Genomic DNA, 461,373 nt, shown 5'->3' with positions numbered 1-461,373 from the left:
GTGTACCGGGCTGCTTTTGTGAGAACGGGAATTCTGGATACTCATTATGAGAAAGATACGGGCTGCGGCAGGATTCTGGATGAAATCGACGGATTTCTGGTACGGTGTATTGGCCGGCGCAGAACCTTTCAGGAACTGTATCAGAGGCTTCAGGGCAGGGATTATGGGGTACGCAAAGGGATTTTGCCTCTGTTTCTGGCACAGCGCCTGGGGATGGCAGAGGGGATTCCGGTCATCTATCTGCAGAAAAAAGAACTGGAAGTCAATGAGGAAGTGTTAAACAGCGTCAATGATTTTCCCCAGGATTATGAATTATACCTGGAGCCGGAAAGCGGGAAAAAGGAGCGGTATTTAAGAACACTGGAAGGAGCATGGCCGGAAGAAGGTCCCTCGTCCAGCCGGCAGAACCGCTGGATTCAGCTTATGGAACACATGCAGAAATGGTACCGTTCCCTGCCAAAATATGCAAGAGTAGCCAGGATATTTCCGGAAGAGGAACAGAAGAAGGCAGAACGTTTCCGGAGCCTGCTGAAACGAAGCGACTTAAATTCCAGAGAATTTCTGTTTGAGCGGATTCCGGAACTTATGACGGGAACAGGTCAGGAGCCGGATTTACAGAAAGCGGCCGAACAGGTCCTTGCGGTCAGAAACCGGATGGAGCAGGCATTTTCCCGCCTGCAGTCCTGCGTGGCTGAGGATGTACGCAGCATATTCGGGGGAAAAGAACAGGAAAGCCTGAAAGGCTGCCTGCTGTCCTGGTATGGGAAACAGGGAGCCGGGGAACCGGAATACATTCTGAATAAAGACGCCCACAGTTTTCTGGAATACCTGAAAAATCTGAACACCAATGATGAACTGGAAATGATATCCTGCCTTTCCAGGCTGCTGCTGGATTTGTCCATGGAGGACTGGAACGATGATACGCCGGAAGTGTTTCTGGAAATAATGCGGAGGGTAAAACAGGAAGTGGAACAGACGGCGGAGCGCAGGGGAGAGCAGGGAACAAAGACCATTATACTGATGGACGAGCGGGGGCAGCGTATAAAGCGCAGTTACCAGGCGGAAATTTCCGATACGACCAGCAATTTTCTGAAAAATATGATTGACGAAGCCATGGAGGATTTTGAAGATACCCTGGAGACCAGTCAGAAAGTGGCGGTGCTGGCGGAAGTGCTGCAGGAGCTGATGAAAAGGCAGTAGCAAAAGAGAGGCTGCGGATACCTGTTATGGAGGAAATATGAGAGAGTTAATTTATCTTGACAATGCATCCACCACGTTCCCAAAACCGGAGTCTGTATACCGGGCCATGGAAGAAGCCGGAAGGCATCTTGCAGTCAATGCCGGACGGGGTTCTTACCGGCTGGCGCGGGAAGCCTTTCGGCTGACAGAGGACACCAGGGAGGAAATCCTTCGTCTGGTTCAGGGAAATTACGGGGCGGAGACGGTGTTTACGCCTTCTGCCACCATTGCCTGCAATCAGGTACTGGGCGGCCTGAACTGGAAGCCGGAGGATGTGGTTTATGTAACGCCCTTTGAACACAACGCTGTCATACGGGTGCTTTATCATCTGCAGAAACAGTACGGATTTGAAACAGAGGAACTGGCGGTTGACAGAGACTCCCTGGAACCGAATATGGAGAAAATCAGGTATCAGTTTCTGCGGAAACCGCCTGCGGCGCTGATTATGAATCATGTCAGCAATGTGACCGGAGCCATAATCCCCTGGCAGCATATTGCAGAACTGGCAGAGGAATATCAGCCCGTTGTAGTTGTGGACGGTTCCCAGGCCCTGGGTCTGGTGCCGGTGTGCCTGAAACATACGAATGCGGATTTTTATATTTTTGCAGGCCATAAGACATTGTACGGGCCTCTGGGAATCGGAGGTTATGTCAGTAACAGGAGAAAAAAGCTGAAACAGATTTTATTCGGCGGGACGGGAAGCGATTCTCTCAATCCGGAAGTCAGCCCGGAAGATGTGAGAGGATACGAACCGGGAAGCATGAATATCACAGCCATTGCAGGCCTTAAGGCAGCCGTAGAAGAAGCTGTCTGTCCGAACCCAGGAGAAAGGCTGAGAGAAGAGCAGAGGCTGCGGGACTATCTGCTGGAGAATCTGAGCCGGATACCGGAAATCATATTGTATCCCCCTGTCCATTCGGAATCTGCGGGGATTCTGTCTCTGAATATAGAAGGATATCAGGCCGAAGAAGTGGGGATTCTGCTGGACCGGGAATATGGGATTGCAGTGCGGACAGGGTATCACTGTGCGCCTCTGATACATAAATATCTGAGAGATAAGGAATACGGCGGTACGGTACGGGTAAGCCTGGGGCGTTTTACCGGAGAGAAGGAACTGGATTTGTTTGTTGAGGCCCTGGAGGAGATTGCGGCAGGCTGACAGTTGTAACGTGAAGCACGAAAGAGGAGGGTTTTTATGAGAGCAGAGGCAAAGTCAGTAAAAGAAATCTTTGGCGGAGGGCCTCAGAAGCTGGTTGTGCCCTTTTTCCAGAGAAGGTATGTCTGGAAAGAAGAGAACTGGAAAGAACTGCTGGAATCCATCGAAGGGAACCGGGAAGTCCAGGTGTTTCTGGGTTCCATTATTATCAAATGGGGAAAGAGCCGGGAACCGTCGGAGGCGGCTATTGTGGACGGGCAGCAGAGACTCACCACAATTTCATTGCTGACCAAAGCAATTTATGATGAATTTGACGATGAAATGCGCCAGAATGTGAGGGATACCATACAGAATGTTCTGTTTTACAAAAGGAATACCACGGATTCCCTGAAAGACAGCGAAATTAAGATTTCTCATTCCAGAGTGGACAGGGGCAGCTATGAAGCTATTATAAGGCAGGGCGTGTTTGAGGGGAACAGGCCGGAAATGGAAGCAAAAAAAGAGGGCTCTCCTCAAATCAGACAGTGCTATCATTATTACCGCAGGGTGCTCCATAAAAAAGACCAGCAGGAACTGAAAGATATTTTTGATATTATGTACAATGACAATAACAAAATGCTGGTCAGAATTGAGCTTATGGAGCATGACGTGAACGAGCAGTCTATTTTTGATACCATCAACCGGGCGGGAACCCGTCTGAGCACTGCGGATATTATTAAAAACAATCTGTTTCAGGGATTTATGGAGAGCTGCGGAACTGACAGCAGAAAACAGCAGGAAGTAAGCGAAATTTATAATGAAAAATGGGACAGAATCTTTTATTCCGAGGACGGGGAAAACGAATGGGATTTCAGGCGGCGTTTTGGAAATGTGGACAGAAATAATCTGGAATTTCTGCTGTACTGTGTGGCCTGTATAAAATGGGAAAAAGGAGAGAAAGGGGACAGCCGGGAGTTTTTCGGAAATCTGGATAATGTTTATACCAGAGAAACCGCGTCTTATGATTTTTCCGATTACGGTATGCTGATAAATGAAATCTATGAGTATGCAGAGCTGTTCAGTAACTATATTACAGGTTTGAATCTGGTGATGAATGACAAGGAAAAAGTGGAAAGCGCGTACTTTTCATGGCAGGAGGACGTGAGGCGTCTTTTGCTGGTTCTGGAAGAATTCGGCATACAGATGTTCTATCCTTTTATTCTGAAAATGTTAAAAGAGGCCGGAGGAAATCTGCAGGATGAAACATTAAGAAAACAGTGCCGGATACTGGAGTCTTTTGTTATCCGGAGAAGGATTATGGGAACCAGCGTTTCGGATTATGCGTCAAAATGCAGTCTGATTTTGAATCAGGGAGCCGGAAAGTTATGTTCCGCTGCGGGAGAAAAGGAAATCAGCATCAGTGACGGAGAAGTCAGAAGGCAGCTTACGAAAATGAAAAATGATACGGCCAAAATGCTTTTATTTCTGACAGAACTTTCCCGCAGAAATAAGAATTCCGACGAGATAGCCCTGACTTACACTTATACGCTGGAGCATATTATGCCCCAGAAATGGCAGGAAAACTGGCACGTGCCAAAGGAACAGGCAGAGAACCGTCAGAATCATATCAACGATTTGGGCAATCTGACTCTTTTGAGAAATTCTCTGAACAGTTCCGTGCGCAATATGGATTTTAAGACGAAGATAGAGGGCATTCCAAAATCGGGGCGGCAGAGAGTCAGAGAAGGATATAAAGGCAATGTATCTCTGAAAATTACGGAAGAAATTATTGAGCAGTATGAAGCCGGCAGAACTGAGTGGAACGAAGCCAGGATTGATGAGAGGAGAGAACAGCTTGCGGAAGAAATACTGAAGCTGTGGCCTTTGTATGTGGAAAAAACGGAATGAAAGAAATACTGGCGCTGTGGCCTTTGTATGCGGAAAAAACAGAATGAAAGAAATACTGGCGCCGTGGCCTTTGTATATAGAAAAACAGAGTGAAAGAAATACCGGACAGCATTGTCAGAAGGAGAAGGGAAATGAAGGAAATCAGAAAAGAGTTACTGCAGGAAATGACATTTCAGGTGCTGCATATGGAGCGGAAAAATCTGCGGAGCAAAGCCAGGAGCGACCAGAAAATGTCGGAGGAACTTCAGAAAATTATTGTGGAATATGCCAGGAGGAATCAGTAAGCCTCACGGCAGGGGCTGACTTACCGGGTGCGGGGAAAGGAGAAGGTATGCGGTTTGAGCGTATTGTCCTGCATAATTTTATGCGTTATAAGGGCGAAAACAGGATAGAATTCAGTTGTGAAAAAGAGAGAAATGTAACGGTTGTTCTGGGGGATAATACCGTTGGGAAAACCACAATTGCCCAGGCATTCCGCTGGTGCCTGTACGGAGCTGTGCTGACGGAACGGGGGAAGGGTCAGGAAGAATATCAGCTTCTGAACAATGACGTGCTGGCTTTGATGGATGCAGACAGCAGAGCCAGCGTCCGGGTGGAACTGGTGGCTTCGGACGAAGAAAAGCGTTATATCATTCGGAGAGAGGTTGTATATACCCGTTCGTATCCCCGGCTGGCGGCAAAAGAATTTCAGAAGAAGCTGACCATGTATATTGCAGATATTGGAAGCAGCCAGCCATTGACTGAGGTGGAAGAACGGAAGGTGGATGAACTTATCCACGAGCTGTTTCCCGGAAATCTGTCCCACTATTTTCTGTTTGACGGGGAACGGTGGAACGATATTACCGTAAACGGAGTCCGGGAAAATATCAGAGATTCCGTACATATTCTCACAGGCCTGTCTGCATACCAGGCGGCTATGAGACATCTGAAAGATATGGGCTCTTATTCTGTCATTCATAAATTTAAAAAGAAAATAACAGGTTCCGGGAATCTCTATGACAATCTGGAAGCAGAGTGCAGAAGCTGTCAGCGGAAAACAGAAGCCTGTAAAAAAGATCTGGAAACGATTGAAATCAACATCATAAACAGCAGCAAAAAATATCAGGAAGTGCAGGAATATCTGGAGACAAACCGGAATACGGAAAACCTGCAGAACCAGTATCGGAATCTGGGGATTGTAAAGAGAAGCCAGAAAGAAAGCTGGCTCAGCGAGCGGAAAATGATGGTCAGGGAATTCAGCGATAAATCCTTTATGCTTTTTGCAGAACCTCTGATAGAAGCGTCAGCGGAACTGGTAAAATCTGTGGCCGGGGAGCGGCGGGATGTTCCCCATATGCGGCAGGCAACCATAGATTATATTATGAAAAGCGGCAGATGCATCTGCGGAACCTGCCTGAAGCCGGGAACGCCGGAATGGGACTGTCTGCTGGAACAGAAAAATTATCTTCCTCCGGCAGATATCGGCTCTCTGCTGGGAGAATTTGAACGCACTGCCGCAAAATGGAAAAACCGGGTGAAAAACCTGCCGGAAGAGCTTCACGCAATGGCAGAACAGACAGACGGATGTATCAAAAACTATGAAGAAACCTGTAACGAATATATTATGCTGGAACAGAGGATGGACGCTCATATAGATTTCGCGGAACAGAGAAAGCGGCTCCGAAGGTATCAGGCGGACATACAGGAGCTGAATAACCGGAAAGGCCAGATACAGGGGCAAATCCAGTCCTTTCAACGCCAGCAGGAACGTCTGGAAGAAGAAATGAAAGGGCTGGAAGCCAGGAATGAGGAAAATCAGCGCTGGCGGGAACGGGTGGAGCTGGCGGAAGCGTTGTATAAAAAGCTGTCCCATGATTTTTCCCTGGAAGAAAAAAAGATATTTCAGGAACTGAATGAGCAGATACAGCATAATTTTCAGCGTATGTTCAATGCAAAAGAGAAAAAACCGGAGCTGACAAACCAGTACGATATACAGATGTATTATAAGACAGATGTAGGGTACAGAGAAGAAAAGAATCTGTCCGAGGGTGAAAAAATTGCCAGAAATTTTGCATTTATTGTAACGGTTATGGATTACAGCAAAAGGAGAAAGGCAGAAAAAAATCCCGATAACCCGCAGAGCAATGATACCCTTCCCATTGTGCTGGACGGGCCCTTTTCCAAACTGGGAGATGAAAATATCCGTTTAATTGCAAAGGTACTTCCGGAAGTGTCCGAGCAGGTGATTATCTTTATGCTGAAAAAAGACTGGAAATATACGGGACTGGATGATTATGTGGGAAAAGCCTACTACATTGACAAGGAAGCGGATCAGTCCTGCGCAGCTATCCGGGAAATGGAGGAATTATAAGTTATGCCGGTTTTTGAATTTTTTAAAAAGGAGTTTGAGTTTCGCGGAAAACATGCCAGAATGGCGGGAGAACTGTGGGTGCCGAATGACTACGAACATACATATTTCCGGCGGCTGATAGATTTGTATGTTGTCGCAGCTGTCATAGGATTCCGTGTGGACCGGAAAGCGGAGGCAGACTATGCGCCCAATGAGTCGAAAAGCATTTTTCCGGAGCAGATGACAGGAGCAAAAGACGATTTGGACTTTATCATGCAGATGATGATGATTCTGGAGAACAGAAGGGAGCTGGGACCGGAAGAAAGTGTGAAAAAAGCGTTCCGGGGAGTGGAAACCCAGGAAGAATTTGAATATTACCGAGATTTGTTCAACTCCTACGTGCGGGGCGGCGTGGAAGAACTGTATGAGCGTCTGATATTGCGGAAATCAGAAGTGGATGAAGAATTCTACGATGAAAAAACAGCTAATATCATGGCCCTTATGGAGCGGTTCGGGACAGTTTTCCGGGTTACTCCGGAATAGTGCAGGCATGTAACAGGACAGCCTGTCTGAACTGATGTGCTAAGAAGTAACAGGTTCAGGCAGGTCTGCGCACCTGCTGCGCTGACCGTGAGAATATGATTCAGGAGAGCAAAAATCCCATCGCAAAGGGATTTTAAATGGATTTTTGCATGTAACAGTTCAGCTTGTCTGAACTGTTACGTTAAGAAACCGCTAAGAAATAAAAAGTTTCTGACAGATATTTACAAAATGGGACAAAGAGGTTATAATAAATTTGTATTATATCATACCAAGAAATAATATGGTTCCTACAATAAGGTAGAACACCAAAAAGCTCTGATCCCATTCTTCGGAATGGGATTATCTTTTTATCGCACTGCGGCGGAGAATGCACAGTACATTCTTTTTTATAAAATGAGAGAAGGAGTAAGGTATGGATTTGAATTACAGAATTGGGTTGGATATTGGGATTGCATCCGTGGGATGGGCAGTGCTGGAAAATAACAGTAAAGATGAGCCTGTACGGATTGTGGATTTGGGGGTAAGACTGTTTGAAGCGGCAGAAGTGCCGAAAACAGGAGCTGCCCTGGCGGAGGAGAGGAGAGGCGCCAGAACCACCAGAAGACGTCTGCGGCGGAGGAAACATCGTCTGGACCGGATAAAATGGCTGTTGCAGGAACAGGGGCTGATTCAGCTTGATGAATTTATGGAGCGGTATCATTCTGCCGGGCTGCCGGACGTATATCGGCTGAGATATGAAGGGCTGGAGCGGAAGTTAAAAGACGAGGAACTGGCTCAGATACTGATACATATCGGAAAACACAGAGGTTTCCGTTCTACCCGGAAAGCAGAATTAAAGGATAAGAATGACAAAGAGACAGGGGCCGTGCTGTCGGCCACGAAAGAAAATGAGAAACTGATGGAGGAGCATGGATACCGCACCGCAGGCGAGATGATATACAAGGATGATAAATTCAGAACCGGCTGTACCTGGAGGGAAGAAGGGTATCTCCTGACGCCCCGGAATAAGGAAGGGGATTACAGACATACCATGCTCCGGGCACTGCTGGAGGATGAAGTAAAAATAATTTTCGACTGCCAGAGGAAGTTCGGCAACCAGAAAGCCACAAAAGAACTGGAAGAAGCGTATCTTGCCATAATGACCAGCCAGCGTTCCTTTGACATGGGGCCGGGAAAACAGCCCGACGGAAGCGCAAGCCCCTATGCCATGGAAGGATTTGGAGACAGAGTAGGACTGTGTGCCCTTGAGCCGAAAGAAAACCAGGAGCCGAGAGCTCCGAAAGCCGCATATACTTCAGAACTGTTTGTGGCCCTGCAGAAAATAAACCATCTCCGTGTAGTGGAAAAAAATGGAAAGAGCCGGGGACTCACCTCGGAAGAACGTCAGATATTATTTGATTTGATGCACAAGAAAAAAGAAATCACCTATGGTGCAGTGCGGAAAGAGCTGAAACTGGATACCAACTATCGCTTCAATACGCTGAATTACAGTAGTAAAAAAGAAACAGTGGAAGAAAAAATAAAAGATGCGGAAAAAACCAGGTTCGTGAGCATGGCGAACTATTACGAATACCAGAAACGCATGTCCGGCGTACTGGAACCGTTATCCCCCGAAGAACAGGCAGAGCTGCTGGACGAGGTGGGAAAGATTCTGACTCTGTATAAAAATGACGATACCCGCAGTCGGGAATTTCAGAAACTGGGTCTGGCTCCGGAAGTCACAGAGGAACTTCTGGAGCTGAATCCCAAAGGCTTTCAGCACGTCTCTCTGAAAGCCATGAAGAAACTGATGCCCTATTTAAAAGAAGGCCTTAATTACGACAAAGCCTGCGGCGAAGCCGGGTATGATTTTCAGGGAAATACCAAAAAAGAAAAGTCTCGCCTGTTAAAAGGAAAAGAAATCACGGACATTATCAATGATATCAATAATCCGGTGGTAAAACGGTCTGTGTCTCAGACTGTCAAAGTGATAAACGCCATTATACAAAAATACGGAAGCCCCCAGGCAGTCAATATAGAGCTGGCCAGAGAAATGTCCAAAAATTATGATGAGCGCAGGAAAATGGAAAAGCAGATGAAAGACAGACAGTCGGACAACGAGAGAGCAAAAAAAGAAATTCAGGAACTGGGCAATGCTTTTCCCTCCGGTCAGGACATTCTGAAATATCGCCTGTGGCATGACCAGGATGGAATCTGCATGTATTCCGGCGAACGAATACCCCTGGAAAAACTGTTTACAGGAGCATATGATATCGACCACATCCTTCCCTACAGCATTACCTTTGATGACAGTTACCGGAATAAGGTGCTGGTCACTTCCGAAGAAAACAGACAGAAGGGCAATCGCATTCCATATGAGTATTTTGGAAACGATGCTGAGAGATGGAGCAGATTTGAAACCCTGGTAAATTCCCGTATCAGAGATTACAGAAAACAGCAGAATTTATTAAAACAGGAATTTACCGAAGAAGAACGAAAGGAATTTAAGGAGAGGAATCTGAATGATACCAAATATATCACCCGTGTGATTTATAACATGATACGGGAAAATCTGGAACTGGCTCCCTACAACAATCCGGAAAAGAAAAAACAGGTCTTTGCAGTAAACGGAGCGGTAACCGGCTATCTGCGCAAACGCTGGGGAATGGCTGCAAAAGACCGCTCCATTGACACCCATCATGCCAGGGATGCGGTGGTGATTGCCTGCTGTACGGATGGGATGATACAGAAGATTTCCAGAAACATACAGGGGAGAGAACTGCTGTATGCCAGAGGATTTACCGCTGTTGATGTGGAAACAGGAGAGAAATTTACCAGGGATGATTTTACCAGGGACCAGTGGGACGAGATATTCGGCGTACAGGTACCAAAGCCTTGGAATTATTTTAATGAGGAACTGGATATCCGTCTGGGAGAAAGCCCCAGGGAATTTATTGAAACCCATGCTGATGTTTCACGGAAACTGGACTATCCGATATGGTTCTACGAAAATAATATCATCCGGCCTGTATTTGTATCCAGAATGCCTAACCGGAAAGTATCCGGGGCGGCCCATGCAGATACCATCCGAAGTCCCCGGCACTATCAGGAAAACGGCTGTGTTCTGACCAGAACAGCCCTGACGGATCTGAAACTGGACAAAGAAGGAGAGATAGTGAATTATTATAAACCCGAAAGCGATACCCGTTTGTATAACGCTCTGAAAGAACGACTGAAATCGTACGACGGTGATGGAAAAAAAGCCTTTGAGGAACCCTTTTATAAGCCAAAGGCAGATGGCTCCAGAGGAAATCTGGTCAGAAAAGTGAAAACATATGATAAACTCACCCTGGGCGTGTATGTGAATTCTGAAAAAGGAATAGCAGCCAACGCCAATGGTTCCATGGTGCGTGTGGATGTGTTTAACGTCAATGGAAAGTATTATTTTGTGCCAGTTTATATTGCAGATGTGGTAAGAAAGAGACTGCCGATGAAGGCAGTGGTAGCAAATAAGCCATATAGCCAATGGAAGGAAATGGAAGATAAAGATTTTATTTTCAGCCTGTATTCCAGAGATTTAATCTCATTCAAATCGAAAAAAGGAAAAAACGTAACCTGTGTGGATGGAACATCAAAGATGGTAAATGAAGAAGTGGTTTACTATTATGGGGCAAATATATCGACGGCAAGTTTCAATGGCAAATCACATAATGGAAGTTTTGAATTTTCAAGTTTAGGAATTAAAAGTCTGGAGAGTTTGAAGAAATATCAGGTAGATATACTTGGGAACATATCAGAAGTAAAACGGGAAAAGCGAATGGGATTTCATTAGAAATGAAAATAAAGTTTACAAAAACTTTTATGGTATCAGGAAAGGGGCAAAACAGGTAGTAAAAGGCAGGGATATCTGCTGGCAGTGGAGGTGATATATGGGATTTCGAAATATAAAAATAGAAGGCAACAGAAAGCTGCGTGTTGAGAATCAGCAGCTGGTGATTGGAGATGACCGGGATATCAGTATTCCTCTGGAGGATATTAACAGTATTCTGATAGAAAATCAGTCGGTGATGATATCTGCTTATCTGTTTCAGAAATTTGCTGATTTGGGAATAGCTGTGTATGTCTGTGATGAAAAACATCTTCCCAATGGCGTACTGCTGCCGCTGGTAAGGCATAGCCGCCATTATAAACTTTTAAAATGTCAGATGGAAATAAGCAAGCCTTTACAGAAACGACTGTGGCAGCAGATTGTGGTGCAAAAGGTCAGAAATCAGTCTTTGTGCCTGAAACTGAGCGGCAGAGAAGGAGACACAGAATTGCTGAAAATGTGTAAAGAAGTGCAGTCCGGAGACAGAACCCATGTGGAAGCCAAAGCAGCGGCATTTTATTTCCGTCATTTATTCGGCCCGGAATTTTCAAGGAGCGATGAACATATCATCAACGTGGCCTTAAATTATGGATATGCTATTGTAAGAGGCCTGATTGCCCGTAGCCTTGTATGCTATGGGATGGAGCCTTCCCTCGGACTTTTTCATCGAAATGAGCTGAACAGTTATAATCTGGCAGATGATTTCATCGAGCCATTTCGTCCTGTTGTTGACTTATATGTGGCTTCAAAGTTTGATATGTCGCAGACTTTCAACGGACTGACGCCGGGAATAAAGCGTGAACTGTATGGAATCATAAATTTTGAAATGCAGATAAAAGGAGAAAAGCGTATCCTGAGCAATTGTGTTGACGGAATGGCGGCCAGTTACAGCAGCGTATTGCAGGAAAAATGTGAAATGCTGAGTCTGCCGGAGCTGATACAGCTGCAGGTACATCGTTATGAGTAAATTTATGAGAATGATAGTGTTTTTTGATTTGCCGGTAGTCACTGCAAAGGAAAGGAAGGCAGCGGCGAAGTTTCGTAATTTCCTCTTAAAAGACGGATACCATATGATGCAGTTTTCGGTCTACACAAGGATTTGCAATGGTATGGATGCTGTGGAAAAGCATGAGGCCAGACTGAATCTGAATTTGCCGTCGAAAGGCTCTGTCCGTTTGCTGACAATTACGGAGAAACAATATGAATCCATCCATATTTTGTTAGGAAAAAAGACTTTTGATGATACCGGAGAATCGTCGGAGTTATTGAATATTTTTTAGAAAAAGGATAAAATGCAATTATTTTTTTTAAGAAAATCAGAAATTTTTAACTGAGAAAAATCCGCATAACCCTACTGGCTATGCGGATTTTCTGTTCCCTATTATACCATACCAAGAAATAAATGGGAACTACAACTATTTGCTTTCTGGTGCACCATACCCAACGATTATACCATACCAAGAAATAAATGGGAACTACAACTCAAACCCATTAGTATATTCCACATCCTCTATTATACCATACCAAGAAATAAATGGGAACTACAACAATGGTTATGAAGTTAACAGAAAAATGAGGATTATACCATACCAAGAAATAAATGGGAACTACAACCACTGCACCGTCCCGCCCATTATCGCGTCTATTATACCATACCAAGAAATAAATGGGAACTACAACGGACGCTTTTTGTTTTCCTTGCAATACATTATTATACCATACCAAGAAATAAATGGGAACTACAACTCTAAGACAGATTTAACAATTTTCTTCCTCATTATACCATACCAAGAAATAAATGGGAACTACAACTTCTCAAATTCTTCTTCACATAAAATATATATTATACCATACCAAGAAATAAATGGGAACTACAACTATGTCATTCGGCGAAATTCCATGTCTGGATTATACCATACCAAGAAATAAATGGGAACTACAACAGACTCTACATCATAGACATTGTATGTCAAATTATACCATACCAAGAAATAAATGGGAACTACAACTATAGATTAAATAATATTTATCTATATAAATTATACCATACCAAGAAATAAATGGGAACTACAACCGTCTTTTTCGTTCAATGCAGGTATTTTTCATTATACCATACCAAGAAATAAATGGGAACTACAACCAATCTTCCACGCAAACGACATTGAATTTATTATACCATACCAAGAAATAAATGGGAACTACAACAATCGTTGAGCCTGTGTTGTTATAACTCAAATTATACCATACCAAGAAATAAATGGGAACTACAACAAATTGATTTGACGATATTTTATAGGGTAAATTATACCATACCAAGAAATAAATGGGAACTACAACTTTAATCCTGTCACAGGTAAATTTGACACAATTATACCATACCAAGAAATAAATGGGAACTACAACTCCTTTCGCAAAAGCTCTTCTGCCCTTTTATTATACCATACCAAGAAATAAATGGGAACTACAACGGAATGGCCTACTCCGGAACTCAGGGGGCGTATTATACCATACCAAGAAATAAATGGGAACTACAACGGGCAGGGGAAAATACTCGGAAGACCAGCTATTATACCATACCAAGAAATAAATGGGAACTACAACAGGCTGTCAACCGTCCTTACGGAAATCGGGATTATACCATACCAAGAAATAAATGGGAACTACAACATTACTTCCGCATAAACGCAAGGGCAAACAATTATACCATACCAAGAAATAAATGGGAACTACAACACGACAGCGTAAGAATCTGCTACGTGGTAAATTATACCATACCAAGAAATAAATGGGAACTACAACTTTACACCGATAGCTTTGACAGTGTCCGGGATTATACCATACCAAGAAATAAATGGGAACTACAACGCTCTCATGTTGTTTAACACTTTTAAGGTTATTATACCATACCAAGAAATAAATGGGAACTACAACACGGAAAGACGTTCAATTTGTAATGGCTGAATTATACCATACCAAGAAATAAATGGGAACTACAACTTCTTCACATGTAAGTGATTTTCTGTGAAGATTATACCATACCAAGAAATAAATGGGAACTACAACTATGTCATTCGGAGAGGTTCCCTGTCTGGATTATACCATACCAAGAAATAAATGGGAACTACAACTACAGCGTAGCGTTCCTCGTAAGAACCATAATTATACCATACCAAGAAATAAATGGGAACTACAACACGACAGCGTAAGAATCCGCTACGTGGTAAATTATACCATACCAAGAAATAAATGGGAACTACAACCCATATCGTCTTGATAAAGCAGTGTATTATATTATACCATACCAAGAAATAAATGGGAACTACAACATTAGAAGGGGGAGTGTGGTAATGGTTCTTATTATACCATACCAAGAAATAAATGGGAACTACAACCGCCCCTCCGCTTATAATCAACCCACCTTTATTATACCATACCAAGAAATAAATGGGAACTACAACTTAAAGTGTAAAGGCATTGGCCTGTAACCGATTATACCATACCAAGAAATAAATGGGAACTACAACGAGCAGGGATTAGAGCAGGCAAAAGACGGAATTATACCATACCAAGAAATAAATGGGAACTACAACTATATATTACTATGCCGACGAGTATCGGGAGTTATACATTTTAGTGTTATTAGGTTCGTGAAAGCCTTTATTTACTGGGCTTTCGGGGTTTTCTGGTGTCAAGGGTTTGTGGTTTGGCACACGATTGACACTGTTTTCATGATACTGCTTTTCGCAAGCCCCTTTTTGGACAGCCCGGAATAGAGTTTCTTAATGTCGGACGGAAGAACTTGCACGACTTTGTACCGCCCTATGGAATCCTCCACGTTGTTCTTTCATGTGGAACGGTAGTTTACTTTTATGGATTCTGATATTTCCTTGATTTCAAGGTAATGCCGGAATAAGTCGTTGACTGTCAGGCTTTTCACGTTTCCGCCAGTCCTGATATTGTCTTCCACGTCAGACAGGACGGATTTTTCCTTTTCCCGGAGTTCCGGCAAGTCCCTTGCGTAGATATTTTTCCTCTGCCCGGTCTTGCTGTCGGTATAACGGTACATATAGCGACCGTCTTTCCGTTTCCCCATTCCTCAATACCCTGTTCCTGCTGTCTTTCCTGTTTCATTAAAACCTTACTGGTTTCTGCTATGCCATAATATATGCGCCTGTTTTCTCTGATTTTCCAAACAGTGGCAGTGTGTGCGTTTTGTACAGTCTGGGGCGCACAGGTCTTGCAGTCTGGGAACCGCTGTTTTCCGGGCTTTTGTGGCTGTTTTTTTGTTTTGTTCATTTTCCGGGGTAATACTAGCCCCGGAAAGCGCATGGCGGTGTTCCCCTCCCATCCCCACCCGCTCCGCTGGCAGGAACGCACTTTGGCGCGGCGCGCCTTCATGCGCCCCTGCCGGTTCCGAGCCTGTGGACGGAGGGCGCATGGCGTTATACATCCCCCAGACGTGGGCAGATTTAATTTGTCGAAGTGTGTCGGAAATATAAGTAGACAATTCATTTACTAAGTATTATAATTTTAGGCATAGAAGTGGGCACAGAAAAATGCCGGGCGCATATGATAAAAGATATGAGTGGGTATCCGGCATGGCACAGATGAAAAAGGACGGAGGGATTTATGTGAAAACGAGAATGAAAGAAATGGTTAAGAAAATTGCAGTAACAGCCATTGCGGTTGCAGTCGTGTTCGGGGGCATCCAGACAGCCAGCATCACAGCAGAAGCGAAAGGGACGGCGTTCATCAATAAGAAAACCAGCAAGATAACGCCGACTGTTAAGTCTGCTAAACGTTTGGGCGGTGGTAAAGTAGCCGTAACGGTCAGCGTACCTGCCAACAAAACGAAAAAGCTGGGTAAGGTTAGGAAAATCACCGTGGCTTATGGATCTACCAAGAACAGCAAGAAGTTTGAGGCTTATAAGGGTCAGGCGAAAGTTACCAAGAAGGGCAAGAACCAGTACACCTTTACAATCAGCAGCCCAAAATTTCAGGGTAGTAAAAGAAATGCATACCTGACTGTTAGGTTTAGTGGAAAGACAAACTGGTCTAAACTGGTGAAGGTCAGTGGCAAGGATAATACAACTTATTATCTCCAATGCGAATGCGGTAAGACTTGGAGTGGTCATAACGGTTTTGAGGAGCTTGAAAAGTTACATCAAATTCACTCAGAGGAGGAGAATGCTAAAACGGAAACTCCTAATGACCCTAACAAGAAAATAACTTTGGAAGATATTGCTAACGCTACTGGGAGTTGTTTGCACACTGGGTATAAGACCTGGTATGTAACTGCTGCGTCCAACTAATTAATAACTCACTCTTTACTCTAGGATATGCAGGACTGCCCCGGTTTATGCATACCCTGTTCTATTTTTTAGAAGCTGTCGTGGCGTTATCTTATGCAGGCATGGAAAATCAGCAGGGTATTTTTTGCATAACAGCTACAAAAGCCCACATAAGCAGACAGCTTTTCTCTTTCACCACGGAAACAATAAACGGAAAAGATTTATTATAACCAAGGGATATTCCAATAAAGTGCATTTGGAACATCCCTTTTCCCATGGTAGGGGCATTTCTGCCGGGAATCCGCTCTGTAAACCCCCACTTGCAAAGCAAGTGGGGGTTTACAGGCTCATTGGCTCTTTTATGTTCGGCTGGGCTGGAAAAACAGATTGCCGGATAATTTTTTGTATGCTATAATCTTCTGTAGGAGCAGTCGTGTTACAAGGTGGTGAGCCTCCCTAACTCGAAAGGGAAGGGAGGTGGTGAACATGAGTACATACGAAGTATTGACATTGCTGATTCTTTTTGGCACTTTTCTCATTTCACTGCTTGCCTACATAGATAGGAATAACAAGCGAAAATAAATAAGCCTACCTTGTACTTTGCCGAGAACAGGTAGGCTTATTGCCAACTACGGAGGTAAACCACTTTGTGGGCGGTTGCTCCTTTTCTATAATATAACATTTCTGTATCGGAAAATCAACTGCATTTTTTAGAATCCGGCGAAATTATTCTTGCTAAAATTCCTGACACACAGCATAGAAACAGACACCATTTTTGACACCGTTTTTCCGGCATTTTACGCTTTTCGGTGGGGAAGGATAAAAAGAAGAAACGCCGGAAATGCCCATAAACAGGCACTTACAGCGTTCCATAAAGTTTGTTAAAGGCCATGCCATAGAAAGTATATACAATTATACCATACCAAGAAATAAATGGGAACTACAACCGCCGCCACGCCCTTAGACATGGCGCCGCCATTATATCATACCAAGAACTGTCACTGTACTTGCGTAATCTAAAAGTGTTTTCATAAACCAAATCCATCCTTTTTTCTTTGATTATACCAAAAAGATGAATTGTTCACAATTTATTCATTCATGCGTTTGTCGTGACGATTATACCATACCAGGAACCCCGCGGGCACCTGTCCTTGCGGTATTTGCAAAATATCCATACAAGCATGGCGTTTCATCATTGACTGCGGGAATAACAGTTTTTGCAAAAAAATATTTTCCGATACAGATTTAAAAATAATAAGAGAAGGTATTGGCAGGATGGGAAGTGAAGTTATCCAGGATATACGGAGTCCGATGATTTCCATGATAAATCTGCAAGCGGCTGATGGGGGAATTTATCATGGAAAATCTGATGCGGGTGACAAGAATCCATATGTTCTATATGGTAATTTCAATAAGGTTTCCCTCCGGGTCCTCAATACAGCTTTCATAATATCCGTCTCCCGTTGTACGTGGCTCGCTGGCAACGGAAAATCCGTCTTTCCGTAATGTTTCGGTCAGTGCATTGACTGCTTCAATTTATAACAAGGACTTTCTTGCGGCTCATCCTGACATCATTGTTGGAAAAAAATCTGATTCCCCGGATGAAGATAAGAGTCTTGCCGATTCCAGGGCATTGATTCCCACTTTAAAGGATTTCTTTCGGAAGCATCCGCTTATCAATCCGAAAACTTTTCTGGGAGACGCCTCATTTGATTCCATTGAAATCTACAAATACCTGTTACAGGAAGCCTCCTTTGAGAAAGCTTACATTCCCCTCAACGGCAGAATCTCCCTTCCGGAATCCGACTGCCCGCTGAATAAGGACGGCGTCCCCTGTTGCCCCAAAGACCCATCCCTTCCAATGAAACGGGAAGGAAGCAAATCCCATCTCCGCTGCGGACTGCCAACCATGAAGTTTGTATGCCCGAAAATGAAATGGGAATATGATAAATCAACCGGTAAAAGCAAACGCGTCTGCCACTGTGAAAATCCCTGTACGGAATCCCCCTGCGGCAGGATGTTTTATATTTATCCCGAGAAAAACCTGCGCGCCTATCCTGGTACGCTCCGTAGTACGGCCGAATGGGATTCCACCTATAAGATCAGGGTAAATGTTGAGAAATCAATCAACCATTTCAAGGACAGCTTCTGTGTTGCCGGGCGTAAAACGCAGAATGAAAAAACGCTTCATGCTGACCTGCTTCTCGCCGGGATTACCCAGCTTATTACAGTAATGGTGGCTGATAAACTGCACAGGCATGAATATATCCGCAGTTTAAAACCTCTGATTGCATAACCTTACATACCGCATACCATTTCACGGGCAGATAACCTTATCTGCTTTGTTTTCATGTCTTAAAACTCTTGTTATCCACATCCACCTCCTGTAAGTCCGGCTCAACCGGGCCTTTGCCCTATTGGAATCAAGATTTTGAACTTGTTTCGCAATTACCTAACAACGTGTTTGTGACTGACTATAATGATACTGTGCTGTTTCCGGAAAATATATCATTATTCTGTTAAATAACACCACTTTACAACTTTATAAATAATATCCCTGATGCTGAATCAGTTGTTTTAAAACCTTAATGATAGCTTTTGATTTTATGTGTGTTTCGGCTTTTTTCACGAAAATGGAATAAAATACCTGCTGGCGAATTTGTTCGCTCAGTACGAAACGAAATTCCTGGACGCTTTCTGTCTGGTATTTGGAAAACGTCTTGTCCTGATACGGCAAAAGTTTCATTGCACAATACGCTATGTTGATTAGATTGACAAGCATTTCTATTCCTTTGCGGCTCCGCACCATGTAGCTGCATAATGACCAGAAGGTTTTCTGTTCGTAATAACTAACTTCGATGTTCCACCGAAAAGCATAAAGCATCAGAGGTATAAACTGCATACGGCTGCTTCCTGTCTGATTCAGTGGGGATTTTTCCTGCCAGGCACAGAATATTTGCAGCTGTTCTGGAAAAACTGTGCTGAAATATAAACGCCTGCCACCATTTTCCTTGTCCGCTGATGTAACATATGCCAAGACTGTCCTTTTGCCAAAAATGTTTGTAAGGACACGACGCACAGCCATGTAATAGCCTCCAATTTTTTCATCAGACAGAGTAAAATCATCCTGGATGGAGAGCCTGTCGCCATGCGTTGCAGGACGTCCTCTTTTTCCCGTCCGCTGTGGCGGCAAATCATAAATGACGGAATCAAGCCTTGCATTTCCTATAAGGTCAAGGTTTTCATATTCGTCCACGATAGAAACAAGGCTCTTTTTTACATACCAGCTGTCACAAAGGAGGACGACGTTTTTCTTTGTACGCAAGACAGGCATTACATGCCGCACCATAGATGCAGCCAGTTCCAGTTTGGATTCCTTTTTCTGCCACATGCGATATCCGAGCGGTACGCACAGATAGTGAATCCTGTCCTTATTCCATACAGGGACACAGAGCATTACGCTCACAAAACAGTGTCCATTCAGGTAATTAGAGCCATTATGCGCAGCATGGTCAAAAAGCTTTGAAGCATCCTCAAATTTTTTGCCGAATTTTGCAATCATTGTATCATCAATACACAGGAAGACAGGCTGAGAGGACAATTTTTCCGGTATGAGCTTTAAAGCCATACCAGCAGTGACATTCATAAATCTGGAAAAATCAGCTTTTGCATAAGAACATGCATAGTAAAATGCATTCAGGGATTTTTCTGTAATCCCTGATAAAAAATGTCTGTACAGCGAACGGATGGAACCTGCTGACTCCATAGCAAGGATAGATAACACCAGCAGGAACAAGGTTTCAATAGTTGGTAAGGAAAAAGTTTTAAAATAAATATAAAAATAATGGTACAGTCTACCAATTAGATTGTTTTCGTTGTATAATAAGTCTGACGTACAAGGTCACCATCTTTCGTATAGTTTTGTGTGCAAACTTATTATACATTAGAAAGTGCCTTGTGCGTTATTTTATTTTTCAAAAAGTTGTAAAGTGGTGTTAAATAATATAACAATCCTGCAAAATGGAGTACATATGAATATATATATTGATGTAAATGAGGACCGTTCCGAAAGAGTGGATTATGATAGTGCGGAATATCCGGTTTATTCAGGATGTTTCTGTCTGAGCTGTTATCCGGGATATGCGGCGCCGCCTCACTGGCATGATGACATTGAATTTATCGTGATCTTAAAAGGCGCCATGACATACAATGTAAACGGGGAACTGACAGAACTGAACCCGCAGGAAGGGATATTTGTAAATTCCCGGCAACTGCATTTTGGCTATTCCGGAACAAATAAAGAATGTGAATTTATCTGTGTGCTTTTCCATCCGTTGTCGTTATGTCTGACGCCTGATATGGAGCGTAATTATGTAATGCCCCTTCTGCAAAATGAGGATATTCCCTTTCTGCATCTGCAAAATGCAACTTGGCACCAGGAAATCATGGAAGGGGTCAGAAAAATCCATTCCCTTAAAGGGGCTTCTGGCGCGGCGTTGAAAATACAGAGCATTTTTTCATGGATATGGGCAGTAATTTTTGAACATATGCCAAAAACTTACGGATTGGAACAAAAACATCATCATGACCTTTTCGTTCTTAAAAATATGATTGGCTTTATGCAGCAGCATTTCAGAGAACAGATAACTCTGGAACAGATTGCCGCCGCCGGAGGCGTTGGACAGAGCAAATGCTGTAAATTATTCCGTACCTGCCTGCACCAGACGCCCAATGTATATCTTACCAGGTACAGACTGAACCGAAGTGCGGAACTTCTGGTGAAGACAGATTTGAATGTTACGGAAATTGCATATGAAGTCGGATTTAACGGAGCCAGTTACTATGCGGAACTTTTTCACAGGCATATGGGAATGTCTCCTTCATCCTACCGAAAAAGCAGGACGGACCCTGAAGGAGCAGGGGAGAGAACAGCAGGTATGTGAGGCTGTTAATGAGTCAGAATATTGACAGCCAGAATTGCCGCTCCCAGAATAGCAAGGACAATACCGGTTACCCGGTTCAGAGTAGCCGCACTGGCTTTATTTGCGAATTTTGCCGCGACTCTTGCCCACAGCAGGGTGGAAGCCACACAGAACAACAGACACTTCAGGTCAGGCATTCCTCCAATGACAAAATGACTGGCTGCTCCGGTCAGGGCAGTAAAAGTCATGATAAACACACTGGTGCCTACTGCGGTTTTCAGTTCATATCCCAGAATACCGGTGAGAAGCAGAAGCATCATCATGCCGCCGCCGGCCCCGATAAAACCGCAGATAAATCCAACGGTGATTCCGCCGGCAATGGACTGGAAAGTACGCGTCCGGCTGTCCACAGATTCCATGGCTTCTTTTGTTGTCATCACAGGTTTTACAATGAATCTGATTCCCAAAAGCAATGTCATGAATACGGAAAAACCGCCCATTGTGGTATTGGGAACAAGACTTGCAGCCCAGCTTCCCAAAAGGGTGCAAAGCAGAACAGTAACCATCATAACCAGCCCGTTTCGGATATCCAGATTTTTGTTTTTTCCATACGTATAAGCGCTGACAGCACTGGCCAGCACATCACTTGCCAGTGCGATACCCACTGCTTCATAGGCAGGCATTCCCAGAAAAGTGATAAGCATGGGGCTGATGACCGCCGCGGCGCTCATACCTGCGAATCCGGTGCCAAGGCCTGCACCGATACCTGCGGCAAAACAAATCAGAAATTTAAACATGTGTTTCCTCCTTTGACTGATATAATTATATCATGAAAAAGAAAATGAACAAGCATAAATGAAAAAAACAGTTGACAGCAATACGTCAGTGTGCTAAACTATCTACAATCAAAATTGAATCAGACATAAAATCAATGAGCAAAAGTAGTACCATTGAAATCGTCCTCACAGAGAGTTATCGGCTGGTGGAAGATAACAGGAAATTTTTATGGGAATGGATTTGTAAGATGCAAAGCGAAATGCCAGTTCTGTGACAGCATGGAAACAGGCAGAGTAGCGGAAGCCGTGTCCTCACGTTACAGAGGTAAGATATCATGTGTATCGGATTGAGATTATAGAATTAGTGGCGGATATTTCTGATTGGAAGTATCTGTTTTTTTATTCTATGATGAAGCAGGGTGGCACCGCGGTTGTTATCGTCCCTGGTAAAAGTGAAAACTTTTACCAGGGACTTTTTTTACCTTACAGGAAATGACGTGTTACTGTGAAGTGTTAAAGTATATGAATTTCCTATAAGAGAACAACAATTATGCGCAGCTCGCGGAGAAGAAGTTTATTGCTGCGCAATCCGCTCGTGCGCGGAGAATTGCACAGCGCATTCTTTTTCAATAAAAAGGAGAGAAGATATGAAACGTATTTTAAGAGTATATCAGCGTACCGTCAGTATAGTCAGTGAAACGGCCATTGCCATGTATGAAAATCTGGCAGGAAAGCGCAGAGGATTTTTACTGGAGAGTTATGACAAAAATTATGACAGATATACATTGTTTGGCGTGGAGCCGGAAGAAATCATTACCTCCAGGGGAGAGGCGCTGGTTATCCGCACCGGTCAGGGGGAAGAAGTGAGGGAAGGCAATCCGCTGGAGCTGCTGAAAGAATATTACAGTCAGTTTGAAATCAGAAAAGATGAGGATGGGCTGAAATTCAGCGGCGGCCTGGTAGGAAACCTGGGGTATGACTTTGTGAAATACACCGAGAAACTGCCGGACGAAAATCCGGACGAAATCGGGATAGAGACGATACAGATGATGCTGATGACAAAATTTATACTGATGGACCATGAGGCGGAAACTCTGACAGCCATTGTGCTGGGAGAGGACAGCGAGGATGGAAAGCGGCAGTCCCTGCAGGAAGCAGACGCATTGATTGCACGGGCGCGGGATTCCGGCAAACAGGAGCAGGAAGCGGTTTCCGTTGTCCATGACGGAAAAATCATTGGGAAATCCGATACGCTGGAAGAATACTGCAAAAAAGTGGAAAAGATAAAAAACTACATCCGGGAAGGCCATATTTTTCAGACCGTGCTGTCTCAGAGGTGGACTCTGGAGACGGGCCGGGAAGGTTTTGATTTGTACAAAGAACTGCGGGAACTGAATCCGTCGCCTTATCTTTATTATTTTAATTTCGGGGCGTTTGAAGTAATCGGAAGTTCCCCGGAAATGATTGTAAAACAGCAGGGCGGAAAAGTATTTACCTGTCCCATAGCAGGAACCAGAAAACGCGGGAAAGACCGGGAAGAAGATGAGTTCTTAAAACAGGAACTGCTAAATGATGAAAAAGAGCGCGCCGAACATGTGATGCTGGTGGATCTGGCCAGAAACGATATGGGAAAAATAGCTCAGTTCGGCACGGTGAAGGTGACACAGTTTATGGAGGTGCGGAATTATTCCCATGTCATGCACCTGGTATCCATGGTGGAAGGCCGGAAGAAAGGCAGATTTCATCCTGTGGATTTGGCAGCCTCCTTCCTTCCGGCAGGTACGTTAAGCGGCGCACCGAAGATTCGGGCCATGGAAATTATTGAGGAACTGGAAGAGAACCGCAGAGGCCTGTATGGAGGGGCCACAGGCTATCTGGATTTCAGCGGAGATATGGACTTCTGTATTACCATAAGAACCATGATAAAAAAGGGGAATAAAGTATACCTGCAGGCGGGAGCCGGAATTGTGGCCGATTCCCGGCCGGAACTGGAATACCGGGAATGCTGCAATAAGGTGATGGCGCTGGCCCGGACATTAGTGGAGGAGGAAAATTTATGATACTGCTGATTGACAATTATGATTCCTTTACTTACAACCTGTATCAGTATATGGGGACTTTTACACAGGATATTAAGGTTGTGCGCAATGATAAAATTACGATAAAAGATATCCGGGAATTAAGACCGGAAAAAATCGTACTGTCTCCTGGTCCCAAAAGTCCCGGAGACGCCGGAATCTGTATGGATGTGGTAAAAGAATTTCTGACGGAACTTCCCATTCTGGGCATATGCCTGGGGCACCAGTGTATCGGAGAGGCACTGGGAGGGACCGTCACTTATGCAAAGGAGTTGTTTCATGGAAAACAGTCTCTGATTTATCACAGTAAAACAGGAATATTTACAGGCATTGATTCTCCTGTCCGGGCGGCCAGATATCATTCTCTGGCTGTGCAGGAAGCAACCTTGCCGGAATGCCTTAAAGTGCTGGCCAGAACGGCAGACGGAGAACTGATGGCCATGGCCCACCGGGAATATCCGGTGGTGGGATTGCAGTTCCATCCGGAGTCTGTTTATACGGAACATGGAAAGCGGATGATTGATAATTTTGTGAATGGAGTGATTTGAAATGATTTTAGACAAAATAGTGGCAGATAAAAAACAGCGGCTTTTGGAGCAGAAATCCCGCATCAGCGAGACGGAAATGCGCAGGCGGGCAGAAACCTGTTCCAGGGCGTGCATCAGCTTCCGGGACGCGCTGGCCCGGCCGGGAATATCCATCATCGGAGAATTTAAGAAGGCGTCCCCCAGCCTGGGCGTCATAGACAGCAAAGGGACTCTGACGGAGCGAATCGGAGCATATAACGAATCGGCGGACGCTGTTTCCTGTCTCACAGAGGAAAATTACTTTCTGGGAAATGCACAGTATCTGGAGGAAATCCGAAGTATAACGCCTCTGCCCATTCTGCGCAAAGACTTTATGATTGATTCATACCAGTTTTATGAAGCCAGAGCCATCGGAGCAGACGCAGTTCTGCTGATTGCCGCCATTCTGGATGACGTTCAGTTGAAGGAATTTTACGGGCTGGCCGGGGAGCTTGGCATGGACGTTCTGGTGGAAACCCACAATGAGCGGGAAATGGAACGGGCCCTGAAGCTGGATGCAAAAATCGTTGGTGTAAACAACCGGGATTTGCAGGATTTTACCATTCGCCTGGATACTACGGAACGGCTGGCTCCTATGGTTCCCAAAGGGAAAATTCTGGTGGCAGAGAGCGGAATTGTCACGGATGAGGATGTGAAATTCCTGAAAAAATGCGGGGCGGACGCATTTCTCATTGGCCGGGCCTTTATGGAGTCGGAGCATCCCAGGGAGCTGGCGTTACACTGGAAATCTCTGGAATAAAGAGAACATGAGGCATTCCGTGAAATGAAGAGGCAGGTGAGAGCATGAAATTACCGAAAATAAAAATCTGCGGTCTTACCAGAACGGAGGAAGCCGGATTTTTGAATGAATCGAAGGCAGATTACGCAGGATTCGTCTTTTATGAGAAAAGCAAACGGAGCGTAACCATTGCTCAGGCCGAAAATATCAGGAAGGAGCTGTCCCCGGAAATCCGGCAGGTGGCGGTGGTGGTCAGTCCCGAACGGAGCTTATGCCAGGAACTGGAACAGGCAGGATTTAATATTTTACAGATACACGGAAAGATGCATCCGGAGCTGCCGGAGCAGTCCCGGATTCCCATCTGGCGCGCCTGTAACCTGAAAAATATCCGGGAACTGGAGCGTCTGGAACATCATGAGAACATAATCGGTTATGTGGCGGACGCCGGGCAGGCAGGGGGCGGAATCCCCTTTGACTGGCAGAACTGCCGGAATGGGCGGGAATGGAAAGAGCGGTATTTTCACGGCAAAACATTCGTACTGGCCGGAGGCCTTTCCTGCCGGAATGTGGGAGAGGGAATCCGGCGGTTTCATCCCGATGTGGCGGATGTGAGCTCCGGTGTGGAAAGCAGCTTCCGGAGAAGTTCGGATAATCAGGAAATAAGAAGAAAAGACAGAAAATTAATTTTTGATTTTATAAAAGAAGTGAGAGGGCAGGAATATGGAACATAACGCAGATAAGAGATATTACGGAGCATATGGCGGACAGTATGTGTCGGAATCACTGATGAATACGCTGGAAGAACTGGAAGCAGCTTTTGAGGAAGCCATCCGGGATGAAAAATTTCTGGAAGAATACCGGTATTATTTAAAACAGTATGTGGGAAGGGAAACACCCCTTTATTATGCAAAACGCCTGAGTGAGAAATACGGTACAAAAATTTATCTGAAACGGGAGGATTTGAACCATACGGGAGCACACAAAATCAATAATGTAATCGGACAGATTCTTCTGGCCAGACGGATGGGCAAAAAGAAAGTGATTGCCGAGACCGGGGCCGGGCAGCATGGAGTGGCTGCCGCCACGGGAGCAGCACTGGTGGGTATGGAATGTACCGTGTATATGGGGGCGGAAGATATCCGGCGACAGGCATTAAATGTATTGCGCATGGAACTGCTGGGCGCCAGGGTGGTGGAAGTTACCTCCGGAAGCAAAACCCTCAAAGACGCCACCAACGAGGCTATCCGTACCTGGTCCAAAACAGCGGAAGACACCTTTTATGTAATAGGCTCTGCCGTGGGCCCGTACCCCTATCCCAAAATGGTAAAGGAATTTCAGCGGGTCATCAGCCAGGAAGCCAGAAGGCAGATTCTGGAAGCGGAAGGCAGACTGCCGGATACGGTGCTGGCATGTGTGGGCGGCGGCTCCAATTCTATCGGGATGTTTGCAGAATTTCTGGAGGATACTTCCGTTCATCTGGTTGGCGTGGAAGCCGCGGGGCTTGGAATTGAAACAGGCAGACACGCCAGTGCCATGGCATTGGGACAGCCGGGAACCCTTCATGGCATGAAATCTTATCTGCTGCAGAATGAAGACGGAAATATACAGCTTGCCTATTCCATTTCCGCCGGACTGGATTATCCGGGCGTGGGGCCGGAACACGCATATCTGCGGGATACGGGAAGGGTGGAATACGTGTCAGTCACGGATACGGAAGCCATGGACGCACTGCAGGAGCTTTGCAGGCTGGAAGGGATTATTCCCGCCATCGAGAGCGCCCATGCCCTGGCATATGCCAGAAAGCAGGCAGAAAATATGAAGAAAGACGACATTATGCTGATATGTCTTTCCGGCCGGGGAGATAAGGACGTTCAGACAGTAGCAGATTACAGGAAAGGAGCAGGAAAATGAAAAACAGAATTGAACAGAAAATGGAACAGCTGGAAAGCCGGCAGGAAAAGGCATTTATTACGTATATGACCGCAGGGCTTCCGGATTTTGCAGGATGCAAAGAACTGATAAGAACACAGGAGAAGGCAGGCACGGATATCCTGGAGCTGGGGATTCCCTTTTCCGACCCGGTGGCAGACGGGCCGGTGATTCAGAACGCTTCCTGCAAAGCCATTCAGCAGGGCGTCAGCCTGAAAAAAGTATTTGAAATGATGCAGGAAATCCGGGCAGAGGGCGTGGAAATCCCCATTATTTTCATGCTGTACTATAATACCATTTTTCATTGCGGACTGGAACATTTTGTGTCAGAATGCGTGCGGTGCGGTGTGGACGGTGTGATTGTACCGGATTTGCCCCTGGAGGAACAGGAGGAACTGAAACATGCGCTGGAACCGGAACATGCCCCCATACTGATACAGCTTGTATCGCCAGTGTCAGCGTCCCGTGTTCCCCATATTCTGGAGAATGCCAGGGGATTTGTATACTGTGTGTCAGGCATGGGCGTAACAGGCCAGAGCGGAGCATTTCACCGGGAAATCATCCGTTACCTTTCCGCAGTAAAGGCAGTTTCCGGAATTCCCGTGATGATGGGATTCGGGATTCGCAGTGCAGAAGACGTGGCGCCCATGAAGGATATCATTGACGGTGCCATCGTAGGTTCGCATTTTATCAGCCTGATGGAGGAATATGGCTATTCGCCGGAAAAAGCCGGGGCGTACTGCCGTACCTTCCGGCAGCAGTTAAATGCATTGTAATAAATATAAGAAGTGTAATAATTCCTGTGGTTCAGATTTGGAAAAGAGGTTGGAAATATGAAAGAAGCGATTCAGAAAGTGGTAGACGGACAGAATTTAACAGAGGAAGAAGCAAAAAGAGTCATGAACATTATGTTAAGCGGAGAGGCAGGCCAGGCTCAGCTGGGCGCATTTCTCACAGCCCTTCGCATGAAAGGAGAAACCCTGGAAGAATTAACGGGATTTGCGGCAGTATTAAAGGAGAAAGCAGAGCATATCGCTCCGAAGGTGGAGAATTATCTGGATCTGGTGGGAACCGGAGGAGACAGGACCTTTACTTTTAATGTGTCCACGACAGCGGCATTTGTGGCGGCAGGGGCAGGACTTCCCATTGCAAAACACGGAAACCGTTCCATTTCCAGCAAAAGCGGCGCCGGCGATGTACTGGAAGCGCTGGGAGTCAACATCATGGCGGAACCTCAGGTGGTAACCAGATGTGTGGAGGAGGCAGGCATTGGATTTATGTTTGCCCAGAATTTTAATAAATCCATGAAATATGTGGGGCAGGCCAGGACAGAAATGGGAATCCGTTCCGTATTTAATATTCTGGGGCCTCTGGCCAATCCTTCGGATGCGAAATTCATGGTGGTAGGGGTATATGACCCTGCTCTGACAGACATGGTGGCAAAGGTTCTGAGTCGGCTGGGTGTGGTAAGGGGATATGTGGTGAGCGGTGAGGACCATATGGACGAATTTACCCTGACCGGGAAAACCACGGTTTCCGAAATCAGCGAAGGAAAGGTGACAACCCGTCAGGTAACACCGGAGGAATTCGGCCTGAAAGAGGCCTCTCTGGAGGAACTGCAGGGCGGAAACGGGGCGCAGAATGCCAGAATTACCACCGCCATTCTCAAAGGGGAAGAACGGGGCGCCCGCCGGGAGATTGTGCTGCTGAACGCAGGAGCCGCACTGTGCGCAGGCGGCAGAGCCGCAACCATAAAAGAAGGAATCGTTATGGCGGCAGAATCCATAGATTCCGGAAAAGCGTATCACATTCTGGAAGAACTTGTGAAAATATCCAATGAACCCTCAGCGGCCTGAAATGGCATTAGATAATTGCAAAACTGTTAAGTTTTGCAATTATCTATGAAATGGTATGAATTAATGGTATAATACTGAAAAAGGCAGAAAAATTGTAGCAGTTCAGCCATAGCCTGTACTGTTACGGAAAATTCACAGTCAGGAGAGGTCAGGCAGAATGGAAGAAGCAGTTGTTACGCTGAAAAAGGGCGCAGGGAGAACCATAAAATCCGGCGGACTCTGGATTTATGACAATGAGATTGCATCAGTGGAAGGAGATGTTGCAGACGGAGATGTGGTATCCGTCCATGATTTTGACGGTTATCCCATGGGAAAAGGGTTCCTCAATCCCAAATCCAAAATCAGCATACGCATGATGTCACGGGATAAAGAGCAGAAAATAAATGCAGATTTTATAAAAAGGCGGGTCAGGAATGCCTGGGAATACCGGAAGAAAACGGTGGATACCAGTTCCTGCCGGCTGATTTTCGGAGAGGCCGACTGGCTGCCGGGGCTGGTGGTGGATAAATTCTCGGATGTTCTGGTGGTACAGTCCCTGGCCCTGGGCATTGACCGGTTCAAAGAGGAAATTATAGAGGATTTGAAAGAATGCATGGCAGAGGACGGCGTCCGGATTCGGGGCGTTTATGAGCGCAGCGACGCAAAGGTGCGCAGACAGGAAGGCATGGAGCTGCAGAAAGGCTTTCTGGGGCCGGAATTTGACACAAAAGTGGAAATTGTGGAAAACGGCGTCCATTATCTGGTGGATGTGAAAGACGGGCAGAAAACAGGATTTTTCCTGGACCAGAAATACAACCGGAAGGCTATTCAGCCTCTGTGCGTCCATGCAAAAGTACTGGACTGTTTTACCCATACGGGTTCTTTTGCATTAAACGCCGGGATTGCCGGGGCAGATTCGGTGCTGGGAGTGGACGCCTCCCGCCTTGCAGTAACCCAGGCGCAGGAAAATGCGGTTCTGAACGGGCTGTCTGATCGGGTGAAATTCACCTGTGCGGATGTGTTTGAGCTGCTGCCGGAGCTGGAGCGCCGGGGAGAAACCTTTGACGTGGTGATTCTGGACCCGCCTGCCTTTACCAAATCCAGAAATTCCATAAAAAATGCAGTGAAAGGGTACCGGGAAATCAATCTTCGGGCCATGAAGCTGGTGAAAGACGGAGGATATCTGGCCACCTGCTCCTGTTCCCATTTTATGGACGCGGAGCTCTTTGCCAGAACTATCCGCCAGGCGGCGGACAATGTGCACAGGCGCCTGCGGCAGGTGGAATTCAGAACTCAGGGGCCGGATCATCCCATTTTGTGGGCGGCAGAAGAATCTTATTACCTGAAATTCTATATATTTCAGGTGTGCAGGGAGATTTAGGCTGCCCGTCGGCAGACAGAACAGTATGGTGAGGATAGAATCATGAATATATTAGCAGCGGAACATTTGCGGAAAGCATATACGGCAGAACGGATTTTGCTGGAGGATGCTTCTTTCAGCCTTCAGGAAGGCGAAAAAGTCGGAGTAATCGGCGTCAACGGTATGGGGAAATCCACCCTTTTAAAACTCATTGCAGGGGTGGAGGAACCGGACGGGGGCGCTGTTGTTATGGGAAACCATGTGAAAACAGCTTACCTGGAGCAGACGCCTGTGCCGGAAGACACGGACAGTATTTTACAGGCAGCCCTGAAAGGCCTGGACGTTCAGGACGGGGGAATGGAAGGGGAGGCCAAATCCATGCTGCACCGCCTTGGGTTTTCCGATGTGAGGCAACCGGTAAAACATCTGTCCGGGGGACAGAAAAAGCGTGTGGCTCTGGTCAATGTATTGCTGCAGCCGGTGGAAATCCTGATTCTGGATGAGCCCACCAACCATCTGGACAGCGAGATGGCCGGATGGCTGGAAGATTATCTTGTAAGGTTCCGGGGCGCTGTGGTGATGGTAACCCATGACCGGTACTTTCTGGATGGGATTGCAGACCGGATTGTAGAGGTGGACCGTGGAAATATTTACAGCTATCCGGGGAATTATGCCGATTATGTGGCGTTGAAAATCCAGAGGCAGAATATGGAGCAGGCCAGTCAGCGGAAACGGAAAAGTATCCTGAAAAAGGAACTGGCCTGGCTGGCCAGAGGGGCAAGGGCCCGTTCCACCAAACAGAAAGCCCATATTCAGCGGATTGAAGACATGCTGGCTCAGGACGGGCCGCCGGAGGAAAAAAGAGTGGAGATGTCTTCGGCCTCCACCCGGATGGGGAAGAAGACCATCGAGGTCAAAGGACTGTCCAAATCATATGGAGACCAGATATTAATTCAGGATTTTACTTATATATTTCTGAAGGGAGAGCGGATTGGAATTATAGGGCCCAATGGCTGCGGGAAATCCACTCTGCTGAAACTGATTCTGGGACAGGTGGTTCCGGATGAGGGCAGCGTGGAGCAGGGGGAGACCATTCGAATCGGTTACTTTTCTCAGGATAATTCCCATATGGATGAAAACATCCGGGCCATCGACTATGTACGGGAAGCAGGGAACTATGTGGATACCGGAGACGGGAAAATCAGCGCGGCCATGATGATGGAGCGTTTTCTGTTCGACGGCGCCATGCAGTGGACTCCGGTGGGGAAACTGTCCGGAGGGGAACGCAGAAGACTGTATCTGCTGCGGGTGCTGATGGGAGCGCCCAATGTGCTGATTCTGGACGAGCCCACCAACGATTTGGATATACAGACACTGAGCATACTGGAGGATTATCTGGATTCCTTTGAAGGGATTGTGATTGCCGTGTCCCATGACCGCTATTTTCTGGAGCGTGTGGCTGCCAGAATTTTTGCATTTGAGGGACAGGGCCATTTGCAGCAGTATGAGGGAGGCTACCTGGATTATCTTAATGTCGGAAAAGAAACGTGTTCCAGAGGGGAACCGGCGGCCGGAGCAGGAAAAGCGGCGAAAGCGGCCAGAGAGACGTCGAAAGGAAAGCCGAAATACGGAGAGAAAAAACTGAAATTCACCTATAAAGAACAGAGGGAATATGAGGTTATAGAGCAGGAAGTGGCCGGACTGGAAGAAAAGCTGGAAAAGCTGGAAGACGACATGATGAAACATGCCACCAATTCCCTGCGGCTGTCGGAACTCACAGAGGAAAAGGAGCGGACAGAAGCAGAATTGGAAGCGAAAATGGAGCGGTGGGTATATCTGAGTGAGCTGGCGGAAAAGATTGCAGAACAGAACAGTTAGCAGGAGGAGCTATGGATACGAAATTTCAGAAAAAGCACGAATCGGACATGTCGAGGAAAGAAAAAAGAGAACTGGAGCGTGAAAAACTGGCTTCCATGAGCGGGAACGAAAAACTGGAATATATTCTGAGCTATTATAAGTTCCATATTGCGGCTCTTGCGGGTCTTATTGTGCTGGTTGTGGGGATCGGCGTGTGGCTGGACAGCTTCCGGAATGAAACCATGATATATACGGCGGTTATCAACGGAAAAGAACTGGATACAGGAATCATGGAACATTTTCAGGCATACCGGGGAGACGACAGCCGGAGGCATAAGTATATGCTGGATACCTCCGTGGCCTTTTCCGGCCAGGACGGTTCCGGGGAGCTGGATTATGCCAGTCAGATGAAAATGGTTACGCTGGTGGGAGCCAATACAGCAGATGTTTTTATCTGTCCGGAAGAAGTGTATGAGGAATATGCAGGAGAGGAAAACTTTCTGGTTCCGGTGGAAGAACTGATGGGAGCAGAATTTGTGTCTGCCTATGAAGACATCTGCCGGCAGGACGCAGTCCGCATCGAAGACAGTGAAATATTGCAGCAATACGGATATCAGAGCCGGGGGCCGGCGTATTTTATCGTATTTCGCTATTCCGGGCATCAGGATGTGGCGGCAGATTTTCTGGAATTCCTGACGGGACAGGAAGACTGAGGGGATTGGTACCACCCCCCCCGTGTCTGCGGACAGAAGATTTTCCGGAGGTGACGGATGCCCGGCATCCACTACTTCCCTGGCCGGACACCGTGCAACGTGGTGCGCGGTGCCGTGTGAACAGTAACGGAGAATTTCTGTAACAGGGAAGATTCTGCAAAAGCCCTTTTCTTTTTATGGAAAAGGTATTATAATAGCAAAGAAGTGATTTGAAAAACGGGGAAGCGGAGTGCTTCCCTTTATGTAACAGGAAAAGGGGAATACTATGGCGTATCAGATTATTACGGATGGTTCCTGCGATTTGGGCGTGGAAGCGGCCAGTCAGGCAGGAGTGCGGGTGGTACCGTTTTATGTGACCTTTGACGGACAGACATACCGGAAAGAAATTGAGGAAATCAGCGTGCGGACGTTTTATCAGGAAATGGTGGATAATCCGGATAAATTTCCCAAATCTTCCCTTCCTTCCGTGCAGGATTATGTGGAAGCCTTTACACCTTATGCAAAAGAGGGTAAAGATATTATCTGCCTGTGCATTACCACGAAATTCAGCGGTTCTTACAATTCGGCCAGAACAGCCGCCGATTTGCTGCTGGAGGAATATCCCGATATTCGGATTCAGGTGGTGGATACCACCATGGATACGGTGCTGCAGGGGCTTCTGGTACTGGAGACCGTGCGGATGCAGCGGGACGGGCTGTCTTTTGAAGAAACACTGGAAAAAATAGAGAAAATCAAGCCAACCGGAAGAATTATATTTACCGTGGGAAATTATGAATACCTGATTCACGGAGGAAGAATCGGCAAAGTAATGGGTACGGCGGCTTCCACCCTTGGAATCAAACCACTGATTATGCTGAGGGAAGGAGAGATTTTCCCCACAGGGATTGTCAGAAACCGGAAAAAGGGGCTGAAGCGCCTGACGGAACAGACAAAAGAGCATTTTGAGAAAACGGGTGAATCTCCCGACGACTATCAGATTGTGGTAGGGTACGGTTATAATTATGAGGAGGCAGAGGAATTCCGGAATCAGCTTCTGGCATCTTTGAAGACTTATTCCGGATATGAGAAGATTGAAATCTATCAGATTGGAGCCACCATAGGAGTTCATACGGGCCCCCATCCGCTGGGTCTGGGGCTTTTGAAAAAATACGACAGATAACAGAAAAATACAACAGATTTTACCTTTTTGTGCGTATATTGTGATGAAAGACGTACAGAACGGAGGACATCATGCAGATAATTATTGTGGGTTGTGGAAATGTGGGCACAACTCTGACAGAACAGTTGAGTAAGGAAGGGCACAATATTACCGTAGTAGATACAGACTCCCTGAAGGCGGAATCCGTGGCAAACCGGTTTGATGTTATGGGAGTGGTGGGAAACGGAGCAAGTTTTACAGTGCAGAACGAAGCGGGAATTGAGGAGGCGGATCTGCTGATAGCAGTTACCACTTCCGATGAATTAAATCTGCTGTGCTGCCTGATTGCCAGAAAGGCGGGCGGCTGCAACACCATTGCCAGGGTGCGCAATCCCATTTACAATAAGGAGATAGCCTATATCAAGGAAGAACTGGGATTATCCATGATTATCAACCCGGAATATGCGGCGGCCTGTGAGATTGCCCGCCTGCTGAAGTTTCCTTCCGCCATCAAGGTAGACACCTTTGCCAAAGGAAGGGTGGAGCTTATGAAATGTAAAATCGGAGAAGGCTCTGTGCTGGGCGGAAAGCCTCTGACTTATATTTCCGGCGGACTGAAATGCGACGTGCTGATTTGCTCCGTGGAGCGGGGAGAAGAAGTCTATATCCCTTCCGGTAATTTTGAGCTGCAGGAAAAAGATGTGATTTCCATCATAGCTTCTTCCAGAAAAGCCAATGAATTTTTTCGGAAAATCGGAATGACCACCAACCGGATTAAAAACTGTATGATTATCGGCGGCGGGGAGACTACATATTATCTGGCAAAACAGCTTCTGCCCATGGGTATGGAAATCAAAATCATTGAGCAGGACAAACAGCGCTGCAATGAGCTGAGCGAGCTTCTGCCCCAGGCCATGATTATCCATGGAGACGGGACGGAACGGAATCTTCTGTATGAAGAAGGAATGCCCCAGGCCCATTCCTTTGTGTCCTGGACCAATCTGGATGAAGAAAATATAATGCTGAGCCTGTTTGCAAAAAGTGTGTCAAAGGCAAAAACCATCACCAAGGTTCACCGGATTGCCTATGATGAGATTCTGGACAGTATGGATCTGGGCAGTGTGCTTTATCCCAAGCATATTACCGCCGAGTATATTCTCCAGTATGTGCGGGCCATGCAGAATTCCATCGGCAGCAATATTGAGACACTGTACCAGCTGATTGAGGATAAGGTGGAAGCACTGGAATTCCGGGTGCATGAGAAATCGGAGCTTGTGGGCGTTCCCCTGAAAGAGCTGCGCCTGAAAGAAAATCTTCTGATTGGCTGTATCAACCGGAAAGGAAATATAATCACGCCGGGAGGTCAGGATACCATTGAAGTGGGCGATACGGTAGTAGTGGTAACCACCAGTCAGGGATTCCATGATCTGAAAGATATTCTGGCATAGGCGGAGGAGAACGGGTTATGAATTATTCGATTATCAGGTATATTCTCTGCCGGGTACTGGAATTTCAGGCATGGTTTCTGGCTCTTCCCTGCGCAGTGGCACTGATTTACAAGGAAAAAGAAGGATGGGCATACGGAGTGGTACTGGTGGGCTGTCTTCTGCTGGGGGCCCTTGGCAAAATGAAAAAGCCCAAAAGCAATGTGTTTTACGCCAGAGAAGGATTTGTGACAGTATCCTTAAGCTGGATTGTGCTGAGCCTTACGGGAGCGCTGCCCCTGTACCTGTCCGGAGAGATTTCCAGTTACACAGAAGCATTGTTTGAGATTATTTCCGGTCTGACCACTACGGGGGCCAGTATTCTGCAAGATGTGGAAGTTCTTTCCAGATGTAATCTGTTCTGGCGCAGTTTCAGCCACTGGATTGGCGGAATGGGGGTACTGGTGCTGATTCTGGCTATTCTTCCGCTGGCAGGAGGCTACAATATGCATCTCATGCGGGCGGAGAGCCCTGGGCCCACAGTGGGAAAACTGGTTCCGAGGGTGAAAAACACAGCCCGGAATCTGTATAAAATGTATGTGGTTCTGACTATTGTTCAGATTCTGCTGCTGCTGATTACCGGGATGTCCCTGTTTGAATCCCTGACGCTGTCGTTCGGTACTGCCGGAACCGGAGGATTCGGTGTGCTGAACAGCAGTATCGGGTCGTATTCCATGGCCTCCCAGGCAGTGATTACGGTTTTTATGATTTTATTCGGTATAAATTTTAACGTATATTACCTGCTCTGGACCAGAAAGCCTCTGCAGGCGCTGCAGCATGAGGAAATGAGATATTATCTGGGACTGATTCTGGCGTCTGTCCTCCTGATTACCATAAATATCAGAGGAGGATTTCAGTCTGTATTTGACGCTTTTCATCATGCGGCCTTTCAGGTGGCGTCCATTATCACCACCACAGGCTATTCCACCACGGATTTTAACCAGTGGCCGGAATTTTCCAAAGTCATTCTGGTGCTGCTGATGTTTGCGGGAGCCTGTGCAGGCAGTACCGGAGGGGGAATTAAGATTTCCCGTGTGGTTATTATGATGAAACTGGTAAAAAATGAACTGTCTTACCTGATTCATCCAAAAAGGGTGCGGCAGATACATTTTGAGAAACGAGTGGTCAACAAGGATGTACTGCGCTCGATTTGCGTGTTTTTTATTGCCTATGCCTTTGTATTTGCTCTGTCCCTTCTGCTGATTTCCCTGGACGGGCTGGATTTTACCACCAATTTTACTGCGGTGGCAGCCACGTTGAACAATATCGGGCCGGGGCTGGAGCAGGTGGGGCCGGCGGCTAATTTTGCGGTGTATTCCCAGCCGGCCAAATATGTGCTGATGTTTGACATGCTGGCAGGACGCCTGGAACTGTTTCCCATTCTGCTGCTGATGGCTCCCTCCACCTGGAAACGGAGGTAAGGTATGCGTCAGATGGAATTTAAAATGGAACGTACAGGATTGCTGCAGGAAGGCGATGTGCTTCCGGTAACGGAAGGGAAACTGCCCACTTCTTATTATTACACGCTGGGCAAAGCCTATGCCATGTCGGCCAATTACAGCTTCAGCCAGCGATTGAAATCCACAGAAGGAAAAGTGGTGAGTATCCATGAGACGCCGAAAGGATTTTTTGTGACGGTGGAATTTGACGAAGATGAAATATCCGGCAGGCATTTATGACAGATCCGTCAGAATTGAGGAAGTATATGGAATCACGGGTAGCCATTATCGGCATTATTGTAGAAGAGGAAGAATCTGTGGAAGCGCTGAACGGGATTCTTCACGGATACGGAACGTATATTATCGGGAGAATGGGAATTCCCTACCCCAAAAAGGGAATCAATATTATCAGCATTGCGGTGGATGCACCCCAGGATATTATCAGCGCCCTTTCCGGGAAACTGGGGAAGCTGGCCGGAGTCAGCAGCAAAACCGCCTATTCCAAAATGTAACAGTTTTACAATTGTCTGAATTGTCTGAACAGGAAAGGAGCAGCCATGAGTCTGAACAGTACCCCATCCGCAGACCGCATACATATTGGTTTTTTCGGGAGAAGAAATGCAGGAAAATCCAGTCTGGTCAACGCAGTGACCGGACAGGAACTGGCAGTAGTGTCTGAAATCAGAGGAACCACCACGGACCCGGTGCAGAAAGCCATGGAGCTCCTGCCCATGGGGCCTGTGGTAATCATTGACACCCCAGGAATTGATGATGAAGGCGCCCTGGGAGAATTGCGTGTCAGAAAAACCAGACAGATTCTGAATAAGACAGACGTGGCTGTGCTGGTTACGGACAAAACCGCAGGTTTTACAGAGGCGGAACGGGAACTGGCGGGCCTGTTTCAGGAAAAGAAGATTCCCTATGTGGTGGCTGTGAATAAAGCTGATCTGACAGATTCCCCGGAAGAGAAACACGCAGAACAGCAGCAGGAGGGCAGTGCAGGTGCCGGATGGGAGCCGGATGCAAAGCGATGTATTTCTGTCAGTGCCAGGACGGGATTCGGGATAGAAGAATTAAAGGAGAAAATTGCCGGGCTGGCAGTGAAATCCGGGCCGGAAGGCAGAATTGTGGGGGATTTGCTGAAGCCTTCGGATTTCGTGGTGCTGGTGGTACCCATAGACAGTGCGGCTCCCAAAGGCAGGCTGATTCTGCCCCAGCAGCAGACCGTTCGGGATATTCTGGAGGCAGGTGCGGTTTCCATTGTCATAAAAGAAACCGAAGTAACACAGACATTACAGGAACTGGGGAAGAAGCCTGCTCTGGTCATTACGGACAGCCAGGTTTTTGCCGGGGTCAGCAAAGATACGCCGGAGGAAATTCCCCTTACTTCTTTTTCTATTCTGTTTGCCCGGTACAAAGGAAATCTGCGGACAGCAGTACGGGGTGCGGCTGCCATAGATACACTGCAGGAGGGGGATAAAATCCTGATTTCAGAAGGCTGCACCCATCATCGTCAGTGCGACGATATCGGCTCTGTGAAGCTGCCCCGGTGGCTCAGGGAGTACACAAAGAAGCAGCTTTCCCTTACGTTTACTTCAGGAACGGAATTTCCGGAGGATTTGACAGATTATAAGCTGGTAATTCACTGCGGCGGCTGTATGCTGAATGAGCGGGAGATGAAATATCGGCTGAAATGTGCGGCGGACCAGTATATTCCCATGACCAATTACGGAACTGCCATTGCCCATATGCAGGGGATTCTCAGACGAAGCGTACAGATATTCCCGGAAGTTCTGGCAGAGCTGCCGGAATAGCACAGGCAACTGCCTGACGGAATAACAGGCAGAAAGGAGGCGGAACATGTCGGAACGTATCCTGGTGGTAGATGATGAAACAGAGGTGGCGGATTTGCTGGAGCTGTATCTGGAACATGAGGGATATGAGATTCTGAAATATTATCGAGGGCAGGAAGCGCTGGCCTGTGTGGAGCAGGAGCATGTGGATTTGGCTGTTCTGGATTTGATGCTGCCCGATGTGGACGGCCTTCGCCTCTGTCAGGAAATCCGGAAACGGTATTATTTTCCCATCATTATGCTGACTGCCAGGGTGGAAGACGTGGATAAAATCAACGGTCTGATGCTGGGCGCCGATGATTATATCACCAAGCCTTTCAATCCGCTGGAGGTGGTGGCGCGGGTAAAAACCCAGCTGCGCCGGTACCACCGTTACAATGAACAGGAAGCCGGAAAGGCGCCGGAGGAAAATCAGGACGAACTGGATATCCGGGGACTGATTATGAACAGACGGAATCACCGCTGTTCTCTCTATGGAAAGAATCTGGAACTGACGCCGCTGGAATTTGAAATTCTCTGGTATCTCTGCCGCCATCAGGGAGAGGTGGTTTCCTCTGAAGAACTGTTTGAGGCGGTCTGGAAAGAGAAATATCTGGACAATAACAACACCGTTATGGCCCATATCGGCAGAATACGGGAGAAAATGCAGGATTCTTACCGGAATCAGAAGTTTATAAAAACGGTCTGGGGGGTTGGCTATACCATTGAGAAATGAAAAACAGATTAAACAGGTCATTCTCCATCGGTTTTTCCGGAAAATGCTGGGGGCAGGTTCTGTCTGCATGGGCCTGCTGGTGCTTCTGCTTTTTCTGGGAAAAACCATATGCGATGCTTATATATGGTACGGAACGGAAGGGTTTTATCCGATGCTTCACTGGATTTCGGAAAATCAGGGAATTTTCGTATGCGTGATGTTTCTGGCGGGGCTCCTGATTATCGGTATTGTTTACTGGATAAAACTGCTGAATTATTTTCAGGAAGTGCTGGGAGCCATGGAGCATCTCACGGAAGAATCCGGACCGATTCAGCTTCGGGGAGAACTTCGGGAAGTGGAACAGTATATGAATCAGGTACAGCGCCAGAATCAGAAAAACCGGGAGCTGGCCAGGGAGGCGGAGCAGCGGAAAAATGACCTGATTGTCTATCTGGCCCATGATCTGAAAACTCCCCTTACCTCCGTTATTGGTTACCTTACCCTGCTGCGTGAGGAGCGGGAGATTTCTCCGGAGCTTCAGGAGAAATACCTGTCTGTTTCTCTGGAAAAGGCGGAGCGGCTGGAAACTCTGATCAATGAATTTTTTGAGATTACCAGATTTAACCTGACCCATCTGGAACTGGAAACCTCCACCATATCACTGAAACTGCTGCTGGAACAGACGGTATTTGAATTTCATCCGATATTTCAGGAAAAAAATCTCACCTGCAGGCTGACGGTGGAGCCGGAAGACCTGAAAATTACCTGCGATTCGGAAAAGCTGCAGCGGGTTTTTGACAACCTGCTGCGGAATGCAGTGCTTTACAGCTATGAGGATACGGAGATTCGGCTGCGGGCAGAATCATCGGAAGACCGGGTGTACATTCAGGTGGAAAACAGAGGCGCCACCATTCCGGAAGAAAAGCTGGAACGGGTGTTTGAACAGTTTTACCGGCTGGACAGCGCAAGACAGAGCAAAGGAGGCGGCGCCGGGCTGGGCCTTGCCATTGCCAGAGAAATTGTCCGGCTGCACAAGGGCAGTATAAAAGCGGAGAGCCAGCAGGAACGGACAGTATTTACCGTAGAACTGCCTCTGGCTGCAGCTTCCGGATGAATAAAAGCATAATAATTCCGAATCACAGTGCAAATCTTCATAATTTCTTAAAAATTTTGCGAGAAAAAACGTGAGATTTGCCAAACTCCTTTTTTTATAATAATCCTGTACAGAACAGGAAAATGAGCGTGAGAAAGGAGTTAATATGAGACAGGGAAATGCAAAACGCCGGAGAGAACGAAGACGCAGGAAAATAAGACGCATGGCAGCAGGAATGGGGATGTTCCTGATTCTTGCGGCGGTTCTTCCGGCTGCGGGGCGTATCCGGCAGCAGGGCTCCGGGGCCGCAGAGGCAGAACGTTGTTTGCAGAGCCTGAAAGAAAAGGGGGAGGATTATCCCCAGGAACTGGAGGAAATGCTGGAGCATAATCCGGAAACAGCCGATTTTGTGGCAGGTTATCCCAGCCGGGCGGATTATCTTGGAAAAGAGATAGATCTGACCTCAGATTATCAGCCGGGACAGGTTCCTCTGCTGATGCAGTGGGACAGGCGCTGGGGATACGACAGTTACGGACAGGAGATGGTTGGGGTGGCAGGCTGCGGCCCCACCTGCATGACCATGGCTTACCTGTATCTGACCGGAGATACTGCCATGAATCCCCGGAAAATGGCGGCGTATGCATATGACAGCGGATTTTATACGGAGGCAGGGACAGGCTGGGATTTCTTTATCAGAGGCGCCGGGGAACTGGGGCTGTCAGGCAGGGAACTTCCTCTTGGGGAGACGCAGATAAAGCAGGCTCTGGACCAGGGAGGCCTGGTAATCTGCAGTATGCGTCCCGGTGACTTTACCACCACCGGTCATTTTATACTTTTGCGAAGCTATGATGACAACGGGTTTTATGTCAATGACCCAAACAGCAGGGAAAACAGTGAAAAACAATGGGATTTTGATACCTTAAGCCCTCAGATTAAGTGTTTGTGGAATATTATGTAAACCGCTGAACACAGGAAAGGAAAGAGAAGTATGAAATATCAGGCAGTTGTTTTTGATTTTGACTATACGCTGGGAGACTCCACAGAGGGAATGTTGTCATGTGTCAATCATGGACTGGGAAGCCTGGGCATTCCTCTGGCCGAACGGGAAGCAGTTCGGAGAACAGCCGGGCTTTCCATGAAAGATATTTACCGGGAGCTCACCGGGGATCAGGAAGAAGCAAAAGCAGTACTGTTTGAAATTTATTTCCGGGATATGGCGGATCTGGTCATGGTAGCCTATACGAATCTGTATCCGGACGCCCTGGATTTGCTCCGTTCTCTGAGAGACAGGAACATCCGGACGGGAATCGTCACAGCAAAATACCACTGTCAGATTGACGCAATTCTGGATAAGTGTCATGGGTCAGAATATATTGACATGATTGTGGGCGGAGAGGATGTGAGCGCTGTCAGACCGGACCCGGAGGGACTGCTTATGACCCTTGCTGCCTGGAATCTGCCGCCGGAACAGGTGCTGTACGTGGGGGACAGTCTGGTGGACGCCAGGACAGCGGAGGCTGCCGGGGTGGATTTTGCAGGAGTCACTACGGGAACCACAACCAGGGAAGAACTGGAAAAATATCCCTGTGCGGGCGTGTACGGGAGTTTGAGGGAACTGGGGGAGGCAGTATACGGATAGCGGCGCCGGCTGGTGCAGAGATTAATGAAATGCTGAGGTAATTATACCAGGGGGAAATTTAATGATGCCCAGATTGGGCTGATGATGGAAATGTTGGAGAAAAGTCAGAAATTTTTCGTTGATGAAGAAGAATATTTCGAACTGGATGAAAGACTGTATCTGAATAATCTTGAAATATTTCCGGTTGAGGAGTGAGTGTGTTTGGAAGGAACGCAGATTTTTATATGGCATAGAAAAAGAACTTTTAGATGAGACGGAGTGTCACCGGGCAAAAGCGAAAGTTTGTTTTCGGGATGATCGGGCAGAATTGCCGGATGTAAATTGTCGCAAGACAGATGATTTCTGTCGTTCCTGTGAATTTTCTGAAAAGCACAGGGAGAAATTCAGCAGGTTAAAGGATGAGAAAAATCTGCCGAAGCAGATAAGAACTGCGATTACGAAATTGTCTGAGAATCAGGAACCAATGAAAGGCAATATCTGTAAAACAGTGGGTGACTGTATTATTGCACTGGAAGCTCTGGAAACAACAGAAAACAGTTTGCACTACCAATCTTAAGGAGTTTCAGCCAATTTGTGACGCCATTGGCGTTAAAGTGTGTAAAATAACAGAAAACAGCAGAAAATAAAAAGAATCTCGCTCTGGAGATTCTTTTTATTTTCATCTTACAGGAAATACAATGATACTGTGAAGTACTAAAGTATATGGATTTCCTATAAGAGAAAGCCCTTCGGGCGGGATGCGCAGCTCGCGGAGAGGAAATTTATTGCCAGGCAATCCGCTCGCGCGCGGCAAAGTGTCCAGATCTGCGCTCCGCAGGAACAACTACCCGTGCGGGCAGTTCCAATTCAAAAAAATATCAGATAAAATGTAGCTGGACAGCTATTTTACCGGTTCTGCCTGACAGCAGGGGAAGGGTGAATGCAAAATGAAAGTGGAAAAAGGAAACAGTATGGATGAAAGGTATGTCTGTCCGGAACGGGGCAGGAAGAAATTCAAACTGGCGCAGGAACTGCAGCAGAATGTTTATCTGTATGGAATGACCGGAAACGGTAAGACGTCTCTGGTAAAACATATGCTCAGCCGAAAAAGCTACGACTATTATTCGGCCAGGGAGGCGGGAGCGGATCAGATAGAAATTCCGAAAGACGGCAGAAAACATGTGGCAGTTCTGGATGATTTGCATGAAATTTCAGGAGAGAGGCAGAGAGAGCTGTATGCAGAAAAACTGAGCCTTCTGCTGAAGCGCCAGGATATATGGCTGATTCTCATTTCCAGATGCAGGCTTCCCCAGTGGCTGATGCCTTTTCATATGGAGCAACCTTTTCTTGTGATTGAGGAGGAAGATTTACAGCTTGACCGGCAGGGGCAGGATGCCTATTTAAAAAACTGGAAGTTAAATCTGTCTCCGGAGAAAGCAGACCGTATCTGGAAAGCAGCCGGTGGGAATCCGCTGTTCCTGCGTTTTGCGGCGATGGCCGGCGGCGATGTAAAACAGGCGGTGGGCGATATGTGGAATTTTTTCCCCTGCATTATCGAGCGGTGGGAGACAGAGCTGCGGGAATTTCTGGTGGAAATGTCCGTGGTGGAGCAGTTTGACGCCGGGATGGCCCATATGGCCACAGGGAGAGGAAACGTACAGGAACTTCTGAAAAAGGCTCTGGAAACCGGGAATTTTTTAAAAGAAAAAGATGGGATGTACGAATATAATTTTGTAGGTAATTGCGAAACAAGTTCAAAATCTTGATTCCAATAGGGCAAAGGCCCGGTTGAGCCGGACTTACAGGAGGTGGATGTGGATAACAAGGATTTTAAGACATGAAAACAAAGCAGATAAGGATATCTGCCCGTGAAATGGTATGCGGTATGTAAGGTTATGCAATCAGAGGTTTTAAACTGCGGATATATTCATGCCTGTGCAGTTTATCAGCCACCATTACAGTAATAAGCTGGGTAATCCCGGCGAGAAGCAGGTCAGCATGAAGCGTTTTTTCATTCTGCGTTTTACGTCCGGCAACACAGAAGCTGTCCTTGAAATGGTTGATTGATTTCTCAACGTTTACCCTGAGCTTATAGGTGGAATCCCATTCGGCCGTACCACGAAGCGTACCAGGATAGGCGCGCAGGTTTTTCTCGGGATAAATATAAAACATCCTGCCGCAGGGGGATTCAGTACAGGGATTTTCACAGTGGCAGACACGTTTTGATTTCTTTGTAAGTTTGTTCCACTCCCATTTCATTTTCGGGCATACAAACTTCATGGTTGGCAGTCCGCAGCGGAGATGGGATTTGCTTCCTTCCCGTTTCATTGGAAGGGATGGGTCTTTGGGGCAGCAGGGGATGCCGTCCTTATTCAGCGGGCAGTCGGATTTTGGAAGGGAGATTCTGCCGTTGAGGGGAATGTAAGCCTGCTCAAAGGAAGCTTCCTGTAACAGGTATTTGTAGATTTCAATGGAATCAAATGCGGCGTCTCCCAGAAAAGTTTTCGGATTGATAAGCGGATGCTTGCGAAAGAAATCCTTTAAAGTGGGAATCAATGCCCTGGAATCGGCAAGACTCTTATCTTCATCCGGGGAATCAGATTTTTTTCCAACAATGATGTCAGGATGAGCCGCAAGAAAGTCCTTGTTATAAAAGGAAATATCCCGGACAATGCCGAGTCCGTTGGTAATAATACCGAATTTATAAGCATAACAGAAATGCCCGTTAATGTACATCTGCTGAATGGCTGGACTGGCGGCAGCATGGGAAGGCATGGAGCCGTAGGCGGCTTTATAAGGGTCAAAGGAATCGTCCATCCCTTTTGCTTTTTTGAAGGCTTTCAGCTGTTTGATGATACGGTTGGCATATTTGGGATTGTTTTCTGTAACCCATGCCTCAATGCCGGAGGTGTCAAAGAGAAGCATGGAAGCTTTCTGTGTATCAATAGAATGGCATATCGGTTCGGTCAAGTCAACAAGATGGTCGAACATGGATTGTAAGTCCGATAAAAACTCCTGTTTGAAGCGGGTGAATTTAGAGGCATCCGGGACAACATCAAAGCCGCAGAAGTCCCGCAGTTCCTGGGAGTATTTCAGGAATACGATCAGCAGGGATGTTGTTGGGATTGAGAAGATGAGCTGTAATAACAGAGCCCTGAGCATCGGATAAAGCAGATGCTTACGGGGCCTGCCAGTGGCAGCATGGAAATGAGAAATAAAGGACACTGGGACCATTTCATCTAAGTTGATGGTATTTTCGAGAAGTGCAAGGAACTGATATTTATCATTATCAAATTTATTTTGGCAATCGGTAAAAATATCTGCCAAAGAGAGCTGTTTGTATGGTATCATGTAGGTACAACTCCTTTCTGGTGGATGGTTGATTGTTACTCGACATCTCAATTTTACCACAAACCAGTGAGGAGTTGTTTTATTTTGTAACAAAAAGAATCCCGTATTTATGTGGGTTCTGGCGTTTCGCAAACGCCTATATAATTTTGTGCTGAAAGGAGCTGTCCACGCTTACCTTGAGCGAAAGTATGACAGGGAACTGCTCTACAGAATTTATTATAATGCGGGACGGATGTATGAGATATACGGAGACATTCCCAATGCCCTTCAGATGTATGAAAAATGCGGGGATGAGCAGAGTATTCTGCGGCTGCTGGTGGCCAATGCAAGACAGAATCCGGCCACAGGCCATTATTTTGAACTGCGCAGGTATTACCTGATGCTGCCGGAAGAATCTATCGCCACAAGCCCTGTGCTGACAGCGGGTATGAGTATGCTGCAGTCCATACTGATGAATCCGGAGGAAAGCGAACGGTGGTATGAAAAACTGGAAAAGTTTGCCAGGGAACACGAAGGCAGTGCCAGACGGGAGGCGAAAAACAGGCTGCTGTATCTGGATATCGGACTGCCCCACAGGGGGACGGTGCAGATGGTGGATCTTCTGAAACATGCAGGTACCCTGCTGAAAGATGGAAAAGTCATATTGCCGGAGTTTTCCGTAACATCCAATCTGCCTTCCCTGATGAACGGAGGCAAAGACTTCTGTGAATGGAGTAAAAAAGACAGGGAACTGGCGGCCAGCATTGGAAAACTGGTGGAATTTGTTCTTGGAAATTATGGAAAAGGGCTGGTAAGCATAGCTCTGGCAGAGAGCTATTTTGAAAAAGGCCTGGACAGTTATAAGATTGTGTCCCTGGCAGAAAAAGGGCGTATGCAGTCGGAGGCCGGCGGTAAAATGGAGCTGACATTTGTGGCTGTGGGAATTCTTGTGTGGCAGTCGGTACTGAACGGACATGGAGAAGACGCCAGAGATATTCTCGAAGGGTTTGGCTGGAAAGCAGAGCAGGAAGTATCCCGGTTTCGGCCTAATCTGTCTGCATTTCGCTGCCGGATTTGCCTTTATCAGGGCAAAATTTCCCAGGTTCTGGAATGGATGGAGGAAGCGCCCGATGAAAATAAGGACTTCTGCTCCCTGGAGCGGTTCCGTTATCTGACAAAAATACGGTGTTATCTTGAATTTGGAAAATATGACAGGGCATACGGGCTCTTGCAGAGAATGCTTTACTATGCCCGGAAGCAGAAACGGATTTATGTTGATATGGAGTCCTCCCTGCTCCTGGCAATCACCAGATACCGAATGGGAGAGGAGGACTGGAAAACCATTTTGCAGGAATGCATTGCCAGAGCGGAGGAATATCATTTTGTAAGGCTTTTTTCCAGAGAGGGAGGGGTTGTTCTGAAACTGCTTCGGGCCGGGGAATTCCAGTGGAAAGAGGAAAGTTTCCGGAAGCAGGTAATCAGTGAATGCGAACGGATGGAGCGGTATTATCCTGCCTATTTAAAAGAAAAGAGGACCGGAGAGATTGTACTGTCGGAAAACGCCCTGAACATTCTCCGGCTGCAGGCGGAAGGTTACCGGACGGATCAGATTGCGGAACTTCTTGATATCACAGCCAATACCGTAAAATACCATAACAGGGAAACCTACCGCAAGCTCAATGTCAGCAGCAAGGCCGCGGCAGTCAGCGAGGCGAAGAACCGGGGGCTGATTTAAACAGGCAATTGCCTGACTGATTTAAAAGCGAAAAGGAGTAATTTATTATGAAAAAGAATGTTCCTGTAAAAATAATAAGTATCCTGATACTGGCAGTGATGTTAGCCGGCTGTGCAGCGGCAGAATCCGGGCCGGATACGGAACATGCAAAACGGGAAGAGGAAAACAGGGAAGAACAGACAGAAACTGACGCACAGGACACACAGACGGAAGCTGCCGCACAGGATGCGGGCAGCAGCACGGAGGTAAAGGAGCCTACAGAGTATACAAAGCAGGCTAACGAACTGGTATATCAGGTTCTGGATTTTGCAGATGAACAGGAACGTGAGTTTGCAGAGCGGGGGCTGCTGCGGGCGCCGGAAACCCTGGAAATCAGAACAGACAGCGGCTCCGTTGCCTGGAGCCAGGACTGCTATGATTTTGTCAGGGACAGAGAGAAGTCCCCGGACAGCGCCAATCCCAGTCTGTGGCGCAATACGGAATTAAACGGGAAATACGGACTGTTTGAGGTAAAAGAGGGGATTTACCAGGTCAGGGGATACGATGTGGCAAATATTACCTTTGTACGCAGTGACAGCGGCTGGATTGTATTTGACTGCACCACCTCTGTGGAGACAGCCAGGGCTGCCCTGGAACTTCTGGAACAGGAATTTGGAGAGGCTCATATTACTGCCGTAGTGGTGAGCCATGCCCATGTGGACCATTATGGAGGAATCGGAGGAGTGGTGGCCCCGGAAGACCTGGCAGATTCTGCGCTCAGTCTGGAAGAACAGATTGCTTCCGGAAAAACCCTGGTGATTGTTCCCGAAGGGTATGAAAAAGCAGTTATGGAGGAAAATGTATTTGCGGGAAATGCCATGCGCAGAAGAAGCGATTTCCAATATGGAACTTTTCTGGAAAAAGGAGAAAAGGGGAGCCTGTCTGTAGGCATTGGACTGACGCCCTCTTCCGGAACCGGTTCTTATTATTCTCCCACCTTTGAAGTGAAGGAAGAACTGTTTGAGATGACGCTGGACGGGGTGGAACTGGTGTTTCAGCTTACGCCAGGTACGGAATCTCCCGCCGAGATGAATACATATCTGCCTCAGCACAAAGCCCTCTGGATGGCGGAAAACTGTACCGGAACCATGCACAACCTGTATACTCTGCGGGGCGCGGAAGTCCGTGACGGAAATGCCTGGGGCCAGTATATTCTGAAAGCTCTGGAATATTTCGGAGATGAGACAGAGGTGATTTTCCAGTCCCATAACTGGCCCCACTGGGGAAATGACGTAATCAGAGAATATATGATAAATACTGCTTCCGTATATAAATATATTACGGCTCAGACATTGCAGTATATTAATCAGGGCTATACTTCCGCAGAGATTGCGGAGATGATTGAGCTGCCGGAAGACCTGGAAAAAGTATGGTATACCCGTCAGTATTACGGAACCCTGGCCCATAATGCAAAAGCAGTCTGCCAGAAATATATGGGATGGTATGATGCAAATCCGGTACACCTTAATCAGATGCCTCCATCAGAATATGCAAAGAAACTGATGGAATATCTGGGAGATACGGAGCGGGTTCTTGCCATGGCACGGGAAGATTTTGAAAAAGGAGAATACCAGTGGGTGGCAGAGATTACAAATGCTGTGGTTTATGACCAGCCGGAGAACCAGGAGGCCCGGAATCTCTGTGCGGACGCTCTGGAGCAGCTTGGGTATCAGGCAGAGTCCGGCGCATGGCGGAATGCTTATCTGACAGGAGCTTATGAGCTTCGTCACGGCACAGAAAACTATCCTGAAAAAAGTGTGGGAAAAACAGGGCCCGCAGCTCTCGGAATGAGTACGGAGACCATGCTTGACTATCTTGGAATCAGCATGGACGCAAAAGAAATGGAAGATTTGAATCTGGTCATCAATCTGGAGATTACAGACGAAGGAGAACAATATCTGCTTCGTATCAACCACGGTGTATTTCTTCATTCTCAGGAGGGCTGGAGTGAAAATCCCGATGGGGTAATAAAAATGAAAAAAGCCGGAATTCTTGGAATTGCAAACAATGACAGGCAGATGATGGAAGAGGCCATAGAGTCTGTCAGCGGGAAGGAAGATATTGTGTCGGTGCTGACAGGAAATATCGCAGACTTCCCAACATATTTCAATATTGTGGAGCCATAGATGAAATAAAATAATTATGCGCACTCGTGCAAAAGGTATTAGTTGCTTCGCAACTGCACTCGGCGCGTCAAAGTGTGCAATCCCCTCAATCTTGAGGGGATTGCACACTTTGTTCAGCATACAGTCCGGGAGTTAAGGCTGCTGTTTCATTTTAATGGCAGCTTCCACAAAGCCTTTAAACAGCGGATGGGGCCGGTTGGGCCTTGATTTTAATTCCGGATGAGCCTGTGTGGCAATATACCAGGGATGATCCGGGATTTCCACCATTTCCACAATCCGTCCGTCCGGGGAAAGGCCGCAGAGCTTCATGCCGTGCTCCGTAAGGACAGAGCGGTAATCGTTGTTTACTTCATAACGGTGACGGTGACGCTCGTGGATGGTTTCCGTTCCATAGACCTGATATGCTCTGGAGGACTTGTCCAGAACGCAGGGACAGGAACCCAGCCGCAGTGTCCCGCCGATATCTTCTACGCCGTTCTGGTCAGGCATCAGTGCGATGACGGGATGAGTGGTGTTGGGGTCCAGCTCAATACTGTGAGCGTCCCGGAATCCGCAGATATGGCGGGCAAATTCCACAATGGCAAGCTGCATACCCAGGCAGAGTCCCAGGAACGGGACCTTATGCTCCCTTGCGTACCGACATGCCAGTATTTTACCGTCAATGCCCCGGTCGCCGAATCCGCCGGGAACCAGAATCCCCTGCACGTCTCCAAGAATCTGAGCTACATTCTCTTCATTCAGCAGTTCCGAATCCACCCATTTGATATTGACGGTGGCCCGCTCCGCGATTCCGCCGTGTTTCAGAGCTTCCACAACGGAAATGTAGGCGTCGTGGAGGGAAATGTATTTTCCCACAAGGGCAATTTCCACCTCTTTGTTGGGATTGCGCAGGGAGTCCACCATATCTATCCAGTCGCTTAAATCCGGCTCCGGACAGTCCAGATGGAGACATTCGCAGGCTACCTGGGCCAGATTCTCTTTTTCCATGGCCAGAGGAGCTTCATACAGGTACTCCACATCCAGATTCTGAAGCACATGGCTGTCAGGTACGTTGCAGAATAATGCAATTTTATCTTTGATGGCCTGGTCCAGAGGATGTTCCGAACGGCACACAATAATATCAGGCTGGATTCCCATACCCTGCAGTTCCTTGACACTGGCCTGGGTGGGTTTTGTCTTCATTTCTCCGGAAGCGGTGATATAGGGAATCAGGGTAACATGGATTAAGATAGCGTTCTCATGTCCCACTTCGTGCTGGAACTGGCGGATGGATTCCAGAAAGGGCTGACTTTCCATATCACCCACGGTACCGCCTACCTCGATAATGGCAATATGGGTTTCTTCCGTGGTAAAATTCCGGTAAAACCGGCTCTTGATTTCATTGGTAATATGGGGGATTACCTGGACAGTGCCTCCGCCGTAGTCGCCCCGGCGTTCCTTCTGGAGCACGGACCAGTAGACCTTGCCCGTGGTTACGTTGGAATTTTTGCCTAAATTTTCATCAATAAAACGCTCGTAATGGCCCAAATCCAAATCTGTTTCCGCACCGTCGTCGGTGACAAAGACCTCTCCGTGCTGAATGGGGTTCATGGTGCCGGGGTCGATGTTGATGTAAGGGTCAAATTTCTGCATGGTGACTTTGTATCCGCGGGCTTTCAGCAGCCGGCCCAGGGACGCGGCGGTAATTCCCTTGCCGAGACCGGATACAACTCCACCGGTGACAAAGACGTATTTTACGGGCATAGACAGATCCTCCTTTATATGTGAACATTAATAAACTCTGATTATAACTAATATATTATACAACCTGCGGAGAAAGAAAGCCAGAACTTTTATAAAAATAAAAAAGATTTGGAAAGAAAAATCCTGTATTGAAAAATAAGTATTCTTATGTTACGATGAAACTCAAAAAATAAGTACATAAAGAACTTGAAAAGGAAAAAATATGGAGTTTTCCGATGAAATAAAAGAATTTTTGGATATGCAGAAGAAAGAAAATGGAGAATCAACTGCAAATATATATAGGAGCAAAATATATGCTTTTTACGAATTTGTCTCTTTAGAACTTAGAGAAAAGAATGTTACCTGTATTTGTTTCCTGAATGTAATGGATAAGGATACCTTATTACGGAGTGTAGAATATTATGTGAAGGCAGGTAACCTTAAAAGCAGAGCTGCTGTAGATATTTACTTTTCTGTAATAGGGAACTTTTATAAGTTTCTTTCAAAAAAATATGGAAAAACAAATGATTATTTTCAGGATAGCATAAAAACCGGGAATTTAAAGACGCATTTCATATAAACTTATTCCGTTTTTCGGATAAAACCAGAATTGGAAAAAGTACGGATAAAACGCAAAAAGGTATGGAAAAAGTACGGAAAAGTACGGATAAATCAAATGACAATTATAAAAAGATTATTCAGTATATAGAGGAAAGAGGGGCAATAACGAATAAAGAGGTTCAGGAGTTGCTGAATGTAAAAGATTCCCGTGCATTAAAAATCTTAAAAGAACTGGTAGAGGCAGGGGTATTGAAAAAAGAGGGAAAATTGAAGGGAAGTTATTATAAATTGAAGTAATTTGTTAGAAGTTTTGTCCTTTTGTTGACACACTCTGGCCTGTGTGCGGTTCTTTTTATAAAAACTTTAGAAATGCGGGGAAAAGTTTAGGAGAATTGTATTGATTTTCAAGGAAAATGCACATATAATAAAGAGGTGTCGCGAAACAGACGGTTGCGATACGCAGGAGGAAATAAATGGAGAACAAAGGAAATAACAATAACAAAGGTGGAAATAATAATGGCGGCAATAAAAACGGAATGACGATTATGGTCTTTATTCTGGCTGCTTTGCTGGTGCTTTTTCTGACCAGCCTTCTGAACAGCTGTGCCAAAGATGCCACCAACAAAGAAGTCACGTATTCGGAATTTATAGATATGGTGGAGCAGGATAAGGTAGAGTCGGTGACATTTACCTCCAACCGGATTAATATTACGCCCAAAGAGGAGAACAGATTATACCGGATAACTTATTACACAGCGGAATTAAATGATGAGACGCTGCTGCCGCTGCTGAAAGAGCATGACGTTAAATTCAGCGGAACTGTGGAAGATGTATCCACAGCCATTATGTGGAATATGGTAAGTTATATTCTGCCTCTGGTGCTGGTGTGGATTCTGCTTTATTTTCTGATTTTCCGCAAAATGGGAGGCGGCGGAATGATGGGGGTCGGGAAGACCACCGCAAAAGTTTATGTGGAGAAGTCCACAGGCGTTACATTCAAGGATGTGGCGGGACAGGACGAGGCCAAGGAATCCCTGCAGGAAGTGGTGGATTTCCTGCATAATCCCAGAAAATATACGGATATCGGAGCAAAGCTGCCCAAGGGAGCATTGCTGGTGGGCCCTCCGGGAACCGGTAAGACCCTCCTTGCCAAGGCAGTGGCCGGAGAGGCGAAAGTGCCTTTCTTTTCACTGGCAGGTTCTGATTTTGTGGAAATGTTTGTGGGCGTGGGTGCCTCCCGTGTCCGTGATTTGTTTAAAGAAGCTCAGAAACAGGCGCCCTGTATCATTTTTATTGATGAAATTGACGCTATCGGCAAGAGCCGGGATACCCGATACGGCGGCAATGATGAACGGGAACAGACCCTGAATCAGCTTCTGGCGGAGATGGACGGTTTTGATACTTCCAAAGGCCTTCTGATTCTGGCAGCAACCAACCGTCCGGAAGTACTGGACAAGGCTCTGCTGCGTCCGGGGCGTTTTGACCGCAGAATTATTGTGGACAAACCGGATTTGAAAGGAAGGGTGGAGACCCTGAAAGTCCATGCCAAAAATGTGCTTCTGGATGATTCCGTGGATTTGGATGCTATTGCACTGGCAACGTCCGGGGCAGTGGGCTCAGATTTGGCCAATATGATTAATGAAGCGGCCATCAATGCGGTAAAACAGGGCAGAAAATATGTAAATCAGGGAGATTTGTTTGAATCGGTAGAAGTGGTCATTGCAGGTAAAGAGAAAAAAGACCGGATAATGGGACCGAAAGAAAAGAAAATGGTTGCCTGTCATGAAGTGGGCCATGCGCTGGTGACTGCTTTGCAGAAAGATGCGGAACCGGTGCAGAAGATTACCATCGTGCCGAGAACCATGGGAGCACTGGGCTATACCATGCAGGTGCCGGAAGAAGAGAAATTCCTGATGACCAAAAATGAACTGGTGGCCCGTCTTGTCACCTATATGGGCGGCCGGGCAGCGGAGGAAATTGTATTTGATTCCGTTACCACAGGAGCTTCCAACGATATTGAACAGGCCACCAAGATTGCAAGGTCCATGGTGACCCAGTATGGCATGTCAGAACGGTTTGGCCTTATGGGACTGGTCACTGTGGAAAACCAGTACCTGGATGGAAGGGCAAGTCTGAACTGCGGAGAGGAAACAGCAGCCCAGATTGACCAGGAGGTTATGAAGATTCTGAAAGACAGCTATGACGAGGCGACCCGTCTGCTTCAGGAGAACCGGAACATTCTGGATGAGATTGCTCAGTACCTTTATGAACATGAGACAATTACCGGAAAAGAATTTATGAAGATTTTCCGTGAACTGAAGGGAATTCCGGAGCCGGAGGAAAAAACGGAAGCGGAAAAGGCCGCAGAAGGATTTAAAGCCGAAGAAACTCGTAAATGGGAATTTGCGAAACCGGAAGAAAAAGCTGTGTCCGGACATGAGCAGCAGGTCCCGGAAACAGCGGAGCAGATTTCTGCAAAACCGGAACCGGAAGAAGAATCAGTTCCGGAGGAAGAGCCAGTTCCGGAAACGCCGGAGCCGGAGGAAGAACCAGTTCCGGATAAGTCAGAGTCGGAGAAAGAGCCAGTTCCGGATACGTCTGTTCCGGAGGAAAAATCAGTTCCGGAAACGCCGGAGCCGGAGGAAGAATCAGTTCCGGATAAGTCAGAGTCGGAGAAAGAGCCAGTTCCGGATACGCCGGAGCCGGAAGAAGCATCTGTGAAGGAATCATCAGAACCGGAGCCGGAAGTTCTGGAACCGGAACAGCCGGAAGCTGTGGAGGCATATCTGGAAGTCAATACGCTGGAAGAAGAACCGATTCTGGAAGTGAATACCTTAAGTCCGGCGGAACTGCTGGAAGCCAGGATTCTGGAAGGCGGAGAAGAACTGAATCAGGATGATATGCCGGAGGATGCGGAGGCATATCTGGAGGTCAATACGCTGGAAGGAGGGAAAATCCCGCAGGAACTGACAGAACCTTCAAAAGGAGAGGAAGTTCTGCAGGAGACGTCAGAATCTCCGGAAGAAGAAATACAGATTATTCCTGTAATGGTAAATGGCCCTCAGGAGGAGAAACCGGAAGAAAAGCTCCTGTTGAATATGGAAGTTCCTGAGAATTCAGCCATTGTCTCTCTGCGGAAAAAGCGTATGGAGAAAAAGGCTGCAGAGGAAGAAACAGCTTCCCGGCAGGAAGACAGTGTGTCTGCTCTGGAAGAAGCTGTGAAAAAAGCCTTTTCAGCAGAGCCGGAGACTCCGGAAGAATGGGGATTTTTTCCGGTGAAAAAGGGTATTTCCGGGAAAGAAAAGGAAATTTCCCATACGCCGGATAAGGAAGGCGAGCCGGAAGAGGTGCAGGAAGAAGAACTTTCTGAAGCGCCGGAGAGAAATCCGGAGGCGGAACCTTTAGAAGCGCCGGAGGAAGACATGGAAGCAGAACAGGCTGATTCCGGAAATGGAGAAGATTATCTGGATAAACTCTTAAAAGGAATAAAATAATGTTTGATATTCAGGAAGAACTGAAAAAACTCCCTCAAAAGCCGGGAGTGTACATTATGCACGATGCGAAGGATACGATTATTTACATTGGAAAGGCAGTCAGCCTGCGGAATCGGGTGCGCCAGTATTTCCGTCCCAGCCATAATGAGGGACTGAAAAAGGAGCAGATGGTGAGACAGATTGAGCGGTTTGAATACATCATCACCGATTCCGAGCTGGAAGCGCTGATTCTGGAATGCAATCTTATCAAGGAGCATCGGCCCAAATATAATACCATGCTGAGGGATGATAAAACATACCCTTATATCAGAGTGACGCTGGGAGAGGATTTTCCCAGAGTCCTCTTTTCACGTCAGATGAAAAAAGACAAATCCCGGTATTTCGGGCCTTATACCAGCGCGGGCGCGGTAAAGGACACCATAGAACTGATTCAGAAGATATATTCTCTGCGGACCTGCAGCCGGTCTCTGCCCAAGGACATCGGAAAAGAGAGGCCCTGTCTGAATTATCATATCCACCAGTGTATGGCTCCCTGTCAGGGGAATGTGAGCAAAGAAGAATACCGGGAGCAGATTCGCCGGGTGATAGAATTTCTCAATGGAAATTACCAGCCGGTACTGAAAGAGCTGGAAGAAAAAATGCAGGCGGCCTCTGAAAATATGAATTTTGAAAAAGCCATTGAGTACCGGGAGCTTTTAAAAGCAGTAAAACAGATTGCCCAGAAACAGAAGATTACCAGTTCGGACGGAGAGGACAGGGATATTATCGCCATGGCCTCGGACGGAGAGGACGCGGTGGTTCAGGTATTTTTTGTGCGGGACGGTAAGCTGATTGGCAGGGACCATTTCCATGTGAATGTGGGAAGCGAGGATACCAGGCCCCAGGTGATGGCCACATTTCTGAAACAGTTCTATGCCGGAACACCTTTTATACCCAGAGAGCTGATGCTTCAGGAGGAAATAGAAGAATCCGAAGTGATAGAGGAGTGGCTGAGTCAGAAACGGGGACAGAAAGTTTACGTCCGGGTTCCCAAAAAGGGCACCAGAGAGAAGCTGGTGGAGCTGGCGGCTCAGAACGCTTCCATGGTATTATCCCAGGATAAGGAGAAAATCCGGCGGGAAGAAGGAAGAACCATCGGCGCTCTGAGGGAAATCGGAAAACTGCTGGAGTTAGAAGAACTGAAGCGGGTGGAAGCATTTGACATTTCCAATATCAACGGATTCGAAACCGTGGGCTCCATGGTGGTTTATGAAAAGGGGAAGCCCAAACGCAGCGATTACCGGAAATTCAAACTGCGTACCGTAACAGGGCCCGATGATTACGGTTCCATGTATGAAGTGCTTACAAGACGGTTTTCCCATGGAATGAAAGAACAGAAAGAAATGAAAGAGCGGGCGCTGGAACATGAATACGGCAGCTTTACCCGGTTTCCCGATTTGATTATGATGGACGGAGGAAAAGGGCAGGTGAATGTGGCTCTTAAGGTGCTGGGGGAGCTTGGACTGCATATTCCCGTATGCGGTATGGTAAAAGATGATAATCACCGCACCCGCGGGTTATACTATCAGAATAAAGAGATTCCCATTGACAGGCACGGCGAAGGATTTAAGCTGATTACCAGAATCCAGGATGAAGCTCACCGGTTTGCCATTGAATATCACCGGTCCCTGAGAAGCAAAGAGCAGGTGCATTCTGTGCTGGATGACATTCCGGGAATTGGGGCGGCCAGAAGAAAGGCCCTGATGAAGGCATTCCTTTCACTGGATGCCATACGGGAAGCAGATGTGGAGACGCTGGCGGAACTTCCTTCCATGAATCAGCAGGCGGCACAGGCGGTTTATGATTTTTTTCATTCTACAGGAAAAACTCTGTAGAATGAAAAACCAGAATGCGCAGTTGTTACTGTTTACTTCACCCGCTAAAGTAGCCAGGTCAGTTGAAGGAGAGCATCATCTGTGATAAAATATGCGTACGGAGTTCTGTCTGTAACAGGAAAAGATTTACTGCCGGAAGAACCGGAGAAAAGGAGATATGATGAACGGTGTAAGCGTGAAAAAAATAGTGGAAAAGATGAATCTGAAGGTACTGAATCCGGAAGTGGATATTAAGAAGCGCAAGGTGACAACCGCCGAAGTAAACCGTCCGGCATTGCAGTTAGCAGGATATTTTGATTATTTTGAAAAGAGCAGAGTGGAGATCGTGGGCATGGTGGAGCACACCTATATGCAGAAACTGGACCGGGAAGAAAAACTGGATTTATATCGGAAATTCTTTTCTCACAACGTACCCTGCGTCATTTTCAGCCGGAATCTGGAGCCGGACGGAGACCTTCTGCAGATTGCAACGGAGCATGATACTCCGGTGCTTTCCACAGATTACGGTACTTCTGCATTTATGGCAGAGCTGATTTATTATCTGGGAGAAGCGCTGGCGCCCTGTATTTCCATTCACGGCGTGCTGGTGGACGTATACGGAGAAGGACTGCTGATTATGGGAGAGAGCGGAATAGGTAAAAGCGAGGCCGCCCTGGAACTGATTCGCAGAGGCCATCGTCTGGTCAGCGACGATGTGGTGGAAATCCGCAAGATTAACAAGCATACGCTGGTGGGAACGGCGCCGGATATTACCAGATATTTTATTGAGCTGCGGGGCGTGGGCATTATTGATGTGAAGACTCTGTTTGGCGTGGAATGTGTGAAAGAGAAACAGAATATAGATTTGGTAATCAAACTGGAAGACTGGAAGAAAGAAAACGAATATGACCGTCTGGGACTGGAGGAGGAATATACGGAATTTCTCGGCAATAAGGTGGTATGCCACTCTCTGCCTATCCGCCCCGGACGTAATCTGGCTGTCATCTGCGAGTCTGCGGCGGTAAACCACAGACAGAAAAAGATGGGCTACAATGCGGCGAAAGAACTGTACCGCCGGGTACAGGAAAACCTGCAGAAGTCAGAAGATGAGGAAGAAGAGGACTGATGCGGCACAACCGGCTGCCGGAGAGCGAGGCAGGCGAAGGCTGATTCAGAGTAACTGCCCGTGAAGGGAATCATCAGAGTGAACAGGAGGAACAGACAATGGAAAGAAAAAATGCATGGAAGAAATACCCGGAAGGGGAACGGGAAGCAGTATTTGCTTTCGGAGAACAGTACAGAAAATTCATTTCAGACTGTAAAACAGAGCGGGAATGCGTGACAGAGCTGGTGGCTCAGGCGAAGGCAGCAGGATTCGAGGATTTAAAGGATATTCTGGCCTCCGGCCGGACCATCAAAACCGGGGACAGAATATATGCGGAAAATATGGGTAAACTGCTGGCGCTGTTCGTCATCGGAAAACAGCCTCTGGAACAGGGCATGAATATCCTGGGAGCTCATATTGACTCGCCGAGACTGGATTTAAAACAGGTACCCCTCTATGAAGATACGGAGCTGGCCCTTCTGGATACCCATTACTATGGAGGCGTGAAAAAGTATCAGTGGGTGGCTTTGCCCCTGGCCCTTCATGGAGTGATTGTGAAGAAAGACGGCACAAAAGTAATCGTCAATGTAGGGGAAAAAGACGAAGATCCTGTATTCGGTGTCAGCGACTTGCTGATTCATCTGGCCGCAGACCAGCTTGAGAAAAAAGCTGCCAAAGTCATAGAAGGGGAAAATCTGGATGTGCTGGTGGGCAGTATTCCCTTTGAAAAAGAAGAAGATAAGGAAAAAGCCAAAGAAACTGTCAAGGCAAATGTACTGAATATTCTGAAAGAACAGTATAATATAGAAGAAGATGATTTCCTGTCAGCGGAAATCGAAGTGGTTCCCGCCGGAAAAGCCAGAGACTACGGGTTTGACCGCAGCATGATTATGGGCTACGGCCATGATGACAGAGTATGCGCATATCCTTCCTTTGCAGCCCTTCTGGAAGCAGGCGTATGCGAAAAAACAGGAGTCTGCCTGCTGGTAGATAAGGAAGAAATCGGAAGCGTGGGAGCTACGGGTATGCAGTCTCAGTTTTTTGCCTATACGGTAGCGGAAATTATGAATCAGATGGGCGGTTACAACCAGATTACATTCAACCGGGCCATGAGCAGCTCCAAAGTCCTTTCTTCCGACGTAAGCGCGGCTTACGACCCCCTGTATGCCTCTGTTATGGAGAAGAAAAACTGCGCATACTTCGGAAACGGACTGGTGTTCAACAAGTACACAGGCTCCAGAGGAAAAGGAGGCTCCAACGACGCCAATCCCGAATACATGGCAGAGCTGCGGAAGATTATGGATGACAACGACGTATCTTTCCAGACTTCAGAGCTTGGAAAGGTAGACCAGGGCGGCGGCGGAACCATCGCCTATATTCTGGCAAATTATAATATGTCTGTGATTGACAGCGGCGTGGCTGTGCTGAACATGCACGCTCCCTGGGAAATCATCAGCAAAGTGGATTTATATGAAGCAAAACGAGGCTATACGGCATTTTTGAAAGAGGCGTAAATGTTAAACGAGATTTTTTCAGAACAGTTACGGAAGATACTGGGGGAAGAACAGTACAGCATACAGGAACCCATGAGCAGGCACATTACCTTTCGCGTGGGAGGCCCGGCCGATTACTATGTGCGTCCCGGAAGAGAGCAGATAGAGCCGGTGGCTGCACTGTGCAGAGAGTTTGAAATTCCCTGGATGGTGAAAGGGAACGGCAGCAATTTGCTGGTGGGGGATAAGGGCGTCCGGGGCCTGGTGATGGAACTGGGTAAAATGGCGGAACATATTACCGTGGAGGGTACCGTCGTTCGGGCAGAAGCAGGGGCGATGCTGTCAGCAGTGGCCCTGCAGGCAGCCCGCCAGGAACTTACCGGCATGGAGTTTGCCTCAGGAATCCCCGGCAGTATCGGCGGAGCAGTGGTTATGAATGCGGGAGCCTACGGGGGAGAAATGAAGCAGATACTGAGAAAAGTAACGGTGTTCACTCCGGAAGGGCAGGAAAAAGAACTAAGCCTGGCAGAACTGGATTTGGGATACCGCCATAGCTGTATTCCGGAAAACCGCTATATTGTACTGGAGGCAGAGCTGGAACTTCAGAAAGGGAATGGGGAAGCCATCCGGCAGCGGATGGCGGAACTGAAGGAACAGAGATTCGCAAAACAGCCTCTGGAATACCCCAGCGCCGGAAGCACCTTTAAGCGGCCGGAAGGGTATTTTGCAGGAAAACTCATCCAGGATGCGGGACTTCGGGGCTATCAGGTGGGCGGCGCCCAGGTGTCCGAAAAGCACTGCGGATTTGTCATCAACCGGGGCCAGGCAACGGCCGGGGATATCCGGCAGTTAATCCGGGACGTACAGGACAGGGTGGAAGCCAGAACCGGGGTGCGCCTGGAGCCGGAAGTCAGGTTTACAGGGGAATTTTAAGGGGATATTAAGGAGGATAAGCAGTGAAATTTGTGATTTTGACAGGGATGTCCGGAGCAGGAAAAAGTACGGCTCTGAAAGTGATGGAGGATATCGGGTATTTTTGTGTGGATAATCTTCCGATTGCCCTTCTTGAGAAATTTGCGGAGCTTGCGGACGTGCCGGGGGCAGAGCTGCAGAAAGTGGCCCTGGGGGTGGATATCCGCAGCGGCCAGTCACTGGATGAACTGCAGAATGTTCTGGACAGGCTTCGCCAGGCAGGAACATCTTTTGATATTCTCTATCTGGATTCCACAGACCAGGTGCTGGTGAAGCGTTATAAGGAAACCCGGCGTACCCATCCTCTGGCAGGAGGGGAGCGGGTGGACAAAGGAATTCAGAAAGAGCGGATGCGTCTGGAATTTCTGAGGAAACAGGCGGATTACATTCTGGATACCAGCAATATGCTCACCAGAGAGCTGAAAGCAGAGCTGGAAAAAATATTTGTGAAGAATCAGGATTATAAGAATCTGTTTGTGACGATTGTTTCCTTTGGCTTCAAATACGGAATCCCCACAGATTCGGATCTGGTGTTTGACGTGCGGTTTCTGCCCAATCCCTATTATGTGGAAGGGCTGCGGGCCAAAACAGGCAACACCAGAGAGATTCAGGAATTTGTCATGCAGTACCCGGAAGCAGGAAAGTTTCTGGATAAACTGGAAGACATGGTGAGATTTCTGATTCCCCATTATATCACCGAGGGTAAGACCCAGCTTGTAATCAGCGTAGGCTGCACCGGAGGAAAACACCGGTCTGTGACCCTTGCCAACGGACTGTACGAGAGACTGAAGCACCAGGAATCCTTTGGAATCAAAATTGAACACCGGGACATCCAGAAGGATGGACAGCGAGGAAAATAGCAGGAGGAGAGATACATGTCTTTTTCCGGTCAGGTAAAAGAAGAACTGTCACGCCAGATTCATAAGAGCAGACATTGCCGGATTGCGGAAATTGCAGCTATTCTGAGCTTTGCGGGAAGGCTGGAAGAAACAGAGGAAGAAAGCATTCTCAGAGTGTACACGGAGAACCTTTCTCTGGCCCGGAAATACTTTATCCTGATGAAACAGACTTTTCAGGTCACCTGTCGGATTGCGGTACGGCAGAATATTTATCTTCACAAAAGCAGAACCTTCGTGATTTCCCTGTCCGGACAGGAGAAAGTCGGCAGGGTACTGCAGGCGGTCAAATGGCGCAGTGAGAAAAATGAGGATATCCGTACCAGAGAACTGGTGCACGGAATTCTGGTACAGAAATCCTGCTGCCGCCGGGCCTTTATCCGAGGCGCATTTTTAAGCGCGGGCTCCATGAGCGACCCGGAGAAATCCTATCATTTCGAGATTGTCTGTACCGGAGAAGAAAAGGCCGGACAGTTAATGGAAATCATCAACAGCTTTGACATGGATGCCAAAGTGGTCATGCGCAAAAAAAATCATGTGGTCTACCTGAAAGAAGGCGCCCAGATTGTGGATATGCTGAATATCATGGAGGCCCATGTGGCCCTGATGAATCTGGAAAATGTACGGATTATCAAGGAAATGCGCAATTCCGTCAACCGTCAGGTGAACTGCGAGACGGCCAATATCAATAAAACGGTCAGCGCGGCAGTACGCCAGGTGGAGGACATTAATTATATAAAGCATACCAGAGGGCTGGACAGTCTGCCGGATAATTTAAGAGAAGTGGCTCTGATTCGCCTGCAGTATCCCCAGGCTCCCTTAAAAGAACTTGGAATTTTTCTGGAGCCGCCGGTGGGAAAATCAGGGGTGAACCACAGACTTCGCAGATTATGCGAACTGGCGGAAGAATACAGACAGACAGATTGTGAGAATATGCAGGGCGGAAAATCGCCTGCGTAAAGTAAGGAGGAAGGCCTATGCTGCGGGAAACCATGAAAATAAGAATCAAAAATGGGGCGGATGCACGTATACTGGCAGAACTGGTGCAGGTGGCCAATTACTATTCGTGCAGTGTTTATCTGGAAAAAGACGGAAAGCGTATCAATGCCAGAAGTCTGATGGGGATGATGAGTCTGGGGCTTCCGGAAGGAGAGGAAATTACGGTGACAACAGACGGAGAACGGGAAGCAGACGCCATGGAGTCTGTCCGGCAGTTTCTGAAAGATTAAGGGAGGCGCTCCGATGAAAAGAAAAAAACTGCTGTTTGTATATAACCCTTTTTCCGGAAAAGGGCAGATTAAGCATAAATTATCGGAAATCACAGACCAGTTTGTAAAGAGCGGATATGAAGTGACTATTTATCCCACCCAGAAGCCTCAGGACGCCATGGAGCTGGTGGAGCAGGCGGAAGACGTTTACGCCCTGGTAGTTTGCAGCGGCGGGGACGGTACCCTGGACGAAACCGTAACTGGAATGATGAAACGGGAGAAAAAAGTACCCATCGGATATATTCCCGCAGGCAGCACCAACGATTTTGCCAATTCCCTGGATATTCCCAAAAGTATGGAGCAGGCCGCAAGGATAGCAGTGGAGGGAGAACCCTTTGGCTGTGACATCGGCAGCTTTAACGGAGATTATTTCGTCTATATTGCGGCTTTCGGCCTGTTTACGGATGTGTCCTATGCCACAAGCCAGGAGCTGAAAAACAGAATCGGCCATCTGGCCTACCTGCTGGAAGGGGTAAAACGGATTCCCGGTATCCAGTCTTACCATCTCCAGGTCACCTGTGAGGGCCAGACCTTTGAAGACGAATTTATCTACGGGATGGTAACCAATTCCACCTCCGCCGGAGGATTCAAAAATATTACCGGGAAACATGTGGAGCTGGACGACGGCCTTTTTGAGGTCACTTTAATCCGTATGCCCAGAAATCCCATAGAGCTGAATGAAATTATCGGAAGCCTGACCAATCTCATTGACGATACGGATTTGATATATACCTTTAAAACAGACCGGATTGCCCTGAAGTCCCTGGAGGAAATTCCCTGGACTCTGGACGGAGAGTTCGGAGGGGCCCACAGGGAGGTGGAAATTCAGAATGTGAAACAGGCTGTTCAGATTATGATAAAAAGGAAAGAATTATCAGGATAATATCTTTTCTTTTTGGAAAAAGTAGGATATAATAGCTAAGGACAGAACTGTTCCCAACAGTTTGCCGAAAGATTTGAAATTCAGGAGCGTTCCCTGTCATGGACAGGGGGCAGAAATGGAGGAAGAGAAATGTTAGTATCTGCAAAAGAAATGTTACAGAAAGCAAAAGCAGGACACTACGCAGTGGGGCACTTTAACATCAACAATCTGGAGTGGACGAAGGCTGTCTTACTGACTGCAGAGGAATTAAAATCCCCGGTTATTCTGGGTGTATCCGAAGGCGCGGGAAAGTATATGACAGGATTCAAAACAGTAGTTGGAATGGTAAACGGAATGCTGGAAGAACTGAAGATTACAGTTCCTGTTGCACTTCATCTGGATCATGGCAGCTATGACGGATGTATGAAATGTATTGAAGCAGGATTTTCTTCTATTATGTTTGACGGTTCCCATTATCCCATCGAGGAAAATGTGGAGAAGACAAAAGAGCTGGTAAAGCTTGCCCATGATAAAGGAATGTCCATTGAAGCAGAAGTAGGCGCTATCGGCGGCGAGGAAGACGGCGTTGTGGGAGCAGGAGAATGTGCGGACCCGGATGAATGTAAGGCAATTGCAGATCTGGGCGTTGACATGCTGGCAGCAGGCATCGGCAATATCCACGGAAAATATCCGGATAACTGGGCAGGACTGAGCTTTGAGACTCTGGATGCCATTCAGCAGCAGACAGGCGATATGCCTCTGGTACTTCACGGTGGTACAGGCATTCCGGAAGATATGATTAAGAAGGCAATTTCCCTGGGCGTTGCAAAGATCAATGTAAATACAGAATGTCAGTTGTCCTTTGCAGCAGCAACCAGAGAATACATTGAAGCAGGCAAAGATCAGCAGGGCAAAGGCTTTGACCCCAGAAAGCTGCTGGCACCCGGCACAGACGCCATCAAAGCTACCGTAAAAGAGAAAATGGAATTATTCGGCTCTGTTGGAAAGGCATAAAGAAAGCATATTTCACAGTCGGACAGAAGGACATTGTCTATATTCCATAAAAAAAAGAAAGAAAAAGAATAAATTTATCTGAAATAGCAAAAAATAAAATTTTTCTAAAATTTCTATTGCTTTTTTCTGAAAAGTAGAGTATCGTATTACCAGACAGAAAACAAACGATAGAACAAGGGCGTTCCAGCAGAGGTGGAATGCCCTTTTTTTGGAAAGGAAGAGAGTGTATGAGCGAATATTACAACGTATCAGAAATTTTTGGGGAAAACGTATTTAACGATGCAGTTATGCAGGAACGTCTCCCCAAAAAAGTTTACAAACGGCTGATGGACGTAATCAGCGAAGGCAGGGAGCTGGATCTGGAGACTGCGGACGTGGTTGCCCATGAGATGAAGGAATGGGCCATTGAAAAAGGTGCTACCCATTATACCCACTGGTTCCAGCCTCTGACCGGAGTGACAGCGGAAAAGCATGATTCCTTTATCACAGCTCCCATGGCGAACGGAAAGGTACTGATGAGCTTTTCCGGAAAAGAGCTGATTAAGGGAGAGCCGGACGCCTCCTCATTTCCATCGGGAGGACTGCGGGCTACCTTTGAGGCCAGAGGCTATACTGCCTGGGACTGCACTTCCCCGGCCTTTGTAAGGCAGGACGCGGCAGGAGCCACCCTCTGTATTCCCACTGCATTCTGTTCCTATACGGGAGAAGCCCTGGATCAGAAGACTCCGTTGCTGCGCTCCATGGAAGCCATTAACATCCAGTCCATGCGTCTGCTGAAATTATTTGGAAATACCACATCCAAAAAAGTGACCCCGTCCGTAGGGCCGGAGCAGGAATATTTCCTGGTGGACCGGGAGAAATATCTGAAACGGAAAGATTTGATTTTCACCGGACGTACCTTATTCGGCGCCATGCCTCCCAAAGGCCAGGAAATGGATGACCATTATTTCGGAGCTATCCGGGAGCGGATTGCGGCCTATATGCGGGATGTGAATAAAGAGCTGTGGAAACTGGGGGTTACCGCCAAAACCCAGCACAACGAAGTGGCTCCGGCCCAGCACGAGCTGGCGCCCATCTATGCGGAAGCCAACGTGGCTGTGGACAATAACCAGCTTGTGATGGAAACACTGAAGAAAGTAGCCGGCCGCCACGGTATGATGTGTCTGCTTCATGAAAAACCCTTTGCAGGGGTGAACGGTTCCGGAAAACATAACAACTGGTCCATCACCACCGATGACGGAATCAATCTTCTGGATCCGGGCAAGACTCCCCATGACAATATCCAGTTCCTGCTGGTGCTGACCTGTATTCTGAAAGCAGTGCACAAACATGCGGATTTACTCCGGGAATCTGCCGCAGACGCCGGAAATGACCACAGGCTGGGAGCCAATGAGGCGCCGCCCGCTATCATTTCCATTTTCCTGGGAGAACAGCTTCAGGATGTGCTGACCCAGTTAATCAGCACCGGAGAGGCTACCAGAAGCCTGAAAGGGGAAGTGCTTCAGACAGGTGTGAAGACCTTGCCCGATTTTATGAAAGACGCCACTGACCGGAACCGTACCTCACCCTTTGCCTTTACCGGCAATAAATTCGAGTTCCGTATGGTGGGTTCCAATGATTCCATTGCAGCTCCTAATGTGGTGCTGAATACCATTGTGGCAGAAGCCTTTTCCGATGCCTGCGACGTACTGGAAAAAGCAGATGATTTCGAGATGGCAGTGCATAACCTGATTAAAGAGCAGGCCACAGCCCATCAGGATATTGTATTTAACGGGAACGGTTATTCACCGGAATGGGTGGAAGAAGCCGAACGCCGGGGACTTCCCAATATCACCAATATGGTGGATGCAGTTCCGGCGCTGATTACGGACAAAGCCGTAGCATTGTTTGAAAAATTTAACGTATTTACCAGAGCTGAACTGGTATCCAGAAGCGAGATTCTCTATGAAAGCTATGCAAAGGCGCTGAACATTGAAGCCCGCGCCATGATTGATATGGCAGGAAAACAGATTATCCCGGCGGTAATTAAGTATACCACAGCCCTTGCATCCTCCATCAATGCTGTGAAAGCCGCATGCGACGCGGATATCAGTGTCCAGACAGATTTGCTGAAAGAAGTGTCCGCGCTCCTGGCAGAAGCGAAAAATGCCCTGAAGAATCTGACGGAAATTGCAGACCGGGCTTCCGCCATGAGCGAAGGCAGAGATCAGGCCATCTGTTATCGTGACCAGGTAAAAACAGCCATGGACGCACTGCGTACGCCGGTGGATAAACTGGAAATGATTGTAGATAAGGATATGTGGCCCATGCCGTCCTACGGAGATCTGATTTTTGAAGTATAGTATATAAATAAGAGAAACGGCCTGTGTGCGGCGGCCTTAAAAGGGCTCCGTACACCTGGCGCATTCCCTGAAAAGGGAGGATGCCAGGCAACTGTCGTCGCCTGGCATTTATTATGAAAAAGTTTATTCGAAAAAGTAATTTAATGTATAATTACCTGAGACTTTCTTTTGTTATGGTTTTATTATATGTGGAAGAAATGAAGTTTCCGTGTTGATGAAATGAAACTTTTTTGAATCTAAAATGAATAATCTGTGAACAGAAAACTGCATGAAAACGGTACTTTTGTGGAGCCACGACGCTGTGGACGACGGAAAAGCACCGTTTTTTATTTTATAAACAATTATGCGCACCTGTGCGCAAAAGGGAGGAATTATTATGACAGAACAGACAATTGTAAGCCTGGTAAGCGAGCATACCTTTGGCATCTGGTTTTTAATCGGGGCCGCGCTGGTATTCTGGATGCAGGCAGGATTTGCCATGGTGGAAGCAGGTTTTACCAGGGCGAAAAACAGCGGCAACATTCTGATGAAGAACCTGATGGACTTCTGTATCGGAACGGTAATGTTTATTCTTATCGGATTTTCTCTGCTGCTGGGAGAAGATCTGCTGGGATTTATCGGAAAACCGGGATTTGATATTTTTTCATCTTATCAGGATTTTGATTTTTCAAATTTTGTGTTCAATCTGGTATTCTGCGCCACTACAGCCACCATTGTGTCCGGCGCCATGGCAGAACGGACAAAATTTTTATCCTACTGTATATATTCCGGTGTGATTTCCGCTCTGATTTACCCCATCGAGGCTCACTGGATCTGGGGCGGCGGCTGGCTGGCTCAGATGGGATTTCATGATTTTGCAGGCTCCTGCGCCATCCATATGGTGGGCGGAATTTCCGCTCTGATTGGAGCCGGGATTCTGGGGCCCCGAATCGGTAAGTTTTCACGGGATAAAGATGGGAAAATCAATAAAGTGAATGCATTTCCGGGGCATAATCTGCCACTGGGCTGTCTGGGCTGTTTCATTCTCTGGTTCGGATGGTACGGATTTAACGGTGCGGCCGCAACCAGTATCCCTCAGCTCGGCTCCATTTTTCTGACCACTACCATTGCACCGGCAGTGGCAACGGTGGTATGTATGGTGTTTACCTGGATAAAATTCGGCAAACCTGACGTGTCCATGTGTCTGAACGCCTCTCTGGCAGGCCTGGTGGGAATCACCGCCCCCTGTGATGTGACAGACGCCTTCGGTGCCATTGCAGTCGGCCTGGTATCCGGCCTTCTGGTGGTATTCGGCGTATGGCTGCTGGATTACAAACTGCACATAGACGATCCGGTGGGGGCTGTGGCAGTCCATTGTCTGAATGGAATCTGGGGAACTGTGGCAGTAGGGCTGTTTGCCACCTCCTCCGCACCCGGAAGCGAAATTGACGGACTGTTTTACGGAGGCGGATTCCATCAGCTCGGCCTTCAGCTTCTGGGAGTTGTATCTGTGGCCGCCTGGACGGTGGTAACCATTACCATTGCATTTCTGGCTATCAGAGGGACCATCGGCCTGCGGGTAACGGAAGAAGAGGAGATTGTGGGTCTGGACGCCACGGAACATGGAATTGCTTCCGCATATTCCGGATTCAGCATTATGGATATTTCCAATACCATGACCATGGATATCAACGAAAATACGGATTTGGGCATTTCAGAATATGAAAATGCCTCTCCTGCCCAGCGGGATGCGGCGGTAAAGGTGGTGGCTCCACCCAGAGAGGTCACCGGTATGTACAAGGTATCCATTGTGGCAAAACTGTCCAGGTATGACAAACTGAGAAAAGCCATGAATGAGCTGGGAGTTACCGGCATGACCGTAACACAGGTGATGGGCTGCGGCATCCAGCGGGGAGCCGGAGAGAAGTACCGGGGCGTGGAACTGGACGCGACTCTGCTGCCCAAAGTGAAACTTGAAATTATCGGCGGAAATATTCCGGTGGAAAAAGTAATTGAAGCGGCCAGAAAAACCCTTTACACAGGCCATATCGGTGATGGCAAGATTTTTGTATATGATGTGGCAAAGGTGGTAAAAATCCGTACCGGAGAGGAGGATCTGGCGGCGTTGCTGGATGTGGAATAGCATGTAACAGATACCTTTCAGAAACCAGTGGATTTTTTCGTCCAAAGCGTTTATAATGAAGACAATAATGAAAAGTAAAGCGCGGAGGAAGGAAAATGGAAAATAATCTGTTATTTATCAATCAGAATAAAGATATTATCCAGGAATTTCTGGAGGCGATGGAAGGAAGAGACTGCCCTATGGAAATTGATACGGCTGACAGCGGCCTGGAAGCGGCATTTCTTCTGAAGAAAAAGAAATATAAGGTAGTGGTCACAGGACTGGATCTGCCCACTTATGACGGAACGAAAATCATCGAATATCTGAACAGAAATTATCCCAGGACCGTCTGTATCGTTTATTCCTGGCGGCTGGAGCTGGCCCATGTAAAGCTGCTGGTAAACGAGCGGAAGGTATTCCGGATTTTCCAGCGGCCCACCAACTATCTCCAGTTGTACGGAGCTATTATGGACGGATTTATCAAATACGACAGGAAAGAGACAGACGCTCTGGAACGGCGTGATCTGGAGCAGAATCTGAAAAAAGCGTCCGTACAGGCAGCCATGCTGAAACGGGTAGCAGAGGAACGCCCCTGGGAGAAGAAAGAACTGGTCAAATTCCTTCATGCACTGCTGAATGTGTTTGTCCGGGATGTTGAGTCAGAACTGTCTGAGCAGGAAAAATGGAAGCTGGTTGAATACGAGCGGAAGGTATTGTTCCGTCTGCTGGAAAAAGAGGGAGGATTCCCTGGGAATCTGGAAGAGGTCAGACGTGATATCTATAAGCATTTTCTGCATCCGGAGCGGGATCAGCAGGTGGTGCTGGAGATTGAAAACTGCCCCCAGGAGATGGACCCGTATTTTTGCACAAATCTCCACTTTATTATCTGGCTGCTTCTTACCAGATTTGAGATGATTTCCTGGGTATTCCACGTAAAAATTGTGATTATGCCAGTGAATCAGGAGCGGTTCCGTGTAAGAGTAGAAGGTGTGTTCCCGGAGAAGGTCTGGGGAGAGGCCCACGAGAACCGGACAGCAAGGGTGATGACCGGGGTAACCCAGAATATACTGGAGTGCTTTGCAGACCGGTTTAACCAGAGTATCAGCGATGAAAAAGTTGTTTATTATATGGAAGTAGCCGCCAGACAGCCTGCACAGACAGAGCAGGCAGAAATCTGATTTCTGCGGCAACAAAGCGGACAGGTCCGCATATTACTTTTATCTTATGGGAAGACACTTTCACGCTTTAGCGTGGCAAGGTCTTTCCTGTAAGATAAAAAGAGGCGCTGTAAAATCATCCGGACAGATGATTTTACAGCGCCTTCTTCCGGCAGGAAATAATAAGCGGACAGATTATGCTGTCTGATTTGCCATTTTACAGAGTTCTTCCAGCATTTTCGGCAGTTCCGTGTGCATGGTTTCTTCTGAAAACTGGCATGTGCCTACTTTCCGGTGTCCGCCGCCCTGGTATTTCAGCATCAGGCTGCCCACATTTACTTCACAGGTACGGTTCAGAATGCTGTAGCCCACAGCAGCAGAACAGCCCTGTCCGCCCCGGCCGCTGACAATCCATGCGGAAATATTCTGTTCCGGATACATACTGTAAATCATAAAGCGGTTTCCCGTATAGATGGGCTCCACACCTCTTAAATCAGAAATAATCACATTTCCTTCTGTCCGCGTATACTTTTCTACCATTTCCTTAAACTTTTCCGTCTGTTCCCAGTATACTTCAATTCGTTCCTTCACATCCGGAAGTTCCAGAATCTCCGTTGTGGACATGGTGCGACATGCTTCCATGAGCTTTTCCATCAACTGGTAGTTGGAAATGGAAAACTGGCGCCATCTTCCAAGTCCGGTTCTGGGGTCCATCAGAAAGCCAACCAGGATCCATCCGGAGGGATGAAGTACTTCCTCTATGGTCAGGTTGCCGGAATCTACCTTGTCTACCGCTTCCATCATTTCTCCGAACTGGGGAAAACGTTCGCTGCCTCCGTAATACTCATAAATAATCCTGGCACAGGAAGGGGTAATCCTGCTCTCACCTTTATATTTTCCTTCCAGCTCCAGCCGCTCATGTTCGCTGGAATGATGGTCGAACCACAGTCCGCAGCCTTCCACAAAAGGTACATTTGCCAGACAGTCGTTCTCATTGATTTCCACCAGACCATCCTGTAAATCCTTTGGATGTGCAAATTTCCAGGTGTCAATAATGCCTGCCTCTAAAAGCAGTGCTCCGCATACCAGGCCGTCAAAATCGGAACGTGTCACTAATCTCACTTTAATATCCTCCTCACTGTGATTTATCATAGAACGTATTCTTTTATTTATCATATCATATCATAACTGCGGCGCAATACGCAATCTGTTCTTCCGGAAAGGACACAAAATCTGCAACAGTTCGGCGCAGGTCTCTTTAAACAGGCCGCAGACCGCCTGCCAGGCAGTCCGCTGCAGGCGCAGTTCCTGCCTGAGGCTTAAGGGACGTTCAGGGGGTGTTTTCCCCGGTGTCATTTTCCGGAGGCTCCGGTTCTTCCGTGTCATTCTCCGGAGGTTCCGGTTCCTCTGGTTCTTCCAGCTCCTGGTCATTCCTGTCCTGCTCGCTGTCGTCCCTGTCGTTGTCGTTTTTGTCGTTTTTGTCGTTTTTGTCCGGCTTTTTGTTATTGTCAGAAGGAAGATTGATTTCCGGAATTTCAGGAATTACAGAGGCTGCTGTGTGGATGGTACAGTAATTTTCCTGACTCAGGGAATCGGACAGCAGGTAAGGGCCGTCGTCCGTATCCGGGGAACCTCCAACGATATAGATACCGCTCTGCCGGTTTTCTTCCGGACAGAATTCATTTGCAAGCATACCGGAGGCCGTACAGATGGTGGCGCTTACATGATGGTCGCAGTACTCGTTGGGAACGGTTCCTGCGGCAAAAAGTTCTGTTTCCACCATGCTGCCCCGCGGGTCCATGTCACACAGGCCTTCTACCGCCAGTTTCCCGGATTTTTTGCAGACGTCGGCTGTCACGATGCCTTCCGGCCGGGTAAATTCCTTATACTCCAGATTTTCATGAAGGCGGCCCATAATATTTTTCCAGAGTGTTTTGGGATTGGCTGTAAGGGCGCCCTCCTGGGGGCTGTTGTCATCATAGCCGCACCATACCGTACAGGTATAATAGGGAGTAAAGCCTGCAAACAGCACGTCCCGGTTCTTTGTGGTGGTTCCTGTTTTTCCTGCAATGGGCATGTTGCCGAAGTTGACGGCCCCTCCTGTTCCCACATTGACCACATCCTCCATGGCGGAAGTCAGCAGATAAGCGGTACTTTCCTTTAATACGGTATGGGTTTCCGGGCTGTTGTCAATCAGCACGTTGCCGTTGTGGTCCAGAATCCTGTTATAAAATCTGGGTTTAATATAAGTGCCTCCATCGGCAATGGTGGCGTAGGCGCCGGTCAGTTCCAGATTGGTCACACCCTGAGTAATGCCGCCCAGAGCCAGGGATTCCACAATGTCTTCCTCCTTCAGGGTGGTGAAGCCAAAATTTTTCAGATAATCATAACCGGTCTGGGGGGAGATATCTGCCAGTGTTTTTACTGTCACCACGTTGATGGATTTGGTGATGGCGTAACGGATGGTGGTGAATCCCCGGTAACTGTCGTCATAGTTGCGCAGGGAAGTTCCGTTGGAATAGGAAAAAGGTGCGTCATCCTGCACGGTGGCAAGGGTCATGCCGGCAGTGTCAAGAGCCGGTGCGTAGGCTGCCAGTACCTTAAAGGTGGAGCCGGGCTGTCTGGAGGTATCGGTGGCCCGGTTCAGGGTCCGGCTTCCGGTCTTGTCTCCCCGGCCGCCCACGATGGCTTTCACATCCCCGGTATACTGGTCTATGATGGTAACAGCCGCCTGGGGCTGCAGAGTGAATACCACAGATTCCCCTCCTTCCGGAATGGTGTCCCCGCTTTCCATAATTTCGGCTTTGTAGGCGTCGATGGCGGCCTGAGCTTCTTCCTGGCTGGAGAAATTCAGAGAATAGTCCGGGGAGGCGGCGCTGTAATAGGAAATCATGGTCTGGTCGCTGTAATTCTTCATGGTACCGTCTTTTTTTTCCACGGTAAGCCGGTAGGAAAAGGAATATTTTGCGGCGGTGGAGTAATTATCCGGATTATTGACTTCCTCGTCGCAGACCTGCTGAATGGCCATGTCCTGGGTGGATTCAATGGTAAGGCCGCTGTTGTAAATGGCCTTGTATGCCTGAGTATCCGTGTAGCCTTTCTTTTCCACCAGGTCCTGTACCACCTGGTCAATCACCGCGTCCACGAAATAAGAATTGGGATTTTCTTCTGCATATTCAATATTTACCTGCTGAATCCGGGAATAAACGTCGTCTTTCAGGGCTTCTTCGTACTGCTCATCTGAAATATAGTTCTGATCCCGCATATTTTTCAGCACCTGTTTCTGGCGCTTCTTATTTTCTTCCGGATGGCTGACGGGATTGTAGGCGGAAGGATTCTTGGTAATCCCTGCGATGACCGCTCCCTCGGAAAGGGTCAGCTCGGAAACGTCTTTTCCAAAATAGCGGCGGGAGGCGGACTGGACGCCCAGAGTATTCTGCCCAAGGTTGATGGTATTCAGATAATTTTCCAGTACCCAGTCTTTGGATTTGATTTTGCTCAGCTCTACGGCAAGGTACTGCTCCTGGATTTTACGTTTGACCTTTTCAATGCCGGACTGGTTGGTCCAGCCTTCAAATACATTGTTTTTCAGGAGCTGCTGGGTAATGGTGCTGGCCCCCTGGCTGAAGTGGAATCCGTTGCTGATGCCTTTAAAGCCTGCCCGGATAATCCCTTTTAAATCAATGCCGTTGTGCTCATAGAACCGTTCGTCCTCAATGGCCACAAAAGCATGTTGCACGTCTTTCGGAATTTCATCCAGAGTGACGTAGACCCGGTTGGAGCCGGATGCTACCAGTTTGGCCGTCTGCTTCCCCTGATTGTCCAGTACCACGGACAGATAGCCTGTGGGGGTGGGGTCAATGTCTGAAATATCGGGTGCCGAATCAATAATGCCTTTGAAGATGCCGATACCTGCGCAGCCGCCGATGACAACTGCGGCCAGAAAGCAGATAAGCAGTGTTTTAAAGAAAATGACTGAAAATTTTTTGCGTACCAGTGTTGCAGTGGAAGTAATCTGTTTTTCCTTCCGGGATACGCCTTTCTTTCCATAATTCATATAGTAAGCCTCCTTAAATCAGGTCAGTTATGATACCGTATGGGACATTTGCAGTTACCGGAACACCCGTAGGGTGTGAACAGTAACTGGTTCTTAATTTATCACAGTATTATAACAAAAAAGGACTGGTAAATAAAGCAAAAATATCGTAAAATGTAAATAAGGCATAACGGCTCGGTTTATGTATGGCCGGGCCGCTGCATAAAAATAAGAAAAGGAGAAGAATACTATGGCAAGATTTACGTTACCAAGGGATGTCTATCACGGACCGGGGTGTCTGGAGGAGCTTAAGAACCTGAAAGGAAAAAAAGCAATCCTTGTAGTGGGCGGCGGTTCCATGAAACGCCAGGGATTTCTGGATAAGGCAGTTGGCTATCTGAAAGAGGCCGGCATGGAAGTGGAGCTTTTTGAAGGCGTGGAGCCCGACCCCTCTGTGGAGACAGTAATGAAGGGTGCGGAGGCAATGCGCAAATTTGAGCCGGACTGGATTGTTTCCATGGGCGGCGGCTCTCCCATTGATGCTGCCAAGGCAATGTGGGCGTTTTATGAATATCCGGACACCACATTTGAAGATTTATGCATTCCCTTTAATTTCCCGGAACTGAGACAGAAAGCAAAATTCTGTGCAATTCCCACAACTTCCGGAACTGCAACGGAGGTTACGGCTTTTTCTGTAATTACCAATTATCAGACAGGCGTAAAATATCCGCTGGCTGATTTCAATATCACACCGGATGTGGCAATTGTGGACCCGGATTTAGTGGCAGGACTTCCGCCGAAGCAGGTGGCTTACACCGGTATGGACGCCCTGACCCATGCTATTGAGGCTTATGTGTCCACACTGAACTGTTCCTTTACAGATCCTCTTGCACTGCAGGCAATTGAGATGGTTCTGGATTATCTTCCGGCTTCCTATAACTGCAATATGGCTGCAAGAGAGCAGATGCATTATGCTCAGTGCCTGGCCGGCATGGCATTTTCCAATGCCCTTCTGGGAATTGTACATTCCATGGCTCATAAGACAGGCGCCGCATTCTCTACAGGACATATTCCCCATGGATGTGCAAATGCCATTTATCTGCCTTATGTAATCAAATACAATGCAAAAGATCCTGTTGCGGCAGGCCGTTACGCTGAGATTGCACGCAGAATGGGACTGGACGGAACCTCAGAGAAAGCTCTGATTAACAGCCTCTGTGCAAAAATCGACGACTTCAATGTACGACTCAATATACCGAAGACCCTGAAAGAATTCGGTATCAACGAGGACGAGTTTAAAGAAAAAGTTTCCGGTATTGCAGAGCGGGCAGTAGGCGATGCATGTACGGGCTCCAATCCAAGGGAAATTGACCCGGCCACCATGGAAAAACTGTTTACCTGTACATATTATGGGACAGAAGTTGATTTTTAATTCTGTTCCGAAAGTATCTTTTTGTAAATGAAGACCCGCCTGCTGCGGTCGTATGGCCGTCGTATGCGGGAATAAAAAGAGAACCGGGAACCGGCTGCCCAGGACGGTGTTCCCGGTTTCCTCAAAAGGTGGATTATGTCTGTAAAAATATTATATCAGGGCGGAACGGGAGAAATTGTGGAGAAGAAATCCCGCTTCATTGCAAATCTGGAACCAGTTGGTACCGAGGAGGAGGCTCTGGCGTTTATCGGGAAAATGAAAAAACAGTACTGGGACGCCCGTCACAACTGTTATGCTTTTGTGGCCGGAAGCAGTCAGAATCTGCAGCGGTGCAGCGATGACGGAGAGCCGGGCGGGACTGCGGGACGCCCCATGCTGGATGTGCTTCTGAAAGAAGATATCCACAATGCGGCAGTGGTGGTAACCAGATATTTCGGCGGAACGCTGCTGGGAACCGGGGGACTGGTGCGGGCTTACCAGAAAGCAGTGCAGGAAGGGCTGCGCAACAGCATTGTGATTGAAAAAATGACGGGAAGACCCCTTGTTATTGACAGTGATTATAGTGATATTGGGAAAATTCAGTATATTCTGGCACAGAATCAGATTACTGCCATGGATACCCGTTATACGGATAAAGTGACAACGGAAGTTATGGTGCCTCTGGAAAAACTGGAATTTCTGCAGCAGGAAATTACAGAAGGAACCAGCGGGAAGTCTTCCGTCCGGACGGGGGATTCCGCGGAATTTGCACTAATTGACGGAAAAATAAAAATTTTTTAAAAAAGTGCTTGCAATTCTTTCGGAACTCGTATATAATACATTTTGTTGAAAAACAATGGCCCATCGCCAAACGGTAAGGCAACGGACTCTGACTCCGTCATTTCAAGGTTCGAATCCTTGTGGGCCAGTCTGAAAACCCATCACAGATGTGATGGGTTTTTGTTCTCTTATAGGAAATACCTTGTCACGCTGAAGCGTGAACGTATTTCCTATAAGAGAAAACGATTATGCGCACTCGCATGAATGGAATAATGTCGCTGAAGCGACCATGCTCGGCGCGTCAAAGTGTTCAGGTCTCTCAGAAATGAGGGATTCAGGGAGCCCCTGCAGACCTGTCCACTTTGTTTTTTACAGGGAAGACCTTGTCACGCTGAAGCGTGAAAGTATCTGTTCTATGTTCTTACAGTTACAGGAGGAAAGCATGTATAGTTTTGAAAGCAGAGTCCGCTACAGCGAGGTGGACAGTGAAGGAAACATTACGCTAAATGCCATATTGGATTATTTCCAGGACAGCAGCTCCTTCCATTCGGAGGAACTGGGCCTTGGACTGGAATACCTGATGAAACGGAATCTGGCCTGGGTTCTGTCCTGCTGGCAGGTGGAACTCAATCGCTATCCCGTATACGGGGAACGTATTACGGTAAGTACATGGCCCTATGATTTTAAAGGATTCCTGGGATATCGGAATTTTACCATGAAGGATGAAAGAAGCGAGATTCTGGCTTATGCCAATTCCGTGTGGGTGCTGCTGGACGTGGAGAAAGGAAGGCCTGCAAAAATCCTGCCGGAAATGTCGGAGGCATATGTATTTTCACCGAAATTCCCCATGGAATACAATTCCAGGAAAATTCAGCTTCCGGAGCAGATGGAGGCCCATGAGACATTTCCGGTACACAAATATCACATTGATACGAACCGCCATGTAAACAACGGGAAATATGTCAGCATGGCTCAGGAATATCTGCCGCAGGGATTTAAAATCGGGAAAATGCGGACAGAGTACCGGAAAGCGGCGGTATACGGAGATATCATCCATCCCTTTACCATGGAAGAACCGGGCAAAACAGTGGTAAATCTGGCGGATGAGCAGGGAAAGCCTTATGCAGTTGTAGAATTGGAGGAACGTACATGATACGGTTAGGAGAGAAACAGGAGCTTGTAATTGTAAAAACAGTGGATTTCGGCGTATATCTGGCGGAAAGAACGGAAGATGAAAGAAAGGTTCTGCTTCCGGCAAAACAGGTGCCCCAGGGAGCGGAACCCGGAGACCGGGTGGAGGTTTTTGTGTATCGGGATTCCAAAGACCGGATGATTTCCACCACCCAGGAGCCGAAGCTGAAAATGGGGGAGGTTCGGGCACTGAAAGTAGTGTCCGTTCAGAAAATCGGCGCATTCCTGGACTGGGGGCTGGAGAAGGACCTGTTCCTTCCCTATAAGGAACAGACCCTGAAAGTCCGGGAGAATGATGAGATTCTGGTCAGGCTCTACCTGGATAAAAGCAGCCGCCTCTGCGCCAGCATGAGAGAACTCTATGAAATGCTGGAAACGGATTCTCCTTACCAAATCGGCGACATGGTACAGGGCCGGGTGTATGAGTTCAGCGATAATTTCGGCGCTTTTCTTGCAGTGGATGACCGTTATTCCGCGTTGATTCCCCGGCACGAGGACCACAGCTCCCTGCGGATTGGAGACCGTGTGGAAGCCAGAGTAACGGGAGTGAAACCGGATGGCAAGCTGGATCTGACCCTGCGGGAAAAGGCTTATGTCCAGATGAACCAGGACGCGGAAAGGGTACTGGAGATTCTGGAAGAATACGGAGGCGTACTGCCCTTCAATGACAAGGCTTCACCTGAAATCATTATGCGGGAGACAAAAATGAGCAAAAATGCCTTCAAACGCGCGGTGGGGCATTTGTACAAGGAGAGAAAAATAGAAATCACAGAAAAGAGCATTCGTAAAGTACAGGAGGATACTGCATGTCTGAGAACAAAAGCGTAAACCGGCTGTTTCTGGCCGTAGTGGTAATTTATCTGAGTGTGAGCCTGGGATTTTCCATGCTGACAGCATGGATTCCGGCTTTGCAGGGAATGTCTGTGTATGTCTCCATACTGCTGTCCCAGTCCCTGATATTCGTGCCCTGTTTTCTTTACTGTAAGCTGAAAAAGATAAACATCCGGGAACTGGTACCTTATCGGAAAATAAACTTTGCCACCATTGTGCTGGTGGTAGTGTGCACGTATCTGATGTATCCGCTGGTGGTGGTGCTGAACGCCATTTCCATGCTGTTTTCCACAGGCGGAAGCGCGTCGGTGGCAGAGATGATTATGGAAGGCCAGTCTCTGGCGGCGAATCTGGTCTGCGTGGCTCTGGTACCTGCCTGCGTGGAAGAATTCATGTTCCGGGGCCTGCTGTTTCAGACTTACCGGAAAAGCAGAATACTGCCGGCAATTCTTCTGAGTGCTTTTCTCTTTGGATGTATGCACATGAACCTGAATCAGTTTGTCTATGCGTTTGCCCTTGGCGTGTATCTGGCCTTTCTGGTGGAGGCCACCGGAAGTATTTTCAGTTCCATGATTGCCCACTTTACCCTGAATGCCACCGGTGTGGTGTTATCCTGGCTGCTGCCCATGCTGTATCAGGCCGCCGGGGTGGAGCAGATGACCCAGATTCCCCAGGGCGGGTATGCCGCTAATATGGAAGGGGCGGAATTAATCGTATTTCTGATGGGAATTGCAGTCTGGGGAATCATAGCCATTGGCACAACCTGCGGAGCTGTGGGGGTTTACATCGCCATCTGTAAAATCAATCACAGGTGGGATTATGTGAAGCATATGTTCTCCCAGGGAACCAGAGAAAGGCTGTTTACGGTTTCGCTGGTGCCGGGTATGCTGATTGCGTTTGCTTATATGGGATTTTCCATTTATCTGGAGCGGATGTAAGGGAATTCTGCAGAATAAAAAAGCAGATTCTTTACAGACTAAGTAAGAAAGAATCTGCTCATAAAGTATGACAGCGGCGGGATTATACGGAGATGTCAATATTTCCTCCCAGATGGGGGTTCACAGACTGTTCCATGAGCTTAATCATGGAATCTCCCATATCCTCTACGGTGTCAAGCTGTTTGCTCAGCATGAGAACGCCGAAATCATTCTGTACGTTGGCCATGCTGAGGGAAGTTGATAAGGAAGCAATATCCATATCAGATACCTCCTTTCCTGTAACATGAATATACAGTATTATTATTGCATGGAGAGAAGGAAAAATCAATAAGAAAGTCATAGAATAAGGAGGGTTTTTATGTGTTATGATGTGATTATCCTGGGGAGCGGGCCGGCAGGATTAAGCGCGGCCATATATGCGAAAAGGGCCAGACTGCATACGTTGATTATAGAAGAAAAGCCGCTGAGCGGCGGCCAGATTCTGGATACTTATGAGGTGGACAATTATCCGGGGCTTCCGGGCATTACCGGGTTTGAACTGGGACAGAAGTTCCGTGAACATGTGGATAAATTCGAGGCGGAAATTGTCAACAGCCCGGTAAAGAGTATTGATGTAACGGGGGACAGGAAAACCGTTGTCACGGAAAAGGGCACCTATGAGGCCAGGACCCTGATTCTGGCAATGGGAGCCAGACACAGGAAGCTGGGAATTCCGGGAGAGGAGAGACTTCTGGGTATGGGTGTGTCATACTGCGCCACCTGCGACGGAGCGTTTTTCAGAGGAAAAACCGTTGCGGTGGCAGGAGGCGGAGACGTGGCCCTGGAGGATGCGCTGTTTCTGGCCAGAGGGTGTGAAAAGGTATATCTGATTCACCGGAGAGAGGAATTCCGGGGCGTGCGGATTCTTCAGGAGAAAGTGAAAGAGACGACCAATATTGAACTTGTGTTAAACTGCAATGTAACGGAAATCCGGGGAGAGAACCAGGTGTCCTCCATTCTGGTGCATGATAAGAAGACAGATTCGGACCGGGAACTGGAAGTGCAGGGCATATTCATTGCGGTGGGTACGGAGCCCAATATTGCAGCGGTAAAGGGGATGGTGGAACAGGATGAGCAGGGATATATTCTGGCCGGAGAAGACACCAGAACCAGCGTGGAAGGCGTGTATGCGGCAGGAGATGTGAGAACCAAGCAGCTCCGGCAGGTAATCACTGCAGCAGCCGACGGAGCCAATGCAATTACTTCTATTGAAAGATATATCCGGTAAATGAAAAGGCAGTTTTAAATATTGACAGGATTCGAGGAAATATCGTAATAATTTTGTAAAAGTTTACAGTTGACAGAGACAGCCCTCCTTGCTATAATAAATTTCGTAATAAGTTCGTAACAAATGAAGAATCCCGTAAGGACTTCATGTTCATAGAAAACAGATAGCAAATGGAGGGTATTATGAACAGAAATTCAATCAGAAAAGCAACTACCTGTTGTTTAACCGCCGCAGTTGTATTTACAGGAAGCTCTTTTGTTTCTCATGCAGCAGTAAGCGCAGGTGCAGGAAATTTGATTTCAGCAGCACAGGAGACACAGATAGATAACAGTCAGGATACGAAGAAAGAGAATTCCGCAACAGCAGGTGTTACAGAGATTTTTGCAAATTCTCTTGCGCCGAGACAGGAAGCCATCGACACAAATGTGGATGTGGTTCAGAATGAAACCCCTGTTGTGAAAACAGAGTACGATGATATTGCGATTGCTCAGGTTGACGATTATGTAAATGTACGCTCCATTGCAGGAGAGGATGGAGAGGTACTTGGAAAATTATATAACAATTCCGCATGTACCGTACTGGGAGCCGAAGGAGACTGGTATAAAATCCACTCCGGTAATGTGGAAGGATACATAAAGGCAGAATTCCTGGTTCTGGGCGACGCAGACCTGGCAAAATCCGTTGGATACAGAGTGGCAGACGTAACCACTGACAATCTGAACGTACGGGCAGATTCCAGTACGGAATCTGATGTTCTGGGACAGGTTCCCCAGGGTGAGAAACTCAGCGTTGTGGAAGAAAAAGACGGTTGGGTAAAAGTGGCAATTGAAGAAGGAGACGGATGGGTATCCAGCGAATTCGTAGATTGCAGCACCAACTATGTGGTAGCTGAATCCAAAGAAGAAGAGGAAGCACGTCTTAAGAAAGAAGAAGAAGAGAGAAAGGCTGCTGAAGAAGCAGCAAGAAGAGCTACCAGATCTTCATCTTCTTCCAGTTCCTCAGGCTCCTCCGCACCGTCTTCCGGTGAGAGCAGAAGCTACAATCCGCCAAGCGGCGGAAGCGGACAGGCAGTTGCAGATTATGCATGTCAGTTCGTGGGCAACCCATATGTATATGGCGGGACAAGCCTGACAAACGGAGCTGACTGTTCCGGATTTGTAATGAGCGTATACGCTGCATTTGGCGTAGGCCTTCCTCATTCCTCCAGCGCGCTGGCAGGTGTAGGATATGGTGTAAGCACAGACGCAATGCAGCCTGGTGATATCGTATGCTACAGCGGACATGTTGGAATCTACATTGGCGGAGACACCATTGTACATGCCAGCACAGAAGCTACTGGCATCAAATATACTTCTCCCGCAGCTTACAGACCGATTGTTGCAGTAAGAAGAATTTTCTAAGAGCAGAATAAGATAAAAAGGAACCCCGGAGGCGGGGTTCCTTTTTTTATGCACAGCCCCGTGCAGCGGAAACATGCCGCTATGCGGCGCACGGGACGCGCGGCGAGCAGGGAAGATGGCTCTTCTCTGCTCGATTCTTACAGGACATACCGTAAATGCTAAATTGTTACACAATTATTCCAGTTTTCTAACTTAAATTTATCAGAAAAAGGAAGGAATAAATTACCGGTTTCAGAATGGAAAAAAGTGCACAAAATTATAAAAACAGGGATAAATTTATCCAGAAGTTATCCACATGAAAATGACCTGGAAAATCCAAAAAAGTGAGTTATACACAGAGTTATACACATTATCCACAAAAAATCATGTGAATAAAGTGGTTTACATAGTAAAAAAAAGAAACATCTGTTTTGTGAAGTTGTGATAAATTTAAAGAATCCGTCAAAAAACAGAGAAAAGGATTGACTTTTTAAAAGACACAAAAAACATGATTTGCAGGGGAAATATCAGTCAATTTGTTACCGTTCACAGGTTATCAGTGAAAGTATCAGCCAAAAGGGGTGTTGAAAAAATTTTCCTCATTTGGTATACTTCTAAGGTACTTTCAATAGTTGAGGGATCAGGAAAGCGGAAACAGGTGTCATATGATTAAGAAAATAGAGATACTGGGAATGGAGCTGGATAATTATACCGTGCGGGAATCCATGGGGCAGATTGAGGGATTTCTGACAAATACCATAATGAACACGGTGGGAACCATTTCCATGGATATACTGGTAAAGGCACAGGAAGACAGCAGACTGAAAAAATGTATAGAAAATCTGGATCTGGCAATTATCAGTGATAAGGAAATTTTAAAGGCAGCGGGAGTGACGGCTGAGCAGCGCATACAGGAGACGGTGGATAATGAGTTTCAGAAGGAATTTATGAAGCGGGCGGACCGGAACCGCAGGAGCGTGTATCTGCTGGGGGATACGGCCGAAAGCCTCGAAATTCTGCAGGAATTTCTGGAAGATAATTATGACAGAATCCATATAACGGGAGTTTATGCACTGGCAGACTGTACCGGGGATTACGATACGGTAGTCAATGAGATTAATATTGCGGAACCGGATATTGTCCTGTCTGTGGTTCCCGCCCCCGAACAGGAATATTTTCTGGAGGACAACAGGGAAAAGCTGAATGCGAAAATCTGGTACGGCCTGGGTAAAAATTATACTTCCCGGAAAGGAGTATCAGAAGTGGCGGGATTTGCAAAAAAACTGATTCAGAAAAGCGTCATGCACAGTATGCTGGCGCGTTATAATAAGAAAGATGAATGAGGTGACAAAATGAGCAGAATTTCTGACTACAGGCGGTCGCCTGTGTTTTTATATCTGATGATTACTGCGGGAACAGGTCTCCTGGCATTTGCCATTAAATGTATTTTTGACCCTGTGGGTCTTGTAACAGGAGGATTTACCGGAATTTCCATTCTGATGAAAAATATGACGGAAATTTTTCTGGACGGAGGGATTCCTCTGTGGTTTGCCAATCTGGCCCTGAATGTTCCGGTGTTTCTGATTGCCCTGAAAGTAAAGGGCAAACGGTTTATCGGCCGGACAGCCATAGCTACAGCGCTGCTTTCCGCCTGGCTTTATATTATACCGGAGCTTGATTTTGTAAGCGGGGATTATATTCTGGCGGCTCTGTTCGGCGGTGTGCTGGCAGGTGTGGCCATGGGTACCATTTTGTGGGCCAATGCCACCACAGGGGGAACGGAAATGGTGGCCATTCTGATTCAGTGTAAACTGAAGCATTATTCCGTGGCGCAGATTATGCAGGTGCTGGACGGTATGGTAGTACTGGCAGGTCTGTATGTGTTCGGTCTGCGGCCTTCCATGTATGCCATTGTTTCCATATTTATTACTTCCAGAGTGACGGATACGATTCTGGAAGGTATGAAATTCTCCAAAGCAGCCTATATTATCACAGACCGGTATGAGGAGGCCGCCAGGCTTATTATGGAGACACTGGACCGGGGCGTGACCGGACTGGAGGCCAGAGGCATGTATTCCGGAGCCCGGAAATGTATGCTCTACTGTGTGGTATCCAGGAAGGAAATCGTGCAGTTGAAAGAGATGATTCATCAGCTTGACCGGAATGCGTTTGTCATTGTGGGAGACGTCCGGGAGGTACTGGGCGAGGGATTTATGGAATACAAAAGCCATTGAAAAATTCCGCCTGAAGGGCTGCAAAATTTTTGTATACTATGCCCATGGGGGAAAAAGCCATATTTTGAAAAAAAGTTGAGGAAATGCATAAAAAAATATGGATTTCCTCTTTCTTTTTTTGTGCTTTTGCATTAAAATACATAGTAAGTCCTGCAATTTTTCAAAAACAGGGGTAATATAATTGTGAAAGTTGTACAGGAATCTGTATAGATGAAGGCAGAGAAAAGGAGTGAAACAAATGATTTCGAATCAGATACTTCAAAACACCATTGATGGGTTGAAGGGAATCACCAGAATTGATTTGTGTATTATTGATACGGAAGGAAAGGTACTGGCCACCACATTCCAGGATACGGACAGCTATGTGACTGCGGCTCTGGCATTTGTGGAATCTCCGGCAGACAGTCAGGTCTTTTTGGGGTGCCAGTTTTTTAAAGTATTTGACGAACATCAGCTGGAATATATTCTCCTTGCCAACGGGGACAGTGAAGATGTATATATGGTGGGTAAAATTGCCAGCTTCCAGATTCAGAATCTGCTGGTAGCTTATAAAGAGCGGTTTGACAAGGATAATTTTGTTAAGAATCTGCTGCTGGATAATCTGCTGCTGGTGGATATTTACAACCGTGCCAAGAAGCTGCATATTGATACGGAGGCCAGACGGGTGGTCTTTATTGTGGAGACGAACCGGGAGAAGGACGGCAATGAACTGGAAAAAGTCCGGGGGCTTCTGGGAAGCAAATCCAGAGATTTTATTACAGCCGTAGATGAGAAGAATATTATCGTGGTAAAAGAGGTGATGGAAAACGAAGGTTATGAGGAGATGAATAAAACAGCCGAAGTAATCTTAAGCCTGTTCCATGCCGGCGACGAGACGGATATCCACATCGCCTACGGTACTATTGTCAATGAAATCAAAGAAGTTTCCCGCTCCTACAAGGAAGCCAGGATGGCGCTGGATGTGGGAAAGATTTTCTTTGAGGAACGCCATGTGATTGCCTATTCCACACTGGGAATCGGCCGGCTGATTTATCAGCTTCCCATCCCTCTGTGCAAAATGTTTATCAAGGAAATTTTTGACGGGAAATCCCCTGACGAATTCGACGAGGAGACCCTTACCACTATCAATAAATTTTTCGAAAACAGCCTGAATGTTTCGGAAACTTCCCGGCAGCTTTACATTCACCGGAATACGCTGGTATACCGGCTGGATAAGCTGCAGAAGAGTACCGGGCTGGATTTGCGGGTATTTGAGGACGCCATCACGTTTAAAATAGCATTGATGGTGGTAAAATATATGAAATATATGGAAACGCTGGACTATTAAAGGATTCAGGAGGCTTACATGATAAAACTTGAAAATGTCAGCAAAGCATATTCGGCAGGAATCCCTGCTTTAAATGATGTGAGTTTGTATATTGAACCGGGAGAGTTTGTGTTTGTGGTGGGGGACAGCGGTTCCGGAAAATCCACGTTAATCAAGCTGCTGCTGAAAGAACTGGAACCCACCAAAGGCAGTATCACCATCAACAACCAGAAACTTGGAAATATCCGTCACAGGGATATTCCCAGATTCCGCAGGAATATTGGGGTGGTGTTCCAGGATTTCCGTCTGCTGAAAGACAGGAATGTCTACGAAAATGTGGCCTTTGCCCAGCGGGCAATCGGAATGCCTGTAAAGACCATGCGCCGGAAGGTGCCGGCAGTCCTGTCCATGGTGGGGCTTGCCGCAAAATACAAATCTTATCCCAGAGAGATTTCCGGCGGGGAGCAGCAGAGAGTGGCCATAGCCAGAGCACTGGTAAATGAGCCTAAAATCCTTCTGGCAGACGAGCCCACGGGAAATCTGGACGCTCATAACGCCTGGGAAATTATGAAACTGCTGGAGGAAATCAATCAGAGGGGAACCACCGTTCTGGTGGTGACTCATAATCTGGACATTGTCAGGGCGATGAAAAAGCGTGTCATCACCATGCGGAAAGGCGTTGTCGTGGAAGACGAGCGAATGGGTGACCCATATGAGGATTAGTACATTTTGGTATACATTACGGCAGGGAGCCAGAAATATCTGGAAGAATAAAATGTTTTCCCTGGCCTCCATTGCCACCATGTCCGCCTGTATTTTTCTGTTCGGAATCTTCTATTCGGTGGTGGTGAATTTTCAGAGCGTGGTACAGGAAGTGGAATCCGGGGTTGCTGTGACGGTATTTTTCAAAGATGACGCCACCCAGGAGCAGATAGATGAAATCGGCGTGCAGATTGGCAAGCGGGTGGAGGTATCGGAGAAGGTATTTGTGTCTGCCGAGCAGGCCTGGGATGAATTCCAGAAAGTATATTTCAAAGGCGCCGAGGACATGGCAGCGGGATTTGCAGAAGACAATCCTCTGGCCAATTCCGCCCATTATGTGGTTTACATGAATGATATTTCCATGCAGCAGTCTCTGGTAACTTATATCCAGTCCCTGGAAGGTGTGAAAGAGGTGAAAAGCTCCGATATGGCGGCAAATACTCTGACAGATTTTAACCGGTTAATCGGATATGTGTCGGCGGGAGTGATTCTGATTCTTCTGTGCGTGGCAGTATTTCTGATCAGCAACACCGTTACCATTGGAATTGCAGTGCGCCGGGAGGAGATTGCCATTATGAAATTAATCGGCGCCACCGATTATTTTGTACGGGCTCCCTTTATTGTGGAGGGAATTCTCATCGGAATCATCGGTTCTCTGCTGCCGCTGCTAATCCTGTACCGGATGTACCGGAGTATTATTTCCTATGTGGGAGAGAAGTTTCTGTGGCTGAGCGGAATGATGGAGTTTCTGCCGGTGGATAAGGTATTTTCCACACTGGTTCCGGTGGGGCTGGTGCTGGGCGTTGGTATTGGATTTCTGGGAAGCCGCCTGACAATCCGGAAGCATTTGAAGGTATAGGTATAGGACTGACTTGACAGATTAGTATAAATGGCAGGAGACGAATTATATGGACAATCAGGAATATTTTGAATCACCGGAGAGGAAGAAGAATTCCGGGTTTGGAAAGGGTCTGGCAGCAGGTGTAATCGGCACACTGCTGGTTGTAACCCTTATTGCAGGGAATATCTGGCTTTTTGTTCTGCCCGGAATCAACAGGAGAAACCAGGGGGACAGTCAGGCACAGGAAAGCAGCAGAGATGCTGTTTTCGGAGCGCAGGTGGAAGACAAGGCAGGCCGGATTGCGGATATTATTGACCAGTATTATTATGACGAGATAGACCGGGACGCCATGGTGGAAGGCATGTATGCGGGAATGGTGGATGGTCTGGGAGACCGTTATTCTTCTTATTTTTCAGCAGAGGCATTTGCTTCCTATAACGATTCCACTGCGGGAGTTTATTATGGGATTGGCGCTGTGCTGAACCAGAATCTGAAGACCGGGGTTGTTACAATTCTTCATGTATATCCGGGAAGCCCTGCCGAGGAAGCAGGGGTGAGAGACGGAGATATCATTGTGAAAGTAGGAGATATTGAGGGGGACAGCATGGAGCTGTCAGAGCTGGTGACTCATATCAAGGGCGAGGAAGGAAGTACGGTGCACCTGGAGCTTATGCGGGCAGGAGAGAGCGAACATATTCAGGTGGACGTGGTAAGGCGCCAGATTGAAGTGCCTACGGTGGAATATCAGATGCTGGAGGGCCAGGTTGGATTTCTTCAGGTTTCGGAATTCACGGAATCCACCAGCGAACAGTTTTCCGCTGCCATCAAAGATCTTCAGGGACAGGGTATGCAGTCCATGATTGTGGATTTGCGGGATAATCCGGGCGGTATCCTGCAGACTGTGTGCGCCATGCTGGATGAAATTCTGCCGGAAGGCCTTGTGGTGTATACGGAAGATAAATACGGACACCGTTCCGATTACAAGTCAGACGAATCCTGTCTGGAACTGCCCCTGGCGGTTCTGATTAATGAAAACAGCGCCAGCGCTTCGGAAATTTTTGCAGGAGCCATCAAGGATTATGAGTATGGAACCCTGATAGGAACCACCACCTTTGGAAAAGGGATTGTGCAGACGATTGTGCCGCTGGAGGATGGAAGCGCAGTAAAAGTTACCATGGCAAAATATTTTACGCCGAAAGGAAATTACATCCATGATGTGGGAATTCAGCCGGATATAGAGCTGGAATACGAGTACCTGTCTCAGACGGACGAAACCTATAATCCCATGCATGACAATCAGGTGCTGAAAGCGCTGGAAACTTTACAGAATAAAGATTGACCTTCTGTCCTGGATAGGATAAGATAATGGTATATTACGGAAGAGAGGGATAATACATTGAAACAGTTTTTTGGTATGAGCCAGAGCGGCGATTTGAAGGAAGCGGTTCGGGGCTTAAAAGGGCCCCAGTTCATTATGCTGATGTCCAATGATAAACAGTTTGAGGCCCATGTGCGTGAACTGGAGGAGCTTTATCCCGGTGTGCCAAGTATTGGCTGTATTGGAATGAGCTATGATACCAGAGTGGTGGAAAATGGTGTGGGAATTGCAGCATTTCAGGACGGAGTTGCAGCTGCCGCCAATGTTCTGGAAGAAGTGAATACCATGCCTGTGAAATATATCCGGCGCCTGGAACGTGATGTGGAGAAGGTAAAAGGCGCCGGCAATGATACCATATGCATTGATTTTTGCTCCGGTAATGACGCATGTGTGCTGACTACCATTTACAGTGTTCTGAAGAAAAAGGACATTTCCCTGGTGGGCGGAACCGGAGACGCAGGAAGAGTTTCTGCAAACGGCAGGGTTTATAAAGATGCGGTGGCCTATGCCATTGTGAAGAATCAGCATGGAAAAGTAAAGGCTTATAAGGAAAATATTTATCATCCTGTGTGGAAGTATCGTTTTATTGCCTCCAAAACAGATAAGGCAAAATATATCATCGGAGAACTGAACGGGAAATCTGCCCGTCAGGTATACCAGAGTATTCTGCATGTGTCGGAACAGCAGATTACAACCCAGACCTTTAAAAATCCCTTTGGAAGAATCAGCGGAGATGAAATCTGTATCATTTCCATTAAAGAAGTGGACGGGGATGCCCTGGCATGTTTCCGTCAGGTAAACGATTCCGATGTGCTGATTCTGCTGGAACTGGGTGATTACAGGCGTATTGTACGGGAGACCATACAGACCATACAGAAGGATTTTTCCAGAGTATCGGCGGTATTTTCCATCAACTGCCTGTTCCGGTATCTTTTGTTCAGCGACAACCATTATATGCAGGAATATTTACAGGAGATGAAAGTATTAGGCAGCCATGCGGGCCTCGTGGGATATGGAGAGCATTACAACAATCGTTTTGTCAACCAGTCCATGACGTGTGTGGTATTTGAGTAAAGGGGGAAGAACATGGGATATTGGAAAAACGCCCGGATGCAGATGGAAAAAGAAGAGGAGCAGGAAAAGGGCCTTTATCCGGTGGGATATGTGATTGAGAATCTGAAAGACTACCAGAAAGAACTGGTAGAGAAAGAAGTGGATTCTCTGAGAGAACTGAATAAAATTACATATTCTTTTAAAAAAGTGCTCAGTGAATCCGAGAATTTCCAGGAACAGCTTCAGGATTTCGGACAGAATTTCTCAAGTATCGGCCAGGTATCCGGTCAGTTTGAGACTGTGAAAGGCGAGATTGCCCAGTCTGTGACCCAGGCCCAGGGTGAAGTGGAAGAATTAAAGAACAGTTCCCGCCAGGTGGAAAATCACTTTAAGGATATGGAAAAAACCTTTGAAGATTTCCTGGAAGCGGTAAAGAAGATAAAAAAATGCACCGGTAATATTGTAACCATTGCAGACCAGACTAACATACTGGCCCTGAATGCTTCCATAGAAGCAGCCAGAGCCGGAGAGCAGGGCAAAGGATTTGCAGTGGTAGCTGTTGAGGTAAAGGAACTGGCGGATCAGATTAAGAAGCTGGTAGCAGAGGTAGACTCCAGTATTGTGGATGTGGAGGAGGGAACCGACAGCCTGAATACCAGTATCAATAACTCTCAGCAGGCACTGAGCGAGAGTATCCGGAAAGTGGATGAGACCTATCAGTTGTTTGATAAGATTACGGAGGCGGCAGAAGGCGCAACCAATGTGCAGGAAGAAATTTCCAGAGTAATTGATGAGTCAGATACGGCGCTGCAGACATTGTGCGGATTCTTTGACCAGACGAAAGAAGAATATCAGGAGGTTATGGGACATATTGATTATGCCAGCAAGCTGGGCACTACCAAAAGCTCCATGTTTGAGGATGTGGACAACATGCTGTCCCAGATTCCGCCGATTATTGATGAATATGAGTAACAGTTCCCCTCATCGCCGGCATTATGAACTCATTCATGCGAGCATGATTCGTCCATAATTTTGGCGATGGCTGAACTGTTACAAATATAAATCCCCATGGAAACGGACCGGTTGACAAATACGGTCAAATCAGATATGATGAACAAGAATAAGAGAACGCAGAGGGACTGCGGGAATAAATTTGGAAAGGAATATCCGGTTCCGAATGTATTCCCCCGGTTGAGAAGGTTAAAACCTGACTCTTTGAACCTGTCAGTTAATACTGTCGTAGGGAGCGGAAGATATGTGTAAATTCTGAGACGCTCTCCGGGCGTCTCTTTTTTATGCACAGCCCCGTGTAAGGAAATTTTGAATCAAGGAGGAAAATATGAGAGAATTTGCAACACAGATGGAAGCGGCCCGCAGGGGAATTGCAACCGAAGAATTGAAAAAGGTGGCTGAAAAAGAGCGGATGACCGCGGAAGAACTGATGCCTCTGGTGGCAGAGGGAAAAGTGGTAATCTGCGCCAACAGGAACCACACCTGTATTGACCCGGAAGGGGTAGGCTCCATGCTGCGCACCAAAATAAATGTAAATCTGGGCGTGTCACGGGATTGCAAGGACTATAATGTGGAAATGGAAAAAGTGATGGAGGCTGTACATATGGGCGCCCATGCCATTATGGATTTGTCTTCTCACGGCGATACCATTCCCTTCCGCAGAAAGCTCACTTCCGAATGTCCGGCCATGATTGGCACAGTACCGGTATACGATTCCGTCATTCACTATCAGCGCGACCTGGCCACCCTTACCGCAAAGGATTTTGTGGATGTGGTGAGGCTCCATGCGGAAGACGGGGTGGATTTTGTAACCCTGCACTGCGGAATTACCAGAAAGACCATTGAACAGATTAAGAAGCACAAACGGAAAATGAACATAGTATCCCGCGGCGGTTCCCTGGTATTTGCCTGGATGTGCATGACGGGAGAGGAAAATCCCTTTTATGAATACTACGATGAAATCCTGGATATCTGCCGGGAATATGACGTGACCATTTCTCTGGGAGACGCCTGCCGTCCCGGCTGCCTGGCAGACGGTTCCGACGTGTGCCAGATTGAAGAACTGGTACGTCTGGGAGAACTGACGAAACGGGCCTGGGAAAAAGACGTACAGGTTATGGTGGAAGGGCCCGGACATATGCCCATGGACCAGATTGCAGCCAATATGAAAATGCAGCAGACGATTTGTATGGGAGCTCCTTTCTATGTGCTGGGGCCCATTGTGACCGATATTGCACCGGGTTACGACCATATCACCTCTGCCATCGGCGGAGCCATTGCGGCTCAGAACGGGGCGGCTTTTCTGTGCTATGTGACGCCTGCGGAACATCTGGCCCTGCCCAACGTGGAAGATGTAAAACAGGGGATTATGGCCTCTAAAATTGCAGCCCATGCGGCAGATATTGCAAAAGGCGTCCGGGGAGCCAGAGAGATGGATGACCGGATGGCAGACGCCCGCAGAGCTCTGGACTGGGAGACTCAGTGGGCATGTGCCATGGACCCGGAAACTGCCCGGAAAATCCGGGAAGACCGGAAACCGGAACATGACGATACCTGCTCCATGTGCGGAAAATTCTGTGCCGTGCGGAGTATGAATAAAGCTCTGTCCGGAGAATACATTGATATTTTGTAACATCACAGAGGAGGACGCAAATGAAAGCAAACGTGAATGTAAATATAAAGAAACTGGCGGCGGCAGGAATGATGACAGCACTGGGCGTCTGCCTCTCTGCTTTTTCCATTCCCGTGGGCGCTTCCAGGTGTTTTCCCATCCAGCACCTCCTGAACGTACTGGCAGGAATTTTTCTGGGGCCGGCCTATGGGGTGGGATTTGCGTTTTCCACAGCCCTGATACGGAATCTTCTGGGCACCGGAAGCCTGCTGGCCTTTCCGGGCAGCATGGTGGGCGCATTTCTGGGGGCGTTATTGTACCGGCAGACCGGAAAAATCTGGACTGCCTTTGCCGGAGAAATCCTGGGTACCGGGATTCTGGGAGGAATGCTCTGTTATCCGGTGGCCGCATTTCTTCTTGGAAATAAAGAAGCCGCAGTGTTTACCTATGTGCTTCCGTTTCTGATTAGTACGGTAGGAGGATGTATGCTGGCGGCGGTTCTTCTGGGAGCTCTGTACAAATCCGGAGCCTTGCGGTACCTGCAGGGGATGCTGAAGGAAGTGCAGCCGTGAAACCCGGACAGGAGGAAAACAGATTCATGGATGGAAAGCAGATAGCGGCGATATTCCAAAATATCAGACGGGGAAAATATCTGATACATATGATACCCAATACGGTTTCCGCCCCTTTGTGCGCCGACGGTCTTGCGGCTCTGGGGGCCAGGCCTCTGATGGCAGTGGCGCCGGAAGAAATGGAAGAAATTGTCATGCAGGCCGATGGATGTGTGGTGAATCTGGGCCAGATGAACCGGGAGAAGCTGGCGGCGGCAGAGACTGCGCTGAAAACTGCGGCAAAAGAGGAGAAACCCACGGTGGTGGATCCGGTGGGCTGCGGAGCCTCTGTGTTCCGGCAGCAGGCAGTCCGGAAGCTGTTTCAGATTCCATGGAAAGGAATTGTCAAAGGCAACCGTTCAGAATTGTACAGTATTCAGCAGGGAAAGCTGACCGGAGAGGGTATAGATTCCCTGGAGAACCGACGTCTGACCGGAGATATCCGGCTCGGCAGTGTCTATCTGGCAACGGGAGAATCCGACTGCATTTTATGGAAAACGGGCAGGATGGAAATCCCCCATAAGGGCAGGCTCCGTCAGAATATGGTGGGAAGCGGTTGCCTGGCGGGAGCAGTGGCCGGGGCCTGCAATACGGCAGTCCGCGGAATGAGAAAGGAACAGAATCAGGATGCCGCCGGGAGCGGGGAAGACAACCTGCTGCAGGAAATGATACTGGCGGCTGCAGCCGCTTCCCTCGGCATGGCATTTGCACTGGAATATGCGGGGCGGGCGGCAGGCTACGGAGCAGCCAGAACTGCCCTGTTAGACGGGATTGGAATGTTGTCGGATTCCTGCTTTTCGGACTGGCTGAAAAGGAGAGATTTATGAAAAAATGGCTGTATCTGATTGCAGATTTTTCTTATGGAGAAGATAAAATAAAAGCGGCGCTGGAAGCCGGTGTGGATTATATCCAGCTCAGGGAGAAGCATATTTCCTCGGCGGAATATCTTCTGCGGGCAAAACGGCTGGCAGAATGGACGGCCTGTTATCATACCAGGCTGATTATCAACGACAGAATGGACATTGCAGTATTAAGCGGCGCCCAGGGGGTTCACCTGGGGCAGGAGGATATTCCGGTCAGAGATGCAAGACGTTTTCTGGGAGCAGATAAAATCATCGGAGCCACTGCCAAAACAGGAGAACAGGCGAAACGGGCGCTGGAAGAAGGGGCGGACTACCTGGGAAGCGGCGCCTGGTTTCCTACGGATACCAAGAAAGACGCAGTTCCCATTTCAGAGGAGACTTACCGGGAAATTTTAAAAGCAGCTCCCATTCCCAATGTGGCTGTGGGCGGAATTACTCCGGAAAACTGCAGAAAGCCTCTGGATTGCGGAGCCCATGGACTGGCAATTTCCGCAGGAATTCTGAAATCTGACAATCCCGGAGCAGAGGTCAGAAAGATACGGAAGCTGCTGGAAGAAAGGGATGAAAAGCAGGAGGAATGATATGAAGGTTGTGCTTACCATAGCGGGAAGCGACTGCAGCGGCGGCGCCGGCATACAGGCGGATTTGAAAACCATAGCGGCCCACGGGCTGTACGGAGAAAGTGTCATCACTGCGCTGACGGCGCAGAATACCATGGGGGTAGCGGATATTGTACCGGTATCCCCTGCATTTTTGGAAAAGCAGCTGGAATGTGTCTTTACGGATATCGTGCCGGATGCGGTAAAAATCGGTATGGTGACGGGAATACCCCAGATGGAAGTGATTCGGAACTGTCTGCTTCGGTATCAGGCCAGACATGTGGTGATGGACACGGTGATGGTATCCACCAGCGGAAAACACCTGATGGAGCCGGAAGCACTGACGTATTATAAAGAAAAACTGCTCCCGCTGGCGGAACTTTATACTCCGAATCTGCCGGAAGCAGAGGTTTTGTTAAAAAGAACCATAAAAACAAAAGAAGAAAGGGTTGCGGCGGCAAGGGAGTTTGCGTTACAATACAAGGGTATTGTTTACTTAAAAGGCGGTCACGATGAGAATTCCGCAGATGACCTGCTGTTCTGGCAGGGGCATCCCATATGGATTTCCGGAAAACACATTGACAGCGGAAATACCCATGGAACCGGCTGTACCCTGTCTTCCGCCATAGCCTGCGGGCTGGCTCAGGAACTGAGTCCGGAAGAGAGCGTGAGAAACGCGAAGGAGTATCTGACCGGGGCGATTCTGGACGGGATGAATCTGGGAAAGGGAAACGGGCCGCTGAACCATATGTACAAAATATAGCGTAAAGGGGATTCTGCAGATGAAGAAAAAAATACTTTTGCTTGGATTAGGGATATGTCTGTTGTTTGCTGCCTGTTCAGGAAAGAAGACAGCAGAGAAAGGGAATCAGCCCGATACAGAGCAGGAAGAGAAAAAGGAAGATACTTCCGAAAAAACAGAACGTAAGGATTCTGACAGCAAAGAGGAAAAAGAGAACAGTTCCGCTGGTGCGGAAGAGCCGGGAAAGGAACTGAGCCAGCCGCCGGAGGTGACATTTACCGACTATTCTCAGGATATTACCGATGAAGGAAGCGGCGCCATTCTGCTGTCTGTGATGGAGAACAGTCCGGTGGTTTCCATACCGGAAAATGAGGCGGCCGCTGAGAAGATAAATATGGCTTTTGAACAGAAACATACGGAAACACAGAAATATATTGAGGAAGATACGGAGCTGGCCCGCAGCGCTTATCAGGATCTTTCCGATGAGGAGAAAGAGAGCTGGACAGGCTACGGCTATGGCTCTGTCTATAAAATGATGTATGCTTCCACCAGAATTCTGAGTATAGAAGCCGAAAGTTATCAGTGGCAGGGAACCCCTCATCCCAACACCTGGACTTTTTCCTACTGTTTTGACGCCACTACGGGAAAACTGCTGTCTCTGGCGGATATTTTCACCGATAAGGCAAAGGCCGGAGAAATTGTGGAAAAGCATATTCTTAAGACTATTACCGAAGATCCCTACAAGGAGTATCTGATGGAGGATTATGAGAGTTATGTCTCCGATGTTCTTACGGAAGATGTGTTTTATCTGAATGAAAAAGGCCTGGTGGTTATCTGCAATCCTTATCTGGTCACCGCCTATGCCGGAGGTAAGATTGAAATAGAGGTGCCTTACCAGGAACTGGAAGAAGTGATGAACGAACTGTATGTTTTGAAATAATGAACGGTATGTACGGAAAGAAAGAGGCAGCCATTGAAAAAATCAGCTTTGACAACACTTTGTTATATAGAACAGGACGATTGCTATCTGATGCTCCATCGGGTGAAAAAACAGGTGGATGTGAACAAAGATAAATGGATTGGAATCGGCGGACATTTCGAAGAAGGGGAAAGTCCGGAGGAGTGTCTGTTCCGGGAAGTAAAGGAAGAGACCGGTCTTATACTGACCGGTTTTTCTTTTCGGGGAATCGTGACCTTTTCGGCGGCAGGCTGGCCCACCGAGTATATGTGTCTTTATACAGCGGACAGCTTTGAGGGAATCCTGACCGACTGCGACGAAGGGACGCTGGAATGGGTAGCGAAAAAAGATCTTATGTCTCTGAATCTGTGGGAGGGGGATAAAATCTTTTTCCGTCTTCTTATGGAAAATATTCCCTTTTTCTCTCTGAAATTAAGTTATGACGGGGACCGTCTGACAGAAGCGGTGCTGAACGGAAAGCCCATGGAGCTTCTGGAGCTGCGCCGGGAGGACGGAAGCAGAACGGGAGTGATACGGGAACGCTCCCTGGTTCACGAACTGGGGGATTTGCACGGAACGTCCCATGTGTGGATTGTACGCCCCACAGAGACAGGAAGTTTTGAAGTCCTGCTGCAGAAACGAAGTTCCGGAAAAGATTCCTATCCGGGCTGTTATGACATCTCCTCCGCAGGACATGTACCTGCCGGAGGTAATTACCTGGACTCAGCGTTGCGGGAACTGGAGGAGGAGCTGGGAATCCGGGCATGTCCGGAGGATTTGCAGGAACTCTTTCTTCACAGAGGTTATGCAGAATCAGAATTTTACGGAAAACCCTTTAAAAATGCCGAAGTCACCATGGTGTATCTCTATAGCTGCCCGGTGAATCTGTCGGATTTAAGTCTCCAGAAAGAAGAAGTGGAAGCAGTATGCTGGATGGAATATGAAAAATTACTGGCAAAGGTTCGGAAAGAAGCTGCACAGGGGAAAGCGGAGAATTACTGTATTTTCCTGGATGAACTGGAAAAGCTGGGAGAATATCTGAGATAACTTCCGATTTCCTGCCTCCAGCAATCCGTCAGACGTTCCAGGCTCCAGGCAGCGTTGGCGGGACTGGTGGAAGGAAGTTTGCGGATGGAACACAGCGATTCTGCCTCAGGTTTGCTGCCGGCATATGTGGAAAGGAGCAGAGGACGGGTGTATTTCTGAAAGAGTTCGCAGGCTTTTGCTCCGTTTCCGAAGACAGCGGTGACGGAGGTCTGCTCCAGCAGACCGGGGATATCGGCGGGAACCACATTTCGGATGCTGCTGTCAGAAGAACCGATGATTTCACAGCTCTGAATTACGTCCCAGACAGCGATTTGATGGCTCAGCAGCAGGTGCTTTTTCTCCGGAATGGTGATGGGAACCGGTTCCTGTGTAACTGCAGCCAGAACTTTCCAGAAGCGGTTTTGGGGATGGCCGTAATAAAAATGTTGCGCTCTGGATTTGACGGAAGGGAAAGTGCCCAGAATCAGGATTCTGGAGTTACTGTCATATACAGGTTCAAATTCGTGAGTGTGCTGATGGTATTCTGCCATGGGAAATTCCTTTCTGTAGTGCTGCATGTAGTTTCATGTTTCCGGTGATTCGGGTGTCGGAAAAGTTCTTCTGGTACCCTGATTATTATAAAGGATTTTTCCCGGAATTTCCAGCAAAATTATAATGAAGGGGAACAGTTCAGCCTGCGGCTTCCCTGTTACAGAATCCGGCCCATGTAAAGTTTGCTTTCAGCAAAGGGCCGGATTCTCTGGCTGTATTCACACATTTTTACGGACTTTGCAGCAGGTGCAAAGTCCTGGGCTGAACTGTTACGATGGAGGGACAATATATGGAAAACGCATATGTATTGCAGCTGACGGGAGCGAAATTTAAAGATTTGTATCTGTGCTTTTGCGGAATGTCTGACTGCGAGCCCAACCACAGCTTCGGCCCGGCGGTCCGGCCAAATTATATTATCCACTATATTCTGTGGGGAAAGGGTATATACCAGGTGGGAGACCATAAGTATGAGCTGCAGCAGGGCCAGGGTTTTCTGATTGAGCCGGAAGCAGTGACTTTTTATAAAGCGGATGAGAAAAATCCTTGGTCTTATCTGTGGATTGGATTTGCCGGAGAACAGGCGGAGGAGTATCTGCAGGATTTGGGGTTGAACAGCAATCAGCTGGTGTTTCAGAGTGAACAGGGGAAGGATTTGAAGCGGATTGTGGCAAAAATGTTAAGCTACCATTCCGCCTCCGGAACAGACCAGTATTACCTCCAGAGTCTTCTGTATGAATTTTTTGCAGTGCTGACCAAAGACGCCAGATTTGCAGATGTGACAAAAGAGACGAAAGAAAGTATTTATGTGCAGAAATCCATCAATTTTATCCGGAATAATTATTCTGCCGGAATCGGGGTACAGGATATTGCGGATCATGTCTGTGTGAGCCGCAGTTATCTCTACAAGCTGTTTGAGGAAACCCTTCAGATGTCTCCCAAAGATTTTCTGACTCAGTTTCAGATTTCCAGATCCAAAGAACTCCTTGTGGTGACAGATTTGTCCATCGAAGGAGTTGCCATGTCCTGCGGGTACGGCGACGCTCTGGTGTATTCCAAAACATTTAAAAAGATTATGGGTATGCCGCCCAGCGTATACCGCAAAACCCACCGCAGGGAAGTTCGGGAGCACCTGGAATCTCAGGAACAGAAACTGGCGAAGCTGCTGGAAACATTTTGACTGATTTTCAAAACAAAACTTTCTAACGGGCCAGGGAAAAATATACTATAATGAAATCATCTTAAGAAGATGATGTGCACAGCATTTTCAAGGGGAAATTCATTAAAATTACATTGGAGGTAAATTATGAATATGCAGAGTGAAAATGTTGGAAAGACACAGTATAAACATGTGTCTGCAAGGGAAAAGTATTGTTTCGGGATTGGTGCAATTGGAAAAGATGCAATCTGTAACCTGGTTGGAGCATTCCTGATGCTGTATTTTACGGATACCCTGTATCTGGCCCCGGCTTTTGTAGGCGTACTGTTCTTTGTGGCAAGAATATGGGATGCGGTAAACGACCCGGTCATGGGCATGATTGTGGATAATACCCGTACGAAATACGGAAAATTCCGTATCTGGCTGATTATCGGAACACTGATAAACTCCGTCGTATTTGTACTTCTGTTCCACAGCTTTAACTTAAAGGGAACCGCACTGTATGTATACGTTTCCGTTATGTATATTCTGTATGGCATGACATATACCATCATGGACGTACCTTACTGGTCCTGGCTTCCGAACCTGACCAACGATCCTCGCGAACGTGAAAAGATTTCCGTTATCCCAAGATTTTTTGCAAGCCTTGCAGGATTCTCCGTAGCAACATTTGGACTGTATATTATCTTCGGTCTGAATGAGATGGCGGGAGAGACCAACAAATATGCAGAGACCGGTTATACCCTGTTTGCAGTTATCATCGCAGTTATTTTTATTATCGCTATCGGAATTACCGTATTTAATGTAAAAGAAGAATCCACGCTGAATGCAAAGGTTCAGAAAACCAACTTAAAGCAGGCTCTTACCGTAATTGTGAAAAATGATCAGCTTGTGGCTTTTATCGGACTGCTGCTTACCTTTAATCTCTGTACGCAGATTGCAAAGAGCTTTGCGGTTTACTATTTCAAAAACGTGTGCGGCAACGAATATCTGTACTCCATTTTCGGAATGGCAATTATCGCAGAAATGCTGGGACTGGTATGCTTCCCCAGAATTGCCGCAAAAATGGGAAGGGAAAAAGTATACTTCTGTGCCTGCGTTATGCCGATTATCGGGCTGATTCTTCTTGGAGCTTCCGGTTATATCGCTCCCACCAATGCGGTGCTGGTAGTTATCTGCTGTGCCATCCTGTTTTTCGGTTCCGGCCTGTCACTGGGGGTAACCACCTGCTGTATGGCGGATGTTATCGACTATGGCGAAGTGAAATTCGGCGTCCGCAATGAAAGCGTTACCTGTTCCGCCCAGACATTCCTGATGAAAGCGGCGATGGCTGCAGCAGGAGGCCTGACCGGTGTGGGACTTGAAATCGTGGGATATGAGGCAAAGGCAGAAGTACAGTCAGCAGGAACTGTTTTTGGGATTCGTATTCTGATGATTGTGATTCCCATCATTCTGGCAGCTCTGAGTTATTTCATCTACAGAAAATTCTACACTCTGAAAGGGGATAAAATGGAAGAAGTGGCTCTGAAACTGCAGGAAATGCACAAAAATGACTAAAGGCAGAAGATTTGCCATAACATCAGGGAGGTAGGCAATGAGCATTATTTATCATGAAGAAACAAAGGTATTTCATTTACATAACGGCGAAATCAGTTATATTATGATGATTCTTCCCAACGGGCAGATGGGGCACCTCTATTTCGGGAAAAAAATTCATGACAGGGAAAATTTCGGGGATTTGCTGGAAACAGCGCCCCGCCCCATGTCCTCCTGTACCTTTGAGGGAAATAAAGCATTTTCCCTGGAACATATCAAACAGGAGCTGCCCGTCTATGGAACCGGAGATTACAGAAGCCCGGCTGTGGAGGTAATCCAGGAAAACGGCAGCAGGATTTCAGATTTTCAGTATCATTCCCATCATGTGGAAGCCGGAAAGCCGGAGCTTCCGGGGCTTCCGGCCACCTATGCGGAAGATTCCAAAGAGGCGGAAACCCTTATGCTGAATCTTTATGATTCTGTGACCGGAATCCGGGCGGAAATGTTTTATACCATTTTCGCTGGAAGGCCGGTGCTGGCCAGAAGTGTCCGTTACATCAACAACGGAAACAGGCCGGTACAGCTTGGGAGAGCCATGAGCCTTTGCCTGGACCTTCCGGACTGTGCGTACGACTGGGTACAGTTTTCCGGCGCATGGGCAAGGGAACGGCATGTGAAAACGCGCCGTCTTACCATGGGGGTGCAGTCTGTGGGCAGTATGCGGGGCAATTCTTCCCATGAGCACAATCCGTTCCTGATTTTAAAGCGTCCGGATACGGGGGAACAGCAGGGAGAGGCCATAGGGTTCAGTTTTGTATACAGCGGCAATTTCCTGATGCAGGCGGAGGTGGACGCCCATGACAATACCAGGGTGCTGGTGGGCATTCATCCCGATACCTTTGCATGGCATCTGGAGCCGGAAGAAAGTTTCCAGACCCCGGAGGCAGTGATGGTATATACGGATTCCGGTTTGAACCATATGAGCCAGACGTTCCATCAGTTATTTCAGAAAAGACTGGCAAGGGGTTACTGGCGTGACCGTGTCCGTCCCATCTTAATCAATAACTGGGAAGCTACGTATTTTGATTTTACCGAAGATAAGCTGGTACATATTGCAAAAAAGGCAAAAGAGTGCGGCGTGGAGCTGTTTGTACTGGACGACGGATGGTTCGGCGCCAGAAGCAATGATTTTGCGGGCCTTGGCGACTGGGAGGCCAACAGAGAGCGCCTGGCCAACGGAATTACCGGGCTGGCAGAGCGGATGGAGCAGATTGGCATGAAGTTCGGCCTGTGGTTTGAGCCGGAAATGGTGAACAAAGATTCCGACTTATACCGGAGCCATCCCGACTGGATTCTGCAGGTTTCCGGCAGAGCCAATACCCATGGCAGAAACCAGTATGTGCTGGATTTCTCCAGAAAAGAAGTGGTGGACCGTATTTTTGAAATGATGGCAAAAATCCTGCGGGAAGCAAAAGTATCCTATATTAAATGGGATATGAACCGAAGCATTACGGAATGTTTCAGCCAGGCCTACAGCCCAGAGCGGCAGGGCGAGATTTTCCATCGTTATATTCTGGGAGTATACGATTTGTATGACCGCCTGACCAGGGAATTTCCGGAGGTGCTGTTTGAGTCCTGCGCCAGCGGCGGCGGCCGGTTTGACCCAGGCATTCTCTACTATGCGCCCCAGGGCTGGGCCAGCGACAATTCCGATGCGGTGGAGCGTATGAAAATTCAGTATGGTACCTCCATGTGTTATCCTGTCAGCAGTATGGGCAGCCATGTGTCAGTGATACCAAACCATCAGGTGTTCCGCAATACGCCGCTGCACACCAGAGCAAATGTGGCATACTTCGGAACCTTCGGCTATGAGCTGGATTTGAATAAACTGACGGAAGAAGAAATTGAAGAAGTAAAAGAGCAGATTGCTTTTATGAAAGAATACCGCAGCCTCCTGCAGTTCGGCACCTTCTACCGGCTGAAAAGCCCCTTTGAGGGAAATGAAATGGCCTGGATGGCAGTCAGCGAGGATAAAAAAACAGCAGTGGTGGGCTGGTACCGGGTGCTGAATGTGGTAAATGACCGTTTTACACGGGTAAAACTGCAGGGTCTGAATGAAAATTTCTGTTATGAAAACAGCCGGGACGGTTCCAGAGTTTACGGAGATGAGCTGATGAATATGGGACTGAATACTTCAGACGCCACAGCAGGGCAGACGCCGGACGATCAGGCGCCCTGTACGGATTTTGAGTCGAGGATTTATATTCTGAAAGCAGTGGGACAGGTGGAAGCATGAGTGGAAAAGTGAAAAGATTTTGTTTTATGTTATTCGGAATTCTGCTAATCGGAATTTGCGTGGCAGCTTACCGGATGTCCGGATTCGGGGTGGACCCCTTTACCTGCATGAATCTGGGCATCAGCAAATTTATTCATATGCAGTTTGGAAACTGGCAGTTAATTGTGAATGTGGTTTTGCTGGTTCTGGTGTTTTTTACGGTCCGTCACTGCATCGGATTGGGAACCGTGGTGAATATGGTCTGTGTGGGCTATATCGCAGATTTCCTCTGCTGGGTCATGGAAGATGTGGTTCACCTGGAAATGAACTGGGGGCTTAAGATTCTGATGCTTGCCATCGGTCTGCTGTTCGCATCTTCAGGAGCGGCCATGTACATGGTGGCAGATATGGGAATTGCTCCCTATGACAGTGTGGCCTTTATCATTGAAAAATTCACTAATGGGAAAATCCCCTTTAAATATGGGCGAATCTGTTCCGACGTGGTGGTAATGCTGGTAGGTGTGGGATTCTGCGCGGCCTCCGGCAATTCCATCTGGATGGTGGTGGGACTGGGCACCCTGCTGAACTCCATGTTTAACGGACCGTTGATACAGTTTTTCCGCGGAAAATTTGAAAAAAGGCTTCCGAAAGAAAATTAACTGACAGGTAATGTTCCCCCGCAGGGTGTTCTGCGGGGGAGTTTTGCATGTAACAGGGCAACTTATCTGAACAGACACTGTTTTCAGGTTACTGGAACACCCGCAGGGTGTGAACAGTAATGTTTTCAGCAGCAGAACCGAAAACTTCCATGTAAATCTGGTTGTAAACAGCATATCATAGCTGTTATAATATGAAATAAAAAGGATGGGAGAATAATCAATATGATTGATTTACTGGATAAAAGCAACTGCCCCGCCATTGAAGAAATAAGCGAGTATGTGAAAAACCCTGTTTTTATGGAATTCTGTTCCGAAATCAGGAACACATATAACTGCAGGGAAAAAACAGAGTACAGTTCATGCAGCTGGAAAAAGGGATGGAATCTTAAATTTAAAAAAGCCGGAAAAACATTGTGCACCATATATCCGGGGGAATATTATTTTACGGTTCTGATTGTGGTTGGCAAAAAAGAAAAAGAGTCTGTGGAGGCAATCCTGCCGGAATGTACTCCGGAACTGTCTGATATATACCATCGGACACAGGAAGGAAACGGGCAGAGATGGTTAATGATTGAGCTGGAAGACAGGAACGGTCTGTATCAGGATGTTCTGCGTCTGATTCAGATTTGCGGAAAGAAGTAAAAGAATATAATTATTATTTTCAATTTATCCTGACAAAGTATGGAACGGATGTTGAGAAGAATTTGCCGGATAAAAAATCAATGATTTTTGAAAGTTTGCATGGTGCCGGTTCCGTTTCCCGGCCGGCACCGCAATATGGTTGCCGAATTAATCTTCCATATCCTCTTCTGATATAAAATCATACCCGCGCTCCATCAGCATTTCCAGATATTCCTCAAAGCTGTCGGCAATGATTTCAATTTCATCCGGGTCATGGAGATACCGGGCAATCTGTCCCTTTTTTCCTTTGGGAGACGGAGAGAAATCAATAAATAACTGGGAGGTGCCGCCGTTATTCATGCAGTCGGAAAAATGCAGCCAGCACATCTTTTCAGAATCGTCCGTGATTTTCTCGTCAATGGAAACCTGGTCGAATTCCCGGTCGATATATTCTTCTATCCAGTCAGAATCATCTTTGTCCATCATCTGTTCTGCAGATAACAGATAGTAAGGGTATTCTTCCAGGTCAGAGCCCAGAAAGAAAAAAGCGACGGTCTTTTCCCCATATGTTCTCCAGTATGTTCCGTCTGCAAACTCCAGCAGATGTACCAGACTGTCCGGAATATCCGGGTATAAAGCCCGCAGTTTTTCCAGATGTTCTCTGCTGACCCCATGTACTGTGTGCTCAAAGTCATCCCATTGTTCCTGTCCGTGATTGTCATAATATGCCTTTTTGAGGCCTTCCGTATATTTTTGTGCGATATCCATGGTTTCCTCCCTGTTCCGTATGCTTTTTATCCGTTCCGGCAGACTATAACTTATATTATACAGGGAATTCTCTCTGAAAACAAGTAACTTGCAAATACCGCCGAATCCCTTTATAATTTAATCGTAACAGTTCAGACAAGCTGCCCTGTTACATGCAAAAATCCATTTAAAATTGCTTCGCAATGGGATTTTTGCTCTCCTGAATCATATTCTCACGGTCAGCGCAGCAGGTGCGCAGACCTGTCTGAACTGTTACATTTAATCGTTACTGTTTGCAGATATGTCGTGAACGTAACCATGCTGCACAGAAATGGGCATTCTGATTATCAGGTAATTGCGAAACTCAATAATTGTACCAGTTTCATGTGCAATTCGAAAAATATTTCATAGAAAGTGTAGAAATTGTACATGAAATTTTGATAATTTAATAGTTTCGCAATTGCCTGTTCTGCTTACAACAGAAGGGAGAAATACATGACAGGGAACAGAGGAAAACGCCTGAACCGGTATGTGGAGGATTATGTGGTATTTGATCTGGAGACCACAGGAGTCCGGCCGGGGCTGGACAGGATTATAGAAATATCGGCGTTAAAGGTCCGGGGCCATCAGGTGGAAGATCAGTATACGACGCTGGTGAATCCGGAAATGAGGATTCCCAGGGCTGCCACAGCAGTCAACGGAATTACCGATGAAATGGTAAAGGACGCGCCGGAGATGGAAGAAGCAGTCCGGGGCTTTCTGGATTTCGTGGGAAATGATATCCTGGTGGGCCATAATATACATACTTTTGATATGATTTTTATCTGTGATGCTGCAATGGAAACGCTGGGGGCAGATATTGGCAATGATTATATTGATACTCTGTATCTGGCCAGAAAATGCCTGCCGCAGCTTTCTCACTGCAGACTGACGGATGTGTCCGCATATTTCCGGATTAATACAGACGGAGCCCACCGGGCCCTAAATGACTGTGCGATGAATCAGAAATGCTATGAGGAACTGGGAAAGATTCTGGTAGAGATGCAGCAGAATCAGCCGGAGATTCTCTGCCCCAGGTGCGGGAGTGAAATGGTAAAGCGCAGAGGAAAATACGGGGAATTTTACGGATGCAGCAATTATCCCGGCTGCCGGGGAACCAGAAAAATTTAAAGAAACGCGGATGAAATCATTATTTTCCCAGGCAGGAATGATAAAAATGTGAGAGGACAGAAGGGATGGGAGGAAGTTATGTTTGGACGAAAGCGGAAAAATCACGGGGCGGTTCAGCCTTATGATTCCTCAGCACAGATACCGGTGATTCGCGCCAGTATCTGCACCGGGGAGCAGGTGGCCGGATTTAAAGACAGAACATCCGGGAAATTTACGGAGGCTATGCTGATTCGGGGTCAGCAGGATTTGCAGGAATTCTGCACCCGGTATGAGGTAAATCAGGAAGATATTAAGAAAGAGTGGTAAATATATGAAAGCATTAGTGATAGCGGAAAAGCCCAGTGTAGGCCGGGACATTGCCAGAGTCCTGGGCTGTACAAAGGGAGGCAGTGGATTTCTGGAGGGAAAAGATTATGTGGTTACCTGGGCATTGGGCCATCTGGTGGAGCTTTCCGACCCGGAAAGCTATGGAGAGCAGTGGAAAACATGGAAAATGGAAACATTGCCCATGCTGCCGGAAACACTGGAAATTCAGGTGATTAAGAAAACAGGGAAGCAGTATCAGACTGTAAAAACCCAGATGTACCGCAAGGATGTGGGAGAGATTATCATTGCCACAGATGCAGGCCGGGAAGGAGAGCTGGTGGCCCGCTGGATTATTCAGAAAGCCGGGGTCAGAAAGCCTATGAAGCGGCTGTGGATTTCCTCGGTAACGGATAAGGCTATCCGTCAGGGATTTGCGAATCTGAGAGACGCCAGGGAGTACCGGGACCTGTACGAGGCGGCAGTGGCAAGAGCGGAAGCAGACTGGCTGGTAGGCCTGAACGCCACCAGAGCGCTGACGGTAAAGCATAACGCACAGCTTTCCTGCGGCAGGGTGCAGACGCCCACCCTTGCCATGATTGCGAAACGGGAAGCAGAGATTAAGAATTTTAAGCCCAGGTCTTATTACGGTCTGAAAGTAAAGGGGAACGACGTTGTCTGGAGCTGGAAATCCAAAGACAACAGCGTTACCACATTTTCTGAAGAAAAAATCCGGCAGATTCAGGAAAAAGTTACAAACAGTACCGGAACAGTGGAGGAAATCAGAGAGAAAAAGCAGAAATCCTTTGCACCTCAGCTTTACGATCTGACTTCTCTGCAGCAGGACGCCAATCGGATGTTTGGATTTTCCGCAAAACAGACACTGGATTATATGCAGCGTCTTTACGAGCACCACAAGGTGGTGACTTATCCCAGAACGGATTCCAGATATCTTACGCAGGATATTGTGGAAACTCTGCCGGAGCGTGTCAGGGCCTGCCGGGGAGGAAGCTATAACACGGTATGCGGCAAACTGCTGAAATCTCCCATACGGGGTAATAAATCCTTTGTGGATGATAAAAAAGTCTCCGACCATCATGCCATTATCCCCACGGAACAGGGAATCCGCCTGCATGAACTGGAATACGGAGAACGTAAAATATACGAACTGGTGGTTTCACGCTTTCTTGCCGTTCTGCTTCCGCCCTGTGAGTATCGTCAGACCGAGGTGACGGTGGCATGTGCGGGAGAACGGTTCGCGGTAAAAGGAAAGATTATGGAACAGCCCGGATGGCAGGAAATCCGCCAAATCCAGGAGGAAGCCGGAATTCTGTCCGAAGAAGATACTGAGGAGAATGCGGAGAATTTCGCGCAGCTCAAAGAGACCGGAGGGAGTTTGCCGGAATTTGTGAAAGGGCAGAAAATCCTGTTCGGGGAAGGAAGTATCACGGAAGGAAAGACAAAACCGCCTCTGCCCTTTACGGAGGCCACCCTCCTTGCAGCCATGGAACATCCGGGGAAATACATGGAGAATTCTGACCAGGAGCTGAAAAAGACCCTGGGAGAGACCGGAGGGCTGGGAACCGTGGCCACCCGTGCGGATATTATCGAAAAGCTGTTTAACAGTTTTATGATTGAAAAGAAAGACCGGTATATCCATCTGACCTCCAAGGGCAGACAGGTGCTGGAGCTGGCTCCTCAGGGACTGACTTCTCCGGAACTTACTGCCAGATGGGAGCAGCAGCTTGCGGATATTGCAAAAGGAAAAGCCAAAAAGAAAGATTTTGAAGCGGAAATCCGAACGTATACGGCGGATATTGTAAAAGACATCGCAGCTTCCTCCAAAACGTACCGCCATGACAATCTGACCGGGAAAAAATGTCCCGACTGCGGAAAATTACTGCTGGAGGTCAACCACAAAAATGGACGGATGCTGGTATGTCAGGACCGGGAATGCGGCTACCGGAAAACGCTGTCCAGAGTGACCAACGCCCGCTGTCCCCAGTGCCATAAGAAAATGGAGCTGGTGGGAGATGGAGAAAATCAGCGGTTTACCTGCGTGTGCGGCTACCGGGAAAAACTTTCTGCGTTTGAAAAACGTAAAAAAGACAGCGGCGGGGGCGTGTCAAAAAAAGAGGTGTCCAGATATATGAATCAGTTAAAGCAGGAAGCCAGAGAGCCGGTGAACAACGCCTTTGCGGATGCTCTGGCGAAGCTGAAACTTTGAGAACGGGCCTGTACAGGAATGAAAGAAAAAGGGCTGCTGCGGCAAACTTACGGTATGCTGCAACAGCCCTGAATATTACTCTTCCGGAGAAATTTCCTGCGGCTGTTCTTCAAAGAGCTCAAAATCCTGCGAAGATTCCTGCGGCTGTTCCTCACAGAGTTCAAATTTCTGTACCATTTTATTCAGTATTTCAGCCTGGGAGGCCAGTTCCTCTGAAGTTGCAGAAGTTTCCTGAGAAGCTGCGGAATTATCCTGAATACCCTGGGCCATTTCTTCAATACCCAGACGGAGCTGTTCCATATTTTCCGCCTGAACAGCGGCATTTTCAGCGGTTTCCTGTATCATTTTATTTACCTGGCTTACTGCGGAGACAGATTCTTTTAATGAATCCATAACACTGCCGGCAATGGTATTTCCTTTGTTGATTTCTTCCATCGAGATTTCAATCAGTTCCTTTGTGGTGTTGGCTGCTTCAGAGCTTTCCAGTGCCAGTTTTCCGATTTCATCGGCAACCACTGCAAAGCCTTTTCCTGCTTCGCCGGCACGGGCGGCTTCAATAGAAGCGTTCAGAGAAAGAAGATTTGTCTGTGAGGCAATATCTTCGATGGTCTGGATAATACCAACGACCTGCTGAGAGGTCTGCCTGATTTTCTCCATGGCGTCCGTCATCCGTGTCATGTTCTTCTGGTTCTGTTCAATGATTGCAGTGACCTGAGCGGTTGCTTTGGCTGAATTTTCTGCTTCTCTGCGGCTGTTTTCCACCTGTTCCGCCACAGTGGCGGTGGTAGCGGTAAGCTGTTCGATGGCTGCGGCCTGTTCTTCCGCCCCTTCTGCCAGAACCTGGGAGGCTGAGGCCAGTTCCATGGCTCCCACAGATACATGCTCTGAGCTTTCTGAGATTCCGGCCATCACCTGATTCATGGAATCGGAAATATTGAGCAGAGCAGTTTTTATCTTCTGAAATTCACCTACATAATCATTTTTCAGATGAATACTCAGTTTTCCGTCGGCAACCTGAGCCAGTACGTCTGCAGTCTCATCAATGTATTCAATGTATTCTTTCAGCCTGCTGACTGTTTTCCGGATAGATTCACCCAGTTCTCCGATTTCATCTTCGCTTGTAATCAGAAGATTCACATCCAGATCCCCGGCGGCAAGCTGCTGAGCCGTATGGTTCAGTTCCAGAATGGGTTTTGTCAGGCTGGCGGAGCTTTTCCGGATTCTGAATGCGATCAGTGTAATGCCGGCGGCGAAAATAACAATCAATGCCAGGACCATTGCTGTCAGTGTTGCATAATATTCTGACATGGGAAGGCTGCTGAGCACAATGTAGCCGGTATCGCCGGCATGTTGCAGAGAACCGTACTTTGTGACGCCGTCTGCCTTGTATTTCATAAATTCATCCTTTTGCGAGGTAATCGCATCCATTACATTCTGAGATGTGTTTATGTCTGTTACATGTTTCTGTATAATATCTTTCTGGGGATGATACAGGAACATACCGTTTTCTGACAGCAGCAGAACATATCCCTTTCGGCCGATTTTGTATCCGCTCATCACTTCGGTCATATGATCCAGGGCGATATCCATACCCACTGCGCCCAGAACCTCTCCGGTAGCGTCATCATAAACCGGGGCTGCGGCGCTTAAAACCATCTTTCCGTTGGTGGAATCCACATAGGGCTCTGTAAGTATGGTCTGTTTGTGTTCAATACAGCCATACCATCCGCGGCCGGTGATATCCCATTCTTCTTCATTCGTGAGCCCGTCGGACTGGAGGAAGGAACTTGCATCCAGATCAGCAATCCATACGGCCATCACATTTTCGGAATCGTTTTCTGCAATGTGTGAGAGGTTGTCCAGAACTGTCTGCATTTTTTCCGCCTGGCTGATGTTGCCGCCGGCTTCTGTCTCCAGCATGATATGTTTGATTTCCGGATTGGCAGCAAGGAGTTCCACACCTTTGGTATACTGCTCCAGAAATCCGGTCAGCTGATTTGCGGCTGCATTGGATTCCTCGGTCAGCTCTGTCCTTTTTGACGTAATGCTCAGCCAGCCCACCATATAGATGGAGACAGCGGCTATCAGCAGAAGCACCAGGATAACGCTGCCGCCAATCTGGCGGAGGATTTCGTCTGCAATTTTTTTTCTGGAAGTTGTTCCGTTCGTCTTTTGTTTCATAAATGTCCTCTTTTCTCTTATTTCATAAATGGCTCCCGACAGTATTCTTTTTTATTATAACTTCTTTTCTCAGTCAGCACAATAAGAAGTTTGTACTGTTCCGTGAACTGTTACGTGAAATGTGCCTGTAAGAAATTATTTACCGGTCTCTCAATGCCGGCCGGTACGCCGGATTTTATGAACCACGGATTGCAGATAGTTTGAGTATCGGGTATAATATGGGAAATGGAGGTGGAGCCATGAAGAAACCATTGCCGACAGGTGTTGATAATTTTGAAGATATGATAAAGTCTGACTATTACTATGTAGATAAAACAATGCTCATAAAAGAATTACTGGACTTAAAAAGAAAAGTTAATTTATTCACCCGTCCCAGGCGTTTTGGAAAAAACCTTAATCTGAGCATGTTGCGATACTTTTTTGAAGATACGGGAGATGCCAGAAGGAACGGGGAACAGAAAGAACTGTTCCAGGGGATGAAAATTATGGACGCCGGGGAAAGTTATACAGGGCAGATGGGAAACTATCCGGTGTTTGAACTGACGCTGAAATCGGCGAAGCAGGAAGACTATGATGTGGCTTATTACATGATACAGAACGCAGTCAGCACGGAATTTGAACGGCACAGAAGGCTGGTGGAAGCGGGGAAAGAATGTCTTTCTCTGAGAGAATATGAGCAGTATACTGCTGTTGCAGAAGGAAAGGCAGAAGAGAGGGCAGTAAGAAATGCACTGCAGTTATTCTGCCGGTGTATGTATAAGATTACCGGAAGGAATACGGTGATTCTGATTGACGAGTACGACGTACCGCTGGAAAATGCATATTTCAGAGGTTTTTATGACAGGATGGTCAGTTTTATCCGCTCCCTGTTTGAATCTGCATTAAAAACCAATGATTATCTGCAGTTTGCTGTGATTACCGGGTGTCTGCGGATTTCAAAAGAAAGTATATTTACGGGATTGAACCATCTTAATATTATCTCTGTACTGGACAGAAAATACAGTGAGCATTTTGGATTTACGGAACCGGAAGTTTTGCAGATGATGGAATATTATGAAGTGGGAAATCGTTTTCCGACCATGAAGGAATGGTATGACGGATATTTGTTTGGAGATACAGATGTTTATAACCCATGGAGTGTGATTAAGTTTCTGTATGATCTGTATTCCGATGTAAATGCATTTCCGCGTCCCTATTGGATCAATACCAGTTCCAATGATATTATTAAAGATATGATTGCCAGGGCTGACCGGGAAATGAAAGGTCAGATTGAAATGCTTCTGGAAGGAGGTACCCTGGATATTCAGGTACATGAAGAAGTAACTTACGGAGATATGCACAGTAACAGTGAAAATCTCTGGAATTTCCTGTATTTTACAGGATATCTGACAAAAGAAAGTGAATATTTTAAGGAACTGTCAGTCTTTTTGCGGGTGCGGGTTCCAAACACGGAAGTGAAGACCATTTATCAGAATACGGTTCTGAACTGGATGAAAGGTATGATAAAAAAAGAAGATTTTCATGATTTATACCGTGCCATGGAAGATGGAGATGCCCGGAAAATGACGGACATATTAAACGGTCAGCTGTTTCGTACCATCAGTTTCTATGACAGTGCGGAAAATTTTTACCATGGGTTTCTGACGGGAATTTTAAGCCAGAGCGAGAATTATCTGGTGAAGTCCAACCGGGAATCGGGAAATGGGCGTTCTGATATTATGGTGAAAAGCCCCTCACTGCGGGGCAGGTCGTTTGTTCTGGAAGTAAAGGTATCGGATTCCATTGATGATCTGGAAAAGGATGCAAAAAGGGCTCTGAATCAGATTTATGAGAAAAGATATATGGAGGAACTGCGGACGGAGGGGTACAGAAGAACGGACTGTTATGGCATTTCCTTTTACCGGAAAGACTGTGAGGTATGTTTCGGAAAAGAAGATGGTAGCGGTATTTGATGAACAATATATGATAACAGGAGAGGAGAGAGCACATCTCCTCTTTTTCATCTTATAGGAAATACCGTGTCACTGTGAAGTGCTAAAGTATATAGATTTCCTGTAAGAGAAAACCATTATACACAGAGTCTGCCTACTTTGTTATTAAGAAAAGTGCTGTAAAAAATGCTGAATTGACGACATATTTTCGTCTTTTTTTACAAAATGCGAGAATGAAATATCTGACACTTGACGGTTTTTAACCATAAATGCATAATGAATTTGGGAGTAGAAAAAATATAATCAGTTCTTTTAATTCTATATAAAGGGAGAGGGAGCCATGTCAGACAGCCAATATCTGTATAATTATTATCGTCAGAGATATTACAATTCATGTAGTGAAATCAACAGTTGTGAACATCAGATTTATAATCTTAATAATGAGAGGCGGCGTGTTGTTGACCGGATTAATCAGCTTAACAGGGATATCAGAGAAACCAGGTCGGCTCTTGACAGCCTGAAGGCTGTTGCTCAGCGGGAAAGCAGTTTAACCAGCAGGCTTTCTGCCGTCTCCGGTAAGACAGGGCAGGCTGCAGCGAATTTCAGCGGAATGGTTCATGCCAGCGATATTGTCAGTAAAGATATTACAGAAGTTTTTGGCAGTGAAACAACAAAAACCAAAAATGCATTAAATGGTGTGTGGAATACGCTCAAATCAAAGAAAAGCAGCGTCGATACGAAGCTCTCCGGTTTGCAGAATGATTTAAATCAGGCAAACAGCAATCTGCAGAATATTGACGGATGTATTTTCACAAATATAAAAGAGGAAAAACAAAATCAGATTTTTACAATGCAGTGGCCCCTGCTTTGAAGAAAAAATAAATTTGCGGCCGGGAGAGTTCAGTATAATGAAAAAGGGGAAGATACCATGAAGTGGAAAAGCCGATGGATGTCTGTTGTAATCGTACTGTTTCTGGCAGTAAACAGCATACCGGTTGTTTATGGGGAAAACGGTAATGTGGATCATACTGATACGGAGGAAGAAACTGTTTCTCCCTCGATAACCTTTCATCTGCCTGAAGGCGACGGAAGTGTCAGGGATGATGGCCAGATATGGTATAAAAATAATAAAGAGCTGGAGTTGATTGTCCAGGATGAAGATTCCGGCATCTGCAATGTGGATGTCTCTGTCAATGGCATTGATGTTCCGGAAGATAAAAAAGCGACAGCATTGTTAAAATCAGAAAAAGGGGAAGGTTCCTGTAATCGTGAGCCACTGCACTATGTTTTCGATTTGGATTACTTTACTGCTGTCTGTGAAAGGGCAGGAGACAGGCAGTCTGCAGAAGAAGGAAAGTATGAGATTGCCGTTGCAGTCACAGACCATGCAGGAAATGCGGCAAATTATAATGCGGAATATTTTATAGATAAAGTTCCTCCTGCTGTTTCCGGGATTGCTTTTATTCCGGAATTACCTGACGGAATGGAAGACACAGCAGAATTAATAGAAGAGTTTGCCATTGATGAATTTACATATGGCTATTATTTCAGAGCGGATTATCGTGTGGTTGTAAATGTTACGGATGATGTTCCTTCTTCCGGCCCTGGCCAGATGAAATACCGTCTGGTGCCTTATGAAGATGGAGCGGAACAGGAAGAAATTACCGGGTCACTGGAAATTGCAGATGGGAAAGCAGAGCTGGAAATACCGGAAGGATTTCGAGGAAGAATTTTTGCGGAAGTATTCGACTGTGTGGGTAATTCACAGGGGGAAAAGCTGGTAAAGGCAGAGGATAACAGTGCCCCTGTAATTGAAATTACAGATATGGCGGATACCGGTTACCAGGACGGGGCCGGAAACCGGCTTTATACGGAAGGCAACAGCTTTACTGTAAAAATTACGGATGTTGTTTCCGGAATCAGAGCATTTGGATATCGGCAGAATGCAGAACAAAATCCCTGCGACAGACGGATGATTACCCTGGATAACGATGAATACGCTCCGGGAGAGAATCTGGGAGATGGCTGGCTGGTAACGGGGATGGAGGACAACCTTGTCACACAGGTTACAAAGACATATGATTTTACTGCCGATGATAATAACGTTACTGTGATTTTTGATGCTGTGGATGGTTCCGGAAATCAGATTCAGGATGTACGGAGCGAAACGTTTACCATAGATAAGACTTCTCCGGATATCAGGGTTGAATTTCAGGATGACAGAACTGCATATTATAAACAAAGCCGGGTGGCCAGGATTACGGTGACGGAACGGAATTTTGACGCAGGGCTGACAGATATCAGGATAGAAAATACATCCGGAGATGTACCGGAATATGTGTTTGAAGAAATATCGGAAACAGAGCATGTAGCTGTGATTGATTTTGGCGAAGGTGAATATACCTTTGAGCTCCAGGGGAGAGATTTGGGAAATCAGTCGGCCAGGATTGCATATGATGGAGAACCTGTGGAATCATTCTGTATTGACAGAACAAAGCCTGATGTCAAGATTACGCATATTGATGGGAATTTTCAACAATCCGTTAAGGCAAATATTACCCTTTCAGATTCCCGTTCGGGCATTGCAAAAGTGGAATATCTGTGGGACGACGGATTTTTGTTACAGGAAGGAGAATCAGAATACAGAACGGATTATGCGGAATTTAAAGGTTATTCGGACGACAGGACGGAGTTTGAGCTGATTCTGCCCTGGCATCTGGCTAAGACTGTACCCGGCAACAGGCACACCCTTCATCTGAGGGTTACCGATAAAGCAGGAAATGTCTATGACGACGAAGAACCTGTTACAGATTCGGTGGGCAGTGATATGCTTCCGCCGCAGATTGAGCGTATTGAAATAAGAAAACCTCAGAGTGATAACTCAGAAGGAATACTGAAATTTTTTACCTTTGGTACATTTTATAAAAATACCGTTGAAGTTGCAGTAAAAGTAAATGATAATGAGGCCAGGGAAGAATTCTATGCTTCCGGAGTAAAGAGCGTGAAAATAAATGATAAGGAAGCGGTTCAAAGCGAAGAAAGCGATGAATATGTCTTAGCTGTCCGGCCCGATGAAATCATGACTGCCATGCGTATTCGTGTCGAGGATCGTGTGGGGCTGCTCACCGAGGCACTGGCTACGGATATTCCTGAACGGGGATTGGTCCGGAGCAATGATTTAATCGTTGAAGATGATGTTCCTTCCATAGATTTTGGCGGTATTTTGAGCCAGGCCCATGAAGATGGCCAGGGACGTATGTGGTTTGGCGCGAATGACGGCGATGTTGAAATGAAGATTACGGCCGCCGATTGCCAGGGGCCATTGCATAGCGGGTTATATTCCGTTACGGTGAAAGATAATGGCAGGGTGGAATATGCCAGGTCAGATTTTTCTTTTAAAACAGAAGAACATACGACAGTTTTCCGGATTGGTGATTTGAATGACGGAGAGCATATTTTCACAGTGGAAGCGGAAGATAATTGCGGTAATACTGTCAGCAGTTCTGTCACTTTCTACAAAGATACAAATCCTCCTGAAAAGGGGAGCATCGCCGCAATTTCACCGGAAAGCGTAAACATCGGCGGCAGCCAGTGGTTTGACAGGGAGGAAGTGATTATATTCCGTGTGGATGCCGCCGACACTGCCTCAGGGCGATTCTGAAAGTTCTTACCTTTGGCGTATATTCAAACGATACATTAATTTTGAAAGCCTATACAAAAGAAGTTGCTTTTGACAGTGGCATTGATTATGCAGCAGTTCAGTATGTGGGATTGGCGGAGCCCCTCAGGATAACTGATGAGGGTGAAGGGGTATTTTCGGTAAAAATTCCCGCAAAAGAAGCAGTTTTTGAGAGCGGCATTATTGTGAAAGTGTATGACAGGTATGGAAAAGTAAGCCTTTCCTGTCCGAATATAGCAGATACCGGAGGAGAGGCTGTCTCAGCAGGCATACGGGTAATGACAGAAACGGATGTGCCGGCAGTCACCTTCAGCCTGCCGGGAAGTGACAGCATATTTGGAGCAGACGGTCCTATCTGGTACCGTTCAAATAAAACAATTAAACTTTCGGTTCAGGATGAGCACTCCGGCCTGAACAATGTGGATTTGTCTGTGAACGGCGCCGATATTCCGGAGGACAAAAAAGGCAATGCGTTGTTAAAAGCGGAAGTGGCGGAAGCAGCGGACGGGCCCAATCGTGATAAACAGAACTATATATTCGATACAGGTTATTTCTCATCTGTTTGCGGAGAAGCCAAAAACGGAAAATATGTAATTACCGCTCAAACCACGGATAATGCAGGAAATGAAGCCGATCATAAAGTTATCTATTATATGGATGAAACTGCGCCTGAGATTGAAATTACAAAGAAGGCAGACACCAGTTACCGTGATGCTGCGGGCAATCCTCTTTATGTGGGGACAAACCGCTTTACTGTCGTGATCACTGATACTGTTTCCGGAATCAGGCAGATTGGCTATTTGCAGAGTGCGGAACAAAATTCTTATGACAGGAAGATAATTGAGCTCAATCCTGCCGGGTACAGCTTAAACGCCGAGCTGGGAGATGGCTGGAAAGTGACGGGCACAGATGGCAATCTTGTGACCCAGGCCACAAAAACCTTTACTTTCCCGGAAGATGATAATGATGTCAGATTAACCTTTGACGCAATGGACAATGCACGGAACAGGACAGAGAATGTCCAAAGTGAAATATTTACTGTTGATAAAACGGCGCCTGTTATCAACGTTGTATTCCGCGAAGACGATGATACGGATATGTATTATGAGCAGAACCGCATTGCGGACATTACGGTGACAGAACGGAATTTTGATGAAAATCTGATAAAGGTGGAAATTGAAAATATGTTTGGCGCTGTGCCCGGATATTCATTTGCAGAGATTTCCAATACGGAACATACGGCTGTTATTGATTTTGACGAGGGCGATTACATGTTTGATATGACGGGAATGGATTTGGGAAATCATCCCGCAGTTGTGAATTTCAGCGGCGGCAATGAAAACATGTTTTATGTGGATAAGACCAGGCCTGTGGTGCAGGAGAATTTTGCTGAATTTGGCAATGCAGCGGAAAACAGTTTTAATACGGATAAAACGGTAAACATTACGGTTACAGAGCATAACTTTGACCCGGAGCTTCTGAATCTGAAAATTATGAGAAAAGAGGCGGGAGAAGAACACAGCCCGGAGGGGATGGAAGATGCCACAGGTATGGTTCTGGGAGGCGCAAGGTGGGACAGCACAGGAGATGTCCACACAATTTCTTTTACCTTTGACTTTGACGGAGTCTATCGTATGGAGATGACGCCCGCTGATTTAGCGTCCAATACTGCGGAACCATGCAGCACCGTTATCTTCGAGATTGATAAAACAGCGCCTGTTGTCAGTATGAAAAACGGTTCCTTTGTGGGAGAGGATGATACGGAATTTCTGGATGTATATCCCTGTGAAAGGAAGGAAGAGGCTGCACCCACCGTTGTATTTGAGGATTTGAATCTGTCGCATCTGGAATATAAGCTGACCGTTTACATCCCGGACTATTCCACTTCGGATGCAGTGGCAATGAAGCCGACAGTAACGAGCGGAACAATTGAAGATAATAAATATACTCTGTCGGATTTCAAAGAAGACGGCGTATATGCCCTGGAACTGGTGGCAGTGGATGTTGCGGGCAATAAAAGCGCTGTTAATTATAATACCTATGCCCGTATGGTCAATCAGGATGTGCTGGCGTTTCTTATGGAGAGCAATCCTGAGAAAAAAACAGGTCTGTATTCCTTTGAATATGAAAATGGTGAAGCAATCAGCAAAAAACCTTCCGATTTCCAGGATCTGAATATTTTTGTAATGACGAAAAAAGAAACCGGGACGGATATTGTCCTGCGGGACAGCAACGGACAGGAAATTGTTACCAACGCCCAGTGCATGGAGGATAACAGCATTTATGGGATAGGTATCTGTAATTATCTTTTGAGGGCGGATTTTTTCAGAGAAAATTTCCAGGATGATACGGACGTGGAGCTGCAATTGACGGTTAAAAATCAGGGGCGCCGCATTGATCTGGGCAAAATGCATATTGACAATATTGCTCCAACCTGTGTCATGCCGGATAATCTGGATTCCTGGCATTGGTTTTACGGTGAAACGGAGCGTACTTTTACCCTTTCAGGTATCAGCGAACTGGTAGATGAAAGCCATTGTGCGATTTATGACAATGGTCAGAAAGTGCCCTTTGCCTATTCCGGTGATGAGAGAACAATTACCTTCTCCCTTGAGAAAGGATGGCACAATGTGGGCATTGTTCTTGACGATATGGCAGGCAATGCAAATAATATTCAGGAGAAAATAAATCTGCATATCGGTTATTTCTGGCTTTGGGTTATTGTGATATTGTCTGTACTTGTTGTCACATCTGTTATTTGTATTGTTATCTACAGCAGAAACAGAAAGAAGCGGGAGACTGACTGACAGCGGGGCAGTAACAAAACAGAACGGTGAATGGGGAGAATCCGGTTTGGGAAAACACAAAATGTAAATCCTCAGTCATAACCGCCCTTTTTCCCTCATACATTATAAAAAAACAGTGTATGAGGGAATTTCGTTGAAAGGGTACATAGAAGAACGGGCGATTAATATTGCTAATTATATAATTGAGGAAAATGCCACAGTAAGGCAGACGGCCAAAAAATTTGGAATCAGCAAGAGTACGGTACATAAAGATGTCACCGAACGTCTCATGCAGATTAACCCCGCCCTTGCAGCCCAGGCGAGAAAGGTACTGGACGTAAATAAATCGGAGCGGCATATCCGGGGCGGTCTTGCGACCAGAGAGAAGTATCTGCACCAGAAAGGTGTTGTCTGACAAATATTGGGAAGAAAAGGACAGATAAGATGATTCTGCGTGAATTCCGCTGATATGTTACCGCCGGAACAGCAAATCTGTCCTTTTCACTGAAATGATAAAATAAATCAATAAAACTGATTAAAATTATCACTATACAATTTGGATAATCTGTGATAAGATAAAACCCGTGAAAAGCAGAGAAAGGGAAGAGTAGCTGCAGAGAAACTTACAGAGAGCCATTGGCGGTGGAAAATGGCAGGGACGATGCAGTGAACTGGCCCCGGAGCTTCCGGCTGAACATTTTCAGACTTATATCAGACAAAAGGGAAACAGTAAGCCAGGACGGGTTCTCCCGTTACAGAGAAAGGCATGAAAGTGCCGGTAAGTGCATGTGAATACATGAAGTCAGAGTGGTACCGCGCAGGATTTTATATCTTTCGTCTCTATTGTCCTCAGCTGGGGAATAATAGATATGAAAGATTCTTTTTTTATTTTAACAAAACATTGGAGGAATGAGAATGAAGAATTTTGAGAAATACGAGAGACAGTATTTTATGCCCCCGGAAGTTACGTACGACTGGGTAAAAAAAGAATATATTACAGCACCTCCCGTATGGTGCAGCGTAGATTTGCGGGATGGAAATCAGGCATTGATTGAGCCCATGAGCCTGGAAGAAAAACTGGAATTTTTCCAGTTGCTGGTGGATGTGGGTTTTAAAGAAATTGAAGTGGGATTTCCGGCGGCTTCCGAGACAGAATACAAGTTCATGCGGGCGCTGATTGAACGGAATATGATACCGGATGATGTGACGGTGCAGGTTCTGACTCAGGCCAGAGAGCACATTATCCGCAAAACCTTTGAAGCGGTAGAGGGCGCGCCTCATGCTGTGGTGCACCTTTATAATTCCACTTCCCTGGCTCAGCGGGAGCAGGTGTTTAAAAAGAGTAAAAAAGAAATTCTGGAGATTGCAGTCAGCGGAGCAAAACTCCTGAAAAAGCTGGCGGAAGAGACAGAGGGGAATTTCACTTTTGAGTACAGCCCGGAGAGTTTTTCCGGAACAGAGGTGGATTATGCTCTGGAGGTGTGCAACGCAGTACTGGACGTATGGCAGCCCACACCGGAAAAAAAGGCTATTATCAATCTTCCTACCACAGTGGAAAACGCCATGCCCCATGTTTTTGCAGGGCAGGTGGAGTATATGAGCAAACATATGAAGTACCGGGAAAATGTGGTGCTGTCCCTCCATCCCCACAACGACAGGGGAGTGGGAATCTGTGATGCGGAATTCGGAATTCTGGCCGGGGCGGACCGGATTGAAGGAACCCTTTTTGGAAACGGGGAGCGCACCGGAAACGTAGATATTGTAACTCTTGCCATGAATATGTTTTCCCATGGCGTGGATCCAGGACTGGATTTCAGCAATATGTCTAAAATTGCGGAGACTTATGAGCGTTGTACCAGAATGCAGGTTTCGCCCAGACAGCCTTATGCCGGAGAACTGGTTTTTACCGCTTTTTCCGGTTCTCATCAGGACGCCATTGCCAAAGGTATGGCCTGCCGGGAAGAGCGGCCGGACGGAGCATGGACGGTACCCTATCTGCCCATTGACCCCAAAGATGTGGGACGGACCTATGATTCCGATGTGATTCGCATTAACAGTCAGTCCGGAAAAGGCGGCGTAAGCTATATTCTGAAACAGAATTACGGTATTACGGTTCCGGATAAAATGAAAGAAGAAGTGGGATATACGGTGAAAGGGGTATCAGACCATCGGCATATGGAACTGTCACCCCGGCTGGTGTATGAGATTTTTGAGGAACATTATGTGGAGCATATGCCCCATTTTCAGATTCCGGAGTGCCATTTCCGTCAGAAGAACGGTATGCTGGCAGAGGTGACAGTGGATCATGGCGGAAAGAAACGCAATGTAACAGGCAACGGCAACGGACGTCTGGACGCGGTGAGCAATGCATTGAAGCAGTATTTTAATGTAAGCTATGAGCTGTCCGTTTATGAGGAACATTCTCTGTCCAGAGGTTCTTCCGCAAAAGCAGTGTCTTATGTGGGAATTTCCTGTAATCAGCAGTTGTACTGGGGTGTGGGAATTGACGAAGATATTATCAAATCTTCCATTGCGGCCCTCTGTGTGGCTGTAAATAAGCTGGAACAGATTCAGCAGGCCGAAACGGGCCGGGATGACAGGCTGAATGAGATTATGAATTACATTCAGGAGCATTATCTGACCGTGACGCTGGATGAACTTACAGAGAAAATGCATTTGTCCAAGCCATATCTTTCCAAATATATCCGGGAGAAGTCCGGGAAAACTTTTGGAGATATTGTAAAAAATGTCCGGATGAAAAAAGCGCGCACTCTGCTGAAAAACACCGGAATGACTGTGGAAAATATTGCAGAAAGCGTGGGTTATCAGAACGTGGAGCATTTCAACCGTCTCTTTAAGAAACGATATGGAATGACTCCGGTGCAGTACCGTAACAGAGAACAGAGAGGCAAGTAAAGAGCAGCCCTGTTTTTCTGAAGAAAACCGTGACAGTTCAGCCCAGGACTTTGCACCTGCTGCAAAGTCCGTAAGAAGGTGTGAATTCAGCCAGAAAACCACTTTGTTCCAGATTGGTTCAAAGTGGTTTTCTTTTTATGAGGTTTTATGATAGAATATGATAGAATCATACAAAAAGTAAGTAAAATGTCAAAGAGAGCAGAAATGAACCTGAAAATGGCAGATATACTGAGGTTTCTTTTTCCGGAACTGCAGATAAGGGATGCAGTCAGGGAACAGGGGTTTATTGCACGCAGAAGGAGAGATAACAGAGAATCGACGGAAACGGACAGGCGGGTGAGCTATCAGGGTAATACAGCAGTTCAGCAGAGGATGGATTCTGCTCTGAACACTGCCACTTATACGCCGGAAGATATGCACAGAATGGAACAGAGACTGTATGCATCGTCAGACGGCGGAATGAATGCAGAAAGAGCGGAGCAGAAATTTGAAGGATTCGAGCAGGAATTCAGAAGCCGCTGGATTGGTATGCCGGAAGATGTGAGAATGTTCTGCCAGGCGTTCAAACGTCCTTTCGTCATGGGCTATGATTTGCGGAAAACAAAAAATAACATACTGATTACCGGAACAGAAAGCAGGGGCAAAGTGACTGCGGCGGCGGTAGCAGGCAGCCTTCTGAAGCAGAGAGGTATGATATCCTGTCCGGATATTTCAAAACTGGATATGTCAGTTTATCAGGGAAAATCAGATAATATCATGTTTTTGGGAGATTTGCGGCAGGCTCTGGCGGAACCGACAGAAATTGTTGTCTTTGAAAATATTGAACAGATGAATGCCGGAGATATTGATACGATTGTAAAAATAATTTTCGAAGGATTCTGCCGCCTGACCGCAGGAAATACAGGGCAGAATATTGTGCTGTCTGCCAGAGGCAAATATTTTATATTTACCTCCTGTGCCGAAGAAACCAGGGTGACAGAGGTTCTCGGACAGAATTTTATACGAAAAATGGGAGATATCATACGACTGGAACCTCTGGGAGAAGAGAAAATAAGAGAAGTGGTAAAAGGACTGGCGGAAGAATTCCTGAAGAAAACCAGGAGACAGCTTCAGATCTGCCTGGAGCCGGAAGACACTTTTACGGAACAGCTCAGGCAGGAATACAGCCTGGTTTCAGGTGTGAAAGGATTACAGACTAATATAGAAGAAAATATATACAAACCGCTGGCAGAATACCGTCTGCAAAATCCTGCAAGGGGCGAAGAACGGGCGGCAATCGGATATGAAAACGGATATTTTATAAAGAACAGTCGGACAATCTGGCTGAATGATTTCCAAAAACGCTATGATGAAGCGGGAATTGAGCAGGTGAAGCAGGAACTGTCAGAAATTATCGGACTTGATTCGGTGAAAGAGTATGTGCTCAATCTGGAAAATAACCGGAAGGTTCAGCAGCTCAGAGAGAGCCGGGGACTGAAAACAGCAGAGCTTTCCATGCACATGATTTTTACAGGAAATCCGGGAAACGGAAAGACAACCATTGCCCGGATTGTGGCGAAATATCTGAAAGCCATCGGGGTTCTTTTCGGGGCAGCTGCGGGAAGTCATCCGTTCTGATCTGGTGGGGCAATATGTGGGCCATACGGCGGTTGACTTCAAATGTGATAAAATCGGCAATCGGAGGCGTGCTGTTTGTGGACGAGGCCTATGCCATTACAAACGACGGCGGCAGCTTCGGGCAGGAATGTATTGACACACTGGTAAAGCTGATAGAAGATTTCCGTGAAGAAATTCTGATAATTCTGGCGGGATATACAAAAGAAATGAAAGATTTTATGAAGGCCAATTCCGGACTGGAATCCAGATTTCCGCTGCAGATAGAATTTCCCGATTATACGGCGGAGGAACTTTTTGAAATCGGAAAAGATATGGTAAGTAAAAAGGGCTTTTGCCTTTCCGATACGACCATATCCGTATTCAGAGAGGAAATACATGCGCTCAAAAAGCATTCCGGCCCTTCTTCAGGAAACGGAAGAATGGTCCGGAATTTTGTGGAAGAAATTGTACGCAGACAGTCAAACAGAATTGCCGTCTCCGACGTCTCTTAGGAGGATATGATACTGCTGATACCGGAAGACATTGCTTCTGATACCCGGAAGACTCAGGCCTATGATCTGGAACAGGATTTAAACAGGGTAATCGGACTGGAATCGATGAAAAGTATATCCGAAGTCTGAATGCCCGTCTGAAAGTGCAGGAAGAACGCAAAAAGCAGGGGATGAAAATTAATAACACCCAGACACTGCATATGATATTTATGGGAAACCCCGGAACCGGGAAAACCATGATGGCCCGGACTGTGGCGAATGTGCTGGCAAATATGGGAGTAATCCGTACAAATAAGCTGGTGGAAACAGACCGTTCCGGTCTGGTTGCCGGTTATGTGGGGCAGACAGCCATTAAGACGCGGGAAGTAATTGAAAGGGCGGCGGACGGTGTGCTGTTTATAGACGAAGCATATTCCCTGGCACAGGGCGGTGAGAATGATTTCGGTAAGGAAGCGCAGAATTTCCTGAATCAGAATGCAGGGCTGGAGTCCGGATTTCCCAATATCATAGAATTTGAAGATTATGAAACGGAGGATTTGATGGCTATCGCAGGACAGATGTACTCTGAACAGGGGTATATGCTGCATCCGGAAGCTGAAGTTCTGTTAAGGCATATATTCGAAGAAGGAAGAAAGCAGCCTCAGTTTGGAAACGGCAGGTTTGTGAGAAATGTGTTTGAGAAGTCTCTGAACGCACAGGCCCTCAGACTGAGCAGTGAGGAAGAAATGGACGCAGAGGATTTGATGATGATTACGGAACAGGATATCAGGGAGGTGATTTCGTTATGAAAACATTGTGGAATGCACTTTCCTTTCTTGCGACCATTATCTGGTCGGTGGCTGTGCTGCTGTGGGTAGTACTGATCCTGCCTTTTTCGGCTATTCTGGTGCCAACCGGTGACATTATGGGAATTTTGCACACAGGGTATACAACGATAACAGGGGGATTGGAGATGTTTATGGCGATAAGTCTGATAATCTCTCTGACCATGCTGGTTCCTCCATTCCGCCGGTGTTTCCGTATCTTTCCCTGGCTGTATCCTTATGTGAAGATTTTATCTGTGGATATGCCGGTTCTGGCAATAGCGGCAGAACTTCTGAATTATGGGTATGATATATACAGTGAGGAAAGGCACCGGATATTTATCCTGCTTATGATTGGGGAAATTGTGGCAGGCAGGCTTATGATGTGCTGGTATTTTCATAAAAAACCGGCTGGATTCAGGAGGGAAAATGATGGGCGGTAATGATTACAGAGAAAACAGTGAAACGACGCAGGCAGACAGATATTCCGGAAATTATGCTGAAAATGATACCGGAAATGAAAACCGGCGGGGAACTCACAGGATGCAGGAACATACCGGAAATGAAAACCGGCGGGGAACTCACAGGATGCAGGAACATACCGGAAAAAGCAGGGCGGAAGAATTTGAGAGAAACAGAATTTTGAAAAGAACAGGGATGGCATTCCTGGGAATGTCCATAGCAGCACTGATTGCCATCAGCTCCATGAACAGCGTTTCCACTGTTGACACATCCGATGTAGCAGCAGAAGCTCTGGAACAGGGGAAATCCACGGAACTGGGGGGCGGGAACGAGAATACTCATGAAAGACCAGGAGATGCCAGCCAGGGATTATACCATTGTTCATTCTTCACAGAAGGATACCTCGGAGCTGCAAATATGGGATTATGCTGCTGAGGACGGGGATTATGTACAGGTGCTGGTGGATGACGTGCCCCTGGGCGATCCTTTCATGATAAAAAATAAACCTGTTACCCTTACGGTTCCCGCAACGGGAGTGGTGCAGGTGCCGGGAACCAGAGACGGGGAAGGCGGCATTACCTATGCGATCAGATATGATTTTAACAATAAGACATATTTTAACGGGACAGATGAGGGGGAAGGTGAGGAAAGGATATATGTTGTCGAGCCAACAGGTGACTTTGAAGATGATCCGAATGTTACAGACAGGAAATTTCCAGGAAATCCAACAAAATCCTGTCGCTCGAAACACCCTCTGAAGATTGTGGCTGAGGTAATCAAATGGGAGGGGCATTCTCCTGAAATATTGAATAATATGCTGGAAAATCTCAGAAAACTGTCTGAACAGGGGATAAAAGCGATTGACTGATTTTGCAGGAGGAACAAAATGATAATCATTCTATAATCCGGTTTGTCGGCAGGCCGCATGGAAACCTGTATTTATCAGCCACACGGTTTATAATAAAAACTGTGTTAGTGGAGGTGGAAGAATGATAATCAGTGCAAGCCGAAGGACGGATATTCCAACATACTATTCTGAATGGTTGTTTAACAGACTTAAAGAAGGGTTTGTTCTGGTAAGGAATCCTAAAAATATTCATCAGATTGGCAGAATAAATTTATCTCCTGATGTTGTTGATGGAATCGTGTTCTGGACGAAAAATCCTGTATCAATGTTGGGTCGCCTCTCTGAACTGGATAGATATAATTATTATTTTCAGTTCACTTTGAATGCATATGACAGAGATGTGGAGCCTGACATTCCATCAAAAAACAATATCATTATCCCGGCCTTTCAAAAGTTATCTCAGGCAATTGGGCGTGAAAAAGTAATATGGAGGTACGATCCTGTTTTCTTCAATGACAGATATACCATGGAATATCACTGCAAATATTTTAAGGTATTAGCAGCAAAACTTGGTGATTATACTGAAAAATGTACGATAAGTTTTCTGGATTTATATCGGAATACCGTTCGAAACATGCAACCTTTAAATATACAACGGGAGACAGAAGAGCAACAATTTGAAATGATGCAGAGATTTTCTGATATTGCAAAAGAATATGGTTTCTATATAGACACCTGTGCTGAAGCGATAGAATTTGACGAATCAGGAATTTCTCATGCTCACTGTATCGACAGGGAGAGATTGGAGCGGATTGGAAAATATAAATTAACTGCAGGCAAAGATCCAAATCAGCGAACAGAATGTGGCTGTATTGCCAGCATAGATATTGGAGCATATAATACCTGTAAAAATGGATGTTTGTATTGTTATGCAAATTATAATCATCAAACTGTTATGAAAAATACACAGATCCATAATCCGGCATCACCCCTTCTTTTTGGGGAGATTGGAGCGGATGATGTAATAAAGGAACGAAAAATAGCTTCATGTAAAGAGTGTCAGATGACACTTTTTGATTTTATATTATGATTAAGATTAAGATACTTTTCGTGTGCCACGGCAGTATCTTGAAGAATCCCACAAAAGCCTGTAAAACCAATGCTTTTACGGAGAGAAAAGGCGCTTACTACACCACTACTACACCATTTTTGGAAGAGCCTTGAAATGACATTGCTTATAGCTAAATAAATATGTTTATAAGGTGGCAGTTTTCTTCATGGAAAGGGAACTGCCATTTGCCTTAAAAAATTCAACTACATTTTTGCATAATACATAGTAATTTAATGAAGAAAGATTTTTAACAGTGGTTGTTTTTTGGGGAATAGTAGAGTACAATATGGATAATGATAAAGTTAAGATAAAATATTGATAAGGAGTGAACGCTTATGTTACAGATTAGACCTGTTTCAGATTTGAGAAATAAATTCCCAGATATTGAGAAAATTGTAAATGCGGGTGAACCGGTATATTTAACAAAAAACGGATATGGAGCAATGGTGGTGCTTAGTCTTGAAGAATATTCAAAGTTGACGGATGGTGTTGAAGCTGCATTAGATAAAGCAGATAGGTTTGCGGCAGAAAATGATACAAGGATGAGCCATGAGGAAGTTTTTGGAGGACTACGGAGGAAGATAAATGTTCAGTAAAAAGTACAGATTGAGCTATCTGCCACTTTTTTATGAGGATCTTGATGAAAAAGTAACCTATATTGCAGAGAAACTGAAGAATCCAAAAGCGGCAAATGACTTATTGGATAAGGTAGAGTCTGCTATTATGGAGCGACTTCCAGTGGCTGAATCTTTTGAACCATATCATTCTGTCAGGGAGCGTAGATATTCTTATTATCGTATTTATGTGGATAATTATATAATTTACTATGTGGTAATTGATGATGATCCGAATGATTTGGTTATGGAAGTTAGAAGGTTTCTTTACAATGGACAGAATCGGGATAATATGGTGTAGTAATAATTGATGCAATGAAGGCTGATTGTTGGTTATGACCTCAATATAATGCCTTAAGATTATAAAAAGGAAAAATTATTTTTACAAAAATAAAGGCGGTAAACAACAATGAATAAAGAGAAGGCTTTACAAGGGATTGAAGCTTTAATTCAAGATGGAAATAATGTATTGAAAACAATGCGAAATAGCGAGCTGGGCGGAACATATGTAGATAGTGCTATATATAATAGTTGGCTGGCGAAGGCAATAGCGTTTTTGAAACTATTTTTGGAAGATGATAATGAGTTTGTAAAAGGATTGCAAAAATCTCATCGCAATTATTATTATGAAGCGTCTACTTGTGTAAAAATTATAGAAAACGTAAAAGAATACATAAATAAACCTGAATTATTCATGAGCATATAGAAATGCTTGATACTACAAAACATTGAACCAGTTCCCTTGAAATCAATCAAGTTATCCGCAAAAATGGGCAGACTTCCCCCCTGGAATCCGATTGAGTTACTTTGAACTGTCAAGGTACGTTAATAGTTGCTATTCCAACTGTACGGTCAGTCGCCGGATGTTCTCCAGTGTCCCGTAGAATTCCTTTTTATAGGGACAGCTGCTGCACAGCTTGAATGTGATATATCTTGCTGAACGGACTGCTCTCGCAGCAATTTTTATCAGCTTTAATCGAATGGTATTAACCTGTTGCTTTCGCATATTTGCCGGAAGTACCAGTCGCCTGAACCAATTGAATAAGTTGTACGCAAGCATGTGAATCCGCATTCGGTTGGCATTTACTACTTTGGAATGACTGCTGACAGCGGCAAAGTCAAATCCGCTTTTGCCTTCCCTGATAAAGTTTTCCATCCTGCCGCGGCCACAGTAAAACTGAATGATCTGACAGGGCTCCATATCCATGTTTGTAACAATAAAGGTGTGCATGTGTATAAGCTGACCGTATGGTTTCTCAATTTTGAAAACCACACGTCTCGGATATTCCCATGTACCAGCCTGATACAGGAATTCACCATAAGTTGCTCTATAGCTGATCTGGTCCTCTTTGGATGCTTTGTACAAATCTTCATCTTTATCCGAAGCAAGGGCAATAAGTGAAGAATTCTGTTTTAAGCGGATGGCATAGGAACAGCCATTCATCTCACAGGTTTTATAAAGTTTTGGAGATGAGAATCCGCTGTCGCCGCGAAGATAAGTTTTTATTCCTCTTTCCATGTATTCCAGAAAGAGGGATTCCATAAATTTATCCGTATCATTGCTGCAGTGGAGTGTTCCGTCATGCAGCTGTGCTTTGAGCAGATCGCCGGTCAATCCGTCATAGCACAGTAACGGATGATAGCCATGTGCCTGATAATGGAAGTTGAAGCCTTCTCCTTCCTGCTTGCCGTAAGTGCCAAACAGGGTGCTGTCCAAGTCAAAAAGCATATGTTCCGGCCGCTTTATAGAATAGATGATATCCCTGAGGCTTTTATCAATGTCATCGAACTGTATGAGGGTATCCTCGTTCATACGGTTGAAAAATCCTGATAATGTAGGCTGCGATGCCAGACTTTTCTTTTCAGGAATGGCATTAAAAACAGGATCCGAAGTTAGCTCGTCAGCGCAGTCATCTTGAAAATATGCGGAGATAATCTGATAGAGCATCTGCATAAGGTTTTCGTTATCCTTGTGGAAGCGGATCGATTTATCATCGGTCTTAAATATCTTTTTGATCAGCTTTGCAAAGCCGATTTTTGCAGCGAATTCTTTTATAAGAAGAAGTCCTGCATCGGAGGATAGATCGCCGCCGTTAAAATTTATTTTAATCTGTCTATTGCTTTTTAGTGATAAGGTGTTTAAAATATCCATAAAGGGCTCCTTTTGTGTGATTATTAAGACATTGAACACCTTAATTTTACCACAACTGGATGCTCTTTTTTTATTCATTTAATAGATGAAATGCAATAAACAGCTTAAATACAATAACTATGGGACTTTGAGTCACTTTTACCGTGTATCGGTGAATAATTTAGGTTTTATAACTGGGTTTACCAGAATAGGAAAGCGCCCTGGTGCAGACCTGTTCCAGCCTTTCTGGCGAATATTTCTCTGCCAGTTTCAACAATCCCATACAACTTCTATAGGATTGCTGTTCAACCCTACCGGAGGTAAGTATTGCATCGACAACCTTACTTGTGTTAATTCCAATCGAATCAGCCCATTTGCGGAACCGGTTACCATTCCACTCCAGATATTCCTGGTGCTCCTGTGGCATATGTTCTATCACAGTAGAATACTGACCGCTTCTTCCATGAAGCCGTCGGTGGGAGGCAATCCGATTGTGATTATAAAATATTTCGACCGTTGTATCTGTTATACGCACATCAACCTTATTTTTGATATACTGATAAGGCACGGAGTAGTACATCTTGTCTACTGCGATGTGATAGTTAAACTGGACAGTGGCTTGTTTCCATTCAGCCAGTTCAAAAGGTGTAGCAGGCAACGACGCCAGTAATGGCATTTCTTCCCCAAGAAATAAACTGAGCCTGCTACATTCCTTTTTCTGGAATTTACGAGCATTATAGGCATCCGGTTTTTCTCGGATAGAATCATTCAATTCGGTAAGAGAGAAAAACTGTTCATTACGAAGGGCTGCAGTTATCCAAGTGGATATTTTCCCTACAGATCCTTCTACATCTGGTTTATCCTTGGGTTTCCGGACTCTGGCCGGAATGATGGCAGGATTATAATGTTCTGCCATCTCGTGATAAGTTGTGTTTAATGCAGTGGTATACCAGTCACTCTTTTCATGATTTACCGCTGTTGTGCAGTTATCTGAGACGAGCATCGGTGTAACACCACCAAAGAAATCAAACATCTGGACATGAGCTTTGATCCAGCTGCCTGTTTTCTCATTCATGTATGCTTTTACAAAAGTGTATTGACTGTAAGTTAATACACCTACAAATATCCATGCATTTGTGATTTCTCCAGTATCTGGATCAATGATGTGGGCGGGATCACCTGCCCAGTCAACTTCAATCTGTTCACCTGGTTTTCCCGGGATATGCATGGTAGCCCTGCGTTTTTCTTCATCCTTTTGGATGTAGTAGCAGAACTGGGAATACATCAGAGGTTCTTCGCCGTTCATACGGCATTCCTCACAGTATTCTACCCAGAGAAGCTTTTTATTGACTCCATTCCGTAGAAGTTCTTTACGGATGTAGTCAAAGTCAGGCATACGTTTATTCGTTGCTGACTTATCTTTAGGGAACATCAGCTCCTCTGGTGTGCTGTCGGTCATGTCAAAATCCAGCGGCCATGAAAGATTTATTTCCGCTGCTTTTTTCAGAACCTTGGCGACTGTGTTTCTGGACACACCACAACTCTGTGCGATGTTCCGCTCACTGAATCCTAAGCTTTTCAAACGTAGGATTTCACGATATTTGGTCATAATTACGACCTCCTTTATCTGTATTCACACCAACGGTGTGTATCTACAGTATAAAGGAAATATATGTAATAGAGCCTTTATTGTGGCTCTGAATTACCGGAATATGTGGCTCCCATTCTCCGGAATGGTGGCTCTCAAAGTCCGGACAGGTGGCTCAGAGAACCCCGGAATAATCATTCAGAGTTTGGTACAGAAGAACAAAAGCAGAAATACCTTGTTCCGCTTTTGAAGGGAGAAAAGCTTGGGGCATTTGCAGTAACAGAACCGTCTGCGGGCAGTGACTTAGGCAACCAGCAGACATCAGCCGTTGACAAAGGGGATTATTGGCTGCTGAATGGTTCAAAAATCTTTATTACAAACGGATTCTATGCTGATACCTATTTTGTAACAGCCATGACAGATAAAAGCCAACGCAGCAGGGGTATATCCGGTTTTATCGTAGAAAAAGGAACTCCCGGCTTTACTTTTGGAACAAAGGAAAAGAAAATGGGGATTCGCGGTTCTGCCACATATGAATTGGTTTTTCAAGACTGTAAAATTCCGAAAGAAAATCTGTTAGGCGAATTAGGAAAAGGCTTTAAGATGGCTCTTATGACCTTGGATGGCGGACGTATTGGTGTAGCTGCACAGGCATTGGGGATAGCGCAGGGGGCGATTGACCATTGCAAAAAATATGTTACGGAACATATGCAGGGAGAACAAAGAATTTCACAATATCAGTTTACGCAGTTTGAACTTGCTGATATGCAGGCGAGAGTTGATGCAGCCCGTTTATTAGTATATCGTGCCGCACAGGCAAAACAGGATCATGAGCCATTTTCACATCTTGCGGCTATGGGTAAACTATATGCGGCAGAAGCCGCTACAAATGTGACACGTCGTTGCGCTCAACTTGCAGGTTATGACGGATATTCAAGAGATTTTCCGTTTGAGCGTTTAATGCGTGATGCAAAGATTACAGAGATTTATGAGGGTACGAGTGAAGTACAGAGAATGGTCATATCTTCATGGATGGGCGTTAAGTAAATTAACGGCGCATGATTATATACAGTGGTAATCAAATGCAAAGAGGAGTGGGCTGGTCTTTAATATAATAACAGCATTTATTGTGACAGCTATGCACACTTTTTAGATAAGGAACGGTAGCCTGAGTTGCTACCGTTTTCCTATTATACTTAGTGTCTGCTGATTAGGTTGCAAACACTTGATTTTACTGACTTTTGCCCCGTTTTCTGGTACAATAATTGCAAGGATTTTGACGAAAACAAATCGTTTTTCTTGCAGTTTTTTACAGATTTTGAGTATAAAGGAGCTAAAACAATGTACAAACCGATTGACAAGTTACAGCATTCATTCCTCGATTTCAACCAGCCTATGGGACTCCACATGAATCCGGATAACCGTTGGATCAAACTGGCTGACCGCATCCCATGGGACGAGTTTGAAGTAAAATATGCCAAGCTGTTTCCAAGTGATACGGGCAATGTTGCCAAGCCTCTTCGTATGGCATTAGGAGCTCTGATCATCCAGACCAAGTTCCAGTATTCCGACCGTGAGCTTGTAGAACAGATCGCAGAGAATCCGTATCTGCAATACTTTATCGGGCTTCCTGGATTTCGGGAAGAAGCTCCGTTTGATGCAAGTACACTGGTTCTCTTCCGTAAACGCATTTCCGCAGAGATGCTGATGGAAGTAAACGAGTATCTTCTTTCCCATAAGGATGATGACAAAGATGACCATACTCCTCCATCCGTAGGAAAATCCGGTGATGATGGTACTGCAAAAGAAGATACAAACAAAGGAACGCTGACCCTTGATGCAACCTGTGCACCTGCAAACATACGTTATCCGCAGGACATCTCGCTTTTGAACGAAGCAAGAGAGAAGCTGGAAAACATCATTTACCGATTTTGTAAATGTTATGGTCTTAAGCTGCCCAGAAGATACCGCAAACGCGCCAGAAAAGAGTATCTTGCATTTGCCAAGAGCAGAAAGCACACGGCAAAGAAAATCCGCAGCGCAATCCGCAGACAGCTTGGCTATGTGAAAAGAGATCTTGGCTATTTGGAACAGTTCATGAGTGATGGATACGCCATGGCAGGTAAGGATATCGACTTGTATCTTACCATCATCAAGCTGCATGAACAGCAACAGTATATGTATGATAACAGAGTCCATTCTGTGGAGCATCGCATTGTAAGCATTGCGCAGCCATGGCTTCGACCGATTGTCAGAGGTAAGGTCAAAGCACCTGTTGAATTTGGTGCAAAATTTGATCTCAGTCTTGACAGCGAAGGTTACGGGCGTATCGAAAAAATATCTTTTGAGGCATACAACGAGAGTACCTGCCTGATTGAAGCAATAGAGCGTTTCAAAGAACGTACTGGTTATTATCCGGAACGTGTTCTGGCAGATCAGATATATCGGACCAGGGAAAACAGGAGTTATTGCAAGGAGCATGGGATCCGGTTATCAGGTCCAAAGCTGGGCAGACCAAGTGCCACAGCAAAAGTTGATAAAAAGCAAGAGTATCAGGATAATACCGATAGAATCGAAGTGGAGCGCACCTTCAGCCTGAGCAAACGCTGCTATGGTATGAGCTGCATTACCACAAAACTGGAAGAAACGCAGCTGACTTCTATTGCATTATCTGTATTCGTGACGAATCTGTTCAGGATTCAGAGGCGAATACTTTGCGCTCTTTTGCATCTGTTCCGATTCTGGCATGACCGGAGCAGATGTAAGAGTTGGAAGTTGCAGATAGCTACTTAATCAGCAGACACTACTTAAAGTTTATTTGCTGATTTGATTATGCTTGAAACAGCTTATCAATTACATTCAGATTGGGGAAAGACACAGAATGAAAATAAAACGAAAAATACATAGGTTTAGAACAAAAGAATATTGGAAGATTTACACATCAAGGTGTATCGAAATGAAGCAAAAACTTTAAGACGATACACCTTTTTTAATGTCGAATTTTGTGTGTTTTCAAATTTTTTTGCGGTTTCTTTTTCGTGGATTTATAAAGAAAAACAAGCTAACGCAGTATTGCTCCGGCAGAGGTTTCAGATTTGGTTTATAGCTTCATGTATGGCTGTTTTGAGAGCATGGACTTTTGTGTATCCCACACTTTTTTCATCAGCTCCTTTACCTGCTTTACATCGGCAGCATAGACGTTTCCTGTGGCATTCATGCGCTTTGCTATCTGATTCAGATTATTGCCGATTCTTCCGAGTGCGGCGTTGTATTCCCGAAGTTCGGAATAGTCAATGTCATAGACAAAACCGTACAAGATTTGGCGGCGCAGGAAAGCAGATTTGCTTTTCATTCCGGACGCTTTGACTTTCTGCTCCAGTATGTATTGTTCATCGTCACTTAGATATATTTTCAACTCGTTTTTGCGTTCTCTGTTTGCCATTTTTGCGTCCTTTCTGTAATGGGATTATGAAAAAATTTTACACTATCTTCTATTCCGTTACGGGGGATATTCGTGCAAAAAAATGAGTGAAAAAAATCAGAAATTCCGAAAGGACATTTCGTAATTTTTGAGAGCAGAGGGGGCTAGGGGGAAACTTCCCTCTACAAGCAATTTTTTCAAGTTTCCGCTTTCGGGAAAATTGGAAAAATTCAGCCTGTGAGGGAACACAGGCAGTGCTTGCTATGACGTTATACCGACTTTTTGGGCAGCACTGATAAATACGGGATTCTTTCGGAAAAAAGTCGGTATAACTTTTACCTTTTTTGAAAAAATAACCAGATTTTTTTGAGGAAGGTAGCCATAGGGGGAACATTACTTTTTCTATAATAGCCACAGGGAATCAAACAGCGGAAGGAGGTGAAACATGAAGGACAACACATTCCAGCGGCGGCGTGACATAGAGCGTATGCTGCTGTCGGGAAAAAAGCTGACCACATTGGAAATGATGAAGATGTTCGGTGTTGGCAGGAAAGCCATACGCAGGGATTTTGACATCATAGGCGAAGAACTCCCCGTTATCACAAAACAGGGATATGACGGCGGTTATCTCCTTACGGACGGTGTGGGGCAGCACCAGAACACGCTCACGCAGGAACAGTTGGAATGCTTGGAAAAAGTTGCTGTGACCTGTGGTTCAGAGGACAGGAAAATTGTTTTATCAATCATACATGAATTTGGACCGTACTGCGGAAGTTTTACATAGAAAATATCGGGAGGCGTGGCATGGACACTGCACACCGGAGAATGGAAATCATCAGTATTTTATCCGCCAAAGAGCATATGACAATGAGGGAGCTTGCATGGGAACTGGATGTTTCAAGGCGCACGATAATGAATGATGTTATCGCACTGTCTTTTGATTATCCGGTTTACACAAAGCTGGGCGAGGGCGGCGGGGTTTTTATTACGGAAAATTACAAGCCCTATACCAACACCCTCACACTGACGGAACAGAAAACCCTGTGAGGTTTATATGATAAAGCAGAGGGGAAAGAGAAAGAAATACTGTTCCGTATCATTCACAAATATGGTGCGGACAAGCTGAAAATTTAGGGCAGATACATTTAATGCTAGCAATCAAAAACTGAATACATAAATCCCGTATATGATCCTGCAATTCTTCCCAACTGTTTGCAGAAAGTTTTTAAGGGATTTTTGTTAAAGCAGAGTGCGGGATTGCACTCAAAAATAACTAACACAGCGCAAGGGCAGTCACAGACTTATGGGAAAAGTCTGGGCTGTCCTTTTTGTGCGTTTAAGGAGGCATTTATGGCAAAGAGGTATTACTGGCTGAAACTGAAAGCGGACTGGTTTTCAGGTAAGCGCATCAAGAAGTTACGCTCCATAGCGGGCGGAGATACGCACACGATTATCTACCTGAAAATGATGCTGCTTTCGCTGAAGGACGAAGGGAAACTTTACTTTGAGGGCGTGGAGGATAACTTCGCTTCGGAGATTGCCCTTGCACTTGACGAGGACGCAGAGAACGTGAAGCTGACGCTTGCATTTTTACAGCGGCATGGTTTGATAGAGATTGGCGATGATGACGAGTACCAGCTCACGGAAGTGCCGACAATCATCGGCTCGGAAACAGCGTCAACCATACGTTCAAGGGAGTGTAGGGAGCGGAAAAAACAGCTTGCCTTTGGACAGAAAGCGTTGCAATGCAACACAAATGAAACAGACTGCAACAATCTGAAACAGATTTGCCGCGTAGAGAGAGATAAAGAGTTAGAGAGAGATAAAGAGTTAGAGAAAGAGGGAGAGGGAGAGAACGGAACGCCCGCCCCCGCCGCTTATGGGAGATTTAATAATGTTTTTCTTTCTGATGCAGAGATTAACGGTCTGAAATCAGAACTGCCCGACAAGTGGGGATATTACATTGACCGCCTGTCTTTACATATCGCTTCAAGCGGGAAACAGTACAATAACCATGCCGCCACGATTTACAAATGGGCGCAGGAGGACATTGGAAAGGCAGCACCAAAGAAAGGGATGCCTGATTATTCATACAGTGAGGCGGACAGCTTATGAACGGTTTAACTGATACGATTCTGAATATGATAGACGCTACGCAGGAGCCGGAGGATTACAAAGGGGAGGACGGGTTACTGTACTGTGGGAAATGCCATAAACCGAAAGAAGCCTATTTCCCACAGGGAAAGGCATTGTTCGGGCGTGACCGTCACCCGTCTGAATGCGACTGCCGCAGGGCAGAGCGTGAAAGGATGGAAAAAAGGGATGCGGACGAAAAGCACAATGCCGAAGTGGAACGTCTGAAACGGGAAGGCTTTTCCAATCCTGCCATGCGTCACTGGACTTTTGAAAATGACAACGGGAAATGCCCGCAGATAGGGAAAGCGTACTCCTATGTGGAGAAATGGGAAACGGTGCGGTCTGAAAACCTCGGCTACCTGCTGTGGGGGAATGTCGGATCAGGGAAAAGCTATTTTGCAGGCTGTATCGCCAACGCCCTTATGGAGAAGGAGATACCCGTCTGCATGACGAACTTTGCAACGATTTTGAACAACCTTTTCTACGGCTCGGAAAACAGGAATGAATACATCGTAAGGCTTTGTTCCTATCCCCTGCTTATCCTTGATGATTTCGGCATGGAGAGGGGTACGGAATACGGACTTGAGCAGGTCTACAACGTGATAGACAGCCGGTATATCAGCAAAAAACCGTTAATCGCAACGACGAACCTTACGCCGGAGCAGCTTAGGAATCCGGCGGACGTGCCACACGCACGTATTTATGGCAGGCTGCTTGAAATGTGTGTGCCTGTTCGCTTTACTGGCGGCGATTTCCGCAAAATAACGGCACAACAGAAAATGGAACGCCTAAAGAAACTCTTGGAGGGAGGCGAAAGTCAGTGAAAGAAGTTCCTATTTGGGAAAAAAGCAATTTAAGCCTTGAAGAAGCAGCGGCTTATTCAGGAATTGGTGTCAATAAACTGCGTGAGCTTACCAATGAGAAAAACTGCCGTTTTGTTTTGTGGGTTGGCAATAAGCGGTTAATCAAACGCCGCTTGTTCGATCAGTATATCGAGCAGGAATATTCTATCTGACAAAGGTGGTTATCTTATTTCTTGCATTTTTGTGAAACTTGTGGTGTAAAATCAGCTTTGGTATGGTACAATGAATGAGTCATATCAAGGCCCTTTCCACTACGGAAAGGAGTTTGAAAATGTCTGAGAAACGGAAAGACAATAAAGGACGAATCTTAAAGACAGGAGAGAGCCAGAGAAAAGACCTGATTTATCAGTACCGCTATACGGATATCCACAGAAAACGGCAGACCATTTATTCCTCTGATTTGAAGGAACTGCGGGAAAAGGAAAAGATGATCCAGAAGCAGCTTGACGAAGGGATTGACTATGCCGCCGGCGAAGTTACCGTTATTGCCCTCTTGGAGCGCTATATCAGTTTGAAACAGGGTGTACGCTACAATACCAAAGTCGGATACAATTTTGTGCTGAATCTAATTAAAAAAGAGGACTTCGGGTATCGGCAGATAAGGGATATTAAAGTGTCGGACGCCCAGCAGTGGATTATGAAGCTACATAATGACGGAAAAGGATACAGTACCATTACAAGTGTCAGGGGCGTTGTAAAGCCTGCTTTTCAGATGGCATATAATGAGGACATTATCCGCAGGAATCCATTTGATTTTAAGCTGGTTGATGTTGTGCCAAACGATTCACAAAAATGTATCGCCATGACAGAGGAACAGCAGGAGCTTTGGATGGGGTTTATCCGAAATGATAAAACCTATGCAAAGTATTATGATGAATTTGTCGTACTATTAGGAACGGGAATGCGTGTCAGCGAATTTTGTGGCTTGACAAAAAGTGATTTAGATTTTGAAAGCCGGAAAATCCGTGTGGATCATCAGCTTGTCAGGGAACGGGGCGGAAAGTATTATGTTGAGAAAACAAAAACTGAGTGCGGATGCCGCTTTATTCCGATGACAGAAGAAGTTTATCGAAGTCTGAAAAATATCCTTGTCAATCGTAAGAAGTTGAAAACAGAAATGATTGTTGACGGATACAGCTGCTTTCTTTTGCTGGACAAAGATGATAAGCCGAAAGTGGCGCTGCATATTGAAAACGAAATGCGGTGGGCAATGAAGAAATACAAGAAACTTTATCCTGAAAAACCATTGCCGCATATCACACCTCATGTATTCCGGCATACGTTCTGTACCAATATGGCAAATGCAGGCATGGATATTAAGACCTTGCAGTATGTAATGGGACATTCCGATGTAGGTGTTACACTGAATGTTTATACTCATGCCAGCTATGACCGTGCTGCGGAGCAGATGGCGAAGATATTGGACTTCAAAGAAACTGATATGCATGGAAAACAGAGAAAATCAGGTTGAGAAATACACCAATCTACTACACCAATTACTACACCATTTGCCCGTAAATTTGCGTAGATTTATAACGAATTACACAGATTAAGGGTAAAAAACCAAAAATGAAAAAAGCGCCGAAAAGCTTGAAATATCAAGGTTTGAAGGCTTATGAAGGGATATAAAAGATATGATTAAAATATTATTCATCTGCCACGGCAGGAGTAAGGTAAAAACCGCATAATTCGGCACTTCGGGGCAAACTTGGGCATACCTTGGCAAACAAATAATACTTGGACTACGGTAAAACTACGAATGAGGGAATGAAAAACAGGAAATGTAGATAATCGTTAAAAGGTAGTAGGAATCGTTAAATTGTGATTGTATCGTTATATGGTATAAAAATTTTAAAGTTCCAAATAAATGGTTGTTTCAAATAGGTACATTTGAAAAGAAAACGATTTAGTGAAGTGTTAAAATATAAGGCAAATAAATAGTTGAATAATAAAAGTGTTAAAAGCAGAAATGTGGTGGTAATATGGATGTTCTTACAAAAGAACAGCGGCGTAAGAATATGCAGAATATCAAATCAAAAGACACTTCAATTGAGCTGGCATTAAGGAAAGTTTTATGGAGAAAGGGATACAGATATCGAAAAAATTATAAAAAACTTCCTGGGAAGCCAGATATAGCGCTGGTGCGATACAAAATAGCAGTCTTTTGTGATAGCGAATTTTTTCATGGTAAAGACTGGGATGCCTTGAAAACTCGGCTAGGCCGTTCTGACAAAGGAGAATATTGGATAAAGAAAATCGAGAGAAACATGGCTAGGGATAGTGAAGTGGAGAAAGAACTTCAGTATCTTGGGTGGAAAGTTATACGTTTTTGGGGAAAGGATATCAAGAAAAATCCAGAGGAGTGTGTTCGGGTAATACAAGAAGCTATTTTTGATGAATTGATTGAAAAGAGTGAATTGTAATAGGAAAGCGGCATTTAATTGTATACCCAGCCTGTCATAAGAGAGTCGTTATCTACGGCTCTTTTGTACATTGATTGAGGTTGTCATTATTACTACGTCAGATTGAGTGATTAATAAAAAATGGTAAGTATGTATACCACATAAAATCGGAAAGTGATTGTAAAAGCAAGAACAATTTGATATACTTGATATACTGGTCTTTTTAGGCTAGATTGAGGAAAATCTTTGATGATTATAAAATAAAACTTGCATTTTTCAGCCTTTTACGGGATATATGAAAGCAGAATATGCCTGTGAAAGGAGGAGTGTTTTTTGCTTTTCTTCACGTAGAGAAAGACATGGCAAGCTGATAATTCGAACGATATATAAAGGAGATGACAGAATGAAAATTTTTTCTTTCTTCTCTGGGAGTGGCTTTTTAGATTTAGGATTTGAAACAAATGGTTTTGATGTGGCATTTGTAAATGAGTTTGACCCCGAATTTATGAGAGCATACCAGTATGCAAGAGAAAATATGGGAATAGACCCGCCAGAATATGGCTATTATAATGGAGATGTAAATGTATTTTTGACCGATGCTGAGAGACGTGATGAACTCAGCAGGAACATGGAAGCAATAAGAGTACAGGGTGAATTGGTTGGATTTATAGGAGGACCGCCCTGTCCTGATTTTTCGATTGCGGGAAAAAATCGTGGCCGGGAAGGGGATAATGGGAAATTGTCACTTTCTTATATTAATTTGATTGTGCAAAGACAGCCAGATTTTTTTCTTTTTGAAAATGTGAAAGGATTATGGAGTACTAAACGCCACAGGGCTTTTTTTGACGAATTGAAAGAAATGATTCATTCGGCGGGATACAGTACTACTGAACGGCTCACTAATGCTCTTGAATTTGGAGCGCCTCAAGATAGAGAAAGAGTTTTGTTTTTTGGAATTAAGAATGAGTTATTAGGTGAAGAACATATAGGGAACGAAATATTAGATTTTCCTTGGCTGAGATACCAAGTACACACGATGGATAAGATCAATGCATACCATTGGCCAGAAAATCAGAATTTTGAAGAAGGCGGAAAAAGAGCAATGCCGGCTGGCATTCCGGCAGAGTTGACAGTTCAATATTGGTTTGAACGGAATCATGTGGAAACTCACCCAAATGCATCACATCATTTTGTGCCTAGAGGCGGACTTGCTAAAATGCAATTATACCAAGAGGGTGATGTTAGTAAAAAGTGCTATAAGCGTCTTCATAGGTGGAGGTATTCTCCGACTGCAGCTTATGGCAACAATGAAGTCCACCTTCATCCGTATCATGCAAGGCGTTTGTCAGCAGCAGAAGCATTAGCGATTCAGTCACTTCCAGAAGCATTTGTTTTGCCGCCAGATATGACATTGACAGCGATGTTTAAAACAATTGGAAATGGTGTTCCATATATGTTGTCAAGTGGAATTGCCAGGGCAATACATGACTATTTAGCAGAAATGAATATTGAACGGTAACTAAAAAGAAGCCTGTACCTCATAACCGGGGTGCAGGCTCACTTTTAGTTATTCGCAAAAACATCATCTAAAAAAGTTTCAATAAAAGCTTCAGTAACTCCTTTGAGTTTGCGTTCCTGGCAAAGCCCCAGCAGTTCGCTGACTGCTGAATATGGGAAATAAAATGCGTGAAGATGGGCGAATTCTGGCTTGTTAATTTCACGAGTTACTTTTTCACGGTATTCGTCAGGCGCAACAATGATATATCTCATACCACGATATTCTGGAAGAGTCTTCTTGAAATTTGACATACGGGTTAATCCTGAAGTGACTCCTGTAGATTGTTCTACTTCAAAAACAGCGGGAATGCTTTTGTTCCCTAACCAGATTGCATCAATGAGTTTTCCGGCATCGGCCGCACCATCAAAAGCTCCTATTGTGGGAACCTCGTTAAGTTTCGTAACAATGTTTTCATGCTCAGATAACATTTTCCCTTTGTATCGTATGCCAATATCATTTTGTGCGATGAAAGTTTTAAGGGATAAACTACATCCGATTTCATAAATGGCCATTTGCATTTGTGAATGGATTCTGTTCTCATCTGTGTCTACTCTGCCGGATTTTGGAGTGTGGGCAGGCAACTCTAAAGCGTTGTATACAACGTTTTTTGATGGTATTTCATTAATCTCAAGGTGTTCTAATTTCTTTTCGCATAATACGCCTTTGTCATGAGGGGTTTCCGGTAAATATATCACATGTTTGTGTCCTGCTTTGATTTTTGTTTTTCCATGAATTAATTCAATTCTTCCAGGATAACAATAGTAAAACGGTGGGGTATGACATAAAAGAGTTTCTAACGCAGATCTGGTGTTGTAAGACGCACCTAAAAGTCTGTCAATATTAATGGGAGTTCCGCTTGTTATTGCATTTGCGACACGATTCATCATTGCAGTTGAAATTGACTGGGGTTCTGCTGTATTTTTAGTTTCGCTTTTTGTTGGGTCCCAGCGTTTAATAGTAATAGGACCGTAGGGCTGAATGATTTCTTCGATTGTAACAACTGTATGTGTTGAAGCGTTAATGTATGGATATTCTGTTCCTTTGGGAAGAGAACTAAGTAGATTGACCATGTTCGCAACTGTTATTCCGCTTTCTGTAATTATGCTCATATTTTCCCTCCTTTAAATGTGTAATAATTTTTTGATAAATGCATCATATCACACTTTTTGGGTTTTGCATATGATAAAAACCTGTGAAAAATATTAAATTTTTATAAAATATAGCGAATTATGCAAAAAATATTGAATTTTATAAGGTTTTATAAACGATAAAAACCTAAAATAGCTCGAATTGTTATAAGATAACAAGATTTACAAAATGCCATATAGCCTCACAATTTCTGATTACAAATAACGTAAAATCAGGAAAACATCCACAGATACAAGGGAACATCGCAACACCGAAATTGATACAATGGAAAACTGCTAAAATGCGTGGAAATAAGCCTTTCTACGGATTCGGCGGTTTTATTTTTTGGCTTTTTTGGCCTTTTTTCTGTTGCGGGGGCTGTTTCGTCTTCAAAATTTGCACCTCCTTTTAACGATAGCAGGCAATCGTTAAAAGGTTTGAATGGGGCGGGGAGAGCCTTGTACTGGGGGTGATAAAAAAATATTTAACAGCGGCACAGGCGGCAATTTCCAAATAATGCCATAGGAATTTTGGTACTCGCAGGCGAAAGTATTGAAGAATGGCTTAAAATCAAGGTTTTTTAGGCTTGGTGGGGTTCATCACGGTGGGTGGTGGGCCCCTATTTTTGTGTTTCTTGATGCCGCTGATAGGATGGCGATAGGGGATAAAATCGTACTATCAGGCAAAAGTATACTTTCACGCAAAAGTCGGGGGTTTCCGTGATAGTATAAAACGGAAAGGTAAAAGGGTGTAGGATATTAGCGTTTTGTGTGGAAAAGGTTATCAGTTTGGCTGAAAATGCTGTCGATAAACGGGAGATATAATACAAACACGGAAACTGCATGGAGTTTCCGTGTTTGTATATGAGTTTCCGTGATAATATGGAGTTTTGCGTGATAATATAAGGCATATCTTATTGAATCATATCTATTTCATTTTGCGTTTTCCAAAATATTCAAGAAATATTTTTTAGTTTTAAGACCGCAGTAGTATTGACGGAGGTTTAAGACTGTGGTAGTATGTATGCGTGGCCACTACTACAGTCTTAAAAAAGGAGGTGCTGTTAAATGGACGTCAAGCTGTTCGATTCTGAACTGAAAGTGATGTCTGTCCTTTGGCGTGATGGCGATGTTCCGGCTAAGTATATCGCCAAGCTGCTTACCGAGGAATTGGGATGGAATGTAAACACAACCTATACCCTGATCAAGCGTTGTATTAAAAAAGGAGCGATTGAACGTTCTGAGCCCGGTTTCATGTGCCATGCGCTCGTTCCGAAAGAGGAAGTCCAGGAGGCAGAGACAAATGAGCTGATTGACAAAGTGTATGACGGCTCCGTTGATAAGCTGTTTGCCGCTTTGCTGGGGAGGAAAAAGTTGAGCGCCGCACAAATTGAAAAGCTGAAACAGATTGTCAATGATCTGGAGTGAGGTGATGTGAATGAGTCTGTTGCAGATGAGTTTTACCGGGGGCATACTGATTTTAGCGGTCATCGTCATACGTGCTTTGGCAATCAATATGTTACCCAAAAAGGCTTTTAATGCACTTTGGTGGATATCAGTTGTGCGGCTGATGATTCCCTTTTCTATCCCGTCTGCGTTTAGTGTGTATTCGCTGATGGGTAGTCATGCACCTGGCAATGGTTCACAGGCCATTCGCGTACTGCCGATTGGGGCATCCGGGCAGGCAGCGTCTATGCCGGACAGCATCACAAATGCGGTTTCCACATGGACGGTTGTATGGGCTGCTGGCGTGTTGGTCTGTGCGGTGTTTTTTAGTCTGGCATATTGGAAATGTCGGAAGGAGTTCCAGACATCCATTCCGGTGGGGAATGACTTCACTGAAAACTGGTTAAGCGTCCATCAGCAGGGGCGCAGGATTTCCATCCGGCAGTCTGGCCGGTTTTCTGCACCGCTTACATATGGCGTACTTCACCCGGTGATTTTGATGCCTACGTCTACAAAGTGGGAAAATACAGATTCATTGGCATATGTTCTGGCCCACGAATATGTGCATATCCGGCGTTTTGACAGCATCAGGAAATTGGTCTTGATCGTGGTGCTGTGCGTGCATTGGTTCAACCCGCTGGTATGGGTTATGTATATCCTTGCGAACAGGGATATTGAACTGTCATGTGATGAGGCGGTTGTCCGCTTTTTCGGCGAAAATACAAAAGCGGCCTATGCACGGGCATTGATCAGTATGGAGGAGACACGGAGCTGGTTGACCCCTCTGTGCAGTAGTTTTAGCAAAAATGCGATTGAAGAAAGGATAACTGCGATTATGAAGATTAAGAAAACTACAGTTTTTTCACTTGTTTTGGCAGGATTTATTGTTGTAGGAACTGCAACAGCGTTTGCCACTTCTGCAAATGCACAGCAGGCCGAATCTGTGGGGCAGGGCAGTGGGACAGAAATAGTAACCAAGCCGGATTCCATTCCGCAGGTTGACGACAGTTTTGGGATTTTTTTCAAGGACGGTGGAAGAACCGCGGGTGCTGACACAGAAGATATGAAAACGGCTGTCCCGGTGCAGTCAGATGATATTTATGGCGCACCTGTAGAAAAAACCAGTGCTTTGGCAGATGACCTGTCTGGAGACAATATTATCTACTTTAACACAGAAGAAGAGCGTGATGAACACTTCCGGGCATTGGAGGCAAATGTGGAGAAAGGCTTGGATCGCTATGCGGGATTTGAGGAAATGTATAAAGGCATAGATACCTCTGCGCCTGTGACGTATATTGTGAAGTAAAAATGCCGGGACGGGATAGCTTGTAATGAAGCAACCATGTAAAAGTAACCGCCGCTATGGTTCACTCCATATGCGGCGGTTTTCCGTTTTAACACATCGGCTTAGGTGTTGTCTTGCAGGGTATTGCAAAAGGGCTGTTGATGTCTCTTTTTCAGTTTCCTGATATGGCAGATGCCATTTATGAACATGACAAGATAGGATGACTGAGCTGTTCCGTACAATAGAAAGCTACTAAATAACATATTTGTTGGCGCTGTTTAAAAGAGTGGGATGCAGGAAAGCCAGTCAAGGTTCTCCTGCTGATTTTTTTGTGCAGCATGGCGGCTGGATGTCCAGCCCGTCCAAAAAGCCCGCGCCCCAATCGCACATGGCATCCAGCACCGGGATAATGCTCCTGCCAAATGGGGTGAGGGAGTACAGTGTCCGAGGCGGCTTGTCCGGGATGACTTCCCGGTGTAGCATCCCGCATTCTTCCAAATCATGTAACTGCTGCGACAGCATTTTGGGTGTCGCTTTCGGGATCATGCGCTGCAGCTCCATGTAGTGGAGCGGTTTTTCTATCAGGTACCAGAGGATGAGGGGCTTGTATTTCCCGCCGATCAAAAACAGCGTGGCCTCCACCGGGCAGTTAAACTGGTCTTTTGAATATTCCATTATCTGTATCCTCTCCTTTTTATAGCTACCCTTTTGGGAAGTATCTACCCAAAAAGTGCATTCTTGCAGAATTTCTGTATCCTGCTAAAATTTAGGTCAACGGTTGACCAACACGTTCAGTATACAATAGAAAGAGAGGATTTGCCACTATGGATTTTATCGAAATTGCAAAGAAGCGCTCTTCCGTCCGGGGCTATAAGGACAGAAAGGTGGAGGAGGAAAAGCTGAAAAAGATACTGGAGGCCGCCCACGTTGCGCCGACTGCGGCCAACCTCCAGCCCGTCCGGCTGATTGTTGTGCAGAGCAGTGAGGGGCTTGCGAAGATCGGGAAAGGGGCGAACCTTTACGGAGCGCCGTTGGCGGTCATCGTCTGCGCTGACCACGGAAAGGCATGGGTGCGCCCGTTTGATAAGAAGCAGACCGCCGATATAGACGCCTCCATACTGACAGACCACATGATGCTGCAGGCAACGGAATTAGGGCTCGGCTCCGTGTGGATTTGCTATTTCAAGCCGGATGTTATCAGCAGGGAGTTTGGACTTCCTGAAAATCTGGAGCCGGTCAATATCCTTGCAGTCGGGTATTCGGACGAGGAAGCGGCAGACCCGGAGCGCCACTCACAGACCAGAATCCCGGTGGAAGAACTGGTTTCTTACGAAACGGTATAGACAGTTTTTTACAACTTAATACTGGCATCTGCAGGGCAGGGTGAGATTCTAAAACCGACAGTATAGTCTGGATAGAAGAAGATGAGAACGGGTCTTAAACCGGAAGCCGCCTGTCTATTATCTAAAGGCAGAATGAAAGCCTGTGCTGGCATGGCATTGCAGCGCAGGCTCTTTTTGCGGTTCAGCCTACATCAGATGCGTATCGCTCCACTTCTTCATGTCTTTTAAGATTGGTATAAAGCTTTTCCCCAGGTCAGTCAGGGAGTACTCCACCTTCGGCGGTACTTCCTGATAGATATAGCGGGAGATGAAGCCGTCCTGTTCCAGTTCCCGGAGCTGCTTGGTAAGGGTGGACTGCGTGATGTCCCCAAGCCTCCGCCTCAGCTCCCCGAACCGCTGCACCTCATATTCCGCGATGTACCATAATATCGTTATCTTCCATTTCCCGCTTAAGATGTTCTGTACCCTGACCATAGCCGCGCATTGGGGCAGCGGCGCTTTCATGTTGCTCATGTGGTTCCCTCCTTCTAACGGCATTATACTATATCGGGCCCATCTGTTCAAGGTACTATGCTTTTTGATACTGGTATCAATTTTCGCACTATAAACGAAAAAAGACAGTACTTTTCTTTTCCGCGCCAGTTGCTATAATGTGATTCAAGAAAGGAGGCGGACGGGATAAACACATCAGTGGATATAGCGGGCATCACGTTGAAGAACCCGGTGATGCCTGCGTCCGGGACATTTGGCTCCGGGCAGGAATACAGCGGGTTCGTGGATCTGAACCAGTTAGGCGCAGTGGTCACGAAAGGCGTCTCATGCGTCCCGTGGGAGGGGAACCCGGCCCCAAGGATCATGGAGACGGCCAGCGGGATGATAAACGCGGTGGGGCTGCAGAATCCGGGGATAGACGTCTTTATAGAGAGGGACCTCCCTTTCCTCAGACAGTTTGATACGAAGGTCATTGTGAACATATGCGGCAGCACCGTGGCGGATTATCTGGAAGTGGTGGAACGGCTGTCCGGGCAGGAGATAGATATGCTGGAGGTCAACATCTCCTGTCCGAACGTGGAGCATGGCGGGATCGCTTTCGGGCAGGAGCCGCGCATGGTGGAGTACATCACGAAGGAGATAAAAAAGAAAGCGGCGCAGCCCGTTTCCATGAAGCTGACGCCGAATGTCACGGACATAACGGAGATCGCAAAGGCGGCGGAGGCCGGCGGTGCGGACGCGCTCTCGCTGATCAATACCATTACGGGCATGAGGATCGACGTGAAAAAAAGGACGTTCAGCGTGGCGAATAAGACGGGCGGGCTGTCCGGACCCGCAATAAAGCCGGTTGCGCTGCGGATGGTATGGCAGACCTGCCGGGCAGTAAGCATCCCGGTCATCGGGATGGGAGGGATTCAGACGGCGGAGGATGCGCTGGAGTTCATCATGGCCGGTGCCGCCGCGGTGGCGGTGGGGACGGCGAATTTCAGGAACCCTTATGCCATGCCGGAGATCATCGGCGGGCTGGAAAAGTACATGGAGGAAAACGGTATCCGGGACTTAAAGGAGATCAGGGGTATCGTCAGTTAGATTTTTACAGACAGGAAGGAGAGATGGTTTATGCATTACACGGGAACGATATGGAGGCCGCCCTATGAGGCGGGGAGCGCACTGGTACAGGCGACGGCGGGCTGTACCCACCACAAATGCAAGTTCTGCACGCTCTATGAGGACGTGCCGTTTAAGTTCCGGATGTCGCCTTTATCCGAGGTGGAGGCGGACTTAAAGGAGATCAGCCGTTACTACCGGAACGCAAAGAGGGTATTCTTCACCGGGGCGAACCCCTTCGTATTAAGTTTTGACAAGCTGAAAACGCTGGCGGAACTGGTGCGGAAATATTACCCAAAAGTGCAGTCCATCGGCTGTTTCGCCCGCATCACGGACATCACGCCGAAGACCACGGAGCAGCTACGGGAACTGAGGGGGCTTGGGTACAACAGCCTTACCATCGGCGTGGAGGCGGGTGACGAGGAATCCCTGTCCTTCATGCATAAAGGGTTCGGCACGAAGGAGATCATAGAAGAATGTAAAAGGCTGGATGAGGTGGGGATGGATTATAACTTCTTCTACCTTGCCGGGATATACGGCTCCGGGCATATGGAGGAAGGGGTGAAGAACACGGCGGAGGTGTTCAACCAGCTCCACCCGAAGGTCATTGTTTCCTCCATGCTGACGGTCTACCCGACCTCGGAACTGTACCGGGAAATCCAGGCGGGGAACTGGACGGAGGAAACGGAGATAGAAAAGCTGTATGAATTAAGGACGCTGGTCGGCAGCCTTGACATAGACACCTATTTTGCAACGATGGGCGCATCGAACTGCATCAACGTGGAAGGCCATCTGCCGAAGGATAGGGGACGGATGGTCAAGTGGCTGGATGAGGTCATCGGCGCTGTGGACGAAAAGGAACTGCGCAGATACCGTGAGAACCTGCGGCATCTGTAAGGAGGGGAGCCATGATACAGGATATCTCCCCTTACAGGCTGGATACGGCATACCGCGGTACAGCCCCGGTCTCGGATGACTGCTTTTTCTCCTTCCGGGGAGAGGATGTGCTTTTGCGGGATATGGGGGACGGGCATAGGAGCCTCCCGTCCTTCCGGGATTTGGGGCATCCGGCAGGAAAAATGGAAAGCAGGGCGGTATTCCTGTTCCGGGCGGGCAGAGAGCCCGTTTACCTGCTGGGGCAGGAGGTAAACGGATGCCGGGGGCTTGGGTATTTTCCCATCTGTGAATTAAAGGGCGTCCTGCCGGAGTGGGCTTTCTTTGCCGGGGCCACGGCCCTGCACTTAAGCCGCTGGTATGAAGGGAACAGGTACTGCGGCAGGTGCGGCGGGAGGATGGAAAGGAAGACAGGGCAGAGGGCGCTTGCCTGCCCGGAGTGCGGGAACACGGTATATCCCGGCATCGCCCCGGTGGTAATGGTGGCGGTCACGGACGGGGACAGGCTGCTGATGACAAAGTATGCAGACCGCTCCCTCCCGCAGTGGGTACTCATATCCGGTTTCGTGGAGGCGGGGGAGACGCTGGAGGAAGCGGCGGAGAGGGAAGTTTATGAGGAGACAGGCATCCGCATCCGGGATTTGCAGTATTTTGGCAGCCAGCCGTGGGGGTTCTCCGGCTCCGTGATCGCAGGCTATACCGCAAGGCTGGACGGGCCTGATGGGATACGCCTTGACAGGAAGGAACTGGCGGCGGCAGAGTGGCATCCCCGCACAGGGCTTCCGGACGGGCTGACAGACATCAGCATTGCCTATGAGATGATTGAAGCCCTGCGGCTTTAAAGGGAGAATACACTAAAGAGAAATGAGGAAAGGGCTCACAGGCCCTTTTTCCTATTCAGAAAACCGCTTGGAAAGCGGGGGAATCAGAGGTAATATGCTTACACGGCGGTTTGCGTTTGTGCCGCCCTATATCGGACGAAAGGCGGCGGGACAACAGTGCTGTCGGACGAAAGGCAAAAAACTTTAGACCTATTTTTGAAATTTCCGTACTGCATTTATGCCTTTCGCTCCATTTTATATGCCTTTCGTTCCCTGCATCCCAAAATAACAGAAAATCTGCCGATAAATTAAGTGACGGCTGAAACGGAAATCCGAGGTGATGAATTTTGAATATAGCAGTGGTCGATGATGAGGAAGCCATCAGAGAGCAGATTGGCGGATTCATAAAAAAACGGAATCCCGGTTTTGATATAAGCGTTTTTGACACGGGGGAAGGACTGCTTGCGGCAGGAAAGGATTTTGACATTATCTTCCTCGACATACAGATGGAGGGCATGGGCGGCATTGAGGCGGCGAGGACCCTCCGTCAGTCCGGCGTGGATGCGGTGGTCATCTTCATTACGGGAATCAGGGAATATGTGTTTGAGGCTTTTGACGTCTCAGCATTCCACTACCTGCTGAAACCGATTGAGGAACAGAAGTTCATGGAGGTGCTTGGCAGGGCGGCGGAGGAAGCCGGAAAAAGGAAAGGGCAGAAGGAGCGGCAGATATTCATACGGGCGAAGAACCAGGGGTATACGCTTAACCTAAACAGCATCCTGTACATTGAGAGCAGGGGGAAAAAGGTGGAGGTTCATACCACGGACATGGAGGACATCATAGAGTCATATGCCACGATGGATGAACTGGAAGGGCAGCTTGGGGATGGCTTTTACCGCTGCCACAGGGGGTATCTGGTCAACATGGCGCACATAGCGCGGTATGACAGCGACAGCATCTTCCTTTCCAGCGGCGAGAAGGTTTACCTGACAAGGAAGAAGCATAATGAGTTTGTAAAGGCGTATATGTGGTATTTGCAGAATGGAGGGGTGTCCTGTGTATGAAGTGGTGAGCGGCCTGCTGGAAGTGTTTTCTGCCATGTTCCAGGGATACTGCCTGCAGTATTTCTTTGGGAGTTTTCTGGAAAGCAGGATACGGAACCGGCGGACAGGCGGGCTGGCAGCCGCAGTGCTGTATGGTGTTCTGCGGTTAGGGATGGGACTTATCTTACCAAAGGGTTACACGAGTTTTTGGGTTTTCATAAGGCTGGCAGTGATCCTGTGCATCGTATCGGTGGCTGTATTGATTTTTTATAGGGCAATAGGGAAGATAACCTTATTTCTTGGAGTCACGTTTATTGCTGTGAGTGAAATGAGTTTTTTCCTTGCACATATGTTTTTTGAATTAGGAAATCATCTGTTCCGGCTATGGGACTGGTGTTTGGAAAATGGGTATATCCAATCATTGAAATTTTATAATTTTGTTGTAAGCATTACCCTCATAGGAAACCAGATTTTGATCCATGTCATTGGAGCCGCATTGCTGTATTTTACCATAAGGAAGATTGTGCGGGATTATCGGGAAAAGGACTATGCCGTCCACAGGACAGAATTGCTGTTCATCCTCACGCCGGGGCTGACAGGCCTGATGGTTTGCACTTTACTGCGTATTACGATTGACACGGCAGAGAACGGCGTGCCGGAGATGCTGTATGACAGATATCCATCGCTGATGGTCATAATGCCCGTTATCCTGCTGCTGTTGCTGTTCTCCGTTATGTTTGGGATAAAACTCTTTCAGGACATGATTTGTTGGAACAGGGAAAAAAGCAGCCGCATTATTCTGGAGAAACAGGTCAGCAGCCTGCAGGAGCATATGGGGGAGATGGAGCGTGTCTATTCCGGGATACGGGGGATGAGGCATGACATGAAGAATACGATCTCCGTCATCATGCAGCTTGCGGCGGGGAAGGAGGAAGGGATGCAGGCATATCTGGAGGAACTGAGCCGGACGATGGACAGACTGGAATTCCGTTTTAAGACAGGGAATACGGTTGTGGATACCCTGCTGAATATGAAATACCATGAGATTACAAAAGCGGTGCCGGATTTGCGGATGGACGTGGAAGGGCTGCAGTTCCCTGAAATGCTGTTCATCCAAAGTTACGATATCGGCATTATTTTAGGGAATGCACTGGATAACGCAATGGAGGCGTGCCGGAAACTGAAAGCGAAAGAACCGGGTGCGGAAGCCTTTATCCGCATCAGTTCATTCCAAAAGAGGGAGCTGTTTTTCCTGAAAGTGGAGAACAGCTTTGACGGGAGGGTGGTGAGGAAACCGCAGAATGAGTTCCCCGTGACGGACAAGGCGGACAGGGAGAATCATGGGATAGGACTGGTTAACATCAAAAGCACAGCGGAGAAATACCAGGGAACAATGGATTTTAAGGTAAACGGCAGGGTGTTCATCCTGTCGGTGATGAAGATTGAAAATGAAAAGTAGAGGGTATCCATGTCCTTAATCGCATCACAAACAAGCCATCTTTCGGTGGCTGCTTTAAAAATTGAATATCGTGTATGTTAAGGTTATGCAGTTGCTGACTTAATCTTATAACCTTGATTTTTTGCTATGATAAGAGCCTGCTCTACCGTGATTTCACGGTCGACAGGTGGTAAATCTGATTTGTGGTAAAGTTCCGCATTATAGTTTTCACCGTTCTTAAGCATGTGGTATAATGCAGTCAGAAGCATTCTTGCTATGGCAATGATTGCTTTCTTGTGACCGCGACGCTTTTTGAGACGGAGATAACGGTTACGAATCTCAGGATGCTTATTACTTTTAACGACAGCATTCGCGCACTGTACTAAAAGTGGTTTGATATAGCATCCAGCCTTGGAAACCCGGACAGATTTTTTCTTCCCTGCACTTTCATTGTTGGTTGGGGTAAGCCCAGCCCATGAGCATAAGTGTTTCGCCGAAGGAAAAGCCTCCATATTGGTACCGATTTCGGAAAGGATTCCGATTGCGGTGAAATCACTGCGGATACCAGGAGCGGTTTGAAGAATGGTAAGTTCCTGCTGATAGGGAGCGGCGAGCGCAAGAATGAGTTCTTCAAGCTCTGCTTTGCGGGATTCCAGGTTTTCATAATGATCTTTAATTACCTTAAGTTTACCAGCCTGTTCTGGAGTGATACAGCCATCGATGGCATCGCGAAGTTCGGGGAGCTTCTTTTTCAAACTTTTGTAAACGAGAGGTTCAAGGTCAAAGGAAGTATCTGCGGGATTTTTCAAGAGTTTATCCAGTATCGCCTGAGCAGATTTGCCGAAGGTGTCCGAAACAACGTTTCCCAACTGGATATTGGAAACCGTGAGACAGTTCTGCAAACGATTCTTTTCGCTTGATTGAAAGCAGGTCAGTTTGAAACGGTAACGCATAAGGTCACGGAGCTGGCGGATGTCAGCGGGTGGCATAAAGCTTCCGGCAACAAGATCATGCTTGAACAGGTCAGCAATCCATTTGGCATCTTTCTTGTCAGTTTTCTTTCCACGGATAGCCTTAACGTATTTAGGATGTGCAAGGACAATAAAGCATTCTTTTTCCAGAATGTTATAAACAGGGATCCAGTATTTACCAGTAGATTCCATACAAACGTCGTTGCAGTTATGTTCGAGTAGCCAGTGTAACAAATTTTTCAGACCCTTCGTGTAGGTAGAAAAACGGTGGCTCTCGTAAGTGGTAACGCCGTGCTTGTCAGTAGAGGCAATGCAGGCGACTACAAAAGTTTTGTGGACATCAATGCCACAGCAGATTTTGTACACGATTTTTAAAGCCATAGGGACTCCTTTCAGAACCGACAGGTTCACTAAAGATTATAGGGAGAGACGGCATTGACTGAACGCCTAAGCCATAAACGAAGATTGTTTATACAAAGATAAGATTACGTGCTCGAAGTCACACTTATTTGTGCTTGAAAAGGCGTACTACACATATAAAAATACGGTCATCCGGCAAGCCGGACAGCCCACTCATCTCCCCGTGATTTGTAGTATACCGAGTTCCCTACAAGAAGAATTATAAAGAAAAAATAAGCTCAGGAAAACATTTTCATAACGTTTTGTGCCTGAGCGAAGCGAAAGGAATGGATATAAAAATGAAAGGAGAGAGGAAGATGGATTTCGGAGTGACAGGTAAATTGGGAGGGTACTATCTGGCGGAGCAGTACCGGAAGAATGCGGCGGCTGATAAGAATGGAGGCGTAAGTTTTGCGGAGCTTGCGGCGGCAAAGGCGGCGGGGCAGTCAGAGGCATCGGGAATGAGTTTTAAGGATATGTGGCAGGCGAGGTTTCCGGGAGCGTACTACCATACGGCAGATGCGTCCAGTATTCCGCAGGGGGTATGGGAGAGGAATGACTTCCCATTTGAGAAATTTTTCCGTAATGATTTAGACGAATCCGCCGTGAATTGGAAACCCAACGGAGCGAACCCTGCTATGGATTCATCCGGGGTACAGTCAAGGCTCCACTCAATCGCCGGACAGAAGTCGATTGTCGTGCCGCCGGAACTGGAAGAAAAAATGAAAAATGATCCGGCACTGGCAAAACAGGTCATGGCCAAAGTGGAGAGTTTCATTGCAACAAACCAAGTACCCGGAAGGATATGCTCCCATCTGATTGTTTTGGATGAAAATGGGGAGATTGCACGTTTCCGGGCTTCCAGTCACGGTGGAAATATTACCGGCCCGACAGAGGAAGAAATGCGTCAGTTTGAGGCGGAGCAGGCGGCAAAGAAAAAAAGGCGTGAGGAATATGCCCGTCTGAACGAGGAAAGCGCCCTGAAACGCAGGCTGATGGAGCAGGAAGCAGACGAGAGATATTATAAGGACAGCATGACCAAAAAGGCGGTTTCGATTGCCGCATATGAGGCGGCGGGCATTTTGAAGTAAGGAAGATCATGCCCGGACTTACCGCAAGGGGGCATGGGCGGCCCTGAATGACAGAGGGGCCGCAGGTAAGATTTTTTGAAGGAGGATGAGAATTATGTCAATGGAGATCACAAACAATTACAGCGATTATGGGAAAGGCTACTCAAATACTGCAAAGGAAGGCAATGTGACAACGAGCACGGTGGAACTGAAAACCCCAACCGGGGGAACAAAAACGGAGCAGATCAAGACGGGTTACAGCAACGTCAATGACTATTCCAAATACCTGCAGGGCAAGTACAGCTATATGAATTCGGGTACAACTTCCATGCAGGGTGTTCCGACAACAGTATCCGTATCAGGCGCTTTCCTGAAGAAATGCATGAACGACCCGGAAAAAGCAAAATATCTGGAAGAAAATCTGGCGGCATTGCCGGATTGTGCCAAAAGCGCAGTAGCAGGCTGTCGCGGGACGCTGACCAATCTCAGCTACAGTGTTGATGCAAATGGGAATATTTCAGTAGCAATCTCTGGCACAAGTGACCCGGATGGAAAAATAGCCAGAGAGAATGCGGAACGGCGGGCGAAAGAGAAGAAAGCAGCCGAGGAAAAGGCCGCCGAGAGGCGCAAGGAGAAAAAAGCGGAGGAAGAAAAGACGGCAGAACGGAGGGCAGAAAGAAAAGAGAGGATGGAAGGTACGTTCACGGTATCTGCCACTGGCACGGATGTGAAAAGCGTTACACAGAGTATTGTTGCGGCGGTATCCGGCACATCGTCATCCACAGGGGGCAGTTTTGACATCAAGGCATAAAGAGATGTTGCTTACACCCTATTCCGCAGAGGCGCAAAAAACCCATGCGCCCCTGCCGGGGGATAATTTGGAAGGAGGTGAAGGCCGGTATGATATTCGACCGGGGAAGTTAGGAGAAATGCGTTTATGAGGCAATGAACCGCTCGGACTTATTACGAGGGAGCGGATGCGGCTCTGAACGACAGAGGAACCGCAATAATAAAAATAATGGAGGATTTGAAAAAATGAATATTAACGGAATAGGAACAGCAGGATATCCGGCATGGCAGGGAGCAAGAAAGGCACAGCAGAATGCGGCAGGAAGGAGTTTTGCGGAGCAGGTAAACAATGTGGCAGGCGCAAAGCCACATACATCTATTGTCTATATGAAAACGGATGATATGCTGTACTCTGGCGGTAACGGGACAGGGCTGTCTTTCTACATCAAATATGCGGAAGGCTCAACAGAGGATGATCCGACTGTGATTGCAAAAGGTGTTGATGAGAATGGGAATGAATTTGAGCAGACCATACATATCAACAAGATAAATCCCCGGAATGCTTCATTAGTGGAAATGACAGCATTGGAATCCTATATGGGTGTAGATAAGAATGGAGGGCTTACATCATTACCGCCTGAAACGGGAATGATGGGATTGCACGATAGGACAAATTTCATGGATATGTTCCAGAAACAAATCAGTGACATGAAGCTGTTGAGCCAGAAAAAAGCTGCGGCATATTACCAGTACAGTATGCAGGCGTATTGGGATTTCATGAACAAGAAATAAATTCCATCGGCTGTATATCCCCGATAACCCACAGCCCAACAAGGCAGGGCGGGCATCCCCGGCGTTCCGGCAAAACAGAGAGAGGAGACTTAAATGAATATAACAGGAATAGCAAAAATCCATCAAGCGGACATCCCCAAAGCATCATCCAAGAAGGACTGGAAGCTGTCCGATTCCCTCCGGGAGCAGATAGCCGGATACGCCAGGGAAGATGCGGCGCAGGGCATCTATATGGGGAATAAGTTCCTCGCCCTGCGGAAAAGCGAGGTCGCCAAAGTCGCACCGGACAGGGCGGCGCTGATGGGGAAACTCAATCAGGAAATGGCTGATATGAAGGAAATACGTGAGGCGGATGAACGGTGGCTGCGTCTTCTGTTCGGGGAGCTGTATGAAGCTAAGTTCCAGTCCGGGGGAGTCCATGTGTATGACGGGAACGGTGACGAGGTACTGACCTATACGGCGGGCGTGGGCTGGCATGAGAAGGAGTCGAAGGCGGAGACGCAGGTACACGGGGCTTTGAAGGCTGCCTACTATGATGCGTACCATGTGGCAAGGCAGGAGATAAATGCCGGGGCGGTGGAAATGCAGGGCGGGTTTGACGCGAGGGCATAAGAAGAAAAACCAATAATGCACAAACGATAAAAGGGAACTGGCAGAGACGGGCTGGTTCCCTTATTACATATTAGTGCGGGGAGGCGGTGGTGGATGTCATAAAATAAGGCCGGTTACTGGCCTGAATGTAAAGGAGGCGGTGGCAGATGGAAGTGATCAGATGCCCCAACCCCAAATGCAGGCGGCGCATTTTGGACGATGAGGGAACAGAGACGGAGTGGACGGTCCTTGAGATCAAATGCCAGCACTGCGGAAAACTGGTAAGGCTGCACTTCGGCCCGGAAGGGATAGAGGCGGGCATATATGAGAGGAAAAAACGGCGGAGGTGATTCTGCTGTTTTTTTATGCATTCCGTGATTAAGGGGCGGCATTCCGGGCCATACTGGTAACAGGCAATGGAAATTTTTGGTAATTTCCACCGATGGGACATTTTATGCTGAGTGCATAACATGGCTTTGTCATCCAAAACAGGCTGTGGAGGTATACGGTATGTGTATGGTCAGATGCCCCGCTTGCAAAGGACGGATCTGCGATATTATTGCCACCGCGGGAGGGCGTGTAGTTTTAAAGGTACGATGCCCTGAATGCGGGAGGATAGTCAAATTGGAATGGCTACTACAGGTCACGGAGACAGCTAAATAAGACTTACTACCGAGCGAGTGGGACCAGGGGACATCGAGTCACGAATGGCCGGAGTGAAGCTAGAGACAATGAGCCTTAGCTTACTCCGGCCATTTTTCCATTTTAAATCAATTTCATATCAAAAATAGAAGCGTTTCTGGCTTTACGAAGGCGTAAAGAAAGGAACGCTTTTATGTCTGAAAAAATCATCAGGATCAAGTCAGGAAACGAAGAATTCACAATGAATGTCACGGAAGAGTCCTATGAGGCATGGAAGGATAATGCCCCGGAGGAAGTGGGCATGGCACGAGCAGGGAGCTGGCTCCCTGCACCCATGGCCGAATATCATATTTTTTCTGTATATACAGCAGCCTCAAGGGGGACTGTGGAATTTTTTTATTCGACACATTTCTATCTCTTTTCCCAACAGATTACAAAAGGATACAATGTTTTTATGACAGGCGCACCTGGAATTCTTCGGGTGCGCTTTTTTTGCGCTTTCGGCTGTAGGCATCAGCCGCCGTTCAGGGGCCGTGCGCCGCCCCTCTGGTCTTGAAAATTGTTTAACCAAATTTCAAGAACTGGAGGGAATCTGAATGAAAATTAAATATGAATTTGCGGATGGGACTGTATCAGAGGTTGAGGTGGAGGAATCCATCGGTGCCGTCATCATTGAGGACAGGCGGCTGGAGGACAACCTTTCCCGCAGGGAACGTTACCACTGTTATTCGCTGGATGCAGCGCAGTTCGAAGGTGCAGCGTATTCTGACATGGAAACGCCGGAAACGAAGATGGAGCGTGAAATGGACACGGAGCGTATCGCCCAGGCATTGGACGGGCTGTCGGAAGTGCAGCGCAGGCGGATTCTGATGCTGGCGGGCGGTATGTCCGTCAACGAGATTGCGCGTAAGGAAGGCGTGCATCACAGCGTGGTCTCAGAAACGATATCTGCGGCCCGGAAAAAATTTAAAAAGTTTTTCTAAAAACACCCCGCCGAACACCCCTCAAAATCTCCGTATAGTGAAGGGCATGAAAACAGCCGCCCTTCGGAAATGGAGGTTATGGGCATGGAACACACGTTGAGGATCAGTGTTTCAAAGGAACCGGCATCCGGCGGGATTGTGAGCTGCCGCCATATCTCCGTGAGGGAGCGTTTCTTACGCTTCCTCCTTGGGGAGAAGCGGAGGGTGGCCATCATCGTTCCGGGCGATTCCGTCCGGGAGCTGGCAGTGAGTGAAGTCATGGAAGGAGGAAACGTACATGGGAAAAGTGAAGTTACTGCTTGACGTCATAGGGGACCTGCGTTCCCTTGCCGACAGCTTACAGGCTGTTGCGGATGCAGTGGCGGACAACGGTGCTGCGGAAGCAGGGAGGACAGATACAAAGGAGCCGGAAAAAGCGGGAAAGGCTGGGAAGGCGGCAAAGAAAGAGGAAAAGCCTGTGGCAAAGCAGGAGCCGGAGAAGAAGCCGCTGACGCTGGAGGAAGTCCGCGCAGTGCTGGCGGAGAAGTCCCGCACAGGACACACGGAGGAAGTGAGGGAGCTGCTGAATAAGCACGGTGCGGATAAGCTGTCGGAGATCGACCCGGCGGAATATGCGGCGCTGCTTGCGGAAGCGGAGGTGCTGTGATGGGGAGACACGCTTTACTGTCAGCATCCTCCAGCCACCGGTGGCTTGCCTGCCCGCCGTCGGCAAGGCTCTGCGAGAACTATGAGGACACGGGCAGCGAATACGCGCAGCAGGGCACCGACGCCCACAGCCTGTGCGAACACAAGCTGAAGCTGTCCCTCGGCATGGAAACCGAAGACCCGACGGAGGGGCTTTCCTTCTACGATGAGGAGATGGAGGAATGCGCCTGCGGGTATGCGGATTATGTCCTATCCCTGGTGGAAGAGGCAAAGCAGGAGTGCAAAGACCCGGTTGTGCTGATCGAGCAGCGGTTGGACTTCTCCCGGTATGTGGAGGAGGGTTTCGGCACTGGCGACTGTGTCATCATCGCAGACGGTACGCTGTATATCATCGACTACAAGCACGGCAAGGGCGTGGAGGTTTCCGCCGAGGGGAACCCGCAGATGATGCTGTATGCCCTGGGCGCGCTGGAGCTGTTTGACGGCATTTATGACATTGACACCGTCCGTATGGCAATCTACCAGCCGCGCCGGGAGAATGTCAGCGTGTATGTCATGGCGAAGGATGACCTTCTTAAATGGGCGGTGGGCGAGCTGGCAGAAAAGGCGAAACTGGCCTATGCCGGGGAGGGGGAGTTCTGCGCAGGGGAACACTGCCGGTTCTGCAAGGCGAAGGCGGTCTGCAGGAAACGGGCGGAGTACAACCTGGAACTTGCCAAATATGACTTTGAGATGCCCGCCACGCTGGAGGATGACGAGATCGCGGCTATCCTCGTGAAAGCGGATGAGCTGGCGGCATGGGCGGCAGATGTGAAGGAGTTTGCATTACAGCAGGCGCTCTCCGGCGTGAAGTATGCCGGGTTCAAGGTTGTGGCCGGAAGGTCCAACCGGAAATATACGGATGAGGATGCCGTGGCGGATACCGTGAAGAAGGCGGGCTTCGACCCGTATGAGCCGAAGCTGTTAGGCATCACGGCCATGGAGAAGCTGCTCGGAAAGAAGAAGTTTGCAGAGATTTTGAAGGGCCTTGTGGAGAAGCCGCAGGGCAAGCCTGCGTTAGTCCCGGAGAGCGACAAGAGGCCGGAGATGAACACGGCGCAGGAAGAGTTCAAGGAAGATTAGTCAGGAGGAAAATCATATGTCAAACACAGCCAAGAATCCAACAAAAGTAATCACAGGGCCGAACACCCGGTGGAGCTATGCAAATGTGTGGACCCCAAAGGCAATTAACGGAGGTGAGCCAAAATACTCTGTATCGCTCATCATCCCGAAATCTGACAAAAAGACCATTGCAAAAATCGAGGCTGCGATTGAAGCGGCCTACCATGAGGGCGAGGCGAAGCTGAAGGGGAACGGCAGGAGCGTCCCTGCGCTTTCCGTGCTGAAGACCCCGCTGCGTGACGGGGATACGGAGCGCCCGGATGATGAGGCTTATGCGGATTCTTATTTCGTCAATGCCAACAGCACCACGGCTCCCGGCATCGTGGATGCGGACCGCCAGCCAATTATTGATACGTCCGAGGTGTACAGCGGTGTGTACGGCAGGGCGAGCATCAATTTCTATGCTTTCAATTCCAACGGGAATAAGGGTATCGCCTGCGGGCTGAACAATTTACAGAAAATCCGTGACGGGGAGCCTTTGGGCGGGAAGTCCCGTGCGGAGGACGATTTTGCGGATGAGGAAGAGGAGGATTTCCTGTCGTAACCAGATAGAGAAAAGCACAGTCGCCGGGTGGTGGGGAACGGGCATCTGCCTTTTCCCTGCCGCCCTTAAGGCGGTGAAAGGAGCTGGTGGAATTGAATTCTATAGAAATTGACATTGAAACGTACAGCGATGTGGATTTATCCAAATGCGGCGTTTACAAATATTCTTCCTCGCCGAATTTTGAGATTCTGTTATTTGGGTTCAGCGTGGACGGCGGTGAAGTGGAGGTGGTCGATGTTGCCTGCGGGGAGGAAATCCCTGCGGATATCCTGGCTGCACTCTCAGATGAGTCTGTCATCAAATGGGCGTTCAATGCCATGTTCGAGAGGGTGTGCTTATCAAATTACCTTGGGGAATGGCTGGAGCCGGAGTCCTGGAAATGCTCCATGGTCTGGTCGGCCACGCTTGGCCTTCCGCTGTCTTTGGAAAATGTGGGCGCAGTGCTTGGGCTGGAAAAGCAGAAGCTGTCAGAGGGAAAGGACCTGATCCGGTATTTCTGCGTCCCGTGCAAGCCGACCAAGACGAATGGCGGCAGGACGCGGAATCTGCCGGAACATGACAGGGAGAAATGGGAGCGGTTTAAGGAATACAACTTTCGTGATGTGGAGGCGGAGATGCAGATACAGCAGAGGCTTGCCAGGTTCCCGGTTCTGGATTTTGTGTGGGAGGAATACTGGCAGGACCAGGAGATCAACGACCGGGGCATCGGGGTGGATATGGAGATGGTCGCACGGGCAATCGCCATGGACGGACGCTCCAAGTCGGAACTGTCAACCGCCATGCAGGAACTGACGGAACTGGAGAACCCAAATTCCGTGCAGCAGATGAAACAGTGGCTTTCAGAGAATGGGATAGAGACGGATTCACTCGACAAGAAAGCGGTGGCGGGGCTTCTGCAGGATGCGCCGGAACCTTTGAAAACAGTGCTGACGCTCCGGCAGCAGCTTGCCAAATCCTCCGTGAAGAAATACCAGGCAATGGAGAATGCGGTGTGTGCGGACAGCCGTGCGCATGGGATGTTTGCCTTCTACGGAGCTAACAGGACGGGGCGGTTCTCCGGGCGCATTATCCAGTTGCAGAATTTATATAAAAACACAATGCCTGACCTGGCACAGGCGAGGGAGCTCGTAAGGTGCGGTGATTTTGAGGCGCTGGAAATTTTATATGATTCCGTGCCAGAGGTGCTTTCGGAACTGATCCGCACGGCTTTCGTGCCGCAGGACGGCAGGAAGTTCATTGTGGCGGACTTTTCCGCAATCGAGGCGAGGGTGCTTGCGTGGCTTGCCGGGGAGAAATGGGTGCTGGATGTGTTTGGGAAAGGCGGCGACATCTACTGTGAAACAGCGTCAAGGATGTTCCACTGCAGGGTGGAGAAGCATGGCGAGAATGCGGAACTGAGGCAGAAAGGGAAGCAGGCCGTTTTGTCTTGTGGATATGGCGGATCAGTCGGCGCGCTGAAAGCGATGGGCGCACTGGAGGCGGGAATGACGGAGGATGAGCTGCAGCCGCTTGTGGATAGCTGGCGGGAGGCGAACCCCAATATCGTGCAGCTATGGTGGGATGTAGACCGTGCCACGAAGGAATGCATCAAAAAGAGGATGCCCACAGAGACACACGGCATCCGGTTTGATTACCAGAGCGGCATGATGTTCGCCATGCTCCCATCGGGCAGACGGCTTGCCTATGTGAAGCCGTGCATCGGGGAGAACCGTTTCGGCGGGGAGTCCGTCACCTATATGGGTGTGGGCGGCACAAAGAAATGGGAACGCCTGGAAAGCTATGGTGCAAAGTTTGTGGAAAACCTTGTGCAGGGCATTGCCCGCGACATCTTATGCTATGCCATGCAGACACTGAAAAACTGTGCGATTGTCGGACACATCCATGACGAGATAATCATCGAGGCAGACAGGAGGATGTCCGTGGAGGCTGTGTGTGAACAGATGGGAAGGACGCCGCCCTGGGCGAAAGGGCTGCTGCTCCGGGCGGATGGCTACGAATGCGATTTTTACCAGAAGGATTAGGCAGGGGGTGCATGATGGAACGGCTGCGGATTGAATACGGGACGGATATATGGAGCTGAACGTGGAGGCGTTCTTCCCCTGCAAGATGCCGGCGGCAAGGAAAGCCGCGAGGCTCATCAATTCATACTGCTCTGATGAAACGAGGGCGGAGCTGCTTTCGGAGCTGCGGGAAATGGCAGACGGGTATGCGGCACTATGCAAAATGTACAAAGAAATAGAGGAGGCGCTTCCTGCGGATACCCCGGAGCGGAGGCACTGGAGGGCGCAGTTCAACAAAACGGAAGTCCTCCGTAAAAGGATGGCGGGGAATATCAGATTGATTTCAGGAGGGAAAAAAGATGACTGATGTGATGCCGGAATGCAGGACACACGGCGACTGTTTCGCAAACAGGGGCGGCGTCTGCACCTGCTTAAAGGACAATGACTTTGGCGGGAGGGACTGCCCGTTTTACAAGCCTGCGGACACGGTCCGGAAAGAACAGCGCAGGCAGAATGGAGGTATGGTTGATGGGAATCAGCAGATATAACAGCGAGGGATACAGCGACCCGACGAGCCATGCGGCGTTATCGGGAATCCAGAAGGAGGAAAAGGCGGCGAAGCGGGCATACCGGCCGCTTGTCTATATATGCTCCCCGTTTGCCGGGGACAGGTCAGGGAACACGCAGAAGGCGAGGTGGTACAGCAGGTTTGCGGTGGAGAACGGCGCGATCCCGTTCGCCCCGCACCTTTTGTTTCCGCAGTTCCTGGATGACGGGAAGCCTGCGGAGCGGGCAATCGGTATGTTCATGGGGATGGTGCTTTTGGGGAAATGCGAGCAGCTATGGGTGTTCGGCGGCACCATATCCACGGGGATGGCGGCGGAGATTGAGAAAGCGGAAAAGCGGGGTATGCCAATCCGCTATTTCACAGAAAACTGCGAGGAGGTTAGAGGCTGATGGGGGAAATGAAAGCTATACAGACAGAATACAAGGGGTATTTATTCCGGTCCCGGCTGGAGGCAAGGTGGGCGGTGTTCTTTGATGCCTGCGGTGTGGATTGGGAATATGAGCCGGAAGGGTATGACCTTGGGAACGGGATTCATTACCTGCCGGATTTCCTGCTCAAAAGGGTGCAGCTTGGTGGCTATGGCTCCGGCAGTGAGTTTTCGGAAATACGCAGCCTTTATGTTGAAGTGAAGGGGCAGATGACGCAGGCAGATTCTGAAAAGATACTGGCATTCTATAAAGCCGGGCTTGCGGATGGGCTGCCTGCCATATCGGATACGCCTGTTTTAGTTTTGGGGGACATTCCGCCAGGGACAACGCTGGACAGGATGCGGTCATGGGTAGATGCGGAAAGCGGCAGGCCGTTTCCGTGGGAAGCGCGGGCGTTCCATTCCGGCACGGTTGACGGTATGGACTGCACGGCTTTCCCTTGCGTCAACCGTGAGGGATATCTGGAGCTGTTCGGACAGGCGGAAGAATACAATCGGCGTTTCATAGACTGCAGGGCAACGGAGCGGGCATACCGCCTTGCAAGGCAGGCGCGGTTTGAACATGGGGAAACGCCAAAAGTAAGGAGGGCGCGCTATGCGTGAGTTGAGTATTGCATATGGGAACAGCCGCAGCGCAAAGCAGTGGTCGAACAAGACCATACGGTTTGGGGAATTGAAAGAACGCCTGAAAACGACAATCCGCACACCGGAATCAGCGGAGGAATATGCCCGTTTCCCGAAATCGAAAAAGGATGCGGCAAAAGACCATGGCGGCTTTGTTGCAGGAGTGTTAAAGGGCGGCAGGCGGAAGATCGACACGGTGGAGTCCCGTTCCATGGTGGCCCTGGACGGCGACCGCATCGACCCGGAGTTTCTGGCGGGTTATGAAAAGACCGTGCCGTATGCCTCCGTGCTTTACAGCACCCACAGCCATACGGCGGACGAACCGAGGGTGCGCCTTGTGTTCCCGCTGGCAAGGGACGTGTCCCCAGAAGAATATGTGGCGGTGGCGCGGTATCTTGCGCAGGGGCTTGGCATGGATTATTTTGACGAATGCTCCTACCAGCCTAACCAGCTCATGTACTGGCCGAGTACGCCTTCCAACGGCGAGTTCGTCTATAAGGAGGCGGGCGGCGCATGGCTTGACCCGGATGAAATCCTGTCGGCGCACCCGGAGTGGAAGGACCCGACAAGGCTCCCTACATCCTCAAGGGAGAGCCGGGCAAATTCCATCAGCATACAGAAGGTGCAGGACCCGCTTGAAAAAGAGGGAGTGGTGGGGCTGTTCAACCGGGTGTTCTTCCCCATAAGCCTTGCCATAGACGCTTTCCTGCAGGATGTGTATGAGCCTACGGATAAGGAAGACCGCTACCATCTGACCGAGTCCAGCAGCATGGCTGGCGTGGAGATCAAGGAGGGCGGGAAATTCGCCTACAGCCACCATGCAAAAGACCCTGCCTATCTGAAGCTCTGCAATGCCTTTGACCTTGTACGCATCCACAAATTCGGTGAACTTGATGACAAAGCATCCTTCAAGGCAATGTGCGATTTTGCGCTGACCGTGGACAGCGTGAAGCTGGAGGCGCTGGAGGAGCGGCGCAGGCAGGCCGGAGAGGAATTCGCAGACAGGGAGGACTGGAGGAAAAGCCTGGAGCTTGACCGGAAAGGCGGCATAAAAGACACGCTGGACAATATCGTCCTGATCATCCAGAACGATGAGGAACTGCGGGGCATTGCCTTTAACTGCCACCGGGACGGGATTGACGCAAGGGAGGGACTGCCATGGGAGCAGATCAAGGGCGGCTGGAGTGATTCTGATGCGGCGGCGCTCAAGGTGTACCTCTCCAGGAACTACGGCATCTATTCCCCGACCAAGACGAAGGACGCCGTGGTAGCGGTGGCGGCGGAGCGGGCATACCACCCCATCCGGGATTATCTGGAGGGCCTGCCGGAATGGGACGGCATCCCCCGCGTGGACACCCTGCTGGTTGATTATTTCGGCGCCGCGGATAACAGCTACACAAGGGCGGTCAGCCGAAAGTCGATGGCGGCGGCCATCGCAAGGGTATACCGTCCAGGGACGAAGTTTGACAGCGTCCCGATCCTGAATGGCCCGCAGGGCATCGGGAAGTCCACCTTTTATGCGAAGCTCGCCGGGGAATGGTTCTCCGACAGCCTGACGCTGACGGACATGAAGGACAAATCCGGCCCGGAGAAGCTGCAGGGGTACTGGATACTGGAGCTGGGCGAGCTGGCGGGCATGAGGAAGGCTGACATCGAGACCGTGAAGTCCTTCATCAGCCGTGTGGACGACAAGTACCGCGCGTCCTATGGCGTCAATGTGGAGAGCCATCCGAGGCAGTGCGTCATTGTAGGCACCACGAATGCGGAGACGGGCTTCCTGCGCGACATCACGGGCAACCGCCGCTTCTGGCCGGTGCGCGTGTCCGGCAATTCCAGGAAGAAGCCGTGGCAGCTCACTAAAGAGGATGTGGCGCAGATATGGGCAGAAACGCTCGTGCTGTACCAGAAAGGGGAGAAGCTCTATCTGGAAGGCCAGGATGCGGAGATCGCCGTAGCGGAACAGGCGGACGCCCTGGAAACGGATGAGCGCGAGGGGCTGGTGCGGGAGTACCTGGAAACCCTGCTCCCGGAGAAATGGGCGGAGATGTCCCTCTTTGAACGGCGGAGCTATCTGAGCGATTCCGACTTCGGCGTCAGCAGAAAAGACGGCACGGTACAGCGTATGTATGCCTGCAATATGGAGATATGGTGCGAGTGCTTCGGCAGGGACGGCTCCTCCATGAAGCCCGCGGATTCCTATGCCATTGCCGCCATCATGCGCAAGATCGAGGGGTGGGAGAAAGCGGAGCGGACAACGTACCCGCTCTATGGACGGCAGCGGGGGTACAAGCGGAAGCTGTCCTGAACACACCATGGCACAGGCGGCAGCCGTCCGAATAAGTGTCCTGCCGCTCGTCCTGTAAAGGGGCGGCGGTATATCAAGGAAAATAACAACATTGGGACAAGAGGACAAGACAAAACCTATTGAGAAAAAATAAAAGAAAATATAGAAATGGGCGTGTGTATATGTGTATATGCGCGCGTATAGAAAAAATCGGGCTGTTGTCCATCCTTTTGTCCAGAAAGGAATACGGAATGCGTGAAAAACAGATTGAGCAGAAGCTGGTGCAGGAAGCCAGGAAATGCGGCGGCATCTGCCCCAAGTTTACATCCCCTGGCTTTGCCGGGATGCCGGACAGACTGCTGCTCCTGCCGCATGGCAGGATCGCCTTCGTGGAACTGAAAGCGCCGGGGCAGAAACCGAGGCCGCTCCAGGCGGCACGCCACAGGCTGCTGCGGGAACTTGGGTTCAGGGTGTATGTGCTGGATGGCGAGGGGCAGATTGAAAAAATAATATCAGAGATTGGAGGGATGATTGATGAGATACGAGCCACATGATTACCAGCAGTACGCCATCAGCTATATTGAGACACACCCCGTGGCGGCAGTCCTTTTGGACATGGGACTTGGAAAAACGAGCATCACGCTGACCGCACTTAATGACCTTTTGTTTGACAGCTTCAAGGTTCATAAGATTATCGTTATCGGGCCACTAAGGGTGTCAAGGCATACGTGGCCTGCAGAAATTGAAAAATGGGATCATCTGAAGGGACTGAAATACAGCGTGGCGGTCGGGACGGAAAGTGAAAGGCTGTCGGCACTCCGGAAACAGGCGGACATTTACGTCATCAACCGTGAGAACGTGCAGTGGCTGATTACTGAGAGCGGTATACCCTTTGATTTCGACATGGTGGTGATCGATGAGCTGTCATCCTTCAAGAACCACCAGACGAAGCGTTTCAAGGCACTGATGAAAGTACGGCCAAAGGTGAAACGCATCGTGGGGCTGACAGGAACGCCGAGCAGCAACGGCCTCATGGACTTGTGGGCGGAGTTCCGGCTGCTGGACATGGGGGAGCGGCTTGGCAGGTTCATCGGGCAGTACCGCACTTCTTACTTCCGGCCGGATAAGCAGAACGGGCAGGTGGTGTTTTCTTACAAGCCGCTGCCGGGGGCGGAGAAACAGATATACGGCAAAATATCCGACATCACCATTTCCATGAAGTCCGCCGACCACCTGCAGATGCCGGAACTGATAAATTCCAGATACACGGTGTATCTTTCTGAGAAAGAGGATTCGCACTATGCGGATTTGAAGAAAGACCTCGTCCTTCAGCTTCCGGACGGCGACATCACAGCCGCCAATGCCGCATCCCTTTCCGGGAAACTGTCGCAGATGGCAAACGGCGCAGTCTACACGGATGCCGGGGAGACGGTCGCCATCCATGAGCGGAAGCTGGACGCACTGGAGGACATCATCGAGGCGGCAAACGGCAAGCCGGTGCTTGTGGCATACTGGTTCCGGCATGACCTGGAACGCATCACGGAACGACTGTACAAACTGAAAATCCCATGTTCCCGGCTGGACACCGACAGCAGCATCCGGAAATGGAATGCCGGGGAAATCCCGGTGGCGCTGATCCACCCGGCATCCGCAGGACACGGCCTGAACCTGCAGGGCGGAGGGAACACGCTGGTGTGGTTCGGCCTTACCTGGTCACTGGAATTATACCAGCAGACGGTGGCGAGGCTGTGGCGGCAGGGGCAGCAATCAGAAACCGTGGTGGTGCAGCACATCATCACGAAAGGCACCATAGACGAGCGGATCATGAAAGCTCTTTCCGAAAAGGACACCACGCAGGCCGCACTGATCGATGCGGTGAAGGCAGATTTAGATTTATAAGCCAATCCATGAAAATCAATGACAATCCATGCCAATCCGGGAGAAATAAAAATATTTAACAGGAGGCATCAGCTATGGGAATCATATGGCAGTATTTAGACAAAAGGGGCGCAACCGCCAATGCACTGAGGGATTACGGGAGGATGGAATTCATCATCAGCCACACGGACGATGAGATCAAGGCGGCATACCAGAAGATGGGAGGCATCAGCAGCCCGCAGCCTGACGGTATGCCACACACGCACAATCCCCATGCGGCGGAGGACAGGATAGTCAAGGGCATTGAGGAGATCGATGTGCTGAAAGAGCGGTACCGGGAGGCGGTGGAATTCATGGCATGGTTTGGGCCGGCATGGGAGCAGCTTACAGAAGATGACCGTTACGTTCTGGAATGCTTCTACATGGGCGGGAACGGGCCGGCAGTCAACGCCGTCTGCGAGCGTTTCCAGATTGAGAGGAATTCGGCATACCGCAGGAAGAACCGGGCGCTGTCAAAATTGTCCGTCATGCTGTACGGGAAATAAAAGTGTCCACTTTGCGGGCATGACATTTGCTTTTGGACGTAGTATGCTGATAGCATGAAAAAATGTCAAGAGGGCCTTCGCAGGAGCATTGGAATCCTGCGGGGGCTTTCTTTATGCCCAAGGGAGGTGAGAGCAATGCCAAGGAAACCGAAGAGGCCGTGTTCCTTCCCCGGATGCCCGAAGCTGACGGAAGGGAGGTTCTGTGAGGAGCATGGGAAGCAGGAGAACCGCCGCTACGAGAAGTACGACCGTGACCCGGCTGTACGCCGTAGGTATGGGAGGGCGTGGAAGCGTATCCGTGACCGCTACGCTGCGAAGCACCCGTTCTGTGAGGAGTGCCAGAAGAAAGGACTGCTGCGGCCGGTGGAGGAAGTACACCATAAGCTGCCATTGGCAGAGGGCGGGACGCATGACGAGGAGAACCTCGTGTCGCTGTGCCAGCCGTGCCATGCAAGGATTCATGCGGAGCGCGGCGACAGGTGGAATAAGCGTTAGGAGTGTATCTTATGGGTAGAGAAGCAAAGATATGTGTTGTTTGTGGTAAATCTTTTATTCCCCGAAAGAGTTCGCAGCAGTGCTGTTCTTCCAAGTGCGGGAATATTAAAGGGCACGAATCGATGAAGCATTATTATAACTGCCAGTATTGCGGAAAACCGTTCTGGCGTGAGAACGCATTCCGTATGAAATACTGCGGGGAGGACTGCCGGAAAGCTGCTTTAAAAGAGCTGCATCCGCCAAAAGAAAAACGGGTTTACAGCCGTAAGTGTACTTGCTGCGGAAACACTTTTGAAACAGAATATGCAAACCAAGTTTATTGTTCAAAGGAATGCAGTTATGAGGGTAACTTAAGATTAAAACGCAAGCAGTGGGCAGCCAGCTACAAGCCTAAAACAATTATCTGCAAAGAATGCAATACACCATTTACGACAGAGTGTGGGGATACGCACTCTGTTTTTTGTTGCCAAAGTTGTGCAGATAAAAGCGAGCGCCGCAGGGAACACATGACAGAACGCCACAAAGAATATATGGCAGGGTGTAAGGAAAGGCGGAAAAAGCAGATATCGGAGGTATTTGTTGAAGAAGTTCCGTATGATGACATCTATACGCGCGATGGTGGCATCTGCCAGATTTGCGGGCTTCCAGTCCATCCAGTCAAGAACGTAGATGATAATTGGGATGGAACGATTGACCACATCATACCGCTGTCTGCTGGCGGGGAACATTCTTTCGCAAACTGTCAGCTTGCCCACCGCATCTGCAACTCATTGAAAAGGCAGGAGGTTTCGGGATTCTCAATAGATTGGACGAAGAAATCCATGGAAAACAACTATTGGGGAGCGAAGTTCGAAGCATACGCAGAGCTTATGGCGGAGTAACCCGCCAGGGCCCCATTCATCTCTACAGCCTGTGTGCCGGGGAACGGGCGTGGGGTGTCACGCACAAAGACCGGAAATCAAACGGGGGATTAACCCGTGTGGGATTTCCGTGAAATAAAGGCTTTTTAGGTGCTGCGGCGTTTGATTTCCGCAGCATTTTTTCAAACGAAATCAAAGAAACGGGGTGAAAACGGTGGCAAAAGACGGCAGCGGGCGCGGCGGTGCAAGGCCGGGGGCGGGGCGCAAGCCAAAGGCGCTCACGGAGAAAATCAGCGAGGGGAAGACGGCGGCGGTCATGATGGAGCCGGCCGAGCTGGAGGGCGTGGATGTGCCGCCCGTGAAGGACTTCCTCAAGTCCCCGCAGAAAAGCGGGCGGGAGCTGGTGGCGGAGGAAGTGTATCAGGAAACCTATGTCTGGCTGAAGGCGAGGGGCTGTGAGAAGCTGGTCACCGTGCAGATGGTGGAGCAGTACGCCATGAGCGTGTCCCGGTGGATTCAGTGTGAGGAGATCGTGTCTTCCACGGGCTTCCTTGCGAAGCACCCGACCACGGGTGCAGCCATCGCTTCCCCTTACGTTTCCATGAGCCAGTCCTACATGAAGCAGACCAATTACTGCTGGATGCAGATTTACCAGATCGTGAAGGAGAACTGTTCGGTGGAGTTTTCGGGGAACACGCCCCAGGATGACGTGATGGAGCGGCTGCTCCGCGCAAGGAAAGGAGTGTAGAGGAAAATGGGAAAGACGACAACAGAGATGCAGCTCATCCCTTTGGGGAAACTGGTGCCGTATGTGAATAACGCGCGGACGCACTCGCCGGAGCAGCTTGCGAAGCTCCGCTCATCCCTGCGGGAGTTCGGCTTCATCAACCCGGTCATCATCGACCGGGATTTTAATGTCATCGCGGGGCATGGCAGGATTGCCGCCGCAAAAGAGGAAGGGATTACAGAGGTTCCGTGTGTGTTTGTGGACTATCTGACGGAGGCGCAGAAGAAAGCCTACATCCTTGCGGACAACCGCATGGCTCTTGACGCGGGATGGGATGAGGAGCTGCTCCGCATCGAGATTGAAAGTCTGCAGGGTGCGGATTTTGATGTATCCCTTACGGGCTTCGGTGCGGATGAGATCGCAGACCTTTTTGCCGGGGACGGGGAAAAAGATGTGAAAGACGATGATTTCGACCTTTCCGCAGCCTTGGAGAAAGCAGCATTCGTGGAGCGGGGCGACATCTGGACGGTGGGCAGGCACAGGCTGCTGTGCGGGGACGCCACCAGCGCGGAGGATGTGGCGGCACTCATGGATGGGAAGAAGGCGAACCTCATCGTGACGGACCCGCCTTATAATGTCGCATTCAAAAGCGGCAGCGGGCTTTCCATCCAGAACGACAGCATGGAGAACGGGGAGTTCTACACTTTTCTGTACAATTCCTTCCAGAACATGGCGGAGCATCTGGAGAAGGGCGGCGCTGCCTATGTGTTCCATGCGGACACGGAGGGGCTGAATTTCAGGAAAGCCTTTGTGGATGCCGGGTTCCATCTTGCGGGGGTGTGCATATGGGTAAAGAATTCGCTGGTGCTTGGGCGCTCGGATTACCAGTGGCAGCACGAGCCTGTGCTGTACGGATTTCTAAAGAACGGGAAGCACCCGTGGTACTCCGACCGGAAGCAGACGACCATCTGGAATTATGACAAACCGAAGCGGAATAAGAACCACCCGACCTCCAAGCCGCTCGACCTGCTCGGCTATCCGATCAGCAATTCCTCCCAGGAGAACGCCATCGTGCTGGACACTTTCGGAGGGAGCGGCTCCACCATGATGGCGTGTGAGCAGACAAACCGTATCTGCCACATGATGGAGCTGGATGAAAAGTATGCATCCGTCATCCTGCGGAGGTATGTGGAGGATACCGGGGATTCAGAAAACGTGAATGTCGTGCGCGGCGGGGAGAAAATCCCGTACTCAGAGCTGGTAAAGGAGGTGGAAGCGGAATGAATGCGGACGCTATATATATCCATAGTAGGGAGTCCGGCACTGGCGGCGGAGACACACCGAATCCGCAGACTGCGGATTCCGGACTGACCCTCGGAAGCCTGTTCGATGGTTCAGGGGGATTCCCGCTCGGCGGGCTGCTTGCAGGGATCACGCCTTTATGGGCATCAGAAATTGAGCCGTTCCCCATCCGGGTGACCACGAAGCGGCTGCCCTCCGTGAAGCACCTGGGCGATATTTCTGCGGTGGATGGCGCAGAGATTGCCCCGGTGGACATCATCACCTTCGGCTCACCCTGCACCGATATGTCGGTGGCCGGCAAGCGGGCGGGGCTAGACGGGCGGCAGTCCTGCCTGTTCTACCAGGCAATCAGAATCGTAAAAGAAATGAGGTGTGCAACAGATGGAAAATACCCAAGGTTTATCGTATGGGAGAATGTCCCCGGCGCTTTCTCCTCCAACAAAGGGGAGGACTTCAAGGCAGTCCTCGAAGCGGTCTGCTCCGTCAAGGACGAAGGTATTTCTGTACCTGGACCTCCGAAGGGGAAATGGGCAAACGCAGGAACTGTCATGGGGGACGGATTTTCCCTTGCATGGCGGGTGCTTGACGCCCAATTTTGGGGAATCCCCCAGCGAAGGAAACGAATCTACCTTGTCGCAGATTTTGCAGGCGGGAGTGCCGGAAAGATATTATTTGAGTCCGAAGGCGTGTCTGGGTATTCTGCGGAGGGCTTCCGTGCGTGGCAAGGAACTGCCGGAGGTGCTGCGGATTGCATTGGAGCGGCAGGCGGCATCTGCTTAAATGACCAGGGCGGGCAGAGGATGGATGTGACGGATGACGTGACCTGCACTTTGCGGGCAGAGGCGCACCATCCTCCGTGTGTGCTGGAATCGGCTGGCTTCTGCACGGAGCATTCCGCACAGGCGCGGGGAATCGGGTATGGGGAGGAAACCTCGCCAACGCTCCGTGCAGGGACGGTTCCGGCTGCGGTGGCGCTCTATGAGAACCACTCGCAGGACACGAGATACACGGGGCCGCTGGACACTGCGCCCACGGTCAATGCCACTTATGGGATGGGCGGCAATAACCAGCCGTTCGTGGTGGAGCCGGACACACCCAAGACGATGAAAATCCGTTCCGGCTGCGAGGGCGGCGGGAAAGGCCCGATCATCCAGGACGACAAATCGGCGACGCTCTCCTGCAATAACGACCAGACGGTGTTCGTGCCGTTCTGCAAGGGATACCGCGCCCATTACAAAGGGGATGCGCCCACATGGAAGGACGGGAAGGTGGCAAATACGCTGAACACCTTTGATGTGGGGGAAAGCCGCTGCAATGAGCTGGTGGTGCAGGCATACGGCATCTGTTCCAAGGACAGCAATGCCATGAAGTCGGATAACCCGCACAGCGGATTCTATGAGGCGGAAACCTCCCGGACGCTGGATGGGAACGGCGGGAATCCGTCCTGCAACCAGGGTGGTATTGCTGTGGTGGAGCCGGAGGGGATGTCGGCATTCCACATCAACCAGAGGGACGAGGTCATCGACCTGCAGGGAAAGTCCGGGGCGCTGATGGCCACCCGGAATATGCAGATGCAGACCTTTGTCCTGCAAGGTTCTATGATCGGGCGGGAAGATAAGAACGGGCCACAGGGCAGCGGCATCAATGAGGATATTTCTTTCACGCTAGATGCAACGGACCGCCACGCCGTGGCACAGCCGACCTACTGCACGAGCAAGAATTCCCATTTCACACGGGCGGAGAAAGAACTGGCGAACACGCTGGTGGCTACGGATTATAAGGACCCGCCCGTCATCAACGATGTGCAGACTGCATCCGGCAAGGAGGTGTTCGGCACACTTTCCGCAAGCATGGGCTCCAAGCAGTGGCTCGGCAACCAGGAGGCGTTCAGCGGGGACTACCATATCATGGAGCCGGAGTATATCGTCCGCAGGCTGACGCCGACGGAGTGTGCGAGGCTGCAGGGCTTCCCGGACTGGTGGTGCAGCGGCCTTGGGACGGAAAAGCCAACGGAGGATGACCTTGCCTTCTGGCGGGAGGTCTTTGAGACCCACCGTAAGATTGCGGGGACTTCCACCAAGCCGAAGACCGATAAGCAGATCATCAAATGGCTGAAAGACCCCCATTCGGATTCCGCTGAATATAAGATGTGGGGCAACGGCGTGGCACTGCCGAATGTCTATTTCGTGCTTTCGGGCATTGTGTATTACGCACAGTTCCCGGACTTTTTATTGTGACATTTTTTCTCACATACTGCTTGCTATTCCTGCCGTTCAGAGTGATTAATGTAGTACCGAAAAACGAAGGAGGTACAAAAAAATGAGGTTTGAATTCAACAGGACAGGGGCAGAGCGGAAGGCGCTGGTGCAGGCAATGGGGGAGATTTTAGAGGTAAAGCCGAAATACCTCGGAATGCCGACAGCGGCTTACCAGGTGGATTACTTCCACATCGACAAGACCGGCGCGGTGGAGTTTGACGACCGGGCGGACAGTGAGGAAATAGAGAACCTGCTGGAGCGGCTTGCGGAAAGAGGGATTGTCGCAGCCCCGGCAAAAACGGCGCAGGAAGGCGGCACGGCAGAAGAAAGCGCGGATGCGGAAAACAAAGCGGAGGAGCCGGAAACGGAGGCACAGGGGGCAGATCTGGGGCTTACGGTGGCAATGCCGAGGGATTCCTTCACGGATGCCGCGCTGGAGAACCTGCGGAAGCTGGTGGATGCCAAAGGGAGCCTGATTAAAAAGGCGCTGGCGGTTGACAGCCTCCCGATTGAAACGGACGGGGAGAAGGTTTCCTTCCCATGGTTTGCGGAGGGGCAGGACAGCGAATCGGTGAAAGCCTACACCCATTTCATTGCCGCCATCTGCGACATGGCAAGGAACCAGAAGCGCATCACGGCAAAGGAAAAGCCTGCGGACAACGAAAAGTACGCATTCCGGTGCTTCCTGCTCCGGCTCGGCTTCATCGGGGCGGAATACAAGGTGGAACGGAAAATCCTGCTGAAGAACCTCTCCGGCAGCTCGGCTTTTAAGAACGGCGAGCCAAAAAGTGAAACACTCCGGCCGGAGCCAGTCAATCCTGCCATGCGGGTGGATGCCGGAGAACATCCGGAACTGACAGAGGAACTGCTTGATGAGATACTGATACAGCAGGTCAATGCAGGGATGGGAGGTGCAGCAGATGGGATTTCCGAATAGGGAGACAGTGGAGCGTGTCCGCAGGGAGTACCCTGCAGGCACACGGGTGGAGCTTGTGCGGATGGATGATGTGCAGGCCCCGCCCATTGGGACGAGAGGAACCGTGACGGGCGTGGATGACACGGCGAGCGTCATGGTCGCATGGGACAATGGAAGCAGCCTCCATGTAATTTACGGGGAGGATGCCTGCCGGAAACTGCAATAAAATACACAAAAAACTGCGGAAAACATTGTGTAATATATGCCTCGAATTAACTTGCTATTATCCCCTTTTAGAGCGAATATGTGTACTACCGAAAGGGAAAACACACAAAGAAAACGGAGGAAAACAGCATGAACGCAAAGTTGGCAAGGCAGGTTGAGGAAATGAAAAAGCAGACCATCGGGGTTGAGGTGGAGATGAACAGCATCGCAAGAGACAAGGCAGCGAGGGTTGCCGCTAAGTTCTTCGGAACGGGCAGGCACGAATACACGGCGCGCAGGAACGGCTACGAAACCTACTCCGCATGGGACGCGCAGGGCAGGGAGTGGAAATTCCAGAAGGATGTGAGCATTGCGGGGCCGGACAGCGAAAAGTGCGAACTGGTGACGCCGATCCTTACCTACGGAGACATCGAAACCCTGCAGGAGCTCATCCGGCAGCTCAGACACGCCGGAGCGAAGAGCGACGCGGGCCGGGGCTGCGGGGTACACATCCACATCGGGGCAAAGGGCCACACACCGCAGAGCCTCAGAAACCTCGCCAACATCATGGCAGGCCATGAGAGCCTGATTGCGGATGCCTTAAACCTTGACCGGTGGAGGATGAACCGCTACTGCCGCACGGTCGACCCGCGGTTTTTGGAGCAGGTCAACAGGAAGAAACCTTCCACGATGGCGGCCCTTGCGGACATCTGGTACACAAGCCACGGCGCAAGCTACGGCAGGGACCAGCACTACAACGACAGCCGCTACCATATGCTGAACTACCATGCGACATTCACCAAGGGAACGGTGGAATTCCGCCTCTTCCAATTTGACGAGCCGGGCGACGGGCGCAGGGGCGGCCTCCACGCAGGGCAGCTCAAGAGCTACATCCAGCTCTGCCTCGCACTCAGCCAGATGGCGAAGGAAGTAAAGACGGCAAGCCCGAAGCCGCAGCAGAATGAGAACCCGAAATACGCCATGCGGACATGGCTCCTCCGGCTCGGCTTCATCGGGGACGAATTCAAGACCGCAAGGGACATCCTTACAAGGAGGCTTGCAGGGGACGCATCCTTCCGCAACGGAAGGGCTGCTTGAAGGGAACGCGGGAGGTAGCCTCCTGCCACCTTGCCTGCCGCGGAAACGGCAGTTGACCGCTCCGGCGGTCTTAAGGTGGTAGAAGGGTGCCCCCTTCGGAAAGGATGGATTTCAAGATGGAAAAAAGATACTACATTGCTTACGGCTCAAACTTAAACATCCGGCAGATGCGGATGCGATGCCCTGGGGCGAGGATTATCGGCACTTCTGTGATTGAGGGCTACCGGCTGCTGTTCAAGGGAAGCAGGACCGGCTCCTACCTCACCATCGAGCCGCAGGAGGGCGCAAGCGTACCCGTGGCGGCCTGGGCGGTGACGGAGGAGGATGAGGCGGCCCTGGACCGCTACGAGGGTTTCCCGTCCTTTTATTACAAAAAGGAGATGGAGCTGCCCCTAAAGGGCATCAAAACCGGAAAGGTGCGGCTACGGAAGGTTTTCGTCTACATCATGCATGAGGACCGCCCGCTTGGGCTGCCGAGCGAATTCTATATGGAGACCTGCAGGCAGGGATACCAGAGCTTCGGGTTTGACGAGGCATTCCTGGAACAGGCGTATGCCGACAGCAGGGAGGAATTTCCCGGCGGGTGGAAAACCGGGGATGCCTGCTTCATGGTGACCAACCGGAAGAACGGCTACACGGGCAATTACACCGTGCTGGGGTTCGATGGGAAATATTTCTGGCTCCAGAACAGCAGGGGCAGCCGTTACCACGCATCCGTAGGGAGGATGTTCCGCAGCAAGGAGGAGGCGCTTGCCCCACGGCAGGAAAATAAGGACGCAGGAGGAAACAGCGATGAAAGAAACAGATAATATTGCGAGGATTTCGGTCTGCCCACGATGCGGGCAGACCTACCACGGGAGGCCGGCAGTTTCACGGGCGGACGGCAAAACGCCGCTCTGCCCGGACTGCGGCACCAGGGAGGCGCTGGAGAGCATCGGGGTGGACGGGAAGGAGCAGGAACAGATTCTTGAGGCCATCCACAGATGCTACGGCAGGGGATGAAAATTATAAAGGCAAAGGAAGGAGCGTACAGCTATGGAAAAAAGGACAGAGGTCATCCAGGAGTGGATTGACGCAAGGAGGGAACGGGGCGAGGCTGCAACAAAGTGTATGTTTTACATCACCGTCCCGAAAGATACCGACCTTTACAAGGATGAAACCATTAAGAAAATCGAGGGCATCCTTGATAAGAACCATGTCAGCCACGGCCATGTGGATACAGTCTGCGGAGCATGGAACCTGAACCGGGACTGGATTGAGACGGGCGAGATCGACTGCATTGTGGAATTCTGCGGGGTGTACCCGGTCAATTGGGACATGGACGATGTGGCGGAGCTTGAACGGATGGAAACCGAAGGGGAGATCATCGTCCTGGTTGACTGGATAGAGGACGGGAAACACATCCCTAACCATTGAAAACTACACAATTTCTCCTGCAGATATTTGCGCAGTATATGTTCAAAATCCGCTTGCTATTATCCGCAGAAAGAGCGAATATGTGTACTACCGAAAGGGAAAACACAGAAAGCGGAGGAGAAAGGCATGACAAGATTTGAAAGGGATTTGAGAGATGCACAGAAAGGAAACGGAATTGAGGTACTGACGAAACGGAAAGCGGAGCTTGACCGCCTTTGGAAAGAGGGGAAAGCCTGCAAAAACGGATTCAGGAGGCAGTGCATAGCGCAGGAATACACGAGGCTTAAGGCCGAGTACGATAAGATTGACGCACTTTTCTGAAATTAAAACTGGACATTCCAAGAGCGGAGCCGCAAGGCTCTGTGTCTTGTACTGATAGATTACGGCTTGCTGCTGGCAGGCCATTTTTGATGCCATCTTCTGGAGGTGATGCCGATGGCAATGCGGAAACTGAAAAAGTATAAGCCGACAAAATTCAAGGCAAAGGACAGCCGCTATGATAAGGATGCCGCCGATTTTGCCGTGATGTTCATTGAGAGCCTCTGCCACACCAAGGGGACATGGGCGGGGAAGCCTTTTGAACTGATCGACTGGCAGGAGCAGATCATCCGTGACATTTTCGGCACGTTAAAGCCTAACGGATACCGCCAGTTCAACACGGCCTATGTGGAGATTCCGAAGAAGCAGGGCAAGTCGGAGCTGGCGGCGGCCGTGGCGCTGCTTTTGACCTGCGGGGACGGGGAGGAACGGGCGGAGGTGTATGGGTGCGCCGCCGACCGGCAGCAGGCCACCATCGTCTTTGACGTGGCGGCGGACATGGTGCGGATGTGTCCCGCCCTGAATAAGCGGGTGAAGATACTCGCCTCGCAGAAGCGGATCATCTACACGCCCACCAATTCCTTCTACCAGGTGCTTTCGGCGGAGGCGTATTCCAAGCACGGCTTCAACATCCACGGCGTGGTGTTCGACGAGCTGCACACGCAGCCGAACCGGAAATTATTTGACGTCATGACCAAGGGTTCCGGCGACGCCCGGATGCAGCCGCTGTATTTCCTCATCACCACGGCGGGGACGGACACCCATTCCATCTGCTACGAAACGCACCAGAAGGCAAAGGATATCTTAGAGGGGCGGAAGATCGACCCTACATTTTATCCGGTGATCTACGGCGCGGATGAGGCGGACGACTGGACGGACCCCAAGGTGTGGAAGAAAGCGAACCCCTCTTTGAATATCACAGTGGGGATTGACAAGGTGGAGGCCGCCTGCGAGTCGGCAAAGCAGAATCCGGGGGAGGAGAACAGTTTCCGGCAGCTCCGCTTAAACCAGTGGGTGAAACAGGCGGTGCGGTGGATGCCCATGGATAAATGGGACGCCTGCGCCTTCCCGGTTTCGGAGGACGGCCTGGAGGGGCGCGTGTGCTACGGAGGGCTGGACTTGTCCTCCACCACGGACATCACGGCGTTCGTCCTGGTGTTCCCGCCGCTGGATGAGGAGGACAAATACTGCATCCTCCCATATTTCTGGGTGCCGGAGGAAACGCTGGAGCTGCGTGTCCGGCGCGACCATGTCCCCTACGATGTGTGGGAGCGGCAGGGAAAACTGATGACCACGGAGGGGAACGTGGTGCATTACGGCTTTATTGAGAAATACATTGAGCGGCTTGGGGAGCGTTTCAATATCCGGGAGATTGCTTTTGACCGGTGGGGCGCGGTGCAGATGGTGCAGAACCTGGAGGGGATGGGCTTCACGGTGGTTCCATTCGGCCAGGGCTTCAAGGATATGTCCCCGCCCACCAAGGAGCTGATGAAGCTGGTGCTGGAGCAGATGATTGCCCACGGCGGGCATCCGGTTCTCCGGTGGATGATGGACAACATCTTCATCCGCACCGACCCGGCAGGCAATATTAAGGCAGATAAAGAAAAGTCCACGGAGAAGATTGACGGGGCGGTGGCCACGATCATGGGGCTTGACCGGGCAATCCGCTGTGGGAACGATGCAGGGGCCTCCGTCTATGACAGCCGGGGGCTGCTTGTTTTTTGACTTTTCACCAGTCTGTACACATTATCTTTGTCGGTTCCTTGTATGGATATTTTTTCCACATTCCTTTATGCTGTCTGGCGAAGGAGGTGGAAGGATGGAAGATAAGGATTTCCTTGAGCTTATCATTTCGGAACGGATGGGGATGCATCATGATACCTTTAAAAAGGAATACCCCCTTACGGAGAAGCAGGCGGCGGAAGCGGAAAAAGCAGACCAGGCACACGAGCTGCTGTTCCAGCAGTTAAGCGCAGAGCAGAGGGCAATGATGGAGCTGTGTGAGGATGTGACAAACTCGGAAGCCACGCGGGAAAACGAATACTACTACCGTGCAGGATTCCGGGATGGGGTGAGTCTTGACAGGCTGATAAAGCAGATCAGGGAAGATAATAAATAAAAAAACACATAACACAGGCAGCAGACGGGCATCGCTTTGGCGGTGCCTTTCTGCTGTCTGTCTTTTGGAAGGGAGCGTGGTTCCTATGGGATTATTCAGTGGATTGTTCAGGGCGAGGGACGCACCACAGAACAGGACTTCCGGCAGCGCCTACAGTTTTTTTATGGGCGGCAGCACGAGCGGGAAGCGTGTCAATGAGCGTTCTTCCATGCAGATGACGGCAGTGTACTCCTGCGTCCGGATACTTTCAGAAGCGGTGGCGGGGCTGCCGCTGCATATGTACCGCTATACGGATAACAGCGGGAAGGAGAAAGCGGCGGAACACCCGCTGTATTTTTTACTCCATGATGAGCCGAACCCGGAGATGACTTCCTTCGTGTTCCGGGAAACGCTGATGACGCACCTGCTCCTCTGGGGGAACGCCTATTCACAGATCATCCGCAACGGCAAGGGTGAGGTCATTGCATTATATCCGCTGATGCCGGACCGGATGAATGTGGAGCGTGACAGCAAAGGGCAGCTTTATTATGAATACACGGTGAGCATGGATGACGCGCCGACCGTGAAGGGCAGCACGGTCATCCTGCCGCCGTCGGAGGTGCTGCATATCCCCGGACTCGGCTTTGACGGTCTGGTTGGCTATTCCCCCATCGCCATGGCAAAGAACGCCATCGGCATGGCGATTGCCTGCGAGGAATACGGGGCGAAGTTCTTCGCTAACGGGGCGCAGCCGAGCGGCGTGCTGGAGCATCCGGGGACGCTGAAAGACCCGTCAAGGGTGCGGGAGAGCTGGCAGTCCACCTTCGGCGGCAGCCACAATGCAAACAAGGTGGCCGTACTCGAAGAGGGGATGAAGTACACTCCGATTTCCATTTCCCCGGAACAGGCGCAGTTTTTGGAAACAAGGAAGTTCCAGATCAATGAAATTGCGAGGATTTTCCGTGTGCCGCCGCACATGGTGGGTGACCTGGAAAAGAGCAGCTTCTCCAACATTGAACAGCAGTCATTAGAGTTTGTGAAATATACCCTCGACCCGTGGGTGTCGAGATGGGAGCAGTCTATGGCGCGGTCTTTGCTGACACCGGAGGAGAAGAAGCAGTATTTCATGAAGTTCAATGTGGACGGCCTGCTCCGGGGCGACTACCAGAGCCGCATGAACGGGTACGCCGTAGGTCGGCAGAACGGGTGGATGTCCGCAAATGACATCCGGGAGCTGGAGAACCTTGACCGCATCCCGGAGGAATTGGGAGGCGACTTATATCTTATCAACGGAAACATGATGCCGCTTTCGATGTCAGGGGCGGCGTACCAAAAAGGGAAGGAGGAATCCAATGAAAACGAAGAAGTTCTGGAACTGGAGGAAGGCGAAGAACCAGGAACCGGAAGTGACAGAGCGGATACTGGAACTGAACGGCACCATCGCAGAGGAAAGCTGGTTTGACGATGACGTCACGCCGCAGCTTTTCAAGGATGAGCTGAATGCCGGGAGCGGGGACATTACCGTGTGGATCAACTCGCCGGGCGGCGACTGCGTGGCGGCGGCACAGATTTACAATATGCTCTCCAACTACAAAGGCAAGGTAACCGTAAAGATTGATGGCATCGCTGCTTCGGCGGCATCCGTCATTGCCATGGCAGGCGACACCGTCCTGGTGTCCCCGGTATCCATGCTTATGATTCACAATCCCGCCACCATCGCCTGGGGCGACCATGCCGAGATGCAGAAGGCCATTGATATGCTTGCCGAAGTGAAGGAGTCCATCATCAATGCTTATGTGTTAAAGACGGGGCTTTCCCGCCCGAAGCTGTCGCATCTGATGGATGCGGAAACGTGGATGGATGCAAATAAGGCAGTAGAGCTTGGCTTTGCGGATGAGATCATGGCGCGGGCAAAGGCGGAGCCGGAAAAGGAGCCGGAGGAGGGCGAAGGGGACAGTTCCGAAGAGGATGAGGAAGATGAAAAGAAATTCCCTCCGGCTTCAAGCTCCATGCTGTTTTCCCGCAGGGCGGCAAACAACGCCCTTTTGAATAAACTGGCCGCCAAATATGGCGGGGAAAAACCGAAAGCGGATATCCAGGCGCAGGCAGAAATCCTTGCGCCGGATGCAGAAACCGGCCGTTCCGTGGACGCACTCATGGAGCGGCTTAATTTATTGAAACGATAAGAAGGAGGATTTCATTATGACGATTCTTGAACTGCGCGAGAAGCGCGCAAAAGCATGGGAGGCGGCAAAGGCATTCTTAGATTCCCACAGGAAGGAAAACGGAGTCCTTTCCGCAGAGGATGACGCCGCATACACGAAGATGGAGCAGGAGATCACAGACCTTGGGAAAGAGATCGCAAGGCTGGAGCGGCAGGAGGCCCTGGATGCGGAGCTGAACCGCCCAGTGAATAAGCCCCTCACGGGAAAGCCGGGCGGCAGGGCGGACGCGGACGATGGGGAGGATAAGACCGGGCGCGCCTCCGACGATTACAGGAAGAACTTCTGGAACGCCATGCGCTCCAAGGTACCGATGCCCGCAGTCACCAACGCCCTGCAGATCGGCACGGATTCCGAGGGCGGCTACCTGGTACCGGATGAATATGAAAGGACTCTGGTGGAGGCATTGGAGGAGGAGAACATCTTCCGGCAGATGGCAAAGGTCATCAAGACTTCCAGCGGCGACCGGAAGATTCCTGTTGTTGCGTCCAAGGGTACGGCATCGTGGATTGACGAGGAGGGTGCGTTCCCGGAGAGCGACGACTCCTTCGGGCAGGTTTCCATCGGGGCGTATAAGCTCGGCACCATGATCAAGGTTTCCGAGGAGCTGTTGAACGACAGCGTGTTTGACCTGCAGTCCTATATTTCCCGCGAGTTCGCCCGCAGGATCGGGGCGAAGGAAGAGGAGGCGTTCTTCACGGGGGACGGCAAGGGAAAGCCGTTAGGGGTGCTTGCGGCCACTGGCGGTGCGGAAACGGGCGTGACCGCCGCGTCCGCCACGGCAGTGACTGCGGATGAGCTGATGGATTTATATTACTCGCTGAAATCCCCGTACCGCAAGAAATCCGTGTGGGTGCTGAATGATTCCACCATCAAGGCCATCCGCAAGCTGAAGGACAATAACGGGCAGTATTTATGGCAGCCTTCCCTGACGGCAGGGGCGCCGGACATGATCCTGGGCCGTCCCATCAAGACTTCTGCCTATATGCCGGCCATTGCCGCGGGAGCAAAGACCATCGCTTTCGGTGATTTCAGCTACTATTGGATTGCCGACAGGCAGGGGCGCAGCTTCAAGCGCCTGAATGAGCTGTTTGCAGCCACCGGGCAGGTGGGATTCCTCGCTTCACAGCGTGTGGACGGGAAGATGATCCTTGCGGAGGCAGTGAAGGTGCTGGTGCAGAAGGCCGCATCCGCAGGTTAATGAAAGGGGGCGCTGCAGGCATGGCGGTGACGCTGGAAGAAATGAAGAACTACCTCCGTGTGGATTATGACGATGATGATGCCCTGATTGAAAGTATGGTCAGGGCATCGGAAAAAATCTGCATGGGTGTGGCGAGGATGGATGACACGCAGGAATTTTACGCAGTGGAAAATGCAGAGATAGCAGTACAGTATACGGTCGCCTATTTGTATGAACACCGGGAGGATGCCGACCACCATGCCATGATGCTGACGCTCCGTGCGCTTCTTTCCGGCAGCCGGAAGGAGGCGTTCTGATGGAGGTTTCCCTTTTGAATGTCCGCATCACCTTTCAGAAGAATGCCGTGGAGGTGGACGGCATCGGCAACCACACAAACACATGGGCAGATTATTATTCCTGCCATGCTACAGTAAGCGGTGAGGCCGGGAAGCAGACCAGTGAAACGGACGTGGCCGGAACCGTGGCGGATGAATCGGATGTTTCGTTTACTGTCCGCTGGTGCAGGAAAGCGTCTGCGGTTGATTCCACGGGGTACCGGGTGGTTTTTGGCGGGGAGCTGTATGACATCCTCGCCATCGACCACATGAATTATAAAAAGAAATGCATCAAATTCAAATGCAGGAAAGCGAGGCGGTGACGATGGCGAATGGTGTATCTATCGACCGGATGGCAGAGGAGATCATGAAGGGGCTGACCGAATATGCGGACCTTGCCACGGAGGATGTGAAAAAGGCGGTGAAGAAAGCCGGGACTGCGGTGCGCAAGGACATTGAAGCCAACGCGCCGAAAGACACCGGGAAGTATGCAAAGTCATGGGCGGTGAAGACCACAAAGGAAACGTCCAATTCACTGGAAGTGACGGTGCATTCTAAAAACCGCTACCAACTGACGCACCTTTTGGAACACGGCCACGCCAAGCGGGGCGGCGGGCGCGTCCCGGCAAAGCCGCATATCGCGGCGGCGGAGCAGGCCGGCATAGAGCAGCTTGAAAAAGAGATACAGAAAGCATTGGAGGGATAGGCTTTGAAAACATTACTGGCACTTTTAAAGGAAACCGGCATCCCCTTCGCCTATGACCATTTTGCGGAGGGCGAGTCGCCGGAGCCGCCGTTTATCTGTTACCTCCTGCCGCAGAGCGATAACTTCGCCGCTGACGGCATGGTGTACTTCAAGGCAAGCGGCGTGAAGATAGAACTGTACACCGACACCAAGGACCCGTCGGTGGAGAAGAAACTGGAGGACGCGCTGGATAAGCGGCGCATCTTCTACAACAAGTCGGAGGTCTGGATTGCCAGCGAGAAGCTGTACGAGGTCCTCTACCAGTTTGACATGGAGGTGGTTTACGATGCCGAAGAAGAATAAAGTGAAATTCAACATCTGCAACGTGCATTATGCGCTGCTGACGCTGGGGGTGGACGGGGAGGTGTCCTTCGGCACGCCCGTTGCGATGCTCGGCGCCGTTTCCCTTTCCCTGGACCCCAACGGCGAGCCGAGCAATTTTTATGCAGACGGGTACGCTTATTATACCGTCAGCAACAACATGGGCTATGAGGGAGACCTGGAGCTTGCCATGGTGCCGGAGAGCTTCCGCACCGACGTGCTGAAGGAGGCCCTGGATGAGAACAAGGTGCTTTTAGAGAACGCCAATGCGGAAACGGAGAACTTCGCCCTGCTGTTCGAGTTTGACGGCGATGTGCGGAAAATCCGCCATGTGCTGTACAACTGCTCGGCGGCCCGCCCGACCATCGAGTCCCAGACCAACGAGGACGAGATCGAGGTGCAGACCGAGACTCTGTCCATCACGGCGGCGCCCCTGGCGAGCGGCTATGTGAAGGCAAAGACCGGGGACAGCACTACGGACGAGGTCTACCAGAACTGGTACAAGAGCGTGTACCTGCCGGATGCGGCATTAGGAGGCACTTCCGGCGGTGGTACAGAAAATGGCGGCACAACTGATACGGAAGGGGAGGGATAATCCATGAGCATGAAACAGAATATCGAGATTGACGGGAAGCAGGTGCCTTTCAGGGCATCCGCAGCCATCCCGCGCATTTACCGGATGAAATTCCACCGGGACATCTATAAGGATTTAAGGAGCCTTGAAAAATCCATCGGTGACGGGGACGAGGAGAGTTCCAACCTGGATTTGTTTTCACTGGAGATGTTTGAGAACATCGCCTATGTGATGGCGAAACACGCAGACCCCAGTATCCCGGACAGCCCGGAGGAATGGCTGGATGAATTCAACACCTTTTCCATCTACCAGGTGCTTCCGAAGCTGATACAGCTATGGGGGCTGAACGTGCAGACGGATGTCCAGTCTAAAAAAAACTTCGCCCGACTGACCGGGAAATGACAACGCCGCTGTTCCTGCTCCGGTGTGTGCAGCTTGGGCTTTCCATCCGTGACCTTGACCTTCTAACCATCGGCATGGTCAATGATATGTTCGCGGAGAGCAGGAACGACGAATACAAGGGCTATAAGGAAATCGCTACCCAGGAGGATTTCGACCGCTTTTAGGCGGCGTCCCCCTGGGTTTATTTCTGCATTTTAACAGGAAGGGGTGTCCGCCGTGGCGAACAGAATCAAGGGTATCACTGTTGAGATCGGCGGGGATACCACAAAACTACAGACCGCATTAAAGGGAGTCAATTCCTCCATCCGGGATACGCAGTCGCAGCTTAAGGATGTGGAGAAACTCTTAAAATTAGACCCCGGCAACACGGAGCTGCTGGCCCAGAAGCACAGGCTTCTGGGCGAGGCTGTGGCAGGGACGAAGGAAAAGCTGGAAACCTTAAAGACCGCCGCAGAGCAGGCAAATACGGCTCTTGCCAATGGGGAGATCACGCAGGACCAGTACGATGCCCTCCAGAGGGAGATCATCGAAACGGAAAACAATCTGCGTGACCTGGAGCGGCTGGCAGGGCAGTCCGCTGTGGCATTGCAGAAAATCGCCGCCACGGGGGAAAAGCTGAAGACTGTGGGGGATAACATTTCCTCCGCAGGACAGAAGCTGCTCCCCGTCACGGCGGGCGTGACCGCCCTCGGTACAGCGGCAGTCAGCACGGCGGCAAATTTTGAGTCGTCTATGTCGCAGGTGCAGGCGACCATGGGCATCACGAAGGACGCCATGTCCACGGTCAACGGCGAGAGCGTCAATACAATGGATACGCTTTCCGCACTGGCAAAGAAGATGGGCAGCGAGACGGCCTTCTCCGCTTCGGAGTGCGCGGAGGCTTTGAACTACCTTGCCCTTGCCGGGTACGACACGCAGCAGATGTGCGACACGCTCCCCACCGTCTTAAACCTTGCGGCGGCCGGCGGCATTGACCTTGCGGCGGCATCGGACATGGTGACGGATGCCATGTCCGCCCTGGGCATGGGCGTGGATGAGGCAGGGACGATGGTGGACCAGATGGCGAAGACCGCCTCCACCACCAACACCTCCGTGGCGCAGCTCGGCGAGGGAATTCTTACCATCGGCGCAACTGCAAAGACTGTGAAGGGCGGCACGGCGGAGCTGAACACGGCACTTGGCATCCTCGCCAACAACGGCATCAAGGGTGCGGAGGGCGGCACACATCTGCGTAACGTCATCCTCTCCCTGCAGAACCCCACCGACAAGGCGGCCGCCTGCATGGAGCAGCTTGGTCTGGATGTTTACGATTCCGAGGGGAATATGCGCTCCCTCAATGACATCCTCGGAGACCTGAACACGAGCATGGACGGCATGACGGCGGCGGAGAAGTCCAACATCATCGGGCAGATTTTCAACAAGACCGACCTGTCCTCCGTGAATGCCCTGCTTGCCAACACGGGAAGCACATGGGATGACCTGCAGCAGTCCATCATTGACAGCGGCGGTGCGGCGCAGCAGATGGCGGACACACAGCTTGACAACCTGCAGGGGCAGATCACGATTTTAAAGTCAGCCTTGGAAGGGCTGGCTATTTCTTTTGGGGAGCTTCTGCTGCCCGCCATCAAAATGATTGTCGGATGGGTGCAGAAGTTCGTGGACTGGCTGAACGGCATGGACGAGGGGACGAAGAAAGTGGTGACTACCATCGCGCTCCTTGCGGCGGCTCTTGGGCCGATGCTGATTGTCATCGGGAAAGTGGTGTCTGCGGTCGGCACGATTATGACCATAGTGCCGAAGGTGGCAGGAGTCATCAATACGGTAAAGACCGCTTTCGCCGCCTTAAACACCACCATGCTTGCCAATCCCATATTCCTCATTATCGCAGCGATTACGGCACTGGTGGCGGCATTTATTTATCTGTGGAACACAAATGAGGATTTCCGGCAGTTCTGGATCAACCTCTGGGAAAATGTGAAAGAGGTCGCCATTGCCGTATGGGAGGCAATCAAAAACTTCTTCACGGCGGCATGGGAGGCCATTTCCTCCACAGCGCAGGCGGTGTGGAACGGGATCAAGGATTTCTTTTCCGGGCTGTGGGAAGGGATAAAAACCATATTCAGTACAGTGGTGGAAGTGATTAAGACCATCATCACCACCTATTTCAATATTTACAAAACCATCATCACAACGGTGCTGAATGCAATAAAGACGGTGTTCACGACCATATGGAACGGGATAAAGACTGTGGTCACCACGGTGGTGACGGCAATCCAGACCTTTATCACCACGGCATGGAACGCCATCAAAAATACAGTCACAACGGTGCTGAATGCGATAAAGACGGTCATCACCACGGTGTGGAATGCCATCAAGTCCGCTGTTACTTCTGTCGTGAACGGGATTAAATCCACAATTACCTCTGTGTGGAATGGCATCAAATCCACGGTTTCAAGTGTGGTGAACAGCATTAAAAATACGGTCACTACGGTGTTCAACAATATATGGAGCGGCATAAAGGGAACGATGGGGAAAATCGTGTCCTCCATCAAGGAAGGATTCAATAACGCCATCAGCTTCATTACGAGCCTCCCGTCCAAAGCCCTGCAGTGGGGCAAGGACATGATCATGGGCATTGTGAACGGCATCAAAAGCTGCATCGGAGCCGTGGGCGATGCCGTGAGCAGCGTGGCGAATAAGATCAAGTCCTTCCTGCACTTCTCCGTGCCGGACGAAGGACCGCTGACCGATTACGAGAGCTGGATGCCGGACTTCATGAAGGGGCTGGCAAAGGGCATCGAGGACAGCAAGGGCATGGTGGCAAAGGCAATGGACGGCGTGGCGGCGGATATGGTCCTGAACCCTTCCGCAGCCATCCAGATGCAGGGCGGCGGCAGCGTGTCCGGGGATTCCGTAAACGAACTTTTAAGCGGCCTCAGGGAGATGTTCTCCGGCCTGCAGGGGATGGCAGGCGGCGGGACCATCTGCATCCCCGTGTATGTCGGCGGGACGCTGTTAGATGAAGTGGTGGTGGACGCGCAGACAAGGCAGAACTTAAGGTCGGGAGGGAGGTAAGGCGGCATGGCTTTTATACAGTATTTAAAATTGGACGGGGTGCCGCTCCCGCTGCCGGACTCCTACGAGGTGCAGATGAGCGATGTGGAGGCGGATTCCGGCGGCGAGACGGAGGCCGGGACCACGCAGAGGGACGTGGTGAGGATGGGCGTGGTGTCCATCCCCGCCGCGTTTTCCGTTTCCCCGAAATGGCTTAAGGCCCTGACAGGGTTCAAACAGAAGGAGAAGCTGACTGTGGATTATTTTGACACGGAGACGCTTGAGATAAAACAGACGGAAATGTTCATTGACGGCTACAAGGCAAGCCTTGTGAAAGACACATCCTATAAGGGATTGTGGAAAGTGTCGTTTACTTTGAAAGAATTTTAGATACAAATAATGGGTGATTTTTTGTGGGATATTTTGTATAATGAAAAACATATGAGTTCATCAAAACAAAATTATTTTAATATTGTTAAAACACAAAAAATACTTTGGGAGAGGTTATGTTGGATATTAATGAACTGATTTTTTATGCAAGGCAAATGGCGCCTCAATTTGCATCATCATGTTGCATTGTTAATGGTGCAATTATGGATCTTAATGAAGTACAGAGCATGGGCTGTCAGGAATTTGGTGTGCGTTCCAAATTAAATATGCCGTCCAAACTGTACAAATATTTTCCAAATGTTATAAAAAAAGATAATGGCAAAGAGATAAATTATTCTATACAGGCATTGAAAAATAATACTGTGTTTATGCAGGCACCGTGTGAATTTGATGACGTATATGATTCTGATATCAGCATTGACTATTATGAATATGAGAGATTAAGGCTGACTGAGTACTGTGATCGTTGTCAGATTGAAATAAAAGAAGCGTTTTCCACGCAGGAAATAGGGAATGCGTTTGTTCAGGCATTAGCTGCAGAATTTAATTCCGCAGGGGATTTTCATTCGGTATTCACAAAGAAACCGGATTCAGAAATTGAGCGGTTATCAAATGAACATTTTCTGTTAAGCCTGACTATTGAACTAAGCAAACAAAATGATCTGGGTCAGGCTGTAGCGAAAATAATATATTCCGATTTTGAGGAGTATTGTATTAAACTGAAAAATACCTTTAGAACTTCTTGTTTTGCTACAAATCCATATTCGCAATTAATGTGGGGCGGAGCATATGCAGACTGTCATAGGGGCTTTTGCATCGAATATACGGTGTTGCCTGGGGAGAAAAAATATCAGGATGTATATCAGAATCTGTATCCTATGATTTATTGTAAAACACGTCCAGATATGACGAAACGGCTTGTAGAAATGCAAGATAGAAAAATTACAGAAGATGGTTTATGGGATATTTATTCAAATGGTGCATTACGGAAGAGTATCGATTGGGCATTTCAGAATGAGTGGCGTCTGTTATTACCGATGCGCTGTGAAAATATTTCTGATTATAATGTTGAATTTTTCCCAATTACAAAGGTATTTCTTGGAAATAGGATGTTGCCAGAGAAACGTAAGGAAGTCATTGAAATTTGTATCAGCAAGAACATTCCTTATGTAGGTGTCATGCGAAATCCAAATGTTTTTGAAATGCAGGATTGCAGTATAAAATGCGAAGATTGTCTCAAATATAATGCGAATATGAAAAAATAAATGGTATGGGAAATTTTTAAGTGAGGCATCAGTCTGGAAGGGCTGGTGCTTTTTGCATGGAAAGGGGTGTTTTCATGTACCCGGTGAGCGATGCGTTCCTGCAGGCGGTGCAGGAGAACACCAGGAGGTATTACTGGACGGGGGAAATCAAAACAAAGGGCGGCGCTGTGTACCCGTTCAGTTATGAAGATATCGTGAAGGGGAGCGGATATATCGCTGCGCAGTGCTGCGGAAGCACAGAGATGGAGCTGGGGACGGTCTATTCGGCGGAGCTGGGGATCACGCTCTTATCGGACATCGACCGGTACACGCTGGAGGATGCAGAGGTGGAGCTGTTTTACCATCTGCGGCTTGCTGATGGCGCTTATGAAACTATACCGATGGGGGTATTTGAGGTATCAGAGGCGAACCGGATGGTGAAGTGCCTGGAACTGAAAGCGTATGACTACATGGTGCGTTTTGAAAAGGATTTTTCCAGTTTCCAGAGTGTGGGGAACTGCTATGACTTCATGGTACTGTGTTCGGATGCATGCGGCGTGGGGCTGGCACAGACAAGGGAGGAGATCAGCGCTTTCCAGAATGCGGAAATCAGAATCTCCATCTATGAGGACAATGACATAGAGACTTACCGGGATGTGCTTTATTATGTGGGGCAGCTCCTGGGTGGCTTTTTCTTTATCAACCGTGAGGGGAGGCTGGAACTGAAGCGTTTTGGAGCGGAAACAGTGGCAGAGGTCAGGCAGGAACACAGGTATTCGAGCAGCGTCTCTGATTTTATGACAAGGTACACGGCGGTCAGTTCCACAAATGTGGTGACGGAAACGGCTGAGTATTACCATCTGGATCCGGATGACGGCCTCACCATGAACCTGGGGGCAAACCCCTTCCTGCAGTATGGGCTGGAGGTCACACGCGAAGAGATTTGCATGAACATTTTGGACGCGCTTTCCGCCATTAATTACACACCCTTTGATGTGGAGACAACCGGCAACCCCGCCCTGGATATCGGGGATGTCATCCTCCTCAGCGGGGGACAGATGGACGTGTCCGGGACAGTGGGATGCATCACTTCAAGGACGGTCAGGATCGGCGGCAGGGAGAAGCTGAAAGGCGTGGGGAAAAACCCGAGGCTCTCGGCTGCAAAATCAAAGAATGACAAGAACCTGACGGGGATCCTGAACAGGGTGGATTCCAACACCATACAGATGGAGCTCTTTACAAATGCAAAGGAGCTGATGCTGGGGAGCAGCCCCCGGCTTGCGGAGCAGATTACGTTTGCAGTGAAAAAGCAGACTACGGTGGAGTTCCAGGGGCAGATCGTGGTGGATGTCACTCCGGACAATGTACAGAAGAGGGCACCGGTCAGCCTTGCGGCGCTGATAGATGCGCTTGGGAGGGCAGGGGAGATTGAGGATGAGTTCTCGGCGGAATGGCAGGAAAGCGGTCTTGCGGTGTGTGATGTAGCTTTCGAGATGGACCAGGAAACGGTCAGGGTGCACTGCCCGGCAGAGACCTGGACAGAAGGGCGGCATACCCTTTCCCTGTATTATCCCATTGAAAATGTGGCGGAGAACCTGGTCCATGATTTCCGCGTATACCTTACGGTGACGGGAGGATCGGGAAAGGTTGCCGTCGGCGGGGCCATCGGGTGCATCCGGGGATTCGGCCTGGTGGGCGCAGACATCGAATGGGACGGCACGATCATGGTCGATGAGACAATGGAAAATCCGGTGCCGTTCCACAGCGGGATGGGAGTCGGTGCATATGAGGGCGCGGTTGGCGTGGATACTGAAACACCGAAAGGAATTGCATTTGGGGAGGCATTTGGCAGCATTGCAATGGGCGGATTTTCCGCAGAAATGACGGATGGATAGGAGGATGGAGAGATGGTTGTAAAAGGACATACGGCAATTGAACTTACGGATGTGAATACGGGGGAGGTGGAAACCTATGAACATGACAACATGGTGACGAACGCCATCGGGGATGCGTTCGGGTGCAACCCGTTCGGGATGCTGTACCGTGCCGTGGAGCAGACCATCACGGGCACGGATATCGTGCTTGATGCTTACCTGCTCCCGATATGCCCGAAAGGGACGGCGGGCATATTGCTGTTCTCGGAGTCGCTGGAAGAGGATAAGGACAACACATACCCGTCATCGGGAAACCTCCCGTTTGCATGGGCATCCAATGACGTGAATTCTTCGACAGATCTGGCCAGGGGAAGCTATAACGCAACGGAGTCTGCAAGGCTGTCCAACGGCTATAAATATGTCTGGGATTTTACGACTTCCCAGGGGAACGGGACGATCGCGGCGCTTGCGCTGACCAACCCGCTTGGCGGGAGGGGAGGGATGGGTAATATTAATTCCGATGACGGTGTGTTCAAGCTCATCAAGACTTCGCAGTATGCGATGAGTGATTACAGTGAGAGATGGTATTTTTACTGCATCGTGGAACTGAATATTGAGGAGAATTATGCCATATCCCTGTCCTACAGCAACGCAAAGGTGTGGATCCGGAAGCTGCATGTGGCGGCTACGGAGCTGGGGCTCCTGGACGGGATGGATGAGGGCGGCTACCGGATCCAGGAGGAGGATATGCTGGAGCCGTCCGTTTTCTCCTTCAGCGGCAGCAACGGCACTTTCCTTGACGGCGGTGACGGGTACTGGTACGGCCTGCGCAATACGGCAAATTCGAGCGGGACAGCCACGGTGTACTGGATCAGGATATCAAAATCTGACCATTCCTTTACGGAGGGGACATGGACGTTTGCCTCCACGTTCCTGGCGGTGCTTGGGACCCAGAACTATTCCACGTCGCAGTATTCCATCACATGCCAGAGGAACTGCTGCATAAGGGGCGGGTACCTGTATGCGCTGCGGTACAACAGGTCGGGAGTTTATAAGATCAGCCTTTCCAATACTGCGGACATCACGTATATTGAGTTCCCGGCAGCGGGGGCGAGCAGTTCTATTTCGAACTGCTACCTGCAGGTGGTGAACGGCATCATCTTTGGGACGAATTTCATGATCCTGGAGGATGACACGGCCGTGGAGACAAAAGGGACGAACAGCAGGCTGGGGTCGATCACCACGCCGGCTTTCCGGTATAAGAACTACCTGGTCGGGTGGAGCCCCAGTGACAGATGCCTTTTTATGATCATGCCGTACCTTGCGACGATCAACAACCTTGAACATGCGGTGGAGAAAACGGCGGATAAGACCATGAAGGTGACTTACACGCTGACGGAGCAGGCGTGACAGGGCTTACGGCAGGGGAGGCGTTTCTCCTGCCGTGGTAAGAGGGCGGAGTGTGCGCCGGGAGTCCCGGCTCCGGATTTACTGCTGTGCGGATGTGGCGTACCTGCCGGACGGCTCTGCGACCATGGAGAGGGATGCGGCTTTTTTTTCCGCGCGGCGCTTCATCTTTTCAAGCTGCGCGATCTTTTTCTCAAGCTCCGCCTGGGCTTCCCGCTGTTCTTTTTCCGCCAGCTCTTCAGCGGTGAGGGTGCGGATGTGGATGGAGCCTTCCTCGTATTCCACGATGAGCGGGGCGCCGATGGTGAAGCCGAGCTGCTCCAGCCAGCGGCCCTCCATCTGTATCTTCGGGACTTCGGTGCATGGGCCCGTGCCGGTGTGCCGGACACCGAGGCTCTGCGAGTAGCGGCTTGTGTATACGACTTTGATGTTCTTTGTCTTCATAAGGTATCCTCCTGAATTTTTTATTTTCCCTGCCGCCTCCCGCTTTTTTGGCAGGCGGGGCTTCGGGTAGTGTTATTAATCACTCTAAAGCCGTGAAATAGCAAGGAAAACAGGGGCATAAATGTGACAAAGATTCCCACAGATACTTGTGTAATTGACACAACCAAATATTTCCATGGATACAGGGCTGTCCGCCGTCTGGCGGGCGGCCTTTTATCATACAAAAAATCTTTTAAAGGAGGGTTTCACTATGAAAGAATTCTGGAACACGATCCAACTCATCTTTGCAGCCACCGGGGGATGGCTTGGGTATTTCCTTGGCGGCTGTGACGGTCTGCTGTATGCGCTGATTGCTTTTGTCGTGGTGGATTACATCACGGGCGTGATGTGTGCCGCGGCGGATAAGAAGCTGTCCAGCGAGGTCGGCTTTAAGGGCATCGCAAAAAAGGTGCTGATCTTCCTGCTTGTTGGGATCGCCAACATCCTCGATGTGCAGGTCATCGGCACAGGCAGCGTTTTGCGGACGGCGGTCATCTTTTTCTATATCTCCAACGAGGGCGTGAGCCTTCTGGAGAATGCCGGACACCTGGGGCTGCCCATCCCGGAGAAGCTGAAGGATATCCTGGCACAGCTCCACGACAGGGCAGAAAACGGGAAGGAGGACGAGTAAATGAAGCTGGTAGAAAATATTCTGACGAAAAACCCCTGCTACACGGCAGGGAGGAAGATCACGGTAAAGGGACTGATGCTCCATTCCGTGGGCTGCCCGCAGCCGAAGGCGTCCGTATTCATCAACTCATGGAACAGCCCTGCGCATGACACATCCTGCGTCCACGGATTCATTGACGGGAACGATGGCACGGCTTACCAGACATTACCGTGGAATCACAGGGGGTGGCACTGCGGCTCCGGCAGCAAGGGCAGCGGCAACAATACCCATATCGGGGTGGAAATGTGCGAACCGACATGTATCAAATACACATCGGGCAGCAATTTCACCTGCTCCGACACGGCTGCGGCAAAGGCGGTGGCGAAAAGGACTTATGAGACGGCGGTGGAGCTGTTCGCCATGCTCTGTGAAAAGTACAGCCTTGACCCGCTTGCGGACGGTGTCATCATCAGCCACAAGGAAGGCTGTGCGAGGGGCATTGCCAGCAACCACGGCGACCCGGAGCATTTGTGGGCGCAGCTTGGGATGGGGTACACAATGGATTCCTTCCGTAAAGCGGTCAAGGCAGCGATGGGCGGCACTGCTTCTGGCACAGACAGATACACCAAGATCATGGGGAATGCCACGGCAACGGCGGAGCAGATGCAGGCATATCTGAAAAAGAAGAACCCGTCCGTGGCGCAGTCCGTCCTCGACATGGTTCCGCTGTACCTTTCGGAAGGAAAAGCAGAAGGAGTCCGTGGCGACATTGCCTTTGCGCAGTCCTGCCTTGAGACCGGGAACTTCACCTTTTCCGGCTCTGCGGTCACGCTTTCACAGAACAACTTCTGCGGCATGGGCGTGACTTCTAACGGTGTAAAGGGGAATTCCTTTGACACGCCGCAGCTCGGCATCCGGGCGCAGGTGCAGCACTTGAAAGCCTATGCTTCCACGGACGCACTCAAGAACACCTGCATTGACCCGCGGTTCAAATATGTCACAAGGGGCTGTGCGGAATATGTGGAGTGGCTTGGGCAGAAGGAAAACCCTGCCGGAAAGGGATGGGCGGCAGGCGCCGGCTATGGGGAGAAGATACTCACGATCCTGAAAGGCATTCTTGGAACGGAAGGAGAGGCATCTTCCCCGGCTCCTATAGAAACGGAAATCTGGTACCGTGTCCGGAAGACCTGGGCAGACGCATCCTCGCAGAAAGGGGCGTTCAAGTCGCTGGAGAACGCAAAGAAATGTGCGGATGAGAATCCGGGCTGCTCCGTGTTTGATGAGTCGGGGAAGGCAGTGTATTCCAGTACGGCAGCGTTCAAGCCGTATCTGGTGCAGGTATCCATCCCAAACCTTAACATCCGGAAAGGCCCTGGCACTGACCACGGCAAGACCGGGAAATATACCGGAGCCGGCACTTTCACGATAGTGGAGGAGGCAGACGGCGAAGGCGCATCCAGGTGGGGATTGCTGAAATCCTACCAGGAAAAGAGAGACGGATGGATTTCGCTGGATTACGCAAAGAGGGTATAAATGGTCTGACGCCTGCAGGAGTTCCTTTTTGGATTCCTGCAGGCGTTATTTTTTTTGGTGAAAACACCCCGCCGAACTGCGGTTCAAATCTCCGTATAGTGAGGAGGCGTTTTCATGACTGACAGGCAAAAAGACAGGATACGGCAGATGAGAGCCGATGGCTGTGGATATAGGAAGATTGCGCAGAAACTTGGCATTTCAGAGAACACAGTAAAATCATTCTGCCAGAGGAAGGGACTGGGTGCGGAGAAAATAAAAATGGCGGTGCCGTCTGCGGATGGGGATAAGGGAATCTGCCCGTGCTGCGGGGCGGAGGTGAAACAGAATCCGGGGCGGAAAGCCAAGAGGTTCTGTTCCGATAAATGCCGCAATAAGTGGTGGAACAGCCACCTGGATCAGGTGGAACGGAAGGCGCATTATGAATTCGTGTGCGCCTGCTGCAAAAAGCCGTTCACGGCTTATGGCAATGCGGGTAGGAAATACTGTTCTCATGCGTGTTATGTGGCGGACAGGTTCGGAGGTGGACAGAATGCAGAATAAAAAAAGTGAAGTGGAAGATATAGTGATTGCAAAGGAGGGTCTTGTACCGATATGCGAGAAGTATACACTTACCATTAAAGAGGCGGCAGCTTACTTTAATATTGGAATTAAAAAAATGCGCAGGATGGCAGAGGAAAATACGGGCAGATTTTCTGTGTTCTGCGGTAATAAATATTTGATCATCCGCCCCAAATTTGAAAAATTCATTGATGATTCCTCGGAGATATAAATAGTTTTTATCTGCCAAAAGTAGTTGCTATTTATCGGCTTTAGAGTGATATATGTTATGACCCCGGAAGGGGCAGAAATACTGATTGGAGGTTGCGGAAATGAAACCACAGTTGAAAGATAAGGATGTACTGACCGTTCAGGAAGCAGTGGAATATTTTGAGCTGAGCCGCAGGAAATTCTATGCACTGCTGAAGGAGGAGGGGCTGCCCTTTGTCGCCTTTTACTATAATAAGCGCAGGCTGATCCTCCGCACGGAATTTGTAAAGTATCTGGAAGAACATCCGGAAATAAGAAGGAGGGAACCGAAATGGCAGGAAAGCCGGGGATGAGACGTGACTCAAAGCACAGGGTTCTCCGCAGGGGGGAATCCATCCGTGCAAATGGGAAATATCAGTTCAAATACCATGTTAACGGGAAACCGCATTTTGTGTATAGCTGGCGGTTGGAACCCACCGACCCGCAGCCGGTAGGGACAAAGCCGGATCTTTCCCTGAGAGAAAAGGAAAAACTGATAGGGTACGACCTGGATAACCAGTTGGACCCGTTGGGAAAGAACATTACAGTGAATGAACTGGTGGAGAGGTATATTTCCACCAGGACAGGGGCAAAAAACAGCACAAAAATGAATTACGGGTTTGTAAAGAATCTGTTGAAGAAGCAGGCATTTGGAGACTGCAAGATATCTAGGGTAAAGACATCGGATGCAAAACTATTTCTGATAAAGCTGCAGCAGGAAGATAATAAGAGGTACAGTACCATCAAAACGGTACGGGGAGTGCTGCGCCCTGCCTTCCAAATGGCGGTGGATGATGACGTGCTGAATAAAAACCCTTTCGGGTTTGAACTTGCCGGAGTGGTGGTAAACGACAGTGTAACGCGCGAAGCAGTCACAAAAGACCAGATGAGGAAATTCCTGAAATTCGTCCATGATGATGCAGTGTACTGCAAGTATTATGAGGTAGCCTATATCCTTTTCCATACAGGCATGAGGATTTCGGAATTCTGCGGCCTGACGCTTTCAGACATCGACCTGGAAAACAGGATTATCAATATCGACCACCAACTGCAGCGCTCCTCAAGAATGGAGTACATCATTGAAAGCACCAAGACCAATGCGGGAACCAGGAAACTGCCGATGACGGATGATGTGGCGCAGTGCTTCCGGGCAATCATTGAGGACAGGGAGCCGCCGAAGCATGAGCGTATCATAGACGGGTATGGAGGGTTCCTTTTTACAGATAAGAACGGCTACCCGGAAGTGGCGATGCATTGGGAACACCGTTTCAAGCATATGCTGAACCGCTACAATGAGATTTACCGGGTGCAGATGCCGAAGATCACGCCCCATGTCTGCAGGCATACCTATTGCAGCAATATGGCAAAGGCGGGGATGAATCCGAAGACATTACAATACTTAATGGGGCACAGCGATATTGGCGTTACGCTGAACACATATACACATCTTGGACTGGAGGATGCAGAGGGCGAACTGAAACGGATGGAAGAATTGGAAAATGCGAGGAAGGAGCTGGGTAAGGCAAAAGGGGAAAACCCCGTATCGCAGAAAATGTTCCGGGCAATTTAATTGAGGAAATGATAGGAAGGCGCTCTGCTTCGGCAGGGCGTTTTCCATTTGTGTGATATGGAATAGTATTGAAAATGTGGTGGTATGAACAGATGACTTCTGCTATAATAAGGAAAGCGTTATGCATCCGTATCGTTAAAAGATGCACACCCCTAAACCTAAAATGCACCCCCTGCCCCAAAAACCGGAGTAGTTTTGCACTCCCTATCTGACTACGGAAAGACTACGAATGAGGGCTGTGAATTGCTACGATTTGCCCCATTTTGCAAAAAGTGTAGTACAACAGGGGTGATAAAACTAAAAAATATAAGCCCGCAAAACGTGCCAAAACACGGCACTTTCGGGCATTTTGAGAAAGGAAAAAATTATGATTAGAATACTTTTCGTCTGCCACGGCAACATCTGCCGTTCCCCAATGGCAGAATTTGTTTTGAAAGACATGGTAAAAAAGAGGGGCGTTGCAAGTGAGTTTTATATCGCCAGCGCCGCCACCAGCATGGAAGAAATCGGCAATCCGGTTCACCGCGGAACCAGAAGCCGGCTGGCTCAGGAGGGTATTTCCACCGCCGGAAAATATGCGGTCCGCATGGAGCGCAGCGACTACCAAAAATACGATTACATCATAGGAATGGACCGGTGGAACTATAAAAATATGCTCCGAATCACCGGAAATGATAAGGAGCATAAGCTCAGCCTTCTGCTGGATTACACAGATCACCCCAGGGATGTGGCAGACCCCTGGTATACGGGAGACTTTGAACAGACCTATGAGGACGTGGTGGCAGGCTGTAAAGGACTGCTGGAAGAAATTCTTGCAAAACACGCATAGCTGCAGATGACGGAGGCCGCCGGAATAAACATGTATAAATGCAGATTACAGAGACTGCCTGGTATGAAATATGCATAAACGCAGATTACAGAGACTGCCTGGTATGAAATATACATAAACGCAGATTACAGAGACTGTTCAGCGTAAGCGGCAGCTTCTTCCACATAATAAGCGGCATTGCGCCGGATATCTTCCTTTTCTTCGTCTGTAACCGGGCGTATGATTTTACCGGGATTGCCGATAACCAGAGAATTGTCCGGAATCACGGTGTTCTGGGTAATCAGCGCTCCGGCTCCGATGATGCAGTTTTCCCCGATAACCGCATGATTCATAATGATTGCGCCCATACCGATTAAGGTGTTGCTGTGAATAGTGCACCCGTGGACAATAGCTCCGTGGCCGATGGTAACCTGGCTGCCAATCCGGATATCGGCGCCATGGTCCACATGGAGCACGCAGTTATCCTGGATATTAGTATTATCCCCAATGACCGCGGAACCGGCTTCCGCCCGCACAACCGTATGAAACCAGATACTGGAATTGTCGCCCAGGGTTACATCTCCCCGTACAACAGCGCCAGGGGCAATATAGACATTTTTACCCAAAACGGGAGTTTTTATGGTATGCATAGTGTAATATCCTTTCTGTTTCGGTGCGTCCGAATCTTTTCCAGTTCTTTTAATATTCCATTCAACAGTATATAGTATGTCCGCAAAAAAGTAAATATTGCCCGCCAATGGATGAAAAATAATAAAGTCAGTCCGTGAACCAAAAGAAAAGTTATTACAATGTATCAGTGAAGGGCACATGAAAACCCTGGAAAGACGTCTGAAAGGTTGAGTAACATGAATGACATGCAGTTGGAACAATGTATCCGTGAATATGGAAAAAATGTCTACGCATTTTGCAGCCAGCTTACCGGAAACAAACAGGAGGCAGAGGAATTATATCAGGATACTTTTCTGAAAGCGGTGGAGCTGAAAGAAAAAATGGATTGGGAGAAAAATCCGGGAAGCTACCTGATTTCCATAGCCCTGCGCATCTGGAAAAATAAAAGGCGGAAATATGCCTGGCGGAACCGGATTGCCGGAACAGAAATATTTACGGAGGAACTGGCAGATGGAGAGTCTGGCAGACAGGAAGATTCCACGGAAGCAGTTTTTTTCCGGCAGGAGCAGCAGAGGCAGGTACGGGAGGCAGTGGCAAAGCTGGAGGAGCGATACCGTATCCCGGTATACCTTTATTATTCTCAGCAATTTACCACGGAGCAGATTGGAAAAATCCTGAAACTGCCTCAGGGAACGGTAAAAAGCAGGCTGCACAAGGCGAGAAAGCTGTTAAAAAAAGAGTTGGAGGTTATTTTGGATGAAAGATGACAGAAATCTGGAACAGTTGTTGCAACAGGCCCTTTCTCCGGAAGAAGAACCGGATGACTGGTTGAATCAGAATATTTTGAGAAGAGCAAAGGAGACAGAATCTATGAACAGAACATACAAGAAAAAAATGCCGGCAGTGGCAGTGCTGGCAGCGGCAGTCCTGTGTGCCGGCTCTCTGACAGCAGTGGCAGCCTGGAAATATCTGGCCCCGGACAAAGTGGCGGAGATAGCAGAAGATCAGGGGCTGGCAGCGGCATTTCAGAGCAAAGACGCCATTTCCATTAACGAATCCCAGGAATACGGGAACTACCGGATTACCCTTCTGGGCGTGGTCTCCGGGAAAAACCTGAGCCAGTATGTAACTTCGGGCGATACGGGGATTCGGGAGGACCGCACGTATGTGGTAACAGCCATAGAGAATACGGATGGTTCTCCCAGACCGGATGTGAGTGATGAACATTACGGAGAAGAAACATTTTTTGTATCTCCCCTGATTAAAGGCCAGAATCCTGCCAGATTTAATGCCATAACCATGGTGGGAGGATATACGGAGTATGTGCAGGACGGTATCCAGTACCGGATTACAGAGACAGATAACGTGGAAATCTTTGCAGACCGGACCTTATATCTTGCCGTAAGCAGCGGCAGCCTTTATGACAGCAATGCGTATCAGTTTGACGAAACTACAGGAGAAATTACCAGGACAGAGCATTATGACGGGGTAAATGCACTCTTTCATCTGCCGCTGGACGAGAAAAAGGCAGATCCCGAAAAAGCAGATGCATACATCAGAGAACTGGAGCAGGAGCTGGAAGGAGGAAACTCTGAAAATGTCCGGCAGGAAGGAGAGACGGAAGAAAGTTCGGACGGAGTCGGGCGGATAGCAGAGAAAATTCAGGACTGGAAGGAAGAAGATTTTAAAGAACATGCAACTCTGCTGGAATCTCTGACACAGACCATGACACCGGACGAAAAGGGGCAGATTGCATATTCCTATGAGAACGAGGACGGAAGCGGTTCCTCCGGAACCCTTCAGACGGACAGTTTATTTGAAGATGGACAGACCGGCATGTCAGAATTCATGAATGTAATGGGCGGAGAGGAAGGAAGTCCCGTATATGTGGAGACATTTACCCGGAATGAGGACGGAACCGTGGTATTGAGGGTGTATCAGATAGAAGATACGCTGCTCTGACGGAACATACAATGGAGTGCACGCACACTGCGCTATTATCAGGAAATCGGGCTGCTGGAGCCTCTGGGCGTAAATGATGCAGGAGTCCGCTACTACGGAGAGCAGGAGGCAGAACTGCTGCAGCAGATTCTCTTTTACCGGGAGAGGGGCTTTGAACTGAAAAAAATCCGGCAGATGATATGCCAGGAAGATTTCGACATGGTGCATGTATTGGAAGAACATCTTTTCAATCTGGAGCATCAGAGGAGCCGTATGGACCGTCTGATTGATACCGTCAGAAAGACTCTGGCGTCTGTGAAAGGAGAATACGTAATGAGCGATGAAGAGAAATTTGCAGTTTTTAAAGAGAAGCTGGTAAAGGAAAATGAAGAACAGTATGGAGAAGAAATCCGGAAAAAATGGGGCGACGGGCCGGTGGATGAATCGAACCGGAAGGTTCTGAATATGTCGGAACAGGACTGGGAGCACTTTAAAAATCTGGAACAGGAAATCAGGGAAAGGCTGGAGAAGAGCGTGAATTCCGGAATCAGAGCAGACAGCCAGGAGGCGGAAGCCATTGTGGCTCTGCACAGAGAATGGCTGTCCATGAGCTGGAGCCAGTATACCAGTGAGGCTCACAAAAGCATGGGAGTCATGTATACCTGTGATGAAAGATTTCGGAAATATTATGACGAACATGTGCCAGGTTGCGCGGAATTTCTCAGGCAGGCCATTGATTATCATGCATGAATCCTGCAGAAAACCGGGAAATTTCCGGCGGAAATTCTGATTTGAAGATGAGGTTCCTGTCCTGCTGTCTTGACAGTTTATGGAATTCCTGTGTATGATGGGTAAGGAAAACCATCGTGAAAAGAGGAATATGCTATGAAAGAGAAACTCCATACCATACCTGTTCTGGACGCCTTTGGACAGGACTGTGAATGCCCTGTCTGCGCCATGTATCAGAAACTGGAGGAAAATGCCATTAATTATACCATAGGGGCAGGAGCCAGCTACATGGAGGAGGATATCCGGGCTCAGACCGATGAACAGGGATTTTGCCGCAGGCATTTACAGGATTTATATAGGTATCCCAACAAGATTGGGCTGGCCCTGATACTGAAAACCCATATGGATTATACCATAAGAGAACTGGAGAAGGCAGCGAAAGCCCCGCTGCCTTCTCCGAATTCTCTGCTCCGGAAGAACAGGAAGTGTACGTCTCCGGTGATTGATTATATAGAAGCCCAGGAACAGAAGTGTTTTGTATGCGGCTATATCAGCCGGAGTTTTGAAAATTATCTGAGGACCATTTTTTATCTCTATGAAAGAGAGGAAGATTTCCGCAGGCAGTTTGAGGAATCAAAAGGATTCTGCACTGCTCATTATAAAACGCTGTTTGCCCTGGCGCCTGAGTATTTGAATAAAAAATATCTGGAGCCGTTTTTGACAACCCTCAGCCATCTTTATCTTACCCACTTCAAACGGGTACGGGATGATGTGGAATGGTTTATCTGCAAAAATGATTACCGTTACAGAGAAGAACCCTGGAAGAATGCAAAGGATGCATTGCCCAGGGCATTGACAAAAACAGGAAGTATTTCCGTTTCTCTCATGGAGTGATTATGCACAGCCGGACTGGCGCAGAAGCTGCTGCATTTGTCTGACGCCATTCTGCTGAGAAGCAATGATATCATTCAGCACCGGTTTTAACTGAGGGCAGATATCGTACTGTAAGGTGGTTTTTGACATTTCAATGGCTCCCATGTGATGAGGAATCATCTCACGGATGAAGTTCACGTTAAGCTGGTTGGTGTCCGGAGCGCAGGACATTTTGGAGAACATGTTCTGCATGACCTGATCCATCCTGCGCTGATACAGGCATAAATCCTGACTGCAGTTTTTGCGCATACCGCAGGAGCACTGAATTTCCTGCATGGTTTCGATACTTTTGGTCTGTTCCTCAATGATATTGCAGGCAATGTCCTGCAGAGGGATAAAAGTGGTGTACTGCAGAAGATTCCGGGACATTTCAATAGCTGCCTGGTGATGAGGGATCATCTGTGCGATAAAATTCCAGGAAATGCTGTTGTTCAGTTCTGCTTCCGTCATTTTGCAGATCATTTCATCTAAAATGCAGTGAAACGTATTCAGATAATTTTTGGCCACATTGCTTAATTTGCATGATGTATGCATGGTAAAGCTCCTTGTAAATTTTCGGTTGCTTTATTATATGATTCAGAGGGTAAAAGGGTGCGTGCATCGGAGGCGCTGCCGATACCTGAATCTGATAAGCCAAAAACCTGCTGTTTCAGGAGAACCAGCAGGTTTTTGTTACAGGAAATACGTTATTCTTTTACAGGAAATACCTTAACGCGGTGATACCTCGTCCACCAGTGCGGCAGTAATAATGGCCATGGAGTATACTTCATCGGCGGTACATCCTCTGGACAAATCATTGATAGGAGATTTCAGCCCCAGCAGGATAGGACCGTAAGCCTCAAAATTACCCATACGCTGGGCGATTTTATAACCGATATTGCCCGCATTGATATCCGGGAAAATAAATATATTTGCATGGCCTGCAATCTCGTCATTGGGGCATTTTGTCCGGGCCACACGGGGAGAGACAGCAGCGTCAAACTGCAGTTCGCCGGAAATGGGAAGATCCGGACGTCTTGCTCTTGTCTTAAGAGCAGCATTGCGCATTTTATCCACATCTTCTCCCTTTCCGGAACCAAGAGTAGAGTAGCTTAAGAAAGCGATTTTCGGGTCGATGCCGAAGAGCTGGCCGCAGTCTGCGGCTCCGATGGCGATATCCACAAGCTCGTCTTCCGTAGGTTTGATATTGATGGAACAGTCAGCCATGGCGAGCACTTCATTTTCACCGGTAGCGGAAGGGCGCACTAAAATAAAACAGGAAGATACAATGTTATGTCCGGGTCTGGTTTTGATTAACTGAAGGGCTGGACGAACCGTGTCAGCAGTAGTATAGGTTGCGCCTCCCAGCAGACAGTCCGCATATCCCATCTTTACCAGCATGGTACCAAAGTAATTGCCCTGTTTCAGAACTTTCAGAGCCTCGTCCATCTGCATGTTTTTGCCTTTTCTCAGTTCACACAGAGCTTCTGCCATTTCATTCATACTTTCAAAAGTTTCCGGGTCAATGATTTCAGCTCCGCGGATGTTATAGCCGTATTCTTCTGCGGCGTCTTCCACTTCCTGTTTGTTGCCCACCAGCAGGGGAGTCAGGAAATAGGAAGCCAGCAGACGGGAAGCTGCTTCCAGAATACGGGGGTCGCTGCCCTCTGTAAATACGATTCTTTTTGGATTTTTTTTCAGTTTGCCAATCATTGTGCCGAAACCTTGCATATTTTTGCCCATAGCATAAATCCTCCTTAAAATTTTTCAAAATCTTTCTGATTACTAATGTAACACGTTTTTTGTTTTTTTCAACTGGTTTGTGTGTACAAAAATAAAAACAGAATGGAAAATTATGTATTTTTTTCGAAACAGCGTAAAAGCCTTATGAAGAAAGCATTTCCGAAAATCCTGTTTTTATACCGGAGCCGGAAGGTGTCTGCATGTGTTTGGGCGTATATATGTGCAAATATAAATAGAAACCACAGAATTTTCGGAGAAATCCTGTGGTTTCCGTATATTTATTATTTATTGGCTTAACTCCAGGGACTTAAATCAATGGTGGGCAGATCTTTCAGGAATGGAATAATATAAGCGCCATATCCTTTTACCTGCTCGGAAAATGTAATTGTGGCATGGCCGCCCTTAAAGCCCAGCACATCGTAGTCGCCCCATACGTCTTCCCGCAGATAGCTTTTCATATGAGCAGCGGCAAAATCGTCACCGTAACCGCCGTCTTCCTGTTCCAGACCCAGGATCTGCTGTACCGGACGGTTGATGGTGCTGACACTCATGTAAGGAACGATATCTGCCTTGTCACCCAGGCGACGCAGGGTACCTTCCCGTTCTTCCGGTGTGATTAATGGGGAACCAAAAGAAATTACGTTCATAATGTTATATCTTAATTTTAATCTGAGATTTCCGGATACCTGCTGAGCTTCCATACCGCCCAGACTGTGGCCCGTAATAATCAGATTGGAGCCGACAGGTACATTGTCGCAGATTACATTTACAATTTCCCGCAGATAAACATTGTCTTTTTCAAATCCGCACCGCAGGTCCGTAATAATGTTGGTAGGCTGGTTGAAAATCAGTTCCGTACCGGAAATACCTACCAGATATACCGGAATTGTCCGGTTGTTGTTGTGAAGTTCTGCCTTTACAATATGGATTGGTCCGTTGAAATCGGGATTTACCGCTGTAGAACAGTGATAGTAGCCGGCGTAGATGTAGCCCGCCATATCGCAGGCGTTGGTGAATTCGATTTCCCCTGCTGCCGGGGATGCCGCCCGTACCGTAAGGGTGGGCATCAATGCCAGAATCATTGTGAAACATACCAGTTTCTGAATCAGTTTTTTCATTTTTTTCTCCTCCTCAAAATGATATACCCTCTGTGGCTTCCAGAAGAAAGCCTGTAATTATTTACAGGAAGATTTTACAAAAGGAATCTTCCGGAATCAATAGACAAAGCAGGTGGATTGTCTAAAATGCAGTGTTTTATGCAGGGCCTGTGCCCTGTTCACAGCCTGTATGATATGTCAGGCTGCGCAGTTGCGGTTCCTCCGGAAGGACACGGCCAGTCTGTTTTCGGCAAATTTTATATTTTTTTCATTGAATTTTGCAGGACTTATGTTTATAATAAACCTGAAACTGACCGGTCGGTCGGAAAAATGACAGGATGGGAGGACGAACAAATGTTTTCAAGGTTCAGTGTAAAAAAACCTTATACTGTAATTGTGGGAATTGTGCTGGTGATTATTCTGGGAGTGGTATCCTTAAGCAAGATGAGTACGGATTTGCTGCCAAGTATTAACCTTCCCTATGCGATTGTGATTACTACATATCCGGGAGCCAGCCCGGAACAGGTGGAAAGCACGGTGACCCAGCCCATAGAGGCGGCTATGGCCAGCACCTCCAATATTAAGAATATCAGTTCAAATTCTGCCAACAACATGTCCATGGTTGTGCTGGAATTTGAGCAGACAGCCAATATGGATTCCATTACCGTGGAAATGCGGGAGAGTCTGGACCAGATCAGCGGCCAGTGGCCGGAGGTAGTGGGGAATCCCATTATCATGAAGCTGAACCCGGACATGATGCCCATTATGATTGCGGCCATGGAAGTGGAGGGTATGGACAGCCTGCAAATCAGCGATTATACGGAGAAAGAGCTGATACCGGAAATAGAAAGTGTGGAAGGCGTGGCCTCTGTAACGGGAACGGGGCTGATTCAGGAGTCCGTTCAGGTGACCTTAAGCCAGGAAAAGATTGATGCTGTCAATGAGAAAATTATGGCTTCCCTGGATGAAAAGTTTTCCGATGCGGAAGAAAAGATGGATTCTGCGGAAGATGAAATCAGCAGCGGGAAAGACAAATTAAGCAGCGGGCAGGCTGAGATGGCAGGCCAGCTCAGCGATGCTCAGAATCAGTTAAACGATAAGAAGATTGAGCTGTTTCAGACGGAAGCAGATTTGAATACGAAGCTGGCAGAGCTGCGGGAGACGAAATCCGATACGGAAAAGGGGATTGAATCTTTAAAAGAACTGCAGAAACAGGTCAATTCTCTGATAGAAGGGAAGAAAAAGCTCACAGACGGAATTGCAGAGCTGCAGAAACAGAAGGAAAAACTTGAAGGCCAGCAGAGCCAGCTTCAGGAGGGGCTGGAACAGGCCCAGGCAGGCCTTGCCCAGATACAGCAGGCACTGGAACAGGCCCAGACAGCTCAGCTTCAGGAACAGGTACAGCAGCTTCAGGCTCAGGCGGAACAGCTTCAGGCTCAGATTGCACAGCTTGAAGGCCAGCAGGAGCAGTTACAGGCGGGCCTTGGCCAGATGGAGGCTCAGCTGAGACAGCTTCAGGAGCAGCTTGCCCAGGTGGAAAGCGGTCTGGCTGCCATTAAATCAGAGCTGGCTTCCCAGGAAGGCAGTACCTTAAAGGAAAATGCCACTGACAAACAACTGGTATCTTATATATCTGAGACCATCACGCAGGCAGAGCAGGGGCTGATTCAGATTAACGGCGGAATCGCCGCCATTGAGACGGGGCTCCAGAGCGTGGCCGAGGGAAAAACAACCATTAACGACACCCTGGCCACATTGAATCAGAGCCAGATTACCGGTTCTGTGGAAATGGGAAGCGCTTCCGCCCAGCTTGCCAGCGGCGAGGAAAAACTGAAAGAATCCAAAGAGACCTTTGAAGAGACGAAAAAAGAAGCCTACGATTCTGCAAATCTGAACAATATTCTGACTATGGAAACCTTAACAGGCATTCTGACCGCCCAGAACTTTTCCATGCCTGCCGGTTATATTACCGATGAGGGAGAACGGTACATGGTGCGTGTGGGAGATGCGGTGGACAGTATGGACGCTCTGAAAGATATGGTGTTAATGGATTTGGGCATGGATGGTGTGGACGTCATCCATATGTCGGATGTGGCTGATATTGCAGTGGTGGATAATTCGGCAGATTCCTATGCCAGATTAAACGGAAGGCCCGGCGTTATGCTTTCCATAGAGAAGCAGACCGGATATTCCACCGGAGATGTGACAAAGCGCATTTATGATAAATTTGAAAGCATGAAGAAGAATAACGGAAATCTGGAAGTGTCTGTGCTGATGGACCAGGGAATTTACATTGATATGATTGTGGATTCTGTGATGAACAATATGATTTTCGGTGCGGGGCTTGCCATTCTGATTCTGCTGCTGTTTTTGAAAGATATCAGGCCCACGCTGGTCATTGCCGTATCCATACCGATTTCCGTGGTGTTTGCAGTGGTGCTCATGTATTTCAGCGGCGTTACCCTGAACCTGATTTCCCTGTCGGGTCTGGCGCTGGGCATTGGTATGCTGGTGGACAATTCCATTGTGGTTATTGAGAATATTTACCGTATGAGAAATGAAGGGCTTTCTGCCCGAAAGGCAGCGGTGGAAGGGGCAAAACAGGTGAGCGGAGCTATTACCGCTTCCACCCTGACTACCGTGTGCGTATTTGCACCTATTGTGTTTACCGAAGGTATCACAAGGCAGCTCTTTGTGGATATGGGTCTTACCATTGCCTATTCCCTGCTGGCCAGCCTGATTATCTCTCTTACCTTTGTACCCATGATGGGGGCGAAGATGCTGAAGAAGACAAAAGAAACAAAACATCCCTGGTTTGACAGATTTCAGGAAGTATATGGGACTGTACTGGAAAAAATGCTCCGCCTGAAACCGCTGGTTCTGCTGGTGATGGTGGTTTTGCTGGTGGTCAGCGCCAAAGCGGCCGCCTCCAGAGGAACGGCCTTTATGCCGGATATGGAAAGCACCCAGATGTCTGTGTCAGTTACGCCGCCGGAAGGGGCGGACTTTGAAGGCGCATGTAAACTTGCCGATGAAGTGACAGAACAGATTCAGACCATTGAAGATGTGGAATCCACAGGGGCCATGGCCGGCGGCAGCGGGATTGCAGCCAGTATGATGGGAGGCAGCGGAAGCAGTAATAATGTAACTCTTTATATTATTTTAAAAGAGGACAAAAAATTAACCAATGATGAAATTGCGGCGCAGATTACGAAGCTGACCCAGGATCTGGAGGGGGAAATCAGTGTCAGCAGCTCCAATATGGATATGGGGGCGCTGGCCGGAACCGGACTTTCCCTGCAGATTAAGGGCCGGGATCTGGATAAGCTGCAGGAAATAGCAAAAGACGTATCTGAAATTGTATCAAAGGTAGAGGGAACGGTGGATGTGTCCGACGGTATGGAAGAAACTGAAAAAGAACTTCGGATTACCGTGAACAAAGAAAAAGCTGCGAAATACGGCCTGACGGTGGCTCAGGTTTACCAGCTAATTCAGGAACGGATGGAAACGGAGACTTCAGACGCCACCATTTCCACAGACATTAAAGATTACGATGTATTTTTGAAGAGTGTGGAGCAGAGCGAGGTTTCCAGAGAAGCACTGAAACAGATTACCTTTACTTATACTGACAAAGAAGATGGAGAAGAATCTGAGATTTCCATTTCTGAGGTGGCAGAATTTGAAGAAGTGGAAAGTATGGTTTCTATCAGCAGAGACGGACAGGAGCGGTATGTAACGGTAAACGCCGGAATTGCTGAAGGCTACAACGTGGGGCTTGTGGGCGAAGAAGTGAACAAAGCCATTGCGGATTATGAGCTGCCGGAGGGTTATTCCATGAAAATGACCGGAGAGGATGAGACCATCAACGAGGCTATGGAACAGCTTATGCTTATGCTGGTACTGGCAATTGCGTTTATTTATCTGATTATGGTAGCTCAGTTCCAGTCCCTGAAAGCACCGTTTATCATTCTGTTTACCATACCTCTTGCTCTGACCGGCGGATTTCTGGCTCTGTTCTTCACCGGCAATGAAATCAGTATTATTGCCATGATTGGATTTATCATGCTGGTGGGGATTATTGTAAATAACGGTATTGTTATGGTAGAATATATCAATCAGCTTCGGAAAGAGGGCGTGGAGAAAAGGGAGGCCATTGTGACCGCCGGAAAAACCCGTCTGCGGCCCATTCTGATGACAGCTATGACCACTATACTGGCCATGTCCACCACTGCGTTTGGAAATGATATGGGTTCCGATATGTCAAGGCCCATGGCAGTGGTAACCATCGGAGGTATGATTTACGGAACGGTAATGACTCTGGTGGTGGTGCCCTGTATCTACGATTTGTTCTACAGTAAAAAAAGTATGGTAGAGGAAGAAATATAGAGGGAAGAGTATCATGGAAGAAGAAAAACTGTATCCGCCGAAAGTAAAGGCAATGTACGAGGCGGTGCTGGAGCTGTTTGCTTCCGGACGGGAACTGAGTACCTTGAAGGTATCGGAAATCACAGCGAAGGCCGGAATCGGAAAAGGCACCGCTTACGAGTACTTTGCCACAAAAGAGGAAATGATTGTGGGTGCTATTCAATACGAAGCGGCCAAACATGTTGCCATTATCATGGAATTAATCGAGAATGGCCAGAGTTTTCAGGAAATTATTTTCCGTGGTATGGATATGCTGGAAGCCACTCACAGGAAATATGGGGGCTTTGCCCTGCTGGAGCGGATTTTGAGCGATAAGACCATAAGCGGCAGCGGTATTCTGAAAGAACTGGTAAGACGGAAAGAGGACTGCGGCGCAGCCATGGACATGACCGGGAAAATGCTGGAGCTGGCCGCAGACAAAGGACTGGTGAAAGACCGGGATGCTTTCCGGGTGTGGAGCGCTGTTCTTTCCCAGTTTGTGTCCTATGCTTTTTATCTGACCCATGGAGAACTGTTTCCGGATGTGAACCGTGAGGAGGCCAGGAACTTTGTGTATGAGAGTATTATAAAAATATTGAACTGAATAATGAAGATATTGAGATATGCAGGTTTCGTAAAGGAGTATACGAATGTTAAATCGGTTTATTACAAAACCGGAGGATTTGGTTACAACGCATGAGCAAATACGTGCCGGTTTTTTTAGTATTGCATTAGAAAAGAACAGGATTGGAGAGCCATATGTTAAAAATGCCCTTGCATTTAAGACAATGGTAGCCCATACATCCGGTCCTGAAGATTTTCTTACCATGCCTTCTGTGCGTCCTTTTATCATTACAGCATCCGGATTATCTGATAAATCGCTGCAATATCTGAGTGAAGATGATAAGACTGCAGCTATGGAAGAACTGATAGAAAAATTTCTTAAACCTGCCGGAGATAACTATATTGATGAAACGATATACAGGTATCTGCTTATCAGAGGCGACGCGGCAGGTGGAGCCATGAGAAATCGGATTGGAGCATTAGGACAGGAAAAATTTCTTCGCACGATTCTTTCCTGCATGAATGTTCAGGGAATAGATTATCAAAGGAGAGAAAGGCAATAGAAAGAAAATATCCAGAGGTTCTTGAGGTAACAGATAAGTTTAACCGGCAGAGTGTCAGCTATCAGATGAGCAAAAAATATATTGCATAGCTGGCTGAAATACAAAGAGGGATTTCGGCCAGTCTTGTAAATATACTCCTTGACGAAATGAACATAAAACCAGGAGACTGGGTCTTAGATCCCTTTATGGGGTCCGGAACAACAGCACTGGTATGTCAGATGAGAAATATTAACAGTATTGGTTATGACGTTATGCCAATTTCTGAGATTTGTCTGAAGGCAAAAAAAGATGTATTTTTTTATGATCTGGAGGAAATCAGGACTCTTGTAAAAGATATTGAGGATTTAAAGATTCCAGATGGCTATAACAAACGAATACCGCATATTATGATTACCCGCGATGCATATCCCGAAGAAAATGAAATATTTCTCCAATATATAGCAGAATGGAGAGATGTGTCAGGATATTCTGAAAATCTGAAAAAGCCAGGAATCTTCTTACACTTTGCATTATAAATTCTCTGGAACGCTGTAGTTATACAGCAAAAATGGGACAGTATCTTAGATGGGACTGCAGATCTCCAAAAGTAATGAAAGCAAACAGACATAACGATACAAATAATCGCAGGCAATTATCAAAAAAATATGTAAGAAATGTTATTCGTTCTTCTAAAGAAGTAATACTTGAGGAAATGAATCACGTTGTAAATGATATCGAAGTAATTCAAAGGAACGAAAAGGATTCTCAGAATGTGAAAGCTAACTTTTATATTGGTTTGGGTCTGAAAGATCGTTTTGATTATATATAGTGTGATAAAAGAGAATGCAGTGTTCAGGGAGATACTATATGCTTTGAAAAAACGAAAAGAAAATGGAGACCTTAACAATAATGGTGTTATCCGTATGGTTGAAGGATATTTTACAGAACTGGCATTTGTATATGCTGAACTTTACAGGATATGTAAGCCGGGAGCAATGGTGGCTTTTGTAAATGATAATGTCAGATATGGAGGAGAAGTTATTCCTGTGGATTTTCTGAGTTCTTCTTTTGCAGAGCAATTTGGCTTTAAAGTAAAAAAATTATACAATCAGACAGAAGAAGGGAAACAGCAGTCAGCAAATGGCAAAATTCGGGCGTGTAGCGCTTCGAAAAAGTATTACGATATGGATAAAAGAAAATTAAAAATCAGAATGAAAGAAAATGGTTCTTTCAAAACCTTCTGGTATACAGAATATGGAAAAGAGGTGACAACGTGAAAAAAACAGCAACGCTCTGTGCCCTGGCGGCAGCCGCTCTGTATGCCGTAAATATTCCCCTTTCCAGACTGCTGTTAAACCATGCAGGAGAAATTATGATGGCAGCTTTTCTGTATTTTGGAGCGGGTATGGGACTGGCTGTCTGGGGACAGGCGGAACAGCTTCGCGGGAAGGCAGACAGCCAGGAACGACTCACCGGAAAAGAACTGCCCTGGACCATTGCCATGGTGCTGCTGGATATAGCCGCGCCCATATTGCTGATGTCCGGTATTGCCAGAACCAGTCCTGCCAATGTTTCGCTGCTGAATAATTTTGAAATTGTAACGACTTCTTTGATTGCCCTGATTATTTTCCGGGAAATCATATCAAAAAGACTGTGGCTGGCCATTCTTATGGTGACAGCAGCCAGCATGATGCTTACTTTTGAAGGAGATGGAGCATTTACCTGGAATACAGGTTCCCTGCTGGTACTGGGCGCCTGTGTCTGCTGGGGATTTGAAAATAACTGCACCAGAATGATAAGTAACAAAAGTTCTACGGAAATTGTGGTGATCAAAGGTTGCTGTTCCGGACTGGGCAGTTTTCTCCTGGCACTGCTGCTGGGAGAAGATATACCGAGGCCGCCCTGGATTTGCGCTATACTGCTGTTGGGATTCGTATCTTATGGGCTGAGCATTAAACTGTACATTATGGCTCAGAAAAATCTGGGTGCTGCAAAAACCAGCGCGTATTATTCCATAGCGCCCTTTCTGGGCGTGGCTTTCAGCATGATATTCCTGGGAGATAAACCAGGGATACGTTTTTACGGAGCAATGGCCCTTATGATTGCCAGTACGGTTGTGATAATAAAGGATACGGTTGCGCTGCAGCATACCCATGAGCACGAACATACTCATACTCACGAACATCTGCACGGAACATTAGCTCACATCCATGAGCATACCCACCGGCATACTCATACACATATTCACACCGGCGGTCCCGGACTGCATGAACATACCCATGACCGTCTGGACGGACATGAACATACCCATGGTGCGCTCCGCTCATAGCCCGTGTTCTGTGTTCATACATGCAAGCATGATTCACACAGAGCACAGGCTATGGCTGAACTGTTATACAGTTTGTAAAAAAAATTCGGCGCAGCTCTTGACATTTTGGACGCCAGCTTTTACAATGGACAGAACATCATATGAATGCAGAGGTTATGAGAAAGAGGAGTACGCAGGACACCCCTGTCAGAGAGGATGGCCCACAGGCTGGAAGGCTGTCTCAGGAAAGAATTGCGGAAGGTAGCTTTTGAACCGGAGAACTGAACGGAAGAATCTGTCTTATTAGGCTTTCCCGGCCCATCCCCGTTACAGGATATAAAGATGTGCTTTGTGCAGAGCATAAATAAAGGTGGTACCGCGATAAGTCGCCCTTTACCGGTGTGGTAAAGGGCGTTTTTTATCTTAATAGGAAAGACCTTGTCACGCTAAAGCATGAAAGTGTCTTTCCTATAAGACAAAAATAGGATGTGCACTCGCACAAGAGGTATATATTGCTTCGCAATTGTGCTTAAACGCGATACGTTCAGCATACTGCGTATGCTCTGACGCACCGCAAATGGCGCGACAAAGTGTGCAAGACTACGCGCCGCTTCGGTCCGCGCTAAACGGACATCCACAGGATGTCCAGCGCCCCTCAGGATTGAGGGGCAGGGGAGTTGAAGCGGGTTTGCCCACTTTGTTCTCTTACAGGAAATACTGTGTCACTGTGAAGTGCTAAAGGATATTGATTTTCTATAAGATAAAGCCCTACGGGTGGGATGCGCAGCTCGCGGAGAGGAAGTTTATTGCAGCGCAATCCGCTCGCGCGCGGCAAGGCAGATTTTTATGAAATAAACCATAAGGAGAACAGACATGAAAAAAGAATTAGCCAAAACCTATGACCCAAAATCCATTGAAGACCGTCTCTATCAGAAATGGGAAGAAAATAAATATTTCCACGCAGAAGTGGACAGAAGCAAAAAACCCTTTACTATTGTGATGCCTCCGCCCAATATCACCGGGCAGCTTCATATGGGCCATGCTCTGGACAACACCATGCAGGATATTTTAATCCGTTATAAGCGTATGCAGGGGTACAATGCCCTGTGGCAGCCGGGTACGGACCATGCATCCATTTCCACGGAAGTAAAGGTCATCGAATCTCTGAAGGCACAGGGAATTGACAAAAAGGATCTGGGCCGGGAAGGATTTCTGGAAAAAGTATGGGAATGGAAAGAAGAATACGGCGGGAGAATTGTAAAGCAGCTTAAGAAAATGGGTTCCTCCGCAGACTGGGACAGAGAACGTTTTACCATGGACGAAGGCTGCTCCCAGGCGGTACAGGAAGTATTTATCAAATTATATGAAAAAGGCCTGATTTACAAGGGTTCCCGGATAGTAAACTGGTGTCCCGTATGTAAGACTTCCATTTCTGACGCGGAAGTGGAGCACCAGGAACAGGACGGGTTCTTCTGGCATATTAATTATCCGGTAAAAGGAGAAGAAGGAAGATTTGTGGAAATTGCCACCACCAGACCGGAAACACTGCTGGGAGATACTGCAGTGGCGGTAAATCCGGAGGATGAGCGTTATCAGGATATTATCGGCAAGACACTGATTCTGCCCCTGGTGGGCCGGGAAATTCCCGTTGTGGCAGACCATTATGTGGACAAAGAATTCGGAACAGGATGTGTGAAAATCACACCTGCCCATGACCCCAATGACTTTGAGGTGGGTAAACGCCATAACCTGCCGGAAATCAATGTGCTGAACGACGACGCCACCATTAACGGAAATGGCGGGAAATACCAGGGCATGGACCGTTACGAAGCCCGGAAACTGATGGTACAGGAGCTGGAGGAACAGGGGCTTCTGGTAAAGGTAGTGCCCCATTCCCACAATGTGGGAACCCATGACCGCTGTAATACCACCGTAGAACCCATGGTAAAGCAGCAGTGGTTTGTGAAAATGGATGAGCTGATTCGGCCGGCGGCAGAGGCAGTACGAAAAGGAGAGATTACCCTCCTGCCGGAACGCATGGATAAAATATATTTTAACTGGACAGACAATATCCGGGACTGGTGTATTTCCAGACAGCTCTGGTGGGGGCACCGGATTCCCGCCTACTACTGTGCGGACTGCGGAGAACTTGTGGTTGCCAGAGAAAACCCTGGTAAATGCCCCAAATGCGGCTGCGCCCATATGACCCAGGACGAAGACACTCTGGACACCTGGTTTTCCTCTGCCCTGTGGCCCTTTTCCACACTGGGCTGGCCGGAAAAAACAGAAGAACTGGATTATTTTTATCCCAACGACGTGCTGGTAACGGGGTACGATATTATTTTCTTCTGGGTTATCCGCATGATTTTCTCCGGTTATGAGCAGATGGGAGAGAAACCTTTCCATACGGTTCTGTTCCACGGACTGATTCGTGATTCTCAGGGAAGGAAAATGAGCAAATCCCTTGGAAACGGCATTGATCCCCTGGAAGTAATTGACAAATACGGAGCTGACGCTCTGCGCCTGACGCTGGTAACCGGAAATGCTCCGGGCAATGATATGCGCTTTTATTGGGAAAGAGTGGAATCTTCCAGGAACTTTGCAAATAAAATATGGAATGCGTCAAGATTTATCATGATGAATCTTGCGGAAGGGAAAATGGAAGATCCCTCCCTGTCAGAACTGGCGCTGGGAGACCGATGGATTTTGTCAAAAGTGAATACTCTGGCAGCAGATGTGACGGAAAATATGGATAAATTTGAGCTTGGAATTGCAGTGCAGAAAGTGTATGATTTCATATGGGATGAATTCTGCGACTGGTATATTGAGATTGCCAAGGCAAGAACCTTTAAAAAGGACGAAAACCCGGAATCTGCAAAAGTGGCAATTTGGACCCTTAAGACGGTGCTGATTCAGGCGTTAAAATTACTCCATCCCTACATGCCTTTTATTACAGAAGAAATTTTCTGCACGCTGCAGGAAGAAGAAGACACCATTATGCTGTCCCGATGGCCGGAATACCGGGAAGAATGGCACTTCCCCGAAATAGAAGAAGCTGTGGAGCATGTGAAAGATCTGGTAAAGGGAATCCGCAATATCAGAACGGATATGGACGTAAAACCCGGTAAAAAAGTAAATGTCTACATTGTAACCGAAGATGAAACGCTGCAGAATACCTTCCGGACCATGAAAGGGGCCTGCATCCTTCTGGCAGGAGCCAGCGAAATACATGTACAGAATGACAGAGCAGGAATCGGAGAAGATGCCGTATCCGTGGTAATTCCCGGAGCAGTGGTATATCTGCCGCTGGAAGAACTGGTGGATTTTGAAAAAGAAAAAGAGCGCCTTCAGAAAGAAAAAGAGCGTCTGACCAAAGAACTTTCCCGTTCCAGAGGAATGCTTTCCAATGAGAAATTCCTGAGTAAGGCTCCGGAAGCAAAAGTACAGGAAGAAAAAGAGAAACTTGCAAAATATGAACAGATGATGACCCAGGTAGAGGAACGACTGAACCAGATGACTGGAAAAAATTAATAAATCTAAAATTTGCATAAATATGTTGAAACGAGACGTAAAAATTGGTAGTATAGTATATATAGCGGTATTTTGACAGTTGACAGAAATTCCAGACAAGGGGGAATCTGCAATGGAAACTATGACGAAGAAAGAACCACAAATACGGGTCAGTCGTGATAATATGCAGGCGTATCTTTATCTGCCAAATCCGGTTATGGATGCTTATACGGAACGGGAAGTCCGGGAAGCGCTGGAAAAGAGCGGTGTGTCATACGGAATTCAGGAAGAGGCGCTTAACAATGTAATAGAGAATCAGATTTACAATCGTGAAATACTGATTGCACAGGGAGATCGTCCGCGGGATGGCGTTGACGGTTATTATGAATATAAATTTGATGTGAATTTCAGCAAAAAACCGAAGCTGTGTCCCGATGGCTCCGTGGATTACTGGAGCATTAAGATGGTGGAAATTGTAACCGAAGGACAGGAAATTGCTGTATATCACAAGGCCATTCCCGGAGTTGACGGTATGAATCTGAAAGGGAAACCGGTGCTGGCAAAGAGAGGCCGGGATCTGGTTCCGCTGCGTGGAAAAGGATTTGAGCGTTCTGAAGATGGAACGTCCTACATATCCCTGATGGACGGTAAGATAGAAAAGAGCAGCGACCGCATTACCATCCTTCCGGTATATGAGGTGAACGGCGATGTGGATTTATCCATCGGGAACATTGACTTCCGGGGCGATGTGATCATTCATGGAACGGTCTGCAGCGGTGTGACCGTGAAAGCAACCGGGACAGTGACCATAGACGGAGTGGTAGAAGGCGCTAAAATTGAAGCCGGCAAGGATATTGTGCTCAGAAGTGGTGTTATGGGAGCTTCCAGGGCAGTCATTACCACCAGAGGAAATATTTCCGCAAAGTTTTTTGAATATACACGGGTACATGCCAACGGCTCCATTCGGGCAGATGTATTTCTGAACTGTCAGGTGTCCTGCGGGGAGAGCATTTTGCTGGATGGAAAGAAAGCCAGTATTGTAGGCGGCGAAGTGGGCGCAATTCAGGGCATGGTGGTAAATACTCTGGGCAGTGACGGAGAAGTCAGAACCCATGTGAGAATCGGCAACGATTCTTCTGTGAGACGAAGAATTGGAATCCTGAGGAATAAAATCGAGGTGGAGAAGGCCAATCTGGAGAAGATTGAGAATGGTCTGAAACTCCTCAAGGACGTGAAAAATGATCCCAGAAGAACGGATCTGCTCCGTGTGAAAATTCGGGATACGGCGCTTCTGGCGGAGGATACGGCAGAACTGGAGAAGCTGGAAGATCAGATGGAACGGGCAAGAGGCTGTACCGTCCGGGTGATTGGCCATGTATATCCCGGCGTCAGTGTGGAGATTGACGACCTGGAAGTACATGTGAAGGAAGAACAGATCAGCCTGGAATTTATCAGGCAGATGGATAAGATTGTTATGTGTGCCCTCTGATGGCGGATAGCTGTCGGATGAATCAGGCAGTCAGAGAATAAACAGGCTGCTGCAAAATGGCCGCTGTATACAGAATATGGAATCTGGCCCATGCGGGGCTCATGCATATCCTGTATATAAGCAGCATTCTGCAGCAGCCTGTTTGCTGATTTGCGGATCAGAGTCTGCTGTTAAACTGATATCCGGCGCCGGGGATTGTTAAAATGTAAGACGGATGTTCCGGATCCGGTTCTGTTTTTTTCTGAAGCCTGTTGATAAAAGAAATAATGCTGCTGTCATCAGGAGCGTGATTTTTCTCCCATATCCGTGCGGATATCTGTTTTTTGAAAAAATTTTTCCTTTGTTAAATGCAGGAAAAGAAAGCAAATCAAATTCTTTATCGGTCAGTTCCGCCTGCAGGCCGTTTACGGAGACAGTACGCCGTCTGTTGTCAATTGTCATTCCTTTGAGAATAATCTTATCCATGTCAAAGCCAGGAACAGGACAGAAGAAAGTATGGCGCCTGATCAGGGAATGGATACGGAATATCAGTTCATTAATTTTAAAAGGCTTTGCCAGATAGTCATCTGCTCCGGCAGGCGGGACAATTCCATTCCAGGTTCTTTTTCCCTGGTTCCGGTAAGCATGAGGACAGGCAGTTTAACTTTCTTACGGATTTTTTGCAAAAACTGGGAGACGTTTAAATCCGGCGTTTCGGTATAAAGGATAATAAGAGAATATTTATCTCTGTTGTTTGCTGTCATATCCAGACCCTCGGTTTCATTGCGGGCAATGTCCACTATATAATTTTCCTGCTCCACACATTTTTTATAAGTAAGCACAGAGATTTGCTGTCAGATATAAGAATAATTTTATCCATAATGCTCCTTAATCCCTTCCGTTGGATGTGCAGTTACAGTATAATGATACACCACAGACGGGAGATGTTCTATTCTGTTTCAGACATTTACCGGTATAATCCTGCCATTTTGCTGTATCTGTATGGGAAGGAATGGTTATATAAAAAGGTAACTATTCAGCCTTCGGCTTCATAATTACTGAATCCGGCCTGTTCCAGCTTGCCTTCGGCAAAGAGGCCGGATTCTTCTCAACCATTACACATTCTCACGGACTTTGCAGCAGGCGCAAAGTCCTGGGCTGAACTGTTACATAAAAAGTACTTATGTATAAATAAAACTGGATTTCGACACGTTACTATATTATAATGGGTGGAGTGTAAAGAGGTGCAGGAAAATGAAAACATATGAGGAAACCCTGGAATGGCTTTTGGACATTCCAAGATTTACAGGTAAAAATACACTGGAGCATACGAGAAAATTTCTGGCCCGGCTGGGAAATCCTCAGAACAGCTTCCAGGTCATACATGTGGCGGGCAGCAACGGAAAAGGAAGCGTCTGTGCATATATTGACAGTGTACTGCGGGCGGCAGGAAAGAGAACGGGGCTGTTTACCTCGCCTCACCTGGTTCGGCTGGAAGAAAGGTTTGCAGTGAACGGAAAGTATTGCGCCCCTCAGGAAGTGGTATGGGCAGCGGACCAGGCAGCACAGGCAGCGGCAGAACTGGAGAAAGAGGGGCTGCCCCATCCATCCTTTTTTGAATTCGTGTTTGCCATGGGCATGTTGATTTTTGCCCGTTATCAGGTGGAATATGCAGTGCTGGAAACAGGACTGGGCGGAAGGCTGGACGCCACCAATATAGTGGAACATCCGCTGCTTACCGTCATTACATCCATCAGTCTGGAGCATACGGAGATTCTGGGGGATACCCTCGAAAAAATCGCGGCAGAAAAAGCCGGAATTCTGAAAAATCATGTTCCCGTTGTGTACGATACTTCCTGTCCGGAAGGGGAAAAAGTAATTGCCGGGAGGGCGGATGAACTGAACTGTCCGAAGTATCCGGTAGACGGACAGAAAATTAAAATTTTATTAAACACAGGAAAAAAGATTGATTTTTTATATGATTCTGGTTATGATGTTATGGAAGTGGAGATTCCCTTTGGCGCTCCTTATCAGGCCCGGAATGCGGCATTGGCTCTGCAGGCGCTGGAATGTATAAGGGAAACAGAACACATCTCCGGAGAAGCAGTCTTACAGGGGATGGCAGGGGTCCGATGGAAAGGGAGAATGCAGGAAGTACAGCCGGGGGTTTATTTTGACGGAGCACATAACCCGGCGGGAATTGAAAAGTTTTTGGAGGCAGCAGGGCAGATTACGGAGGAATCTGCTGTTTTACTGTTTTCCATGGTGAAGGAAAAGGATTATGTACGTGCTGCGGAGCAGCTTCTTACCGGAAGAACCTGGGAGGAAATTATACTTACCACTGTCTCCGGTTCCCGCGGACTGACCAGTGGAATGCTCACAGAACTTTTTCGGAAGATTGCAGAAGAGAAACATCAGAAGGTGAAAATCACGGGAATCGAGAATACGGAACAGGCATTTGCATATGCATTATCATGCAGGAAACCGGGGCAGAAACTGTTCTGTGCGGGCTCCCTGTATCTGATAGGTGAATTGGAAGAACTGACAGGAGGTATGCAGAGTGATTAATTTTGAAGAAGAATTGAAGAAATTTAAGCCCAGCCTGGAAGTGGAGGAGGCTGAGGACGCCATATATGACCGGGATCTGACCGATATGACGGATATTATGCAGGAGATTATCAGGGAGGCAAGACAGCGGTAGCAGAACGATTTTGAAGTAAGGAAAGGAAATCTATGGATTCTTATAATAAAATTATTCGTGTATCCAACGCGTTGTATAATGACGGACTGGAAAAAGCAAAAATAAGAGATCTGTCCGGAGCAGTGCAGTCCCTGAAGAAAAGCCTGCGTTTTTACAAAGCCAATATTCAGGCAAGAAATCTTCTTGGGCTGATTTATTATGAAATGGGAGAAGTGGCGGATGCTCTGAGCGAATGGGTACTCAGCCGGAGCCTGAAACCGGAGGATAATCCGGCGGAACGGTATCTGGAGGAGATTCAGTCCAACCGTTCCCAGTTAAATTCCGTCAACCAGACCATTAAAAAGTATAATCAGGCGTTGCTTTACTGCCACCAGGACAGCAGAGACCTGGCTATTATCCAGCTGAAAAAGGTGCTTTCCATGAATCCGGGGCTGGTAAAAGGCTACCAGCTTCTGGCTTTGCTGTATATGGAAGAGGGCAAATATGAACTGGCCCGGAAAGAACTGCGGACAGCGGCGGAAATTGATACGGGAAATATGACCACCCTTCGTTATCTGCGGGAGGTAAACCTGTATCTGCAGGGAGATTCCCAGCATGGAAAGGGAGGACGGAAAGAAAAGGAAGAAAAAGTATCCTCCTACCGAAGCGGAAACGAGACTATTATCCAGCCCACAAATCTGAAAGATAATTCTGCTGTAATGACCATTCTGAATCTGATTATCGGTGTGGTTATCGGTGTGCTGATTACCTGGTTTCTGGTCATTCCGGGGATTCGTCAGAATGCCATATCCGATGCGAAAAAGGCAGAACTGGCGGCCAATGACTCCCTTACCACCCGGAATCAGGAAATCAAAACTCTGGAAAATAAAATCGAAGAGCTGAATAAGCAGATTGAAAAGCAGGAAAGGGATTCCGATAACGCTCAGAAGATTGTGGACAGTTACGAGCAGCTTCTTGTGGCCTATGATGCCTTTGCTCAGCAGAATATACAGGGCGCGGGAGATACCATTGTAAATGTGGATTCCAAATTACTGGGAACTCAGGCGAAAGCAATTTATGAGACGCTGAATAATCAGGTAAATGAGCAGTATATTTCAGCAGTTTATGCTCAGGCAGAACAGGATTACCGGGCAAACCGTTTTCCGGAGGCAATTACCGGGCTGGAAAAGGTGGTACAGTCGGAGGAAGATTATAACGACGGGTATGCCATTTATTATCTTGCCCAGTCATATCGCCAGACCGGAGATATGGATAACGCAAAAAAATATTATCAGAAAATGGTGGAACTCCATCCTGGCACCTCGCGGGCCAGAAAATCCCAGCAATATCTGGATGAGATGGAGCAGCAGCCATAGAAAAGAGAATAGCAGGAAAGAGTACAAAAGACGTCATGACACCATGGCGTCTTTTATATGTTACAGGGCCGGCTCTTTTATGTGTTCAGGGCAGCTCAGGAAAGGAAGGGAAATATGGATTACAGATTTGAAAAAGACTACGGATGCCTGATTTTAAAAATGCCCAGGGAACTGGACCATCATCAGGCAGAAATTTTAAAGGAGGAAGCGGACGGACTGATAGTGAAATATCCGGTGCGCAGTCTGGTATTTGATTTTCAGGATACCTGTTTTATGGACAGCTCCGGTATCGGGGTAATTATCGGCAGGTGCAAAAATGTGCGTTTTTCCGGGGGCTTTGTGAAGGCAGTTCATCTGAACAGGCAGATAGAGCGGGTGTTTAAGCTGTCCGGTCTGCAGAAAATTATGGAAGTGGAACAGGAAGAAGGCTTATAAGGAGGATTTTATGGAACAGACAAAAAACGAGATGAAGATGGAATTTTCGGCGTCATCTTCCAACGAAGGTTTTGCAAGAGTTACGGTGGGCGCTTTTGTGGCGGAGCTGAATCCCACGGTGGACGAGCTTGCAGACATTAAAACGGCAGTCAGCGAGGCGGTTACCAACTGTATCATTCACGGATATGAGCAGAAAGGGGGCAGTATCTGGATTCAGTGCAGCACCAGAGGACAGCAGGTGGAGCTTTCCGTGATAGATACCGGAAAAGGAATTCAGGATATTGCACAGGCCAGAGAGCCCCTGTTTACTACCAAACCGGAACTGGAACGGTCCGGCATGGGGTTTGCATTTATGGAAGCATTTATGGACGAGGTGGAAATCATTTCCGAGCCGGGAAAAGGAACCTGTGTGACCATGCGCAAAACCATAGGAAAAGGATAGCGGAAGGAAAGGGTGAGATGGTGGAAAAGCAGTTTCAGACAGACAGGGAGGAATGTACATATAAAGAAAAACAGACAGAGAAAGAAAAGGTATGGGATTTGCTGGCAGCAGCCCATCAGGGAAATAAGGACGCCAGAGACCGGATGGTACAGAATAATATGGGGCTGGTCTGGAGTATTGTGCACCGGTTTTCCGGCAGGGGTTATGAACTGGAAGAACTGTTTCAGGTGGGCAGCATTGGCCTGATGAAAGCCATTGACAAGTTTGATCTGAACTTTGACGTGAAATTTTCCACGTACGCTGTTCCCATGATTACCGGGGAAATCAAACGGTTTCTGCGGGACGACGGAATGATTCGGGTGAGCCGGAGCCTGAAAGAAAGCGGTGCGAAAATAAAGCAGGCAAGAGAGAAACTGCAGGCATCCCTGAGCCGGGAGCCTACCCTGCAGGAAATTTCAGAAGAAACAGGATTTCCCAGAGAGGAGATTGTTATGGCGCTGGAGGCCAACGGAGAAGTGGAATCCATCTATAAGACATGTTCGCCTGCCGATGGAAAAGAGACCTGTCTGGCGGACCGTATCCCCCAGGAAAGGGACAGCCATGAAGTCCTGCTCAACCATATGTTGCTGGAACAGCTTATGGCAGACCTGGGGGATATGGAGCGCAGGCTGATTGAACTGCGGTATTTTGGTGAGAAAACCCAGATGCAGGTGGCCGGAGAACTGGGCATCAGCCAGGTACAGGTCAGCCGGCTGGAAAAGCGGATTCTGCTCAGAATGCGCAATCAGGTGAACTGAAGGGCGGATATCGAAAAAACGGAATCCTGTAAAATCCTCTGCGGATACCGGAAAAACGGAATTTTGTAAAATCCTCTGCGGATACCGGAAAAACGGAATCCTGTAAAATATTTTACGGAATATTTATTGAGAATCCGTCCCAGATTCCCACCGGGATGTCCTCACCGAAAGCATACTGCTCCATGGTTTCCTGCTTCGGCTGATATACCAGAACCTGTTTCCGGGCAGGGTCCACAATCCAGTATTCCAGAACACCTGCGGTACAGTATTTCAGAAGTTTTTTCATATAGTCCATGGATTTGCTTCCGGGAGAAACGATTTCAATAATCCAGTCGGGGGCGCCATGGCAGCCCTTTTCGTCCAGTTTGGAAGGGTCGCAGATAACAGAAATATCCGGTTCCACATAATTGAAACTGTCCTGGTTCAGGAATACGGCAAATGGAGCAGGATAAACTTCACATTTTCCATGATTTGATTCGATATAATTGGAAATTATCTGATTCAGCCTGCTTACCAGACGTTGATGAGTTCTGCCGGGCGGAGCCATATAGTAAATTTCTCCGTCAATCAGTTCTGCCCGCGTTCCGTCGGGCAATGCATAAATATCGTCCGTGGTATAAATTTGTTCCATGTTTAACGCATCCATGTAATCACCTTCTTTTTCTTTTATTATACACGTTTTTTTTACAGATTACCATATACAATTGAAAATGGAATTTTCGGATGAATAAATTCTGGATTAGATGGCATACTACTTCCAAAGATGGAAAAAGGATGTGAGAATATGAGTCGTAATCACAGTATTATTTATCGAATCTGTCTTCTGGCAGCAGTCATTCTTACCATTGCGGGGGGCATTTTCTATTATGTGAATTATGTGGAAAATCAGTCCACGGTAACGGAAGGGACGCTGGTTCGGAATACGGAAGGAATCACCGCGGCAGATTCCCGGAATGAGATCCCCTGCGAAGATATGGAAGAGGAAACAGCAGTGGAGAGCTTCCGGCCCTTTGGCAGCACGATAAAATCTGCATAGATTGGAGGAACCTATGGCGTCAAACTCAGATACCCTTTACCTGAAAACAGAGCAGAATGTACTGGTACGGGAGCCTTCCGTAACGTTAAAAGATATTGCGAAAATTACTTCCACCAATCCCTCTCTGGTCAGCAAATTAAAAAACATGAAAGTTTATACTTTTCATACTCCTGTAAATCAGAGCAGGAAAAAAAAGCAGGTGGAAGTATTTTCCGTCATGAAAATTATCGAACTCATAGGAAAAGAATTTCCCAATGTGGATGTTCAGAATATCGGGGAAAAGGATTTTGTTCTGGAATACGAACCGAAACAGGAGCCCAAATGGCTGCTGTACTTAAAAACAGCAGTGCTGTGCGTGCTGATATTTTTCGGCTCGGCATTTACCATTATGACCTTTAACAATGATGTGGGCGTAGGTGAAGTATTCGCAGATTTTTACCGGCAGGTAACGGGCACGGAGTCCAGTGGGTTTACTCCGCTGGAGGTATGCTATTCCATCGGGCTCTTTCTGGGAATCATGATATTTTTCAATCACGTGGGACATAAAAAAATCACCCATGACCCTACACCCATTCAGGTGGAAATGCGCACCTATGAAAAAGATGTGGACTCTACTTTTATAGAAAACTGCGGAAGAAAAGGAACCAGTAACGATGTGGATTAAACAGGTGTTTTTGGGCTTTATTGGACTGGCCGGCGGTTCTGCCATTGCAGCAGGAGTGTTCAGCTTTATCATTTCCATAGGGGTCGTTCCAAGGATTATTGGTAAAAGCCGTACAGCGACGGATATTATTGTCTATGAAAATGCAGTGGTTCTGGGCGGAGCGGTGGGAAATATCCTTTCCCTGTTTCAGATACAGGTGCCTCTGGGAATATGGGCAGTGGTTCTGTTCGGCCTGTCGGCCGGAATTTTTACCGGGTGTCTGGCGGTGGCGCTTGCGGAAATTTTAAATACTTTTCCCATTATGTTCCGACGTCTGGGAATCAAAGAGGGACTGAGCTGGATGCTGTTTTTCATGGCTCTGGGAAAAGCGCTGGGCGCACTGTATTTTTACTATAATCATATGCAGCAAATATAGTCAGGATGAAAGCGAGGTATGGACATGGCACAGGAAACCATGGAACAGAAGGAAAAGAAAAATCAGGAATATAATGAATACGTCAGACAGGTGACGCCCACCCATTCCCTTCCGGCCAATATGATAAAAGCATTTATTACCGGAGGAATTATCTGCATTGTGGGCCAGATTATTCTGAATCTTGCAACAGATACCTTTGGACTGGATAAAGAAACTGCCGGAAGCTGGTGCAGTATGCTGCTGGTATTTTTAAGTGTGCTGCTGACAGGATGCAATATTTATCCTTCCATTGCCAACTGGGGCGGCGCCGGAGCGCTGGTACCCATTACAGGATTTGCCAATTCCGTGGCGGCTCCGGCCATTGAATTTCAGAAGGAAGGCCAGGTATTCGGGATTGGCTGCAAGATTTTCACCATTGCCGGGCCGGTGATTCTGTACGGAATCTTTACCAGCTGGGTGCTGGGGCTGATTTACTGGGCCGGTATCAGTATGGGATGGTTCTGAAAAATTCCCAATATAAGGTATAATCTGCTGTTTTCCGGTCTATACTACTGTTATATGTCAGAGGAAGGGGAACATCATGGAAAATAAATACGATATGCCCATCGGACTGAGCTTCCAGCTTGGCCTGAATGAAAAAGCTCTGTCTGTCTATGCACAGATGGATGAATCGGAGAAAAAGCAGGTGGTGGAAGCTGCCAGAAATGTAACTTCCAAGGCAGAAATGCAGCAGCTTGTATCAGAACTGGAGCGCAATTTTCTGTGAAATTATATACGGACTGCAAATAAAAAAGATTTGGTGCGGAATCCCCGAACCAAATCTTTTTTCCGCTCATTCTTTTTGCGAAATAGCAATTGCGTACCGCCGGGTTTTATGATAGTATAAACGTGAAGTTTGGAAACCATGCGGACAGGCCGGTTTCCCTGGAAGCCGGACAGGAGGATTTGAGATAAAATGGAACAGTACAAGAAAGAATTTATAGAATTTATGGTAGACTGCCAGGTATTAAAGTTTGGCGAATTTGTTTTAAAGAGCGGAAGAAAATCTCCCTTTTTTATGAATGCGGGAGCTTATGTGACAGGGGCCCAGCTTGACAGGCTGGGAGAATATTATGCCAGAGCCATTCATGAGCATTACGGAGACGATTTCGATGTACTGTTTGGGCCTGCCTACAAGGGGATTCCCTTAAGCGTTGCCACTACCATGGCATACAGCAGGCTGTATGGAAAGGAAATCCGTTACTGTTCCAACCGGAAAGAAGTCAAGGATCACGGAGATACCGGAATTCTGCTGGGAAGTAAGCTGGCTGACGGTGACCGGGTGGTGATTATTGAGGATGTTACCACTTCCGGGAAATCCATGGAGGAGACGGTACCCATTATCCGGGCTCAGGCTCAGATAGAGATTAAGGGTCTGATTGTATCTCTGAACCGGATGGAGCGGGGAAAAGGGGAACAGAGTGCGCTGGAGGAAATCCGGGAGCTGTACGGTTTTGATACCAACGCCATTGTGACCATGGCAGATGTGGTGGAATGTCTGCATAATAAGCCATATAATGGAAATATATATATTAATGATGAAATGAAAGCGGCCATAGACCGGTATTATGCTCAGTATGGAGCAAAACAGCAGGAGGTTTGAGCATGAATGAGAAAATATACAAGACCATGAGTATTACAGGAGCCGGCAATATTGCCCTGGGCGTTGTTGCCCTGGTGAGCGGCATTGCCTGCGGCGTCCTGGCAATTGTGAGCGGAGCGAGAATCTTAAAGTGTAAAGCGGATATTATATTTTAAGGGTTGAAGAATTGAAAAATGATTATAAAAAAATACTCCGGATATGCAGCAGGATTATGTTCGGAGTCTATATTATTTGCCTGACATATTTTCTGTTCTTTGCGGAAAGTACGGGGCGTACTTTCGAGGGGAGAACTTATCATTACAATCTGGAGCTGTTTAAGGAAATCAGACGTTTCATTGTGCATCGCCATTCTCTGGGAACCAAAGCAGTGCTTTTAAATCTGCTGGGAAATATTGTGGCCTTTATTCCCTTCGGATTTTTTCTTCCGGTGCTGTATCCCAGGTGTCGTTCCTTTTTATATACCGTGTTTTTCAGTTTTGAATTCAGTCTGATGGTGGAGACCATTCAGTTAGTGTCCAAAGTGGGGAGTTTTGATGTGGACGATATGCTGCTGAACACCATTGGCGGTGCTTTGGGCTGCCTGATTTTTTACTGGATGAACCGAATAAGGAGAAGCTATGAGACGAAAGAAAAAAAACAGTTATAAATTTGCGGGGAAAAAGCATTCCAGGCGGGGGAAACTGTCCCTTTTCCTGGCAGTTCTGTCTGCCCTGATGGGGATTGGAATGGTGGTTTTTTCCATACGGAGCAGCGGAAATGCCAGCGTCTATATTGGAAGCGCAGGGCTGTTTGCATTGCTGATGACAATGGTGTCGCTGCTGATTGGGATTACAAGTCTGCGGGAAGAAAGCTATAAACTCTTTCCGGTGCTGGGAAGCATCTGTTCCGGCATTGTGCTGGCAGGCTGGATTATGATCTATATATCCGGTTTTTAACAGTCTTCGGAGCAATCAGAATATTCCGGAATGAACAGAGATGCGATTAGAGCACAGGCACATACGAACAGGAAAGGATGATTTTGTGGGTTATCGGGAAATATGGCAGCCATACCGGGAAGAAGTGGAGGAACGTTTTCTCCTGTGTATGGGACGACTGGAACAGATTGAGACAGAAGAAACAGTGCGGGAGCCGTACCGGGGTTATTTCCGACAGGCGGCGGCTCTTCTGAGAGAACTGGGCAGTCTGGAAGAAGAAATTTTCCAGGGCGGCTGGGAGCAGAAAAGCCTGGAAGAACGGGCGGAGGAGAACCGGAGGCTGTACCGGGAGGTGCTGCCGGAGCATTACGGGGCAAGTTATGCCAGCCCTGCGTATGCGGCGGAAAAGCTGGGAGAAGGATTTGGAAAGCTGCTAAGCGCGCTGTATGCAGATTTCCGTTCCCTGATTCCTTATGCATTTGAGAGCAGGATTTACGATATTACTATTTTCAGCGAACTGCTGGTGGAGATTTATAATGCCTTTGAGGGAGAAGAACTGCCGAAGGAGCGGGAAATCAGGCAGATGATATACTGGTTTTTCCATGATTACGGGGAAGTGTTTACGGAAACGGGCGTGCTGGCCCAGACCCGGCCGGAACTGGATTTTTATACCGGAATTATTATGGACAGCAATCTGGAGGATTTGGGGTATCTGTACCGCTACGGTGCTTATATTACTGACAATGAGAGAAAGACAGCAGAATTTCTGAACAGCCTGCCGGAGGAACAGATTCAGGCCATGGCAGATACCTGTACGGAGGGGTACCGCATTGGATTTGAAGTGACAGGAAAGGATTTGTCTAAAAAGAAATTCGTAGATTTGCGTTATCCCATTGGATTTGAGCGTATGATGCGGGCGGCGGTGAAAAATTTTGAGAAGATGGGCCTGCAGCCGGTGATGATGCGAAGCGCTGAGATTTCCTTTTCCGGCAGAGGGAACGGAAGCCGGTCGGTGGAAAGCACCTCTCCCAACCGCCAGTATGAGTATGACCACAAGGCTGACAGGGCAATGTATCTGGATAAATCGCTGGTGGAGCGCCGGCTGGAAGTGCTGAAAACTGCTTATGAGGCCCGGAAAACAGAGGCGGCCTGGTATGCCGGGCCTGCGGTGGTGGAGACCTTCGGGGAAACAGGCTTTGAGCCGAAGACCAGCCCTTATGCATGGCAGTATACGGAGAAGCAGCAGAAACTGAACGTATATTACGCGAACATGGCCACACAGATTACTAACAGTTATATTTAGGTAATTGCGAAACAAGTTCAAAATCTTGATTCCAATAGGGCAAAGGCCCGGTTGAGCCGGACTTACAGGAGGTGGATGTGGATAACAAGGATTTTAAGACATGAAAACAAAGCAGATAAGGATATCTGCCCGTGAAATGGTATGCGGTATGTAAGGTTATGCAATCAGAGGTTTTAAACTGCGGATATATTCATGCCTGTGCAGTTTATCAGCCACCATTACAGTAATAAGCTGGGTAATCCCGGCGAGAAGCAGGTCAGCATGAAGCGTTTTTTCATTCTGCGTTTTACGCCCGGCAACACAGAAGCTGTCCTTGAAATGGTTGATTGATTTCTCAACATTTACTCTGATCTTATAGGTGGAATCCCATCCGGCCGTACCGCGGAGTGTACCGGGATAGGCGCGCAGGTTTTTCTCGGGATAAATATAAAACATCCTGCCGCAGGGGGATTCCGTACAGGGATTTTCACAGTGGCAGACGCGTTTTGATTTCTTTGTAAGTTTGTTCCACTCCCATTTCATTTTCGGGCATACAAACTTCATGGTTGGCAGTCCGCAGCGGAGATGGGATTTGCTTCCTTCCCGTTTCATTGGAAGGGATGGGTCTTTGGGGCAGCAGGGGATGCCGTCCTTATTCAGCGGGCAGTCGGATTCCGGAAGGGAGATTCTGCCGTTGAGGGGAATGTAAGCTTTCTCAAAGGAAGCTTCCTGTAACAGGTATTTGTAGATTTCAATGGAATCAAATGCGGCGTCTCCCAGAAAAGTTTTCGGATTGATAAGCGGATGCTTGCGAAAGAAATCCTTTAAAGTGGGAATCAATGCCCTGGAATCGGCAAGACTCTTATCTTCATCCGGGGAATCAGATTTTTTTCCAACAATGATGTCAGGATGAGCCGCAAGAAAGTCCTTGTTATAAAAGGAAATATCCCGGACAATGCCGAGTCCGTTGGTAATAATACCGAATTTATAAGCATAACAGAAATGCCCGTTAATGTACATCTGCTGAATGGCTGGATTGGCGGCAGCATGGGAAGGCATGGAGCCGTAGGCGGCTTTATAAGGGTCAAAGGAATCGTCCATCCCTTTTGCTTTTTTGAAGGCTTTCAGCTGTTTGATGATACGGTTGGCATATTTGGGATTGTTTTCTGTAACCCATGCCTCAATGCCGGAGGTGTCAAAGAGAAGCATGGAAGCTTTCTGTGTATCAATACAATGGCAGATCGGTTCGGTCAAGTCAACAAGATGATCGAACATGGATTGTAAGTCCGATAAAAAATCCTGTTTGAACCGGGTGAATTTAGAGGCATCCGGGACAACATCAAAGCCGCAGAAGTCCCGCAGTTCCTGGGAGTATTTCAGGAATACGATCAGCAGGGATGTTGTTGGGATTGAGAAGATGAGCTGTAATAACAGAGCCCTGAGCATCGGATAAAGCAGATGCTTACGGGGCCTGCCAGTGGCAGCATGGAAATGAGAAATAAAGGACACTGGGACAATTTCATCTAAGTTGATGGTATTTTCGAGAAGTGCAAGGAACTGATATTTATCATTATCAAATTTATTTTGGCAATCGGTAAAAATATCTGCCAAAGAGAGCTGTTTGTATGTTATCATGTAGGTACAACTCCTTTACTGGTGGATATGGTTGATTGTTACTCGGCATCTCAATTTTACCACAAACCAGTGAGGAGTTGTTTTATTTTGTAACAAAGAGAATCCCGTATTTATGTGGGTTCTGGCGTTTCGCAAACGCCTAACAGTTATATTAAGGGAGAGGAGCGCAGCTTTACCATTATCGCCTATCCCATACCGGAAATCGGCCCGGATTATCCGGAAATCTTTGCAAAAACCGTGGAAGTAAATACGCTGGATTATAAATTATATCAGGAAATGCAGCAGAAAATCATAGATGTGCTGGACGAGGGCGAATCTGTGCGGATTACGGGAAAAGGAGAAAATCATACGGATCTGACCGTTGCTCTTTATCCCCTGAAGGACAGAAGCCGGGAGACTGCCTTTGAAAACTGTGTGGCGGATGTGAATATTCCGGTAGGGGAAGTATTTACCTCTCCGGTGCTGAAAGGCACCAACGGGCGTCTCCATGTGACTCAGGTATATCTGAGCGGCCTGAAATATCTGGATTTGGATCTGGAATTTAAGGATGGTATGATTTGCAGCTATCACTGCAATAATTTTAAGACAGAGCAGGAGAATCTTGCATTTTTAAAGGAAAACCTGCTGAAACACCATGATACCCTTCCGTTGGGAGAATTTGCCATCGGAACCAATACCACTGCTTACCGGATGGGTATTGACTATCAGATTCAGGACAGGCTGCCCATTCTGATTGCGGAAAAGACAGGGCCTCATTTTGCAGTGGGAGACACCTGTTACAGCTGGGCGGAGGATACGCCGGTGTTCAATCCTGATGGCAAAGAGATTGTGGCCAGGGATAACGAAGTGTCCATACTGCGGAAAGAAGATCCGCAGAAAGCATATTTCAGCTGCCATACGGATATTACCATTCCCTATGATGAGCTGGACCGGATAACGGTGCAGAAAAAAGACGGAACCTCTGTGGATGTAATCCGGAACGGAAAATTTGTGGTTCCGGGGACAGAACTGCTGAATAAACCTCTGGAAAAGTGTACGAAAGGATGAAAAGATGGAGGAGAAAAAATGTAATGAAACTGCAGGTGCAGTTGCTGTGAAGGTGCGGACGTACAGTGAAAAACCCGCCCGTGACGCCAAAGCAAATCATACGGTACTTCTGCTGATGACACTGATGGAGATACCTGTTGTGCTGGCCCTGTTTATTCAGTTTGGCTCGAAGGAGATTTCCAGCGGGAAACCTGCAATTATACCTGCAGTGATTTTGCTGGCTGGAGGGGCTGTCTGCTGGGGCATGTATCTGAAAGAAAAATCTTCGGAGCCTTTAAGGTATGTAATTCTGGGCTGTTTTCTGATTGGCTGGGGTTACCTGATGGTGACAGGAAAAAGCCTTATGATTTTCAGTTATGTTATCCCCATAATGATTTCACTGATTCTTTATTACGACAGGAAATTTGAAAAACGGGCATTTGCGGGAATTATGGGAATTATGATACTGCGGGGTATTGTGCTGGCGGCAACAGGGCAGCTTCTGGGGGATGACCTGACATTGGTGAGCGTCTGTACCGGGATTGTCATAACCTTTTCCTATAATGTAACAGCAAGGACTGCTAAAAATTTTGACCATGACACCATCTGGTCCGTAAAAGATCAGCAGGCAGTGCAGAATACCATGATGGAAGATATTCTCAGAATTTCAGAGGCGGTAAAGTCAGAAGTGGAGCAGACGGACGGGCTGGTGGAAAATCTCAGGGATTCTTCTCAGGTGGTACATAGCTCCATTCAGGAAATTTCCATCAGCACCCAGCTGACCGCGGAGAGCGTGCAGGAACAGACCACAATGACTTCCAGGATCAAAGACGCCATCGGAGAAACAGCGGAAAATGCCAGAATCATGGTAGAGGCGGCGGAAACTTCCGCCCGTATGGTGGAGGAAAGCATGGAGCTGATTAACCGTATGCGTGCCAGTGCGGAAACTATTGGAAAGACCAATACCCGTGTGGCTCAGTCCATGTCTCAGCTTCAGGATAAGGCCAGGGAAGTGCAGCAGATTACGGAAGTTATTTTTGAAGTTTCCAGTCAGACGAACCTGCTGGCTTTGAATGCATCTATTGAAAGCGCCAGAGCGGGAGAGGCAGGAAAAGGATTTGCAGTGGTGGCAGACCAGATTCGGGAATTATCGGAACAGACCAGAAAATCCACGGAGCAGATTGCAGGCATTATACAGGAACTGAATACAAACGCTCAGGATGCGGTAAGTATTGTGGGTGTTTCCATTGAGGCCATGAGCCAGCAGAATGAAATGATTGAACATGCGGCAGGGGGATTTACGGCAATCCGGGACAATGTGGAAACTCTGACCCGGCGGATTTCCGATATAGATTCCAAAATTGAAAATCTGGTGCAGTCCAACGATACCATTATCGAGAGTATCAGCCAGTTGTCTGCCACCAGTCAGCAGGTATCCGCAAGCGCACTGGAAGCGGAAGAACGCAGCCAGCAGAATGAAGCGGAGGCCCAGGAGGCAAAGAAACGGTTAAACAGCGTACAGGAAATTGTACAGGGTTTTGCAAAATATCAGGATTCGTAAACAGCTTACTATATAAAGGAGAAAAGTTATGGCAAAAGTTGGAATTGTTATGGGCAGCGACTCAGACATGCCGGTAATGGCAAAGGCGGCGGATATTCTGGAAGAACTGGGTGTGGAATATGAAATGAAAATTATCTCGGCCCACAGGGAGCCGGATGTGTTTTTTGACTATGCAAAGACTGCAGAGGAAAAAGGATTTAAGGTAATTATTGCGGGAGCAGGGATGGCAGCACATCTTCCCGGTATGTGCGCTGCAATTTTTCCCATGCCGGTGATTGGCATTCCCATGCATACCACTTCTCTGGGAGGACGGGATTCTTTGTATTCTATCGTTCAGATGCCTTCCGGAATTCCCGTTGCCACCGTGGCAATTAACGGAGGGGCCAATGCGGGCCTTCTGGCGGCAAAAATTCTGGCAACCTCAGATGAAGGGCTGCTGGGAAGATTAAAGGATTATTCCCGGAAACTGAAGGAGCAGGTGGAAGCAAAAGACGCACGTTTGCAGGAAGCAGGATACAAAAATTATAAATAAACGGAGGAAAGAGAATGGATTACAAGAATTCAGGCGTAGACATTGAAGCAGGTTATAAATCTGTGGAGCTGATGAAAAAGCATGTGCAGCAGACCATGCGTCCGGAAGTCCTCACAGGTCTGGGCGGATTTTCCGGTGCATTTTCCATGGAAAAGTTCAAAGATATGGAAAAGCCCACGCTGGTGTCCGGTACGGACGGTGTGGGAACCAAGCTGAAACTGGCATTTTTGCTGGACAGACATGATACCATCGGCATTGACTGTGTGGCAATGTGTGTCAATGATATTGCCTGTGCAGGAGGAGAGCCATTGTTTTTCCTGGATTATATTGCCTGCGGAAAAAATTGTCCGGAAAAGATAGCTACCATTGTAAGCGGTGTGGCAGAAGGCTGTATACAGAGCGACGCGGCGTTAATCGGAGGGGAAACGGCGGAAATGCCCGGTTTTTATCCGGAAGATGAATATGATCTGGCAGGGTTTGCAGTGGGCGTTGTGGATGAAAAAGACATCATCACCGGAAAAGACCTGAAAGCCGGGGACGTGCTCATCGGCATGGCCAGCTCCGGCGTTCATTCCAACGGATTTTCCCTGGTGCGTAAAATCTTTAAAATGGACAGGGAAACGCTGGATACATACCATGAAGAACTGGGAAAAACACTGGGAGAGGCCCTGCTGGCCCCCACGAAAATATATGTAAAGGCTCTGCGCTCCGCGAAAGAGGCAGGCGTCCGGGTGAAAGCCTGCAGCCATATTACCGGAGGCGGATTCTATGAAAATGTACCCAGAATGCTGCCGGAAGGCAAACATGCGGTCATTGAGAAAAACAGCTATGAAGTTCCGGCCATTTTTAAAATGATGGCACGGGAAGGCAACGTGGAAGAAAAAGTGATGTACAATACCTATAATATGGGCATTGGCATGATGCTGGCTGTGGATGAAGCAGATGTGGAGAAGACACGAAAAGCCATTGAGGCAGCGGGAGAGACATCTTATATTATCGGAAAAGTGGAAGATGGAGAGAAAGGGGTAACCTTATGCTGAAGATAGCAGTCTGCGTGTCCGGCGGCGGCACCAATCTGCAGGCCATACTGGACGGGATTGATGAGGGGACTATAACAGATACCTGTGTTGCGGCGGTGATTAGCAACAATCCCGGCGCTTATGCCCTGGAGCGGGCGAAAAACCACGGAATCGAAGGGGTATGCATTTCTCCGAAAGAGTTTCCGGACCGGGAAAGTTTTAACCGGGCCTTTCTGGAGAAGCTGGACAGCTATCAGGTGGATCTGGTGGTGCTGGCGGGATTTCTGGTGGTGCTGCCGGAATCCATGATACAAAAATACCGGAACCGGATTATCAATATTCATCCCTCCCTGATTCCCTCTTTCTGCGGAACGGGGTATTACGGACTGAAAGTCCACGAAGGGGCCCTGGCCCGCGGCGTGAAAGTGACGGGAGCAACGGTGCATTTTGTGGATGAGGGGACGGATACCGGGCCCATTATCCTGCAGCAGCCGGTGGCTGTGGAACCGGAGGACACGCCGGAGACCCTGCAGCGGCGGGTGATGGAGCAGGCCGAGTGGAAGATTCTGCCCCAGGCCATAGATTTGATTGCCAGGGGAAAGGTTCATGTGGAAAATGGGAAAGCTGTGATTCTGGAGCAGCCAAAAAGGAGGAAGTTATGAGAGTACTGATTGTAGGAAGCGGCGGCCGGGAACATGCCATTGCAGCAAGCGCGGCCAGAAGCCCCAGAGTGGATAAAATATACTGTGCGCCGGGAAATGCGGGGATTGGGCAGATTGCGGAGTGCGTGCCCATCGGAGCCATGGAATTTGAAAAGCTGGCTGATTTTGCAGAAGATGAAAAAATCGATTTTACCATTATCGGCATGGACGACCCGCTGGTGGGCGGTGTGGTGGACGTATTTGAGGCCAGAGGTCTGAAAGTATTCGGCCCCCGGAAAAATGCCGCTATCCTGGAAGGCAGCAAGGCCTTTTCCAAGGATTTGATGAAAAAATACAACATTCCCACTGCAGGTTATGAGACCTTTGATGATCCTGCAAAGGCCCTTGCATATCTGGAAACGGCCAGAATGCCCATTGTGCTGAAAGCCGACGGGCTCGCTCTGGGCAAAGGGGTGCTCATCTGCAATACGCTGGAGGAAGCGAAAGCAGGGGTAAAGGAAATTATGGAGGATAAGAAGTTCGGAGACGCCGGGAACCATATGGTGGTGGAAGAATTTATGACGGGCCGGGAAGTGTCCGTGCTGTCCTTCGTGGACGGGAAAACCATCCGGATTATGTCTTCGGCTCAGGACCATAAACGGGCGAAAGACGGAGACCAGGGCCTGAACACCGGAGGTATGGGAACCTTTTCTCCCAGTCCCTTCTATACGAAGGAAGTGGACGAGTTCTGCCATAAATATATCTACCAGGCCACGGTGGACGCCATGGCTGCAGAGGGACGTCCTTTTACCGGAATTATTTTCTTCGGCCTGATGCTGACGGAAGAAGGACCGAAGGTGCTGGAGTATAACGCCCGATTCGGCGACCCGGAAGCTCAGGTGGTACTGCCCAGAATGAAAAACGACATGATAGAGGTGATGGAAGCCTGCGTGGAAGGCAGACTTTCCGAGATTGATTTGCAGTTTGAAGACAATGCGGCGGTCTGCGTGGTGCTGGCTTCCGACGGATATCCCGTTTCCTACGAGAAAGGATTTGAAATCCGGGGGCTGGAGAAATTTGACTCAGAAGACGGATATTACTGTTTCCATGCGGGAACAGCCGAAAAGGACGGGAAGATTGTCACCAATGGCGGCCGGGTACTGGGCGTCACCGCCAAGGGAGCTGATTTGAAAGAAGCCCGAGCCAATGCCTGTAAGGCCACGGAATGGGTGGAATTTGACAATAAATATATGCGCCATGATATTGGAAAGGCCATTGACGAGGCATAAAACAGGACAGAAAGCAGGTGATGATATGCTCGGCAGCGCCGGGACTTTGCAGCCGATTCTGGATGATTTCAGAGAAGTACAGGAACGTATGCTGCTGGCGGAACAGGAACATGCAGAGGAAACCTATGCAAAACTGAAGAAAAAGTATGTTTCCCTGAAAGAGCTGCTCCTGTTACTGGGCATACATCCTGCCAATCTGGATAAAATCAAAGAATAGCATATGGAGAAACGGGACTGTTTTTGTGCAGTTCCGTTTTTTACTTCTTCGGCGTCCGGATACCTGCTTCCCTGTTAAGGACTTCCCGAAGCTCCGTCAGATTCTGGTCACACAGGACCATCTCGTGGTTCTCAGCGGTATATACTAATGCTTTTGCGGGTTTTGACCGTGGGAACAGCACTGCGGAAATCAGAATGTTGGTATCTGCAAGTAACTTCAATCTTTTCCCTTTCCGTAACGTACTTCATCAACCAATACCTGTACATCATCCTCATTATATACGCCCATCTGTTCGGCAACGCCCTCAAATGCTTTCTGGGCTTTATAAATTGCCTGTGCAGAAGCGTTATAGATGACGACCTTGCCGCCTGGCTTCTGGAAGAAAAGTATCTTGTCGCCAGATTTCAGACCAGGCAGGCGGCGTATCTCGGCAGGCATGGTAATCTGCCCATTGGCAGAGATTTTTGCTAAGTTCATGTAAACCATCCTTTCTTATAGCTGTACCGTTTGGCACAGTCGGATATACAGAATTCTTGAAATCTAAAGAATATTTTAGGCTTCTATCTCTATTATATCCAAAAACCAGAGAAAGTAAATGGATTTCAAAAAGATGTTTGTATCAGGTGTTCGCTGGCAATTTATCACTTAGGCATCCGATGGAAAACTGTATGTATCTGCACTCGGCCTGGCAATGGAAACAAACCCTGCTATGCAGCTATATGGTACGTAGCCGGAAAGGGATTGAAATGCTGGTTAATCTGCTCAACATAGCTTTACTGTACAATGAAACTGCTGCCATACCAGGATGAGGCATTCAAAGTATCATAAAGAAAGCGTACAGGATTTCAGGTCTGCACTCAGCGAAAGGATACGACAGGAGGTATTTTTTGCCAATCTCTGTTCTTCCGTTGTTTTTAACCGATTTAAGGAAATCTTAATAGTTTAAATAAAAATAAAACAGGAATTTTCAGAAAGTCTCTGCTATAATGGAACAGATAAATGACTTTTCGCCATGTCCGTACCGGAATATCACGGCATGGTTAAGTGCAATGAGATAAACGCCCCAATCAGGAGATGAAAATATATGAAGGACAGAATTTTAGTGGTAGATGATGAAAAGGAAATTGCCGATTTGGTTACCTTTTATCTGGAAAGCGAAAATTTCGAGGTGATTACCTGTTATACTGCTGAAGACGCATTGGAGCAGGTGAAGGGAACCCGGTTTGACCTTGCCATTCTGGATATTATGCTGCCGGGCACCAGTGGATTTGAGATTTGTAAGAAAATCCGGGAAACATGTACATATCCCATTATTATGCTGACCGCAAAGGATGAGGAAATTGATAAAATCCGGGGACTGATGCTGGGAGCGGACGATTATATGACGAAACCCTTCCGGCCTCTGGAGCTGGTGGCCCGCGTGAAAGCGCAGCTTCGCCGCTATAAACGTTATAACCAGCCTCAGACTCCGGATGGACAGGATAATTCCCTGCTGGTGCACGGCGGGCTGATTATAAATGTGAAAACCCATGAATGCCGCCTGGATGAAAAACCCCTGGTGCTGACGCCCACAGAATTTTCCATTCTGAAAATTCTCTGTGAACGCAAGGGGGAAGTGGTCAGCTCAGAAGATTTGTTCCATGGAGTGTGGAAGGATGAATATTACAGCAAAAGCAACAATACCATCACGGTACATATCCGCCATCTGCGGGAAAAAATGAAAGATTCCGTGGAACATCCAAAATACATAAAAACAGTATGGGGAGTGGGTTATAAAATTGAAAACTGAAGAAAGAAAGGATTTCCATGATTCAGAGCAGAGGCAGAAGACCATGGGATTTCGGATTTTTGGATTCTGGAAAAACAGAAAAAGCAGGAAAAAGAAAAATTCCGTCTATTCCAGACTGAGATTTAAGATTTTCATGCAGACCTTTGCCATGGTGATACTGACTTTTTTGATTATCTTTACCTTTTACAGCCGGTTTTGGTTCCGCCGGGTGGGGGACTGGATTGTAAAATTCCTGCAGGACGCCTTTCGTCTGGACTACGAAGATGCGCTGAATATTTACCAGTATGGACTCAGAGAAAATTCCAGCCTGATTATTTTCGGAGCAGTGGCAGTGTGCTTTTTACTGCTGTTTCACTTTTCCCTTTCCTGGTTTGTGCGGTATTTTAACGAGATAGACGAAGGAATTGACCGTCTGATTCAGGGAGATAACCGGGAAATCACCATGTCGCCGGAAATGGCGCCTATGGAGCGGAAGCTGAATGTACTGCGTCAGACTCTGGAAAAGAGGGAACTGGAAGCAAAGCTGGCGGAGGAGAGAAAAAATAATCTTGTGATGTATCTGGCCCACGATATCCGCACGCCTCTGACCTCGGTGATTGGTTATCTGAGCCTTCTGGAAGAAGCGCCGGATATGCCGGAGGAACAGAAGGCCAAATATGTGCATATTACACTGGAGAAGTCAAACCGGCTGGAACAGTTAATCAATGAATTTTTTGAAATTACCAGATATAATATTCAGGAAATTGTGCTGGAAAAAGAAAAGATTGACCTCTATTATATGTTGCTGCAGATGATAGAAGAATTCTATCCGGTGCTGGAAGAAAAAGGCAATAAAGCGGTGCTTCACAGTGATGAAAATGTGACGGTCAGCGGGGATCCGGTGAAGCTGGCGCGGGTATTCAACAATATCCTGAAAAATGCCGTTGCCTACAGTTATCCCCATACACAGATAGACATTCTGGTGCAGGAAATTCCTCCGTCAGAAGAATCTGCAGGGGAAATTATAATTCGCTTCCGAAATCAGGGGAAAACCATTCCAAAAGAAAAACTGACAGCTATTTTCGATAAATTTTACCGGATGGATGAAGCCAGAAACTCCGATACGGGAGGCGCCGGTCTGGGGCTTGCCATCGCAAAGGAAATTGTGACCATCCATGGCGGGCGGATTTTTGCCGAGAGTGAAAAAGGGCAGATTACATTCCAGGTGGAACTGCCGGGGGACTGAGTGCTGTCTTTTGGCTCAGTGTCCTCCCATTTGCCCTCATATGGTCGCTTTATTCTTTGATTTCATCAATATCCGTAAGATTTACGCCGGATACGTTTAATATGGCTTTTAATACCAGATATTCTCTTTTTAATTCGGTATATGTTTCTGTGGCACTTTCTTTTTTTGCCAATGCCATATATCGCTGAATCTTTTTGAAATCATCTATGGCAGTTTTCCCCTTTACTTTATATTTTGTGCCATGTGGTATCCGGAATAGAAACCGTTTATCAGAAAACGGCGGAAAAAGATATAAAATTTAAAGAATTCTTAGGATTTTCCCAGGAAAGAAACAGCAGAATCTTAAAACAAGTCCATATGATATCCGGTAAAATAGAAATAACAGGAATTGCCGGATGACGGTTTTGTCATGGAAAAGTCACCGGCCTGTCATGTTGGGCGGGTAAGATAGACAGTAATCAGAACAGGCAGTTGCCTGTGATAATCAGAAAGATAAAAGGAGAAGAGCTTATGAAAGACAAAAACAGGAAAAAAATAGCCGTATTGTTCGGAGGATGTTCCAGCGAATATGAAGTTTCCCTCCAGTCAGCATATGCGGTGCTTACACATACGGACAGGGAAAAATACGATTTCATTCCCGTCGGAATCACCAGAGAGGGCAAATGGTATCTGTACCGGGGAGATATTACCCATATTCCCGGCGATAACTGGTATGATGAAAAACAGTGTATTCCGGCAGTGGTTTCTCCGGACAGAAATCTGCATGGTCTTATACTGTTTCTGAACCAGGGGACAGAAACCATTGCGCTGGACGGGGCGCTGCCCGTTCTTCACGGCAAAAACGGAGAAGACGGAACGGTGCAGGGAGTGCTGGAACTGGCAGATATTCCGGTTATTGGCTGCGATACCATGAGTTCCGCAGTCTGTATGGATAAAGATACTGCCCACCGGCTGGCCGGCGCTCTGGGTGTAAAGGTGCCCCGGTCATACACTGTTTTCAGAGCAGAATTACAGGAAGCAGGACAGTTGGAAGAACTGGGCCGGAAGCTGGGATATCCGTTGTTTGTAAAGCCTCTGCGGGCAGGCTCTTCCTTCGGCATTACAAAAGTGGGTAAGCCTCAGGAACTGCAGGCAGCGGCGGAACATGCTTTTGCATATGATTCCCGGATTATTCTCGAAGAAATGATACGGGGATTTGAAGTGGGATGTGCAGTGCTGGGAACGGAGGAGCTGCTTGTGGGTGAAGTGGATGAAATCGAATTGTCGGAAGGATTTTTTGACTATACGGAAAAATATACCCTGAAATCCTCCAAAATCCATGTACCTGCCCGGATTTCTCAGGAACAGGCAAAAGAAGTGAAAGAAACTGCAAAAATACTCTACCGGGGCCTGGGCTGCAGTTATTTTGCAAGAGTGGATATGTTCCTGACGCCGGAGGGGGAAATTTATTTTAACGAAATCAACACCATTCCGGGATTTACCTCCCACAGCCGTTATCCCAATATGATGAAAGCCGCGGGCATTTCCTTTGAGGAACTTCTGGGCAGATTGCTGGAACTGTAGAAAGCAGGTGGGGAAATGATGTTGGAAAAAACAGCATGGTTCACAGGATGACGGAAAAATGGGAGGATTTATGAAACAGAGAAAAAATTATGCGGCTATTGATAATTTCCGGCTGGTTGCCGCCCTTTTGATTGTTGCCATTCATACAGGGCCTCTGGAATCCTTTCACAGTACGGCGGATTTTCTTGTAACTTACTGTGTTGGGAGAATTGCAGTTCCTTTTTTTCTGATGGTGACGGGATTTTTTGTGCTGGCACCTTATCAGAAAAGTATGGGGCGTTCCTCTTATCAGGCAGAGAAGGCGGCAGGGAAATTATGGAAATTTCTGAAAAAAACAGCTCTCCTGTACGGAGCAGCCATATTGCTGTACCTGCCGGTGATGATTTATGCAAAACAGTGGAATAACAGTCCGGGGGAATGGCTGAAGGAGCTCTTTTTCGACGGGACGTTTTACCACCTCTGGTATCTTCCGGCAGTGCTGACGGGCTGTATACTGCTGGCGGGGCTGCTGTCTGTGTGCAATCCTCCGGTTATCTCCCTGACTGTACTTGTGCTGTATATCATTGGAACCGGAGGGGACAGCTATTATGGGCTGCTCAGTCAGGCGCTCCCTGTCAAAATTTTTTATGAAGGAATTTTCACGGTCAGTTCCTATACCAGAAACGGAATTTTCTTTGCACCCATGTTTTTGTGGATGGGAGTGATTATCGCCAATGGAAAAATCAGAATGTCCGGACAGACAGCGTTGACAGGATTTCTGATTTCCATGGCAGGTATGATGGGAGAAGGCCTGCTGTCTTTCAGTCTGGAATGGCAGAAGCATAACAGTATGTATCTTCTGCTGCCTGTGGTAATGTTCTTCCTGTTTGAACTGCTGCTCTCGGCGGAGGGGACTTTTACAATCCCCATGGTGCGGGATGTGTCCATGTGTGTATACATCATTCATCCCATATGCATTATTCTGGTGCGCGGACTGGCGGGAGTGCTGAAACTCACAGATATTTTTGTGGAGCAGTCTTTGATTCACTATCTGACAGTGTGTGCACTTTCACTGGTTCTGTCCGTCGGAATTGCCCTGGGGATGCAGGCATTCCGCAATCGGGCAGATGCGGCTCCCGGTTATTTTCGGTAGTTCATGTACGACGCGAAAAGGAGGCAATTATGTATCAGAAAGGACGGGCCTGGATTGAACTGAATATGGAAAATCTGAAACACAATACGGAACAGTTCCGGCGTCTGCTTCCGTCAGACTGCGCCCTGATGCCGGCGGTGAAGGCCAATGCCTACGGACATGGCGCCCTGCCCGTTTCCAGGGCCTTGCAGCAGCAGGGAGTAAACAGCTTCTGTGTGGCCTCCGTGTCGGAAGGAATTGAACTTCGTCAGGGAGGGATAAACGGAGAAATACTGGTACTGGCTTACACCCATCCCGGACAGTTCGGCGATTTGATTACATATGATCTGACCCAGACTGTGGTGGACGGAAATTATGCACAGGAGCTGCAGCGTGACGGTCGAAGATTCACGGTTCATGTGGGAATCGACACAGGTATGCACCGTCTGGGGGAACGATGGGAGAATCTGGAGGAAATTGTAAAAATTTTCCGGACGCCTAATCTGAAGGTCACCGGGCTTTTCTCCCATCTGTGCGTGTCAGACGGACAGACGCAGGCAGAACGGGCCTATACGCTGGAACAGGTGCGGCATTTTGAATATGTGGTGGAAGAACTGCACCGCAGGGGAATCCATGATTTCAAATGCCATCTGCAGGGAAGCTACGGCATTCTGAATTATTCGGAGCTGTGTTTTGACTATGCCAGAGCCGGTATTGCCCTCTATGGCATTCTCAGCGGAAAACATGACAGGGTAAATGCTTCTGTGGAGCTGAAACCGGTACTTTCTTTAAAGACCAGAGTGGAAAGCGTAAAAATGCTGTATCAGGGAGAGCGGGCCGGATACGGACTGACTTACCGTACGGGAGGAAACCGGAAAATCGGTGTGCTGTCCATCGGATATGCCGACGGTGTGCCCAGAACCCTGTCCAACTGCGGTTATGTACTCTGCAATGGCAGACCGGCTCCTGTGATAGGACGAATCTGCATGGACCAGATGACGGTGGATTTGAGCGAGGTTCCCCAGGTAAAAGCAGGGGACGAAGCCGTACTGATTGGAACCTCCGGCAATCTGGAAATCCGGGCGGAAGACCTTGCACACTGGACGGGCACCATCACCAATGAAATTTTAAGCCGGATGGGAGAGAGGCTGGAGCGGGTGACGGAGTAAAATCCCTCCGGCGGGCTCACTCTTATGATTGAGGGGGACAGGGGATTTAATTCTTTACAGGGCCTGGGAATATTGATATACTTGGAATACTTATTGAATATATCGAAGATACAGAAGGAGCCTGAGAGAATGATGCTGGAAAATTTTCCGTTGGAACAGATTGTGGAGCCGCTGCTGGAGTGGTTTCGGGAAAATGCCCGGATACTGCCCTGGAGGGAGACGCCCACCCCTTACCGTGTGTGGGTATCGGAAATCATGCTGCAGCAGACGAGAGTGGAAGCGGTGAAACCGTATTTTGAGCGTTTTATAAAAGCCCTGCCGGATGTGCAGGCGCTGGCGGAGTGCGAGGAAGACCGCCTGCTGAAACTGTGGGAAGGGCTGGGGTATTATAACCGGGTGCGGAATATGCAGATTGCGGCCAGAACCCTTATGGAGGAATACGACGGGGAGCTTCCGGCAGACTATGAAGAACTTCTGAAATTAAAAGGAATCGGCCATTATACGGCCGGGGCCATTGCTTCCATTGCCTGTAAAATTCCCGTCCCCGCAGTGGACGGAAATGTGCTTCGGGTCATTGCCAGAGTATCGGCAGACGATTCCGATATTATGAAACAGTTTGTACGGACCAGGGTGGAACAGTCTTTACAGCGTATTATACCGGAGCATCACGCCAGTGATTTCAATCAGGCTCTGATGGAACTGGGAGCTACCGTCTGTCTGCCGAACGGTGCGCCTCTCTGTGAAAAATGCCCCTGGGGTGCCTTCTGTGAAGCCAGGAAAGACAGTCTCTGGCAGAACCTTCCGGTAAAAAGCCGACCGAAGCCCAGGCGGATTGAGGATAAAACAGTCTTCATTATCCGGGACGGAGAAAAAATCGTACTGCATAAACGGCCGGCCAGAGGCCTTCTGGCCGGAATGTATGAATTCCCAAACACAAAGGGCCATCTGACGGAGGAAGAAGCCCTGCAGTGGGTGAAAGAGCAGAAGCTGCAGCCCATCCATATCCGGAAACTGGAGCCGGCAAAACATATCTTTTCCCATGTGGAATGGCATATGACCGGATATATGATTCGGGTGGATGAGCTGGCGGAAAACACCAGCGGTATGCTGTTCGTAGAGACAGGGGAAACGGAAGAACAGTACCCTGTTCCGGCGGCATTTTCCGCTTATACCAGATACATGGATATCCGGCTGGGAAACGAGCGTTTTGAAAATGAACGGGATTTGGGAAAAATGTGAAAAGCAGGGGGAAAACAGCGGAAAAATGTGATATATAGAAGGAAAACAGCAGGAAAAATGTGATATACAGAGGTTGAAACACCGGGAAAAATGTGATACTCTGGTTCTGACAAAGCAAATAAGAGAGGATTATAATATGGAATTGCTGAAAAGAAAGACAGATAAAGTATTGCTGCAGTGGAAAAATAATCCGGAACGTTTGCCGCTGATTGTAAAAGGAGCCAGACAGATTGGAAAGACAGAGTCTGAAAGCCTTTAAACTGGACGGAAGATTTGACGTAATCTGCTCCGGTTCTCTGATGGGGATAAATTATCATGAAATAGAGTCCAACAGTGTTGGATTTAAGGAAGATTATCATATGCATTCTATGGATTTTGAGGAATTTCTGTGGGCAAAAGGGTACCGGGAAGAACAGATAGAAGATATGTATCGGCATATGCTTCTGATATCTCCTTTTTCAGAACTGGAATGGAAAGTATATGCAGAGATTTTTAAAGAATATATGGTGGTTGGAGGTATGCCTGCCATAGTAAACAGATTCGTAAAAAATAATCATTACAGCGGAATCCTGAATATGCAGCGGCAGATTTTACTGGACTATGAGGAAGATATCACCAAATATGCCGGAGGTCTCGACAAAGGAAAAATATTAAATGTGTATCGGAAAATACCGGTTTTCCTGGGAAAAGATAATAAAAAATTTCAGATATCCAAAGTTGCTCACGGGGCCAGAAACCGGGAATATGCGGGAGTTATTGAGTGGCTGGACAACGCGGGAATGATTAATATCTGTTACTGCATGGAACAGCCGGAGCTTCCCTTAAAAGGTAATTATGATCCTGATAATTATAAAATTTATTTCAGGGATACGGGGCTTCTGATTGCATCTTTGGATGAGGAAGCCCAGGAGGATATCCGAAACAATAAAAATTTTAATACTTACAAAGGCGCATTGTATGAAAACCTTATAGGAGATATGCTGGTAAAGCAGGGCTATCAGCTTTATTTTTTTAAAAATCAGAAAGGGACGCTGGAAATGGATTTTTTCGTCAGAGACAGGGAGAGTCTGATTCCGCTGGAGGTGAAAGCTAACGATGGCGCTACGGTGTCGTTAAATAATCTGATTGTAAAAAGTAAATATGGCGATATTTCTTATGGAATCAAACTGGGAAACAAAAATATCGGTTTTAACAGTAAATTCTATACATTTCCATATTTTCTTACATTTTTGCTGAAACGTTTTCTGCGGGAACATGAAAACAGTAAGAAAGAGATGTGATAAATATCAGGCAAAAGAGGAGCCGGTGCGTTTCGCACCGGCTTTCATATGAAAAAGATTTATATAAAAAAGTGAGGATACACTGTGTAAACGGGAGGACCCTGCCTTACCGGCAAGGCTTATGAAAAAGATATTCGGTATTAACTGTAAATACTGTTTTCTTTCATGATGACAGTATATCCGTAAAATGTGACTTTGCTGTGTTCATAATATGAGAAATATGTAAAGAATATATGAACAATTTAAGAGACTGATTTGAATGGATGCAGATACTTTTACCTGGTAAATCCGGCAGTGGAAAAATGTTCGGCTGCCCGGTAGGATAAACAGGTAAAAGAAAAAACCATATTTACAGAAGGAGGAAACCGGAATCGGAAGGATTCCGGGGAGAGAATTATGAACAAAATGATAAGAAGTCTGTATGCAGCTACAGTGCAGGAACTCACTGCGGCGGACAGAATCAGTCAGTCTGTGAAAGAAGAAATCCTGAATCTGCTGAAAGAGGAAGAAGTCACTTTGAAGCGTCAGGAATATGAGCGGTACCGGGATAAGGCTTTCCAGGCCGCATCAGTGGTGGAAGAAAGCGGATTTGAGCGGGGATTTCTCTGCGCCTTTCAGCTGTTTGCAGAATGCATCCGGCAGTAATGACTGGTGAAAAGCTGTCCGGCAGCAGATTTTTACAGACAGGGACGTATGATTACAGCGTACGGAAAAAGGCAATCAGAGCCGACTGCTGCTGTTCCGTTAAATGTCCGGCTTCCCGCAGAAGTTCTTTCTGCAGGGAAGTCAGAGAAAAATTATCATCCTCCGTGGAAAAAACTGGGAGAGGGTGATGCCGAAAGCATTGCATACCTTTTCCAGGGAAGGCACAGAGGGAATCATATTTTTCCGGTACCAGGATGAAATTGTGGACTGGGTCAGGCCGGATTCTTCCGCAAGCTGGTATTCGGACCAGCCTTTTTGCTTTCTGTAAAATACAATCCGCTCTAAAACATCTATCATAAATTCACCTCATAGTGTAGACATAACGGATTCTCATTATTGCTTATATCGTTAATAATATTCAAAATATCGTTGCAAAATAATGTTTTATAACGTAAAGGCGTATCTATGCAAAAGGAAAAGAGGAGGATGTACATGGAAAAAAGAAAAGATGAGAACTCCGGAGGTTTACATAAAATATGTGTATGTGTGCCTGGGACTGCTGGTATTTCTGATTCCCGCGAAAAAATTTGGAACCAGGAAAGAATACTGGAAAAGTTTTATGGCAGGGCTGCTTCCTTTGCTGGTGTTTGGCGTTGCGGGTGTGTTCAACATGATTTCTGCCATAAGCGGAGGGCCGGCAGTGGAAGGAGGGGTAACCCAGATTGGATATCTGACGGCTCATCCTGGACTTATTATAAAAGTGCTGCTTACTACTTTTATGGATAAATTTAATGACTATATGCTGTGGTTAAATACATTGGGAGCAGTAAATTACTCTCTGGGACCTTTGATTTATCTGGTACCCATGGCTGCCATTTATATTGGAGCGGCAGACTGTAATGTTATTTGCAGTTCCATAAGAGCGAGAGACAAAATCATCTGTTTTGCAGCGTTTGCTGCAATATGTATCGGGGTGGTGATGGGGATATACATAGGCGACGGACAGGCGAATGAAGTAGGTGCGCTGGTGGTTCAGGGCGTTCAGGGACGATATTTTATCCCGGTGTTGCCAGTCTTTTTCGGGGCTGTGAGCCTCCTGGATGGGAGTGCTGTGCACCGGGCTTTCTTTTCTGGCCATTGTGTTTATTATTGTGAAAAAGCTGGTGTTTGGCGATGATGTACAGGGATGGGCCTCCAACATGTGCGTCATTATTTTCATCGGCGGAATCCAGATGTTCTGTCTGGGGGTGATTGGTCAGTATATTGGCAAGACCTATGCGGAGGCAAAAAAGAGGCCCCATTACATTGCCAGCGAGTGCAGTGATGAACAGATTAAAAAAGTAGGATAAAAATGATATAAGGAGTTATTGAACTATGTTACAGAATATGAAAACATTTATAAATGTACATAAAAAGGCGATCATACTGAATGTCATAGTGGTATTTGTATGTTATGTACATATGATATTTTCCATGAATATGGGAATTGATACGGAGATTATGATAAGCAATGGTCCTGAAATGCTGAAATCGTGGACATGGATTGGAAGACATGGCCTGGTTCTGACTAAAACCTTATTAAACCTCAGAGTATATAATCCGTATTTTGCCGGAATTATTTTTCTGGCAGCCTTTATGGCACTGGGCATTTTTACTGCTTTTTACTGCTGGCTGGCAGCCGGGAAAAATGACAGATATCCATATGGGCTGTTTTTGGCATTGTTCAGTACCTGCCCGGTGTGGATGATGCAGTTTTATTTTGCTCTTCAGAGGATGGAAGTGGTACTGGGACTGGTTTATACCCTTATTTCTGTATTTTGTTTTAATCAGTTCGTTTTTTATCAGAAGAAGAACATTTATCTGTTGGCGTATCTGGTGTTTGGAGTCTGGGGATTCTGCTCTTATCAGGGCAATGTGATGTTTTATATTGGTCTCTGCGTTATGTTTCTTATACTGGATTTTGCAGAGCATTATCAGCAAAAGCAGTGGCAGGATTATAGCAGGATGATTCTGAAATTAACAGGAGGATTTCTGGTCATTTATCTTGTAAATATGGCCATTACCCGCCTGTTTTTCGGGCAGGGAGTCTATCTTCGGGAACAGGTTGCCTGGGGGAAGGTGGGAATCTCCGAAATTATCTACAGGATATGCGCTCATGTACATCATATACTTTTCTTCAGAGGAACGTGGTTTCGTTCTGCCTATCCCCTGGCATGTCTGTGTGTTGCAGCAGTTTTTATCATGTTCTGTCAGAAAAAAGAGATGAAAAAAGGCATGAAAGGCATATTATTTCTGGCCATGGCAGGATTACTGATAACCCCTGTTTTGCTGACCATTTATATAGGAAATATTCCTGTACCTCGTTCTCAGTTTGCACTGCAGTTAATATCGGCCTTTGCCTGTATGTTTGCCTGTGGAATCTGGAAAATGGATGAGGACAGAAAGGTGAAGCTTCTTTTCTGGGATGGGATTATACAGAGGAAAATCCCATCGGTGCTACCGGACGTATCATTGGATTTATGAAAACCATGGGGCTGGAGGTAAGAGGTACGCTGAATAAAAAGGAGGAGGCTGTGAAAGCGGCAGAAAAAATGAACTGTTATCCTGAATCGGGATATATTTCCGTTCAGGACGGGTTTGTGGTGGTGAAACTTTCGGAAGCAAAAGAAAAAAATCAGAAACAGACAGAAAAAAGCAGGTGATAATGATGGGAAAACGAATGATGGCGCTGCTTCTTGCAGCAGTGATGATCTGGAATACGGGAGCAGAGACATTGTATGCCATGGAATATACAACGTCATCTGTACCGGAAGCCAGTACAGAGATTCCGGATACGCAGGACAAAAACAGCGAAACGCCAAATCCGGGGGAAGAAGGCGGCCAGCCGGCGGAGAATCCGGGAGAAAGTACAGTGCCTCCATCAGGAGAGGAAATTACGCCGCCGGGTTCCGGAGAAGAAACCACGCCGCCAGTACAGAAGCCGGAACCCACAGTGGAAGAAACAAAGGCGGTATATACGGTGATCTTTGACTTTAACGGCGGCCAGAGCGGCGACGGAGCTGTTCAGATAATCCAGTCCGTGCAGGAGGGAAATGCACCGGATATGGCACAGGTGACGGAACCTGTAAAAACAGGCTATGTATTTCAGGGATGGAGGACAGAAACAGGTGAAGTCTTTGACGTTACTCAGCCGGTACAGAGTAATCTGACGATAAAAGCTGCCTGGGCACCCATTACCTGGAACATACAGTTTGACGCCAACGGCGGAACGGGAACCATGAATCCCCAGACTTTTGCCTATGATGAACCCCGGCCGCTGGCGGTCTGTCAGTTTACCAACAGTACAGATGCTGCTGGACTGGACGGAAGGCCATACGGATTTGATTAATAAAGGCGCAAGAGTTCCTGGCAAACTGTACTATAGCTGGAACATTTATTCTACAGGAGCCAGAGAAAAGATGGAGGCCATGTTCTGCTATCTGGGCATGGTGTTCGGACAGGCGGGAAGTATGTCCACAGACACTTATTTCGAGACTTACGCTTATGCATTTCGGGCATTGTATTATGCAGCCCGGAGCCAGTATGCCAATGCCCATATTTTTATCTGTACGGACAATTACTGGAATACTTCGTCGTCGAGGCGTTTCAGTGCGAAACAGGTGGTTACTTCCTTTGCAGAACATCTGAATGCCATACAGAAAGGGCTGAAGTGGAATCTTGCATACCATGCCTATTCTTTCCCACTGACTTATACAAGGGTCTGGAATGGCTATGGAATTACAAATCTTTGGGATGTTCAAATATATGGATACGTCCAAATCCACCCGGTATACCAACCGGTATCTCAGTGTGATTGGAAGCTCCTCCTGGAAAAAACTGGTGCCGGGGTACAAAGAAAAAAGACTTCGCACCATGTATCGGAAAATATGAAAAAATATAAGGAAATGATATTGTATCTGATGTTCGGCGGGGCCACAACAGCGGTAAATATGATTGTCTACTATGTCTGTGCCCGCCTCCTGAACATCCATACTGCTTTCAACACCGGAGCCGCCTGGCTGCTGTCCGTGTTGTTTGCCTTTGTGACAAATAAGATATGGGTATTTGAGAGCGGAAGCCGGGGCCGGGCATTCTGGCAGGAGATGCTTTCATTCTTCTCCTTAAGGCTGCTGACGGGAATTCTGGAGGTCATTATCATGTATGTCAGCGTGGAACTGCTGAACCGGAATGACATGGTGATGAAAGTGCTGGTAAATGTACTTGTGGTGGTTCTGAATTACGGGGCCGGCAAGCTGGTGATTTTCAGGAGGGAAACTGAAATAAGTTGACAGACGTATCACAATAATACACAATAAAAGTACGAAAAATCGTACGAATTTGTGAGGTGACAGTATGCTGGCTGTAAAGAGCATGGATGTGCGTGAAAATTTTAAGGAATGGTGTAATAAAGTAACAGGAGGGGAAACCCTTGTTGTATCAAGGCCCAAAAATGAAAATGTTGTAATCATATCTGAAAAAGAATATAACGAAATGATAAAAGTTAAGATAAATGCAGAATATCTGGCTGTGCTGGACAGGGGATATGCTGATATTGCCCAGGGGAAAGGTATAACGAAGACCGATGATTAAACAATACAGGGCCGCCAGGGAAAAATAAGAAATTTTTAAGGAAAAAAAACTGGCTTCTCCGGACAAATTGTGTATAATAAGTAGATATATGTTACAGTACAGAATCAAAGGAGAAAACAGATGAAGTTATTATCAATCGCAATTCCCAGCTATAATTCCCAGGATTATATGGAGCATTGTATAGAATCCCTGCTGCCTGGCGGCGAGGATGTGGAAATTATCATCGTGGACGACGGTTCCAAAGACAGAACCGGAGAGATTGCAGACCGGTATGCCAGCCAGTACCCTACTATTGTGAAAGCTGTCCATCAGGAAAACGGCGGACACGGAGAGGCGGTAAATGCAGGAATCCGCAATGCGTCCGGCCTGTATTTTAAGGTAGTGGACAGTGACGACTGGGTGGATGAAGAAGCCTATCGGAAGATTCTGGATGTTCTGCGGGAACTGTCCGGCGGAAAGACAGTGCTCGATATGCTGATTAGCAATTTTGTATATGAAAAAGAAGGGGCAAAGCATAAAAAGGTGATGAAATACACCGGAACTTTGCCGGAGAACCGGATTTTTGGCTGGAATGAGGCAAAACATTTCCGCAAAGGCCAGTACATTCTCATGCATTCCGTAATTTACCGCACTCAGCTCCTGCGGGAATGCGGACTGGAGCTGCCGAAACATACCTTTTATGTGGACAATATTTTTGTGTATGTGCCTCTGCCCCATGTGAAGAACATGTATTATCTGAATGTGGATTTTTACCGCTATTACATTGGCAGAGAGGATCAGTCTGTTAATGAGAAAGTAATGATACGGCGCATTGACCAGCAGATTAAGGTAAATAAAATCATGGTGGAAGCAGTGGATTTGTGGAAGCTGCCAAACCGCAGGCAGCGGAAATATATGTTTAACTATCTGGAAATTATTACCGTAGTATCCACCATTATGTTAATCCGTTCCGGCACGGAAGAAAATCTGGAGAAAAAGCGTGAGCTCTGGAAATACCTGAAAAATTATGATATCCGCCTGTTCTGGCATTTGCGGAACGGTATTATGGGGCAGGCCATGAACCTGCCGGGCAGAGGCGGAAGAAAGATTTCCGTTGCTGCTTACAAAATTTCCCAGAAGGTTGTGGGATTTAATTAGAGCCGGAATCTTGACAGACAGAAAAACCTGTTTTATAATGCAAAAAGAGTGTGAGACAAAGACCACACGAAGGGGTACACCACCGCGGGTGTAATTCTTTCGTGGTGGTCTTTTTCGTTACAGGAGGAAAATATTGCTTTGCAACTGTGCTTAAACGCGATACGTTCAGCATACTGCGTATGCTCTGACGCACCGCAAATGGCGCGGCAAAGCGTCCAGGTCCGCTTTGATTTATTACAGGAGGCAATCTTATGACAGTAAATGGAGAAAACAGAAAACTCCCCGGCAGGATTTCCCTTTCCGAATTTCTGATGGGGGAAGGATTTCAGACAGAACGGATTGCAGTGGAGCGAAACGGGGAAATTGTCCCGAAATCGTCTTACGGTCATACTGTTCTGGAGGAAGAGGACAGGCTGGAAATTGTAAATTTTGTAGGAGGAGGCTGATGGAAGAATATACTGTGAATAAAAGCAGAGATAAGAGACGCGGAACAGAAGGCGGGACAGGAAAAACTGTCACCGGAGAACAGCTCAGGCAGGCGCTGCTGGAGCGGTATTCTCCCCGGATGTACGAGCAGATTTCCGGCGGCAAAGCGGCGGTGGCAGGCCTTGGAGGTCTTGGCTCTCAGATTGCGGTTCTGCTGGCCAGAGCCGGGGTGGGGGAACTGCTTCTGGTGGATTTTGACCGGGTGGAACTGACCAATCTGAATCGGCAGGTCTATGACCTTTCCCACCTGGGAATGCCCAAAACGGAAGCCCTGGCCGGAATACTGCAAAAAATCAATCCATATCTGAAGATAAGGGTAAAACAGGAATATGTCACGGAGGAAAAAGCCGGGATTCTGTTTCAGGAATATCCCATACTCTGCGAGGCTTTTGACAAACCGGAACAGAAGGCCATGCTGGTCAATACTGTTCTGGAGCGATGCCCGGAAACCGTCATTGTGGCAAGTTCCGGCATGGCGGGATATGGTTCGGCCAATTCCATTGTCACCAGAAGAAAAATGAGGCGGCTTTACATATGCGGAGACGGAGAGACAGAGCTGTCAGAACATGTCTGTCTCATGTCTTCCAGAGTGGCAGTCTGTGCGGCCCATCAGGCCAACATGGTTCTGCGTCTGCTGCTGGGAGAGGAAGAAGTATAAAAGTACAGGAATCATTTCATGGTTCGGCAGTATAAAAGGCGCTGCGCACAGAATGAAAGAAAGAATGGAGGAAAGAATGAAAGACGATAAACTGATATTAGGCGGACAGGAATTTCAGTCAAGATTTATACTCGGCTCAGGAAAATACAATGTGGAACTGATTCAGGCGGCAGTGGAACAGGCGGGAGCGGAGATTATTACGCTGGCGGTGCGCCGGGCCAACTCTTCCGGAGAAGGGAATATTCTGGATTATATACCGGAAGGGGTTACGTTGCTGCCCAACACCTCCGGGGCCAGGACTGCTGAGGAAGCAGTGCGGATTGCACATCTTTCCAGAGAACTGGGCTGCGGAAATTTTGTAAAAGTAGAGATTATACGAGATACCAGATATCTGCTGCCGGATAATACGGAGACGGTAAAAGCAACGGAACAGCTCACAAAAGAAGGATTTGTGGTACTCCCCTATATGTATCCTGATTTGAACACAGCCAGGGATTTGCAGCAGGCCGGAGCGGCGGCAGTAATGCCTCTTGCATCTCCCATAGGTTCCAATAAAGGACTGGAAACCAGAGCATTTATTCAGATTCTGATTGATGAAATCGACCTTCCTGTGATTGTGGACGCAGGGATTGGAAGGCCTTCTCAGGCCTGCGAGGTAATGGAAATGGGAGCGGCGGCAGTGATGGCCAATACAGCCATTGCCACTGCAGGAAATATTCCCCGGATGGCCGCAGCTTTCCGAAAGGCAATCGAAGCCGGGCGGGATGCTTATCTGTCGGGACTGGGCAGGGTGCGCCAGTCAGGAGGAGAGTCTTCCTCCCCGCTGACAGGTTTTCTGCGGGACTGAGCAGGAAAGCCCTGAAAAGTAAAAGTTCAGAATGGAGGAAGTTATGACAGGAAAGCTGACAGAGGAGGTTCGGAATGGAGAAAATTATGACAGGAAAGCTGACAGAGGAGGTTCGGAATGGAGAAAATTATGACAGAAAATCAGCAGGAAAAAATCAGCCATATGGAATATATGGAGGGCATGGAGCAGATTGATTCAGATATTCTGGAAAAGGTAATGGAAGCCAGAGCCGGTTATCAGCCGGAACGGTATACCGGCCAGGAGGTAAAACATGCGCTGGCTGCAGAGCGCAGAACCCCGGAAGATTTTGCAGCTTTTTTGTCTCCGGCAGCAGAGGAATTTCTGGAGGAGATGGCAGAGAAGGCAGCAGAAGAGACCGAAAAGCATTTTGGCAGCTCCGTTTATCTGTTTACGCCCCTTTACATTTCCAATTACTGTGAAAATCATTGTGTGTACTGTGGATTTAACTGCCGGAACCAGATCCACAGAATGCGGCTGAATCAGGAAGAAATCGAAAAGGAAATGGCAGCTATTGCCGGAACGGGACTGGAAGAAATTCTGATTCTGACGGGGGAGAGCCGGGCCAAATCCGATGTACATTATATTGGAGAAGCATGTAAAATTGCAGGAAAATACTTTAAAATGGTGGGGCTTGAGGTATATCCCATGAATTCAGAAGATTACCGGTATCTGCAGGAATGCGGGGCGGATTATGTGACGGTTTTTCAGGAGACTTACGATTCAGATAAATATGAGACACTGCACCCGGCCGGTCATAAGCGGGTGTTCCCTTACCGCTTTCATGCCCAGGAACGGGCATTGCTGGGAGGAATGCGCGGCGTGGCTTTCGGTGCACTGCTGGGCCTTTCGGATTTCCGGAAAGACGCCTTTGCCACAGGTCTCCATGCTTATTATATTCAGCGAAAATATCCTTATGCGGAGATTTCTTTTTCCTGCCCCCGGCTTCGGCCTGTTACTTCTCTGTCGGGAACAGAGGAACACAGGTTTGCAGCTCCATGGAATACCGGAACGGAGGTCAGTGAGAGACAGCTTTTGCAGATTATGTGTGCTTATCGTTTGTTTCTGCCCTTTGCCGGAATGACCATTTCCACCAGAGAACGGGCGGAATTTCGGAATCACGTGGCGGGGAAAACAGCCACTAAGATTTCAGCAGGAGTCAGTACCGGAATTGGCAGCCATTCCGATGAAGTGACAGAGCAGGGAGACAGCCAGTTTGAAATTGCGGATAACCGGAATGTGCCGGAAGTAGTTACTGCCATGAAGGACATGGGCCTGCAGCCCGTGATGAATGATTATGTGTACGTTTAAGCTGGTTGGAGTTTCGAATTATGAATTGTACCGGAAGTTTCATGGGACGAAAAGCCTGGAAGAATATGCGGAATATCTGGCATCTTTCGCGGCTCCGGGAAACAGAACAGCAACAGGAGTAAGGGTTGAACGAAACGGTTGTTCCGGGCCGGATGTCTGGATTATCCGGGAAAAACATCTGGACGAAGATACTTATGTGAGATTTTTTACAGGCCTTTGGAAAAAATTCGGAGATAATCAGGACAGGGCGGTTCTGATTCCCCATACGTACCCTGCGGCAGCCAGAAAAACCGGATGTTCCCGTATTCATCTTCCCCTGCCTCTGCTGCGGAAATATTACGGTACGGAGAATCTTGCAGAAATACGGGAAATCGGCGTGTCCGTTCATTCGGCAGAAGAAGCCAGGGAGGCGGAAAATCTTGGAGCCGTTTATCTTACTCTGGGGCATGTCTTTGCTACGGACTGTAAAGCCGGCCTTTTGCCCAGGGGGATTTCATTTTTGAACCAGGTCTGTGACAGCGTCCGGATTCCGGTGTATGCCATCGGAGGGATTCATATGGAGAACCTGCACCAGATACGGGAAAGCCAGGGGGCAGGGGCCTGCATGATGTCAGAATATATGAGAGCCAGGGGGCAGGGGTCTGCATGATGCCGGAATATATGAAGGAACAGGATAGTTCCATATTCCGGCACCATGCGGGAAGCCCATTTGCTACTCTATCATTTCCAGCAGCTTGCCGGTGATATCCGCCATATGGGAAGATACCTGTTTGGTATCATGGGAAATCTGCACGTTTCCTTCCACAACACCGGAAATCCGTTCAATTTCCTGTACCGCATGGGCAACGCTGTCCACGTTCTGCCTTACCATGTTGGTAATCTGTTCGATATCGCGGTTTGTCTTCTGAATATCTTCTACCACCATATCAAAAGAGGCTACCGTCTGGTCCGTAATTTCTTTTCCGTCTTCCACCGCATTAATGGAATTGGTAATCAGTTCATTTGTTTCCCTGGCTGCCTGTGCGCTTCTGGCGGCAAGTTCTCCCACCTGTGTTGCAACCACAGCGAAGCCCTTACCCAGTTCTCCTGCCCTGGCAGCTTCAATGGAGGCGTTCAGGGAAAGCATATTGGTCTGGTGCGCAATGGAATTGATTTCGTCGATGATTTTCTCAATTGCCATGGACATTTCGCTGGTTTTCTGCATGGAATCTTTTAACCGGGCAATCTGGGACTGGGTCTGCAGGATTTTTTCAGCCGTTTCCTCTGTGGCGGTCATAATGCTGGCAGAAGCATTGACGCTGTCGCTTAATTCCAGGGAAAGCTGTTCCATAATCTGTTTTAAATCTTCCACAGCTTTTTCCTGTTCTCCTGTTCCATGATAGATGTTGTCTGCATGTTCCAGTGTTTCTCCGGATACCTGATTCAAATCCAGACAGGCATTTTTTACATTTTGGATGAGATTCTGGTTACTTGCCACATCTTCTTTCTGCTGATCCAGCAATCGTTCATTTTCCTGCAGATTCCGGCAAATACCCGCCACCATTTTATTGATACTGTCCGAGAGCTGAACGAATTCGGTATTTCCCTGTTCGTCTACCACAATTTCAAAATTTCCTTCTGCGATTTCTTTCAGGGAACTGCTGATACGGTCAATGCCCTGAACAATTTTGCTGTCTACGGTCTGATTGATTACCAGCAGCAATATGCCGAAAATAAGCAGCATACTGAGAGAGACTACCAGGGTCTGGCTTGTGCGCGCCCGGTAATATTCTCCGGCGGGCATAAAAGTTCCGATGTACCAGTCTTCGTATTCCTCTGCTACATAGTAGCCCTTTGTTCCGTCAATGACAGCCTTACCCTTTCCGGTAAAAGCGGAAGGGAATCCGGCGTCTGCGGCAGGGGCTCCGATGAGCTCCGCATTCTGATGTGCGGCTATGGTTCCGGTTTCTCTGTCAATGGCACAGACATAACCGGTCTCTCCGAAGTCCATGTTTTTCAAAACTTCGCTTATCTCTGTTCCCGCCAGTACATTTTCCAGAACTTCCGGGCGTACGCCCACCTGTACCAGGCCTTTGTCATCTTTTCTGGCCACGCCGATATACTGTCTGACGGTTCCCTCTGCCACATTGACCTGAGGTTCCTGAGCAATTTCAATGGAGGGATCATCCACAATTACCATAAAGGCATTGGACTGTTCGCCGCTTTTCATATCAAATCCGATATAGCTGTCTATGGTACTGCTGGTAATGATTCCCTCCTCATCAATAATATGTAATTCATTTACCATCAGTCTGTCTTTAATCTCGTTCAGCTTTTCGGCATTTCCGTAAATGGAAGGGTCCATCACAAGCATATCTGCAAAAGCTCTTGTTTTCGCCAGATTATTTTCGCCAAGGTTCTGAGTAAGATTTTCAATATTCGCTTCGTTGCTGCTGATTTTCTCCTTTACCATCCGGAGTTTTTCCTGGCTGGAAGAAGTATTGGTTTTCTGCGTAATAACAGTCTGCAATATGAAAATGGCGCTGATTGTGATAAGGAGCGCTGCCAGCATGTAAATAAACAGGCGTCTGGTGAACATTTTTTTCATATAATGATACCTCCTGCGTATATTTCTGACAATATTTTACAACATATAACCGGTATGAGCAAGGAGAATTATAGCTATGTCTTACAGAATTGTAAGATAACTGTAAGATAAACACAATGCAGAATTAAGAGAAACCGGGTAAGATAGAAACAGAAATTCATATTAAAGAAATATTAAGAATTTTTATGAAGAAAATCCAGGAATGTTTTCGTTAAATAGTATAGGAACAGGAGAGAAACAGGAGAGGAAACATTATGAAAGATATTACTTTTACCGTACCATGCTACAATTCAGAGGAATATATGGAGCGCTGTATAGACAGTCTGCTGAGTGCGGACGAACGGGCCGAGATTATCATTGTGGATGATGGTTCCACAGACGGGACAGGCGAGATTGCAGACAATTACGCCAGAAATTATCCGGAAATTGTGAAAGTGGTACACCAGGAAAACGGCGGCCACGGGGCGGGAGTCAACGCAGGGCTTGCCCTTGCCACCGGGACTTATTTTAAAGTGGTGGATTCTGACGACTGGCTGGATGAGGAGGAACTGCAGAAGCTTCTCAGAAAAACAGACCAGTGGAAGAAAAGCGGTACCACTGTGGATTTGATTATATGCAATTATATTTATGACCATTTTTATGAAGGAAAAACCAGACGGATGGGTTATAAAAACGTATTAAAAGAGAATACAATATGCGGATGGAACGATATCCGTAAATTCCGTCCTTCCCAGTATCTGGTGATGCACTCCCTGTTTTTCCGAACAGAAGTGCTGAGAAAATCCGGGGTGAAGCTGCCGAAACACACCTTTTATGTGGATAATATATTTGCGAACCAGCCTCTGCCTTATGTGCAGTCTCTGTGTTATCTGAATCTGGATATGTACCATTATTTCCTGGGAAGGGAAGACCAGTCGGTTAATGAAAAAGTGCTGATGAAGCGGATTGACCAGCAGATTCGGGTGACGAAGCTGGTTTCCGGCTGTACGGATCTGGAGAAAGTGAGGGAAGAGTATCCCGGACTTGCGGATTATCTTACCCGGAATATTTCCATTATGATGGCCATTTCTTCCATACACCTTCTGCTCATTGGAACGCCGGAGGCCTGGGAAAAGCGGGAAATGCTCTGGAATTATGTAAAGAATCATAATATAAAATTATACCGTGCCTTAAGGCACAGAACCATCAGCGGGTTTACTTATATTCCGGGAAAAACAGGGGCAAGGCTTACGCTGGCAGGATACAAAGCTGCACAGAAATTTTACCAGTTTAACTGAGTGAAAGAAACAGGCAGGCTGAAACGAAGGGGTAAGAGCGGGAGATACAGGAAGATGACAGAGGAAAATTACAGGAAGAAAAGAGGCTGAAAGTTATGGAAAAATTATATCTGGCACTGGTAGATACACCGGGGTTATTCGCATTTATCATCCGAAAGGTGATCGGAATTGATTACATACATGTGGTGCTTTCCATGGACGAGGAATTAAACGAGGCTTACAGTGTGGGAAGGCGGAACCCGGCGGTTCCTCTGCTGGCAGGATTTGAAAAAGAGGACGCCGGAAAAATAGAGCGGGTATTTCCCACAGCAAAATACAGGGTTGTCAGCATGGAGTGCACCAGAGAGCAGAAAGAGAATATTTCCAGGCAGCTAAAGGAATGCTATGAAAAAAGATTTCAATATCATTATTGTATCATCGGCCTTCCCATGTTATTATGTAATATACCCTTTTATCAGAGAAACCACTATACCTGTTCCTCTTTTGTGGCAAGTATTCTGGAGGAAAACGGAATCGGGCTTTTTGAAAAGCACTTTTCCCTGGTGACCCCAAGGGATTTTTATGAGCTGGAACAGACGGATGTGGTTTTTGAAGGAACCCTGCATGAACTGAATCGATCCTGCCTCCGGTATTCCGGAACAAGGACGGGTATTTTCCGTCAGGCGATGCAGAAATTATCTTATGTGATGAATGGAGCAGTGTAATATTATGAATCGTAAAAATTTAATCAGTGCGGGAGTGCTGTTACTGCTGGCGGCCCTGACCGTCAGCGCTATTTTCAAAGGAAATGATATGACCGCTGTATTCCGGGCCATGAAAACCCTGGATCCGCTGTATCTGTGTGCCGCTGCCGCAACAGCCATATTTTTCGTGTCGGCGGAAGGATTTATGATTTGCTATCTTCTCAGGTCCCTGAATTACCGGACCAGCGCGGCCACCTGTGTGAAATATTCTTTTGTGGGATTTTTCTTTTCCGGGATTACTCCCTCTGCTACCGGCGGACAGCCCATGCAGCTCTATTATATGCAGAAAGAGGGCCATAAGGTTTCAGACAGCACTGTGGTGCTGATGACCGTAGCGGTGATTTATAAATTTGTGCTGGTGGTGATGGGCGTGGGAATTCTGCTTTTTTACCATGAACCTCTGGCACATTATCTGAAACAGTATCTTTATCTGTATTATCTGGGTCTGTTTCTGAACACAGCATTGGTGGTTTTCCTTCTGTTTATTATGATAAGTCCCGGATGTTTTAAAGGGATTGTGGTTGGAGGAGAAAAAATCCTGAAAAAATTCCATGTGCTGAAATCTTCCAGGGAACGGACGGAAAAACTTATTGAGATGGCAGACCAGTACCATGAGGCGGTGCTGTTTTTCCTGAAAAATAAAAGCAAAATTGCGGCGGTTGTGGCATTTACCGTAGTACAGCGGTGCAGCGTATTTCTGCTCACCTGGCTGATTTACCGTGGGATGGGACTGGAAGGAACCGGTGCATTTACCGTGATGAGCCTGCAGGCGGCCATTTATATTGCGGTGGATATGCTGCCCCTGCCGGGAGCCCAGGGAATTACGGAAATGATGTATAAAACTGCATTTTCCATGATATTCCCAGGGGCGTATCTTACAGCTTCCATGTGTGTCACAAGAGGGCTGAATTTCTATCTGGTGCTGATGATCAGTGCGCTGGTGGCCATGTGGTGCCAGTTCCTGTCCGGAAAACGGGCCAGGGCGGCGGTGCCGAAAATGGCGCAGGATATATGATTAAATTTTGAATGGGATGCGCAGGGGCTTCTGCACTTCGTTTCAGTTGCTCCCTGCGTTCACCTGAACAGCAGTCTGCCGCTTATCTTTAGAAACAATGGTTCTTACGAAATCAGTATAAATCACATCTCATATATTTACAATTCATATTACTTCCCAATAATCAGATTTAATCAATAAAAAGATGATTGATATAAAACCTTTTCCGAAGAAAATACGTTATATTAATGTAACGATGCAGAACCTGTACGGAAGGAGCGCTCCGGAAGTGAACGACAGAGAAATGATTCGGGAAATCCGCAGAGGGAAAAAAGAATACCTGAATAATATTGCAGAGAAATATTATGACGATATTTTTCGTTTCTGCTGTTATCAGATTGGGAATTATCAGGAGGCCGGGGATCTGACGCAGGAGACATTTCTGCACTTTATCCGTTCTGTGGAGCATTACCGCCATCAGAACCTGAAAGGATATCTGCTTACCATTGCCAGAAATGTGTGCGTGGATTATTTCAGGAGCTGCCGGCGCAGACAGGAACAGGAGGCGGACTGGCAGGAAGCGGCAGACTGTCCGGGGACAGAAGAAAATACCATGAGTATCCGTACGTATCAGGAAGAATTTCTGATTACGGTGGAACAGCTTACCAGACAGCTTCCTGATATGCAGCGGGAGGCGATGATTCTCTATTACGGATACGGATTTAAATACCGGGAGATTGCCCGAATGACAGAGGCGGGGATTGGGACGGTAAAATCCAGAATCCGTCAGGGGACAGAGAAACTGAAAAAAAGTCTGGACAGGGAAACATGCGGGTAATTGCGAAATTCGGTATGGTACGGAAAGGAGCAGAAAGTGAAAAGCACAGAGAAATTTGTATTGGAACATATTCAGCCAGACCGGCGGCAGAAAGAGAGAATTCTTCGGCAGATAGCCCAGGCAGTGGAGGAAAAACAGGAGCTGTACTGTCCCTCCGGATGGGAAATCTTCTGCGGACAGGTAAAATATATTTCCAGGTTCTGTCTGGGAGGCCAGTTATTGTGTCTGTTTCTGATTATGGTATTGTTTGCATATTTTCAGTGGAAGGGGGAAAATATGCTGGCTTATCTGGGGGCGGCTTCCGCGGCAGCTTCCTGTATGAGCGTTTTTCTGATACTGGAATTAAACCGCAGCAGCACCATTGGTATGCTGGAACTGGAGCAGAGCTGTTATCTGAATGTGAAACAGGTATGGTGCATGAAAATGATATTATTCGGCTGTCTGGATATTCTGTTTTTCAGCATTATGATTCCGGGAATTGCGGGAACTGCCTCCTGCGGTATGTTCCAGGTGATGGTGTATCTGCTGGTGCCTTTTGTGATTTCCAGTTTTATGCAGCTTCTGGTATTTACCATGCTGCGGGGCGGAAAAAGAGAGTATCTGCAGGCTGGCATGGCAGTGGGGTGCGGTATGGCTTCGCTGCTTCCCCTGTCTGCTCCTGAATGGTATACCATGGCATACTTTGGCATATGGCTGCTGCTGCTGGCCGCATTCGGATTAAGTCTTGCCTGGGAAATCAGGCAGCTTTATCACAAACTGGAGGAAGGAGAGCTGATATGCTGGAACTGAAACTGGACAAAGTGAGCAGGATGTATAAGTCTTCGTCATGTGAGGCCGCCGGTTCTGCAGGTTCCATGGCTGCCTGCGGACGAAAGGCAGGTGGACATGGGAAACAGAAGATTGCGGTGGATCATCTGGAATATACTTTTCAAAAAGGGATTTACGGACTGCTGGGTGCCAACGGGGCCGGAAAGACCACGCTGCTTCGGATGATGGCAGGAGTTTTAAAACCCACTTCCGGGGAAATTCTCTGCAATCAGAGGGAGATTGGCAGGATGGGCGGAGAGTACCGTATGAAACTGGGATATCTCCCTCAGGATTTCGGTTATTATCCTAATTTTACAGTGCGGCGTTATCTGGAATATCTGGCAGAGTTAAAAGCGGTGCCGCTCAGGCTGGCAGGAGACAGAATCGAAAATCTTCTGGAGATTGCAGGTCTGAAAAGCCTGGAAAAAGAAAAAATAAAATCCCTTTCCGGAGGCATGATACGCCGGCTGGGGATTGCCCAGTCGTTGCTGAACAATCCGGAAATCCTGATTCTGGATGAGCCTACCTCCGGACTGGACCCCAGAGAACGTATCCGGTTCCGTAACCTGATCAGCGCTCTGGGCCGGGACAGAATGGTTATTTTATCCTCCCATATCGTAGCGGATATCGAGTATATTGCAGACGAAATCCTGCTGATGAAAACAGGAAAAATTACGGAATCGGGAAATCTGAAGGAAATTCTTCAGTCAGTGGAAGGCAAAGTGTGGAGGTGCGTGGAATCACCGGAACAGGCGGAAATTCTGAACCGGAATTTTACAGTCAGCAATCTGAAAAATTCGGAAGACGGAACAGTAATCCTTCGGATTGTGTCAGATACCCGGCCCGCTGAGGAGGCGGTGCAGATTCCGCCCAATCTGGAGGATGTATATCTGTATGGAACAGGCGGGACTGCGGCAACTGCCGGAACCGGTCAGATTGGATAAAGAAGGAACCCATATGAGGCTTTTTAACATGGAGTTTTACAAAATAGTGTCAAGGCCGGTGATGAATCTGGGATTTCTGGTGATGGCAGGCATGTCTATTCTGATTCTCTGTCAGGAAGCGGCGGGAACCAGGACGGAGATTGACGGAAACGTATATTATGGTCTGGAAGCAGTGGCGAAAGAGCGCAGTCTTGTCAGAGAATATGAGGGTATCTTTACAATGGAAAAAGCAGAAGATATAGTGGAGCGGTTTGGATTTTCCGGTTATGTGGGAGGAGAAAACGGAGAATTTGTCAGAGTAAGAGAAGGGAATTTCTGCAGCCAGTTTGTGACAGATAAAATGACAGATTTTCTGCAGACGGAAAAGCGGCCGAATCAGTTTTCCGGAGGAGATGTGTGGGAAAATTACGGGAAACAGTATCTGGAAGGGGATTTCCGGTTCGGCTATACCAAAGGCTGGGAAAAGCTGCAGGAGGTCTGCCATCTGGCGGCGGCGGTTCTGAATGTGTGGCTGCTTTTTATGGTGGCTCCGGTATTTTCAGAAGAATACAGCAGGAATACCACAGAGATTTTACTGACTACAAAACAGGGAAAATCCGGCGACGTCCGCAGAAAAATTGAGGCTGCCATGGCCCTGGGTATTCTGTCTTATCTGCTGCTTCTGGTTCTGATGTTCGCATTGACAGCAGGTATTTACGGAATGGAAGGACTGTATGCAGGCGTCAGCGGTACATACACCATGTACGGAGAACACGGAATCGGAAGCATGGGATTTTTTCTGTTCCTCCAGGTTCTGACCGGGCTGGCTTCCGTTCTTTTGCAGATTTCCATCACGCTGTATCTTTCTTCAAAATGCAGGCGTCCGGTAACTTCGGTAATGGCAGGTTTGTTTCTGTACCTGCTGCCTTTTGGAATGAATGAGGTTATGTTTCAGTTGCTGGCAGCCCTGGGTACCGCAGAATATTTCCGGGGCTGGATTCTGATGGATGTAATCCGGATTTGCTGTTTTTCCATGCCCGTGTACCTGTCAAATCCGGGAATTCTGTTTATTGTCTGTATAATGGGGTTAAAACCCTCGCCTTTAGGCGAAACCTTTAGGTAAACCCCATAGCTTCAAGTTTAGAAAAGGTGAAAACAGAGATACTAAACTTGAGGTGAAAGAAATGGAAAATTACAGAAAGTCAGCACATTGCACATACGATATCAAGTACCATTTAGTCTGGATAACAAAATATCGAAAACCAGTGATAACAGGAAAAATAGCGATAAGAACAAGAGAACTCATCAGAATCATCTGCCAGAGCAATGAAGTAGAAATACTGGCAGGACATGTTGGAAATGACCATATCCATCTGTTGGTATCCGTTCCGCCGCATTTGTCAGCGAGTAAGTTGGTACAGTATATAAAAGGGAATACGTCGCGAAAATTGCAGATGGAATATAAAGAATTAAATAAGCAATTCTGGGGTCAACACTTGTGGGCAAGAGGCTATTTTGTAGCAAGCAGTGGAAATGTAACAGATGAAATCATCAAGGAGTATATCAAGAATCAAGATCTGCAAGAGAGGAGCAATTCTGATAACTTTGAGATAGGATAAAAGTAATGGGATACCGATAACTTGCAGCATGCACAACTTTAGGCTGCTTTAGCAGCATGTTGAACCTACCGGCTTTAGCCGGTAGTGGTTCAGTCCCTCTAACTGGCTGAGATATATTCCGGTGATTGCAGCCGCGGTATTGATTCTGTGTATCTGGCGGGGGTATCAGAATTACAGGAATTACGAAAAAAACAGATAATCAGAGCAGGGATTTTCTGTAAAAAATCAGAGAGACATATGTACAGATATGAAACCTGTCATATGTCTCTGAATATTTCATGGATTTCTATGGAAGAAGTTCTTCCGGCCGGATAATCAGTTCACCGAAGAGACAGGATGGAATCTCATCCTGGAAGGTGTACTGGTCCGTTTTTACGTCATGCTCCAAATCGTAAACATTGACTATCCGGGTCATGGGGTTTACAATCCAGTATTCCCGGACGCCGGAAGTACGGTATTTAAAAAGTTTAATGCCGTAATCCATATGTTTCGTTCCAGGAGAGGCAATCTCAATAATCCAGTCCGGAGCACCGCTGCAGCCTTTGTCATTCAGTTTGTCTGTGTCGCAGATTACGGAGATGTCCGGTTCCACATAATTCCGTTCGTCCTGGTTCAGAAACACAGCAAAAGGGGCAGGATAAATCCGGCAGGAGCCTTTTGTTGAATCAATAAAATCACGGATTTTATAATGAAATCCGGAAACAAGCTCCTGGTGAATGCGGGCGGGCGGGGCCATATTGTAAATCTGTCCGTCAATCAGTTCTGCCCTCTGGCCCTCCGGCAGGTCATAAATATGCTGAATGGTGTAAATTTCAGGTTTTGGTACTGGCATTGACATAAGAATACTCCTTTCTGCATAACTGTTTTCCAGGTAATTGCGAAACTCAATAATTGTACAAATTTCATGTATAATTTGAAATATTTCATAGAAAGTGTAGAAATTGTACATGAAAAGGAATTATATGATTACTTCTGTTTTTCAGTGGAAAATTCATTCAGAATCTTCCGTTTCATATCAAATAATTCATCTGACAAATCCACGTACACTTCATGAGGATTTGCAAAACGTTTCGTCTCGTTCCAGAGAGTTTCTTTTTCCTTATTACAGTAACTTTGAATCTCCATCACTTTGGGGGATTCGTAAATACAGGTTCCCTTTTCAAAAACAGGCACCAGCAGTTCCCGCATGGTGTAAGTACCTGCTTTTAAGGTGGTTCTTTTCCAGGTTTCCAGGGAATCAAACAGCCGCAGGTCTTTTGTGGTGTCGAAAGTCTCTCCTGCAAGGCAGATGAGATCTGCTTTGATTTTGCCGGAATCTTTTTCATAAATCCGGTATACGGTTTTGTTGCCCGGATTAGTGACTTTTTCGGTATTTTCGGAGAGCTTGATTTTCGGCAGAAAATTCCCCTGTTCATCCTGAATGGCAGCCAGCTTGTATACGCCGCCGAAAGCAGGGCAGTCTTTGGAGGTAATCAGGTTGGTACCCACGCCCCAGGAAGTGATTCTGGCTCCCTGGGCCTTCAGTGTTTCAATGAGATATTCGTCCAGATCGTTGGAGGCGGAAATCACAGCGTCGGGAAATCCTGCTTCGTCCAGCATGTTACGGACAATTTTGGACAGATAGGCCAAATCTCCGCTGTCCATACGGATACCATAGAAGGTGAGGGGAATGCCTGCTTCCCGCAGTTCTGTAAATACCCGGATGGCGTTTGGAACGCCGGAAGTCAGGGTGTCGTAGGTGTCCACCAGAAGGATACAGGCAGAAGGATAAAGTTCCGCATATTTTTTAAATGCCGTGTATTCGTCCGGAAAGCTCATAATCCAGCTATGGGCATGGGTGCCTTTGACCGGAACGTCGAACATCTGGCCGCAGAGTACATTGGAGGTTCCGCAGCATCCGCCTATGACAGCAGCTCTTGCCCCGTAAACACCGGCGTCCGGTCCCTGAGCCCGGCGCAGGCCGAATTCCATAACACCGTCTCCATTGGCGGCATAGCAGACCCGCGCAGCTTTTGTGGCAATCAGGCTCTGATGGTTCAGAATATTTAAAATAGCTGTCTCAATGAGCTGGGCTTCCATAATAGGTGCGATTACTTTGAGCAAAGGTTCCCTCGGAAAAATAACAGTGCCTTCGGGGATGGCGTAAATGTCACCGGAAAACCGAAATCCGGACAGATATTCCAGAAAATCTTCATCAAAAATTCCCAGTCCCCGCAGATAATTAATATCCTCCGCTGAAAAATGCAGGTTCCTGATATATTCTATAATCTGCTCCAGTCCGGCGCAGATGGCATACCCTCCGTTGCAGGGGTTTGTCCGGTAAAAAGCATCGAATACAACGGTTTCATTGCTGCCGGATTTAAAATAGCCCTGCATCATGGTCAGTTCATAGAGATCTGTTAATAATGTTAAATGTTTCATAATATGCTCCTTTTCCGCTGACGTTGAACATAGCAAATGGATTTTAGCATTTTCCTCTGCTCTTTACGCATAATGTAAGATAGTTGCTGAGCGGAACACAGAGTTTCGCCTTCAGGGCTCCTCCCGCCAGAGGCGGGTCCCTCCTCAAGGCATATTATAACACATTTTAAAGGATGGGAACAAAAGAATGTGATTTATTTATGTTTTGTCGTATGGAATGCCAGCGTCTATGTCGATATTTTTCCTATATTACTTCATGGATTTGTCTCATTCATTCCGGATAAAAATTTTAAACTCTCAATACCGGAGTTATCAGCCCTTTCAAGGATAGACGACAGATACCCATTTGCTTCTTCTTCCGTAAATGCGCCTAAACTCCTCATATTCAGCACGCCGAGTGCAAGGGACATCAGTTTCGGATTCTTCTTTGCCCACAGTTCCAGGAGGGCTTTGTCCGCAGTCACAGGGCTGACGGTAACAGTGAAGCGCCCACCGTCTACGGTATTTACGAAAATTGTGTCTGTTTCATCGTTCAGTGATATGTCTGCAAACATCCCATCATACTTATTCATAATGTCAAACAGAAAGTCTTTCAGTCTGTCCTTATTCGTTATGGCGCCATCTTCCTTTTTCAGCAGAAGCTCCCTCAATTTGCCCGCATTCTCCGCCACCCGTGCCTTATACTCCCTGCGCTGTTCTTCCGTAATTATCTCAATGTCAGCCATTATTATTAAAGCGATTTCAATATACACGGACAATGGATTTACATGGTACCACTCCAACAGTTCGATTTCGTCATGATTTAGCCCCTCATACAACAGTTTCCGGGTTTTGCTTTTTTCCATATTACTATTTCCCTTCGTTGTAATATATAGAATATTATAAAACATATTATATATATAATATTTTATCACAGCATAGTATATATTACAATAAAAGGAATTAAAAATGTTTAAATTGAAAAAAAGAATACATAGAATATGAAAACGAATCGTTGCGTTTGCTTAAAGATTTAATAAATAAAGTTCAGGTATTAGCAGATGAAAACCAAATGTCATTTAGTAAAGTTGTTATCAAATGTATTGAATATGCTTAAAAAAATATGGAAAAAATAGTCATTAATCTATATTTATGAATTAATATATTTTACCCATAAGATTATTATAAATAATGAAAATATTATTATAAAATATAGTATTTTTATAACATATCATCACACTGTACTTTATATTACAATAAAAAATAAGAGGTGATAAAAATGTTTATACTAAAAAGAGAATACACAGAATATGAGAACAAATCATTGCGTTTGCCTAAAGATTTAATAGATAAAGTTCAAACACTGGCTGATGAAAATCAAATGTCATTTAATAAAGTTGTTATCCAATGTATTGAATATGCGATAGCGAATACTGAGAAAAAAGAGGATAATTAAAGAGGTTTTAAAGTTAATGAATTAGTAATCAGGGGATATTCCAATAAAATGCATTTGGAACCTCCTTTTTCCATTCTGGAGATTCCAGGCATATGAATACCATCCGGTAAACCCCTGATTGCTTCGCAACTGTTATCCGGTAAAGGGGTTGACTGGATTCTCTGACACAGGTTTTGCTATCTTTTTCATAAATTTATACTGAGTGATGCCAGATAAGGATAAAATATTCGAAATAAAAGCATATTGAAAAACATTTCTGCATATGCTATAATGCCATTAGGCAAAAGATATAAAAAGTCCAACGTTGACGAAGAAGCGAATCCCCCAACCGTGCGGTAACACAGTTGAGGGATTCTTCTTTACTTTTATAGTGGCAAAGCACCCACCAGGCTAGTCGTTGCCTTTGTCGTCACCGTCTAACCATTTGATGATGTAGTGGCAAGTTACACCGCCCAGAACGGCAACTAAAAAAGATATAAAAAATTCCAACGCTGACACCTCCTCCCTGTTGCGGGTATCGGTGGGCAACAAAAAAATTATAACATATTATTCGACACGCTTCTATCATTAATTCTCAGAAAAGTTATAAACCTAAAATGAAATTTTAAATTCCACCGCCCGCTTATGTGGTGGAATTTACTCCTGCACTGGAATTTACTTTTTCAATTCAGCTTTATTTATGTTTTGGCGCATGAAATGCCAGCGACCATGCCGATATTTTTCCTATATTAATTCATGGATTTGTCTTATTCATTCCGGATAAAAATTTTAAACTCTCAATACCGGAGTTATCAGCCCTTTCAAGGATAGACGACAGATACCCATTTGCTTCTTCTTCCGTAAATGCGCCTAAACTCCTCATATTCAGCACGCCGAGTGCAAGGGACATCAGTTTCGGATTCTTCTTTGCCCACAGTTTCAGGAGGGCTTTGTCCGCAGTCACAGGGCTGACGGTAACAGTGAAGCGCCCACCGTCTACGGTATTTACGAAAATTGTGTCTGTTTCATCGTCCAGTGATATGTCTGCAAACATCCCATCATACTTATTCATAATGTCAAACAGAAAGTCTTTCAGTCTGTCCTTATTCGTTATGGCGCCATCTTCCTTTTTCAGCAGAAGCTCCCTCAATTTGCCCGCATTCTCCGCCACCCGTGCCTTATACTCCCTGCGCTGTTCTTCCGTAATTATCTCAATGTCAGCCATTATTATTAAAGCGATTTCAATATACACGGACAATGGATTTGCATGGTACCACTCCAACAGTTCGATTTCGTCATGATTTAGCCCCTCATACAACAGTTTCCGGGTTTTGCTTTTTTCCATATCAGATATTCCTTTCTTCATACTTTGTAAATAGGCATTTGCGAAACACCAGAACCCACATAAATACGGGATTCTCTTTGTTACAAAATAAAACAACTCCTCACTGGTCTGTGGTATAATTGAAATCTCCAGTAACAATTATCCATATCCACCAGTAAAGGAGTCGTATCTATATGATAACACATAAACAGCTCTCTTTGGCAGATATTTTTACCGATTGCCAAAATAAATTTGATAATGATAAATATCAGTTCCTTGCACTTCTCGAAAATACCATCAACTTAGATGAAATTGTCCCAGTGTCCTTTATTTCTCATTTCCATGCTGCCACTGGCAGGCCCCGTAAGCATCTGCTTTATCCAATGCTCAGGGCTCTGTTATTACAGCTTATCTTCTCAATCCCAACAACATCCCTGCTGATCATATTCCTGAAATACTCCCAGGAACTGCGAGACTTCTGTGGGTTTGATGTTGTCCCGGATGCCTCTAAATTCACCCGGTTCAAACAGGATTTTTTATCGGACTTACAATCCATGTTCGATCATCTTGTTGACTTGACCGAACCGATCTGCCATTGTATTGATACACAGAAAGCTTCCATGCTTCTCTTTGACACCTCCGGCATTGAGGCATGGGTTACAGAAAACAATCCCAAATATGCCAACCGTATCATCAAACAGCTGAAAGCCTTCAAAAAAGCAAAAGGGATGGACGATTCCTTTGACCCTTATAAAGCCGCCTACGGCTCCATGCCTTCCCATGCTGCCGCCAATCCAGCCATTCAGCAGATGTACATTAACGGGCATTTCTGTTATGCTTACACCACTTTACAACTTTATAAATAATATCCCTGATGCTGAATCAGTTGTTTTAAAACCTTAATGATAGCTTTTGATTTTATGTGTGTTTCGGCTTTTTTCACGAAAATGGAATAAAATACCTGCTGGCGAATTTGTTCGCTCAGTACGAAACGAAATTCCTGGACGCTTTCTGTCTGGTATTTGGAAAACGTCTTGTCCTGATACGGCAAAAGTTTCATTGCACAATACGCTATGTTGATTAGATTGACAAGCATTTCTATTCCTTTGCGGCTCCGCACCATGTAGCTGCATAATGACCAGAAGGTTTTCTGTTCGTAATAACTAACTTCGATGTTCCACCGAAAAGCATAAAGCATCAGAGGTATAAACTGCATACGGCTGCTTCCTGTCTGATTCAGTGGGGATTTTTCCTGCCAGGCACAGAATATTTGCAGCTGTTCTGGAAAAACTGTGCTGAAATATAAACGCCTGCCACCATTTTCCTTGTCCGCTGATGTAACATATGCCAAGACTGTCCTTTTGCCAAAAATGTTTGTAAGGACACGGCGCACAGCCATGTAATAGCCTCCAATTTTTTCATCAGACAGAGTAAAATCATCCTGGATGGAGAGCCTGTCGCCATGCGTTGCAGGACGTCCTCTTTTTCCCGTCCGCTGTGGCGGCAAATCATAAATGATGTTGTATCATTTTAGTTGACATCTTATACTCAAGGATTTGATGTATAATCAAAGAGAAATAAGGAGGCAACTACAATGGCAAAAAAACAAAGGAAATACGACATGGATTTCAAAATCCAGGCCGTGAAACTGGCAAAAGAAATCGGCGGTGCAAAAGCGGCTGCTGAATTAGGAATTCCCGAAAATACCATGTACGCATGGACAAAAGCAGCCAGGGAAGGACGGCTGGATGCCGGCCCTGGTTCCCATACGCCCCAGACAGCCATGAGTCTCGCAGAGGAACTGACAGTTCTACGCAGACAGGTCAGGGATCAGGAAAAAGAAATCCGCCGTCTGAAAGAGGAAAATGAATTTCTTGAGGAAGCAAGCGCTTTTTTCGCCGCCAGCCGTCGGAAGTCTGTAAAAGGCAGAGAATGATGTTCATTGCTATAAAAACCGAGGACGGCGTTATCAAGGGGAAGATTTCTTTTTACTGCCGGATGTTAAAAGTAACACGGCAGGGGTTTTATAAATATCTGGCAAACAAAGACCGCCCGTGGAAATATCAGGCTTTAGCTGATGCCATGCGGACAATCGTATCAGAGGATGAATGCAACGATGCCTGCGGAAGAATCCGTATGTATCAGGCGCTTCTTCTGAAACAGCCGGAAGGAGTCCGCATTCCCGGCGAAAGAACCGTTTACCGCATCATGAAGGAAACCGGACTCAGCCACCGCCCGAAACGCAAACCGAACGGAATTACCAAAGCTGACCGTGAAGCACGCAAATCGGATGACCTGCTGAAACGGGATTTCAAATCTGCAGAGCCACTGAAAAAATGCGTCACGGACATAACCGAAATCAAGGCAAAAGACGGAAAACTTTATGTATCTGCCATATTTGACTGCTATGATGCTGCAGTCCTCGGGCTGGCGATGGATACAAATATGAAAGCGGTATTATGTAAACGAACCCTTGACAATGATGTGGTATAAAAAAAGTTGACAGCCCATTCTCAAGGATTTGAGATATAATCAAGAGGATAAGGAGTGAACAAAAATGGCAGAAAACAGGCAATACGACCATGAATACAAAGTACAGGCAGTGAAACTGGCAAAGGAAATCGGACAAGCAAAGGCCGCTAAAGAACTGGGGGTTCCAAAGAATACCATGTATGGCTGGGTACGGGCCAACCGCCCTGGCAGCCTCGACCTTGGGGCAGGTTCACAAACTCCGCAAAGCGCCATGACCCTTAACCAGGAACTTCTTCAGCTCCGCCAGCTGGTTAAGGAACAGGAAAAAGAAATCCGCCGTTTGAAGAAGGAAAATGACTTTCTGGAGGAAGCCAGCGCTTTTTTCGCCGCGAGCCGTCTGAGGTCAGCAAAAACGAAAGAATGAAGTTCATTGCTCTTAAAACCAAAGACGGCAAATTAAAAGGGGATATCTTCTTTTACTGTAGAACCCTTCATGTCAGCAGGCAGGGATTCTACCAGTACCTTGCAAATAAAGACCGCCCATGGAAGTATCAGCCCCTGGCAGACGCCATGATGGAAATCCTTGAGGAAGATGATTGTAATGACACCTACGGCCGGATCCGTATGTATCAGGCATTAATGTTAAAACAGCCTGAAAATGTGGATATTCCCAGCGAACGTACTGTTTACCGTGTCATGGAGGATATCGGCATCAGCCACCATCCCAGGCGCAAACCAAACGGAATCACGAAAGCGGATCGGCAAGCCCGGAAATCAGAAGATCTGTTAAAACGTGATTTTAAGTCAGAGAAGCCGCTGGTCAAGTGTGTAACAGACATAACAGAGATCAAAGCCAGCGATGGAAAGCTGTATGTTTCGGCTGTTTTTGACTGCTTCGATTCCAGCGTGGTTGGACTGGCGATGGATACTAATATGAAAGCTCCATTATGTGCGCGGACACTGGAAAACGCGGCGAAGACATATCCGGACATCCATGGGGCAATTATCCACAGTGACAGGGGAAGCCAGTACACGAGCCAGCTTTACCGGGATGTAATCCGGAAGTATGGCATACGGCAGAGCATGAACAGTGCAGGCGGCAGATGCCATGATAACGCCCGCTGCGAGAGCATGTGGGCCAGAATGAAATCTGAACTACTCTATGACCGTTACGATACAGAGAAGATGAGCACGGATGAACTGAAAACCCTGATCTGGAGATATTTCATCAGCTATTGGAATAACCGGAGGATCTGTTCCTCTAATGGAGGCCTTCCTCCCATGATAAAACGGCAGCGATACTATGATTCCCTGAAAGAAGCAGCATAGGATACAAAATCCTTGAGGAAAATGTGTCAACTAATCTTGACAAAATCATCCCAGGCGTAAACCAAACGGAATCACGAAAGCAGACCGGGAAGCCCGGAAATCAGAAGATCTGTTAAAACGTGATTTCAAGTCAGAGGAACCGCTGTCCAAGTGCGTAACAGACATAACAGAGATCAAAGCCAGCGATGGAAAGCTGTATGTTTCCGCTGTTTTCGACTGCTTCGATTCCAGCGTGGTTGGCCTGGCAATGGATACAAACATGAAAGCTCCGTTATGTGTGCGGACATTGAAAAACGCGGCGGAAGCGTATCCAGGCATCCGCGGAGCAATTATCCACAGTGACAGGGGAAGCCAGTACACCAGCCGGCTTTATCGGGACGCAATCAATCAATATGGCATCCGACAAAGCATGAACAGCGCGGGTGGAAGATGCCATGATAATGCCCGCTGTGAAAGCATGTGGGCCAGAATGAAATCAGAACTGTTATATGACCGCTATGATACTGAGATGTAGGACGGATTTTGCGGACATTCAAAATAAAAAGAATGTGGAGGTAACAGACAATGGCAAAGACGATTTTTGAGGAACTGGGCGGCAGATACGAGCGGCAAGGAGATTACTTAATACTGTGCTTAAATGTACCCGCCGAAGAAGAACAGCCGATAGGCACATGGGGACAGTGGCATCTGGATTATCTGAAGCAGTACCGCAGGGTTACATACACCAATCTTCTCACAAGCGGCAAACTCAACGCTTACCTTGCCGACATTGACAGGCAGGCGCAGGAACGCTTTGAACAGCTCATAGAGGGCATGAAACAGGCACAGGGCATAACGGAACGCCTAAAGGAAGAAAATGCCTTAGAATGGGTACAACGCCTTAATAACGTAAGGGCTTGTGCGAGGGAGATTGTTGAGAAAGAAATAATTTACGCATAATAAATTGGCGGCGGAGTAAGGCTCTGTCGCTTTTCTTGTCGGAAGATAAAAATTCATGTTTTATGAATTGATACAGTTCGTTTAAACGGCTATGGTAGATACAGTACAATTTGAGGAGGACAGAAATGTTTGAGTATGTGACGGCACAGGAAGCAGCGGAGCTTTGGGGAATATCGGCAAGGCGGGTACAAAGGCTCTGTAAGGAAAATCGGATTGAGGGCGTATTGAACATCAATCGGGTATGGCTCATGCCAATAAACATTAAAGCAAAATTAGCTTTTCTTGTTTACCCTATACTGATATGGCGGGCGTTAATCAGGATTTTAAAAAGGCTCCTTATCTTTATGAAATCTTCAAAAATGTGCAGTACCCTTTATGTATCAAAATCAAGAAAGGAAATGAAACATTATGGATTTCATATTGAAAACAACAAATCTTTGCAAGAGCTTTGGAAAACATTCCGCTGTAACAGATGTGTCAATTCATGTACGGGAAAATAGCGTATACGGATTATTAGGTCCGAATGGAGCAGGAAAATCTACAATCTTAAAGATGGTAACAGGTATGCTTCATCCTACCAAGGGTACGATTGAATTTGCCAATCACTCATGGAGCAGACAGGATTTAATGCATATCGGAGCTTTGATAGAAAATCCCCCGTTATATGAAAACTTGACGGCGTATGAAAATTTAAAAGTAAGGACTATTTTGTTGGGGTTGCCAGAGCAGCGTATCAATGAAGTGTTGGAGCTTGTGGATTTACAAAACACAGGAAAGAAAAAGGCAGGACAATTTTCAATGGGAATGAAACAGCGGTTAGGCATTGCGGTTGCATTGCTAAACAATCCGTCTTTACTAATTCTCGATGAGCCGACAAATGGATTAGACCCGATTGGAATCGGAGAGCTACGAAACTTAATCCGTCTATTTCCACAAAGAGGAATAACGGTTATATTGTCAAGCCACATTCTTTCAGAAGTGCAGCTTATTGCAGATGACATAGGTATCATTGCAAACGGCAGGCTTGGATATGAAGGTAAAATGCAGCATAGCGAAAACCTTGAGGAATTGTTTCTTAAGGTCGTTGAAGAAAGCAGGGAGGTAATGTGATGAAAGAATATGTATCTTCCGAATGGATAAAGCACAAACGGACTTTTGCAATAAAACTCGTTATTCTCGCCCCTGTTATTACCCTGCTTATGAATGTGTTTGCGCCAATGTGGTATCAGCAAAACGCATTTAACTGGTGGTATGTTTTGCTTTTCCCTGGATTTCTCACTTTGCTTTGCACGATGTGTGAACAACGGGATGGCGGAAAGCTGAAATACAGAAGTCTTATCCCGCTGCCTATAAAACTTAAAAATGCGTGGATTGCAAAAGCAATCGTCATATTGATTTTGGATATTATAGCGAATTTCATTTTTTTAGGGTTGAATATGCTTGGCGGTATAGCGGTTTACTTTATTTATGAAATCCCAATTAGTATATCGCTATTTCAAGCTGCGGCAGGTATTTTTTGTATTATCGTAGCTTCTATGTGGGAAATTCCAATATGTTTGTGGCTGTCGAAAAAGATTGGTGCATTTGCGACGGTTGTAATAAACGCAGGAATAGGCTCAGCCTTGGGCGTAATATTTGCAAACACAAAATACTGGATTTTTTGTCCGTATAGTTGGATGCCACGCTTAATGGTTCCAACAATCGGTATTTTGCCAAATGGAGTGCCTGTTTCTGAAGAAGCAGGAAATTTGCCAGTATCATTGGTTATGGTTATTTTAGCATTGCTGCTTTCTGTAATACTATTTTCAGCTTTAATAAGGCTTGGTGCAAAAGGATTTTCACGGCAGGAGGTAAGATAATGGGAACAGTATTAAGATGTGTCAGAGCAGATTATCTAAAAGCAAAGCGTTCTATGTTGAATGTTATTTATATAATCGTGCCTCTTATACTTGCTTTGGCATTTGCAGGCTATTTTCATATTTCGAGTTGGAACAGAACACTTAAAATAAGTGCTTTCTTTGAAATGCTGGGCATAATATATCCTTTTCTAGTTGGAATTATTGTGGGAATTATTGCCCAGCGGGAAAGTCAGGCAGGTCATTATCAATTTATACTTAGTACTGTTTCTTCAAGAACGCACATTTATATAGGGGAACTATGTTTTCTGCTGATAAATTCTTTGCTATTTTATACACTTGCAGTCGGCAGTTTTGCCCTTATGTTTCCGTTTACTTCTATAAGCGGATATGTGCAGGTTATAGGGCTTCTGCTTTTATCTTCTACACCTATATACCAAATACATTTTTTGTGTGCTTTTATATTTGGTAAAAGTGCTTCTATGGGGCTTGGAATTGCGGGCAGCTTACTATCTGCGATTATGCTCACAGGTTTAGGAGATGTATGCTGGCAGTATATTCCGTGGGCATGGAGCGTTCGGTTTATGGATTTCTGGCTTCTTGCGACTACGAACAAGGATGCTTATTTGCAGAGTTGCAGTACCTTCTATGTTGGAATTATAATAAATATCGTAGCCATACTTGTGCTATTCGCTGTTAGCATTATGTGGATTAGACTATGGGATGGAGGGAAAGAAAATGATTAAAAAATTCCGATTGCTATGCGTATGTCTGATAACTTTAACCATCTTTTTTATGGGTTGCAATAACAGAATATCAGACACGGCGGATAAGAATAATATGTTGAATGACACTCTGCCCAAATACGAACTGAATGTTGCTGATTATAACGAGATAAGTTTTGACAATAAGACATATATCATTACTGAAAAGACAATCTCATATTCAGAGTTAGAGGAAGAAATCGGGCAGGTTTCTCAAAACATTACAACGGTTGAGGGAAATAAATTGCGATATGGATATGTTTATAATATTGATGAAACAACAGATATTGCGGTAAACATCAATGAGAAGTACTATATTGCGGAATTAGCAGATTGATAAAGGAGGTGCTTTGAGTTGGCACGATTGTTAGTAATTGATGATGAGAAAGCCATTCTTGACTTAGTTAAGAATAGCTTGGAAAAGGATGGACATATCGTTACTGTATGCGAAAGCGCGGCAGATGTTACAATAAATACTTTAAAAAATTATGATTTGATTTTGTTAGATATTATGATGCCAGATGTTGACGGATTTATGTTTTGCAAAAAAATCCGAGGAATTGTAGACTGCCCTATTCTATTTCTCACAGCAAAAGTAATGGAAACAGACATTATCTACGGATTAGGAATAGGTGCTGATGATTATATTACTAAGCCTTTCCGAATAGGTGAATTACGAGCCCGTGTTACTGCCCACCTGCGTCGGGAAAGACGGGAGCACCATAATACATTAGGATTTGAACAGGAAATCAAGTTTGATTTATCTTCAAAGGAACTTTTTATGAAAGGCAAGAAAGTTGACCTAACCAAAAGCGAGTATGAAATTTGTGAGTATTTAGCCAGAAATAGAGGGCAGGTATTTACAAGAGAGCAGATTTATGAAGCTGTTTTTGGATTTGATGGTAACAGCGACAATTCAACGATTGCAACACATATAAAGAATATTCGCAGTAAGTTGGCAGGATATGGTGTTACTCCGATTAACACAGTCTGGGGGGTAGGATATAGATGGGAAGGATAAAACGGACTTCATTGCAAATGATTTTCTGGAAATTCTTAATTATTCTCATATTAGGATTGCTCTTATCGGCGGCAGTTCCTTTTTTGCTCCTTGCATTTGCTTCAAGTGCAGGGTATGTGACTTATGCTAATAATGCGGAACATTCCGTACAGGAAATATCGCCGATAATTGCGGCTGCACCAGATATTACAAAGGTTGCAATCCCTTCCTATTGTGAATATCTGATACTTGATGAAGATTATAATGTTCTCTATACAAACATGGATACAACGGAGCAGGAAAAGGCGTTGGAATTTGCAAAAACTGGAGAAAACAGTGACCCTACAAGCAGGACACAATACCAATTCATACCGAGGGAAACAGAATATTGCGTACTGAAATATTATGTGGGTTCGCAATATAAAAATGACTGGATGCAGAAACATTTGCCTGCTCCCGAAATATTATTATTGCTGTTGATAGGGGTAAATTGCATAGCGGTTTGCGTTTGTCTGACAATACGATATTCCCGAAAACTGAAAATTCAGTTATCTCCGTTGATTATGGCAACAGAACAAATACAGAAGCAAAATCTTGACTTTGAGGTAGAAAGCTCTGAAATCAGTGAATACAATGCGGTATTGAACTCTATTTCAGAAATGAAGGACAGCTTAAAATTATCTTTAGAACAACAATGGAAAGCAGAGCAATCACAAAGGGAACAAATAGCCGCACTTGCTCATGATGTAAAAACACCTTTAACTGTTATCCAGGGGAATATAGATTTAATGAATGAAACGGAACTTGACGATGAGCAACGATTATATGCAGGGTATATTACGGAAAGTTCGGAACAGATACAAGTATATATAAAGACTTTGATTGATATATCCCGTACAGTCACAGGCTATCAGCTTCAAGTAGAGAAAATTGATATAGCGGATTATATGGAACAAATTGAAGCACAGGCAAGTGCGTTATGTGTTACAAAGGAAATTCGCTTAAGCATGGAAACAGATATGGGATGTTTTGAAGCGGATAAATTGTTGTTGGAACGGGCAATTATGAATGTTGTCAATAATGCCTTAGAATACTCCCCGCAAAGAGGAACAATATATGTGGAAACGCAGAGGAAAGAAAACTTTCTGCAAGTTATTATAACAGATGAGGGAACTGGTTTTACAAATGAGGATTTGCACCATGCAAGGGAGCAGTTTTTTATGGGCGACAACAGCCGAAGCTCTAATATGCACTTTGGCATGGGGCTTTATATCACAAACAGCATTGTAAAGCAGCACAACGGGGAACTTACTCTTAAAAATTCCGATAAAACAGGCGGTGCAGAGGTTATAATAAAAATTCCATATCAGGATTTTTTCGGGCAGTTATCCGTCTGCTCATGCAACGCAGATTTGACTTATACATAGCATATCGGGGAATGGCATATAACCACGGGCGTGAGGACAGAAAATGGCGCATCTGGAAAGAAGCCGAGGTTTATCGATGGGCGAGCGACTTCGGCGAATACCTTGAGGGAGTGGCAGACACTGAACAGCAGGCAGAGCCGAACACCGTTGCGGACTTACTGGACGAGATTGAGAACGAGAAGCTGTATCAGGCATTGCTTACAGTGGACAAGCATACCCTTTAGAGGTATCATATCAAATGCTGCAATTCTCAAAGCTGCTATTCATTTTTTAATTTCAAAAACAACTGTCTAATCCATATTTATCCATTACAAAAACATTTCTTCTGTTCCGTGAAACATCTTTTTCGTAATTCCCGCAAACAGCAAACCTGATATACAGGTTAAGCCTCCCAACAGCAGGATAGAGGCAGACACATTCATTACTTCAATGAAAAAACCATTGATTAAATTTCCAGCCGGGGTGGCAATCAACAAAATTGAATTTAAAAATCCAAAGAATCGGCCCTGTATTTCTTTTGGAATATATTTTTTATAAAATATCCCAAACTGTACATTGCTTAATCCGAAAAAGATTCCGGAAATAAAATAAGCTGCGATAAAATAGTAAACCTGATGGAAATGCGCAAATATTCCCATGACAACATTAAAAATCCCCATAAGTGATACAAAAAACATAGAATGATATACGTGAAATTTCTGCAAACCAATCTTTTTCGCCAAAAGGCTTCCAATAATTCCGCCTGCTGGAGAAGCTGCAAATAAAATTCCTGCCAGTGCTTTATTGATTTTATCATTCACCATATACACCTGCATGGAAAGTACCATAGCAGAACCAAGCACATTGATAACAGAGGCGCATAACAGAAAAACAGGAATGGCCTTTCCTGCGGAATGTTTTTTTAACAATTCCTTTTTAATGAAAGAATTTTTTTCTTCTTTTTTCTGAACATTTTGACTGTCAGATTCATAACTGAATCCTGACAGCAGGCACAGAACAATAATTATCACCACAATGTCTGTCAGATAAATGTTTCGATAACTTAACATGGACACAAGCATTCCGGCAATTGCAGGTGACAAAATCTGCAAAACCTGCGTGGTCAGCTGTTGAATATAAACTGCATTCTCTATTTCCTTTTTATCAACAATATGAACAATCAGTGAGCTGGTACTTGGATTAATCACTGAAATACAAAGATAACGAAGTAAAAAAACACCAATAATCAGATATACATTCGTTTCCGGTTCCTGAAACAGTAAAAAAATGAGGAAAACCGAAAGCAATTTCAGAATATTTCCTGATTTAATAATTTTTATCTTATTCATTCTGTCTGAAAAAATTCCGGACACTGGTGATACGAGCACACTGGTCAAGACGATAGATGAATTGTATAAGGATAACATAACTGCTGAGCCTGTAACCTCCATAATCCATAGAGGCATCGCAAACAGTAACACTTTATTCATAATAAAAGATAAATTGTCCGTAAGAAAAATCCGTTTAAAATTATTACTTAACCTTCCGTACTTATGATTCATTCTTCACACACATTCCTGATTACCCTGCAGCATAATCAGCATTCCTTTCCTTACAAATATCATTCAACGTTGAATGATACCAGATCAGGATAAAATTTTATCATACATTTTAAAGGATGGGAACAAAAGAATGTGATTTATTTGTGTTTTGTCATATGGAAACCTTTTCATTTTCAGGAAAATGTGCTATTCTTTATAATTATTGAATAAAACCGCTTCTGACAGCCTGCTCAGGCAGGGTAAAAAGCGGAAAAACACACTGGTTTCAGAATTTTATATTCAGAAAGAAGGGTTATATTTTATGAAGAAAAAACTGATGTTATTACTGTGCACGGTATGTGCGGTGACATTGCTGGGCGGCTGTGGGACAGGAAATAAGAACACAGGCGGGAAAAAAGAAAGCACGGAAAAAACAGAAAAGACAGAGGAAAAGGACGATTCAGAAAAAGAGAAAGCGTCCATAGAATACAATGTGGATGATTATGTGGAACTGGGAGAGTACAAAGGACTGGAAGTAAGCCTTGGCACTTATGAGGTGAAGGATGAGGATGTAAAAAGCCGCATTGAATCCATCCTGACCTCTTATCCGGTGTACGAAGATCTGGATAAGGATACGGTGGAAGACGGAGATTTTGTCAACATTGACTATGAAGGGATCAAAGACGGAGAGGCCTTTAACGGCGGAACCGCAGAAGGCGCCGTACTGGAAATCGGTTCCAACAGTTTTATTGATGGATTTGAAGAGGGGCTGATTGGGAAAAAAGTGGGAGAAAAAACAGACCTTAACCTGACGTTTCCGGAGGATTACCAGAATGAGGAGCTGGCAGGGCAGGAGGTTGTATTCCATGTAACGGTGAATAAGATTGTCAGCAAAACAGATATGATCTATGATCAGATGGATGATGCTTTTGTGGCAGAAAATATGTCCTCCCAGGGGTATAACAATGTGGAAGAATTTGAAAAGGGCGTCAGAGAGCAGATGGAGCAGGACAATGAATCCCGAAAAAAGGTGGAAACTCAGGCGGCAGTTCTTCAGAAACTGAGGGAAGTCTGTAAAGTGAACGGATTCCCGGAGGGACTTCTGGAGCAGAAAATCGAAGAATATATGGAGCGGTTTGAAAACAATATGTCAACCAGTTACGGTATGAAGCTGGAGGATTATCTGCAGGCGACAGGTACCACGGAAGAGGCCTTCAATGAACAGGTGAAACAGCTTATGGCTGAGAGCCTGGAAGGAGATCTGATACTGGAGGCTATTGCCGGAAAGGAACATGTGGAAACAGAAGAAAAAGAATATGAAGCATATAAAAAGAGCGTTGTGGAAGAGTACGGATATGCCAGTGAGGAAGCACTGGTAGAGCAGTATGGTGAAGAATATATCAAAAGTATTTATGAAAATGAGCAGGTATTAAATATGGTAATAGAGCAGGCGAATATTACCTACAGTGAACAGTCCCAGGAGGGAGAAACACCTGCGTCAGACGGGGAAACTCAGGAGGGAGAAACACCTGCGTCAGACGGGGAAACTCAGGAGGGAGAAACACCTGCGTCAGACGGGGAAACTCAGGAGGGAGAAACACCTGCGTCATAGGAGGAATTCCAGGAGGAAGAATCAACAGAAGTAAGACACTTCTGAGGAATAGGTAAAAAAGGAGAAGAGCTATGAAACTGAACATGACAAACATCAGAGATCTCTACCGGAGGAAAGAAGCATTTCTGGAACAGGAGGTAACCATCGGCGGATGGGTGAGAAGTATCCGCAGTTCCAAAAATTTTGGCTTTATTGTAGTAAATGACGGAACTTTTTTTGAACCTCTGCAGGTTGTATATCACGACGGACTTCCTAATTTTGCAGAGGTGGAGAAATTGAATGTGGGGGCGGCCATTATTGTAAAAGGGAAGCTGGTCGCCACACCCCAGGCCAAACAGCCATTTGAAATTCAGGCGGAGGAAGTGCAGGTGGAAGGCCAGTCCACGCCGGATTATCCCCTGCAGAAAAAACGCCACAGTTTTGAATATCTGAGAACCATTTCTCATCTGCGCCCCCGAACCAATACCTTTGAGGCCGTATTCCGGGTGCGTTCGCTGATAGCCTATGCCATCCATAAATTTTTCCAGGAAAGGGATTTCGTGTATGTGCATACGCCGCTGATTACCGGAAGCGACTGTGAAGGAGCAGGAGAGATGTTCCAGGTGACCACGCTGGATTTGAATGATATTCCGAAAGATGAGAACGGAGCTCCGGATTTTACCCAGGACTTTTTCGGCAAGTCCACCAATCTTACGGTAAGCGGCCAGTTAAACGGGGAAACCTATGCCATGGCATTTAAAAATATTTATACCTTCGGCCCCACATTCCGGGCGGAAAATTCAAACACCACCAGACATGCGGCGGAATTCTGGATGATTGAGCCGGAAATTGCTTTTGCAGATCTGGAGGATGATATGGTTCTGGCGGAAAGTATGCTGAAATATATTATCAGTTATGTGCTGGAACATGCGCCGGAAGAAATGCAGTTCTTTAACAGTTTTGTGGACAAGGGGCTGCTGGAGCGCCTGAATCATGTGGTAAATTCTGATTTTGCCCATGTAACTTACACAGAAGCTGTGGAAATTCTGGAGAAAAATAATGAGAATTTTGAATACAAAGTATCCTGGGGCGCAGACTTGCAGACGGAGCATGAGCGGTATCTGACGGAAGAGGTATTTCAGCGTCCGGTATTTGTGACAGATTATCCCAAAGAGATTAAGGCATTTTATATGAAACTGAATCCCGACGGAAAGACCGTTGCGGCAGTGGACTGCCTGGTGCCTGGAATCGGAGAGATTATCGGCGGCAGCCAGAGAGAGGACGACTATGACAGGCTCTGCCAGCGTATGGAAGAACTGGGTCTGAACCAGGAAGATTACGATTTCTATCTGGACTTGCGGAAATACGGTACGGCAAGACATGCAGGCTTCGGCCTTGGATTTGAGCGCTGCGTCATGTATCTGACAGGCATGACAAACATCCGGGATGTGGTACCCTTCCCCAGAACAGTGAAAAACTGTGAACTGTAGGCCCCGGTCTGGCAAATGATAATGGAACTTCGTGTATTACAATACTTATATCAGTCTTCGTATTTATACGGCTATTGCAGATGATGTGAAAGAACGGCTGGAAAGCGGCGCTCTGGATATGGGGCTTTTGCTGGAACCGGTGGAGATTGACAGATACCATTTCCTGCGAATGCCCCTGAAAGAGACATGGGGCGTTTTGCTGCGGAAAGATTCGCCTCTGGCAGAAAAAGAAAGAATTACTCCAAAAGATCTGGCATTCTTCCCATAGGGGAACCCAACGATAATTTTGCACCGTATTTTACAGGCAATCATTCCCGGCATGGAATTTAAAAGTTCATTTTACGGGTAAATTTTTGTTTAGTGAAAAAGAAATGTATCTTGTAATTTAAATTTGCATATGCTATAATGCCAACAGGCAAAGAAATGTGGAGAATTCCATGCAGGCAAAGAACGAATCCCCCGACTGTAGTGGCGTACAGTCGAGGGATTCTTCTTTTCTTTTTATTCTATTAGGAAAGACCTTGTCACGCTAACGTGTGAAAGTATCTTTCCTATAGAATAAAAAAGCTCTTATCGCACTGCGGCGGGTATGAAATCTGTCGCAAAGCGACCCGCCGCAGGCGGAGAATCCTGCAAAGCAGGATTCTTTCTTGTAGTGGTAAAGCGTCCACCAGGATATTTGTTGCTTTTGTCATGCCTGTCTGGACAACATAAGCATTATAACATATCAATTCATATTCTCCTGTTTAATCGTTAATGCGGCAGCTCCTGTTCCATTTTCTCGATGGTATGCAGAAAAGCATCCTGAATGGAAGTGTGTATATCTTCTCCCAGTAAATGTGTGCTGGCTGCAGGAATCATTCCGCCTGCCATGGAGGGATGTCCGCCGCCGCTTCCAAAGGGCCGCAGAACCTGGGAAATCAGGTTCCCCGCATGAATCCGGTTCTGCTCACAGCGCACGGAAAAACGAATGCCGTCTGTCTGCATGGCGTAGATAATTGCAATGTCCACCACATCCAGAGACAGGATAAAATCAGAAATAATGGCAATCAGAGCCTGGGCGCAATTGAAGGGAATATAGGCAAAGCCTGTACCTCCGAAAATCTGTATATTCTGGATGGCTGCTCCATATGCCCGCAAATCATCAAATTCCATGGTGTTGGAATACATACTGGTTACCAGTTCCCATCTGGCATGGGGAAACAGAAAAGACAGCATTTCCGTGTCCAGTGCGGAGGTTCCGCGGGTGAAATCAGCAGTATCCATCTTAATACCGTAAGCCAGGGCAGCAGCACATTCCGGTGAAATGGGAGTGTCTGTATTTTTATAATAAGAAGCAATGATGGAGGCGCAGGCGCCCACTTTCTGAATATCCTGATACAGATAATCATATTGGAAGAAAATGGGATGGTGGTCAATGCACGCCACTTCGTCCCCAATCAGGTCTGTTACGTTACTGTTCATTTTCTGGGAATCCACCAGGACAATCAGGTCATCTTCCTCCATATCAGAAAGCACGTCTTTGGAAAACATGGTAATCCCAAAAGTATCTAACATTTTTTTTGCGCTGAGACGGTCGATTTTCCCGTCGTAACATAAGGTTGCGGGTATCTTGTGATAAGCCAGAAACTGCTGCAGGCCGAAAGCACTGGAAATGGCGTCCGGGTCCGGAAAATTATGAGTCTGTATAAATACAGTGTGATTTCTCAAAATATCTGCTAATTCTAACGGATTCATGGAAAACTCCCTTTCTGAAATATGGTATAATATCAGCCGATATTATACCAGGATTGCAAAGCAATCCCAGGCATGGTTACAGATGCGCACGGGGGCGCGTATAATATCAGCCGATATTATACTATATTTTCTTGAAAAAGTCATTACATTTTGTTATGATTCAAAAGTGAAAGGATGATATCTGAATGGAAAAATGGGTGGTGTCTGCCAAACGGGCGGATTTTAAGAAAATTGCAGAGCGGTTCGGCATTGACCAGGTGACGGCAAGAATTATCAGAAACCGTGAAGTTCTGGGAGAGCAGGCCATAGATGAATATCTTCATGGAACACTGGAACATCTTCATGCTCCGGAGGAAATGAAAGATATGGAGCGGGCAGCAGCCATTTTGCAGGAAAAGTTGCAGAAAAAGAAAAAAATCCGCATATTAGGGGATTATGATATTGACGGAGTGCAGTCGGTATATATTTTGTATTCCGCGCTGCGCCGCTGTCATGCAGAGGTGGATTATGCCATTCCCGACAGGATTGCAGACGGATACGGTCTGAATGAGCGTCTGGTACGCCAGGCAATGGCGGAGGGGGTGGACACGATTCTGACATGTGACAACGGTATTGCGGCCGCAGCAGAGGTGTCCCTGGCAAAAGAACTGGGAATGACTGTCATTCTTACGGATCATCACGAGGTTCCCTATGAGGAATCATCAGATGGGAAAAAGATATATCAGGTTCCGCCGGCAGACGCAGTGGTAAATCCCAAACAGCCGGACTGTCCCTACCCCTTTAAAAATTTGTGCGGCGCGGCTGTGGCTTTCAAGCTGGTACAGGTACTTTACAGAAAATCGGGATATCCCCAGGAAGAAGCAATGGCTTTTCTGGAAAATGCGGCCTTTGCCACCGTAGGAGATGTGATGGAGCTGACCGGGGAAAACAGAATCCTGGTAAAAGAAGGCCTGAACATGCTGAATCATACTAATAATTATGGTATGCGGGCGCTGGCTGCATGTAATCAGATAGAAATGGGAAAAATCAAAGCATATCACATAGGATTCGTGCTGGGGCCCTGTATGAATGCCAGCGGAAGGCTGGACACTGCCAGACGGGCGCTGGAGCTGCTTCTGGCAGACAACCCTCATACGGCGACAGAATATGCCAGGGATTTATATGATTTGAATGCCAGCCGCAAAGAACTGACAGAGCAGGGCGTGGAACAGGCTGTCAGGCTGGTGGAGCAGACCTCCCTGAAACAGGATAAAGTACTGGTGATTTATCTGCCGGACTGCCATGAAAGTCTGGCGGGTATCATTGCGGGGCGGATTCGGGAACGGTATCACCGTCCGGTGTTTGTACTGACCAGAAGCGAGGAAGGAGTCAAAGGCTCCGGACGCTCCATCGAGAGTTATTCCATGTATGAGGAAATGACCAGGTGCAAAGAACTCTTTACCCGGTTCGGAGGCCATCCCATGGCGGCAGGCCTGTCCATGCCGGAGGAACATGTGGAACTGTTCCGCCGGAAGCTGAATGAAACCACTGTTTTGACAGAGGAAGAACTGCGGGGGAAAATTGTCATAGACGTCCCCATGCCTCTGGACTATATTACCAGAGAACTGACTGAAGAACTGAATCTGCTGGAACCTTTCGGGAAAGCCAATGAAAAACCGGTATTTGCAGATAAAAATATACATATCCTGTCTCTGGGCGTGTTCGGGAAGAACCGTAACGTGTGCCGGATGCAGGTGGAAAGCCAGGGCGGAACCAGAATGAATGCAGTCTGTTTCGGACAGACAGAACCCTTCCTGGATTTCCTCAGAGAAAAATACGGACGTCAGGCACTGGAGCAGACCATGGACGGCCAGGACGGCGGAATTCGGGTGTCTTTTCTGTACTATCCGGACATAAACGTATACAATGGACAGGAAACCCTGCAGATAATTGTAAAGAACTACTGTTAGATTCACCATAAAAGTGATATAATATTTGCCATGAGGAGAGGCCCGCAAAGCGGGAGGAGCCCTGATGGCTATAGGAGGACTCCAGAATGCCTGCGAGGAGGGGCCCGCAAAGCGGGAGGAGCCCAGAATGCCTGCGAGGAGGGGCCTGCAAAGCGGGAGGAGCCCGGAATGCCTGCGAGGAAGGGCCCTGACAGAATGAAAAACAAAACAGAGGATACTTTTGGAAGAAAGGGGAAGCCGGATGTTTGGAATAGGAAAAAAACAGGAGGAGCTGGAGCAGGAAGTGCTTGCCAGACAGGAAGAAGCAGATAAATATTTGAAGAAATTATCAGAGGTGACAGATAAAATGCAAGTGGTGCAGAAAGAAACCCGGACAGGAATTGCTGCCATGGAAGAAAAACAGAATGAACTGGACAGCCAGATGGAAAAAGTGCTGGAAACAGTAAAAGAAGCAGCCCAGGAGGCCAGAAAGCAGAATGAAAAGAACCGGGGTCTGCAGAAGCAGATTCAGGTTCTGGCGGACAGAGCGGAAAAAACAGACGGTATGTACCAGAGGTCTCTGGAAGGAATCTGCAGACGGGAACAGGAACTGCTGGAAATGATAAGCCAGGGAAGAAAACTCACCTCCCCGGAAGAAGTTCTGGAGCTGGCGGCAACAGGGATGCGCCAGGAAATGGGCGAGATGGATCAGCGTATTGGTGAAATGGAAGAAATGGAGAAGCAGATGGGCATTCTTTCCCTGAATGCGGCCATTGAAGCAGGAAGACTGGGAGAAGACGGCGTGAAATTTGTGGAAGCGGCGGAAAAAGTACGGGATCTTTCCGGAAAATATCATCAGGCGGCTTCTTTTATGGCTGAGAAAATGAAGCGGATGGAAGAACGGCTGGAAGAAGCGGAAGTGCAGGTAGTTTACCTGACCCAAATCTGGAAAGAACATAATGCACGGCTGGAAAAAGCAGCCGAGGGATTCGGTGTTTACGCTTCCAGGCTGGAAGAATCGGAGACACGTAACCTGGTTTCGGAAATACGCACAGTTACCGGAACGCTGGAGCAGTCCATCAGCGACAGCGAACTGGTGAGCAAACAGTATGATACCGCCCAGGAAGTGGTAAAACAGGCGGGGCAGACCTTTACCAGACAGCAGGAGACACTGGAAAATCTCCGGGGGAAGGCCAGAGAGGTGGAAGAATGGCTCCGGGCTGTGGGAGAGGAAATCAGACAGTGACGGACTGTCAGGAGGTAAGAGATGAAAAAAAGAACATTTCAGTTTCAGTCAGCAGATAAGGCGACCAGGATTCACGGGGTAAAGTGGGAGCCTGAAAATGGTGAAGTGAAAGGAATCCTGCAAATCAGCCATGGCATGATAGAATATGTGGAAAGATATGAAAAATTTGCAGAATTCATGACAGAACAGGGCTTTATGGTGGTGGGAAATGACCATCTGGGCCATGGGAAGTCCGTAAAATCCCAGGAACTGTGGGGATATTTTGCAGATAAGGGCGGCAGCGACATTGTGGTAAAAGATCTGGACCGTCTGCGCAGAATGATTCAGAAAGAACATCCCGGTACGCCTTATTTCATGCTGGGCCACAGTATGGGTTCTTTCCTGTTGCGGAAATATCTGGCGAAATACGGTTGCGGCCTGCAGGGAGCGGTGATTATGGGAACAGGAAACCAGCCCGTTGTTGCGGCTGTGGCCGGGAAAGAAATCTGCCGGGTTCTGGCTCTGTTCCGGGGCTGGCATTACCGTAGCAAACTGGTGGACAAAATGGCTTTTGCCACTTATAACCAGAGATTTCAGAGAGAAAATCGGCCCAATGCCTGGCTGACCAAAGACCGGGAAATTGTGGAAGCCTATAACAGAGAACCCCGCTGTACCTTTCATTTTACATTAAACGGATTTTACAACCTGTTTGACACCATACATTATATCAGCCGGCCGGCCAATATCAATGCCATTCCCCGCAGCCTGCCCCTTTTACTGGTAGCCGGAGAGGACGACCCGGTGGGAAATTACGGTGCAGGTGTAAGAGCAGTGTATGAGAGATATAAAAAGGCAGGCATTACGGATATAACCTGCAGACTCTATCCCACAGACCGCCACGAAATTTTAAATGAGGTGGACCGGGAACAGGTATACGCCGACATTTATGAATGGATACAGGCGAGAATGCAGTAAATATCATGGGCCTTTTGGAAGCATAAAGGTAGCATGCGGCAGGTGCTTTTTAGAGGTACGGAGGCTAAGAAGAAGAGGCAGAATGGAGGGTAACAATGAAAAAGCACAGAAAACAACTGTTGAGTCTGTTACTGGCGCTTGTGACAGTATTCGCAATACCGGCACAGGTGCGGGCGTCTCAGACCGATGAAAAAGAGGTGAGTCCGGGGCCGGAAAATTCCGGCGAGGAGGTACTGGAAGAAGGAAGAAAAGAGGAAGATGTTTCTGACAGGGAATCGGATGTTCTGAATCAGCCGGGCGAAGTTACGGAGCCCATTACCAAAGAAGATAAACCTTATCTTGCGCTGGGGGCAAATCTGACGCCGGAGCAGCAGAGGACGGTTCTGGAACTTCTGGGGGTAAACGAGGCGGAGCTTTCCGAGTATGATGTGATTTACATTACCAACGAAGAAGAACATGAATATCTGGGAGAATATGTGGCGGCCGGCAAGATTGGGACGCGGGCGCTGTCTTCGGTACTGGTGGTAAAGAGAGAAGAAGGAAACGGGATTAATATTACCACCAAAAATATTTCCTACTGTACCATCGGTATGTATAAAAATGCCCTGATTACCGCCGGAATTACCGATGCGGATATTATAGTGGCAGGGCCTGTTCCCATATCAGGGACAGCGGCGCTGGTAGGAGCCATGAAAGCATATTCCGACATGACCGGAGTGAAGGTTTCCGAAGAAAGCATGGATACCGCATTGAACGAACTGGTGCTCACCGGAGATCTGGCAGAGACCGTGGGGGATTCTGAAAAAGCGGAAGAACTTGTTGCATATCTGAAGCAGGAAGTCATTGAAAAGGGCCTGAAATCCGAACAGGAGATAAAGGAAACCATTGCAAAGGCCTGCAGTCAGTTTGATATCAGTCTGACAGAGGAAGAAGTAGCCGAACTGACAGAACTGTTGAAAAAAATCGGCCAGCTTGATTTGGATTTGGACTCCATTAAGAGCCAGGCGGAAGCACTGTATGAGAAGCTCTCTCATATGGATGCGGGAAGCATTTTTGATAAAGTGGCAGATTTCTTCCGTTCTGTTCTGGATTTTTTCAAAGGTCTGTTTTCCTGAAAATCTGATTTTCAGGAATTTTCAGAATATGAATTATTATGTGTGTTTCCGCTCCGTGAAATGTGTTTTCTCGGAGCGGAAAGTTATTACTGCACAATCTGTTTACGCGCAGAAAATGCGCATAATTATCTTTTTATTTTCCTGACAGCAGAAGTTAAGAATTTTCAGGATTCTGCGGTTTTGATTTTCTTATTTTTTTCATAAAAGAAAAAATTTTTTCTATCTGATGAGGATACGGGCTGGCTCCGTGGACTTTGAGCCGGTTTTCCTCACTGAATCCCACCAGAATATCGTGATTTGCCTCCGCCAGGTAGTCCATGATACCGTCTATATCGGATTTCATATTTTTGGGGCACTGGAAATACAAATGCTTTCTGGCGGTAACATGCAGCGTATAGGAAATGCTGAAGTGATGCCACAGAATCTTATGGAGGGTAGAATGCTTGTAAATCCACAGCATTTCCTGTATGGGAATAACAGCGGCGCCGTAATTGGCCAGTACAATAAAATAATGTTCCGTAATAAACATGTCTTCGGTGGCAAGCTGGGGCAGCGTGGCAAGCTCTGTTTCCGCCTGGGCAAGGAGTTCCCCCGGTTTGCCGAAACGGCCCAGCTGCCGGCAGGCAGGGGCAAACACCGGGAACCGGATATAGAGAAGATCCAGGAGAATGCGAAAGAGGGTATAGGCTCCTGTGGAAAAGCAGACCAGTACCAGAACCGCACCTGGAATAAGACCAAAAGCAGGTTCACTGATAAAACAGGAATTTACTTTTTCCTTTATCCCTTTTTCTGTCCAGTTTAAGTCTTTGGCCAGGTGCTCCAGCAATGTATGGAAATCCGGAGTTCCTTCCATCACTCTGCCGCGGATGTGAACGGACTCTATAAAGGGAAGCCCTTCCTCACAGGTGGACGGGGACAGCAGGACGATGGTGCACCGGCCATTCCTCATGCAGTAATAATAATAACTGGAAGTACGGCCCAGAAAACTTCCGGTATATCCGGTGAAATACAGGTCGGACAGCGTTGTTTCCACATAAGAGGAATGGTGGTCCGTATATATATTTAAATCGTCCGCAGCGGCCAGTGTCCGGGGAAACAGGATATTGTACATGGGAAAGGCCAGCCACAGAATGATGAGAAGAATCAGGTAGAGAACCGGAGAGACCAGACGCCTGGCATATACCCGGCGGATGTGTCCGGAGATGTAATTATTTTCACTCATAAAGGCTCCTTGCAAAACGTGATTGTTTTTACTATAATAAAAACAGTATACATTTTCTGAAATAAATAATCAAGAAAAAGCATTCAGAATGTCAGGGCTGATTTCCCTGGCGCCGGATGGGAGGCTGGAATGGAAGCATATACAGGATTTGCCCAGGTATACGATATGTTTATGGACGATGTGCCCTATGAAGCATGGAGCAGGTATCTGACCGGTCTGCTGAAAGAGTACGGGGTGGAAGAAGGACTGGTGCTGGAACTTGGCTGCGGTACCGGGAATATGACCAGGCTTCTGTCTGAGGCAGGTTATGATATGATAGGCGTGGACAATTCGGAGGAAATGCTCCGAATTGCAGGGGAGGCCGCAGGCTCCGGAGACGGAATGGGAAAGGAGCCGGATATTCTGTATCTTTTGCAGGATATGCGGGAATTTGAGCTGTATGGAACGGTGAAAGCCGTGGTAAGCGTCTGTGATTCTCTGAATTATATTCTGGAGGAAGAAGAACTTCTGAAGGTATTTCATCTGGTCAATAATTATCTCGACCCAGGAGGGATTTTTATTTTTGATTTGAATACCCCGTACAAATACCGGGAATTATTAGGGGAAACGACAATTTGTGAAAACCGGGAAGAAGGCAGCTTTATCTGGGAAAATTTTTATGATGAAGAAACCGGGCTGAATCAGTATGATATGACATTTTTTATCCGGGAGGAGGACATGCGCTACCGCAAATACGAAGAAACCCATGTGCAGCGGGGGTATGAGGCAGCCCGGATTAAGGAATTGCTGGAGCAGGCGGGGATGGAATTCTTGGCCATGTTCGACGCATTTACCAGAGAACCGGTCAGGGAAACCAGCGAGCGGATTTACGTGATTGCAGGGGAAAGAGGAAAACAGAGATTTACGTGATTGCAGGGGAAAGAGGAAAACAGAGATTTACGCGATTGCAGGGGAAAGAGAAAAACAGAGATTTACGTGATTGCAAGGGAGAACGAAAATGAAAGATTACATGGTGAGAGCAACAGCGGCAGAGAATCAGATACGGGCATTTGCCATAACTTCCAGAGATTTGGTGGAGCAGGCCAGGGTTTATCACAATACGAGCCCTGTTATTACCGCGGCCCTGGGAAGGCTTCTGACGGGAGGAGCCATGATGGGGGCTATGATGAAGGGAGAGCAGGATTTGCTCACATTGCAGATAAAGTGCGCAGGTGCGGCAAAGGGAATGACCGTTACAGCAGACAGCCGGGGCCATGTAAAAGGCTGTCCGCAGGTACCGGACGTAATGCTTCCTCCCAATGAAAAGGGGAAACTGGATGTGGGAGGCGCTCTCGGCCCCGGAATCTTAAGTGTGATAAAAGACATGGGACTGAAAGAGCCTTATGTGGGACAGGTGGCGCTGCAGACCTCAGAAATTGCGGAAGACCTCACGTATTATTTTGCCACTTCCGAGCAGGTGCCTTCTGCTGTGGGACTGGGCGTGCTGATGAATAAGGATAACACGGTCCGGCAGGCCGGGGGATTTATCATCCAGCTTATGCCCTTTACCGACGAAGCGGTAATTGCCGCACTGGAAAAAAAGGTGGCCGAAGTGACGTCCGTAACTGATTTGCTGGAACAGGGAGCAACTCCGGAGAAGCTGCTGGAGCAGGTGCTGGGAGAGTTCCATCCGGAAATCACGGAAACCATACCTGTGGAATATCACTGCGACTGTTCCAGAGAGCGGGTGACGAAGGCCCTTATCAGCATTGGTGTGCAGGATATTCAGGAAATGATAGAAGATGGCGAGCCCATTGAGGTGAACTGCCAGTTCTGTGATAAACACTATATTTTTACCCCGGAAGATTTGAAAGGATTACTGGAATCTTCAGAAAGGAGCAGCCAGTGAGAGACGGATTTATAAAAGTGGCGGCGGTAACCCCCGGAATCCGGGTGGCAGATCCCCTGTATAACAGACAGGCCATTATCGGGAAAATAGAAGAAGCAGAAGAACAGAGAGCAGCGGTGGTGGTGTTTCCGGAACTTTGCATTACCGGATATACCTGCGGGGATTTATTTCTGATGGAGCCTCTGTTAAAGCAGGGCAGACAGGTGCTTCTGGATATTGCGGCGGAAACCAACGGGAAAAATATGCTGGTATTTGTGGGGCTGCCCTTTGCCTGGAAGGGCAGGCTGTACAATGTGGCGGCGGCTCTGGGAAACGGGAATGTACTGGGGCTGGTGCCCAAAACCTGTATTCCCAATTACAATGAATTTTATGAGGGACGTTACTTTACACCGGGCATGGAGCAGGCGGAAGAAGTGGTTCTGGAGGGAGAACGGAAGGTTCCCATGGGCAGCCGCCTTCTGTTTTGCGCCGATAATATTCCGGAATTAAAGATTGGCGTGGAAATCTGTGAAGATTTGTGGACGCCTGCTCCGCCCAGTATTTCTCACGGGCTGGCAGGTGCAAATCTGATGGTAAATCTGTCTGCCAGCGATGAGATTACGGGAAAGGACCGTTACCGGAAAAGCCTTGTGGAAGGCCAGTCCGCAAGGCTGATTTGCGGCTATGTCTATGCCAGTGCCGGTGAGGGAGAATCCACGCAGGACGTGGTATATTCCGGCCATAATATGATTGCGGAAAACGGAGTAATGCTGGCAGAGGCACAGAGGTTTGCCAACCAGTCTGTCTACGGGGAAATTGATATACAGAAGCTGAACGGACAGCGGCGCAAAATGTCCACTTTTATGGGAGAGGCAGAAGATTATCTGGAAATTCCCTTCCATCTGAAGAAAGAAAAGACGGAACTTACCCGTTTTGTGGATCCGGCTCCTTTTGTACCGGGAAAAGCAGAGGAACGTAAGAAACGGTGCGAGGAAATCCTGCTGATTCAGTCCATGGGCCTGAAAAAGCGGCTGGAGCATACAGGATGCCGCCATGGGGTGATAGGGATTTCCGGCGGGCTGGATTCCACACTGGCATTGCTGGTGACTGTCAGGGCTTTTGATTTGCTGGGACTGGAGCGGAAAGGCATTCATGCGGTGACCATGCCGGGGTTTGGAACCACCGACAGAACCTATGACAATGCGGTGAATTTAATCCGGTGTCTGGGTACCGATTTTCGGGAAGTGGACATCAGAGAAGCGGTACGGGTGCATTTTAAGGATATTTCCCACGAGGAAACAAATCACGACGTAACCTACGAGAACGGGCAGGCCAGGGAACGGACTCAGATTCTTATGGATATTGCCAACAAGGAGAACGGTATGGTAATCGGTACCGGGGATATGTCGGAGCTGGCCCTGGGCTGGGCCACCTACAACGGGGATCATATGTCCATGTACGGAGTAAATGCTTCCGTTCCAAAGACACTGGTACGCCATCTGGTGCGGTATTATGCGGATACCTGCGGTGACAGCAGACTGGAACAGATTCTTCTGGATGTGCTGGATACTCCGGTAAGCCCGGAACTGCTGCCTCCGGAGGACGGAAAGATTTCCCAGAAAACCGAGGACATTGTGGGGCCTTATGAACTTCATGATTTCTTCTTATATTATATGCTCCGCTGCGGTTTCGGGCCGGGAAAAATCTTTCGTCTGGCGGTATATGCCTTTGAAGACAGGTATGCGGAAGATGTGATTTTAAAATGGCTGAAAGTCTTTGTCAGAAGATTTTTCTCCCAGCAGTTCAAACGTTCCTGTCTGCCCGACGGGCCGAAAGTGGGAACGGTGGCAGTTTCTCCCCGCGGTGACCTGCGGATGCCCAGCGACGCCAGCAGCGCCCTCTGGCTGGCGGAAATCGAGGCCCTGGAATCTGAACAGTGTTTATAATCTTTTTATAAAATCTTTCTGTTTTATTCATTGCAATTGCCGGTGGAAGGTTTAGAATATATTTTATAGTTCAGCCATCAGCGGCATTATGAGCGAATCATGCTGGCATGGACGAGCTCGTAATGGTGCTGATGAGCGGAGCGCCCCTTAAGCCTCAGACAGGGAGCTGCGTTAGCAGCGGCGTCTGCCTGGCAGGCGGTCTGTGGCCAGTCAGTGGGGCGCGGGCTGAACTGTTACCGAACCTGACATTTTCTGAATCTTATGGAAAGGACAGTATGTTTGGATATATTATTGTAAACAAACCGGAAATGAAATTTAAGGAATTTGATTTGTACCAGTCCTATTACTGCGGCCTGTGCAGGATTCTTAAAGAACAGTCCGGCAGGCGGGGCCAGCTTACTTTAAGCTACGATATGACCTTTCTGGTGCTGCTGCTTACCAGCCTGTACGAGCCTGAGACACAGGTAAGCTGCCGGAAATGTGCGGTCCACCCTTTTGAAAAACATCCCGCCAGAGTGAATCAGTTTACCCGGTACGGAGCAGATATGAATCTTCTGCTGTCTTATTATAAATGCCTGGATGACTGGGAAGACGAACATAAGGTGAGCAGGAAAATGATGGCCTTTTCCCTGAAAAAGAAGTGCAAAAGGATTGGGGAAATGTATCCGGAGAAGGCTTCTGTATTTCAGGACAGCCTGGAACAGCTTCGTCGGTGCGAGAAGGAAAACAGCAGGAATCCGGATGAAGTGTCAGGATATTTCGGCAGGATTATGGAAGAAGTGTTTGTCTGGCGCAAAGATGAATGGGAGGCAGATTTGCGGCGGATGGGTTTTTTTCTGGGAAAATTTATTTACCTGATGGACGCTTATGAAGATGTGGAGAAAGACAGAAAGACCGGGAACTATAATCTGTTTTTGCAGGAGTTGGAGACGGAAGGATTTGAACGGAGGGCGGAAGCCGTTTTAAGTATGATGATGGCGGAATGCTCCAGGGCATTTGAGCGTCTTCCCATTGTAGAGAATACGGAAATTTTGAGAAATATTTTATATTCCGGCGTCTGGTGTCGGTACGAATATGTGAAGAAGAACAGGGAGAGGAAGGTAACAGATGTATGATCCATATGCGGTGCTTGGGCTGAACCGGAATGCCACCGATGAAGAAATCAAAAAGGCATACCGTTCTCTGAGCAGGAAATATCATCCCGATGCCAATGTGAACAATCCCGATAAGGAACAGGCAGAAGAGAAGTTTAAGGAAATACAGCAGGCTTATCAGCAGATTATACAGGAAAAGGAACGGGGAACAGCAGGCGGCTACGGTCAGGGAAATCCTGGTGGACAGGGTCAGGGCAGCTACTGGGATTTTGGAGATTTTTTCGGCGGTTTCGGTGGCTTTGGCGGTTTCGGCGGTTTCGGCGGTTCTCAGGGACAGAGCAGAACAGCAGGCGGCAGTGAAGAAAGCACATATCAGCAGGCGGCCTCTAACTATATCCGCAGCGGCCATTACAGAGAGGCTCTGAATGTGCTGAACAGTATGAAGGACAGGGACGCCTGCTGGTATTATCTCAGTGCCATTGCCAATTCCGGCACAGGAAATAATGTGGCTGCTCTGGAGGCGGCCCGGCAGGCTGCAGCCATGGAGCCTGGAAATCAGGAATACCAGCAGTTGTACGGGCAGCTTCAGAATGGAGGAAGCTGGTACTATGACAGGCGGCAGAGTTACGGAAATCCCATTGTGGGAAGCGGGGATTTCTGCATGAAGCTATGTCTGGCAAATCTGGCATGTAATTTCTGCTGCGGCGGAGGCGGTCTTTGCTGCGGCGGAGTACCCTGGTGTTAAGGAAGGTGGAAGGACATGGATTATATGGTGGTTTATTCCAGTAAGACCGGTAATACGAAAAAAATAGCCACGGAAATTTTCAGTGCACTTCCGGGAATGTCCAAAGATATGCAGAGTATGGAGGAATACAGAGGAAAGGATGCGGAGATATTTTTCATTGGATTCTGGGTAAACCGGGGAACCTGCGATATCTCCGTTATTGACATGCTGTCTGAGCTTCACGGGAAAAAAGTTGCATTGTTCGGCACCTGCGGCATGGGCAGAGAGACGGCCTATTTTAAGACCATAGAGCAGAAAGTAAATGTCTGGATTCCCGATGACTGCGAATATCTTGGAACCTTTCTCTGTCAGGGGAAAATGCCCATGCAGGTGCGGGAGAATTACGAGATTCCCATGGAAGACCCGGAACAGGAAATCCGGAGGAAGAAAATGCTCCGGAATTTTGACGAAGGGCTGTTTCACCCCAATGAGGAAGATTTAAAGCAGGCCAGGGAATTTGTGGAACAGGTGCTGAGGAAGTGTTGTTGAGAGAAAGGCATGTGACAGTTCAGCTTGTCTGAACTGTTACAAAGGCAGGAGAAGATACGTTCGATTCTCTTGCTTTTTTCTTTTTTTAGTTGTATAATATGGGAAAAATCAGGGATAAAAATCTTCCCGGAGGGAGAACTCCATGAAACAGGTTCATTTAAGAATGGACGATGAATTGTATAACGAACTGCTGAACTGTTCTGATATGGCAGGACAGACCATGCAGGACTGTGTGCGGGAAGCAGTTATTTATTATATCAGCAGCAGAAGGAAAAGTAAGAAAAGAGAAAAAAAAGGGCAATTTACCTTTATAGATTTATTTGCAGGGATTGGCGGGATGCGGATTGCATTTGAACGGGCAGGCGGCCAGTGTGTGTATTCCAGCGAATGGAACAAATACAGTCAACAGACATATTTTGCAAATTTTGGGGAACAGCCGGAAGGGGATATTACAAAGGTGGCGGCGGCTGATATTCCGGAACATGATATTCTTGTAGCCGGTTTTCCCTGTCAGCCCTTTTCCATTGCCGGGGTGTCAAAGAAGAACAGCCTGGGAAGGGCTACCGGATTTGAAGACAAGACCCAGGGCACGTTGTTTTTTGATGTATGCAGAATTTTGGAAAAAAAACGTCCGAAGGCATTTTTACTGGAAAATGTAAAGAATCTTTGCAGCCATGACAAAGGGCGTACCTTTCAGGTAATCCGGGAATCCCTGGATGAGCTGGATTATGAAGTATTTTATAAGGTTCTGGACGGACAGGATTATGTACCCCAGCACAGAGAGAGAATTTTGCTGGCGGGATTCGACCGGAGAAGATATGGGACAGATATATCATTTGAGTTTCATCTGACGCCCAAAACACCCCGGCCGGTAATGGGAGATATTCTGGAGCGGGTAGTGGAGGAGAAATACACGTTGTCAGACAAACTCTGGCTGTATCTTCAGAATTATGCGGCAAAACATAAAGCGGCGGGGAACGGATTCGGGTATGGAATTGCTCCTCCGGATGGAATATCAAGAACCATCAGCGCCAGATATTATAAAGACGGCTCGGAAATTCTGATTGCACAGGAAGGAAGGAATCCAAGAAGGCTTACACCAAGAGAATGCGCCAGGCTGCAGGGATTCCCGGACACCTTTAAGATTCCGGTATCCGATACCCAGGCCTATAAGCAGTTTGGGAATTCTGTAGTAGTGCCCCTGATAGAAAATGTGGCAAAGTTAATGGTGGCACACATAAAGAACATGGAGGAAATGCAGCATGGACATTAAAAGCCCGGAAGAACGAAGTAAAAATATGTCTGCCATCCGTTCCAGAGATACGAAACCGGAGGTATATTTCAGAAAGCTGCTGTTTGCGCAGGGATACCGCTACAGGCTGAACGCGAAGACAGTACCGGGACATCCGGACATATATCTGAAAAAATACAATACGGCAATTTTTGTACATGGCTGTTTCTGGCACCGCCATCCGGGATGTAAATACACTTACATGCCCAAATCCAGAGTGGAATTCTGGCAGAAAAAGTTCGAGACGAACCAGAAAAGGGACTGTGTGGTTCAGGAGGAACTGAAAGAGCGGGAAATAAAATGCCTTGTGGTGTGGGAATGCTCCATTAAGAAAATGAAAAGAGAAAAAGAGACCTGCGACAGAATGCTGGCCTATGTTGAGAAGTTTTTAACATCAGATGAGATGTGCGGTGAGATATAGCCGACGCAGAGAGCCTGAAAGGGAGAAAGGAGAGGAGATGGAAGTTATGAAGGAAAAAGAAATTAAAATCGTAAAAAATTCAACAATTTACGAAATTCGCCTGGCATTTGCGAGAGGAGAAAAAGAAGAATACAAAAAAGAAGAAATTCTTGAAATGCTTGACCAGATTGCTCTTGCAAAAGAGCAGGAATAAGCAGGAAAGGAGAACAATGAGTACACTGGAAGAACAAAAGCAAATAGCTATTGACAATTATATCAATCTGATGAGAATTAAGGCAGAAGAAAAAGCTGAGAACAAAGAGCTGGAAAGGCAGATAAAAATAGCAAAACTGAAATTATCAACTTTTGCTATTGATTTATCAGAAATCGAAGCAATGTTTTAAGATTGTATCAAACACAGAAAGGGCGGGCTTGTCACCGCCCTTTTTGTGAAAATATTTAAGGATTTATTAATATTTCCTGTTTTATAATACCGGCAGAAAGACAGGAAAGGAGCAGCATATGAATTTCAGAATATTGAAAAGAGACTTAAAACGCAAGAAATCCATCAACCTGATTTTGCTGGTATTTATTTTCTTATCCACCATGTTTATTGCGGGCAGTCTGAATAATTTTACCGTAATTTTGAACGGGGTGGAACATTTTATGGAACAGTCGGGAGTGGGAGATTTTCTGGTTGTGACCATGGGAGGCAGTCCGGAAGAACTGTCAGAAAACGACAGAACCATTGAGGAATTTCTGGAGAAGCAGGAACAGGTGGAGCATATTACCATTGATGAGATTCTGTATCTTTCGGAAAACCAGCTGAAAGGAAAAAATGGTAAGAAAATTTCCATGAGCAATACGGCTGTTGTGAACCGGTTTGATATTGGACAGCAGAAATTCTATGATGAAAAAAACCGGGAAATTACCCAGATGGAAGACGGGACCATTTACCTGAGTCAGAGGATGGCGTCAGAAAATAAGCTGGAAGCCGGAGACAGGCTGACCATCTGTTCCGAAAATGGTTTTGAGAGAGAATTTCAGGTGGCGGGGGCGCTGAAAGACGCCTTTCTGGGCTCTGATATGATGGGGATACAGCGGTGCGTGGTAAGCGAAGCAGATTTTCAGGAGATGCTTCAGAGGAGCGGCCTGCCTTATGGCAGACTGTATTCGGCAGACTGTAAAGACATCGAGGCCTTTCAGGAAGAATACAATAACGGTGAGTTCCATGAATTGTTCAGTGCAAATCGGGAACTGATAAAAACCACTTATGTGATGGAACTGGTGATTGCAGCCGTAATTTTGCTGATGAGCCTGTGCCTGATTGTCATTTCCGTAATTATGCTGCGGTTTACCATTGTATTTACCGTAAACGAAGATTACAAAGAAATCGGGATTATGAAGGCCATTGGAATCCGTGACATTTCCATCCGCAGACTGTATATGGTGAAATATTTTGTTCTGGCGGCAGGAGGAGCTTTCTGCGGATTCGGAGCCAGCATTCCCTTCAGCCGAATACTCCTGCGGCAGGTAACGGAGAAAATTGTAATCGAAGAAGGGGGCAGCAACATTCTGTTTCAGCTTCTGGTCAGCATACTGATTGTGGCGGTGGTTGTACTGTTCGGTTACCGCAGTACCGGAAAAATCAGAAAATTCAGTCCCATGGACGCTATCCGCAGTGGGAATAACGGGGAGCGTTTTCAGAAAAAGGGTAAGTTCCGTCTGAAAAAATCCCATGTGAGAGCCACAACCTTTCTGGCCTGCAATGATGTGCTAAGTGAAATGAGAAAGTATATGGTGCTTCTTCTGACCAGTATGATTGGCGTCTGGCTGGTGGTTATGCCGGTGAATACCATCAATACCCTGAATTCCGACGGGATTGCCGCCTGGTTCGCATTGTCAGAATGTGATTTCTATCTGATGGACGAGGAAAAGGTGGCGGAACTGATGAGGGAAGGGGACAGGAAATCCTGGTACGGATATCTGGATGAGATAAAAGAGCGGCTGGAGCGGGACGGAATTTCCGTGGAGAAAACCTGCACGGAAGTGTATTTTAAACTGCGGGTCCGCAAAGGGGAACAGTCCTGCAAATCCTTTTCCATTCAGGGCCTTGGGACTTCCACAGACCAGTATTTTTACGACGAGGGAGAACCGCCTCTGTATGACAATGAAGTGGCAGTTACCCACAGAATAGCGGAGCAAATCGGGGCAGAGCTGGGAGATACCATCTATATTACCAGCGGAAATCAGGAAAAGCCTTATATTATCACAGCCCTTTACCAGTCCATGAACAATATGGGAGAAGGAATCCGGTTTACGGAATCCGCAGAACTGGATTACGCAGAGGCGGCAGGCGGATTCGGCGCTCAGGTTGTTCTGGAGCAGAAAACGGAACAGCCAGAACTGGAAAAAGTGATGAAGCGGGCAGAAAAATTATTCCCGGAAGCAAAGATTAAGACCACAAAAGAATTTATCGGCGATATGATTGGGCACATTGCAGGAAGGCTCGGCCCTCTGAAATTTATGGTTCTGACAGTGGTACTGGCCATCAATGTGCTGGTGGTGGTGCTCATGCAGAAAATGTTCCTGATTCGGGAGCGGGGAGAAATCGGAATGCTGAAATCCATTGGATTTTCCGACGAATCCCTGATTGGATGGCAGACCAAACGGATTATGCTGGTACTGTTTGCCGGAATTGTGCTGGGTACCCTGACCGGAACGCCTTTTTCCGAAATTACTTCCGGCAGAGTATTTCAGATGATGGGAGCAGAAAAAATTGAATTTGTGGTAAATCCGCTGGAAATCTATCTGCTGTATCCAATAGCATTGTTTGTGGTTACGGTGCTGGCCTGCGTCATCGCCATGAGGCGGGTAAAACGTATCTCTGTACAGGAAATGAATCATATTGAGTAGAACAGGAGAAATGAAATGAGAGAAGCATTGTGCGTAAAAGATTTGTGTAAGACTTATATAACGAATAAAAGGCAGAATAATGTGCTGAAAAATGTAAATTTCACCATTGATGAAGGAGAGATGGTAGCGGTGATGGGGCCCTCCGGTTCCGGGAAATCCACCCTTTTGTACAGTGTGTCCGGCATGGACCGGCCCACTGCCGGAGAAGTGCTGCTGGGCGGGAAAAAAATTACGGATTTAAAGGAAAAAGAGCTGGCGCAGGTCAGGCTTGTCAGTATGGGATTTATTTTCCAGCAGATGTATATGCTGAAAAATCTTTCCATTATGGACAATATTCTGCTTCCGGCCTATCAGGCGGGAGACAAAAGCCGCACCCGGCAGGAAATCAACGAATACTGCCTTGGGCTTATGCGGAAACTGGGAATCAGCGATGTGGCGGAACAGGATATCACCGAGGTGTCCGGGGGACAGCTCCAGCGGGCGTGTATCTGCCGGAGCCTTATTAACCGGCCCCGAATACTTTTTGCAGATGAGCCTACGGGAGCTCTGAACCGCAGCGCGTCGGAGGATGTGATGAAGGAGCTGCATAAACTGAATCAGGAAGGGACCACCATTATGCTGGTGACCCATGACATGAAAGTAGCTGCAAAATGCAGCAGAGTGCTGTATATTGTAGATGGAAACATCAAAGGAGAACTTTACATGGAGGACAGTGGCAGTCAGGAGAAATTCCGGGAGCGGAGACTGAACAACTGGCTGCTGGAAATGGGCTGGTAAACAGGCAGGTGGTAATATGGCAGATATTATAGTGGTGGAAGATAACGAAGAACTGGGCACTCTGCTGTCGGATTTTCTGAAAGCAGAGGGATATGATGTGTATCTGGCCGTATCCGGGGAGGAAAGTCTGGAAATTTATGAGTCCGAAGGGGCGAAACTGGTAATTCTGGATTTGATGCTGCCGGGCATGGACGGATTCGGCGTGTGCAGCAGAATCCGGCACAAAGATAATACGCCCATTATTATTGTAAGCGCCAGAGGAGGAAAAGAAGATAAACTGAACGGTCTTTTGCAGGGAGCGGACGATTACATCGAAAAGCCCTATGACATTGATATTTTGCTGGCAAAGGTAAAGGGGATTTTTCAGAGAAGATATTCCTCGGACGAAATTCTGGAGGGCAATCTGCGTCTGGACAAACGGGGACGCCATATTTATCTGGAAGACCGGGAAATTCCCGCCACGGCCAGGGAATTTGACCTGTTGCTCTATCTGATGGAAAATAAGGGGAAGGCGGTTCCCAAAGAGGAACTGTTCTGTAAAATATGGGGCTTTGACAGCGAGAGTGAGCCCCAGACCCTGACGGTGCATATCCGGTGGCTGCGGGAAAAGCTGGAGAAAAATCCCAGAAAACCGGAACGGATTCTCACGGTCTGGGGTGTCGGCTATCGGTTTGAGTGAGAGGAGGGATAAGAGGACGGATTATGAAGAAAATGAATCAACTGCTGCTGGCTGCCCTGCTGGGCAGCCTTGCAGTGTTATGTCTGGTCAATTGGATATTGTTTCATGTGGAATTTTCCGGAGACAGCAGAGCATACCGGATTTCCCTGAACAGAGCGGAACATGCGCTGAGAGCATTTGAGCAGGAAAAAGGCCGGGTGCCGGAAAACCTGGAAGAACTGAATGGTTTTGCAGGAAAAGAAACCTGTCCTGAGGTTACAAAACTTCAGGTTCTGAAACATGGTATAAAAGCAGAAGATTTCCAGGGGAATGAGGAAACTCCCTATATAGTGACTGTTACAGAGTATGCCTGCTATAAAGTGTATTACTGCTTTGGAAATCCGGCCAGAGGCCCGGTGGTTTTGCTGGTGAACGGGGCCGCGGGCTGTTTCCTCCTGCTGGCCTGGGCCGTTCTTCTGTACGTCAGGCAGAAAATACTGCTGCCCTTTTTCCGGCTTTCCGGTCTGCCTTACCAGTTGTCCAAAGGGAATCTGACCATTCCTCTGAAGGAAAATAAAAACCGCTTTTTTGGAAAATTTATGTGGGGCATGGATGTGCTGCGGGAAAATCTGGAGGAGCATAAAAAGCGGGAACTGGAATTGCAGAAAGAGAAAAAACTGCTGCTGTTGTCCCTGTCCCATGATATCAAGACGCCTTTGAGCGCCATCCATCTCTATGCTCAGGCTTTGTGCCGGAACCTGTATCAGGAGGAAAGCAAAAAGCAGGAGATTGCCAGGAATATCAGGGAAAAGGCGGAGGAGATTGAGTCCTATGTGGGTGAGATTGTGAAAGCCTCCAATGAGGATTTCCTGGATTTTCAGGTGGAGAGCAGAGAATTTTATATCCGGGAGGCTTTGGGACAGATTCGCTCCTATTACCAGGAAAAGATGGCCCTGAATCAGGTGGAATTTATATGGGGCTCCTGTCCGGACTGCCTGGTCAGAGGTGATTTGGACCGTCTGGTGGAGGTGGTTCAGAATGTGGTGGAAAATGCCATAAAATATGGAGACGGGAGAAAAATTGAGATTTCTGCAAGCCGGGAGGAAGAAGAATACGCGGTTCTTATCCGCAATACCGGCTGTGAACTTTCCGGGAAAGACCTGCCCCATGTGTTTGACAGTTTTTTCCGGGGCAGCAATGTGGGTAAGAATCCCGGAAGCGGCCTTGGGCTGTATATCTGCCGCCAGCTTATGCACCTGATGGAAGGAGAAATTACTGCCGGAATCCGGGATTCGGACGGGGAAGTATGGATGGAAGTGTATATTGTGCTGCAACTGGCATGAAAGGCTGAAAAGAAACTGGCCATAAATCCGGGGAAAAGCAGTGATTCCGGAGAAAAATATGGGAAAATATTCACAGAAATCGGGAAAAGGGAAGCCGGAAAGGCGAAATCTGGCCCTGCTGACTTTTTTCTGTATGGGACTTTATTCCGGCGCCGAAAAAGACTACACTTGTGCCTGTAATGAAAAACCCCAAAAGGAGGATTTGTGTTATGAGTACAGGAAACAGATGGGAATTAAATAAAGAACTGGCGCAGATGTTAAAGGGCGGCGTTATTATGGATGTAACTACCCCGGAGCAGGCAAAGATTGCGGAGGAGGCGGGCGCCTGCGCGGTGATGGCCCTGGAACGGATTCCGGCGGATATCCGTGCGGCAGGCGGCGTGTCCAGAATGAGCGACCCCGGTATGATAAAGGGCATTCAGAATGCGGTATCCATTCCGGTGATGGCAAAATGCAGAATCGGCCATTTTGCAGAGGCACAGGTACTGGAGGCTATTGAAATCGACTATATTGACGAGAGCGAGGTACTGTCCCCGGCAGACGATGTGTACCATATTGATAAGACACAGTTTCAGGTGCCCTTTGTATGCGGGGCCAAAGACCTGGGGGAGGCTTTGAGAAGAATCAGCGAAGGCGCTTCCATGATACGGACCAAAGGGGAGCCGGGAACCGGGGATGTGGTACAGGCTGTGCGCCATATGCGTAAAATGAACGGCGAAATTGCCAGACTGGTCTCCATGCGGGAAGATGAGCTGTTTCAGGCAGCCAGAGAACTGATGGCGCCTTACCCGTTAGTAAAGCAGATTCACGAAACAGGAAAACTTCCGGTGGTGAATTTTGCGGCGGGCGGCGTTGCAACTCCGGCGGATGCAGCCCTTATGATGCAGCTCGGCGCAGAAGGGGTCTTTGTGGGCTCCGGTATTTTTAAATCGGGAAATCCTGCAAAGCGGGCAAATGCCATTGTAAAGGCAGTGGCCAACTATACCGATGGGCAGATGATTGCGGAGCTGTCGGAACATCTGGGCGAAGCAATGGTGGGCATCAATGCGCAGGAAATTGAACTGCTGATGGAAGAAAGGGGGAAATAGAATGCGGATTGCAGTGCTGGCGGTGCAGGGAGCCTTCACGGAGCATGAGCAGATATTCCGCAGTCTGGGGGCGGACTGTACGGAGCTCAGAAAAAGCAGCGATTTGGTCGGGACCTTTGACGGAATTGTTCTTCCGGGCGGAGAGAGCACCGTACAGGGCAGGCTGTTACGGGAACTGGGCATGTTTGAAATCCTGCAGGAAAAAATCCTCCATGGCCTGCCTGTTCTGGCCACCTGCGCCGGGCTGATTCTTCTGGCGGAGCAGCTTTCCGGCAGTGAAACTCCCTGGTTTGCCACCCTGCCGGTAACCGTCAGAAGAAATGCCTACGGCAGGCAGCTGGGCAGCTTTTCCGCCTCCGGAACAGTGCGGGGAATCCGGGAGGAAGAGCGGGAATTTCCGATGGAATTTATCCGGGCCCCTTATATTGTTTCCATCCGGAAAGGCGCGGAGCCCATTGCGGTGACGGATAGGCTGCCCGATGGCAGTCCCGGAGAAAATATCGTGGGCGTCCGCTACAAAAATCAAATAGGTCTGGCCTTTCATCCGGAACTGGCCGGCGATAAAAGATGCCATGAAATGTTCCTGTCTGTGTGCTGAACGCAGGCAGGAACATTTCGTTCGCGCGCCAAAAATGCGCTTGCACATTCTTTTTATAATAATTGTTGACAAATAATATTATATAGTATATAGTATTAAATATAAAATAGTAATATTTAAAAAATAGTAATGTACTGCAAACAATATTCTATGAGACAGAGCAATGGCTGCCATGGGATATTCGGAGGGTGTAATATTGAAAAACAGTAAGGAGTGATGGCATGGTATTTAACACAGGTGCAGCTCTTCTGGACGCAATTGTTCTGGCGGTTGTATGTAAGGAAGAGGAGGGCACGTATGGTTACAAAATCACCCAGGATGTACGACAGGCCATAGAGGTATCGGAATCTACTCTGTACCCGGTGCTGCGGCGCCTGCAGAAGGATGACTGTCTGGAGGTCTATGATGTGGAATGCGGCGGCAGGAACCGCAGATATTACAAAATAACGGACAAAGGGATGGCACAGTTGAATCTGTACCGGACAGAATGGGTAAATTATTCTTCTAAAATTACAATGTTATTTTCGGGAGGAGAGTCGGCATGAGCAGAGATGAATTTATGAGGCAGTTAGAGCGGCTGCTGGAAGATGTGGCAGAAGAGGAAAAAAGAGAGGCGTTATCTTTCTATCGAAGTTATTTTGAGGATGCAGGCGTGGAAAATGAAGCACAGATTCTGAAAGAACTGGAATCTCCGGAGAAGGTTGCCGCCATCATCAAGGCAGGCACCGGCATGGATGGAGCCGCAGGCACAGGCGAGTACACGGAGCGGGGATTTGAGGACAGCAGGTTTGAGCAGAAGCATCCGGTGGATATCCGGAAAAATACAAAGGAGCAGCAGTCCGGCTCCGGGCCATCCGGGCAGGAGTACGCCGGATATGAAGACAGAAATGAGTATGATTATGAAAACGCTTCTTTTGACAGCGGGAAAAGTTCATCCAACAGCGGAGACGGACGCTCCACTTACGGGGGACGTTCCACTGCGGAAATCCTTCTGATTGTAGTCCTTGCCATAGTGACCAGCCCCATATGGATTGGGATTGTGGGAGGAGTTGCCGGGGGTATTTTCGGTCTTGCTGTTTCCGTGGTATGTATTGCAGGTTCCTTTTATATTGCAGGCGGGGCGCTGGTTGGCGTTGGAATCGGCCAGATTATTACAGGCAGTATGGCAATCGGATTTGCCATGACGGGAGTGGGCCTGCTGCTGCTGGCAGTGGCAATTCTTGCAACTGTCCTCTGTGTCTGGGTATGCGGGAAGGTGATACCCTGGCTGTGCAGACTGGTTGGAAATGTGTGGAACAGAATATTTTCCGGAAGGGAGCGAAGAGCATGAAGAATTTTACAAAAGCGGCATTGATTATTGCATTGATTCTGGTGATACTGGGAAGTCTGCTGTGTGCGGTGGGAATGGGCATTGGCTTCCGGTTCTCAGAGTTCTGGAACCAGGTGGAGGCGGGAGAGTTCTCCATAGGCCCCATCCGTCATATTCCCTTTATCCGTTACGGGAGCAGTGATTTGGAATGGGATGACGACAGTATAGACTGGGATAGTGCCGATGAGGATGCATTTGATTTTTCCTGTGAGGATATTAAAAAAATCAAAATGGATGTGGACTACAGCGGTGTGAGGATTGTGGAAAATACGGATAGCAATCTGGTTCAAATGAATGTACAGTACCGCCGGGAAGACCACAGATATCAGGTTCAGGCTTACATGGATGGCAGTACCCTGAAAATTGAACATAAGGGCAGCGGGCGCATACGAAATTATGATTCCAGCCGGGTGACGCTGGAGCTTCCCAGGGAGCTGATGGAGCAGGTGCAGCTGAAAGAAATTGATTTGGAGCAGGGAAGAGGCTATATTTATATGGGAATGCCATTGACAGCGGAGAAAATAAGTATTAGTGTAGGAGCAGGGAAGTGTGAAACAGGCGAGAAGCTCACAGCGAAAAAGAAACTGTCCGTGAGCGTGGACGCAGGAGAAATCGAGCTGGGAGAGCTGGAAGCGGAAGAGCTGAAGCTGGAAGGCGGCGTGGGCACCCTTATCGCAGCCTTAATCCGGGCGGAAGAAATTGAAATAGAAGGCGGTGTGGGCACCATCGAAGTGGAGGCTGCCGGAAAAGAAAGGGACTACAGCTACGATATTGAGTGCGGGGTAGGAAGACTGGAAATCGGAGAGAATGAATATGGAGGCCTTTCTTCCAGCCGCAGTATTGAGAATCCGGGAAGTAAGAAAATGAAAATTGAATGCGGCGTGGGAGAGGTGGAGGTTTCTTTTCAGGAACTGTAAGTCTCCGGGCCAGGAAGCAGAAAATTATAATTTAATTGCAGAAAGAAGGAATGAATATGGAACCGAAAAGATTATTTAAATCCAGGAAAAACAGAGTAATTTGCGGTGTGTGCGGAGGTGTGGGAGAATACTTTAATATTGACCCTACGATTATCCGTCTGCTGTTTGTACTGCTGGGCTGTACCACAACCGGGATTATTGTGTATCTGGTTGCAGCAGTTATCATGCCGGAAGAAATGTAATCCGAAAGGCTTCGGCCGCAGCACGTGTCACAGTATTGAAAACAGCTTTAAAAGGAGACTGCCGCAAATTTTGCGGCAGTCTCCCTTGTTCTGCAGAAAATACGTCGTCACATCAGAACATACGGGTATTTTCTGTTTATGTATGGGATTATTTCGGTACATAGAGCATATCCACTTTCAGGATATGGTTGATCAGCCAGCTGGTCAGAAATCCCAGAAGTTCCTCTACGGTATCGTTCTGGCTGTTGAAGTCGTTGCCCAGAGTATCGGGATCGAATTCCATCAGCTTATCTTCAAATTTGCGGTGCATGGCCATGTGGTCTTCAATGGCGGCATAGTTTATGCTTCTCTGGTATTCCTCCTCATGGGCAAAGTGGGTTCTGGTATAGTTAATCAGCTCGGAAATCAGGTGAATCAGGCTGTCGGTTTTGTCCTGGATAAAATCATCGTTCAGTAACTGATAAGTCTCTTCTGCCAGTTCAAACAGCCTGGTGTGTTCCTGGTCGATGGCTGCAATACCAGTATAGTATTCCGGTTTCATTTCGTACATAATTTCATCTCCTTGACATAATGTTATGGCTGACGGAATTTCAGTTTGCAGACAGAATCCGGTCAGCGCCAATTCTTATTTTACTTCCATTTCCTGTAAGAATCAAGACGTGAAATTGAAAAATAAAGTATTTTATGGTAGTATGGTTTGGAAAGAATTTTTACGGGAGGAAAAAGATGGATAAATCTGAGATAAATACGTGCGAAGAAGTTTCAAAACGTCCTGAGAAAAAATCAGGAGGAAGCAAATTTTTGCTCCTGTTTCTGGTGATTTTTGTGCTGATTTTCGCGGTCACAGGCACGGGCATGATTTATTCGGCCCACAGGAAGGAGAAAATCTGCAGCGCAACGGCAGAGGGCGTTGTGGTCAGATACAGGGAATACACCCGCAACAATCATTCTCATGAGTACAGCCCTGTGGTGGAATACCGGGTGGGAAACAAGATTCTCACAGGGGAAACCAATGTATGGATGAGCGGCAGAAACTTCGAAGAAGGCGTTTATGTTGAGATTGGTTATAATCCCGAAAATCCGGAAGAATTTTATATCAGAAATTATGATTTGAAAACCACATACGGTATGGGAATGATTTTTCTGGCTGTCAGTGCGGGAATCACCCTTATTTCCATTTTGCTCCTGGTATTGAGAAGAATACATATGGAAGAAAAAAGGAAGGGGAACATACAGGCGGCGGTCCTGATTGGAGGAAGTGTTTTATTTATAGCCCTGGTATTTGTTTTTCTGGCCGGGCCTGTGATTACCTTATATATATTTGGGGGAATGGGGCTTTTTGTCCTGTTCGGGAGCCTCTGGAATAAGCGAAAAAGTAAAAAATAGCGGAGTAACAGAGAAGAACTGCTGCAAAACCAGGCAATCCGCTCGCGCGCGGAGAATGCGCTGTGCGCATTCTTTTTTATTTGATTTCCGCTCTTTTATAAATCACGTACAGTACCGGAGGCAGGACGGCGCAGGCTGCCAGATAAACGGTCAGCAGCACAGGCACAGAATTGTGAATGGTTCCGCCGATTTCGCACAGCACAAAATATCTCAGGTGGATATAGATTTCCAGGAGCTGGTCCGGGAAAAAGGAACACAGTCCGGGCAGGGTAATAATCCTGCTTAAAAAGGGAAACAGGCACAGCAGGATAAAGGGAACGATAATTGCGAGAACCGTGGAATGGGTTTTGGCAGAAACAATCATGGCCAGCAGGGAGGAAAACAGCGTGCCGATGTATCCGCCTGCCAGAATCAGAAGATAAGCCTGCCGGAACGTGATATTGTAGCTGCTTCTCCACATGTCAAACTGGATGGGGCAGCTCCCTCCGTCCGTGCCCAACAGCAGCAGGACAATAAAGGTGTACAGAAAGGTAAACGCCAGGTACAGTCCGGTGGCAACCAGAAATCCGGCCTCCATTTTGGCAAGAATGGCTTTGTTTCTTCCCAGTCTGCTGGAAAAGAAAATGGAGTCTGCTTTTAACTGGAATTCATCGGAAAAGATACCGGACACGAAAAATCCGATGGCCAGAGCCAGAATCAGCAGGAAGGTGGAACTGTTTTTCAGCAGCACTTCCCAGTTGATTTCATATTCGTAGTAAAAAGGGGTTTCAAGATCCTGATATTTTTTGATGAGGAACTCTTTTTCCTTATCGGTGAAGGTTTCTTCTCCCGATTCCAGCCATTGTTTCAGGGAGGCGATTCTCTGCTGATACAGACCGGTTACTTCTTCCTGACTTACCCGGTCCGCCCGGTAATAGTCATAGTCGTTAAATTCAGAAAATGTACTGCTAATCAGTTCTGTTAAGGTGGAAAACCCCTGCTTTCTGGCATATGCCTTATCCTGTTCTTCATAATCGTCAGATAACGCTTCCGGGCTGCTGTTGACGGTACTGTTCTCCCGGATGACTTTTTTCAGCATATCTTCCGTGAGGAGGCCCGCCCACTGATTCTGTGCGTCCCGGATTTTCCTGGCAGCGGCAGCTCCGGTGTATACCTGTTTCTGTCCCTGGTCATATGCGATATATTCCACATTGTTAATGGTCAGTATGCTGACGATAACCAGTGCCCCGGTCAGAACCAGCAATGCCATTTTACTGATGGATTTGGAAAATATTTTTTTCATTTCAAATAAAATCATGCTTCTTCACCAACCTTTTCTCCGAAATAATATAAAAATACATCCTCCAGGGAGGGCTCTGCCGGGACTGCATTCGGAAAAGGTATTTCCGGTGAAATAATCCGAAGCAGAGCTCCCTGGGGTTCCGATTTCATATTGGATACTTTGTACTGTTTCATGGCTTCTGAAATTCGGGCGTGTTCCACCCGGCAGTGCCAGACTTTTTCCGGCATGGACTCCAGCACCTCCTGAGCAGTGCCTTCCTGCACCAGAGTACCGTCTTTCATCAGCCAGATTTTGTTTGCAATGTACTCAATGTCTGAAACAATATGGGTGGACAGCAGTACCAGACGTTCCTCCGAGAGTTCGCTGATTAAATTCCGGAACCGGATTCGCTCATTGGGGTCGAGGCCTGCGGTGGGTTCGTCCAGTACCAGAATTTTCGGGTCGTTTAACATTGCCTGGGCTATTCCGGCCCGGCGCTTCATGCCGCCGGACAGCTTTTTCATTTTGCGGCCGGCAGCCTTTGTAAGGCCCACCTGGGGAATCAGTTCCCGTACTCTTTTTTTTGCCAGTTCAGGCCGGATTCCCTTGATGGCCGCAATGTACAGAAGATAGTCCTGTACGGTAAATTCCGGATAGAATCCGAAATCCTGAGGCAGATAGCCCAGCAGCTTCCGGTATTCTCCGTCCATTTTGAAAATATCTTTTCCGTCGCAGCAGATACTGCCGCCGGTGGGCCGCAGCAACGTGCATAACATGCGCATTAATGTGGTTTTTCCTGCACCGTTTACGCCCAGGAGGCCGTATACCCCGTTGGACATGGTAAGGTTCATATGATCTACAGCCGTAAAGCTGCCGAATGTTTTTGTCAGGTTATTCAGTTCCAGTTCCATAGTATTCCTCCGTTTTTTACAAAAAATATTCTGTTATGCCAGAACGTACAGAAAGGCAGGCAGTTTCCGGCAGATGCAGGTGTTCAGCCTTCACTCCGGAATTTCCAGGTATTCATCGCAGAAGTCAAGGGTTCGTATTACCGTCAGACATAAGAGCAGCAGGGAAGCTCCGAAAATTCCGGCCCATGCAGGCAGTGAAATCATGCGGTAAACCTGCTCATTTAAAGTGATTAGCAGCCACAGGGCGCTCCACAGCACAGACAGAACAATGGCAGAAGATTCCGTTACTTTATGTCTGCTGCTTAAGGTGCCAAAGCAGATGGCGGAAGTGACGGTTACCGGCAGCAGAAACTGAATCAGCAACTGTTCAGGAGGGAACCGGAGTCCAAGGACTGCCGTACCGCCGAACAGGGTGAGCAGCAAAATGTCCGCAATGCCGAACAGCAGTATTCTGGCTGCATAAATCTGCCGCAGGGAGTAAAGAGCAGCTTTTTCGATTTCCATACTCTGGCAGGAACGGTTTTTCCAGAGTTCCGGTATGGTGAGAATGGAAAATAAAGTGGAACATACGGCCATTCCCCGCTGAATCTGGTTTTCCTCCCAGGGAGAGGCCAGCATGGCTCCTGCCGCACATAAAAGTAAAAACTGAAGCAGCCACCATCGTTTCCGGATGAGTTTTAGCTGTATCCGCAGAAATTCACCGGGGGACAGCAGGAGTTCCTGCCGGGCTTCATAAAAGGCATATGCTGATTTTTGAATGGTTTCTGATATTTTTTCTTCCGCCGGCGCCGGGCGGTACAGTTTCTGACAGGATTTGAACTGTTCTTCCAGATTCATGGATATCCTCCTTTCCTGAGCAGCTGTTCCAGCCGGATTTTTGCCTGCCGCAGGCGGTATTTCACCAGCGGAAGCCCTACGTTCAGAATGTCTGCAATTTCCGTCATTTTCAGTTCCTGAAAATAATAGAGAATGATTACTTCTCTGAATGCTTCCGGGAGCTGCTGCAATGCCTGGTCTACCGTCAATTTGTCTATTACATGTTCTGTTTCTTCTGAATCCGGTGAAAAGACGCTGTTCAGTTCGGTATCTTCCAGGGGAATTTCCCTTTTCTTTCTGTAAAAGTCTCTGCACAGGTTCCCGGCAATGGTGTACAGGTAATTTTTAGCCTTTCCTCTGTGGTGGTAGGAGGCTGCGTGTTTGAAAAACCGTATAAAGGTTTCCTGGGTCAGATCTTCCGCGTCTCTCTGGTCCGCGCAGTGGTATTTGCAGTAGGCCAGGATTTCCGGATAGTATTTTCGGACGAAACCGTCGAATGCGGTTTCATCGCCCTGTTTTATTTTTCGGATGAAAAGAAAATCAGCATCCACGGAAGCCTCCTTTGTGATTGAAAGTCAAACGTTTTCCCTTCTGTTAAGTATAACGAATCAGAAAGGGAAAAGGACAGGGAAATGTTATCGTGCATGGAAGCAGAATATACGAGTATACGGCTTGCGGAATTTGTAACAGGGGAATCCGCCAGCTATTTTGATTTTGCAGCACTTTGTGATATGCATCCTTATATTTTTCAGGATATTTATGAATGGGTAGAATTATTTTCAAAATATTTAGCTGAGCTTTGGAAAGTACATCCATATCGGGAGTGGAAGAACAGTATAGGGAAAAGGAATATAAAGTTAAATGCATAGAGAATTTTTGAAATAAAAAAGATTGATTTTTTTTAATTATAAATTTTGTTGAAAAAGAAAAGCAGAACTCAATAACGAATGGACAGGCTCCAAAGCCATATTTAAGGGGCGTATATCATTCATCAGCTTCAACGCATTTAATCGGCCCCAGGGAAACAAGTATGCTGACGGTATCCTTGATGCCGCACATATAAGAGATGTCGGCGTAGCGTTGGCTGGATGATAAGGTACATGCAATATAATCGTTTATGAGCTTTCTCTGCTCTTTGGTTAAATCAAGATTCTCATACTGCCGCTCCAATTCATGCTCATCCCTGCGGTCATTGAGGTAGGTTTCATCTGCCCACGTTAATGCATCCCTGCTGCGATCCATGAAATTCCCCATGCCTTTTTAATTAAGTCTTCAATCAGCTTATTCATTTGCGTCTCCTTTCGATGGTTTATTTCACAAATGCACCTGTGTTCTTTTTTTCGCAGACTGTAAAAGGGCGATAAAAAAGGCGTAAAAAAAACAGACTACCCGGCTGAAAATCAGGACGTCCCTGTCTTTACAGATGTTGATGGTATTGGTAACTGCTTCCCTGGTTCGTCCATATAATTTCACCGGTTCGTCATATACTTTTGTAAAAGTGACATACTGGCTGATAATATCGTTGTATCAATGCCCGGATAATGATATTCATCGTCCACGTGGTCTGAGCCTCCGTCAAAATCATAATTTTGTCCCCTGCTGTGAAGCCCAAATCATTATAGCAGGCATCCACTAATATGTTTTTAATTGTGATGTCCTTCAGTTCATCTTCCATGGTTTCTGTATCTTCCGGGTGGAGCGCCCGGTATAGCTCTATCAGGTATTTTTTATCCTGAAATAAATTCGTAAAAAGGCTGTTTTTAATTGTATATTTTGCAATATCTGTTTTTCCATTCCTTCTTCCTTTCATCCCCGCCTTTCCAGCGGGGAAATAATCAGGTGTCATCCTGGTTTCATTATACAAAAAAACCATCCTATATTCAAGGGTGATTCCTCACTGGTTTGTTGGATAATGCCGTTTCAAATCCTGACACATTTTTCGTCAGTGACACAATTTCTGACACTAATTTTTTGTAAATTTACGCTTTTTTATGAGAGAAGATGAAAAGACAGAATGCCGGAAATCCCCAGAAACAGGCACTTAAGGCATTCTGCATAGACAAATGAAAGCCACACCATAATAAGTATCGGGTATCGTGCCCATGATTTTGTGCCGGTATGGGGCGAAAGGAAAAAAATGCCTGAAAGTGCAGATAAAATACCTCTCGGAAATGCCCTTTGAATGCCATTACTATCTGAAACCGGAGAAAAAAGAAATGTTACGGAACGTATGTTATCCGGCCTCCGGAGACAGTTCTGAGCCGGCCATCTGCTGGTTTGTGCAGAAGGACAGATACGTTCAGACAGAGGAAGCAGGGCTGCCGGACTGGCTGCAATTCCGGGAGGAAAAGATAATGCTGTTTTAAAGGCTGCTGTCATGAAAGACAGGAATATCAGAGAACGGGAATATGGAGGAAACAGAAATGGAGGGAACGGGAATGGAACTGACGCATTTTGATGAAAATGGAACAGCGGTGATGGTGGATGTAACAGATAAAGACGTCACGGTAAGAACTGCAGAGGCAGCAGGAAAGATTGCAGTAAATCAGGCCGTATATCATGCCATTGAAGCAGGGACCGTGGAAAAGGGGGACGTCCCTGGTGTGGCGGCCACAGCGGGAATTATGGCAGCAAAGAAAACAGCGGAGCTGATTCCCATGTGCCATATCCTTCCCCTGACAAACTGCAGGATTCAGTTTGAAAAAAACAGTGAAAAGAGAGAAATCTACTGTTATTGCACCGTCAAAGTAACCGGAAAAACCGGAGTGGAAATGGAGGCTCTGACCGGGGCCAGCATTGCTCTTCTGACCATTTACGATATGTGTAAGGCGCTGGACAGACATATGAAAATCGGAGATATTTATCTGCTGGATAAAACCGGAGGGAAGAGCAGATTCCACAGGCAGGAGCCTTTTTGATGAGAGCAGATTTCACAGGCCCTGGGGGCTTTGTTATTCGATTGTATGACATATGGCCCTGGGGCTTTGCTATTCGATTGCATGACATATGGCCCTGGGGGCTTTGTCATCCGACTGCATGACATATGGCCCCGCGGGCTTTTGTCTTATTCTGTCAGAAATCCCGCCGCCAGTTCCTGAAGCTGTGCGGCTGTCTCAGGCTCCAGTTCTCCCGTATAGCTGCAGCCCACGGGAGATTCCCGGAAAATTACCGCATAAGCAGTACATGCTGCAAGATAGGAGCCTTCCGGTGACGGGTGCATACCGTCTTCCGCCCAGAGTTCTGTCTGAGGATATTGATCCAGACAGCGCATGAACCCGATTCCGCCCGGAATCAGAAGGCTGTCCAGACGTTCAGCTACTGCCATGGTGTTCTGAGCCAGAGCAGACTGTACCAGTTCGGGCCCCATGATACTGGCGCCCTCTTTGGGAGTCCAGGTCATAAGCAGTGCGGTCTGTCCTCCGGCGGCGCGGATTTTTTCATCCAGAGCTGCGGCGGCGGGAAGCATGTTCTCTTCCGCATAAGCGAATGCATCGTTGGTATTCTCCTGCAAAATCACGAAATCCCAGTGTTCTTCCGTCAGCTTCTGATGCAGGGCTGCGCCCAGTTCATCAGAAGTATCTGCAAACTGTGTCAGGGTGTAATAGCCTTCGGAAAGTTCCTGTACCTCGCACTGGCGGCCCATGCCTCTGACTACTTCCCCGAACATGGCGGGCAAATCATTGGTAAAGGTATGGCTGTTGCCTGCAAACAGAATGCGGGGATTTTCTCCTGCCGCCGGGTCAGGAACCTTTAAATCCAGGGTCTGGCTGAAGTCAAAATCTTCTTCTGACGAATCAGAATCTTTCTGTGGCGGAGTTTCAGAATCTGCGCTTTCGGAGGGCGGTTCTTCCGGAGCTTCAGATTTGTCCGTTTCTTCTGAAACTTCCGGGCCGGAAGTTTCATCTGTGGACGGTTCGGTGGAAGCAGAAGTGTTCTCCGGAGCAGAACAGCCTCCCGCAAACAGCAAAAAGGCCAGCAGGAGAGCGCACAGAATCATCGGAGTTCTGTTCCGGCGTTTTCTGAAAGAGATGATGTTTTCGTTGAAAATGTCATTGTTCATGAGTTTCTTCACCTTTCTTATAAATATAATTAAGTATTGTAGTATAGCCTTCCGGTGCGTATAATGTATGGTAACTTATGCCCGTACGGGCAGTATAATATCATCAGATATTATACCATAACCCTCTGTCTGCTGCAATCAGACAGGATTTATGATGGGAGGAATTTATGCATTTTTTATTGAAAATTGGTTTGTTTGTGGCGGTTGGACTGGCGCTGAATCAGCTTGTGAATCTGATTTACAGGCTGGTATCCAGAAAAACAAATGCCATTCATCTGCGTTTCTTTAAAAGCATTATCAACGTACTGATTGATGTGGTGATTATCTACAGTCTGGTTCAGCAGTTTGAAATCACAAAAGATATCAGCAGGGCTCTGCTGCAGAGCGGTACATTGATTGTGGCCATTGCAACTTTTGCGGCCCAGCAGGCGCTGGCAAATGTCATAAGCGGTATCTCTGTCTCCGCCTCCAAACCCTATAACGTAAATGAGAAAATCAGAGTTATTCAGGGCGGGACTGTGATTGCGGAAGGAATGGTTCTGGACGTCACCATACGTCATACGGTGATTCGGCAGTTTAACGGAGAGTGCTGTATTGTGCCCAATTCCATTATGGATTCCGCTGTTATCATAAATACGAATTTTACGGAAAATGTGGGAAATTTTATAGAAATTACGGTTTCTTATGATACGGATATTGAGAAAGCCATAGTTGTCATGAAAAGAATCTGTGCGGAGCATGAACTGACCATAGAGACAGAGAAAAGCAGCGTTACCGTAAGCGGTTATACGCCGGACGGACTTACACTGAAGACCACTATCTGGACCAGAAATCTGAACGACAGCTTCAAAGCCTGCAGCGATATCAGGATTGCCCTGGTGGAAGCATTCAGGAAGAACGGTATCGAGATTCCCTACCAGACGGTAACGGTACATTATACAAAGGAGGATGTATGAAAGACAGCAAAAAAATTTATGCGAAACCTTATTTTGATGCTTTTTATCAGGGAAACAGGACTCTGTTTATTCTGGCGCTGGTGCTGGTGATATTAAATTTTCCGGTGAGTCTGGTGGGTTCCTGGCTGCTGGGCAGAGTGATAGATGTGATTACATCCGGGGATTTGCAGCAGTTAAAAGATACCCTGATTTTCACCGTCGGATTTATCATTGTGGCATTTCTGATAAGTGTGGCCAGCTACCGGGCCAAAAGCAGATTTATCTGTAAAGCTCTGGTTCAGTACAAGAACCTGGCTTTTCAGAAACTTTCCGAAAAGAACATCAGCACATTTACCAGAGAGAACACAGGAAGTTACATTTCCTTATTAACCAATGACGTCAGTTCAGTGGAGGAAAATTATCTCAGGAAATCCTTTTTGCTGCTGCATTATGTCCTGGTTTTTATCGGGACGCTGGTTATGATGTTCTGGTACAGTCCCATTCTGACATTTGCAACTGTTTTCCTGGCTTTTCTGCCCATGACTGCTTCTGTTTTTATGGGGAAGGAAATGGCGGTGCGGGAAAAGGAGGTAAGTGACAGGAATGAGGGATTTGTGGCGCAGCTTCAGGATCTGCTTTCCGGCTTTTCTGTTATCAAGAGCTTTAAGGCGGAAAAGGAAGCCTGGCAAATGTTCGCTGCTGCCAGTCAGGAAGTGGAGGAAAAGAAATTCCGCCGTTACTGGTGGAATGTCTGCTGACAGCAGTAAGCCAGAACTTATGCGCTGATATCTTACAGTTCGGTATCTTTCTGACGGGAGCTTATCTGGCTGTCCGCGGGGATATTACTGCAGGAACGGTACTTATTTTTGTGAATCTCTGTAACTATATTATTATGCCTGTCAATATTGTGCCCCAGTATTGGGCCAGCCGCAAAGGGGCCCGGGGGCTTATTGAAAAACTGGCTGAAATTACCCAGGAGAACAGAGTGTCCGCAGGGGACAGAATAAAACCGGTGCTGGAGGATGCAATTGTCTTTGAACATGTTGCTTTTGACTATGAGCCGGACCAGCCCGTACTGCAGAATATAAATCTCAGACTGGAGGCCGGGAAAAAATACGCTCTGGTGGGGCCTTCCGGAAGCGGGAAAAGTACTCTGCTCAACCTTCTGATGGGAGCCTGCAGCAGTTATTCCGGGCACATTTCTGTGGACGGTAAGGAGCTGAGGAAAGTGGATACTGACAGTCTTTATGATCTGATCAGCCTGATTGACCAGAATGTTTTCCTGTTTAACGACACAATCCGCCGCAATATTACCATGTTTCGTGATTTTCCGGAGGAAGAAACAGACAGGGCCATTCGTCACTCCGGCCTGTCACGGTTAGTTGAGGAGCGGGGCGGGGATTACCGCTGCGGGGAGAACGGGGCCGGACTTTCCGGAGGAGAGCGGCAGCGGGTATCCATTGCCAGGTGCCTGCTGCGGGGGACGCCGGTACTGCTGCTGGATGAAGCCACCGCCTGGATGATGTTCTGCTGGAGCAATACGATGAAATAATAGTGCTGTGCAACGGTACGGTATACGAGCGGGGCAGTTTTCATGAATTACTGGAAAAGAAAGCCTGTTTTTATTCCCTGTATCATGCGACGAACGGATGATAGAATTTTATTCTGCCGAAAATCTTCTGAAGACAGTTCCGGCTCTGACAGCAATAACCAGAGATACAAGGCCGGAAAACAGGACAACCCCGTATTCATATCCGCTGCAGAGTTCAAACAGAACGCCGTACATTGCATTGCCCAGCGGCTGGGCGCACATGGACACGGTAAGAATGACAGCAATCACTTTACCGGTTAAATGCCGGGGCGTTTCCTTCTGCACAAAGGACATCATCTGCACGGTAAAAAGCGTGGAACATACCATAATGGCGAAGCAGCATACGGTGATAATGATATAATTGATGATTCCGGAGGAAAACAGAATCAGTGAGGCGCCCATGGGGAACACCCATACCGCGCAGGCTGTAATCAGATTTCCCGCTTTCTGTATGGACAGCCTGCCGGCAAAAATGCCAGCGCCAATCCCTCCTGTCAGTCCTCCTGCGGCCAGCGCGCCCTGCGCAAAACCATAAAATCTGTTGGCCTGTGCCGCTTCCAGATTCAGTACCTCTGTAACCAGATACGGCAGTGCCACAATCAGCATGGCCGACAGAAAGAGGTTAATACCGCAGGTTACCAGCACGACTTTTCCGATGACAGGCTTTTCCTGCCGGATAAACCGGATGCTCTCTGCAAAATCCGTTTTTGCCGTCTGCAAAATACCTTCGCCGGAAGCCTGTTTCTGAAATGGTATCCGTATGAAAATTTCCATTACCGCCGACAGAACAAAACAGACCATGCAGACCAGCAGGACAGGCTTTAATCCGTATGCACTGTATAAAATGCCTCCAAGGACAGGCCCTGTCAGGGAAGCGAAGGAACTGATGGTGTTGATTACAGAATTTGCCGCCATAAAATGTTCCGGATGTACCAGTGCGGGAATACTGGCCTGCACGGAGGGCTGATATGCCCCTGCAATACCGTATAATAACATCAGCGTGATGGTCAGAAGGGGAATCAGATGTCCGCCCTCCATGCACAGCGAAAAGGTCAGGAGAACTGCCGCTGTAAAAAAATCCAGTATGACCATAATATTTCTTTTGTTTACCCGGTCTGCCACAATGCCTCCCACAGGAGACAGCAGAATGGCCGGAATGAAAGCGCAGGCTGTCACTGTCCCGTAAAGAGCCGATGAGCCTGTCAGATTCAGCAGATACAAAGGCAGCGCAAATCTTATGGCTGCGTTGCCGAACAGGGATATAATCTGTCCCGCCACAACCAGAGTGAAATCTTTTGTAAACAGTTTCTGATTCATAGATGAAACCTCCTGTCTCAGTAGTTGAAATTAAACATACTGGTAGTATGTTATACATTATCATACCGTTGGTATGTTTGTCAAGATGTCATGGGAAAGCCATAGAGCCAAAGGCGGCTTTGCCCCTCTTTTTTATTCGGAGGGTTTAAGCAGCCCTCCAGACGAAAGAAAGAAGGGTGAAACAATGTATGTTACATATCAGGATTTGATTCAGACAGGTATACTCATTGTCGCCCTTGCTAATTTGATTTATCAGATTTACAAGGGAAAAAAGAAATAGCCGCCACTATTCGCACCAGTGACGGCTTGCCTTTGCATAAGCAGAGGTAAACAAAAACAACGTTGTGGGTAGAGCCGCTTCTATGGCTTTCCCTTTTCCTGTGTCTAATATAGCATATCCGGAGGCAGGAAGCAAGAATTTTTTGTTTCCTGAATCTTCTTTATCCGGTTGATGTTCCTCCTTCAATGATTGGATGGTGGTTCTCTGTGTGTAAAAAGCAAAAAATGTGTAAATGGTATGTATGTAAAACAGATAAAATATATAAGCATGAACAGCCAGAAACCGCACGGAATCAGCACTTCATAAAATTTTCACATAATTTTAGCACTCACCTGTTGTAAGTACAATGTGAAATTTCTTGCAGTTGCATCAGAACCGCAAAAAGAATGGCGTTGGATGTTGCGTTGCTAAAAAGTATGACTGGACGAGATACCATATCGGCAAGATTTTTACATCAGTCCGAGTTCCAGTTTACGCCTTGCTTTAAACTGATTTGTAACACAAATTATCTTCCTGTTGTCAGTGATACCACTATTTTTAAGTCAGACCGGGTACAGGTTATTTCATTTGACCGACATTTTGCGGAGAGTGAACAGGATAAAACGCTAAAGAATAAATTATCTACAGGCAATGCATTAAGCGGAATCTTAAACTGGTGTATTTCTGGATGGTTACTTTTTTGTAAAGAAGGGTTGGACGAGCCGGAGAATATCCGGGCGGCTACAGTGGAATACGCTAATTCCTCTGATAAAATGCAAAACTTTATCAATGACTGCCTTGTGGAGAAAAAAGGGTGCAATATTGCTATTAAGGATTTATATGAAAAATATGAGGAATGGTGCAACGATAACGGTTTTCATACAGAAAATAAGCGGAATTTTATTGATGATGTGAAGTCAAAGAACATTTACAAGGCATCCGGAACAGTGAACGGCAAAACGGTTCGCAACATTATCCGGGGGGTATGATTTTGCAAGTGAAGATTTTATTGAAATTGATGAATCAGAGCCATTACCATTTGATTAGTGAGAGGTACAGTATATGGACTATTTCGAGGTATATCGTGAAATTTGGCAGTTTCATAAGCAGTATATTGATAGAATTTGCAATGAGGATGAATTTTGGGAAGCGGTGATTGCTGATGCGGACAAGCTGCACAAAAAGTACGATAATTCACGATTTGCAAAAGATTTGATACTTGCAGAACTGACGGAGTTTGAGCGAATCAGCAAAGAGGAAAAAACATAGTTTGTGCGTGTTGTGTATTTTCAATGGGGTATAAGAAAAAATAATTTCTTTAAGGGTTTTACATGGAAAATACATATTTGCACAAATGCAGTAAGAATAAGGCTTCCACGGTGTGTGTGATAGCTGACTCTCTCTGTGGAAGCAATAAAGAGTAATGAAAGAGTAAGGAATAGGCTAAGTCACACACAAAGGTAACGTCAATTAAAAAAGATTGAATTTTATAATTTTTTTCAGAATGAGAGTTAATAAATTATGGCAGGAAAAGCACCACAAGGACAACTAACAGAGATGAACCCGGTCAAGGTAAAAGCAATTATTCACAGTTTGAGACAACTTTATGATATGGGAAAGCCGAAAACAAACTTAGAATTGAAAGAAAGGATTGATATGTTTTTCCAGTTTTGCGAGGATTCCAGTATTAGACCGGGCGTTCAAGCACTTTGCACGGCATTACATATGACATTAAGCGGTCAAGTATCGCCGCCAGTTTGGATATTCCTCTTAAAGAACTGGTGTTTGTATAAAGACACAGTTTCTATTGAGGAAAATATACCAAATACGAAAACAACGCACGCTTTGACAGCCGCACAGCTTCCAAAGTTGGGGAATATGGCAGAGGATAACGGTAGTAATGCAACGCTTCCTTATCTGGCAGATACAAAGCTAAACACAATAGTAGAGTAAATATGGCCATTAGATCATGATAATTTGAGGTGATAGGGTGGATTAAAGTAAGGAAAGAATGAGGTAGAAAATGTATGGATAGAGAAATGATTATAAACAATCTGCTTACGGATTATGGAAAATATGGCGTTACCAGAGCCGAATTAGAACCGATTATAGATGATGGCATACAGAACTATGATTTGTCATTAGAAGCTATCTACAGCGGTTTGAGAATGAGCCTTGCATCTGTATTTAATGAACATGAGTATTTCTCTTTAGATGATGTAATGGCGATAACCGGTGAAAGTCGGGAAGAACTTTTACAGCAGATAGAGCAATGTCGGCGAGAATTGATAGAAGCAGGAGAAAACCCGGATGATTATTTCAAGCCTGTAGAGTCACAGAGGGCAGCAGTCTATTACTTTCCTAACGGTTTGCGGTAGCAATGAACTGTTATCTAAGGCTGCAATGAGTGATGATTTTATGTCAAAGAATATGTCAAAGTATATATTAGGATGTTTTAGATGCTTTGAAATCAAGAAAATATGATTGTTATTAGCACTAACTTATGCTAAGTACATATCATTTTTGTTGAGTATTCGGATAAAGAGTATGGCAGATTTTCTTATGTTTTGCATGGTCGGATATTAAGTCCTAAACTATTTAAAAGATTGTTTGTCATAGATTTGTATCTTGCTACGAAAATAAAGTTCATAGCCAGGAATTGAACCTTGACAACAAATGTTTTCAACAATCCTGGAAGCATCACAATAAAGCAGTCATAAAACTGGCTGCTGTCAGTGAAATATTGCTAATGCAAAGAATCAGGCTTGTACTTCCACATGATAGCCATGCTTCTCTAATTCCCGTATGTACCGGGAAAGCTGTTTTTGTTCACAGTTTTTACGTCTGGCTTCAAAACAGGATTCATCGAAAAGAGTGCCCTGTTTGAGCATGGTGTAAATGATTACGAGAAGTTTTCTGGCAAGGGCGACAATAGCCTTTTTGGCGCCCTTCTTCTGCTTGATTCTCCAATACCAGGCAGATAGATAGGTATTCCGCTTCCCGGCGATCACCCAGGCAATTTCGCAAAGCATACTTTTTATGTAAGGATTGCCTTTTGTGACAGAAGCGCTTTTTCGCTTCCCGGCACTTTCATTATTTCCAGGACCAATGCTTCCCTGTTACATCTTCGGACAATTATATTTACAAAATGGAAGAATCATATACAAATTCCTATTCTAATGTACGTCTGGACAGCCGGGAACAGGCAAAGCGGATGATTTCAAAAGCACTGAATGAAGGAAGTTCTTTAGACCGTAGTTTTGTACTTGCTAATATGCTTCGTACATCAACGCCGGATATACAGAATGAAATGCTTTCCATACTGGCAGAAAAAGACCCGGCGGCACTGCATGACCCGACAATGCAATTTACAGGCGTTAAGAATGTTGTTGACAGGTTCATCAAAACGGATGGCGAACTTGTAAAGGCGGCAGGCGTGGCAATGGAGAAAGCTGACAATGCAAAATCTCATCAAGAGCGCATTGGTATTTTATGGGATAATTTTGACAACCGACATCTTAGAAAAAAGATAGAAGAAAGGATTGCCGCCACAAATGATGAAGAATTGAAAGACAGCTATGAGAATATGAAAGAAATCAAACAGGAGGAACGCCAGAAAGCGGCAGACAGGAGGGGATAAAGTCTATGATAAAAGATTATGACGAATTTAGGGCAAATATGAAAGCCAGAACAGACAAAAGCACTGAAAATCCCATGTTCCTAAAGAAAGTAAGACCTTTTACTTTTTCACAATATGAAGAACGCTATCAAAAAGAAAAAAAGGAGATTGCGGACATAAACAAAAGGCGTTAGACGGTTTTTATCTGGCAAATTAAAAGGGAAGTAGCACCGAAAATACATACTTCCCTTTTATCTCCTATACATGAATGAAACCAGATAAGGAGAAAACTCAAAATTTTGTTTAAGACAACAGACACAAGAGTGTGGAGTGAATATTTTATCTGGAGGTAACAGAAAATGGCAAATATATTATTTGAGGAACTGGGCGGCAAATACGAACGGAAAGGCGATTATCTAATTCCATGTATAGCTTTACCCGCCGAAGAAGAACAGCCGATAGGCACATGGGGACAGCGGCATCTGGACTATCTGAAACAGTACCACAAGGTTACATACACGAATCTTCTCACAAGCGGTAAACTCAACGCCTACCTTGCCAACATTGACAGGCAGGCACAGGAACGATTTAAAAGGCTCATAGAGGATATGAAGCAGGCACAGGGTATAACAGAACAACTAAAGGCAGAAAACGCCTTAGAATGGGTACAACGCTTAAATAACATAAGGGCATGTGCGATGGAGATTGTGAACGAAGAAATTATCTACGCATAATAAAAAGGCGATGGAGTAAAAGAAGCTCTATCGCCTTTTTATCTGTAAGACCGAAATGAATATAGGTTATACCGCAGAAAAAGGTGATGCATATTTTTTTGGATGTAAACTTTTATACAAAGCACTTTACTTAACCCAATGTCAACAGGAATTATTGGCATGAGTATGCTTTTCATAGGTGTAACCATACTCTTGTTTAAACTGCCAAAATATAAAGTGAATCGTTGGGGTGCTTTTATGTCTAAAAAAGAATGGACATGCTGCCCTATCGTCACAGTTCATTGGCTCAATTATATTTCATAAGGTTATAAGGCAAATGCCCGTCATATTTTTACCGTCATTTTTTTAATAAGTCTTTTTCTTGACAATATCCCTAGAGAATGTTATTATATTTACGAACATTATATAAGAATATTCGTAAATATAATTCAGGAAGGAGAGAAACAGACATGCCATCAAAGCCAGTGCTTTCAGATACTGACAAAGAGAATATTCGCAAAAGGCTGAAAGAATTATGCGAAGAATGCTGGATAACACAGGGGTATAAAAAGACAAGCATTAAAAGCCTGTGTGAGAAAGCGGGGATATCAGTCGGAACATTTTATACGCTGTACCCAACCAAAGAAGATTTGTTTTTTGAAACAATCGAAACCATACAAAGGAGGTTGGAAGAAAAGATTTTTGCGATTAACAGGGACAGACGGACAAAGGACGGATTTGCCGAATCAATGAAAGAGCTTTTTAAGGAATATGACAGCAAGCCTTTCCTGTATAACGTCAATACGCCAGATTTCCAATCCTTTATCACAAAACTGCCAGAAGAAACAATAAAAAAAGTTAAATTTGACAGCTTCGATTTTTTCAGGCAGGCGGTCCGCGCCGCCAGCCTTGAACTGAAAATGGAAGAATCTAAGGCGTATGGGATATTGAGTGCATTGCTATCTACTATCAATGCAAAAGAGACACTTTCTGTCACCTGTGACTATTTTGCTGTTTTTGAGTTCATGGTGGACAGCCTTGTGGCTGATATTTTTAAATGAAGGAGGTCTTTATGGAGAAATTTGAGTACAAAATAATGTTTGTTGACAGCAAGGAAACTGATAAACCAGACAGCCTGCTGGCAGACAAGTTAAACCAGTATGGCAAAGACGGATGGGAACTGACAACGTCTTTTGCCTGCCCATACATAGGCAGTTCGCAATATTCCCTTATCGGGCTTGCGCAGAAAACAACTTTTATCTTTAAAAGGCGGCTGCTTTCTGAAAAGGGGGCGCACGAATGACATATGCGGTTGAAGTTCAGAATTTATCAAAATCCATAGATGGCTGCCCCATACTGAAAAATATCTGCATGAGGGTAAAACAGGGTGAGATTTATGGATTTTTAGGGGCAAACGGGGCGGGGAAAACGTCACTGATGAAGACGCTGTACCATATCATACGCCCCGACTGTGGAACGGTATGTTTGCTAGGCGAGCGTGTTGCAGGCGGAAACAGCCCTGTTTTTTCCCATATTGGAAGCATTATCGAAAGCCCTGTTTTTTATAACCATTTGTCGGCTTATGACAACTTGGAACTGCATTGCAGATATATGGGCGCAGGATATGAAAATATCGGGGAAACCCTGTCATTGCTGGGGATTTCAGAAACAGGCAATAAAGCCGTAGGAAAATTTTCTTTAGGGATGAAACAGCGGCTTGCCCTTGCAAGGGCTTTCCTCACAAGACCAGAACTGCTTATACTTGACGAGCCTATCAATGGTTTAGACCCGCAGGGAATCATACATATTCGGGAACTGTTATTGCGAATTGATTTTGTCAAGATTAGTTGACACATTTTCCTCAGGGATTTTGTATCCTATGCTGCTTCTTTCAGGGAATCATAGTATCGCTGCCGTTTTATCATGGGAGGAAGGCCTCCATTAGAGGAACAGATCCTCCGGTTATTCCAATAGCTGATGAAATATCTCCAGATCAGGGTTTTCAGTTCATCCGTGCTCATCTTCTCTGTATCGTAACGGTCATAGAGTAGTTCAGATTTCATTCTGGCCCACATGCTCTCGCAGCGGGCGTTATCATGGCATCTGCCGCCTGCACTGTTCATGCTCTGCCGTATGCCATACTTCCGGATTACATCCCGGTAAAGCTGGCTCGTGTACTGGCTTCCCCTGTCACTGTGGATAATTGCCCCATGGATGTCCGGATATGTCTTCGCCGCGTTTTCCAGTGTCCGCGCACATAATGGAGCTTTCATATTAGTATCCATCGCCAGTCCAACCACGCTGGAATCGAAGCAGTCAAAAACAGCCGAAACATACAGCTTTCCATCGCTGGCTTTGATCTCTGTTATGTCTGTTACACACTTGACCAGCGGCTTCTCTGACTTAAAATCACGTTTTAACAGATCTTCTGATTTCCGGGCTTGCCGATCCGCTTTCGTGATTCCGTTTGGTTTGCGCCTGGGATGGTGGCTGATGCCGATATCCTCCATGACACGGTAAACAGTACGTTCGCTGGGAATATCCACATTTTCAGGCTGTTTTAACATTAATGCCTGATACATACGGATCCGGCCGTAGGTGTCATTACAATCATCTTCCTCAAGGATTTCCATCATGGCGTCTGCCAGGGGCTGATACTTCCATGGGCGGTCTTTATTTGCAAGGTACTGGTAGAATCCCTGCCTGCTGACATGAAGGGTTCTACAGTAAAAGAAGATATCCCCTTTTAATTTGCCGTCTTTGGTTTTAAGAGCAATGAACTTCATTCTTTCGTTTTTGCTGACCTCAGACGGCTCGCGGCGAAAAAAGCGCTGGCTTCCTCCAGAAAGTCATTTTCCTTCTTCAAACGGCGGATTTCTTTTTCCTGTTCCTTAACCAGCTGGCGGAGCTGAAGAAGTTCCTGGTTAAGGGTCATGGCGCTTTGCGGAGTTTGTGAACCTGCCCCAAGGTCGAGGCTGCCAGGGCGGTTGGCCCGTACCCAGCCATACATGGTATTCTTTGGAACCCCCAGTTCTTTAGCGGCCTTTGCTTGTCCGATTTCCTTTGCCAGTTTCACTGCCTGTACTTTGTATTCATGGTCGTATTGCCTGTTTTCTGCCATTTTTGTTCACTCCTTATCCTCTTGATTATATCTCAAATCCTTGAGAATGGGCTGTCAACTTTTTTTATACCACATCAAATCAATAAAGAGCATGGCACAAGCATTTTGATATCAAGCCATATCCTTGACGAACTATCTAAAATCGCAGATACCATTGGCATGATTGACCACGGTGCTATGCTTGGGGAAATTTCTATGGATGAAATATGCAAAAAGGGGATAGGGCTTGAAGATTATTATCTGGATTTGCTGGGAGGAGGTGGAAAAGGTGAAGAACCTTATTTCTCTGGAAATTAGGAAAGTGCTTTTAAAGCCGCATATGTTTGGGCTGGCTGCGGCTAACATTATCATTTTTTTACTGAGTGCATTCACGTCCAGCCTTTTAACCCAAAACGGAAATATGCCTGCATTCAATGGCTTGCCCCCAGCCCAGTTAGATACTGTTTCATTGGCACTGATGCTTGTAAGGGCAACATTGATTGTATGGGAAGCGGTTTTTCTTTGCGTATTTATAATTGAGGAATATAGGAACAGGACTATAAGCCTGCTTTATACTTATCCAGTAAACCGAACAAAGCTGATGTTGGCAAAGCTCCTATTGGTCTGCGGCATTATGCTCCTGTTCCACACGGTGTCATATATCTTCCAATATGCCTGTATTCTTCTTGCAAGCAAATATTTTGTGTTTGTCACATTCAGCTTGGGGGATATATGGGTGCAGGCTGTCACAGCCATTTCAGCTATTATGTTAGGGCTTTTCCCATTATATGTTGGGATGATAAAGAAATCAACGATTGCAACGGTTGTTTCATCCATAGTCATTGTTGTCATTGCATCCAATTCACAGGGCTGCCATGCAGGGCTGCTGTCAATGCCTGTTGCCGCAACAATTTTGGGCATTATTGGGATTGCTTTTTCAGCAATGGCACTTCACAGGATGGTTGCATCTGATTTGAACAATTAAAAGAAAGGGGGCGAAAGTATGGATTTTCCAATTCCGGATTTTATACCTGTTCCTAACGCAGAAGCCATGCAGATGATATCAATCGTATCATTGATTGTTGGTATCTGTCTGGTTGTGGCAGGAGCAGTATTTTTGTTACTGAACAAAAGAAAAGGGAAAAAATCCACACTCGCATGGATTGTGATATGCGTAGGGGCATTGCTCATTGTAAATCATGGCATACAGCTGATATTTTAGGAGGACAGAGAATGATTAAAGAAGTAAATCAAGCTTGTGGGAAATTAAATGAAGCGTTGGGCATTTCGGTTAGGCTCCCAAACCCTGGCAAAAAAGCGGTAAAATCTGCCGCAGTATGCAACTTAATTGCAGGGGCTGGCTTAATTGCGGCAGGGGCGGTTTTTTCTTCAAAATGGTGCGCAGCATTAGGTGGCTTGGGAATTGTCAGCAGTATTATACTGCGAAAGGAAGGCAGCCATAAACCAAATGACAAATAACAGCGAGCGCAAAAGGATGGAATGGTTGTTATGCCCTGTCTGCAATAGCAAGACACGGATAAAAATACGACCAGACACAGAGTTTAAGATGTTTCCATTATTTTGCCCAAAATGCAGACGGGAAACGCTAATCAATGTAGAAAAACAAAATGTTTCAGTCATCACAGAGCCAGACGCACAGACGCAGAGCCGATGAACTTGTGAAATAAAATCACAGTTTGTTGGCTCTGTTTCATTTCATAAGGTTTTAAGGCAAACGCCCACCATATAAAAAAACGGTGTATGGTGGGCGATTTTGCTATGCCCAAAAGACTTAACAGACACTCTCCAGACCTGTTTTAGAGTTTGGAGGGATTTTTAGTACCATATAAGTGTAAGAGATAAGGCATATCAATAGTGCTTTACCTTCTGCACTTATTTTTTTATGATAAGGGAGTAATTGGTCTGGCGAAGCGATTTTTGGATTAACCACATCCGTCATAAAAACCGTCAACCATCCCTTATTATAAGCAGTCGTTTAAGCAGGTTGAAACCCGTAAGGTGCTTTCGTGTAACGAACTAAAATGAGTGGTAATAAGTGTGGATGGGACAATTACAGATTTATTTTGGAGGTTACAGATGATAAGTGTAGGAATTGATGTGTCAAAAGAAAAAAGTACCGTATGTATCTTAAAGCCTTATGGTGAGGTTGTGAGCAGGCCTTTTGAAGTCTGTCATGTGGAGAAAGAACTGTCCGAACTGACTTCCATGCTGCTGCGTCTGAATGATGACATCCGTGTGGTCATGGAAGCTACTGGGATCTACCATCTGCCTGTATTAAGCTATCTGAAAGAAAAAGGGCTGTTTGTGGCAGTGATTAATCCATTTGAGATGAAGGAATACCGCTGTCAGGGGTTAAGACGTGTGAAAACGGATAAGCAGGATGCCATTACAATCTCTAACTATGGGATTGACCATTGGTACAGGCTGAAGGACTATGAGGCAGAAGAAAGCGTCTATGCGGAGCTGAAGCTTTTGGGAAGGCAGTACCGTCACTATATGCGGATGCGTGTGGAGAGCGTGTTGGAACTGACTCATCTTCTGGACTATACGATGCCTGGGATCAAAACGCTGCTGAAAGGCTGGAATGAAACAAATGGGAAAGATAAGCTGGGGGATTTTGCGGAAGAATACTGGCATTATGACAATATCACGAAGAAACCGGAGGAACAGTTTATAGAGAGCTATCTGAAATGGGCAAAAGAGAAGGGATACCATCAGAGCCAGGATAAAGCCGTCAAGATCTATGCACTGGCAAAAGAAGGCATCCCCACAGTACCCTCCGATACCCCATCGACCAAAATGCTGGTACAGGAGGCAGTACGGGTGTTACGAGAAGTCGATAACACTCTGATGACCATTCTAACACAGATGCAGGCATTAGCCAAGAGTCTGCCGGAATATCCGGTTGTCAGGGCAATGGGAGGTGTTGGAAATGTCCTTGCGCCTAAATTGATTGCAGAGATTGGGGATGTGAGAAGATTCCATAGCGGAAAAGCCCTGATAGCCCACGCAGGAATCGACGCGCCGCCCTATCAGTCAGGGCAGTTTATGGGGACAGAGAGGAAAATATCCAAGAGAGGTTCTTCCAGCCTGCGAAAGATTGGATATGAAGTGATGAGATGTCTGAAAACCCATAAAGAGCCAGCAGACGCAGCAGTGTATAGATTTATTTTGAAGAAAGAAAAAGAAGGAAAGTCAAAACGTGCAGCAAAAATAGCGGGATTAAATAAATTCCTTAGGATTTATTATGCACGTGTGATGGAAGTATACCAGAAGTAAAAAGAACTAAAACAGCGGATACGGCAGACCGGATTTTCCACCGGTCTAATTGTCGTAGGAAAAATTCATACGAAAAATATATTTAAAAACCTGCTAAAAAGTCTTGACTTTTGTTAGCAGGTTTTTATGTTCTTTTTTCGGGCAGTAATCTATCTGCTCATGCAACACAGAATTTATCCGTACATAGCATATCGGGGAATAGCAGGAAGCCAGTTAAAAAAATCCCTGCCCATGCAACGCTACTTCTTGCCATGCAACCAGAAGTATAATCTCCACTTAACAGAATATGTATCTCCTATAACCGTAGAGGTCACCGAGCCTTTGCGGTTTTTCTTTTGTCGTTTTTTATCGGAATGTGCCGCAGGGCTGTTTCTGCTGTTGGCTGCCGTTCGCCTCCTATCCAATCTGGTTTTTAGCATTTTCAAAAATTTCAGATTGGAGGAAAAAAGAATGGCATACAACAACGGACGGGAGAACAGGAAATGGCTTATCTGGAAAGAAGCCGAGGAAAAAATATTACGGGAGCATGGAGTTGATGAAACCACCATTGAACAAATCCGCACAGACGACAGGGCAGACTTCAATTCCAACAGGCGGTTTTACCATTGGACAAGCGACTTTGGCGAATACCTTGAGGGAATGGCAGACAGGGAGCGGAATGCCGAGGTAAAGACCGTTGCTGATTTACTGGATGAGATTGAGGACGAAACTCTGTATCGGGCATTGCTTACGGTGGACAGGCGTACCCTGCAAATCATCCTGCTGAAAATGCAGGGCTATTCCACAAAGGAAATTGCACCGCTTGTTGGATTGACAACAGGGGCTATTTATGCACGATTAGACCATCTGCGGAAAAAGTTGCGGAAGATTTTATAACCAGCTAATAAAGACAGCTTTTTGACGGGCTATTGGGTGGGGGATAAAATTCCCCCGCCAAATTATAAAATTGATGTATAAAATTCCTGTCCACAGGGAATACTAAAAAGTTTGCCCAAAATCTTGACATGGGTACAGCCGCTATGATATTCTGAAATACCCGTGAGGGAATTGGAAGATTGAAAATGAAATAGCACATAGATGGAAGAACGGAATGTCAGCCAATGGACAAGGCTGACCGCTGCCGAATTTATGCTGCCCTTTTCGGCTGGTGTATGGCAGCATGGTTTTGAATTTCAAAGCCGTTACATAGCATTGCGAATCCGAGCAGGAGAAAACACTCCTGTCATTCGTGGTGCGGTGTGGCGGCTTTTTCATTTATCCAAAAGTCAAGAGAAATCAAATCCAGAACGGAGGTGCAGGGACATAGGGTTTTCTTTTCGGAGGGTAAGACAGGCGTTAAGAATACCGCTGCACAGGAAAAATGCTCTGTGGCATTGTCCACAGAGATAGCGAGCATCGGATTGTGTCAGCCACAATCCCAATCCATGCCGCTTGCAGGCATGGACTAACTCAGGGGACAGCCCCTGAATACCCCGAAGAAAGGAATTTAAGACTGGAGGATTAAGGAAAATGAGCAAAGAAAAATCAGAAAAGGGCGTGCGGAATGTCCCGATTACCGTCCGATTGAACGAGGGAGAACATGAAAAATTAAAGCAGTGCGCCGCCGCTTGCGGTCTGTCCGCTGCCGAATTTATGCGCCAGTTATGCAAGGGAAACGCCCCGCAGCCACAGCCAAAAACCGAGTTTTGGGAACTGTTAAACAAGCTCTATGAAGTGCATGACGCTTTCAAAAAGTGTGTCCCATACTATCCAACCGCCACTGAAATCTGTAAGGAGATTGAGGATTTTATCTTAGAACTGCAACAGAAAACAACTCTCCCACAACGGTTCAGCATAGAAGAATTGACAGAACAGGGGGCGGTCTGATATGGCGGTAACGAGCCTATGGCATGTCAAAGGGAGCATAAAAGACGTGATTGACTATATAGAAAATCCAGAAAAGACCGTGCCGAATGAAGATATGCAGGACTTCTTTGACGTGTTCTCCTATGTGAAAAATCCGTCAAAAACAAATGAGGGCGAGTATGTTTCCGCTATCAACTGTTTGAAAGAAACCGCATTACAGCAGATGATTTTGACAAAGAAGCAGTACCAAAAGACAGGCGGATATATCGCATGGCACGGCTACCAGAGCTTCAAGCCAGACGAGGTAACGCCCGAACAGTGCCACGAAATCGGATTAAAACTGGCAAGGGAAATGTGGGGCGATAAATACCAGATAATCGTTGCCACCCACCTTGACAAAGGACATCTCCATAATCATTTCTGTTTTAACTCCGTTTCTTATCTGGATGGGAGCAAATATAATTACTCAAAATCCGAACAGAAACGGCTAAGGGAGGTGTCCGACCGCTTATGCCAAGAGTACAGTTTATCGGTGATTGAAAACCCCAAGAAAGCCCCTGCAAGACCGCTGTATCTGGACGAAAAAAGCGGAAAGCCGACACGGTACAACGTCTATCGGGAGGATTTAAGGGAAGCAATCAACGGGAGCAGGGATTTACAGCACATGATGAAATACCTTACCGATAAAGGATATGAGATTGATTTTTCGGGCAGCCATTGGAAAATGAAGCTGCCACAGTATAAACATTTCACAAGGTTAGACACGCTTGACGGGCGGTTGACGCCCGATTTCATACGGTCATGTTTAGGCGGGACTTCCCGATATGGGAACTACAAAGCGAGGATTTCCTACTCCCCGCATATGCCAGAACAGTATAAAAATGCATGGAAACCGCATCAGAAAACCACGGGGATTTTAGCGTTGTATTACTACTGGTGCTATCAGTTGGGAATATTCCCCAAAGGCACGGACTACAAGCCGGCAAGCCCGCTGATGAAAGAGGAGCTTCGGAAACTGGACGAGATTACCGCACAGGTACGGTATATGTCAAAGCATAACATCTCCACCCTCTCCGACTTACACGCCGACAGGGAGAAAAACCAGACCGAAATGAATAAACTGATTGACTACCGCCAGCACTTGCGGAATAAGGTACGCCGTGCCACACCAGCCGAAAAAGAAACACTCCGAGCCGAAAAACAGGGCGTGACGGAGCGGATAACGGAGCTTAGAAAACGGTTGAAATATGCAGACGGGATTGAGAAACGCTCTGCCCATATCGACAACTGCCTAGACCAAATCCATGATACGATTGAAAATCAGCGGTCAAACCGACAGAAACAGCCAGTTAAAACAGACCGCAGGAGGGAGGAATTATTGCGATGAGCAGACTGTCCGAGGAAGAAATACAGGCGATTATGGAGAAATACAAGGACGTCCCTATGGTAAATCCCGACAAAATATATCCCCCTCTGCCGCCTGTCCAGAACGTCACGCCCCTTGTCCGCATCCCAGAGCCGATGAGCATTACCGAGAAAATCGGCGGCACGGAATACACTGTCAACGCCCATTTCCGAAAAGATGGACGGGATTTGCTTGTAATGCTTACGGACATTTTTCGGCGTAGCGCACAGGGATATAGATTTTTTAATAATGGGAATTGGGGTGATGATAACGGGGAATAACAGGCAGCGGAAGAATTATCGCTTTAAAGCGTTGAAGTTTGAGGACAGATGTGGTACACTGTACCTACACTTCACAATACCGTGTCTGCTGTCAGAAAGGAGAGCTTTATGAAAAGACAGCAGGAAGATTTTACGGCATTATATTGTAGGTTAAGCCAAGACGATGGGCGGGAAGGCGAAAGCAACAGCATTGTAAACCAAGACGGAATTTGTCAAGGGGGCTTTCTGCAAAAGTTACAAATTGTTCAATAATTATGTATTCTCACATCAATTTTTTCTCAACAAACTGTTGAATTACAAGTTGTATCGTATCTTCTACAAAGTTTGCATACTCGTCTCTTGACATAGTAATAAACTTATTTATTGATTTATCGAGTTCGGGCAAATAACCCATCACGCCGATCTTACGGACGATACTACCTTTTGGGAGATAATCAATATAATCGGGGAAAGATTTTAACGGAAGAATTTCTGTGAGATACCCGGAGTTCGGATGATCGCTCAGATACTCAGCCTCCATTTCGTAGATCTCACGCATATGCTCTTTCTTGGGAATGAGTCTTTTTACTGAATCCCACGTTTCATCCATACCGACAGCGGCAACACGCAATTCTTCGTCTGCCTTAATGCGCATCCATGTCGCTTTAACCCGATCATCGTCTCGGATCATAGCTTGAAACGCTGCATCAGTAATCAAATGACAGTAGTAGCCGAGCAGAAACGCATATTCTTCTGCAGATTTGATTTTGTCTTTACGTTTCAAGATGTACTCATCGCAGAAAGCATCACAGTCCGAGGCTATCTTTCGTTCACTCTGCATCCAATGTGTTACTTCTCTGGACGGCGTAAAGGCTGTCCAATCTTCATTTTCTACGTTGCAATCCGGTGCGATATTACCAACACAGAAGCCACGTCTATCTATGTTCGGAATACGTTCAAGAACGCCATCCGCAATCATTAGGTGTGTTATCCAAGTCGCCATCTGTTTACCTCTTTCTTAAAACGTGCCAAACATCAGAACCGGTAAATCCACACTTGCGATACATCGCCTCTGGTTTTGTAGAGTTATTACATTGACCGGATACAGTAGCGAACTTGGCGTTTTCTTTCATTCGCCATAACAACTCTTAAACGACATATTTACCTAATCCATATCCACGATGTTGTTCAGATACTTGAATCCACTCTAAAACACCCTCACCAATCTCTTTGTCAAGTTCGGCAATGCCTGTTGCAACCACTTCATCGGCTTGGTTATCCTTAATTGCTAACCATAAAGCGGAATCATATACAGGACGAGCTGTGTAGTCTCGGAGGTCGGCTTCTGTTATACCGATCTTGCTATAGCAGCGATTGATGTGCTCTGCAAACTCCTTCAAAGTAGCTTTACAAAGCAAATATCCCTGCGGAGGCACTTGAACAGACAAGTCTTGCAGGCTATGTATTAAGCGAAAATAAGGCTCGTCAATGTAATGCTGATATTCTGTTTTATTGAAATTGTCCTGGTGTACAATGCGCATACCATCGGGTATGGTTATAGACTTTACTTTCCAGTATGGTATAGATGAAACTTTGCAAGGACAAATTAAGTATTCGTTTTTGCTAATCGTCATTTTACTTTATTCTCCAGTTGATTGCTCCTATTTACATACTTTTCTTGATAGTCCGAAATATCTTTGCAGGGGTATTCCGAGCATTTACTACAAGCATCTATACCTCGTTCAATGCAACACTTTTTGAAAGGACATTCCTTGCACAGCTCAAACACGTTCTCTGATCTACCGCCGTCGCAATAGAATTTTTCAAGAGGAATATCAAGTCCAAACCTCTCTTTATAAAAACTCTGAGCCTGTCTGCGCGGATCATCATTATCGGTTTGCGTTGCAATATAAGTAACACACTTTGAACAATCATGACCACAGTAACACGGCAGACCGAACAGCTTACTTATCCGATATGTACTGTCTGCGATTCTTGTTGTCTTATCCCAACGGTCGGACAACGGAAAATATACTCCATCTTTTGCCTTTTCTCCAAAGTCCCATTGTCCATTTTCGTTACGGTTGGCATTGATCCAATCCATAACAAAAGTCAATTTTTCTTTTGCCAGATCATAACGAGACAATACTTCTATCGCAGCGATATAACAACTTGATTTTCGTGAGGCAAATGTTTCTGGAAGCTGATTTAACGGTTTGTCATAAATGTAGTACATTCCATCCGGTTTCGATAAGTAATAATCCAAAAACAAATCTTCTGTTTTGGGTGATAATACCCCCGGAAGCAACGCAGCATGATAGAACATACCAAAACCCGTTTCAAATCCACTCTTGGGTTTTCGTCCTTTCCACTCTGTAAATGCCGCAATATCATCAGCTACGCTGTAACTACCACTGGCAAACGCTTTTTCAACAATTTGTGCCCATTGGTATGCCACTTCAAGAGCAGTTTCATTTTGTGGCTCAAAAATTCGCAACCAAGCCGCCAACATGAGTTTTTCAAAGAAAACCCAATCGTGTTTCTTTTCTGAGTAACTATCAATATCAAGCTCTCCCGTGATACATTGTTCCATGCGTTTAAGAACAGGCTGAATAACTTCATCTTCGGCTGTATATCCAAGATAATAGAGCCTTCGTATTGCCTGTTCAGTTGTATAATTTCTGCCGGGAACAGGGCAACTAAGTGTGTGAAAATTACCCCATAGACCATCTTCACGCCTTTGTGAAAGAATTTGATCTACCCATTTACCATTTCTATAGTTTTGCATAACTCACCGCCTCTGTTTCTGAAAAACAAATCACTTTCCGGTCTTAATCATTTCAATGATTTCTTCCTCGGTCTGGCATTTGTCATAGTCGCCAACAAGCTGACTTTCATAGTGATACACAATGCCTTTTTCCTTGTTTCTAAGGAGACATTTTTCAAGTTCCTCTACACCATATCTTCTTGCAAACTCTGCAAAAGCACGAATACGGGGCTTATCGAGCATACATCCGGTGCAAGGAAATTCAGAACATTCCCAACAGCCGTTCAGCCCTTTTTCTTTACAACAGTTATAGTTTTTGCACCAGCCGTGGCTTTCACAGCCTCCGTCTTGGCAACCTACACAGCCTTTATTTTCGGAACAAACGCAACACGCAAGACCACAAAATGCAATAGCTTTCATTATTGTGCCGCCTCCCATTCTGCTGTGAATTGTCTGATTGTTTGCTGACGGTTGGCACGATCATCACTTACTGCTCTCGTTGCGATCTCAAAGAGCTTGTCGCTGAGCTGCCACTTTTCCCGTGTGCGGTTATACTCTCCAAAGAGCGCAAAAGCGGTAGCACCAAGAGTATAGACGTTCGTAATTTCATCAATATCGGCTCCGAGCTGATGTTCTTCCGGGGATTGGAAGCGAGAGCTGCCCCACATATGTCCCATATCGTTGACACACGGTTGTTTGCGGAAAAGGTCAATATCGCAGATTGTAGTCTTTCCGTTCACAAAATCATACATAATGCTGCCGTCATAAAAATCTATGGCTACATAATTGCGCGAGACAACACATTCCAAGAAGCTCAATATGTCGCTGAACACAGCGAGCCTGTCATTGATGGGAAGCTGAATAAAGCGACGATATGCCGCGGGGTACATTCTGCCCATACAATCGCCATCAGCCCACTTGAATACCATAGCGAACCCGTCGCCAATTTCCTTGGCTTCAATAAGCTCAATCAGATTCTCGTGCTTCAGATCGCTGTAAATCGGGAGAGTAGCTTTCAATCTGGAGATAGCATCTGCAGGATCGCCGCCGTACTGCTCGGTAGGAGCACCGGCGAACTTTACAAAATAACGCTGACCGTCTTTTTCAGTACCAAAGCAGATGTTTCCGGAATCCTGGTCATCGTAAACCTTGAACACCGTTCCATACTCTTTCATAAAGCTGAAATCAAAAGTACTTTTCAGCTTGAAAGGAATCCCGTCGATGTACTGCAGATAATACCCTTTGAAATACCATGTCGGCACAGGATTACGCATATTATCGTACCAAGACAGAACCTCCTTGGCTTGGTTCAGCATGGTGTTCACTTCGTCCTGTCCGAACGGAATCGCCCAATATACAGATGAGAGAGTATTGCTTGAAATGTAAAGAGCAAGCAATCTCCAAAACTCCATAGGTACGTTATCATCAAAGTATCCGTTTACCATACCGGAAGCAAAGAGAGGAGCTTTCTGAGCGCACCAAACAATGCGGTTAAATTCTTCCCACGGATCACCGTAATCGTTACGGTTAAAGTCGATAACGTGGAGCTGACCGCCTCTGTCGATCATCATATTGCCGATGTGGTAATCGCCGTGCTGATATACCTGCGGTCTGTTTTTCAGCAAATGACGGTTCTCGTTTATGTAGTCGATAAATGCCTGTCCGTTCTCATACTTGATGGGGCACTCAACGTACTTTTTGATCTTATAATCCATTTTACGGTTAAAACGGATTTCCCAATCCTCCTGCGTTGCAGGAGCAGGAATGGAGTGGATCTTGCGAAGAATACGTCCTGCTTCCAAGCCATATACATATTGCTCGGTATCAGAATAGCCCGACATGACCTGTTCTGCATCTTCGCCGTCAATCCAACTTTGGATGGAATAAACGCCATCCTCACAAGTGCCAAATTCAATGGGCTGGCACATAGGCACTCCAAAAGAAGCGACCTGTTTCATCATATTAAACTCAGACTGCTTTGTGTCGTGCTGTGCAATATCGGAAACACGCAAAAGATACCGTGTGCCGTTTTCGTCGGTAACACAGTATTTTTTATCACTCGACCAGCCTTTGTTTATTGGTTCTTTCGTTACAAAATTCATATCTTTTCTCCGTAGCTCTATCTGCCAAACACCTTGACATCACCGAGCAGTTTAAGGTTTCCATTATCCACGAGAATTGCGCCAGCTCGCACAGCGGTTGCGTACACGGTTTTACCACGTTCAGCAAGTACCCGTTGTATCGACTCATCCTGTTCCGAAGTCCCCTCATAGTGAACTTCCAAATAAAAATCATTCAGATAAGGAAGCCCCTCATAATACTTAAATTCGGGGTAATCATCATCGGGAGACAAATGGTACTCTGCTAACTGAATGACAGCACCGGCACTATAGCCCATCAGAATCCCATCATGTTGCATCAAAATATCATACAAATCGAACTCTTTGATTCGATCCATCATTCTGTCCGGCAACCCACCAAGGAAATAAACAATGTCTGCGCTTTTGATTTTTTGAGTTGCAGATTCCTTTGTGTCGGTAAAATAATTGATAAAGTTAATGTTTTCTTCCGGGATGCCATAAGTAGTAAAGCCTCCAACAATCCCATCGTGATATTTGCCACATTCCTTGCTATACAAAGCATTCCAATCCGACAAGGATTTTACACGGTTGTCTCTAAAGGAGAACGCTACGACCGCAACAGAATGATTTGGCTATATGTAGTTTTTCAATTCGTCATAGAGCCAAGGCGCATCTATGTCAAATCCTTCAAGTAAAATGTTAATCATTGATTTATCTCCTTTGCTTGTATTTGTGCTTTTTCCAGTACATCTGCAAAGCGCTGTATCGGCTCCGCAAGCGTCTCAGCGTAGTCGAATGTCTCTTTATCGTCTCGATATTCCAACGGACTTCTGCGAACTATCAACGCATATCTAAGGGCATCCGGATTGGGGCAGAGATTGTTTTCCAACGCCCATTCTGCGGCTTTTGTCTTTGCGATGATTTTGCCGGTGCGAAGTGTATAGATGCACCGAGCTATATCCAACATCCAACTGAAGGAGTAGAAGCTCCGTCCGGTGCTTTGTGCGTATTTTCTGATTGTTTCATAGTGTCGTTTAACGTCGGCATACAATTCGTGGAAAGTGGGATATTTCAGTTCCTTTCGTATATCCTTTCCGTACAAGAGGACGCTGCTCTCGACCAGCTCTGCCATGCCGAAGCTGTCAAACGCATAACTATCGGTAATTCGTTCTCCGCTTGTGCCCCAATATACTACACGGTCAGTTTTCTTTGAGAGGAACGCATCCAGGGTGAGCATCCCGCCCTCAAAAGAACGGTAATAGGGATTATCGGGTTCATCTACAAGCATAGCTTGGCGAAGTCCAACGAGCGATTTTGCCTGTTCCTCCGTTATTTGCTTGCTTGTCAATACAAGAATATCAAGATCGCTCCAACCCAATCTGAAATCATTCAGTACAGACGAGCCATACATATAAATTGAAGGTTCACAATCCGAGAGAATACCGCTGATTTCACGAACCGTAGTATTGATAGCGAGCTGTCGTTCTTTTCGTTCTGATCCTGCAGGATGCAGGACATATTTCTGATTTGGGTAATCAAATTCTTCAATAAGCTCGTCTGCAACAAAACCATATTTTTCATACAATGCTCTTGGGGCGGTTCCTTTTTCATCGTCAGCACGGAAAGTAGATACCGAGATTTCTTTTGTTCTGTCTAAATTGGTAAGAGCTTCATCCATGAGAATGGAAGCAACACCACGGCGACGGTATTCGGGCGAAACAGCGAGACAGCAGATCATGTTGTGTCCTCGTGAGAACAGCATAACACCGGCAATCTCGTTTTCGTCCTTTATACAGATAGCCTGTCTCTTGCCCATGAACTTGAGAACGGTGGCTCGATGCTCGTTTAGCTTCTCTTGCGTTTCCAGACCTGGGAAATTCCAGCGCACCTGTGTAACAAGGCTCATCCAATTTTCAATATCTTCCGGTACTCCATAAAAGAGCTGCACAGCATTTCGCCTCCGTTCGTAATCAATTGGTTATCAAAGCAATCGCCTTACTCATAGATACAAAAATCCATAATAATTATAGCACAAAAATATGAAAAATTCTACCGGCTTCACGAATAAAACAGAAAAATCGGGATTGCATCGTTCAAAATGCACTCCCGCTGAAATTTTATCGCTCCCAACTGTCTCGATTCTTCTTCTTGTTCTGCTTTTGCTGTGACTGCTGTTGCTGTTTCCGGCGAATGAACTCCCGAACAGAACGTGTATCTGATTCTTCATGGAGCAGATTTGCCACATCACGCTTGCTGTCGTGCATCAGCATCGGATCGTATTTCTCGCCGTAGGCAGCTTTCACACGGTCAACGGCAGAGCGTTCCTTTTCCTCACGAACGGCAAGCCGTGCATCCATCAACTCAGCGGCATCCATACCAGCGCCTTGTTCTTTCAGCTCGGCATACTGCTTCAAAGCTTCATCAAGCTCGGCAGAATATTTTTCTTCCTGCTCGGACAGCTTCTGCAGCGCACCCTCCAATGTGGCGATTTCTTTCTTCACCTCGGAAATACCCGCATCGTCGGCGCAGTCCAAAGAACGAAGCAGAAAGTCTTTTTCGGTTTTCAGCTCCTCGATTTCCTCAGTCAGCTCGGTAATGCGGTGGGTAAGGTCATGCAGCTTGGGTATCAGATAGAACGGCGTTTCCTTTTTCTCCGCAAGCAGATTCCTCCGTTCCTTGGATTTCTCCTTGATTTGTTGCACCAAACTCGCATAGCGTTCAAGCTCCGGCTTGACTGCATCAACACGCTTACCCATGCGGTTCTTATCTACACCAATATAACGAAGCTGATAGCTGAAAATCAGTATACTGCTGCGTAGCTTTTCCAATGCTTCCGCTATGGCAGGAACCGTATTCTTTACCGCTTGCATCAGCTTCTTGACCGTTGCTTTCAGCTCACGGAGAAGTGCATTGTCTGCCTTGATCTGACGGTTGATTTCACAGCGGTCAGAGATAACACCCTTTTTCTCCAACGCACGGGCAACCACACCCTCGTGAATAGTGGGCTGCTCGGTCAAGCCTCTGTCTGCATGGCTGCGGTGGTCGATGCGCTCGTCGTGTCCGTATCTCTCTAAATAACAGTTGGTCACGTCTGCCCACGCCTTGCGCCACTCCGCAAGCTGTTCTTTGCTGTTCCAACGCTCGGCAATGGGATTCTGTCTGCCGAACTTGGTGCTTTTGGGGTGTTTGTTGGCTCGTTCATAGCCGTGCTTCTCAGCCTCGGATGGAGGCATATACACTTTCTTTCGACCGACCTTGTACGGATATTGCTTTTCCCATCCGTCTGCCTGTGCCGCCTTGAACTCGGCGGCGGTAAAGCCTCGTTCCTCGCCGTTTCTGACACAGAGATATTCTTTCTCGGTCTTGTACTGCCAGTTGCCCTGTTCATCAAGCGGGCGCACCGTCAGCATAATATGAGCGTGCGGATTATGACCGGGCGGATGCGGATCGTGAATGGCAACATCAGCGCACATCCCCTCGGCAACAAAGCTGTTCTGAATAAAATCGGTTAGAAGTTCCTGCCATTGTGCTGGTGTCAGCTCAATAGGCAGAGCCGGAACGAACTCACGTGCAAGGCGGCTGTCCTTGGTCTTTTCGTTTTCTTCCACGGCGTTCCAAAGCAGGCCTCGGTCTTTCCATTCGGCAGGAGCAAACTCCGGCAGAAATACATCTTGCCACACAAGCCCTTTCTTTCGTGTATAGTCGTGCCGTACTCCGTCATAGTCATTCAAGATGTTGGTACAGCTCAGATAAGCGGAAGCGGCAACCGCAGACCGTCCCGTACCTCGGCTGACCACTTTGGCTTCCAAGTGGTAGATCGCCATTCGTTCTCACCGTCCTTTCGTCCTTGTTTTTGTTTCTTTTTCGCAAAAAGAAAATGGGTGTCGCAGGAGAAGCGATACCCGTAACTGCGATAAAACTGCCGGTGGCAGATTTTCGCAGGCAGGCGGCGAGTTGTTTCCAAAACGGAAACAACTGTTTTGATGATGAAGCAAAACATATAGCCGACTGCGTGGACAATGACAGCAGCGCCGCAGAGCTGTGGCATTGTCCATAAGGCTTCCGCAGAAGCCGCATCCGCCTCGCAGAGCGCACGGTTGCCGCAGGCAATACCACCGCCCCTTCGGGGTGGTGAATAAGTGCGCCCTTCGGGATAAAAGAAACGGGACGCTCGGTTGCCCGAACGCCCCTCGTCTCATGTTTATCGTTTTAGCCCGCATAGAAAGTCCTCCAATTCGTCAAGGCTCATGGAAGCAACGTTCGGAAAGACCTTTTCCAGTATCGCTCCCTCCTGGATCAGCCGTCGTGTCCTCGCTTTTCGCTCCTTATTACGGTCACGCATCTCTGCTTCCTCCAGTCTGTGCTTGGCTTGTAGTAATTTCTTCTCGTCTGTGATCATAGAAAAACCTCCTGTGGTAGTAAAAATTGGGTTATTTGATAGCAGTGCAATACCAAATACCCGTCCGTTTGGTATCATGCTTTTTTTGAAAATCGTTGTAGTAGCAAAAATGCCCCCGTTTAGTATCGCAGTAGTACCAAACGAGGGCAATAGTAGTATCAGAAACTGTCAGCAAAGTCCAATGCCGCCGAAATGATGTGGTATAAAAAAAGTTGACAGCCCATTCTCAAGGATTTGAGATATAATCAAGAGGATAAGGAGTGAACAAAAATGGCAGAAAACAGGCAATACGACCATGAATACAAAGTACAGGCAGTGAAACTGGCAAAGGAAATCGGACAAGCAAAGGCCGCTAAAGAACTGGGGGTTCCAAAGAATACCATGTATGGCTGGGTACGGGCCAACCGCCCTGGCAGCCTCGACCTTGGGGCAGGTTCACAAACTCCGCAAAGCGCCATGACCCTTAACCAGGAACTTCTTCAGCTCCGCCAGCTGGTTAAGGAACAGGAAAAAGAAATCCGCCGTTTGAAGAAGGAAAATGACTTTCTGGAGGAAGCCAGCGCTTTTTTCGCCGCGAGCCGTCTGAGGTCAGCAAAAACGAAAGAATGAAGTTCATTGCTCTTAAAACCAAAGACGGCAAATTAAAAGGGGATATCTTCTTTTACTGTAGAACCCTTCATGTCAGCAGGCAGGGATTCTACCAGTACCTTGCAAATAAAGACCGCCCATGGAAGTATCAGCCCCTGGCAGACGCCATGATGGAAATCCTTGAGGAAGATGATTGTAATGACACCTACGGCCGGATCCGTATGTATCAGGCATTAATGTTAAAACAGCCTGAAAATGTGGATATTCCCAGCGAACGTACTGTTTACCGTGTCATGGAGGATATCGGCATCAGCCACCATCCCAGGCGCAAACCAAACGGAATCACGAAAGCGGATCGGCAAGCCCGGAAATCAGAAGATCTGTTAAAACGTGATTTTAAGTCAGAGAAGCCGCTGGTCAAGTGTGTAACAGACATAACAGAGATCAAAGCCAGCGATGGAAAGCTGTATGTTTCGGCTGTTTTTGACTGCTTCGATTCCAGCGTGGTTGGACTGGCGATGGATACTAATATGAAAGCTCCATTATGTGCGCGGACACTGGAAAACGCGGCGAAGACATATCCGGACATCCATGGGGCAATTATCCACAGTGACAGGGGAAGCCAGTACACGAGCCAGCTTTACCGGGATGTAATCCGGAAGTATGGCATACGGCAGAGCATGAACAGTGCAGGCGGCAGATGCCATGATAACGCCCGCTGCGAGAGCATGTGGGCCAGAATGAAATCTGAACTACTCTATGACCGTTACGATACAGAGAAGATGAGCACGGATGAACTGAAAACCCTGATCTGGAGATATTTCATCAGCTATTGGAATAACCGGAGGATCTGTTCCTCTAATGGAGGCCTTCCTCCCATGATAAAACGGCAGCGATACTATGATTCCCTGAAAGAAGCAGCATAGGATACAAAATCCTTGAGGAAAATGTGTCAACTAATCTTGACAAAATCAATGTATGGCTGGGTACGGGCCAACCGCCCTGGCAGCCTCGACCTTGGGGCAGGTTCACAGACCCCGCAAAGCGCCATGACGCTTAATGAGGAACTCTTAAAGCTCCGACAGCAGGTTAAGGAACAGGAAAAAGAAATCCGCCGTTTGAAAAAGGAAAATGACTTTCTTGAGGAAGCCAGCGCTTTTTTCGCCGCGAGCCGTCTGAGGTCAGCAAAAACGAAAGAATGAAGTTTATTGCGTTTAAAACCAAAGACGGCGAATTAAAAGGAAATCTTTCTTTTTACTGCAGAGCCCTTCGTGTCAGCAGGCAGGGATTTTACCGGTACCTTGCAAATAAAGACCGCCCATGGAAGTACCAGGCTCTGGCAGATGCCATGATGGAGATCCTTGAGGAAGACGATTGTAATGACACCTACGGCCGGATCCGCATGTATCAGGCATTAATGTTAAAACAGCCTGAAAATGTGGATATTCCCAGCGAACGTACTGTTTACCGTGTCATGGAGGATATTGGAATCAGCCATCATCCCAGGCGTAAACCAAACGGAATCACGAAAGCAGACCGGGAAGCCCGGAAATCAGAAGATCTGTTAAAACGTGATTTCAAGTCAGAGGAACCGCTGTCCAAGTGCGTAACAGACATAACAGAGATCAAAGCCAGCGATGGAAAGCTGTATGTTTCCGCTGTTTTCGACTGCTTCGATTCCAGCGTGGTTGGCCTGGCAATGGATACAAACATGAAAGCTCCGTTATGTGTGCGGACATTGAAAAACGCGGCGGAAGCGTATCCAGGCATCCGCGGAGCAATTATCCACAGTGACAGGGGAAGCCAGTACACCAGCCGGCTTTATCGGGACGCAATCAATCAATATGGCATCCGACAAAGCATGAACAGCGCGGGTGGAAGATGCCATGATAATGCCCGCTGTGAAAGCATGTGGGCCAGAATGAAATCAGAACTGTTATATGACCGCTATGATACTGAGAAGATGAGCACAGATGAACTGAAAACCCTGATCTGGAGATATTTCATCAGCTATTGGAATAACCGGAGGATCTGTTCTGCTAATGGAGGGCTTCCTCCCATCATCAAACGACAGCGATACTATGATTCTCTGGAAGAAGCAGCATAGAATACAAAACCCTTGAGAAAAATGTGTCAACTAATCTTGACAAAATCACCGATAGCAGAGGACAACAGCTTGACACTTGCGGACACGCTACAAGCCGATTTAAGCCTTGAAAATGATACGATTGATAAGATTACTCTGAACACTCTAAAAATGAATTGTGGGACATTGTGGAGTGTTACACAGCCACAAGGGAAAATGAGATAATCAGAGAAATAAGAATCTGGACTGCGGCGGCTACGGATGGGTAAGGCAAGGAGTGAATTACTGGAAAAGTTTGATATTGCTGAAGCTGGACTGTTCCGGGGCGGCTTGACAAGCTATAAAGAGCATAATTTTACTTCTATTGTGGAGCATTTAGCAGAAAAGCGACTGGAAGCAGAAACACGCTATAAGCGGCATTTAGCGGAAATTGAGGAAATGCACAGAAAAAGGGTTGATGGGATTCGACATTGTGTCGAGCCGGATAACAGAAAGAGAGGTTTGTAATTATGAGCGAAACAGAAAAATTTTACACAGCAGAGCAGAAAGACGTGTTGAAAGAGTATAGCGTTTCTAGGGACGCAAAACGCACTACGATTACAGAATCAACAGGCGCAAGAATTTTGGACGCACTGGGAGAACAGCAGAACACGTTGCAGAGTATTGAACGTATTCTGCAACGCATTGAGGAAGTTATTCTTTCGGCACTGAAAAGCCGATAGTCCGTTTCGGTCGGTCTGGCTCTTTCTCTACAGAAGTAAGCAGGAAATTCAGTTGACTAACGTGCTGAATGAGTGTTGACATTCTTCCGTTTACATAACCTTTGAAAATCATTAAAACCGATTCTTCATAGCTGATTTCTGTTACCTGCATGGTTATAGACTGGCCGAAATTAGTAAGTATAAGACCTACTTCATGTTCTGAATCGAGAGTTTTTTCAAATGCCTTTATATGCTTTGATAAAATCTCGAATTGCGTATCAGAATAAGAGTAAGCCATCAGCAAAGGTTCTATATCCGATACAATGCTTTCAGTTATGTTAGGTCTTGGTAAATCGAACATATATACCCTCCTTTCTTTCGTGATAGTCTGATTATATCACGGAAATAGGAGAAAAACTCGACATAAAGAAGTCAAAAGGATATTGCCCGATAGAGAGAATTGTGTTATATTGTCGATATGGGAAAACCATAGAGCCAAAGGCGGCTTTACCCCTCTTATTTTTCGGAGGGTTCAAGTAGCCCTCCAGACGAAAGAAAGGAGGGCGATACAATGGTTACATACTCCGATCTGATTCAGACTGGGATATTCATTGTTGCCCTTGTGGGATTATGCTATACAATCTTCAAGGGAAAAAAGAAATAGCCGCCACTACTCGCAATAGTGACGGCTTGCCTATTTCAAAAGAATAGGTAGAAAATCATTCATTCGGGGGTAGAGCCGCTTCTATGGCTTTTCCCTTTTCTTATGTCTAATATAGCACATCTGGGGGCAGGAAGCAAGAAGTTTTTTGTTTCCTCATTCTTCTTTATCTGGCACATTGCTTTCTTTTTGGGTGTAGCGTGGGATTTCAGAGAGTTCCTCTATTCGTTCAATGGCTATCGCTTTCCCTATTTCATTTTTTATAAGGAAGAATCCGGCAAAGGGCGCAATGGAAAACATCAAGCAGGATGCCGGGGAGAAGATACCGTTGTCAGAAGATGAAATAAAAAGGCTGATAGATTTTTGCACAAACAGCGGTACATATTCCGTCTATGTTCCATTCCTTACAATCGCAATCGGCACTTGTTTACGGTGCGGGGAACTTACTGGCCTGACATGGGGCGATATAGACATGAAAAACCGTACAATCAGCGTAAATCACCAACTGATCTATAAAAACTTTGGTGACGGATGTAAATTCCATGTGAGCGAACCAAAAACGGATGCCGGGAAAAGAACCATACCCATGACGGAAACGGTTCACAGGGCATTTGTGGAACTGAGAAAGCAGAATTTGATACTAGGCAGACGGAGTGATGCGGAGGTGGACGGATATAGCAATTTTGTATTTGTCAGCGGCAACGGACAGCCATTTGCGATCAATGCGGTCAATAGTTTTCTGTTGAATATGGAAAAGGCGTATAATAAAGCACATCCAGAAGAAGCGATACCGCACCTGTCAGCGCATATTTTAAGGCATACCGGGTGTACTTTGCTTGCATCCGCAGGAATGGATATCAAGGCACTACAGAACGTCATGGGGCATTCTGATGCAAGTATCACAATGAACGTGTACAAACATAGCAGCTTTGAGAGAACCGAAAAGGAAGTACAGAGAATTGACAATGTAATCAATTTTTAAGTAAGAATCCACCGCCAGCAATATCGGCGGTGGATTCTTATATGTAAAAAGCAAAAAATATGTAAATGGTATGTAAATCAGATAAAATATAAAATCATGGATAGCCAGGAACCGCATAAAATCAGCACTTCATAAAATTTTCACATAATTTTAGCACTCACCTGTTGACAGTGCTAACAACAAGTGCTATTGTTATATCAGAAATAGAACAAGAAAGAAAAGCGACGTTCCTCCGTATGGCAGGAAAGGCGTTTATCCATACTATTACTCTGAAGTAATGTGAAGGAAGGAGGAAACCTTATGAACATTCAGAAATTTACACAGAAATCAATCGAAGCCGTTAATGGCTGCGAGAAACTGGCATACGAATACGGGAATCAGGAAATTGAGCAGGAACATCTTCTGGTATCCCTGCTGCTGCAGGAAGAGGGCCTGATTCCCAAACTGATTGAGAAAATGGAAATCAATCTGGAGCATTTTACAGATAATGCGAAAAATCATCTTGCAAAGCGGGTGAAAGTATCCGGCGGACAGGTGTACATGGGTCAGAACCTGAACAAAGTGCTGGTCAGCGCCGAAGATGAGGCCCGGAAAATGGGGGACGAATACGTGTCGGTGGAACATCTGTTCCTGACACTGCTGAAATATCCCAATCAGGCATTAAAAGAAATTTTTAAGGAATACGGAATTACCAGAGAGCGGTTTCTGCAGGCTCTGGCCACGGTGCGGGGCAACCAGAAAGTAGTTTCCGACAATCCGGAAGCTACCTATGATACGCTGGCAAAATACGGATACGATATGGTGGAGCGGGCCAGAGAGCAGAAGCTGGACCCGGTCATTGGCCGGGACAGTGAGATTCGGAATGTAGTCCGCATTCTCTCCCGGAAAACCAAGAATAATCCGGTTCTGATTGGAGAACCAGGAGTGGGAAAAACCGCCGTAGTGGAAGGGCTGGCCCAGCGGATTGTCCGGGGCGACGTACCGGAAGGGTTGAAAGATAAGCGGCTGTTTGCACTGGATATGGGAGCACTGGTAGCAGGAGCCAAATACCGGGGCGAATTTGAGGAACGGTTGAAAGCGGTGCTGGATGAAATCAGGAGCAGCGACGGTCAGGTGATTCTGTTTATCGACGAGCTCCACACCATTGTGGGAGCAGGGAAGACAGACGGAGCCATGGACGCAGGCCAGCTGTTAAAGCCCATGCTGGCCAGAGGCGAGCTTCACTGTATCGGAGCCACCACACTGGATGAATACCGGGAATACATTGAGAAGGACGCGGCGCTGGAACGCCGGTTCCAGCCGGTACTGGTGGCAGAGCCCACAGTGGAAGACACCGTTTCCATTCTGAGAGGGCTGAAAGACCGTTACGAGGTATTCCACGGCGTGAAAATCACAGACGCCGCACTGGTGTCGGCGGCAACTTTGTCCAACCGTTACATCAGCGACCGTTTTCTGCCGGATAAGGCCATTGATCTGGTGGACGAAGCCTGCGCCCTGATTAAGACAGAACTGGATTCCATGCCCACGGAGCTGGATGAGCTGCAGCGGCGGGTGATGCAGATGGAAATTGAGGAAGCCGCCCTGAAAAAAGAAGAAGACCGGCTCAGCAAAGACCGCTTGGAAACCCTGCAGAAAGAACTGGCAGACCTGAAAAATGAATTCCAGTCCCGGAAAGCCCAGTGGGACAATGAGAAAAATTCCGTGGAAAAAGTACAGAAGCTCCGGGAGGAACTGGAAGCTCTTAATAAGGAAATTGCCATGGCCCAGCAGAATTATGATCTGGAAAAGGCGGCGGAACTCCAGTACGGTAAAATGCCGGAACTGAAACGACAGCTTGAACTGGAAGAAGAACAGGTAAAAAAGAAAGATTTAAGCCTGGTTCATGAAAATGTCAGCGAGGAGGAGATTGCGAAGATTATTTCCCGGTGGACCGGAATACCTGTGGCGAAGCTCACGGAAAGCGAGCGGAACAAAACCCTTCATCTGGACGAAGAGCTGCACAGACGGGTAATTGGCCAGGAAGAAGGAGTTACAAAAGTAACAGAAGCTATCATCCGTTCCAAAGCAGGGATTAAAGACCCCGGCAAGCCAATTGGTTCCTTCCTGTTCCTTGGGCCTACCGGCGTGGGGAAAACAGAGCTGGCCAAAGCGCTGGCCGCCAGCCTTTTTGACGATGAGAATAATATGGTAAGGCTGGATATGAGCGAGTATATGGAGAAATATTCCGTATCCCGCCTGATTGGAGCTCCTCCCGGATATGTGGGATATGAAGAAGGCGGCCAGCTCACGGAAGCCGTGCGCCGCAAACCTTATTCCGTAGTACTGTTTGACGAGGTGGAGAAAGCTCATCCCGATGTGTTTAACGTACTGCTTCAGGTGCTGGATGACGGACGGATTACCGATTCCCAGGGACGTACCGTGGATTTTAAAAATACCATATTGATTATGACGTCCAATCTGGGTTCCTCTTATCTTTTGGAAGGCATCGGGGAAAACGGGGAAATCAGACCGGAATGCGAAAAAGCAGTGCTGGATGAGCTTAAAAATAATTTCCGGCCGGAGTTTTTAAACCGTCTGGATGAAACAATTTTGTTTAAGCCTCTGAGCAAAGACGATATTGGCAATATCATCCACCTGCTGCTGGCAAATCTGAACCGTCGTCTGGCGGACCGGGAGGTGTCTGTGGAGCTGACCCAGGCGGCACAGGAATTTGCAGTGGAGCACGGCTATGACCCGGTATATGGAGCAAGGCCTCTGAAGCGTTATCTCCAGAAAACCGTGGAAACCCTTGCAGCGAAACTGATTCTGGCAGATGAGGTGAGAGCGGGAGATACTATTGTAATTGACGTGGAACAGGGCGCGCTGGTCGCCCGCAGTTCATCTTCCTGATTTTTCCGAATCCGGTTGACTTTGTTCCGGCCAGATGTGATAATATGCCCGGAGGAGTCATTATGGAAGAGAAATATGATTTGACAGAAGGAAATATTATACGGACGGTACTGGTCTTTTCCCTTCCCTTTCTGGGAGCCAATCTGATACAGGCCCTGTACGGGGCGGTGGATTTGATGGTTATAGGCTGGTACTGTCCCCCGGAGGCCATTGCGGCTGTTTCTACCGGAACTCAGGTGACCCAGATCGTTACCTGTATGATTTCCGGGCTGACGCTGGGCGCCACCGTGACCGTAGGAAAATATGCGGGGCAGAAAGGACCGGAAGAAGTGAAAAGAACCATCAGCACCAGTCTCTGCCTGTTTGTACTGGCAGGGCTTCTGATTACAGTGCTGATGATGGTCTCTGCCGATTTGGTGCTTGCCCTGCTGCAAACTCCGGAGGAATCTTTTGCTTCGGCCGGAGCATATGTACGTGTCTGCGGGGCGGGCGTGGTATTTATCTGCGGGTACAATGGAATCAGCGCTGTTCTGCGCGGATATGGAGACTCCCGAAAGCCTCTGCTGTTTGTGGCCGTTGCCGGGGCAGGAAATGTAGTGGGAGATATTCTGTTTATCCGGTATCTGAATCTGGGTGTGAAAGGGGCGGCGCTGGCGACGGTGCTTTCTCAGGGATTCAGTATGATATGGGCGGCGGTTTATCTGAACAGGCGGGATTTTATCTTTTCCTTCCGTCTGCGGGAGTTCCGGATTTACCGGGAGAAAATCCGGGAACTTCTGAAGGTGGGAATTCCCATTTCCCTGCAGGAATGCATGGTACGCCTGTCCTTTCTGTATCTTACGTCGGTGACAAATGCCCTGGGCGTGGCGGCGGCTTCCGCGGTGGGAATTGCCAGTAAATATGATGTGTTTGCCATGCTGCCGGCCACCTCTGCGGCAAGCGCTCTGTCCTCGGTGGTGGCGCAGAATTATGGTGGGGGAAAATACAGGAGAATGCAGCAGGCCCTTGTGACGGGAATGGCGGCGGCGCTGCCTTTTTCTGCCGTCTTTTTTTTCTGGGCTCAGTTTTGGCCGGAATCCATGATTGGAATTTTTACAACAGATACAGCTATTATAGAGGCAGGTATTCCATTTTTCCGTACCTGCAGTTTTGATTATCTGTTTGTGGTATTTGTATTCTGTATGAACGGATATCTGAATGGCCGGGGACTTACGGTATTTACCATGGTGAGCTGCTGTTTCGGAGCCCTTGCGCTGCGTATGCCCCTGATATATCTGATGTGCCGGAATATGCCGGGCAATCTGGGGCTGATTGGCTGCGTGGCTCCGGCTGTGTCCGGGATTATGGCGGTATATACAGGGATTTATGTGTGGAAGCTAAGGGTTTCTCCTGCCGGAAGGACAGGAAAATAACAGTAACAGTTCAGGGAAGGATTCGGAATATGGCAGAGAAGAAAACAGAGAAGACAGAGAAGAAAAAAAAGAGCCGCAGAGCTTATCTGGAATCATTTCAGAAGAATCAGGAAGGAAATTATGAGTATAAAGGCGAATTGTATGTCTGGCAGGGAACCGGCCAGGACAGGCGCAGGGAACTGGCCAGGCTCTGGGGCCTGTGTATTGCACTGCTGGGCTCCCTGGCAGGGGCAGGCAGTGTGGATGCGCCGGGTGCCATCAACTGTGCGTATGTGATTCTTCCATATGTAATAAATCTGATTGCAGGTATCAGCGTCTGCTGGGGCCTGTGCAGGCTCAGTGCGGGAGGAAATCCCGTGAGAGCCTACGTATGGAAGGCCAGCGTGGAACAGATTCCAGGCCGGGCTGTGTTTGCATGTATCAGCGGAGGGGCGTCCCTGGCGGGGGAACTGATTTTCGTTGTGAGGAACGGACTGGAAGGAAAAACAGGAGGTTTCGCGATATTTCTGCTGCTGGAATGCCTGGTGTGCGCTTCCTCTTCTGGAATGTATCAGCGGGTGAAGAAGCTGAAATGGGAGAAACAGGCGTAACAGGGCCCGCACCTTAAAACAGGCGTAACAGGGCCCGCACCTTAAAACAGGCATAACAGTTCAGCCCGTGCCCTTAAAACAGGCCCCGGACCGCCTGTCAGGCAGGCTGTCCGCTGCCGGAGGCAGCTCCTGTCTGAGGCTTAAGGGGCGCTCCGCTCATAGCCTGCAAGACGTGTTCATTCATGTATTTACCATGAGGAGGGACCCACGAAGTGGGAAGAGCCCTGATGGTTCCTCCTGTAAGACTCTCGTACACAGAATACAGGCTATGGCTGAACTGAAATAAAAATATCCTGGAAATATAAGGTTGAAATTGACAAATAATCAGAAGGAATATATAATGTTTACATATTGAGTCAAAATCTATGTAAAAATAAAGCATAAGACGGCAGCACAAAGGAGCGCAAAAGGAGGGTACCCTCCTTTTATGTATGTAGTTACAACTACATACATATATAAAACTCTGACTGCCAGGACTCAGAAGAAAAGGAGGAAATTGTATGAAAAAAAGCAAGAGACTGCTGGCCCTGCTTTTAGGACTGGCTCTGTGCGGCAGTATGCTCACTGCCTGCCAGAAAAACAACGGGGGCAACAAGCCTGCCGAAGACGACAAAACGAGCGAAAGTGATGCAAACACAGATACTGACAAAAAAGAAGAGGACAGCAGTTCCGCAGAAGGAGGAGACGGAACACTGGTAGTATCTGCTACCGGTTTTGAGAACAAATTCTCTCCGTTCTTTTCACAGAATGTGGATGACGTAACCATTGGTGCGGACATGACCCAGCTTATGCTGATGTATGTGGACCGTGTATCTGAGCCGATTCTGAACGGAATCGACGGAGAAAAGAGAGAATACAACGGCACAGAGTACACATACTACGGACCTTCCAATATCACCGTTACCGAGAATGAAGACGGTACTGTGGTATATGAAGTTAAGATGCGTGACGACCTGGTATTTTCCGACGGAACTCCTGTTGACATAGATGATGCTATTTTCAGTCTGTATGTATATATGGACCCGTCTTATGACGGTTCCACCACCATGTATTCCACCCCTATTAAAGGTCTGGAAGCATACAGAAGCGGTATGGAAACACTGTTCAATCTGCTGGTAAAAGCAGGCCGCGACAACACAGATTTTACAAACTGGGATGAAGCAACACAGACCGCATTCTGGGAAAGCCTGGATAAAGCAGGAGCAGCATTTGCACAGGAAATCGTAGATTACTGTGTGGCAGCAGGAGAATGTGCAGAAGGCGAAGTTGCCAAAGCAGGAGCAGCATGGGGCGTAGAAGGCCTTGCAGACGGAGCAACCACAGCAGATCTGTTCAATGCTCTGTGTGAAAAATATGAATGGGATATTCCTACCATGTCTGAAACTGAGACAGCAGGTTCCAGTCTGTTCGATTTAATGGAAGATTATGAGAATTATGCAGTTGGTATAGAAACCGGTGAATCTGCAGATTATATTGAAGGAATTGAACGTATTGATGATTACTCCATGAAGATTACAGCTACGGAGTTGGACGCTACCCTGATTTACCAGTTCAATTTCCCGATTGCTCCTCTTCACTACTATGGTGACGAAGCGCAGTATGATTATGAGAACCACAAGTTTGGATTCCCGAAAGGTGATCTGACCATCGTACGTGACAAGACATTAGAGCCCATGGGCGCAGGTCCTTATGTATTTAAAGAATTTTCCGACGGTGTTGTTTATATGGAAGCAAATCCCAAGTTCTATAAGGGTGAGCCCAAAACAAAGAACCTGAATTTTAAAGAGACAAAAGAAGCAGATATGTTAAATGGTCTTTCCACAGGAGACATTGATATTGCAGAACCTTCCTATACCACAGAGCTTGCAAATCAGATTGCAGAAATGAACGGCGGAGATGATTCTCTGGAAGGAGATGTAATCACCACAAAGCTGATTGACTACCGCGGATACGGTTATGTGGGAATCTGTGCAGATAACGTGAAAGTTGGCGATGACCCGGCTTCCGACGCTTCCAAAAATCTGCGGAAAGCAATTGCAACCCTGATTGCCGCTTACCGTGACGAGGGAATTGATTCCTACTATGGAGATACCGCTTCCGTAATTAACTATCCGATTTCCAATACTTCCTGGGCAGCTCCTCAGGTAACGGACGACGGATATACCGTTGCTTATTCCGTAGACCCGGAAGGCAACCCAATTTACACAGCCGATACAAAAGCAGAAGAGAAATATGCGGCAGCAAAAGAAACAGCTCTTAAATTCTTTGAAGCAGCAGGCTATACCGTAACAGACGGAAAACTGACCGCAGCTCCGGAAGGCGCAAAATTAGAGTACACCGTGGACATCGGAGGCGGCGGAAAGGGTGACCATCCTACGTTCCTGATTCTGAAAAATGCAGCAGACGCTTTTGCAGAAATCGGATTTACTCTGACTGTAAACGACCTGGCAAATGCAGCCGACCTGTACGCAGCATATCAGTCCGGCGTATCTGAACTGTGGTGTGCCGCATGGCAGGCTTCCAGCGACCCGGATATGTTCCAGTTATATCACAGTGAAGGAACTACCAACTACTACAAGATTAACGATGAAGAACTGGATACTCTGATTAAGGATGCACGTCAGTCCACTGAGCAGTCTTATCGTAAAGGCCTGTACAAGGCAGCTATGGAAATCATTATGGACTGGGGTGTGGAAGTACCGATTTACCAGCGTTCCGACGCATATACCATTGCAACTGAGCGTGTGGATGTTTCCAGTCTTCCCAATGATATGACTCCATACTGGAACTGGCTGAATGAAATTGAGAACATTGCCGTAAAATAATAAAATCACACATACTGAAAGGAACCGCTCCCATGGTGAATCGGTTCCTTTCAATCTATAGAGAGGAATGATAACCGTATGCGAAAATATATCATTAAGAGACTGCTGTTGTCTGTGATGATTCTGTTTTGCGTTACTTTCATTATTTACGCATTGCTGCGCTGTCTGCCCGCCTCATATGTGGAAAATATGGCCATGCAGCTCGCAATGAAACCAGGCGCAAAACCCTATGAGGAGTGGTTATCTCAGTTAAATGCGTCTTACGGTCTGGATAAAAGCATTCTGCCCGGTTACCTTACCTGGCTGGGAGATGCCATTCGTGGAAATTTCGGCGATAGCTGGAAATATACCGTACCGGTACTTCAGAAATTCAGCGATGTTATCTGGCTGTCTTTTATTATGGGAGCCATTGCCTTTGTGCTGCAGCTTATCATCGCCATACCTCTTGGCGTGATTGCCGCTACCAGACAGTATTCCCGTACAGACTATGCCGTTACCGCTGTGGCGCTGATTGGTATTTCACTGCCCACGTTCTTTTTTGCTACAATTCTGAAACTGATTTTTTCCATAAAATTAGGCTGGTTCGATTTGTTCGGACTGGTGGGCCGGGATTATGCCCAGCTTGACGCCATGGGCCAGTTTCTGGACAAAGCCAACCATTTGGTACTGCCCATTGCAACCATTGTCATAGTATCCATTGGTTCCCTGATGCGTTATACCCGTACCAATATGCTGGAGGTGCTGAATGCGGATTATATCCGGACTGCCAGGGCCAAGGGACTGCCTGAAAAAAAAGTTATCTATCAACATGCGTTCCGCAATACCCTGATTCCTCTGGTAACCATTGTGGGCGGGTCTCTGCCCGGACTGTTTTCCGGAGCATTGATTACGGAGACATTGTTTTCCATTCCGGGGATTGGATTTACCTCCTATGAAGCCATGCGGATTGGAGACATTCCATTTTCCATGTTTTACATGACTTTTATGGCGGTGCTGACACTGGCGGGCAACCTGATTTCTGATATTCTGTACGCAGTGGTAGACCCGCGGGTACGCTTTGCTTAAGGAAGGGGGCAGTTGAAATGGACGATAAAAGAGATGAAGTAAATGTAAAAGATGAATCGAAGGAAGAAGCCTCCTACTCCCTGAACGATGACAGGCGTGTCAAGGTCCTTTCACCGGGGGCCCTGGTGGTAAAGCGGTTTCTGCGGAACCGGCTGGCAGTTGTGGGAATGATTATGCTGCTGGTCATGTTTGTATTTTCCTTTATCGGCGGACTGATCAGCCCCTATGGACAGGATCAGCAGTTTTACCGCTATGAGAGCCAGATGAAGGAATTTGCAGGCGTGGTGCGCAACGACGATTTCCGCTATACTGCTGCGGATGGTCAGAAATTCGACAGCGTGCTGCAGGCAAAGTTCCAGCTTGCATATCAGAAGAAAGAAAATACCTTTGAGTACAAGGATATTACTTATGATGTGCAGGAAGAGGGAACAGATTTCTATTCCATTTCCTCTGAGGGAACCATGCTGGCCATTGCTTTTAAAGATATTGTAAATGCAGAGGGGGAAGAGATTCCCTTTGATGTGAAATTCGGGGCATTGAAAGCATATACCAACGGAGAGACTTCCTTTGAAGCAGGAGGGACGTCCTATACCCTGGATGAGGATGGGAACATTCTGGAAGGGGAGAACGTCAGAGGCTACATCAGCCGGTTTGTGGTGTCTCCTCTGGAAAACGGAGTGGACATCAGCCGTACTTTCAAGGAAGAACTGGAGGCTACCATCAATGAGGACGGAGAAGAATTTGTCTTTGTAGATGAGGATGGAACAGAGCATACTTATGAAATCACCTATGACCCCACCACTCTGACCTGGTCCGTACGTCAGGGAACAGAGACTTATGTATATGACACTTATTCCAGACCAGGAAAAACCCACTGGCTGGGAACAGATACCAACGGTATGGACATGCTGACCCGTCTCATGTACGGAGGCCGGGTGTCGCTGATTATCGGATTTATTGTGGTAATTATTGAAACAGTTATCGGCGTGGTCCTGGGAGGACTTGCCGGATATTTCGGAAAATGGGTAGATAACCTGATTATGCGTATTGTGGATATTTTCTACTGTATTCCGTCTTTGCCTCTGATTATTATTCTGGGCTCCGCCATGGACGCCATGAAGATAGAGCCTCAGATTCGAATGTTTTATCTGATGCTGATTCTCGGTTTTCTGGGATGGCCGGCTATTACCCGTCTGGTCAGGGGACAGATTTTATCCCTGCGTGAGCAGGAATTTATGACTGCCACGGAAGCCTGCGGAATTCGGGTAAGCAGACGTATTTTCAGACATTTGCTGCCCAACGTGATTCCTCAGCTGATTGTAACCTGTACCATGAGCCTTGGCTCCACCATCATTATGGAAGCCACCCTGTCTTTCCTGGGCCTTGGGGTAAAATTCCCCTTTGCTTCCTGGGGAAATATTATTACGGACGTAAACGATGCATACGTTATGACCCATTACTGGTTTGTATGGATTCCTGCAGGTATCTGTCTGCTGATTGCTGTGCTGGGCTTTAACTTTGTAGGCGATGGTCTGCGCGATGCGTTTGACCCGAAAATGAAACGGTAAGGGAGGAAAGAACGATGGCTAAGAAAAAATCAGAAGGTTATCTCTCAGCGAAAGAATCCCGGCGGATTTCAAAAGAGAACCGTAAAATTACCGATGAATTTGAGAAAAAGCGGAAACGGAAAAATGTGCCGGAGTCAGAATATCTGACTGCCATGCGGGACCCGAAAAATGCGGTGGAATTTGACAATCTGCACACCTATTTCTTTACGGATACCGGAACGGTGAAAAGTGTGGACGGCGTAACCTTTGACGTGCCCATTGGCAAGACCGTAGGCGTGGTAGGCGAGTCCGGTTGCGGAAAATCTGTCACCAGTCTGTCCCTGATGCAGCTGGTACAGCGTCCTCAGGGGCAGACGGTGGAAGGGGAAATCCGCCTGAATCTGGGTGATAAAGCCTATGATGTAATCAAAACCCCTCAGGAAGTCATGCAGACCCTCCGGGGCAATTATGTTTCCATGATTTTTCAGGAGCCTATGACCAGTCTGAATCCGGTGTTCCGGATTGGCAGACAGGTGGATGAGGTAAGCCTGCTTCACAATAAAGAAGGAAAAAGCCCGGAAGAAATCAAAGCCCGTACCATTGAGCTGCTGCAAACGGTGGGAATTGCCAACAGCGAGGGCGTATACAACATGTTCCCCCATGAGCTGTCCGGCGGTATGCGTCAGCGTGTCATGATTGCCATGGCTCTGGCATGTAACCCCAGAGTTATCATTGCCGACGAGCCCACTACGGCGCTGGATGTGACCATCCAGGCACAGATTCTGGATTTGCTGCGCCAGTTGAAGGACAGTATCAATTCTTCCATTATGCTGATTACCCATGATTTGGGCGTGATTGCGGAAATGGCAGATTACGTGGTGGTTATGTATGCAGGAAGAGTAGTGGAAAAGGGAACTGCGGAGGAGATTTTTGAACATCCCTCCCATCCATATACCATCGGCCTGATGGCTTCCAAACCGGTAGTGGGCAAACAGGTGGACAAACTTTATTCCATACCCGGAAAAGTGCCCAATCCCATCAATATGCCCAATTACTGCTATTTTAAAGACAGGTGCGAAATGTGCGTGGAAGGCTGCGACGGAGCATATCCGCCGGAAATCAGCCTGTCTGATACCCACAAAGTAAGCTGTTACCGGTATTCTCAGGGAAAGGGGGAACAGTAAATGTCCGATAAGAAATTGATAACAGAAGATACCTTTGAACCCCTGACTTATGATGAACAGTATATCCTGATGGTGAACCATCTGAAGAAATATTTTCCCATCAAAGGCGGAGTGGTTTCCAGAGTGACAGGGCATGTGAAAGCTGTGGACGGCGTCACTTTTAATCTGAAACGAGGCACCACCATGGGGCTTGTGGGCGAATCCGGCTGCGGAAAAACCACCACCGGACGTACTCTTCTCCGTCTTGCCGGAGAGAAGACCGGAGGCCAGGTGCTCTTTAACGGAAAAGAAGTGTATGACTTATCCAATGCGGAGATGCGCGCCATGCGTACGAAAATGCAGATTATTTTCCAGGACCCTTTTTCCAGCCTGTCTCCCCGTCTGCCTGTTGGAGAAATTATAGGCGAGGCGGTCAGAGAACACAATCTGGTTTCAAAGGGCGAATTTAACGATTATATTGATAAAGTTATGGACAACTGCGGATTACAGCCCTTCCATAAGGAGCGGTATCCCCATGAATTTTCCGGCGGACAGCGTCAGCGTATCTGTATTGCCCGCGCACTGGCATTAAATCCGGAATTTATTGTCTGCGACGAGCCTGTATCAGCGCTGGATGTGTCTATTCAGGCCCAGATTATCAATTTGCTGAAGGAGCTGCAGGAGCAGTATAATCTGACCTATCTGTTTATCTCCCATGACCTGTCGGTGGTGGAGCATATTTCCGATACGGTAGGCGTGATGTACCTCGGAAATCTGGTGGAATACGGAGAAACGGAGGATATTTTCAAAAATCCTCTGCATCCCTATACAAAGGCTTTGTTTTCCGCTATTCCCGTTCCTGACCCGAAGGTGAAAAAGGAGCGGATTGTGCTGAAAGGCTCCATTCCTTCTCCGGCAAACCCGCCGGAAGGCTGCAAATTCCATACCCGCTGTGCTCACTGTATGGAAAAATGTAAGAAAGAAGCTCCCCGCCAGCGTGAGGTAGAACCGGGACATTACGTGGTCTGTCATCTCTATGATAAATAGGATTCGGGTATTTCGAAACAGAAGGGCAGTGAAAGGAGGTGAGGTGCACAGTGGCAGAACAGGAAGAACACAATGGAATCATTTATGATTCAGGGGAAACACCGGAGCAGGAACAGCCGGAACTTGAACTGACCAGGGAAGAAAAGCGCTGGGTGGCGCTGGGAGCCCTGAAAAGCGCCCTGTTAATCGGAAGCGTGTACCTCATTGGAGGAGCGCTGCTCATTGGCCTTATGCTGCTGGCCTGGACATAAATGGAGCATAAAACCCTTATCAACCGTTTTCGTACTTTGCGAAGACGGTTGCTTTTTTTGAATATTTGTATTATAATAACTAATACAAATGATACAAAGCGAGGTGAAAGAGCCTGTGATTATGAAACTGGACTTTGCCGGAAGCGTGCCTATTTATCAGCAAATCAGAGACCAGATTGTGCAGGCGGTGGCGGAGGGGATTTTTACAGACGGAGATAAACTTCCCACCATACGGGCCCTTGCCGGAGAGATTGGGGTCAATACCATGACTGTGAACAAGGCCTACCAGCTTCTGAAGCAGGAGGGGTATATTATCACGGACAGGCGCAGCGGGGCGGTGGTACGGTGCGCCGGGAACAGGAAAGAAGCAGTGGAACGGGAAATCGCAAAGGATTTGGAACTGCTGGCTGCGGAAGCGAAAATTGCAGGCATATCCCGGCAGGAATTTCTGGAACTCTGCGGGAAGGTTTACGGGAGGTAGCTTATGGTAACGAAGATTATTATGGCAGTCTGTATGCTGCCCGTATTGCCCATCATGTATGGGGCAGCCCGGTTTATCCGGAAGGAAAAGACAGGAATACAGTACGGAGTTACCCTGTGGGAGGGGGCAGAAGACAGTCCACAGGTACAGGACATAAGGAGAAAAGAGAAAAAGGGGCTGAACCGGATGGGACTGTTCTGCCTGCTGCTGTTTTTACTGACATTGCTGCCGGACCATGAATCCCTGGTGATTGCCGGACAGACGATATGGATATTTCTGGTGATTGTGCTGATGTATGTGCCCTATGTGCGGGCCCATGGGAGAATGATGGAGCAGAAGCGGGAATATCTGGCATCTCTGCCGCAGGAAGACCGGGAGCAGACCGGGAACAGCGTTCTGGTGGATGTGACGGCGGCCGCAGCGGAAAAACCTGTTTTTTTCCGGAAAACATTGTGGAGCGGCTGCCTGTTTGCCTGTTTTCCGGCTCTGGCGGAACTGTTTCTTCCTCATGAAGGACAAACTGCAGATTTCTGGCTTTGGGAGGTGACTCTGATAACCATGGGTGTGGTAACCCTGCTGTTCCCGCTGTTCCTCTCTGTTCAGAAAAGGCTGAGAACCAGAGTGTTCACCCCAAACAGCCGGATTAATCTGCAGATTGCACAGATACGCCGGTATCACTGGAGCTGGCTCTGCGCTGCCCTGGCCTGGGAAACCGGTCTGCTGAACTGGTGTATGCTGTTTGCCTTCCGCGCTCCTGCCAGGTGGTTTCTTCCGCTGATCATAACTGCCAGCCTGCTGTACGGGCTGACTGCCCTTGCACTGTGCTTTTACTGTTGGAGCCTGACAGAGAAAACCAGCAGAAAATATCTGGAACAGGCGTCCATATGCCGGGAAGATGAGGATGCATACTGGCTCTGGGGTATGTTCTATTATAACAAAGATGATAACCGTTCCATGGTGGAGGCCAGGGCAGGCATGGGCGTCACCGGGAATATGGCAAAACCGGTGATGAAGTACGGAACACTCCTTATCATTGCCGCTCTGATTCTGGGAATGTCCGCGCTCTGCGGCTGGGTCATCCTGGAAGAATTTACGCCCGTATCGCTGATTTATGAAGAAGACGTGCTGATTGCACAACACTGGAAGGAAGCATACCGCATTGAAAAGCAGGACATGGAGCAGGTGACTTTACTGGAGGAGGAACCGGATATCCGCAGGAACAGCGGAACAGGCATGGAGACTCTGAAAAAGGGGAACTTCTACAGCAACCGCTATGAACAGAGCATGTCTGTATGCCTGAATCCTGAGGAGCCGCCCTTTCTCCTGATAAAAACCGAAGAAGGGGCATGGTATCTTCTGGGCAGCGGAGACGGGCAGGAGACCAGGGAGATTTACCGGAGGCTGAAGCAATAGCTGTCCGGAATGGCATATCTGATAAATTCAATGATAATTTCCGCCCCTTCCGTCATATATTTTAAGGAAATCTCTGTGGAGTATTCAGTGAATGAGCGGAAGAAATATCTGGAAAAATATCCGGAACAACTGGAAAAAGCTGCATTTCCGGGAAAAATGCCTCAGATTTGACCTGTTCTGTCTTGGGGTAATCCTGCTGTTTGTGGTATGCGGAATCGGCAGAGGGAAGGCAGTGCGGGAAACATGGCGGCAGATGACCGGGAGCCGGCAGCAGAATCAGTATCAGAATTATAATCAGAAAGAATCTGATTCCCTGAAAAATCAGGGAGACACCGGAGCGTCTGAAGGAGAAGTGCCGCAGGAACAGCCGGAGCAGGAAGGAACAGAAAAGAAAAAGATAGCCCTTACCTTTGACGACGGGCCCCATCCTCAATATACGCCGGAAATGCTGGCGGCATTAAAAGAAAGAAACGTGAAAGCCACATTTTTCCTGCTGGGGGAGGAAGTGGAGAAGTATCCGGAAATTGTAAAACAGATTCAGGAAGAAGGCCATCTGATTGGCAACCATTCCTATAAGCATGAACAGCTGAGCAAGCTGCCCATGGAGCAGGCATGTAGCCAGGTGACCCGGACCAACGAGCTGATTTATGCAATTACAGGAGTGTATCCTTCTTATCTGCGACCGCCTTTCGGAGACTGGCATGAGAAGCTGGACTGCGAGGTGAATATGGTGGAAGTGCTCTGGGATGTGGACACTCTGGACTGGTCCATTCAGAATCACGGTAAGATTGTGAACCGGGCCATGAAAAATCTCCATGAAAATGATATTATACTCATGCACGACGGATATGAAACCTCCGTAACCGCCGCCATGGAAATCATAGATACCCTGCAGAACCAGGGGTATGAATTTGTGACAGTGGATGAACTTATATTCGAATGAAACATTTTTCAGGTCTGCCTGACTGAAACAGGTGACGAATAAGCCGGAAAATGGTATAATATTTATAATATTCGGAAGATATGATATTGCCCCGGAGCATTGATTATCATACCAGAAATTGCGGAGGAATATGCCATGGACTTATTCGATTATATGAGAGAGCAGAACCAGGAGAAAGAAGCTCCCCTTGCAAGCCGTCTGCGGCCCGTCAGATTAGAGGAAGTGGCGGGCCAGCAGCATATTATAGGAAAAGACAAACTGCTGTACCGGGCCATACAGGCAGACAAGCTCAGCTCCGTAATTTTTTACGGGCCTCCGGGAACCGGCAAAACCACGCTGGCAAAAGTCATTGCCAATACTACCAGTGCGGAATTTACCCAGATAAATGCTACTTCTGCCGGGAAGAAAGACATGGAGGAAGTGGTAAAACAGGCAAAGGACAGTCAGGGCATGTATGGGAAAAAGACCATACTGTTTATTGATGAAATCCACCGCTTCAACAAATCCCAGCAGGATTATCTCCTGCCCTTTGTGGAGGACGGTACGGTCATCCTGATTGGAGCCACCACGGAGAATCCTTATTTTGAAGTGAACGGGGCGCTGCTGTCCCGCTCCATTATTTTTGAACTGAAGCCTCTGGAAAAAGAAGACATCAGAAAGATTCTTCAGAGGGCGGTGACCGATAAGGAAAAAGGTATGGGAAGTTATCAGGCAGTACTGGAAGAAGATGCGCTGGAATTTCTGGCAGATGTGGCGAACGGAGACGCCAGAGCGGCATTGACTGCCATTGAACTGGGGATTCTCACCACCCCCAGAGGAGAGGACGGAAAAATTCACATCACTCTGGAGACAGCATCTGAATGTATTCAGAAACGGGTGGTGCAGTACGATAAGTCAGGAGATAACCATTACGATACCATTTCTGCCTTCATTAAAAGTATGCGGGGCTCCGACCCGGATGCGGCTGTTTATTATCTGGCCAGAATGCTCTATGCGGGAGAAGATATTAAATTTATTGCCAGGCGTATTATGATATGCGCCTCCGAGGATGTGGGAAATGCGGATCCCAACGCACTGACCGTTGCAGTCAGCGCCGCCCAGGCAGTGGAGCGGGTGGGAATGCCGGAAGCTCAGCTCATCCTTTCTCAGGCAGTGACCTATGTGGCCAGCGCTCCTAAAAGCAATGCCTCCTGTCTGGCGATTGACCGTGCCATGGAAGCTGTGAAAAGCACCAGGACAGCTCCGGTTCCGGTACATCTTAAGGATTCCCATTACAAAGGCGCGGGAAAGCTGGGCCATGGACAGGGCTATCTCTATGCCCATGATTTTCCCGACCACTATGTAGAGCAGCAGTATCTGCCGGACGGTCTGACAGAAGCCCGTTTTTACGAGCCCACAGAAAATGGATATGAAAAGCAAATCAAATCCTGGCTGACAAGTCTCCGCTGTGCGGACAGATGTAAATTGATGAAAGAAAATACTTTACAATCTGAGAAGAATGGTGCATAATAGGAAAGGTTGAGAAAAGACAGATAAATCAGATAATTTTGAATACTGGAAGTTCAGGAGGAATCAGATATGCAGTCATATCAGGAAATGAGCAGAGAAGAATTGTTAAAGGAAAAAGCGTCTTTGGAATCAGCTTACCGCAAATATGCCAAGAGCGGACTGAAGCTGGATATGTCCAGAGGGAAACCTTCCGCAGAGCAGTTGGATTTGTCCATGGAAATGATGAATGTATTAAACAGCGATACGGACCTGACCTGTGAAGACGGTACGGACTGCCGGAATTACGGGGTACTGGACGGAATTCAGGAAGCAAAAGTGCTTCTGGGCGACATGATTGAATGCCATCCCGATAATATTATTATTTACGGAAATTCCAGCCTGAATATTATGTATGATACGGTTTCACGCTCCATGACCCACGGTGTGATGGGAAATACCCCCTGGTGCAAGCTGGATAAGGTGAAATTTCTGTGTCCGGTGCCGGGATATGACAGGCACTTTACCATAACGGAATATTTTGGCATCGAAATGATTAATGTACCCATGCTTCCCACCGGGCCCGATATGGACATGGTGGAAGACCTTGTGAGTAAAGATGACGCCATTAAGGCAATCTGGTGTGTGCCGAAATACTCAAATCCTCAGGGAATCACCTATTCCGATGAGACAGTACGGCGCTTTGCAAGGCTGAAACCTGCGGCAAAAGATTTTCGTATTTACTGGGATAATGCTTACGGCGTTCATCATCTGTATGATATTGACCAGGATAATCTGGTGGAAATTCTGGCAGAATGTAAACGGGCCGGCAATCCGGATATGGTGTATAAGTTCTGCTCCACTTCCAAAATCAGTTTTCCTGGCTCCGGTGTGGCGGCAATCGCCGCTTCGGCCAATAATCTGGTGGAAATCCGGGAACAGATGCGTGTGGCAACTATCGGCCATGATAAGGTAAATCAGCTCCGTCATGTGAGATTTTTCAAGGATATTTACGGTATGACCGAGCATATGAGAAAACATGCGGATATTCTGCGTCCCAAATTTGAGATGATTATCGACACCTTTGAGCGGGAATTGAAAGGTCGTGATGCAGGGACCTGGATTGCACCCAAAGGAGGCTATTTTATTGCATTTGAGGCGCTGGAGGGCTGTGCAAAAGCCATTGTGGCAAAAGCAAAAAAAGCCGGTGTGACCATGACACCTGCAGGGGCTCCCTATCCCTGTGGAAAGGATCCCCATGACGCCACAATCCGTATTGCGCCTACGTATCCCACGCTGGAAGATCTGAAAATTGCCACAGATATTTTTGTCATCTGTGTGAAACTGGTAACAATTGAGAAAATGCTGGAAAAGGGCTCCCAGGCGTCCTGAGATAATTCCGGCAGAAAGGATGGAAAGAAAAAGAAAATGGAAGTGCCCCTGAAACTGAACGAAGGTGTGACAAGCTGGGAGACAGTTATTTTCTTATATAATTCGGCTTTGAAGGAAGTGGGAACCAAGGTGGATATTCTGAATGATGAATTCCGCCATGTACATAAATACAATCCCATTGAATATGTGAAATCCAGGATTAAATCTCCGGAAAGTATCGTGAAAAAGCTGAAACGCCATGGATATGAAAGTACCATTGAAAATATGGTAAACCATGTGAATGATATAGCCGGAATCCGGATTGTATGTTCCTTCACTTCCGATATTTACCGGCTTGCAGAAATGATTGGAAGACAAAATGATTTAACGGTAGTTTCCATTAAAGATTATATTAAGAATCCCAAAGACAGCGGCTATAAAAGCTATCATATGCTGGTGACAGTGCCCATATTTCTCACGGACGGGGTAGTGGATACCAGGGTGGAAATCCAGATTCGCACCATTGCCATGGATTTCTGGGCAAGCCTGGAGCATAAAATCTATTATAAATTTGAAGGAAATGCTCCGGAGTATATCAGCCGGGATTTACGGGAATGTGCCGGAATTGTGTCCATGCTGGATGCAAAAATGCTGTCTCTGAATGAGGCGATTATTCAGGCCAAGGAAGAACAGGGAGAAAAAGAAGGGTAAAAGTCAGCAGTTCTGAAGGAAAAGAAGGATGAAAAATGAAAGTAACAGTTCTGACGGAAAATACAGTTTATAAGCGGGGATTTCTGGCAGAGCACGGACTGTCCCTGCTCATTGAAACAGAGGGAGAAACATGGCTGTTTGACATGGGGCAGACCGGTGTATTTCTGCAGAATGCCGAAAAAATGAAGGTGAATCTGGGGCAACTGTCAGGAATTATCTTAAGCCACGGCCATTACGATCATTGCGGCGGCATGAAAGACTGGGCAGAGAAATGGCCGGAAGGTTCCGATGTCCCCATTTATATGAACCGCAAAGGATTTGAGCGGAAATATTCCAGTCATCCGGTTACAGGGAAGATGTTGTTCAGCGGTATTCCGGAAGAAGGGGAAGCCTGGATGAAAAAACAGTCCGGCCTGGTTCTGACAGAAGAGCCATGTCAGGCTGTTTCTGAGCATATTTATCTGCTGTCGTCCATTCCCCGGAAAACGGATTTTGAGGAAATTCCCGCCACATTCTGGAAAGAAGTACATCCGGGAGAAGAACCGGAACGGGATACCATGGAGGATGAACAGCTTCTCGTGATTCGGGAAGCCCAGGGCCTGTGCGTATTTGCAGGCTGCGCCCATGCAGGAATTGTGAATTGTCTGAATTATGTGCAGGAAACATTTCCGGATGAAAAAATCCACAGCCTGGTGGCAGGTATGCATCTGAAAGGCTGCGGCAGAAATCGTCTTGCACAGACTATCCGGTTTCTGCAGGAACTGGAAGCGGATCTGGTGGTTCCTCTCCACTGTACCGGCCTGCTGGCAGTTGCCGCTGTAAAAGAAGCTCTGGGAGAACGGTGTGTTCTGGCGGAAGCCGGGAAGAAGCTGGAGATTTAGGCCGGGATTCGCTGCATAAAATGAGTGAAAAGGTGTGATAAGATGGGACTGGCAGAATCTGAACGGAAAAAAGATGAGAAAATTAATGGAGTGGTTTATAATATGTCGCCTTCCCTCAGCTATCAGCACGGGATTATCAACAGTAATATTCACACCGTGATAAAGCAGGGCTTAAAAGGAAGTATCTGTATTGTATCCATTGAAAATCTGGATTTCAGATATCATCCGGAAGTCAGCGACGATTATGTATGCCCGGATGTTATGGTTCTGTGCGACAGAAAGCAGCTAAGAGGCGGAACTTACAGCGGAGTTCCGCGGTTTGTGCTGGAAACCCTGAGTCCATCAAGTGCAAAAAGGGACAGGGCAGAGAAAAAAGATATATATGAAACTGCAGGAGTGGAAGAATACTGGATTGTTTCACCTCAGGGAGCAGTGGAGATTTATTATCTGAAAAACGGGAAATATGTTCTGGAATACAGTTATATTTTGCAGAAGGATGAAGAAGCAGAAGATTACAATGCAGATACGGTAATCCATCTGAAAAATTTTCCTCATATCACCATAAAATTATCAGAAATTTTTGAGGGGACGGAATGATCTTTTCAGCAGAATTGACAAATGAGAAGAAACGTGCTATTTTTATTACTAAGACATGGAATGAAATATGTCTGAAAAAGTAAAAGGAGGAATTTGTAATGACAGAATTACAGGTAAGTACCAAAAAGCACGGGGGGGGGTAGAAATTTAAAGAAATTTCTCGCGATGTTTTTGACTGTTTGTGTTTGTATGACCACATTCCAGCTCAATGCATTTGCAGAAAGTACCCCGGAAGGCAAAAATGATGTTACGCCGGCTACCGCACTGGAATTCAGTTATGCGTTTATGAAGTGGAACAGGGCGGAACGAGAAATCTGAACGACGATTTGAAAAAAACGCCTGCTGACGCAAATGATCTGGACTGGACTTCTGACAATGCAGCCGCTGCAGTCGTAGACCAGAACGGAGAAGTAACCGTACCGGAAACAGCAGAAGCAGGAGCAACTGCAGTGATTACTGTGAAAGGAAGTTCATCGAGTGTAAATGACGAATGTATGATTCGTGTTATCACTAAGAGTGATACGGGAGAAGACAACACAGGAGGAGATAATACAGGCGGCGATAATACGGGAGGAGACAACACAGGAGGAGATAACACAGGCGGCGGTAATACAGGAACCACACCAGCGCCGGAACCGACTCCGACTCCAACGCCCGCACCGGAACCAGCACCGACTCCGGCTCCACAGCCCGAAAAAGTAGCAGTGAAGAAAGTAACTCTTACTGCAAAGACAGTATACATAGTAAAAGGGAAAAAAGTTACCGTAGGAGCATCTGTAGAACCTGCAAATGCTACCGATAAGAAAGTAACATGGAAATCTGATAAGACCAGTATCGCAACGGTAAACAGCAAAGGTGTAATTTCAGCAAAGAAAGCCGGAACAGCAAAGGTTACAGCAACAGCAGATGGTAAGTCTGCAACTGTAACTGTGAAGGTAGTGAGCAAGGCAAAGAATGCAAAGAGCATTAAACTGTCTAAGAAAAGCCTTAAGCTGAAAGTGAAAGATACGGCGGCATTGACAGCAACCCTGAACCCCAGCGGAGCTACAAGCACAATTAGCTGGAAGTCATCCAATACAAAAGTGGCAACAGTGAAAAATGGTGTTGTGACAGCAAAAGCAGCAGGAACAACCACCATTACGGCAACCGCTAATAAGAAGAAAGCAACCTGTACCATTACCGTAACCACCAATGCAAAGACAAAACTTGCAAAGACAAAGGGAACTGTAAAGGTTGGCAAGACAATTAAACTGTCGGTCAACAACGGCGATAAGATTAAGTCCTGCACAACTTCTAATAAAAAAGTGGCGACAGTGACCAATAAAGGCGTGATTAAAGGTAAGAAAGCAGGAAAAGCGACGATTACAGTAGTAACCGGCAAGGGTGCAGTTTTGACATATAAAGTAACGGTAAAAAAATAAACAGTAACCAGACTGGCGCCTGGGCAGAAAACTGCTCAGGCGTCATTTTATGGTACGGAAAATTCCTGTATCATAAAGCGACATTACGGGAGAAAGAAAATGAAACAAAAAGCAAAGAAAAATACAGACATTATGTCAGAACTGCAGAAAGCAGTATCGGGACTTTTTGTAATCTGTATGACAGGCCTGTTTCCGCTGTTTTACCAGGATGGTTATTTTAATATTGCAAATGCCAAACTGATGTTTTTCGACGCCTGTGCCGCAGGACTGACTGCTCTGACGCTGGTGTTCGCCATTGCCGGCCAGGTGCAGAAAAAAGGCAGACAAGGCAAACAGAAAAAACAAAGGACTCCGGAAGCAGCAGAAATGTTGTCAGCAGACAGAATAAAGGAATTCTGGCACAGAACAGATGTGCCGGCACGGTTTATGGGAGCCTTTGTACTGGTGCTCCTGTGTTCCACCATCTGTTCCCTGGACCCGGCAGAATCCTTTTATGGAACAGACGCCAGAATGCTGGGAGCGCTGGTGTTCCTGCTCTGCGCAGCAGTATATGTAATTCTGGGAAAATATCTTCAGCCAGGTATCTGGATAGCCTGGATTTTTCTGATTTCCAATGGACTCGTGCTGTTACTGGGAATCCTCCAGTTTTGGGGCGTCAATGTATTTCATTTATGGGACAATATGGACCCCGGACAGATGGGATCTTTTCTGACCACCATTGGAAATATCAACGCCTGCTCCAGCTACTATTGCATGATTCTGCCCATAGGGATGGTGTTGTATTATCTGTCGGAAACGCTTTTTTCAAAGGCGATTTACGGAGCCTTTCTGGTTCTGGGCTTTTACGGAGCCTACGCCACCAATGCCAGCAGCTGGATTCCGGGGATTGGCACAGCCTTTCTGGTTCTGCTGTGGTTTTCCATGAAAGACAGTAAGCATATGGAAAAGTTTCTGGATTTGTGCCTGCTGTTCTGGGGAGGCAGCCTGTTCTTAAAGCTGACGTTAATGATGTGGCAGGAAGGAAATACAAAAGCCTTTATGAGTCAGTTGTTTCTGGGACAGAAGCTGCAGAATCTGATGATACATCCCATGGTACTGCTGACAGAAGGAGTTCTGTTCGGGATGCTGCTGTGTCTGGTAAAAACGATGAAAAAAAAGCAACTGGAACTGCCCTGGCCGAAAATCAGAAATATCCTGTTTGCTATTTTGGCCCTTCTGTCCGGAATCTGTATCATACTGGTTCTGACAGTGAACCTTATGAGTGAAAAGCAGTGGACAGGAACTTTTCAGTGGATAAACAGTCTGAAGCTGCAGGATGAATTTGGAAGCGAGCGTGGATTAATCTGGAGACATACAATGACAGCATGGAATAAACTGCCCTTTGACAGGAAGTTCATCGGCTGCGGGCCCAACTGTTTTCATCTGTTTTTGTATCAGTATCAGGGGTTGGAGCTGGCAGCTTACGGAGGGCGTATTGTGGATCCCCACAACGAATGGCTGCTGTTTCTGTCCATAACCGGAATTCTGGGGGCAGTCAGCTATTTTGGACTGTTAGTCAGTACTGCGGTTTCTGCCGGAAAAAGAGCCCGAACCTGCCCGCTGATGATGGTGGGCCCTGTTATGCTTGGCAGTTATCTGGCTCAGGGTATGGTGAATAATCCCACTGCCTTTCTTACACCGAACCTTTTTCTGTTTCTGGGAATATTAAAAAGCCTGGAGCGGCATGGTAAGGAAAAGAACTCTGAATAATACCGCTATATGGATTGCTTCAAAGCCTTTTTTGTAATATACAGGCAGTGTTTCATGTCAGAATGTGAAAATTTCTGTTTACAGGACGCCGGAATATTGCTATACTTTCATACGGAATAATTATCTGGAGGAAAGAGCATGGTGGAAAGCAAAACAATATTAAATCTTGCCATATCCGTGGGAGAAATCCTTCTGAAAAGCGGAGGGGAAATTTACCGTGTACAGGAAACCGTGAGCCGTATTCTGGAGGCTTATGGAATCGAAGATTATCATGTGTTCGTTATTACAAACGGAATTTTTGCCACTGTGTATGAACAGCGGAAGGATGCAGGCAGTATGGTGCGCTATGTGCCCATCGGAGAGGTCAATCTGGAACGGGTAGCCCAGATGAATCAGCTTTCCAGAGAAATCTGTGAGAAGAACTGTACCATAACAGAGGCATATGAGAAGCTGGAGCAGTATCGGAATGCTTCCGGTACCAATAATCGGTCACTGATTCTTGCCTGTGCTGCAGGCAGTGCAGGATTCTGCTATCTGCTGGGCGGCAGGCCCTATGACAGCATGGTGTGCTTTTTTCTGGGAATTTTGCTGGAAGTGTTTTTACTGCTGGCAGCCAGACACCATGCCTCCAGATTTATCATGAATATTATGGGAAGCGCCCTTGTGACTACGGGAAGCCTGATTCTGTATGTGGCGGGAGCAGGAATTTTATCAGATAAGATTATTATCGGCGGAATTATTCCGCTGGTGCCGGGCGTGGCCCTGACCACCGGAATCCGGGATTTGTTCAGCGGAGATTATCTGTCGGGAAGTATCCGCATGATTGACGCGCTGCTGACGGGCATGTGTATTGCCATTGGAGTAGGCGGCGCCATCAAGGTATTTCATCTTTTGTGGGGAGGGACGCTGGCGCTGTGAGACAACCGGAACTTTTGAAAAAATGGAACAGGAGGGGAATGTGATGGATCAGATTCTGGTATCCATGGCTGCAACCATGGCATTTGCAGTATTGTTTCATGTACCCCGGTCGGAATACCTGCTCTGTGCAGTGAACGGGGCCATTGGCTGGATGGTATATCTTTTTTGCGTCTCCCATGACACAGGAATAACGATTGCTTCCATGTGGGCGACTCTGGTACTGACTCTGGTGGCAAGGCTGCTGTCGGCAATCCGGAAAATGCCCGGTACCGTTTTTCTGGTAACAGGAATCTTCACCCTGGTTCCCGGAGCAGGTATCTATTATACGTCATATTATCTGATTATGAACGATTTGGAGCAGTGTATGGCAAAGGGAATTGAAACGTTTAAAATTGCCGGAGCCATTGTACTGGGAATGATTTTCGGGTTGATACTTCCTCAGAGCTGGTTTAACCAGATTGGGAAAATACGGAAGAAATACGATACGCATGGATGAAAAACGCAAAAAACAGGCTGGTTTATCGTATCAGCCATGGACAGATTGAAATTGCTCAATGACGTTCACATTACGGGGAAAAGTAATTATGCGCAGTTTGCGGAGATGAAGTTTATTCTCGCAGGCAATAAAAAAGAATGCGCTGTGCGCATTCTTTTTTATTTCTCACATTTCCAGAAATAAGCGCTGTAAGGAGGAAGTTCACTTCCGCCGCCGAAATCATGGGGCTGTCCGGTAATCAGATCTTCTGCCATGCCGCAGCCTGCGTCAAAGTGGGCTGTGTAAGGCTCGCTGTCTGCATTGATAGCAACCAGTACCCGTTCCGTATCTGTTTTCCGCTCAAAAATACACTGTTTGTTGGTCAGCACCACGGATTTGAAATCTCCGTAATTCAGAGCGTCGGATTCTTTTTTGGCAGCAGCCAGCTTTGCAATCCAGTCGGTCAGTGCATTCCAGTCCGGTTTCTCGAAAGAGGGACGCAGAGAGGGGTCTCCGTTTTTCTTGTCTCCCTCCGCACCCCATTCACTGCCATAGTACACACAGGGAATGCCCGGCATACCGAAGCACAGTGCATAAATCAGGGGCAGATGAGATTTATTTCCCAGAATGGTGGCAATTCTGGAAACATCATGGTTGTCCACAAAGCTCAGAAGATGTTTTCCCCGGTAAAGGGTCCAGTTTTCCGGTCCGAACTGCCGCAGCAGAGAGTGGTTGATTTCAAACATATTCATGGAATTGAAGCTGGAGTGCAGTCCCTTGTAGCACTCGTAGTTGGTGGCAGAGTGGAGCATGGAGTCATTGACAAGCTGATTGTAATCTCCGTGAAGCATTTCTCCTACCAGGAAAAAGTCTTCTTTCAGGCTGTCGCAGTGTCCCCGCAGTCTCCGTACAAAATCATGGTCCAGACAGTAAGCCACATCCAGGCGCAGTCCGTCAATGTCCCATTCCTTTACCCACTGGCTGACGCTTTCCAGCAGATACTGAATCACTTCCTCATTTCTGAGATTTAATTTTACCAGATCGTAATTGCCTTCCCAGCCTTCGTACCACAATCCGTCATTGTAGTTGGAATTACCGTGGAAATCAATATGGAACCAGTCTTTGTAACGGGAATTTTCCCGGTTCTTAAGTACATCCTGAAATGCAAAGAATCCCCGGCCGGCATGATTAAACACACCGTCCAGCACCACGCGAATCCCTGCTTTGTGAAGGGCGTCGCAGATCTCCTTAAAATCTTCATTGGTGCCCAGGCGCACGTCCACTTTCCGGTAATCCCTGGCGTTGTAGCCGTGGGTGTCCGATTCAAACAGCGGAGAAAAATAGATGGCGTTGACGCCCAGCTTTTCCAGATGGGGAATCCAGTCTGCGACCTTTAAAATACGATGTTCTGCCACTCCGTCGTTTTCAAAGGGAGCACCGCAAAATCCCAGAGGATAAATCTGGTAAAACACACTCTCATAAGCCCACATAATATATAAGCTCCTTTCCATAAAAAATTATTATTTCATAACAATCAAAATTTCCAGATGAAACAAGATAACCTCATTATAAGGAGAAATCCTTTTGATGGCAATGGATAAAGCTACAAAATTTTACCAGAGAAAGTGAGAAAATACGTTACTTTTCTGTCCGGAGGGGAAAAGATTGTGTTTTTTGGGATAATCCGGTATACTGAAAAGAAAAGTGACGGAAATGAGGCGGAACAATGGCAAGGGTGATTGGAATCGGACATCAGAACTTTGAGACAGTACGGATGAAAAATAATTTTTCTGTGGTAAACAGGTAATGATTGGCAAAGATAATGGGCAACAGAACTGTTGCAAAATATTTCCGGGAAAGGAGTCATAATTATGAATATACAGGAGATACGTTCCTGCATGCCTGCATTTGAGGAAACACTGATGTCAGGAGCGGAAATGGAAGTGGCGGGAATTCCGGTGCTGGCGGCAGGAGTATGCAGGACCGGGAAGCATCTGATGTTTCATTTATTTTCAGAAGGAACAGATACGGAAGAACAGCAGGAAAGATACAGAAAACTGGAACAGAAACGTGTGCGGGGCACGCTGACGAAACGGGAAGAACTGCTGACGGGCCTGGAATTGCAGGAGGAATGTGTGATGGAGGTTATCCGGGGGATTCGGGTGGCCGGAAAAGAATATCATGTCCAGTCCGGAAACAGCGGAGCGCTGGCAGATTACAATCTGGAGGGAAGGATGCTTTTGTATTATTTTCTGTCCCGGAACATGTCTTTTGGATTTCTGGAAACCAGGAAACTGTCCGGAATACAGTGCACCGCCCTGGAGCTGGAAGGGGAATATGAGAAAATCCCTTTCTCCGGACAGGAGCTGGCAGATTTGGAATTTCTGGAAGAGAAACGCCATTACCATGTGCCGGTAAAACGCAAGATGAAACGGAAAATCGGAAGACAGACCGGCAGAAAAGAGACCTTTACCGTGCAAATTCCCTGCAGACAGGAACATGGAGCGACTGCTTATCAGGAGCGGGAAATTACATATTATATCAACCATATAAAACTGGTGGATGGCTGGACAAAAGCAAAGGAAGAATGCGATGAAATGAAGGCACAGGGAATCCTGTCTGACGAGAAAGAGTATCAGATGTTTTTGAATCACCTGAAGGAAATCTGTCCTCCTGGAATGCGGAATCTGGCGGTGGAATACGAATGTGAAGATGCTTCCCTGGAATTTTACACCAGGGAGCAGCTTCAGGAAAAACAGAAGATAAGGGAAGGAGAAGGGGCAACCGCATTTTTCCTGGCAGGAAACCGGGTGAAAGGAGAAGGAATCCACGGAATGAAGCTGCGGGGCTGTATGATACAGTATCCGGTGCAGCCGGATATTACCGAGGCGGATTTGGAGTTGCTCTGCGCTTTTTTAATCCTGTAGTTTGTTCTCTTACAGAAAATACCGTGTTACTGAGAAGTGCTAAAGTATATAGATTTCCTATAAGAGAAAGCCCTCCGGGCGGGATGCGCAGCTCGCGGAGATGAAGTTTATTGCCAGGCAATCCGCTCGCGCGCGGCAAAGCGCCCAGGTCTACGCTCCGCTTCGGTCCGCGCTGAACGGACATCCACAGGATGTCCAGCGCCCCTCAGGAATGAGGGATTCAGGGAGTTGAAGCGGACCTGCCCGCTTTTTTATCCATTTCTCTGGATTTCTCCACACAGGCCCGCTGCGCCTTTATAACTGCGCTGCGCAGACCCTGGCTTTCCAGTGCGGCCACCGCTTCTATGGTGGTGCCTCCGGGGGAGCAGACAGCGTCTTTCAGAAGTCCTGGATGAGAACCTGTTTCCAGAACCATTTTTGCGGCGCCAAGGACTGCCTGGGCTGCAAATTTATAAGCCTGAGACCGGGGCATCCCGTCGGCGACAGCCGCGTCTGCCATGGCTTCCAGGAACAGAAACACATAGGCCGGGGAAGAACCGGACACACCCACTACCGTATCCATCAGGGACTCCGGAACGGTTTCGCAGATGCCAAAGCTGTCGAAAATGGATGTTATTTCAGAAAGCTCTGTTTCCGATACATGTTCGTTGCAGCAGAGGGCGCTCATGGCTTCTCCCACCAGAGCGGGGGTGTTGGGCATGGCCCGGACAAGCCTGATTTCTTTTCCGAAAAAGCCCTCTATGGCCTGTATGGACTGTCCTGCGGCAATGGACACCAGAATGGCCTGTTCCGGGACGCTGTCTCTGATTTCCGCAATGACCTCCGGGAACAGATGGGGTTTGACAGCCAGAAAGAGGATGTCCGACTGGCTGGCAGCTTCCGGGTTACTCCTGGAAGTGCGAATCTGAAAACGTTCCTGCAGAGATTGCAGGGTGCGTTCTGTTCTGGCAGTGGCAATGATATGGTCTTTTGTGGTGAGGCCGGAATTCAGGATACCTCCGATGATGGCGCCGGCCATATTTCCGCCTCCGATAAATCCAATTGTTTTATTCATAATCGAAACCTCCCTGTTGCACTATATCATAACAGGCAGGGAATCATTATGCAAGTCATAGAAAATTTTATTTTATATTCATTACAGGAGGAAATCATGATTTCTTTTGAAAGCGATTATATCGCGGGAGCCCATCCCCGTATTCTGCAAAAACTGGCGGAAACCAATTCGGAACCTCTGTCCGGCTACGGGACGGACCCATACTGCAAACGTGCCTGTGAGAAAATCAGAAAGGCCTGCGGCGCTCCGGATGCCGATATTTATTTTCTGACGGGCGGAACTCAGACGAATGTAGTGGTAATTTCATCCATGCTCCGCAGTTACGAAGGAGTTCTGGCGGCTGAGAGCGGCCATATCAGTGTTCATGAGGCGGGAGCCCTGGAATATTCCGGTCATAAGGTGCTGACGCTGCCGGCTCATCGGGGAAAAATCAATCCGGAGGAACTGAAAAGTTATCTGGAAAAATTTTATCAGGATGAGAATCATGAGCATATGGTTTTTCCGGGAATGGTATATCTGTCCCACCCCACGGAATACGGAACTCTTTACAGGAAAAAAGAGCTGGAAGACATACGGGAAATCTGCCGGACATATCACATTCCCCTGTATCTGGACGGGGCCCGTCTGGGTTATGGGCTTATGAGCCGGGAAAGCGATATGACGCTGGAAGATATCGCCCGGATTTGCGATGTATTTTACATTGGCGGAACAAAAACAGGAGCGCTCTGCGCAGAAGCGGTGGTCTTTCCTCGTGGCAATGCGCCCGGACATTTTCTGACCATTATGAAACAGCATGGAGCGCTCCTGGCAAAGGGACGCCTGTTGGGCATTCAGTTTGACGCTTTATTTACAGACAATCTGTATTTTGAAATCAGCCGTCATGTGATTGAGATGGCGGAGCTTCTGAAAAAGCAGTTAAGAGAAAAAGGCTGCGTATTTTACCTGGAATCCCCCACTAATCAACAGTTTATTATTCTGGAGAACAGCAGGCTTAAGAAGCTGAAAGAACAGGTGTCTGTCAGTTTCTGGGAACAGGCGGACGATACCCATACGGTGGTAAGACTGGCAACAGGCTGGTCCACCACAGAGGAAGACATTGAAACACTGGGAGAAATCCTGTAACGGGAGGACAAAATGGAAGGAAAAAAGAAGAAATCAGTGGCATCAGTTCTGATTGACGGAGTGGCAGGAATCTTTCTGCCCCTTGTAAACCTGATGACTGCGGCGGGAATTTTAAAGGGTGTGCTGGCGATTCTGACCGCCGCAGAATTGATTGGGACGGAGAGCGAAACGTATCTGGTACTGAACGCCATGGCGGACGGTCTGTTTTACTTTCTGCCTGTTCTGCTGGCTTTTACTGCTGCCGGGAAATTTGGTGCAAATCAGTTTACTGCTGTGGTGATTGCAGGTATTTTACTGTATCCTTCTCTTACCGCAGCATTGGAGCCAGGCCATACCATTCATTTCCTGGGGCTGCCTCTGCGGGGCGTTACATATCATTCCAGTGTAATTCCCATTATTCTGGCAGTGGGGCTTTTGCATTATGTGGAAAAATTCCTGAACAGGATTATTCCGGAGATGATAAAGGGATTTGTGGTGCCTCTGGTGTCCATATTGCTGGTGAGCCTGGTGACGCTTTCCCTGTTCGGGCCCCTTGGCGCGGTAATTGGAGATGTGCTGGCGGTTGGGTATGAGCATGTTTATACCCTGTCTCCCATAGCGGCGGGAATATTTCTGGGAGTCTTTACCCAGCCCATGGTAATTTTCGGATTTCAGTGGAGTTTTATCCTGATTGCCATGAATAATATTATGGTAAACGGCTCCGATACGGTGCTGGCCCTGATGGGGCCGGCAGCATTTTCCCAGGCAGGAGCAGTATTTGCGGTGCTTTTGAAAAGTAAGGACAGAGCCTTTCAGTCCATTTGCGGTTCCGCCATGCTGTCTGCATTATTTGGAATTACGGAGCCCGCGCTGTTCGGGGTGAGCCTGCCCCGGAAAAAGCCTATGATTGGCGTCTGTGTGGGCGGCGGGATTGGCGGAGCGCTGGCCGGATTTTCCGGCGCCCATGCCATGTCCTTTGCCTTTCCAAGCCTTGTGACCTTCCCGGTATTTTACGGGGAGGGCTTTGGGATGTATGTGGTGAGCTGTCTGGCTGGATTTGCAGTTTCCTTTCTTATTACGATGGTTTTGAAGGTGGAGGAACAGAAAGAGCAGGATTGACTATTGTAAAGGGAGAACGATATGAATGAAACAGATAAATACCTGATACGCAAAGTTTATGATGAAGAACTGGACGAGGCATTTACGTTAATCTGGAATGTGTTTCAGCAATTTGTTGCGTCTGACTATACAGAGGAAGGCATTGATTATTTTTATGGGCAATTTGTAGTGGGGCAGAATTTCAGGGATAAATTTCTGAACGGTTTGCAGACGATGTATGGAGCGTTTGACGACAGAAGAATAGTGGGTGTGTTATCCATATCAGCAGATAATCATGTATCCTGTGTATTTGTAGATGAGAAATATCAGAGAAAAGGGATTGCAACGCAACTGTTCCTGAAAGTAATTTCTGAGTTGGGACAGCAGGGAAAAGAAAAAATCAGATTAAACGCTTCGCCCTATGGCGTCCCTTTTTACCATGCCATGGGATTTACAGATACTGATATGGAAAAAGTTTTTCATGGAATTCGATATACGCCAATGGAACTGAGGCTGAAATAAAAGCCCTCCGGGCTGGCTGTGCAGCTGTGGAGGGCTTTGTTCTCTTATAGGAAAGACCTTGTCACGCTAAAGCGTAAAAGTGTCTTTCCTATAAGATGTGAATCAGCGTTTCCTTAGAAATCTGTCAGATCTGCAGCTCTTCTCTCAAGGAAAGCAGTCATGCCTTCTGTCTTGTCATGGGTAGAGCAGGTGATACCGAACAGGTTTGCTTCCATTTCAACCGCATTCTTAATATCCATATCATATCCGTTGTTGATTGCAGCTTTTGCGATGGAAACAGCGTAGCTTCCCTTGGAAATAATCTTAGAAGCCATCTTCTTAGCGGTATCCATTAATTCCTCTTTTGCAACAACCTTATTTACAAGGCCGATTCTGTATGCTTCTGCAGCGTCAATGTTATCGCAGGTGAAGATAAGCTCTTTTGCGCGGCCCATGCCAACCAGACGTGCAAGTCTCTGGGTTCCGCCGAATCCGGGGATAATGCCAAGACCGGTTTCCGGCTGAGCGAAAGTAGCGTTTTCAGCAGCGATACGAATATCACATGCCATTGCGATTTCACATCCGCCGCCCAGAGCAAATCCGTTTACAGCAGCGATGGTAACCTGACGCATGTTCATCAGTTTGAAGAAAGGCTCAGCAGCTCTCATACCGAACGCACGTGCTTCAGCAGCAGAGAAGTTTACCATTTCCGCAATGTCAGCCCCTGCTACGAAAGATTTGTAAGGATTGTCCTTTTTGTCCGGGCCGCCGGTCAGGATTACAACCTTAACGTCATCTCTTGCTTCGATTTCGCTCAGAGCAACATTCAGTTCGTCCAGTGTTTCGCTGTTCAGAGCATTTAATGCTCCAGGTCTGCTGATGGTTAAAACTGCAATCTGATCCGCTACGTCCAATTTTAAATTGTTCATGGGTAAAAACCTCCTAAAAAATATGTAATATTGGTGTTTTCTGATACTTTTAATATATAACTTTGATAAAAATTTGTCAATACGGAATAGCGAATCGGAGAAGATAAAATGTAACAGTTCGGTAACCGTTCAGCCTGCCCGGTAACCGGTAGGGGTACATCCGTATTTTCGCTTAAACACCCGATTGAAATAAGAAAGATTCTCAAATCCTGTCTCAGCGGCGATACTGGCAACGGAGTCCGAGGAAGAAATCAGCAGTCTGGCCGCCATGGTCAGCCTGTAATCATTCAGGTAATCGGTGAAAGAAATACCCATGCTGGATTTGAAAAATTTCATAAAATGGGACTGGCTGAACCCGCAGATACCGGCGGCGTCCTCAATGGAAATCTTCTCACTGTAGCCGGTTTCCACGTACTTCAGGATATCCTTCAGACGGTCCAGCGACTTGTGCTTCCTGCGGGGAGGGGGAGAAGACGAGGAAGAAAACAGGGTATAAAAGAGAGAAAACAACTGTCCCTTGATGGCAAGCTGATATCCCTGGCTGAAAGTCTTACAGATTTCATCCATGGTATTCAGACACCGGGCCAGGGCAGGATACAGGCTGGAATCCGGGGGAAAATAATTTGGAAATAAAAGCTGCCCCTGCACCAGAGGCTGGAAAAATTTTTCCGTACATGCGTCGCCCTGGGAGGCCATCAGCATATCCAGCCTGAAAATGATATTTTCGTACTCCATGGAAAAATCCTCCCGCTGTTCGATGGCATGAAGCTGCCCCGGCAGAACCACCACAATATCCCCCTCCTTCACCGGAACCGGAAACAAATCCAGAGTGACCTGTCCCTGCCCCTTCTTAATATAGATAATTTCCATGTCGTTGTGCCAGTGGAGAGGCACCGCGGAAAAATCCAGCGGAATGCTGCACAGATAAATATTAAAAGGAAAATTATCATGTCCGTGAGATTTTGTTTCCTGTGTGTTTTCATACTCCAGAATATTCATATGACTGCTCCCGTTTTTCTGATTTTGATAGTATTGTACTATATTTTGCCATCATACTGCAAGAAAAATATGGGAAATGGAGTTATACTCTGGTAGAAGAATGAAACAGAACAGAAAAGGATTTACATAAGGATTCAGAATAAACAGGGAAAATTTTGGGAAACATGAAAAGAGGCAGGAGGAAGAAAAAATGAGTGTAAATGTAAGAGAATTACTGGAACAGAAATGCTGCAACAATATTGCAGCCTGCACCAATGAGCAGCTTTATTACGGACTTTTGGGTATCGTAAAGGATATGGCAAAAGAAAAAGAAAGTCAGGAAGGAAAGAAGAAAATCTACTATATTTCCGCAGAGTTTCTGATTGGCAAACTGTTGTCCAACAATCTGATTAACCTGGGGATTTATGATGAAGTGGCAGAAATGCTGGCACAGTACGGTAAGGACATCAACCTGATTGAGCAGGTGGAGCCGGAACCTTCTCTGGGAAACGGGGGACTGGGACGTCTGGCAGCCTGTTTCCTGGATTCCATGGCAACCCTGGGAATGAACGGAGACGGAATCGGACTGAATTACCATTTCGGACTGTTTTTACAGACCTTTGAGAACCGTCTGCAGAAAGAAAATAAAAATCCATGGATGGAAGCAGAAAGCTGGCTTACCAGAACCGATGTGACATATCCTGTTCAGTTCGGCGGATTTACGGTACAGTCCAGAATGTATGATTTGGACGTAACCGGATTTGAAAACAGAACCAACAAGCTGCACCTGTTTGATATTGAGACCGTAGACGAAAGCCTGGTAGGCGACGGAATCAGCTTCAACAAAGGGGATATCATGAAGAACCTGACGCTGTTCTTATATCCGGATGATTCTGACGATGCGGGAAGACTTCTGCGTGTATATCAGCAGTATTTCATGGTAAGCAATGCCGCACGCCTGATTCTTTCCGAGTGCGAGGCAAAGGGCTGCAAGCTCTATGATTTACCGGATTATGCGGCAATCCAGATAAATGATACCCATCCAAGTATGGTAATTCCGGAGTTAATCCGTCTGCTGATGGAGAGGGGAATCCGCATGAACGACGCCATTGATATTGTGTCAAAAACATGCGCATATACCAACCACACCATACTGGCAGAGGCGCTGGAAAAATGGCCCATGGACTACCTGAACCGGGCAGTACCCCAGTTAATGCCCATTATCCGTGAGCTGGATACCATTGTAAAAAATAAATTTGACGACAAATCCGTGGCCATTATTGACGAGGGAAACCTGGTACATATGGCAAATATGGACATTCACTATGGTTTCAGCGTAAACGGAGTGGCATACCTCCACACGGAGATTCTGAAGAAAAACGAACTGAATAATTTCTATAAACTGTATCCGGAGAAATTCAACAATAAGACCAACGGAATCACCTTCCGCCGCTGGCTGATGCACTGCAACAAGGGCTTAAGCCGCTATCTGGATGAAGTGATCGGAACAGGCTGGCACAAAGATGCAGATGAACTGGAGAAGCTGCTGACGTACAGGAACGATGAAAAAGTGCTGAATAAACTGCTGGAAATCAAACACGAAAATAAGAAGAATCTGGTAGCTTATCTGAAAGAAAAACAGGGTGTGGAACTGGATGAAAACTCCATTTTCGATATTCAGATTAAACGTCTTCATGAATACAAACGCCAGCAGATGAACGCGCTTCATGTGATTCACAAATATCTGGAAATTAAAAAAGGAAAGAAACCGGCTACGCCAATCACGGTTATTTTCGGTGCAAAAGCAGCCCCGGCCTATATCATTGCAAAAGACATCATCCATCTGATTCTGTGTCTGCAGGAGCTGGTGAACAATGACCCGGAAGTAAGTCCTTACCTGAAAGTGGTTATGGTGGAGAACTACAATGTAACCAATGCGGAAAAATTAATCCCGGCCTGCGATATTTCCGAGCAGATTTCCCTGGCTTCCAAGGAAGCGTCCGGAACCGGTAACATGAAGTTCATGCTGAACGGCGCCGTAACCCTGGGAACCATGGACGGGGCCAATGTGGAAATTGCCGATTTGGTGGGAAAAGATAATATCTATATTTTCGGTGAAAGCTCCGATACGGTTATCGAGCACTATGAGAAAGGCGATTACGTTTCCCGGAAGTTCTACGAAGAAAATGAGGATATCAAAGAGGCAGTGGACTTTATTGTAGGCGAGGAAATGATGAAGGTGGGACACAGAGAACATCTGGAGCGCCTTTACAATGAGCTGCTGAACAAAGACTGGTTTATGACCCTTCTGGATTATAAAGATTATGCAGCTAAAAAAGAGGAAATTTACAAAGATTATGAGAACAGAACTGCATGGGCCGGAAAAATGCTGGTGAATACGGCAAAGGCAGGATTCTTCTCCTCCGACAGAACCATTGCAGAGTATGACAAAGATATCTGGAAATTAAAATAATCAGAATGCGGCAGCAGGGCGGCTTCAAATCAGAGATGTTTTGAGCCGCCCTGTAAGTTTCCATGGCAAAAACCGGAGAAATATGATATGATTTTATATCATAAAGGAAGAAAGCAGGGGGAACGGAAGTGAAGAGTCACAGAAAAAAGAGGAAGATACCTTATTCAGCTTACCATCTGGTACAGGTACTGTGCGTGCTGCTGGCTTTGTTTGATATTGCAGTCACTGCAATTTCCACCTATGACATTATGGAAGAAAGCGTAAGCAATCAGATCGGGCTGACAGAGAGCAAAATTGCCGAATATATGAATAATGTATGGAATCTGGCAGGGTCCATTGCAGAGAATGACGAACTGCAGAATGGAGAAGAACCGCTGGAAGACAAAGTAAAGGGCCTGAAATCTTTTGTGGAGGTATACGGGCTCTATGATATTGGAATTGTGGACGGAAAAGGAAGGTATGCTTCCACCAATCGGGAGGAAACCACAGATATCAGCGGTTCTGCCATTTTTCAGGAATTAAAGGAAGGCCAGGAAAAAGTGCTGACAGATATTTATCAGGCCAGGCAGGGGGAAAATATTCAGATTTTCACTGTCTGGCAGCCAGTATTTGCTCAGGATACCGGAGAATGGGACGGGGCTGTAGAGGTTTCCGTTTATTTTGACTATATGCAGAATATTATTGAAGGAGATTCTATTGACGGAAAATTTTATTTCTGCATGTATGACAGCGGATTTATTGCAGCAGCCCATGCCAATATAAAAGCCAGAGGCCAGAGCTTTGAAGACAATTTTATGCTCAATAACTGGGTCAGCAAAAGCGGAGAAGAAATCAGAGAGGCCATGGAGAATCGGGAAAAAGTATCTTACTGGAAATTATACCGGGGAAAGCTGCAGTATGTGAAGAGTATTCCCATACGCAACAGCAGCTGGAGTCTGGCTATCCGCACCAATGTGATAGAGTGCTACCGGATTTCCATGGTGGCGCTGTTAAGCAAAATTCTGGTATATGGCGTGGTGATTATTTTATTCTGGTGGAAGGGGAGCCGGGAGTATAAGAAACGCCAGTCTACCTTTAGCTGGATGACAGATATGGTAGATGAGATTTTCATTATGCAGAACGAAGACACGGGAGAGCTGGAATATATCAGCAGCAATGCGGGACGGATTATGGGGTATTCCCCGGAGGAAATCCGTCAGCAGCAGGGGCTGATTGAAGGGTGGCTTCTGGAGAACCAGGTGGATGTTGAGGAGATGAAGCAGAGCCAGGATTACCAGTTCCAGCGGAAGATTACCAATCCCCACACCGGGGAGCAGAGAGAGTTCGGCATCCATATTTATGTCAGAACCGGAGAAGCGGGTAATTACAGAATTGTGGTAATTACCGATAAAACGCGGGAAATCCATCAGCGGGAAATGCTGGAAACATCCCTTCTGCAGGTGAAAAATGCAAGTAAGGCCAAGAGCAGGTTTTTGTCCAACATGAGCCATGATATGCGGACGCCCATGAATGCCATTGTGGGAATGACCACCATTGCCAGAATGAATCTGGATAATCCGGAGCGGTTAAAGGACTGCATACATAAGATTGAACTGTCCGCCATGCACTTAAAGAGCCTGATTAATGATGTGCTGGATATGTCTAAAATTGAAAGCGGCCGGGTAATACTGAATGAAGAAGCATTTAATCTGAAAACGCTGCTTCAGGAAGCAGGCGCAGTCATGCAGGTGCAGGCTGCGGCCAAAAAGCAGGAGATGACGCTGGATATTGCGTCCATTACCCATGAAATGGTGGTTTCCGACAGCCTGCGGATTCAGCAGATACTGACCAATGTGCTGGGCAATGCCATCAAATTTACACCGGAGGGCGGCCAGATTGGCCTGTGCGTGGAGGAAACGGAGAACCGGAGAGGAGATCGGCGTTTTTATGAATTCTACTGTATGGACAACGGAATCGGAATGACCAGAGAAACGCAGGAAAAAATATTTGTGCCCTTTGAGCGGGGAGAAACAGATCAGACGGGAGGAATTGAAGGTACCGGTCTTGGAATGGCCATCACGAAAAATATCGTGAATATGATGGGCGGAACCATAGAGATTATCAGTTTTCCGGGAGAAGGAAGTACCTTTATCATACGTCTTCCCCTTCAGAATGAAATCATAGAAGAACTGGAAGCCGCGGAAATTTCAGGGGAAGATTCCGGGAAACCCGTACAGTTTCAAAAAGGAAAAGTCCGGATTCTTCTGGTAGAGGATAACGAACTGAATATGGAGATTGCACAGGAACTGCTGGGAATCACCGAAGCGGAGCTGGAGATTGCCTGGAACGGCAAAGAAGGAATTGAAAAGTTTGCGGAAAATCCGGAAAATTACTTTGATATCATTCTGAGTGACGTACAGATGCCGGAAATGAACGGCCATGAGATGACCAGGGCCATCCGGCAGATGAACCGGGGAGACGCCAGAACCATTCCCGTTGTGGCCATGACAGCAAATGCATTTTCCAGCGATGTGCTGAAGGCCAGACAGGCAGGCATGAACGACCATATTGCAAAGCCCATTGATTTAAAAGATATTTACCGGATTCTCAGAAAATGGATACCTGATGAAAAGCAGATACAGGAGCCCGGCGACGGAAAATAGAAGACCGTTCTTCCTGCGGCATACGCCGCAGGCCTGAACCGGGAAGGGAGAATGAGATGAAGTATACACAGATTGTTCCAGGGCGTTTTGAAAAGCGCCTCAACCGCTTTGCGGCACTGGTGGAGCTGGATGGCCGAATGGAAAACTGCCATGTGAAAAATACCGGAAGATGTCAGGAACTTCTGATTCCGGGCGCAGAAGTATGGCTGGAGAAAAGCAATAATCCCAACCGCAAAACAGCCTGGGATCTGATTACTGTCAGGAAAGGGGAAACCCTGATTAACATGGATTCTCAGGCCCCTAACAGGGCGGTGGGGGAATGGCTGGAGCAGGGACAAAATATGCGGCAGAAAAGAGAAAACATCCCTTTTTCGGACATTACCTATATAAAGCCGGAGTGCAGATACGGCAGTTCCAGAATAGATTTTTATCTGGAAGCAGGACAGGATGAAAAAAGAAAAATTTTTATTGAAGTAAAAGGCGTTACCCTGGAAGAAGAAGGAATTGCAAGGTTTCCTGATGCTCCCACAGAGCGGGGCATTAAACATATGCTGGAGCTGGAACGGGCGGTCAGAGAAGGGTATGAGAGTTATATTCTGTTTGTAATTCAGATGAAGGGAATCCGATATTTTGAGCCCAATGACAGAACCCATCCTGCATTCGGCGAGACGTTGCGGCAGGTACGGAAATCAGGGGTCGGGATTCTGGCCTGGGACTGCCAGGTTACGGAAGATGAAATCCGGCTGGATGAACCTGTGGAAATCAGGTTATGAAGGGGGTGTGGGGGAATGGCAAATTTCCACAATATATAGCTGTGAATTGCTGAGTTTCACAACTATATATTGTGTGTAAATTTCATTTTCCGACAGCCCCTTATTCTTCTTCGGAAGGATCCGGAAGCCGTACGAAAATTTTGCTAATCCGGTTCTTATCCATATCTTCCACCCGGAAAAACAAACCTTCCGGTGTGGTAATGGATTCGCCCGGCGTGGGCAGATGGTCCAGCAGGCCAATGACGTAACCGCCTACCGAGTCATAATCGTCGGAGACTAAATCGAGATTCAGTATATCATGCAGATCATTGAGATTCAGGGAACCCTGTATCATATATTCCAGTTCGCTGATTTTCTGTACCGGGTCTTCTTCATCCATATCGTACTCATCCCGGATTTCTCCCACAATTTCTTCCAGTAGATCTTCCAGTGTGATTAATCCTGCAGTTGCCCCGTATTCATCCAGAACAATGGCAATGTTAATGGAGGATTTACGCATTTCCAGCAGAAGTTCCGCAGTGTTTTTGTGCTCGTACGTGTAATAAGGCTTCCGCATAATATTGCGGATGGAAAAATGCTCCTTATCTTCATAGAGAAGCAAATCTTTCATATTGATAATACCCACCACATTGTCTGTGGAGTCTTCGAATACAGGGAGACGGGTAAATTTATCTTCGCGGAAAATGTCCAGCAGTTCCTGATATGTGCTGTTGATATCGGCAAATGTCATATCAATCCGGGGCACCATAACCTCTTTTGCCTGGGCGTCTCTGAAATCAAATACATTGTTAATCATTTCCCGTTCTTCTGTTTCAATGACTCCTTCTTCATGGCTTACATCCACAATGGTGCGCAGTTCGTCTTCTGTCATGGTATTCTGAGCCCCTGAGGCGTCCACACGCAGCAGGATTAAAAATCCAAGAGCCAGTTTATTAATTACAAAAATCACAGGAGTGAGCAGTTTCATAAGTCCGCTGATTGTGCCTGCATAGGCCAGGGAAATTTTATCCGCATGAATGGTGGCAAAGGTCTTGGGTGAAATTTCACCGAAAATCAGTACCAGTACCGTCAGAATACCCGTTGCAATTCCTGCGCCCGCACTGCCGAAAATCTTTGTGGCCAGGGTGGTGGCCAGAGAAGCGGAGGACAGATTTACAATGTTGTTTCCAATTAGTATGGCGCTGAGCATTTTGCCGGAATCATCGGTAATCTCCAGCACCTTTTTCGCCCGTTTGTTGCCTTCTTCCGCCATGCTTCTGAGACGGATTTTATTAGAAGTGGTCAGAGCTGTTTCTGCAGAAGAAAAAAATGCAGATAACATTAATAAGATAATAATGATAATTAATTGTATGACGTCACCTGAGTCCAAGTACATCTCTCCTTTCAATACATTAATATACCGGATACCGGTGGATTTTGCAAGGAATTCCCGGAAAATTCAGGAAAAATTTATAAGAGTTCAGACTGCACCCCCTGAAACCGGCTATGGCTGAACTGTTACAAAAATTTGGAAATCCCTTTCTTCTGCAGGAATAGTTTCCGCCCGCCCCGAATAAAATGTCTTAGAATCAAAGGGACATCCACAGGAGGGAGGAAAAGGGATGGAAAAGAAATTATGGAAAACTCCGGCCAGGGGGAAAGGAGAAAATAAACCGAATGTTTCCGTATTATCCATATTGAAAATTCTGCTGGTTATGTATATGGTGACGGGAATTATGCTGCTGATTCTCTCGGCCATGCTCTATAAAATGCAGCTCAGTGAAAGCGTTGTATCCATTGGAATTGTGCTGATTTATGTACTGTCAGGATTTACGGGCGGATTTCTGAGCGGAAAGGTCATGAAGCGAAAGCGCTTTCTGTGGGGCATGGCAATGGGAGCCGGCTATTTTCTGATTCTGGTGCTGGGCTCTGTGGTCTTTCAGAAAGGAATCAATATGGATGTATCCCGGTTTGCCACAACCCTGGTGCTGTGTACCGCTTCGGGAATGGCTGGCGGGATGGCAAGCTGAATACAGAGAATGATTGCACTGCGGCGGATGTGAAATATGTTACATCCGCCGCAGAATTTTATCAGATGGGATTAAGATTTTTTTAAGAAATTCATTGAGTTTTATTTTGGAAATCATTATTATAATGTCTGTACTGTGAAACAGCAATTTAACATACAGGGAGAAAGAAGAAATGGAACAACAGACCATTCTGGTGGTAGATGACAACAAAGAGATTGTGTTTTCTCTGGGAAAGCTCCTGGAATACGAGGGCTACCGAATCCTGAAAGCCTACGACGGGCTGGAGGCTCTGGAACTGTTAAAGGAACATACGGTGGATCTGATTCTGCTGGATGTGATGATGCCCCGGTTAAACGGGCTGTCAGCCCTGATGAAAATCAGAGAAAACAACAAGATTCCCGTAATTATCCTGTCGGCGAAAACCGAGGAGAGCGACAAGGTTTCCGGTCTTGTGATGGGAGCAGACGATTATATAGCCAAGCCTTACAATCCGGCGGAACTGACAGCCAGAGTGGCGGCCCAGCTCCGGCGTTACCATACCTGGGGCGGCAGCACGCCGAAACCCCAGGAAGATCAGATTGTAAACGACAGTCTGGTGCTGGATCGGAAAAGTAAAAAAGCGGTTGTGGATGGAGCAGAGGTAAAGCTGACAGCCACAGAATATAAAATTCTGGAGCTTTTGATGGAACATCCGGGGCAGGTATTTTCTGCAGAAAAGATTTATGAGAAGGTCTGGAAAGAAGTGGCCAGCTATACCGTGGAAAATACGGTGATGGTGCATATCCGCCATATCCGGGAGAAACTGGAAATTGATCCGAAAAATCCAAAATATGTAAAGGTGGTGTGGGGCATTGGGTACAAAATGGAAAAATACTGAAATCAGCAGGAAGCTGAAAAAGCTGCTTCAGAAAATATTAAAAAAAGATGAAATATTTCTGATTCCGGGGATTTTGGGTATTGTACTGGGGACTATGATGCTGACGGATATGTTGAGTTATCGGTATATGACCACAGAATACAATCTGGGCAGGGGAGGTGTGATGAACTTCTGCTTTGCTGCAGGTGTGACAGGAATACTTCAGTTTGGACTGCGGTATTTCAATAAAAACTGGCAGGTTCAGTCGGAACAGTTTTTTCAGGAATGGGAAAAAAAACAGCATAAACTGAAGCTGGCGACAGGAATTATTGCAGCAGTTGGGCTTTTTATAGCGGTAAAAAATTTTCGTTACAGACTGAACCATACCTGGCTGTTCGGAAATCTGAGTGCAGCTTATATTCCTGTGGGAACTGTACTGATTCAGTGGATTGTGAGTAACCTTGTCATCAGTTTCTATATGAAAAAAAAGCTGAAGCTCTATATGGAAAATCTGGAACAGATTAATCAGATAAGCCTGGAAACCGCATTACGCAGTGAACAGATGAAAGTGGATCTGATTTCTAATGTGTCCCATGATTTGAAAACACCTCTGACCTCCATGGTGGGTTATCTGGAACTGATGAAAAAAGAAGAACTGAGCGACGTGGTGGCTGATTATCTGGAAGTCCTTTCCAGAAAAGCGCAGAAATTAAAGGAAATGATTGACAGTCTGTTTGATCTGGCCAAAACCAGCAGCGGAAATGTGGAACTTCACATGGAACAGATGGAAATGAACTGTCTGATTGAGCAGGTGCAGGCAGATATGGGAGACCGTATAGCAGAGAGCGGCAGAGAGTTTGTGGTGATGCTGACAGAAGAACCCACAGATTTTATAGCAGACAGCAGCTACATGTACCGTATTTTTCAGAATCTTGTGGAAAATGCATTGAAATATTCCCAGGAATACACCAGAATTTTTATGAAATCCTCAGTCATCCACGTAAAAGAAGAAGGAAGCACGGAAGAGACCGGGCAGAAAGTACGGTTTGAAATTACCAATACCTCCAGTTATCAGATGAATTTTACCAGAGAGCAGATTGTGGAGCGGTTTGCCAGAGGAGATGAGTCCAGAACCACCGAAGGCAATGGACTGGGCCTTGCCATTGTAAACACTTATACAGCCGCACTGGGCGGCACCTTTGATGTGAAGATCGACTGCGACCAGTTTAAGGCCTCCGTGGAATTTTTAAAATAAATGCTTTTCATCTGAAAAAAAGTGTGATATACTTTGCCATGAGGAGGGGCCCGGCAAAGCCGGGAGGAGCCCTGATGGCTTTGCCATGAGGATTTATCATGAGGAGGGGCCCAACGAAGTCAAATCTGCCCTCGGAAAATTTCTAAAAACAGAAAGGAAGTATTTTTATGAAACATGTAAAAACATTAAATACAAAGAGATTACAGAACACAGTAAAAAGAGGCGGCTGCGGTGAATGCCAGACCTCCTGCCAGTCTGCGTGCAAGACAAGCTGTACCGTAGGAAACCAGAGCTGTGAGCATAAATAATTTCCGGCAGAATCATGTGCCCCTTTGGGGATGGGCGGCTGAAACAGGCGCTCAAAGAGCATAAGAATGTAAGCATGGACCGTTCGCAATCAACGAGCGGTCATTTGTGCGTTGACGGCCATGGGCTGAGGCGCCGGGATTACATACGGAAAGAGAGGAACTGGCAGTGGTTCACCAGTATAAAAACAACGGTTACAATATTGTGCTGGATGTAAACAGCGGTGCGATACATGTGGTGGACGAGATAGTTTATGACATTATCCCATTGTTTGAAACCTCTGCGAAAGAGGAGATAATTTCCAGACTGAAGGAAAAGTATCCCGAAGCTGAGATTGCCGAAGGGTATGAGGAAGTCAGAGCTCTGACGGAAGAACAGCAGCTGTTTACCGAAGACGAATATGAGAATTATATGGAGCAGTTTAAAGAGCGGCCCACGGTGGTCAAAGCTCTGTGCCTGCACATTGCCCACGACTGCAATCTGGCCTGCCGCTACTGTTTTGCGGAAGAAGGGGAATACCACGGAAGAAGGGCGGTCATGTCTTACGAAGTGGGAAAAGCGGCCCTTGATTTTCTGATCCGGAATTCCGGGAACCGCCGGAACCTGGAAGTGGACTTTTTCGGCGGCGAGCCCCTGATGAACTTTGAGGTGGTAAAAAAGCTGGTATCATACGGAAGGGAACAGGAGAAGATTCACAATAAGAATTTCCGGTTTACCCTGACTACTAACGGAGTGCTGCTGAATGATGAGATTATGGAATTTGCCAACCGGGAAATGGCCAATGTAGTGCTGAGTATTGACGGGCGCAAAGAGGTAAACGACAGAATGCGGCCTTTCCGGAACGGTACGGGCAGTTACGATCTGATTGTGCCAAAATTCCGGAAATTTGCAGACAGCAGGAATCAGGAAAAATATTATGTAAGAGGAACCTTTACCCATAATAACCTGGATTTTTCCGAAGACGTGCTTCATCTGGCCGATTTGGGATTTCAGCAGATTTCCGTGGAGCCTGTGGTGGCGGCGCCCACAGAAAGCTATGCGCTGCAGGAAGGAGACCTGCCCCGGCTGTTTGAGGAATATGACAGGCTGGCCAGGGAATTAATCAGACGGAAAAAGGAAAACAGAGGTTTTCAGTTCTTTCATTTTATGATAGATTTGGAGGGCGGGCCCTGCGTGGCAAAACGTCTGTCCGGCTGCGGTTCCGGCACGGAGTATCTGGCAGTGACCCCCTGGGGGGATTTATACCCCTGCCATCAGTTTGTGGGAAATGAAGCATTTCTCATGGGAAATGTGACGGAAGGTGTGAAAAATCTTTCGTTACAGAAAGAATTTAAAGGATGTAACGTGTATGCAAAGGAAAAATGCAGGAACTGTTTTGCCAGATTTTACTGCAGCGGCGGCTGTGCCGCCAATTCCTGGAATTTTCACGGAAGTATTACAGATACTTATGATATCGGTTGCGAGCTGCAGAAAAAGCGGATTGAATGCGCAATTATGATAAAAGCGGCCCTTGCGGAAGAGACCGGCTGAATGGAGAGACAGAGCAGAGGCGGCAGAATAAGAGAATCTAAGAGAGGAAGAAGTCATGAAGAAAAGTAAAGCGACGGGGATACTGGTTCTGATTCTGGCAGTTATGGCGGCCATGACCTGGTATGCAGGAACTATTATCTCAACGGTTGGCGTAGGCGAGAACCGTAATATCAGGCTGGGACTGGACCTTGCAGGCGGCGTCAGCATCACTTACCAGGCAGTGGAGGACAATCCATCGGCGGAAGATATGAAAGATACTGTCTACAAGCTGCAGAAGCGTGTGGAAACCTACAGTACGGAATCCACCGTATATCAGGAAGGAAATAACCGGATTAATATAGAAATTCCCGGTGTTTCCGATGCAAATGAAATTCTGGAAGAACTCGGAAAGCCCGGCTCTCTGGAATTTCAGAATGAAGCAGGGGAAACCCTTGTGACAGGAACTGACATTAAAAATGCCCAGGCAGGTACCTACAATGATAATATGGGCGCCCGCCAGTACGTGGTGGAACTGACGCTGACAGACGAAGGTGCTGAAAAATTTGCCAAAGCCACCGCGGACAATGTGGGAAAAACCCTGCCCATTGTCTACGACGGACAGACTATCAGCGAACCTGGAGTAGATGAAGCAATCACCGGCGGAAAAGCCCAGATTGACCATATGGAAAGTTTTGAGGCTGCGGAGGAGCTGGCCTCCACCATCCGAATCGGTTCCCTTTCTCTGGAACTGGAAGAACTCCATTCCAAGGTGGTAGGCGCACAGCTGGGAGAAGAAGCTATTTCCACCAGTCTGAAAGCGGCATTAATCGGTCTGATACTGGTTATGCTGTTTATGATAGTGATGTACCGCGTGCCGGGATTTACCGCCAGCATTGCTCTGGTACTCTATTCCGCGCTGACCGTATGGGCGCTGTGGATTTTTGATATTACCCTGACATTGCCTGGTATTGCAGGTATTATTCTGTCCATCGGTATGGCGGTGGACGCCAACGTCATTATATTTGCCCGAATCCGTGAGGAAATCGGAGCGGGAAAAACCGTAAATTCCGCTATTAAAATCGGATATGCCAAAGCCCTTTCCGCTATTCTGGACGGTAACATTACCACATTGATTGCGGCAGTGGTACTGGGAACCCGCGGTTCCGGTTCCGTCAAAGGCTTTGCCTACACACTGGGCATCGGTATTGTACTGTCCATGTTTACGGCCCTGGTTATCACCCGCTGGCTGATGAAATGCTTCTATGCGCTTGGAGTCCAGGATGCGAAATTTTACGGTGAAACCAAAGAACGCAAAACCATCCGGTTCCTGCGGAAACGCGTGCTGTTTTTTGCCATATCAGGGTTGTTGATTCTGGCAGGAGCTGTGGGTATGGGAATCAATAAATCCAAAGACGGAAATATTTTAAATTACAGCCTGGATTTTGTAGGCGGAACTTCCACCACCGTGACTTTCAATGAAGATTATTCCATCAATGAAATTGATGAGAAGATTGTTCCCGTTGTGGAAGATGTTACAGGAGACCCCAACGTCCAGACACAGAAAATTGAAGGTACTAACCAGGTGGTAATCAAGACACGTTCTCTGGAACTGGCAGAGCGTGAATCCCTGAATCAGGCGCTGATTGAACAGTTCGGCGTCAGCGAAGACGGAATTATTGCGGAAAATATCAGTTCTACCGTAAGTAATGAGATGAAATCCGACGCAATCTGGGCAGTGGCAATTGCAACGGTATTCATGCTGATTTATATCTGGTTCCGGTTTAAAGATATCCGTTTTGCAGGAAGCGCCGTCATTGCCCTTCTGCACGACGTGCTGGTGGTACTTGCATTTTATGCCATTGTAAGAACCTCCGTAGGAAATACATTTATTGCATGTATGCTGACCATTGTGGGCTATTCCATCAATGCCACCATTGTTATTTTCGACCGTATCCGCGAGAATCTGGGCGGAGCGAAGAAGAAGGATGCGGACAGCCTGATGGAAATTGCCAACCGGAGTATTACCCAGACGTTGTCCAGAAGTATCAATACTTCTCTGACCACCTTTATTATGGTATTCGTGCTGTTTATTCTGGGCGTCAGCTCCATACGGGAATTTGCCCTTCCGCTGATGGCAGGTATCATCTGCGGCGCTTATTCTTCCGTATGTATCACCGGTGCACTGTGGTATGTGTTTAAAGTGAGATTTGCAAAAAAATAGACAAAAATCCCTTCAGGATAAATAAACCGGGGCGCTTTCGTGCAGAGAGCGCCCCATTATTGAGGGATTCAGAGAGTGGAAGAGACTGGCTATTTTGTCCAGTCTCTTCTTCTGTATAAAGCAGCTCCAATTGCCGTGCATATTACCGCAACAGCTCCCAAAATGCTCAGTTCCTTTCCGTGCAGACTGAGATTATCTCCGGCAAAAACTCCCTGCATTAAATCAACGGCATACGTCATGGGCAGAAAGGAAGAGATTTTTTTAATGGTGTCGGGGAACATAAAATCCGGCATGGTTGCACCGGACAGGAACAACATAATAAAATAGCAGAGATAACAGAGCAGGGATGTGCTTTTTAAGTCCCACCCAATAGCAGTAAAAAGAAATCCCATGGAAAACATGGCCGCTATGGAAAACAGCAGCCCTGTCAGAACAGAGAGAAAACTGCCTTTTATCTGTATCTGATAAAGCAGTATTCCGGCGGCTGTCAGGATGGCAATCCCTGCCAGCGTCATGAGAAAACTGATGAATATCTGTGCGGATATGATACTTTTCTTTCCCGCGGGGGTAGCGTCAAATCTTTTGTAGATTTTTTTCTCTCTGTAACCGGATAAGGTCAGAGGCAGAGACATCAGACCGGTAACTCCTGTTACCATGACAGCATAAGCCGGTACGGAGATGTCCATCATGCCGGTGTCCGTTCCCTCATAGACAGGGGCGTTTCCATAAATTCCTCCGAACAGAAGAAGCATTAATACAGGAAACACAAGAGCGAAGAAAAAGCTGAAAAAATCCCTCAGAAACAATTTTAATTCTGTTTTGCATATTACGGTAAATACTTTCATAATATCCCCTCCATAGTCAGACCGGTTGTTTTCGGTGCAATCATAAAATAAAGTTTTTCCAGAGAGACAGGTTCTTCCCATTCATGCCGGGGAAGGCGCCTTTTCACATATTCCCGGAATTCTCCCTGGGTTCCGAAGAACTGCTGTTTTCCTTTTTCCAGAAAGAGGATTTTATCTGCAAGGGCTTCTACCTCGTCCAGATAATGGGACACCATAAGAACAGCTACGCCGCTTTTTCTGATATTTTCAAAGCTGAGCCACATATTCTGCCTTACCTCCGGGTCAAGACCTGTAGTTAATTCATCCAGCACCAGAAGTTTTGGACGTCCCATAAGGGAAAGGATGATGGACAGCCGCTGTCTCTCTCCGCCGGACAGTTTGTGAACCGGGTGCTTTCTTTTTTCATTCAGTCCCATCTGGGTCAGCAGTAAATTCCAGTCAGCGGGCCTGTCATAAAAAGAAGCAAACAGCCGGCATAGTTCCTCTGTTCTGATTTTCAGAGGATATTCCGATTCCTGAAGCTGGACGCCCATTTCCTTATATATCTCCCTGCGGCAGAGCCAGGGATCTTTTCCGAACACCCGAATCAGTCCGCTGTCCGGTTTTCGCAGGCCCTCTATGCATTCCATCGCAGAAGTCTTTCCGGAGCCGTTTTGTCCGATGACGGCCACAATCTCTCCGGATTTTACGGAGAAGGAAATATCCTGAAGGGCATGTAACTTTTTGTATGTGAGATTCAGACGTTCCACCTGTACCAGTTCCTGTGTCATAGTAATTCCTCCCTGTTTTTATGTTACTGCCATTTTATAACGGAGAGGGAACAGAAACAACAGGTGGGGCGGGAGCGGCAGCCCGCGATGTGCAAGCGGTAGAATTTCATGTCTGAAATGCAGGCAGCAAAGGTTCCCCTGTGGTATAATAATCAGGAAAGGAGCCGCATCTATGAAAGTTGAATGTAAAATCAGTAAAGAGTATAAAGAGCCCTGTGCGGTTCTTTATATCAATAGAATGACTGAAACAATCGGGAAAATTATTTCCATGCTGGAAAAAGAACATACGGACTCTCCCGCTCTGATTGCAGCAAAAGACAGGAAAACTTACTTTATCAGGCCGGAAGATATCTCATTGATACGAACGGAAGGCCGGGAAATTGTCTGTTATGATAAAATTAAAAACAGATATGTGCTGGATAAACCTCTGTATGAACTGGAAAACATGCTTGATGTCCGTTTTGTGCGTATTTCAAAATCGGCCATTGCCAATATCAATCAGATTAACCATGTGGAAGCAGGGTTTAACGGGACCATGGAGCTGGTTATGAAAAACGGCGTCACAGATTATATTTCCAGAAGTTTTCGCAAAAGTTTCAAAGAAAGGCTGGGACTGCAATGAAATATACGGTAAAACTGGTGATAAAATATATATTGTCCGGAATTTCTCTGGGCTGTACCTTCTTTGTGATGATGTGTCTGTTTTGCTTTTTATGGGACGGAGAAGGCATATGGATGATGATATGTAAAGATTTTGCAAGGCAGTCCGCCGGTGCCATGATAATCGGCATTGCCTGCGGCGGAACAGCAGTGGTCTATCAGTTCGAACGACCCTCTGTTTTCTGGAAAACAGTCATACATTTTTGTGTGGGAATGGGGGTGTTTTACCCTGTGGCGGTTACTTTGGGCTGGATTCCCTTTCATCCGGACAGGGTCCTCCATACGGTACTGCAGTTTTTATTTTCCTGCGGTATTTTCATGGCAATCTGGGCCTGCTTCTATCTGTTTAACCGAAAAGAAGCCAGGAAAATCAATCAGAGACTGAAAGAACTGGAACAGAATCATTCTGCTACTTATAAATGACAACCCTGTCTCCGGTGTAAATGCGGGTACTTCCCTGGGGAATCAGATTTTCATCTCTCCGTTTAATCAGGGCAATCAGAAGATGTTCCGGCAGCTCCAGTTCCGCAATGCATTTTCCGCACCAGGGATGGGTGAGGGTAATCTGGATTTCTTTCAGTTTGCCGTCATTTTCGCTGTGGTAGGCCGGTACGCTTAAAATCAGGGTGTCTTCCGCATGAATCCGTGTGTTGCCGCGGGGAATCAGAGTTTCGTTTTCCCGTTTTATCATCAGAGCAAGGGAGCCGGTGGGAAAGCTCACTTCCCCAACCAGGCGGTTTTCCCAGTTATGCCCTTCTGGTATGTACATTTGCATCAGAGTCAGCTCCGAATCATCCTGATAGTCGTTGAAGGTTTTGCGGATGTCGGAAGTATTGTCCACCATATCCAGTCTGCGGGCGGCCAGAGGAAGGAGAGAGCCCTGAATGGCCACAGAAAGCATGGAAATGAAAAATACAATGTGGAACAGGTCATGCTCCAGGCTTACGCCGCTGGCAATGACCATAATGGCGAACACGATGGAAGCAGCCCCTCGCAGCCCCGACCAGGAAATCAGGATACATTGCCTCAGAGAGGGGCGGAACGGGAGCAGCAGCAGGAACACAGCCGCAGGCCGGGCAGCCAGGGTAAGGAACAGGGCAATGGCCAGGGAAGGAAGAAAAATTCCCGGCAGCCGGTGAGGGAATGCAAGAAGTCCCAGCAGGAAGAAAATCAGTATCTGGGCCAGACCGGTAATCCCGTCAAAAAAGTGTACCAGCGTGATTTTATTGCTGATGTGGCTGTTCCCAAGAATAATTCCGGTCAGGTATACGCTTAAGTAACCGTTTCCGCCGATTACGGTGGGAAAGGCATAGGACAGCAGTGCCAGGGCAATTACGAAAACAGTATCCATCCCTTCGGAAACAATGTCCCCTTTCTGGAGGACTGCAATTCCCACATATGCATTGAAAATTCCGATTACCGCTCCGAACGTAATCTGTGCAAACATCATAACCGGAATAGAAGTGCCCGTATCGCCGGTAATCATGGCCAGGGCAATCATGGTAAGCATATAGGCTATGGGGTCATTACTTCCGCTTTCAATTTCCAGCAGCGGGGCGGTGGAGTCTCTCAGGTTCAGATTTTTGGAGCGGAGAATGGAAAATCAGAGCCGAATATCATACCCAGGGCCATGAAGCACAGCAGTGCAGGCATACCGAATTTACTGGAAAAGCGGTTTGCGATGATACAGGAGAGGATGACGGCGCAGCACAAAAGAAGCATAATCGCCATAAATATTCGTCCTTTCTGTGATGAATTGAAGAATTTAAAACATATACTCTTATTATAGCATACTCGAAAAAGAAATACTGTGAAAATTTTGTTAAAAGAACAAAGAAGCCTGGTGCGACAGGATAAAAAAAGAAACGCCGGAAATGCCAATAAACAGACACTTACAGCGTTCCATAATAATTGATAAAAGTCATATCATAAATTCAGCAGAAAGAATTATTCCTCTACATCCTCTGCTTTTTTGCCTGCCCAGTCATCGAATTTATCCATAACTGCATCGTAAGTTCTCTGGGAAATATCAGGCAGTTTGGAGCCCCATGCTCCGGTAGCAGCTTTGAAACCTTTTTCAAAAGCTGCTTTCATTTCTTCGATTTTGGAAGTATCTCCGCCGGTCAGAGCCTTTGCAAATTCCACAATACGTTCGGAAGTCTGCTCTACGCCCCAGTATCCGTCCTCTGCGATGTCAGCCTGAGCCTGAGCCTTTACATCAGCGCTTACGGTATATTTACCGCTGGCAAGGAATTTCCACATATCATCAGCCTGGCCGATTTTGGTTCCCTGGCTGGTCATCATCTTCTCTACCAGACTCCTGAGCTGTGCAGTTCTGGTCTCGGTATCTCTCTTCATCCGTGCGATGATTTCGTCTTTGGAGTAAATGCTGTTTTTAGCAGGTGTTTTGGTATCATTGTTCTTCTCATATACCACGCCCTTATCAGCGGCAGTATTTTTGGAAGATTCGGTATTCTCAGCAGCTTTGGTGGTATTCTGCTGAACAGGTGCGGTATATGCCGCAGCACTGCTGTTTACATTATTCACACTGTTTACGCTCATAGTATTGTCCCTCCCTGGTATATAAATGGTTATCCATAACTTTTACTTCTTATCAATTATATCGGAACCCAGAGGAAAAAATTAACACTTTATCCGATTATTTTGCATTTTGTACCTGACGGATCAGGTCATAATTGCTGTCTTTTGCTTCCACAAAACCGGTAACCGGAGTGGTAATGCCGGAGAAGTCCGTAAAGCTGGTAAATGCTTTTTTCAAAAGCTCAATCCGTTCCGGATTCATATTTTTACTGAAAGCGATGGCGTCCTTCTGGATATTTCCCGTGGTGGAAATAATATTAATGCCGGACATGTCGGTTCCGGACTTCTGCATTTTCTCATAGGCTTCGTTGTAGGTGGCTCCCGCATCAAATTCACCGTTCAGAACGCCCTGGATTACCTGGTCATGGCTGCCTGCAAAGGAAACGGCTGAAAAAATGTTTTCCGGGTCAAGACCAGCTTCTTTGATGCTGTGTCTGGCATACAGATAACCGGAAGCGCTGTTTTTATCCACGTAGGCAAAGGTTCTGCCGGGTAAATCCTCCAGAGTCTCAATACCGGAATCATTTCTGGTAATAATATAGCCATTATAATAATCTTTGCCGTTGATTAACGGAGTGGCAATGGGAATCAGCGGGGTCATCTCAGCCGCAGTGATATAGGCAAAAGGTGAGAACCAGCCTCCGTCCATGGTACCCTTCTGAATCTGGTCGCCCAGAGAAAGGTAATCCTTTACGATAATAATTTTTACTTTCAGTCCCAGAGATTCAAAGATACGGGCCAGTACCGGCTGATACATGTTCTTGATATCATTGGGAGAAGTAAAGGGATTGATACCGATTACAATTTCATTTTCATTTTTGATGGAACACATGCTGTACTGAAGATTTTCACACATGGAACTGATGTTGTCACAGCAGGACAGCAGGGTATCTGTTTTTTTCTGATGCTGGGCAATCAGTGCTATGGATTCATGAGACTGGTTGGCAGAGGTGGAAATGGTGTCTGTCAGTTTGCCCAAAGCATCTGTTACGTCTGAGGATACTTCCACATTAGTCTGTGAAACAGCTGTCAGATTGCCCATATTGCGTTTGATATCTGTCAGAGAGTCATGGGTCCCGGTGAGGATACTTACGGTGCTTTCCACAAATCCGTTCAGTTTCTGAATGGAATCCTCGGAGTGTTTGGTGGATTCATGGCTGCTCTGAATATTTTCTTCCAGTTCTTTTACAATTTCTTCAATTTCATTGATAAAAGAATCCGTTTCATCGGAAAGTTTACCCACTTCTCCGGCTACAATGGCGAATGCTTTGCCCGCTTCTCCCGCATGGGCCGCGGTAATGGAAGCATTTAAAGAAAGCAGGGTGGTTTCCTCTGAGATATTCTTGATGTATTCCACAATTTTGTGAATGTTCCGGGAGGATTCCAGCAGTTTCAGATTGGTCTCCTGGGTAATCCGCAGGGTTTCATTCAAATCGTGAAGCATGTGATAGGTTTCTTTAATGGTTTCATTTTTTTCAGTGATGTTTTTCAAGATAACATCTGCTTTTTCTTCCACCAGCCGGATATGTTCATTCATGGTCTCACTGTTCTGGTTGACCTGCTGAATCTTTTCTTCCACGAAAGTGGCCTGTTCCAGGTTTTCGGCAGAGGAATCGGCAATCTTCTGATTATGGTGTACAAGGGTGGAAAATGCTTCTTTATTTTGTTTGGCAATCCAGAGCAGATGTTCCGTATCAAATCCAAGGGTCTCCATCATATCACCGATTTCGGTAATAATCCGCTCATGTTCTGCGACGGAGAGTTCGGTTGGGGATGACTCAGCTTTGGGCTGTTCATTAATTACGGGCTCCGGCTGCTGGGATTTTGCTAAAAAATTCTTGAACAAATGTCTCAGTCCCTTCCTAAAAGTGTGGTATGGTAACCTGTGTCAGTTCAGTAATGTACGCGGCCTGCTGCGGCGCATACAGATACCAGATTAAGTATAGCAGGAAGAAAATTATTATGCAAGACAACACATAAAAAAATGTGTCAAAATGTGACAAAAAAGTTGTCATTTTTCGGAAAATATTGACTTTTCCAGTGAAAAATGTTTAACTTATAACAGACAGTATGTATACAAAATACAGGAGAAACCATATGAAGGAATTAAGATTAAAAGCTCTGGCAAAGGTGAATCTGGGGCTGGACGTACTCAGGCGCCGGGAGGACGGATATCATGAGGTAAGGATGGTTATGCAGACCATTCGGCTGTATGACAGGCTTATACTGCGCAGGAGGGAAAAGCCGGGGATTCAGGTAAAGACAAATCTGTATTATCTGCCGGACAATGAGAACAATCTGGTCTGTCAGGCTGCAAAACTTCTGCAGGATGAATTTGGACTGGAGGGCGGGATGGTCATCAGCCTCCAGAAGTTTATTCCGGTAGCCGCCGGCATGGCAGGAGGCAGTTCCGACGCGGCGGCGGTACTATATGGAATGAACCGGATGTTTCATCTGCAGCTTTCCAGAGAAGAACTGATGAAGCTGGGGGTTCGAATCGGCGCGGATGTGCCCTATTGTATTATGCGGGGAACCGCTCTGGCGGAGGGAATCGGGGAGCAGCTTTCCGCACTGCCGCCCATGCCGGAGTGCCAGGTGGTGATTGCAAGGCCTCCCGTCAGTGTGTCCACAAAATTTGTATATGAGAATCTGAAACTGGAGAAGGATACGGTGCACCCTGATATTGATATGCTGATAAAAGGCCTGAAGAAGGGGGATTTGCATCAGGTGGCCGCCCATATGGGAAATGTGCTGGAAAGCGTTACCATTCCCCGGTATCCGGTAATTGAGCAAATCAAGGAAGAAATGATGGCCGGCGGAGCCCTCAGCGCCATGATGAGCGGGAGCGGACCCACAGTGTTCGGACTGTTTGAAGATAAGGAGAAGGCGGAGCAGACCTGTCAGGGACTGCGGCAGGGGACGCTGGCAAAACAGGTGTATCTGACAGAAATTTATAATACGTTTCGAACGGAGTCTGCAGGAAAAGAGGAGTAGAAAATGACGGACAGGCTGGAATTAAATATGAATGCATATCTTCCCCTGCGGGATGTGGTATTTCAGACGTTGCGGGAAGCCATTCTCAAGGGGGAACTGAAGCCGGGGGAGCGGCTGATGGAACTGCAGCTTGCCTCCAGGCTTGGGGTCAGCCGCACGCCCATACGGGAGGCCATTCGTATGCTGGAACTGGAAGGGCTGGCGGTGACCATGCCCAGAAAAGGGGCGGAGGTTGCCAGAATGACAGAAAAAGATATGGAGGATGTTCTGCAGATTCGAAAGGCTCTGGATGAGCTGGCGGTAGGACTGGCCTGTGATAACATGACGGAGGAATCGCTGGAACAGCTTCGTGCAGCTCTTAAGAATTTTGAGGAAAGTACAAGGAGCCGGGATGTGAAAAAAATTGCCCAGGCAGACGTGGAATTCCATGATACCATCTATCAGGCGGCAGATAATCCCAAGCTGGTGAACATGCTCAATAATCTGCGGGAGCAGATGTACCGCTACCGGGTAGAGTATCTGAAAAACGATGCGGTTTATCCCAGACTGATTGAGGAACATAAGAAGATTTATGAGGGTCTGAGACGCAAGGATAAGGAAACGGTAGTGGAAATTGTAAGCTATCATGTGATGAACCAGGAACTGGTGGTGAAAAATATTATTCAGGAACAGGAATAAAAAGGAAAATTCGGGAAACGATATACAGGAATGGTAAGAAAAGGGTAAGCAGTCATGCTTATCCTTTTTCTCTTACAGGAAAGCAGCCGCAAAGCGGCGATTCCCTGTAAGAGAAAAACAATGATGCGCACTCGCACAAGAGGTATATATTGCTTCGCAAGTGTGCTTGGCGCGACAAAGTGTGCAAGTCTACGCTCCGCTTCGGTCCGCGCTAAACGGACATCCACAGGATGTCCAGCGCCCCTCAGGATTGAGGGGCAGGGAGTTGAAGTGGGTTTGCCCGCTTTGTTCTTAGAAGGAGGATGATTATGCCAATGGAGATTACCCCGGATTTACAGGAAAATATCCGGAATTTTGAGACGCTTTTTTCTGATTGTGCAGATATTAAAAAACGAAAAATAAAAGTAGGGCAGAAGCTGGAAAAGGAGTGTTATATTGCCTATATTGAGGTGTCGGTCAGCAGCGTTGACTGGAAAGATTCGGCGGTGGGCAAAATTCTTGCCACACTGCGGGAGCTGCCGGAGGAGGAACTTGTCTCTTATGTAAAACAGAATGTGCAGGATATTTCTGATTCGGATCCATTTGAAACCATTGAGGATGCAGCTCAGGGCATGCTGACGGGAGACGCTCTGTTTTTCCTGGAAGGGTATGGAAAAGCTCTGAAGATTCCGGATAAAGGGTATCCTGGCAGAGGCGTATATGAAACGGAGTCTGAGAAGGTAATTCGAGGTTCCAATGAGGGATTTTCAGAATCCGTCAAGCTGAATACGGCTCTGATCCGAAAACGTCTCCGCAGTCCCCATGTAAAGGTAAAAGAGAGTTTTGCGGGAAAACGCACTCACACCAACGTGGACCTGGTATATATGAAAGATCTGATTTACCCCGGTATGTTGGAAGAAGTGGAAAAGCGTCTGGGGGAATTTGAAATAGACGGGGCCCTGGACAGCGGGATTATTGAACAGCTTACAGAAAAGAGAAAGTATTCCCCCTTTCCGCAGTTTCAGACCACCCAGCGGCCGGACCGGGCGGCCATGGCCATACTGGAGGGGAGAATTGTACTGCTGTCAGATAATTCCCCGGTAGCTCTGATTCTTCCGGCCACCTATAATACCTTTATCCAGACCAGCGATGATTATTACAGCCGCTGGGAAATTGCTTCTTTTACAAGAATGCTTCGTTATCTGGCTTCCTTTCTGGCCATGACGTTTCCGGGACTGTATCTGGCCATGACCAATTTCCACACCCAGATTCTGCCTACGGATCTGCTGCTGTCACTGGCGGCGGCAAGACAGGGAGTTCCTTTTCCGGCAGTGGTGGAAATTCTGCTGATGGAACTGGCCTTTGAGCTGCTGCGGGAAGCAGGAGTCCGGCTTCCGGGGGCAAATGGAAATACCATAGGGATTGTGGGAGGCCTGATTATCGGACAGGCTGCGGTGGACGCCAATATAGTAAGCCCTATTGTGGTAATTGTGGTGGCATTGACAGCCCTTTGTTCCTTCGCAGTACCCAATGAGGAATTTGCCACTGCATTCCGTATCCTGAAATTTCTGTTTATATTTCTGTGCGGGTATCTGGGATTTTTCGGTTTTCTGGCAGGAATACTGTACGTGCTGATACATCTGTCTCATCTGGAGAGCTTTGGCATTCCCTATCTGGCGCCTTTTGTGGGAGCAGATTTGAACGGATACCGGGACGAACGGGATACCTTTCTGCGTCTGCCCCTGGATTTTCTGAAAAAGAGGCCCATCTACACCAGAGACGGGGCCCGTACCAGACTGAAGCTGAAACAGGAAGAAAAAAAACAGTGAGGATTCACAAGGAGGTTATGTTCTATGTTTGCAGATAATCGGAAAATATCATTACGTCAGGTAAGACGGCTTCTGATTCTGGATATTTTCGGAATGAGCAGCCTGATGCTTCCGGGAATTCTTGCTTCCATGACCGGGGCGGACGGTCTGATCTGCCTGATTCTGGGAATGGCAGGAGGGCTTGTACTGCTCTGGCTGATGGGGAAAAACCTGCAGTATGTAAAAGAAAATTACTACAGCTATATGAAAGATACCGCAGGAGAACTGGTGGGAGATATTTTTATGGTTTTCTATTTTCTGTATTTTATCACTCTCTGCGGATTTGTGCTGTATCAGACTTCTTTGCTGGTACTGGTATGGCTGCTGCCGGAAGGTTCGGAATTCTGGGTGAATCTGCTGCTGCTGGCCCTTGCGGCTTATGGAACCGTTCGCGGCATTGAAGGCAGAGCCAGAGTTTATGAAATTATTTTCTGGTTTCTGGGGATTCCTCTGCTGGTCATGCTGATTCTGGCATTTCGGGAGGTTCGGACAGATTACTGGGCTCCTGTCTTTTATTCCGGCGGGGAAGATTTTCTTCGTGGGACCATTGCCAGCGGTATTTTTCTGCTGCCTCTGACAGCCCTTTTGTTTTTAAAGCCTTTCTGCAGACAGGAAGAGAAACTTGCAGCCGTCGGAAAAAGAGCTCTTATTGCTGTTACCCTGATGAACGGACTGATTTATCTGATTCTGCTGGGGGTGTTTGGACAGAATACCATGGGCGTGCTGAAGCGCCCGGTTATTACATTGATGAGTATGGTAAATCTGCCAGGAGGATTTTTCACCAGACAGGATGTGATGATGACCACCGTGTGGTTTTTTGCATTGTTTGCCCTGCTCCATACAGGGGTGTTTCAAAGCACTCTGATTTTGAAGGAACTGTTCCATGAATCCGGAAACCGGTACAGCATGTGTATTTCTCTGCCCCTGGCATTTTTTATCGGAATCGGATTTTTTCAGCAGCCCTTTCTGATAGAAGTATATGAAATTTATCAGAAATGGATTGTACTGCCCGGCATGGTGGCGATTTTACTGATACTTTTACTGGTTCATCATCTCAGAACACATTGGGAAAGTAAAAAGGAGGAGAAAGAATCATGCTGAAAAAAGGTCTGGTACTGGCACTTTTTCTGGTTATGACAGCCGGCTGGACAGGATGTTCCGCCACAGAGCTGGAGCATCGGAGTTTTCCCCTGGCTGTGGGAATTGATTTGCAGGAAGAAAATGAGGAACCGGCAGAACCGGAGGAAGATCAGGTTCAGGAGGTGTTTCAGGGAAAGGCTGAGGAACCGCGGAATCTGGTGGTGAGCTTTGATTTTCCGGATCTGGCGCAGATTTCCGAGAAGGGCAGGACTGTGGAGACTGCCATGGGCCTGTCTCTGGAAGGGACGGATATTTACCATGTGGAGAAATCCTATGAAAATAACACCAACCGGGTACTGGACTATAACCATATGAAAGCAGTGGTGTTAGGAGAAAATATTTTTTCGGATACGGTGCAGCTTCGGGCTCTTCTGATGGCCTGGGAACAGCGGGAAGCCTCCGCCAGAAATACCAGCCTGCTGATTGGCAGCAGTTCTGCGGCAGAGATTCTGAGCCTTACGGCGGAAACGGAAGGATCCATGGGAACTTATCTGGAGGAAATGCTGGAAAGCCAGAAGGATTTTAAACAGAATAAAATTGCCACAGTGGGAAATCTCATGAACCAGTGGCACAATCAGAACGAGCTGCTGCTGATTCCGGTGCTGACGGAACAGGGGAACCGTCCTGTAATCACAGCATACGGGGCGGTGTCGAATTTTCATTATGAAGGGACGATTTCGGTGGAGGAGGCCATGGAAGCCTGTCTGAGCCAGAATCTTCTGAATAAATTTACCTGTGAGATTTCCCGAAATGCGGTGATGGAAATTTCCGATATCCGGGTACACAAAACCATAGAGCTGGAAGGAGAGACTCCGGTGGTCACCGTATCTGTTTCAGGCCGGGGCAGAATCAAAGGCGGTCAGATTAATTCTGTCTCGGAGCAGTACCAGTTAGAACGGAAAACAGAAAAGCAGCTGACAGCGGAGCTTACGGAAACGGCAGAAAGGCTGAGGCAGGAATACGGTATCGACATGACCAACAGTTATATTTCCCTTGGGTCCCAGAACAGGGAACTCTATAAAATGTACAGAGATTTTCCGGACACCTATAACAGGCAGGTGCGGCAGGTGTTTCAGGTGGACATTTCCCTGCTGAACCGGGAATAAAGAAAATTTCCTGGAAAAGGGGAAAAAGACGTAAGAAAAAGGGGACTTTTTTCTGTGCTGGAATAAAATAAAGAAATGGTTACTGATACCATTTTAAAAGCAGTGATTCAGAACAGAAAAGGGGAAAGGCCTATGGGAAATAAATTAGTATGGAATGAAAGGTATAATATTGGAATAGAGCTGATTGACAGAGAACATGAAAAACTGTTCCACATTTTGAATAAATTATTTGACTTTGGACGGCAGGAGGAAAAAAGCCACTGGGTCTGCCAGGAAGCCGTAAAATATTTTAAAGATCATGCCATTCAGCATTTTGCGGATGAAGAGGAGTATATGGACTCCGTTGATTATGCCGGACTGGCAACCCACAGACGTATTCACAAAAATTTCCGCGATCGAACCCTTCCTGCCCTTGAGCGGGAACTGGAGCAGACAGGTTATTCGGAAAGTTCCGTCAGTCATTTTCTCGGCGTATGCGCAGGATGGCTGGTCGGACATACTTTGGTTGAAGATCAGATGATTGTGAGCGGGGAAACGGTGAAACAGTGGGAAAATCTTCTGCCGGAAGAAGAACAGACTGTAATGGGACAGACAATTGCCGGTCTTTTGTACAGCATGTTTCAGCTTGATTCCCGGCTGGTCAGCAATTGCTATGGAGGGGAGAAATTCGGAGACGGCATTTACTATCGTCTGATATACAGCACGGAAGAAAAAAAGGAACTGGAATTCTTCCTGATTTTTGAAGAACAGGTAATTGTCAGCACCATCGGCAGCGTTATGGATTTAAAGGCAGAAGCGGTAAGCGTTATGCTGATGAACGTGGCGAGATATGTGGCGAGACAGCTTGTGGAGCGGGTGATCAGGCATTTTCCCTTATCAGAGCAGTTTGAAATAAAAGAAGAACAGCTTCTGACCTATGAGCAGTTTCACAGAATTTACGAGAAACAGAGCCCCCGGTTCAGCCTGCTGTTTGATACAGGGGCGGGATATTTTGCCTGCTGCGTGACTGCATCGGATGCCATACAGAGTGAGGGCGGAGCTGCCATTATTACGGAGAATGCCATGGCTGAGGTGGAGAAATATTTAAGTCAGGCCAGAAAAGAAAAGGCAACCGTAAGCCGGAAAAAGAAGATCCTTCTGGTAGATGATTCGGAACTTATGCTCAGGGCCATGCAGAGCCTGCTGGATAATGATTATGAAATAATCACAGCAAAATCCGGCATGTCCGCAATCAGGTCCATTACCCTGGGCAGGCCGGATCTGGTTCTTCTGGATTATGAGATGCCTGTCTGCAACGGAAGACAGGTTCTGGAAATGATCCGTTCGGAGAAAGAATTCAGAGATACGCCGGTGATTTTTCTCACAAACATGGTAGACCAGGAAAGTGTGCGGAAAGTCATAGCCCTGAAGCCGGAGGGTTATCTGCTGAAAACTCTGCCGGCAGAAGCAGTAAAAAAAGAAGTTGACCGTTTTTTTGAAAAGAGGTGTTCAGGCAAAAAACAAAAAAAACATGACTGACGGCAAAAATTACATTGCTTAATGGAATAGACCGGAAATTTCTGTCAATACTTTCCTTAGCCGGCAAAACTATTTTGGTTAAGGAGAGTATCTGACATGAAAAAAATCACCAGGACAGGAATTATTCTGGCAGCAGTTCTGCTGCTGCTTTGCGGGTATCATCAATATAAAAATCACAGTATGACAGAGGAAATTGCAGGAAAAATCATCCGGTTCCATGTGCGGGCAAACAGTGACGCCCCTCTGGACCAGGAACTGAAATTAAAGGTGCGGGACGCCATAGGAGCCAGTATGCAGCCGGTGCTTTCCGGTGTGTCTGATATTGAAAAAAGCCGCCGGATTATAACAGATCATCTGTTTGGAATTGAAAAAGAAGCAGAGCGGGTAATCAGTGAGGAAGGCTATGATTATCCTGTCAGGGCTGAACTGGCAGTGGTGGATTTTCCGGAAAAAACCTATGGAAATTATACCTTTCCGGCAGGAAAATATGAGGCGCTGGAAGTGGTAATCGGAGAGGGAAAAGGACAGAACTGGTGGTGTGTCATGTACCCGAATCTCTGTTTTTTCAACAGCACCTATGAAGTGGTGGATGAAGAAGCAAAAAAGTCGCTGGAGCAGGTGCTGACTCAGGAAGAATATAAAAGTCTGATGGAACACAAAAATTATAAGGTGAAATCTGCCCTGCTGGAGTGGCTGAGAGAGAAGTTTGAGTAAGCTGCAGGGCCCTGGCCGGATGACATGGTAAAATCCTGAAAATTTTCACCTCCTCTTGCATTTTCCATGCAAAACAGGTAATATACATGTGTATGACCTGTTTTATGGAGAGAGTAAAATGAATCAATCCTTTGAAGATAAGAAATATGCTCCCGTAGGCGTGTTCGATTCCGGGGTGGGAGGGCTGACGGTGGCCAGAGAAATTATGCGCCAGCTTCCCATGGAACATATCATTTATTTTGGGGATACGGCCCGCGTACCCTATGGAAGCAAGTCAAAAGAAACCATTATCCGTTATTCCAGGCAGATTATCCGGTTTCTGGAAACCATGGGTGTGAAAGCCATTGTGGTTGCCTGCAATACAGCCAGTGCCTTTGCCCTGGAGGAAATTCGGCCGGAAGTGAAAATGCCTGTGATCGGTGTGGTGAAACCGGGGGCAAAAGTGGCTGCAGAATCCACCGGGAACGGCAGAATCGGCGTAATCGGAACGGAAGGAACGGTGGGAAGCCAGATTTATACAGAAATGATACACAGACATAATCCGGATGCGGTGGTACTGGGCAAGGCATGTCCGCTGTTTGTACCGCTGGTGGAGGAGGGCTGGCTGAAGGATTCCGTTACCATTGAGGTGGCAAAACGGTATCTGGCCTCTTTTCAGGAATCAGATATTGACACGCTGATTCTGGGATGTACCCATTATCCGCTGCTTCGTTCCACGATCCGGGATATTATGGGGGAAGGGGTCAATCTGGTAAATCCGGCTTATGAAACTGCTCAGGGCCTGAAGCGTCTGCTCTGGCAGCATCACCTTGCCAATGACGGAAAGGGACAGGCGCCTGCTGTGCGGTACCAGTTTTATGTCAGTGATGCCGCAGAGAAATTCAGGAGTTTTGCCAGTTCCATTCTGCCCTGTGAAATCAAAGAAGCGCAGTTAATACATATTGAGGAGTAACTTATGACAAAAGATGTGTTATTATCAATCAGCGGACTGCAGTTTGCAGTCAAAGACGAAGATGATGCGGAACCGGTAGAAGTGATTACCGCCGGCGATTACTACAAGAAAAACGGAAAGCACTACATCCTGTATGATGAGGTTATGGAAGGATTTGACGGAAATACCAGGAATGTCATCAAACTCACCGATGATTATCTGGATATCACCAAAAAAGGCATTTCCAATGTACATATGATTTTTGAAAAAAACAAGAAAAATATCTCCTACTACAATACCCCGTTCGGAAGTATTTTAATTGGTATTGACGCCAAAAGTGTGGATATTGCAGAAACGGAGGATAATATTGATGTGCGGGTGAAATACAATCTGGAGGTGAATTATGAACATCTGGCAGACTGTTCCATCACCATGAATATCAAGTCCAGAGAGTCGGGGAATTTTACCCTGGCCTGAGAGAGAAAATTCCGAAACAGCCAATATTCATTTCATGGAAGGACAGAATATTGCAGAAGTAGGAGGAGTTATGAAAGACAGTAAAAATAACTATGTGAAATCATATTTTCATGCTTTTTATTACAAAAACAGAGGACAGTTCATTTTGGCCCTGGTATTGGTGATTTTGAATTTTCCGGCAAGTCTGGTGGGTTCCTGGCTGTTAGGCAGAGTAATAGACGTTATTGCTTCCGGGGATTTGCAGCAGTTAAAGGAAGTTCTGATTTTCAGTATTGGTTTTGTTACGGTGATGTTCCTGGTAAGTGCGGCCATGTATCGGGCAAAAAGCAGATTCATATATAAAGCTCTGATTCAGTACAAGAACCTGGCGTTTCAGAATCTTTCAGAAAAGAATATCAGCGCTTTTACCAGAGAAAATACGGGCAGTTATATTTCCCTGCTGACGAATGACGTCAGTTCTGTGGAAGAGAATTACCTCAGGAAGTCCTTTCTGATGCTGCATTATATCCTGGTTTTTATCGGAACCCTGGGTATGATGTTCTGGTATAGTCCTATCCTGACCCTTGCAACACTGTTTCTGGCTTTTTTGCCGATGACAGCTTCTGTTTTTATGGGAAAAGAGATGGCGGCCAGGGAAAAGGATGTAAGTGACGAAAGTGAAAAATTTGTTTCTCAGCTTCAGGATTTGCTTGCAGGATTTTCTGTTATCAAGAGCTTTAAGGCAGAGCAGGAAGCCCGGCAGATATTCAGCGATGTCAGCCGCAGAGTGGAGGAGAAAAAATTCCGGCGTTATTGGTGGGAATGTCTGCTGGCAGCAGTGAGCCAGGACTTATGTGCAAATATTTTACAGTTCGGTATTTTCCTGGCAGGAGCGTTTCTGGCTGTTCGGGGGGATATTACAGCAGGAACGGTACTTATTTTTTTCAATCTCTGCAATTATATTATAATGCCTGTCAATATTGTTCCCCAATACCAGGCCAGCCGCAAAGGGGCCGGAGCCCTTATTGAGAAGTTGGCTGAAATTACCAGGGAAAATGCAGAATCTGCCGGAGACAGAGTGGAACCGATGCTGAAAGAGGCAATTTCTATTGAGGATGTTACGTTTGGTTATGAGCCGGACCAGCCTGTATTGGAGCATATAAATATCAGGTTGGAAGCCGGGAAAAAATACGCTCTGGTGGGACCTTCTGGAAGCGGCAAGAGTACCCTGCTTAATCTTCTGATGGGAGCCTGTGATGATTATTCCGGTCATATTTTTGTGGATGGAAAGGAATTACGGGAAGTAGATGCCAACAGCCTTTATGATGTGATCAGCCTGATTGACCAGAATGTTTTTCTGTTTAACGATACCATCCTCCGTAATATCACCATGTTTCGTGAATTCCCGGAAGAAGAAACAGACATGGCCATTCAACGTTCCGGTTTGTCTGAACTGGTTGCAGAGCGGGGCGGAGATTATCTCTGCGGTGAGAATGGATCGGGGCTTTCCGGCGGTGAACGGCAACGGGTGTCCATTGCCCGGTGTTTGCTGCGGGGTACGCCGGTATTGCTGCTGGATGAAGCCACAGCCTCTCTGGACAGCCAGACGGCATATGCCATTACGGACGCTATTCTGAAATTAGACGGACTGACTCGTGTGGTGGTTACCCATCGGCTGGATGATGTTTTACTGGAACAGTATGATGAAATAATCGTATTACATCATGGTAGTGTATGTGAACGGGGCGGTTTTTATGAATTACTGGAAAAGAAAGAATATTTTTATTCATTATATCATGTGACCAATGGATGAATAACCTTTGTCCACGTTGACGAAAGAAGACTCCCTGAACCGTATTGCGGTACGGTTCAGGGAGTCTTTTTTGTTCTAATAGGAAAGTTTTCTCTTCAACGCTCCGGCGCCTTTCCTGTGGAATCCCGGATAATCAGCCGGGGTTCATATTCCACACGCAGTTTCGGAGCAGATTTGTGCTGCCCTTCTTTGATCAGTTCTTTCTGGTTCTCAAGCATGGCCACTGCATAAAAACCTTTTTCCACAATGGAATGTTCAATGGTAGTCAGCGAAATTCCGGAAAAAGCGGAAACCAGTGTATTGTCAAAACCGCACACGGAAAAATCTCTGGGAATCCGGTATCCAAGTCCCGTTAAAGCATCCATAATTCCTATGGCAACCAGATCATTGGTGCCCACAAACACCGTTACCGGGTCTGCCGGGGAGGATCTGATATATTCCAGTGTCAGTTCGTATCCGGTACGGTAATGTTCATTTTCTCCCGGATCCTGCTCCTTTTTTCTGGAATCCAGCACCTCAATGCAGGAGATTCCAAGTTCTTCCTGTCTCCATACGCTCCGGATTCCCTCCAGCCGGCGCAGCCGGGGAATTTCCAGTGCGTTCAGCGGGGTGGATACATAGGCAATATGTTTGTGTCCGAGTTCACGGAGATGACGGGCAATCAGCTGGCCGGATTTCAGGCTGTCAAGTTCCAGCAGCTCCAGCTTCAGGCTGGGATTGTAATCATTAATCAGAACCATGGGAATCTCTTTGTATATCCGGTTCAGCAGAGAGACAGCCCTTGGTGCAAAGGTATAAATGACTCCATAATATCTGCAGTCTGCTGCCATGTGAAGATAATGTTCTTCCCGCTCTTTCACCCGGTCAGTACAGGCTGTGAGAACGTACATTCCCTTCTTTTCCGCTGCAGCAGTGATGGACTGAACCAGCGTGGTGTAATACTGGGTGGAAAGAGAAGGGCAGAACACCATAATCACATTATCAGAATTGATCAGACTTCTTTTTTTTCTGGGCTTGTAAACATATCCCATATCATCGGCAGCCTGCCTGACTGCCTGAATGGTTTCCTGGGAAAAATGCACGTCGGTGCGTCCGCTTAAAATCATGGAAACAGCGGACTGGGACACAAAACATGCTTTTGCAATATCTCTTGTGGTTGGTTTCTTTTTCTCAGACATATCCTGGCCTCTTTCTCTTGAAAAATTAATCAAAATCTGTCTTCCGTATGCTGTTCGCTCTGATTACTAATCAAAAGTCCTTATTTTGGATAAAATGGAAACACTTCCCTGTTAATCAAAATTTTGTTTAATTATATAATAAAAATGATTAGTAATCAAGGGTTTTTGTGCATGTTGACGGTAAGAATTTTTTATATATAATACAAAACAACAACAGACAAGTCAGTTTGACGTACTGAAAATGTTACAGGAGGAAAGAGAAATGACACAATCCATTCAGTTAGAGCAGTATCTTGGAAAACCCATGGCATGCAGCTGCGGCCATGAACACAGAACGATGCTGAAAAAAATTGATATTGAGAAAGGAGCCCTTAAGAGGCTTCCGGGCCTTATTCAGGAAATGGGCTACGCACATGTCTTCATGGTATGTGATGTGAATACCTGGGAGGCAGCCGGAAAAGCAGTGGAAGAGCTGCTTTGCAGCAGGGGGATTGACCATAAGTACCTGGTTATTCAGGAAAAAGAACTGGTTCCGGATGAAAAGGCGGCAGGAACGGTAATAACAGCGTTTCCAGGAAAAACAGACCTGATACTTGCTGTGGGTTCAGGGACTTTGAATGACCTCTGTAAATTTATCAGCTTCCAGGTTGGAGTGGACTATATGGTCTGTGCAACAGCTCCTTCCATGGACGGCTTTGCTTCCGTGGGGGCGGCGTTGATTACAAACCATGTGAAGACAACTTATGACGCCCATGTGCCGGTGGCCATTATCGGAGATACGGAAGTGCTTTCACAGGCGCCCATGGAAATGATTGTGGCAGGGCTTGGAGATATCCTTGGAAAATACACCTGCCTGATGGACTGGAAAATGGCTCATCTGATTGAAGGGGAATATTACTGTGAAAAAATTGCGGATATGGTAAGGCAGGCGGTGACAGTTGTGGCAGAACAGAGCAGCCGGATCAAAGACAGAAATCCGGAGGCCGTAAAAGCAATCACAGAAGCACTGGTCCTTACCGGAGTGGCCATGAGCTTTGTGGGCAATTCCCGTCCGGCTTCCGGCAGTGAGCACCATCTTTCACATTACTGGGAAATGCAGTTCCAGATGGAAGGAAAGAAGCCGGTCCTGCACGGAATCAAGGTTGGGGTCGGCCTTCTGACGGTACTGAACATGTACCGCAGGCTGGCACAGGAAAAGGTGGACTTTTCCGCTCTGAAAGAGCTGGAATTTGACAAAGATGCCTGGAAAGCAAAAGTATGTGAATGTTATAAGGACGCTGCAGAGGGAATCCTTGCACTGGAAGAAGAATGCGGGAAAAACAGCCAGAGGAAACGTCTGAAGCGTCTGGAACGGCTGGAAGAAGTGTGGCCGGAGCTGGTTTCGCTGATTTCGGAAGAACTTCCTGACTCGGAAGAAATGAGACAGATGCTGGAAGAACCTGGCGCGCCTGTTACCCCCCAGCAGATTGGAATTTCCATGAAACAGGTAAAAGACGGGATTATCCTTGCCAAAGAAGTGCGGAACCGTTTCACAATCCTGCAGATTCTGTGGGATCTGGGGCTGCTGGAACAATACGCAGATGATATGGAAACATATTTTCAGAAGAGCTGCTGAGTCCCGGACAGGTCTGTCAGGCTCCGGCAGGATTCTGAATGGTGATAAGAATACATACAAAAGGAGAAGAATTATGGGTAAATATGCAATTGGAGTGGATTATGGAACATTGTCAGTCAGATCTCTGCTGGTGGATATCAACACAGGGGAAGAAGTTGCCAGCAGCGTGTATGAGTATCCTCACGGGGTGATGGAAGAACGGATTCCGTCGGGAGCCGCACTGGCGCCGGGGTGGGCCCTGCAGGACCCGCAGGATTATCTGGACGGACTGATTGCAACGGTGAAATCTGTTGTTTCCCAGAAAGAAATTTTTCCGGAGGAAGTGGTGGGCATCGGCGTTGATTTTACTTCTTCTACGGTTATGTCGGTGAAAAGCGACATGACCCCCATGTGTCAGCTGGAAGAATTTAAGAATGAGCCTCATGCATATGTCAAACTGTGGAAACATCACGGGGCAGAACAGGAGGCACAGTTCATCGACCAGGTGATTAAAGAACGCGGTGAAAAGTGGATTGATTTATACGGCGGAAAGGTTTCCAGCGAGTGGATGATTCCCAAAGTCCTTGAGACCCTGCGCAATGCGCCGGAAGTATACAAACAGGCTGACGGAATGATGGAGGCCCTGGACTGGGTGATCTGGAAAATGACCGGGGTGGAAACCAGAAGCGCCTGCGGCGCGGGATATAAGGCCTTTTACCGCCATGATACCGGATATCCCACCAGAGAATTTTTTCGGGCGCTGGATCCGGCCATGGAAAATTTTGTGGAAGAAAAAATGAATGCCCCTGTCAAATCCATTGGAGAAACAGCGGGATATCTCTGTCCGTCCATGGCAGAACGGATGGGGCTGCTGGAAGGAACCCCTGTGGGCACCGGCATTATTGACGCCCATGCCTCGCTGCCCGGATGCGGAATCGGAAAAACGGGTGAAATGATGATTATTGTGGGAACCTCCTCCTGCCATATGATGCTTTCCGAGATAGAAGCGGGTATTGAGGGAGTCGGCGGTCTGGTAAAAGACGGAATTATGCCCGGATATTTTGGATATGAAGCAGGCCAGTGCTGCGTTGGAGATCATTTTGCCTGGTTTGTGGATAACTGCGTGCCGGAAAGCTACTGGCTGGAAGCAAGAGATAAAGGAATTTCCGTTCATCAGTTATTAACACAGAAACTGGAAGGATATAAGGCCGGTCAGAGCGGGCTGGTGGCCCTTGACTGGTTTAACGGGGTTCGCTCTCCATTGATGGATTTTAACCTGAACGGGCTGATTATGGGCATGAATCTTCTGACAAAACCGGAAGAAATCTATCTGGCCTTAATAGAAGCCACAGCTTACGGAACCAGAATGATTATAGAATCCTTTGAAAAAGCAGGGGTAAAGGTGGATTCCGTTGTGTTAAGCGGCGGAATACCGGTGAAAAACAGTATGCTGGTTCAGGTGTATTCTGACATCTGCAAACGCAGTATCAGGGTTTCTGCAAGCACCCAGGCCAGTGCTCTGGGAGCAGCCATTCTTGGCATTGCAGCGGCAGGAGAAGAAGTGACCGGATATAAAAACGCCAGTGATATAGCCCGGAAAATCGGAAAACTTCATGAAAAAGTTTATACGCCAAATCCGGAAAATGCAGCAGTTTATGACAGGCTTTACATGGAATATGTGACACTTCACGAATATTTTGGAAAGGGCGCAAATGATGTGATGAAGCGTCTGAACAGAATACGCGAAGAACAGAGAGAAAAATAAAATATATTTACATATGTAAAAATAAAATGAAATAAATAAGATAAAATAAATAAAAATAGTATAAAAAGTGAAATAATGTAAATATATATGCGGAAAATCTATTGACAAAAACTGGGCGGGGAACTATGATATGGCCATGAAATGCAAAACACCCGATTACCGGCTTTCCAGAGAAAGAAAAAAGAAAGCCGCTGGTCAGTACCAGGAGGAGGTAGACTATGAACGAGATTTTAAACATGAGCATTAACGAAATGCCCCGGACAGAATTTGACTGTTCCTGCGGCCGCCATCACAATTTCAGCGTCCATGATATGGTCATCCGAAAAGGAGCCATAGAGGAACTGCCGAAAGTGGCAGCACCTTTCAAAAATGAAAAAATTCTGGTTGTCTTTGACCAGAATACATATAAGGTGGCAGGACAGAAAGCGGTGGAACTTCTGAAAAATGACGGATTCCATCTGAAAGAGCTGTTGTTTGATTCCGGCGATGATATTCTGATTCCCGATGAATCCGTGGTGGGGCGGATTCTGCAGGAACAGGATCCGGATGTGAAACTGATGATTGCAGTGGGGTCCGGTGTCATCAATGATTCCGTAAAATATGTAACTTCACGTACCGGGCTGCCCTATATCATTGTAGCTACCGCGCCTTCCATGGACGGATACGTGGCAGACGGAGCGCCGCTGATTTCCGCCGGATATAAATATTCCTATGACGCTCATCTGACTTACGGACTGATTGGCGACACAGATATTTTACAGACTGCTCCCGATGATCTGATTCAGGCAGGATTCGGCGATGTGGTGGGAAAAATCACTGCAATTGTGGACTGGGATCTGGCAGTGAAAGCCAACAACGATTACCGCTGCGATACCTGCGTGGAACTGGTAAACCGGGCGCTGGACAAATGCTTCTCAAAGGCGGCAGGACTGAAGACGAGAGATGCGGAAGCTCTGGGAGCGTTGCTGGAGGCGCTGACCCTGACCGGAGTGGCCATGGCCCTTGTAAATATGTCAAGGCCGGCTTCCGGTGCGGAACATATGCTGTCCCATTTCTGGGAAATGGATTTTATTGCCAGAGGCCTGAATCCCAATCATCATGGCATTCAGGTGGGGGTTGCAACACCGGTGATTGCAAGATTTTTCGAGGAAATGAAAGATATGCTGCCGGAAGGAACTGCCCGGCTCTGTCCGTCTCATCAGGAGATTGAGGAACTGCTGAGAAAAGGAGGCGCACCGGCAGACCCGAAGGAAATCGGCATTGAGCGCGATTTGTTCCATCAGAGCCTTCTGGAAGGGTGGAAAGTACGTCCCCGTTATTCCATCCTGCAGTATGCGAAAGAAAAGGGACGTCTGGAAGAAATCGCAGAGAAGATTACAAAAGAAATTTATGGATAAGAGGGCAGACTTATGATGAAGAAAAAAGATGCTCTGAAAGGAGTAAAACTGTTTGTTCTGGATATGGACGGTACGGTTTACCTGGGGGATCGGATGATTGAAGGTTCTCTGGAATTTATCCGGGCTGTGGAAAAGATGGAAGACCGCGATTATATTTTCTTTACCAACAATGCTTCCAAGGTACCTTCCATATATGTGGAAAAGCTCCATAAGCTGGGGCTGGATGTGACGGAAGATAAAATTGTGACAGCCGGAGACGTCTGCGCAGAATTTCTGGAAGTAAATTATCCGGGAGCGAGCGTATATCTGAATGGCACGCCCCTTCTGGAAGAAAACTGGCAGCAGCGGGGCATCCATCTTGTGGAGGAAAATCCCGATGTGGCGGTACAGAGCTTTGACACGACGCTGACTTATGAAAAGCTGGATAAAATCTGTCACTATGTCCGCAATGGAGTTCCCTTTATCGCCACCCACATGGATACCAACTGTCCTACGGAATATGGATTTATGCCGGACTGCGGAGCCATGTGCAGGCTGATTACGGAATCCACCGGAATTGAGCCCCGGTTTCTGGGAAAACCCTGGAAAGAAACCGTAGATATGATTACGGAGATTACGGGGTATCACACAGAAGAAATTGCTTTTGTAGGCGATCGCCTGTATACAGATGTAGCTACAGGTGTAAACAACGGGGCAAAAGGATTTTTGGTGCTGACCGGGGAAGCCACCATGCAGACGGTAGAAGAATCGGGCACAGTGCCCACCTGTATCTATGATTCACTGGGAGAAATGAAAAATTATTTGTAGGAAGAAGGCAATGCGAAGCATTTTGAGGGAAGAAGGCAAATGCGAAGCATTTCCAGAAAGGAAGCAATGCGAAGCATTTATGGAGGAAAAAATATGAAAATAGTATTCGGCTGCGACCCAAACGCCGCAGAATTTAAAGAGGAACTGATGGAATATGTAAAAGAGCTTGGCCATGAGGTGACAGATTTCGGAAGCGAAGATCCCATTTACGCGAACGTAGCCATAAAATGTGCCCAGGCGGTAGCTGCAAAAGAATTCGACCGTGGAATTGTGGTATGCGGAACAGGAATCGGGGTTTCCATTGCGGCTAACAAGGTGAAAGGCGCATATGCAGCCTGCATTCATGATGTGTATCAGGCCCAGCGGGCGGAACTTTCCAACCACGCCAATATTATTACCATGGGAGCTCAGGTGGTAGGTATCCAGCTTGCAAAAATGATGGTAAAAGAATATCTGTCCTGTACCTTTGATGAGAACGGAAGATCCGGAGACAAAGTACAGAGAATTGTTGATTTTGAAAAGGGGGCGTAACCATGAGATTTTTTATTGATACTGCCAATGTGGAAGATATTAAAAAAGCCAATGACATGGGAGTGATTTGCGGCGTTACCACCAATCCTTCCCTGATTGCAAAGGAAGGCCGGGATTTTAAAGAAGTTATTGCAGAGATTGCGGGAATTGTGGACGGGCCCATCAGCGGAGAGGTAAAAGCCACCACTACGGACGCGGAAGGCATGATTGCGGAAGGCCGGGAAATTGCAAAAATCCATCCCAACATGGTAGTGAAAATTCCCATGACCGCCGAAGGGCTGAAAGCCTGCAAAGCCCTGACTGCCGAAGGAATCAAAACAAATGTGACTCTGGTATTCCATGCAAATCAGGCTCTCCTGGCAGCCAGAGCGGGAGCTACTTATGTATCTCCGTTCCTGGGACGTCTGGACGACATCAATGTCCGGGGCGTGGATCTGATTCAGGAAATCGCGCAGATTTTTAAAATTGCGGGAATTGAGACGCAGATTATTGCAGCCAGTGTGCGCAACCCCATCCATGTGACGGACTGTGCCCTTGCCGGCGCAGATATTGCAACCGTTCCTTATAAAGTAATCGAAACCATGACGAAACACCCTCTGACAGATGCGGGAATAGTAAAATTCCAGGAAGATTACCGGGCTGTTTTTGGGGCATAAGCGTGCAGGAGGATGGTATGAACAGATTAGAACTTCAGAAAATGGCAAACGAAGTGAGAAAAGGCATTATCGAGAGCGTTCATGCAGCAAAGGCGGGACATCCGGGCGGCTCCCTGTCTGCCGCAGAGATTTTTACATATCTGTATTTTGCGGAAATGAATGTGAATCCGGAATGTCCCAAAGACCCGGAACGGGATCGCTTTGTCCTGTCAAAAGGCCATACGGCGCCGGGACTCTACGCGGCGCTGGCACAGAAAGGGTATTTTCCGGTAGAAGACCTTCTGACACTGCGTCAGATTGGTTCTCATTTGCAGGGACATCCCTGCAGACAGCATACGCCCGGCATTGACATGTCCAGCGGCTCTCTGGGACAGGGGATTTCCGCAGCCTGCGGCATGGCTCTTGCCGGAAAGCTGCAGAAAAAGTCTTACCGGGTATATACCCTTCTGGGAGACGGTGAACTGGAAGAAGGTCAGGTATGGGAAGCAGCCATGTTTGCCGCTGCCAAAAAACTGGATAATCTGGTGGTAATTGTGGACAACAACGGACTCCAGATTGACGGGCCTGTGGAAGAAGTAAATTCACCATATCCCATAGATAAAAAATTTGAATCTTTTCAGTTCCATGTGATTAATGTGGCAGATGGAAATGATTTTGCGCAGCTTGAGGCAGCTTTTCGGGAAGCCAGGGAGACCAGAGGCGTTCCCACTGCTATCATAGCAAAAACCGTAAAGGGCAAAGGCGTTTCTTTTATGGAAAACCAGGTGTCCTGGCACGGAACTGCGCCAGATGACGGGCAGTATGAGACAGCCATGGAAGAACTGAAGAAAGCGGGGGAAGCATTATGTCAGAAGTAAAGAAGATTGCCACCAGGGTCAGTTATGGGGAAGCCCTTGTGGAACTGGGCAGAGAGCATGAGGATGTGGTGGTTCTGGATGCGGACCTTGCAGCCGCTACGAAAACAGGGACATTTAAAAAAGCCTTTCCGGAACGTTTTTTCGACTGCGGAATTGCAGAATCCAATCTGATGGGTGTGGCGGCAGGAATCGCCGCGGCAGGAATGGTACCCTTTGCCAGCAGTTTTGCCATGTTTGCCGCAGGACGGGCCTTTGAACAGATACGTAATTCCATTGGTTATCCCCATCTGAATGTAAAAATCGGAGCTACCCATGCAGGAATTTCCGTGGGAGAAGACGGGGCTACCCATCAGTGCAACGAAGACATTGCCCTGATGCGGACCATTCCCGGAATGACCATTATCAGTCCGGCGGACGATGTGGAAGCAAAAGCGGCAGTGAAAGCGGCTTATGAACTGGAAGGCCCGGTGTATCTGAGATTCGGACGGCTTGCTGTTCCGGTGATTAATGATAACCCCGATTACAGATTTGAAATTGGAAAAGGAGTGGTTCTGCGGGAGGGTACGGATTTGACGATTGTAGCGACCGGACTCTGTGTAAGTTCCGCACTGGATGCGGCAGACCTTCTTGCAGCAGAAGGCATTTCTGTAAGAGTTATTAATATACATACCATCAAGCCTCTGGATGAAGAAATTCTGATTCGGGCGGCAGAAGAAACCGGAAAAATTGTCACTGTGGAAGAGCACTCAGTCATTGGAGGCCTTGGAGGGGCAGTGTGCGAAGTGCTGAGCGAAAAACATCCGGCAAAAATAAAGCGGATTGGTATCAACGATGTATATGGGGAATCCGGCCCGGCGGCGAAGCTGATTGAAAAATACGGACTGGATGGTAAGGGGATTTACAGAGAAATAAAAACCATACTGTGAAAGCTGCTGACTTTCACGGCAGAGAAGGCCACAGGGCCTGCCGGACAGCAGGCCTTTATATAGAGGTGCAAAAGCGAAAGGAGAAAGGAAATGGCAAAATATTTAATGGGGATTGATGCAGGAACAGGAAGCGTGCGGGTGGCGCTGTTTGATCTGAGAGGCCAGAACCGGGCCTATGATATTCAGGAGTATGCTACCACCTATCCGAGAAACGGATGGGCAGAGCAGGACGACAGGGGCTGGTGGGAGGCCCTCAAAAAGGCCATACCGGAATGTATCAAAAAAGCCGGCGTGGATGTGGAGGATATTGTCGCACTGACCTGTGACGCCACAACCAATACCATTGTTTTTCTGGATGAGAACGACGAAACGGTGCGCACTCCGATTCTGTGGATGGATGTCCGCGCTACGGAAGAAGCGGCGGAAATTGACAGGCTGGGAGATAAATATGCGGCCACAAGATTTTACAAGCCTAACAGCCGGGCGGATATTATGGTTCCAAAATGCATGTGGATGAAAAAGCATGAACCGGAAAACTGGGCGAAAACCAAAACGCTGTTTGAGTTTGAAGACTGGATGAACTGGAAGCTGACAGGCAAAAAAACGGTCTGCATGTCTATTGCCGCATTCCGCTGGCATTATGATGACGCCAACGGAGGATATCCGCTGGACTTCTATCATGCCTGCGGCCTGGATGACATGGTGGAAAAATTCCCGGAAGAAATCCTTCGTGTGGGCGAGGTCATCGGGCCGGTCAGCCCGGAGGCTGCCAGAGAGTTTGGCCTGAGCGAAAAAACAATTGTGGTACAGGGAACGGCAGACTGCAACGCATGTATGTTTGGCGTGGGCGGTGTAAAACCGAATGGCATGACGCTGATTGGCGGAACGTCCACCTGTCTGCTGGGGCTTTCTCCGGAAGATTTTCATGAAGCAGGTGTGAACGGGACGTATCCCAACTGTATGTATGAGGGAACCAGCCTTCTGGAAGGCGGTCAGACAGCGGCAGGCTCCATTCTGACCTGGTTCCGGAATAACCTGCTTCCAGGTTCCTGGATGGAAGAAGCAATAAACAGAGAGATGAATATTTATGACCTGATTTCTGAAAAAGCATCGGAAGTTCCAATCGGAAGCGAAGGACTGGTGATGATGGATTATTTTCAGGGGAACCGCGCCCCTTATTCCGATTCCAAAGCGAGAGGCATGTTCTGGGGACTGTCCATTGGAACAACGACAGCTCATATGGCGAGAGCCGTGTTTGAGGGAGTTGCCTATGGTGCAAACCACTGTATTGTCAGCATGAAAAACGCGGGATACGAGGTGAATGAAATTTATGCCTGCGGCGGTCTGGCAACATCTCCTTTCTGGATGCAGATGCATGCGGATATTATCGGAGTTCCCATGTATACTACCGTGGAAAATCAGAGTGCAGGCTGTCTGGGAGACTGTATGATTGCAGGGGTAGGAGCAGGAATCTTCAAAGATTTTGAGGAAGCTGCAGAAAAGATGGTGCGTATTGACCGGAAATATATTCCCAATGAGGAAGCCCATAAAGAATACCAGTTCTATATGGAACGTTACATGGAGACCTGGCCTCAGATGAAAACTGTGGTTCATAAGACCGTGGAACATAACAGTCTTGCGCAGGCAGGGTGAAAGGAGCAGGAACATGGCAAAGGTAATCGGTATCGGGAATGATCATGCAGCAGTGGAGCTGAAGCAGGAAATTCAGAAATTTCTGGAGGAAAAGGGCTGCAGGGTTATCAATTACGGAACAGATACCACAGAAAGCTGCGACTATCCTGTCTACGGAGCACGTGTCGGCAGGGCAGTGGCAGAAGGAGAGGTGGACGCCGGCGTACTTATCTGCGGAACCGGAGCAGGGATTTCCATTGCCGCAAACAAGGTAAAAGGGGTAAGGGCTGTCGTCTGCAGCGAGCCGGTGACAGCAAGGCTTACCAAAGAACATAACAATACGAATATCATTGCGTTTGGAGCCCGGATTGTGGGGGCGGAAACAGCAAAGGCCATTGTAACCGCATGGCTGGAAGCAGAATATGAAGGAAATGGACGCCATGAAAAAAGAGTCGGTATGATTCATGATATAGAAGGCTGAAATGTAACGGTGAAATCAGGAAAACCACAGGGAGGAAACAATTGTGAAAAAGGTGTTGGCGGCGTCTGTGCTGTCCGCAGATTTTGCGGAACTTGGAAAAGACGTTCTGGAAGCAGTAAAAGCGGGGGTGGACTATATACATATTGATGTTATGGACGGCAGGTTCGTACCGGAGATTTCTTTTGGGCTTCCTGTGGTGACGTCTCTGCGGTCTCTGACAGACGCGGTATTCGACGTACATCTGATGGTAGAAGAACCAGGGCGGCATATCGAAAAATTTGCAGCGGCGGGAGCGGATATCATCTGTGTTCACGCGGAGGCCTGTGTGCATCTGCATCGGGTTGTTCAGCAGATTCGCGCCTGCGGAAAAAAGGCTGCGGTGGCGCTGAATCCTGCAACATCCCCGGAAACCGTCAGGTATCTGCTTTCTGATCTGGACATGGTGCTGCAGATGACAGTGAATCCCGGATACGGGGGACAGAAATATATAACCTGTTGCGACCGGAAAATCCGTATGCTGCGGAACATGATTGAAGAAGAAGGGCTGCCGGTCAGAGTGGAAGTGGACGGGGGTGTAAATCCCTTAAACATCGGAAGTATTGCAGAATGCGGAGCAGATACTTTTGTGGCCGGCTCCTCCATATTCGAAGGAAATATTTCAGAAAATGTAAGAAAACTCAGAAACGCAATGTAGTGGGAAAAGTGTATGCAAAAGAGGAGGTAAAAGTATGATTAGTATTTTATATGTAATTGCCGCTTTTGGCGGAGGTGTATTTGCAGCGGCCATCGGAGGTGTGCCGGCGTTTATTCTGACAGGTGTATTTTCCATTTTGGGTTCTGCAGCCGGGATGTGCGGTGCAGGGGAAGCATCTGACCTTTTGTTGAATTATTTCGCATTCGGACCGTTTTTCGGCCCCCATATCGCATTTGCCGGGGCGGTAGCAGGCTCCGCATTCGCCAGGAAAAAAGGGATTCTGGAAAACGGAGCGGATATTACAACTCCGCTGGCCGGATTAAATGACGCCAGTGTACTGCTGGTGGGCGGAGTATTCGGCGTAATCGGATGTCTCTTTAAAGAACTGGTAGTTGCAAATCTTTTTGCAGGAACCATCTCCAACCGTCTGATTACGGACGCGCCTGGAATTACCGTTTTCCTGTCCGCAATCCTGGTCCGCCTTGTGTTCGGAGGCAAACTGAGGACAGGAACGGAAACAATAAGCAAAGGCAAAGCATTATCTGCAACGATTGTAATCGGAATAGGTTACAGCATTATGGTAGGAGGACTTTTCGTTGCCGCTGTTTCAGCCGGATTTCCGGTAGAGGCCTTTGGCGGATGTTATCCCCAGATGATTTTTGGTATTGCGGCCATCGGTCTTGTGTTTGCCACCATGGGACACGCATATTATGGATGCCATCATATTGTGATTATTGCGGCTGAGGCGGCAGTGCAGTCTTATGCCAGCACAGGAAATCTTTATTTTGCTCTGTTCATGAGCGTTGTATTCGGTACCGTTTCCGCTCTTATCTGTGATATGGAAGGCAAGCTGATTAACAGCGGAGAAGATTCCCATATTGACGGTCCGGCATGTGCTATTTTCATTCTTACATTTGTAGTGAACGCATGCTTTCCCGTATAAATAAGTGTTCCCCAACACGCCGCTGCCCCGGAGCCATGATGGTTCCGGGGCAGTTTTTTACCTTACAGGAAAGACCTTGTCACGCTAAAGAGTGAAAGTGTCTTCCTGTAAGATAAAAAATAATATGCGCACTCGCACAGGAGGAAAATATTGCTTCGCAATTGTGCTCGGCGCAGCAAACCGTCCAGGTCCCTCATGATTGAGGGATTCAGGGAGCCCCTGCGGACCTGTCCGCTTTGTTCTCTTACAGGAAAAACCTTGTCACGCTAAAGAGTGAAAGTATCTTTCTGTAAGATAAAAGTAAGATGCGCAGGGCCTGCTCCAGGATAAACTTTTAAAATTACAAAAGTATTACAAACCATCAAAAAAGAATAGGGAAGCCTATTCTTTTTTGATGGTTTGTCTGCTATATTTATTTTAGAATGCTTATATCAGAAAGGAACAAAACAGGTATGGCTAAGAAATCAACCCGTCTGGAGGCGCTACACAGTACTTTTGAAGAAAACGGAGTTTCACCTGATACAATACAGTTGAATGATTCCCTAATACAGAATATCAAAAAATGTGCGGATGCTGTGCCGGATTACAGGCATCCTTCCTATACCAGACATCTTCTGGGCGACATTATCATGATCGTCTTTTTTGCAGTCCTTGGAAATGCGGATGAATGGGGAGAGATAGAAAGCTTCGCAAAAAGGAAAGAGAAATGGCTGCGTAAATATCTGGAACTTCCATTTGGTATTCCAACAGATGATACTTACCGTATCGTGATGGGAAATGTTAATACGGAACACTTTTACCAGACTGCGGTAGAGCTGTTGCTCCATACAATAGAGGGGATTGTGCTACTGTCTGGAAAAAACGACGGTATCCATGAGAAAGCCATCGTATCTGTAGATGGAAAAGAAAGCAGGGGATCTAAAAGGAAGTCCGGGGTGCAGGGGGAAGTAAAGGCATTGCAGACTCTGAATGTGTATTCAAATGACTGTGGAATATGCCTGTCACAGAAATTTATAGAAGAAAAGACAAATGAGATACCGGCGGCGCAGGAGCTGCTGGGACTGATGGACCTGCGGGATACGATCGTAACGGCAGATGCCATGAACTGCCAGAAGGATACCGTTTCTGCGATCGTGTCAGGGAAAGGGGACTATGTGCTGGCGCTGAAGGGAAACCAAGGGCTGTTTTATGAAGAAGTCAGGGATTATTTTGGGAAGGACGTACTGGAAGAATTGAAAGGGAAAGAAGGCTGTTATAAAAAGACAGTGGGGCCGGAACATGGAGGAACCGCGGTCAGGGAATACTATATCACGGAGGATACAGGCTGGTACAGTGAACTGGGAAAGTGGAAAAAGCTCAAGAGTTTCGGAATGGTCCATAAGAGGGTGGAAAAGGCAGCTGGAACGAAGGAAGAAGAATATCGATATTATATATGCAGCATAGGGGAAGATGCAGAAGAATTTGAACGGGCGGCAAGAGGGCACTGGGGAGTGGAGGCAAAGCTTCACTGGCACCTGGATTTTACATTTGGGGACGATAAGAATACAAGCATGGGGAAGACAAGCGCAAAGAACCTGCAGATCATGAAAAAGATAGCGCTGGCGATTTTGGGTCTGGTAAAAGAAAGCTATAAGCTAAGCATGAAGCGGATCCGGTATGAGCTGTCCCTGGATTATGAAAACGAGATAGAAAAGATGCTGTCTATGCTGGATGTGGAGAGCATTAGAGCGGCATTAGAGTCAAAAGGGAAATCTCCCGTGAAATAGATCATCTCTTTATATTTTTTGCAGCATCAGAAATGGTGCTGCGGTGCATAACAGTTTATAAGTTTATCCTGGGCCTGCTCATTTTGTTCTGGACAGAGCCGGGAAGTTGTGTTACCTTTAATCGGTGAGAAACGAAAAGTGTATTGTGATAAAGATTAAGGTGGCAGATGTGAAGAAAGTAATAGATGATGTGCGTCTGATGATTAAGATTTGTGATATGTATTATAATCAGAATGTCAGTCAGCAGCAAATTGCAAAAATACTGAATTTTTCCCGGCCTACGGTTTCCAGGATTCTTTCCTCAGCCAGAGAACAGGGGGTGGTTCAGATTGATATTTCCGGTCTGGACGCAATTAAGTACTGGGAACTGGAGCGGAAACTGGAGGAGAAGTATCATCTGAACCGGGTTCTTGTTGCGGATGCTCCTTCCGGGGAAGAAGAGAGGAAAAGTGCTCTTGGAACCGTGGCGGGGCGGTATCTGGAACAGGTGATTAAGGACGAGAATATTGTGGGAGTTTCCATGGGTTCCACCCTTTACCGGGTGGTATCGCAGGTTACAAGGCCTGCTGCCAGGAATGTAACGTTTGTTCCTCTGATTGGAGGGATGGGGCGGCTTCGGACCGAACTTCATTCCAACAGCCTTGCGGAGAAACTGGCCCGGATTTACGATGGGAAATTTATTCCCTTCCATGCGCCGGCCAGAGTGTCCAATCCCAAAATCCGGACGGAACTGTTACGGGAAGCCAGTCTGAGCACTACGATTCGTATGGCGGAGCGTATGGACGTGGCCATTGTGGGGATTGGCTATCCCAATGAAAATTCGGCCATAAAAGCCACAGGGTATTTCGAGGAAAATGAGATTGAATCTTTGAAAGAAAGAAATGTAGCGGGCGATATCTGTATGCAGTTTTTTGATGAATCCGGCGATATGGCCAGCTATCGGAATGATAATAATGTAGTGGGAATTGAAATCAGCAGGCTGCAAAAAGTACCTCATTCCATTGGTATAGCGGGAGGAACTGAGAAAATTGCAGCTATTCGGGGCGCCATCCGCGGACGCTACATTAATAATTTAATCACAGACGCAGTATGCGCGGAAGAACTGGCAAAAGAGGAATAGCCATTGCGGGAAAAAAAGGAAAAGGGCTGTTGCAAAAGAGCCCTTTTCCGCATGTAATTATTTTGCTGCTTTTTCCTTCAGCCTGTCCAGAAATTTCTTTTTCTTTACTACCGGTTCACCGGAACTCCGGAGGCCTTTGACAGAAGTAATATAGAGGCCGCTTACCACAGCTTTTACTTCTTTTTTGGTGGGGATACTGTCAAAAATTTCCCCTTCACAGATAAAAGTCATGATTTTTGGTCCTACTTTTGCTTTTACCACGGGCAGTTTGGAACCCCGCAGCAGCTTTGGAGTCTGTGCCAGTACCGCGGCGGGAAGACCGGCGTCTTTCAGCTTCATCCGTTTTTTATCAATGACCAGCATGGATATGGTCTGTGCCGTTGCGGCAAGCTGAGCATCCTGCTCTTCTTTTTTCTTCTGTGATTTTTTGCCTAATATGTAAAGCGTAATGGTTGCCGCAAGCAAAAGAACGGTAATTACAATCAGTACAATTTGCCATGTTGCCACAAGAAAACCTCCCTCTTTATACAATTTGCAATTCATTGTACCATTGATTGGTACAAAAATCAATGGTACAATGAGAGGAAATTTACTGCTGCGCAATTCGCTCACGCACTACCAAAATGTGGAAGTCCAGCTAAGAAATGTCAATAGGTAAAGTGAAAAATGTTAAAAAAGTTTTTTTCAAGCAGTTGATGTAAAAAAGGGTAACTTTAATAAGCCCACCCATGTGGAAATCTTTAAAATTCATGATAAACCTGTTAGGCTGCGTTCTGTATCTTGTCGGGATGCGCTGCCAGATACCGCTCACAGTGTTCCTGAGGAGTGATGATCTCAAATGGTTTATTATCCCGGAGCATGGCAAAAATGATATTGCAGATTTTATGCATGACAGCCCCGACAGCCACGTTTTTCTTCTTGCTTTTGCATTTGTCGGTATAATAGCCGTGGATAACTGGATTTACTGGTGTTTTTGTCCCTTTATCCACCTTAAGATTATTGATAGCCACCATATGCAGGATACGCCTGGCAAGGCTAGAACCCCTCTTGGACATGTGGACTTTATCCCCATTGAACTTGCCGGATTGCTTCACGGCAGGATCCAAGCCGAAGTAAGCATAAAGCTTCTTTGGGGAAGAAAACAGGTCAAAGGAGCCCATTTCAGCGATCAGGACGGCTGCACTGAGAAAACCGACACCACGTAGGGACTGGAGAAGGAAGATACGGTCATAAACCGGCGTCCCTTCCAGCTTATCAACAGCCTTATGCAGGTCCTCAAGTATATTGTCCAGATGCTCCTGGTATTCCCGGTAGGTTTTGATATACAGCCGGATCCGGAGTGCACTGCTTTGAAGCGCACGTCCGAAAACAGCGGCGTCCTTTGCGGCAGCACGTATGGCATCATATTTGGAAACGGCATATTTTTCACCGAAACGTGCGGTTTTGCGTATGGTTTCCACAAGTATGTCTTTTGGGGCGGCAAGCATGTCTGCGGCAAAGGGGTAAGCTTCCAGAAGATTTAAGGAAGTTTGGGTAGTGACCGTGCTAAACACCTTCCGGTATGCGGGAAAGGACACTTTCAGTTCCGCCGTGAGCTTCAGGACGACAGCGGACTGCAGGTCTTTGAAGTAATAGTAGTCCCGTACCAGGTTGCGCAGGTCAATGACCTCATCATCTGGTATGATGGAAGTCTTAAGGGAAGCATCCAGGCCGACTTTGGCAGCTTTTTTTGAATCAAATTTATCATTATGCAGTTTCCTTACGTTCATATTTGTGCTATTCTTAGTGATGATAGGATTAATGACTGAGCAGTCAAACCCCTTATCACGAAGGAAGTACAGGAGCGGGATGTGGTAGATCCCGGTGGACTCAAGGAAGCAGCGGCTTTCGAGGGAATACATCTCTTGTGCTTCCTTTATTTTTGCGACAGCAAGCTCACGGGACTGCGGATCAGAATGAATGATCTTAAAAGGTTTCCCGGTGAGAATGCCATTGGGCAGCATGATGGACATCCAGGTGAAGTCTGCGCCGACATCAAGCCCGACTGAGAGATAAGGGATGCTTTCAAGCATCATAAGTACTTTTGGGTATTTCATGGTTTTATCCTTTCTGGCAGGCATCCATTTCCAGAGGGCGGATACACAACCTAGCGGTTTATACAGGTATAGCCTGGGGCTTCCCAACCAGCCAAAACATAAATCACCACCGAATGGACTGACAGACTTTCTAAGAGGTTTCACCAGCCGGAAGGCCGGTTCCCAAGGAGGTGTCGTCAATGATCCTGCCTCCAGTGATTATACCTCTATCTTTTGTCTGGTGCATTAAGGAAACCTCAGACATGGTAAATAATGTTACTTTATAACTTCTGATGGAGGGGGAACTCCTCCTTCCGTTATATCTATATAGATTTATTAGATTGGACTTTGTAACTATTAACCAGTAGTCATTCTTGACTACACCATTATTATACTAGGAGGTGCGTATATGAAAAAAAGTATTCGACGAGCCATGATTTCCATGCTCATTCTGACCCTTACCGGGGCAGGCCTGTGTTTCTGGGTATACAAATCGGGAAATTACGGGGAGCAGGCCGAATCTGCCCGTAAAGAAAATGAGATTCGGATATCGGAGCAGGAGGCCGGCAGGCCAGACGAAGCAGACAGAAGCCAGACTGCAGAACTGCCGGGAGAGGAAAATAAAAACCGTACCGGGGAAGAAGTGCAGGAGGATGGAAGCGGAACGTCGCAACTGCCGGAGGAAGAAGTACAGGTTCCGGAGGAAACCACGCTGATTTTTGCAGGAGATATTTACCTGAGTCCCTATGTGCTGGAACAGTACGACAGGGAGGGAATCAGCGGCGTACTGTCAGAAAAGCTGCTGTCAGAAATGGCTCAGGGGGATGTGGTGATGGCAAACGAAGAATTTCCCTTTTCCACCGGCGGGGAACAGGCGCCGGACAAGCAGTTCACCTTCCGGGTAAATCCTTCTTATATAAATATACTGAAAGATATGGGAGTCCATGGGGTGACCCTTGCCAACAACCATGCACTGGACTATGGGCCGGAAGCTCTTGAGGAAACGTTTGAGACGCTGGACGGGGCCGAGATTGCATATGTGGGCGCGGGCATGGACAGAGAGCGGGCCTCGAAGCCCTTTTTTGTTCAGACGGGCCGGAAAACCTTTGGATTTCTGGGGGCTTCCAGAGTGATTCCGGTGCCGGAATGGAATATCGAAAATCAGCAGCCGGGGATGCTGTGCACCTACAACAGCGCTCTCCTCTGCGAAGCCATCCGCCAGGCGAAACAGCAGTGTGATTTTCTTACAGTGTATGTTCACTGGGGGATTGAGCGGGAAAATACGCCTCAGGAATATCAGAGACAGCTTGCAGAAGAATATATAGACGCCGGAGCGGATCTGGTAATCGGAGCCCATCCCCATGTGCTGCAGGGGGTGGAATACTACAATGGAAAGCCCATTGTCTACAGTCTTGGAAATTTTATTTTCAATCAGGAGATTCCGTCTACCATGCTGCTGAAAGTTAATGTGACGCCGGAAAATGAAACGCTCCTGCAGATTTTTCCGGCGTATGCGGCAGGCGCGAAAACCCAGGAAATGAGCGGAGAGCAGGCGGCGGAGCTGTATGGGTATCTGGAAGAGATTTCTTATGGAATTCAGGTTGGAGAAGACGGGACAATCCGGCAGCAGTAAAATCGGCTGATGGTTTGCTGGTGAACACAGATTGCTTTGCTGCTGCAGGAACAGGGCCGGAATGAGGAGGAAACATATATGGAATTCAGACAGGCAGTGTTGCAGGATCTGGAGCAGCTTAAACTCATGTACCGAAAAGTGATACGAAATATGGATGAAAATCAGATTTCTATCTGGGATGATATTTATCCCTGTGAATTTCTGGAGGATGACATCAGAAACCATCGTCTCTGGCTTATGCTGGAACGTGCTGAACCTGTCTCTGCATTTGCATTATGTGACCAGGATGGCGGGGAAAATCGTGTGGAATGGGAGAAATGCTCAGTGAAGGCCCTGTATATGGACCGTTTCGGCGTAAGTCCGGAATATGGAGGAAGAGGAATTGGCGGCAGGATGCTGGTAAAAGCCAAAACAGAAGCAAAAGCTCTGGGAGCAGAGTATCTGAGGCTGTTTGTTGTGGATATTAACAGACCTGCTATCGGCTTCTATGAGAAACATGGATTTACAAAGGCAAAGGGTGTTTATGACATGGCCATTGATGAAGAACTGACATTGCGGGAATACGGATATGAAATAAAACTTTGACACAGGGCCTGTTTATAGTATAATGGATTTAAAATTTTACAGGAAGGGAGCGGGGATTTCCCCACAGGAAACATGGAAAAAGAAAAAAACAGACATTCATTTTCAGGATCAATTGGATTTGTACTGGCAGCGGCGGGAAGCGCTGTAGGACTGGGAAATATCTGGAGATTTCCGTATCTGGCGGCCAAAGACGGAGGAGGGCTTTTTCTGGTTATTTACCTGATTCTGGCTCTTACCTTTGGCTTTACGCTGCTGACCACGGAAATTGCCATTGGAAGAAAAACGAAACAGAGCCCTCTGACAGCTTACGGCAAGTTAAAGGAAAAGTGGAAATTTCTGGGCGTGCTGGCCTGTCTGGTGCCGGTGATTATCATGCCTTATTACTGTGTAATCGGCGGATGGGTAGTGAAATATTTTCTGGCTTATCTTGCCGGAGACGGAGGCAGTGCAGCCGCTGACGGGTATTTTACCGGATATATTACCGGGACGGTGGAGCCTCTGGTATTTATGATGGTATTTCTGCTGGTTGTGGCGGTGATTATATTCCGGGGCGTTAATCATGGGATTGAGTCTTTTTCAAAAATACTGATGCCTCTTTTGCTTCTTATGGTAGTCGGTATTGCGGTATTTTCTCTGACTATCAGTGCCACAGATGAAACGGGGGCAACCAGAACCGGACTGGAAGGATTTCTGATTTATGTGGTGCCCAGCTTTGAAGGCCTGACGCTGAAAGGATTTTTTACCGTACTGCTGGACGCTATGGGGCAGCTGTTTTTCAGCCTCAGCGTGGCCATGGGAATTATGATCACATACGGTTCCTATGTGAAAGATGATGCAAATCTGGTGCGTTCCATTAACCAGATAGAAATTTTTGATACAGCAGTGGCATTTCTGGCAGGAGTTATGATTATTCCGGCAGTGTTTACCTTTATGGGAAGAGAGGGAATGGAGGCTTCCGGGCCCAGCCTGATGTTTGTATCTCTGCCGAAAGTATTTTCCCATATGGGAAAAATAGGAGGTTTTATAGGAGCGTTGTTTTTTGCCATGGTGCTCTTTGCGGCTCTGACCAGTGCGGTATCAGTTATGGAAGCAGTGGTTTCCAGTTTTATGGACCAGTTTCATATGTCCAGGGTAAAGGCAACGGTTCTGGAGACAGTGATTGCGCTGGCAGGAGGCCTTCTGGTATGTCTTGGCTACAACAAACTGTATTTTGACATTGAACTGCCCAACGGAGCCCATGCCCAGATTCTGGATATTATGGATTATATCAGCAACAACTGCCTGATGCCCCTGGTGGCAATCGGAACCTGTATTCTGATTGGATGGATTGTGAAGCCCCGGACCATCATAGACGAAGTGGAAAAGACAGGATGCAGATTCGGCAGAAAGCAGCTGTATATTATTATGATACGTTATGCGGCTCCGGTTCTTCTGGTGATTCTGCTGCTGAAATCCATTGGAATTCTGACCATTATATAAACGTAAAGCATTGCTGCAGATGCAATAAAAAAGCGGGCCTGCCCGCTTTTTTATTGTTATTGCTGTAAAAATTATACATAATCTGGCAAATATTGTTATATATGACGAAAATAATATCATATAAATTTCAATGTTAAGTGAAAAATATTCTATGTTTTCTTCCGGACACATGGTCTATACTGTCACTATCAACAAGGCGCGGACAGCGCAGGAGGAAAGGAGATATTCATTATGAAAAAGAAATTTGTTTCGGTAACTCTGGCACTGGCACTGGGACTCTCCCTTGCAGCGTGCGGCAATAACAGCGGCGGCAATGCTCCGGCAGAGACAGATAAGAAAGAGGATACCCAGGAGCCCGCAGCAGACGCAGGTGACGACGCAGGTTCCGAAGATGCCGGTTCCACAGGGGATACTGCAAATAAAGACAAACCTCTGGTATGGTTCAACCGCCAGCCTTCCAACAGCTCCACCGGAGAACTGGATACAGCAGCTCTGAATTTCAATGCCAATACATATTATGTTGGTTTTGATGCAAACCAGGGTGCGGAACTTCAGGGAACCATGGTAAAAGAATATATTGAAGCGCACATTGATGAAATTGACCGCAACGGCGACGGAACCATCGGCTACGTTCTGGCAATCGGCGATATCGGACACAACGATTCCATCGCACGTACCAGAGGCGTTCGTAAGGCTCTTGGAACAGCAGTGGAAAAAGACGGCAATATCAACAGTGATCCTGCTGGTACCAACACAGACGGAACAGCAACCATGGTACAGGATGGCGAGATTGAAGTCGGCGGCAAGAAATATGTGGTTCGCGAGCTTGCTTCTCAGGAAATGAAGAACTCTGCAGGAGCTACATGGGATGCAGCTACAGCAGGAAACGCAATCGGCACATGGTCTTCTTCTTTCGGTGAGCAGATTGACGTTGTAGTTTCCAATAATGACGGTATGGGAATGTCCATGTTCAACGCATGGTCCAAGGACAACAAAGTTCCTACTTTTGGTTATGATGCAAACAGCGACGCAGTTGCAGCCATTGCAGAAGGATATGGCGGAACCATCAGCCAGCACGCAGACGTACAGGCTTATCTGACTCTGAGAGTTCTGCGTAATGCTCTGGACGGCGTTGACATTGATACAGGAATCGGAACTGCTGACGAAGCAGGAAATGTTCTGACAGACGACGTATATGTATACAGAGAAGAAGAACGTTCCTACTACGCACTGAACGTAGCAGTTACTGCTGACAACTATCAGGATTTCACAGATTCCACCAAGATTTATGAGCCGGTATCAAACCAGCTTGACGAAGGCTCCCATGCATCCAAAAAAGTATGGCTGAATATCTACAATGCTTCCGATAACTTCTTAAGTTCTACTTATCAGCCTCTGCTTCAGAATTATGATGATGTTCTGAACCTTGAAGTTGAGTATATCGGCGGTGACGGACAGACAGAGTCCAATATTACAAACCGTCTTGGAAATCCAGGCCAGTATGATGCATTTGCCATCAACATGGTTAAAACAGACAATGCAGCTTCCTATACATCTTTGCTTAGTCAGTAAGCTGCCATTATGCAAAGCCGGGCTGCCAGGAAGGAAAACTTTCTGGCAGCCCTTTATACAGGAACTTTTTGTAACTTGTAACTATCAATTATGCATACAGGAGTAACGAAAATGGCAGATAAGAAAGATAATACCGTCTTATCGATACGGGGCATGAGCAAATCCTTTGGCCGGAACCGGGTGCTGGACCATATCAATCTGGATATTAAGCGCGGTACGGTTATGGGGCTGATGGGTGAAAACGGTGCAGGAAAGTCAACAATGATGAAATGCCTGTTCGGAACGTACCAGAAGGATGAGGGCAATGTTTTTCTTGACGGCAGGGAAGTAAGTTTCTCAGGACCGAAAGACGCACTGGAGAACGGAATTGCAATGGTGCATCAGGAACTGAATCAGTGTCTGGAGAGAAATGTCATTGACAACCTGTTCCTTGGGCGTTATCCCGTGAATTCCATGGGAATTATAGACGAAGGCCGAATGAAAAAGGAAGCCTCCGAGCTGTTCCGGAAACTGGGAATGACGGTAAACCTGACCCAGCCCATGCGGAACATGTCAGTGTCGCAGAGACAGATGTGTGAAATTGCAAAGGCAATTTCCTATAACTCGAAAGTAATTGTACTGGATGAGCCTACCTCCTCCCTGACGGTGCAGGAAGTGGATAAACTTTTTGAAATGATGCGGATGTTAAAATCCCAGGGAATTTCCCTGATTTACATTTCTCATAAAATGGATGAGATTTTTGAGATTTGCGATGAAATATCCGTGCTCCGTGACGGTAACCTTGTTATGACAAAGGCTGCAAAAGACACGGATATGAACGAACTGATTGCGGCAATGGTTGGGCGTTCTCTTGAGAACCGTTTCCCGCCGGTGGACAATACGCCGAAAGATGTGATTTTATCCATTCAGAACCTGTCTACCAAGTTTGAGCCCCATTTGCAGGATATTTCCTTTGATGTAAAAGAGGGAGAAATCTTCGGACTGTACGGACTGGTGGGAGCCGGACGTACGGAACTTCTGGAAACGATTTTCGGAATCCGTACCAGAGCAGCCGGACGTGTGTATTTTAAAGACCGCCTGATGAATTTTAACAGCGCGCTGGAGGCCATGGAACACGGTTTTGCCCTGATTACGGAGGAACGGAAGGCCAACGGGCTGTTCATAAAAGGCAATCTTATTTTTAATACTACCATTGCAAATCTTTCTGAGTATAAATCCGGTCTTGCCCTTGATAACCAGAAGATGACAAAGGCTACCGCCAATGAGATTAAGGTTATGCATACGAAATGCATGGGTCCGGAGGACATGATTGCAAATCTTTCCGGCGGAAACCAGCAGAAAGTAATTTTCGGAAAATGGCTGGAGCGCGGCCCGCAGATTTTTATGATGGACGAACCCACAAGAGGAATTGATGTAGGCGCGAAATATGAGATTTACGAGCTGATTATCAATATGGCAAAACAGGGAAAGACCATTATCGTGGTTTCCTCTGAGATGCCGGAGATTCTGGGAATTACCAATCGGATTGGCGTCATGTCAAACGGACATCTTTCCGGAATTGTAAATACAAATGAGACAAATCAGGAAGAACTCTTAAGGCTCAGCGCCAAATACCTGTAGGGAGGAAAGAGGAATATGGATAATAAAATTCTTACGGCTGAGCAGGAACTGAAGCTGCGTAAGCCAATTGATGATCGTGCCGGTGCAATTCAGAAAGAAATTGACAGCTTAAGAGCTGAGGGTACAAATAAGGTTATCTCTGTTCAGAATGAGATTGATGCTGTAAAGAGAGACCGCATTTATACAAAGGCGGAAAAGGACGCTGCAATTGCCAGATACCAGACAGAGCTGGAACAGGCCAGAGCAGTTGAGGCCAAAAACAAAGACCAGATTGCAAAATTAATTACTCAGGCAGAAGAGTATCTGAAAGCCAGTTATGATAAAGAGTATTTCCAGCCGGTAAAAGAAAGCTGCGAGCGGGAAAAAGCAGAGGCAAAGGCGAAATACTCCAGGGAAGTGGAGCGGCTGGAAAAAGAGCACAAAGAAGCTCTGGCAAAACTTTCTGACCATAATGAAATCAAAGATGAAAAGTATGTGCACAAGAATCGTCTCTTCGCTGCCAAAATGGAGCTGGAAAAGGATCTCCAGCAGATTAAGGACAGAAAACATGCGGCGTATGCTCACAGATATCATCTGATTGATATGCTGCGCATGTCCAAATTTACATTTATGGAAGCACGGGCTCAGAAATGGGAGAATTACAAATATACCTTTAACCGCAGATCTTTCTTCCTGCGGAACGGACTGTATATTGTCATTGTGCTGATTTTCGTGGCATTGTGTGTGATTACTCCTATTGTGAAGAATACTCCGCTGCTTACTTATAATAACGTATTAAATATTCTGCAGCAGGCTTCCCCGCGTATGTTCCTTGCCCTTGGCGTTGCAGGACTGATTTTACTTACCGGTACGGACCTCTCCATCGGGCGTATGGTTGGTATGGGTATGACCACAGCTACTATTATCATGCACCAGGGAATCAATACCGGAGGAGTGTTCGGCCATATATTTGACTTTACAGGGCTTCCTGTTATTGTACGTGTTATTTTTGCACTGGTGGCATGTATTTTCCTGTGTACCTGCTTTACCTCGCTGGCCGGGTTCTTTACTGCCAAATTCAAGATGCACCCCTTTATTTCAACCATGGCGAACATGCTGATGATTTTCGGTATCATTACCTATGCTACCAAAGGTGTATCCTTCGGAGCCATTGAACCGGTGATTCCGAATATGATTATTCCCAAGATTAATGGGTTCCCAACCATTATTCTCTGGGCAGTTGCAGCCATCGCAATTATCTGGTTTATCTGGAATAAGACCACATTCGGAAAGAACCTGTATGCAGTAGGCGGAAATCCGGAAGCTGCATCCGTATCCGGTATTTCCGTATTCAAGGTAACCATGGGCGCATTTATGCTGGCAGGCGTACTGTATGGTTTCGGTTCCTGGCTGGAATGTGCCAGAATGGTTGGTTCCGGTTCCGCAGCTTATGGACAGGGCTGGGATATGGACGCCATTGCAGCCTGCGTAGTGGGCGGTGTTTCCTTTACCGGTGGTATCGGAAAGATTTCCGGCGTGGTAGTAGGTGTGCTGATTTTTACAGCCCTTACCTATTCTCTTACCATTCTTGGAATTGATACAAACCTGCAGTTTGTATTTGAAGGTATTATCATTATCGCAGCAGTAACTCTTGACTGTCTGAAATATGTACAGAAGAAATAATTCTGTGTAAGAATATGTGAAACAGGCCCGCCGGACGGCGGGCCTGTTTTTAGATATCAAATTTGTTGCCCTCGGACAAACCGAGTTTTACAATATTCAAAAGATAATGCAAGAGACTGTAAAAAAATAATGAAAAGAAGCCGGGCTCAGCTCTGACAGCGTCGTTTACTTTTTTTATCCCCTTTGTTATAATAAAGAAAAAAAGAAAGCAGAATCACAGAAAGCAGAATCTGAGAGAAGGTAAGAATATGTATACGGTACTTTTAGTGGACGACGAAGAAGAAGTGGTACAGGTCATTATGCGTAAAATCAACTGGGAAGAACTGGGATTTTCCGTGATTGGCTCAGCAGGCAATGGGGTGAAGGCTCTGGAACTGATGGAAGAATTTCAGCCGGATGTGCTGGTGACAGATATTAAAATGCCTTATATGGACGGTATGGAACTGGCCCATCGTGTGAAAGCTGAATTTCCGGCCACCAGGATTCTGCTGTTTACCGGATTTGATGAATTTGAATATGCGAAAGAAGCCATTCACCTGGAGGTGGAAGAATATATTTTAAAACCCATGAATTCTGCGGAACTGAAATCCGTGTTTGCCAGATTGAAACGCAAGCTGGACCAGGAAATCAGTGAGAAGCGCAGTGTGGAAACTCTGGAAAAGTATTATCTGGAATCGCTGCCTATCCTGCGTGCGGATTTCTATTCCGGTCTGATTGAAGGAAGAGTGCATGAAGATGAACTTTCCAGATATCTTTCGGATTGCCAGTTATCCTTTCCGGGCCCGTTTTTCTGCTGTCTTGTGATTCATACTTCCTCCAGCCAGGAAGCGGGAGCGATAGATCCGCTGCTGCTGGCTGCTTCTGTCCGGGAACATGCAAAGGAGCGGCTGGGCAGGAAATGGCAGGCGAAAAGTTTCTCTTATCTTGGGAATACGGTGCTGATTCTGCAATTGGAAGATGAAAATGAAGGATGGGAGCTGACGGATGAATGCGACCGGTTCTGCCGGTATGCCAGACGGATGCTGGGAGCTGTGGTCACCGTGGGAATCGGGCAGATTTGCGGAAATATTCTGGATTTGCCCCGGTCCTACAGCAGCGCCAGAGAAGCTGTTTCCTACCGGGCGGTATACGGCGCCTCCAGAGCTATCAACATCAAAGAAATTGTTCCGCAGAAAATGGACAGGTCCGTTACTTCCAACGAGACGGAACTGTCGGATCTGTTTCGTATGATACGGGTGGGTTCTGCAGAAGAGATTGCAGAAGCAGTGAACCGGTATTTTCACCATACTTCCTTTACGGATAAATCCCTGCAGCAGCACTATATGGACCGGATGGAACTGCTGAGTATGCTTCTGCGGTTTTCCGCAAATAATGGTATTACAATGGGAGAGAATACAGAGGATATGGGCCGGCTGTACGGGAGTCTGCTGGATATGGAGCCGGATGCGTGGAAGAACTGGCTGCTGGAGGTGAGCCTTTCTTTCCGGGAACAGTTGATTCGTGTGCGGAGCAACTCCACGGAATCTCTGGTTGCCAGGGCCAGAGAGTATGTACAGAATCATTATGCGGACGAAAAGCTGTCCCTGGATGATATCTGTGCCTTTCTGGGCGTGTCGAATTCTTACTTTTCCACGGTATTTAAGAAGGAGACAGGCAGTTCATTTGTAGGGTATCTCACAGATTACCGGCTGGACCGGGCAGCGCGTCTTCTGATTGAAACCAATGAGAAAAGCTATATGATAGCCAGTCAGGTGGGATATTCTGACCCGAATTATTTCAGTTATGTGTTTAAAAAACGGTTTGGGACGTCCCCGTCAAAATACAGAACGGAGCATGAGGAGAGTGAAAAATAAACATTTCAGATATCTGAAAAAACCGGAACTGTGGGGAATCCAGTCCACTATCATGGTTGTATTTTCCGTGATATCCCTTTCCATTCTGCTGATTCTTGGGGTCGTGATGTATATCAGGTTTTCAGCTTCGGCCCGTCAGGAAATTGTATCGGGAACACAGAAGCTGATGGAGCAGGCAGGAGAAAATCTGGAGGATTATCTGGTCAGTATGCGCAGGGTGTCGGATTCCATTTACTATAATGTGATTAAAGAAAAGGATTTTTCCCGGCAGCTTCAGGAAATTCAGCAGGGAATGAACCTTTTGTATGGGGCGAATCGGGAGAATCTGCACAGTGTGGCCGTTTACAATGAATACGGGAGCCTGATGGCGGCAGAGCCGGTGGTATTGCAGAAAGAAGACCCCAATATTACCAGGCAGGGCTGGTATGAGAAGGCTCAGGAGGAAATGGAAAACATGCATTTTTCCACGCCTCATATACAGAATCTCTTTGACGACGGGGCCCTCAGGTACTATTGGGTCATTTCCCTGAGCCGTGCGGTGGAACTGACAGACAACGGAAGTTCCCGGTTTGGTGTGCTTCTGGTGGATATGGACTATTCCGTCATAGAACGGATGATGAGGAAGATGAATGAATCCGGCAGCGGGCAGCATTTTTATCTTTGTGACAGCAACGGGCAGATTATTTATCACAACCGCCAGATTCAGATTAGCAACGGCATTGGAAATGAAAACAGTGTCCAGGCGGCCAGATACAAAGACGGCGTCTATGATGAATATTTTGAAGGAGAACACCGGAAGGTAATTGTCAACACCATCAGCTATACGGGATGGAAACTGGTGGGGGTAATTCCCTATTCTTCTTTCACTTCCGGATTGTTCAGCCTTCGGTACTTTTTCGGAATTTTTATGCTTTTTATGGCAATGATGCTGGTGCTTGTAAACCGGATTGTATCCGTCAGGATTTCCAGTCCCATTTTAAAGCTGAACGATACGGTGGTAGGAGGATATGAAGCGGGGGAAATGCCGGAAATCTATATTGGCGGTTCTCAGGAAATCAGACATCTGGGTTCTTCCATTCAGACTTCCTATGAGCAGATTGACAGGCTGATGAAAGAGATTGTTCAGGAGCAGAATGAGCGCAGGAAAAGTGAACTGGATGCACTGCAGAGTCAGATTAATCCTCATTTTCTTTATAATACGCTGGATTCCATTATCTGGATGGTAGAGGATGAAAAGAATGAGGAGGCAGCATTTATGATTTCAGAGCTGGCCAGGCTGTTTCGCATCAGCCTTTCCGGAGGGCGTACCATTATCACGGTAAAGGATGAACTCCAACATGCGAAAAGCTATATGAACATTCAGAAAATCCGCTATAAAAATTCTTTTTCGGTGAAATTTGACGTGGATTCAGCCATTTATTCTTTCTGTACGGTAAAACTGATTCTGCAGCCCATTCTGGAAAATGCCATCAATTACGGAGTGGCAGGCATGGAAGGCGCCGGAGAGATTCAGGTTACCGGAAGGCTTGCGGATGGTTTTGTGATTCTGTCGGTAACAGATAACGGTATGGGGATGACCGGGGAGGCCGCCAGCCTGATTCTGACAGACAGCAGCAGGAAACCCCAGCATGGCTCCGGAGTAGGGCTTATCAATGTGGACAGCCGGATTCGGATTTTATTTGGAAAAGAATACGGTCTTACGGTACTCAGCGAGCCGGACGAGGGAACAGAGGTTTCCATCCGTATTCCGGCAGTCCTTTATACGGAGGAAAACCGGAAAGTCCTGGAACAGGGATATTTGCCGGGCAAAGAGGAAGCAGCTTATGAGGGATAATAAAAAGATTTTTATTCTGGTGGAGTCCATACTGGCGGTAATGCTGATTCTGCTGGTGGTTCGCATGTTTCTGGAAAAAGGCGGAGAGAGCCGCTACCAGATTGCTGTGGTAATTCAGAATTCGGACAGCAGCCAGTGGGCTTCTTTTAAATATGGGCTTAAAATGGCAGCGGAAGACCGGAACATGGAGCTGTCCATTGTCAGTACGGGAGGGACGCTGACGACAGAAGAAGAGCAGGAACTGTTGAAAGCTGAAATTGCCAGAGGAGCAGACGCTGTGATTGTACAGCCTGTGCCGGGGCAGGAAACAGGAGAAATGCTGCGGAAGATGGACAAAAAAATTCCCATCATGCTTGTGGTATGTCCGGCCTCCGAAGCAGAGGAAGATGCAGCCCTTCCGGTGACAGGGCCGGATAACTATCTGGCGGGAAAAACACTGGCGGAAGAATTATGGAAAGATTACGGCAAAAACCTGGAAGGGAAGGCGTTCGGAATCCTTTCAGAGGATGGGAGCTCTCAGGCTGTTGTCAGCCGGGAACAGGGACTGCGGGAAGTGCTGGAAGACAGAGGGGCCGAAATGCGCTGGTCGGTTTCCGGTTCTTTTACAGAAGAGGGAGGAAATATTCTGAAATCCCTTTCAAAGGTGGATTTTGTGGCTGCACTGGATGACAGAAGTGCGGTGGCTGCCGGAAAATATTCAGCAGCCAATGATTTGCACGGTGCGCTGGTATATGGCATTGGGAATTCCACGGAAGCCGCTTATTATCTTGATACGGATGTATTACAGTGTCTGGTGGTACCCGATGGATTCCAGATGGGATATCAGAGTCTGACGGAACTGGCAAAGCGTCTGGAGCATCAATTTCAGCGGGCCAAAAGCATGACAGTTGCCTGTACGGTACTGCGCCGTGAGGAGCTGTTTACAGAAAAAAATCAGGAATTATTGTTTACCATGAGCCAGTGAGGGAATGCCTGTACGGTAAAACAGGAGATAGCCAAAAGGCAGCGGAATGGAGCGTAGTATGAAAATAAGAGAATATCTGGCAGCAGGAATGGTATGCTGCATGGTTCTGCTGCTTTTGGGAGGCTGCGGCAGACAGCAGCCGGAAATTCCGGTGAAAATCCAGGCAGGCGTTGCCGTTTACAATCAGAGCGATGTGTTTCTCAGTGAACTGGTATCCTGTCTGCGGCAGGAATTTGATGATCTGGGAAGCGGAGATATTGAGATTACGGTAATGGTGCGGGACGCGGCGGGCTCCCAGCGTACGCAGGATGATCAGGTCAGAGAACTGATTGACATGGGCTGCAATGTGCTCTGTGTAAATCTGGTGGACCGGGCGGACCCGTCGGAAATTATAGATTTGGCAAAAGAACATGACGTTCCCATTATATTTTTTAACCGGGAGCCGGTGGCGGAAGATATGCTGCAGTGGGAAAAAATTTACTATGTGGGAGCCGACGCCCGGCAGTCCGGTCAGATGCAGGGGGAACTGGCGGCCGACGCCATGGAAGAGAACAGTCTGATTGACCGGAATCGGGATGGGAAAATCCAGTATGTGGTGCTGGAGGGGGAGCCCGGACATCAGGATGCCATTATCCGTACCGAAAGCGCAGTGGATACCCTGAAAAGCAGAGGATTCTCCCTTGAAAAATCAGGATCCGGAATTGCCAACTGGGACCGGGCTCAGGCTCAGAACCGGATGCAGCAGCTTCTTGGCCAGTATCCCAATCAGATTGAAATGGTGCTGGCCAATAACGACGCCATGGCTCTGGGAGCCATTGACGCTTATGAGAAGCTGAATTATACAGAGACAGCCCTGCCGGTGTTCTTTGGCATTGACGGAACGGAAGCCGGACTGGAAGCTGTCATAGACGGAAAGCTGGCCGCCACTGTTTACAATGATAAGGAAGGGCAGGCTCAGGCCATTGCCAGGCTGGCAGTTGCCGCTGTTACCGGCAGGGGCCTGAGGGATATTTCATTTGAGAATGAGAAATATATCTATCTGCCTTATCAGAAAGTGACAGATGAAAATGTCAGGGATTTCCTGTATTAGCAGGTGTCTGAAACAGTCAGCTTATGAAACAGATTCTGTTGCCAGCAATTTCCGGATGACTTCTGTTACAGATTCTGTGATATGGTCCGCATATTCTGCCACGCCCGGCGCTGCGGTTTTCATGGCGTAGCCGGTGCCTGCAAACCGGAGCATCTGGGTGTCATTTTGCTGGTCTCCAAAAGCAATGCCGTTTTCAGGGGGAATATTCAGGTGTTTCAGCAGAACTTCAAGAGCTTTGCCCTTGTCTGCGTTGGGCGCAAGAAAATCCACCCAGATTCTTCCGGCGGTGACTACCCGGATTTCAGAGGAAAAGCGTTCTCTCAGAAATGGCTCCAGCCGGTCAGTGCCCTCAGGGTCGCAGATGGCAATTTTCAGAAAAGGTTCCTGTACCTGGCGCAGATCCTCCACAACAGCAATATCATTGTGAAGCACGTCGCGCATGTGGTGAAGGAAGTCCGGGTCCTGGGAATCGGTATAAGTCCGGCTTTCACAGGAAAGGAGCGTATGGCTTCCCGGATATTCCCTTCCGGCGTCAATGATACGAAGACCTGTTTCCCGTTCAATCAGGCCCCGGTATATGACCTGTCCCTGATGGAGGCAGAGAGAGCCGTTTTCCGTAATATAGGAAATATCGTCCCGGACGGGATGGAACAACCGGCGGATGCTGTGGTACTGCCTGCCGCTTGCGGCAATGAACCGGATACCTTTTTCCTTTAACTGTAAAATCAAATCGTAAATCTCAGGGTTCATTTCCTGTCCGCCGTCCGGAAGTAAGGTTCCGTCAAGATCACTTGCTATGTACTGAATCATAATTTCCTCCTTTTTCTGTTGTACTCCCGCACTATTATAATATAAAAAGAAGAGAAAGAAAAGAGCCGGAGCCGGGACAGTGTGGAAGAAATTACGTTTTTGTGCTAAACTGTAGAAAATGAACTTTATGCTAAATTCTGCGTGGATAAACACCGTTCAGGGAGAACAGGATATGGAACAGAAGATTTATAATGAATATGTGAGAATACTGCAGGAAGAACTGGTTCCTGCCATGGGATGTACGGAGCCCATTGCCATTGCATATGGGGCGGCAGTTGCAGCCCAGGCGCTGGGCATGGAGCCGGAGCGGGTAGAAGTGCGGGCCAGTGCAAATATCATTAAAAATGTGAAAAGCGTGGTGGTTCCGTGTACCGGCGGCCAGCGGGGAATTGCCGCTGCGGTATGCGCCGGAATTGTGGCCGGAGATGCCGGAAAGGGACTGGAAATTCTGGCTTTCATGACAGAAGAACAGAAAGAACAGGCAAAAGCGCTGAAGGCTCATCTTCCGGTCAGCGTAAACGAATCCCAAAGCGGTTATATTTTTGATATTCAGATTAAGGCCAGTGCGGGAAAACATTCCGGGTATGCGCAGATTGCCGATCATCACACGAATGTCGTCTGCATAAAAAAAGACGGAAAAGTGATTCAGGAAAAGCCATATGCGGAGCAGAAGCAGTCCTGTGATACGAACCGGGAACTCCTTACGGTGGAGAAAATTGCCGCTTTTGCGGAGTGTGTGGAAATTTCTCATGTGGAGGAAGTGCTGGAACGGCAGATTGCCTATAATACAGCCATTGCAAAGGAAGGAATGAAGGGATCCTGGGGCGCTCAGATTGGAAAAATTCTGCTGGAATGTTACGGAAGCAGTGTGCAGAACCGGGCCAAAGCCATGGCGGCGGCAGGGTCTGACGCCAGAATGAACGGTTGCGAGCTCCCGGTTATTATCAATTCCGGCAGCGGAAATCAGGGAATGACAGCTTCCCTGCCGGTGATTGTGTATGCGGAAGAACTGCAGGCGTCCAGGGAGACATTACTGCGGGCTCTGGTGGTTTCCAATCTGGTCACCATTCACCTGAAAACAGGAATCGGAAGGCTTTCCGCATATTGCGGCGCCATCAGTGCAGGGTGCGGCGCCGGAGCAGGAATCTGTTATCTGTATGGGGGACGCGCATATGAGATTTCCCATGTGATTGTCAATGCGGTGGCCATCAATTCCGGCGTTATCTGTGATGGGGCAAAGGCAAGCTGCGCTGCGAAAATTGCCTCCGCGGTGGAAGCCGGGCTGCTGGGCGTTCAGATGCAGAGAAAGAATGTGGAATTCCATGACGGAGAGGGAATTATCCGAAAAGGCGTGGAAAATACCATCCGGAATATCGGAAAACTGGCAAGCCAGGGAATGCGGGAAACGGACAGGACGATTATCAGCATGATGACGCAGGAGGATGATTCCGGTTCGGTATAAAGAGGCTGTTGTTCATCGGCGTATTTTCTTTTGAATTCCTGCCGCACGCAGAAGAATATCCGGCGGTAAGCAGTGAGGCAGATGAAGGATGGATGGCCGATGTGTCAGAAGTAAAACTCACACATATAATAACAGAAATGCGTAACAGACAGGAAATAACCATGGCCGCAAACAGCGAGAAATTTGAAAATCTTCTGAACCTTGCGCTGGACGCCACCGGGCGGGAGCGGGCGAAATCCCTGCAGCTTGGCGTGGGGTATGAGCCTGAGGAAGAAATATGGGAACTGATTGTAAAATATTCCGGAAATATCATGAGGCTGGCACAGGAGAATCCGGAGATAGAAGTTGTGGAACTGATGAATGAGTATGCCATTCTGTATGTGCCGGAGAGTGCCATGGACCAGGTGGCTGCAGCGCCGGAAGTGGAATATGTGGAAAAGCCCAAACGGATGTATTTTGCAGTGCAGGAGGGAAAACAGGCGGCCTGTATCACCCCTGTTCAGGGAGCCCGGTATAATCTTACCGGGAAAGATGTGATTGTGGCGGTTCTGGATTCCGGTATTGATTACAGCCATCCGGATTTTCGGAACGAGGACGGCAGCACCAGGATTCTGGCATTATATGATGAAACACTGGACCGGGAATTTACCGCAGAGGAAATCAATCAGGCTCTGGAAATTTCCGATGAGCGGGAGCGGTTCCACCTGGTGCCCAGCCGGGATACTTCCGGGCATGGCACCCATGTGGCGGGAATTGCGGCCGGAAACGGAAGGGCCTCCGGCGGAGTGAACCGGGGTGTGGCTTATGAAAGCCCGTTGCTGATAGTGAAGCTGGGGACCCAGGAGCCCAATGGATTTCCAAGAACCACCCAGCTTATGCGAGGCCTTGATTATGTGGTGAACAAATCTCTGGAATACCAGATGCCCATGGCAGTCAATATCAGCTTTGGAAATACTTACGGTTCCCACAGCGGGACAGCACTGCTGGAAAGCTATATTAACGATATTTCCAATTACTGGAAAACCAGCATTTCCATTGGAACCGGCAATGAGGGCGCTGCCAGAGGACATACTTCCGGGATTTTGCAGCAGGGGCAGGTGCAGGAAATTGAGCTGGGCGTGGGAGAATATGAAAGTACCATTAATCTGCAGCTCTGGAAATCCTATGCGGACCAGTATGACGTGGTTCTGGTTCATCCTTCCGGAATCCGTATCGGGCCCATACGCCAGGTGCAGGGGCCCCAGCGGTTTGTTCTGGGGGAGACGGAGCTGCTGATTTATTACGGGGAACCAAGTCCCTATAATCTTTATCAGGAGATTTATATGGATTTTCTTCCCAGGAATGACTATATTGACGGGGGAATCTGGAAAATTCTGCTGGTGCCGGAGCGGATTGTCCGGGGAAATTATGATTTGTGGCTGCCGGGACAGACTGTGCTGAATCAGGGCACGGGGTTTCTGTATCCCATAGAGGAGACGACCCTGACCATTCCGTCCACAGCGGAAAAAGTAATTTCCGTAGGAGCCTATGACTCCGGATATAACCAGCTTGCAGACTTTTCCGGACGGGGCTTTACCAGACAGACCAATCAGATTAAGCCGGATCTTGCAGCCCCTGGCGTGGATATCCGCTCTGCGGCCCCCGGCGGCGGGTATGCGGTGCGCAGCGGTACTTCCATGGCAACGCCTTTTGTAACGGGAAGCGCAGCCCTTTTAATGCAATGGGGGATTGTGGAAGGGAATGACCCTTATCTGTATGGGGAGAAAGTCAAGGCCTATCTCATAAGAGGGGCAAGGCATTTGCCGATTTTGCAGGAGTACCCAAATCCGCAGCTTGGCTGGGGCGTGCTGTGTCTGAGGGACTCTCTGCCGGGGTAAAACAGGGAGGCTTTCGGGATAATAAGCACTTTATTTTATGGTATATGGTGCCGAATAAAGTGCTTATTTGCATTACCTGATGTTGTATTGGCAACTGGTAAATTTAAGAGTGAATAATCGTTTTTAAATTAAAGTAAAAACCACAAAAAGAACATATGCTCGTAAAATAATTAAAAAACCAGAGATAACATGATATGATTTTATATAAGTAATGGGGTTTTCAGTAAGGCAATACGGGAGAAAAAGAATGGGAAAAATAAAGTAATTGTGGTGTAAAATATCAATATTACTATTTCAGAGGAAAATTTTGACGATTATATCTGTATTACTGATATTGCAAAAGCTAAAGTTGGCGAGCCCGGAGGAGCAGATGTTGTAAAAAACTGGATGTGAAACAGAGCGACATTGGAATTTTTGGGCACATGGGAACAGATTTATTTATTACGGCATGTTGGAGCAAAACATAAGCCGGGAGGCGGCCCTGTTATGGATTGACAGATTGAGGATGAGCGGAATGGACAGTTCATTCATCTATCACATGGAGCCGGATGAGCAGTTGGTGAAAAGACTGAATGAGCTGATTGAGCGTATGTAGACTGATACAAACATGTTAAATGAGAATCAGGGATTTTTAACAGTGTACAAAAAGTGTTTCAGTATGTATAATTAAATTTAATGGAAAGTGGCAGGAACTTTCTGAAGTAGTCAATGTGGAGGACGGGCATATGGATGATTCAGGAGAAATGTTTGAAAAAGTCAGAAAAGGGGCTGCGGATGCTGAGACTTATGGGCAGCACAGCAGCATACGGAATGTTCAGAATCTGGAGGCTGTCATCAATGAAGGCCTGCGTGCTTCCCTGCTGGAAGAAAATCCGGACGATTCGCTGGATGTGCTGCTGGAGCATCTGGGGAAAGCATTGGACGGGGAACGGACCTACATATTTGAACAGAATGAATCCGGCGGCGACGACAATACGTACGAGTGGACAGCCTGCGGGGTGGAACCGGAAAAGGATAACCTTCAAAACCTTCCATCGGAGGTATGCGCCGGCTGGTATCGGAATTTCAGCATCGGCAGGCATATTGTCATTGAGAAACTGGAAAATATACGGAAGACAGATCCCCTTCAGTATAAGATTCTGAAGCGGCAGGGGATTCGTTCCCTTGTGGTGGTTCCCCTTTATGATGGCAAAAATGTGATTGGCTTTTACGGTGTGGACAATCCCCCTGTAAAGTCACTGGAATATGCGTCAAATATGCTCCAGACGGCGGCATATTTTATCGTATCCTCCCTGAAGCGGCGGAATCTGTTTCGCGAACTTCAAAATCGGAGCTATAACGTGCTCCATGCTCTCAGTGTAGATTATCTGGGTATCTGTCAGGTAAATCTTGACACAGGGGAATGCGAGGTCTATCGGAGCAGTAAGGGGATTGGACTGGATTGGGAGGTTCATTTTAAAGACGGTTATCAGGTAGCCATGGAGCGGTATATTTCCGGATGCGTGGCTCCTCAGGACCAGGAGCGTCTCCGCGCTGTGACGACGAAAGCTCATGTGCTGGCTCAGCTCCGGACAGAGAAAAAGTTTTCTGTCCGGTATCAGGTAAAAGACAACTTTTCAGGTCTGAAGTATCTGGAAATGCATTTTTCCGCCACCGGGAATACAGGGGAGGAGAACTGCGCGATTTTTGCGCAGCGGGACATCAATGATGTGGTGAAGCAGGAGGAGAAATACAAACTGGAGGCAAGGCGGAGCCTTGAAGATATTCTGGAAGGGGCCAGAACCGGCATCTGGACCATTGAGATGGAGGAGGGATGCCGGCCCAGGATGTATGCAGACCGGACCATGAGGATTCTTCTGGGCGTATCGGAGGAAACCGGGCCGGAGGAATGTTACCGGCACTGGTTTGAACGTATTGATTCGGACTATGTGGCAATGGTACAGGAAGCGGTACAGGAAATGCTGGAAACCGGACGCAATGAGGTGATTTATCCATGGAACCATCCGGAATTGGGGAAAATCTATGTCCGCTGCGGCGGGGTGCCGGACAAAACATTTCAAAAGCCGGGTGTCTGCCTGAATGGCTACCATCAGGATATTACGGAGACCATGATGACAAGGAAGAAACAGGAACAGTCCATCATGGAGCTTCTGGAGCGGGTGAGGCAGGCAAATTCGGCAAAAAGTGAATTCCTTTCCCATATGTCACATGATTTGCGTACACCTATCAACGGAATTCTGGGCATGTTGGCTATGCTGGAAAACAGTCAGGCTGATGCAAAGCGTCAGAGAGAGTGCCGGAGAAAAATCCGTGTGTCAACGGAGCATCTGCTGTCTCTGGTGAACGACGTTCTCCAGATAAGTAAGCTGGAAAGCGGGAGGCCGGCAGCAGTGGAGGAATCTTTTGACCTTCATGACGTACTGGAAGAATGTATTACGATTCTGTCA

At 47.2% G+C, this 461,373-nt stretch carries 450 protein-coding genes, 1 tRNA gene, 21 pseudogenes, 1 CRISPR repeat array, 1 riboswitch and 3 other annotated features (2 of these 477 running past the window's edge); of the genes and pseudogenes, 395 read left to right on the top strand and 77 right to left on the bottom strand.

Annotated elements, in window-relative coordinates; all coding sequences use genetic code 11:
- The 9 genes from VSQ32_13955 to cas2 form a co-directional block, all read left to right on the top strand.
- Positions 1–1,200, top strand: the end of a protein-coding gene (locus VSQ32_13955) for a hypothetical protein (GenBank protein ID MEH2943935.1). Its footprint begins 2,376 nt before the window's first position; 1,200 of the gene's 3,576 nt are visible here — the last part of the coding sequence; the start codon falls outside the window, past its left edge; the stop codon is at positions 1,198–1,200.
- A 37-nt stretch (positions 1,201–1,237) separates the two neighbouring features.
- Positions 1,238–2,398 (top strand): aminotransferase class V-fold PLP-dependent enzyme, encoded by a 1,161-nt coding sequence (locus VSQ32_13950; protein ID MEH2943934.1) that lies wholly within the window; start codon positions 1,238–1,240, stop codon positions 2,396–2,398.
- Positions 2,399–2,434: 36 nt separating this feature from the next.
- A complete protein-coding gene (locus VSQ32_13945; protein ID MEH2943933.1) occupies positions 2,435–4,282 on the top strand; it encodes a DUF262 domain-containing HNH endonuclease family protein in 1,848 nt (615 codons plus the stop codon).
- A 131-nt stretch (positions 4,283–4,413) separates the two neighbouring features.
- Entirely contained in the window at positions 4,414–4,566 is a 153-nt protein-coding gene (locus tag VSQ32_13940) for a hypothetical protein (protein ID MEH2943932.1), read from the top strand.
- Positions 4,567–4,613: 47 nt separating this feature from the next.
- A complete protein-coding gene (locus VSQ32_13935; protein MEH2943931.1) occupies positions 4,614–6,632 on the top strand; it encodes an AAA family ATPase in 2,019 nt (672 codons plus the stop codon).
- Positions 6,633–6,635: 3 nt separating this feature from the next.
- On the top strand, positions 6,636–7,154 hold the full coding sequence (locus VSQ32_13930) for a hypothetical protein (GenBank protein ID MEH2943930.1): 519 nt from the start codon (positions 6,636–6,638) through the stop codon (positions 7,152–7,154).
- 412 nt (positions 7,155–7,566) lie between these two features.
- On the top strand, positions 7,567–10,965 hold the full coding sequence (cas9, locus tag VSQ32_13925; protein ID MEH2943929.1) for a type II CRISPR RNA-guided endonuclease Cas9: 3,399 nt from the start codon (positions 7,567–7,569) through the stop codon (positions 10,963–10,965).
- 97 nt (positions 10,966–11,062) lie between these two features.
- Complete coding sequence (gene cas1, locus VSQ32_13920; protein ID MEH2943928.1) at positions 11,063–11,968, top strand: type II CRISPR-associated endonuclease Cas1; 906 nt, start codon at positions 11,063–11,065, stop codon at positions 11,966–11,968.
- Entirely contained in the window at positions 11,961–12,281 is a 321-nt protein-coding gene (gene cas2, locus VSQ32_13915; protein ID MEH2943927.1) for a CRISPR-associated endonuclease Cas2, read from the top strand. Before cas1 ends, cas2 begins: the two co-directional genes overlap by 8 nt.
- A gap of 100 nt (positions 12,282–12,381) precedes the next feature.
- Positions 12,382–14,591: a CRISPR direct-repeat array (repeat unit 36 nt; unit sequence ATTATACCATACCAAGAAATAAATGGGAACTACAAC).
- A 254-nt stretch (positions 14,592–14,845) separates the two neighbouring features.
- Here cas2 and VSQ32_13910 read toward each other — a convergent pair.
- Positions 14,846–15,094 (bottom strand): integrase DNA-binding domain-containing protein, encoded by a 249-nt coding sequence (locus VSQ32_13910; GenBank protein MEH2943926.1) that lies wholly within the window; start codon positions 15,092–15,094, stop codon positions 14,846–14,848.
- Positions 15,095–15,599: 505 nt separating this feature from the next.
- On the opposite strand from VSQ32_13910, the gene VSQ32_13905 reads away from it, so the two are divergent.
- Together VSQ32_13905 and VSQ32_13900 are read left to right on the top strand one after the other, a co-directional pair.
- Positions 15,600–16,313: a hypothetical protein gene (locus VSQ32_13905; GenBank protein MEH2943925.1), complete on the top strand. Its 714-nt coding sequence runs from the start codon at positions 15,600–15,602 to the stop codon at positions 16,311–16,313.
- Positions 16,314–16,778: 465 nt separating this feature from the next.
- Positions 16,779–16,874: a putative holin-like toxin gene (locus VSQ32_13900; GenBank protein ID MEH2943924.1), complete on the top strand. Its 96-nt coding sequence runs from the start codon at positions 16,779–16,781 to the stop codon at positions 16,872–16,874.
- Between the two features lie 813 nt (positions 16,875–17,687).
- Here VSQ32_13900 and VSQ32_13895 read toward each other — a convergent pair.
- A pseudogene (locus tag VSQ32_13895) lies at positions 17,688–17,825 on the bottom strand (VOC family protein).
- A gap of 4 nt (positions 17,826–17,829) precedes the next feature.
- Here VSQ32_13895 and VSQ32_13890 point away from each other — a divergent pair.
- Positions 17,830–18,526, top strand: a pseudogene (locus VSQ32_13890) (ISNCY family transposase).
- A gap of 308 nt (positions 18,527–18,834) precedes the next feature.
- Here VSQ32_13890 and VSQ32_13885 read toward each other — a convergent pair.
- On the bottom strand, positions 18,835–20,058 hold the full coding sequence (locus tag VSQ32_13885) for a transposase (protein MEH2943923.1): 1,224 nt from the start codon (positions 20,056–20,058) through the stop codon (positions 18,835–18,837).
- Between the two features lie 265 nt (positions 20,059–20,323).
- On the opposite strand from VSQ32_13885, the gene VSQ32_13880 reads away from it, so the two are divergent.
- Positions 20,324–21,235, top strand: a complete 912-nt coding sequence (locus tag VSQ32_13880; protein MEH2943922.1) for an AraC family transcriptional regulator — start codon at positions 20,324–20,326, stop codon at positions 21,233–21,235.
- Positions 21,236–21,240: 5 nt separating this feature from the next.
- Here VSQ32_13880 and VSQ32_13875 read toward each other — a convergent pair whose 3' ends face one another.
- Positions 21,241–22,011: a sulfite exporter TauE/SafE family protein gene (locus VSQ32_13875; GenBank protein ID MEH2943921.1), complete on the bottom strand. Its 771-nt coding sequence runs from the start codon at positions 22,009–22,011 to the stop codon at positions 21,241–21,243.
- A gap of 125 nt (positions 22,012–22,136) precedes the next feature.
- Positions 22,137–22,438 (top strand) — a binding site (T-box leader).
- 199 nt (positions 22,439–22,637) lie between these two features.
- Here VSQ32_13875 and trpE point away from each other — a divergent pair.
- The 22 genes from trpE (at position 22,638) to VSQ32_13765 (ending at position 44,152) form a co-directional block, all read left to right on the top strand.
- Positions 22,638–24,050, top strand: coding sequence for an anthranilate synthase component I (trpE, locus tag VSQ32_13870; protein ID MEH2943920.1), 1,413 nt, complete (start codon positions 22,638–22,640; stop codon positions 24,048–24,050).
- Positions 24,047–24,616 carry an aminodeoxychorismate/anthranilate synthase component II gene (locus tag VSQ32_13865; protein MEH2943919.1) on the top strand — a complete coding sequence of 190 codons (570 nt, stop codon included), beginning with the start codon at positions 24,047–24,049 and terminating at the stop codon, positions 24,614–24,616. Before trpE ends, VSQ32_13865 begins: the two co-directional genes overlap by 4 nt.
- A 1-nt stretch (position 24,617) precedes the next feature.
- A complete protein-coding gene (gene trpC, locus VSQ32_13860) occupies positions 24,618–25,394 on the top strand; it encodes an indole-3-glycerol phosphate synthase TrpC (GenBank protein MEH2943918.1) in 777 nt (258 codons plus the stop codon).
- A gap of 44 nt (positions 25,395–25,438) precedes the next feature.
- On the top strand, positions 25,439–26,104 hold the full coding sequence (locus VSQ32_13855; protein ID MEH2943917.1) for a phosphoribosylanthranilate isomerase: 666 nt from the start codon (positions 25,439–25,441) through the stop codon (positions 26,102–26,104).
- Positions 26,094–27,284: a tryptophan synthase subunit beta gene (trpB, locus tag VSQ32_13850; protein ID MEH2943916.1), complete on the top strand. Its 1,191-nt coding sequence runs from the start codon at positions 26,094–26,096 to the stop codon at positions 27,282–27,284. The genes VSQ32_13855 and trpB overlap by 11 nt, the downstream gene beginning before the upstream one ends.
- Positions 27,281–28,078: a tryptophan synthase subunit alpha gene (trpA, locus tag VSQ32_13845; protein ID MEH2943915.1), complete on the top strand. Its 798-nt coding sequence runs from the start codon at positions 27,281–27,283 to the stop codon at positions 28,076–28,078. Before trpB ends, trpA begins: the two co-directional genes overlap by 4 nt.
- Positions 28,079–28,135: 57 nt before the next feature.
- Positions 28,136–29,158, top strand: coding sequence for an anthranilate phosphoribosyltransferase (gene trpD, locus VSQ32_13840; GenBank protein ID MEH2943914.1), 1,023 nt, complete (start codon positions 28,136–28,138; stop codon positions 29,156–29,158).
- A gap of 157 nt (positions 29,159–29,315) precedes the next feature.
- Positions 29,316–30,518 (top strand): class I SAM-dependent rRNA methyltransferase, encoded by a 1,203-nt coding sequence (locus VSQ32_13835; GenBank protein MEH2943913.1) that lies wholly within the window; start codon positions 29,316–29,318, stop codon positions 30,516–30,518.
- A gap of 42 nt (positions 30,519–30,560) precedes the next feature.
- On the top strand, positions 30,561–32,375 hold the full coding sequence (locus tag VSQ32_13830) for an ABC-F family ATP-binding cassette domain-containing protein (protein ID MEH2943912.1): 1,815 nt from the start codon (positions 30,561–30,563) through the stop codon (positions 32,373–32,375).
- Positions 32,376–32,386: 11 nt separating this feature from the next.
- The gene (locus tag VSQ32_13825) at positions 32,387–33,067 is read left to right on the top strand and encodes a hypothetical protein (GenBank protein MEH2943911.1); all 681 of its coding nucleotides are present in this window, start codon (positions 32,387–32,389) and stop codon (positions 33,065–33,067) included.
- Positions 33,068–33,332: 265 nt separating this feature from the next.
- Positions 33,333–34,226 (top strand): DegV family protein, encoded by an 894-nt coding sequence (locus tag VSQ32_13820; protein MEH2943910.1) that lies wholly within the window; start codon positions 33,333–33,335, stop codon positions 34,224–34,226.
- A gap of 71 nt (positions 34,227–34,297) precedes the next feature.
- Positions 34,298–35,653 carry a Trk system potassium transporter TrkA gene (trkA, locus tag VSQ32_13815; GenBank protein MEH2943909.1) on the top strand — a complete coding sequence of 452 codons (1,356 nt, stop codon included), beginning with the start codon at positions 34,298–34,300 and terminating at the stop codon, positions 35,651–35,653.
- A 17-nt stretch (positions 35,654–35,670) separates the two neighbouring features.
- Positions 35,671–37,110 carry a TrkH family potassium uptake protein gene (locus VSQ32_13810; protein ID MEH2943908.1) on the top strand — a complete coding sequence of 480 codons (1,440 nt, stop codon included), beginning with the start codon at positions 35,671–35,673 and terminating at the stop codon, positions 37,108–37,110.
- A gap of 3 nt (positions 37,111–37,113) precedes the next feature.
- On the top strand, positions 37,114–37,368 hold the full coding sequence (locus VSQ32_13805; protein MEH2943907.1) for a hypothetical protein: 255 nt from the start codon (positions 37,114–37,116) through the stop codon (positions 37,366–37,368).
- A gap of 26 nt (positions 37,369–37,394) precedes the next feature.
- The gene (locus tag VSQ32_13800) at positions 37,395–37,640 is read left to right on the top strand and encodes a TM1266 family iron-only hydrogenase system putative regulator (protein MEH2943906.1); all 246 of its coding nucleotides are present in this window, start codon (positions 37,395–37,397) and stop codon (positions 37,638–37,640) included.
- Between the two features lie 45 nt (positions 37,641–37,685).
- Positions 37,686–38,942: a [FeFe] hydrogenase H-cluster maturation GTPase HydF gene (gene hydF / locus VSQ32_13795; protein ID MEH2943905.1), complete on the top strand. Its 1,257-nt coding sequence runs from the start codon at positions 37,686–37,688 to the stop codon at positions 38,940–38,942.
- A gap of 46 nt (positions 38,943–38,988) precedes the next feature.
- The gene (gene vanR / locus VSQ32_13790) at positions 38,989–39,696 is read left to right on the top strand and encodes a VanR-ABDEGLN family response regulator transcription factor (protein ID MEH2943904.1); all 708 of its coding nucleotides are present in this window, start codon (positions 38,989–38,991) and stop codon (positions 39,694–39,696) included.
- A complete protein-coding gene (locus VSQ32_13785) occupies positions 39,686–40,789 on the top strand; it encodes a HAMP domain-containing sensor histidine kinase (GenBank protein ID MEH2943903.1) in 1,104 nt (367 codons plus the stop codon). Before vanR (VSQ32_13790) ends, VSQ32_13785 begins: the two co-directional genes overlap by 11 nt.
- A 145-nt stretch (positions 40,790–40,934) precedes the next feature.
- Entirely contained in the window at positions 40,935–41,726 is a 792-nt protein-coding gene (locus VSQ32_13780) for a C39 family peptidase (GenBank protein ID MEH2943902.1), read from the top strand.
- A gap of 30 nt (positions 41,727–41,756) precedes the next feature.
- Positions 41,757–42,407 carry an HAD-IA family hydrolase gene (locus tag VSQ32_13775; protein ID MEH2943901.1) on the top strand — a complete coding sequence of 217 codons (651 nt, stop codon included), beginning with the start codon at positions 41,757–41,759 and terminating at the stop codon, positions 42,405–42,407.
- 307 nt (positions 42,408–42,714) lie between these two features.
- Positions 42,715–42,963: a hypothetical protein gene (locus tag VSQ32_13770; GenBank protein ID MEH2943900.1), complete on the top strand. Its 249-nt coding sequence runs from the start codon at positions 42,715–42,717 to the stop codon at positions 42,961–42,963.
- A gap of 370 nt (positions 42,964–43,333) precedes the next feature.
- Complete coding sequence (locus VSQ32_13765) at positions 43,334–44,152, top strand: hypothetical protein (protein ID MEH2943899.1); 819 nt, start codon at positions 43,334–43,336, stop codon at positions 44,150–44,152.
- 189 nt (positions 44,153–44,341) lie between these two features.
- Here VSQ32_13765 and VSQ32_13760 read toward each other — a convergent pair.
- Positions 44,342–45,737: pseudogene (locus VSQ32_13760) on the bottom strand (transposase).
- 109 nt (positions 45,738–45,846) lie between these two features.
- On the opposite strand from VSQ32_13760, the gene VSQ32_13755 reads away from it, so the two are divergent.
- Positions 45,847–47,451 (top strand): LuxR C-terminal-related transcriptional regulator, encoded by a 1,605-nt coding sequence (locus VSQ32_13755; GenBank protein ID MEH2943898.1) that lies wholly within the window; start codon positions 45,847–45,849, stop codon positions 47,449–47,451.
- 47 nt (positions 47,452–47,498) lie between these two features.
- Positions 47,499–49,616: an alkyl sulfatase dimerization domain-containing protein gene (locus VSQ32_13750; GenBank protein ID MEH2943897.1), complete on the top strand. Its 2,118-nt coding sequence runs from the start codon at positions 47,499–47,501 to the stop codon at positions 49,614–49,616.
- Between the two features lie 132 nt (positions 49,617–49,748).
- On the opposite strand, the gene VSQ32_13745 is transcribed toward VSQ32_13750, so the two are convergent.
- On the bottom strand, positions 49,749–51,359 hold the full coding sequence (locus VSQ32_13745; GenBank protein ID MEH2943896.1) for a CTP synthase: 1,611 nt from the start codon (positions 51,357–51,359) through the stop codon (positions 49,749–49,751).
- Between the two features lie 202 nt (positions 51,360–51,561).
- Here VSQ32_13745 and VSQ32_13740 point away from each other — a divergent pair, with 202 nt between their 5' ends.
- The 15 genes and pseudogenes from VSQ32_13740 (at position 51,562) to VSQ32_13670 (ending at position 70,477) form a co-directional block, all read left to right on the top strand.
- A complete protein-coding gene (locus VSQ32_13740) occupies positions 51,562–51,918 on the top strand; it encodes a hypothetical protein (GenBank protein MEH2943895.1) in 357 nt (118 codons plus the stop codon).
- Positions 51,919–51,980: 62 nt separating this feature from the next.
- Entirely contained in the window at positions 51,981–52,196 is a 216-nt protein-coding gene (locus tag VSQ32_13735) for a winged helix-turn-helix transcriptional regulator (GenBank protein MEH2943894.1), read from the top strand.
- Between the two features lie 176 nt (positions 52,197–52,372).
- Positions 52,373–54,244 (top strand): annotated as a pseudogene (gene ftsH / locus VSQ32_13730) (ATP-dependent zinc metalloprotease FtsH).
- Positions 54,245–55,392: 1,148 nt separating this feature from the next.
- Complete coding sequence (gene uvrC, locus VSQ32_13725) at positions 55,393–57,267, top strand: excinuclease ABC subunit UvrC (protein ID MEH2943893.1); 1,875 nt, start codon at positions 55,393–55,395, stop codon at positions 57,265–57,267.
- A gap of 160 nt (positions 57,268–57,427) precedes the next feature.
- On the top strand, positions 57,428–58,372 hold the full coding sequence (gene hprK / locus VSQ32_13720; GenBank protein MEH2943892.1) for an HPr(Ser) kinase/phosphatase: 945 nt from the start codon (positions 57,428–57,430) through the stop codon (positions 58,370–58,372).
- A gap of 98 nt (positions 58,373–58,470) precedes the next feature.
- The gene (locus VSQ32_13715) at positions 58,471–59,865 is read left to right on the top strand and encodes an aminopeptidase (GenBank protein MEH2943891.1); all 1,395 of its coding nucleotides are present in this window, start codon (positions 58,471–58,473) and stop codon (positions 59,863–59,865) included.
- Positions 59,866–60,777 carry a UDP-N-acetylmuramate dehydrogenase gene (murB, locus tag VSQ32_13710; protein MEH2943890.1) on the top strand — a complete coding sequence of 304 codons (912 nt, stop codon included), beginning with the start codon at positions 59,866–59,868 and terminating at the stop codon, positions 60,775–60,777. It abuts the gene before it with no gap.
- A 23-nt stretch (positions 60,778–60,800) separates the two neighbouring features.
- Entirely contained in the window at positions 60,801–61,676 is an 876-nt protein-coding gene (gene rapZ / locus VSQ32_13705; GenBank protein MEH2943889.1) for an RNase adapter RapZ, read from the top strand.
- A gap of 15 nt (positions 61,677–61,691) precedes the next feature.
- Positions 61,692–62,672, top strand: a complete 981-nt coding sequence (gene whiA / locus VSQ32_13700) for a DNA-binding protein WhiA (protein MEH2943888.1) — start codon at positions 61,692–61,694, stop codon at positions 62,670–62,672.
- Between the two features lie 17 nt (positions 62,673–62,689).
- Positions 62,690–62,941 (top strand): HPr family phosphocarrier protein, encoded by a 252-nt coding sequence (locus VSQ32_13695; GenBank protein ID MEH2943887.1) that lies wholly within the window; start codon positions 62,690–62,692, stop codon positions 62,939–62,941.
- A 13-nt stretch (positions 62,942–62,954) separates the two neighbouring features.
- Positions 62,955–63,863 (top strand): YegS/Rv2252/BmrU family lipid kinase, encoded by a 909-nt coding sequence (locus VSQ32_13690; GenBank protein MEH2943886.1) that lies wholly within the window; start codon positions 62,955–62,957, stop codon positions 63,861–63,863.
- Between the two features lie 129 nt (positions 63,864–63,992).
- Positions 63,993–64,856 (top strand): class II fructose-1,6-bisphosphate aldolase, encoded by an 864-nt coding sequence (gene fba, locus VSQ32_13685; protein ID MEH2943885.1) that lies wholly within the window; start codon positions 63,993–63,995, stop codon positions 64,854–64,856.
- A gap of 227 nt (positions 64,857–65,083) precedes the next feature.
- A complete protein-coding gene (locus tag VSQ32_13680; protein MEH2943884.1) occupies positions 65,084–67,198 on the top strand; it encodes a glutamine synthetase III in 2,115 nt (704 codons plus the stop codon).
- Positions 67,199–67,574: 376 nt separating this feature from the next.
- Positions 67,575–69,320: an ammonium transporter gene (locus tag VSQ32_13675; GenBank protein ID MEH2943883.1), complete on the top strand. Its 1,746-nt coding sequence runs from the start codon at positions 67,575–67,577 to the stop codon at positions 69,318–69,320.
- A gap of 95 nt (positions 69,321–69,415) precedes the next feature.
- Positions 69,416–70,477, top strand: a complete 1,062-nt coding sequence (locus tag VSQ32_13670) for a response regulator (GenBank protein ID MEH2943882.1) — start codon at positions 69,416–69,418, stop codon at positions 70,475–70,477.
- Between the two features lie 174 nt (positions 70,478–70,651).
- On the opposite strand, the gene VSQ32_13665 is transcribed toward VSQ32_13670, so the two are convergent.
- Positions 70,652–71,578, bottom strand: coding sequence for an exopolyphosphatase (locus tag VSQ32_13665; GenBank protein ID MEH2943881.1), 927 nt, complete (start codon positions 71,576–71,578; stop codon positions 70,652–70,654).
- Between the two features lie 208 nt (positions 71,579–71,786).
- Positions 71,787–74,513, bottom strand: a complete 2,727-nt coding sequence (locus tag VSQ32_13660) for a PBP1A family penicillin-binding protein (protein MEH2943880.1) — start codon at positions 74,511–74,513, stop codon at positions 71,787–71,789.
- Positions 74,514–74,742: 229 nt separating this feature from the next.
- Here VSQ32_13660 and VSQ32_13655 point away from each other — a divergent pair, with 229 nt between their 5' ends.
- The 6 genes from VSQ32_13655 to VSQ32_13630 all read left to right on the top strand — a co-directional run bounded on the left by VSQ32_13655 (position 74,743) and on the right by VSQ32_13630 (position 79,643).
- Positions 74,743–75,924 carry an iron-containing alcohol dehydrogenase gene (locus VSQ32_13655; protein MEH2943879.1) on the top strand — a complete coding sequence of 394 codons (1,182 nt, stop codon included), beginning with the start codon at positions 74,743–74,745 and terminating at the stop codon, positions 75,922–75,924.
- 135 nt (positions 75,925–76,059) lie between these two features.
- Positions 76,060–76,704 (top strand): YigZ family protein, encoded by a 645-nt coding sequence (locus VSQ32_13650; protein MEH2943878.1) that lies wholly within the window; start codon positions 76,060–76,062, stop codon positions 76,702–76,704.
- 56 nt (positions 76,705–76,760) lie between these two features.
- A tRNA-Gln gene (locus tag VSQ32_13645) sits at positions 76,761–76,832 on the top strand.
- 293 nt (positions 76,833–77,125) lie between these two features.
- On the top strand, positions 77,126–77,836 hold the full coding sequence (locus tag VSQ32_13640) for an acyl-ACP thioesterase domain-containing protein (GenBank protein MEH2943877.1): 711 nt from the start codon (positions 77,126–77,128) through the stop codon (positions 77,834–77,836).
- Positions 77,836–78,702, top strand: a complete 867-nt coding sequence (locus tag VSQ32_13635) for a S1-like domain-containing RNA-binding protein (protein ID MEH2943876.1) — start codon at positions 77,836–77,838, stop codon at positions 78,700–78,702. The genes VSQ32_13640 and VSQ32_13635 overlap by 1 nt, the downstream gene beginning before the upstream one ends.
- Positions 78,681–79,643, top strand: coding sequence for a type II CAAX endopeptidase family protein (locus VSQ32_13630; protein MEH2943875.1), 963 nt, complete (start codon positions 78,681–78,683; stop codon positions 79,641–79,643). Before VSQ32_13635 ends, VSQ32_13630 begins: the two co-directional genes overlap by 22 nt.
- A gap of 82 nt (positions 79,644–79,725) precedes the next feature.
- Here VSQ32_13630 and VSQ32_13625 read toward each other — a convergent pair whose 3' ends face one another.
- Positions 79,726–79,902: a YjfB family protein gene (locus tag VSQ32_13625; GenBank protein MEH2943874.1), complete on the bottom strand. Its 177-nt coding sequence runs from the start codon at positions 79,900–79,902 to the stop codon at positions 79,726–79,728.
- Between the two features lie 99 nt (positions 79,903–80,001).
- Here VSQ32_13625 and trxB point away from each other — a divergent pair, with 99 nt between their 5' ends.
- From trxB to VSQ32_13540, 17 genes are all read left to right on the top strand, one after another.
- Positions 80,002–80,910: a thioredoxin-disulfide reductase gene (trxB, locus tag VSQ32_13620; GenBank protein ID MEH2943873.1), complete on the top strand. Its 909-nt coding sequence runs from the start codon at positions 80,002–80,004 to the stop codon at positions 80,908–80,910.
- Between the two features lie 182 nt (positions 80,911–81,092).
- Positions 81,093–82,310 (top strand): SH3 domain-containing protein, encoded by a 1,218-nt coding sequence (locus VSQ32_13615; protein MEH2943872.1) that lies wholly within the window; start codon positions 81,093–81,095, stop codon positions 82,308–82,310.
- Between the two features lie 644 nt (positions 82,311–82,954).
- On the top strand, positions 82,955–83,632 hold the full coding sequence (locus tag VSQ32_13610) for a WecB/TagA/CpsF family glycosyltransferase (protein MEH2943871.1): 678 nt from the start codon (positions 82,955–82,957) through the stop codon (positions 83,630–83,632).
- A gap of 9 nt (positions 83,633–83,641) precedes the next feature.
- The gene (locus VSQ32_13605) at positions 83,642–84,523 is read left to right on the top strand and encodes a YitT family protein (protein MEH2943870.1); all 882 of its coding nucleotides are present in this window, start codon (positions 83,642–83,644) and stop codon (positions 84,521–84,523) included.
- Between the two features lie 238 nt (positions 84,524–84,761).
- A complete protein-coding gene (locus VSQ32_13600) occupies positions 84,762–85,850 on the top strand; it encodes a helix-turn-helix domain-containing protein (GenBank protein MEH2943869.1) in 1,089 nt (362 codons plus the stop codon).
- Positions 85,851–85,868: 18 nt separating this feature from the next.
- A complete protein-coding gene (ftsE, locus tag VSQ32_13595; protein ID MEH2943868.1) occupies positions 85,869–86,552 on the top strand; it encodes a cell division ATP-binding protein FtsE in 684 nt (227 codons plus the stop codon).
- The gene (ftsX, locus tag VSQ32_13590; GenBank protein ID MEH2943867.1) at positions 86,542–87,450 is read left to right on the top strand and encodes a permease-like cell division protein FtsX; all 909 of its coding nucleotides are present in this window, start codon (positions 86,542–86,544) and stop codon (positions 87,448–87,450) included. The genes ftsE and ftsX overlap by 11 nt, the downstream gene beginning before the upstream one ends.
- 49 nt (positions 87,451–87,499) lie before the next feature.
- On the top strand, positions 87,500–88,771 hold the full coding sequence (locus VSQ32_13585; GenBank protein MEH2943866.1) for a S41 family peptidase: 1,272 nt from the start codon (positions 87,500–87,502) through the stop codon (positions 88,769–88,771).
- Between the two features lie 57 nt (positions 88,772–88,828).
- Positions 88,829–89,884 (top strand): FIST N-terminal domain-containing protein, encoded by a 1,056-nt coding sequence (locus VSQ32_13580; GenBank protein MEH2943865.1) that lies wholly within the window; start codon positions 88,829–88,831, stop codon positions 89,882–89,884.
- 12 nt (positions 89,885–89,896) lie between these two features.
- Positions 89,897–90,835: a methyl-accepting chemotaxis protein gene (locus VSQ32_13575; protein MEH2943864.1), complete on the top strand. Its 939-nt coding sequence runs from the start codon at positions 89,897–89,899 to the stop codon at positions 90,833–90,835.
- A gap of 150 nt (positions 90,836–90,985) precedes the next feature.
- Positions 90,986–91,126, top strand: a riboswitch (TPP riboswitch).
- A 76-nt stretch (positions 91,127–91,202) separates the two neighbouring features.
- Positions 91,203–92,507 carry a phosphomethylpyrimidine synthase ThiC gene (gene thiC / locus VSQ32_13570; protein ID MEH2943863.1) on the top strand — a complete coding sequence of 435 codons (1,305 nt, stop codon included), beginning with the start codon at positions 91,203–91,205 and terminating at the stop codon, positions 92,505–92,507.
- Positions 92,508–92,539: 32 nt separating this feature from the next.
- Positions 92,540–93,058: an energy coupling factor transporter S component ThiW gene (thiW, locus tag VSQ32_13565; GenBank protein MEH2943862.1), complete on the top strand. Its 519-nt coding sequence runs from the start codon at positions 92,540–92,542 to the stop codon at positions 93,056–93,058.
- Positions 93,059–93,084: 26 nt separating this feature from the next.
- Positions 93,085–93,924, top strand: coding sequence for a hydroxyethylthiazole kinase (locus VSQ32_13560; GenBank protein ID MEH2943861.1), 840 nt, complete (start codon positions 93,085–93,087; stop codon positions 93,922–93,924).
- Entirely contained in the window at positions 93,921–94,541 is a 621-nt protein-coding gene (gene thiE, locus VSQ32_13555; GenBank protein MEH2943860.1) for a thiamine phosphate synthase, read from the top strand. Before VSQ32_13560 ends, thiE begins: the two co-directional genes overlap by 4 nt.
- A 1-nt stretch (position 94,542) precedes the next feature.
- The gene (thiD, locus tag VSQ32_13550) at positions 94,543–95,322 is read left to right on the top strand and encodes a bifunctional hydroxymethylpyrimidine kinase/phosphomethylpyrimidine kinase (GenBank protein MEH2943859.1); all 780 of its coding nucleotides are present in this window, start codon (positions 94,543–94,545) and stop codon (positions 95,320–95,322) included.
- 19 nt (positions 95,323–95,341) lie between these two features.
- Positions 95,342–96,241, top strand: a complete 900-nt coding sequence (locus VSQ32_13545) for a DUF3298 domain-containing protein (protein MEH2943858.1) — start codon at positions 95,342–95,344, stop codon at positions 96,239–96,241.
- Between the two features lie 33 nt (positions 96,242–96,274).
- Entirely contained in the window at positions 96,275–97,306 is a 1,032-nt protein-coding gene (locus VSQ32_13540; GenBank protein ID MEH2943857.1) for an NUDIX domain-containing protein, read from the top strand.
- Here the strand turns inward: VSQ32_13540 and VSQ32_13535 are convergent.
- Complete coding sequence (locus VSQ32_13535) at positions 97,255–97,836, bottom strand: DNA-deoxyinosine glycosylase (protein MEH2943856.1); 582 nt, start codon at positions 97,834–97,836, stop codon at positions 97,255–97,257. The genes VSQ32_13540 and VSQ32_13535 overlap by 52 nt on opposite strands.
- 290 nt (positions 97,837–98,126) lie before the next feature.
- Between VSQ32_13535 and VSQ32_13530 the strand changes: the two genes are divergently transcribed.
- The 5 genes from VSQ32_13530 (at position 98,127) to VSQ32_13510 (ending at position 104,105) form a co-directional block, all read left to right on the top strand.
- A complete protein-coding gene (locus VSQ32_13530) occupies positions 98,127–99,014 on the top strand; it encodes an AraC family transcriptional regulator (GenBank protein MEH2943855.1) in 888 nt (295 codons plus the stop codon).
- Between the two features lie 126 nt (positions 99,015–99,140).
- Positions 99,141–100,550 carry a melibiose:sodium transporter MelB gene (gene melB, locus VSQ32_13525; protein MEH2943854.1) on the top strand — a complete coding sequence of 470 codons (1,410 nt, stop codon included), beginning with the start codon at positions 99,141–99,143 and terminating at the stop codon, positions 100,548–100,550.
- 37 nt (positions 100,551–100,587) lie between these two features.
- Entirely contained in the window at positions 100,588–102,825 is a 2,238-nt protein-coding gene (locus tag VSQ32_13520) for an alpha-galactosidase (protein MEH2943853.1), read from the top strand.
- Positions 102,822–103,463 (top strand): hypothetical protein, encoded by a 642-nt coding sequence (locus tag VSQ32_13515; GenBank protein ID MEH2943852.1) that lies wholly within the window; start codon positions 102,822–102,824, stop codon positions 103,461–103,463. The genes VSQ32_13520 and VSQ32_13515 overlap by 4 nt, the downstream gene beginning before the upstream one ends.
- Before the next feature lie 222 nt (positions 103,464–103,685).
- Positions 103,686–104,105, top strand: a complete 420-nt coding sequence (locus VSQ32_13510; protein ID MEH2943851.1) for a DUF3788 domain-containing protein — start codon at positions 103,686–103,688, stop codon at positions 104,103–104,105.
- A 147-nt stretch (positions 104,106–104,252) separates the two neighbouring features.
- On the opposite strand, the gene VSQ32_13505 is transcribed toward VSQ32_13510, so the two are convergent.
- Entirely contained in the window at positions 104,253–104,852 is a 600-nt protein-coding gene (locus VSQ32_13505; GenBank protein MEH2943850.1) for an SMI1/KNR4 family protein, read from the bottom strand.
- 474 nt (positions 104,853–105,326) lie between these two features.
- On the opposite strand from VSQ32_13505, the gene VSQ32_13500 reads away from it, so the two are divergent.
- The 3 genes from VSQ32_13500 to VSQ32_13490 all read left to right on the top strand — a co-directional run bounded on the left by VSQ32_13500 (position 105,327) and on the right by VSQ32_13490 (position 108,531).
- The gene (locus VSQ32_13500) at positions 105,327–106,001 is read left to right on the top strand and encodes an exonuclease domain-containing protein (GenBank protein ID MEH2943849.1); all 675 of its coding nucleotides are present in this window, start codon (positions 105,327–105,329) and stop codon (positions 105,999–106,001) included.
- Between the two features lie 78 nt (positions 106,002–106,079).
- Positions 106,080–106,307 carry an aspartate dehydrogenase gene (locus VSQ32_13495; protein ID MEH2943848.1) on the top strand — a complete coding sequence of 76 codons (228 nt, stop codon included), beginning with the start codon at positions 106,080–106,082 and terminating at the stop codon, positions 106,305–106,307.
- Between the two features lie 4 nt (positions 106,308–106,311).
- On the top strand, positions 106,312–108,531 hold the full coding sequence (locus VSQ32_13490) for a DNA topoisomerase III (protein MEH2943847.1): 2,220 nt from the start codon (positions 106,312–106,314) through the stop codon (positions 108,529–108,531).
- A gap of 75 nt (positions 108,532–108,606) precedes the next feature.
- Here the strand turns inward: VSQ32_13490 and VSQ32_13485 are convergent, their stop codons facing one another.
- Entirely contained in the window at positions 108,607–110,712 is a 2,106-nt protein-coding gene (locus tag VSQ32_13485) for a methyl-accepting chemotaxis protein (GenBank protein ID MEH2943846.1), read from the bottom strand.
- Between the two features lie 239 nt (positions 110,713–110,951).
- On the opposite strand from VSQ32_13485, the gene VSQ32_13480 reads away from it, so the two are divergent.
- The 17 genes from VSQ32_13480 (at position 110,952) to VSQ32_13400 (ending at position 128,675) form a co-directional block, all read left to right on the top strand.
- The gene (locus VSQ32_13480; protein MEH2943845.1) at positions 110,952–112,664 is read left to right on the top strand and encodes an AAA family ATPase; all 1,713 of its coding nucleotides are present in this window, start codon (positions 110,952–110,954) and stop codon (positions 112,662–112,664) included.
- A gap of 319 nt (positions 112,665–112,983) precedes the next feature.
- Entirely contained in the window at positions 112,984–113,514 is a 531-nt protein-coding gene (locus tag VSQ32_13475; protein MEH2943844.1) for a type VII secretion target, read from the top strand.
- Between the two features lie 57 nt (positions 113,515–113,571).
- The gene (locus VSQ32_13470; GenBank protein ID MEH2943843.1) at positions 113,572–116,304 is read left to right on the top strand and encodes a hypothetical protein; all 2,733 of its coding nucleotides are present in this window, start codon (positions 113,572–113,574) and stop codon (positions 116,302–116,304) included.
- Positions 116,305–116,345: 41 nt separating this feature from the next.
- The gene (locus VSQ32_13465; protein ID MEH2943842.1) at positions 116,346–119,129 is read left to right on the top strand and encodes an Ig-like domain repeat protein; all 2,784 of its coding nucleotides are present in this window, start codon (positions 116,346–116,348) and stop codon (positions 119,127–119,129) included.
- 133 nt (positions 119,130–119,262) lie between these two features.
- Complete coding sequence (gene spoIIID, locus VSQ32_13460; protein ID MEH2943841.1) at positions 119,263–119,523, top strand: sporulation transcriptional regulator SpoIIID; 261 nt, start codon at positions 119,263–119,265, stop codon at positions 119,521–119,523.
- 170 nt (positions 119,524–119,693) lie between these two features.
- Positions 119,694–119,953, top strand: a binding site (T-box leader).
- 70 nt (positions 119,954–120,023) lie between these two features.
- A complete protein-coding gene (locus VSQ32_13455) occupies positions 120,024–122,024 on the top strand; it encodes a 2-isopropylmalate synthase (GenBank protein MEH2943840.1) in 2,001 nt (666 codons plus the stop codon).
- A 147-nt stretch (positions 122,025–122,171) separates the two neighbouring features.
- Positions 122,172–123,641, top strand: a complete 1,470-nt coding sequence (locus tag VSQ32_13450) for a hypothetical protein (GenBank protein ID MEH2943839.1) — start codon at positions 122,172–122,174, stop codon at positions 123,639–123,641.
- 14 nt (positions 123,642–123,655) lie between these two features.
- Positions 123,656–124,132: an AAA family ATPase gene (locus VSQ32_13445; protein ID MEH2943838.1), complete on the top strand. Its 477-nt coding sequence runs from the start codon at positions 123,656–123,658 to the stop codon at positions 124,130–124,132.
- Between the two features lie 6 nt (positions 124,133–124,138).
- Entirely contained in the window at positions 124,139–124,261 is a 123-nt protein-coding gene (locus tag VSQ32_13440) for a hypothetical protein (GenBank protein ID MEH2943837.1), read from the top strand.
- Positions 124,262–124,275: 14 nt separating this feature from the next.
- On the top strand, positions 124,276–124,920 hold the full coding sequence (locus tag VSQ32_13435) for an AAA family ATPase (protein ID MEH2943836.1): 645 nt from the start codon (positions 124,276–124,278) through the stop codon (positions 124,918–124,920).
- Positions 124,917–125,378 carry a hypothetical protein gene (locus tag VSQ32_13430; protein ID MEH2943835.1) on the top strand — a complete coding sequence of 154 codons (462 nt, stop codon included), beginning with the start codon at positions 124,917–124,919 and terminating at the stop codon, positions 125,376–125,378. Before VSQ32_13435 ends, VSQ32_13430 begins: the two co-directional genes overlap by 4 nt.
- The gene (locus VSQ32_13425) at positions 125,365–125,832 is read left to right on the top strand and encodes a hypothetical protein (GenBank protein MEH2943834.1); all 468 of its coding nucleotides are present in this window, start codon (positions 125,365–125,367) and stop codon (positions 125,830–125,832) included. The genes VSQ32_13430 and VSQ32_13425 overlap by 14 nt, the downstream gene beginning before the upstream one ends.
- On the top strand, positions 125,738–126,265 hold the full coding sequence (locus tag VSQ32_13420) for an NAD(+)--rifampin ADP-ribosyltransferase (protein MEH2943833.1): 528 nt from the start codon (positions 125,738–125,740) through the stop codon (positions 126,263–126,265). Before VSQ32_13425 ends, VSQ32_13420 begins: the two co-directional genes overlap by 95 nt.
- 121 nt (positions 126,266–126,386) lie before the next feature.
- Positions 126,387–127,334, top strand: coding sequence for a DUF1848 domain-containing protein (locus VSQ32_13415; GenBank protein ID MEH2943832.1), 948 nt, complete (start codon positions 126,387–126,389; stop codon positions 127,332–127,334).
- A gap of 356 nt (positions 127,335–127,690) precedes the next feature.
- Positions 127,691–127,951 carry a type II toxin-antitoxin system Phd/YefM family antitoxin gene (locus VSQ32_13410; GenBank protein ID MEH2943831.1) on the top strand — a complete coding sequence of 87 codons (261 nt, stop codon included), beginning with the start codon at positions 127,691–127,693 and terminating at the stop codon, positions 127,949–127,951.
- Entirely contained in the window at positions 127,941–128,270 is a 330-nt protein-coding gene (locus VSQ32_13405; GenBank protein ID MEH2943830.1) for a type II toxin-antitoxin system RelE/ParE family toxin, read from the top strand. Before VSQ32_13410 ends, VSQ32_13405 begins: the two co-directional genes overlap by 11 nt.
- Positions 128,271–128,378: 108 nt before the next feature.
- Entirely contained in the window at positions 128,379–128,675 is a 297-nt protein-coding gene (locus tag VSQ32_13400; protein ID MEH2943829.1) for a hypothetical protein, read from the top strand.
- Positions 128,676–128,804: 129 nt separating this feature from the next.
- On the opposite strand, the gene VSQ32_13395 is transcribed toward VSQ32_13400, so the two are convergent.
- Together VSQ32_13395 and istA are read right to left on the bottom strand one after the other, a co-directional pair.
- A complete protein-coding gene (locus VSQ32_13395) occupies positions 128,805–130,121 on the bottom strand; it encodes an IS1380 family transposase (protein MEH2943828.1) in 1,317 nt (438 codons plus the stop codon).
- Positions 130,122–130,281: 160 nt separating this feature from the next.
- The gene (gene istA, locus VSQ32_13390; GenBank protein MEH2943827.1) at positions 130,282–131,709 is read right to left on the bottom strand and encodes an IS21 family transposase; all 1,428 of its coding nucleotides are present in this window, start codon (positions 131,707–131,709) and stop codon (positions 130,282–130,284) included.
- A 180-nt stretch (positions 131,710–131,889) separates the two neighbouring features.
- On the opposite strand from istA, the pseudogene VSQ32_13385 reads away from it, so the two are divergent.
- Both VSQ32_13385 and VSQ32_13380 read left to right on the top strand, forming a co-directional pair.
- Positions 131,890–132,735: pseudogene (locus VSQ32_13385) on the top strand (acyl-CoA dehydrogenase family protein).
- A 294-nt stretch (positions 132,736–133,029) separates the two neighbouring features.
- A complete protein-coding gene (locus VSQ32_13380) occupies positions 133,030–134,481 on the top strand; it encodes an IS5 family transposase (protein ID MEH2943826.1) in 1,452 nt (483 codons plus the stop codon).
- Between the two features lie 307 nt (positions 134,482–134,788).
- On the opposite strand, the gene mobC is transcribed toward VSQ32_13380, so the two are convergent.
- The gene (gene mobC, locus VSQ32_13375; protein MEH2943825.1) at positions 134,789–135,130 is read right to left on the bottom strand and encodes a plasmid mobilization relaxosome protein MobC; all 342 of its coding nucleotides are present in this window, start codon (positions 135,128–135,130) and stop codon (positions 134,789–134,791) included.
- A gap of 424 nt (positions 135,131–135,554) precedes the next feature.
- Here mobC and VSQ32_13370 point away from each other — a divergent pair, with 424 nt between their 5' ends.
- The 8 genes and pseudogenes from VSQ32_13370 (at position 135,555) to VSQ32_13335 (ending at position 142,029) form a co-directional block, all read left to right on the top strand.
- On the top strand, positions 135,555–135,893 hold the full coding sequence (locus tag VSQ32_13370; protein MEH2943824.1) for an HTH domain-containing protein: 339 nt from the start codon (positions 135,555–135,557) through the stop codon (positions 135,891–135,893).
- A gap of 20 nt (positions 135,894–135,913) precedes the next feature.
- A pseudogene (locus tag VSQ32_13365) lies at positions 135,914–136,243 on the top strand (HTH domain-containing protein).
- A 216-nt stretch (positions 136,244–136,459) separates the two neighbouring features.
- On the top strand, positions 136,460–137,224 hold the full coding sequence (locus VSQ32_13360; GenBank protein ID MEH2943823.1) for a phage replisome organizer N-terminal domain-containing protein: 765 nt from the start codon (positions 136,460–136,462) through the stop codon (positions 137,222–137,224).
- Positions 137,221–138,069, top strand: a complete 849-nt coding sequence (locus VSQ32_13355; GenBank protein ID MEH2943822.1) for an ATP-binding protein — start codon at positions 137,221–137,223, stop codon at positions 138,067–138,069. Before VSQ32_13360 ends, VSQ32_13355 begins: the two co-directional genes overlap by 4 nt.
- Entirely contained in the window at positions 138,066–138,260 is a 195-nt protein-coding gene (locus VSQ32_13350; GenBank protein ID MEH2943821.1) for an excisionase, read from the top strand. The genes VSQ32_13355 and VSQ32_13350 overlap by 4 nt, the downstream gene beginning before the upstream one ends.
- A gap of 119 nt (positions 138,261–138,379) precedes the next feature.
- Positions 138,380–139,579: a tyrosine-type recombinase/integrase gene (locus VSQ32_13345; protein MEH2943820.1), complete on the top strand. Its 1,200-nt coding sequence runs from the start codon at positions 138,380–138,382 to the stop codon at positions 139,577–139,579.
- 511 nt (positions 139,580–140,090) lie between these two features.
- Complete coding sequence (locus VSQ32_13340; GenBank protein MEH2943819.1) at positions 140,091–140,531, top strand: very short patch repair endonuclease; 441 nt, start codon at positions 140,091–140,093, stop codon at positions 140,529–140,531.
- Between the two features lie 382 nt (positions 140,532–140,913).
- Positions 140,914–142,029: a DNA cytosine methyltransferase gene (locus tag VSQ32_13335; GenBank protein ID MEH2943818.1), complete on the top strand. Its 1,116-nt coding sequence runs from the start codon at positions 140,914–140,916 to the stop codon at positions 142,027–142,029.
- A gap of 44 nt (positions 142,030–142,073) precedes the next feature.
- Here the strand turns inward: VSQ32_13335 and VSQ32_13330 are convergent, their stop codons facing one another.
- Positions 142,074–143,177, bottom strand: a complete 1,104-nt coding sequence (locus tag VSQ32_13330) for a hypothetical protein (GenBank protein MEH2943817.1) — start codon at positions 143,175–143,177, stop codon at positions 142,074–142,076.
- A 1,086-nt stretch (positions 143,178–144,263) separates the two neighbouring features.
- Between VSQ32_13330 and VSQ32_13325 the strand changes: the two genes are divergently transcribed.
- Positions 144,264–144,623: a BlaI/MecI/CopY family transcriptional regulator gene (locus VSQ32_13325; GenBank protein ID MEH2943816.1), complete on the top strand. Its 360-nt coding sequence runs from the start codon at positions 144,264–144,266 to the stop codon at positions 144,621–144,623.
- Between the two features lie 10 nt (positions 144,624–144,633).
- The gene (locus tag VSQ32_13320) at positions 144,634–145,947 is read left to right on the top strand and encodes a M56 family metallopeptidase (protein MEH2943815.1); all 1,314 of its coding nucleotides are present in this window, start codon (positions 144,634–144,636) and stop codon (positions 145,945–145,947) included.
- Between the two features lie 285 nt (positions 145,948–146,232).
- Here the strand turns inward: VSQ32_13320 and VSQ32_13315 are convergent, their stop codons facing one another.
- Positions 146,233–146,601, bottom strand: coding sequence for a helix-turn-helix domain-containing protein (locus VSQ32_13315; protein ID MEH2943814.1), 369 nt, complete (start codon positions 146,599–146,601; stop codon positions 146,233–146,235).
- 149 nt (positions 146,602–146,750) lie between these two features.
- On the opposite strand from VSQ32_13315, the gene VSQ32_13310 reads away from it, so the two are divergent.
- Positions 146,751–147,269 carry a nitroreductase family protein gene (locus tag VSQ32_13310; GenBank protein ID MEH2943813.1) on the top strand — a complete coding sequence of 173 codons (519 nt, stop codon included), beginning with the start codon at positions 146,751–146,753 and terminating at the stop codon, positions 147,267–147,269.
- Between the two features lie 186 nt (positions 147,270–147,455).
- Here VSQ32_13310 and VSQ32_13305 read toward each other — a convergent pair whose 3' ends face one another.
- On the bottom strand, positions 147,456–147,782 hold the full coding sequence (locus VSQ32_13305) for a helix-turn-helix domain-containing protein (protein MEH2943812.1): 327 nt from the start codon (positions 147,780–147,782) through the stop codon (positions 147,456–147,458).
- 177 nt (positions 147,783–147,959) lie between these two features.
- On the opposite strand from VSQ32_13305, the gene VSQ32_13300 reads away from it, so the two are divergent.
- From VSQ32_13300 to VSQ32_13280, 5 genes are all read left to right on the top strand, one after another.
- Positions 147,960–148,850, top strand: coding sequence for a dihydroorotate dehydrogenase (locus VSQ32_13300; GenBank protein ID MEH2943811.1), 891 nt, complete (start codon positions 147,960–147,962; stop codon positions 148,848–148,850).
- Between the two features lie 30 nt (positions 148,851–148,880).
- Complete coding sequence (locus VSQ32_13295; protein MEH2943810.1) at positions 148,881–149,765, top strand: radical SAM protein; 885 nt, start codon at positions 148,881–148,883, stop codon at positions 149,763–149,765.
- An 11-nt stretch (positions 149,766–149,776) separates the two neighbouring features.
- On the top strand, positions 149,777–150,604 hold the full coding sequence (nudC, locus tag VSQ32_13290) for an NAD(+) diphosphatase (GenBank protein MEH2943809.1): 828 nt from the start codon (positions 149,777–149,779) through the stop codon (positions 150,602–150,604).
- 326 nt (positions 150,605–150,930) lie between these two features.
- A complete protein-coding gene (locus VSQ32_13285; GenBank protein MEH2943808.1) occupies positions 150,931–151,647 on the top strand; it encodes a LytTR family DNA-binding domain-containing protein in 717 nt (238 codons plus the stop codon).
- Positions 151,640–153,085, top strand: a complete 1,446-nt coding sequence (locus tag VSQ32_13280) for an ATP-binding protein (GenBank protein ID MEH2943807.1) — start codon at positions 151,640–151,642, stop codon at positions 153,083–153,085. Before VSQ32_13285 ends, VSQ32_13280 begins: the two co-directional genes overlap by 8 nt.
- 83 nt (positions 153,086–153,168) lie before the next feature.
- Here VSQ32_13280 and VSQ32_13275 read toward each other — a convergent pair whose 3' ends face one another.
- Entirely contained in the window at positions 153,169–154,416 is a 1,248-nt protein-coding gene (locus VSQ32_13275) for an IS110 family transposase (protein MEH2943806.1), read from the bottom strand.
- Positions 154,417–154,751: 335 nt separating this feature from the next.
- Here VSQ32_13275 and VSQ32_13270 point away from each other — a divergent pair, with 335 nt between their 5' ends.
- The 48 genes and pseudogenes from VSQ32_13270 (at position 154,752) to VSQ32_13035 (ending at position 195,420) form a co-directional block, all read left to right on the top strand.
- Entirely contained in the window at positions 154,752–155,525 is a 774-nt protein-coding gene (locus VSQ32_13270; protein ID MEH2943805.1) for a hypothetical protein, read from the top strand.
- Between the two features lie 94 nt (positions 155,526–155,619).
- Positions 155,620–156,315, top strand: a complete 696-nt coding sequence (locus tag VSQ32_13265; GenBank protein ID MEH2943804.1) for a DUF6033 family protein — start codon at positions 155,620–155,622, stop codon at positions 156,313–156,315.
- A 224-nt stretch (positions 156,316–156,539) separates the two neighbouring features.
- Entirely contained in the window at positions 156,540–157,085 is a 546-nt protein-coding gene (locus tag VSQ32_13260) for a hypothetical protein (protein ID MEH2943803.1), read from the top strand.
- A gap of 93 nt (positions 157,086–157,178) precedes the next feature.
- Complete coding sequence (locus VSQ32_13255; protein MEH2943802.1) at positions 157,179–157,697, top strand: hypothetical protein; 519 nt, start codon at positions 157,179–157,181, stop codon at positions 157,695–157,697.
- A gap of 146 nt (positions 157,698–157,843) precedes the next feature.
- Positions 157,844–158,026: a hypothetical protein gene (locus VSQ32_13250; GenBank protein ID MEH2943801.1), complete on the top strand. Its 183-nt coding sequence runs from the start codon at positions 157,844–157,846 to the stop codon at positions 158,024–158,026.
- An 888-nt stretch (positions 158,027–158,914) separates the two neighbouring features.
- The gene (locus VSQ32_13245; protein ID MEH2943800.1) at positions 158,915–159,301 is read left to right on the top strand and encodes a sigma factor-like helix-turn-helix DNA-binding protein; all 387 of its coding nucleotides are present in this window, start codon (positions 158,915–158,917) and stop codon (positions 159,299–159,301) included.
- Between the two features lie 84 nt (positions 159,302–159,385).
- On the top strand, positions 159,386–159,604 hold the full coding sequence (locus VSQ32_13240) for a hypothetical protein (GenBank protein MEH2943799.1): 219 nt from the start codon (positions 159,386–159,388) through the stop codon (positions 159,602–159,604).
- Positions 159,579–159,947, top strand: a complete 369-nt coding sequence (locus VSQ32_13235) for an rRNA biogenesis protein rrp5 (GenBank protein ID MEH2943798.1) — start codon at positions 159,579–159,581, stop codon at positions 159,945–159,947. Before VSQ32_13240 ends, VSQ32_13235 begins: the two co-directional genes overlap by 26 nt.
- The gene (locus VSQ32_13230; protein MEH2943797.1) at positions 159,947–161,068 is read left to right on the top strand and encodes a DUF2800 domain-containing protein; all 1,122 of its coding nucleotides are present in this window, start codon (positions 159,947–159,949) and stop codon (positions 161,066–161,068) included. Before VSQ32_13235 ends, VSQ32_13230 begins: the two co-directional genes overlap by 1 nt.
- A gap of 16 nt (positions 161,069–161,084) precedes the next feature.
- A complete protein-coding gene (locus tag VSQ32_13225; protein MEH2943796.1) occupies positions 161,085–161,651 on the top strand; it encodes a DUF2815 family protein in 567 nt (188 codons plus the stop codon).
- 92 nt (positions 161,652–161,743) lie between these two features.
- Positions 161,744–163,672, top strand: coding sequence for a DNA polymerase (locus VSQ32_13220; protein ID MEH2943795.1), 1,929 nt, complete (start codon positions 161,744–161,746; stop codon positions 163,670–163,672).
- Between the two features lie 49 nt (positions 163,673–163,721).
- Positions 163,722–164,018: a hypothetical protein gene (locus tag VSQ32_13215; protein MEH2943794.1), complete on the top strand. Its 297-nt coding sequence runs from the start codon at positions 163,722–163,724 to the stop codon at positions 164,016–164,018.
- Positions 164,011–164,199, top strand: a complete 189-nt coding sequence (locus VSQ32_13210) for a hypothetical protein (GenBank protein MEH2943793.1) — start codon at positions 164,011–164,013, stop codon at positions 164,197–164,199. The genes VSQ32_13215 and VSQ32_13210 overlap by 8 nt, the downstream gene beginning before the upstream one ends.
- Positions 164,180–164,608, top strand: coding sequence for a DUF4406 domain-containing protein (locus VSQ32_13205; protein ID MEH2943792.1), 429 nt, complete (start codon positions 164,180–164,182; stop codon positions 164,606–164,608). Before VSQ32_13210 ends, VSQ32_13205 begins: the two co-directional genes overlap by 20 nt.
- Positions 164,608–165,249 carry a hypothetical protein gene (locus tag VSQ32_13200; GenBank protein ID MEH2943791.1) on the top strand — a complete coding sequence of 214 codons (642 nt, stop codon included), beginning with the start codon at positions 164,608–164,610 and terminating at the stop codon, positions 165,247–165,249. The genes VSQ32_13205 and VSQ32_13200 overlap by 1 nt, the downstream gene beginning before the upstream one ends.
- Positions 165,242–167,575 carry a virulence-associated E family protein gene (locus tag VSQ32_13195; protein ID MEH2943790.1) on the top strand — a complete coding sequence of 778 codons (2,334 nt, stop codon included), beginning with the start codon at positions 165,242–165,244 and terminating at the stop codon, positions 167,573–167,575. The genes VSQ32_13200 and VSQ32_13195 overlap by 8 nt, the downstream gene beginning before the upstream one ends.
- A gap of 230 nt (positions 167,576–167,805) precedes the next feature.
- Positions 167,806–168,108, top strand: a complete 303-nt coding sequence (locus VSQ32_13190; GenBank protein ID MEH2943789.1) for a VRR-NUC domain-containing protein — start codon at positions 167,806–167,808, stop codon at positions 168,106–168,108.
- Positions 168,089–169,453, top strand: coding sequence for a DEAD/DEAH box helicase (locus tag VSQ32_13185; protein ID MEH2943788.1), 1,365 nt, complete (start codon positions 168,089–168,091; stop codon positions 169,451–169,453). Before VSQ32_13190 ends, VSQ32_13185 begins: the two co-directional genes overlap by 20 nt.
- A gap of 74 nt (positions 169,454–169,527) precedes the next feature.
- Entirely contained in the window at positions 169,528–169,977 is a 450-nt protein-coding gene (locus VSQ32_13180) for a hypothetical protein (GenBank protein MEH2943787.1), read from the top strand.
- 135 nt (positions 169,978–170,112) lie between these two features.
- Positions 170,113–170,472 carry an HNH endonuclease gene (locus VSQ32_13175; protein MEH2943786.1) on the top strand — a complete coding sequence of 120 codons (360 nt, stop codon included), beginning with the start codon at positions 170,113–170,115 and terminating at the stop codon, positions 170,470–170,472.
- 11 nt (positions 170,473–170,483) lie between these two features.
- The gene (locus VSQ32_13170) at positions 170,484–171,353 is read left to right on the top strand and encodes an HNH endonuclease (GenBank protein MEH2943785.1); all 870 of its coding nucleotides are present in this window, start codon (positions 170,484–170,486) and stop codon (positions 171,351–171,353) included.
- 193 nt (positions 171,354–171,546) lie between these two features.
- Positions 171,547–172,080: a P27 family phage terminase small subunit gene (locus VSQ32_13165; GenBank protein MEH2943784.1), complete on the top strand. Its 534-nt coding sequence runs from the start codon at positions 171,547–171,549 to the stop codon at positions 172,078–172,080.
- 6 nt (positions 172,081–172,086) lie between these two features.
- Positions 172,087–173,343 (top strand): site-specific DNA-methyltransferase, encoded by a 1,257-nt coding sequence (locus VSQ32_13160; GenBank protein ID MEH2943783.1) that lies wholly within the window; start codon positions 172,087–172,089, stop codon positions 173,341–173,343.
- Positions 173,340–175,598: a DNA cytosine methyltransferase gene (locus VSQ32_13155; protein ID MEH2943782.1), complete on the top strand. Its 2,259-nt coding sequence runs from the start codon at positions 173,340–173,342 to the stop codon at positions 175,596–175,598. Before VSQ32_13160 ends, VSQ32_13155 begins: the two co-directional genes overlap by 4 nt.
- A gap of 82 nt (positions 175,599–175,680) precedes the next feature.
- Positions 175,681–176,556: a virulence protein gene (locus VSQ32_13150; protein ID MEH2943781.1), complete on the top strand. Its 876-nt coding sequence runs from the start codon at positions 175,681–175,683 to the stop codon at positions 176,554–176,556.
- The gene (locus VSQ32_13145; protein MEH2943780.1) at positions 176,540–176,761 is read left to right on the top strand and encodes a DUF4314 domain-containing protein; all 222 of its coding nucleotides are present in this window, start codon (positions 176,540–176,542) and stop codon (positions 176,759–176,761) included. The genes VSQ32_13150 and VSQ32_13145 overlap by 17 nt, the downstream gene beginning before the upstream one ends.
- Positions 176,762–176,889: 128 nt before the next feature.
- On the top strand, positions 176,890–177,837 hold the full coding sequence (locus VSQ32_13140; protein ID MEH2943779.1) for an amidoligase family protein: 948 nt from the start codon (positions 176,890–176,892) through the stop codon (positions 177,835–177,837).
- Positions 177,838–177,953: 116 nt separating this feature from the next.
- Positions 177,954–178,370: pseudogene (locus tag VSQ32_13135) on the top strand (gamma-glutamylcyclotransferase family protein).
- A 259-nt stretch (positions 178,371–178,629) separates the two neighbouring features.
- The gene (locus VSQ32_13130) at positions 178,630–178,839 is read left to right on the top strand and encodes a hypothetical protein (protein ID MEH2943778.1); all 210 of its coding nucleotides are present in this window, start codon (positions 178,630–178,632) and stop codon (positions 178,837–178,839) included.
- A 33-nt stretch (positions 178,840–178,872) separates the two neighbouring features.
- On the top strand, positions 178,873–179,253 hold the full coding sequence (locus tag VSQ32_13125) for a hypothetical protein (protein MEH2943777.1): 381 nt from the start codon (positions 178,873–178,875) through the stop codon (positions 179,251–179,253).
- 126 nt (positions 179,254–179,379) lie between these two features.
- Positions 179,380–179,574, top strand: coding sequence for a hypothetical protein (locus VSQ32_13120; protein ID MEH2943776.1), 195 nt, complete (start codon positions 179,380–179,382; stop codon positions 179,572–179,574).
- 120 nt (positions 179,575–179,694) lie between these two features.
- Positions 179,695–181,296, top strand: coding sequence for a terminase TerL endonuclease subunit (locus tag VSQ32_13115; GenBank protein ID MEH2943775.1), 1,602 nt, complete (start codon positions 179,695–179,697; stop codon positions 181,294–181,296).
- Positions 181,297–181,390: 94 nt separating this feature from the next.
- The gene (locus tag VSQ32_13110) at positions 181,391–181,690 is read left to right on the top strand and encodes a hypothetical protein (protein MEH2943774.1); all 300 of its coding nucleotides are present in this window, start codon (positions 181,391–181,393) and stop codon (positions 181,688–181,690) included.
- 85 nt (positions 181,691–181,775) lie between these two features.
- The gene (locus tag VSQ32_13105) at positions 181,776–183,131 is read left to right on the top strand and encodes a phage portal protein (protein MEH2943773.1); all 1,356 of its coding nucleotides are present in this window, start codon (positions 181,776–181,778) and stop codon (positions 183,129–183,131) included.
- Entirely contained in the window at positions 183,022–183,855 is an 834-nt protein-coding gene (locus tag VSQ32_13100; protein ID MEH2943772.1) for a head maturation protease, ClpP-related, read from the top strand. Before VSQ32_13105 ends, VSQ32_13100 begins: the two co-directional genes overlap by 110 nt.
- A 16-nt stretch (positions 183,856–183,871) precedes the next feature.
- Positions 183,872–185,092 carry a phage major capsid protein gene (locus VSQ32_13095; GenBank protein ID MEH2943771.1) on the top strand — a complete coding sequence of 407 codons (1,221 nt, stop codon included), beginning with the start codon at positions 183,872–183,874 and terminating at the stop codon, positions 185,090–185,092.
- 20 nt (positions 185,093–185,112) lie between these two features.
- Positions 185,113–185,388: a head-tail connector protein gene (locus VSQ32_13090; protein MEH2943770.1), complete on the top strand. Its 276-nt coding sequence runs from the start codon at positions 185,113–185,115 to the stop codon at positions 185,386–185,388.
- The gene (locus VSQ32_13085; protein MEH2943769.1) at positions 185,388–185,729 is read left to right on the top strand and encodes a phage head closure protein; all 342 of its coding nucleotides are present in this window, start codon (positions 185,388–185,390) and stop codon (positions 185,727–185,729) included. The genes VSQ32_13090 and VSQ32_13085 overlap by 1 nt, the downstream gene beginning before the upstream one ends.
- A gap of 2 nt (positions 185,730–185,731) precedes the next feature.
- Complete coding sequence (locus VSQ32_13080; protein ID MEH2943768.1) at positions 185,732–186,112, top strand: HK97 gp10 family phage protein; 381 nt, start codon at positions 185,732–185,734, stop codon at positions 186,110–186,112.
- A gap of 3 nt (positions 186,113–186,115) precedes the next feature.
- A complete protein-coding gene (locus VSQ32_13075; GenBank protein ID MEH2943767.1) occupies positions 186,116–186,454 on the top strand; it encodes a hypothetical protein in 339 nt (112 codons plus the stop codon).
- Complete coding sequence (locus tag VSQ32_13070; GenBank protein MEH2943766.1) at positions 186,438–187,067, top strand: major tail protein; 630 nt, start codon at positions 186,438–186,440, stop codon at positions 187,065–187,067. The genes VSQ32_13075 and VSQ32_13070 overlap by 17 nt, the downstream gene beginning before the upstream one ends.
- A 3-nt stretch (positions 187,068–187,070) precedes the next feature.
- The gene (locus VSQ32_13065) at positions 187,071–187,448 is read left to right on the top strand and encodes a hypothetical protein (GenBank protein ID MEH2943765.1); all 378 of its coding nucleotides are present in this window, start codon (positions 187,071–187,073) and stop codon (positions 187,446–187,448) included.
- The gene (locus tag VSQ32_13060; GenBank protein ID MEH2943764.1) at positions 187,445–187,612 is read left to right on the top strand and encodes a hypothetical protein; all 168 of its coding nucleotides are present in this window, start codon (positions 187,445–187,447) and stop codon (positions 187,610–187,612) included. Before VSQ32_13065 ends, VSQ32_13060 begins: the two co-directional genes overlap by 4 nt.
- Before the next feature lie 52 nt (positions 187,613–187,664).
- Positions 187,665–190,523 (top strand): phage tail tape measure protein, encoded by a 2,859-nt coding sequence (locus tag VSQ32_13055; protein MEH2943763.1) that lies wholly within the window; start codon positions 187,665–187,667, stop codon positions 190,521–190,523.
- Positions 190,524–190,529: 6 nt separating this feature from the next.
- Positions 190,530–190,892: a hypothetical protein gene (locus VSQ32_13050; GenBank protein ID MEH2943762.1), complete on the top strand. Its 363-nt coding sequence runs from the start codon at positions 190,530–190,532 to the stop codon at positions 190,890–190,892.
- 116 nt (positions 190,893–191,008) lie between these two features.
- The gene (locus VSQ32_13045; protein MEH2943761.1) at positions 191,009–192,157 is read left to right on the top strand and encodes a DUF2971 domain-containing protein; all 1,149 of its coding nucleotides are present in this window, start codon (positions 191,009–191,011) and stop codon (positions 192,155–192,157) included.
- A 56-nt stretch (positions 192,158–192,213) separates the two neighbouring features.
- Positions 192,214–194,031 (top strand): hypothetical protein, encoded by a 1,818-nt coding sequence (locus VSQ32_13040; GenBank protein ID MEH2943760.1) that lies wholly within the window; start codon positions 192,214–192,216, stop codon positions 194,029–194,031.
- Between the two features lie 12 nt (positions 194,032–194,043).
- Entirely contained in the window at positions 194,044–195,420 is a 1,377-nt protein-coding gene (locus VSQ32_13035; protein ID MEH2943759.1) for a hypothetical protein, read from the top strand.
- 78 nt (positions 195,421–195,498) lie between these two features.
- On the opposite strand, the gene VSQ32_13030 is transcribed toward VSQ32_13035, so the two are convergent.
- Positions 195,499–195,861, bottom strand: a complete 363-nt coding sequence (locus VSQ32_13030) for a SymE family type I addiction module toxin (GenBank protein ID MEH2943758.1) — start codon at positions 195,859–195,861, stop codon at positions 195,499–195,501.
- A gap of 250 nt (positions 195,862–196,111) precedes the next feature.
- Between VSQ32_13030 and VSQ32_13025 the strand changes: the two genes are divergently transcribed.
- From VSQ32_13025 to VSQ32_12995, 7 genes are all read left to right on the top strand, one after another.
- Complete coding sequence (locus VSQ32_13025) at positions 196,112–196,531, top strand: phage holin family protein (GenBank protein MEH2943757.1); 420 nt, start codon at positions 196,112–196,114, stop codon at positions 196,529–196,531.
- Positions 196,532–198,043 (top strand): N-acetylmuramoyl-L-alanine amidase, encoded by a 1,512-nt coding sequence (locus VSQ32_13020; protein MEH2943756.1) that lies wholly within the window; start codon positions 196,532–196,534, stop codon positions 198,041–198,043.
- 114 nt (positions 198,044–198,157) lie between these two features.
- On the top strand, positions 198,158–198,583 hold the full coding sequence (locus VSQ32_13015) for an RNA polymerase subunit sigma-70 (GenBank protein ID MEH2943755.1): 426 nt from the start codon (positions 198,158–198,160) through the stop codon (positions 198,581–198,583).
- Positions 198,573–198,812: an excisionase gene (locus tag VSQ32_13010; protein MEH2943754.1), complete on the top strand. Its 240-nt coding sequence runs from the start codon at positions 198,573–198,575 to the stop codon at positions 198,810–198,812. The genes VSQ32_13015 and VSQ32_13010 overlap by 11 nt, the downstream gene beginning before the upstream one ends.
- 100 nt (positions 198,813–198,912) lie before the next feature.
- Entirely contained in the window at positions 198,913–199,143 is a 231-nt protein-coding gene (locus VSQ32_13005; GenBank protein ID MEH2943753.1) for a helix-turn-helix domain-containing protein, read from the top strand.
- Entirely contained in the window at positions 199,122–200,399 is a 1,278-nt protein-coding gene (locus VSQ32_13000) for a site-specific integrase (protein MEH2943752.1), read from the top strand. The genes VSQ32_13005 and VSQ32_13000 overlap by 22 nt, the downstream gene beginning before the upstream one ends.
- A 367-nt stretch (positions 200,400–200,766) precedes the next feature.
- Entirely contained in the window at positions 200,767–201,228 is a 462-nt protein-coding gene (locus VSQ32_12995; protein MEH2943751.1) for a low molecular weight protein-tyrosine-phosphatase, read from the top strand.
- A gap of 125 nt (positions 201,229–201,353) precedes the next feature.
- Here the strand turns inward: VSQ32_12995 and VSQ32_12990 are convergent, their stop codons facing one another.
- Positions 201,354–201,857, bottom strand: a complete 504-nt coding sequence (locus VSQ32_12990; GenBank protein ID MEH2943750.1) for a gamma carbonic anhydrase family protein — start codon at positions 201,855–201,857, stop codon at positions 201,354–201,356.
- 216 nt (positions 201,858–202,073) lie between these two features.
- Here VSQ32_12990 and VSQ32_12985 point away from each other — a divergent pair, with 216 nt between their 5' ends.
- From VSQ32_12985 to VSQ32_12965, 5 genes and pseudogenes are all read left to right on the top strand, one after another.
- Positions 202,074–202,604 (top strand): sigma-70 family RNA polymerase sigma factor, encoded by a 531-nt coding sequence (locus tag VSQ32_12985; GenBank protein ID MEH2943749.1) that lies wholly within the window; start codon positions 202,074–202,076, stop codon positions 202,602–202,604.
- Complete coding sequence (locus tag VSQ32_12980; GenBank protein MEH2943748.1) at positions 202,594–203,799, top strand: hypothetical protein; 1,206 nt, start codon at positions 202,594–202,596, stop codon at positions 203,797–203,799. Before VSQ32_12985 ends, VSQ32_12980 begins: the two co-directional genes overlap by 11 nt.
- A 6-nt stretch (positions 203,800–203,805) precedes the next feature.
- Positions 203,806–203,967, top strand: a pseudogene (locus VSQ32_12975) (MerR family transcriptional regulator).
- 30 nt (positions 203,968–203,997) lie between these two features.
- Positions 203,998–204,528, top strand: a complete 531-nt coding sequence (locus VSQ32_12970; GenBank protein ID MEH2943747.1) for a TipAS antibiotic-recognition domain-containing protein — start codon at positions 203,998–204,000, stop codon at positions 204,526–204,528.
- A gap of 135 nt (positions 204,529–204,663) precedes the next feature.
- Positions 204,664–205,401: a DUF6062 family protein gene (locus VSQ32_12965; protein MEH2943746.1), complete on the top strand. Its 738-nt coding sequence runs from the start codon at positions 204,664–204,666 to the stop codon at positions 205,399–205,401.
- On the opposite strand, the gene VSQ32_12960 is transcribed toward VSQ32_12965, so the two are convergent.
- The 3 genes from VSQ32_12960 to VSQ32_12950 form a co-directional block, all read right to left on the bottom strand.
- Positions 205,402–205,974, bottom strand: coding sequence for a DUF305 domain-containing protein (locus VSQ32_12960; protein ID MEH2943745.1), 573 nt, complete (start codon positions 205,972–205,974; stop codon positions 205,402–205,404). It abuts the gene before it with no gap.
- A 174-nt stretch (positions 205,975–206,148) separates the two neighbouring features.
- Positions 206,149–207,150 carry a phosphate acetyltransferase gene (gene pta / locus VSQ32_12955; protein ID MEH2943744.1) on the bottom strand — a complete coding sequence of 334 codons (1,002 nt, stop codon included), beginning with the start codon at positions 207,148–207,150 and terminating at the stop codon, positions 206,149–206,151.
- A gap of 305 nt (positions 207,151–207,455) precedes the next feature.
- Complete coding sequence (locus VSQ32_12950; GenBank protein ID MEH2943743.1) at positions 207,456–208,280, bottom strand: hypothetical protein; 825 nt, start codon at positions 208,278–208,280, stop codon at positions 207,456–207,458.
- Positions 208,281–208,613: 333 nt separating this feature from the next.
- Between VSQ32_12950 and VSQ32_12945 the strand changes: the two genes are divergently transcribed.
- From VSQ32_12945 to VSQ32_12905, 9 genes are all read left to right on the top strand, one after another.
- Entirely contained in the window at positions 208,614–212,645 is a 4,032-nt protein-coding gene (locus VSQ32_12945; protein MEH2943742.1) for an efflux RND transporter permease subunit, read from the top strand.
- Positions 212,646–212,658: 13 nt separating this feature from the next.
- Positions 212,659–213,267 (top strand): TetR/AcrR family transcriptional regulator, encoded by a 609-nt coding sequence (locus VSQ32_12940; protein ID MEH2943741.1) that lies wholly within the window; start codon positions 212,659–212,661, stop codon positions 213,265–213,267.
- 46 nt (positions 213,268–213,313) lie between these two features.
- Complete coding sequence (locus VSQ32_12935; GenBank protein MEH2943740.1) at positions 213,314–213,790, top strand: AvaI/BsoBI family type II restriction endonuclease; 477 nt, start codon at positions 213,314–213,316, stop codon at positions 213,788–213,790.
- A gap of 146 nt (positions 213,791–213,936) precedes the next feature.
- Positions 213,937–214,305: a DNA methyltransferase gene (locus VSQ32_12930; GenBank protein MEH2943739.1), complete on the top strand. Its 369-nt coding sequence runs from the start codon at positions 213,937–213,939 to the stop codon at positions 214,303–214,305.
- A gap of 74 nt (positions 214,306–214,379) precedes the next feature.
- Positions 214,380–214,598 (top strand): hypothetical protein, encoded by a 219-nt coding sequence (locus VSQ32_12925; protein ID MEH2943738.1) that lies wholly within the window; start codon positions 214,380–214,382, stop codon positions 214,596–214,598.
- A gap of 43 nt (positions 214,599–214,641) precedes the next feature.
- Positions 214,642–215,046, top strand: coding sequence for a hypothetical protein (locus VSQ32_12920; GenBank protein MEH2943737.1), 405 nt, complete (start codon positions 214,642–214,644; stop codon positions 215,044–215,046).
- Positions 215,043–216,098 carry a DMT family transporter gene (locus VSQ32_12915; protein ID MEH2943736.1) on the top strand — a complete coding sequence of 352 codons (1,056 nt, stop codon included), beginning with the start codon at positions 215,043–215,045 and terminating at the stop codon, positions 216,096–216,098. The genes VSQ32_12920 and VSQ32_12915 overlap by 4 nt, the downstream gene beginning before the upstream one ends.
- Positions 216,099–216,244: 146 nt before the next feature.
- Positions 216,245–216,474, top strand: a binding site (T-box leader).
- 476 nt (positions 216,475–216,950) lie between these two features.
- The gene (locus VSQ32_12910) at positions 216,951–219,608 is read left to right on the top strand and encodes a valine--tRNA ligase (protein MEH2943735.1); all 2,658 of its coding nucleotides are present in this window, start codon (positions 216,951–216,953) and stop codon (positions 219,606–219,608) included.
- Positions 219,609–219,720: 112 nt separating this feature from the next.
- Positions 219,721–221,076 (top strand): FapA family protein, encoded by a 1,356-nt coding sequence (locus VSQ32_12905; protein ID MEH2943734.1) that lies wholly within the window; start codon positions 219,721–219,723, stop codon positions 221,074–221,076.
- 157 nt (positions 221,077–221,233) lie between these two features.
- Here VSQ32_12905 and VSQ32_12900 read toward each other — a convergent pair.
- Positions 221,234–221,935, bottom strand: a pseudogene (locus VSQ32_12900) (response regulator transcription factor).
- A gap of 374 nt (positions 221,936–222,309) precedes the next feature.
- On the opposite strand from VSQ32_12900, the gene VSQ32_12895 reads away from it, so the two are divergent.
- From VSQ32_12895 to VSQ32_12870, 6 genes are all read left to right on the top strand, one after another.
- Complete coding sequence (locus VSQ32_12895; GenBank protein ID MEH2943733.1) at positions 222,310–223,623, top strand: folylpolyglutamate synthase/dihydrofolate synthase family protein; 1,314 nt, start codon at positions 222,310–222,312, stop codon at positions 223,621–223,623.
- Entirely contained in the window at positions 223,616–223,756 is a 141-nt protein-coding gene (locus VSQ32_12890; GenBank protein MEH2943732.1) for a hypothetical protein, read from the top strand. The genes VSQ32_12895 and VSQ32_12890 overlap by 8 nt, the downstream gene beginning before the upstream one ends.
- Positions 223,757–223,788: 32 nt before the next feature.
- Positions 223,789–225,111, top strand: coding sequence for a tetratricopeptide repeat protein (locus VSQ32_12885; GenBank protein MEH2943731.1), 1,323 nt, complete (start codon positions 223,789–223,791; stop codon positions 225,109–225,111).
- A gap of 114 nt (positions 225,112–225,225) precedes the next feature.
- Positions 225,226–225,546 carry an anti-sigma factor antagonist gene (locus tag VSQ32_12880; GenBank protein ID MEH2943730.1) on the top strand — a complete coding sequence of 107 codons (321 nt, stop codon included), beginning with the start codon at positions 225,226–225,228 and terminating at the stop codon, positions 225,544–225,546.
- A 10-nt stretch (positions 225,547–225,556) separates the two neighbouring features.
- Positions 225,557–225,988 carry an anti-sigma F factor gene (spoIIAB, locus tag VSQ32_12875; GenBank protein ID MEH2943729.1) on the top strand — a complete coding sequence of 144 codons (432 nt, stop codon included), beginning with the start codon at positions 225,557–225,559 and terminating at the stop codon, positions 225,986–225,988.
- Between the two features lie 17 nt (positions 225,989–226,005).
- Positions 226,006–226,785 carry a SigF/SigG family RNA polymerase sporulation sigma factor gene (locus tag VSQ32_12870; protein MEH2943728.1) on the top strand — a complete coding sequence of 260 codons (780 nt, stop codon included), beginning with the start codon at positions 226,006–226,008 and terminating at the stop codon, positions 226,783–226,785.
- A 112-nt stretch (positions 226,786–226,897) separates the two neighbouring features.
- Here the strand turns inward: VSQ32_12870 and VSQ32_12865 are convergent, their stop codons facing one another.
- Positions 226,898–227,431 (bottom strand): Uma2 family endonuclease, encoded by a 534-nt coding sequence (locus VSQ32_12865; protein MEH2943727.1) that lies wholly within the window; start codon positions 227,429–227,431, stop codon positions 226,898–226,900.
- A gap of 138 nt (positions 227,432–227,569) precedes the next feature.
- Here VSQ32_12865 and VSQ32_12860 point away from each other — a divergent pair, with 138 nt between their 5' ends.
- The 10 genes from VSQ32_12860 (at position 227,570) to VSQ32_12815 (ending at position 232,759) form a co-directional block, all read left to right on the top strand.
- Positions 227,570–227,821: a hypothetical protein gene (locus tag VSQ32_12860; protein ID MEH2943726.1), complete on the top strand. Its 252-nt coding sequence runs from the start codon at positions 227,570–227,572 to the stop codon at positions 227,819–227,821.
- Positions 227,822–227,834: 13 nt separating this feature from the next.
- On the top strand, positions 227,835–228,485 hold the full coding sequence (locus tag VSQ32_12855; GenBank protein MEH2943725.1) for a stage V sporulation protein AA: 651 nt from the start codon (positions 227,835–227,837) through the stop codon (positions 228,483–228,485).
- Complete coding sequence (locus VSQ32_12850) at positions 228,475–228,900, top strand: stage V sporulation protein AB (GenBank protein MEH2943724.1); 426 nt, start codon at positions 228,475–228,477, stop codon at positions 228,898–228,900. The genes VSQ32_12855 and VSQ32_12850 overlap by 11 nt, the downstream gene beginning before the upstream one ends.
- Before the next feature lie 24 nt (positions 228,901–228,924).
- On the top strand, positions 228,925–229,404 hold the full coding sequence (locus tag VSQ32_12845; protein ID MEH2943723.1) for a SpoVA/SpoVAEb family sporulation membrane protein: 480 nt from the start codon (positions 228,925–228,927) through the stop codon (positions 229,402–229,404).
- Between the two features lie 76 nt (positions 229,405–229,480).
- Entirely contained in the window at positions 229,481–229,666 is a 186-nt protein-coding gene (locus tag VSQ32_12840) for a hypothetical protein (protein ID MEH2943722.1), read from the top strand.
- Between the two features lie 189 nt (positions 229,667–229,855).
- Positions 229,856–230,542, top strand: a complete 687-nt coding sequence (gene pyrE / locus VSQ32_12835) for an orotate phosphoribosyltransferase (protein MEH2943721.1) — start codon at positions 229,856–229,858, stop codon at positions 230,540–230,542.
- Between the two features lie 2 nt (positions 230,543–230,544).
- Complete coding sequence (locus VSQ32_12830) at positions 230,545–230,697, top strand: hypothetical protein (protein ID MEH2943720.1); 153 nt, start codon at positions 230,545–230,547, stop codon at positions 230,695–230,697.
- A 56-nt stretch (positions 230,698–230,753) separates the two neighbouring features.
- Positions 230,754–231,188: a VanZ family protein gene (locus tag VSQ32_12825; GenBank protein MEH2943719.1), complete on the top strand. Its 435-nt coding sequence runs from the start codon at positions 230,754–230,756 to the stop codon at positions 231,186–231,188.
- Complete coding sequence (locus VSQ32_12820; GenBank protein ID MEH2943718.1) at positions 231,160–231,477, top strand: DUF6142 family protein; 318 nt, start codon at positions 231,160–231,162, stop codon at positions 231,475–231,477. The genes VSQ32_12825 and VSQ32_12820 overlap by 29 nt, the downstream gene beginning before the upstream one ends.
- A gap of 85 nt (positions 231,478–231,562) precedes the next feature.
- Positions 231,563–232,759 (top strand): hypothetical protein, encoded by a 1,197-nt coding sequence (locus VSQ32_12815; GenBank protein MEH2943717.1) that lies wholly within the window; start codon positions 231,563–231,565, stop codon positions 232,757–232,759.
- A 218-nt stretch (positions 232,760–232,977) separates the two neighbouring features.
- Here VSQ32_12815 and VSQ32_12810 read toward each other — a convergent pair.
- Positions 232,978–234,373 (bottom strand): annotated as a pseudogene (locus VSQ32_12810) (transposase).
- A 141-nt stretch (positions 234,374–234,514) separates the two neighbouring features.
- Here VSQ32_12810 and VSQ32_12805 point away from each other — a divergent pair.
- The 7 genes and pseudogenes from VSQ32_12805 (at position 234,515) to VSQ32_12775 (ending at position 240,658) form a co-directional block, all read left to right on the top strand.
- Positions 234,515–235,420 (top strand): annotated as a pseudogene (locus tag VSQ32_12805) (aminopeptidase).
- 4 nt (positions 235,421–235,424) lie between these two features.
- A complete protein-coding gene (locus VSQ32_12800) occupies positions 235,425–236,960 on the top strand; it encodes a methyl-accepting chemotaxis protein (GenBank protein MEH2943716.1) in 1,536 nt (511 codons plus the stop codon).
- 28 nt (positions 236,961–236,988) lie between these two features.
- A complete protein-coding gene (purE, locus tag VSQ32_12795) occupies positions 236,989–237,492 on the top strand; it encodes a 5-(carboxyamino)imidazole ribonucleotide mutase (protein ID MEH2943715.1) in 504 nt (167 codons plus the stop codon).
- Between the two features lie 14 nt (positions 237,493–237,506).
- Complete coding sequence (gene purM, locus VSQ32_12790) at positions 237,507–238,532, top strand: phosphoribosylformylglycinamidine cyclo-ligase (protein MEH2943714.1); 1,026 nt, start codon at positions 237,507–237,509, stop codon at positions 238,530–238,532.
- On the top strand, positions 238,526–239,173 hold the full coding sequence (gene purN / locus VSQ32_12785) for a phosphoribosylglycinamide formyltransferase (GenBank protein MEH2943713.1): 648 nt from the start codon (positions 238,526–238,528) through the stop codon (positions 239,171–239,173). Before purM ends, purN begins: the two co-directional genes overlap by 7 nt.
- Positions 239,170–240,441, top strand: coding sequence for a phosphoribosylamine--glycine ligase (purD, locus tag VSQ32_12780; GenBank protein MEH2943712.1), 1,272 nt, complete (start codon positions 239,170–239,172; stop codon positions 240,439–240,441). The genes purN and purD overlap by 4 nt, the downstream gene beginning before the upstream one ends.
- Positions 240,428–240,658, top strand: coding sequence for a hypothetical protein (locus VSQ32_12775; GenBank protein MEH2943711.1), 231 nt, complete (start codon positions 240,428–240,430; stop codon positions 240,656–240,658). Before purD ends, VSQ32_12775 begins: the two co-directional genes overlap by 14 nt.
- A gap of 40 nt (positions 240,659–240,698) precedes the next feature.
- Here the strand turns inward: VSQ32_12775 and VSQ32_12770 are convergent, their stop codons facing one another.
- Positions 240,699–240,878 (bottom strand): PIN domain-containing protein, encoded by a 180-nt coding sequence (locus tag VSQ32_12770; GenBank protein ID MEH2943710.1) that lies wholly within the window; start codon positions 240,876–240,878, stop codon positions 240,699–240,701.
- Positions 240,875–241,135, bottom strand: a complete 261-nt coding sequence (locus VSQ32_12765) for an AbrB/MazE/SpoVT family DNA-binding domain-containing protein (GenBank protein ID MEH2943709.1) — start codon at positions 241,133–241,135, stop codon at positions 240,875–240,877. Before VSQ32_12765 ends, VSQ32_12770 begins: the two co-directional genes overlap by 4 nt.
- A gap of 230 nt (positions 241,136–241,365) precedes the next feature.
- On the opposite strand from VSQ32_12765, the pseudogene VSQ32_12760 reads away from it, so the two are divergent.
- From VSQ32_12760 to vanS, 3 genes and pseudogenes are all read left to right on the top strand, one after another.
- A pseudogene (locus VSQ32_12760) lies at positions 241,366–241,550 on the top strand (hypothetical protein).
- A 192-nt stretch (positions 241,551–241,742) separates the two neighbouring features.
- Positions 241,743–242,447 (top strand): VanR-ABDEGLN family response regulator transcription factor, encoded by a 705-nt coding sequence (gene vanR, locus VSQ32_12755; protein MEH2943708.1) that lies wholly within the window; start codon positions 241,743–241,745, stop codon positions 242,445–242,447.
- Positions 242,437–243,672, top strand: a complete 1,236-nt coding sequence (vanS, locus tag VSQ32_12750) for a vancomycin resistance histidine kinase VanS (GenBank protein ID MEH2943707.1) — start codon at positions 242,437–242,439, stop codon at positions 243,670–243,672. The genes vanR (VSQ32_12755) and vanS overlap by 11 nt, the downstream gene beginning before the upstream one ends.
- Before the next feature lie 49 nt (positions 243,673–243,721).
- Here the strand turns inward: vanS and VSQ32_12745 are convergent, their stop codons facing one another.
- Positions 243,722–243,922 (bottom strand): hypothetical protein, encoded by a 201-nt coding sequence (locus VSQ32_12745; GenBank protein ID MEH2943706.1) that lies wholly within the window; start codon positions 243,920–243,922, stop codon positions 243,722–243,724.
- 260 nt (positions 243,923–244,182) lie between these two features.
- Between VSQ32_12745 and vanG the strand changes: the two genes are divergently transcribed.
- The 7 genes from vanG to VSQ32_12710 all read left to right on the top strand — a co-directional run bounded on the left by vanG (position 244,183) and on the right by VSQ32_12710 (position 250,679).
- On the top strand, positions 244,183–245,235 hold the full coding sequence (gene vanG / locus VSQ32_12740; GenBank protein MEH2943705.1) for a D-alanine--D-serine ligase VanG: 1,053 nt from the start codon (positions 244,183–244,185) through the stop codon (positions 245,233–245,235).
- A gap of 70 nt (positions 245,236–245,305) precedes the next feature.
- Positions 245,306–246,367, top strand: a complete 1,062-nt coding sequence (locus VSQ32_12735; protein ID MEH2943704.1) for an acyltransferase family protein — start codon at positions 245,306–245,308, stop codon at positions 246,365–246,367.
- 29 nt (positions 246,368–246,396) lie between these two features.
- On the top strand, positions 246,397–247,515 hold the full coding sequence (gene vanT, locus VSQ32_12730; GenBank protein MEH2943703.1) for a serine racemase VanT catalytic subunit: 1,119 nt from the start codon (positions 246,397–246,399) through the stop codon (positions 247,513–247,515).
- Positions 247,516–247,644: 129 nt separating this feature from the next.
- On the top strand, positions 247,645–248,754 hold the full coding sequence (gene mutY, locus VSQ32_12725; protein MEH2943702.1) for an A/G-specific adenine glycosylase: 1,110 nt from the start codon (positions 247,645–247,647) through the stop codon (positions 248,752–248,754).
- A 136-nt stretch (positions 248,755–248,890) separates the two neighbouring features.
- Positions 248,891–249,013 (top strand): hypothetical protein, encoded by a 123-nt coding sequence (locus VSQ32_12720; GenBank protein MEH2943701.1) that lies wholly within the window; start codon positions 248,891–248,893, stop codon positions 249,011–249,013.
- Positions 248,985–250,034 carry a DUF4143 domain-containing protein gene (locus tag VSQ32_12715; protein ID MEH2943700.1) on the top strand — a complete coding sequence of 350 codons (1,050 nt, stop codon included), beginning with the start codon at positions 248,985–248,987 and terminating at the stop codon, positions 250,032–250,034. Before VSQ32_12720 ends, VSQ32_12715 begins: the two co-directional genes overlap by 29 nt.
- Before the next feature lie 396 nt (positions 250,035–250,430).
- Complete coding sequence (locus VSQ32_12710) at positions 250,431–250,679, top strand: hypothetical protein (protein MEH2943699.1); 249 nt, start codon at positions 250,431–250,433, stop codon at positions 250,677–250,679.
- A 52-nt stretch (positions 250,680–250,731) separates the two neighbouring features.
- Here the strand turns inward: VSQ32_12710 and VSQ32_12705 are convergent.
- Positions 250,732–251,036, bottom strand: a pseudogene (locus VSQ32_12705) (helix-turn-helix domain-containing protein).
- A gap of 151 nt (positions 251,037–251,187) precedes the next feature.
- On the opposite strand from VSQ32_12705, the gene VSQ32_12700 reads away from it, so the two are divergent.
- The 13 genes from VSQ32_12700 to VSQ32_12640 all read left to right on the top strand — a co-directional run bounded on the left by VSQ32_12700 (position 251,188) and on the right by VSQ32_12640 (position 260,414).
- Complete coding sequence (locus VSQ32_12700; protein ID MEH2943698.1) at positions 251,188–251,856, top strand: DUF2142 domain-containing protein; 669 nt, start codon at positions 251,188–251,190, stop codon at positions 251,854–251,856.
- On the top strand, positions 251,831–252,028 hold the full coding sequence (locus tag VSQ32_12695; protein ID MEH2943697.1) for a hypothetical protein: 198 nt from the start codon (positions 251,831–251,833) through the stop codon (positions 252,026–252,028). Before VSQ32_12700 ends, VSQ32_12695 begins: the two co-directional genes overlap by 26 nt.
- 25 nt (positions 252,029–252,053) lie before the next feature.
- Positions 252,054–253,202, top strand: coding sequence for a glucosyltransferase domain-containing protein (locus VSQ32_12690; GenBank protein ID MEH2943696.1), 1,149 nt, complete (start codon positions 252,054–252,056; stop codon positions 253,200–253,202).
- A gap of 50 nt (positions 253,203–253,252) precedes the next feature.
- Complete coding sequence (locus VSQ32_12685) at positions 253,253–253,381, top strand: hypothetical protein (protein MEH2943695.1); 129 nt, start codon at positions 253,253–253,255, stop codon at positions 253,379–253,381.
- Positions 253,382–253,383: 2 nt separating this feature from the next.
- Complete coding sequence (locus VSQ32_12680) at positions 253,384–254,067, top strand: InlB B-repeat-containing protein (GenBank protein MEH2943694.1); 684 nt, start codon at positions 253,384–253,386, stop codon at positions 254,065–254,067.
- Positions 254,027–255,007: a DUF5722 domain-containing protein gene (locus tag VSQ32_12675; protein MEH2943693.1), complete on the top strand. Its 981-nt coding sequence runs from the start codon at positions 254,027–254,029 to the stop codon at positions 255,005–255,007. Before VSQ32_12680 ends, VSQ32_12675 begins: the two co-directional genes overlap by 41 nt.
- 64 nt (positions 255,008–255,071) lie before the next feature.
- Positions 255,072–255,308, top strand: coding sequence for a type II toxin-antitoxin system Phd/YefM family antitoxin (locus VSQ32_12670; protein ID MEH2943692.1), 237 nt, complete (start codon positions 255,072–255,074; stop codon positions 255,306–255,308).
- 120 nt (positions 255,309–255,428) lie between these two features.
- On the top strand, positions 255,429–256,445 hold the full coding sequence (locus VSQ32_12665; protein MEH2943691.1) for a glycosyltransferase family A protein: 1,017 nt from the start codon (positions 255,429–255,431) through the stop codon (positions 256,443–256,445).
- Between the two features lie 251 nt (positions 256,446–256,696).
- Positions 256,697–256,891, top strand: a complete 195-nt coding sequence (gene thiS, locus VSQ32_12660; protein ID MEH2943690.1) for a sulfur carrier protein ThiS — start codon at positions 256,697–256,699, stop codon at positions 256,889–256,891.
- Positions 256,891–257,589, top strand: a complete 699-nt coding sequence (gene thiF / locus VSQ32_12655; GenBank protein ID MEH2943689.1) for a sulfur carrier protein ThiS adenylyltransferase ThiF — start codon at positions 256,891–256,893, stop codon at positions 257,587–257,589. The genes thiS and thiF overlap by 1 nt, the downstream gene beginning before the upstream one ends.
- Before the next feature lie 76 nt (positions 257,590–257,665).
- Positions 257,666–258,436, top strand: a complete 771-nt coding sequence (locus VSQ32_12650) for a thiazole synthase (protein MEH2943688.1) — start codon at positions 257,666–257,668, stop codon at positions 258,434–258,436.
- Between the two features lie 117 nt (positions 258,437–258,553).
- Positions 258,554–259,765 carry a 2-iminoacetate synthase ThiH gene (gene thiH, locus VSQ32_12645; GenBank protein MEH2943687.1) on the top strand — a complete coding sequence of 404 codons (1,212 nt, stop codon included), beginning with the start codon at positions 258,554–258,556 and terminating at the stop codon, positions 259,763–259,765.
- Positions 259,752–260,414 carry a thiamine phosphate synthase gene (locus tag VSQ32_12640; protein ID MEH2943686.1) on the top strand — a complete coding sequence of 221 codons (663 nt, stop codon included), beginning with the start codon at positions 259,752–259,754 and terminating at the stop codon, positions 260,412–260,414. The genes thiH and VSQ32_12640 overlap by 14 nt, the downstream gene beginning before the upstream one ends.
- A gap of 63 nt (positions 260,415–260,477) precedes the next feature.
- Here the strand turns inward: VSQ32_12640 and VSQ32_12635 are convergent, their stop codons facing one another.
- Positions 260,478–262,352 carry a methyl-accepting chemotaxis protein gene (locus VSQ32_12635; GenBank protein MEH2943685.1) on the bottom strand — a complete coding sequence of 625 codons (1,875 nt, stop codon included), beginning with the start codon at positions 262,350–262,352 and terminating at the stop codon, positions 260,478–260,480.
- 254 nt (positions 262,353–262,606) lie between these two features.
- On the opposite strand from VSQ32_12635, the gene VSQ32_12630 reads away from it, so the two are divergent.
- The 8 genes from VSQ32_12630 (at position 262,607) to tnpA (ending at position 269,553) form a co-directional block, all read left to right on the top strand.
- Positions 262,607–263,629 (top strand): glycosyltransferase family 2 protein, encoded by a 1,023-nt coding sequence (locus VSQ32_12630; protein MEH2943684.1) that lies wholly within the window; start codon positions 262,607–262,609, stop codon positions 263,627–263,629.
- A 95-nt stretch (positions 263,630–263,724) separates the two neighbouring features.
- Complete coding sequence (locus tag VSQ32_12625; protein ID MEH2943683.1) at positions 263,725–264,333, top strand: hypothetical protein; 609 nt, start codon at positions 263,725–263,727, stop codon at positions 264,331–264,333.
- Between the two features lie 4 nt (positions 264,334–264,337).
- Positions 264,338–265,387, top strand: coding sequence for a lysylphosphatidylglycerol synthase transmembrane domain-containing protein (locus tag VSQ32_12620; protein ID MEH2943682.1), 1,050 nt, complete (start codon positions 264,338–264,340; stop codon positions 265,385–265,387).
- Between the two features lie 268 nt (positions 265,388–265,655).
- The gene (locus VSQ32_12615) at positions 265,656–266,204 is read left to right on the top strand and encodes an RNA polymerase sigma factor (GenBank protein MEH2943681.1); all 549 of its coding nucleotides are present in this window, start codon (positions 265,656–265,658) and stop codon (positions 266,202–266,204) included.
- A gap of 36 nt (positions 266,205–266,240) precedes the next feature.
- Positions 266,241–266,993 carry a hypothetical protein gene (locus VSQ32_12610; protein MEH2943680.1) on the top strand — a complete coding sequence of 251 codons (753 nt, stop codon included), beginning with the start codon at positions 266,241–266,243 and terminating at the stop codon, positions 266,991–266,993.
- Positions 266,981–267,955 (top strand): ATP-binding cassette domain-containing protein, encoded by a 975-nt coding sequence (locus VSQ32_12605; GenBank protein ID MEH2943679.1) that lies wholly within the window; start codon positions 266,981–266,983, stop codon positions 267,953–267,955. Before VSQ32_12610 ends, VSQ32_12605 begins: the two co-directional genes overlap by 13 nt.
- On the top strand, positions 267,906–269,057 hold the full coding sequence (locus tag VSQ32_12600; protein MEH2943678.1) for a hypothetical protein: 1,152 nt from the start codon (positions 267,906–267,908) through the stop codon (positions 269,055–269,057). Before VSQ32_12605 ends, VSQ32_12600 begins: the two co-directional genes overlap by 50 nt.
- Before the next feature lie 61 nt (positions 269,058–269,118).
- Entirely contained in the window at positions 269,119–269,553 is a 435-nt protein-coding gene (gene tnpA, locus VSQ32_12595) for an IS200/IS605 family transposase (GenBank protein MEH2943677.1), read from the top strand.
- A gap of 286 nt (positions 269,554–269,839) precedes the next feature.
- Here the strand turns inward: tnpA and VSQ32_12590 are convergent, their stop codons facing one another.
- The 3 genes from VSQ32_12590 to VSQ32_12580 form a co-directional block, all read right to left on the bottom strand.
- Positions 269,840–270,385, bottom strand: coding sequence for a Uma2 family endonuclease (locus VSQ32_12590; protein ID MEH2943676.1), 546 nt, complete (start codon positions 270,383–270,385; stop codon positions 269,840–269,842).
- A gap of 134 nt (positions 270,386–270,519) precedes the next feature.
- A complete protein-coding gene (locus VSQ32_12585; protein MEH2943675.1) occupies positions 270,520–271,974 on the bottom strand; it encodes a nicotinate phosphoribosyltransferase in 1,455 nt (484 codons plus the stop codon).
- A 254-nt stretch (positions 271,975–272,228) separates the two neighbouring features.
- The gene (locus VSQ32_12580) at positions 272,229–272,819 is read right to left on the bottom strand and encodes a hypothetical protein (GenBank protein MEH2943674.1); all 591 of its coding nucleotides are present in this window, start codon (positions 272,817–272,819) and stop codon (positions 272,229–272,231) included.
- 413 nt (positions 272,820–273,232) lie between these two features.
- Here VSQ32_12580 and VSQ32_12575 point away from each other — a divergent pair, with 413 nt between their 5' ends.
- Positions 273,233–273,409 (top strand): hypothetical protein, encoded by a 177-nt coding sequence (locus tag VSQ32_12575; protein MEH2943673.1) that lies wholly within the window; start codon positions 273,233–273,235, stop codon positions 273,407–273,409.
- Positions 273,410–274,142: 733 nt separating this feature from the next.
- Here VSQ32_12575 and VSQ32_12570 read toward each other — a convergent pair.
- Positions 274,143–274,733 (bottom strand): hypothetical protein, encoded by a 591-nt coding sequence (locus VSQ32_12570; GenBank protein MEH2943672.1) that lies wholly within the window; start codon positions 274,731–274,733, stop codon positions 274,143–274,145.
- Positions 274,734–274,906: 173 nt separating this feature from the next.
- Here VSQ32_12570 and VSQ32_12565 point away from each other — a divergent pair.
- A pseudogene (locus VSQ32_12565) lies at positions 274,907–275,554 on the top strand (transposase).
- Positions 275,555–275,568: 14 nt separating this feature from the next.
- Here VSQ32_12565 and VSQ32_12560 read toward each other — a convergent pair.
- Positions 275,569–276,234, bottom strand: a pseudogene (locus VSQ32_12560) (hypothetical protein).
- A 72-nt stretch (positions 276,235–276,306) separates the two neighbouring features.
- Between VSQ32_12560 and VSQ32_12555 the strand changes: the two are divergent.
- From VSQ32_12555 to VSQ32_12490, 14 genes and pseudogenes are all read left to right on the top strand, one after another.
- Positions 276,307–276,648: a transposase gene (locus VSQ32_12555; protein MEH2943671.1), complete on the top strand. Its 342-nt coding sequence runs from the start codon at positions 276,307–276,309 to the stop codon at positions 276,646–276,648.
- Positions 276,645–277,193, top strand: a pseudogene (locus VSQ32_12550) (IS3 family transposase). The gene VSQ32_12555 and the pseudogene VSQ32_12550 overlap by 4 nt, the downstream one beginning before the upstream one ends.
- A 76-nt stretch (positions 277,194–277,269) precedes the next feature.
- A complete protein-coding gene (locus VSQ32_12545) occupies positions 277,270–277,608 on the top strand; it encodes a transposase (GenBank protein ID MEH2943670.1) in 339 nt (112 codons plus the stop codon).
- Positions 277,605–278,513, top strand: a complete 909-nt coding sequence (locus VSQ32_12540; protein ID MEH2943669.1) for an IS3 family transposase — start codon at positions 277,605–277,607, stop codon at positions 278,511–278,513. Before VSQ32_12545 ends, VSQ32_12540 begins: the two co-directional genes overlap by 4 nt.
- A gap of 49 nt (positions 278,514–278,562) precedes the next feature.
- A pseudogene (locus VSQ32_12535) lies at positions 278,563–279,021 on the top strand (DDE-type integrase/transposase/recombinase).
- A gap of 56 nt (positions 279,022–279,077) precedes the next feature.
- Positions 279,078–279,452, top strand: a complete 375-nt coding sequence (locus tag VSQ32_12530; GenBank protein ID MEH2943668.1) for a TnpV protein — start codon at positions 279,078–279,080, stop codon at positions 279,450–279,452.
- Between the two features lie 125 nt (positions 279,453–279,577).
- A pseudogene (locus VSQ32_12525) lies at positions 279,578–279,709 on the top strand (helix-turn-helix domain-containing protein).
- 148 nt (positions 279,710–279,857) lie between these two features.
- Complete coding sequence (locus VSQ32_12520) at positions 279,858–280,562, top strand: lantibiotic protection ABC transporter ATP-binding protein (GenBank protein MEH2943667.1); 705 nt, start codon at positions 279,858–279,860, stop codon at positions 280,560–280,562.
- Complete coding sequence (locus VSQ32_12515) at positions 280,562–281,311, top strand: lantibiotic immunity ABC transporter MutE/EpiE family permease subunit (protein MEH2943666.1); 750 nt, start codon at positions 280,562–280,564, stop codon at positions 281,309–281,311. Before VSQ32_12520 ends, VSQ32_12515 begins: the two co-directional genes overlap by 1 nt.
- Positions 281,311–282,054 carry a lantibiotic immunity ABC transporter MutG family permease subunit gene (locus VSQ32_12510; protein ID MEH2943665.1) on the top strand — a complete coding sequence of 248 codons (744 nt, stop codon included), beginning with the start codon at positions 281,311–281,313 and terminating at the stop codon, positions 282,052–282,054. Before VSQ32_12515 ends, VSQ32_12510 begins: the two co-directional genes overlap by 1 nt.
- On the top strand, positions 282,047–282,409 hold the full coding sequence (locus tag VSQ32_12505) for a NisI/SpaI family lantibiotic immunity lipoprotein (protein ID MEH2943664.1): 363 nt from the start codon (positions 282,047–282,049) through the stop codon (positions 282,407–282,409). Before VSQ32_12510 ends, VSQ32_12505 begins: the two co-directional genes overlap by 8 nt.
- 18 nt (positions 282,410–282,427) lie before the next feature.
- Positions 282,428–283,093, top strand: a complete 666-nt coding sequence (locus VSQ32_12500; protein ID MEH2943663.1) for a response regulator transcription factor — start codon at positions 282,428–282,430, stop codon at positions 283,091–283,093.
- Entirely contained in the window at positions 283,081–284,499 is a 1,419-nt protein-coding gene (locus VSQ32_12495) for a HAMP domain-containing sensor histidine kinase (protein ID MEH2943662.1), read from the top strand. Before VSQ32_12500 ends, VSQ32_12495 begins: the two co-directional genes overlap by 13 nt.
- A gap of 11 nt (positions 284,500–284,510) precedes the next feature.
- Positions 284,511–284,720, top strand: a pseudogene (locus tag VSQ32_12490) (sigma-70 family RNA polymerase sigma factor).
- 87 nt (positions 284,721–284,807) lie between these two features.
- Here VSQ32_12490 and VSQ32_12485 read toward each other — a convergent pair.
- Positions 284,808–286,040 carry an MFS transporter gene (locus VSQ32_12485; protein ID MEH2943661.1) on the bottom strand — a complete coding sequence of 411 codons (1,233 nt, stop codon included), beginning with the start codon at positions 286,038–286,040 and terminating at the stop codon, positions 284,808–284,810.
- 301 nt (positions 286,041–286,341) lie between these two features.
- Here VSQ32_12485 and tig point away from each other — a divergent pair, with 301 nt between their 5' ends.
- The 3 genes from tig to VSQ32_12470 all read left to right on the top strand — a co-directional run bounded on the left by tig (position 286,342) and on the right by VSQ32_12470 (position 289,368).
- Positions 286,342–287,631, top strand: coding sequence for a trigger factor (gene tig / locus VSQ32_12480; GenBank protein ID MEH2943660.1), 1,290 nt, complete (start codon positions 286,342–286,344; stop codon positions 287,629–287,631).
- A 77-nt stretch (positions 287,632–287,708) separates the two neighbouring features.
- A complete protein-coding gene (asnS, locus tag VSQ32_12475) occupies positions 287,709–289,100 on the top strand; it encodes an asparagine--tRNA ligase (protein MEH2943659.1) in 1,392 nt (463 codons plus the stop codon).
- A gap of 31 nt (positions 289,101–289,131) precedes the next feature.
- Positions 289,132–289,368 carry a LysR family transcriptional regulator substrate-binding protein gene (locus VSQ32_12470; GenBank protein MEH2943658.1) on the top strand — a complete coding sequence of 79 codons (237 nt, stop codon included), beginning with the start codon at positions 289,132–289,134 and terminating at the stop codon, positions 289,366–289,368.
- A gap of 485 nt (positions 289,369–289,853) precedes the next feature.
- Here VSQ32_12470 and VSQ32_12465 read toward each other — a convergent pair whose 3' ends face one another.
- On the bottom strand, positions 289,854–290,837 hold the full coding sequence (locus VSQ32_12465; GenBank protein ID MEH2943657.1) for a DHH family phosphoesterase: 984 nt from the start codon (positions 290,835–290,837) through the stop codon (positions 289,854–289,856).
- 185 nt (positions 290,838–291,022) lie between these two features.
- Here VSQ32_12465 and recJ point away from each other — a divergent pair, with 185 nt between their 5' ends.
- From recJ to VSQ32_12445, 4 genes are all read left to right on the top strand, one after another.
- On the top strand, positions 291,023–292,786 hold the full coding sequence (gene recJ / locus VSQ32_12460; protein ID MEH2943656.1) for a single-stranded-DNA-specific exonuclease RecJ: 1,764 nt from the start codon (positions 291,023–291,025) through the stop codon (positions 292,784–292,786).
- A 241-nt stretch (positions 292,787–293,027) separates the two neighbouring features.
- A complete protein-coding gene (locus VSQ32_12455) occupies positions 293,028–294,011 on the top strand; it encodes a hypothetical protein (GenBank protein MEH2943655.1) in 984 nt (327 codons plus the stop codon).
- A 21-nt stretch (positions 294,012–294,032) separates the two neighbouring features.
- Complete coding sequence (locus tag VSQ32_12450; GenBank protein MEH2943654.1) at positions 294,033–294,965, top strand: alpha/beta fold hydrolase; 933 nt, start codon at positions 294,033–294,035, stop codon at positions 294,963–294,965.
- 95 nt (positions 294,966–295,060) lie between these two features.
- Positions 295,061–296,080, top strand: coding sequence for a DUF1002 domain-containing protein (locus VSQ32_12445; GenBank protein ID MEH2943653.1), 1,020 nt, complete (start codon positions 295,061–295,063; stop codon positions 296,078–296,080).
- A 154-nt stretch (positions 296,081–296,234) separates the two neighbouring features.
- Here VSQ32_12445 and VSQ32_12440 read toward each other — a convergent pair whose 3' ends face one another.
- Complete coding sequence (locus VSQ32_12440; protein ID MEH2943652.1) at positions 296,235–297,302, bottom strand: hypothetical protein; 1,068 nt, start codon at positions 297,300–297,302, stop codon at positions 296,235–296,237.
- Between the two features lie 129 nt (positions 297,303–297,431).
- On the opposite strand from VSQ32_12440, the gene VSQ32_12435 reads away from it, so the two are divergent.
- From VSQ32_12435 to VSQ32_12335, 21 genes are all read left to right on the top strand, one after another.
- Positions 297,432–298,211 (top strand): class I SAM-dependent methyltransferase, encoded by a 780-nt coding sequence (locus tag VSQ32_12435; protein ID MEH2943651.1) that lies wholly within the window; start codon positions 297,432–297,434, stop codon positions 298,209–298,211.
- A gap of 88 nt (positions 298,212–298,299) precedes the next feature.
- Positions 298,300–299,190 (top strand): Hsp33 family molecular chaperone HslO, encoded by an 891-nt coding sequence (hslO, locus tag VSQ32_12430; protein MEH2943650.1) that lies wholly within the window; start codon positions 298,300–298,302, stop codon positions 299,188–299,190.
- Entirely contained in the window at positions 299,187–301,115 is a 1,929-nt protein-coding gene (locus VSQ32_12425; protein ID MEH2943649.1) for an NAD(+) synthase, read from the top strand. Before hslO ends, VSQ32_12425 begins: the two co-directional genes overlap by 4 nt.
- Positions 301,116–301,222: 107 nt before the next feature.
- Positions 301,223–302,230, top strand: coding sequence for a DUF5685 family protein (locus tag VSQ32_12420; GenBank protein MEH2943648.1), 1,008 nt, complete (start codon positions 301,223–301,225; stop codon positions 302,228–302,230).
- Complete coding sequence (locus VSQ32_12415; GenBank protein ID MEH2943647.1) at positions 302,223–302,954, top strand: J domain-containing protein; 732 nt, start codon at positions 302,223–302,225, stop codon at positions 302,952–302,954. The genes VSQ32_12420 and VSQ32_12415 overlap by 8 nt, the downstream gene beginning before the upstream one ends.
- A gap of 15 nt (positions 302,955–302,969) precedes the next feature.
- Positions 302,970–303,482, top strand: a complete 513-nt coding sequence (locus VSQ32_12410) for a flavodoxin family protein (protein MEH2943646.1) — start codon at positions 302,970–302,972, stop codon at positions 303,480–303,482.
- Positions 303,483–303,624: 142 nt separating this feature from the next.
- Positions 303,625–304,755 carry a DNA (cytosine-5-)-methyltransferase gene (dcm, locus tag VSQ32_12405; protein MEH2943645.1) on the top strand — a complete coding sequence of 377 codons (1,131 nt, stop codon included), beginning with the start codon at positions 303,625–303,627 and terminating at the stop codon, positions 304,753–304,755.
- Positions 304,745–305,194 carry a very short patch repair endonuclease gene (locus tag VSQ32_12400; GenBank protein MEH2943644.1) on the top strand — a complete coding sequence of 150 codons (450 nt, stop codon included), beginning with the start codon at positions 304,745–304,747 and terminating at the stop codon, positions 305,192–305,194. The genes dcm and VSQ32_12400 overlap by 11 nt, the downstream gene beginning before the upstream one ends.
- A gap of 46 nt (positions 305,195–305,240) precedes the next feature.
- Positions 305,241–305,387: a hypothetical protein gene (locus tag VSQ32_12395; protein ID MEH2943643.1), complete on the top strand. Its 147-nt coding sequence runs from the start codon at positions 305,241–305,243 to the stop codon at positions 305,385–305,387.
- A 16-nt stretch (positions 305,388–305,403) separates the two neighbouring features.
- Positions 305,404–305,577 carry a hypothetical protein gene (locus VSQ32_12390; protein MEH2943642.1) on the top strand — a complete coding sequence of 58 codons (174 nt, stop codon included), beginning with the start codon at positions 305,404–305,406 and terminating at the stop codon, positions 305,575–305,577.
- A gap of 118 nt (positions 305,578–305,695) precedes the next feature.
- The gene (locus VSQ32_12385; protein MEH2943641.1) at positions 305,696–308,089 is read left to right on the top strand and encodes an ABC transporter permease; all 2,394 of its coding nucleotides are present in this window, start codon (positions 305,696–305,698) and stop codon (positions 308,087–308,089) included.
- Between the two features lie 15 nt (positions 308,090–308,104).
- The gene (locus tag VSQ32_12380) at positions 308,105–308,866 is read left to right on the top strand and encodes an ABC transporter ATP-binding protein (protein ID MEH2943640.1); all 762 of its coding nucleotides are present in this window, start codon (positions 308,105–308,107) and stop codon (positions 308,864–308,866) included.
- Positions 308,867–308,882: 16 nt separating this feature from the next.
- On the top strand, positions 308,883–309,545 hold the full coding sequence (locus VSQ32_12375; protein ID MEH2943639.1) for a response regulator transcription factor: 663 nt from the start codon (positions 308,883–308,885) through the stop codon (positions 309,543–309,545).
- A 23-nt stretch (positions 309,546–309,568) separates the two neighbouring features.
- A complete protein-coding gene (locus VSQ32_12370) occupies positions 309,569–310,867 on the top strand; it encodes a HAMP domain-containing sensor histidine kinase (GenBank protein MEH2943638.1) in 1,299 nt (432 codons plus the stop codon).
- 58 nt (positions 310,868–310,925) lie between these two features.
- On the top strand, positions 310,926–311,108 hold the full coding sequence (locus VSQ32_12365; protein MEH2943637.1) for a hypothetical protein: 183 nt from the start codon (positions 310,926–310,928) through the stop codon (positions 311,106–311,108).
- On the top strand, positions 311,077–311,955 hold the full coding sequence (gene pdxS / locus VSQ32_12360) for a pyridoxal 5'-phosphate synthase lyase subunit PdxS (protein MEH2943636.1): 879 nt from the start codon (positions 311,077–311,079) through the stop codon (positions 311,953–311,955). Before VSQ32_12365 ends, pdxS begins: the two co-directional genes overlap by 32 nt.
- A gap of 1 nt (position 311,956) precedes the next feature.
- On the top strand, positions 311,957–312,553 hold the full coding sequence (gene pdxT / locus VSQ32_12355; protein ID MEH2943635.1) for a pyridoxal 5'-phosphate synthase glutaminase subunit PdxT: 597 nt from the start codon (positions 311,957–311,959) through the stop codon (positions 312,551–312,553).
- Between the two features lie 221 nt (positions 312,554–312,774).
- Positions 312,775–313,098 carry a PadR family transcriptional regulator gene (locus VSQ32_12350; GenBank protein ID MEH2943634.1) on the top strand — a complete coding sequence of 108 codons (324 nt, stop codon included), beginning with the start codon at positions 312,775–312,777 and terminating at the stop codon, positions 313,096–313,098.
- Positions 313,095–313,883, top strand: coding sequence for a DUF1700 domain-containing protein (locus tag VSQ32_12345; GenBank protein ID MEH2943633.1), 789 nt, complete (start codon positions 313,095–313,097; stop codon positions 313,881–313,883). The genes VSQ32_12350 and VSQ32_12345 overlap by 4 nt, the downstream gene beginning before the upstream one ends.
- Positions 313,880–314,839 carry a DUF4097 family beta strand repeat-containing protein gene (locus tag VSQ32_12340; GenBank protein MEH2943632.1) on the top strand — a complete coding sequence of 320 codons (960 nt, stop codon included), beginning with the start codon at positions 313,880–313,882 and terminating at the stop codon, positions 314,837–314,839. The genes VSQ32_12345 and VSQ32_12340 overlap by 4 nt, the downstream gene beginning before the upstream one ends.
- 56 nt (positions 314,840–314,895) lie before the next feature.
- Positions 314,896–315,081, top strand: a complete 186-nt coding sequence (locus tag VSQ32_12335) for a PspC domain-containing protein (GenBank protein ID MEH2943631.1) — start codon at positions 314,896–314,898, stop codon at positions 315,079–315,081.
- A 148-nt stretch (positions 315,082–315,229) separates the two neighbouring features.
- Here VSQ32_12335 and VSQ32_12330 read toward each other — a convergent pair whose 3' ends face one another.
- Positions 315,230–315,631 carry a bacteriohemerythrin gene (locus VSQ32_12330; protein ID MEH2943630.1) on the bottom strand — a complete coding sequence of 134 codons (402 nt, stop codon included), beginning with the start codon at positions 315,629–315,631 and terminating at the stop codon, positions 315,230–315,232.
- Positions 315,632–315,807: 176 nt separating this feature from the next.
- On the opposite strand from VSQ32_12330, the gene VSQ32_12325 reads away from it, so the two are divergent.
- Complete coding sequence (locus VSQ32_12325; protein ID MEH2943629.1) at positions 315,808–316,467, top strand: DUF3592 domain-containing protein; 660 nt, start codon at positions 315,808–315,810, stop codon at positions 316,465–316,467.
- Positions 316,468–316,543: 76 nt separating this feature from the next.
- Here the strand turns inward: VSQ32_12325 and VSQ32_12320 are convergent, their stop codons facing one another.
- The 4 genes from VSQ32_12320 to VSQ32_12305 all read right to left on the bottom strand — a co-directional run bounded on the left by VSQ32_12320 (position 316,544) and on the right by VSQ32_12305 (position 320,006).
- On the bottom strand, positions 316,544–317,764 hold the full coding sequence (locus VSQ32_12320; GenBank protein ID MEH2943628.1) for an ABC transporter permease: 1,221 nt from the start codon (positions 317,762–317,764) through the stop codon (positions 316,544–316,546).
- Entirely contained in the window at positions 317,761–318,639 is an 879-nt protein-coding gene (locus tag VSQ32_12315; GenBank protein MEH2943627.1) for an ABC transporter ATP-binding protein, read from the bottom strand. Before VSQ32_12315 ends, VSQ32_12320 begins: the two co-directional genes overlap by 4 nt.
- 90 nt (positions 318,640–318,729) lie before the next feature.
- The gene (locus VSQ32_12310; protein MEH2943626.1) at positions 318,730–319,476 is read right to left on the bottom strand and encodes a hypothetical protein; all 747 of its coding nucleotides are present in this window, start codon (positions 319,474–319,476) and stop codon (positions 318,730–318,732) included.
- Positions 319,473–320,006 carry an RNA polymerase sigma factor gene (locus VSQ32_12305; protein ID MEH2943625.1) on the bottom strand — a complete coding sequence of 178 codons (534 nt, stop codon included), beginning with the start codon at positions 320,004–320,006 and terminating at the stop codon, positions 319,473–319,475. The genes VSQ32_12310 and VSQ32_12305 overlap by 4 nt, the downstream gene beginning before the upstream one ends.
- Before the next feature lie 93 nt (positions 320,007–320,099).
- Between VSQ32_12305 and VSQ32_12300 the strand changes: the two genes are divergently transcribed.
- Positions 320,100–320,324, top strand: coding sequence for a hypothetical protein (locus VSQ32_12300; protein MEH2943624.1), 225 nt, complete (start codon positions 320,100–320,102; stop codon positions 320,322–320,324).
- A 115-nt stretch (positions 320,325–320,439) separates the two neighbouring features.
- Here the strand turns inward: VSQ32_12300 and VSQ32_12295 are convergent, their stop codons facing one another.
- On the bottom strand, positions 320,440–320,697 hold the full coding sequence (locus VSQ32_12295) for a hypothetical protein (protein MEH2943623.1): 258 nt from the start codon (positions 320,695–320,697) through the stop codon (positions 320,440–320,442).
- 159 nt (positions 320,698–320,856) lie between these two features.
- Positions 320,857–321,265: pseudogene (locus VSQ32_12290) on the bottom strand (hypothetical protein).
- Between the two features lie 406 nt (positions 321,266–321,671).
- Between VSQ32_12290 and VSQ32_12285 the strand changes: the two are divergent.
- Positions 321,672–321,821 (top strand): hypothetical protein, encoded by a 150-nt coding sequence (locus tag VSQ32_12285; GenBank protein MEH2943622.1) that lies wholly within the window; start codon positions 321,672–321,674, stop codon positions 321,819–321,821.
- 72 nt (positions 321,822–321,893) lie between these two features.
- Positions 321,894–322,373 (top strand): cyclic pyranopterin monophosphate synthase MoaC, encoded by a 480-nt coding sequence (moaC, locus tag VSQ32_12280; protein MEH2943621.1) that lies wholly within the window; start codon positions 321,894–321,896, stop codon positions 322,371–322,373.
- Between the two features lie 146 nt (positions 322,374–322,519).
- Here moaC and VSQ32_12275 read toward each other — a convergent pair whose 3' ends face one another.
- Complete coding sequence (locus tag VSQ32_12275) at positions 322,520–323,515, bottom strand: SGNH/GDSL hydrolase family protein (GenBank protein ID MEH2943620.1); 996 nt, start codon at positions 323,513–323,515, stop codon at positions 322,520–322,522.
- A gap of 167 nt (positions 323,516–323,682) precedes the next feature.
- Here VSQ32_12275 and VSQ32_12270 point away from each other — a divergent pair, with 167 nt between their 5' ends.
- From VSQ32_12270 to VSQ32_12260, 3 genes are read left to right on the top strand one after another with little or no spacing between them, the layout of a single operon-like run.
- Complete coding sequence (locus tag VSQ32_12270) at positions 323,683–324,471, top strand: mechanosensitive ion channel family protein (GenBank protein MEH2943619.1); 789 nt, start codon at positions 323,683–323,685, stop codon at positions 324,469–324,471.
- A complete protein-coding gene (locus VSQ32_12265) occupies positions 324,468–325,208 on the top strand; it encodes an ABC transporter ATP-binding protein (GenBank protein ID MEH2943618.1) in 741 nt (246 codons plus the stop codon). Before VSQ32_12270 ends, VSQ32_12265 begins: the two co-directional genes overlap by 4 nt.
- A complete protein-coding gene (locus VSQ32_12260) occupies positions 325,193–326,002 on the top strand; it encodes an ABC transporter ATP-binding protein (GenBank protein MEH2943617.1) in 810 nt (269 codons plus the stop codon). The genes VSQ32_12265 and VSQ32_12260 overlap by 16 nt, the downstream gene beginning before the upstream one ends.
- Before the next feature lie 108 nt (positions 326,003–326,110).
- On the opposite strand, the gene VSQ32_12255 is transcribed toward VSQ32_12260, so the two are convergent.
- Complete coding sequence (locus VSQ32_12255) at positions 326,111–327,358, bottom strand: MFS transporter (protein ID MEH2943616.1); 1,248 nt, start codon at positions 327,356–327,358, stop codon at positions 326,111–326,113.
- Between the two features lie 696 nt (positions 327,359–328,054).
- Between VSQ32_12255 and VSQ32_12250 the strand changes: the two genes are divergently transcribed.
- The 4 genes from VSQ32_12250 to VSQ32_12235 all read left to right on the top strand — a co-directional run bounded on the left by VSQ32_12250 (position 328,055) and on the right by VSQ32_12235 (position 329,995).
- A complete protein-coding gene (locus tag VSQ32_12250; GenBank protein MEH2943615.1) occupies positions 328,055–328,606 on the top strand; it encodes a phage/plasmid primase, P4 family in 552 nt (183 codons plus the stop codon).
- Between the two features lie 73 nt (positions 328,607–328,679).
- On the top strand, positions 328,680–328,886 hold the full coding sequence (locus VSQ32_12245) for a hypothetical protein (GenBank protein ID MEH2943614.1): 207 nt from the start codon (positions 328,680–328,682) through the stop codon (positions 328,884–328,886).
- A 252-nt stretch (positions 328,887–329,138) separates the two neighbouring features.
- Positions 329,139–329,570: a hypothetical protein gene (locus VSQ32_12240; protein ID MEH2943613.1), complete on the top strand. Its 432-nt coding sequence runs from the start codon at positions 329,139–329,141 to the stop codon at positions 329,568–329,570.
- 74 nt (positions 329,571–329,644) lie between these two features.
- Complete coding sequence (locus tag VSQ32_12235) at positions 329,645–329,995, top strand: hypothetical protein (protein MEH2943612.1); 351 nt, start codon at positions 329,645–329,647, stop codon at positions 329,993–329,995.
- A 381-nt stretch (positions 329,996–330,376) separates the two neighbouring features.
- Here the strand turns inward: VSQ32_12235 and VSQ32_12230 are convergent.
- Positions 330,377–330,727: pseudogene (locus VSQ32_12230) on the bottom strand (transposase).
- A 38-nt stretch (positions 330,728–330,765) separates the two neighbouring features.
- Between VSQ32_12230 and VSQ32_12225 the strand changes: the two are divergent.
- The 6 genes from VSQ32_12225 to VSQ32_12200 all read left to right on the top strand — a co-directional run bounded on the left by VSQ32_12225 (position 330,766) and on the right by VSQ32_12200 (position 333,800).
- Positions 330,766–331,257 carry a hypothetical protein gene (locus tag VSQ32_12225; protein MEH2943611.1) on the top strand — a complete coding sequence of 164 codons (492 nt, stop codon included), beginning with the start codon at positions 330,766–330,768 and terminating at the stop codon, positions 331,255–331,257.
- Positions 331,258–331,262: 5 nt separating this feature from the next.
- Positions 331,263–331,430, top strand: coding sequence for a hypothetical protein (locus VSQ32_12220; GenBank protein ID MEH2943610.1), 168 nt, complete (start codon positions 331,263–331,265; stop codon positions 331,428–331,430).
- Positions 331,431–331,595: 165 nt separating this feature from the next.
- Positions 331,596–331,970, top strand: coding sequence for a TnpV protein (locus VSQ32_12215; protein ID MEH2943609.1), 375 nt, complete (start codon positions 331,596–331,598; stop codon positions 331,968–331,970).
- 449 nt (positions 331,971–332,419) lie between these two features.
- Positions 332,420–333,010 carry a TetR/AcrR family transcriptional regulator gene (locus tag VSQ32_12210; protein ID MEH2943608.1) on the top strand — a complete coding sequence of 197 codons (591 nt, stop codon included), beginning with the start codon at positions 332,420–332,422 and terminating at the stop codon, positions 333,008–333,010.
- 11 nt (positions 333,011–333,021) lie between these two features.
- Complete coding sequence (locus tag VSQ32_12205; GenBank protein MEH2943607.1) at positions 333,022–333,252, top strand: DUF4177 domain-containing protein; 231 nt, start codon at positions 333,022–333,024, stop codon at positions 333,250–333,252.
- On the top strand, positions 333,249–333,800 hold the full coding sequence (locus VSQ32_12200) for an ATP-binding cassette domain-containing protein (protein ID MEH2943606.1): 552 nt from the start codon (positions 333,249–333,251) through the stop codon (positions 333,798–333,800). Before VSQ32_12205 ends, VSQ32_12200 begins: the two co-directional genes overlap by 4 nt.
- Before the next feature lie 26 nt (positions 333,801–333,826).
- Here VSQ32_12200 and VSQ32_12195 read toward each other — a convergent pair whose 3' ends face one another.
- Both VSQ32_12195 and VSQ32_12190 read right to left on the bottom strand, forming a co-directional pair.
- Entirely contained in the window at positions 333,827–334,735 is a 909-nt protein-coding gene (locus VSQ32_12195) for an IS3 family transposase (protein ID MEH2943605.1), read from the bottom strand.
- On the bottom strand, positions 334,732–335,070 hold the full coding sequence (locus VSQ32_12190) for a transposase (GenBank protein ID MEH2943604.1): 339 nt from the start codon (positions 335,068–335,070) through the stop codon (positions 334,732–334,734). Before VSQ32_12190 ends, VSQ32_12195 begins: the two co-directional genes overlap by 4 nt.
- Before the next feature lie 105 nt (positions 335,071–335,175).
- On the opposite strand from VSQ32_12190, the gene VSQ32_12185 reads away from it, so the two are divergent.
- The 11 genes from VSQ32_12185 (at position 335,176) to VSQ32_12135 (ending at position 342,132) form a co-directional block, all read left to right on the top strand.
- Positions 335,176–335,367, top strand: a complete 192-nt coding sequence (locus VSQ32_12185) for a hypothetical protein (protein ID MEH2943603.1) — start codon at positions 335,176–335,178, stop codon at positions 335,365–335,367.
- Positions 335,339–336,034 carry an ABC transporter permease gene (locus tag VSQ32_12180; GenBank protein MEH2943602.1) on the top strand — a complete coding sequence of 232 codons (696 nt, stop codon included), beginning with the start codon at positions 335,339–335,341 and terminating at the stop codon, positions 336,032–336,034. The genes VSQ32_12185 and VSQ32_12180 overlap by 29 nt, the downstream gene beginning before the upstream one ends.
- Before the next feature lie 18 nt (positions 336,035–336,052).
- Positions 336,053–336,271 (top strand): hypothetical protein, encoded by a 219-nt coding sequence (locus tag VSQ32_12175; protein ID MEH2943601.1) that lies wholly within the window; start codon positions 336,053–336,055, stop codon positions 336,269–336,271.
- 11 nt (positions 336,272–336,282) lie between these two features.
- A complete protein-coding gene (locus tag VSQ32_12170; protein ID MEH2943600.1) occupies positions 336,283–336,528 on the top strand; it encodes a hypothetical protein in 246 nt (81 codons plus the stop codon).
- A gap of 16 nt (positions 336,529–336,544) precedes the next feature.
- The gene (locus tag VSQ32_12165) at positions 336,545–336,724 is read left to right on the top strand and encodes a cysteine-rich KTR domain-containing protein (protein ID MEH2943599.1); all 180 of its coding nucleotides are present in this window, start codon (positions 336,545–336,547) and stop codon (positions 336,722–336,724) included.
- Positions 336,725–337,146: 422 nt separating this feature from the next.
- Positions 337,147–338,349, top strand: coding sequence for an IS110 family transposase (locus tag VSQ32_12160; protein ID MEH2943598.1), 1,203 nt, complete (start codon positions 337,147–337,149; stop codon positions 338,347–338,349).
- Positions 338,350–338,799: 450 nt separating this feature from the next.
- Positions 338,800–339,225, top strand: coding sequence for a sigma-70 family RNA polymerase sigma factor (locus VSQ32_12155; protein ID MEH2943597.1), 426 nt, complete (start codon positions 338,800–338,802; stop codon positions 339,223–339,225).
- Between the two features lie 633 nt (positions 339,226–339,858).
- On the top strand, positions 339,859–340,215 hold the full coding sequence (locus VSQ32_12150; GenBank protein ID MEH2943596.1) for a hypothetical protein: 357 nt from the start codon (positions 339,859–339,861) through the stop codon (positions 340,213–340,215).
- 1 nt (position 340,216) lies between these two features.
- Positions 340,217–341,581 carry a relaxase/mobilization nuclease domain-containing protein gene (locus VSQ32_12145; GenBank protein MEH2943595.1) on the top strand — a complete coding sequence of 455 codons (1,365 nt, stop codon included), beginning with the start codon at positions 340,217–340,219 and terminating at the stop codon, positions 341,579–341,581.
- Complete coding sequence (locus VSQ32_12140) at positions 341,578–341,880, top strand: hypothetical protein (protein MEH2943594.1); 303 nt, start codon at positions 341,578–341,580, stop codon at positions 341,878–341,880. The genes VSQ32_12145 and VSQ32_12140 overlap by 4 nt, the downstream gene beginning before the upstream one ends.
- Before the next feature lie 108 nt (positions 341,881–341,988).
- A complete protein-coding gene (locus VSQ32_12135; protein ID MEH2943593.1) occupies positions 341,989–342,132 on the top strand; it encodes a hypothetical protein in 144 nt (47 codons plus the stop codon).
- Between the two features lie 10 nt (positions 342,133–342,142).
- On the opposite strand, the gene VSQ32_12130 is transcribed toward VSQ32_12135, so the two are convergent.
- The 8 genes from VSQ32_12130 to mobQ all read right to left on the bottom strand — a co-directional run bounded on the left by VSQ32_12130 (position 342,143) and on the right by mobQ (position 350,531).
- Positions 342,143–342,862, bottom strand: coding sequence for a zinc dependent phospholipase C family protein (locus tag VSQ32_12130; GenBank protein MEH2943592.1), 720 nt, complete (start codon positions 342,860–342,862; stop codon positions 342,143–342,145).
- Between the two features lie 145 nt (positions 342,863–343,007).
- Positions 343,008–343,493, bottom strand: coding sequence for a hypothetical protein (locus tag VSQ32_12125; GenBank protein MEH2943591.1), 486 nt, complete (start codon positions 343,491–343,493; stop codon positions 343,008–343,010).
- On the bottom strand, positions 343,490–344,647 hold the full coding sequence (locus VSQ32_12120; protein ID MEH2943590.1) for a DUF3795 domain-containing protein: 1,158 nt from the start codon (positions 344,645–344,647) through the stop codon (positions 343,490–343,492). The genes VSQ32_12125 and VSQ32_12120 overlap by 4 nt, the downstream gene beginning before the upstream one ends.
- 30 nt (positions 344,648–344,677) lie before the next feature.
- Positions 344,678–345,046: a DUF3795 domain-containing protein gene (locus VSQ32_12115; protein MEH2943589.1), complete on the bottom strand. Its 369-nt coding sequence runs from the start codon at positions 345,044–345,046 to the stop codon at positions 344,678–344,680.
- The gene (locus VSQ32_12110; GenBank protein ID MEH2943588.1) at positions 345,046–346,728 is read right to left on the bottom strand and encodes a phosphotransferase family protein; all 1,683 of its coding nucleotides are present in this window, start codon (positions 346,726–346,728) and stop codon (positions 345,046–345,048) included. The genes VSQ32_12115 and VSQ32_12110 overlap by 1 nt, the downstream gene beginning before the upstream one ends.
- A 17-nt stretch (positions 346,729–346,745) precedes the next feature.
- Positions 346,746–347,264 carry a Type 1 glutamine amidotransferase-like domain-containing protein gene (locus VSQ32_12105; protein ID MEH2943587.1) on the bottom strand — a complete coding sequence of 173 codons (519 nt, stop codon included), beginning with the start codon at positions 347,262–347,264 and terminating at the stop codon, positions 346,746–346,748.
- A gap of 146 nt (positions 347,265–347,410) precedes the next feature.
- Positions 347,411–348,655: a GNAT family N-acetyltransferase gene (locus tag VSQ32_12100; protein MEH2943586.1), complete on the bottom strand. Its 1,245-nt coding sequence runs from the start codon at positions 348,653–348,655 to the stop codon at positions 347,411–347,413.
- A gap of 169 nt (positions 348,656–348,824) precedes the next feature.
- A complete protein-coding gene (gene mobQ / locus VSQ32_12095) occupies positions 348,825–350,531 on the bottom strand; it encodes a MobQ family relaxase (GenBank protein MEH2943585.1) in 1,707 nt (568 codons plus the stop codon).
- A gap of 53 nt (positions 350,532–350,584) precedes the next feature.
- On the opposite strand from mobQ, the gene VSQ32_12090 reads away from it, so the two are divergent.
- Positions 350,585–350,764 (top strand): hypothetical protein, encoded by a 180-nt coding sequence (locus VSQ32_12090; GenBank protein MEH2943584.1) that lies wholly within the window; start codon positions 350,585–350,587, stop codon positions 350,762–350,764.
- Positions 350,765–350,908: 144 nt separating this feature from the next.
- Here the strand turns inward: VSQ32_12090 and VSQ32_12085 are convergent, their stop codons facing one another.
- Positions 350,909–351,106 (bottom strand): DUF3847 domain-containing protein, encoded by a 198-nt coding sequence (locus tag VSQ32_12085; GenBank protein ID MEH2943583.1) that lies wholly within the window; start codon positions 351,104–351,106, stop codon positions 350,909–350,911.
- 270 nt (positions 351,107–351,376) lie between these two features.
- Between VSQ32_12085 and VSQ32_12080 the strand changes: the two genes are divergently transcribed.
- The 6 genes from VSQ32_12080 (at position 351,377) to VSQ32_12055 (ending at position 354,502) form a co-directional block, all read left to right on the top strand.
- Positions 351,377–351,715, top strand: a complete 339-nt coding sequence (locus tag VSQ32_12080; protein MEH2943582.1) for a transposase — start codon at positions 351,377–351,379, stop codon at positions 351,713–351,715.
- Positions 351,712–352,620, top strand: a complete 909-nt coding sequence (locus VSQ32_12075; protein ID MEH2943581.1) for an IS3 family transposase — start codon at positions 351,712–351,714, stop codon at positions 352,618–352,620. The genes VSQ32_12080 and VSQ32_12075 overlap by 4 nt, the downstream gene beginning before the upstream one ends.
- A gap of 36 nt (positions 352,621–352,656) precedes the next feature.
- Positions 352,657–352,896: a hypothetical protein gene (locus VSQ32_12070; protein MEH2943580.1), complete on the top strand. Its 240-nt coding sequence runs from the start codon at positions 352,657–352,659 to the stop codon at positions 352,894–352,896.
- Positions 352,893–353,801 (top strand): IS3 family transposase, encoded by a 909-nt coding sequence (locus tag VSQ32_12065; protein ID MEH2943579.1) that lies wholly within the window; start codon positions 352,893–352,895, stop codon positions 353,799–353,801. The genes VSQ32_12070 and VSQ32_12065 overlap by 4 nt, the downstream gene beginning before the upstream one ends.
- Before the next feature lie 240 nt (positions 353,802–354,041).
- A complete protein-coding gene (locus tag VSQ32_12060) occupies positions 354,042–354,287 on the top strand; it encodes a hypothetical protein (GenBank protein ID MEH2943578.1) in 246 nt (81 codons plus the stop codon).
- Between the two features lie 2 nt (positions 354,288–354,289).
- Positions 354,290–354,502, top strand: a complete 213-nt coding sequence (locus VSQ32_12055) for a hypothetical protein (protein MEH2943577.1) — start codon at positions 354,290–354,292, stop codon at positions 354,500–354,502.
- On the opposite strand, the gene VSQ32_12050 is transcribed toward VSQ32_12055, so the two are convergent.
- The gene (locus VSQ32_12050) at positions 354,474–354,842 is read right to left on the bottom strand and encodes a DUF6173 family protein (protein ID MEH2943576.1); all 369 of its coding nucleotides are present in this window, start codon (positions 354,840–354,842) and stop codon (positions 354,474–354,476) included. The genes VSQ32_12055 and VSQ32_12050 overlap by 29 nt on opposite strands.
- A 210-nt stretch (positions 354,843–355,052) precedes the next feature.
- Between VSQ32_12050 and VSQ32_12045 the strand changes: the two genes are divergently transcribed.
- The 23 genes from VSQ32_12045 to VSQ32_11935 all read left to right on the top strand — a co-directional run bounded on the left by VSQ32_12045 (position 355,053) and on the right by VSQ32_11935 (position 381,379).
- The gene (locus VSQ32_12045; GenBank protein MEH2943575.1) at positions 355,053–355,145 is read left to right on the top strand and encodes a putative holin-like toxin; all 93 of its coding nucleotides are present in this window, start codon (positions 355,053–355,055) and stop codon (positions 355,143–355,145) included.
- A gap of 286 nt (positions 355,146–355,431) precedes the next feature.
- Complete coding sequence (locus VSQ32_12040; protein MEH2943574.1) at positions 355,432–356,124, top strand: site-specific integrase; 693 nt, start codon at positions 355,432–355,434, stop codon at positions 356,122–356,124.
- A 300-nt stretch (positions 356,125–356,424) separates the two neighbouring features.
- Positions 356,425–359,013, top strand: a complete 2,589-nt coding sequence (gene clpB, locus VSQ32_12035) for an ATP-dependent chaperone ClpB (protein ID MEH2943573.1) — start codon at positions 356,425–356,427, stop codon at positions 359,011–359,013.
- 62 nt (positions 359,014–359,075) lie between these two features.
- Positions 359,076–360,425, top strand: a complete 1,350-nt coding sequence (locus VSQ32_12030; protein ID MEH2943572.1) for an MATE family efflux transporter — start codon at positions 359,076–359,078, stop codon at positions 360,423–360,425.
- A gap of 29 nt (positions 360,426–360,454) precedes the next feature.
- A complete protein-coding gene (locus tag VSQ32_12025; GenBank protein ID MEH2943571.1) occupies positions 360,455–361,015 on the top strand; it encodes a hypothetical protein in 561 nt (186 codons plus the stop codon).
- Between the two features lie 500 nt (positions 361,016–361,515).
- Positions 361,516–363,840 (top strand): ABC transporter substrate-binding protein, encoded by a 2,325-nt coding sequence (locus VSQ32_12020; GenBank protein ID MEH2943570.1) that lies wholly within the window; start codon positions 361,516–361,518, stop codon positions 363,838–363,840.
- A gap of 78 nt (positions 363,841–363,918) precedes the next feature.
- Positions 363,919–364,905: an ABC transporter permease gene (locus VSQ32_12015; protein ID MEH2943569.1), complete on the top strand. Its 987-nt coding sequence runs from the start codon at positions 363,919–363,921 to the stop codon at positions 364,903–364,905.
- Positions 364,906–364,922: 17 nt separating this feature from the next.
- A complete protein-coding gene (locus VSQ32_12010) occupies positions 364,923–366,473 on the top strand; it encodes an ABC transporter permease (protein MEH2943568.1) in 1,551 nt (516 codons plus the stop codon).
- A gap of 14 nt (positions 366,474–366,487) precedes the next feature.
- A complete protein-coding gene (locus tag VSQ32_12005) occupies positions 366,488–367,636 on the top strand; it encodes an ABC transporter ATP-binding protein (GenBank protein ID MEH2943567.1) in 1,149 nt (382 codons plus the stop codon).
- On the top strand, positions 367,637–368,662 hold the full coding sequence (locus tag VSQ32_12000; GenBank protein MEH2943566.1) for an ABC transporter ATP-binding protein: 1,026 nt from the start codon (positions 367,637–367,639) through the stop codon (positions 368,660–368,662). It begins immediately after the preceding gene.
- Positions 368,663–368,712: 50 nt separating this feature from the next.
- Positions 368,713–368,913 (top strand): hypothetical protein, encoded by a 201-nt coding sequence (locus tag VSQ32_11995; protein ID MEH2943565.1) that lies wholly within the window; start codon positions 368,713–368,715, stop codon positions 368,911–368,913.
- A gap of 121 nt (positions 368,914–369,034) precedes the next feature.
- Positions 369,035–369,394 (top strand): GntR family transcriptional regulator, encoded by a 360-nt coding sequence (locus VSQ32_11990; protein ID MEH2943564.1) that lies wholly within the window; start codon positions 369,035–369,037, stop codon positions 369,392–369,394.
- A gap of 3 nt (positions 369,395–369,397) precedes the next feature.
- Positions 369,398–370,807 carry a hypothetical protein gene (locus VSQ32_11985; protein MEH2943563.1) on the top strand — a complete coding sequence of 470 codons (1,410 nt, stop codon included), beginning with the start codon at positions 369,398–369,400 and terminating at the stop codon, positions 370,805–370,807.
- Between the two features lie 91 nt (positions 370,808–370,898).
- On the top strand, positions 370,899–371,750 hold the full coding sequence (locus tag VSQ32_11980) for a polysaccharide deacetylase family protein (GenBank protein MEH2943562.1): 852 nt from the start codon (positions 370,899–370,901) through the stop codon (positions 371,748–371,750).
- Between the two features lie 135 nt (positions 371,751–371,885).
- The gene (locus VSQ32_11975; GenBank protein ID MEH2943561.1) at positions 371,886–373,259 is read left to right on the top strand and encodes a replication-associated recombination protein A; all 1,374 of its coding nucleotides are present in this window, start codon (positions 371,886–371,888) and stop codon (positions 373,257–373,259) included.
- A gap of 69 nt (positions 373,260–373,328) precedes the next feature.
- Positions 373,329–374,627, top strand: coding sequence for an aminotransferase (locus VSQ32_11970; GenBank protein ID MEH2943560.1), 1,299 nt, complete (start codon positions 373,329–373,331; stop codon positions 374,625–374,627).
- 36 nt (positions 374,628–374,663) lie between these two features.
- Positions 374,664–375,317 (top strand): GTP pyrophosphokinase family protein, encoded by a 654-nt coding sequence (locus VSQ32_11965; GenBank protein MEH2943559.1) that lies wholly within the window; start codon positions 374,664–374,666, stop codon positions 375,315–375,317.
- A gap of 35 nt (positions 375,318–375,352) precedes the next feature.
- Complete coding sequence (locus VSQ32_11960; GenBank protein ID MEH2943558.1) at positions 375,353–376,198, top strand: MBL fold metallo-hydrolase; 846 nt, start codon at positions 375,353–375,355, stop codon at positions 376,196–376,198.
- 42 nt (positions 376,199–376,240) lie between these two features.
- The gene (locus VSQ32_11955) at positions 376,241–376,795 is read left to right on the top strand and encodes a Uma2 family endonuclease (protein ID MEH2943557.1); all 555 of its coding nucleotides are present in this window, start codon (positions 376,241–376,243) and stop codon (positions 376,793–376,795) included.
- A gap of 290 nt (positions 376,796–377,085) precedes the next feature.
- Positions 377,086–378,216, top strand: a complete 1,131-nt coding sequence (locus VSQ32_11950; protein MEH2943556.1) for an Ig-like domain-containing protein — start codon at positions 377,086–377,088, stop codon at positions 378,214–378,216.
- Positions 378,217–378,315: 99 nt separating this feature from the next.
- Positions 378,316–379,965: an O-antigen ligase family protein gene (locus VSQ32_11945; protein MEH2943555.1), complete on the top strand. Its 1,650-nt coding sequence runs from the start codon at positions 378,316–378,318 to the stop codon at positions 379,963–379,965.
- A 138-nt stretch (positions 379,966–380,103) separates the two neighbouring features.
- On the top strand, positions 380,104–380,883 hold the full coding sequence (locus VSQ32_11940) for a threonine/serine exporter family protein (protein MEH2943554.1): 780 nt from the start codon (positions 380,104–380,106) through the stop codon (positions 380,881–380,883).
- 43 nt (positions 380,884–380,926) lie between these two features.
- On the top strand, positions 380,927–381,379 hold the full coding sequence (locus tag VSQ32_11935) for a threonine/serine exporter family protein (protein MEH2943553.1): 453 nt from the start codon (positions 380,927–380,929) through the stop codon (positions 381,377–381,379).
- 158 nt (positions 381,380–381,537) lie between these two features.
- On the opposite strand, the gene VSQ32_11930 is transcribed toward VSQ32_11935, so the two are convergent.
- Positions 381,538–382,848 carry an alpha-amylase family glycosyl hydrolase gene (locus tag VSQ32_11930; protein ID MEH2943552.1) on the bottom strand — a complete coding sequence of 437 codons (1,311 nt, stop codon included), beginning with the start codon at positions 382,846–382,848 and terminating at the stop codon, positions 381,538–381,540.
- Between the two features lie 381 nt (positions 382,849–383,229).
- Here VSQ32_11930 and VSQ32_11925 point away from each other — a divergent pair, with 381 nt between their 5' ends.
- On the top strand, positions 383,230–384,285 hold the full coding sequence (locus VSQ32_11925; protein ID MEH2943551.1) for a hypothetical protein: 1,056 nt from the start codon (positions 383,230–383,232) through the stop codon (positions 384,283–384,285).
- 220 nt (positions 384,286–384,505) lie between these two features.
- Here VSQ32_11925 and proC read toward each other — a convergent pair whose 3' ends face one another.
- Positions 384,506–385,339, bottom strand: coding sequence for a pyrroline-5-carboxylate reductase (gene proC, locus VSQ32_11920; GenBank protein ID MEH2943550.1), 834 nt, complete (start codon positions 385,337–385,339; stop codon positions 384,506–384,508).
- Positions 385,340–385,435: 96 nt separating this feature from the next.
- Between proC and VSQ32_11915 the strand changes: the two genes are divergently transcribed.
- From VSQ32_11915 to VSQ32_11905, 3 genes are read left to right on the top strand one after another with little or no spacing between them, the layout of a single operon-like run.
- Positions 385,436–386,461: a beta-eliminating lyase-related protein gene (locus VSQ32_11915; protein MEH2943549.1), complete on the top strand. Its 1,026-nt coding sequence runs from the start codon at positions 385,436–385,438 to the stop codon at positions 386,459–386,461.
- A gap of 12 nt (positions 386,462–386,473) precedes the next feature.
- A complete protein-coding gene (locus tag VSQ32_11910) occupies positions 386,474–387,559 on the top strand; it encodes a PTS transporter subunit EIIC (protein ID MEH2943548.1) in 1,086 nt (361 codons plus the stop codon).
- Between the two features lie 21 nt (positions 387,560–387,580).
- Positions 387,581–388,060: a GNAT family N-acetyltransferase gene (locus tag VSQ32_11905; GenBank protein ID MEH2943547.1), complete on the top strand. Its 480-nt coding sequence runs from the start codon at positions 387,581–387,583 to the stop codon at positions 388,058–388,060.
- Between the two features lie 113 nt (positions 388,061–388,173).
- On the opposite strand, the gene VSQ32_11900 is transcribed toward VSQ32_11905, so the two are convergent.
- Together VSQ32_11900 and VSQ32_11895 are read right to left on the bottom strand one after the other, a co-directional pair.
- Positions 388,174–388,968 (bottom strand): enoyl-CoA hydratase-related protein, encoded by a 795-nt coding sequence (locus VSQ32_11900; GenBank protein MEH2943546.1) that lies wholly within the window; start codon positions 388,966–388,968, stop codon positions 388,174–388,176.
- A 129-nt stretch (positions 388,969–389,097) separates the two neighbouring features.
- Complete coding sequence (locus VSQ32_11895; protein ID MEH2943545.1) at positions 389,098–389,967, bottom strand: AraC family transcriptional regulator; 870 nt, start codon at positions 389,965–389,967, stop codon at positions 389,098–389,100.
- 190 nt (positions 389,968–390,157) lie between these two features.
- Between VSQ32_11895 and VSQ32_11890 the strand changes: the two genes are divergently transcribed.
- The 3 genes from VSQ32_11890 (at position 390,158) to sfsA (ending at position 395,834) form a co-directional block, all read left to right on the top strand.
- Positions 390,158–392,419, top strand: a complete 2,262-nt coding sequence (locus VSQ32_11890; protein ID MEH2943544.1) for a glycogen/starch/alpha-glucan phosphorylase — start codon at positions 390,158–390,160, stop codon at positions 392,417–392,419.
- A 128-nt stretch (positions 392,420–392,547) separates the two neighbouring features.
- The gene (locus tag VSQ32_11885) at positions 392,548–395,061 is read left to right on the top strand and encodes an ATP-binding protein (protein MEH2943543.1); all 2,514 of its coding nucleotides are present in this window, start codon (positions 392,548–392,550) and stop codon (positions 395,059–395,061) included.
- 56 nt (positions 395,062–395,117) lie between these two features.
- The gene (gene sfsA / locus VSQ32_11880; protein MEH2943542.1) at positions 395,118–395,834 is read left to right on the top strand and encodes a DNA/RNA nuclease SfsA; all 717 of its coding nucleotides are present in this window, start codon (positions 395,118–395,120) and stop codon (positions 395,832–395,834) included.
- Positions 395,835–395,934: 100 nt separating this feature from the next.
- Here sfsA and VSQ32_11875 read toward each other — a convergent pair whose 3' ends face one another.
- Positions 395,935–397,203, bottom strand: a complete 1,269-nt coding sequence (locus VSQ32_11875; protein MEH2943541.1) for a hemolysin family protein — start codon at positions 397,201–397,203, stop codon at positions 395,935–395,937.
- Positions 397,204–397,435: 232 nt separating this feature from the next.
- Here VSQ32_11875 and VSQ32_11870 point away from each other — a divergent pair, with 232 nt between their 5' ends.
- The 6 genes from VSQ32_11870 (at position 397,436) to secD (ending at position 403,990) form a co-directional block, all read left to right on the top strand.
- Positions 397,436–397,843 carry a TIGR04086 family membrane protein gene (locus VSQ32_11870; GenBank protein MEH2943540.1) on the top strand — a complete coding sequence of 136 codons (408 nt, stop codon included), beginning with the start codon at positions 397,436–397,438 and terminating at the stop codon, positions 397,841–397,843.
- Positions 397,844–398,015: 172 nt separating this feature from the next.
- Complete coding sequence (locus VSQ32_11865) at positions 398,016–398,720, top strand: response regulator transcription factor (protein ID MEH2943539.1); 705 nt, start codon at positions 398,016–398,018, stop codon at positions 398,718–398,720.
- Positions 398,695–399,954, top strand: coding sequence for a HAMP domain-containing sensor histidine kinase (locus VSQ32_11860; GenBank protein ID MEH2943538.1), 1,260 nt, complete (start codon positions 398,695–398,697; stop codon positions 399,952–399,954). The genes VSQ32_11865 and VSQ32_11860 overlap by 26 nt, the downstream gene beginning before the upstream one ends.
- A gap of 167 nt (positions 399,955–400,121) precedes the next feature.
- Positions 400,122–400,262, top strand: a complete 141-nt coding sequence (scfA, locus tag VSQ32_11855) for a six-cysteine ranthipeptide SCIFF (GenBank protein ID MEH2943537.1) — start codon at positions 400,122–400,124, stop codon at positions 400,260–400,262.
- Positions 400,263–400,428: 166 nt separating this feature from the next.
- The gene (scfB, locus tag VSQ32_11850; GenBank protein ID MEH2943536.1) at positions 400,429–401,790 is read left to right on the top strand and encodes a thioether cross-link-forming SCIFF peptide maturase; all 1,362 of its coding nucleotides are present in this window, start codon (positions 400,429–400,431) and stop codon (positions 401,788–401,790) included.
- Positions 401,791–401,845: 55 nt separating this feature from the next.
- On the top strand, positions 401,846–403,990 hold the full coding sequence (secD, locus tag VSQ32_11845; protein ID MEH2943535.1) for a protein translocase subunit SecD: 2,145 nt from the start codon (positions 401,846–401,848) through the stop codon (positions 403,988–403,990).
- 89 nt (positions 403,991–404,079) lie between these two features.
- Here the strand turns inward: secD and VSQ32_11840 are convergent, their stop codons facing one another.
- Both VSQ32_11840 and VSQ32_11835 read right to left on the bottom strand, forming a co-directional pair.
- A complete protein-coding gene (locus VSQ32_11840) occupies positions 404,080–404,835 on the bottom strand; it encodes an ABC transporter permease (GenBank protein MEH2943534.1) in 756 nt (251 codons plus the stop codon).
- Positions 404,832–405,605, bottom strand: coding sequence for an ABC transporter ATP-binding protein (locus VSQ32_11835; GenBank protein ID MEH2943533.1), 774 nt, complete (start codon positions 405,603–405,605; stop codon positions 404,832–404,834). The genes VSQ32_11840 and VSQ32_11835 overlap by 4 nt, the downstream gene beginning before the upstream one ends.
- A 172-nt stretch (positions 405,606–405,777) precedes the next feature.
- Here VSQ32_11835 and VSQ32_11830 point away from each other — a divergent pair, with 172 nt between their 5' ends.
- Both VSQ32_11830 and VSQ32_11825 read left to right on the top strand, forming a co-directional pair.
- Entirely contained in the window at positions 405,778–406,227 is a 450-nt protein-coding gene (locus tag VSQ32_11830; protein ID MEH2943532.1) for a LytTR family DNA-binding domain-containing protein, read from the top strand.
- The gene (locus VSQ32_11825; GenBank protein ID MEH2943531.1) at positions 406,224–406,688 is read left to right on the top strand and encodes a DUF3021 domain-containing protein; all 465 of its coding nucleotides are present in this window, start codon (positions 406,224–406,226) and stop codon (positions 406,686–406,688) included. Before VSQ32_11830 ends, VSQ32_11825 begins: the two co-directional genes overlap by 4 nt.
- On the opposite strand, the gene VSQ32_11820 is transcribed toward VSQ32_11825, so the two are convergent.
- From VSQ32_11820 to phnD, 4 genes are all read right to left on the bottom strand, one after another.
- Positions 406,675–407,808, bottom strand: a complete 1,134-nt coding sequence (locus VSQ32_11820) for a TrkA C-terminal domain-containing protein (protein ID MEH2943530.1) — start codon at positions 407,806–407,808, stop codon at positions 406,675–406,677. The genes VSQ32_11825 and VSQ32_11820 overlap by 14 nt on opposite strands.
- 32 nt (positions 407,809–407,840) lie before the next feature.
- Complete coding sequence (locus tag VSQ32_11815; protein MEH2943529.1) at positions 407,841–407,996, bottom strand: hypothetical protein; 156 nt, start codon at positions 407,994–407,996, stop codon at positions 407,841–407,843.
- 216 nt (positions 407,997–408,212) lie between these two features.
- The gene (locus VSQ32_11810) at positions 408,213–408,827 is read right to left on the bottom strand and encodes a hypothetical protein (protein ID MEH2943528.1); all 615 of its coding nucleotides are present in this window, start codon (positions 408,825–408,827) and stop codon (positions 408,213–408,215) included.
- A 97-nt stretch (positions 408,828–408,924) separates the two neighbouring features.
- Entirely contained in the window at positions 408,925–410,712 is a 1,788-nt protein-coding gene (gene phnD, locus VSQ32_11805) for a phosphate/phosphite/phosphonate ABC transporter substrate-binding protein (protein ID MEH2943527.1), read from the bottom strand.
- Positions 410,713–410,963: 251 nt separating this feature from the next.
- On the opposite strand from phnD, the gene ispE reads away from it, so the two are divergent.
- From ispE to VSQ32_11755, 10 genes are all read left to right on the top strand, one after another.
- Complete coding sequence (gene ispE / locus VSQ32_11800) at positions 410,964–411,860, top strand: 4-(cytidine 5'-diphospho)-2-C-methyl-D-erythritol kinase (GenBank protein ID MEH2943526.1); 897 nt, start codon at positions 410,964–410,966, stop codon at positions 411,858–411,860.
- A gap of 3 nt (positions 411,861–411,863) precedes the next feature.
- Positions 411,864–412,538, top strand: coding sequence for a GntR family transcriptional regulator (locus VSQ32_11795; GenBank protein MEH2943525.1), 675 nt, complete (start codon positions 411,864–411,866; stop codon positions 412,536–412,538).
- Positions 412,539–412,846: 308 nt separating this feature from the next.
- On the top strand, positions 412,847–414,346 hold the full coding sequence (locus tag VSQ32_11790) for a spore germination protein (protein ID MEH2943524.1): 1,500 nt from the start codon (positions 412,847–412,849) through the stop codon (positions 414,344–414,346).
- 24 nt (positions 414,347–414,370) lie between these two features.
- Positions 414,371–415,486: a GerAB/ArcD/ProY family transporter gene (locus tag VSQ32_11785; protein ID MEH2943523.1), complete on the top strand. Its 1,116-nt coding sequence runs from the start codon at positions 414,371–414,373 to the stop codon at positions 415,484–415,486.
- Positions 415,480–416,631 (top strand): Ger(x)C family spore germination C-terminal domain-containing protein, encoded by a 1,152-nt coding sequence (locus VSQ32_11780; protein ID MEH2943522.1) that lies wholly within the window; start codon positions 415,480–415,482, stop codon positions 416,629–416,631. Before VSQ32_11785 ends, VSQ32_11780 begins: the two co-directional genes overlap by 7 nt.
- A 132-nt stretch (positions 416,632–416,763) precedes the next feature.
- The gene (locus VSQ32_11775; protein MEH2943521.1) at positions 416,764–418,149 is read left to right on the top strand and encodes a hemerythrin domain-containing protein; all 1,386 of its coding nucleotides are present in this window, start codon (positions 416,764–416,766) and stop codon (positions 418,147–418,149) included.
- Positions 418,150–418,245: 96 nt separating this feature from the next.
- A complete protein-coding gene (gene spoIIR, locus VSQ32_11770) occupies positions 418,246–418,863 on the top strand; it encodes a stage II sporulation protein R (GenBank protein MEH2943520.1) in 618 nt (205 codons plus the stop codon).
- Between the two features lie 118 nt (positions 418,864–418,981).
- On the top strand, positions 418,982–419,815 hold the full coding sequence (gene murI, locus VSQ32_11765) for a glutamate racemase (protein MEH2943519.1): 834 nt from the start codon (positions 418,982–418,984) through the stop codon (positions 419,813–419,815).
- 3 nt (positions 419,816–419,818) lie between these two features.
- Positions 419,819–420,271 (top strand): DUF1934 domain-containing protein, encoded by a 453-nt coding sequence (locus VSQ32_11760; protein ID MEH2943518.1) that lies wholly within the window; start codon positions 419,819–419,821, stop codon positions 420,269–420,271.
- Between the two features lie 70 nt (positions 420,272–420,341).
- Positions 420,342–422,063: an ABC transporter ATP-binding protein gene (locus VSQ32_11755; protein MEH2943517.1), complete on the top strand. Its 1,722-nt coding sequence runs from the start codon at positions 420,342–420,344 to the stop codon at positions 422,061–422,063.
- 95 nt (positions 422,064–422,158) lie between these two features.
- On the opposite strand, the gene VSQ32_11750 is transcribed toward VSQ32_11755, so the two are convergent.
- Entirely contained in the window at positions 422,159–423,241 is a 1,083-nt protein-coding gene (locus VSQ32_11750; protein ID MEH2943516.1) for a LacI family DNA-binding transcriptional regulator, read from the bottom strand.
- Positions 423,242–423,503: 262 nt separating this feature from the next.
- Between VSQ32_11750 and VSQ32_11745 the strand changes: the two genes are divergently transcribed.
- From VSQ32_11745 to VSQ32_11680, 14 genes are all read left to right on the top strand, one after another.
- Complete coding sequence (locus tag VSQ32_11745; GenBank protein MEH2943515.1) at positions 423,504–424,856, top strand: sn-glycerol-1-phosphate dehydrogenase; 1,353 nt, start codon at positions 423,504–423,506, stop codon at positions 424,854–424,856.
- Between the two features lie 73 nt (positions 424,857–424,929).
- Positions 424,930–426,600 (top strand): ribulokinase, encoded by a 1,671-nt coding sequence (locus tag VSQ32_11740; protein ID MEH2943514.1) that lies wholly within the window; start codon positions 424,930–424,932, stop codon positions 426,598–426,600.
- Positions 426,601–426,818: 218 nt separating this feature from the next.
- Positions 426,819–427,997 (top strand): sn-glycerol-1-phosphate dehydrogenase, encoded by a 1,179-nt coding sequence (locus VSQ32_11735; GenBank protein ID MEH2943513.1) that lies wholly within the window; start codon positions 426,819–426,821, stop codon positions 427,995–427,997.
- 12 nt (positions 427,998–428,009) lie between these two features.
- Entirely contained in the window at positions 428,010–428,804 is a 795-nt protein-coding gene (locus tag VSQ32_11730; protein ID MEH2943512.1) for an HAD-IIA family hydrolase, read from the top strand.
- A gap of 93 nt (positions 428,805–428,897) precedes the next feature.
- Positions 428,898–429,335 (top strand): RpiB/LacA/LacB family sugar-phosphate isomerase, encoded by a 438-nt coding sequence (locus tag VSQ32_11725; protein MEH2943511.1) that lies wholly within the window; start codon positions 428,898–428,900, stop codon positions 429,333–429,335.
- A 2-nt stretch (positions 429,336–429,337) separates the two neighbouring features.
- On the top strand, positions 429,338–429,991 hold the full coding sequence (gene fsa / locus VSQ32_11720; protein ID MEH2943510.1) for a fructose-6-phosphate aldolase: 654 nt from the start codon (positions 429,338–429,340) through the stop codon (positions 429,989–429,991).
- Between the two features lie 17 nt (positions 429,992–430,008).
- The gene (locus tag VSQ32_11715; protein ID MEH2943509.1) at positions 430,009–430,848 is read left to right on the top strand and encodes a transketolase; all 840 of its coding nucleotides are present in this window, start codon (positions 430,009–430,011) and stop codon (positions 430,846–430,848) included.
- A complete protein-coding gene (locus VSQ32_11710) occupies positions 430,836–431,774 on the top strand; it encodes a transketolase C-terminal domain-containing protein (protein ID MEH2943508.1) in 939 nt (312 codons plus the stop codon). Before VSQ32_11715 ends, VSQ32_11710 begins: the two co-directional genes overlap by 13 nt.
- Before the next feature lie 90 nt (positions 431,775–431,864).
- Positions 431,865–433,427 carry an FGGY-family carbohydrate kinase gene (locus VSQ32_11705; GenBank protein MEH2943507.1) on the top strand — a complete coding sequence of 521 codons (1,563 nt, stop codon included), beginning with the start codon at positions 431,865–431,867 and terminating at the stop codon, positions 433,425–433,427.
- A 13-nt stretch (positions 433,428–433,440) separates the two neighbouring features.
- Entirely contained in the window at positions 433,441–433,887 is a 447-nt protein-coding gene (rpiB, locus tag VSQ32_11700; GenBank protein ID MEH2943506.1) for a ribose 5-phosphate isomerase B, read from the top strand.
- Positions 433,888–433,930: 43 nt separating this feature from the next.
- The gene (gene rpe / locus VSQ32_11695; GenBank protein MEH2943505.1) at positions 433,931–434,581 is read left to right on the top strand and encodes a ribulose-phosphate 3-epimerase; all 651 of its coding nucleotides are present in this window, start codon (positions 433,931–433,933) and stop codon (positions 434,579–434,581) included.
- A gap of 34 nt (positions 434,582–434,615) precedes the next feature.
- Positions 434,616–435,524 carry a hypothetical protein gene (locus VSQ32_11690; GenBank protein ID MEH2943504.1) on the top strand — a complete coding sequence of 303 codons (909 nt, stop codon included), beginning with the start codon at positions 434,616–434,618 and terminating at the stop codon, positions 435,522–435,524.
- A 452-nt stretch (positions 435,525–435,976) separates the two neighbouring features.
- Entirely contained in the window at positions 435,977–437,290 is a 1,314-nt protein-coding gene (locus VSQ32_11685) for an ISAs1 family transposase (GenBank protein ID MEH2943503.1), read from the top strand.
- A 145-nt stretch (positions 437,291–437,435) separates the two neighbouring features.
- A complete protein-coding gene (locus tag VSQ32_11680; protein ID MEH2943502.1) occupies positions 437,436–438,410 on the top strand; it encodes a sugar-binding transcriptional regulator in 975 nt (324 codons plus the stop codon).
- A gap of 57 nt (positions 438,411–438,467) precedes the next feature.
- On the opposite strand, the gene VSQ32_11675 is transcribed toward VSQ32_11680, so the two are convergent.
- A complete protein-coding gene (locus VSQ32_11675) occupies positions 438,468–438,917 on the bottom strand; it encodes a hypothetical protein (protein ID MEH2943501.1) in 450 nt (149 codons plus the stop codon).
- 254 nt (positions 438,918–439,171) lie between these two features.
- Positions 439,172–440,506 carry an IS110 family transposase gene (locus tag VSQ32_11670; protein ID MEH2943500.1) on the bottom strand — a complete coding sequence of 445 codons (1,335 nt, stop codon included), beginning with the start codon at positions 440,504–440,506 and terminating at the stop codon, positions 439,172–439,174.
- Positions 440,507–440,894: 388 nt separating this feature from the next.
- Between VSQ32_11670 and VSQ32_11665 the strand changes: the two genes are divergently transcribed.
- From VSQ32_11665 to VSQ32_11620, 10 genes are all read left to right on the top strand, one after another.
- On the top strand, positions 440,895–442,118 hold the full coding sequence (locus VSQ32_11665) for a CapA family protein (protein MEH2943499.1): 1,224 nt from the start codon (positions 440,895–440,897) through the stop codon (positions 442,116–442,118).
- A gap of 78 nt (positions 442,119–442,196) precedes the next feature.
- Complete coding sequence (locus VSQ32_11660; protein ID MEH2943498.1) at positions 442,197–442,703, top strand: GNAT family N-acetyltransferase; 507 nt, start codon at positions 442,197–442,199, stop codon at positions 442,701–442,703.
- Positions 442,704–442,775: 72 nt separating this feature from the next.
- Complete coding sequence (locus VSQ32_11655; protein MEH2943497.1) at positions 442,776–444,182, top strand: sodium-dependent transporter; 1,407 nt, start codon at positions 442,776–442,778, stop codon at positions 444,180–444,182.
- A gap of 231 nt (positions 444,183–444,413) precedes the next feature.
- The gene (locus tag VSQ32_11650) at positions 444,414–445,754 is read left to right on the top strand and encodes a substrate-binding domain-containing protein (GenBank protein ID MEH2943496.1); all 1,341 of its coding nucleotides are present in this window, start codon (positions 444,414–444,416) and stop codon (positions 445,752–445,754) included.
- Between the two features lie 111 nt (positions 445,755–445,865).
- Entirely contained in the window at positions 445,866–447,374 is a 1,509-nt protein-coding gene (locus tag VSQ32_11645; protein ID MEH2943495.1) for a sugar ABC transporter ATP-binding protein, read from the top strand.
- Positions 447,375–447,389: 15 nt separating this feature from the next.
- Positions 447,390–449,036, top strand: coding sequence for a galactoside ABC transporter permease (locus VSQ32_11640; GenBank protein ID MEH2943494.1), 1,647 nt, complete (start codon positions 447,390–447,392; stop codon positions 449,034–449,036).
- A 248-nt stretch (positions 449,037–449,284) separates the two neighbouring features.
- Positions 449,285–450,889, top strand: a complete 1,605-nt coding sequence (locus tag VSQ32_11635; protein MEH2943493.1) for a response regulator — start codon at positions 449,285–449,287, stop codon at positions 450,887–450,889.
- Entirely contained in the window at positions 450,870–452,723 is a 1,854-nt protein-coding gene (locus VSQ32_11630) for a sensor histidine kinase (GenBank protein ID MEH2943492.1), read from the top strand. Before VSQ32_11635 ends, VSQ32_11630 begins: the two co-directional genes overlap by 20 nt.
- The gene (locus tag VSQ32_11625) at positions 452,713–453,687 is read left to right on the top strand and encodes a sugar ABC transporter substrate-binding protein (protein MEH2943491.1); all 975 of its coding nucleotides are present in this window, start codon (positions 452,713–452,715) and stop codon (positions 453,685–453,687) included. The genes VSQ32_11630 and VSQ32_11625 overlap by 11 nt, the downstream gene beginning before the upstream one ends.
- A 58-nt stretch (positions 453,688–453,745) precedes the next feature.
- Entirely contained in the window at positions 453,746–454,777 is a 1,032-nt protein-coding gene (locus tag VSQ32_11620) for a galactose ABC transporter substrate-binding protein (GenBank protein MEH2943490.1), read from the top strand.
- A gap of 21 nt (positions 454,778–454,798) precedes the next feature.
- On the opposite strand, the gene VSQ32_11615 is transcribed toward VSQ32_11620, so the two are convergent.
- Positions 454,799–455,587 carry an HAD family hydrolase gene (locus tag VSQ32_11615; GenBank protein MEH2943489.1) on the bottom strand — a complete coding sequence of 263 codons (789 nt, stop codon included), beginning with the start codon at positions 455,585–455,587 and terminating at the stop codon, positions 454,799–454,801.
- Positions 455,588–455,759: 172 nt separating this feature from the next.
- Here VSQ32_11615 and VSQ32_11610 point away from each other — a divergent pair, with 172 nt between their 5' ends.
- The 3 genes from VSQ32_11610 to VSQ32_11600 all read left to right on the top strand — a co-directional run.
- On the top strand, positions 455,760–457,049 hold the full coding sequence (locus VSQ32_11610; protein MEH2943488.1) for an L-serine ammonia-lyase, iron-sulfur-dependent, subunit alpha: 1,290 nt from the start codon (positions 455,760–455,762) through the stop codon (positions 457,047–457,049).
- 161 nt (positions 457,050–457,210) lie between these two features.
- Positions 457,211–458,926 carry a S8 family peptidase gene (locus VSQ32_11605; GenBank protein ID MEH2943487.1) on the top strand — a complete coding sequence of 572 codons (1,716 nt, stop codon included), beginning with the start codon at positions 457,211–457,213 and terminating at the stop codon, positions 458,924–458,926.
- A gap of 725 nt (positions 458,927–459,651) precedes the next feature.
- A protein-coding gene (locus VSQ32_11600; GenBank protein MEH2943486.1) for an ATP-binding protein crosses the window boundary here: on the top strand, positions 459,652–461,373 show its 5' portion. It continues 894 nt past the right edge of the window; the window shows 1,722 of its 2,616 coding nt (coding positions 1–1,722); its start codon is at positions 459,652–459,654; the stop codon falls past the right edge of the window.

This window comes from Lachnospiraceae bacterium JLR.KK002 (assembly GCA_036941025.1).
GTDB lineage: Bacteria > Bacillota > Clostridia > Lachnospirales > Lachnospiraceae > Petralouisia.
The sequence above is the reverse complement of the archived record's forward strand: the minus strand, read 5'-3'. Positions and strand labels throughout refer to the sequence as shown.

Excerpts from the sequence above, each read along its gene's own strand:
- VSQ32_13950 (MEH2943934.1), top strand. The coding sequence starts at position 1,238 with ATGAGAGAGTTAATTTATCTTGACAATGCATCCACCACGTTCCCAAAA.
- VSQ32_13945 (MEH2943933.1), top strand. The coding sequence starts at position 2,435 with ATGAGAGCAGAGGCAAAGTCAGTAAAAGAAATCTTTGGCGGAGGGCCT.
- VSQ32_13940 (MEH2943932.1), top strand. The coding sequence starts at position 4,414 with ATGAAGGAAATCAGAAAAGAGTTACTGCAGGAAATGACATTTCAGGTG.
- VSQ32_13935 (MEH2943931.1), top strand. The coding sequence starts at position 4,614 with ATGCGGTTTGAGCGTATTGTCCTGCATAATTTTATGCGTTATAAGGGC.
- VSQ32_13930 (MEH2943930.1), top strand. The coding sequence starts at position 6,636 with ATGCCGGTTTTTGAATTTTTTAAAAAGGAGTTTGAGTTTCGCGGAAAA.
- cas9 (MEH2943929.1), top strand. The coding sequence starts at position 7,567 with ATGGATTTGAATTACAGAATTGGGTTGGATATTGGGATTGCATCCGTG.
- cas1 (MEH2943928.1), top strand. The coding sequence starts at position 11,063 with ATGGGATTTCGAAATATAAAAATAGAAGGCAACAGAAAGCTGCGTGTT.
- cas2 (MEH2943927.1), top strand. The coding sequence starts at position 11,961 with ATGAGTAAATTTATGAGAATGATAGTGTTTTTTGATTTGCCGGTAGTC.
- VSQ32_13910 (MEH2943926.1), bottom strand. The coding sequence starts at position 15,094 with ATGGGGAAACGGAAAGACGGTCGCTATATGTACCGTTATACCGACAGC.
- VSQ32_13905 (MEH2943925.1), top strand. The coding sequence starts at position 15,600 with ATGGCACAGATGAAAAAGGACGGAGGGATTTATGTGAAAACGAGAATG.
- VSQ32_13900 (MEH2943924.1), top strand. The coding sequence starts at position 16,779 with ATGAGTACATACGAAGTATTGACATTGCTGATTCTTTTTGGCACTTTT.
- VSQ32_13885 (MEH2943923.1), bottom strand. The coding sequence starts at position 20,058 with ATGGAGTCAGCAGGTTCCATCCGTTCGCTGTACAGACATTTTTTATCA.
- VSQ32_13880 (MEH2943922.1), top strand. The coding sequence starts at position 20,324 with ATGAATATATATATTGATGTAAATGAGGACCGTTCCGAAAGAGTGGAT.
- VSQ32_13875 (MEH2943921.1), bottom strand. The coding sequence starts at position 22,011 with ATGTTTAAATTTCTGATTTGTTTTGCCGCAGGTATCGGTGCAGGCCTT.
- trpE (MEH2943920.1), top strand. The coding sequence starts at position 22,638 with ATGAAACGTATTTTAAGAGTATATCAGCGTACCGTCAGTATAGTCAGT.
- VSQ32_13865 (MEH2943919.1), top strand. The coding sequence starts at position 24,047 with ATGATACTGCTGATTGACAATTATGATTCCTTTACTTACAACCTGTAT.
- trpC (MEH2943918.1), top strand. The coding sequence starts at position 24,618 with ATGATTTTAGACAAAATAGTGGCAGATAAAAAACAGCGGCTTTTGGAG.
- VSQ32_13855 (MEH2943917.1), top strand. The coding sequence starts at position 25,439 with ATGAAATTACCGAAAATAAAAATCTGCGGTCTTACCAGAACGGAGGAA.
- trpB (MEH2943916.1), top strand. The coding sequence starts at position 26,094 with ATGGAACATAACGCAGATAAGAGATATTACGGAGCATATGGCGGACAG.
- trpA (MEH2943915.1), top strand. The coding sequence starts at position 27,281 with ATGAAAAACAGAATTGAACAGAAAATGGAACAGCTGGAAAGCCGGCAG.
- trpD (MEH2943914.1), top strand. The coding sequence starts at position 28,136 with ATGAAAGAAGCGATTCAGAAAGTGGTAGACGGACAGAATTTAACAGAG.
- VSQ32_13835 (MEH2943913.1), top strand. The coding sequence starts at position 29,316 with ATGGAAGAAGCAGTTGTTACGCTGAAAAAGGGCGCAGGGAGAACCATA.
- VSQ32_13830 (MEH2943912.1), top strand. The coding sequence starts at position 30,561 with ATGAATATATTAGCAGCGGAACATTTGCGGAAAGCATATACGGCAGAA.
- VSQ32_13825 (MEH2943911.1), top strand. The coding sequence starts at position 32,387 with ATGGATACGAAATTTCAGAAAAAGCACGAATCGGACATGTCGAGGAAA.
- VSQ32_13820 (MEH2943910.1), top strand. The coding sequence starts at position 33,333 with ATGGCGTATCAGATTATTACGGATGGTTCCTGCGATTTGGGCGTGGAA.
- trkA (MEH2943909.1), top strand. The coding sequence starts at position 34,298 with ATGCAGATAATTATTGTGGGTTGTGGAAATGTGGGCACAACTCTGACA.
- VSQ32_13810 (MEH2943908.1), top strand. The coding sequence starts at position 35,671 with ATGAATTATTCGATTATCAGGTATATTCTCTGCCGGGTACTGGAATTT.
- VSQ32_13805 (MEH2943907.1), top strand. The coding sequence starts at position 37,114 with ATGCGTCAGATGGAATTTAAAATGGAACGTACAGGATTGCTGCAGGAA.
- VSQ32_13800 (MEH2943906.1), top strand. The coding sequence starts at position 37,395 with ATGGAATCACGGGTAGCCATTATCGGCATTATTGTAGAAGAGGAAGAA.
- hydF (MEH2943905.1), top strand. The coding sequence starts at position 37,686 with ATGAGTCTGAACAGTACCCCATCCGCAGACCGCATACATATTGGTTTT.
- vanR (MEH2943904.1), top strand. The coding sequence starts at position 38,989 with ATGTCGGAACGTATCCTGGTGGTAGATGATGAAACAGAGGTGGCGGAT.
- VSQ32_13780 (MEH2943902.1), top strand. The coding sequence starts at position 40,935 with ATGAGACAGGGAAATGCAAAACGCCGGAGAGAACGAAGACGCAGGAAA.
- VSQ32_13775 (MEH2943901.1), top strand. The coding sequence starts at position 41,757 with ATGAAATATCAGGCAGTTGTTTTTGATTTTGACTATACGCTGGGAGAC.
- VSQ32_13765 (MEH2943899.1), top strand. The coding sequence starts at position 43,334 with ATGAAAGTGGAAAAAGGAAACAGTATGGATGAAAGGTATGTCTGTCCG.
- VSQ32_13755 (MEH2943898.1), top strand. The coding sequence starts at position 45,847 with ATGTGGGTTCTGGCGTTTCGCAAACGCCTATATAATTTTGTGCTGAAA.
- VSQ32_13750 (MEH2943897.1), top strand. The coding sequence starts at position 47,499 with ATGAAAAAGAATGTTCCTGTAAAAATAATAAGTATCCTGATACTGGCA.
- VSQ32_13745 (MEH2943896.1), bottom strand. The coding sequence starts at position 51,359 with ATGCCCGTAAAATACGTCTTTGTCACCGGTGGAGTTGTATCCGGTCTC.
- VSQ32_13740 (MEH2943895.1), top strand. The coding sequence starts at position 51,562 with ATGGAGTTTTCCGATGAAATAAAAGAATTTTTGGATATGCAGAAGAAA.
- VSQ32_13735 (MEH2943894.1), top strand. The coding sequence starts at position 51,981 with ATGGAAAAAGTACGGAAAAGTACGGATAAATCAAATGACAATTATAAA.
- uvrC (MEH2943893.1), top strand. The coding sequence starts at position 55,393 with ATGTTTGATATTCAGGAAGAACTGAAAAAACTCCCTCAAAAGCCGGGA.
- hprK (MEH2943892.1), top strand. The coding sequence starts at position 57,428 with ATGAACGGTGTAAGCGTGAAAAAAATAGTGGAAAAGATGAATCTGAAG.
- VSQ32_13715 (MEH2943891.1), top strand. The coding sequence starts at position 58,471 with ATGGAAAGAAAAAATGCATGGAAGAAATACCCGGAAGGGGAACGGGAA.
- murB (MEH2943890.1), top strand. The coding sequence starts at position 59,866 with ATGTTAAACGAGATTTTTTCAGAACAGTTACGGAAGATACTGGGGGAA.
- whiA (MEH2943888.1), top strand. The coding sequence starts at position 61,692 with ATGTCTTTTTCCGGTCAGGTAAAAGAAGAACTGTCACGCCAGATTCAT.
- VSQ32_13695 (MEH2943887.1), top strand. The coding sequence starts at position 62,690 with ATGCTGCGGGAAACCATGAAAATAAGAATCAAAAATGGGGCGGATGCA.
- VSQ32_13690 (MEH2943886.1), top strand. The coding sequence starts at position 62,955 with ATGAAAAGAAAAAAACTGCTGTTTGTATATAACCCTTTTTCCGGAAAA.
- fba (MEH2943885.1), top strand. The coding sequence starts at position 63,993 with ATGTTAGTATCTGCAAAAGAAATGTTACAGAAAGCAAAAGCAGGACAC.
- VSQ32_13680 (MEH2943884.1), top strand. The coding sequence starts at position 65,084 with ATGAGCGAATATTACAACGTATCAGAAATTTTTGGGGAAAACGTATTT.
- VSQ32_13675 (MEH2943883.1), top strand. The coding sequence starts at position 67,575 with ATGACAGAACAGACAATTGTAAGCCTGGTAAGCGAGCATACCTTTGGC.
- VSQ32_13670 (MEH2943882.1), top strand. The coding sequence starts at position 69,416 with ATGGAAAATAATCTGTTATTTATCAATCAGAATAAAGATATTATCCAG.
- VSQ32_13660 (MEH2943880.1), bottom strand. The coding sequence starts at position 74,513 with ATGAATTATGGAAAGAAAGGCGTATCCCGGAAGGAAAAACAGATTACT.
- VSQ32_13655 (MEH2943879.1), top strand. The coding sequence starts at position 74,743 with ATGGCAAGATTTACGTTACCAAGGGATGTCTATCACGGACCGGGGTGT.
- VSQ32_13650 (MEH2943878.1), top strand. The coding sequence starts at position 76,060 with ATGTCTGTAAAAATATTATATCAGGGCGGAACGGGAGAAATTGTGGAG.
- VSQ32_13640 (MEH2943877.1), top strand. The coding sequence starts at position 77,126 with ATGTATAGTTTTGAAAGCAGAGTCCGCTACAGCGAGGTGGACAGTGAA.
- VSQ32_13630 (MEH2943875.1), top strand. The coding sequence starts at position 78,681 with ATGTCTGAGAACAAAAGCGTAAACCGGCTGTTTCTGGCCGTAGTGGTA.
- VSQ32_13625 (MEH2943874.1), bottom strand. The coding sequence starts at position 79,902 with ATGGATATTGCTTCCTTATCAACTTCCCTCAGCATGGCCAACGTACAG.
- trxB (MEH2943873.1), top strand. The coding sequence starts at position 80,002 with ATGTGTTATGATGTGATTATCCTGGGGAGCGGGCCGGCAGGATTAAGC.
- VSQ32_13615 (MEH2943872.1), top strand. The coding sequence starts at position 81,093 with ATGAACAGAAATTCAATCAGAAAAGCAACTACCTGTTGTTTAACCGCC.
- VSQ32_13610 (MEH2943871.1), top strand. The coding sequence starts at position 82,955 with ATGATTAAGAAAATAGAGATACTGGGAATGGAGCTGGATAATTATACC.
- VSQ32_13605 (MEH2943870.1), top strand. The coding sequence starts at position 83,642 with ATGAGCAGAATTTCTGACTACAGGCGGTCGCCTGTGTTTTTATATCTG.
- VSQ32_13600 (MEH2943869.1), top strand. The coding sequence starts at position 84,762 with ATGATTTCGAATCAGATACTTCAAAACACCATTGATGGGTTGAAGGGA.
- ftsE (MEH2943868.1), top strand. The coding sequence starts at position 85,869 with ATGATAAAACTTGAAAATGTCAGCAAAGCATATTCGGCAGGAATCCCT.
- ftsX (MEH2943867.1), top strand. The coding sequence starts at position 86,542 with ATGAGGATTAGTACATTTTGGTATACATTACGGCAGGGAGCCAGAAAT.
- VSQ32_13585 (MEH2943866.1), top strand. The coding sequence starts at position 87,500 with ATGGACAATCAGGAATATTTTGAATCACCGGAGAGGAAGAAGAATTCC.
- VSQ32_13575 (MEH2943864.1), top strand. The coding sequence starts at position 89,897 with ATGGGATATTGGAAAAACGCCCGGATGCAGATGGAAAAAGAAGAGGAG.
- thiC (MEH2943863.1), top strand. The coding sequence starts at position 91,203 with ATGAGAGAATTTGCAACACAGATGGAAGCGGCCCGCAGGGGAATTGCA.
- VSQ32_13560 (MEH2943861.1), top strand. The coding sequence starts at position 93,085 with ATGGATGGAAAGCAGATAGCGGCGATATTCCAAAATATCAGACGGGGA.
- thiE (MEH2943860.1), top strand. The coding sequence starts at position 93,921 with ATGAAAAAATGGCTGTATCTGATTGCAGATTTTTCTTATGGAGAAGAT.
- thiD (MEH2943859.1), top strand. The coding sequence starts at position 94,543 with ATGAAGGTTGTGCTTACCATAGCGGGAAGCGACTGCAGCGGCGGCGCC.
- VSQ32_13545 (MEH2943858.1), top strand. The coding sequence starts at position 95,342 with ATGAAGAAAAAAATACTTTTGCTTGGATTAGGGATATGTCTGTTGTTT.
- VSQ32_13535 (MEH2943856.1), bottom strand. The coding sequence starts at position 97,836 with ATGGCAGAATACCATCAGCACACTCACGAATTTGAACCTGTATATGAC.
- VSQ32_13530 (MEH2943855.1), top strand. The coding sequence starts at position 98,127 with ATGGAAAACGCATATGTATTGCAGCTGACGGGAGCGAAATTTAAAGAT.
- melB (MEH2943854.1), top strand. The coding sequence starts at position 99,141 with ATGAATATGCAGAGTGAAAATGTTGGAAAGACACAGTATAAACATGTG.
- VSQ32_13520 (MEH2943853.1), top strand. The coding sequence starts at position 100,588 with ATGAGCATTATTTATCATGAAGAAACAAAGGTATTTCATTTACATAAC.
- VSQ32_13515 (MEH2943852.1), top strand. The coding sequence starts at position 102,822 with ATGAGTGGAAAAGTGAAAAGATTTTGTTTTATGTTATTCGGAATTCTG.
- VSQ32_13510 (MEH2943851.1), top strand. The coding sequence starts at position 103,686 with ATGATTGATTTACTGGATAAAAGCAACTGCCCCGCCATTGAAGAAATA.
- VSQ32_13505 (MEH2943850.1), bottom strand. The coding sequence starts at position 104,852 with ATGGATATCGCACAAAAATATACGGAAGGCCTCAAAAAGGCATATTAT.
- VSQ32_13500 (MEH2943849.1), top strand. The coding sequence starts at position 105,327 with ATGACAGGGAACAGAGGAAAACGCCTGAACCGGTATGTGGAGGATTAT.
- VSQ32_13495 (MEH2943848.1), top strand. The coding sequence starts at position 106,080 with ATGTTTGGACGAAAGCGGAAAAATCACGGGGCGGTTCAGCCTTATGAT.
- VSQ32_13490 (MEH2943847.1), top strand. The coding sequence starts at position 106,312 with ATGAAAGCATTAGTGATAGCGGAAAAGCCCAGTGTAGGCCGGGACATT.
- VSQ32_13485 (MEH2943846.1), bottom strand. The coding sequence starts at position 110,712 with ATGAAACAAAAGACGAACGGAACAACTTCCAGAAAAAAAATTGCAGAC.
- VSQ32_13480 (MEH2943845.1), top strand. The coding sequence starts at position 110,952 with ATGAAGAAACCATTGCCGACAGGTGTTGATAATTTTGAAGATATGATA.
- VSQ32_13475 (MEH2943844.1), top strand. The coding sequence starts at position 112,984 with ATGTCAGACAGCCAATATCTGTATAATTATTATCGTCAGAGATATTAC.
- VSQ32_13470 (MEH2943843.1), top strand. The coding sequence starts at position 113,572 with ATGAAGTGGAAAAGCCGATGGATGTCTGTTGTAATCGTACTGTTTCTG.
- VSQ32_13455 (MEH2943840.1), top strand. The coding sequence starts at position 120,024 with ATGAAGAATTTTGAGAAATACGAGAGACAGTATTTTATGCCCCCGGAA.
- VSQ32_13450 (MEH2943839.1), top strand. The coding sequence starts at position 122,172 with ATGATAGAATATGATAGAATCATACAAAAAGTAAGTAAAATGTCAAAG.
- VSQ32_13445 (MEH2943838.1), top strand. The coding sequence starts at position 123,656 with ATGTGGGCCATACGGCGGTTGACTTCAAATGTGATAAAATCGGCAATC.
- VSQ32_13440 (MEH2943837.1), top strand. The coding sequence starts at position 124,139 with ATGATACTGCTGATACCGGAAGACATTGCTTCTGATACCCGGAAGACT.
- VSQ32_13430 (MEH2943835.1), top strand. The coding sequence starts at position 124,917 with ATGAAAACATTGTGGAATGCACTTTCCTTTCTTGCGACCATTATCTGG.
- VSQ32_13425 (MEH2943834.1), top strand. The coding sequence starts at position 125,365 with ATGATGGGCGGTAATGATTACAGAGAAAACAGTGAAACGACGCAGGCA.
- VSQ32_13420 (MEH2943833.1), top strand. The coding sequence starts at position 125,738 with ATGAAAGACCAGGAGATGCCAGCCAGGGATTATACCATTGTTCATTCT.
- VSQ32_13415 (MEH2943832.1), top strand. The coding sequence starts at position 126,387 with ATGATAATCAGTGCAAGCCGAAGGACGGATATTCCAACATACTATTCT.
- VSQ32_13410 (MEH2943831.1), top strand. The coding sequence starts at position 127,691 with ATGTTACAGATTAGACCTGTTTCAGATTTGAGAAATAAATTCCCAGAT.
- VSQ32_13405 (MEH2943830.1), top strand. The coding sequence starts at position 127,941 with ATGTTCAGTAAAAAGTACAGATTGAGCTATCTGCCACTTTTTTATGAG.
- VSQ32_13400 (MEH2943829.1), top strand. The coding sequence starts at position 128,379 with ATGAATAAAGAGAAGGCTTTACAAGGGATTGAAGCTTTAATTCAAGAT.
- VSQ32_13395 (MEH2943828.1), bottom strand. The coding sequence starts at position 130,121 with ATGGATATTTTAAACACCTTATCACTAAAAAGCAATAGACAGATTAAA.
- istA (MEH2943827.1), bottom strand. The coding sequence starts at position 131,709 with ATGACCAAATATCGTGAAATCCTACGTTTGAAAAGCTTAGGATTCAGT.
- VSQ32_13380 (MEH2943826.1), top strand. The coding sequence starts at position 133,030 with ATGTACAAACCGATTGACAAGTTACAGCATTCATTCCTCGATTTCAAC.
- mobC (MEH2943825.1), bottom strand. The coding sequence starts at position 135,130 with ATGGCAAACAGAGAACGCAAAAACGAGTTGAAAATATATCTAAGTGAC.
- VSQ32_13370 (MEH2943824.1), top strand. The coding sequence starts at position 135,555 with ATGAAGGACAACACATTCCAGCGGCGGCGTGACATAGAGCGTATGCTG.
- VSQ32_13360 (MEH2943823.1), top strand. The coding sequence starts at position 136,460 with ATGGCAAAGAGGTATTACTGGCTGAAACTGAAAGCGGACTGGTTTTCA.
- VSQ32_13355 (MEH2943822.1), top strand. The coding sequence starts at position 137,221 with ATGAACGGTTTAACTGATACGATTCTGAATATGATAGACGCTACGCAG.
- VSQ32_13345 (MEH2943820.1), top strand. The coding sequence starts at position 138,380 with ATGTCTGAGAAACGGAAAGACAATAAAGGACGAATCTTAAAGACAGGA.
- VSQ32_13340 (MEH2943819.1), top strand. The coding sequence starts at position 140,091 with ATGGATGTTCTTACAAAAGAACAGCGGCGTAAGAATATGCAGAATATC.
- VSQ32_13335 (MEH2943818.1), top strand. The coding sequence starts at position 140,914 with ATGAAAATTTTTTCTTTCTTCTCTGGGAGTGGCTTTTTAGATTTAGGA.
- VSQ32_13330 (MEH2943817.1), bottom strand. The coding sequence starts at position 143,177 with ATGAGCATAATTACAGAAAGCGGAATAACAGTTGCGAACATGGTCAAT.
- VSQ32_13325 (MEH2943816.1), top strand. The coding sequence starts at position 144,264 with ATGGACGTCAAGCTGTTCGATTCTGAACTGAAAGTGATGTCTGTCCTT.
- VSQ32_13320 (MEH2943815.1), top strand. The coding sequence starts at position 144,634 with ATGAGTCTGTTGCAGATGAGTTTTACCGGGGGCATACTGATTTTAGCG.
- VSQ32_13315 (MEH2943814.1), bottom strand. The coding sequence starts at position 146,601 with ATGGAATATTCAAAAGACCAGTTTAACTGCCCGGTGGAGGCCACGCTG.
- VSQ32_13310 (MEH2943813.1), top strand. The coding sequence starts at position 146,751 with ATGGATTTTATCGAAATTGCAAAGAAGCGCTCTTCCGTCCGGGGCTAT.
- VSQ32_13305 (MEH2943812.1), bottom strand. The coding sequence starts at position 147,782 with ATGAGCAACATGAAAGCGCCGCTGCCCCAATGCGCGGCTATGGTCAGG.
- VSQ32_13295 (MEH2943810.1), top strand. The coding sequence starts at position 148,881 with ATGCATTACACGGGAACGATATGGAGGCCGCCCTATGAGGCGGGGAGC.
- nudC (MEH2943809.1), top strand. The coding sequence starts at position 149,777 with ATGATACAGGATATCTCCCCTTACAGGCTGGATACGGCATACCGCGGT.
- VSQ32_13275 (MEH2943806.1), bottom strand. The coding sequence starts at position 154,416 with ATGGCTTTAAAAATCGTGTACAAAATCTGCTGTGGCATTGATGTCCAC.
- VSQ32_13270 (MEH2943805.1), top strand. The coding sequence starts at position 154,752 with ATGGATTTCGGAGTGACAGGTAAATTGGGAGGGTACTATCTGGCGGAG.
- VSQ32_13265 (MEH2943804.1), top strand. The coding sequence starts at position 155,620 with ATGTCAATGGAGATCACAAACAATTACAGCGATTATGGGAAAGGCTAC.
- VSQ32_13260 (MEH2943803.1), top strand. The coding sequence starts at position 156,540 with ATGAATATTAACGGAATAGGAACAGCAGGATATCCGGCATGGCAGGGA.
- VSQ32_13255 (MEH2943802.1), top strand. The coding sequence starts at position 157,179 with ATGAATATAACAGGAATAGCAAAAATCCATCAAGCGGACATCCCCAAA.
- VSQ32_13250 (MEH2943801.1), top strand. The coding sequence starts at position 157,844 with ATGGAAGTGATCAGATGCCCCAACCCCAAATGCAGGCGGCGCATTTTG.
- VSQ32_13245 (MEH2943800.1), top strand. The coding sequence starts at position 158,915 with ATGAAAATTAAATATGAATTTGCGGATGGGACTGTATCAGAGGTTGAG.
- VSQ32_13240 (MEH2943799.1), top strand. The coding sequence starts at position 159,386 with ATGGAACACACGTTGAGGATCAGTGTTTCAAAGGAACCGGCATCCGGC.
- VSQ32_13235 (MEH2943798.1), top strand. The coding sequence starts at position 159,579 with ATGGGAAAAGTGAAGTTACTGCTTGACGTCATAGGGGACCTGCGTTCC.
- VSQ32_13230 (MEH2943797.1), top strand. The coding sequence starts at position 159,947 with ATGGGGAGACACGCTTTACTGTCAGCATCCTCCAGCCACCGGTGGCTT.
- VSQ32_13225 (MEH2943796.1), top strand. The coding sequence starts at position 161,085 with ATGTCAAACACAGCCAAGAATCCAACAAAAGTAATCACAGGGCCGAAC.
- VSQ32_13215 (MEH2943794.1), top strand. The coding sequence starts at position 163,722 with ATGGAGCTGAACGTGGAGGCGTTCTTCCCCTGCAAGATGCCGGCGGCA.
- VSQ32_13210 (MEH2943793.1), top strand. The coding sequence starts at position 164,011 with ATGACTGATGTGATGCCGGAATGCAGGACACACGGCGACTGTTTCGCA.
- VSQ32_13205 (MEH2943792.1), top strand. The coding sequence starts at position 164,180 with ATGGGAATCAGCAGATATAACAGCGAGGGATACAGCGACCCGACGAGC.
- VSQ32_13200 (MEH2943791.1), top strand. The coding sequence starts at position 164,608 with ATGGGGGAAATGAAAGCTATACAGACAGAATACAAGGGGTATTTATTC.
- VSQ32_13195 (MEH2943790.1), top strand. The coding sequence starts at position 165,242 with ATGCGTGAGTTGAGTATTGCATATGGGAACAGCCGCAGCGCAAAGCAG.
- VSQ32_13190 (MEH2943789.1), top strand. The coding sequence starts at position 167,806 with ATGCGTGAAAAACAGATTGAGCAGAAGCTGGTGCAGGAAGCCAGGAAA.
- VSQ32_13185 (MEH2943788.1), top strand. The coding sequence starts at position 168,089 with ATGAGATACGAGCCACATGATTACCAGCAGTACGCCATCAGCTATATT.
- VSQ32_13180 (MEH2943787.1), top strand. The coding sequence starts at position 169,528 with ATGGGAATCATATGGCAGTATTTAGACAAAAGGGGCGCAACCGCCAAT.
- VSQ32_13175 (MEH2943786.1), top strand. The coding sequence starts at position 170,113 with ATGCCAAGGAAACCGAAGAGGCCGTGTTCCTTCCCCGGATGCCCGAAG.
- VSQ32_13170 (MEH2943785.1), top strand. The coding sequence starts at position 170,484 with ATGGGTAGAGAAGCAAAGATATGTGTTGTTTGTGGTAAATCTTTTATT.
- VSQ32_13160 (MEH2943783.1), top strand. The coding sequence starts at position 172,087 with ATGGGAAAGACGACAACAGAGATGCAGCTCATCCCTTTGGGGAAACTG.
- VSQ32_13155 (MEH2943782.1), top strand. The coding sequence starts at position 173,340 with ATGAATGCGGACGCTATATATATCCATAGTAGGGAGTCCGGCACTGGC.
- VSQ32_13150 (MEH2943781.1), top strand. The coding sequence starts at position 175,681 with ATGAGGTTTGAATTCAACAGGACAGGGGCAGAGCGGAAGGCGCTGGTG.
- VSQ32_13145 (MEH2943780.1), top strand. The coding sequence starts at position 176,540 with ATGGGATTTCCGAATAGGGAGACAGTGGAGCGTGTCCGCAGGGAGTAC.
- VSQ32_13140 (MEH2943779.1), top strand. The coding sequence starts at position 176,890 with ATGAACGCAAAGTTGGCAAGGCAGGTTGAGGAAATGAAAAAGCAGACC.
- VSQ32_13130 (MEH2943778.1), top strand. The coding sequence starts at position 178,630 with ATGAAAGAAACAGATAATATTGCGAGGATTTCGGTCTGCCCACGATGC.
- VSQ32_13125 (MEH2943777.1), top strand. The coding sequence starts at position 178,873 with ATGGAAAAAAGGACAGAGGTCATCCAGGAGTGGATTGACGCAAGGAGG.
- VSQ32_13120 (MEH2943776.1), top strand. The coding sequence starts at position 179,380 with ATGACAAGATTTGAAAGGGATTTGAGAGATGCACAGAAAGGAAACGGA.
- VSQ32_13115 (MEH2943775.1), top strand. The coding sequence starts at position 179,695 with ATGCGGAAACTGAAAAAGTATAAGCCGACAAAATTCAAGGCAAAGGAC.
- VSQ32_13110 (MEH2943774.1), top strand. The coding sequence starts at position 181,391 with ATGGAAGATAAGGATTTCCTTGAGCTTATCATTTCGGAACGGATGGGG.
- VSQ32_13105 (MEH2943773.1), top strand. The coding sequence starts at position 181,776 with ATGGGATTATTCAGTGGATTGTTCAGGGCGAGGGACGCACCACAGAAC.
- VSQ32_13100 (MEH2943772.1), top strand. The coding sequence starts at position 183,022 with ATGAAAACGAAGAAGTTCTGGAACTGGAGGAAGGCGAAGAACCAGGAA.
- VSQ32_13095 (MEH2943771.1), top strand. The coding sequence starts at position 183,872 with ATGACGATTCTTGAACTGCGCGAGAAGCGCGCAAAAGCATGGGAGGCG.
- VSQ32_13090 (MEH2943770.1), top strand. The coding sequence starts at position 185,113 with ATGGCGGTGACGCTGGAAGAAATGAAGAACTACCTCCGTGTGGATTAT.
- VSQ32_13085 (MEH2943769.1), top strand. The coding sequence starts at position 185,388 with ATGGAGGTTTCCCTTTTGAATGTCCGCATCACCTTTCAGAAGAATGCC.
- VSQ32_13080 (MEH2943768.1), top strand. The coding sequence starts at position 185,732 with ATGGCGAATGGTGTATCTATCGACCGGATGGCAGAGGAGATCATGAAG.
- VSQ32_13070 (MEH2943766.1), top strand. The coding sequence starts at position 186,438 with ATGCCGAAGAAGAATAAAGTGAAATTCAACATCTGCAACGTGCATTAT.
- VSQ32_13065 (MEH2943765.1), top strand. The coding sequence starts at position 187,071 with ATGAGCATGAAACAGAATATCGAGATTGACGGGAAGCAGGTGCCTTTC.
- VSQ32_13060 (MEH2943764.1), top strand. The coding sequence starts at position 187,445 with ATGACAACGCCGCTGTTCCTGCTCCGGTGTGTGCAGCTTGGGCTTTCC.
- VSQ32_13050 (MEH2943762.1), top strand. The coding sequence starts at position 190,530 with ATGGCTTTTATACAGTATTTAAAATTGGACGGGGTGCCGCTCCCGCTG.
- VSQ32_13045 (MEH2943761.1), top strand. The coding sequence starts at position 191,009 with ATGTTGGATATTAATGAACTGATTTTTTATGCAAGGCAAATGGCGCCT.
- VSQ32_13040 (MEH2943760.1), top strand. The coding sequence starts at position 192,214 with ATGGAAAGGGGTGTTTTCATGTACCCGGTGAGCGATGCGTTCCTGCAG.
- VSQ32_13035 (MEH2943759.1), top strand. The coding sequence starts at position 194,044 with ATGGTTGTAAAAGGACATACGGCAATTGAACTTACGGATGTGAATACG.
- VSQ32_13030 (MEH2943758.1), bottom strand. The coding sequence starts at position 195,861 with ATGAAGACAAAGAACATCAAAGTCGTATACACAAGCCGCTACTCGCAG.
- VSQ32_13025 (MEH2943757.1), top strand. The coding sequence starts at position 196,112 with ATGAAAGAATTCTGGAACACGATCCAACTCATCTTTGCAGCCACCGGG.
- VSQ32_13020 (MEH2943756.1), top strand. The coding sequence starts at position 196,532 with ATGAAGCTGGTAGAAAATATTCTGACGAAAAACCCCTGCTACACGGCA.
- VSQ32_13015 (MEH2943755.1), top strand. The coding sequence starts at position 198,158 with ATGACTGACAGGCAAAAAGACAGGATACGGCAGATGAGAGCCGATGGC.
- VSQ32_13010 (MEH2943754.1), top strand. The coding sequence starts at position 198,573 with ATGCAGAATAAAAAAAGTGAAGTGGAAGATATAGTGATTGCAAAGGAG.
- VSQ32_13005 (MEH2943753.1), top strand. The coding sequence starts at position 198,913 with ATGAAACCACAGTTGAAAGATAAGGATGTACTGACCGTTCAGGAAGCA.
- VSQ32_13000 (MEH2943752.1), top strand. The coding sequence starts at position 199,122 with ATGGCAGGAAAGCCGGGGATGAGACGTGACTCAAAGCACAGGGTTCTC.
- VSQ32_12995 (MEH2943751.1), top strand. The coding sequence starts at position 200,767 with ATGATTAGAATACTTTTCGTCTGCCACGGCAACATCTGCCGTTCCCCA.
- VSQ32_12990 (MEH2943750.1), bottom strand. The coding sequence starts at position 201,857 with ATGCATACCATAAAAACTCCCGTTTTGGGTAAAAATGTCTATATTGCC.
- VSQ32_12985 (MEH2943749.1), top strand. The coding sequence starts at position 202,074 with ATGAATGACATGCAGTTGGAACAATGTATCCGTGAATATGGAAAAAAT.
- VSQ32_12980 (MEH2943748.1), top strand. The coding sequence starts at position 202,594 with ATGAAAGATGACAGAAATCTGGAACAGTTGTTGCAACAGGCCCTTTCT.
- VSQ32_12970 (MEH2943747.1), top strand. The coding sequence starts at position 203,998 with ATGGTGCATGTATTGGAAGAACATCTTTTCAATCTGGAGCATCAGAGG.
- VSQ32_12965 (MEH2943746.1), top strand. The coding sequence starts at position 204,664 with ATGAAAGAGAAACTCCATACCATACCTGTTCTGGACGCCTTTGGACAG.
- VSQ32_12960 (MEH2943745.1), bottom strand. The coding sequence starts at position 205,974 with ATGCATACATCATGCAAATTAAGCAATGTGGCCAAAAATTATCTGAAT.
- pta (MEH2943744.1), bottom strand. The coding sequence starts at position 207,150 with ATGCAAGGTTTCGGCACAATGATTGGCAAACTGAAAAAAAATCCAAAA.
- VSQ32_12950 (MEH2943743.1), bottom strand. The coding sequence starts at position 208,280 with ATGAAAAAACTGATTCAGAAACTGGTATGTTTCACAATGATTCTGGCA.
- VSQ32_12945 (MEH2943742.1), top strand. The coding sequence starts at position 208,614 with ATGTTTTCAAGGTTCAGTGTAAAAAAACCTTATACTGTAATTGTGGGA.
- VSQ32_12940 (MEH2943741.1), top strand. The coding sequence starts at position 212,659 with ATGGAAGAAGAAAAACTGTATCCGCCGAAAGTAAAGGCAATGTACGAG.
- VSQ32_12935 (MEH2943740.1), top strand. The coding sequence starts at position 213,314 with ATGTTAAATCGGTTTATTACAAAACCGGAGGATTTGGTTACAACGCAT.
- VSQ32_12930 (MEH2943739.1), top strand. The coding sequence starts at position 213,937 with ATGAACATAAAACCAGGAGACTGGGTCTTAGATCCCTTTATGGGGTCC.
- VSQ32_12925 (MEH2943738.1), top strand. The coding sequence starts at position 214,380 with ATGAAAGCAAACAGACATAACGATACAAATAATCGCAGGCAATTATCA.
- VSQ32_12910 (MEH2943735.1), top strand. The coding sequence starts at position 216,951 with ATGAAAAAAGAATTAGCCAAAACCTATGACCCAAAATCCATTGAAGAC.
- VSQ32_12905 (MEH2943734.1), top strand. The coding sequence starts at position 219,721 with ATGGAAACTATGACGAAGAAAGAACCACAAATACGGGTCAGTCGTGAT.
- VSQ32_12895 (MEH2943733.1), top strand. The coding sequence starts at position 222,310 with ATGAAAACATATGAGGAAACCCTGGAATGGCTTTTGGACATTCCAAGA.
- VSQ32_12885 (MEH2943731.1), top strand. The coding sequence starts at position 223,789 with ATGGATTCTTATAATAAAATTATTCGTGTATCCAACGCGTTGTATAAT.
- VSQ32_12880 (MEH2943730.1), top strand. The coding sequence starts at position 225,226 with ATGGATTACAGATTTGAAAAAGACTACGGATGCCTGATTTTAAAAATG.
- spoIIAB (MEH2943729.1), top strand. The coding sequence starts at position 225,557 with ATGGAACAGACAAAAAACGAGATGAAGATGGAATTTTCGGCGTCATCT.
- VSQ32_12870 (MEH2943728.1), top strand. The coding sequence starts at position 226,006 with ATGGTGGAAAAGCAGTTTCAGACAGACAGGGAGGAATGTACATATAAA.
- VSQ32_12865 (MEH2943727.1), bottom strand. The coding sequence starts at position 227,431 with ATGGATGCGTTAAACATGGAACAAATTTATACCACGGACGATATTTAT.
- VSQ32_12860 (MEH2943726.1), top strand. The coding sequence starts at position 227,570 with ATGAGTCGTAATCACAGTATTATTTATCGAATCTGTCTTCTGGCAGCA.
- VSQ32_12855 (MEH2943725.1), top strand. The coding sequence starts at position 227,835 with ATGGCGTCAAACTCAGATACCCTTTACCTGAAAACAGAGCAGAATGTA.
- VSQ32_12850 (MEH2943724.1), top strand. The coding sequence starts at position 228,475 with ATGTGGATTAAACAGGTGTTTTTGGGCTTTATTGGACTGGCCGGCGGT.
- VSQ32_12845 (MEH2943723.1), top strand. The coding sequence starts at position 228,925 with ATGGCACAGGAAACCATGGAACAGAAGGAAAAGAAAAATCAGGAATAT.
- VSQ32_12840 (MEH2943722.1), top strand. The coding sequence starts at position 229,481 with ATGGAAAATAAATACGATATGCCCATCGGACTGAGCTTCCAGCTTGGC.
- pyrE (MEH2943721.1), top strand. The coding sequence starts at position 229,856 with ATGGAACAGTACAAGAAAGAATTTATAGAATTTATGGTAGACTGCCAG.
- VSQ32_12830 (MEH2943720.1), top strand. The coding sequence starts at position 230,545 with ATGAATGAGAAAATATACAAGACCATGAGTATTACAGGAGCCGGCAAT.
- VSQ32_12825 (MEH2943719.1), top strand. The coding sequence starts at position 230,754 with ATGTTCGGAGTCTATATTATTTGCCTGACATATTTTCTGTTCTTTGCG.
- VSQ32_12820 (MEH2943718.1), top strand. The coding sequence starts at position 231,160 with ATGAGACGAAAGAAAAAAAACAGTTATAAATTTGCGGGGAAAAAGCAT.
- VSQ32_12800 (MEH2943716.1), top strand. The coding sequence starts at position 235,425 with ATGGAGGAGAAAAAATGTAATGAAACTGCAGGTGCAGTTGCTGTGAAG.
- purE (MEH2943715.1), top strand. The coding sequence starts at position 236,989 with ATGGCAAAAGTTGGAATTGTTATGGGCAGCGACTCAGACATGCCGGTA.
- purM (MEH2943714.1), top strand. The coding sequence starts at position 237,507 with ATGGATTACAAGAATTCAGGCGTAGACATTGAAGCAGGTTATAAATCT.
- purN (MEH2943713.1), top strand. The coding sequence starts at position 238,526 with ATGCTGAAGATAGCAGTCTGCGTGTCCGGCGGCGGCACCAATCTGCAG.
- purD (MEH2943712.1), top strand. The coding sequence starts at position 239,170 with ATGAGAGTACTGATTGTAGGAAGCGGCGGCCGGGAACATGCCATTGCA.
- VSQ32_12765 (MEH2943709.1), bottom strand. The coding sequence starts at position 241,135 with ATGAACTTAGCAAAAATCTCTGCCAATGGGCAGATTACCATGCCTGCC.
- vanR (MEH2943708.1), top strand. The coding sequence starts at position 241,743 with ATGAAGGACAGAATTTTAGTGGTAGATGATGAAAAGGAAATTGCCGAT.
- vanG (MEH2943705.1), top strand. The coding sequence starts at position 244,183 with ATGAAAGACAAAAACAGGAAAAAAATAGCCGTATTGTTCGGAGGATGT.
- VSQ32_12735 (MEH2943704.1), top strand. The coding sequence starts at position 245,306 with ATGAAACAGAGAAAAAATTATGCGGCTATTGATAATTTCCGGCTGGTT.
- vanT (MEH2943703.1), top strand. The coding sequence starts at position 246,397 with ATGTATCAGAAAGGACGGGCCTGGATTGAACTGAATATGGAAAATCTG.
- mutY (MEH2943702.1), top strand. The coding sequence starts at position 247,645 with ATGATGCTGGAAAATTTTCCGTTGGAACAGATTGTGGAGCCGCTGCTG.
- VSQ32_12720 (MEH2943701.1), top strand. The coding sequence starts at position 248,891 with ATGGAATTGCTGAAAAGAAAGACAGATAAAGTATTGCTGCAGTGGAAA.
- VSQ32_12710 (MEH2943699.1), top strand. The coding sequence starts at position 250,431 with ATGAACAAAATGATAAGAAGTCTGTATGCAGCTACAGTGCAGGAACTC.
- VSQ32_12700 (MEH2943698.1), top strand. The coding sequence starts at position 251,188 with ATGAGAACTCCGGAGGTTTACATAAAATATGTGTATGTGTGCCTGGGA.
- VSQ32_12690 (MEH2943696.1), top strand. The coding sequence starts at position 252,054 with ATGTTACAGAATATGAAAACATTTATAAATGTACATAAAAAGGCGATC.
- VSQ32_12680 (MEH2943694.1), top strand. The coding sequence starts at position 253,384 with ATGATGGGAAAACGAATGATGGCGCTGCTTCTTGCAGCAGTGATGATC.
- VSQ32_12675 (MEH2943693.1), top strand. The coding sequence starts at position 254,027 with ATGCTGCTGGACTGGACGGAAGGCCATACGGATTTGATTAATAAAGGC.
- VSQ32_12670 (MEH2943692.1), top strand. The coding sequence starts at position 255,072 with ATGCTGGCTGTAAAGAGCATGGATGTGCGTGAAAATTTTAAGGAATGG.
- VSQ32_12665 (MEH2943691.1), top strand. The coding sequence starts at position 255,429 with ATGAAGTTATTATCAATCGCAATTCCCAGCTATAATTCCCAGGATTAT.
- thiS (MEH2943690.1), top strand. The coding sequence starts at position 256,697 with ATGACAGTAAATGGAGAAAACAGAAAACTCCCCGGCAGGATTTCCCTT.
- thiF (MEH2943689.1), top strand. The coding sequence starts at position 256,891 with ATGGAAGAATATACTGTGAATAAAAGCAGAGATAAGAGACGCGGAACA.
- VSQ32_12650 (MEH2943688.1), top strand. The coding sequence starts at position 257,666 with ATGAAAGACGATAAACTGATATTAGGCGGACAGGAATTTCAGTCAAGA.
- thiH (MEH2943687.1), top strand. The coding sequence starts at position 258,554 with ATGGAGAAAATTATGACAGAAAATCAGCAGGAAAAAATCAGCCATATG.
- VSQ32_12640 (MEH2943686.1), top strand. The coding sequence starts at position 259,752 with ATGTGTACGTTTAAGCTGGTTGGAGTTTCGAATTATGAATTGTACCGG.
- VSQ32_12635 (MEH2943685.1), bottom strand. The coding sequence starts at position 262,352 with ATGAAAAAAATGTTCACCAGACGCCTGTTTATTTACATGCTGGCAGCG.
- VSQ32_12630 (MEH2943684.1), top strand. The coding sequence starts at position 262,607 with ATGAAAGATATTACTTTTACCGTACCATGCTACAATTCAGAGGAATAT.
- VSQ32_12625 (MEH2943683.1), top strand. The coding sequence starts at position 263,725 with ATGGAAAAATTATATCTGGCACTGGTAGATACACCGGGGTTATTCGCA.
- VSQ32_12620 (MEH2943682.1), top strand. The coding sequence starts at position 264,338 with ATGAATCGTAAAAATTTAATCAGTGCGGGAGTGCTGTTACTGCTGGCG.
- VSQ32_12605 (MEH2943679.1), top strand. The coding sequence starts at position 266,981 with ATGCTGGAACTGAAACTGGACAAAGTGAGCAGGATGTATAAGTCTTCG.
- VSQ32_12600 (MEH2943678.1), top strand. The coding sequence starts at position 267,906 with ATGGAACAGGCGGGACTGCGGCAACTGCCGGAACCGGTCAGATTGGAT.
- tnpA (MEH2943677.1), top strand. The coding sequence starts at position 269,119 with ATGGAAAATTACAGAAAGTCAGCACATTGCACATACGATATCAAGTAC.
- VSQ32_12590 (MEH2943676.1), bottom strand. The coding sequence starts at position 270,385 with ATGCCAGTACCAAAACCTGAAATTTACACCATTCAGCATATTTATGAC.
- VSQ32_12585 (MEH2943675.1), bottom strand. The coding sequence starts at position 271,974 with ATGAAACATTTAACATTATTAACAGATCTCTATGAACTGACCATGATG.
- VSQ32_12580 (MEH2943674.1), bottom strand. The coding sequence starts at position 272,819 with ATGGAAAAAAGCAAAACCCGGAAACTGTTGTATGAGGGGCTAAATCAT.
- VSQ32_12575 (MEH2943673.1), top strand. The coding sequence starts at position 273,233 with ATGTTTATACTAAAAAGAGAATACACAGAATATGAGAACAAATCATTG.
- VSQ32_12570 (MEH2943672.1), bottom strand. The coding sequence starts at position 274,733 with ATGGAAAAAAGCAAAACCCGGAAACTGTTGTATGAGGGGCTAAATCAT.
- VSQ32_12555 (MEH2943671.1), top strand. The coding sequence starts at position 276,307 with ATGGCAAAAAAACAAAGGAAATACGACATGGATTTCAAAATCCAGGCC.
- VSQ32_12545 (MEH2943670.1), top strand. The coding sequence starts at position 277,270 with ATGGCAGAAAACAGGCAATACGACCATGAATACAAAGTACAGGCAGTG.
- VSQ32_12540 (MEH2943669.1), top strand. The coding sequence starts at position 277,605 with ATGAAGTTCATTGCTCTTAAAACCAAAGACGGCAAATTAAAAGGGGAT.
- VSQ32_12530 (MEH2943668.1), top strand. The coding sequence starts at position 279,078 with ATGGCAAAGACGATTTTTGAGGAACTGGGCGGCAGATACGAGCGGCAA.
- VSQ32_12515 (MEH2943666.1), top strand. The coding sequence starts at position 280,562 with ATGAAAGAATATGTATCTTCCGAATGGATAAAGCACAAACGGACTTTT.
- VSQ32_12510 (MEH2943665.1), top strand. The coding sequence starts at position 281,311 with ATGGGAACAGTATTAAGATGTGTCAGAGCAGATTATCTAAAAGCAAAG.
- VSQ32_12505 (MEH2943664.1), top strand. The coding sequence starts at position 282,047 with ATGATTAAAAAATTCCGATTGCTATGCGTATGTCTGATAACTTTAACC.
- VSQ32_12495 (MEH2943662.1), top strand. The coding sequence starts at position 283,081 with ATGGGAAGGATAAAACGGACTTCATTGCAAATGATTTTCTGGAAATTC.
- VSQ32_12485 (MEH2943661.1), bottom strand. The coding sequence starts at position 286,040 with ATGAATCATAAGTACGGAAGGTTAAGTAATAATTTTAAACGGATTTTT.
- tig (MEH2943660.1), top strand. The coding sequence starts at position 286,342 with ATGAAGAAAAAACTGATGTTATTACTGTGCACGGTATGTGCGGTGACA.
- VSQ32_12465 (MEH2943657.1), bottom strand. The coding sequence starts at position 290,837 with ATGAATCCGTTAGAATTAGCAGATATTTTGAGAAATCACACTGTATTT.
- recJ (MEH2943656.1), top strand. The coding sequence starts at position 291,023 with ATGGAAAAATGGGTGGTGTCTGCCAAACGGGCGGATTTTAAGAAAATT.
- VSQ32_12455 (MEH2943655.1), top strand. The coding sequence starts at position 293,028 with ATGTTTGGAATAGGAAAAAAACAGGAGGAGCTGGAGCAGGAAGTGCTT.
- VSQ32_12450 (MEH2943654.1), top strand. The coding sequence starts at position 294,033 with ATGAAAAAAAGAACATTTCAGTTTCAGTCAGCAGATAAGGCGACCAGG.
- VSQ32_12445 (MEH2943653.1), top strand. The coding sequence starts at position 295,061 with ATGAAAAAGCACAGAAAACAACTGTTGAGTCTGTTACTGGCGCTTGTG.
- VSQ32_12440 (MEH2943652.1), bottom strand. The coding sequence starts at position 297,302 with ATGAGTGAAAATAATTACATCTCCGGACACATCCGCCGGGTATATGCC.
- VSQ32_12435 (MEH2943651.1), top strand. The coding sequence starts at position 297,432 with ATGGAAGCATATACAGGATTTGCCCAGGTATACGATATGTTTATGGAC.
- hslO (MEH2943650.1), top strand. The coding sequence starts at position 298,300 with ATGAAAGATTACATGGTGAGAGCAACAGCGGCAGAGAATCAGATACGG.
- VSQ32_12420 (MEH2943648.1), top strand. The coding sequence starts at position 301,223 with ATGGACGAGCTCGTAATGGTGCTGATGAGCGGAGCGCCCCTTAAGCCT.
- VSQ32_12415 (MEH2943647.1), top strand. The coding sequence starts at position 302,223 with ATGTATGATCCATATGCGGTGCTTGGGCTGAACCGGAATGCCACCGAT.
- VSQ32_12410 (MEH2943646.1), top strand. The coding sequence starts at position 302,970 with ATGGATTATATGGTGGTTTATTCCAGTAAGACCGGTAATACGAAAAAA.
- dcm (MEH2943645.1), top strand. The coding sequence starts at position 303,625 with ATGAAACAGGTTCATTTAAGAATGGACGATGAATTGTATAACGAACTG.
- VSQ32_12400 (MEH2943644.1), top strand. The coding sequence starts at position 304,745 with ATGGACATTAAAAGCCCGGAAGAACGAAGTAAAAATATGTCTGCCATC.
- VSQ32_12395 (MEH2943643.1), top strand. The coding sequence starts at position 305,241 with ATGAAGGAAAAAGAAATTAAAATCGTAAAAAATTCAACAATTTACGAA.
- VSQ32_12390 (MEH2943642.1), top strand. The coding sequence starts at position 305,404 with ATGAGTACACTGGAAGAACAAAAGCAAATAGCTATTGACAATTATATC.
- VSQ32_12385 (MEH2943641.1), top strand. The coding sequence starts at position 305,696 with ATGAATTTCAGAATATTGAAAAGAGACTTAAAACGCAAGAAATCCATC.
- VSQ32_12380 (MEH2943640.1), top strand. The coding sequence starts at position 308,105 with ATGAGAGAAGCATTGTGCGTAAAAGATTTGTGTAAGACTTATATAACG.
- VSQ32_12375 (MEH2943639.1), top strand. The coding sequence starts at position 308,883 with ATGGCAGATATTATAGTGGTGGAAGATAACGAAGAACTGGGCACTCTG.
- VSQ32_12370 (MEH2943638.1), top strand. The coding sequence starts at position 309,569 with ATGAAGAAAATGAATCAACTGCTGCTGGCTGCCCTGCTGGGCAGCCTT.
- VSQ32_12365 (MEH2943637.1), top strand. The coding sequence starts at position 310,926 with ATGGGAAAATATTCACAGAAATCGGGAAAAGGGAAGCCGGAAAGGCGA.
- pdxS (MEH2943636.1), top strand. The coding sequence starts at position 311,077 with ATGAGTACAGGAAACAGATGGGAATTAAATAAAGAACTGGCGCAGATG.
- pdxT (MEH2943635.1), top strand. The coding sequence starts at position 311,957 with ATGCGGATTGCAGTGCTGGCGGTGCAGGGAGCCTTCACGGAGCATGAG.
- VSQ32_12350 (MEH2943634.1), top strand. The coding sequence starts at position 312,775 with ATGGTATTTAACACAGGTGCAGCTCTTCTGGACGCAATTGTTCTGGCG.
- VSQ32_12345 (MEH2943633.1), top strand. The coding sequence starts at position 313,095 with ATGAGCAGAGATGAATTTATGAGGCAGTTAGAGCGGCTGCTGGAAGAT.
- VSQ32_12340 (MEH2943632.1), top strand. The coding sequence starts at position 313,880 with ATGAAGAATTTTACAAAAGCGGCATTGATTATTGCATTGATTCTGGTG.
- VSQ32_12335 (MEH2943631.1), top strand. The coding sequence starts at position 314,896 with ATGGAACCGAAAAGATTATTTAAATCCAGGAAAAACAGAGTAATTTGC.
- VSQ32_12330 (MEH2943630.1), bottom strand. The coding sequence starts at position 315,631 with ATGTACGAAATGAAACCGGAATACTATACTGGTATTGCAGCCATCGAC.
- VSQ32_12325 (MEH2943629.1), top strand. The coding sequence starts at position 315,808 with ATGGATAAATCTGAGATAAATACGTGCGAAGAAGTTTCAAAACGTCCT.
- VSQ32_12320 (MEH2943628.1), bottom strand. The coding sequence starts at position 317,764 with ATGATTTTATTTGAAATGAAAAAAATATTTTCCAAATCCATCAGTAAA.
- VSQ32_12315 (MEH2943627.1), bottom strand. The coding sequence starts at position 318,639 with ATGGAACTGGAACTGAATAACCTGACAAAAACATTCGGCAGCTTTACG.
- VSQ32_12310 (MEH2943626.1), bottom strand. The coding sequence starts at position 319,476 with ATGAATCTGGAAGAACAGTTCAAATCCTGTCAGAAACTGTACCGCCCG.
- VSQ32_12300 (MEH2943624.1), top strand. The coding sequence starts at position 320,100 with ATGGAAGCAGAATATACGAGTATACGGCTTGCGGAATTTGTAACAGGG.
- VSQ32_12295 (MEH2943623.1), bottom strand. The coding sequence starts at position 320,697 with ATGGATCGCAGCAGGGATGCATTAACGTGGGCAGATGAAACCTACCTC.
- VSQ32_12285 (MEH2943622.1), top strand. The coding sequence starts at position 321,672 with ATGTTACGGAACGTATGTTATCCGGCCTCCGGAGACAGTTCTGAGCCG.
- moaC (MEH2943621.1), top strand. The coding sequence starts at position 321,894 with ATGGAACTGACGCATTTTGATGAAAATGGAACAGCGGTGATGGTGGAT.
- VSQ32_12275 (MEH2943620.1), bottom strand. The coding sequence starts at position 323,515 with ATGAACAATGACATTTTCAACGAAAACATCATCTCTTTCAGAAAACGC.
- VSQ32_12270 (MEH2943619.1), top strand. The coding sequence starts at position 323,683 with ATGCATTTTTTATTGAAAATTGGTTTGTTTGTGGCGGTTGGACTGGCG.
- VSQ32_12265 (MEH2943618.1), top strand. The coding sequence starts at position 324,468 with ATGAAAGACAGCAAAAAAATTTATGCGAAACCTTATTTTGATGCTTTT.
- VSQ32_12255 (MEH2943616.1), bottom strand. The coding sequence starts at position 327,358 with ATGAATCAGAAACTGTTTACAAAAGATTTCACTCTGGTTGTGGCGGGA.
- VSQ32_12250 (MEH2943615.1), top strand. The coding sequence starts at position 328,055 with ATGACTGGACGAGATACCATATCGGCAAGATTTTTACATCAGTCCGAG.
- VSQ32_12245 (MEH2943614.1), top strand. The coding sequence starts at position 328,680 with ATGGACTATTTCGAGGTATATCGTGAAATTTGGCAGTTTCATAAGCAG.
- VSQ32_12240 (MEH2943613.1), top strand. The coding sequence starts at position 329,139 with ATGGCAGGAAAAGCACCACAAGGACAACTAACAGAGATGAACCCGGTC.
- VSQ32_12235 (MEH2943612.1), top strand. The coding sequence starts at position 329,645 with ATGGATAGAGAAATGATTATAAACAATCTGCTTACGGATTATGGAAAA.
- VSQ32_12225 (MEH2943611.1), top strand. The coding sequence starts at position 330,766 with ATGGAAGAATCATATACAAATTCCTATTCTAATGTACGTCTGGACAGC.
- VSQ32_12220 (MEH2943610.1), top strand. The coding sequence starts at position 331,263 with ATGATAAAAGATTATGACGAATTTAGGGCAAATATGAAAGCCAGAACA.
- VSQ32_12215 (MEH2943609.1), top strand. The coding sequence starts at position 331,596 with ATGGCAAATATATTATTTGAGGAACTGGGCGGCAAATACGAACGGAAA.
- VSQ32_12210 (MEH2943608.1), top strand. The coding sequence starts at position 332,420 with ATGCCATCAAAGCCAGTGCTTTCAGATACTGACAAAGAGAATATTCGC.
- VSQ32_12205 (MEH2943607.1), top strand. The coding sequence starts at position 333,022 with ATGGAGAAATTTGAGTACAAAATAATGTTTGTTGACAGCAAGGAAACT.
- VSQ32_12200 (MEH2943606.1), top strand. The coding sequence starts at position 333,249 with ATGACATATGCGGTTGAAGTTCAGAATTTATCAAAATCCATAGATGGC.
- VSQ32_12195 (MEH2943605.1), bottom strand. The coding sequence starts at position 334,735 with ATGAAGTTCATTGCTCTTAAAACCAAAGACGGCAAATTAAAAGGGGAT.
- VSQ32_12190 (MEH2943604.1), bottom strand. The coding sequence starts at position 335,070 with ATGGCAGAAAACAGGCAATACGACCATGAATACAAAGTACAGGCAGTG.
- VSQ32_12175 (MEH2943601.1), top strand. The coding sequence starts at position 336,053 with ATGGATTTTCCAATTCCGGATTTTATACCTGTTCCTAACGCAGAAGCC.
- VSQ32_12170 (MEH2943600.1), top strand. The coding sequence starts at position 336,283 with ATGATTAAAGAAGTAAATCAAGCTTGTGGGAAATTAAATGAAGCGTTG.
- VSQ32_12165 (MEH2943599.1), top strand. The coding sequence starts at position 336,545 with ATGGAATGGTTGTTATGCCCTGTCTGCAATAGCAAGACACGGATAAAA.
- VSQ32_12160 (MEH2943598.1), top strand. The coding sequence starts at position 337,147 with ATGATAAGTGTAGGAATTGATGTGTCAAAAGAAAAAAGTACCGTATGT.
- VSQ32_12155 (MEH2943597.1), top strand. The coding sequence starts at position 338,800 with ATGGCATACAACAACGGACGGGAGAACAGGAAATGGCTTATCTGGAAA.
- VSQ32_12150 (MEH2943596.1), top strand. The coding sequence starts at position 339,859 with ATGAGCAAAGAAAAATCAGAAAAGGGCGTGCGGAATGTCCCGATTACC.
- VSQ32_12145 (MEH2943595.1), top strand. The coding sequence starts at position 340,217 with ATGGCGGTAACGAGCCTATGGCATGTCAAAGGGAGCATAAAAGACGTG.
- VSQ32_12140 (MEH2943594.1), top strand. The coding sequence starts at position 341,578 with ATGAGCAGACTGTCCGAGGAAGAAATACAGGCGATTATGGAGAAATAC.
- VSQ32_12135 (MEH2943593.1), top strand. The coding sequence starts at position 341,989 with ATGAAAAGACAGCAGGAAGATTTTACGGCATTATATTGTAGGTTAAGC.
- VSQ32_12130 (MEH2943592.1), bottom strand. The coding sequence starts at position 342,862 with ATGGCGACTTGGATAACACACCTAATGATTGCGGATGGCGTTCTTGAA.
- VSQ32_12125 (MEH2943591.1), bottom strand. The coding sequence starts at position 343,493 with ATGACGATTAGCAAAAACGAATACTTAATTTGTCCTTGCAAAGTTTCA.
- VSQ32_12120 (MEH2943590.1), bottom strand. The coding sequence starts at position 344,647 with ATGCAAAACTATAGAAATGGTAAATGGGTAGATCAAATTCTTTCACAA.
- VSQ32_12115 (MEH2943589.1), bottom strand. The coding sequence starts at position 345,046 with ATGAAAGCTATTGCATTTTGTGGTCTTGCGTGTTGCGTTTGTTCCGAA.
- VSQ32_12110 (MEH2943588.1), bottom strand. The coding sequence starts at position 346,728 with ATGAATTTTGTAACGAAAGAACCAATAAACAAAGGCTGGTCGAGTGAT.
- mobQ (MEH2943585.1), bottom strand. The coding sequence starts at position 350,531 with ATGGCGATCTACCACTTGGAAGCCAAAGTGGTCAGCCGAGGTACGGGA.
- VSQ32_12090 (MEH2943584.1), top strand. The coding sequence starts at position 350,585 with ATGGGTGTCGCAGGAGAAGCGATACCCGTAACTGCGATAAAACTGCCG.
- VSQ32_12085 (MEH2943583.1), bottom strand. The coding sequence starts at position 351,106 with ATGATCACAGACGAGAAGAAATTACTACAAGCCAAGCACAGACTGGAG.
- VSQ32_12080 (MEH2943582.1), top strand. The coding sequence starts at position 351,377 with ATGGCAGAAAACAGGCAATACGACCATGAATACAAAGTACAGGCAGTG.
- VSQ32_12075 (MEH2943581.1), top strand. The coding sequence starts at position 351,712 with ATGAAGTTCATTGCTCTTAAAACCAAAGACGGCAAATTAAAAGGGGAT.
- VSQ32_12065 (MEH2943579.1), top strand. The coding sequence starts at position 352,893 with ATGAAGTTTATTGCGTTTAAAACCAAAGACGGCGAATTAAAAGGAAAT.
- VSQ32_12060 (MEH2943578.1), top strand. The coding sequence starts at position 354,042 with ATGGGTAAGGCAAGGAGTGAATTACTGGAAAAGTTTGATATTGCTGAA.
- VSQ32_12055 (MEH2943577.1), top strand. The coding sequence starts at position 354,290 with ATGAGCGAAACAGAAAAATTTTACACAGCAGAGCAGAAAGACGTGTTG.
- VSQ32_12050 (MEH2943576.1), bottom strand. The coding sequence starts at position 354,842 with ATGTTCGATTTACCAAGACCTAACATAACTGAAAGCATTGTATCGGAT.
- VSQ32_12045 (MEH2943575.1), top strand. The coding sequence starts at position 355,053 with ATGGTTACATACTCCGATCTGATTCAGACTGGGATATTCATTGTTGCC.
- VSQ32_12040 (MEH2943574.1), top strand. The coding sequence starts at position 355,432 with ATGGAAAACATCAAGCAGGATGCCGGGGAGAAGATACCGTTGTCAGAA.
- clpB (MEH2943573.1), top strand. The coding sequence starts at position 356,425 with ATGAACATTCAGAAATTTACACAGAAATCAATCGAAGCCGTTAATGGC.
- VSQ32_12030 (MEH2943572.1), top strand. The coding sequence starts at position 359,076 with ATGGAAGAGAAATATGATTTGACAGAAGGAAATATTATACGGACGGTA.
- VSQ32_12025 (MEH2943571.1), top strand. The coding sequence starts at position 360,455 with ATGGCAGAGAAGAAAACAGAGAAGACAGAGAAGAAAAAAAAGAGCCGC.
- VSQ32_12020 (MEH2943570.1), top strand. The coding sequence starts at position 361,516 with ATGAAAAAAAGCAAGAGACTGCTGGCCCTGCTTTTAGGACTGGCTCTG.
- VSQ32_12015 (MEH2943569.1), top strand. The coding sequence starts at position 363,919 with ATGCGAAAATATATCATTAAGAGACTGCTGTTGTCTGTGATGATTCTG.
- VSQ32_12010 (MEH2943568.1), top strand. The coding sequence starts at position 364,923 with ATGGACGATAAAAGAGATGAAGTAAATGTAAAAGATGAATCGAAGGAA.
- VSQ32_12005 (MEH2943567.1), top strand. The coding sequence starts at position 366,488 with ATGGCTAAGAAAAAATCAGAAGGTTATCTCTCAGCGAAAGAATCCCGG.
- VSQ32_12000 (MEH2943566.1), top strand. The coding sequence starts at position 367,637 with ATGTCCGATAAGAAATTGATAACAGAAGATACCTTTGAACCCCTGACT.
- VSQ32_11990 (MEH2943564.1), top strand. The coding sequence starts at position 369,035 with ATGAAACTGGACTTTGCCGGAAGCGTGCCTATTTATCAGCAAATCAGA.
- VSQ32_11985 (MEH2943563.1), top strand. The coding sequence starts at position 369,398 with ATGGTAACGAAGATTATTATGGCAGTCTGTATGCTGCCCGTATTGCCC.
- VSQ32_11980 (MEH2943562.1), top strand. The coding sequence starts at position 370,899 with ATGAGCGGAAGAAATATCTGGAAAAATATCCGGAACAACTGGAAAAAG.
- VSQ32_11975 (MEH2943561.1), top strand. The coding sequence starts at position 371,886 with ATGGACTTATTCGATTATATGAGAGAGCAGAACCAGGAGAAAGAAGCT.
- VSQ32_11970 (MEH2943560.1), top strand. The coding sequence starts at position 373,329 with ATGCAGTCATATCAGGAAATGAGCAGAGAAGAATTGTTAAAGGAAAAA.
- VSQ32_11965 (MEH2943559.1), top strand. The coding sequence starts at position 374,664 with ATGGAAGTGCCCCTGAAACTGAACGAAGGTGTGACAAGCTGGGAGACA.
- VSQ32_11960 (MEH2943558.1), top strand. The coding sequence starts at position 375,353 with ATGAAAGTAACAGTTCTGACGGAAAATACAGTTTATAAGCGGGGATTT.
- VSQ32_11955 (MEH2943557.1), top strand. The coding sequence starts at position 376,241 with ATGGGACTGGCAGAATCTGAACGGAAAAAAGATGAGAAAATTAATGGA.
- VSQ32_11945 (MEH2943555.1), top strand. The coding sequence starts at position 378,316 with ATGAAACAAAAAGCAAAGAAAAATACAGACATTATGTCAGAACTGCAG.
- VSQ32_11940 (MEH2943554.1), top strand. The coding sequence starts at position 380,104 with ATGGTGGAAAGCAAAACAATATTAAATCTTGCCATATCCGTGGGAGAA.
- VSQ32_11935 (MEH2943553.1), top strand. The coding sequence starts at position 380,927 with ATGGATCAGATTCTGGTATCCATGGCTGCAACCATGGCATTTGCAGTA.
- VSQ32_11930 (MEH2943552.1), bottom strand. The coding sequence starts at position 382,848 with ATGTGGGCTTATGAGAGTGTGTTTTACCAGATTTATCCTCTGGGATTT.
- VSQ32_11925 (MEH2943551.1), top strand. The coding sequence starts at position 383,230 with ATGAATATACAGGAGATACGTTCCTGCATGCCTGCATTTGAGGAAACA.
- proC (MEH2943550.1), bottom strand. The coding sequence starts at position 385,339 with ATGAATAAAACAATTGGATTTATCGGAGGCGGAAATATGGCCGGCGCC.
- VSQ32_11915 (MEH2943549.1), top strand. The coding sequence starts at position 385,436 with ATGATTTCTTTTGAAAGCGATTATATCGCGGGAGCCCATCCCCGTATT.
- VSQ32_11910 (MEH2943548.1), top strand. The coding sequence starts at position 386,474 with ATGGAAGGAAAAAAGAAGAAATCAGTGGCATCAGTTCTGATTGACGGA.
- VSQ32_11905 (MEH2943547.1), top strand. The coding sequence starts at position 387,581 with ATGAATGAAACAGATAAATACCTGATACGCAAAGTTTATGATGAAGAA.
- VSQ32_11900 (MEH2943546.1), bottom strand. The coding sequence starts at position 388,968 with ATGAACAATTTAAAATTGGACGTAGCGGATCAGATTGCAGTTTTAACC.
- VSQ32_11895 (MEH2943545.1), bottom strand. The coding sequence starts at position 389,967 with ATGAATATTCTGGAGTATGAAAACACACAGGAAACAAAATCTCACGGA.
- VSQ32_11890 (MEH2943544.1), top strand. The coding sequence starts at position 390,158 with ATGAGTGTAAATGTAAGAGAATTACTGGAACAGAAATGCTGCAACAAT.
- sfsA (MEH2943542.1), top strand. The coding sequence starts at position 395,118 with ATGAAGTATACACAGATTGTTCCAGGGCGTTTTGAAAAGCGCCTCAAC.
- VSQ32_11870 (MEH2943540.1), top strand. The coding sequence starts at position 397,436 with ATGGAAAAGAAATTATGGAAAACTCCGGCCAGGGGGAAAGGAGAAAAT.
- VSQ32_11865 (MEH2943539.1), top strand. The coding sequence starts at position 398,016 with ATGGAACAACAGACCATTCTGGTGGTAGATGACAACAAAGAGATTGTG.
- scfA (MEH2943537.1), top strand. The coding sequence starts at position 400,122 with ATGAAACATGTAAAAACATTAAATACAAAGAGATTACAGAACACAGTA.
- secD (MEH2943535.1), top strand. The coding sequence starts at position 401,846 with ATGAAGAAAAGTAAAGCGACGGGGATACTGGTTCTGATTCTGGCAGTT.
- VSQ32_11840 (MEH2943534.1), bottom strand. The coding sequence starts at position 404,835 with ATGAAAGTATTTACCGTAATATGCAAAACAGAATTAAAATTGTTTCTG.
- VSQ32_11835 (MEH2943533.1), bottom strand. The coding sequence starts at position 405,605 with ATGACACAGGAACTGGTACAGGTGGAACGTCTGAATCTCACATACAAA.
- VSQ32_11830 (MEH2943532.1), top strand. The coding sequence starts at position 405,778 with ATGAAAGTTGAATGTAAAATCAGTAAAGAGTATAAAGAGCCCTGTGCG.
- VSQ32_11825 (MEH2943531.1), top strand. The coding sequence starts at position 406,224 with ATGAAATATACGGTAAAACTGGTGATAAAATATATATTGTCCGGAATT.
- VSQ32_11815 (MEH2943529.1), bottom strand. The coding sequence starts at position 407,996 with ATGGCGATTATGCTTCTTTTGTGCTGCGCCGTCATCCTCTCCTGTATC.
- VSQ32_11810 (MEH2943528.1), bottom strand. The coding sequence starts at position 408,827 with ATGAGCGTAAACAGTGTGAATAATGTAAACAGCAGTGCTGCGGCATAT.
- ispE (MEH2943526.1), top strand. The coding sequence starts at position 410,964 with ATGAAGGAATTAAGATTAAAAGCTCTGGCAAAGGTGAATCTGGGGCTG.
- VSQ32_11795 (MEH2943525.1), top strand. The coding sequence starts at position 411,864 with ATGACGGACAGGCTGGAATTAAATATGAATGCATATCTTCCCCTGCGG.
- VSQ32_11790 (MEH2943524.1), top strand. The coding sequence starts at position 412,847 with ATGCCAATGGAGATTACCCCGGATTTACAGGAAAATATCCGGAATTTT.
- VSQ32_11785 (MEH2943523.1), top strand. The coding sequence starts at position 414,371 with ATGTTTGCAGATAATCGGAAAATATCATTACGTCAGGTAAGACGGCTT.
- VSQ32_11780 (MEH2943522.1), top strand. The coding sequence starts at position 415,480 with ATGCTGAAAAAAGGTCTGGTACTGGCACTTTTTCTGGTTATGACAGCC.
- VSQ32_11775 (MEH2943521.1), top strand. The coding sequence starts at position 416,764 with ATGGGAAATAAATTAGTATGGAATGAAAGGTATAATATTGGAATAGAG.
- spoIIR (MEH2943520.1), top strand. The coding sequence starts at position 418,246 with ATGAAAAAAATCACCAGGACAGGAATTATTCTGGCAGCAGTTCTGCTG.
- murI (MEH2943519.1), top strand. The coding sequence starts at position 418,982 with ATGAATCAATCCTTTGAAGATAAGAAATATGCTCCCGTAGGCGTGTTC.
- VSQ32_11760 (MEH2943518.1), top strand. The coding sequence starts at position 419,819 with ATGACAAAAGATGTGTTATTATCAATCAGCGGACTGCAGTTTGCAGTC.
- VSQ32_11755 (MEH2943517.1), top strand. The coding sequence starts at position 420,342 with ATGAAAGACAGTAAAAATAACTATGTGAAATCATATTTTCATGCTTTT.
- VSQ32_11750 (MEH2943516.1), bottom strand. The coding sequence starts at position 423,241 with ATGTCTGAGAAAAAGAAACCAACCACAAGAGATATTGCAAAAGCATGT.
- VSQ32_11745 (MEH2943515.1), top strand. The coding sequence starts at position 423,504 with ATGACACAATCCATTCAGTTAGAGCAGTATCTTGGAAAACCCATGGCA.
- VSQ32_11740 (MEH2943514.1), top strand. The coding sequence starts at position 424,930 with ATGGGTAAATATGCAATTGGAGTGGATTATGGAACATTGTCAGTCAGA.
- VSQ32_11735 (MEH2943513.1), top strand. The coding sequence starts at position 426,819 with ATGAACGAGATTTTAAACATGAGCATTAACGAAATGCCCCGGACAGAA.
- VSQ32_11730 (MEH2943512.1), top strand. The coding sequence starts at position 428,010 with ATGATGAAGAAAAAAGATGCTCTGAAAGGAGTAAAACTGTTTGTTCTG.
- VSQ32_11725 (MEH2943511.1), top strand. The coding sequence starts at position 428,898 with ATGAAAATAGTATTCGGCTGCGACCCAAACGCCGCAGAATTTAAAGAG.
- fsa (MEH2943510.1), top strand. The coding sequence starts at position 429,338 with ATGAGATTTTTTATTGATACTGCCAATGTGGAAGATATTAAAAAAGCC.
- VSQ32_11715 (MEH2943509.1), top strand. The coding sequence starts at position 430,009 with ATGAACAGATTAGAACTTCAGAAAATGGCAAACGAAGTGAGAAAAGGC.
- VSQ32_11710 (MEH2943508.1), top strand. The coding sequence starts at position 430,836 with ATGTCAGAAGTAAAGAAGATTGCCACCAGGGTCAGTTATGGGGAAGCC.
- VSQ32_11705 (MEH2943507.1), top strand. The coding sequence starts at position 431,865 with ATGGCAAAATATTTAATGGGGATTGATGCAGGAACAGGAAGCGTGCGG.
- rpiB (MEH2943506.1), top strand. The coding sequence starts at position 433,441 with ATGGCAAAGGTAATCGGTATCGGGAATGATCATGCAGCAGTGGAGCTG.
- VSQ32_11690 (MEH2943504.1), top strand. The coding sequence starts at position 434,616 with ATGATTAGTATTTTATATGTAATTGCCGCTTTTGGCGGAGGTGTATTT.
- VSQ32_11685 (MEH2943503.1), top strand. The coding sequence starts at position 435,977 with ATGGCTAAGAAATCAACCCGTCTGGAGGCGCTACACAGTACTTTTGAA.
- VSQ32_11670 (MEH2943500.1), bottom strand. The coding sequence starts at position 440,506 with ATGAAATACCCAAAAGTACTTATGATGCTTGAAAGCATCCCTTATCTC.
- VSQ32_11665 (MEH2943499.1), top strand. The coding sequence starts at position 440,895 with ATGAAAAAAAGTATTCGACGAGCCATGATTTCCATGCTCATTCTGACC.
- VSQ32_11660 (MEH2943498.1), top strand. The coding sequence starts at position 442,197 with ATGGAATTCAGACAGGCAGTGTTGCAGGATCTGGAGCAGCTTAAACTC.
- VSQ32_11655 (MEH2943497.1), top strand. The coding sequence starts at position 442,776 with ATGGAAAAAGAAAAAAACAGACATTCATTTTCAGGATCAATTGGATTT.
- VSQ32_11650 (MEH2943496.1), top strand. The coding sequence starts at position 444,414 with ATGAAAAAGAAATTTGTTTCGGTAACTCTGGCACTGGCACTGGGACTC.
- VSQ32_11645 (MEH2943495.1), top strand. The coding sequence starts at position 445,866 with ATGGCAGATAAGAAAGATAATACCGTCTTATCGATACGGGGCATGAGC.
- VSQ32_11640 (MEH2943494.1), top strand. The coding sequence starts at position 447,390 with ATGGATAATAAAATTCTTACGGCTGAGCAGGAACTGAAGCTGCGTAAG.
- VSQ32_11635 (MEH2943493.1), top strand. The coding sequence starts at position 449,285 with ATGTATACGGTACTTTTAGTGGACGACGAAGAAGAAGTGGTACAGGTC.
- VSQ32_11630 (MEH2943492.1), top strand. The coding sequence starts at position 450,870 with ATGAGGAGAGTGAAAAATAAACATTTCAGATATCTGAAAAAACCGGAA.
- VSQ32_11625 (MEH2943491.1), top strand. The coding sequence starts at position 452,713 with ATGAGGGATAATAAAAAGATTTTTATTCTGGTGGAGTCCATACTGGCG.
- VSQ32_11620 (MEH2943490.1), top strand. The coding sequence starts at position 453,746 with ATGAAAATAAGAGAATATCTGGCAGCAGGAATGGTATGCTGCATGGTT.
- VSQ32_11615 (MEH2943489.1), bottom strand. The coding sequence starts at position 455,587 with ATGATTCAGTACATAGCAAGTGATCTTGACGGAACCTTACTTCCGGAC.
- VSQ32_11610 (MEH2943488.1), top strand. The coding sequence starts at position 455,760 with ATGGAACAGAAGATTTATAATGAATATGTGAGAATACTGCAGGAAGAA.
- VSQ32_11605 (MEH2943487.1), top strand. The coding sequence starts at position 457,211 with ATGGCCGCAAACAGCGAGAAATTTGAAAATCTTCTGAACCTTGCGCTG.